This window comes from Natronomonas halophila (assembly GCF_013391085.1).
Classification (GTDB): Archaea; Halobacteriota; Halobacteria; order Halobacteriales; family Haloarculaceae; genus Natronomonas; species Natronomonas halophila.
On the sequence record NZ_CP058334.1, the window covers coordinates 2,804,309 to 3,211,682 of the forward strand.

Consider the following 407,374-nt stretch of genomic DNA (forward strand, 5'->3'; position numbering starts at 1 on the left):
AGCAGCCGGGTCGGCTGCTGGCCGTTGTACTGGAGTTCGGACTCCACGCGACCGTTGATGACCGCGCGGTCGCCCGGCGTCACCTCGTCGACGAGGTCGCCATGCAGGACGGCGTCAATCGTCTCGTCGGTCGCCGTCGCAGCCTTCTCCGGCGGCAGTTGCAGCCGAACGCGCTGGTGGGAGTGTTTCTCAGTCTGGTCGGCGTTCTTTTTGAACTTGAACGGTCCTTGGCGCTCGCAGTTCTGACACTCTCGCGGCTCGTCGAGCGAGTCATCCGAGGACTGCGGGACGATGGTGTAGTTCCCACAGCGGACGCATTCGAACGCCGCCGTCTCGATAATCTGTTTCTTCTGCGTACGCTTGGCAACTTGGCCGCGAATGCCGGCGAGGCTACCGTCAATCGCATCGAGTTGGTAGTCGCCGACATCATAGACGGCGTGGTCGGGGAGGTCGGTGACCCGGACGTCCAGGGCGTTTCGCTGGAGTTCGATGGTGTCGCCGGTCTCGTGGTCGGTCCACGACCAGTCGATGCTCGCGAGACCCGTCACGAGGTCGTAACACACGCGGTCGGGCGCAACGAGGTAGTCTTCGGCGAGGTCGCTGTCCCATCGGAACAGTTTCGAGTAGCTGACCTCGAAGACGTTCCGGGTGTCGGGGTCGTAGGCTTCGAGGAACTTCCCGAGCTCGGACTCGTAGTACGTCCGATAGAACGACGAGAGTCGTTCCGGGTCATCGACGACCCCGCGGTTGGACTCAACAGACACGTGCAGCCACCTCCGTTCCCGCTGTGTCGGGTAGCGGTCCTACTACCGCGAATGGGGTGGTCGAACCCCCCGTATTCCCCGACAAGAGGAACACCGAGGACACACTCTCTGCCGTACTGTACTCTAATCGTCCGCTGTTTACATCCGCTCGTGGCATGATTTGGACCTATTTCACTCGTTCTGCGGGGTTACCCTGCACTAACCCGGTAGTAGCATCGCTACTGGGGCGTTCAACGGCGCTATCCTGGTAGGACGGCAGTTCGGCTGGGTCGATCTCCGTGACGTCGACCTTCACGGCCATTACCTCGTGGCCGTTCGGGTTCGTCTTCGTCGTCATCGCGAAGCCGGCGCCGGGCTGGAACGACGCTGGCGCGTGTTCCTCCTCACCCGACGCCCACTTCATCGCCTTGTAGCAATCCGGCTTCGAGACCTCGCCGTGGCCGGTACGCGCGAAGAACTGCTGGACGTCTTCCCACCACATCTGGCTCTTCTGGTCGTGGGAATCGCCGCGTTCTTCGGCATCCCGAATTAGCGCCAGCCGCAGGTCGTTGGCGCGTTTCTCGGGGTTGCTATCCTTCGCATCGTCGACACCGACAACACTATCGAGTTTCCGTTCTAATTCCGTGACGCGGGACTGGAGCGCGTCGACGGCAGCCTGGAGCTCGACCCGCTCTTGACGGGCGTCATCGCGTTCGGCTGCCGCCGACTGCTTTTGCGGCTGATAGACGTTCTCCTTCCAGGCATCGTGGTCGTTCTGCACGAACTCGATGTACTCTTCGAGTTCGTCCAGCCGCTCGCGAAGTTCCTCGCAGTCTTCGCAGGCCGTCATTCAGCGATCACCTCCTGATCGCGGGCGTGGTGGTCGCAGACGGCCCGCTGACCGTGTTCATCGTGGATAACGACCGTCGTGGCATCACGCTTGCAGCCGAGACAGCCGCAGACGGCGGTGAACCGGCTCACGCCGCGACACCTCCGTTTGGCTCCGTACAATCGGGTCGGAGCCGGCCCTTGGCTACGAACGCCTCAGCGTCGGCACACGCATTGGCTTCGAACCTCACGTCGGGCTGTGCCGACGGTGCAGAAACTGCTGAACTGCCGATATCGCGCGCTACAGGCTTTGAACCTGAAGGATTAAGCCAGGGGTGGGATTTGAACCCACGAACTCCCGATTACAAGTCGGGTGCTTGGACCACCCAAGCTCCCCTGGCGCGAGTCACTCTTGACCGTCGCCTTTTGTGAGGCTATCGCTTTCGGCCGACTTTTCCAGTTCGATTCGGTGCGGCCGATAGCCGTGCCGACGGTAGAACGCTCGGGCGCGGTCGTTGGTCGCCATGGCTTGCAGCGCGATGGCGTCGACACCCATCGCTTCGAGGCGCTCCTCGGCGGCGGCCAGCAGGTCGCTGCCGATGCCGTTGCCGCGGTGGGCCGCCCGGACGAAGACGTTGTGAATCAGGCCGCGGGTGGTGTCCTGCTCGAAACTCTCGGATTCGGGACCGAAGGTGACGAAACCGAGGATACGGTCGCTGTCTCGGGCTACGAGGGCGGTGTCGGCGACGACGTGCTGGAGCATCGACTCGTGAATCCGGTCGTAGTTGGCGTCGGGTTCGAGGTGTGAGCCGTAGGCGCGCTGGTCCTCGGCGAGGGCGACCCACAGGTCGGCCATCGTCTCGGCGTCGTCGCTGTCGGCGGGTTCGATACGAAACGAGGCGTCGTCGCTCACGGGCTACTGGTCGAGGGCTTCGACGCCGACCAGGTTTTCGCCGGTAAGCATCTTGAGAGCGGCACCGCCGCCGGTCGAGACGTGGTCGAAGCCGTCGACGCCGAGGCCGCGAAGCGCGGCGGCGGTGTCGCCGCCACCGACGATACTCATCTCAGCGCGCGTGGCCGCGTTGTAGAGTTCGCGGGTGCCCTCCTCGAAGAGCGGGTCCTCGAAGACGCCAGCGGGGCCGTTGAGGATGGCGGTGCCGGCATCTTCGAGGATGTCGGCGTAGGCCGCGAGCGTCCGGGCGCCGATGTCCATGGCGGGTTCCTCGGCGGGGAGTTCGTCGAGGCCGATTTCGACGCGCTCGCCGTCGCGCTCGATAGCGACGTCCCGCGGCATGTAGATGCGGTGGCTGAAGTCGTCCAGCAGGTCGCCGGCCTGTCGGACGGCTTCGTGGGTGCGTTCGTTGACGACTGCGGCGGAGGCGGCGCCAAGCGAGACGCCGTCGGCGAGCAGGAAGGCGTTGCCGACGATGCCGGCGGTCAGAATGGCGTCGGCGAGGCCGCGTTCGAGCACCGAGCGGGCGACGTCGATTGAGTCGTCGACCTTGGCGCCGCCGAGGACGTAGACGCGCGGTTCGGGGCTTTCGTCGATGTTGCCGAGGACGTCGATTTCCTCCTCCATGACGCGGCCGGCGTAGGCGGGCAGGGTTTCGGGGAAGCCGACGATGGAGGGCTGGCGGCGGTGGGCCGCGGCGAAGGCGTCGTTGACGTAGGCGTCGAGGGCGGGGGAGAGTTTCGCGACGAGGTGGGTTTCGGCGGCCTCGTCGGAGTCGAGGGACATGTACTCCTCCGAGTAGAAGCGGGTGTTCTCCAGCAGGACTGCTTCGCCGTCGTCGAGGTCGTCGATGCGGTCGCGGGCGCCCGACGAGAAGGTGGTATCACAGTAGTCGACGGCGCAATCGAGGAGTTCGTCGAGGCGGTCGGCGTGCGTCGAGAGGTCGGTGAACTCGTCGCCCCCGGGGCGGCCCTGATGGGCCAACAAGGCCACGCGGGCGTTTCGGGAACAGAGTTCTTCGACGGTATCGACGTGGGCGCGGAGCCGAGCATCGTCGGCCAACTCGCCGTCCTCGAGTGGGCTGTTGATGTCGACGCGGACCCCGAGTGCCGCCCCCTCGGCATCGAGGTCGTCGAGCGTCCGTATCATACTGTGGGCTCCCCGCGGGGCCCGCATAGGCGTTTTGTTCCTCGACTGTTCCGGCCGACCGCCGATTACGGTCGTTGCGGCCGTCAATATCCGACAATTAAGGCAATCGAGCGGAGTGGTAACGAAGGTTTATTTATTGCTTGGAATCCGAAGGTACCGCGTGAACTCGACTCATGGATGTAGCTGAGACATACTCGACCAGCAGGCGAGTCCTCGTTGAACGTCCGGCTGTCGCGCTGTTGGGCGTCGTGCTTCTGTACCTGCTCGTCGACTTGATACTGAAAGCGGCGAACGTGTCCGTACAACCCCGCGGCGTTCACCTCATCGGTGGTGAACTCCCGCTTACGAATCTGGCCCGCTTCCTGCTTGATGGCCTCATCGTCGGGTTGGTCGTCGGCCTTGCCGGGGTCGGACTTTCGATGACGTACAGCATTCTCAACTTCGCCAATTTCGCTCATGGGGATTACATCACGACGGGCGCCTTCTCCGGCTGGCTCGTGGCGTACATCGTCGGGTTCGCCACGCTCTCGGTCGACGCGCCGTTCCGTGATATCTTCATGTTCAACGAAACGTCTCTCATCTCGGTCACGAACGCACCGCTTGCGGTCGTGCTCGGCCTCATCGCGTCGGGGCTTGGGACCGTCGCCGTCGTCCTCCTGCTCGACCGGTGGGTCTACCGGCCGATGCGCGACAAGGGCGGTATCCCGCTTTTGATTGCCTCTATCGGTGTCGCGTTGGCGCTGCGGTACGCCATCGTCTTCGTCTTCGGCACCAGTTCGTCCGGGCTGACGTCGACCAGCGCCATCCCGCAGTTCGATATCCCGGTCGGTGAGGGGTCGGTTCCTATCGACCTCCACGAAATCACGCTTATCATCGCCGCCGTCGCGCTCATGTTCGGCATCCACTTCCTGCTGCAGCGGACGAAACTCGGCAAGGCGATGCGCGCGATGGCTGACAACAAGGACCTCGCGCAGGTGACCGGCATCCCGACCGAACGCGTCATCCGCGCGACGTGGATTATCGGCGGCGGCCTCGCCGGTATCGCCGGCTTCCTCATCGTGCTCGAACGGGGCGTCATCAGCTTCAACATGGGCTGGCGGCTACTGCTGCTCATCTTCGCCGGCGTCATCCTGGGCGGTATCGGCAGCGTCTACGGCGCGATGGCCGGTGGCATCATCATCGGTATCGCCTCCCGGCTCTCGCTCGTGTGGATTCCGTCCGACTTCGCTCGCGTCGCTGCCTTCACCGTCATGATTCTCGTCTTGCTCTATCGGCCCGAAGGGCTGTTCGCGGGGGTGAAGACCGCATGAGCGTCGGTCAGCGGCTCTGGAGTGCCGTCCCCGACTCCATCAAGGAGGACGACAAACGACTCATCATCGCGCTTTTGGCCGGTACCTACCTCGTCTACGCCCTCTCACAGGTTTACCTCTCGTTCATGGCGAACGCGGCAATCGTACCGGCAGTCGCCAACTCCCTGCAGAACCTCACTTTCCTCATCGCCGTCTACGCCATCATGGCGCTGGCGTTGAACCTGCACTGGGGCTACACCGGCCTCTTCAACATCGGGATTGCCGGCTTCATGGCCGTCGGCGTCTACTCGATGTCGATTCTGGCCGGGCCGCCGGGTGGTTCCCCGCCCGGCTTCGGCCTGCCCGTCCCGATTGCCATCCTCGGCGCGCTCGTCATCACGGCAATCATCGGCGGCATCGCGGCGCTGCCGGCGCTCCAACTCGAAGCCGACTATCTCGCTATCGTGACGGTCGGCCTCTCGGAGATTATCCGACTCGTGCTCAACGCGGACTACTTCTCGGGGACGGTCACCGACCCCGAATCCGGCAGCTACAACGTCGTCGAGATATTCGGCCTCAAGTTCGGGACTGGGGGCGGACAGGGCATCAACACGCCGCTTTCCTCGCCGACGTCGTACATCTACGGGCCGGGGAGCGACCCGAACGCGCTCGGTCAGTTCGTCTACAGTCTCGGCGGATCACTCGGCGTCAACACCAGCGTCGTCAACGGCGCCACCTACGGCCTGTTCCTGCTGGTGTTCGTCATGACGGCCTACTACGTCCTTCTGGTCCGTATCGGGAACTCCCCGTTCGGGCGCGTCCTGAAAGCGATTCGGGAGGACGAACTCGTCGCCCAGTCGCTCGGCAAGGACACCCGCTGGTTCAAAATCAAGGTCTTCATGGTCGGCTGTGCGCTGATGGGTCTCGGCGGCATCCTCTGGCAGGGTTCGTACGGCTTCGTCAATCCCAACACGTTCCGCCCCATCGTGACCTTCTACATCTTCACGGCGCTCATCGTCGGCGGGTCGGGCTCGAACACCGGCAGCGTCGTCGGCGGCGCCGTCTTCGCGGCGTTCCTCTTCGAGGGGCCGCGGCAGTTGGCACGGGTCATCGAAGCCGGCATCGAGGCGCTTCTGGTCACGCTTTCCGGCCCCGGTGCCTCGATGCCCTCGCCGAGCAACTTCTATGTGGCCTTCACCACGCTGGACCCGCTGGGCTGGCTCGGGTACACCATCGGCAACATCAGTTCCCTGCGGTTCGTCTTCCTCGGTGTCGTACTCGTCTACCTGATGCAGAACCGCTCGGATGGCCTGCTCGGCCACCGGAAGGAAATCGCTGCCAGCGTCAACCTCAGTGAACGCGAGGGCAGCGCTGCGGCAGCCGACGGAGGTGAGACCGATGAGTGACACACCGAACGCCGCGGGCGGCCCCGAGGCGAAAGACCCCGAAGAACTGCCCGACGTCGAGGAAAGCGAAATCGAGAAAGCCGCACAGGAGACCCCCCGCGGGCTTCCCCTGCGCGTGCAGAACCTCGAAAAGCACTTCGGCGGTATCACCGCCGTCGACGGCGTCTCCTTCGAAGTCGAGGAGGGTTCGCTGACGGGCCTTATCGGCCCGAACGGCGCCGGCAAATCGACGACGTTCAACTGCATCACCGGCGTCCACGACGCCGACGGCGGGACGGTCCTGTTCAAAGGCGAGGACATCACGGGACAGAAGCCCTACGAAATCGCCAACCGCGGGCTGGTCCGGACTTTCCAGATCGCCCGCGAACTCGAGGAGATGACCGTCCTCGAAAACCTGATGCTCGCACCGCGCGGACAGATCGGCGAAAAGCTCTACAAATCGGTGACGCCCGGCCTTCGCGGCGACGTCATCGAACAGGAGGCGGACCTCCGGGAGGAGGTCTGGGAGACGCTGGAGTTCTTCGAAATCGACCACCTCGCCGAGGAGTACGCCGGGAACCTCTCTGGCGGCCAGCGGAAATTGCTCGAACTCGCCCGAGCGCTGATGGTCGACCCCGACGTCCTCCTGCTGGACGAGCCGTTTGCGGGCGTGAACCCGTCGCTGGAGGAGAAACTCCTCGACCGGATTCACGCACTCCGCGAGCAGGGCTACACGTTCCTGCTCGTCGAACACGACATGGACCTCATCATGGAGAACTGCGAACACGTCATCGTCATGCATCAGGGCAAGCTCCTCGCGGAGGGGCCGCCCGAAGAGATTCGGAGCAACGAACAGGTCATCGAGGCATATCTGGGTGAGGACGTATGAGCTCGGGAACTGGCGACCAGCGGGACGTCTCGGAAGCGAACGTCAATGCGACGGACTTCACGACGGCCGACGAGAGCCTCCTGCAGGTGGGTGACCTCGATGCCGGATACGGTGACCTGCAAATCCTCGAAGGCGTCGACATGAACGTCGAGGACGGCGAGTACGTCACCATCGTCGGCCCGAACGGCGCCGGCAAATCGACCGTGATGAAGTCCATCTTCGGGTTGACGAACCACATGGGCGGCACCATCGAGTTCGACGGCAAGGACATCACTGGCGAAAAGCCCGAGGACATCATCCACAAGGGGCTGGGCTACGTCCCCCAGTCGGACAACATCTTCTCGACGCTGACGGTGCTGGAGAACCTCGAAATGGGCGCCTACATCCTCGATGAGGTGCCACAGGAGCGCCTCGATGAGGTGTTCGACCGCTTCCCGATTCTGGAGGAACGGAAGGACCAGAAGGCCGGCACGATGTCCGGCGGCCAACAGCAGATGCTCGCGATGGGCCGGGCGCTGATGCTCGACCCCGACCTGCTGATGCTGGACGAACCCTCCGCCGGACTGGCACCCGACCTCGTCGACGATATGTTCGACCGCATCGACCGTATCAACGAGGCCGGGACGGCCGTCCTCATGGTCGAGCAGAACGCCAAGGAAGCCCTGCGACGCTGTGACCGCGGATACGTCCTCGTGCAGGGGCAGAACCGCTTTATGGACTCCGGGGACGCGCTGCTGAACGACGAGCAGGTCCGCCAGGAGTTCCTCGGCGGCTAACCCGGTTGCGGACGGCGGACTGTCGGTTTGCGGCTCTTTTTGAAAGAAAAAACTGGGTTTCGCTTACTGACCGAACGCGACGGAGTCGACTTCGGTGAAGTCGCGGTCCTGAACCTCGTAGATACCGTAGGAGACGGCGACCATGTCACCGTTGTCGTCGAAGTTCGTCGCCGACGAGGCACCCTGGTAGTTGATGTCGTCGCCGGCGTCGGCGGCCTCGATGGCCTCCGCGAGTTCGCCGGGGCCGAACTCCTCGCCTTCGGGGTTGGCGGCCCGCCGCATGTTGTCGCGGACGCCGGTCCCATCGTTTTCGCCGGCGTAGACGTTCGCGAGCAGACAGATGGCGGTTCCGTCGTACGCCTGGGCGTTGAAGACGCCGGGTGCGCGGTCGTACTCGTTCTCGTAGAGTTCGTCGAAGGTCTCGCGGCCGGGACCGCTGGATTTCGGCGCGGTACCGGTCACGTTGGCCATGTCGTTGTCGACGTTGTCCGGGAGTTCGTTGTCGATGAGGCCGTCCGTGACGACGATGTCCTCGCCGCTGTCGAAGTCGCTGTAGTAGTCACGGAACAGCTGGTTCCCCGACTCGGGGTAGCCGATGACGACCAGTAGGCTCGGGCTGTCGTTGAGCGCGGACTCCAGCTGGGAGGTGTAGGAGCTCTGCTGCTGCTCGAAGGAGACCTGCTGTTTGACCTCGCCGTCGTATTCGCTTTCGAACGTGTCGGCGAACGATTGCGAGAGCGCCTGCCCGTAGTCGTTGTTGACGTACATCGTCGCGGCGTCGGAGTTGCCGAGTTCTTCGGCGCCGACCTGCGCGATGACCTGTCCCTGCAGGGCGTCGGACGGGCACGTCCGATAGATATAGTCGTCGTCTTCGAGAGTCGTCACCGCAGGCGCCGTGGAGGACGGCGAACAGCCGACCGTCGAGTTCGGGATGAGCGACTGCTGGGTCACCTGCAGGTTCACACCCGAGGAGGCCGGCCCCGTAACTGCCGGATAGCCCGCGTCAATGAGGGCGTCGGCCCCGGAGATACCGGCTTGCGGGTTCGTCTCCGTGTCCTCCTCGCTGATGTCGATGGTGTAGTCGGTTTCGCCTTCCAGTTCCGCGGCCGGCAGAATGGCGCCGTCACGGATGGGCTGACCGAGGTTCGCGAGGTCGCCCGAAAGCGGGAGCAGGACCCCCTGTTTGAGCGCGCGGCTTCCGTTGCCGTTCCCGCCGCCGAGACAGCCGGCGAACGCGACGGTGGCCCCAGCGGCCCCGGCACCCTTCAATACATCACGTCGTTTGACGTTGCGTGGCATACCGGGTGGCTATATATACCGGTGGCTTATAAATGTGAGCCTCATACACATGGGTTGGGTATTTGAATCCCCGGTTGTTTCTCACCGGCGAGTCGTGGCGGTTGCGGGGGCGTTCAGTCGCTGAACTCGACGGCCGTGTTCTCCTCACGGCAGGTCTCCAGCGCGTGTTTCGCGGCCATGCCGGCCGACTGGGGGTTGTCCGCGGCCCCAACGCCGACCTTCAGGTCGACGCCGACGGCCTCCCGGACGTGTTGGATGGCGTCCGAGAAGCCCTCGTGGTCGATGTCGCTGCAGACCGAGATGATGTTGTCGCCGCCGACGAAAAACGAGGGCGATTCGTGGGCCCGCCACATGTACCGCATTAACTCGGCGTAGCCCTGTTCGATGTTGATGAACGAGTCGAACTCGTTGAGGCGGTCGGTGTATTTGCTGGTCGCGTCGTTGACGTCGAAGTGGGCGACCTGCACGTCCTCGTCGGTACGGGCCGACTCCGGCACTGGGTCCCCGCGGAGAATCTCGGTCCGGCCGCGGTCCTGTGCGCTGCCGGCCTCCTGCAACTGGTCGGTCGCGGTCCCGAGGGCCTGCCCCGGCGAGGGGTCGGCGGCGATGCTCAGGCTGACCGTCACCGGGTACCGGTTGCCCACCGATTCCTGAATCAGCGCGTGGGCGTCGGTATCCAGGCCGTTCGTCACTGCGATCATGTTGTCGAAGCGGGTAAAGAAGACGTAGCCGTCGCGGTTGCCGATGAGCTGCGAGAGGTCGGCGTAAAGTCGGGATTGCAGCGTCTGAAGGTCCGGCTCGCGGCGCGGCTCGGGCGTGACCGTCCACGGCCCGTAGTTATCTATCTGGATGAGCGTTACCTGCGTGTTCGTCACGCGTGGTGATTCGCGACGCGCCGGTATTTGCCTTACCATCCCGAGCGACCACGACGGCCTTTTGAGGATGCCAACCGAGCGTTCCCGCATGCTCATCGGTATCGCCGGCGGGTCGGGGGCCGGCAAGACCACCATCGCCCAGCAGGTCACCGAGGATGTCGCGGACGTCCGGGTGCTCCCCCTCGACAACTACTATCGGGACCGTTCGGCACTCCCGCCCGAAGAACGCGCCCGCATCAACTACGACCACCCCGACGCCTTCGACTGGGACCTCGTGCGTGACCACCTCGACGCCCTCGAATCCGGCGACCCAATCGAGATGCCGCAGTACGATTTCGAGGAGCACCGTCGCACCGACGAGACTGTCCACGTCGCTCCCGGGTCCGTCGTCGTCATCGAGGGTATCCTCGCCCTCTACGACGACGAGGTCCGGGAGCGTCTCGACCTCCGTCTCTACGTCGAGACCGACGCCGACGTGCGCGTCCTCCGGCGTATCCAGCGCGATGTCGAGGAACGTGGCCGCGACCTCTCCGGTGTCATCGACCAGTACCTCTCGACGGTCAAACCGATGCACGAACAGTTCGTCCGCCCGACCAAGCGGGACGCCCACCTCATCATCCCCGAGGGCGCCAACGAGAAAGCCGTCGAGTTGCTCAGGAATCGTATCGCGTAACTCCACTTTTTGCACCTCCTTCGCGCGCCTTCGGCGCGCTCACTCGGGCAAAAACGTGGTGAAAATATGCGCGACTCGCTCCTGCCGCGGGCCTACGGCCCGCGGTAGTCGCTCGTCGCTACGGCGCCTCACTACGTTCGGCGCCGGGAACCGCCTTGGGGGCGCTTGAAAAGCGCCCCCAAGGCGGATGCTGACCAAGATTCTTATATCAGCCTGCTAACGTCCAGTTCTCGTGTCGGTTATCTCGGCAGAGAATTGATGATGTCCGCGAGCGCGCTGAAAGCGCGCGAGCGGTTCGCCGCGCGACCGAAGGGAGCGCGGGACCAAGGCCCGACCATCGGGAGGGCCGCCGTGTCTTTTTCATCGAAGTTTTTGCCGCGAGGCGCGGCGAAGCCGCGCCGAGCGTGCAAAAAGTTCGCGTGCGAAAAGTGGCTATGCGTGCTTCTTCACGTCGATTTCCCACATACCTGCCGACCGCATCGCGCGGCCGGTGGCCTTGTGGAAGTCGACGATGTCCTCGAACTCGTCTTCCTCGACGTGTTCGAAGATGTCGTCGACGCTGACGACTCGTTCGTGGTTGAGACGGACGGGTTCGTCGCCGTGGTCTTCGACGAAGTCCGCCTTCTGCAGGGGGAAGTCCTCTTCTTCGTCGAGTTTCTTTGCGAGAACTGCCTGCCCGTACTTGCGTTTCCCCTCGGAGCCTTCCTCGCCGTCGGGGTCGTGGGGCCAATCCATACCTATGAGTCGGACACCCGTCCCAAAAGCGTTTCCGCTCCCGGTTGACGTTCGCGACGTTTGGACGGTTTTGTCAGAACCTTAAATCCCCGTCCTAACCCGGATGCTGACAGACCGGATTACCCCATGCAATACCTGAAACTCAGCCTCTCGCCGACGGAGCGTGCTGTTCACCCGATAGATCGATTTATCGGGGGTCACGATGCGATATCGCGTGAAGCGCTCTTGCACGTCGACGCCCGTGCGGACGGGACGACGGTCCTGTTATACCGTGTGACGGGCGACGGCGAACGGTTCGCCGAGGCCCTCGACGAGCGTCCGGACATCCACGACTACGAGGCCGTGGACCTGGCGGGCAACGGCTATCACGTCTTCGTGCAGGCCGACCAGACGTCCCGGGGGAACGTCCTGCTCGATGTCGCCCACGAACACGCACTCATCGTCGATACGCCGCTGAAGTTCACCGACGAGGGGCTCCGGGCGACGCTGGTCGGGACCCACGAGAACCTCCGGAACGCCCTCGGGGCGATTCCGGATACCATCGATTTCTCGGTGGACAACGCCGGGACGTACGTCCCGGGCAACGAGGACCTGCTGTCGCCGCTGACCGAGCGCCAACTGGAGGTCTTCGAGACGGCCGTCGAGGAAGGCTACTACGACGTCCCGCGACGCGCGACACACAAGGACATCGCCGACAACCTCGGCTGTGCGCCGTCGACGGTCGACGAACACCTCCGGAAGGCCGAGTCCCGCGTCGTGAGCGGATTGATTCAGTAGGCCGACTTGTCGTTTAGAAGGCGGAAAAACGGAAGACGACGACGTGGCCCTTATCTACAGTTCGACGCCGCTGGGGATGAGGCTCTCGCCGCGGAGGAGGTTCCCGTCGGCGTCGTAGACCAGCAGCGACGACATGTCGTAGGTGGCCAGATGGCTGCCGTCGGTTTCGAGGACGATGCGATACCGGTTGTCGTTGTCCTGGTCGGCGCCGAACTCGCGGGCGGCCTCGATGAACTCGAAGACGGAGTCGGCGTCGGCGTTCAACTCGAGGACGTACTCGCCGGTCATCCGGTCGGCGAGGGCGATGACGCCCTCGGGGTCGTCAGTTTCGAGGGGCTCTTTGAGACGGAAGGCGACGTCGACTTCGTCCTCGGAGAGGACCTCTCCGCCCTTGGTAAGCCGCGATTCGAGCTGGTCGGTCGGCCCCTCGTACGTAATCGTGACGACGGGCCGCTGTGGCTCGTCGGTAGCAACACCGTCGACGGTCAGAGTGAAATAATCACGCCGCATCCCTTTTGTATCGGTGCGTAGGGTGGCCGCGGACATGAACGTAACGCCCCAGGCGACGCCATCTCCCGATGCGATATCTTTTACCCGTTGCCCGGCGCGCGGTGGGGTATGTGGGTCCGCTCGGAGTACGCCGGAGAACTCGCCGTGTTATCAGCGTGGCTGTGCTCGCTCATGCCATGGGTCGTCACATACATCCCCGCCGGCACCCAGATTCGCATCCACTTCCCGTACGTCTTCGTCCAGTTCACCCCGACGCTGGCCAATTTCCGCGCGTTTTCGGTCTTCGTTCACGAGGGTCCGGGCGGCGCGGCAGCGGCGGCGACGGCGACGGCCTACCAACTGTGGGGCGTCGGCGCCGTCGTGTTGACGCTCGCGCTCGCATTGAGTATCGTCTACTACGTCTACGAGGAGCGACTCGAAGCCAAGGCACCGGTCGACCCCGTTCGGGTCATGGGCGTGCTTCTGGTCGGGGCGGGCGTGCCGCTGGCGGTCGGCTGTTATTACCTCTGGGTCGGGCTTGCCGTGTTCACGATTCCGGTGGGCGTCCTGTTCATGTTCTTCCTCGGTGGGTCGCTGCTGGCCGTCGAGCGGACGTGAGAACACGAGCACGTTTCCGTCCCGTAACGGGCGGGTGTTTTATACTGGGTGGCCGACTACAGAGGAACGAAACTGGGGGCTGTCAGGGAACCTAACAGATGGCACGCAATCAAAGCAAGGGGCCACTCGATTCCGTTCGTGAACAGTTGGTTCGGACCGTCGAGATGCTCCGTGGGTCACGCGTCCCCGACGAGCTATACCGTCCCGGCGAACACGAACACGTCGTCGAGGACCGGCCCTTCGAGGGCCGAGAAATCGACCGATACTGGTTGAACGCGCCGTTTTCCTACGCGGTCATCACCTATCAGGAGGACGACGACGAGCACCTCTATCACGCGGTCGAACCGCAACTGGACGGCTTCGAGACGGAACTGGTCGGCACCCTCTACGATGACGTTCGGACGCCGCTGCTCTACAACACGCGGGAAGGCAGTCCCGAGGAGGTCCTCCGGAAGGAACTCCGGACGCGTCTCGAACAGTACGGCATCGAGGTCGACGTCGCTGGCTTCTATCGGCTGTTTTACTACCTCTATCGACGGTTTCAGGGCTTCGGCCGGCTCGACCCCCTGATGCACGACCCCTACATCGAGGACATCTCCTGTGACGGCTACGACATCCCCCTCTATGCCTACCACGACGACTATCTGGACATCAAGACGAACGTCTCCTTCGCACAGGAGGAGCTCGACAGTTACATCGTTCGGATGGCCCAGCAGGCCGGCCGTCACATCTCGGTCGGCAATCCCGTCGTCGAGACGACGCTGCAGGACGGTTCGCGTGCCGAACTCGCTCTCGGCGAAGAGGTAACGCCGCGCGGGTCGGCCTTCACGATTCGGAAATACAGCGAGGAGCCGTTCACGCCAATCGACCTGCTGGATTTCGGCACCTACTCGCTGCAGCAGATGGCCTACCTCTGGATGGCCATCGAGCACAACAAGAACATCATCTTCGCGGGCGGGACGGCGTCCGGGAAGACGACCTCGATGAACGCCATCTCGATGTTCATCCCGCCGCGGTCGAAACTCATCACCATCGAGGACACCCGGGAACTCGCCCTGTACCACGACAACTGGCTGTCCTGTGTGACCCGCGAACGGCTCGACGAGGCTGCTAACGTCACGATGTACGACCTGCTGCGGTCGGCGCTCCGTCACCGGCCGGAGTATATCATCGTCGGCGAGGTCCGGGGCGAGGAGGCGATTACGCTCTTTCAGGCGATGAACACGGGCCACACCACGCTGTCGACGATGCACGCCGATTCGGTCCAGACGGTCATCAACCGCCTCGAAAACGAACCCATCAACGTCCCGCGGCCGATGGTCCAGTCGCTGGACGTGCTCTGTGTGCAGACGCTGGCCCGGTTCGGCGGCGAACGCGTCCGCCGCGCCAAATCGATCGCGGAAATCGAGGGTATCGACCAGCGGACCGGCGAACTCGACTACGCCAGCGCCTACGAGTGGCGGTCGGCCGACGACACCTACCGGGAGGGCAATCGGAACCTCATGGACGAAATCCGCGAGGAGCGGGGCTGGAGTCAGTCCGAACTGCTCCGGGAGATGAAGCGCCGCCGGACGTTCCTCAAATACCTTCAGGAGGAAAGCGTCAACCAGTACGAGCAGTTCACCGCGATGGTCAACAAGTACTACGCCGACCCCGAGACGGTAATGGACAAAATCGAAGGCGTCGAACTGGAACCGACCGAAGCCGAACCGAACCCATAGATGCTGCGTCTACTGCCGCTTTTCGCCGCGGTGTTGATCCTCTGTACGTTCCTCGTCGTGCCCTACAGCGCGCGCCTCGACGCTCTCCTCTCGCGGATAGCGTTCACGCTCTTCGACGGTGGACGGTTCCCGGTCAACAAGCGGCGCGAGCGGACGCTTCGTACCGCCTCCATCGGAACGCCCTATCGGGAGTACGCGACCAAAACGTATCTGTACACGTTCGGTACGGCGCTTTCGGGGGCTATTATCGGCATCTACATCGGGGCGGCGATACTCGCCGTCGCCGAGACGCTCGATATTTCGGCCCCGCCCTCGCTTGGGGTGTTCACCAACCTCCCCGACCTCTCGTGGGTGCCGTCGCTGCCCGGGATTTCCGGCATGGTCACCTTCGATAGCCTCGTTTTCCTGCTGTTTCTCGGGTCAAGCGCCGTCGTTGGATTCATCGGCGGCGTCGGTGCCTACACCGTGCGCTGGAAACTGCCGGAAATCCGCTCGGACACCCGCCGCCGACAGATCGACGCCGGGATGCCGCGGATGGTGGCGTTCATCTACGCGCTGACCCGCGGCGGGATGGCCTTTCCGGACGTGATGCGGGCGCTGTCCCGCAACGAGGGCGTCTTCGGTGAGGGCGCCTCCGAGGTCGGTATCGCCGTCCGAAACATGGACCTGTTCAGCGTCGACCTGGTGACGGCGGTTCAGGGCCTCTCCCAGCAGACCCCCTCCAACCAGTTCGAGCGGTTCTCGGAGAACCTCGGGAGCGTCCTCCAGAGCGGCCGCAACATTTCCACGTTCCTCAAGGAGGAATACGAGCGCTACCGGGAGGAAGCCGAAGAACAGCAGGAGGAAATCCTCGAATTGCTCGCGACGACCGCCGAGGTGTACGTGACCACCGTCGTCGCCGGGATGCTCTTTCTGGTAACCATCCTGCTTATCATCGGGTTGACCACGGGCGATACGCTGTTGATTATCCAAGCCATCGCCTACATCATCCTTCCGGCGGGGAACCTACTGTTTCTGGCCTACCTCGCCGAGATTACACAGCCGCTCCGCGCCTCGCGGGACAGCAGTCGCATCCTCGCGGCGGGTGAGGACACGGTCGGCCACGAACAGACGCTGGAGGCCGACGGCGGCCACGAGCGAGCGGGCTCGCGGGCGAACTGGGACCGGCTTCGCGCTTACGACCGGATTCGTTCGCTCCGAAGCACGCTGGCGGCACCGGTCCAGTCGGCCATCAACCAGCCGACGCTCGTCTTCTACGTGACCGTCCCGCTCGTCGTCGCCATTACCGCCTATCGGCTCCCCTCGGCGTTCGCCGACGGCACGCTGGACCCTCGCGTCCTCGACGACATCCTCGTGCAGTCGGCCCTCGTTCTGATGGCGACGTTCGCGGTCGTCTACGAGACGAGCCAGCGCCGTCTCCGCCGCCTCGAAGAGGCGGTACCGGACCTGCTGGAACGGCTGGCCAGCCTCAACGAGGCCGGTATCGCGGTCGTCTCCTCGTTCGACCGCGTCCGGAGCAGCGACGTCGGCGCTCTCGACGAGGAGGTCGACCGCATCTGGCGGGACATCCAGTGGGGCGCGACCGTCGCGCAAGCGCTGGACCGCTTCGAGGACCGCGTTCGGACGCCCTCGATTACGCGCGTGGTCACGCTCATCACGAACGCGATGCGCGCCTCGAACGAAATCGGGCCGGTGCTCCGTATCGCCGCCGAGCAGGCGCGGGCCGACCAGCGCCTCCGCCGGCAGCGCCGACAGGAGATGTTCACGTATCTCGTCGTCATCTACGTCTCCTTCATCGTCTTCCTCATCGTCATCATCGCACTGGATTACGTCCTCATCCCGAACCTGCCGGATACCGGCGCCATCTCCGGCCCCGGAACCGGTAGTTCCGGCTTCATCGGCGGCTTCGAGAGCGGCGACGTCGACGACTATCGACTGGCCTTCTTCCATACCGCCATCATCCAGTCGGCGCTTTCGGGGCTGGTCGGCGGGATGATGGGTGCGGGTTCCATCAAGGACGGCGTCAAACACTCGACCATCATGCTGACGGTAACCTACGTCATCCTGACGCTTTTGGGCTAATCGTCGCGCTCTTGTGACCGCCGTGGATACGTCGGGTATGGACGACCGGCAGGGCGTGCGGGACACCTACGAACACATCGCCGAACACTTCGCGACGACGCGGGAGTACCCCTGGCCCGAAGTCGAATCCTTCTGTGCCGACCGGACGGCCGAAACCGCGCTGGACCTCGGCTGTGGCAACGGCCGCCACGTCGAACTCTTGACCGACCACGCCGACCGAGTCGTCGGCCTCGATATCAGCCACGAGTTGCTGACGATTGCCGCCGACCGCGTCCCGACGGCGGCACTCATCGAGGGCGATGCCTCACGACTGCCGCTTACCGACGATTCGGTCGGCCTCGCGGTCTACGTCGCGACCCTCCACCATCTGCCGAGTCGGTCGCTTCGTCGGGCGAGTCTGGACGAACTGGCGCGCGTCCTCGACGGTCCGGCGCTGGTCAGTGCCTGGAGTACGGCCCACGACCGCTTCGAGGCCGACGCGGATGCTGACGAGGGATTCGATACGGACGTCGACTGGACGCTTCCCGGTGGCGAGACGGTTCCTCGGTTCTACCACATCTATGCGCCCACGGAGTTCGATGCGGACCTCGATGCCAGCGCGCTGGCCGTCGAACGTTCCTGGATTTCGAGCGGGAACTGCTATGCCGTCGTCGAATCGGATTGACGAGAGGGCGATTAGAGTTTAGAGATAGCATCCGCCGAGCGGGGCGTTCGGAGAACGCCCCCGAGGCGGTTCCCGCTGGCGAGGCGCGGAGCGCCGAGCCAGCGTAGCGCGCGACGACTACCGCGCCCACGAGCGTAGCGAGTGGGCGCGACTGGAGGAGCGGGTTGCGGGCGGAGCCCGCAACCGCATGGACGTGGCGGCGAAGCCGCCACGCAGCGCGCATATTTTCCCCACGTTTTTGCCGGCCGCTCGCGGAGCGAGCGGCCGTGTAAAAAGTGGTAGTGCGCGGTCCGGGATTTTGAACCGGAGCAAGACAGTCCGGGCGTGCGGCCCTGCGGGCCGTTCCGGGCTGTGACTTGCAGGGTTCAAATCCGGGGCGAGATTTCTGCCTCACGGGGTTCCAGCAGCGCTTCGCAGACACTCAGCGCTGCTGGCGTTGGTTCGGCAGAAATATGCGCGGTCCGGGATTTGAACCCGGGTCGATGGCTTGGAAGGCCATAGTCATACCGCTAGACCAACCGCGCAAGCAGGTGATTCTTCGCCATCTCCGTTTAAGTCAATTTTCCTTTGGGTCGGCCACCCGGGTCCAAAACGAATCATGAATCTCGCGAAGATTTATTGGTGGTGAAGTGTGTCAACGGTAATCAACGACCACACGCGCGGGAATTTAGAGCATGCCCTCTTCCCGTGTGAGACGAACAGCACTAAAAAAGACAGGTAAATTCGGGCAATAACATTAAATGCACATTTACGAATCAACAAGTAGATCGCATGAACGACGTATGTGGAGGGTTCTCTCATCACGCTGGAAATCGGTCAGTGATCGAACGGGGGGACTATGAGCAGCGACAGTGATTCGGGGGAGGGGGATGAACTGGAGGAATTCGAGTTCGGAAAGCCGAAAGACGAAGACGAACGGCCGGACGACGAGGAGTTGGCTGACGAGGGGCCCGGCCAAGAACCCGCCGTCAACCGCGATGTCGACGACGAGCGGATGCTCGTCTCCGACCACCCGATAAAGGGCGAAATCCTCCGGGAGGTAAACGAGTACTTCGAGGAGACGGATATCGACGAATCGTTCGCGGAACGGCCGGACCTCGACTTCATCAAGGGTCGATTCTTCGATTTCTCGTATCTCGACAACCACGAGGAAATCGACCGCCTCTGGGTCAACAAGCCGTACGCCTACGTCTCGATTCTCCGACGTGACGGCGAGGACAAACTCCGATATCACGTCCACGAACCGCATCTGACGGAGTTCGAGGAGTACGTCCGCGAGGACCTCGTCAAAATCCTCCGGAACAGCCTGATGTATCAGGACCTCGAGGACGAGGACGACCGCGAGGAAATCTTCGAGCAGAAGGCCAAGGAGATTATCTCCGACCACGCCGCCGCGACCATCGAGGACGGGTCGCTGCTCAAACTCAAATACTACCTCCTCCGGGACTTCGTCCATCTCGGTCCCATCGACCCGGTGATGCGGGACCCGAACATCGAGGACGTCTCCTGTGACGGTATCGACATCCCGGTCTACGTCTACCACTTCGAGCACCGGGACCTGCCGTCGAACATCACTTTCGACAAGCAGGAATTGTCCTCCTTCGCGCTCCGATTGGCTCAGCGTGCAGGCGAGCAGGTGTCGGTTTCCGAACCGCTGATGGACGGGACGCTGCCGGACGGGTCTCGGGTCCAGTTGACCTTCGGCTCGGACGTGGCGACACGGGGGTCGAACTTCACGATTCGGAAGTTCGCGAACATCCCCTTCACGCCCATCGACCTCATCGACAGCGGTACCTTCAGCGTCGAGCAGATGGCCTACTTCTGGCTGGCCATCGAGAACAACCGCTCGCTCATCTTCTCCGGCGGGACGGGGTCCGGGAAGACCACCTCGATGAACGCGGTGTCGATGTTCATCCCCGAGGACGCGAAGGTGGTCTCCATCGAGGACACCCGGGAGATCAAACTCCCGCACGACAACTGGATTCAGAGCCTGACGCGGGAGTCGCTGACCGCCGAGGGCCGCGGGCAGGTGTCGATGTACGAACTCCTGCAGGCGGCGCTCCGACAGCGGCCCGAATACCTGCTGGTCGGTGAGATTCGAACCGAGCAGAACGTCGCGTTCACGTTCTTCCAGGCAATCGGGACCGGCCACACGGCCTACACGACGATTCACGCCGAAAGCGTCGAGGGCGTGCTCAATCGGCTGGAGAACAAGCCGCTGAACGTCCCCGTCCAGATGATTCTGGAACTGGACATCATCTCCATCCAGAAGCAGACGTTCCAGGACGGTGACCGCGTGCGCCGCAACGACGGCGTGACCGAAATCCTCCCCAGCGGCGACGGGGAGGATTCGATTCGCGCCATCGACATCTTCGACCGCGACGCCGAGGCCGACACCATCCAGCGGGTGAACAACTCGCAGGTGCTGCAGGAAATCGCCGACGACCGCGGGTGGAGCGGCCGCGAACTCGCCGAGGAACTCCGGGAACGCCGGGAGTTCCTCCAGTATCTCGTCGACAACGACATCGACGGCTACGACAACGTGACCTCTGCCATCCACATGTTCGGTAACAACAAGTCCAACCTGATGGAGAAAGTCGAGGCGGGTACCCTGACCGTCGAGGACATACGAGAGGAATGAGCCAGGAAAACCTCGAAGACGCGAGTCCGATTCCGGACTACGAGCTAGAGCAGTACTTCCCGGAACGGCACGACCTCTCGGAGTCCGACCGCGAGCGCCTCCGCGAACAGCACGGCCGCATCCGCACGTGGTTCCTGATGAACCCCGAACGGTTCCGGGACCTCCAGCGGTGGCTCAATCAGGCCCGCATGGGGTATACCTACGACATCTATCTCACCCGTATCGTCGGGTACACCCTGATGGCCGCCGCCGTCGGGCTCTTCCTCGGCGCGCTGTTCGCCGTCCAGATGATTACATTCGGTGGCTTCGCCGCCGTCGGCATCGAGTCGATGCCCGTCGCGGTCGTTCTGAGCCTCCTCATCGTCGTCTTCTCGACGGCCCTCTTCGCCGTCGGCGCCTTCGGGACGGGGTATTACTACCCCAGAATGCAGGTCAGCAGCCGCGAGCGGAACATCAACGTCCTCCTGCCGCACGCCATCGTCTACATGTACGCCCTCTCCCACGGCGGCATGAACACCTTCGAGGTGGTCAAAGAACTCGCGGACGCCGAGGAGGTTTACGGCGAGGTTTCCAACGAGTTCGACATGGTCGTCCGCGACGTCGAGTTGTTCGGTAACGACCTCTTTACGGCGCTTCGTGACGCGCGAAACCTGACGCCCAGCGAGAACCTCGAACAGTTCATCGACGACATGATATCGGTGCTGGACTCGGGGAGCGACTTCGCTGCCTTCCTCGAAGACGAAGCCGAGACCTACATGGACGAGGCCCGCGACGAACAGGACAGTTTCCTCGGGACGCTGTCGATTCTCTCCGAGATTTTCGTCGTCGCCTTCGTCGCCGCGCCGCTGTTCCTCATCGTCACGCTGCTGGTCATCAGCCTGCTCGGCGGTGAGGCGCTCCTGCAGACGTATTTCCTCGTCTACGTCGGCCTGCCGTTCGGGATGCTCGCCTTCCTCGTGGCCGTCGACATCCTCTCGAAGCCCTACGCGGAACACACCGACCAACTGGAAGTCGACGAGGGCGAATTCGAACGCGAGTGGGGGACGCAGGTCACCGAACACCCGCTCTACGAGGATTACGAGACCGAAAAGCAACGGAACGCCCGTCGGGAGATGCTGGCGAACCCGATCCAGCACATCCGCGACCGGAGCCCGCTGCTTTCCCTCGTCGTGAGCGTTCCCATCGCGCTGTTCAGCCTGCTCTTCCTGCTCGGAACGGGCGCCGTACCCCGATCGTTCAGCGGAATGCTCGAGATGCCGATTCAGTCGACGATTGGCCTCTTCGTCATCCCGTTCCTCATCACGACGGTTCCGCTGGCTATCTTCTATGAGGGCAAGCGGCGCCGCCAGAAGAAAATCGAAAAGCGATTCCCGGACACGCTGAACATCCTCTCCAGCGCCAACCAGATGGGGATTCGCCTCGTCGACGCGCTGAACCTCGTCGCGCGGTGGTCCGAGGGCGTCCTCGCGGAGGAGCTCCGCAAGGTGCGCAACGACATCCGCTGGAATCACGACATCGAGCGGGCGCTGTTGCAGTTCGCGAACCGCCTGCGCGTCCCGCAGGTCACGCGGACGATGAAACTCATCGCCAAGGGTAACTACTCCTCCGGCGACCTCGCGGAGATCATCTCCATCGCCGCGGAGGACACCCGCAACCGCCACCAGATCGAACGCAAGCGACGCAGCGAGATGAGCGCCTACACGGCCATCGTCATCATCGGCTTCCTCGTCTATCTGGCGGTCGTCGTCATGCTGGATACCAGCTATCTGACGCCGATTAGCCAGTTGACGACGGATGCTGCCGAGGGCGTGAGCCAGAATCAGGCGGCCGGCGGCGCCGCTGGCGTCATCAACGTGGGGCAGGTCCCCGTCCAGATTTACCGGACGGTGTTCTTCCACTCGGCGCTCATCCAGGGTATCGGTAGCGGCCTGCTGGCCGGGAAACTCGCGGAGAACGAAGTCCTCGCGGGACTGAAATACAGCATCGGCCTCGTGGTCATCACCCTCGTGGTCTTCATGCTCATCTAAACCAATGACATTCACAAACGACACCAGAGGCGTATCGGAGGTCGTCGGCGCGATTCTCGTCTTCGGCGTGCTGGTCGCGCTGTTGGCGATTATGCAGACCCAAGCGGTGCCGGCCGCAAACCAGCAGGTCGAATTCGAGCACAGTCAGGACGTCCAAGGTGACTTCGCCGGATTTCATGCAACCGCCTCCGAAGTGGCGAACAGCGGTGACAAGCAGTCGGTTAGCATAAAAACCGGAACGGGCTATCCGACGCGGATGCTGTTTTTCAATCCGCCACGGGTACAGGGGTCACTATCGACCAGCGAGAATCAAACCGTAACGATAGAAAACGCGACAGCGACTGACCCAGAGGTTGACGATTATCTCAACGGAAGCGACGTCAAGGTCGATACCCGTACCCTTCACTACAACGTCACGTACAACGAACTGCAGAACGCGCCACAGATTCGTTACGAATACGGAATCCTCTACAGCAGATTCCGGAGCGGTACGACCGTCCAGAACCCCGGCTCCGTCATCGACGATACGGATATCAATCTCCTCTTTATGGCGGGAGACTATTCGCGGACCGCGGGCGATACGCAGTCGGTCGACGTTCGGCCGGTGAGTGCGCCGGCACGGCCGGTGACGATTGAAGGGGAAGGTAACAACGATATCACGCTGGAACTTCCGACGGACCTGCCGGTTTCGGTCTGGCAGGAATACTACGGGGACCAAAGCCACGTTACTATCCAAAACGGGACCGCAGGAACCGTCAGAATAACGCTCGATGGCGACAGACGGTACACGCTCAGGATGGCCGGTCTCGGACTGGAGTCGGGTGTCGATAAGCCCGATGCGCACTACATCGTTCCTGCTGAAGACGCGGTTACGGACGTCGGTGCTGGCGGGAACACTAGCGTCATCTTCGAAGTACGCGACAAATACAATAATCCGGTAGCAGGTGAAGAAGTCGAAATCGAACTTGACGGGAACACACAGACCGTAAACACGTCGAGCGAGGGACATGCCGTGATGTCGGTTTCGCCGTCCACGACTGGGACCGCCGTCGGTACGATAGTGGGTTGTTCTGGTGGTGACCGATGCAGCGCTGAGTACGATGTGAACGTGCTCGCACCCGGCGGCGTGATTAATCCCAGTGGCGGTGTTCGGTTGCAAGATGCATGGATAAATACGGATATCTGGGATGATATCGGGAATTTCCTTAACCCGGACGACAGTACTGGCTCGGGAGTTACTATGGAATTTAACGCTTCGAATAACCTTGAGTTCGAAGCTGTACGAGTGAATTACTACAGTCCAGGTGGAGGCAGTACTCCTCCGGATGAGTGGGAGATGACCGACGGCTCCAACACGCTAAGTGGTGAAGTGTCTGGAGAGTTTGAAAGTAGCAATAGCCTTGACCCGGCCTCAAATATTCAAGTAGGGTTCGTTAATGGGGGTGATTCGTATGATGTCACTACTGACGATTACTTCGTCATGACGGTGATTCTGTCTAACGGCGAGCAATCCATATATTTCGTTTCTCCGAGAGATAATTCTTAGAGAAACTTCGCCTTTGATGCTTCTGGCGTATTAATGAATCCGCTCTCTCAGAATCAATAACCCATGCCGACGGATATCTAATACAGTCGGTATTCCCATCGATTCTCTGAATACGATTCTAAGTCACGTTTCTGTATCATATGTCGAAGCCAAGTTATAGGTCCCTAGAGGGGAAATACCGGATAACTGAATGACCGAGGACGAGAAACCGACGGTGCTCGTAGTCGAGGACGAGCGAGCACTTATCGAACTATACGTACGGTGGCTGGAGGGTGAGTACGACGTCCGGACTGCCGGGGGCGGCGAGGAGGCCCTCGAAAAGATGGACGAGGACGTCGAGGTCGTCCTTCTGGACCGGCTGATGCCGGGGATGAGCGGCGACGAGGTACTGGAGGAGGTCCAAGAGCGGATTCCCGACTGTAAGGTCGCGATGGTGACTGCGGTCGAACCGGATTTCGACGTCATCCGGATGGGCTTCGACGATTACCTGACCAAGCCGGTCGAACGCGAGGAGTTGCTGCAGACGGTCGAACGCCTGCTCGGGCGCTCGGAGTTCGCCGAACTCGAACAGGAACTGTACGCGCTCGTTTCGAAGCAGGCGGCGCTGCAGTCGACGAAATCCGAGGAGGAACTGCAGGAAAGCGAGGAGTTCGCCGAACTCGAAGAACGCATCGCGAAACTCCGGGCGGATCTGGATGCCGCGTTGCCGGATATGGAAAGCGACGAGTTCGTCGCGATGGTTAGGGATATCGAGGAAGCGGACGAGGAGGGAAGCGAGGGTGATAGGGCCGACGATGGGGGTGACTGACCGTGTATGGCGTCGCCGAACTCGGAGCCGGTCTGTCGTTCGACCCGGGGACGAGCCTCCTGTTGACCGGGCCGACTGCCGAGAGTGAGGCGCGGCTTCTCGATGCGGTTGCGCCGGCCGACGACGAGCGGTGTATCGTCATCACGACGAACAAGGGGGCCGACCGGGTCACCTCCGAACTCCTCGACCGGGGGGTCGAACGGGAGCAAATCGGTATCATCGACTGTACGAGCCACGACGCGACCGTCGAGGACGTCGAGGTACGACATCTGAGTTCGCCCGGCGACCTGACTGGTATCAGTCTGGAATTCGCCAAACTGGTCGACAAGTGGGACGACTCGGTGCCGACGCGAATCGGCTTTGCTTCGATTTCGACGGCGCTCATGTACGCGGAGACGCGGACGATGTTCCGGTTCCTGCACGTCTTCACCGCGCGCATCCGCTCGGGTGAGATGTTCGGCGCCTTCGCTATGGACCCGAGCATGCACGAGGACCAGACGTACAACACGATTCGGGCCGTCTTCGACTGTGAGGCCCAACTCACCGACGGGAACGCGGAGTTGCGCGGGACCGGGTTTCAGGAGTAGCGCGGTTTCATCGCGCGATTACGCCTCCGCGATTACATCTCGATGCGTTCTATCAGTTCGTCGGTGTCGGTCTGTGTTTTCACGGCGACGATGCGGACGTCCTCCTCGATGCGGGAGTCGTGGAGTTTGTGCTTCAGGAGTTCATCGACCTGATAGACGCCGGCGGCGTCGGTCATCTCGATTTCGACCATCACGGGCGTTTCGTCGCCGGGCTGGAGCGACACCTTCCGGATGGCGCGACTGGAGATGGTGTTGATGCCGCGTCCGCCCTTCTCGTAGGGGATGCGCGAACGGCCGCGCTCCATATCGAGTGCGTCGGCGACGCGGACGACGCCGGCCTCGTGGGTCAGGGGCTGTTCTTCGGTGTGATGACAGAGAATCGCGTGGAGGATTTCGCCTTTCATCCGGACGGTGTCGGCGGTATCGTAGACGTCCATCTCGTCGAGGAGTCGGTCGAGAATGTCGGCCGCAAGCGGAATGGAGTAGTAGGGGTGGTCGTCGCGGTGGACGACGTGGCCGATGTCGTGCAGCGTCGCCGCGAAGGCGATGATGACGCTCTCGTCGGCCTCGTCGAGGCCCTGCTGGACGGCGCCGTTGAAGCCGACGCCGCCGGCTTTCAGGAGGTCGTACAGTTGGAGGGCGCGGTTCCGGACGATTTCGATGTGTTTCGCGCCGTGGTCGTTGTACCCCTTCCGGGCGACGGGGTTGACGTTCTGGGCTTCGAGATACGCCGTGATTTCTGGGTCGTCTCTGATGAGGTCGAGGGCATCGTTGAGGCGCTCGTCGGGGAAGGCGTGGTCGGCGTCGGGGTCGTAGACGCGCCCCTCGTCGCCGTCGGTGTCGCTGCTCATGGCGGCGAGAGGTGCGCCGGCGAGAAAAAACGACCGCCCTATGCGTCGGCCGCGGCGGCTTCGACCTCGTCGTAGTCGGGTTCGACGCCGGGGTCGTCGGAGACCCACGCGTAGGTGACGGTGCCGGATTCGTCAACCACGAAGACCGCGCGCTTGGCGACGCCGGTCAGGCCGAGTCCCTCGAAGTCCATCTCGACGTCGTAGGCGTCGATGAGTTCCTTGTTCGAGTCGCTGATAAGCGGGAAGTTCAGTTGGTTCACGTCGGCGAACTCGTCGAGGGCGAAGGGGGTGTCGATGCTGATACCGTAGAGGTCGGCGCCGGCTTCCGTGATATTGTCGAGGCGGTCGCGGAACGTGACCATCTCGCCGGTACAGACGCTCGTGAACGCGCCGGGGAAGAACGCCAGAACGGCGGGGCCGTCGTCGATGAGGTCCGAGAGGGCAACCTCCTCGATATCGCCGTCGGGGTGTGCCATCGGTGCCGTGAAGTCGGGTGCGTCGTCGCCTTCGTTGACCATATCCGACGCAAACGGTGGATACGGCTTCAAGGTATGGCTTTCGGCGTGGGACATGTTCCGGCAGGTATGTGGATACTTACTGTATGTATCGAGTAAACACGGCGCGGCGAAAGGCCTACAAGTGGTGCCGCGAAGTGGGAGATATGGAAACGCTACTGTTCATCGGTGGGCTCGGACCCATGGAACTCGGCCTCGTGGCCCTGGTGCTAATCCTGCTGTTCGGCGCCAGCAAACTCCCCGACCTCGCGCGGTCGATGGGGTCGGCGACCGGCGAGTTCAAGAAAGGGCGACAGGAAGTCGAAGAGGAACTCGAAGAGATGCAGGAAGCTCCCGAAGCCGAGGCCGACGAGGTCGAGGAAGCCGAGCCGGCCGGTGACACCGAACGTTCGAACGCCTGACCGATACGTCTCTTTTCGCGGGACCGAGGAAAAAGCCTATAATCGCGTCTGGACTAGCCCGAAATACGATGGTAGACCTGATCCCACTGCAGTTCGGGCTTCCGGGTGGTCCCGAACTGCTCATCATCCTGTTGATCGCCGTCCTACTGTTCGGCGCGAACAAGATTCCGAAACTCGCTCGCTCGACCGGCGAGGCGATGGGCGAGTTCCAGAAGGGCCGCGAGGAAGTCGAACAGGAACTCCAAGAGATGCGCGATGGCGCGACGGGCGACAGTACCGAGGACGCCGGCACCTCGACCACCGACGACGAGACCGAGGAATTCGAGGTCGCGGACGCCGAATCCGAGACCGAATCGGAACCCGAAGAAGAAACCAACTGACGCCCGGTTTTGCGCATCCGTTTTTCGCTTCGATAGTCGGGCGTGTGGCCTAGTGGACGACGGCGAGAGGTTCCTAACCTCTAGAGCGCGGGTTCGAATCCCGTCACGCCCGTGCAGCGACGCACGAGCGCAGCGAACGAGGAGCGAACCGGAACGTGATTCGGACCCGGGGAATCGCAGCGGCCGAGCGAAGCGAGGCCGACCGTCTCCACTCGGTTCGAATCCCGTCACGCCCGCTTGCTCACTTCGATCGCTCGCTCCCGCTGTGCCCGCTTTGTCTCGGTAATCTCCCACCTTGGCGTACATACTTAATGACGGCCGGAGATTTCCCCTTTAATGGACGGCTTGCAGTCCCTCACGTTCGCCCCGATTTGGGGGTACGTGCTGGCGTTCGGCGTCGCTGCGACCCTCTGTTTCGGCGGTCTGCCGCGTGCGCGCTATATCGAGGATGCCGATTCGCGGCGAGGCCTTGCTTCCTTCCTCCTGTTGAGTGGTGGCTGGGCGCTCGCACACGTCGGATATCTGGTCGCCCCGACACCGGCCACCCAGTATGCGTTGTACGTCGTGGGACTCGTCGTCGGGTTCGCCGCCGTCGGCCCGTGGCTGTACTTCTGTTCGGCCTACACCGGGCGGTCGCTCCACCGCAATTCGACCGTCCGCTGGGCCGCCGTCGGCGTCTTCCTCGCCGTCACGGCCCTCAAGGTCACGAACCCGCTGCACGGCCAGTACTTCACGACGGGGATGGCGACCACGCCGTTTTCGCATCTGGTGATTCATCATGGCCCGCTACACTGGGTCGTGATGGGGCTGGCCTACGCGTTGGCCTTCATCGGCGTTTTCATGCTTTTCGAGTTGTTCGCACAGGTTAGCTACGACACGAAACCCCTCTTCGTCGTCGTCTCGGTGACGGGGCTTCCGGTCGCCCTCGACGTGCTCGGCGCGACTACCCCGTATCTCCTCCCGCTTACGTACTCGCCGCTGGGTGTGGCTGCCTTCGCCGTCGGCGTGTCCTACGTCTATCTGGAGCGATTTCAGGCCATTCACCTCACGGGCGAGACGGGCGACCCGATGATATTGGTCGATGCGGAGGGGAAGGTTCGTGATTGGAACCGCGCTGCTCAGCAGCTCTTTCCCGCCCTTGGGGACACGCGGGGCGACTCCCTCACGGCTGTCCTCCCGTCGGTTGCCGACGTATCGGACGATTCCGATTCGATACTTGAACTCGACAGGTACGGGCGGACGCGGTATTACCGGGTGACGGTGAACCAGTTTTCGGCCAACACCGCCCGGTTGGGCCGGCAGATTACGCTCACGGATATCACCAACCGAGAGCAGTACCGGCGGCAGTTGGAGCGGCAAAACGAGCGATTAGAGCGGTTCGCGAGCCTCGTTTCCCACGACCTGCGGAACCCGCTGTCGGTGGCCAAAGGCCGCGTCGAGTTGTCGCTGGAGGAGGGCACCCAGCCGGAGCATCTGGAGCCGGCGAGGGATGCCCTCGACCGGATGGAGGAACTCATCGATGAGTTGCTCACGCTGGCTCGCACCGGTCGACAAATCGACGAAACCGAGACCGTGCGGGTGGCTCCCCTCGCGACGAGGAGTTGGGAGATGGTGGATGCCCCCGATGCCTCGTTGGTGGTCGAAGACGGGCTTGATACGTCGGTGGAAGCCGACCCCGAGCGGCTCCAGCAGTTGTTCGAGAACCTCTTTCGGAACGCTGTCGAACACGGTGGGCCCGACGTTACGGTCACGGTCGGAGCGCTGGCCGAAGCGCCGGGCTTCTACGTTGCTGACGACGGGGGCGGGATTCCGGCCGAGGTTCGAGGGGAGGTGTTCGAGCCAGGGTTTTCGACGGCCGAACAGGGGACCGGATTCGGACTGCCAATCGTCCGGGAGATCGTCGAAGCCCACGGCTGGAGGATTCACATAACGGAGGCCGCCGGTGGCGGGGCACGGTTCGAGATTCGGACGGACTCGTCACGGTAGCCGTAACGGGACGAACGGGTCCTTCTCGTGGTTCGCGGCCTATTCAATCAGCACTACGCCCCCAAGCGACGCGGGAGTTTCCGGTAATGGCCTTATGTCGCCGTCCCATCGACGAGTCGGGTAAACGAGACCGCATACCGGGACCCACAGTTCTCACACATGAAGTGGACGTCGTCCTCCGCATTCCGGTCAGGCTTCCAACACGTCGCCTCGCCACACGGACATTCGAATTCGATTTTCAACGTACCCCTCCGTCTACCGATTTTCTGCATAGTACATCAGCGTTCTCGCGTGAAAATACGGCCTTTTATCCATTTTGTGAAACGATTGACTTATTCCGATGTATGTATGCTGCCCCGGCTATCGCCGAGTGAAGCCGTATACGTAGTTCGTCCATCGGTCCGACACAGGCAAGTCGATAGCCGTGCTTTCGCAACACGACATGGAGAAAGTCGATTTGAGCGATGCGTTCGACTCGTTCGACGAGCCGTGGTCACCACGTCTGGCGGGCGAACTCAACGGGCAGGCAGTCAAACTCGCCAAGGCCGACGGTGAGTTCGTCTGGCACCAGCACGACGATGCCGACGAGCTATTTCTGGTGGTCTCGGGCCAACTCCGTATCGAGTTACGCGAGGAGTCGGACGTCGTGCTTCGGGAGAGTGAGTTCGTCATCGTACCGCGGGGCGTCGAACACCGGCCGGTCGCCGACGAGGGGGCGGACATACTGCTGTTCGAGCCGAGCGGGACGCAGAACACCGGGAACGTCGACGACGAGTTGACGGCCGAGGTCGAACGAATCGAGTAACCGCGCTATTCGTCCTTGCGGTAGACCGGCGACCGAACGCTAATCCCGGGGAACCGCCAACTGAGTTCGGCGCCCAGCCAGCCGAGGCCGACGATGGCACCGACGCCGACCGCGAAGAACTCCAGTCGGCCCATCCACGCTGGGCCGACATAGAGGACGCCGTTGACGACGCGATGGGGAACGACGGCGTGGACGGCAGCCGAGAGGCCCGCGAGCGGGTCGAAGCCGCTTTCGGTGTCGGCGGGGCTTTCAGCGGTCCGGGATTCGAGGCCGAGTGACCGAGCGCTCTGGCCCCCCGAACTCTCGTCACCGGTTCCGAGGCGTTCGACGTCGTAGGGGTGGGTCATCGGGACCTGCCAGACGATATCGCCGTCGTGGCCGACCTCGATGACGCGCTTGCCGTTGGTGTCGGCGATGAGCGTGTTGCCGTTGGGGAGGCGGTCGGCGTCCCGCGGCCACTGGAGGCGGTCGTCGGCCCACTGCCAGGAGCGTTCCCATTCGCCGTCGACGCGCTGGAACTCCTGCACCCGGCCGTTTTCGGAGTCGGCGACGATGACGGCAGGCCCACCCTGTTCTTCGGGGATGTAATCGGGGTTGTGCTGTTCGTACTGGATGTCGTAATCGTCCTCTTCACCGAGCGTCCAGTCGTCGACGCGGCCCGTTTCGCGGTCGAGGAAGACGACCTGGTCCTGATTGCGGAGGCTGACCATGATGCGGCCGTCATCGAGCACCTCGACGTCGTTGACGTGGGCCCAGTCCTCGGGATAGGGGCCGCCGCCTTCCACGGGGTATTCGGACTGGGCGTCCCAGAGCCATTCGACGACTTCGGTTTCGGTGTTGACGATGAATACCTGGTCGGCGACGATGTCGGCGACGACGAGGCGGTTCTCGTCGATGCGGTCGGCGTCGTGCCACTCCCCGGCGGTCTCCTTGTAGTCGTAGCGACCGTAGAGTTCGGTCACCTCACCGGTCGAGAGGTTGGCGCGCTCGATGGTGTTGTACGCACAGGGCGGGTCACTGCAGGTCGGTCCCTGCGTGTGGATGGTGTCGGTCGCGGTGTACTCGACGGTCATGGCGTCGCCTTCGACAGGGTCGACGTCGAAGTATTTCGTGCGACTGTTGTTGTAGTAGAGGACGCTCCCGTTGGGCGCGTAGGCGATGAGCGTGCCGGCGCGGGCGGATTCGGTGACGACGGTGACGTTGTCCGTCGGCGGCGCTTCGGGCACGTCGGCCGCAGTCTGGGTGGAGAGGCCGGTCGTCGCGGCGTGGGCGAGGGTCACTCCGACCAACAGCAGAACGAGGATGGAAAACAGCCTGATGGCGGTTTTGCTGGTCGCCATCTCGCGAAAGCGGTCCATACGGTCCCCGAGGGAAGGGGGATTAAAAAAGCGTTCGTGGTCGGCGGCTTCCTCGCGACCGCCTCAGGCGGTCGGCGCTTCGGTCCCGGCGTCGACGGCGGTGTAGGTCGACTTCCGGGCGTCCATCAGGTAGACGGATTCCTCGACGACGCCGGCATTATCGAGCTTTTTGAGGGCGTGGCGGACGGTCCGCTGGGGGAGCAGGGATTCCTCGGCGAGTTGGGACTGGGTGAGAGAGCCCTCGTACTCGAGTGTTTTATAAACGAGCTTCGCGCTCGGTGGCAGGGACTCGACTGGCGATTCCGTTTCGGACATATCCAATAGAACGGCGGGGACCCGTTTAATGGTCGTTCGGTGTGGTGGCGGCGACACACATCCGGTGCTGGTTTTATATATCGGGGTGGTGCTCGGCCCCTGCGGAGACGTCGGGGAACAGCGCATCGAGGTCGGGGTCGTCCTCCAGCAGGGCGAACGCGCGGCCTTCGCGTCGCACGATACCGGCGTCTTCGAGGTGTTCGAGGTGGGCGAAAGCCTCACCGGGGCCGTGGAGGATGTGAATGTACGATAGCGACCCGAACAGTTCGGCGCTGATTTCCCACGGGGTAGCGGGCCCGGATTCGAGGACGCCGATGACCCGTTCGGTCCGTTCACGGTGGTGGTGGACGATGTCCGCGGCGCGTCCCGACGGGTCGATGATGGGGCCGCGGTGGCCGGGCCACGCGCGGGTGTAGCCGCGGTCGACGATGCCGGCGAGGGTATCGAGATACTTCGCGAGGGCATCGTCGACGCGGGTGTCGGCGCCGCCGACGTTCGGCGTGTAGTAGGGCAACAGCGCGTCGCCGCTGAACACCTCCTCGCCGTCGCGGCCGTCGAAGGCGTAGCCGGCGAGGCCGGCGGCGTGGCCGGGCATATGGACGGCTTCGAGTTCGGTCGCGCCGATATCGAAGGTTTCGCCGCCCTCGAAGGTGGTCACCTCGGCCGGGTCGCCGTCGATGCCCGACGTCGAATCGAGGAAGGCCAGCAGTTCCTCCTGTTTGTCCTCGGGCATGCCCCACTCGTCGATGCAACTCCGGAGGCGGTCCTCCGAGGCCGCCATCGCGTCCGGGTCCTGTTCGACCAGCGGCGCGTCAGCCTCGTGGACGTAGACCGCACAGCCGCTTTCGGCCTGTATCTCCCCGGCGAGGCCGGTGTGGTCGGCGTGGTGGTGGGTGAGGAAGACTCGGTCGATATCCGCAAAGTCGAGGCCGTAGTCGGCGAGTCCCTCGCGCAACTGCTCGCGCGTTTCGGGGACGCCGACGCCGGTATCGATGAGCGTCGTCTCGGCGCTTTCCTCCAAGCCGAGCACGTAGCAGTTGTTGTTCCCCTCGAAGGCGGTGTTGCCGAGCGAGACGATGCCCAACTCGAACCCGAGCGCGGGGTCGGTCATGGTCGGGCCTCCGTGGGGGCGCCGGTGCTCATCCCCATCCCGCCCGAGACGCCGGGCGAGAGGACGACGGTGTCGCCGTCGGACAACTCGATATCGGCCGGGTCGGTCTGGTTCATCGGTTGGCCGTTCACCGCGACGGTGACGTTCGGACGAACGGCGCCGTTGGCCCGGAAGACTAGCGACTCCAGTCCTTCGTACACATCGGCGACGGCGTGCAGCGCCGTCTCGACGGAGGTTCCCGCTTCGAGGTCGCGAACGACCGCCTTCTCGCCGACGGCGTCGCGAAGGGTGGCGTAGAACTCGAACTCGACACGCATACACCTTCGTGGGTCCCGCCGTGGCAAAAGGTTTCGTTCGCGGGTGGTTTCGGTCAGTTTCGCAGGGGCCATCAGACGCCGGCCCCGGTCGGCGCGTCGCCCGCGAACTGGGGTTCGGGATCGAGGCCCAGTTCGTCGAGGGCTTCCTGCATGTGTTCGTCGTCGACGAACCCGGCGCCGGCCTCGACGCGCTTTTCGTGGGCCAGCGCCAGCACCTCGCCGCGTCGGTCGTCGGGGATGTCGTACTTCTCGACGACCAACTCGACGATAAGGCCGCCGGGGTCCTGCGTGTACAGCGAGTGGAAGGCGCCGCGGTCGAACTCGTTGAAGCCGTAGCCGGCCGCCTGCAGGGCCTGCTTGGTGTCGTCGAACTCCTCGGGCGCGATGGAGAAGGCGAGGTGGTGGACGTTGCCGGGGCCGCGCTGGGGGCGGGTGCGCTGGCCTTCCTTCGTGAAGAAGGTGAGGATGCGGCCGTCGCCGGTGTCGAAAAACAGGTGTGTCAGTTCGGGCTGGTCGAGGTTGGGCTGTTCGAGGACCAGCGGCATCCCCAGCAGGTCCCGGTAGAAGGCGATGGTCCCGGCGGAATCGCCGCCCATGACCGTCATGTGGTCGGTTCCGATGGTGTGAACGGGGCTGTCCGGCGCCTCAGCGGTCACGTCGAACTCCGGTGTGTGTTCCATATCGGCCGTACGGACTGGTCCCACAAGTAGACAAGGCTAAGCAATGTTATTGCGTGGCGAGGTATAACCTAACAATTATAATCCATCCCGCGGATTACCCCTCCGTGACTTACATTAGCACGCCCGAATCGGCCTTCGAGGACGTCCCGAACTACGAGTATCCCCACGACAAGGTACCCGTCACCGACGACGGCGCGGAGATGGCCTACGTCGACGTCGAGCAACGTGGCAGCGGCCACGCAGGCGATGAAACGTTCCTCCTCATGCACGGCGAACCGACGTGGGGCTTCCTCTACCGCAAACTCATCCCGACGCTCTCGGAACACGGTCGCGTCATCGTCCCGGATTTCCTCGGTCTTGGCCGCTCCGACAAGTACACCGACCCCGACGACTACGGGTTCGACCTCCACTACGAGTGCTTCGAGACGCTGCTGTTCGACGAACTGGACCTCGAAGACGTCACCCTCGTCTGTCAGGACTGGGGCGGCCTCATCGGGTTGGCGCTTGCGGGCCACCACCCTGAGCGATTCGCCCGCCTCGTGGCGATGAACACCGGCATCCCCGACGGGACACAGGAGATGTCCGACGCCTGGCACGAGTTCGCGGATTTCGTCGAGAACGTCGACGAGTTGCCCATCGGCATGCTCATCCAGAACGCGACCGGGACCGAACTCCCCGAGGAGGTCGTCGCGGCCTACGAGGCGCCGTTCCCGACCGAGGAATCGAAGGCGTGTGCCCGGTCGCTGCCCTTCGATATTCCCCACTCGCCGGACGACGAGGGCGCCGACACCATGCGCGAGGCCAAGGAACGCCTCAGCGAGTGGCAAAAGCCCGCCTTCGTCCTCTTCTCGGATTCGGACCCCATCACGCGGAACGCCCGGGACCCGCTCCGGGAACTGATTCCGACCGCGAAGGAACAGCCCGATACGTGGATCGAGGGTGCGATGCACTTCCTGCAGGAGGATTCGGGTGAGGAAATCGCCGAGGAAGTCGTCGAGTTCGTTCAGCGGACCTGAGGCGCGACGGTAACGGCCGCCGGACTGCGGGGTTCGCGTTCATATAGGAACGCGAACAGAAACCGCGTTCTGCAAATACTGTTTTAGGGTGACCACGTATCTCGCAACGAGACCGATGTTGCGCCCTCCCCGACTACGCACGCGCCGTCAGGTATCGACCGTGACTGCCTTCCATCGCGTCCAGCGATGGCAGCCACGACGGAGGTTTACATGAACTCACGCAGTCCATCCGGTATGTCCGAGCAGGCGGGATCTCCGCTGGAAGACCTCACAGCGGGTGGCCCGGCTATCGACGCCTTCGAACTACTGGCCAACGAGACCCGACTCGCCATTCTGGTTACGCTCTGGGAGAGCTATCGGCCTTTCGCGGAGGATACCACGCTCCAGTTCTCCGAGTTGCGCGAACGCGTCGGGACGGCCGACAGCGGCCAGTTCAACTACCACCTCGACCGCCTCACCGACCACTTCGTCGACGCGACCGATGACGGATACCGACTCAGCGACGCCGGACTCACCGTCGTCCGGTCGGTTATCGCCGGCACGGGAATCGAGGAGCGGACTCTCGAACCGACGACGGTCGATATGGACTGTAAACTCTGTGGTAGTCCCGCCGAAATCGCCTACGAGGACGGGTGGGTCTACGTGTTCTGCACCGAGTGTGATGGCCTCTGGACGGACCGCAGCGACGACGAACGCGGCCAACTCGCGCGCTTTTCGCTGCACCCGGCGGCGCTGGCCGACCGCACGCCCGAGGAGATTTACGCCGCGGCGTGGCTGACGACCTACCAGAAACTCCACAGCATGATCGAGGGGGTCTGTCCGACGTGTTCCGGGCCCATCGAGCGGTCGGTCGTCGTCTGTGAGGACCACGAGGACGACGGCATCTGTGGGAACTGCGGTCGGAACGGTCGGGGGGCCGCGCGGCTATCCTGTGCGGTCTGCAAGGAGTGGGTCCAGTCGACGCTCGGGAGCATCGCGAAGTACCATCCCGCTGTGGTCGGGTTCTGCTACCGACACGGCCTCGAACTGCAGTACGGCGTCGAGAGCCTAGCACAAATCGAGCGCCGGTTGGACGAGGCCACTTCGAAGGTGGACCTAGTCTCGGAGACCCCGCCGCGTGTCGACGTGACGACCGAGATGGACGGTGACGAAATCCGCGTGCGACTCGCCGAGGACCTGACCGTACTGGAGGTCAGCGAACGAACGGCCTGAAAAGAGGAACCGGACGCTCGGTCCCTCAGAGCCGATTCAGAAGTGGGGAGCGTCGATTTCCATGATTTCGGCGGCCTCCTCGGGCGTCGCGGGTTCGCGGCCGACGTTGCGAGCCATCTCGGCAGCCTTGCCGACGAGTTCGGGATTGGTCGCCATCTCACCGTTCGGCAGGTAGAAGTTGTCTTCGAGGCCGACGCGGACGTTGCCGCCCATCGAGAGGGCGGCGGCGACGAGTTGCCACTGGTCCTCGGAGATGCCGATGACCTGCCAGTTGGCGTCGTCGGGCAGTTGGCGGACCTGATGAGCGAGGTTCTCGACGCTCGGGGGGATGCCGCCCAGAACGCCCATGATAAGGGAGAAATGAATCGGGTGTTCGAGGGTGCCGGATTCGAGGAACGGGCGGATGTTCCCGATATGCCCCGTGTCGAAACACTCCAGTTCCGGCTTGACGCCCGATTCGTTCATCGCTTCGAGGAACTGCTCGATTTCGTTGAACGGGTTCTCGAAGACCATATCGAAGACGAAGTCGTCGCGCGATTCGCTGTACTTCGCGTAGTTCATCGACCCCATGTTCAGGGCGGCGATGTCGGGCTGGACACCCTCGACGTACTGGAGGCGGGTGTCGACGGGTTCGTGGAGCGCGCCCGTCGAGAAGTTGATGAGGATGTCCGTGCGGTCGCGAATCTCGTCGTAAATCTCCTGATACACCTCCTCATCGAAGGTCGGCGAGCCGTTGTCGGTCCGGGCGTGGATGTGCGCGACGGCGGCGCCGTTCTCGCGGGCTTCGGCGGCGTCTTCGGCGATTTCTTCCGGTGTGTAGGGAATGTGCTCACACTGGTCGCGCGTGGTGAGCGCGCCGGTCAGCGCCGCGCTAATAATCGCTTTGTCGGGGTCGTTGCCTTTGACGGATTCTTGTTCGATTGCCATGATTGGAGTTTGGTGTTGGTTGGTTCGTCGTGCGGTTAGCGGGCTATTCGTCGTCGGTGGCGTCGGCGTCGTCCTCGCCGTCCTCGTCGGGGCGGCCCTTCCAGTCGGGTTCCTCGCCGGTGAGGAAGGAGTTGAACCCCTCCTCGGCGTCGTCGCTCATCGCCAGCATCGTGACCATCTCGCGCATGTAATCCAGCGACTCGGAAAAGCCCATCTCGCGCTGGTTGTAGAAGGACTCCTTGCCGATTTCGATCATAAATGACGACGGCGTGGCGAGGTCGTCGACGAGCGAATCGAGTTCGTCGTCGAATTCCTCGGGGGCCACGAGGTCGGTGGTAAAGCCGATATCGTGGGCAGTCCCGGCGTCGAAATGTTCGCCGGTAAAGAGGTATTTGAGAGCCTGTTTTTCGTTGACTGTGCGCATGATCGGCACGAGCGCCTGTGCGGGGAAGATGCCGATGTCGACCTCGGGCGTGCCGAAGGTGGCCTCCTCGCTGGCGACGATGACGTCGCAGGCGGCGGCCAGTCCCATCCCGCCGGCCAGACAGTAGCCTTCGACGGCGGCGACGGTGAGCGCGGCCGTGTCGACGGCCTTCTCGATGAGTTGTTTCATGCCCGCAAATCCCTCGCGGTAGGCCTGCGAGCCCTGACCGACGGCGCTTGCCATCGACTTGATGTCGCCGCCGGCACAGAAGGTGCCCTCGGCGCCGCGGATGACGACGACGCGGGCCGGGCCGTCGTCGGCGAAATCGAGCACTGCCGACAACCCGTCGATGACGTTTCCGTTCAGGGCGTTGCGGTCCTCCGGGCGGTCGATAGTCGCCCGGACGACGAGGTCGTCGTCGGCTACCTCGACGTCGAGGTCGTCGTTGGAAAGGTCCTCGCTCGTGACCATGCTGTCATACGGATGCGGTGGCGGTACTATGATGATTTCGGACGGTTGTAAACGAACAATTAGTTTAACCGTGAAAAGTGGAACAGCGGTTGTCGAACGTGTTCGACGGGGGAATTTATGCCGGGGCATCCAAAGCATGACGCATGGCAACTGACCCCATCGACTACGGGGAACTGGACGAGGGTCGAAACTGCAACTACTGGGCGCTGGACCCGACGTTGCAGTTCGAGGCCCAGCGCGTCTACCCCGACGACGAGTTCGAATGGGCCGAGGACCTGCTGTCAGAGTTCGGCGAGGCGCTCGGCCATCGGATGGCCGATACCGCCGACCGCATCGACAAAGCGGGCCACGAACTGAAGTCCTTCGACAAGTACGGCGAGCGCCTGAACGAGGTCGAATACCACCCGCTCATCCACGAGCAGGAGGAAATCGCCTACGAGGAGTTCGGCATCACGCACGACGCCTTTCATGCGCCACCGGGCCGCGATGAGCCGGTCGGGCTCTCGCACGCGCTGATGATGCAGGCGCTTCTGTCCTACGTCGATATGGGCTTTTGCTGTCCCGTCTCGATGACGAACGGCGCCGCCATCGTCCTCGATAAGTTCGACGACGGCACACTCGATGACTATTTCGAGGGGCTGACCGCCCGCGACCTCGAGGAGCACATCGAGGGCGCGATGTTCCTCACCGAAGAGCAGGGTGGCTCCGACGTCGGCGCGAACGAGGTTCGCGCGGAGCGGACCGACGAGGACAGCGAGACGGCGGAGACGTCTCGGAGAGGAGGCGGCGTCGCCGCCGACCGCGTCTACGAACTCTACGGCGAGAAGTGGTTCTGCTCGAACATCGACGCCGAGGGCGCGCTCGCCCTCGCGCGCACGCCCGACGCTCCCGAGGGTGTCGAGGGCCTGTCGCTGTTTCTCGTGCCCCGAACCAAGCCGAACGGCGAGGTCAACGAATCGCACTTCCGCCGCCTGAAGGACAAACTCGGCACCACCTCCGTACCGACCGGCGAAATCCAGTTCGAGGGCGCCGAGGCCTACCTCGTCGGCGAGGAGCAGGAGGGCTTCAAATACATGGCCGAGATGATGAACTTCGAGCGGCTCACCAACGCGACGGGCTCTGTCGGCGTGATGGGCCGGGCCCTGCTGGAGGCCAAGGTCCGGGCCGCCCAGCGGGAGGCCTTCGGCGACACCATCGACGAGTACCCGCTGATGCGCCGGGACCTGGTAGACATGGCCGTCGACTACGAGGCCGCCGCCGTCTTCTCCTTCGAGGGCGCCCGCCTGCTGGACGAGCGCGAGCGAACCGACGCCGGCCCCGGTGACGACGTCTACCAGCTCATGCGCCTGTTCATCCCCGTCGCCAAGTACAAGACCGCGCGTATGTCCGTCGAGACGACGTCCTACGCGATGGAGATTCTCGGTGGCAACGGCTACGTCCGCGAGCATACGACCGAGCGCCTGCTTCGGGACGCACAGGTCCTGCCCATCTGGGAGGGACCGTCGAACATCCTCGCGCTCGACACCCTCCGGGCGCTGAACCGCGAGGACGCACACGAGGCCCTGCTGCCGTACGTGCAGGCGAAACTGGATGCCGTCGAACATCCCCACCTCGACGAACTGGCCGACGACGTCGAGGAGCGATTCCTCGAACTCCAGAACGCGCTGGCGACGTTGGCGACCGAGGACGGCGACTACGCGCAGTACCACGGCAAGCGCTTCGCCGACCTCATCTTCGACGTCGTGACCGCGGCGCTCCTGCTCGAGGAAGCCCAGACGCAAATCGACGAGGACGGCGATGCTCGGAAGGCCCTCGTCGCCGAACGGTTCGTCAGCACGCGATTCGGTGATGACGAGGCCTACGGCGTCACCTCCGGCGAGCGCTTTGCTATGGAGGACGACGCCTTCGCGGCCATCGTCAAATACGCGAGCGTCGAACCCGAGGCGCTGGTCGACGCGGCGCCGGCCGACGACTGACGTTCGCGTCGAATCACTCACTGGATACCGCTGTCCCGAGCGCTTCTCCTTTCCTACGATCGTTTCCCGCTCATACTACGGTTTGAGAAGCCGACAACCGACAGCCGGGTTTGAATTTACGTTTCGAATCGGGATAGAACATAGTTGTCGAAGAGTTTCGCTCATTATAGGTGAAGAATATTAAGCACAATTGCATTGGATACTGAACCCGTATTATCCGATACCGAGGTCTGAAAAATATATGTCCGAGAAAATCGAGACGGCAGCGCGGAGGGGCGTGACGGCGCAAGCTACCCTCCCCAACTGGTTGGACCGATATGCGACACTTGGCCTCTATGGCTTACTGGTTGGAACGGGGCTCTGTCTGGTTGCCTTCGTCACCAATCCGGTCCCCGACCCCTCGTTTCCGTGGGCAACGCTGCCGGCGTCGTTTCGATTCCCGTTCGAACAACCACGAATCGAACACTGGCCGGTGACCTACACCGTCGGGATCTGGCTCTGGGTCGCTGGCTTCCCGGCGCTGTTTCTGGCGGGCTATCGACGGTACGGACTCAGCACCCCATTCGGACCGACGGCGTGGCTCGCCGGCTTGCCGACGCTCGCAATGTTTGGCCTGACGACCTATTGTCGGTTCTTCTGGCCGAAACTCTACCCGCCGACGTGGAACGCACCGTCCTACACGTTCGTCTGCTGGCTGTACTGTTCGTCCTACGACCCGGTCTGGAGTAACCTCGCATACGCGATTGCCACGCTCGGTGCCATCGTCGTACTCCTGGGGGCTCGATACGGCCGGGGCAGGGAATACGGACTCGCGGTCTTCGGAGTGCTCTCGTTGCCCCTCGGCGTTCCCGTCCTCTACGAGGCGTATCGACGACGTGCGAATCGAGTGACCGATTCCCGACGGGTGTCCTCGTGATGGCTCAGGGGTCGTCCACTACACCGTCGGCGGTCACGCGGGTCCGTTCTTCGCTCACGCGACGGGACGTCCTCGTCGGGGGCTGGATGGGTCTCACCGTCCTCGCCTACTATCACAACTTCCTCTTCGTCCAATCGACGGCGCTCTCCTACGCTTATGCGATTTCTTCCTACGGAGTCGGCGTGTTGTTCGCCCGGTACGATGCGACGGTGAAACACCTCCTCGTCATCGGCACGATTGGCGGCGTTCTGGAACTACTCGCTGACTACTTTCTGGTCGAAATTGCCGGGACGCTGGCGTATCCGTCGGGATATCCGTTCGTCTTGCGGTCTCCTGCCTACATGCCGTTCGCGTGGGCGATCCTCATCGCCTTCATGGGATACGTCGGGCTTCGCCTCGCTGACGAGGTGGGGCGAACGGCTGCGTATCTCGGGCCTGCGGTGTTCGCCTTTGTCGCCGAGAGCGGCTACGAATCGCTCGCCAGTCGAGGCGGTGGCTGGACGTATACTGATGCGCCACTTGGGTGGGTCGGACACGCACCCCTGTTCGTCCTGGTCGCAGAGGCAGCCATGTTCGCGTCGGTGTACTACTGGGTGCGGCGGGATTCGGTCACAGGCGGCATCGGGATCGGGATGACAGTCATCGCGAGTTACGCGGGCGTCTATTATCTGTTCACACTCCTCGCGGTAATCACCTAAGGGCCGAAACCGAATCCCGAGGGCTGTCGCTGTCGGCTACTGAAAACGGTAGAATACCTTGATAATGCCCTAGAGGCGGTGGCTGAATACGGTCTCTTCGAGGGTTTCCTCGCTGAGCGACGAGGGGAGGGAGTCGTCAGTCTTGATCGGGACCATCGGAGCGCCGGTGTTGGTTTCGTCCGTATAGCGGGTCATTTGTTGTCGGGCGCTTTCGCGCTGTATCGCATGAACGACGATGGATGATAATAAAGTTAATGAACGATAATGTTAATATACTCCAACCAATTTAAGGACGTATTCATATTTGGACGTCCGTCTCAGTAAGCGGACAAAATATCAGATACGTCCATCCTGTACGCGATAACTGGCCGTGTAATTGGCTAAATATCCACGGCGGGAACGGGAAAATCGTTGGTCCTATCCCCGGTCGGGGTCTCGCCCTCAATCAGCAGCGGTAAGTTCTCCGGGAGGCAACCTCGACTATGGACGCCGAGGCGACCGTGCGAGCGTACTACGACGCGCTCCGTGACGGCGAGCCGTTACATCCCTTCTTCGCCCGCGACGCATCGACCGTCAAGTTCGGTATCGGCGAGCGACTGACAGGCTACGAGGAAATCGAGGCCGGCCTCCGCGCACAGACGCAGACGACCGAGGGCTGGGCCGTCGACAGCGACCGACTCGTCGTCGAGGAACGCGACGAACACGCGTGGTTCTCCGACGACGTCTTCATGGCCTGGAACAGCCTCGAACACGGCATCCGCTACGAGTTCGAAACCCGCTGGAGCGGAACGCTCGAACGCCGCGCGGACGATGACCGACTGGAGACCGATTGGCGGTTCGTCGGGATGCACGTTTCTACCGAAGGGGGGACGCGATGACCGGGCCGATATCCGGCGAGGACCGCGCCAAGACGATGCGCTGGGTGAAGGTCATCTTCGTCCTGCTGGTCGGAGCCTCGGCGGGCCTCATCACCTCGCAGGGTGACGCGTCGCTGAAAATCGTCGTGGGCGCCGTCGTCGGTGGCCTGCTCGTCGGCATCGCGCTCGTGTGGTATCTCTTCCCCGACCCGGAGGCGCTGGCGCCGGCGACCGACTACGAGTACCGGAAATAAGCTTCGCGGACCGTACGGATTATTAGCGGTGTTCCCCCATGTCTCGGTATGGCACGAGCCGCGGTCGTCGGCGCCGGCATGACGAAGTTCGGCGTCCACGACACACCGCTACAAGAACTGTTCGGGCGCGCCGCCCTCGACGCGTTCGACGACGCCGGAATCACCCCGGACGACGTCGATGCCTTCTACTTCGGCAACGCGATGGGCGGCCAGACCGAGAACGACACCCACCTCGGGCCGAAACTCGCCTCCCACGTCGGGATGGCGGGCATCCCGGTCCAGCGCTACGAGGACGCGTGTGCGACCTCCTCGAACGCCTTCAAGAACGCCGTCGAGGCCGTCGAAGCGGGCGTCCACGACGTCGCTTTGGTCGGCGGTGTCGAGCGGTGTACGCCCGAGACGGGCAAGGACACGCCGGAGATGACCCGCATCTTCGCCTCCGCCTCTCACCGGCAGTACGAACAGCCGACCGGCCTCACGTTCCCGGGCGTCTTCGCGCTGTTCACCCAGCGGCACATGCACGAACACGGGACGACCGAAGAGCAGTTGGCTCACGTCGCGGTCAAGAACCACGGCAACGGCAGTCTCAATCCGAACGCCCACTTCGGCAAGCAGACGACAGTCGAGGAGGCGCTGGATGCGCCGAAAATCGCCGACCCCTTCCGCTTGATGGACTGCTGTCCGTTCTCCGACGGCGCGAGCGCCGTCGTCATCGTCAGCGACGACTACGCCGACTCCTTCGATGCCCCCGTCGACGTCTCGGGCATCGGTCACGCGACGGACGTGGTCCCCATCGGCGACAAGGACCAACCGCACGTCACGCAGGCGGCCCGCGATGCGGCCGCACAGGCCTACGAACAGGCCGACACGACCGCCGACGCGATGGATTTCGCGGAGGTCCACGACTGCTTTACCGGCGCGGAAATCCTCGCCAGCGAGGCCCTCGGCCTCGTCGCGGAGGGTGAAGGTGGCCCCGCGGCCGCAGAGGGTCGCACCGCCCGCGACGGCGACATCCCTATCAACCCCTCCGGCGGCCTGAAGGCCAAGGGCCACCCCATCGGCGCGACCGGCACCGCTCAAATCGTCGAGTTGACCGAACACCTCCGCGGCGACGCGGGCGAGCGCCAACTCGACGGCGTCGAACAGGGCGTCGCGCACAACCTCGGCGGGGACGCCGCTACCACCGTTGTGACCGTCATGGAGGCCCGACAATGAGCGACCGACTCACCCACGCCGAATGGAGCGATGCGGTCGAAGACGGCGACCTGCTCGGCCAGGAGTGTCCCGACTGCGGAAAGGTTCAGGGCACGCCGAAGGCGGCCTGTCCCGACTGCGGGTCGAGAGGCCTCGAAACCGTCGAACTGCCGAGCGAGGGGACCGTCTACACCGAAACGACGATTCACGTCCCGCCGGCACCCATCGAGGAGCGCGGCTATCAGGTCGTCGTCGTCCAGTTGGGCGACGCCCGCGTGATGGGGCGGCTGACCGACGGCGAGGTCGATATCGGCGATTCCGTCTCCGTCTCGGGGTTCGTCGAGGACCACGAAGGCTACGTGGCGCCGACCTTCGCCGCGGAATAGAAGCTACGCGTCCCTTTTTGCCTCCGCGAAAGCGTCTCAGTTGCCGAGGCGGTCGGCCCCGTTGGCGGCGGCATTGGCCGCTGACCCTCCCGAGAGGTCGCTGATACAGCGGCGGCAGAAGCGATAGCTCGGGTCGTTCGGCGTCCCGCAGGTCGGACAGGCGATGCGCTCGTCGTCTCGGCCCGCCGACTCCTCGACTGAGGGCCTGTCATCCTGCTGGGTGTGGGTCTCAAGCAGGTCCATCGCGTCGGTCGAGTCCGTCGCCCTGCGGTAGAGGTAGACGACCACCGCCGCATGGAGGCCGAAGAGCAGCGCCGCCAGCGCGACGAGCCAGACGAACTGTTCCATAACGGTCGATACTACGGACTTCTGTTACTTAGGCGTTCGCGGGAGATACGAGGGTGGGTTCGAACGCGTCGGTGGATGGTCTGATGCTTCAGTCGGGCTGAGGGATTTAAAGCGATTATATACCCGTAGCTTCTCGTACTGGCGTATGAATCGTCGGCAGTACCTCGCGACGATCGGGTGTGCGGCGAGTGCGTTCCTCTCTGGGTGCCTTAACGACCCCGGCACTGAAGGTGGCCTGTTGGAAGCGCTGGAGGTCGACAAACCACCAAACGCGTCGGTTACTGCGGCGACCGATGACCGAATCAGCGGTGTTGCCCCGGTACAAGACGTCATTCAGCGCGTGAGTCAGAACGAAAGTGGTGTCGGAGAAGTCGAGGTTTCCGAAAGGGAGTACGATAGCGTAGCGCAGGCCCTCTCGAACCTTCCGTGGTACGACCGGAGCGAACACGGTTCCAGCTATCCGTCCGGGATATATATCCAACACGACGGGGAGGTTTTCGTGGTCGTCCTTACTCCGTTCTGCACGGATTCGATGTTCGTAGACGCACAGAGCGACCGCGGCGAGTACGGCTGGGGTGGCTGTATAAACAGTAGCTGAGCCCCAAAATCCCGGTCAGGCGACCCGCGAAAGCCACAGCGACGGGTCGTCGAGTTCCTCGTCGGTCGGCAGGTTGTCGGGGTCCTCCCAGACGATGCCGGCCGCGGCGACGCCCCGAGCGTCGGCGACGGCGTCGAAGAACTCCTTGCCGCGTTCGTACTGCTTGCGCTTCATATCGAAGCCCAGCAGCTTCCGGATGAGACCGGAAATCGGGCCGGCGTTCTGCCGGCGGGCGTCGAGTTTCTCTCGCAAATCCTCGTATTCGCGGTCGAAGGCGCGGTCCATGACGAGTTCCGCGTAGCCCTCGACGGCGGTCATCGTCACGGTGAGTTCCCGGAGGGCCTCGCGGTCGATATTACCGGCGGCGAGGTCCGAGACGGCGTCTTCCATCTTGTCTTCGAGGTGCGGGCCGAGCCACGGGGCGGCGCCGAACTCGGCGGCATGCGAGACCTCGTGGAAGGCGATCCAGCGCCGGAAGCGGTCGCGGTCGACGTCGAGGCTCTCAGCTACTTTCTCGATGTTCGGGTGGACGAAGTAGAGTTCGTGGTCGCCGTCGCCGAGCAGGAGGGGGTCGTACTGTCCGAGGACGTTGTTGGCGAGAAAGCCCAGCGTGACGGCCATCGACCCGGTGTTGGCGGTCCGGGTCAGCGACGGCGCCAGCGACGCCTGGGATTCGAGCGGGCCGAGCAGTCGCTCGAAGGTGCCGATGTTGGCGTCGATCCAGTGGTGACGGTTCTGAATCTGGACGCTGTGGGGCAGGTCGAAATCGATGGCGGCGGCCTCGCGAATGCCGTCGCGGGCGTCGGCCACGTCGTCGGCGTAGCCGTCGCGTTCGGCCTCCAAGAGGGTCAGATCGCCGGCGTCGGTCGCCGCGTGGGCCGCGGTGCTGACGGCGGTCCAGTCGACTGGGCCGTCGCCCTCGGTGTCGGCGACGGCGCGGGCGGCGCGAAAGAGGTTCACGCTTTGACTACCCTACCGGGAGCCAAAGGCCTTCCGGGTGGGTACATCGCCGTCCGCGAACGGTTTTATCATCGCCGGCCGTGGTGCCTGCATGGCCTGTCCGTATCTCGACTACCGCGACGAGGGCGAGGACCGCTCGTTCGACACCGAACGCGCCTACTGTACGGCGGTCGATGCGTTCGTCCAGCCGATGCGAGCCGACATCTGCAACGACCGCTACGACCTGCATCACGCCGAGGACTGCGAGTTTTACAAGGAAGCGGCAGGGGAGGGAAGCGACGACGCATGAGTTACGAGGCCTACCAGCGCGGCGAGCCGGTCATCATCACGGCGGCGCTGACCGGCGGCGTCCACGGCAAGGAAGCGAGCCAACACCTTCCGGAGACGCCCGAGGAAGTCGCCGAGGCGGCCGAAGCCTGCGAGGAAGCCGGCGCCAGCGTCGTCCACCTGCACGCCCGGAAGGAAAACGGCGAACGGACCTTCGAACGCGAACGCTTTCAGGAACTGACCGAGGCCGTCCGCGAGCGAACCGACCTCATCGTCCAGCACTCGACGGGCGGCACCGGCGCGCCCGACGACCTTCGGCACGAACCCCTGCGGACGGACCCGGCGCCCGATATGGCGTCGCTGGACATGGGGCCGCTCAACCGGTACCAGCACCTCACGTCGGAGAACACGCGTGCGCTCGTGGAGGCCCTCGGCGAGGAGATGCGCGAACGGGGTATCAAACCAGAGGTGGAGGTGTTCAACGGCGGCCATCTCAACGAGGTCCACGGCCTGCTGGACCGGCGGCCGGACCTGCTGGAGGAGCCGTATCACACGACGCTCATCTTCGGCGGCGGAACGACGGCGATGCCGACCCCGAAAAACTTCTTGAACCTCATCGAGCATCTGCCGGAGGGCGCGACGTTCAACACGCTCGCGTTCGGCCCCCACCAGTTGCCATTCACGGCGATGGGTATCGTCTTCGGCGGCCACGTCCGGGTCGGCCTCGAAGACAACCGCTACTTCCGGCAGGGCGAACTCGCGACCAACGAGCAGTTAGTCGCACGGGCGGCGACGCTCGCGGAGACGCTGGAACGGCCCGTCGCCTCGCCCGACGAGGCGCGGGAGATACTCGGTTTATAAATCAGGCGCGATATCGTCGGTGTCGAACGCGTTTTCGTCCTCGTCGGCATCGAGGAACTTCTTCTTCGCGAGATAGGCGACCGCCGCGAGGAAGAGTAGGCCGACAACCGCAGCAAGGGCGCTGCCTTTCTTCGAACCGCCGGTTTCGGCCGGTGGCTCGTCGCTGGCGACGACGTCCTTTTCGCCGTGGCTGTAGGGGGCGTTGGCGGTCAGCGAGGAGTCATCGAGATGGACTTCGAGGAAGGTGAACTCGACCATACCGATGGTTCGGCGGTCGGATACTTATATACTCGTGTGACGCCGCGTGCGGCCGAACGGTCCGTAGCGGGGGTTGAGCGGTCCATGCCGGGACGTTCTTATATCCGACGCCCGAGGAGACGATATGAACGAGCGTCAACGGACGTTCCTCGACGACCTTCTGTCGACCGCTACCCCCTCGGGATTCGAGACCCCGGGACAGCGCGTCTGGCTGGATTACGTCGAGGAGTTCGCCGACGAAACCCGCGTCGACGACTACGGCAATGCCGTCGCCGTCTACGAGGGCGCCCCCGAGGCCCCCTCTATCGCGCTCGCCGGCCACGGCGACGAAATCGGCCTGATGGTCCGCGATATCACCGACGACGGCTTCCTGAAACTCACCCGAATCGGCGGGTCGGACAAGACGGTCACCCGCGGCCAGTACGTCACGGTTTACACCAGCGACGGACCCATCGAGGGCGTCGTCGGACAGGTCGCCATCCATCTCCGGGAGGCCGACGACAACGAGTACGACGACATCAACGAGCAGTACGTCGATATCGGCGTCGAAGACGAGGCGGAAGCCCGCGAACTCGTCGACGTCGGCGACCCGATTACCTTCGATACCGAGATAACGGACCTCGCGGACCGCCGCGTCGCGGCCCGCGGGATGGACAACCGGGTCGGCATCTGGACGGCTGCCGAGGCGTTCCGCCGCGCCGTCGAGGCCGAGCCGGACGCGACGGTGTATGCCATCTCGACGGTTCAGGAGGAAATCGGCCTCAAGGGTGCCCGGATGGTCGGCTTCGACCTCGCGCCGGATGCAGTCATCGCGACGGACGTGACCCACGCGACGGACCAGCCGGATTCGCCCGGAAACAAGGGCGGCGATATCGACCTCGGGGCCGGCCCCGTGGTCGCCCGCGGCAGCGCGAACCATCCGAAACTGGTGGCTGCGGCCCGGACCGCGGCCGACGATGATGACATCGACGTCCAGTTGCAGGCCTCCGGTTCCTATACCGGAACCGATGCTGACGCCTTCTATACGGCCAAGGGCGGCATCCCGTCGCTAAACGTCGGCCTGCCGAACCGCTATATGCACACGCCCGTGGAGGTAATCGACCTCGATGACCTCGATGAGGCGGCCGACCTGCTGGCGGCGGTCGCCGCCCGCGCCGCCGAGTTCGGGCCGTTTTCGGTCGACGTATAGCCGCGTTCGGCCGCCGTCGCCGCCGTATGCCGGTGCGTTTATACTATCGGCGTGAGCGACTTCCAGTATGACTGACCGTCCGCTCGACGTGCTCGAAGAAACGCTGGGTTCCGAAGTAAGCGTCACGCTGAAAGGCGGCGAGGTGTACGATGGCGAACTCGCCGGCTACGACCAACACATGAATCTCGTCCTCGAGGAGGGCGACAACGTAACCATTATCCGCGGCGATAACGTCGTTTCGATAGAACCATGACCGGAGCCGGGACCCCAAGTCAGGGTAAGAAGAACAAGACGACACACGTGAAATGCCGACGCTGCGGCGAGAAGTCCTACCACAGCCGAAAGAAGGTCTGTGCCTCCTGTGGGTTCGGCAAGTCCGCCAAGCGTCGCGACTACGCGTGGCAGTCGAAGCAGGGCGAATAACGCCTCGATTTTCCTGCGTTCTCCACCTCGCGTAGCCACGGCACCGTTCTGACGCGCCGAACGCCCCGCGTAGCGCCAGCGATGCGGTGGCTGTCGGTTTCGACTTAATTATACAGAATCGTGCATACACACGTCCGTGATTACCACCAAAGCACGCACGATGGAGTATGCTTTTACCCTTGGACGCGTCACCTCTATCCATGCCAGACGGGCGGCGCTCGGAGGGGCCGACGGAGAAATGCGGCGTGGTCGGCGTCTCGCTCGATGACCGCGAGGCGGCACGACCGCTGTACTACGCGCTATACGCGCTCCAGCATCGAGGACAGGAATCGGCGGGTATCGTCACCCACGACGGGTTCCAGCAGCACAGCCACGTCGAGATGGGACTCGTCGGAGACGCCTTCGACGAGGGGGACCTTCAGTCGCTGAACGGCGAGACGGGTATCGGCCACGTCCGCTATCCGACCGCCGGCAGCGTCGACTCCTCGTGTGCCCAGCCCTTTTCAGTCTCGTTCAAATCCGGCTCGCTCGGCCTGAGCCACAACGGGAACCTCGTCAACGCCGACGAGGTCCGCGAGGAACTGGCCGCCAAGGGCCACGCCTTCACCAGCGACGGCGACACCGAGGTCATCGCCCACGACCTCGCGCGGAACCTGCTGGAGGAGGACCTCATCCGCGCAGTCAAGCGCACGATGGGCCGGATTCACGGCTCCTACTCGCTGACCATCATGCACGACGACACCGTGTTGGGCGTCCGCGACCCCGAGGGCAATCGCCCGCTCTGTATCGGTGAGGTCGACGGTGGCTATATGCTCGCCTCCGAATCCGCCGCCATCGATGTCCTCGACGGGGAGTTCGTCCGCGACGTCAAGCCCGGCGAACTCGTCGTTCTCGACACCGACGGCAGCGGCTTCGATTCCTATCAACTGGTCGACCAGGACAACACCGCCCACTGTTTCTTCGAACACGTCTACTTCGCCCGACCGGATTCCCGCATCGACGACAACCTCGTTTACGACGTCCGGCGAGAACTCGGCCGCAAGCTCTGGGAGGAATCCGGCGTCGACAGCGACGTCGTCCTTCCGGTGCCGGACTCCGGCCGCGCCTTTGCTTCCGGCTACGCGGAGGCCGCACAGGACGAGGGCGCCGACGTGGAGTTCGCCGAGGGCCTGATGAAGAACCGCTATGTCGGCCGGACGTTCATCATGCCGACACAGGACGCCCGCGAGCGGGCCGTCCGCCTGAAACTCAACCCGATTCGGGACGTCGTCGAGGGCAAGACCGTCACCGTCATCGACGACTCCATCGTCCGTGGGACCACCTCGACGCAACTGGTCCAACTGCTGAAGGACGTCGGTGCCGAGGAGGTCCACATGCGCATCGGCGCGCCGGCCATCGTCGCGCCCTGCTACATGGGCATCGACATGGCCTCTCGCGAGGAACTCATCGCCGCGGGGCAGGAAACCGAGGACATCCGCGAGGAAATCGACGCCGACTCCCTTTCGTATCTCTCCATCGACGCCGTCGCCGAGGCGCTCGGCGAATCGCGTGCGGACCTCTGTCTCGGCTGTGTGACCGGCGAGTATCCCTACGATATCGAGGGCGAAACCACGGACCGCGACGTCGCGCGACCCGATATCGACGGCGCCGAAGCCGGCATCGCCGACGACTAACGTACTTAAAGCAGGTTGAGCGTCCGGCCGGCCCACGAGGCCTGCCGGTGGGCGAAGCGCTGGATGGCGACCGTCGGCCGAACCGCGTTGTCGATGACCATCTCGGAGGGGTCGGTCGGCGATTCTGCGAACACGTGTGTCGTCTCGACGTCGGCGGCGATATCGCCGAGCAACTGGAACATGGCGAAGTACTGGAGCTGTCGCGCCCGGTTGCCGTCGACGTCGAGGTCGCCCTGCAGCATGGCCGAAAGCGCCGGGCGGCCGTCGACGATGCTTCGCCACGTATCGTAGGTGCCGCGGATGGTGAAGCCGGCGTCTCGCTCCGCGGGGTCGGTGAGAACGGACGCGCCCGTGCAGGCGCCGTCTTCCAGCGAAAGGTGAGCGTACAGCGTTCCGTCCAGTACGTTCTCCTCCAGTTGACGCAGAATCCGCTGCGTCTGTTCGGGAAGGCCCTCACGGGCGGCTTCGCCGACGACTGAGGTGATTTCGGCCAACGAGAGTGTCGCCAGTTCGCTCCGGACGGCTTCGGGGACGCCCTCGAGGATGCGGTCGGGAAGCGACCCGACGGACGTCTCTTCGAGCGGAAGGTCGGTAATGACGAGGCGGATATCACCGTCGAAGCCCTTGCCCCAGCCTGTACCGACGTCTTCGAAGGCCCGACTCTCGTCGAGTCGGCGGGCGTATTCGTCCAGCCACTGTTCGGAAGGATAGAGTGCCATGGGGAATGCTACCAAGAAGCTCGACCGTCGTGCGTATAAACCCCCCGCCTATTTCGTTTGGTGCGAGGCCTCGAGAACGGCGGGCCGTCAGTAAATCTGATACAGCATCGCGTACACGACGATGCCCATCGCGAAGGAGATGAGCCACAGGCCCGCGGCGATTCGTCCGGCCCGCTTGTGGTTCGTCTCGTAAATCGCCGAGACGGGCCGGGTCCCGGCCAGAAGGAGCGCATAGAAGACGAACGGCACACAGACGATAGCCAGCAGGATGTGCACGAGGAGTATCGGCAGGTAGACGTACGTATGAATCACCGCGGGACCGGGGAACTCCGACGGGCCGAGGATGGCGACCCGATAGAGGTACAGCCCGAGAAACAGGGCGAACAGGCCGAAACTCGCCAGCATTAGCGCGCGGTGTTTCGACACCTCGCCGTTGCGGATGGCCCGGACGCCGCCGGTAATCGTCCCAATTGCCACGAGACTGATGACTGCGTTGACGTGCGGAATCGCCGAAAGTAGCCCCTCCGGCGCGGGCAACGGCTCGGTCGGAATCGCCTGTAACGCCGCTCCGAAGACCACCGCCAGCGATACGACGGTCAGCACTGCCGTCAACAGGGGCACGTGCTGTCGCGCCCACCTCCGAGTGTCCATATCCCCGCTACGGATGGCCGCCGAATAGGTGTTCGTGATTTGTCGTGTAGTGTGCTAACGTTTAACACGAATGGGTGCGAAGTCACACGTGGTATGCGCGGGGCACAACCGGAAAACGAACCCATCTACGAGTGTATCGACTGCGGGGACCGGCAGAAGGACCCGGAGGGCCGCCTCTGTACGTGTGGTGGCTACCTCAAGAACATCGGCGTGAGCCGAAGCCTGTAACCTATTTTTCCCGCGCGGCAGTCGGAGCGGTAGCTATCCGTTTAGCGTCCGTGAGAAGTTTGCGTGGGTGCTGTCTTCGAGCACCCGCACTGTGTTGACAGTGCGTGGGACCGGATTTGAACCGGCGGACCTCTACAGGACAGCGCCCTCAACGCTGCGCCGTTGGCCTAGCTTGGCTACCCACGCACAGTGTGTCTGTCTGCACTCAACCGTAACCCGTCGGATGATAAAAGGGCTTTCCTTTGTGCCGCCGAAGGGGAGCGATTCGCATGGGGCGCGGCGACTCGTCGGCGCTCCTGCGGTGGCCGCAAAGCCTGCGGTTCCGCACAGTTCAAGTAGATACCTCCACTCATTACGTGTATGGCAAAATACTCGACCGGCGGTGTCGGGGGCGACTCCAGCGGCGCCTGCGAACTCTGCGGTGCCGAGGACCGTTCGCTGGAAACCGCGACGGTCGCCGGCGCGGAACTGCAGGTTTGTTCGGAGTGTGCCCGCCACGGTGAGGAGGACGGTTCCGATGGCTCCGGCGGCTCGTCGTCCGGCAGCGACGGCCGCGAGGAGACGAACCGCCGAAAGAAGGCCGCACAGAACATGGCTAAACTCGACGATGCACGGAAGGTCGACTCCGACTGGCAGGAGGAGACCGAATACGAGGACGACCCGCTTCCCTATCTCGTCCGCGGCTACGGCGACCGCGTCGAACAGGCCCGGCAGGACGCGGGCCTCCAGACGGACGAACTCGCCGCGGAACTCGGCGTCGACGAGGAGGACATCGTCGCCGTCGAACAGGGTCGGGCCGCCCGCGCCGGCGTCGGTGGGTCGCTCATCGAGGCTCTCGAAGACGAACTCGGCATCGAACTCGCCGAGGAATAACGACGACCGGTCGCGGCTTATCGCGCTTTGTTCTCGGTCGAACCGCTCTCCTGCGGCCGAAGATTACGACAATCTACGAGGAGACGACCCGGATACAGAAGCGGTCATCTCGCGGAAACTGTTAGACTAAGCTGATAACACGCCCCATACTATTAACTCGGCGAGGCACTGACTGGGAGTGATGCCAGGTGACGGCGACTCCGAGGTGGTCGAGTTCGATGCCGAGGCCGCGCTGGCGGCAGCGAACGATGCTATCGGGCCGGAAAAGGTGTTCTCCTGTGTCGTCTACGACGCCGAGTCGTTCCGGACGGCCTACGTCGACGACCGACTCGACGAACTCTATGCCGACACGGAGCGTCGCCGGGAGCATTTCGACGAGATTCACTCCTACGTCCACCTCGATTTCACCGAACAGGAACTCTTCGAGGAACTGTTCCGCGACCCCGAGGGCGTTCGCGCGTTCGTCACGTACATGGGGACGCTCATCGCCGTCCGTGTCGTCACCGAAAAACAGGGCGTCTTCTTTTCGATTGCCCCCGACGCGCCGGTGACGAAACTCGTTAGCGCCGTCGAAACCGAACTCCGGTCGTGAACTACGACACCGTCGTCTTCGACCTCGATGGCACGCTCGTCCGCCTTACCGTCGACTGGGACGTCGTCGCCCGCGAGGTCGCACTCGCTCTCGAAGAACGGGACATCGACCCGCCGGACAGCCTCTGGGGAATGCTCGAAACCGCCGACGAAAACGGCGCCCGCAAGGCTATCGAACGGATTATCGCCGACCACGAACGCGACGGCGCCCGCGATTCCGAGCGCCTGCCTGCGGCCGACACTATCCCCGAGGGTCCGGTCGGCGTCTGCTCGCTCAACGCCGAGGAAGCCTGCTATATCGCCCTCGAAACGCACGATATCGGCGGTGTCAGCGCCGTGGTCGGTCGGGATACCGTCGCGACGGAAAAGCCCGACCCCGCTCCACTGCTGGAGACCATCGAGCGTCTCGGCGGCGACCCAGCCCGGACGCTCTTCGTCGGCGACACCGACCGGGACCGGGAGACGGCCGACCGCGCGGGCACCGACTACGTCGACGTCTCCGATTGGCTCCGGGCGTAGAGGAAGACGGGCACGCCGATACAGATCCAGACGACGGCGCCGACGCGAATCGCGAACTCGACGCGCTCGCCCCACGTCGGGAGCGTGGCGAAAAGCGACAGCAGGGCGACGACGGGCGCGCCGACGACGATAGTGAGGACGAACGTCGTCTGCATCACCCAGCCGTAGTCGACCCCATCGGGGTCGGTCGTTTCGACGCGAGTCGGCATTACCGAACGGTCGTGTTTGACAGGGGTAAGCGGTTACGGTTCCGTCCAGCCTTCCGATGCCCCTCGCTGTGGGTAGTCGCTGCGTCCGCGACCCCGAGGCCGGATGCGTGTTTTCGACAGGCCCATGCCGTCGGAACCGGACCCCGTCAGCATGGGACTTCTCGCCGAGTACGAACTGTGTTTCGAGCACCTCCCGCTCGTCGAGGTCGCGGCGGCCCTCCCCGAAGCGACCCTGACCGTCGAGGTCGGCCAACCCAATCAGGGCGGGCCGCCGCCGTTCGACGTCGATATCGCCGGTGAGACGGAAGACGCTATCGAGGACGCCTTCGACCGTGCCGCCTTCGTCGAGCGATACTCCCACATCGAGGGCGGGGACGGCCGCCATCGATACCGGATAACGCCGTCTGCCACGATGGACGAGCAAATCGGCGGCCACGTCGACCGACCGGAGCGCCTTCACGAACTGGCGGATAACGACTCCATCGTCGATTACGTCGAGGTAACTCCCGAGGGCTGGCGACAGCAACGATGGTTCGCCGACCGTTCGGCCTTCGAGCGCTACTGTGAGTTCTGGCGGCGAAACGCCGACGCCTTCAGACTACGCCGACTGCGAGAAGCCGACGGCTTCGGACCGACGCCCGCCAACGGCCTGACCGACCGACAGCGGGAAGCGCTGGCGGCCGCCCACGAGATGGGCTACTTCGAGGTGCCGCGCCGGAGTTCCCTCGGCGACGTGGCCGATGCCCTCGACATTTCGGCGTCATCGCTTTCCGAACGGCTCCGTCGGGCCCAATCCTCCCTCGTCGAATCCGCCCTCGATGAGGCCGAACGGGACGGACGACCACTTAAAGGCCCGCAGTCCTGAGAGTATCGCTCAGGTGTCTCGCCCGCCAACCATCGACGCGATGCAAACGGTATCCTCCACTGACGGCACCGAGATAGCCTACGAAGTAGACGGCTCCGGCCAACCGCTGGTCCTGCTGCACGGTGGGACCGCCTGTCGGCGCCATTGGGACGCACTCGTCCCCCATCTCGTCGATTCGTTCACCGTCGTCCGTCCCGACCGGCGTGGGCACGGCGACAGCGGCGACGGCGAGGAGTACGGTCTCGACCGCGAAGTCGACGACCTCCGGGCAGTACTGGAGACGGTCGACGGCGAGGCGACCGTCTTCGGCCACTCGTTCGGGGGGTTAGTCGCGCTCGCCGCCGCCGACCTCGCCATCGACCGACTGATACTGTACGAACCGGCGCTCCTCGTCGGCGACCATCGGGACGGCGACCTCGCTTCCCGGATGGAAGAGCGCCTCGAAGCCGGACGACGGCGTGCCGCTATGCGGCTCTTCTACGAGGAATCCAGCGGCCTCGACGATGTCGGACGGATGCCGTGGTGGCCCGACGAGGTCCCGTTCGAACGCGCGGAAACCGTCGTCCGTGAGAACTACGCCGTCGAAGCGGCCGCCCTCGACGCGCTTCCATCACCGTCGGTTCCGACGCTCCTTCTGACCGGCGAGAACGGGCCGACACATCTCCGGGAGGCCGTCTTCGCGCTCGATGACCGTCTGTCGGAGAGCCGAGTGGTGGAACTGGACGGCATCGGCCACGTCGGCACTATGCTGGCACCGGAACGAGTCGCCGACGCCGTGCGTGAGTTCGCCCGGACGGACTGACGTCCGGTCGCCGACCTAAAGCGAGTAACAGCGTTTAACCCCCAGCGCGTCCGATTCTCGGTTATGCGAGCGAAGGACATCCGCGCGAAGGCCGGCGAAGAGCCGATAACGATGCTGACGGCCTACGACGCGCCGACGGCGGAACTCGTCGACGAGGCGGGCATCGACATGATTCTGGTCGGCGACTCGGTCGGCAACGTCAAACTGGGCCACGACTCGACGCTGCCCGTCACCGTCGACCAGATGGCCGACCACACGGCCGCCGTCGCTCGGGCGACCGACGATGCGATGGTCATCGCCGACATGCCGTTTCTCTCCATCGGCGCCGACGAGGCCGACGCCATCGAGAACTGCGGCCGAATGCTCAAGGAGGCCGACGCCGACGCCGTCAAACTCGAATGCGGCCCCCACACCGTCGACCTTACTCGGCGACTCACCCGCCTCGGGATTCCCGTACAGGCCCACCTCGGCCTGACGCCCCAGCGCGAAAACGAGACAGGCCTCTTCCGGCAGGGGACCGACCCCGAGGCCGCCCGCCGCATCCTGGATTTGGCCCGCGAACACGAGGCCGCGGGCGCCTTCTCGCTCGTCCTCGAACACGTCCCCGCGAACCTCGCCAAGGAGGTGACCGACGCCCTCTCGATTCCCACCATCGGCATCGGTGCCGGCCCCGACTGTGACGGGCAGGTCCTCGTTATCGACGAGGTGACCGGCCTCTCGGAGGGAACGGCGCCCTTCTCGAAGGCCTTCGGCGACGTGCGCAGCGAGATGCAAGAGGCGATTTCGTCGTACGCCGAGGCGGTCGAAACCGGCGAGTTCCCGGCCGAGGAACACAGCCACTACGAGGAAGAGGTCGACGATATCTACTAAGGACGTTCGTCTTCGGGCATTGTGAGGTCCGACGCCTCCCGCGGCCCCTTCTGTGCGGTCTATTGAGCGGCGTGGGTGCTTTCCTTCGGCAGCCGCTCGCCCAGTCGGTGTCGGATGGACATCATCAGGACGCCGACGACGGACGCCACGGGGGCGACGATGAGAACCACGAGGGCGACCAGCACGCTCCCTGCCAGGAGTATGGCGAAATCCCAGACGACCGCGAACGCGAGGGACCAGAACACGACCGTCAGGAGCGCCGTTGTCAGTCCGGCTGCCGCTCCGAGGGAGTACGTATACCGATTCCGTCGCTCGATGACGGCCCACCAGACGGCCGTCCCGATGCCGACGACCGGCAGGGCCAACACGACGCCAGCGTAGCTTTCCGGAAGGTTCAGAAGCGCCATCAGAGTGGTGCTTATGGGCGCCACGACCCGCACCAGCACGGCGGCACAGAGGAAGGCGTACCCGCCCGCATACAGGGACCATTTCGTCGAAGCCGAAACCATACTCCTTCCTTCAACGTGTCCGTACAAGGGCCTCTGGTAACCTTCAACGGTGTTTTGACCCTCCCGAAAACCTATCACCCGGTGGGTTGCAGCGCGTGTATGTCCTCCGCCCTCCACTCCCTCCTCGTCGGCGGCGACCGCTCCGACGCGCCGCCCTATCTGGTGACAGCGCTCGCGTTCGTCGGGTTCGTGGGTACCGTCGCGGCGTACGCCCTCGAAGTATTCGTCATCTCGGGCGGCATCGTGTGGATTCCCTTCCATGCGGCCGTCGTCGGGATGTGTGCCGGCTGTCTGGTCGGGTACTTCCGACGCGGGCTCCTGTTCGGTTGGATTGTCACGTACACGGCCCTGCTCGGCTATCGTGCCGACCACGCCTTTTTCGGCCTCTCCGGACGGAGCCTCGGCGAACAGGCGGCATATTTCTTCGGCCCGGAGGGGCTGTTGGTCCTCGCGTTCGAAGCGGTCGTGCTGGGCGCTATCGCGTTCGGTCTCGGCTGGATTGCGCGTGTCGGCATCGACGCGTTCCGGAGCAGTATGGGCGAATCCTCGGTCAGGAAGGGGAATTAGGGCCGTCGCTGTTCCCGCTGGACACCGTGAGGTTACGGCGCGCCGGCAATGACGATTCGCACCCGCGCGTCGCTGTGGTTGTGGAGTTGGCGGTTCGTTTCGGGACCGACCCGAATCGCCTCGCCGGGTGCCAGCGTCACTTCCTCCTTCGGATTGCCCTCAGGACCCAACTGCACGGTCAGTTCGGGGTCGCCCGGCTCGTCGGCGTCGCGGGCCTTCTCGCCGCCGACGACGAGGTAGACCTCCTCCTGCTGGTCTTCGGGATGGGTATGGTGTTTGCCCTTCCCGCCGGGTTCCAGCTCGAGCAGGGTGATGCCGAGGTTCTCGCAGTCCAGCGGGTCACGGAAGAACCACATACCGCCGTACTCCTCGGGAACGACGCTGTCGATGTCGTCGGTGCTCGCGGTCGCGAAGTCCATGTCCTTTCGTTGCACGCGCCGTGACTTAAATACCCGCCGCGACGGTGGCGAAGGCTCGTCCGTGGGCCGCCGGCCGCTATTTATAAACGGCGCGCGCACCCAGATTCGGGTATGGGACAAGCCTATTCGACGCGGACCGGCACGGCACATCCGAAGTTCAGGGAGGTCGGCCTGCCCGCGGCGGCCCTCATCGCACTCAACGTACTGCTGATGGCAGTCGTCGCGATGACGCCGCTGGCGGCCATCAACGACCTGATTTTCGGCATCGCGCCCATCGTCGGCCTGCTCGTCTTCGGTGCGGTCCTGACCGGCGGGAACTACCTCGCCGAGAAGGGCCTCGAATCCGGGGAGATGGGCACGGCCTACGCCGGCATCGCGTTGCTGCAGGCCGCCTACGGCGTCTTCGGCGGCGGCATCGTCGCCACCGTCGGATCACAGAGTTCCCGTGCGGTCCTGCTGGGGGTTACCCTCGCCATCACCGTTGCGATGACAACGGGCGTCGCCGCCTACGTCTACGTCCGCGACAAGAACTTCAGCCACTGGAACAAGTGGTCCCTCGGCGCGTTCGTCATCGGTGCGGTGCTGGTGCTCGTCGGGACGTTCTTCACGCCCGTCCTCATCGGCGGGTTCGTCTTCATCTTCGCCGGCTTTACGCTCCGACTCGGCTACGAAATCTGGCGCGTCCGCGACGATTACCGTGGTGACCAGCCGCTCATCCACTCGCTGGGCATCTACGTGGCCTTCACGGGTGTGTTCGTCCACGTCCTGCAAATCGTCCGGCAGTTCGTGCTCGAACGGTAACTGACGGGCCGGCCGTTTTTATTCGACTTCGTTACGCGCTTCGAGCGCCGCCGTGATGCGTTATTGGTTCCTGAGAAGTCGCCAGAGCAGATACAGTAGCAGGACCGCCCCGACCGCCAGTACCCCGAGAAGGATCTGCTGGATTATGAGGAGGCTGTACGCGAGAATGGCGACGATGACGACTGCGAGGCCAGCGAGGACGTACCGGTGTCGGTCGGAATCGGAGGGCATGGCCCCGACGACAGTCCCGTCTTCAATAACGCTTTCGTAGGGGCCGGTATCGCGCGCCCGGTTGGCCGCTGACGGAACCTTTTACCCCCTCCCGGGCAGACTCGGTAGCAACGAATGCGCCAGTATCACGACCTTGTTTCGAACGTCCTCGCCGGTGGGACGTACAAGCCGAACCGGACCGGCGTCGATACGGTCGCCTCCTTCTCGCATCACTACGAGGTGGACCTCGCCGAGGGCTTTCCCCTGCTGACCACAAAGCGGATGGACGGCTACCGCTGGAACTCCCTGATTCACGAACTCCTCTGGTATCTCTCCGGGGAGGAACACATCCGCAACCTCCGCGAGGAGACGAAAATCTGGGACGCGTGGGCCGACGAGGACGGCATGCTCGATACCGCCTACGGCCGCTTCTGGCGGCGCTTCCCGGTCCCCGACGACACGAGTCGACTGCCGGGCGAGTCCTGGCCCGACGAGAGCCACCGCTGGACGGACACCGAGACGGCGCCGAACGGCGAAGAACGGCAGGTCTTCGACCAGATTCAGTACGTCCTCGACACCCTGGAGGAAAATCCCAACTCCCGGCGGATGGTCGTCAACGCGTGGCATCCGGCCAACGCGACCGTCTCGACGCTGCCGCCCTGCCACTACACCTTCGTCTTCAACGTGCAGGGCGACCGCCTGAACGTCCATCTCACCCAGCGCTCGGGTGACATCGCGTTGGGCGTGCCGTTCAATCTCGCCGCCTACTCGATTCTGGCCCACGCCGTCGCCAACCGCACGGACTTCGAGGTGGGGTCGTTCGGCCACACCATCGTCGACGCCCACATCTACTGCGGGCAGGGCGACCGCGGCGAATGGTACGGCGAGCACCTCGGGGAACTTCAGGAACGCATCGCGAGCGTCGACGACCGTGACGAGTACGCCGACGTCCGCGCGTGGCTCGAAGACGCGGCGCCCGCCGAACCCGACGGCGAGAAGAACTACGACCACGTGCCGAACCTGCTCACCCAGTTGACGCGGGAACCGGGCGAGCGGCCGTCGCTGGAGGTGGCGAACAAGCCGCTGGACGAACTCGAATACGAGGATATCCAGTTGGTCGATTACGACCCCGAACCGGGGCTGGATTTCGCGGTCGCCGAATGAAGCTTTCCTTGGTCGCGGCCGTCGCGGAGAACGGCGTCATCGGCGTCGACGGCGGGATGCCGTGGCACTACCCCGAGGACCTCGCTCATTTCAAGGAGACAACGATGGACCATCCCGTCGTCATGGGCCGGACGACCTACGAGTCCATCGAGGCACGTCTCGACGGGCCGCTCCCCGGACGGACGAACGTCGTCCTCTCGGGACGGGAATCCCTCGATTTGCCGGAGGGGGCGGTCCACGCCCGTGATACCGACGAGGCGCTCGAACTGGCTCGCGAGGCGCTCGACGAGGACCAGAACACGGTCTACGTCGTCGGCGGGGCGACCGTCTACGAGCAGTTCATCGAGGAGGCCGACGAACTCGTGATTACCGAGGTTCCGGAGGCTCCCGACGGGGACACTCACTTCCCCGAAATCGGCGACGAGTGGAACGAAGTGCGCCGCGAGGCCGGCGACGAGGTAGTATTCGTCACCTACGAACGGGCCTGACTCGCCGACTGGCAGTGTGACGACTGGTTTTGAACGTCCGTTCGAAAACGGCGCCACAGTCGGTGGCTTTGCGGCGGTTTCGTCCCCGACTACCGGGGTTTTAGACGCCGGAGACAGAAGGCGGCGTATGGCCACGGAGGGTGGAGACGAGCAGGGTCGCGCCGACCCGACCACGGACCGGCGCGCCGACTACGATTATCAAGGCGGAGGGGTCGACCGACCCGGGCTGGTCGACGACCTCGAAGCGCTCGTCGACGGCGAGGTCCGGTTCGACGAGTTCACTCGCACGCTGTATGCGACCGACGCCTCGGCCTACGAGGTGACGCCAATCGGCGTCGTGTTCCCGACCGATACGGCCGACGTCGTCGCAGTGATGAACTACTGCGAGGAGCGGGCGATTCCCGTCCTCCCGCGCGGCGGCGGCACGTCGCTTGCGGGTCAGACCGTCAACGAGGCCGTCGTGCTGGATTTCACCCACCACATGGACGGTATCGTCGATATCGACGCCGAAGTCGAGGAAGCGACCGCCCAACCGGGCGTCCGCCTCGGCGACCTCAACGCGGAACTCGCCGACGAAGGCCTGAAGTTCGCACCGGACCCCGCGTGGGGCGACAAGAGCGCCCTCGGCGGCGCCATCGGCAACAACTCGACGGGCAGCCACTCGCTGGTCTACGGCAAGACCGACGCCTATATTGAGGAACTCGAAGTCGTCCTCGGAAACGGCACCGTCCACCGATTCGGGGAGGTGACCCCCGAGGAGTGGCGAAGGCGGGCTGAGGCCGACACCTTCCTCGGGCGGGTCTACGCCGAACTGCTGGATATCGCCGAGGAGAAAGCCGACACGATACGCTCGGCGTATCCCGAACTCAAACGGAACGTCTCCGGCTACAACCTCGACCGACTCATCGAGGAGTACCGGGCGGTCCAGGAGGGTGACCGCGAGACGGTCAACCTCGCGCGGGTCTTCGCCGGCAGCGAGGGAACTCTCGGCATCGTCACTGAGGCCACCGTCTCTCTGGAGCCGATTCCCGAAACGAAGGCGATGGCACTCTTAGCGTACGACGACCTCATCACGGCGCTGGAGGACGTCGCCCCGATTCTGGAGTTCGACCCCGCCGCCGTCGAGGTGCTGGACGACGTGCTCTTGGACCTCGCCCGCGACACCTCCGAGTTCGGGAAACTCGTCGAGGAGACACTGCCCGAGGGAACGGGAAGTGTCCTGCTCGTGGAGTTCTACGCCGAGTCGGACGCCGAGGGGCGCGAGAAAGTCGCGGAACTGCTTGCGGACCGCCAGCCCGATACTGCCACCGAGGCCGACGCTGCGGACCTCGATACCGCGACCACCGACGCGCCCGTCCGGTCGTTCTACGCCGCCGAGGCCCACGCCGAGGCGGACCGCGAGCGCTTCTGGAAACTCCGGAAGTCGGGCCTTCCGATTCTGCTCGGCCGAACGACCGACGAGAAACACATCAGTTTCATCGAGGATACGGCCGTCCCGCCGGAACACCTCCCGGAGTACGTCGCGGACTTCAAGGAAGTCCTCGCCGAGAACGACACCTTTGCGAGTTTCTACGCCCACGCGGGACCGGGCTGTCTCCACATCCGGCCGTTGGTGAACACCAAGACCGTCGACGGCATCGAGCAGATGCGGGGAATCGCGGAGGGGGCGACCGACCTCGTGCTGGAGTATGACGGCAGCGTCTCGGGCGAGCACGGCGACGGCCGCGCCCGCACCGAGTGGAACAGGAAACTCTACGGCGAGGAGGTCTTCGAGGTGTTTCGGAGCCTCAAGAACACGCTGGACCCGTGGTGGCTCCTCAATCCCGGGCAGGTCTGCGGCGACGCCGAGATGACCGAGAACCTTCGGTTCGACCCCGACTACGAGTTCGACCCCGGCTTCGACCCCGTCCTGCAGTGGGACAACGACAACGGTTTTCAGGGGATGGCCGAACTCTGTCACGGCTGTGGCGGCTGTCGCGGCCCACAGGAGACCACCGGCGGCGTGATGTGTCCGACTTACCGGGCGGCCGACGAGGAGATACAGAGCACGCGCGGCCGTGCGAACGCCCTCCGGGCGGCGATGAGCGGCGACCTCGACGTCGAGGCGACCGACTCCGAGTTCGTCGCGGAGGTGATGGACCTCTGTGTCGGCTGTAAGGGCTGTGCCAACGACTGCCCCAGCGAGGTCGACATGGCGAAACTGAAAGCCGAAGTCGAGTACGCCCACCACCAGAACCACGGTACGTCGCTCCGCGAACGGCTCTTCGCCGAAATCGACTGGACCGCGAAATGGGGCAGTCGGCTGGCGCCCCTCGCGAACCGCGTCGATGCGATTCCGGGCGCCCGGGCGCTCTTGGAGAAGACCGTCGGCATCGCACGGGAGCGCTCGCTGCCGACCTTCCGGCGGCAGTCCTTCGCCGACTGGTTCGAAGAGCGCGGCCCCGCCGTCCCCGCCGGGCAAGCGGAGCGGCGCGTGCTCCTGTTGCCCGACACCTTCACGAACTACACGAACCCCGAGGTGGCGAAGGCGGCTGTGCGCGTCCTCGAAGCCGCCGACGTCCACGTCGAGGTGCCCGACGTGGGCCCGAGCGGGCGGGCGGCCTTCTCGAAGGGCTTTCTGGAAACCGCGGCCGAACGCGCCGAGGCAGTCGTCACCACGCTGGCGCCTCGGGTCGAGGACGGTTGGGACGTCGTCGTCTGCGAACCCTCCGACGCCGTCATGATTCAGGACGATTACGCCGATTTCATCTCCGGAGCGGCCGTCGAACTCGTCGCCGACTACACCTACAGCGTCTGTGAATACCTCGACACGCACCGCCTCGACGAACGCTTCGACGTCGCTCCCGACGCCGACAACGCGCCCGAACAGGCGCTCGTCTATCACGGTCACTGCCATCAGAAGGCGACCAAACGGGACCACCACGCCGTCGGCGTGTTGCGCCGGGTCGGTTACGAGGTCGATCCGCTGGATTCGACCTGCTGTGGGATGGCCGGGTCGTTCGGCTACGAGGCCGAACACTACTTGATGAGTCAGGCCATCGGCGAACAACTGTTCGAACAGGTCGACGCCGTCGATGCCGACCCCGTCGCCCCCGGCGCCTCCTGCCGTACCCAACTCGGTGACCGTGAGGACGCCGAGACCCCCGACCACCCGATTCAGCGTATCGACGCCGCAATCGAGGCGTGAGGCACTCAGGCCGTACTTTTCCGTAGCCGCTCGGCGAGCAGTTCGGCGCGGTCCTCGTCCAGCGGTTTCCGTGGTAACGCCAGCGAGAGGTCGTCGTCCTCCCAGCGGGGCAGCAGGTGGACGTGCGCGTGGTCGACGGTCCCGATGAGCGGTCCGGTGGTGTGGACGACGCTGAAGCCATCGGCACCGAGGTCCGCTCGAAATGCCTCGGCGACGGCATCGACCGTCGCGAAGACGGCCTCGCTGACGCCGGTCGTGAACACGTCCTCGACGTGTCGCTTCGGGGCGACGAGGACGTGTGCCTCGACGGCCGGGTTGGCATCGAGAAAGGCGACGGTCGTCTCGTCCTCGTAGACGCGGTAGGCGTCGGCATCGCCGGTGGCGATGCGGCAGAACTCACAGTCGGGAGCGTCGGCCATACTTCATCTAACCCCCGGAACGAACTTAGGCGCGGGGGATGTCGGTGGGCTAATATGTCTAACCACGCTACATATCGCCGTGCGAGCGTACAAACTCCTCCTCGCGACGCTGCTTCTCGTCTTTCTGCTGGCCGTCGTCGTCGAAGGCACGGCCTTGGAAGTCCTCCAGAACCTGTGGGAGAACTTCGAAGACGCCCTGTCGATGTCCATCCACAGATGAGAAGATAGATGTTTTATAAGACGTCGGTGTGGTGTTCGTAGCAATGAGTAGGTCATGTGGGTCGCGCGCGTCCGCCGTGTTGCTGGCGTGTGCCTTCGCCGTCGTGCTGGTCTCGGCGGCGGTTCTGGGCGGCGCGGCACCGGTCGCCGCCAGCGACGGCCAGGCGGCCGAGACGCGACTCACACAGAGCGTCGACGCCGACCGCGTCGAGTTCCGCGTGACCGTCTACGAGAACGGCTCCGCCGAGTGGCTCTTCCGCTACGAACAGCAACTCGAATCCGACACCGAACGTAGCGATTTCGAGACCTTCGCCGAGGAGTTCAACACCAACGAGACCGACCTCTATCTGAACTTTCGGGACCGTGCGTCGTCGCTGACGGCCTCGGGGGCCAACGCCACCGGCCGTGACATGCGCGCGGAGGCCTTCGCCAAGGACGCCTACATCGAGGAACGCGGCATCGACGCCAGCCGCGAGTTCGGCATCGTCGAGATGTCCTTCCAGTGGACCGCCCTGGCCGCCGAGGAGAACGGCCGTCTCGTCGTCGGCGACGTCTTCGACGGCGGCCTCTACGTTGGCTCGGACCAGGCCATCGTCTTCTCTCATGGCCCGAACCTCCAGTTCCAGTCGGTCCAACCCGATGACGCTACCTATTCGGCCGGCACGCTGGCCGAAAGCGACTCGGTGACCTGGGAAGGCGAACGCTCCTTCAACGACAACCGGCCGCGGGTCGTCCTCGCGGAGGAGGGCACGGCCCCCGTGACGGCGACGTCGGCGCCGACCGGGACTGACCCCGGATGGCTGTTGCCGAGTGCGGCCCTCGTCATCGTGTTGTTGCTCGGTGTCGTCGCGGCGCTCGCTTACCGTTCCGGGGCGCTGCCACCGTCGGATGGGGATGCTGCCGCCGAATCCGGCCCTCCCGATGGTGATGGGGGTGCCGCCAGTGACACGGAGGCCGCCGAGGCGGCCGGTGCTGGCGCTGCGGGCGCGGAGGCCGACGCCGACTCCGAGGGGCAAGCCGACGAGGCGGCCGCCGGTGCGACCGTCTCCGAGGAGGACCTCATGTCCGACGAGGAGCGGGTCGTCTCGCTGCTGGAGGCCCACGGCGGCCGCATGAAGCAGGTCAACATCGTCGAGGAGACCGGCTGGTCGAAATCGAAGGTGTCGATGCTGCTCTCGGAGATGGAAGACGAGGGCACGATTTCGAAACTCCGGGTCGGCCGGGAGAACATCGTCTCGCTTTCGGGCCACGAACCCGACGCGGCCGGCTCGCCCTTCGAGGACGGGTCGTAGCCGACTCGCGGTATTACTTCCCCGGTGTAATCGGCAGGAAGTTTTTATTCCCGTCCGAACTTGACAGACCATGGAGCGTATAGAGGGAGACGAAACCACCGAGCGGTCCGGTGAAGGGATGGGGGGCCCGTATCACCGCCTCGTCGATGACCTCACCGATGGGGTGTTCCGACTCGACGCCGACGGTTCGTTCGAGGCGGTCAACGAGGCGTTCGCCGAGTTGGCGGGTCGCGAGCGTTCGGCCCTCCGCGGAACGAACTTCGGGGTCGCCTTCTCCGAGACAGCCACCGAGCGCATCGACGGGCTGTTGCGGTCGTTGGTGTCGGCCGACGACGCCGATACCGATACCATCTCCGTCGACGTCCGGACGGCGGACGGCGGGACGGTTCGCTGTGAGTTGCGCGTGTCCGTTATCGCCGAGGATGGGTCCCTCGCGGGCGCGTCGGGAATTTTGCGACGGCAGGCGGATACCGCCGACGAGTCGAACGGTGAGGACCCCGACGCCGTCTTCGACCGGCTTACCGATGCCGTCTTCGCGCTCGACCGGGAGGGGAAGTTTACCTACGTCAACGACCGGGCCGAGCGGGTTCTGGGCGAACCGGAATCGGAACTGCTCGATACCGTCGCCTGGGAGCTGTTTTCGGGGAGTCGACGCGCCCAGTTCGAACAGCACTGCGAGGAGGCGCTTCGGACGCAGGAGCCGACCGCCTTCGAGGAGTTCAACCCGGACCTCGAGACGTGGTTCGACGTGCGGATTCACCCCTCCGAATCCGGCGTCTCGGTCCACTTCCGGGATATCACCGAGCGCAAGGAGCAGGAGGCGGAACTCAACGAGCGCGAACAGCGTCTCGTGATGCTCGCCGAGAGCCTGACCGAAATCGTCTGGATGGCCTCGCCGGACGGCGAGGAAATCGTCTTCATCAACTCCGCCTACGAGGACGTCTGGGGCCGCGAGACAGACGAACTCCACGACGACGCGATGGCCTTCCTCGAAGGGGTCCACCCGGAGGACCGCGACCGGGTTCGCGAGGCCTTCGGAGCCCTCCCCGAGGAGGAGTACGACGAGACGTTCCGTGTCGTCCAGCCGGATGGTACCGTCCGCTGGGTCGAGTCCCACGGGTCGGCCGTCGAGAACGACCAGGGTGAGGTCGTCCGCATCGTCGGCACCGCACAGGACATCACCGAGCGCCGACAGGCCCAGCAGGCACTCCGCGAACGGGAGCGACAACTCTCGACGCTGATGAGCAACGTCCCCGGCATGGTCTATCGCCGCCGGGGCGACGACGGCTGGCCGATGGAGTTCGTCAGCGAGGGCTGTACTGACCTGACGGGCTATGACCCCGAGACGCTCGAAGACGGCAGCGTCGTCTGGGGCGAGGACGTCGTCGTCGCCGAGGACCGCGCGGACCATCGCGAGGAAATCATGGCCCACGTCGAGAGCCGCGAGTCCTTCGCGGTCACCTACCGTATCGAGACGGCAGCGGGCGAAACCAGGTGGGTTCGCGAGCAGGGCCGCGGCGTCTTCGACGACGGCACCCTCGAATCCCTCGAAGGCGTCGTTACCGACGTGACCGAGCGGGTCCAGTACGAACGGACCCTCGAACGGCGCGAACAGCGGCTTCGGGAGACCTACGATATCATCGCGGACAACGACCGGTCCTTCGAGGCCCAACTCGACGGACTACTGGAGGTCGGCCGCGAAGTGACCGACGCCGAATACGCCGCGTTGGGTCGGATTCACGACGACGAGTACGTCTTCGATTCGGTCATCGCACCCGACGGCGACGTGGAACCGGGCGACGTAGTCCCGCTGTCGACGCGGGTCTGTGAACGGACCGCTGACGAGGAATCGTCGCTCCGTCTCGACGACATCAAGGCGGAGGCGCCCGACCTCGTCGACCGCGGCGGCTACGAGGCCAGCGACGTGAACTGCTATCTCGGCGCGCCGGTCTTCGTCGACGGCGAGGTCTACGGCGTGCTCTGCTTTTACGGGCCGGAGGGCGGCGAGGGCCGCTTTACCGAGTGGCAGTCGACCTTCGCGGATATCATGAGTCGGTGGATCGGCACCGAACTGGAGACCAAACGCCACACCGAGCAACTGGCGGCGCTGAACGAACTCAACGGCGTCGTCCGCGGCGTCTCGGATGCGGTTATCGACCAGTCGACCCGCGAGGAAATCGAGGAGATAACCTGCCAGCGACTCGCGGAATCGGATTCCTACCAGTTCGCGTGGCTGGGCGAACCGAACACGAAGACCCAGCGTATCGAACCGCGCGCCGAAGTCGGTGCCGAGGGGTATCTCGACGATATCGAGTTCTCGGTCGACCCCGACGCGCCGGAAAGCGACGGCCCGACAGCAGCGGCGCTTCGGTCCGGCGACATCGAAACCGTCCGGAACGTCCAGAGTGACCCCGACTACGAGCCGTGGCAGGCGGCCGCCGAGGAACGCGGGTTCCGGGCAGCGGCCGCGGTGCCCGTCGTCCACGAGGAGACGACCTACGGCGTGTTGAACGTCTACACCGAACGAAACGACGCCTTCGAGCGCGAGGAGCGGGTCGTCCTCGAACACCTCGGCGAACTCGTCGGCCACGCCATCGCCGCCGTCGAGCGGAAGCGCGCGCTGATGACCGACGAAATCGTCGAACTGGAGTTCGCCGCCTCGAACGTCTTTGCGCGCCGAAACGAGGACCTCCCGGAGGGAACTGTCTCCTTCGACCGGTCGATTCCGACCGGTGACGGCCAGTACCTCGTCTATGCGACCGCAGACGGCGACGTGGTCGACTCGCTTGAAACGGTAGCCGACGCCATCCCGCTCGCCGAGTCGATTACGACCATCGAAACGACCGGCGAGGGGACGTATCAGCTCCATCTCTCCGAGCCGCCGGTCATTTCGACGATTGCCTCCCTCGGCGGCGCCGTCGAGCGGGCGGTCATGGAGGATGGCGACTTCCGGATGACGGTCCACGTCCCGAGCGGAACCGACGTACGGCAGGTTATCGATACGGTACAGGAAGCGCTCCCGCAGGCCGAACCGCTGGCCCGGCGGCAGGTGCCACACGCGGACAGTTCGGCCGGCAGCGGCGTCAACACCGACCTCGATATCGACCTGACCGAACGCCAGCGGGCCGCGGTCGAGGCCGCTTACTTCGCGGGCTTCTTCGAGTGGCCCCGCGACAGTTCCGGCGAGGAGGTCGCCGAGTCGCTGGATATCACGTCACCGACCTTCCACCAGCACGTCCGGGCCGCCGAGAACAAGGTTTTCAGCGCGCTGTTCGATGGGTAATTACGCGGATTCGACGAACGCGACGACGGATTCGGTTTCCTCGAAGCCGTCCGCGCGCGTTGCGACCGGCTCGCCGTCCTTGAACAGCACCAGCGTCGGCACCGACCCGATATCGAATCGGTCGAGCAACGAGAGGTCCTCGCGTGGGTTCAGCATGGCGACGGCGGCGTCGGTCGCGCGGGCGACGTTGCCGAGGATGGGCTCCATCGCCTGGCACTTCGGACAGCCCTTGGTGTAGAACTCCACGAGGGCGAGGTCGTGGTCGGCCACGAAGCGGTCGAGGTCCTCGCCGTCGGTGAGTCGTTCCGGGCGGGTGGTTTCTTGCATACTCAGTCGTAGGCGGTCGGCGCTGAAACCCCTATCGGCGAGGTGTGTCGCCCCCGGACAACCGGGCCGGGGACTTATTTCCACGGCCGGCAAACGGACGAGTATGAGTGATTTGTCGGACGACATCCGGTCGGCGTTCGAGGGAACGAAATACACCGTCGCTGACGTGACCGAAAACCGCGGGCAGATGCGTATCGAACTGCTGGAGCCCGACGCCGAAGCCGACGCCCTCCGAGAGGTACTGGATACGGTCGTCGACGTCGACGACGTGTTCGGTCCGAACGTGACGACCGAATCGGCCGATGGACAGGGCGTCCGAACCGTCATCACGTTTCGGAAGCGATAGGCGGCTTTCGGCGGTCGAACGACTCCGTCCAAGCCGTCGACTGCCCAAACGTACTTGAGGCTTGACCCCAGCGGCGTAACGCTCTTTACACTCGACCGAAGGTCGGGGCAAGGTTATCCCATTATAAGGAACGTATATATGGGGGCACCCTAACCCGGGGTAAGGCCCTCTGGCCTCTCACACTATGCAAGGAAATTCACAACAGCAGGCCTACGACCGGGGAATCACCATCTTCTCTCCGGACGGACGGCTCTATCAGGTCGAATACGCACGGGAAGCGGTCTCCCGTGGGACCGCCAGCGTCGGCGTTCGCACGTCCGAGGGTGTCGTTCTCGCCGCCAACCGGCGGGTTCGCTCACCGCTCATGGAACGGTCCTCGGTCGAAAAGCTCCACAAGATCGACGAGCACGTCGGCATCGCCAGCGCCGGCCACGTGGCCGACGCCCGCCAGCTCATCGACTTCGCGCGGCGGCGCGCCCAGACGGAACGCCTCCGTTACAGCGAACCGATTCCCATCGAGACGCTGACGAAGTCGGTCACCGACCACATTCAGGAGTACACCCAGACGGGCGGCGCGCGCCCGTTCGGTGTCGCCCTGCTGGTCGGCGGCATCTACGACGGCGAACCGCGCCTCTTCGAGACGGACCCCTCCGGGACGCCCTACGAGTGGAAGGCGACCGCGGTCGGCGGCGACCGCGAGGAACTGCAGGAAACGCTCGAAGCCGGCTACAGCGAGGACATCGGCCTCGAAGACGGCATCGAACTCGCTGTCGAGGCGCTCGTCTCCGCGAACGAGGACCTCGAACCCGGCAACGTCGAACTCTCGACGATAGATGCCGACACCGAGAGCTTCGAGACGCTCTCGACCGACGAGGTCGAGACGTACTTCACCGATATCGAGGGTGAAACCGATGAATAACGACGGACTCGGCGAGATGGACTCCCCGTACGAACCGGAACTCGGCGAAGTGCCGTCCACGCCCGGCGAGGACGAGACGGTCAACAAGACCGGAACGACGACGGTCGGCATCGCCACCGAGGACGGCGTCGCCATCGCGACGGACATGCGCGCCTCCCTCGGCGGCCGCTTCGTCTCCAACAAGAACGTCCAGAAGGTCGAGCAGATTCACCCGACGGCGGCGCTGACGCTTGTCGGCTCCGTCGGTGGCGCCCAGTCGTTCATCCGCTCGCTGCGCGCGGAATCCTCGCTGTACGAGACCCGGCGCAACAAGCCGATGAACATCGAGGCACTGGCCACGCTCGCGGGCAACCTCGCCCGCGGCGGCCCGTTCCGCGCCATCCGCCCCATCCTCGGCGGTGTCGACGACGACGGCAGCCACGTCTACTCCATCGACCCCGCCGGCGGCGTCATGGCCGACGACTACACGGTCACCGGCAGCGGGATGCAACTCGCCTACGGTGTTCTCGAAAACGACTACGAACCCGACCTCGACATCGACACGGCGACGACGCTGTCGGCCCGTGCCGTCGAGGCGGCCGTCGAACGTGACACCGGCTCCGGCAACGGCGTCTACCTCGCGACGGTCACCGACGAGGGCGTCGACATCCGCGGTCACAAGGACTTCGACGAGGTCCTATAACCGGCCATTTCCGCGGATTTTTGTCTCGCCTGTGCCCGGTCTCTCGATGTGAAACCACAACAGGGCTACGCCGAAACGCAACCGTTATACGTTCCTCCCGGTTACGAAGAGATGCGCTGAACGCTCCGTTGGTGTAGTCCGGCCAATCATCTTGCCCTCTCACGGCAAGGACCAGGGTTCGAATCCCTGACGGAGCATCCCTTTCCTTCCGCGGTCTGCCGATTCTATCCCGTGCATTAACCTGAGGTAAACGAACGATGCACGGCAACTCAGTAACTCGGAACGGGTCATCCCGACGCCACCCTTCGATTTCACGAATTGCGTCGGCTACTCAGTTCACCGGATTCTTCGAACAGGCTCATGAGTGAACGCAACACTAGCAACACGGTCGACGGCATCACGCTCGTGACCGACCCCGAGGCGGCCTACCTCAACGAACGCCAGCTGGTTGACTATCGCTGCGTATCTTCGATGAGAGCAGAACGATATCGATTCCCCTCTGACCCGAAGATTATTGTCTCGTAAGACGTGACATGTAACGTATGACGAGACAGGAAGATACGGCCGCCCAGACGGAACAGGCGACGGTCGGTCTACCCATACCGACGCCGGATCCGGATTTATTCCGTCACGCGGCGACCGACGACCTCCTCCAACTGTTACTCGATACTCCCTATGAGCAATTCACCATCCGGGAGTTGGCTCGCCTCACCGACAACGCCGCCCAGTCGGTGAAACGGGCCGTCGACGTTCTCGAACCCAATGGTCTAGTTGTGACCGAGACAGAGGGAAACCGCCGTCTTGTCGGCATCAATCGTGCCCGTGTTTCGAAGCCGGACGATCCAGTCCTGCGGATTCCACAGGTCGAGTTTCACCCACCCGTCCGTGCTGCTCTCGACCGGCTCCAAGCCGAACTCGACGGTGTCGAGGGCATTCTAGTCTTCGGCAGCGTCGCCCGGGGGCGGGCCGACAGACAGAGCGATATCGACCTGTGGGTGCTGGCTAGTGACCGCGGCCAGCAGCACCGGGCCAACGAACTCGCGAAGGAACTCGGAGGGGAACGGTTCGACGGTGACCGCTACGAGTTCCAGATTCTCGTCGAGACACCGGACTCGGCCAGCGAGCACGGCGACCGACTCGAAGACGTGTTCACCGACGCAATCACGCTTGTCGATAGCGAGACGCTCCGGAAACTCAAGCGCGAGGTGCTGAGCGGTGCCTAACGAACCGGACGCCCTTGTGGAGGCACTGGCCCATACTGAAGACGCGTTCAGCGGTCAACTGGGACGCCCGGAGTACGAAGCGGGACTCGACCCGAGCGACAACGAGGCCGACGTGATTCAACTTCGGAAGGCGTGCCGGCTACTTGACGCGTGTCGGCTCCTCCGGGAACACGACGGGTATCACACCAGCGTCATCGAGATGTCGTTCGCGGCTATCGAGCGCACGCTCGAATTCTACGCACTCACCGCGTCCAACGACACGATCGACGACTTCCGTGAAGGCCACGACCGCGCCTATGACCGTGGTGCCGAACTCGGCCTCGTGACCGAAGAGACTGCCCGGCGGATGAAACAGCTGTACCGTGACAACCGAGCGGCGTCGTACTACCGCGATACTGTCGCGGCCGCCCAGCAAGCGGATGCGCTATTTGACCTTGCCGTCACGCTTCACGAGTACGTCCAGAACTTCGCCCAGTTCTCACACCAGTGCCGCTGTCAAGAATAACAGCTGTTGCTTGGGAGGTTTCGCAGACCAAGCACGTTCGAAGGATTCACACATAACCACGCAGTCCTTTGGTTTCGTGGTTTGCCACCGGCCCACAGGACTCGATACTGACCCCGATTCAGTCGTATAGTTCGGTGATATGGTCGATGGTCTCGGAACTACGGAATTACCGGAAGCGCTTCTCCGTGGTCTCGGACTCCATCGACATGTCGTCTCACATCGGGCCACTTCAGTGAACGAACATCCTCGAGTGACGCTTGTCGCGGCTCACGATAATACACCAGATCGACTTCCGACTCGAGGACCTCCTCTTGCCGGGGCGTAATCATCCTGCTGAACGATGATTCGTCGGTCCCGTAATCCCCCACGTCGAGAATGTCGAACGTGATTCCGTCCATCCCTTCGACGTACGTGGATAGCTTTCGGAACGTCTCGTCAGAACCGATGTAGGTTATCTTGAGATAATCGTCGGCAGTAAAGCGGACGTGTGTCTCGACTATCAGGCGTGATTCTCGCTTGAGTTCCAAACCTCGACGAACCGCTTCGGTCGGTTCGAACTGACTGACAGCCATCCAGCGGTCCTCGCCAGCGACAAGATATTCGATGACGTACGGGGACGTCTCCATGATTTGGCGGTACCGCTCCTGACTGCGCTTGCCTCGGCAAATAGCAGTACGGTATCATCAGCGAGAAGTTCGACGCGGTGGATGGAATGCAGGAGATTAAACTGCCACGGATGCTCGAAACAGGGGGCCCCTACTTATATTCCATCACTGGTGAGGCAGTGCGCCTACCAGACTCCGCCCCGAACTGATACCCTGTAGACGATGCAACAGCAACGACGTTCAACCGCCGACCGACCCGTGGATGAGGCGGTTACAGCCCTCCCCGATGACGCCATCGTCCGCCGTGATTCCCACGCGAACGCCCCCGCGGTGGTCATTCGCGGATCATCGTTCTCGAACCTGTCGGCGCTTCCAGCGATGGCGGAAGGCGAGTACGTCGCTGATCTGGTCGCGACGTTCGGCAGTCTCGACACAATCATGGGGGAGGTCGACCGGTGACGATGACTACCTCGTTGCCGTGGGGAGCCTCCGACCAGCAGGTGACCTGCATCGCCTGCGGCGAGACGCTCGACCGTGAGGACGCCCGCGAGTACGACAAACACGGTGACCGCTGGAACCGCGAGGACAAGGCCTTCGAGTATCTCTGCAAGCCCTGCTACCGTGATTGCTGCCATCAGGGCCGCGAGGGACTCGAAGAGACGCTCGTGGCCGCGGACGCCGGTCGAACCGACCGCGAGACGTTCCTCAGACGGTTCTGCGAACTAACGGTCGACGACGCGGAACCGAACCGGACGGGGTCGTAGCAGTACATCTCGGCTTTCGGCGGAGTGCCCACCCTGCGCTGCAAACGAGCACTACCCTGGCCACCAAGCATTCGGAACCCGACGACTCAAGGCCTTGCGGGCACCGATGTACAGTATATGTTTCCGTGGGGCCACGCTGCTGTTGGGTATCTCTTCTATGCGCTACTCGTTCGGTCTCGTGGCGAGGGGGTACCGCTCGGTGGGCCGGTCTTGGCGCTGGCCATCGGAACGCAGTTCCCGGACATCATCGATAAGCCGTTCGGCTGGTATCTCGAGTTCGGGCTGATCCCGTCGGGCCGGTCGCTTTTCCACTCCCTGTTTGTCGCGACTGGCATCGTTCTCGGAATCGCGCTGCTAACGCGACGCTACGGCCGAGCGGAACTTGGCATCGCCTTTGCGGTCGGCTATCTCTCCCACCTGGCTTCCGACGGTCTGTATCCGGCCCTCGCTGGGGAGTGGAGCGGACTTGCCTATCTCGTCTGGCCGCTCATCGAACAGCCCCCGGAGACCGGCTACTCGATTCTGGAAATGTTGATTACCGGTGCGCAAACCCCGATAGGGATTTTTGAGTTCGGACTGTTCGCCGTCGCTGCGAGCCTTTGGACATACGACCGAATGCCGGGACTTCTGATGGTCTATAATAATCTGGTCCGCGCACTCGCTTTCAGTCGACGTGGCTCGTAACCTCGGTCGTATCGTCAGTTGTGTGGCTGATACGGCCGTCTTCAAGCCGGACGACACGGTCGAAGCGGTCGGCTAACCGTGGGTCGTGACTGATGACGACGAGTGCGACGCCCGTCGATTCGTGTAAGTCGAACAGTAACTCGAGGACGCGCTCTTCGGTGGCTGGATCGAGTTGCCCGGTCGGTTCGTCGGCGAGGACGACGTCCGGCCGATTCGCGAGCGCCCGAGCGATGGCGACACGCTGTTTCTCGCCGCCGCTCAGTTCGCGGGGGTGGCTATCCGCGAGATTCGAGATATCGAGTCGCTCGAAGAGTTCGTCGAGCCACTCCTCGTCGCGTTCGCCGACGTGCTCTTGGGGCAGGGCGGCGTTTTCGCGAGCGGTGAGGTCATCGATGAGCTTGAAATCCTGAAAGACGATGCCGACGGTGTCGCGGCGTACCTGTGCGCGCTGTCGTTCGGAGAGGGTGGCCGTATCCGTTCCGTTAACATAGAGGGAGCCATCGGTCGGCGGTTCGAGCAAGCCGAGGACGTTGAAGAGTGTGGTCTTCCCGGCGCCGCTTTCCCCACGGATGAGCACGCGTGCGGCCGCGGGAATCGTCAGCGAAATATCCGAGAGGAGGTCCGTTCCATCGACGGACAGAGAGAGCGCGTCCGCACGCAGAATCGACTCGTCAGAGGACATTACGTCTGCAACCGGCCGCCCGCCGGCTAAAGCTATCGGTTAAGCCGATGTCACCGCGAGAGGTGTTCCAGCGGTGAGACGCGCGCCACGAGGAGGCCGGCGACGAGGGCGCCGACGAGTCCCAGCGCAAGCGCGATGCCACCGCCAACTGCCGCCGTCCACGACGGCATCGAGATGAACTCCAGGCCCGTAACCGAGACCACGACACGATTCAGACCACGCACGGCTGGCGCTGCCGTTGCGATGCCGAGGGCGGCACCGAGCGTTGCGATTGTCAGCCCCTGAGCAACCACGACACGGAGTAACAGCCCGGTCGAAACGCCGACTGCCCGGAGTGCAGCCAACGCTTCCCGTTGCTGGTAGACGAACAGGCCGAGCACGTTACTCACGAGCGCGATGCCGCCGAGAATCGCGAGTACGACGATGGTGAACGCGCTGGCGAGTAACGCGGATTGACTCCGAAGGACGGATTCGAACTGCTCTTGGTTCGTACGAACCTCGTATTCCGGATACGCATCTTGAAGGTCCGTCTGGACCGCCGTCTCGTCCGCCCCGTCCTCGACGGTCACGAGAACCGTTGCTGCTGGGTCCGTTCCCGTCGTGCCCGATACTTCCTGTAGTTCGCTGAGATGCAGCATGACCGTCGGCGTGCCCAGATACCGCGCCACGTCGTTCGAGATGCCGACGACGGTGAATTCGTTGTTGTCGGCCGCCGCGAGGGTCCCGCCGACGTGAATCGTGTCGCCCACTTCGACGCCGAGTTGCTCCGCTGCCCGCTTGTCGAGCAATACCTCGTTTGTCATCTGGCCGTTGTAACTGCCGTTGGCGTAGTGGGTATCCGTCGTCTGGAACGTCTGGCCACGCGTCGTCTGAAAGGCGCTGCCGTCACCCGTGATACCGGCGCCGACGATTGTTTCATAGTCGCCGGGTTCGGTGCCGACGTAGACGGACTGGAAACTGAGTGCGCGGGCATCCTTGACGCCGTCGGTGCGTTCGATATCGGCGGCAACGTCGTGTGCGCCGAGGATGTTGGCGTCGATACCGCCAACAGTGCCCGGGGCGAACGTGACCGAGCCAGCGGTGACCCAGAGGTCGCCGCCGATGCGCGTGAATCCGGCGCCGCCGATATCGAGCACGCTGAAGCCGAGGCTCAACAGCAGAATCGTGGCGAGCACGGCGACCGCGACGCCGATAATCCCGAGCGTCGCCCGTACCCAGCGATGCCGGAGTTGGGCGAGAGCAATACCGATCGCGGGGCGGAGCTTTCTCATCGGAGCGTCACCTCGCCCCGCGAGCGCCAGTCGACGATGAGCAGATACGGCAGCGATAGCAGGCCGATGAGCATCGCGACGCCGATTCCGAATGGGACGAACCGTGGGTCAAGCGTCGCGACCGGCGCGCCGAAGCGAGCCATCGCGAGCCGGTTCACGACCAGCGCGCCGATACCCCAGATACCGACACCGAGGCCACCCCCGTAGAGGGAGACGACACCGAGTTCCGTACCGATGATGCCGGCTCGACTCCGGCCGGCGATGCCGAGTGCGGCCATCAGCTGTCGGCCCTTCGAGTCGGCCGCCAGTTCGAAGCCGAAGGCGGTACTCACCAGAAGCACGCCGGTGGTCATCGAGATGATGAGCGCGGCCAACGCCATCGCCGTCGGAAGTCGTGAGTCGGTTCCCTGCTGGGAGAGCATGCCGCCGCGCGTCTCGACGGTCGTTTTCGGATAGAGTCCCGCGAGTGCCTGTTCGGTCTCCGCTGACGGTTGGTCGGCCACGACGACGAGTTGACTGGCGCTGTCCTGCTGTTGGGCGCCCGTGATGGCCTGCAGTTCACTGAGATGGGCGACGAGAATCGGCAGTTGCGTGAGGCCGGCACTTCTGGGCGTTCTGACGGCAGTCGTCGTGAACGAACGCGACGTACCTCTCACGGTGAGTTCAGTCCCGGAGTCGGCGCCGAGTTCGGTCGCCGCGCTTTCGGAGATGACTGCCTCGCCCGTCCAGGTGCCGTTGTACCCACCATCAGCGTAGTAAGGGTCGCCCGGTTGGAGACCCTCCGTCGATAGCGGCGCGATGCCGTCGTACTCGGCTGAGGGAATCACGCCGATCGCGAGCACGTAGACGCGCTCGCCATTCGGGCCCTCCAACTGGACGAAATCGATCAACATCGGCGACGTATGAGCTATATCGTCGCGTTCCGTGAGGCGAGCAGCGGTCGGATGTACCGAGCCCAGTTGGGCGCTCTCGACGTTCATGACCGCGCTGGAGGCGCCTTCAGGAACGACCCAGTAGTCGGCCTCGTCACCGGCCGAGGGGTCGGCAGCCAGACCGAGACTGACACTCGCGACGAGCAACAGAACGGCGACCGGCAGCGCGATACCGAGGACGGAGATGAGGGTCTGTCGCCCACCGCCGTGGCTGAGACGATAGTGGACGCGACGCCAACCGACCCCGAGGAGACCAGTCCACCGCGAGAGCCGGCTACCCATCCTCGACCACCCGACCGTCACGGAGTTCGATACGACGGTCCGCAGCGGCGGCGATGCTTTCATCGTGTGACGCGACGACTACCGCTCGGCCTTCTTCGGGGAGTTCCTGCAGCAGCTCGAGGACGTTCCGCCCGGTCTGCGTATCGAGTTCACCGGTCGGTTCGTCCGCCAAAACGAGCGAAGGCTGGGTTACGAGCGCCCGTGCGATGGCGACGCGCTGCTGTTCGCCGCCGCTGAGTTCGTCCGGACGATGTGTGAGTCGGTCCTCCATCCCGACGCGTTCGAGCAGGTCGGAAGCACGCTCACGCCGGGTTTTGGTGCCGACGCCCTGTTCGACGAGTGGCAATGCGACGTTCGCCCGCGCCGACAGCGCCGGGAGCAGGTGGAAGCGCTGAAAGACGATACCGACTTCGTCGCGCCGCAATCGGACACGCTCCTTGCCGGAACACGCGCTGAGATCAGTGTCCGCGACTGTAACGCGTCCTTCGGTTGGCGTATCGAGTCCGGCCAGCAGGTGCAACAGCGTCGATTTACCGCTGCCGCTGGCGCCCGTAATACAGACGAACTCGCCAGCGTCGATACTGAGAGAAACGTCCTTGAGTGCCTGAACGGTTGGTTTGCTGCGACGAAAGCGGCCGTTGCTGCCGCCATAAACGCGGCTCACTGCGTCGCACGTGGCAACTGGCGTGGCGGGCGTCGACATTCGAGTCGCGAGGAAATGCGGCGGAGGCTGACAAAAACGGTTCGGTGGCTACGCCTGCCGTCGCCGGTAGATGTAGATGACGAAGGCCGCGTTAATCACCAGCAGGAGTACCACAGCCACGTAGACGAACGGACTCCGGCCGTCGTCACCGACGGGGGTCGCAGTTTCGGTCGTCGTTGCTGTCTGTGGCGTGTCAGGCACGGTCACTTCGAGCGTGCCTGCGAAGACCCCGCCAACCGCGATATCGTAGCTACCCGCTTCATCGAAGCTTTCGGTGAACGTGACGGTCGTTGATTCGCCGCTCACAACCGTGACGTCTTGGGTGGCTACCGTCTCGCCGTCGACGGTGAGTTCGATCGTTTCGGTGCCGTTCCCGTCGCCTTGGTTTTCGACGGTTGCCTCAATGTCGACCGACTCACTGGCCTGAATCTGATTCTCACTGAGCGAGGCCTCCGTCACCTGCATATCGGGTTCCTGCTGGGCAATCGCGTACACCGAGAAGCCGTCGGTACTGGCCCGGAAACTCGTCGTTGTCGGACCGGTATCGCTCACTTCCGTCTCGAAGCGCTCCCACTCGCTCGTGGTCTCGTTGTACCGGTAGAGCGCGACGTTGCTCGGGTCGCCGCCTGCGATGCGGTCGTTCTCGACTTCGAAGTTGAACGTCGACCGGCGGAACGTTGCCGGGTTCGTGGTGTAGCTGATGTTGGCATACAGGAGTGGCGATGCCTCAGCACCGATCGGCTCGGCGCTCGCCGGCACAGCTCGGTTCGTGTCCACGGTGACGTTATAGCCGCTTGAGGTACGGGACATCACGTTGAGCGTGGTGAACCGCGCACCTGCGGTGCGGGATTCGTTGGTTTCCGGCACCTCGAAGGTGAGGTTCAGGTCGGAGGCGTTGTCCGGAACCTCGAACTCGGCACGGTTCGTGTTGTTGCGTGCGAGTCGACCGGGAATCGTCATCTCCGTCGGTTCAGTCGGGACCGGCGGGGCGACAATGCCCCCGCCGCCACTGCCTCCCCCACCAGGGTCGCCACCCCCACCGGGGTCGCCACCACCCGGGGGCGTCGTACTCGACTCAGTAACGGTGAGCGTCCCGGCCGACGTGCCGCTGACGCCGATCGAATAGTCACCGGGGGTGTTGAACGTCCGCGTGAACGTGACCGTTTCCGTCGCGCCTGGACCAACGGTGACGTCCTTCTGTGCGACCTGCGTGCCGTCGACGGTCAGGTTGGCCGTGAACGTACCCGTCACGGTGCCGCTGTTCTGGACTGTTGCGGTGATATCGACGGAATTCCCTTCGGTGATTTCGGTACTGCTCAGGGAAGCATCCGTGACGGTAAAGCTGGATGCCCCGATACCGACGATGCCGTCCGTCGTGCTGAACTCGCCGTTATCGGCGGCAGCAACGTGGACGTACCTGTAATCGCCGAGGTTCCAGTTCGGCCCCGTCTGGAGCGTCAACGTCGTCTGGTCGCCAGCCGTCGTACTCGCCGCAGTCGCGTTGATCGCGGTGACGTCGTCGACGATGGTGAACTCACCAGCGAGGAAGCTGGTGTTTGATTCGAACGAATCACCGTTGTACGTCCCGTTGACGACGCCGCTCTGGAAGAGCAGTTCGGAGGCATTGACCGTGACTGTCTGGCTCGCCACACCGGGCGGAGTCACTTCGATAGTGACGTTCCCACTCGCTGACGAGAAGTCATCGTTGAACGTCAGGTTGTAGTCGGTGACCGTCACGAGGCTGTTGATGAACGTATCCTCGTGGTACATCAACACCGTATGGTCGACACCGCTAGCTTGACCGAGGTTGGCGTCCACATCGAACGTGACGGGGTCCCCAGCGGACACGACTGGTGTCTGAGGTTTGGCACTCGAAGCCGTCGTCTGGACGGCGATCCCTTCGACGCCGATGATTGTCTGGTCGTTCTCGTTCAGATCGAACGTGAGGTTCCCGTTCTGCGGCTGGAACCCATCCCCCGTCTGTCTGGCAACGAGGACTGCCACGTACGTGCCGTTCCGTTGCGGCGTGAAGTCGATTGCATTGGCGAGTTGCCCCGTATTGTTCAATTGGGTATGCGTGACCTGTACCACCTCTATGTCTTTGCTGCCGAACGTGACGTTTTCGGTGGTCGTGTTGACCTCGAGCGAAACGTTCCCGCCCCCGTTACCGGCGAGTCGCCCGATGACCAACTGTGCGTCTTCGTTAGCGAACATGTCCATGTTCGCCGCGCCGTCGGTCTTCTGGAACGTGAAGGGGACCGTCTCGCTGGTGTTATAGGTAGCGAGGCTCCCACGGTTGAGCGAGATATCAGTACCACTCTCCCGGATTGAGATATCAGGAAGGCGTACGCTCGTTGCAGCGGTATCCGTACCAGCGCGAAGCGGGAGGGCGGCACGTTCCCATGCACACAGCCCCACGAAGTCGGTGAGAGGACCGCTGATGGTTTCGTTCTGGATGTCGATTTCCACAGTATCGCTTGGAACTATATCGGCCAGTTCATTGCCGACGCGGTCACCAGAGCCATCGCAGGTGCTTTTACCGCCAATTGCGGGCGCAAAGCGAACGTTAGAGACACCGCTCGTACTGCTTTCGGAGACCGTATCACCGCTTCCGTCCGCGATGACAGTCGATTCGGGGTCACGAAGGCCACTTGAGGGTCCGTCCGAAGCCCCCCAGTAGTTCAGCCGTGCGTCGAAGACGGCGCTACCATTCTGGTTATCGACTCCTACCCCATTGTTTCGGATGACGTTTCGCGTCAGTGAGAAGCCGGTATCGCGTGAAAGGTCCCCAGCTGGGTCAACGTAGACGCCCGTATCGCTATCGTTGATGAGGTTCTCCGTGACCGAGACGTTATCGTACGTCGTCCCTCCGCGTGTGGTGATGTTCACGCCGTTCGTATTATTCGAGATGAACGTCTGTCGGATTTCGACGTTACTGAGAGAGCCGTCAGAGAGGTTCAGCCCGATTCCATCTTGATTCTCCCTGAAGAGCGAATCGTTTGCCCGGAAATTCGAGATCGTACCGCCGTTTCTGACGACTAATTCCAGCCCAGGACCGCCGTTGTCACTCACAGCTACTTCCTCGATTGTCACATCGTTCGTGGTATCTTCGGAGTAGACGATGACACCACGGGATGAGTTCGTGACAGTCACATTCGTAATCGATGTCGACGCAGTACTATTGACGAAAATCCCGTCGGTAGTCCCGTTTACAGTCGTATTGGAGATCGTCACGGAATCAGCATTCTCGACCGTAATTCCCGCCAAATTGTACCCGTCGAGGGCGAATCCGTCGACGGTAGCCCCCTGCGACGTGACGCGAACGCCCCTCTCCAAGCCCGCTCCATCAAGCCTGACAGTTCCGATCGCCTCAAGAGTGATAGAATTATTGACAACTATATCTTGGTTGTATGGCCCGCCCTCAACACACACCGTTTCCCCCGCGTTTGCGTTATTGATTGCACTTTGGATATCCCCGCCGGAAACCGTCTTGTCACAGTGACTCGATGCCCCCACGCTGGTCGGAACAGCGGCAAAAAGTAACACTCCCGTGATGAAGACAAAAAGGAGTGTCACCCCCACTTGGTACCGCTTTTTCGTCATAGTTGGATGTCGAAGTGAATAAAGCGTGCTACCAAAACAGTTGTGGTGCCATTATATTGATCCTGACAGATAGATGTCTTAATTCTCTATTCCGTGCAGCTAGTGTGGAAAGTATTTTCAGCCAGGTTGCAGTCATAATAGCCGAATGAAACGTCGTTCTACCGTCCTGGTGGTGGGTGTCGTCCTCCTCTGTCTGTCCGCTGGCGCCGTCGGTCAGACCGGGTACTCGATGTCAGTCGATGATACGACGGACGTTCCTGACCGAAGTATCGAGCTGGAGGGTAGCGAATACCAAATCACGGAGATAGTCCAACGTACGTCTGGTCAATCGATTGCTGTGACCACGACAGCACCTGCTTCGGATTCCGAATACCGCGTCCGGCTTCGAAATTCCGACCTCGATCTGGTAGCGACCAGAGCGATGACGGGCGACGGTTCGGCTACAATACCGACGGATTGCGAGAGTTGTACGCCGGGAACCTACGTACTCGAGTTGGCCGTGGGAGGCGACCGGAAACTGATCAAGCCGGTCGTGATTGCAGGCTACGACGTGCAATTGGAGATCACCGATAGCGCCGACCAGGGAGATACGGTTACCGCGACGGTTACCGTCGAGGAAACCGAACTCGATAGTCAACCTGCGGCCGTCGAAGTCGCACTCGGCAACGAGGGCGGAGAAGAGCGTCGTGTCACGGCAACACGGGACTCCGGGAACACCTATACGGCCGATATATCGTTAGACGGGCTCGATACTGGCACCTATCACGTCTTCGCGGGGGCGATGAGTGATGAGTACGTGGGCGATAGCGACAAGCAAGAAGCCCTCGCTATTTCACAGAGCCAAACCCTCGAGGTAACGCAGTCGAGTGATGGGTCCACAGGTGGAGATAGTAGCGGTTCGACCGGCGGCACAGGCACGGGCGGTTCAAGTGGTTCGGATACCACGCAAACGGCAACGCCGAGCCAAAACGGCACGGCAACGGCCACACCGACCACTTCGACCCCGACGACTGAAACCCGAACTGCAACGCCGACGACCGAAACGGTGACGGCAACGGACTCCCCGACGCCAACCGATTCGGGTGTCATCACGCCGAACAATGGGACGGCCTCGCCGACCGAGAGTGATGGCGCTGCACCGACGATTCCGCTCGTCGTGGCCGTATTGTCCGTAGTCGGAATCGGGTTGCGTCGGTACGGCCGATAAACTCCGAGCCGACAGTTTCGTATTGACGGGGCCGAAAGGGTCGCCGATGGCAACACGACGACGTCTTCAGTTCATCCAAGCACAGATCGCTTGGATGCTGGCTCTCGTCGTCGTGCTCGCTGCTCTCGGCTCCCTCGAATTGGAGTTATTTTTCGTCCTCTCGCTGGTCGGCTTTCTGATGGTCATCGAACTCACGGCACCGATTGCCGTAACGCCAACGTGGCGACGGCGATTGCCGTGGTTTATCGCGATCGGTCTCATCGTGTTCGGCGTCATCGTGGTTCGGCGCATCCTCGAAATCCTCCCGCCGGGGGTGTTCGGATGAAAACCGATGCGCCGCAGGCCGCACTTGCGGCACTGGTCCTCGCGGTAGTCGTCGTGCTCCTTGTTGGCGGTGCAACCTCCGGCGTTGCGTTCGGTTCGTTCAATCCGCAATGGGACGGGACGAGCGACCTCCGAACGACCGCCGAGCAGACTGGTTCCGAACCGACCGTCATGCAGAATACGACGGAATATGTTGCGTACGGTTCGGACGATATCGCGTTCGTCCTCGCGCCGTCGCGTGAATACGACCGAACCCATACGAACCGAATCCGCGGGTTCCTCGAGCGGGGCGGGACGCTCGTTGTCGCCGACCGGGATGGCCCACACGGATCGACGCTACTGAATCGGGTCGGTGCCGATGCCCGACCCAACGGGAACGGGACCGTCCTTCGTGACGAGCGGAATTATCATCGAAGTCCTGCGTTGCCAGTCGCGACGCCCGTGGAAAACGCCTCGATCATCGCTGGCGTCGAGTCGGTGACGCTGAACCACGGGACCGCCGTCGAACCGAATGGTGCGACGCCGGTCGTCACTACGTCTGAGTTCGCCTATCTCGACAGTGATGGAAACGAATCGCTGTCGGAGAACGAGTCTTTAGCCTCGTATCCCGTCGTAACGACCGAATCGGTCGGCGACGGCCGCGTTATCGTCGTCGGCGACCCGAGTATCTTCATCAACGTCATGCAAGACGACCTTGGAAACCGAGCGTTCGTCGAAGCACTCGTCGACGATACCAACCACACCATCGTCGACGTCTCTCACGGCTCGTCACCTCCGCCACTCGTTGCCGCACTACTGGCTATTCGTGATTCGGTACTGCTGCAGATCGGACTGGGCCTTGGTGGCCTCGCAATCGTTGGGCTTATCGGCCGAATCGTCGGACGCAGAGAGCCAGCCGAGAACGCTGCCGAAGCGGACCCGCATGCGCTCTCGGAGGGGCTGAATCGACTGTACGAAGACGTCGACCGCGACCGCCTCGAACGCGTGACGAAAGGGATTATACGTACTCGTGTCGAACCCGACGACGATGAGTGACCCGGGGGCGCTGTATGACGCTATTCGCGGGGAAGTAGAGACGGTACTGATCGGCAACGAGGACATCATCGAGGGCCTGACCGTCGCGTTGCTCTCTGACGGCCACGTTTTGCTGGAAGGCGTGCCCGGCATCGCCAAAACGACCGCCGCGGCGCTCTTTGCGCGCGCCTCTGGCCTCGAACATACCCGAATTCAGATGACCCCCGACGTACTGCCTGCGGACATTACTGGCACACAGGTGTATCGGGAGCCGACCGGGGAGTTCGAAACCCGGAAGGGCCCAATCTTCTCGAACGTCGTGCTCGCCGACGAGATCAACCGGGCGACGCCGAAGACCCAGAGCGCCCTGCTGGAGGCGATGGCCGAACGGACCGTGACGATCGAGGGCGAGAGCTACGAACTGCCGTCCCCGTTCCTGCTGGTCGCCACCCAGAACCCGATCGAGATGGAGGGGACCTTCGCGCTGCCCGAAGCCCAGCGCGACCGGTTCCAACAGAAGTTGACGATGGGCCTGCCGAGCCGTGATAACGAACGCGATCTCTTGGACCGGTTCGACGAGACGCCGTCACTGGGGACGACATCGGTCGAACAGGTCGTCGAACCGGACGACATTCTGGCCGCTCGAGAGGCCGTCGATGACGTATACGTGGATGAGGCGGTCAAAGAATACGTCCTCGAACTGGTCGGCGCGACGCGAGACCACGACAGCGTCGAACACGGGGCTTCGCCGCGTGCCTCGCTGGCCTTCCTGCGAGCCGGGAAGGCACGTGCGGCGATTCACGACCGTGAGTACGTCATCCCGGATGACGTCAAATCCCTCGCCGAATCCATTCTGGTGCATCGGCTCGTTCTGCAGACCGACGCCGAAATCGGCGGAACAGCACCGGAAGACATCGTCGCGGATATTCTCACCTCCGTCAGTGCGCCGTCCGGCGCGGACTACGACGGACCGGTTCCGACTGATACCGACGAGACCGGGGCTTCAGAAGCGGATCAGAAACCGGCCCCCGACGGCGGCACCGGCGACGCGGAGTAATTACGCAGTTCGGTTGCTGACATCATCGCCCCAGCGACAGGTAACGAGCCAGTCACCGCGCTCGCCGCTGTCATCGACCTCGACAGTAACCGGTTCATCGAGTTCGACGGCCAGCGTCGCTGCGAATACGGAGGCGACGGGATGGTCGAATCGGTCAACCGGGCCGTAGGCACTACCGGAGACGGTGAGTGTCGCCCGGCCGGATTCGGCGTCAGTCTCGACACCATCGACCAATTCGAACTGCTCAACGAGGGCATCGCCGACGGTCGCCGCGATATCGCCGGGTGACTCGGGAAGCGTGCCCGCCGCATCCTCGATAGACTCGTAGAGCGGGACGCCGGTCGGCGCCAGGGAAATCCCCGGGTGGTTGCCGGCGACGAACGGCTCCGATAACGCCGCCGAGTCAGGAAGGCCGCCGCTGTCAGTCACCGAGACGTAGAGCCGGGCCGGTGCGGCATCGCCTTCCGTGGGGACGACGACGGGGTCGCCACGGAGGTCGAGGTCATCGACGATCGCGGCTTCGTTGTCCGCGAGCGTGCCGTAGATCTGTTCGCCCACCGAGGCCGCCACGAACCGCTCCGGCGTGAGGAAGTATGTGAGAATGGTCCCGAAGACGCCGGTCCCGCCGAGTGCGATGAGGACGGTCCGAAGCGACGGGAGAACGTAGGCGGCAGCGAGCGCCAAGAGCCCGACGACCAGCAGTCCGACAGCTGTGCGTCGGTACTGTCGGCGCTGGGCGGCTTCGACGGCCGTCCGAAGCCGCTCGTTTTCGGCCTCCAGCGTCTCGATTCGGGCGAGGAGTTCGGAGCGGTCGGCTTCCGTGTCGCTGGTGTCTGTCACGGATCGGTTCTCGGCATTTGGTTCGACGTCGGTGTCGGCGCTCATGCTTCGGCCTCCCCGAGCAGTCCGAGTCGAACGAGTTCGTATCGATGGAACGCGTACGCGAGGAGTGCGAACCCACCGAGGAGGACGACAGCGCCCGCCCACAGCGGTTCGGCACGCCAGATGGCCGCGAGGGCGGCCGCCGATGGGAGGAGCACCACGATCCCGACAGCCGACGTCCGGGCCGGCCACTCGATGACGAGGTCAGCGACGAACAGCGCCAACAACGAGCCCACGGCCAGCGCGTCGACGAGGCCGCTACCCGATGCCAAGATAGCCGACAGGAGACCACCGACAGCGACCGCATACGGCGTCGAAGCGAGCAGCCAGACGAGAGCGACGAGGGCGGTGATGCCGATGCTGGCGACACCGACGGTTGTCCAGAGTGCGGCCGCGACGATAACGAGAGCGCTGGCGCTGACGAGCAGGTTCGAGAGTCGGCGCCGGACCGCTGAGAGACGCGACATCTGCGTTCGGTCGTGTGATACGGCAGGGGCGGTATAGGTATATTGGTCGCTCGACGAGTCGATCTTTCATCTCGATGCCTCCGCCACGCTCACGCAGTCGAGGCGCCTTCGATGGCGGTGGCTTCTAACACGGTATCCAATCGGTCGCCCGGCGCGACCTCCATGGCGCGAACGCCCTCGAGATTGGCCAGCGTTCGTCGGAATCGCTCGAAGCCGCCGTAGCGTTCGGCCGCTCGTGGCAGCTCGGCGAGCGACCCGGGTTCGTAAAGGACGCGTGGGGCAAGAAAGACCGAGATGGGGTTATCGGCTGGTTTCGCGGCACCGACTGCGTTCCGGACGTCGGCTCGGTCGGCATCATCCGTAAACACTGCGAACTGGACGGTGCCAGAGTGATGTTGACGTGCTGACCGAACTGCAGCTGTGACCGGGTCGGCGCTGCTCGCAGCGGGCGGTCGCGCGCCGGTGTACGTCGCGAGCGTCCGCCCGAACGTCGTCTCCCGGTCAAGTTGGCGTGACCGGACCGCAAGCGGCGGTGTGCGACGTCGGCGCCCACTGTCGGATTCGGAGGTGAGGTCCGAAATAGCCTCTCGAACCCGTTCGAGGCCTCGCGTACTCGAGGTCGGTGCCACGAGTCGACGAACTCCGTCGTCGTCGATACCGAAACAGCCGACCGGATCACCGAGGGATTTCGCGGCAGCGAGATAGTTCAGGGCAGCCGCCCGAAGGTAATCCATCGCCGTTTCGCCATCGGTACCGATATCAAGGCCGCTCCGGGCGTCGATGATGAGAATCGTCGCGAGGTCGGTTTCGGCTTCGAACTCGCGGACGTGTGTCGTCGGGAGTCGAGCGGTGGCTTTCCAGTCGATTCGGTTTGCGGATTCGGCGGTGGTATACTCTCGGAGTTCCGCTGGCACGAGACCGCCTTCGCCGCGGCTCCCAGTATGCTCGCCGAACGAAGCAGCGATCGTATCTCCACCTTCACCCACATGGACGCGACGTGGACGACGCGGTTCGACGCGCAGTTGCTTTGGGGGACCGCGTGCCAGTCGCTCGGAGAACAGCCCGATTGGGTCACGAATCTCGAACTCAGGCGAGGATACTCGATGGGTGCCAGCTACCGGCGAGCGAAGGCTCACCTGAATCAAATCGCCGAACTCGTGATCCACCTCAGATTCCGAGATGAGGCCGGCAGACATCTGTGGCCGAACCGTGACGGACAGCGAGGCCGGCGTTCCGTCGACGGTGATCGAGAGCACGGCTGGGTCGTCGACGACTGTCGCTTCCCGGTCGAACGATTGGGTGACGGCCAGTGAGTCATCGAACCGCGACAGCGCATGCACGAAGGCGACCTGTGAGGCGAGCAGCCATGCGAAGACGGCCGCTGCCGGAACGAACAGAAGCGGTCGCGCAAAGAGGACGGCGGCCGCCGTGAGTACGACTCCGACGCCTGCCGTCCCCCAGAAGCGACGCGTCGGCTGCACGGCCGGGTCGTGGATGGCTGCGGGTTTGAACCTTTCCGTCGTCGCTGCACGGAAGAGTTCTTAACTGTCGGCCACTCACAGACGGCTGACTGTGTCGCGCACGCTTCGGGTGGTCGTAATTGTGGGGATCCTTCTGTTCTCCCTAGGGGTGGCCGGCGTTGCAGTGGCCGACGAACCCCAGCACGAACACCCCGATGAGACGGGCGGTGACGGCGATTTGGCGGCCGTCGAGCAATGGCTGGGCGACAACATGGGCGAGATACACGCCGACTGTTCTGAGGGAATCAGCGTCGGGAACTTCGATGCGTGCGAAGACCTCGATGAGGAGTACAAATCGTATCTTGATCGGTACGTGACGGTTGCGGGCGATGTCGACGGTGGGGAATCCGATGAACGCGCCGAGCGCTTCAACAAAACCCGCCGGCAGCAGGCCGAGCTGGCCGAGTTGATGCAGGAGTTCAACCGAACGTACGAATCGTACAAAGTAGCACGGGCTACCGGCGACGAAACGCGTGCTCGGGCGGACGCACGGGAATTGCGGCGCTTGGCGGATCGGATTCGTGAACTCGGTGGCGAGATAGCAGTAAACTTTCGAAGACTCGATAGTGCTACCAGTGCAGACTTGAACACGGCGGCAGACGAAACGGAGGCTTCGACGCGTGAGGTAGTGCTTCTAACCAACAGCATCGAACAGGAGACCTTCGAGACAACGCGAACAAACATCTCCGCCGATCGGGTTGCGACATTCCACACCCCGGCTGTCATAACTGGAACGGTTCGTAACTCGACCGGAACGCCGCTTTCGAACGCCACGGTCACGGTTTCGGGTGACGCCCTGCAGACGACCGTCCAAACGAATGCGACAGGTCAATTCCGAGCATCGTATCGGCCAACGGTGGTCGAAACAGGCACGAAGACCCTCACTGTGAACTACGTGCCCGATGATGCTGATGAGTACCTCGGTTCGAACGCGACGGCCACCGTTGAGGTTCGTCCGGTCGATTCATCGGTGACTCTCGTGAACGCTACGACGGCCGCTCGGTTCAGCGAGGCGGTCAGGGTACGTGGGCGTGTTCACTCGGGCGAACAGTCGGTGCCTGGGGTTCTCGTCGTCGTCTCCGTTGGTGACGAGGTTTTGATGACGACTCGAACCGACCAATCGGGTGCGTTCGAGGCGACGACACGCCTCCCGGCCAACATTTCAACTGGTGAGCGGACTCTCTCGGTTCGGGCGTCGGAGCCCGGACACGCGATTACGCCGTCTCGGACACGAACCTCGCTTGTGGTCTCTCCGACCTCGACGAACCTCTCCGCTAACGCCGTACCGACCGATGGTTCGAACGGCATCAGGATTACGGGAAACCTGACAGCCAGCAATACCGATACAATCGGTGAGCGGCCGCTAACGATTACCGTTGGTGGCGATGTATACAACGCCACGACGAATGTGGACGGCGAATACGCGCTGACCGTGGCCGCATCCGAGGGCCAACACGACATCGTCGTTCGCTACGACGAGGCTGGAACGAACCTTCAGCCAGCGACAGCTGATGCATTAGTAGAACTCGATAACCCTCCCGCAGATGGGGCTACCGACACTCTTGATGCTAATACCGAGACCCTCTCGTCGTTCATCCGGAATTCCCCGGTTCTCGCTGGTATCGCAGGACTACTAGTTCTGGTAGGCGCGGTTATTGGGCTGTTCGTCTGGCGCTCCCGACGTGCTGGCTTCATCGATGAACCGGACGATCCAGACGAGACGATAGTAGATGAGGGCGTCGCGACAGAAGCAGCAGAGGGGGATCAAAGCACGGCGTTACTCGATGCAGCACGGGAACAACTCGACGGATCGCCGAAGGACGCGGTTCAGGCAGCCTATGCAATGGCTCGAGCAAGGCTAGGCGGCTCGTCGACCGAGAGTACTGTCGCACGAACCCATTGGGAGTTTTATCACAGTGTCAGCGACGATCTGGATGACGAACGTGCCGCGGCGCTTCGCTCGGTGACTGAAGCTTTCGAGCAAGCGACCTTCGCCCCCGAGGGGATTGATGCCTCCGAGGCCGCCGCCGCCCTCGACGACGCCGAGCGGTGTCTCGCCGCGGGCGACGGGGGAACAACCGACTGATTTTTCCCGGGCGGTCTCATTCCGATGGATATGACACGCGGTCGGGGGCTCTGGCTGATGTTGCCGAAGCAATTGCGGAATCTTCCCGCCGATCTCACGGCCGTCCTGACCGTCGTTGCACTAACGAATCTCACTGTCTTTCTGCCTGTCCTCAACGAAACGCCGGTTCGCATTATCGTCGGACTGGCCTTCGTACTGTTTATTCCCGGCTACGCCTTCATCGCCGCGCTGTTTCCGGAGACCGGCGAAGCACCGACTCGTGACGATGAAGCCGAACGAACGGTTGCCCACGACACAGACGGGAAGAATGAGGGGCAACTCCGTGACCGTGGTATCGACGGCATCGAGCGTATCGCGCTCTCGTTCGGGCTTTCGGTCGCCATCGTTCCCCTCATCGGACTTGCGCTGAATTTCACACCGTTCGGGGTTCGGTTAGTACCGATCCTGGTAAGCCTTAGCGGCTTTACCGTTATCACGACAGCGATTGCTGCGAAACGCCGCTGGAGTCTCCCGGAAGACGAGCGGTTTCGCGTACCGTATCGTGAGTGGTACGCCGCCGGGAAGTCCGAGATATTCGCCCCGGCCTCGACCGCAGATGCGGCGCTGAACGTCGCGCTCGGTGTCGCGATGCTGGTGGCGATCTCGAGCGTCGTCTACGCGGTTGCGGTACCGCCACAGGGCGAACAGTTCACCGAGTTTTACGTCCTCTCTGAGGACAGCGACGGTGAATTAGTCGCCGACAACTATCCCGAGGAACTGGTCGCCGGTGAGCCAGCGTCGTTGCACGTCGGCATCGAGAACCGTGAGTACGAGACCATCGATTACACGGTGGTGGTCCAACTACAGGAGGTGGCAGGCGAGGGCAACGCATCTACCGTCACAAATCGTGCTGAAATCGACAGGTGGTCGACGACGCTCCCCGGCAACGAGAGTAAGATTAGCCAGCGGGAATTCGTCGTGGATGATGCAACGGCTGCAGAATTCGAAGGCGCGGACCGACGACTGGCGTTCCTGCTGTATAATGGAGCACCTCCCACCCAACCAACCCGAGAGAACTCCTATCGGAACCTCCACCTGTGGGTGAACGTGACGGCTGACGAGAGCGCGTCCTGACGAGGAGATGTTGGTTTCAGAAACGACACGACGTGACCTAGTTCTGGTGAGGGGGCCCGTCCCGGCGTCTAACATGCGTTCGTTGCTTGATTCAGACAGGACAGAAGCTCTCGGTGATCTTCTCGCCAGTCCGGAATCGAATCTCCGCCTGTGAACCGCCTCGGGGCTTGACCCCGAGGCGGTGCACGGGCACAAACCCGGGAGGCAGATCGTGTATCGGTCAGCCGTCGAGAATGATTGGTTCCTCGCGACCGTCCGTAGTCCACTTAAAGACATTAGCCGCTCCAACTGGAATACCAGGGATATGCATGGGCTAGAACATTGGTTCGGCTTCATCCGGGCCTGGATCATCGTTGGGTTGGTCATCTTCGGCCTCTGGACCTTGCTTGAGGTCATCTATCTTTCTGCGAGGAGAGAATCCCGCCGTTTACGGCGGGAGTGAAGCCGACAACGCGGATGTCAATCACGGTTGAAGACAGTTCGGATATTCACTGCCGATCTCCACTATTAAGTCGGTTTGTCTACATCGGCTATATATGGCGATTGAGGTCACTCGCACCGACGTTGGTTCTATTTTCAGCGGGCCACTCGCATCAACCAACTGAGTTTCAATAGAGCCAATTGAGACTCAACGAAGGCGTCAGTCGTAGTAACTCACGCGCTCGACGACTTCCGCGAAGGCAACGTTCTCACGTACATCGGTGATCTCGATGGCGACACGCTCGCCCTGTTCAGTATCGGGAACGATGACGACGAAACCACGCTCGATACGGGCGATACCGTCGCCTTGGTCGCCAATATCGTCAATCTCTACTCGTCGGGTTTCGCCTTCCTCGACGGGTGGTTTCTGGAGGCCACTCTCACGGCCTTGTCGAGTATCTGTGTCTTCACTCTCATCCGCTTCGTTCGATGGTGACGGAAGAATCGCCACGCGATGCGTCTCACCTTGCTGAATGTTGTCAAATCGAACTTCTTGTTCTGGTATTTCGATCAGATATGACTCATCTCGCTTTTCGATAGTGGCAGAGAACAGACAGCGAAGTTGGTCGGAAATTTCCATCAATAGTATCGTAGACGAGATACCGAGACAGAACACTTCATTCTATTGTCTGACGGATCACGGCGCTACAACGTCCTTACTGGCCGGACAGCCGGTTCACACCGGTTCCACGTTGAATTCAGGAACCCACCTGTCGGCCATTACAGGTGTTTCACGTACCACGTTGCATGACTCATCGCCTTAGATATGCACCTGAGATGTAGTTTCTTGTATTGAAATGGGTGAATTCCACCATAAATCTCTATGAGATATGGTGATGCTCGTTCTCGAGACTATCGATATCAAACTCTGTGGCGCACATATATGGCCCAATAAAATATATGCGTGGGTGGGGCATAGCGTGGTGTATGACCGACGAGCCACCATCTCCGGACGGGCCCGACGAGTTCCCCACCGAAGAGGAACTCCCGGACGAACCGGTAACTGTCGATGATATTGACCCGTTCACTGTTGATGACGGTGCCTTCGAGGACATCGATGACTTCGCAGCCGCAGAGTGGAAAGAAGATACGACTGCGGACGAGCGACTTCGAACGGTCATCAACAGAACGACCACCCCGAAATCCGCTGGCGACATCGCCGACACAGCCCTCGTCTCAGAAACAAAAGCTAGAACCTCGCTCAACAAGCTTGCCGAAGAGGGTATCGTGAGAAGCCATCAGACAGACTCCGGAAAGCTATACGAGCGAGACCCTGAGTGGCATCTCCTCAAACAGATCAGACAGCTCGCCGGGAGCGAAACGCTCGTCGATCAAATCCAGCGAATAAAACAGGAACTCGCAGGGTACAAAGCTAAATACGACTCAACCGAGCCAGAGGAACTCCTGGTTTCGGACAAGGAACTCACCCCGGAGGAACTCGACGACGTGTCTCACTGGCGGACAGCAAAACGAGAACTCACCCACCTCAGAGCCGCATACCGTCTCAAAGAGGCAAAAGAACACGCATACACCGGACCGGAATCGAGGGACAAACAGTCGGGTAAGCAGACCACGGCCCCCGATCGCGAGCAGTCCCCGCTCCAGTAATGAGGATGGGCAATGGCTCTCCAATCGATTCGGCGGCGATTGATGAGAGCGTAGAGCAGATGCGCAAGCAACTCGACAACGGAGTTGTCAACGTCCAGTTCCGGTATCAGAAAGGTCAACCGTTCAAACAGCGGGACGGAAAAGACCACAGAGCGGCACGGGTTACTGTTACCCCTGGAATCCACGAGCAGGGTGGGTATTTTGATATGCAGTGGTGGGCGAATGGAGACTACAAATACCACTATCGAGAGGAAGGACTGGAATTCAGGTTCGGGCGCGAAGTAATGAATGAAACCACCAATAAGCCAGTACGGCATTTCCATCCGCCGAGCAATCTCGACAAACACCGACAATCCTGTATCGGGATTGAACAACCACCGAGCCTTGTCACAATTGCTGTACTGAAGACGTGGTGGACAGCGGTCGAGAACGGTGACGAGACCTTGGTGAACGCACAGGACGGCTTGCCGTAGTTAGAAAACGTTAGGTAGTCAGTCGGTGTTCTTGGTCTGTCTTTGTTCTACAGGCGGAGCAGGCCGAGTGCCTCGGGGCTTGACCCCGAGGCGGTTCACTGGAACCCATAGCTTCAGAAACTCTGCCGCTCAATTCGCACGCTCGCCTTCGCGGCTTATTACGAATCTCGAGTTCCGGTATCTCGTCTTCTGAACCGGTTAGAACGAGGGCCTGTTCTCTCGCAAGGTCGTGGCTGCGCGCGCAGCGAACGGTAGTGAGCGAGCACGGAGCGGAGGGTGGGGCGGTGGGCGAGGAGTGGTGGCCGCATAAAAACGAGGGAGCCGACTCCCTCAGTCGGCCTGGACGAGCCCCGTCACGGCGTCGTCGGGCTCGACTGCGAACCGCGCTTGCCCGATATCGTGCACCTCACGCGAGTAATTCCGAATCTGGTACTGCGACGTGGGCACGACCGTCGACGCCGCCTCGACCACCTCGTCTTGCGTCAGGTGTTTCTCGGGTGTGAGCCGATCCGCGGCGTAGACGGCCGCCCCGGCCATCGCCATCCGGTGGGTGCCTGACCCGATGGCCTCACTATCGGCCACGTCCAGCAACCGCTCGCCGACACGCACCAGTTCGATCGCCGCCTCGACGTCGAGGACGGCATCCAGCGCTGCGACGACCCGATCGACCGCCCTGTCTCGCACCGGCGGCGCGTCCACGTTCGTCTCGAGTCTGACCTTCCGGGCGCCGGCACACACCCGATCCAGCGACGCCTTCGCATGACGGGCAACATCGTCCGGTTCGCGCTCGATACCGTGATTTCGCGCCGCTAGAAGCACCGCCCCGGCGGCCAGGCCTTCCCACGGCATCCGCCCACCCGGGAGTCGCTCACGCTTGGCCTGCTTTAGATATCGACCGGCATCGGTCTGGACGTGCTCGGGGAGCGCGAGGTTGGCGCCGAGCATCCCGATATCCTTCATGCCCTCGTTCAGCCGCTGGTCGCGCTTGTCATGCATCGTGAACCGCTTGTGTCGCTGCCGCAGACGCTCCATGCGATCCTTTCGCTCCGAGCTCAGCTGGTTGCCCTTCCCGTCGGTGTTGAGGAAGAAGGTTGTATGGAGGCCCTTGTCGACCCGCAACTGGTTCGTCGGCTCACACGACCACTCGCCGTTCCGACTTTTGTTATCCGGCGCGTGATCCACCAGGGTCGGCGTCCGATCCAACGTCTCGATGCTCACGACGAGTCCGCAGTCCGCACACACCGACTCATGGTCCGGCTTCCGCACGCTGCCACCGCATTCCGGACACGTCGCCTGCCACTCAGCGCCACGGACGTCGACGACAACCGCTTCATCGCTATCGTTCGTCTCCTGTTCGCCCGAATCTTCAAGTTCGATAACTCGCTTAGAACTCATTGGGTCTAATCGACCTGAAGGCGCTCGCTGAGTGCCCGACCCCGCGATGCCACTACATCGCGGGTTTTCCACGGAACCGGACCGACCAGTCACGGCTGCGCGCTCTCGCTCGCGCCTTCGCGAGCGCCCTCCTGGGCGCGAGCGAGAGCGCGCCTACGTGAGGTGCCACAATCAAGCCGCGCGCGGTGAGACCGCCCGGAACGCGCGTCCAGCGGAGTAAGCGTCGCGGGGTGAGCACCGATCGGAGCGCAGCCCCCGGCGCTTACCCGCTGGCGCGAGACCATATCCATTTCAGCCCGGAACGGCGACTGAGCGCCAGCGAGGGAGCCGCACGCCCGGAATGGTCGGTCGCGAGCGCGTGGAGGGCGGCAGCACCGAGCGCGGCGAACCGTCGGTCACACACCCGGGCAACCGTTCATTCCAGCCCCGGCCGGCTGACCCACGAGAGCGATGCTGCAAGCCCGCCGGCGAATTAACCAACACGAGGCGGGATTTTGTTGGTTAACACGCTGGGAAACAATTACCGGCGAGCGTCGGTCAGATGGGCTACCAGTGCCAGAGAGCAAGCAAGAGCGGCGGCTAAAACGGAATATTGTGGGGCCTACAGCCGTTGCTCGATGGCGTCGGCCAGGTCCTCCGCGCCACGTTGTCGATACTGCTTCATCTGTCGTCTGAGCCGACTCCGACGCAGCGTCCCCCAGTCGCCGCGCTTGATGGCGGTCTGCAACACCGTCCAGGGGATCCCGCGGGGCGGCTCGGTCCCCTCGTCGACAGGCGAGTAATCGAGCACCGTCAGATCATGAGTGTCGAGAACGCGCTGTTGGTTCTGCCAGGTGATATCGAGTTCGACGAGCGCTTCGCCGAACCCGTTGGTCGGGTCCGGGAGTGACTCGATCTCGCAGTCGGGGCACCGCAACAGATCCGGGTGCCAGACACCGATGATCGAATAACCCTCGAAGACGGTCATCGAGTCGCCGACTACACAACACTCGTACTGGACGCGCCGGTCGCAGTCGATCGCGCGCGGCGCCTCGTGGGGAATATCACAGACGACGTCGACGGAGCCGCGACCGATCGGCCAGCCGTGCAACTGGTCCGTGAGTACGGAAGCGACGTCCATAACCACTCCTTCTGAATCCATAGTAATCAATATTATTACTTGTTGAATTATAACTTGAATAGCCACTATATTAAACTGTCTGGCAGAGTGATACGTGAACCACGAGGCATGAGACCCGGGAATCCCCGCCCTGTAACGACGCGCATCGAGGCGCCGACACAGACGGGAGCGGAGACGCAGCGCTACATCGAGATCACGCCCGCCGAAACGACGCCGACCCCGCGGACGGTCCAGCGCGGCTTCAGGCGACTGTACGCGCATCTCCAGCCGGAGGATTCAGGTGGCCTACTCGGGTTGTTCGGCGACCAGCCGGCGACGCTCGAATTCCTGCTGGTCAGCGCTGGCGGCGAGGCCGCTCCGATGCGGTATCTCGTCGGGACCACGGAGAACGAGGCCGATCTGTCGGGTCTGGAGACGATCCTGCGGAGCGTCTTTCCGAACAGCTACGACCTGGACCGCGTCGAGTGCCACCCGGAGGCACTGTTGTCGCCGGCGACGACTGGGGAGGCTGACACGACGGACGATATCCACGAAAACGGACCCTATGTCGCTGGCATAAGGTTCACGCCGGACTGTGACCATCCACTGGATTGGCAGACGCGGCTGGCCACCTATGGTGATGGCGATCGACGCGACCGAGATAGCCGCCCGGAGTATCGCCGCGGCGCTCGCAGCCGGACCTCCAGGGAGGCGCGCCAGGCGGACGAAAGCGACGAGGGAACGCCACTCGCCGGACTCGCCGAGACGATGGCGACTGCCGAGTTCCCCATCGTCTATCAGGTGCTGTTGCGGCCGAAAGCCGACTGGTCGGCCGAACTCGAGGATCGACGGTTCCGCATCGAGGAGGGCCGCGATTCCGTCGCCGCGCGCGTCTTTGAGGACCTCATCGGCTCACCCGGGTATGATGAGGACGATACCGGGGAGCGTCGGCTCTCGGCGACGGCCGCCCAGCGCCTCGACGAACTCCGCGCGAAGGACGCCCGCCGCTCCTTCGAGGTGACCGCCCGCGCGGCGGTCGTCGCCCCGCCGTCGTACTGGGAGACGCCGCGGCCGGTCCACGAGACCGCTCGAAGACTCGCGACCACGCTGTCGCCGGCCGGCCACACCACACAGGACGTGACCGGCCGCATCCGCACTGACGAGGGCTTTCACGACGGCTGTGTGCCGCCCGGCCAGCGCGTCCTCGAGGCGCTCGTCGACCGCGAGCGGGCGCCGTCGCCACCCACCAGCGAACTGAAAGCCAAGTTCGGCAGCGACGCCCACGCGCTTGTCGCCGACGTTGCGGAGGCGCCCTCGCTGTGCGTCCTCGGCGGCGCGGGCTTGCCGGCGACCGCCCAGCGCGGGCTCGACCCGACGGCAAGCGAACGCACCGCGATCGTGCCGCCCGCCCCGCGGACGCTGCAGCGGTACCGCGGCGAGGGCATGTATCTCGGCCACGTCAAGGACGCCGACGGCCAGACGCAGACCGACCGGCTCGTGTTGCCGCCGGAGCTCCAGACCACGCACAGCCTGGTGCTGGGGAAATCCGGGTCCGGGAAGTCGGTTTTGGCCCAGACGGCGCTGCGCACGAACCACGCGGCAACGGATGGCCCGACGATCATCGTCGATCGGAAGGGCGACGGCCTCCCAGAGGAGTACCTCCAGACCCATTACCGGGAGTACGACGACCTCGAGGACGTCCTCTACTTCGACTGTAGCCGGCTGTTGCCCGCGCTGTCGATCCTGGATATCCGGCCGGATCTCGAGGTGGGCCGTCCTCGCGTCTCGGCCATCGAGGACCGGGCGGATTTCCTGGAGGAGGTTCTCCGGATGCGGGCGACAGAGGAGACCTACGAGCGCTCGATTCGGTCGCCGGATATCCTGCAGTATCTGCTGAAGGCGGGTTTCGACACGGTTCACGGCGACGACGTGCTCACGTACGCCGAACTGCAGGGGATGGTGACGCGGCTGCAGGACCAGCGCGAGCCGCCGGCGGCGAGCCATCCAGCGGTCGCCGACGGCCTCACGTCCGTCGCCGCGAACGCCTCCCGCTCCTTCGACGACGTGATGGAGGCCGTCAAGGCCCGCCTCGAGAAACTCCAGACCGACAGCCGCCTCTATCGCCTGTTCAACTACGCGCCGGAGGATCGTGACGGCGACATGCCGCTGTTCTCGTTCGACGAACTGCTGGATGAGGACGTCGTCATCGTCTTCGACACGAGCGACATGCGGGCGGACAGCCAGAAGGCGTTCGTACTGGTCGTCCTCGCGCAGTTGTGGGACGCATTGAAGCGCCGCGAACAGGCTCGCGGGAACAGCACGGGTCAACCGGCGGCGGCCGACGGTGGCGCAACGGACCGGCAGTCTGACGACGGTGACTCGGTGTCGGAGTCGCCCTTGGATACGGCCACCGGCAAGGATGCCCAGGCGTCGGCCGATAGCGGTGGTGAGCCGCCGCTGGTGAATCTGTTCATCGAGGAGGCGGCCGAGGTGGCGGCGTCGGATCTCGTAACGCAGTTCCTGCGGCAGGCCCGCGGCTTCAACTGTGCGGTCACGCTCGCGATGCAGTTTCCCGAACAGTTGCGTCATGAGCATCCTGAAGCCTACGAGGAGTTGCTGAACGACGTGTCGACGATCATCGCGGGCAACGTCGGCCACGACCGGCGGCTCGCAGAGCGGTTCGCGACCGACGACATGCCGGCCGACGCGGTCGCAAACCGATTACGCGCCCTCGAGAAGGGCGAATGGCTGGTGACGCTGCCGGCGCCGTTCGGTGACGCCGAGCCCCGGCCGTTCCTCATTGAATCGGCGCCGCTGCCGCCCGGCCATCCCGACGGCCCTGAGCCGCTGTCGCCGGCGCGGGAAACCGCGTTCAAGGGCGCCCTCGACGTCTGCCAGCACCGCACCGCCACGGAGTACGGTCTCCCGATTCAGCGCGACCGACCGGTCACGACCGACCACTCCGAGGCCGGCCACACTCCGGCGGATGCGATACCCGCTACAGACACGGACGCCGAGGCGGAGACGGAGCCGTCGATCCAGCTTCACGAGCTCCGGAGTGCGCTACCACACACGAAGCGCCTGCCCGAGATGCTCACGTACGACGCCGATGCCCACAGCATTAGCTGTGAGGGGTGTGGCACGAGCTATGCGGCCAGCTTTGACAAGCTCCGGGACGCCATCGAGTGCTGCAACAGCCTCGATATCGTCGATCGGGACGACATCCCGATCTGTGACGTGCCGCTGACGCTCAGCCCCGAGGACTGTCTCGACTCGCCGTATTCCGTTCAGCAGTTGCTCTTCCTGCAGGCCGTCGTTACCGCCAAACGCGGCGGCTACGACCCCGACCTGGAGTACGACCTCCGGCGGGATTCGATGGTGCGGCTCCGCGAGTACATCAGCATCGAGCAGGACGCCGTCGACGAACTCGTCGCCGACGGGCTATTGAACCGCGACGGCGACCATCCACACCGCCTGTACACGGTGACCCACGCGGGCCTGGAACTCATCGACGAGCAACGTCGGGAAGGCATCACCCACGGCGACGGTATCGGCGATCTCGGTGAATCCAGCCTTCACCGCGTCATGGTGCTTGACGGCGCGGCGTTGCTCGACCAGGAATTCGTCGACGACACCGAGTCGGCGGCCGTCGAGGTGCGGACCTACTACGAGACGGACGGCTACCGTTATGACGCGGTCGCGCTGGACAGTAGTGGCGAGATCGTCGCGGCCGTCGAGGCCGAGCGGACGAATCACGACCTGCTCGATGCCGCCCCGGAGGACTACGACAAGCTCGCCGCGGTCGATCCCGAGGCGGCGATCTGGATCGTCGAGAACCGCAGCGGCGCCCATGCCGTCCTCGAGGCGTTGAACAACCCGAACGACAACGTGCAGCGCATCGAGAAAACCTATAGCGAGTCGACTGCGCCGCGATTCTTCAAGATTGACTCGCCCGGGCTCACGGATGTCCACACGCTCGGCTACCTTCGGAATTCGGTTCTCGAGTAATCGCCTGCTTCAACGAGCTGGATGTGGCCTTTCTGAACCTTTACAGTTCATTCAGGCTATAGACCTCCTCCGCGTGAATGCGGAGGAATCCCACTACAGCAAATGAGGCTCGGAGTGGTGGGCCGGAACCCACTACCGGTAGTTAACCGGTATTCATGCAGAAAGCCGCGCCGTTCACGGCGCGGAGGATGTCACCTGTTGGTTGCTTCGGCGTACAATCAGTCATCGTCCGCAGTGTACGCTCCACCACGGCGCTTGATTCGAGCAACCACGATGCGCCGTTCGTTCTGACGGAACGTCACGGCGAGACGGAACCCTCCAACACGTACTTTCTTTCGTGGACTGTTCTGGAGTGGTTCGCCGTAATCGGGTGGGTCACGCCACGGGGAATCGACGATTTCGTCGAGTTTGTCGAGAATACGGTCTTGCTCGTGTGGGTCGAGCGCGGCGAGGTCATCCTGGGCCTTCGATGAGAGTTCCCACGTCCAGTCGCCGTCACTCATCGCCGTCCGTGCCGAACCGCTCGCGCGCCTCCTCGGCGCTCATGGTCCGCCCCTGGCGGACATCCTCTTCGGCTTCGAGGAGGGCGACGAGTTCGTCGCGGTCGAACGTCGGGAACTCGATCGCGTCGCGCAGCGTGTACCGGATGAACTCGCTCCGACTGTTGAAGCCGCGTCCCTGCCACGTCTCGTCTATCTCGTCGAGAAACGACTGGGTGACCTTGAAGTTCACCGTGACGATCTCGTCGTCGCCGTTCTCTTTTGTGGTTGCTCCAGACATACGCAAGAGTTACAGCCGTATTACCAAGTTTGTTTCGCTGGTAGAGACGGCTCCTGAAGGGCTCAATGTAGTGAAGACCGCTCCCGAGATCACGATTCCCGCAAGCAACAGGCCACTAGCCTTCCCGGCGACCTAATGCCAATCCATTTAGGCCCTCTCCTTAGCCCCGCTCACCAGCACGTATTGTCTGGATGGGTAGACCACGGGCGGGTAGGCAACGTGGCCCCCATTCGGGATCATTCCATGTCCGAGCAAGATACTGATTCAGGAACGCGTCGGCGCACAATCCTCAAAGTAGGTGGTGGCGCAATCGGGGGAGTCGCAATCAGCGGTGGGGCGCTCCTCTACAGCAGCCAGCCGGCCGCCGCAGCCACACAGGTCAACACGATGGCCACAGTGGAACTCGACTCCAACCAACAGGACGTGACAGCCGTGACGATCGCTCCTGAGATCGGCTTCCAGTGGAGCGACTTCTCCGACGGCGTGAGCCACTTCCAGCTCGACGTCGAGGTCACGACCGAGGCCGGCCTCGACGAGACAGCCATGAACAACCTGCTGCCGGATGGTGAATCAATCGACGCTAGCACCGTCAAAACGAACTGGAGTAATCAGTCGAGTAAAACCAGCGCCGTCGATGTCGTCGGGAGTAGTGAATTCATCACCGACGGCAGCAATAACAGCGATGTCTCCGACGTGACGGCCGGCAGTAATACGAGTTTCAGTGACCATGCGGGGACGGGAACGGTCAATCTCACCGAACAGGGCCTCGCCAGTAATTCGTTTTCACCGGGCCTCTATCCGCAGAACGTCGGCGACGACGTAGCCGCCGGCGCCCGAGTGACGATCAACATCACGCTCGATGTGCGGGACGAGAGCGCTAGCAGTTCGCCGAGTGAGGCGACAATCGACTACGACACGATCGAGTACGGTGTCATCGTGGACAACCCGAGCGCCAGCGGAAGCGGAGGCGATACAACCCTGAATAGTGATGCAAGCGGCGAGTGAAATCAAGCGACCTCTTCTCTACATTTCTAAAATGCTCCGATTGGAACGGTTCTGAACCCATTTCGGCGATCGATAGATAACGTGGAGATGTATCAAATGGTGTCCTCCTCTACTCCGTAACCGACGGTCGTTCTCTCCTCGCAGCTCGATCGCTATCGGATGTCAACGAGGCACGAGGTCCATAATCAGCCGCTTTGTTCGAAAGCTGGGGGTATTTCCGGATGACCCGGAGATGAACGCCTCCGAGCGAACTCCGATGGCTGGGTTCGACCGCCAGACCACACTGAGACCGGTTCGGAAACCGGTCGGAGCCCGGGGAGAGACAGCGTCAGGAGCAGCCCGGAGGGTGGAGCCGCCGATGCATGATTGATCGTCACGATAGCAGGGGGATACGCCCGTCGGCAGACCGACACAGCCACGATGAGGGCGTGCCACTCTCCGGAAACTACCCCGCCCGCGGCCAGTAACAACTCCGTATCATCACCAGAGCTGCCGCGAACACCGACTAACAACCAGTAGCGTCCGGCAGCCGACCCGACAACACCCGTGCTACGCCGCTATAATTGTGATAGCTGTGTGGGTTGTGACGATACGTACACGCCTTACTCACCACCGTCTGGAGGAAATCAAATATTGGGCCTCTACTATCTTGATTCAGCGAGAGAATCCCGCCCTTCCAGTGAGTGACGAGTGTTTCGACGCTCAGTCGGAACCGAGGAGCGATCAGGGCGGGAGTGAATCGCGTAAGCTCTGTGCAACGAACCACTCGGTTTCTCCCTGCTGAATACCTCACGTCACAAGAATTATCTGTCTTGGGTGTCTCATATTTGCTAAGGCCAAATGGAGTATCATCTGCAAACCGGGTCGCATACAGTGTACGCGCTTCAGTATCACTTCGTGACTGTCACGAAGTACCGTGCCGATATTCTCACGGATGAGCGGCTTGAGCGTGTCGCTGAAATCGCCCACGATATTGCAGACGACTTCGAGGCCGACATCAAGAACGTGGACGGAGGAACCGACCACGTTCACATCCTGTTTCGGACCAAACCAACCACAGACCTCACGAAGTTCATCAACTCGCTCAAAGGCGTCACGTCCCGACGGATTCGGTCGGAGTTTCCCGAAGTGACACAGACGCTTGAAGATGCGTTCTGGCAACCGGGATACTTCCTCGCCACGACCGGCCAAGTGAGCATTGACGTGCTGATGGACTACGTGGACGGCCAGTAGCATGACCGCAACAACCACGAAAACTCTGGAGGCGACACTCGCCCCACCGACAGCACACAAAGAGCGGAAACTGTGTGACCTGCTCGAAACCTACCGTGAGGGACTTCACGAGGCGTTCGACGCCGGGTGTGACACGATGAGCGCAACCAGCGACGTGGTGACGCCTTACGACCTACCGTATCAGGCGAAAGCGGCCCTGTGCAGCTACGTCCCGCAACTTCACGACACCTACGACGCACAGGAGTTAGACGACGACCATCCGGTTCGGCTCACCAACCAAGCCGCCGAGTTTGACCACTCGGCGGCGCGTGACTACGAGTTCACATGGTGGGCACCGCAACCCGGTCGCGGGACGAATTTCTGGATACCGCTTCGTATCAATCCCGAACAAGACGGTTTGTGGCACGACCTCGTACACGGTGACGCTTCGGCGGGACAACTCCGACTGCAACGCAACCGCACGTCGTGGACACTCCACGTCACCGTCGAGTTCCCGGTCGAACAACCGGAGTACGAACCGGCAGACGACGATGTAACACCAGTCGGCTTCGACATTGGCGAAGCACACCTGCTCGCGGGCTGTGCTTGCGAGCAGGGGGCTCCGACTGACCCACTACTCATCAACGGTGGTCGCGCCCGTCACCTTCGCAAAGAGATGTTCACGACGCTCAAGCGACTCCAAGAGCGTGACGCCGCACAGTGGCGGATAGACGAGCGATTTGACCACTACCAGAACGCACTCACTGACATCATCGAGAAGGCGTCTCGACGTGCCGTCGAGTACGCCTGTCGATTCGAGAAGCCAGTCCTCGTGCTGGAAGACCTCTCGGACATCCGCAAAGACCTCGATTACGGCGAGTGGATGAACCGACGGCTCCACGCATGGGCGTTCGCTCGGCTTCAACAGCGCATCGAGGACAAAGCACGAGAGGCGGGGCTTCCGGTCAGATACGTCCGACCGGAGTACACGAGCCAGACGTGTCACGAGTGCGGTCACATCGGGCACCGGAACGGTGACGAGTTCCGGTGCCAGAACGACGTGTGTTGGGTATCGGAGTACCACGCAGACATCAACGCGGCGGTCAACATCGCTGACCGCCACGACCCGTGGGGTGAGAGCCTGCCGCTGAAACCGGCGGGCGATGACATCTCACGGGATGGGAGCGCCTGTGACAGCGCCACGACCCACCGAGAGACGAGCGAGGAACCCTCGCAGATGACTCTCTCGACTTTCCACGGGTCGGAACCCTCTGCCAGCAACAGCGAAACGTAGCTGGTATTCCCATGCCGGGAAGCCGCGACGTTCACGGCGCGGAGGATGTCACGCTGAGGGTAGGAGGGAGTGCAGTTCGTTTTCAGCGGGTAGCAGGCAGATGTCCGCAGAGGCTGGTATGTTCGAAATCCGAGAGGCGCGACGTTGTGTAACGACCGATAGAATCGAGACCATCCATCAGTCGCTCTCGACTGCGGATCAGGATTAACAATCGCGCTGAACGGTCGGTATCCTAGTCTGAAACGGTTCGGAGGGGAACGAGGCCCTGTACGATGGGAGGAAAACACCTCTTCTGAGGGCGCTTGTCACCCGCGATTGCAAATCCCGAAACCGCAGGACAGGAACCGATTGTTCTCCTTTACTGGACTCTCTTCGCGCACCCAAACGCTGCGAACAATCTCAGATATCTGTATTCCCGAAACGCCACTATTTCGGCATCTAAACGACCTCTATCGCCGCCTTTCGCATCGATACTCGCCCTCATATTGACGGCCGAAACAACCGATGTACAATCCAAAAACCGCATGCCAGCAACCGATTGTTGAAATATTTCTCTAAATACCCCCAGTATCCAGACCTATTGTTCCTCTCCTAATGAGAAATCAGCCCATAGAGATGTTCTTCCGACCAATGAGTTCGATTGTTACAGCACCGCCTCCGTAACAGCACCACAGCACCCACACATATTCGCGGGGCTGAACGCCGCTTGTTTTGCCATTTAATCTGCGCTAATTCCCGGAACACGCTGTTCAATATTTCTCATCCGCTAACTGAAGATTGTATATCGCTCCATCTCGCTGGACCTGAAACGGGGGTTGGGCCGGGTGGTGGATGAACGATAAAATCCGTGTAGAGTTTGACGGCGTGAAGGCCCTTTGATTAAACTGGTCTCCTCTTGCCGGGAGGACGACGGGAATCCCTCCGAGACGGAATCCGGTCAGAGACCACTATCGCCAGCTGAAGAGTGACCCTTCGGAGTCGCGTTCGTCTTCCAGTTCCGCTTCGAGGGCCTTTCGACGGGAGCGCTCCTTCTCCAGTTCGGCCTCCAGTTTCGCTTTCTCTTCGAGCACCTCACGAAGCCGTTGTTCGAGCTCCTCGATGCGCTCGACTCGCTCCCGTTCGCCGGAACCGAGAGTGGACGGCTCCGTTGCCAGTGGCTCTGCCCGTGTCGACGATATTGTCGAGTCGCCTACGGGTTCGTAGAACTCGCTAGTGCCGGCGATCACCCGCTCGATCGTTTTCTCGCCGTACGTACTCCCGTCCGCGAAGTGCTGTTCGTCCCACTTCTCACGCATCAGCCCTGAGTCCCGAAACAGTCGGTCGATCTGTCGGGCATCGCCGCCGGTCCAGAACGCCAGCAGCGAGCACAGCGCCATATCGGCTTCCGAGTGGCTCTCGTAGCCGCTGGTGTTCCCGCGGTAGAGTGCTTCGAACTTGTCGCCGTTTGCGGCGTTCTTCGCTTTCCGGAGGAGTTCCTCGTCGTCGATCCCCCCATGTGTCTGGCCGTTTCTGGCGGCCTGGTCGGACGCTGACGTTCCTTGGTCGTCGGGTGCGAGGTACTCGTCATATACAGTCACAAGCGCGTCTTCGCGTTTCTTGATCGCTGTAGGCGTCCCGTCGACGTGGTCGGCGGTCACGGTGAAGAAGCGCGCCGTCTCGTAGAGTTCTAGGTCGCCCTTCCGATTGTGGCCCTCCGGAAGCGACCCAGTCACGAGGACGTGATAGCCGGTTCCCGAGGGACTGACCTCAGTGAAGGAATCAAGCGTCTCGATGACGTCCTTGGCCCACTCGTCCGGATGGCCAGTCTCGGGGTCCCGGCAGTCGTCGAGATCGACGCCGACGATGGGGTCTGCCTCTGTGAACACGAAGCCGAGGCCGTCCTCCTGCCCGAACTGTACTTGCTCGCGAGCTGTCCCGAACGCGGCCCATGTTTCGGGGTCGGTCGTGGACGCGAACTCGCCACTACTGGGATCGATCGGGACCTTTGTCGTCTTCCCATCGCGTTCTTCAGCACGCCAGCAGAGCCACTGGTCGTACTCCAGGAGTGTCTCCGGAATCGCGTCTCTCGTCGGTGGAGCTGAGGACACGACTATAGATTGCTAGATGTCCAGTCAAAATAAAATAATTCCCGTCGAGCGACTGGCGCTATACGCGGAACCATAGAACCCCTACCGAAACGGAGACGCGGATCTCGGGCTCTGAACACGATTCCGGGATAACCGTCCAACGCCTCCCGGTGAGAATCGACGGCGCCCGGACACTGGAGGGCTTCATGCCGCCGGTATCAATGAGCGCGTCTGGAGGCTAGATAGCCGTCGTTAGACCAGCGTTTTGAGGCCCTCTTCAAGCTCGATTTCGGGTTCGTAGCCGAGTCGGTCACGGGCCTTGTCGATGTCCGCTCGACTGTGGTCGATATCGCCTTCTCGAGGGTCGGTGTGGACGATCTTCGAGTCGCTGCCGACGGCGTTACGGATCAGTTCCGCGAGTTCGCGAATCGTGATGGAGTCGCCGGTGCCGACGTTGTATGCTTCGCCGACGGCATCGGTTTCCGCGGCCAGCAGGTTCGCTTGGACCACGTCTTCGATGTGAACGAAATCCCGGGTCTGGGTGCCATCGCCGTGGACGGTTATCGGGTCACCGTTGCGTGCCTGCTCGAAGAAGACCTTGATAACGCCGTAGTCGCCGCCGGTCTGGTCCGGCCCATAGACGTTGAAATAGCGGAGGGCGACCGTCTCCAGCCCGTAGAGGTCGTGGTACCGTCGGGTGTAGTGGTCAGTGGCCAGTTTGTCGATGCCGTACGGCGAGGTCGGTTCCAGCGAATGTGCTTCGGAGACGGGGATTTCTTCGGGGTGGCCATAGATCGCAGCGCTGGAGGCGGCCACGACCCGTGCATCGTGTCGTCGGGCGGCTTCGAGGACGTTTAGCGTGCCCGTCGCGTTCGTCGCGTGGCTTGCTTTCGGGTGATCGATTGATTCGGCCACGCTGACCAGCGCCGCCTCGTGGAAGACGACGTCCGTGTCGGCGACGGCGTCGGCAACCGTCTCCTCGTTTCGGATATCCCCCTGGATGACTTCAACCTTGATTGGGGCCTCTCCGGTCGGTGCCGCATCGAGAATCGCCACGTCGTTCGTCTCGTGGAGTGCGTCGACGAGATGGCTGCCGATAAATCCCGCCCCGCCCGTCACCAACACGCGTTCTCCGTCCATGGTGGATGCTTTCAGGAGGGCACCAAGAGGGTTGTGAACCAACGCCGGTAACCAGTCTCCGGGTGGTTGATTCTGCCGTAGTCGAACTTATTATAGGACTGCTGTAATTCTGAACGATCGTATGGGGTGGGTACGGAACGCCGAGGAGAACGCCGGTGGGAGCGGACAGTCCCCGGTTCGAGTCAGACGTGGGGTCAAAGCGTTGGTAACCAGCGGTTCAGCGGTGTTGCTCGTCAAAGAGCGACACAACGACGGGACCCACTTTTGGACCGTGCCAGGCGGCGGCGTTCGGTCCGGCGAATCGCACCTGCAGGCGCTTCGCCGCGAGCTGCGCGAGGAACTCGATTGTGAGGTACGTATCGGCGATACAGCTGGCGCGGTTTGGTACGCACATCGCTCTGAGGCAGCGTTGGTCTCGAGGTATACGGTCATGGACTGTGATATTGTCTCGCGGCCATCGCCGACCCTCAGAGAGGGCGTCTCCGAGTACCGCTGGGCAGATCCTGGGTCGCTTCCACCGCGGACGCTTCCACAACTCCGCCAATTCTTATGTGATTAAAAAGAGCCGCGGTTAGTCGTCTGTCTCGCTGGGGGCTGCCTCAGAGCGAGGCTCTTCGAGGCCGTCGGAGAGACGGCGTTCGGCTTCCTCTTGATCTTCGGGATAGCCGACGTCGATCCGCCAGCCCTCCAGCCCAATCGCGTCGATCGTGCGGCCGGACTGAATGAGGAGGTTAATCGCATCAGAGAGTTCGTACTCGCCACGGTCCGACGGCTGGACGAGATGACAGGCATGGAAGATTGCTGGCGAGAACGTGTAGAAGCCGTCATCACGAGATTGGACGGCGGATCGTCGGGCTTTTCGACGACGTCCGTGATTTCGCCGTAGTCGTTCGTGTCACAAACACCGTAGCGGGAGGCCTCCTCCCTCGGCACCTCCTCGACGAGGAACGCAGCATCGGTCCGGTTCTCTTGCTGACGTTTCACGACGTCGGCGAGGTTGGCCTCGAAGATGTTGTCCCCGAGGATGAGCATGAAGTCGTCGTCAACGTGGTCTTCGACTGTCAGCAGGGCGTGGGCAAGCCCCTGCTGTTCTCGCTGGTGGGTGTAGGTGATCGGGACACCCTCGTATTCGTCGCCGTAGTGGTCGATAATCTTCTCCTTGAGATAGCCAACGACGACGACGAGTTCGTCGGCTCCGAGTTCGAGGAGTTGGTCAAAACAGTGAGTGAGAAGCGGCTTGTCGTTGACTTCGACCATCCCTTTCGGTTTGTCGTCCGTGAGTGGCCGGAGACGAGTCCCCTTCCCCGCAGCGAGTACGACCGCTTTCATTGTAGTACCACTTTCGAGTGAACGAAGTCCGTTAAGCGTTTCGAGACATACGGGTCGAAAGCACTGGGGGCATCGACCAGTATCGTCAAACGATTTAGGGTGAAGTTTAGAAGGAAATGATTGCATAGTAAGAGATATGTCCGAATTCCCGCGGGAGATTGATTTACAGCGGACTCCGGATTTTCTCTTCGAGACCGGCAGTATTCTGTCGTTGGTCTGCAGCGTTCTGTTTATCGTAGCTTTACTATCGACAGCTGCACTTACGTACTTCACCAGCGGGTTCCCGACGATCGGTGTCCTCGCATCGGCAACGTTCGGGCTGTTGGCGTTCCTTGGAGTTGGACTGCTGTACTGGAGTTCGAAACTCGCCGAGGTCTAACTCTCCGGAGGCTCGGCCAAACCTCGCGAACCGTTTTGTATTACCCAGACACCTGCTGCGATAATTTCGACGACCACCGCTGGCCAGCGATCACCACGCAGATAGAGCATGGCCGTCGGTAGATGATACTCGGTGCGTGGTCATAGGACCGGATCGGCGTACCTGAGACGTTTATCAGGAGTAAATCAGGCCGGTGGTGAGAGACTTTGACGGCAAGCAGGAGTGAGGTGACGCTTCGGTGTAGGGGATGCCGAGCAGACTACCCAGAGCGATAAAAAGGACGAACGCCACGCTCATTACAGTCGCTTCTCTTTACTGAATTACTTCGATGGACGCTGGCGTGGAATTGGACGTAGGGGAGTTGGTTTCGCTCCGGCGGCTAGCCGGTCTCGGGGCGATCCTCTCGGGGGGTGCGACCATATTCGCGTTCCAGAACTTCCTCGCGCTCACGATGGTCCCCGCCGGGATTACAGTTGGGCTTCTCCTCTATTCCATCCTTGGCGTGGCGGATCACTCGGTTTCGCAGACGTTAGCCACGACGAAGATTACGGACCGGCGGTTGCCGACGGTGCTTACGATCGTCTTCCTTCTTGCGAGTGCAGTCTCGGTGGTTTCGCTGACGAGAGGCTACTATACGAAACCGCTACTGTACTATCTGATGATCGGCACCGCTGGGGTAGCGCTCTTTTTCCGAATCGTCCTCACGGATGCAGTGCGAACGAACGTGGTGTTGGTCGTCCTCTTCGGTCTCAACACGTTCGGCAGTAACCAGATCGTCTTTCCGCAGATGCGCGGTCCGGATGGGGGGTATCACATCGAACTCGTTCGGTACATCTACGAGACTGGCTTTGTCGTCGAGAGCTCGGCGACATACGCCGGATTTCCGGGCCAGCATCTCGGGCCTGCAATGGCGGCCAACCTGACTGGACTGTCCCCCGAGAGTACGTACCTTCTGTTTGGTACCGCGCTGATGTTGATCGGCTCGTTCCTCACCTACTGTGTTGGCCTCCGACTGGCCAACCAGGAGTACGCCCTGCTCGCGATGCTCATCTACGCAAGTATGAGTTACGTCGTCTACCGCGGTGGTCACCCAACCCAGCAGGCCCACATCCTTCCAATATTCTTCCTCCTGTACGTCGCGGCGATTTATCTCTACTTCAACCCGTCACTCAGAAACCGTCTTGCGTTCATCGTGGCGGGTCTCATGCTCATCGCGACGCATCACCACACGTCCTTGATCGCGGTTATCATGCTTGGGGCGCTTTTGGTCGGCTTCCTTGGCGCGAAGTACGTACAGTCGCTGTCTGATATCGTCCTTGCCGAACGAATCCAGCAGGTCGGATCGGCTGTAACGGAGAAGGCGATCTCACATGGCCTGCTGATTCTCGTGTTGTTCAGCACGATTTTCTACGTCCATCTCACCATTACGTCGGGTTACCTCCCGAGTTTAGCCGGCTACGTGTTGAGTTTCATCCAGTCCCTCCTCGGTGCAGAAACGAGTGGCTCGCTCGCTGGGGCTTCACGGTTCGCCGCGATTCCGCCACGGGTCTTTCTCATCAACACTACTGGCGAAGGGATACTCGTGTTTCTCGTCGTCCTCGGGGGATTGACCCATCTCGTGTATCAAGACCGCATCGGGATCATGATGATCGTCTGGCTCGCCTTTGCTGGCGCGTTGGCGCTTCTCGGCGTGGTTATTGAGTTTCCGTTCATCATCCCTCAACGTATCTACGTCATGGCACAGATGACTGCTATGGGATTCCTGGCAGCTACCGGACTCGTCTACCTCCTCAATCAGGGCCACGCGTCCGCACGTCAATCGGTGGCGGCGGTCGGCCTCGTCGCGGGCGTCGTCTTCCTGCTGATTTTCTTCTCGACGGCCAGTACCGTCGCCGGGATCGAAACGAGTCCATTTAATCAAGAAGTACTCTATCCGATTGAATATCAAGTAGCAGAAGAAGACCAAACTAGGGAATTTTGGAACCAGGTCGGTGAAGCAGAAGCTGAACTTCAGTGGGCACATCAACTTCCAGCGAATGAGCACACAATCGATTACTCGACGGTGGAAGAAGGCGCCATCGGAGTTAGCTACCACCGTATTGACACAGGGGTGACCGTACATGGAGGTAGTGGTATTGGTGCGGCATCTTATGTTTCTCCTTCAAATCCGACAGAAGGATTGGAAAATAACAGAAAATTCTATGATAACGGGCCTGTCGAATTATACTATATTTCATAAGTATTGGGGTAAGTAGTGATGACAGGATACCTGACCGGAATTAAGATCTAATGAAGAATCTTCAGATACTCCGGGTTGCGACCGATGCGTACCCAGACGTACTCGGCGGCGGAGCGCTTCACGCCCACGAGTTATCGTCGCTGCAAGCGGAGATGGGCCACGATGTCACGCTGTTGACCTCAGACCACGGCGACCACGAAAAGCCACGGCGGGAAACGCGTGCCGGATACGAGGTGCGACGGTATCGCCAGCTCGCCCGGCCGTTCGGCAACAGCATCACGCCGGGGATGATCCCCGCGATGCACCGGTTGCTCGAGAGCCACGATATCGTGCATGCTCACTCGCATCTGTATTTCTCGACGAACATGGCAGCGCTTTTGGCTCGGGTCGATTCGACACCGCTGGTCATCACGAATCACGGCCTCCACTCTCAGACGGCCCCGATGGCGGTCCAGAAAGCGTATGCACCGCTTGCGAAGTTCACGTTCAATGCCGCCGATCGGGTCCTCTGTTATACCGAGACTGACCGGGATCGACTGCGGGAACGCGGCATCACCGCGCCGGTTTCGGTGATTCACAACGGCATCGACTGTGACACGTTCGTCCCGGACGCGAGTGTTGCCGAGCAACCCCAAATACTGTTTGTCGGCCGTCTCAAGGCGGCAAAGGGCGTTCGCGAACTGCTGGACGCCTTCGCCCTGCTCGCGGACGATATGTCTGGCGTAACCCTGCGATTCGTCGGCGAAGGGCCGCTCCGCGAGGAGTTAGAACAGACAGTCACCGAGTACGGCCTGACGGACCGCGTCACGTTCGCTGGCCGGGTGCCCAACGAGGAGTTGCCGAAAACCTACGCGGAGAGTGCCGTCTTCGCACTCCCGAGCGAAGTCGAGGGATTCCCCCGGACGGTACTGGAGGCGATGGCGTGTGGCACACCGGTCGTCACCAGCGAACTCCCTCAACTGCAGTCGGTCGTTGAACAGGTTGGGGAGACCGCGCCGTTCGGCGACGTCGAGGCGCTTGCAGCAGCGTTACAGCGGCTGTTGGCGGCGCCCGACCGTCGGGAGCGGCTCGGTCGGCGGGCCCGAGAGTGTGTTCTCGGGGAGTACTCGTGGGGCGAGACGGTCCGGGAGACGACCGCCGTGTATCACGAGTTGGTGGAGTGACGCGGAATGTTGGAGACGCGTCGTGAGCGGCTCGGTGCGCTGCTCGTCGTCGGCTGTCTCATCGGTGTGGTCCTCTTCGGCGCGGGCACGATTCCGTCAGTCGATGTGACGACCGACTACGAAAGCCGTGTCGGCGAACGGGTCCAGGTCGCCGGGACCGTCGTCGACACTGACCCGGTCCGCATCGACCATGAGGGGGTCGTGCTGACCGTCGTTGGGGCCGAATCGAGCACAGATGAACCGATCAAGAGGGGTGACCACCTCGTCGTCTATGGGACAGTGGAACCCGACCGCACCATCGCGGCCCACAATATCGTCGTCCGGTCCTCCTGGGAGTTCCAGTACCTGTATGGAGTGTCGCTGGTCGGCGCGCTCTGGGTACTCGGGCGGTTCCTCCGTGGATGGCGGCTCGACGTCAGTCGGTTGGCGTTTGAACCGCGGCAGGCGGGCGAGGAGGAGACGAACTGATGGTGGATCTGCTGACCCATGTGCTGGTTGCGTACGCGCTGGCGACATCGCTATCGATTCGGTACGCGTGGGTAAGCCCGCCCCTGGTTACTGTCGCGATGATGGGGGCGGTCATCCCCGATCTCTCGCGGCTGTCGTTGCTCGTTGCCGAGGAGACGGTGACGTCCCTGTTCGGCATTCCCTTCGCGTGGTTCGGCTTCCACACGCTCGGAGGCGTCGTGGTCGCGAGCCTCGTTGGCGTAGTCCTCGCCAGCAAGGAGTACCGGCCGCGGGTGGCGCTGTTGCTCCCGCTCGGCGCCGGGACGCATCTGGTTCTCGACGCACTGCTGGTCAAGCCCTCCGGCGTCGCGGCACCGCTGTGGTGGCCGCTCGCGGCGCATGGCACTCCGACACCGGGGTTGTATCTCAGTACCGACCGCTGGCCAGTGCTGGTCGCAGGTGGGTGTGCAGCCTCGGTGTGGGGGGTGCGGTACCGGATTCTCGGCGACGGCGACAAGTGACGGGAGACGTCTCGGGTGTCTGACTGCCGGTCGTGGATCGCTACTCGTCGGCCGCCTGTCGGCCCTCGGCCATCGGCGTCGCCTCGACGACGGCCTCCATTGCGGCGACGGCCTTCCGGTCTTCCTCGGGCGGCGTCGGCAGCGGACGGTCGTGATCAATAGCGTCCGCGAGGTGGTCAAGCTGTGTCGAAAAGCCCGCGTCCGGGATGCGGTAGTCGTCCAGCAAGCGGTTGGTTACCAGGTCAAGTCCCGACAGAACGCTCCCGACACCGGCTTGGGTGATGCCGCTGAGGAGGACACTCAGCACCCGGGTCGCGGAGTGGTCCGGCTCGCGGTCGAAGTGAATCGTGAGATCGCGATAGATGTCGACGAGGACGATGCCATCGGTGCCAACGACAACGAACCACCATTCGCTGATGGGGGCGTCTAAGAGCATCGTGACATTGCCGTCCGCGCTGTCGTCGTTGGTGAACCGGGCGCGAATCGTCCCGTAGGTGGAGTCGGGCGTGGGAGTGGCCGTTGCCTCAGCGAGATCGATGTCTCCGAGGACATCCCGGGTGAGGTACATCAGGTGGGCGGCCTCGTCCCAGAACAGGCGGTAGAGCTTCCACTCTGCGGTGGCGGTGGCAGGCCGGGCGGCATCGTCGAGATACTCCTTGGCGCGTTTCTCCTCGGATTCGGGTTTGACCATGTGCGTCCGGGTAATCGTTCCGAGTTCGCCGGACTCGATCAGGCCGCGAGTCTCTTCGATGGCATCCATGTACAGGAAGTTGTGGACGACTGAGAGGACACGTTCGTTGGTGTCGGCGGCCTCGACCATCGCGGCAGCCTCGGCCTCGGTCATCGCCATCGGCTTCTCACAGAGGACGTGACAGCCAGCCTCCAGTGCATCGACGGCCTGCTGGCGGTGGACCGATGGAGGTGTACACAGCGAGACGGCGTCGACGGCCCCATAGCAGTCTTGGAAGCTGTCGGCGGCCCGGAGGTCGTACTCCGCGGCGGCCGTAGCTGCTCTGGTCTCGTTGCGGTCGTAGACAGTGGTGACTTCGAAGCGGTCGTGGTTCTGGAGCGCGGGGATGTGCCGGCTCGTCGCGATGTTGCCCGCCCCCACGACGCCCACTCGAATCGGCATGTCCGAGGAGTGAGGTGATTCGGGCAAAGGCATTCCGGTCGAAGCGAAATGGGGGAGAGAACTTGTCGTAGATATCAAGGATACTTGCCTCGGCAGGGCGGGGTCAAGAGCAATTGATTAATACGGCAAGACTATTGGTCAATAATAGATGACTGAGCCTGGGGGGCCGAACATTGTTTTGCTTACGTTGGATGCACTTCGCGCCGATCACGTCTCCTCGTGCGGCTACGACCGGGAGACGACGCCGAATCTCGATCGGTTCGCTGCGGAGAATGTACAGTTCTCGAATGCCTACAGCGTAAGCACGCACACACGAGAGGCGATTCCGGGCTTGCTGACCGGCCGGTATCCGAACGCCTGCGTGGACGATGGCTACGAACTCGCGGCGGATACGATCGCTTCGCACCTGCGTGAGACAGACTACACGACAGGAGCGTTCCACGCAAATCCGTACGTGTCTCGGGCTTACGGCTTTGACCGTGATTTCGACGTGTTCGACGACGACCTCTATCTTGGCCAGCACAAACTCGTCGCGCTCGCGCAACGGGCCTATGACAAGATACGGAACCGCCACTACGCCCGTGCGGAGACCATTAACGAACGAGCACTGGAGTTCGTCGACTCGGCCGAGGAGCCGTTCTTTCTATGGGCGCACTACATGGACCCGCATGGCCCCTACAGTCCGCCACAGGAGTACCAGACCGTCTTCCACGACGAGTACGTCCGAATGAAGCGCGCCCAGAAGATGTACAAGCGAGCGGCCGTGTCGGACCCTGAAAGCATCACCGACGACGAGCGGCAAGAGATGGTGAATCTTTACGACGAAGAAATACGGTATGCCGACGCGCAGCTGGGGGCTTTCTTGGACGAACTGGAGGCGCGCGGACTGCTCGAGGAGACGCTGGTAATCGTCACGGCCGACCACGGCGACGCCTTCGGGGAGCGGGGGTATTACGGTCACCCGAGGGAGCTGGACCCGGAGCTGTTGCGCGTGCCGCTTGTGGCCCGCGGGCCGGGCGTGCCCGCCGGCGAAATCGAGGTGCCCACGAGCACCGTCGACGTCGTGCCGACCGTGCTGGAGGCGACCGGGTACAGTGTGGCGTCGTTGCCCGGGACGTCCCTGCGCGAGATTGCGGGCGATACCGAGGCGTACGCCGACCGCACGGTGTTCTCGGGGGTGCGCGGAGACGACCGGTACGACGAGGAGCACCTCCGGCGGTTCCGCGCGGACTCGCTGGATGGGTGGGCGCGCGTGGAGCGGGCGATTGAGTCGGACGAGGTAGTTGACTCGGAGGGCGACGAGGAGTTGCTTGAGTCGCTCAGGAGTCATAGCGATCGACTGCTAGACGGGGTCGCCGTGTCGGGTGACGCCGGGGAAAGGGCATCGAAGGATGTCGAACGGCGACTGGAGGCGCTGGGGTACAAGGAATGAGTTCGGAGCCGACCGTCAGCGTAGTGATCCCGACGTACGATCGGCCGGAGATGCTGCGGCGGGCAGTTGAGAGTGTCGTCGCGCAGACGTACGACAGAATCGAACTCGTTGTGGTCGATGGCCCATCGACACATCCGGCATCGGATGTTGTCGACGATGTCGACGGCGAGTTCGACCGGGTTCAGTGTGTTCGAAACGATGAAAAAGAGGGAGTTACGGCGGCACGAAACACGGGGCTTGCACTCGCTACCGGCACGTATATCGCATTCCTCGACGACGACGACCGATGGCACGAAGAGAAACTAGCGGCACAGATAGCCCGCTTCGAACGCCCGGATGACAATCTGGGAATGGTTTATTCGGGAGTTAGGCAAATGGGGCCGGACGGAACGGTGAATGCGGTTAAGCGACACGACCACGGCGGAGACATTTTCGAGCGGTTGATGGGTGGGAACTTCATCGGAACGATGTCGGCCGTGATGGTTCGGCGAGATGTAATCGATACTGTTGGCGATTTCGACGAGAACCTCCCCGTCTGGGAAGACTGGGATCTCTATCTCCGTGTCGCGAGGGAATATAAGATTGCTTCGGTTGCCGAGCCCCACGTCGATCGGTACTCCGGCGAGCACGAACAGACGAGTGACGACTACGAACTTCGCCGTGAGGCTGCCCCGGAACTCTTGGAGAAGCATCGACCGGAAGCTGCCGAACGTGGACGGTCCACGGAGCGTCGGTTTGTCGCTGGCGTAGAGCTAGAACTTACACGGTCAGCGGTCAGTAATGGTGTCACAGGTAAGGCTCGCAGGCACGCGTTCAATTCACTCCGTTCGTACCCTACGTTCGGTGGGCTACTGTATTTCTGCCTCTCTGCAGGGGGAAAGTATACCTTCATCCCTGCCAAGAAACTGAAACGTATGTTTGTTCGCACAGCCTCGAATACATGAATTCTCTGATTTCCAACAGATACATTCAGACGGCCTACCGGAAACTCCTCCACCAGATTGGAGATCGGCAAGCTGGCACGAACGTATTTTCGAGGGACTGGGACTGCTGTATCGTACTCGACGCCTGTCGGTATGATTTGATGGAAACTGTGGCCTCGGATTACGAATCCCTTCAAAATCTGGATTCTATCTGGTCTGTTGATAGCAAGACACACGCTTGGCTCGAAAAGACGGTAAAGGGCACGTCAGCTGAAACACTTGAACGAACTGCCTACGTTACGGGGAACCCGTTCTCGGATTATGTTCTTGACGACAACCCTTTCGGAACGCTTGACGAGGTCTGGCGGTATGCGTGGGATGACGACCTCGGCACTGTACGGCCGAGGCCGATCACGGACCGCGCGATCCGAATCGGACGGACTTCTGATTTTGATCGGCTTCTGATTCACTATATGCAGCCCCACGTCCCGTTTCTCGACTGGGAAGAACGACAGCCGCTACAAATGGGGAACTTCGGAGCTGAAAAACAGGCAGTGCGAGACACTTGGGGTCGGTTCCGCGACGGTGAGGTTGAGGAAGAAGATGTCTGGCGTGCCTACCGTCGCAATCTAAAAATAGCCCTTGACGATATAGAACTCCTATTAAACAACCTCGACGCAACTGAGACAATTATCACTTCGGACCACGGTAATGGGATGGGTGAATGGGGAATATACGGACACCCCCTACACATGCCCTTCGAACCGTTGCGGAAAGTTCCTTGGATCCAAACTACAGCACGGGATCAGCAGACCCACACTCCCGAGGAGTACGAAGCAACGACCGACGAAACGAGTATTGAGGATCGACTGGCGGCTCTTGGTTACAAATAGATTCTATGGACATCGCCTTCGTCAGCAGGATGGGCGGTATCACGCGAGGAGGTGGAGAGATTTGGGACCTCAAAATGGCGGAAGGCCTCGAAGAGCGTGGTGCAAGCGTCACGTTCTATGCGGCGAAGCCGCTTCGTGCGGGCTTTCCCGAACCGATCGAGAAGTTCGAGGTGGTACCTATTCCGACTCCACATCTAAAAGATGCGGCATATGCAGCACCCAAAGGCATCGGTGGTGCGCTGGCACATCTTGATTCGAGGGTCTTCTGTCGGCGAACCACAAAGGCCCTCCGGGAGCGGAACCACGACCTCGTTCAGATCTGCTCTCAACCGCACTTCGCACAGTTCGTTGACCGTATTGACGCACCGGTGAGCATCGTGATGCACGGCGAGCCGTACTCGCTGTGGTACGACGTGGTGAAGCCGCGGGGGTCGACCTACGAGCTGCTGGAGGCGTTCGATCAGGTGATTACGGTCGGTGGAGCACGCGAGGCGATTGAGGCGCGGGTTTCCGCACCCGTGGCGACTGTCAACCCGGGGGTCGATACGGACGTATTCACACCCGGTGACGGCACGCCGGTAGATGGCAAACAGGTGCTGTTCGTCGGGCGGTTCGTTCCGGCGAAGAATCTCGAACTGCTCGTCGAGGCATTCGACGCGGTGGTGGACGAACATCCGGAAGCCGAACTCGTTCTCGTCGGTGACGGACCAAGACGAAACCGGATCGAAGGTGAAGTCGAGCGCCGCGGGTTGACTGACCGTGTTCGGTTTGCCGGATACGTTCCGAACTCGGAGCTCCCCAAGATCTATCAGCGTGCGTCGGTCTTCGCACTTTCATCGACCTCGGAACACTACCCGATAACGATACTGGAGGCGATGAGTTCTGGGACACCGGTAGTGGCTCCTGAAGTCGGAGCAATTCCGGAAATCGTCGAGGATGAACAGACTGGAATCCTGTACACCGCCGATTCTGCTTCTGGACTCACATCAGGTATTGAAAGAATGCTCGCCGATTCAAAACTACGAACCAGTTATGGCCGACAAGCCAGGAAGCTAACAGTTAAGCAATTTGATTGGGAAAATCAACAGGATAGATTCCGTAGTATACTGCGTGTCATAGAATCCAACTCATAACTGAGATTCAAACGCTAGACCATCCGCCTTGACTGAGAACTCACGTTCCAAAATACTCTTATTCGTGATGACTGATTTGGTTTCCAATGGCTGAAGTCGCACTTGGGACTACTGTGTTCACTCGGACCCAAAAACTGAGTAAATTATTCGAGTCAATCGATGGTGACATTGTTGATTCTGTTTATATTGCAGATCAGGGGGAAATTGACGCACAAAAAAAAGAATTGTACAGTTCAGAACATCCGTTCGAACTTACTGTACTCGATTTGGAGTTCAATATCGGCGTAGGCCAATGCCGAAGAGCTGTGATTGAGGAGTCGGACGAGCCGTACTTGATGATCGTAGACAGCGATGTCGAGCTTCCACCGAATGTTGGCACTCTATTGGATATTTTGCAAAATGATTCGTCTATCGGCGGTGTGAGTGGACTCTTATTTGAACGGGGAGATATAAAAGGAGGAGGCCACGATCTGGCAGATCATGACGATATATTGTTAAGAACACTCAAGGATGACAAAAAGATTGAGAATGTTTCTGTACATCCTTTTATCCAATTGGATCTGGTCCCGAATGTAACGTTATTTAGAAGAGAGTGTCTCAATGAATATGCCTGGGATCCAGATCTTGTCTCTCATGCACACCTAGACTTTTATGTCGGTCACTTCAGGAGAACTGGATGGCGATTTGGAACATGTCCAAGTGTAATATTCGCGCATAATCCGGGGGGAGACGAATATTATCAATCATTCAGACAGAGCCAAGAAAGATTATTAAAAGGAAAAAAGCAATTTCTGGATAAGTGGAAATACAATTACGTCATGTATGACCGGTCAAATAACTGGATTCAAACAAGCCGTAAGGTAGGTGAAACGAGAGTAAACAGAACTCTGAAATATGAAATAATTAGTAGGATTCCGATGTTCATCCGGGCCCAGGTGGAACGATTTAAATACAAATATGATCTTCGAAAAAACGGGCTCGCATAAGATATTCGAATTCCTAAGTGGGACATTACAGCTGGACTAATTAGTACAACAGCTGGAAGAAGTGTCAAAAGGTACTTGTTTGACTGAGTACCAGTGTAGTTAGCATGGTCAAAGGACAGCGGGCGATCCAATCACTTCGCGAAAATTTTGATAATCCACCTTGGTGGAGGAGCGTTGTGAATGCTGAAATAAATATCCCGATCCAACGGCGACTCCGTCCCCCTAAATCGGGAATAAGCATCCCAGAAGCTGATTGGGATAATCTCATCGTCTTGGATGGGTGTCGAGAAGACCTATTCAGGGAAACTGTTGACGTTACTCGATTCACCGAGTATCGATCTGCCACAAGTAGAGGGAGCCAAACGGAGGAGTGGTGCGAGTATAACTTCAACGAAAAATATCCAGATCTAGTGTATATTACAGGAAATCCGATCCCATCACGGTCGCTTCCGGGGCCCGTCCATTCGTTAGAAGATGTGTGGAGAACCCACTTTGATCCTGATTTAGGAACTGTCCCACCAGAAGCGGTGACAAACGCAGCATTACGAGCTTACGACAAATACCCTAATAAACGAATACTCATCCATTACATGCAACCCCACTATCCCTTTATAAATAATCCCGAATTTCAATTCATTTCATGGAGTGAAGGTAGTGAAGTCGGAAAGAAAGCCCGACATGAAGCACACCATATCTGGGATGCTGTTGAGTCAGGAATTGTGGAGTTTCAGGAAGCCTGGCGCGCTTATCAAGGAAATCTAGAAGTCGTTCTCGAGTCTGTTTGGGACCTCTTAGAAGAACTTCCAGGAAAAACAGTAATCACAGCAGATCACGGTAACGCTATCGGTGAGCGGTCGTTTCCAATTCCTGTGAAAACGTACGGCCACCCCCGAGGATTAAGATTGTCTTCACTAGTGAGAGTTCCGTGGGGTGTCCGTGAAGATGAGCGTAGGAAAATAATCCCTGGAGAGGCGACGGACGAAGCTACGGCGACTGAGACGATGAGTAATGTTAAATCGAAACTTGCCGCACTCGGCTATGTTGAAGAGTGACTCAGGTTGTGATAAGAACTCGATTTTTGACTCGCGATGATCGAGATCATCAAGTGCCTAGTTGTATCATGGTCCGCGATTAGCGAGAAGGAGAGAATTGCGCCGGCAGCGGTACCATACTTGTTTGACAAAAATCACCGTACAAAGTCTTGCTCTCCCCCGTAATTGAGCGTTCTGCGCGTTCACAAGTAGACGAATTTATTACTAGTGGATTGTTGCACACTCATATGGACATATCGGGGTCTCGTGATTACTATGAGGGGTTTTTCTCCGAGGATAGCCCGGGGGGAGAGGTGCAGTATTACGCAAATCGCCAGCGGTACAGAATCGTGTTTCAACTCATAGACGACCTGAACCTCGGGGACGATGCCAAGGTACTGGAAATTGGGAGCGGTTCAGGCCGTATCGCAGCATGGCTTGATGATCGGTTTGATTGCGTCTCGGCTGTTGACATTGGGACATTTGAGATGATGGAGAAGACGATCGAGGACACCGATGTTCGTTTCCTAAACGCGGCGCTGCCTCACCTCCCCTTCGAAAATGAGTTTGACCTTGTAGTCTGTTCGGAGGTTCTTGAGCACTTATCAACCAGAAAGATACAGCGGCAAGCGATAGCCGAGCTCGCGGCTGTTACCACAGAGGGTGGATACGTCGTAGTATCGACACCGAATCCGAAAGCTCTCTTGGAACGGATTGTCAATATAGCTTCCTATATTAAAGAGAAAACGGGGGGGAAAGAAACAGTTCAAAATACAGGGAGGCAACTTGTTGAGAACTGGATCCCGCCCAGTACACTACAATCGTTCCTCTCGGAAGAATTTAAAATCCTAAACCGACAGGGGAGCTACTACATGATACCTGATCTTGGAACCGGGCTTGAAAGGTACCTACGACCGATATCAGACTACTTGACTACAAACAACGTGGCCCCTCGTCTTGCGCTATATCAGTATTACGTCCTGTCCAAATAAAGGCAGTCAATCCTAACCTATACATAATGGTCAAAATTCCTATCTTTTGGCCGGTCCAAACTATTGCTCTACGCGAAGGCCCTTACGATTGAGCGGTATAGAGTTCTGCATACATCCCATCGCGAGATACCAGTTCGTCGTGCGTACCGATTTCGGTAATCTCTCCGGAATCGATCGTGTAGATTCGGTCTGCGTTCTGTACCGTCGACAGCCGGTGGGCGATTGCGAGGATCGTGTAGTCATCTTCCAGGCTTTCGATAGCCTCGTGAATCTGTCGTTCGAGGTGTGTATCGAGGTCGCTCGTAGCCTCGTCGAGCACGAGGAACTCTGCGTCCGTCAACAGCGCCCTGGCGAGCGATACCCGCTGTCGCTGGCCACCGGAGAGCTGGACGCCCTCGTCCCCCAGCGCGGTGTCATACCCCTTGGGGAGATCGTCCAAGAATTCATCTACTTTTGAAATCTCAGCAACACGATCGAGTTCTTCTCTAGAAGCATCCCGATTCCCGATAGACATGTTGAATCGGAGTGATTCGTTGAAGATGTGCGGATCCTGTCGGACCATAGCGATCTCTTGCCGCCACTCTCCAAGGTCGATCTCTTCGAGCGACGTCTGATTAACCACGATTCGTCCGGAGTCGGGATCGTAGAGCCGAGCGAGCAGGGACACAATCGTCGACTTGCCTGCTCCAGACTGGCCGACGAACGCGACAAACTCTCCCTGTTCTACCTCGAAAGAGATGTTTTCTAGCACCTTCTCTTCCCCCGTCTCGTAGCTGAACGAGACGTCTTCGAAGGCCACCCTCTCGATCGGGTCCGGTACGGGACGATCGCCGGTATCTATGTCCTCATAGTTTTCAATGTTCTCAATGAACCAGTGTGTCCGCACGAGATGGGGAAGATCCCCCTCAATGTTGTAGAACTGCGAGTTGAGATTGCTCACTCGGGGAGCAAGTCGGAACATCGCGAACAAGAACAGCCCCAACGCCCCAAATGAGAGCGCGAGCACCTCTACGGCGATGTAAATAAGAACGAACAGCATGATAGCGACGGTCAGTTCGTACAGGCTCTGAATCGCTGCCTTGTTTCGAACAAGGTCAATATTCGAGTTAACGTACTGGCGGAGGTAGGTTCGGAACCCGGATCGTATTTCTTCGTCCATTTGGAACAATTTAACGTCCCGAATTCCCTGGGTGCCAGCCTGTACGTTCTCCTGAATGCGTTCGTTCGCTTCCGCGACGCGATCGCCTACGGTATACCCGGGCTCTATCCCATATCTTATAAGTAACGTAATTCCACCGAGTGTGATTGCAGCGAGCAGCGTGAGTATGGGAGCTAGAACTAGCGCGATTGTCAGATACATCAACGCCAACAGCGATTGACGGAAGAAATGGAGTACGCGTTTGATAACTCTCCCAGCAAACCGCGTCTGTGTAATGATCGCGTTCAGAACCTCGTCAGACCCTTCCTTGTCGTAGTACGACACGTCCGCCTCAAGCGCTCTCGTAAACGCTTCGTCTTTGAGATATTCTTCGTATCCCAAGTGGAGTTTCGCGGAGAACCACTTCGCCGCGAAGGTCGATGAATATCGGACCACCATCACAGTCGCGACCCCTATTAACAGAAACTCAAGGGTATACGGAATCCCGAGAGCCTCGTACACCGAAAAGAACGCCCCTGCTACGCCGTCAGCAGTTTGAGCAGCCTCCGGTCCACGTTGTGCGACCTCAAGTATCGGAAGCAAAAAGGTTAGCCCAATAGCTTCCAAAAGAGCGGCCCCAGCACTAAACAGAATAATGAATACTGTGAACGCGGGGCGGTATCTCGCAACCCGCTTGAGCGCATTAATCTTATCCGAAACCGTCACTTCATGCTCGTCCATTACTACCACCTGAACAACTCGTGATGATAATCATATTCATTTTATCGATGTGGTGCCAGCTTCTTGCTCTCAGCTGATACATTCGACCGTCTCCCGTTGAACCGTTCCAGATACCCCTCTGCAATCTCCTCCCACGTCGGCAACTCCACATCTGCCTCCCGCCCCACGACGTCATCAATCGCCGCTGCAACCGCTGCACTCTTCACGTCTACGCATCGCCCGGTCGCATCGTACTCGTCGATTACCGCTCGATGCGCCGGAATATCCGACAGTACAACCGGACATCCAAAGGAGAGAGCCTCTAGCGTCGCGACAGGCATTCCCTCGTAACCAGAAAGACTGGCGAACACGTCAGCGTCAGCAAACCATCGCCATTTCTCCTCATCACTCACGAATCCGAGTGCTTTGACTCGTTCCGACGTGTGCCCGGCAACCTCGTCGGCTAAACGCCCTTTCCCCGCGATTATACAATAGAGATCATCACGCTGGTTGCAGACTTCAGTCATCGTCTCAGCGAACACCGCAGGTCGCTTCTGTTCGGTCAGGCGTCCGATATTGAACAGGACTGTTGCATCAGATGGAATTCCGTACTCGTGGCGAATCGGGCTGAAGTCCCGATCTTCCGGAACGAAGACACCGTTCGGAATACAGACTGCATCTTCGACGCCGAACCGCGCAATCTCATCGTGGAGCTGCGAGGAGACAACGGTATACATCGGATTGGTTCCCTCTAGCGCCGCAAGCCGTTTGTGGAACCGGCCCTCAAACCAACGAGTCGTCGCATAGTACGGCAGTCGCTTACGCGGGTATATTCCTTGCTTGGCGAGTCGATAGCCCTCGTGTTCGGTGGTATGGAACGTCATTATCATTCGGTTCCATAGTTCCGGGTCTTTGGTTGGCAGGGTTGGCGAGATCGGCTGATGCGTCCAAATGAGGTCGTAGGCTTTGGGATTTTGGGCCAGTTCCTTGAACTGCTTGCGCCACCACTCTGCAATGCCGACGACACCGACCGTTACTGGGCCTATACGCGCAGCCGCGCCATCTGGAAGTCGATACTCGACATCGTGGCCCATCTCTTCCCATTCCTGGCCGATGCGTTCAGCGACTTCGCGAATACCGAATCGCTGTGGCGCGAGGACCAGGCACTTCATATCCCTACCCTCCAAAAGACCCGGGTTATATCACGGAGTACGAATTTACGTTCTATTCGATAGCTACTGGAGAGTGCATGGTACGACTCAACTAGGTTGATTAAATTATGCATTGAAATCATTAAGTGTCAGCGTATCACCTGAGGGAACGTTCCGAATCTCGGGCGGATCGAACGAAACTCGCCCAAGCACTTCCATCGCTTGGAAGGCATGGACGATCGGGAGCAACCCGGTCTGTAACTCAGCGAACTGCTCTTGGCGCATAATACCGAAGTTCGCTTGATCGTCGTACTGAACTGGGTTAACGAGGCTGAAATATGCCTTTCGGGCTACCTTGTCAAATGTCGTCCCGGTAGGGTCAAGGCGTGTATTCCGTGCCGCATGCTTGACCTTTTGGCCAAGTTGACTACCCTGCCACAGCGTCTCGTCAACACGGTCTGCATCCACATCTGCCACTTGTGCATGGAGATTCTCGACGTAGTTTCGGAAAATCTGTTTATCGGCCTTTGCATCGACGGGAAGCCGACACCAGAAGTTGACGAACTCCTCGTCCCAAAGTGGCATCCACCAGTCATAGTCCCAAAATTCGAAGATGTGTTTACGAGGGATGAACTTCGCCTGTCGTTCCTGCCAGTCCCAGCGTTCCATTGCCGCGATTGCCTCCTTGGCAGAGGCTACGGTCGGCCGCCCAATGCCAGCAGCGACTTGTTCATGGAGAATCTCATCAATCTCGTCGTCCCACTCCCAGTACTTGTAGTGGGACTGAACGATAGTGTCGTAGACCTCATCTGCTGAGATAGTGTCTCGAGTCGTGAACTCTGTGGGAATATGCTCACCGGTCGAGATGACGCCGTCGCCGGTGATAAACACCGAATCGTCGGGCAGCAACTCCGCTTCACGAGCCGTTCGAACCGAGAGGGCGCCTTCGAGTGTTGGAATACGATCCAAATATCGAGACGCGGCTTGGAAGCGCTCGCGTTCTGCAGAGTTATACCACTGATACCACTCGTCGTGGCTACTCGGAACGTAGACCCACGGAATGCCGAAATCGTCTGCGATGTACTTACAGAGTGTCGTCTCCCCGTCTTCGGCCCCATGAGTCAGCGCGATTAGGTTGTCGTACCCGAGCCGGGCCAGCATAATCAGGTTCAATCGCGAATCATGCCCACTACTCAGACTCACGACGATCGGCCGCCCATCGGCATATTCGATAAGACGTTCGTAAACGTTCACGAGGACCTCGTCTAACTGTTCCATGAGAGTTTCGTCCGAGTCCTGAATCATGTTGGTATCATGGGGGAATACATACCAACGATGCCGATCGGGACTGCTCCCAGCTTCGGGTTTAAAAGCGACGTACTCACCGGAAAGGGCCTGACTCACATGTGGCGAGAGTGTTTTTCGCCCAGTAACGTATCCACTTAGCAGATATTCAATTTCAGCCGTTTGATTGTACGTTGTATCACCGACCTGTGATCGGACCCACGAGGGGTCGTCACTCACGTACTGTCGAGCTCCGTTGGCCGAATAGAAGAGTGGATAACTTGCAAGGCGACCGACTATACTGATAAGCTGGTCATCAGCGACCGTCAGAATGGAGAAGAATCCGTTTAGCTCGTCTAGCTTTCGCTCAACCGTAGCAATATCGGTGATTCGGTCGAACTCCGCCGCAAGTTCGGCTGCAGAGAATGAGTCACCATTCTGAAATGCAGTCCCTATCGCGTACGTCTCACCGCTTGACTGCCACGGGCGCCGAAGGCAGAGCTTTACCCCACAGATTCGGTTCGATTCATCTGCATCGGGGTTCAGTTGTTCACTATTCATTCCATATACCCCATTGCACCAAGCCGCTCTTCGAGTGCCGCCTCCTCGTCATCGCTGAACGCGTAGGCGTCTCCCGTTTCAATCGGGCCGTACTCGCGTCTCTCGATTGCGGGCGCCTCAGCAAACACATCCACCAGCGGCTCGCCATCAAACCGCTCATCAAGCGCTACGCCCGCAAGCGCCAACAGCGTCGGCGTCACGTCCATAATCGAGGGCGTCTGCCCCACCGACCAGTCCGGTTCGATATCCGGCCCAGCAGCAACCAACAGCCCGTGCCGTGTATGGTCGATGCGGCCATCCTCAGCAGGAATGAACGTCTGGCCGCGCGGCTTCGAACTCCCGATAACGTAGTCGTCGTCCTGTTCGAGAACGATATCGGGCGCGAACTCCGTCGCATCGCCCTCGTAAATCGCTTCGCGCGGCCGCACCTGCGTGAACGGGTTGGCCCCATCCGGGCCTTCGAGCGTCTGGAGGGCATCCATGACCTCCGTGCGGACGGCCTCGTAATCAGCCTCCGAAACAGTCCCCGCATCGTAAAACTGCTCTTCGTTGATCGTCACGCCGATGTCGACACCGCTGAATCCCATACCCTGATAGAAGGCTTTACTCGCGGCCTCATCGATGACTTCCTCTTCAAGACTCCCCCCAGCCCCATCGGGGGCACGGGTGGCGACGGCCTCATAGAGGCCCACCGTCGACAGCGCCCGTTCGAGACGCTGTTTCGTCAGGCCGACGCGACCCAACCCAGACAGTAATCGGCTGACAGGGCTAGTCGACGCGGACCCCCCGCTGGCATCGTCAGTCGCATCGGTCAGCCACGATTCGTCGTTCCCACTTTCCGTCCCAGTCGTCGTCTCGGCGTATCCCTGCTCGACGAGCCACGTGTTCAACGCGACCGACCACTCCTTGGGCTGTCCGATGCCGTGATCCGAGACGACGAAGACGTTCGGCTCGACGTCGGTCGCTTCCAAGATCTCGGCCATACATTCGTCGACGCGCTCGTAGATGCGCCGAATATTCATCTCGTCGTCGAATTTGTGAACCGCTCCATCCGTCTTCTGGAACTCCAAGAACAGATGGTCCCAGTCGTGCTCGCCCATCAATTCGAGCGCGATGTCTTTCCGCGCGTCCGTCAACTCGAGCCACTCCGAACACAGCTGGTCTTCGGGTACGTCGGCGGCCTCGGAGTCGGCATACACCTGATAGTCCGGGTCCAACCGCTCCAACAGTTCCTCCGGATACGTCGCCGGATCCTCGGGTGCGAGATACCCCGGAACGAGCGCCCCGTCGAGTTCGCGAGCGGGATGGGTAACAGGGACATTGACGACCAGCGAGGTCTGGTCGGCATCGCTCGTGTAATCCCAGAGCCGGCGGGCACGCACATCACGATCCGAAACTGGATCGATATCGTAGTGTCCCCGATTGCGGCGGTAGAAGCCGAAGATACCGTGTTTGCCTGGATTGACGCCCGTCGTCATCGACGTCCAGGCTGGCGGCGTCGTCGCCGGGACGCAACTCTCCAGCCGACTCTTCCCGCCTGCTTCGATGAGGTCCGCAAGCGTCGGCAGGTGGCCGGCATCGAGCCACGGCTGGATGAACTCGAAACAGGCTCCATCGAGGCCGAAGACGATGGTCGGTCGATTCACCACGCCGGAATCACCCCTTCACCATGCGATATGAAGGTCGTTCGAGAGCCTAACTATAACTCTGTCCATCGGCGCAGCAAAACCCCTTCCGACGGGCGATTGAATCCCCTGCATCATGGCCCATAGTGGGCTTGCAAGGAGTGCAGAACGATCGCCGTAAACCCGGAGAAGACGCCGAGCAGGATCAACAGCGCCGATCCGAGCCCGTGGCCGATCGGGAACGTTTGCGTGGCCATGTAGTTCGCAAACGTCAGGTAGCCGCCGAACAATCCGAGCAACGTGAGAACGGTGCCGGGAACACCCAGGAAGAGAACCGGGTGATCCTGCTCGATGGTCTGGAGAATCGTACTCACGAGCTGGATCCCGTGTCTAATCGGGTTCTGACTGTGGCCGTCCTCGACCTCGTAGTCGACCACGGTCGAGACCTCCTCGATATCGTACCCGTTGCCGTGAATCTGATAGAGGATGTTCAGACTGGCGTCCATATCGTCGCCAATCTGGGCATCGGCCAACTCCTCGATGACGTGTTCGTCGTATGCTCGGAACCCGCTTTGGGTGTCCGACACCCACGACCTCGGGTTGAGTGCGCCCATACTGATATTCGAGAGGGTATTGACGATACTCAGCCCGAAACGGCGATACAGCGGGATGGCTCCGTGTTCCCCCTCGGCGAAGCGGCTCCCGATAACCACGTTCGCGTCGCCGTCCGTAATCTTCGACCGAAGCTTCGGGATATCCTCAAGGTCGTGTTGGTCATCGCCATCGACGATAACGAGACACTCGACGTTCCATGTGTCGGCAGTCTCGAAGGCTGTTTGCAGGGCCGCGCCGTAGCCCTGGTTTCGCTCGTGTGAGACCACCGTGGCCCCTGCCGATTCAGCCAACTCGGCGGTCTGATCCGTGCTGCCATCGTCGATTACAAGAACGTCATCGGCGTGCGCTAACGCTTCCTCGACGACAGAACCGATTGTAGCCGCTTCGTTGTACGCCGGAACGGCGATCAGCGTTCGAAGCCCCACCGACGGTTCGGGGACGGCCGCCGAAACGTACGTCTCAGTATCGAACGCCTCGAGGCTCTCGTCGAAATCGATCCGAGTAGACGGATCGTCCACGAGCAGCAACCCGTTCGCGGAGTTCGTCCTCGCGGCCACTTCGAGCCTCGATTTGGCGGCTTCCTGTCCCGAAGACGCCGCTTCGTCAGTAGCCATCGGAACCATGGTCGTGTTATCGAGGTCTGCTGCCTCCGGAAGCGTCGGCTCGATGCTGTCCTCATAGGCGATGAAAACATCGTGGTCCCGACTGTGGGCTCTGAGACAGACCCGTGCTATCTCGTCGTCATTGTCTCCCGTTGCGATAATCCCGACCGCCGGTTTCTCGTCCGACGTCTCCGCGGCTCGAACCTCTCCGTCTTGAGTGTCGTAGGACTGACTCAAGCTACCACCCCACGGTCAGTAGTCGCTAAGTCAGCTACACACCGGCCGAGTTCCGATCCAACACGGTCGTCGCCTCCTATAACGTCCCTAATGGCGCGTTTCGAACGAACGCGTTGGCCTTCAGCTGCGAAATAATCATTCGATTTGATGCCACGTCCTCGTGGTCTGAGGGTTCCCAGTACGCTTCCGAACGTCCCGTTCCCCCCAGAGGTATCCCGATTAATCTCCATTTTGCCCCCTGTCCAAACTGCGATGACTGTGAACTCGCCCTCCGATCCCAGTCTTTACAGATGCATTACAGGCACCTAAAATAAATCTACCGTAAGTCACAATCGAAAAAACGTACGAGGGGAGCCTCGCGTAATGACTGCCTGACGTTCGGTAGGCGGCTCATACTCGACCCGTTTTGAGGGTATAGCGGAATACAGGCGCAAACCCACCAACCTTAGCCGTAGGGGAAGTCACATAGATGCGGTGAACCGCCTCGGGGTCGAGCCTTGAGAATCAACACGTCTCTCCGGACCGGGCCGTGCGTGGCGCAGCAATGGCGAGCGGATCGCGGCCACTACTCGAATACACGAGGTTTCGGTCAGCGATAAACGAGTCGTATGCTGGCTTTGGGAGCGTCTGGGGCTGTGCGGGCCACAGGTACGCGCCGTGGGTAATCCACGACTCCTGTAGGAGGACCGGACAGTCCGGTGGTGAGCCGCCCGTGAGCCAGGTGCGTGTCGGTGCGTGTGAGCCACCACCCTCGAAGTAGTGTGACGCGATCCGGTCCGGCCCATCTTGCGACGCCCAGTTGCCGGGGATGCGTTCCGAGGCGAATTCGGTCGCCTCGAATTCAGATCCGGTCGTCGTCGCCGGATAGTGGAACGTATCCAGCGAGACGAACGCCAGCGGCGTCGTGACGAGCGTACAACTGACGAGGACGACCAGCGCGCCGATCCGAACGACGCGCCACGACGGCGACGCCAGCGAACGGCCACGGACGATCGTGGCTGCGGCCAACCCCACCAGTACGAACGCCGAGACGTGCATGAACGTCTGGGCGCGCATCCCGGTCGCAAAGAAATCCGGCGTGAGACTCGCGGTCAGCGAAAAGTAAATGATGACCAGTGGCGCTGCAAACATCGCGATGACGGGAACGGCGTGGGTGTATCGTTTCGAAATCGCCGGGGTTGCATAGCCGGCAAACAAAACCGGGACGACGAGAAACGAGATCAGCAGGGCGACTTCCGGTGGCGAGCGAATCGTCCCCGGATAGATCGGCTGAACGACGTTGACGATGACCAGCACGAACAACACGCCAAGCGGCGCGAGAAACACGACCCGTTGCGTTCGATTGGACGTCCGTTGATACCAGCCGGCGCCGAACACCAACGCGAGGATCCACGCGGTAAAGAGGCCCGGATTCGAGGTGACTCGGCCCACATACGAGACGGTGAGGATATCGAGTCGCTGGACGACCTCGAAATACGCGATGAAGTACAGCCAGAACCCGCCCACGATCGCACTCCCGATGAGCGCGACCCGGCGGTTCGGCTTCGCAAACACCATCAGGGCGAACACAGCCACGAGCCCGACGGCGGCGTTGAACGTACTGAAAATGTGGAGAAGCGGGTACGCAAAGAGCAGGACGGCCAGCGGCAGCACCCACCGAGTGTCGTCGGTCGATAGCAGTCGATGCAGGGCGATTACTGAGAGCAGCGCTAACAACATCCCGAGCACCTCCGGATCGGGTTCCATCGACCGCCTGAGAAACAGGCCCTCAACCGCGAGGAGTAGCCCCGTGATTAGTGCGGCAAAGCGCACGCGTTTCGACGGCCACCCGAGTTCGGTTCCAAGCCGGCGTGTGAGCGCGACCCCGACCACCACGATCGCCGCACCGATTACCGAGATCATCGGCTGGATGACGTGGACCGGTGTCTCACCAGTCACCGAGCCCGTGACGGCCGTCAAGAGTGTCAGGATGAAGAAATCGGCTCGTGGCCTCTGGGAGAGGGGATAGGCGCCCGTCTGAAGCGTATCGCGCGCGAGCCCGGCATACGCGAACCCGTCGAGCGTCGACGGGAGCGGACTCCAGTAGAGCGGGACCGTCCGCATCGCAAGCGCGATGGCAAACACCGCGCCCACGACGAACGCGTATGATCGTCTACGCATCGAACCAGCCCTCCTCGGTCTCTCGGCGCCCGTCGTCGGCGAGCAACGTCGCCGGCGATACACGAATAACGGCTACCGCCGCCCCGATGGCGCCGACCAGTGCCACTAGCAACGCTGTCGCCGCCACCCCGAGGACGGTCGGATACGTCAGCCCCGGCCACAGACGAACGCCGAACATCGCTAACAGGCCGACGCGATCGAGGGCCCACAAGCCTGCGAACGCGAGGGCGGTACCAGCGAGGGCGGCAACCGAGCCGAGGCGAAGCGCATCGCTCAGCACTAGTCGAACGATTGTGAGCGGCGAGGCCCCCGCAGCGCGACGGATGCCGAGCGATTCACGTCGGGCGTACACCGCACTGGAAAACGTCGCCGTCGCCGCGCCGACGCCCATCAGGCCAGCGAGGCTGACGAGCGTCGCGCCCAGGATTCGAATATTGCCGAACGCCATATCGATCGCCCGCGCGAACGGCGTGTCGCCCTGTTCGCCACGGGTGGCGAGTGCTGCGGCGATCCGGTCATCGCCGACCACCCGATAGCGCTGTGTGGCCACCTGCGTTCCGTTGAACAGAACCCGAACCGAATACTCGCCCGTGGGATTTCGACTGAGCTGGCGAGTGATGGTCGTTCGTTCGCCCGCTCCGATCGACACCACCTGCTGTGTCGTTTCCTGCGGACCGACCAGTTCCACGTCGTGTTTGATGGTCTCGTTCCAGGGATTGACGAGCCGAACGCGAGCGGTCGGCCGGACCAGTAAATCCGCGGTCTGCGGACTCACCGATAGGTCGACGCGAGCGCGTTGAGCGACATCCTCTCGAACCGAAATCGACGCGTTCGCACTGTTATCGCCGCGCTGGGCGCGCAGTTCGTAGTCGCCTGCCGTCCCGAGATGCACGCGCACCCGCCCGTCTTCTCCGGTCTGCCGTGTTCGATTGCCGGCAGTGACCGAAACGTTCGCGACCGGATTACCGCGGACGTCCACAACCCGAACCAGTGGCTGAGTTCCTGGTGGCGCCGCATTCGGCACTTCCTGGAACCGTATCGTCCCCGGATCGACCACCGTCACCGACCGGTTGACCCCACCCGCGACGAGCTGATAGGTCCCACTCGCGACACCCTCGAACGTGAGTGTCCGGGATGCCCGAGCCCCCGCCGAAAGCGACACGTCCACGGTTCGGGTTTGTCCGCCGAACTGCACACGAATCGAGCGGCTCTCGTCGGTGGTGCCTTCGTTTTGAACGGCCACCGTCACGCCCACAGGGTCGTTCGCGAGGGGTTGCTGTCGGACGTCGACGCTCGTGACGACGATACCACCGCCCTCAGTCGTACCGGCTTCGTTTTCCGCACTCGTTTCGGGCAGTCGCTCGCCCCGAATCAGGTTCACTTGCCCCTCGGAGACGGTCGTCAGGTGCCGCGCGGTTTCTAGGGGCACGATAACGTGATCGCTGTAGGGCGCTGGCGCGTCGAACGTCCCAACGACAGTCACACGCGTCACCCCGACCTCCGTGCTGCCGCCGAGGGGGAGTTCATCGCCCGGTTCGACGCCGAGCGTTCGCGCGGCCCCAACCCCGACGACGGCTTCGTTCGCATCTTCGGGCGGTCGACCCTCTCGAATCGTCGCGTTCGAAACAGCGGCGAAGTCATCGTATTCCGCCCCGCGGGCAGGAATCGCACGGCCATCAACGACACCGAACAGAAGGATCTCCCCACTTGCAGCGATACCCTGTCCGTGAAACGCCTCCGTGTAGCCAGCCGGCAGTTGACTCCCGACCGGATTCGCGGCCCCCGATTGCGTGACGACAGCCTCACCACCGCCGAGCATCGGGACGAGCACGCCAGCAGCCGACACGAACAGCAACGCGAAGACCGCGAAGGCCGCAAGCACGGCGGTCGTCGGCACAACGACGCTGGCGTCCAACACGTCCGGCGAAAGCACGTCGAGTACCGACCCCTCCGATCGACCGATACGTCCGGGCGGAACGGTCGCCGCCGGCCGACTCGCGACCAGCCCAGCAATTACTCCGAGCACCGGCACAGCCACGACGATTGGCGCCAATACCCGCGCCACGTCCATCGTCATCCGTGGGCTCAGCGAGGTCGGCACGCCAGCGAAGACGGCGATATTGACGGCTGTCGCGACCACAATTACGCCAATCGCGTACCCGACAGCAGCTCCGACCAGCGACAACAGCCCGGCCCTGATTGCGAACACGCCGAGAATATCACGAGCGGATCCACCGGTCGACCGGATCACCCGAATCGATTCTCTACGGTCGAGCACCGAAATCCGCGTCACGCTGTAGACGGTGACGCCCACCAGCAGGCCGCTCGCAACGACGAGAATCGTCAGCAGGCTGAGCGCGTCTTCGGTCCCTGCTATGAAGAACGGCAACGCCGACCGAAGCGGGACGGCCTGTCCACCTGCGACGGCTTCGTCTCCGATTACCAGCCCGCCGTCCGAGCCCAGCTCCTCGACCGTCTCCGGCGATGTCACGTACCATTCGGCCGGGAATACCGACGAGGTCCGGGGCGATGCCGTAATCGTCCTTGCGCCCTCCGACCCAACGAGGCGATGGTCCGTGGATTCGCCCACCGACCCGAGCGTCGTTCCGCGTTGGCGACTGATCGTCCGGCCGCTATCGCCGAACGAGCGCTCCGTTCCCGCTGGCACGCCGACCGCGAGGGTCTGCTCACCGTTCGGCGCTTCAACACTGGCAAGCGGCACCACCAGCGCCTCATCGTCGACTGAAACCTCGCTCGGATCTTCGACGAACGTCGCGGTCCCGGTCGCGTCGAACTCCGAGGCGAGCGCGGCCGTCTGTGCGCCCCCGGCGACGATCAACAGCGCCGTCCCGACGAGGAAGGCGACGGTAACGGCGATAACCAGAACGGCCAACCGGTCACGCCGCGACCACCGAAAGAGGATTGCCTGCCGGTAGCTCACCCCAACCACCCGCTTGGAGGACGACAAACCCCCACCAGGGCCTCAGACGACATGCATTGAATTGTCTGAGACGTTTGCAGGTGGCGACTTGAGTGTTACCCACTACAAAAACCGAGCATCCAGATCAGGCACTTGGGCCGGCCTCACCTCGACCGAGTTTGAGGCTTCCGACAACCTTGCAATCCGTTCTGCGGCGCCCTGAATCAGCAAAACCACCAATGGTTGACGAACTCGCTATCCTTGTCATATCAGAACCACGATTAGGTCTCGTCGGCGCTTCCGGTGTCACAGGTTGGGCCCACCGTCATCGACTTCTGTCCATCGATATTCGTTCATGGATGGTATTCTCGGTCTACACAACGTATATCGCATGTGTACATAAGCGATTTAAAATAAGGTGGACTTACAAATAACTCCATGATTCTAAGCGTCTCGATGGTATCGAGAGCGTCCTCGGAGCGCTGGTTGGCGAGTACCTCTCCCTAACGCGCCGAGTTCACGAACGTCTTGCTGCACGCCACGCTGATAGAGCCGCATACTACGCCCTCTCACAGGTGCTCAAATCCTCCGTGGTAACAACAGTCACACGTCGATTTCTGCTCGTGCCGACCGCTACCGCCGCGTTCGCAGGAACGACGCTGCCGCGTTCGATAACGGTCATCACCGGTTCGGAAACCTATTTGGTACTCTCCCGTCGTGGTGTGCGTATGCACGTTAATCGAGCAGTTATCGACCGCCTCGTCGCGAACGGGGTCGATACAGTCTTCGGCATCCCAGGCAAGCAGTCGCTGCCGCTCAACGAGGCGATCGGGTCGCGCGAGGACATCGATTTCGTCGTCGCTCGTCACGAAACGGCGGTGTCCCATCAGGCGTGGGGGTACGCCGAAACGAGCGACGACATGGCGGCCACCGTCGTCATTCCGGGCCCCGGCGACATGAACGCCATGAACGGCCTCAAGAACGCGCGCAACGACTGCACGCCGCTCCTCCATATCGCCATCGAGACCGACCCCGAACTCCGGGGCGGGGACGCCATCCACGAGACGCCGCCCGATACCTACGACAACGTCGTCAAGGAAAACATCCTCGTGGAAACCCCCGAATCCACGGCCGCCGAAATCGACCGTGCGGCCGAGGTGGCACGGACCGAACCGAAGGGTCCGGTCCGGGTCGGCATCCCCAAGAACTTCCTCGAGATGGACGTTTCGCTGGCCGAGCGTGGCGCGTCCCCGGCCGATGACCGACTCGCCCCGAATTCGGAGACCGTCTCTCGGGCCGTGGACGTGCTCGAATCCGCTGGCGCCCCGGTCATCTACGCCGGCGGTGGCGTCCGGGGCGCCGACGCGAGCGAGGAACTCCGGGCCGTCGCCGAACGCCTCGACGCTCCCGTGGTTACCTCGTATAAGGGCAAGGGCGTGATTCCGGCGGACCACGAGCTCTTCGCGGGCTGTCTGAGCGGGAGTGCGAGCCCGGAACTCCTCTCGTGTCTCGCGGAATCCGACGTCGCGCTCGGTGTCGGCACCGACTTCGACGCGGTCGCGACCCGTGGATTCTCGGTGGACTTTCCGGACCAACTGGTCCACGTCACGCTCGATGCGAACGATATCGGCACGGCCTACGACCCCACCGTCGGCGTCGTCGCCGACGCCAAGCTCACGCTGGCGGCGCTGGACGAGGCTCTCGCCGACCGAGGGCTCGATTCGTCGGGTCAGGAAGGCGCCGACCGCGCCCGATACGTCCGGGAACGCACCGCCGAGCGCGTCTCGGAACTCGTCGAGGCCCGCGACCCGCTCACGTCGGTGGGCGCGCTGTCCGTCGTCCGTGAGGCCCTCCCCCGGGAAACGATAGTGGCCGCCGACGCGGGTGGGTTCCGCGTCTGGGGGCTCAACACCTTCGCCGCGTACGGTCCGCGGCGGTACGTCAACCCCGGGTCGTGGGCCACGATGGGTACCGGCGTTCCCTCGGCTATCGGCGCGGCGGCGTCGAATCCGGATACCCCCGTCGTGGCGTTGACGGGCGACGGCGGTCTCATGATGTGTATCCACGAACTGCACACGGCCGTCGCCGAGGAACTCCCGATTATCGTCGTGGTGTTCAACAACGACGACTACGCCATCATCAGCGAGGAGGCCGGACGGAGCTACGACCTCCAGCCGCGGGAGTACGAATGGACCGACCACCCGATCGACTTCGTGGCCGTCGCGAACGGGATGGGAATGGACGCGACGCGAGCGGACTCCCCCGACGAGATACGTGAAGCGCTCTCCAACGCCCTCGCGTCCGACCGGCCGTCGCTCATCGAGGTGCCCGTCGACCCCGACGAACCGCAGGCAAGCGAGTGGATGCGAGAGTAATCGTCAGAGTGGCTCCTGTTCCTCGCGTTGGCTCTGCTTCCGGGTGTCGGTCATACGGTCATCAACTGGCCGCTGAAGTACGTCGAATCGAGCGCCATGAGCGTCGCGTTTCTGGGCGACCCCGTCGGGAGCACCCCTCGAAAACTCGGCAAGCACTGATTTAAGGCGGGTTCTGGAAGCGACCGGTCGAGTTCGGTACTTGCCGTTCCCGTAGCGATATCGCCGTCAGTTTCGGACGAAAGATACAACCAACCGACCCTCGTTGCATACGTATGGACCAATCAGAGGAGTCAGATTCGACCCATGGGGGGCGACGGAGCAAGGTCGCTCGACTCATCGAGGAGTACGACCTGCAGGGGCTGGGCACGGAGTTAGAGCAGCTCTGGACTGCCGAGGAAGACCGGCGGAGCCTTCGGGACCTGGCAGCCTACTTCAACCGAAAACTGCTGGAACAGGCCCTCGAAGCGGCGAACGTCCAGCAACTCGATGGGGAGGTCGAGAACACCTATCGCCTGTTGACCGACGACGACGTCAGCAGCGCCGAGTCTACCCGTATCGAGCGGCGGCTCGAACGCGATGGCGTGGACGTCGAGTCCCTCGTGAGTGATTTCGTCACCTATCAGGCAATCCGAACCTACCTCAAGGACCACCGTGGTGCCGAGTACACGCCCTCGGAGACGGACCCGCTGGAGCGTGAGAAGACGAACTTCCAGAAGCTCCGCGGTCGGATGGTCTCGGTCACGGAGGGGAAACTCGAACAGTTGCAGAAAAACGAGGCGTTCACGCTCGGCGAGTTCCGGACGCTCGCGGACATTCAGGTCGTCTGTGAGGACTGTAACACCCAGTTCGGCGTGCTGGAACTCCTCGAACGAGAGGGCTGTAACTGCGAGGACCGCTAGAACCATAATATAGTTATGCTTGTTATTTCTAAGCTTGGATACATAACGTTAATATAGGATACACGTGTGCAACGAAGCACATGAGTCAAGGACAGGTTGCCTCGAAATGTCGACTAACGGCGCAGAACATCGGCGGCATCGACGAGACGGAGGTCGTCTTCGAACCCGGTGTCACGGTTCTGGCCGGCCGGAACGCCACGAACCGGACCTCGTTGCTGCAGGCGGTTATGGCCGCGCTCGGGAGCGATGACGTCTCCATCAAAGCCGACGCCGACGAAGCCAACACCGAGTTGGCGCTGGGCGACGACACGTACGCCCGAACGCTGAAACGGCGCAACGGGACGGTACAGGGCACGGGGAACCCGTATCTCGAAGATTCGACGGTCGCGGACCTCTTTGCGTTCCTGCTGGAATCGAACGAGGCGCGACGGGCCGTCGTAACCGACGCCGACCTCCGGGAGATCATCATGCAGCCCATCGATACGGAGGACATCCGGGCGGAAATCGACCGCCTCATCGAGGAGCGACGGCAGATATCCGATGAACTCGACGAACTCGACGACCTGAAAGACCGGCTGCCGTCCCTCGAAGAAAAGCGGCAGCGACTCCAGGACCAAATCGAGGACAAGCGCTCCGAACTACAGGAACTGGAGGAGGAAATCGACGCCCGCGACGCCGACGTCGAGCAGACCCGCGAGGAGCAGGCCGAACTGGAGGAGAAACTCGAAACCCTCCGCGAGAAACGGTCGACGCTCGAGGACGTCCGCTACGAACTGGATACCGAAGAGGAGAGCCTCGATTCGCTGCAGCAGGAGAAACGCGAGGTCGAAGAGGAGTACGAGGAACTGCCGGAGACGCCTGCTGGCGACCTCGACGAGATCGAAAGCCGCATCGACCGACTCCGAACGCGAAAGCAGGAGTTGGAGTCGGAACTGAACGAGCTACAGAGCGTCATCGGGTTCAATCAGGAGATGCTCGAAGACGCCGGGGGCGACCTCTTCGATGCCCTGCAGGAGGACGCGGAAAGCGGGGCAGTGACCGAGGAGTTGCTCCCCGAGGAAACCGTCAACTGCTGGACCTGCGGTAGCGAGGTCGAACCGGAACAGATCGAATCGACCATCGACAAACTCCGCGACCTCAGCCAGGAGACGGTCGGCGAAATCAACGACATCGAGGACGAACTCGACGACCTGAAAGCAAAGCGGCGCGACCGGCGGCAGGACCAGCAGCGTCGCGAGCGGCTCGAACGCCGAACGCGGGACCTCGAGGACGAAATCGAGGACACCGAAGCCCGTCTGGAGACCCTCAAGGAACAGAGGAACGAACTCCGGGAGGAAATCGAGGCTGCCGAGGAGGAAGTCGAAACGCTGGAAAACGACGCGTACGACGAGATTCTCGACCTGCACAAGGAAGCCAACCAGCTGGAATACGACCTCGGGACCCTCGAAAACGACCTCGAACGCGTCGAGGACAACATCACGTCAATCGAGGAGCGCCTCGATGAGGAAAGCGAACTCGAGGAACGCCGCGAGGGAATCAACGACGACATCGAGGACCTGCGAACGAAAATCGAGCGCACCGAACAGCAGGCCATCGAGGAGTTCAACGACCACATGGATACCGTGCTGGACCTGCTCGAATACGGGAACCTGGCCCGTATCTGGCTGGAGCGACAGGAAACCGAGGTCCGGGAAGGCCGGAAGAAGGTCACCAAGAGCGTCTTCGATCTGCACATCGTCCGCCAGACCGATTCCGGAACGACCTACGAGGACACCATCGACCACCTCTCGGAGAGCGAGCGGGAGGTAACGGGCCTCATCTTCGCACTCGCGGGCTATCTCGCCCACGAGGTGTACGAGACGGTCCCGTTCATGCTGCTCGACTCGCTGGAAGCCATCGACTCCGAGCGCATCGCGACGCTCGTCGAGTATTTCGGCGAATACAGCGACTATCTGGTCGTCGCGCTGCTGCCCGAGGACGCCAGTAGCGTCGACGCGGACCAGCGCATCGAGAGCATCTAACCCCGACCGGCGTTTCGTTCCCGCTGAAACACGCTCCGTTCGACGGTTCTTGATGACGATCGGATTTTTATACTCACTACTCTAGGCGTATTGGAGGATAATGCGCTTAGGTACATAGGCGATAGTGGTTGTGTATACCTGTAAACGCCATCCGACTCCCGTATAGTCGCATTACGCGCTGAGGGTCCACGTCGTGTCCTCGAACAGCCTCGCTCCGGACACTTCGGGCCACGACCGCGACGCGAGTGGGGCCCACCTCGGGATGGAACGGTCCCCGACGTGTTCGAGATAGATGACGTCCTGTTCCCCCTTACCTACGCGTGGTAAACAGCTGTTTATCAGTTGAAACGGTGTATTTAGTCCTTTTCTAAATGTTCAGTAACCGTCTACTCGAACCGTAGGAGCGGCTTTACAAAGGGTATCTAGGTCATACGCGGGTTCATGGTTTACGTCACTGGGGATGGGGACCTGGCGCACCAGCGATTCCGAGGCCCGACGGCAGGCGAGTCGGCCAGTGGGATTCGGGGGAGAGAATCATGACGAGGGAGGCGAGCGCATCAGGCCCCGACGATGGGGATTCCGCGGGTTCGGACCCCGAGGAAGCCAACGCCTCGAAAGCGGTCGGGGAGTACACGTGGCGGGATTTCATGCGCGAGTACGGTTACGCCGACGATATCGCGGCGGCGTATCGGGACGTCGATGTCGAGGTCGATTCGGATGGGCTGTTCGCGTTTCTCGGCAACGACCGGAAACGGGCGCCCGCGGAGGAGGACTGGGAGCGGACCGACTTCGACCCAGCCACGTTCCTGGGCTTTCCGCCCGGTGACGTTCCCGAACGGCTCGGTGCTGCCGCGGTCGACGCGTCGGCGCTCAGGAGCCGGTTCGAAAAGTGGGTCGACGCGACGCCCGTCGCGAAGGACGCCTACACATGGGAGCACTTCAAGTGGGAGTACTACTACGACGAATCGGGCGACCCACCACGGGACGGAACCGGCGAGGTCGAACCGTTCGACCCCAGCGAGTACCTCGGGTTCGACCCGGAGAACATCGACTCGGTGCTGGCCGCTGGCGCCGAGGCCGCAGAAGAGATGGCCGAAATCGAGGAGGAACGGACCGTCTACGTGAACCCGGAACTCGACGAGGACGACTTCTTCTCGACTTCGGACGGCCGGACGACGCTGGTGAACCGCTACGACCTGGAGAAATCCGTCCCGATGGACAAGAAGGAACACTTCATCGAGGTCGAGCGGTACTGGGTGAACGAGCCGTACGCCTTCGTCATCATCTTCCACTCGGTCAAGGAAAACGAGAAGAAGTACTACGCGGTCGACCCGTACCTGACCGACATCGAATCCGACCTCGTCGAGTACTTCTCGGGGAAACTCCGAACCAGTATCAAATACTCCGACGACGACGTGGTCGTCGAGGGAAGCGACGAGGACCGCGGCGACGTGCTCGAAGGCGAAGTCGAGTGGCTACTGGACCGCAGCGACGTCTGGCAGTCGACATCGGACGATACCGGCCTCGTCGACGAGGCCAAATCCTTCGTCGGAATGACCGACGACCCCGACGACACGGACTCCGGGAGAGGAATCGAAGGCATCCGGGTGCGGCCCGAACCTGCCATCCTCGAAGAGGATCCCGACTGGATTACCGACTACCAGGTCGAGAAACTGCTCTACGTCATCCGGCGGGACTTCATCGGCTACGAGCGCATCGACCCCATCAAGCACGACATCAACGTCGAGGACATCTCCTGTGACGGTTACGAACAGCCGGTGTTCGTCTACCACACCGACTACGAGAACCTGATTACGAACATCCAGCACGGCGAGACGCGCCTCGATAACTTCGTCATCAAACTCGCCCAGCGGTCCGGGAAGGGCATCTCGAAGCGACAACCGCAGGTCGACGCGACGCTTCCCGACGGCTCTCGCGCCCAACTCACTCTCGGGACGGAGGTTTCGGACCACGGGACCAACTACACCATCCGGCAGTTCAAGGACGTCCCGTTCACGCCGGTCGACCTCATCAACTGGAAGACGTTCTCGATGGACGAGATGGCGTTCCTGTGGCTCTGCATCGAGAGTAACAAGTCGCTCATCTTCGCCGGCGGCACCGCCTCGGGCAAGACGACCAGCCTGAACGCCGTCTCGCTGTTCATCCCCTCGAACACGAAAATCGTCTCCATCGAGGACACCCGGGAGGTCGAACTCCCACAGCGCAACTGGGTGGCCTCCGTCACCCGGCCGTCGTTCAGTCAGGACAACACCGGCGACGTCGACGAGTTCGACCTGCTGGAGGCCGCGCTCCGTCAGCGCCCCGACTACATCGTCATGGGCGAGGTCCGCGGCGAGGAGGGCCGGACGCTCTTCCAGGTCATGTCGACGGGCCACACGACCTACACGACGTTCCACGCGGACAACGTCGACGAGGTGCTGAAGCGCTTTACGACCGACCCCATCAACGTCTCGAAGACCCTCTTCACGGCTCTGGACCTCGTTTCGGTCCAGGCCCAGACCAAAGTCGACGGCCGGAAGGTCCGGCGGAATACCATGATAACCGAAATCAACGCTTACGACGCCGAGAACGACGAAATCAGCGTCCAGGACGTCTACCAGTGGCAGCCCGAGAACGACGAGTTCCTCCAGCACGGCGACTCCCGGAAGCTCCAGGAGATCGCCTTCGACCGCGGGTGGTCCCAGAACCGCCTTCGGCGGGAACTGTTCGAGCGGCGGACGGTGCTGTCGTATCTCATCACCAACGGCCTCAACACCTACACCGAGGTCGCAGCGACGGTGCAGGCGTACATCAACGACCCCGAGACCATCCTGACGCTGATGGCCAACGACGAACTGGCGGCGAGTCTGGAGGACCTCCGGGAGATGGAGTCGGTGCTGATAGACGTCGACCCGGAAAAGGAGGCGCTCGTCCCCCGCCCGGACCCGGCCGACGACGTGCTCGCCGAAGCCGAGGCAGTCCTCGAGTCGGCCGACTCACGTGTCTTCGAGGAGTACCGGGGCCGCCGGGCGGGGAGTCTCGTCGAGGCGCTGTCGGAGGGGTCGCTCGACGAGGATATCACCGCACCGCCGGGTATCGACCGGTCGGTCCTTGAAGCCATCGCGAGCGACGGCGTCGGCGGAACGGACGAGTCGGTCTCCGCCGGCGACGGCCCCGAGGCCGACCCGGATGCCGATGCCGGGTCGACGCCCGATATCTCCGCCGACGGCGGCGAACTCGACAACCCGGACGATGGCGCCGTCGACGAGGGGGGTGAGTAAACCATGGAATACGCCTACGCGGCGCTCCTGTTGGCCGAATCCGGGGAGGAACTCAACGAACGGAACCTGCGGGCGGTTCTGGAGGCAGCGAACTGCGCCGTCGCGGAGTCAAGGGTGAAGGCGCTCGTCGCTGCGCTGGAGGGCGTCGATACGGACTCGGTCGGCCCCGAAAACGTCGCGCAGTTGGGCGGCGAGGCGGCGCCCGACGCAAGCGCTGAGGACGGGACCGGCGAGGAGGCCGACGGACGGTCCGCCAGCGAGATGGCCGACGCGGCGCCGACGGGGGCGGCGACCGAACCTGCTGGCGGCGACACGAGGGGGGAGCGTGGGGATGAGTCTGGGTAGCGTCGGCGGCGAGGGACTGGGTCGGCGTTACGCCTACCGACTCGTCGACGCGTTCGACCCCCTCTATCAGCGTCTCTTCGACGAGGACGACGAGTTCGTCGTCGACCTCGAACGGAAACTGGCCGAGGCACGGATGGCGACGCCGGCCGAGCGGTATCTCCGGCGTGCGCTCGCGTTCGGCTTCCTTAGCGGTGTCGCGCTGTGGCTGTTCGGCGTCGGCCTCACGGGCTTCCTCTTCGGAACCGGCGCCGTCGACGTCGGCCCGCTGACCGGGCTGCGAATCCCCAACGAGACGCTGCTGGCCATCATCGAGACGGCCCGGGTCCCGTTTCTGGTCGCGATGACGGGCCTCGTTCTCGGGACGGTGGGTTTTATCGCCGTCTTCGGGGCCTACCTCTCGCTGCCGTATAGCCGGGCGTCGGCGCGGCAACGCGAAATCGACACGCTCCTCCCGGACGCCGTCTCGTTCATGTACGCCCTCTCGCTGGGCGGTCTGAGTCAGGTCGAAATCATCGAGACGATGGCGACCTCCGAGGACACCTACGGGGAGGTCTCGAACGAATTCCGGACCATCCTCCAGGAAACCCGCTACTTCGATACCGACTACCGGTCGGCCATCCAGAAGCGGTCGGCGGAGACCCCGAGCGCGGAACTGAGCCAGTTCCTCACGGACATGCTGTCCATCATCGACAGCGGCGGGAGCATGACCGACTTCCTGGAGGACAAGAAGGACGTCCACTTCCGGGCGGCCAAGGGCAATCAGGAACAGACCCTGGAGACGCTGGAACTGTTCACCGAGATGTATATCACCATCTCGCTGTTCCCGCTGCTACTGATCATCATCCTCGTCATCCTCGATATGATTCGCGGCGGGCAGGACCTCCTGCTGTATGCGACCGTCTACGTCCTCATCCCGGGACTCGGACTGGCGTTTCTGGTCATCATCTCGACGGTCAGGGCCGACGAACCCGGCGACGGCTACCTCGAACTCGAGGAGACCGACCGCCGGTTCGAAGTCGGCAAGGAGTCGACGGGGCTCGATTTGGGACTCGTCGACCAGTTCACTGGGAGTTACCGCGTCTTCGACCGCATCGCGGACAGCGAGGGGACCCACGAGACGCTGGATGTCGTCAAACGTCCCCACGTCTTCCTGCGGGACAACCCCTTCTACACCCTCGCGATTACGGTTCCCGCCTCGCTGATGTTTCTGGTCGTCGCCGTTCTGATGGGCGCCGTCCCCGTCTCGTGGTCCGGCGTCATCGACCGCCCGGTCTGGTCGACGCTCGTCTACGTCTACACCCCGCTGTTTACCGTCTGCGTCCCGCTGGCGGTTTTCTGGGAGTGGAACGTCCGCCGTCGGCGGGCGATTCTCGATGGGCTCTCAGAGAACCTGCGGAAACTGGCCAGCGCCAACGCGACGGGGCTCACCCTCCTCGAATCGATAAAGGTGGTCGCCGATACCACCCCCGGTCGGCTCGGCGAGGAGTTCGAGAACATGTACGCCAAGAGTCACTACGGGATGCACCTCAAGGAGTCGCTGGTCGTCTTCAACAACAAGTACCACATCCCGCGGCTGGCGCGCACGCTGAAACTCATCAGCAAGGCCCAGGAGATATCGAGTCAGATATCGTCGGTGCTGTCGACGGCCGCCAAGGCCGCCGAAACCCAGGAGGACATCGAACGCGACCGACGACAGCGCGCGCTGATGCAGGTCGCCATCATCATCATGACGTTCCTGACGCTGCTGGGTGTGATGGCGCTGATGAAAGCCCGGTTCCTCGACGTCATGGCGGAGGTCACAGAACAGAGCGGCGCCGGCGGCAGCGTCGCGGGCGGCGGCTTCGGCGCCTCCGTTAACATCGACCTGCTGTCGCTGCTGTTCTTCCACGCCGTGACGCTGCAGGCGATTCTGGGCGGTATCGTCTGCGGATACATCAAGGAAGCGAACGTCATCTCCGGCGTCAAGTACGTGGTCGTGCTATCGGCCGCGGCGCTTGCCGTCTGGCTGGTGGTAGCATGAGCGGGGCCCGGTCCGGCGACGGGACTCGGGCCCAGACGCTGCCGGATTTCGCCGTCGGCGTCGCCGTCTTCCTCGTGACGACGTCGGCCATCTTCCTGTTCGTCCCCCAGTTGACGCTCCCGTACGACGAACAGGGAAACTCGCTCGTCGTCCAGCGGGCGGCCGCCGACCTCGGTGACGACATGCTCGCCGGGGAGGCGCCGTCGGAACTCAACGAGACCTGCACGGTAGCCTTCTTCGACCGAACCGACGCCGGGGGCTGTGGGTTCGAGGGCGGCGATTCGGTCACCGAACAGCTCGGCCTCGCGCCGACGTACTCGGTGAACGTCACGGTTCGTGACGCGCCGAGCGACGGGCCGAACTCGACGGTTTGCCGCGCGGACGACGCCGATACCATCGGCGATTGCGGCTCCGGCGACGCGAATCACACGCTGGCGGTCGGACCGTCCCTGCCCCAGCGGGACGCGTCGGTCGCCGTCGCCCGTCGGGGGGCCTTCGTCGGCGAGGAGAGGGTCGTCATCGAAGTCGGGGTGTGGTAGATGGGGGGTCGCGCCCAGACGTTCACGCTGGAGGCGTTCGTCGCGGCGATACTCCTGCTTGCGACTATCGCCTTCGCCCTGCAGGTCGTCAGCATCTCGGCGAACACCGCCAGTCCCGCCGATGCGGAACTGCGGAACCAGCACGCCGGACTGGCTCGCGGCGTCATGGACGAAGCAGCCACCGACGGCAATCTCTCCCGGATGCTCCGCTACTGGGACCAGAACGCCTCGGCGTTCCACGGGGCTGACGAGGGAGCGGCCGACGGCAGCTACTACGTCTCCCGGCTTCCACAGAACGCCGACGCCCCCGAATTCGGTCGGGCACTCGGGGAACCGTTCGACAATCGGCAGGTCCGGTACAACGTCGACCTCTATTACACGAGAGCGAACGGGACCCGAGGCCACCAGCAGTTGGTCGACTCGGGAACGCCGAGCGACGACGCAGTCCGGGTGGTGGGGACGGTGACTCTCTACGACGACACGCCGCTCCTCGATGCGAACGGGTCCCGCGAGAACACGACGCTCCGGGAGGTGGCGGCGGACTCGAATCAGGCCTTCTACGCGCCCGATGCACGGCCTGACGGCCCGCTCTACAACGTCGTCCGAGTGGAGGTGGTGCTATGGAAGCCCTGAGGCGGCGCGACCGGGGCCAACTGCTGATTATCACCGCCATCAGTCTCGCGATATTGCTCGTGTTGATGGCGCTGGCGCTGAACACCGCGGTCTACGGCGTCATCCACGCCGGAGGCGCGGACGACGACCTCCGGGAGGAACGGAGCGCCGTCCGCTACGAGGACGACGTCCGGCGAGGCATCGCTGGCCTGATTCCGGCCGTCGACGAGACGACCGACGGCGACTACGACACACACCGTATGAACCTCTCCCGGGCGGTCGCGAACTGGAGCCACGTTGCAGGCCGACAGGAGGTCACCGATGGCGTCGCGACGAACGCCTCGCTGGCCGAGGCGCGCTTCGAGACGGACGTCGTTCACGACAACGAATCGCGGGCGTTCACCAACCGCAGCGACGCGGCGAACTGGGCCGTCGCCGACAACCTCTCGGCGGTCGACCGCTACGAGATGGGTATCGCCCGCGAGCGACTGGTCAACACGAGCGACTGCAGCGCCGAGGGAACGTGCTTCGAACTCACGGTCGACGGCGGCGCCTGGGTGTTGACGGCCTATCGGACGAACCAGAAGGTCGTTATCCGAATCGACGCCGGCGACACCACGAAATGCGAGACGACGAACCCGCCGGTCGCGGTCAACCTCACCAACGGGAGTTTCGACCACGCGGACTGTTCGGGGGAGACGTTCACCCCCGTCGACGGGGAGTCCGGGGCCCCGTACGCCATCCGGTATGCGAACGCGGACAACGTCACCGGGACCTACGAACTCCGCGGCGAGGGACGAGTCGACGAAAGCGACTATCACGCCGCCGGTTCCGGGGCATCTCCCCGGGTAGTGCCCCGCCTCGTCGGCGCGAACGTGACCGTGACCTACCGCTCGCCGGAGTTGCACTACAGAACGACGATTCGGGTCGACCCCGGTGAGACCGATGGGTGACCGCGGCGTCTCGACGGTCGTCAGTTACGTGCTGACGCTGGCTATCGTGGCCATCCTGACGACGACGCTACTGAGCGCCTTCGCGCCGTTCGTAACCGACCAACAGCAGGATGCCACCCAGTCGACGCTGTCGGTGCTCGGCAACGACATCGCGGGGGACGTCGACTCGGTCGACAGACTCGCAACACGTGGCGGGGACGTCCGAACGGTCGAGTTCCGAACCCGGCTCCCGGACCGGATCGGCGGCAGCCGATACGAGATCGCCGTCGAGAACGAAACGACCGACGGGGGACCGCCCTACGATTACGAGATTTGGCTGCGAACGTCCGAGTTCGAGGCGAGCGCGGTCGTCCGCCTCCGGACGCGAACGCCCGTCGAGACGCGACCCGGAACCGACCCGTTAGACGGTGGCACGGTTCGTATCGGCTACAACGCGACGGCCGACCGGGTGGTGATTCGGAATGTGTGACGCCGACGCCCGCCCCGCCTCCGAACGCGGCCGCGCCCAGAGCGAACTCGTGGGCTTTCTCCTCGTGTTCAGCGTTGTCGTCCTCACAATCGCGCTGGTCGGCCTGACCGGGTTCGTCGGCCTCGACGGCGCGAAGGATTTCCAGCGAACGACCAACGCCGAACAGGCGTTCACCGGCTTTGCGGATTCCGTCGACGACGTGGCTCGGGATGGTGCGCCAAGTCGCTCTACCGAAATCCGAATCGCCGACGGGCGACTCTCGCTTGCGAGGACCGAGACGCGAATCCAGGTCACCGGCGTCGACGGGAGCACGACCAACGTGACCGTCCGTCCCGCCCCGGTCGTCTACGGGTCGGGGACGGGAACGACCATCACCTACCGCAGTAGCGCGCTGATTCGACGGGACGGCGACGCCGCCGTCATGTTCCGCGACCCGGGCTTCGTCCTGACCGACGAGCGGGTGGTCCTTCCCGTCGTGGCCACGAACAAGGCCGGCGGCGGTCCGGTCGGCGGCACCAGCGCCGTCGAAGTGCGGACGGTCCGCGCCGGAACCACCGTCGTCGCTCAGGACCGCCCCGTCGCGAACGTCACGCTGAACATGACGACCCGAAACCCCGCGGTCTGGGTCCGATACTTCGAGGCGGCCGCCGACGATGGTCCGGTGACGAACGTCGAGCGCAACGGCGACAACGTCGTGGTGACCCTCGAACCAGAGCGGGCGACCGTAACGGTCCATCGGGTCGACGTCGGGTTCGAGTAACCGCAAAAAAGGGCGGACGTATCGGCGTCGAGTCTTAGGCAATTTTCCGGCTGACGTCGATGGTGACGTCGGCGGTCAAATCCAGGTCTATCGATTCCGGGAGCGCCTCCCCGCCGCGGAACTTCGGAATCGCGAGATCGTTCTGGAGGGTGCCGCCACGGACCTCCGTCGAAAGCGAGAAGACGATGTCTACCAGATACTCGGTTCGGTCACGCTGGGACGGGGTGTCGCGGCCGTCGAGACAATGGAGCAATGCCACCCCGTCGGTTTCGTCGATTCGGGCCTTCAGGTCGTTCACGAACGACCGGTATCGCTCGGAGTCGGTCGATTCGAGCAGCCGGACCGGGTCGACGATGAGCGTCGATTCCGCCGGCAGTTCCTCGATGGCCGACCGCGCCTCCGACAGCGGGGCCGCGGGGCTAACACGGTGGATGTCGACGCCGTCGGTGTCCGTTCCGGTCTGTTTCAGGGCGTCCTCGACGTCGGCTACCGTCCGCTCGGTCGTCAGGTAGGTCGTCGGCCGAACCGCGGCCATCTCGTAGAGGAACAGTTCCGACTGGCTCGTGGGCGAGGCCGATAGCGCGACGACGCGGCCGGCAGGGATGCCGCCGTCCAGCTTCCGGTCGAGGACCTCGATTCCCGTCTCCAGCGTCTCGGTCATGACAGCAATCGACAACGCCGACGCTCATTGTAATGGAGTTTCTTCTCCCTTTTCGCCGCCGCCGGGCAGGGGTCCCGTAAACCGCCCGAAGAAATGGGTCTATCGGGCGGTAAAGGCGCTCTAAGGAAGTTTAATTGTTTCTATAGAATTACTTACCGATTTCATACAGGTAGTAGACCGACTATTACCGGTCGGATGCGAGCCGCTTAGAGCGGCTATCTGTATTATAAGGCGATTTACTAACAGCCCTCAGGCGACATCCGTTGTTAGCACCTACCGAGCGGGGGATGACGAGGTGGAGGCCGCGACGGAGGGCCGGCCGCCTGGGGGTGTCCAACGAAAGGAGAACGACAAACCATGGAACCACGCAACCTGTTCACGGACGACCGCGCGGTATCGCCAGTCGTCGGCGTCGCGCTGCTGATTGCCATCGCGGTGATTCTGGCAGCCGTCATCGGCGCCGTCGTGCTGGGGCTCGGAACAACTGGGGCTGACACGCCGCAGGCACAACTGAATGCCAACCTCACCGGGAGTCAGGTTACACTAGACCACCAGGGTGGCGACAAACTTCCCGGCAATCAGGTCGTCATAATTAACCGTGATACGGGCAATGAAACGACCTTAGGTACTGACCTGTCTGCAGGCCGCAGCGAGACTGTGTCTCTAAACCATTCCGATGGTGACGAGATAGCAGTCGTCTGGCAGGACCCCGATAGCGGTTCGGAGACGGTCCTGGAGACGTTCACTTACGACCCATAAGTATTGGATAATCAATAGATGACGGGGAACGAACGGGCGGTGTCACCGGTCGTCGCGACGGCGCTACTGATAGGTATCACGGTGCTGCTCGCGACGACGATCGGCATGGCGCTGTTCGACGGGAGCCTCGGGGAGGCAGAGGCCCCGGAGGTGACACTCTCGTTCGAGGTCGACGATACCGACCGGGTTCACCTGCGACACGAGGGCGGCGACCGCCTCGCCGCCGACGAAGTCGTGGTGCTGGACGAACGGGGCAACGAACTCGCCCCCGGGCTCTCGGGGGACCTGACCACGGGCGAACGGTCCGTCATCGTCGACGACGCCACGACGGTCGAGGAGGTGACCGTCGTCTGGCGAGACCCGGATAGCGACACCACGTCGGTGCTGGCGACCTTCGAACCGTGACGACCCAGTCGGGGTACCGCCCGCCAACCCTCTCGTCGACTCGACACCGCGTCCCGAGAGACGAGGCCCCGAAACTGACGCTCAGGACATGCTAGACTCCAAACTCGTAACGTTCGCCCGCGCCGAGCGCGGGGTTTCGGAAGCGGTCGGGATGACGCTTCTCGTGGGTATCGTCGTCCTCGGCATGGCTGTCATCTTGCTGGCCGGCGGCGGCCAGGTGACCGACGAACAGGAGACGGTCGAGACCGGACAGGCCGAACAGGCGCTCGTCCAGTTCGACGACGATGCCGAGCGCGTCGCCAGCGGCGGCACGACGACACGCCGGGTTGACCTCGGCCTGCGGGTGAACGACGGGACGCTCGACGTCGAGGACGACGCCGGCCACGTCACCGTGGAGTATTTCGACCCGTTCGACCCGCTCAACGGCACCGAACTGGTGAATACGTCGATGGGCGCCGTCGTCTACGAGAACGGTGACACGACCGTCGCCTATCAGGGTGGCGGCGTCTGGCGGCGCGATGGTAACGGGTCGGTGATGGTCTCGCCACCGGAAATCACCAATCCGGAGAAGACGCTCAACGTTCCCGTCGTCGAAACGCGGAAGGCCGGCAGCGTCCACAGCAGCGTCCAACTCCGGCGGGTCGACACCACACAGGGCTTCCCGGACGAGACGCGGGACGGAAACCTGACGAACAAGGTCGATGACGGCATCGTCCAGCTCACAATCGAGAGCCGGTACTACCGGGCGTGGGGGCGGTACTTCGAAGACGAGACGAACGCCGAAGTCGTCTACCCGCCGAACCGGGAGGCCGTCATCGTGATGTTCTTCGGCTCCCGGTTCAACCTCGGCGAGGAGGCGGGAATCATCGCGACGTCCGGTCCCGGTGAACTTCGGGTGGAGGGAAGCGGGTCGTACATCGACAGCTACAACTCCTCGAACGGGAACTACAGCGAGACGAGTTCCAACGAGGGGGTCGTCAAGTCCGCCGGTGATATCGACCTCTACGGTGGGGCCGCGATAATGGGGGACGCCGAATCCAACAGGGAGATTCTGCTGGACGGCAGCTCGGAGATTACCGGCGACGCGTGTGCGAACGGGGACATCGATAAGGGTGGGGACGCGACAATCGGCGGCGATACGAACTGTTCTGCCAACGTCCCCATCCTCCCGCCGCTGGATGGGTTGGTGGCGACCCGGGCCGACGAACTGGCCCGTCAGAACGATAACGACAGGACGCCATACATCGAAAACAGGCGGTTCAACGTCTCAGGTGGCGACGAAATCGAACTCCAGCCCGGCAACTACTATCTGGAGAAAATCGAGTTCGAGAACAACGAGACTGTGGTCCTGAACGCGAGCGGCGGGGACTTCAACATCGTCGTCGAGGATTACATCGTCCTCGACCAGGGCCACGTCCGGATAACCGGCGAGAAGGGCGACGGCGGCGTTCGGGTGTACCTCGCAAGCGAGGAGAGTTCCGGGCGAACGGTCTCGGGGACCGGTGGCGAACCGGCCGACCACTTCTACGTCGACGGCGACAGCAAGGTGCGGGTCCGGAACGATTCCGCGCCCCGCTTTCAGGTTCTCGCACCGTCGACGTTCACCGGGGCAATCAGGGCCTCCGGGTCGGACGACCCGCAGGTGACCGCTATCGTCATGGCGCCCACGCCGGCGGCGGGACCGAGCCAGTTCATCGTCCGCGATTCGGAACTCTTCGGGGCCGTCGTAACCGGCAACCTCTCGGCGGAGAACAACGGGGAAGTCCACTTCGACCGCGGTATCTACGGCGAGGAGATTCCCTTCGGCGAGGACTCACTCATCGACTTCCTCTATCTCACCCATCACGAAATCGAAGTCGAGGGCACTTAGCCGGACGAAGGGGATTTCGCGGCGCGGTTTCAGGCGCCACGTTCGGCTTTCCCGACACCGCGGACGGGGAGTCGTTCATCCGGCGATAACTACTCAGCAAGAAACGAGGAAGGAAATCTGCAGAACTTTCTTGCCGCTTACGTTCCCAGTAACAGCCGTGACTGCCACCGCGACCGCCGATGGACTCGAGGACCGCATCGAGCGGTGGTGGCGCCTGTTCGCGGTCGCGCTCTTCCTTCTGGTGCCGCTGGACCTGCTGACGACGTTGCTCGTGGTGACCAGATACGGGACCGTCGTCGAGGCCAACCCCCTGATGCGATGGCTGCTGGATCAGGGGCTTCTCGTCGTGACGGCGACCAACCTCGGCGTGGTCGTTCTCGTCGTCCTCCTGTTTCAGGCCGCTATCCGGCGAATACGGCAGACGCCCCCGGCGTATCATCGGGCTGTTACCCGCGTGGTGGACGTCTGGGTCGGCGTCCTTCTCGTCGCCGGGACGGTGCTCGTCGCCAACAACCTCGCCGTGCTCCTCTGAGCGATGGGCTCCGACCCGAAGCTATAGGACGATGTTCGGCGTCGGTCGGGGTATGAGTCCGACGGTCCAGGAGTTGCGGAACGGGATTCGCAGGCGTATCGGCCGCTTCGAACGCGAGGTGAACGCCCAGTTCACGAAGGAGGAACTGGCGGCCATCGCCGAGGCGGTCGGGTACGATGGGCGTCGTCCCTCGAAGGGGGAAATGCGCGCGGAAATCCGACAGCGGGTGGGTATCGCCGCGGAGGGCGAAGCGGCGAGCGACGACACGTTTCGGAAGGCCGACCTGAAAGCGATAGCCGAGGCTCTCGACGAAGGGTAGTTGCGGGTCTGAAAAAGACGAACCCCGAACCGGTCAGTCGATTTTCTCGGCGACCTCGCTGTCGAGATACTGGATACACCATTCGAGGTCGTCCATCGTGGCGGCCGCCCCGTGTCGGTCGACGGAGATGATAAATCCCGACTTCCTCGGCAGGGCGTCGGCCCAAGAGAGGATGTACGCCTCGTCGAAGACGCGGATGAACGCCTGAAGTTCGCCCGCCCTGAACGCGGTTTCGGTCTCACTCAGTCCCAGCTGTTTTACGATGGTATCATCGACGATTTCGCGGTCCTCGCTGGTGGTGTACTGCTGGCGGATATCGTCCCGCATCCGCGTTCGGTAGTCGGTGGCATCGTACCGGGTGACGACGCGCAAATCCGACTTTAAACGGTCGTACACCGCATTCCAGACGGTATCGACGAGCGTTTCGGCCATGGTGCTGGTTAAATACAGATGTCAATGGAGACGCGGATAGTCTTATCGCTCGGGTCAGGCGTCGGTAGCCGACCGTTTGCTCGAAGTTGACGGGGCCGAATCAGGGGGTCAGAAGCGGCGTCGCTCGGGGCCGTGTCGTGATGGTCGTCCCGCAGTCGGGACAGTCGTAGACGCGGCGGTCGTCCTCGTCGTGGACGTTCCAGTCGCCCTCGATGTCGCTTTCGTGGTCGCAATCGGGACAGAAGAGTACCGCCTTTCGGCGCGATTCGGCTTCGGTTCTGGAGGGACGGTGGACGGGCACGGGTATGGATGCGATAGGGGCTGAACGGGGATAACCCTGTTTAAACGGTCGGGTCGGACCGTTCGTCACTCGGCGGCCTCGTGGGTGTTGATGAGTGTCAGAATATCCTCACAGAGCGCTCCCGGCGTCCCCTGGACCTGCTTGGTTTCGACGTCGTAGCGAACCAGTCCGCAGGCGTCCAACTTCGGGAGATGAATCTGATGGAGCGCGATGCGGACCCGAGAGCGCCGTTCGGCGGTCGGGCGGTCGCCCCCATCGATTCGCTCGATGACGCCGTCGACGAGGGCGTCGAGGCGTATCCGCTCGCCCTCGGCTTCGGTCAGCAACCGTAGGACTACCCGTCGGTGTTCGTCGGCGACGGCCGAGATCACGTCGTCCAGCGTGGCGGACCGGTCGCCTTCGGCCATCGGTGTCGTCATTCGGTGGCCCCGGGGGTCGACCGTCCTACGTTCGACTGACCGTACATATGCACTACATACCGCCCCATCATTGTGTTCGTTCGCCTTGGTGAACCAAGTGACTGGGAACTATTCGTTCGGTTTGGCGGCGAGCGTGTTGGTGACGAGTGAGACGATTGCCCGCCGGAGCCGTTCGGTCACGGCCTGGTCGGAAATATCGAGTTTCTCGGCGAGTTCCTTGGTCGTACAGCCTCGCGGGATATCGTAGTAGCCCATCCGTACCGCGAGGGTCATCGCCTCCCGCTGGGGTTCGGTCAGGCCATACCAGGGGCCGGCATCGGGAGACGTCGGGTTGTAGACCCGGTCCATCGCCAGTGAGATGTTCGCGGATTCACAGCGGTCCGTGAACTCGGAGAGGTCGTCGTGGCTGGGAAACCGGATTTCGAAGTTCCAGTTTTCGGCCGTACCGGTGGCGCTCAAAAGCTGGCCCGCACTACGTTGGAGACAGTCGAAAAAGCGGTCCTGTGAAGCGTCCCAATCGAGCGTGAATAGGGTTCGGTCCTCGAAGACGTCCACCTCCGTAGCGTCGTTGACCGCGGAATGGTCCCTGATAGCTTGGAGGAACGACTCCCGCGTCGAGTTGTGAACCCAAAAGAGCGGGACGGCGGCCTCACCGATAGGAACGAGGCGTTCGAGTTCGATGGTAGACTCACTGCTGACCGAGAGGATTCGACCGAGTTCAAAACCAGTAGATGAAACACGAAATTCTGCGATGACGCTCATTACTTGTCCTTGGTTCCCTGCTTAAACGGGGCCGTACAAAACGGGGGGGCTTGGTATATAATGCAGGATATAAACAACGTAGAACCGACGGCAAGCGCGGGGTCGCTCTGTTGGGTGATTTGGGCGTCCGCCTCGTACGGTTGGGTCGGCTTACCTTGCGTACCACCCCTGGGGGTTATCCCGCTCGACGCCGAACTGTCCGGTATGGCTACGGTCATGGAGTTCACGAGTCCGGCAGACGAGTTCCCGTTAGGAACGGTCTTCGAGAACCTGCCGGAGGTGACCGTCGAACTGGAGCGACTCATCCCCCACGAGTCGCTCATCATCCCCTATTTTTGGGTCCGTGGCGCGGCCCCCGAGCACATCGAAGCTGCCTTCGAACCTCACGCGGGCGTGGTCAACATCGAACTCATCGATAACGTCGAAAACGAGTATCTCATGCGCGCGGAATGGGAAGGCGAGTACTTCGGCGTCCTGAACGCCCTGGCCTCCGCCGAGGTCGCCGTCCTCACCGGCATCGGGACGAAGGACGGCTGGCATTTCGAGGTCCGCGGCGAGAGCAGAAAGAAGATAAGCGAGTTCCGGTCCATCTGCCAGGCCCACGATATTTCCATCGAGATAACCGCCGTCCACGAACTGCTCCCGGTACAGGGCGACACCTACGAGTTGACCGACGCACAGCGGGAGGCGCTGGTGTTGGCCTTCGAACGCGGCTATTTCGACACTCCGCGTGAGACGTCGCTCGAAGAACTCGCCGACGAACTCGGCATCACCCAACAGTCGCTTTCCTCCCGCCTCAAGCGCGGTCATCGACGCCTCATCGCCGGGGCGCTCGTCAGCGAATGAACCGACGGAGCGAACCGCTGGTGTTTCCCGTCACCGGTTGCGGGACTCCCTCCGATTGGGTATTTAAACTCCCTGTATTATAAGCGCTACACACCAACCGTTTCAAACGTCTAACAACATCCAGAAATGGTAACTACACCGGCAGGAGTCGAACTGCAGTCCTTCGAAGACTCCCCAGCCTCTGGGGCGTATCTGGCGCGGTACGACTCGAACGCAACCTCCGCGAGCATGGCCGTTATCGCGACACTGTCGATGGTGATGGATCGCTGCCCGACCGAACTGGCGCCGCTCCAGTCGGCCGTCGATACCGACGCGCTCGACGCGATATTTCGCGAGTCGGATACGTCGGGGTCCGGCGTCTCGGTCACGTTTTCCGTACCGAAGCATACGGTCACTGTCGGCAGTTCCGGCACCGTCACGGTCACCAAGCCGGAGGCGCAGGTGTCGGCCGAAACCAATGGGAGGCCCACGCAATGACTGAAGGGGAATCGCCGATGACAGGGGAAGAGTTGACCGCCGAGTTGAAGGTACTGCTTCGCCGGGCCCACGACAACGGCGTCGGCGTCAACGGCGGCTGGGAGTGTCGGAACGACTCCGAGTATCCCGACTGGGACGTCGTTATCACGGAAGTCCAGAAGCCGGAAGCCTCCGAGTAGACTTCCAAATCTCCACCGAACCCCGCCGTTTCTCGACGCTGGGTGACGATTCGGTATCTCTTTTCAGGGAAGGTATCGGCTCCATAACTATTCGTATCGGACCGGAATCACGAGGGAGATGAATCGCGATTCGAACACCACGCAAAACCGGGACCGGCGGTACGGTACCGCGGGTGTGACGCCCGCCGTCAAGGAGGAATCGACGAGGATTGCGGGCGGCCGAATCGTCACACCGGACGGGGTCTACGAGGACGGCAGCCTCCTCATCAGCGGGTCCAGAATCGAGCGCGTGAATCAGTCTCACGACCGGCGTACACACGCCCACACGACGGTCGATGCGACCGACCGGGTCGTCATGCCCGGCCTCGTCGACCTCCACGGCGACGATATCGAGAGTCACCTCTTTCCCCGGCCCGAGGCCCGCATCGATACCGACCGTGCCGTCGTCGACGCCGACCGCGCCAACGTCACCAGCGGCATCACGACCAAGTTCCACGCCATCGCCTTCGAGGACGACCCCGACGAGAACCGGACGGTCTCGCTGGCCCGCGAACTCGTCGAGACGTTCGAGGCGTCCCCGGAACTGCTCGGGGACAACCGCGTCCACGCGCGGTGTGAAGTGACCGAAAGTGTCGACGCGGTCCGGGAACTCCTGTCGGAAAACACCGCCATCGACCTGGTCTCGCTTATGAACCACGTCCCCGGCGACGGGCAGTTCGCCGACCGAGAGGCCTTCGAGCGCCGCTACGTGGAGGGCCACCGGCTCTCGCCCGACGGCGCCGAGAGACTCGCCGAACGGCGCGCCGATACCGACGAGTCGACCCTCCGGGACCGCATCGCGACCCTCAGCGACCACGCCAGCGACGCCGGACTGCCGGTCGCCTCCCACGACGATACGGCGCCCGAAACCGTCGAACGGATGGCCGCACTGGACGTCTCCATCAGCGAGTTTCCGGTCACGCTGGCCGCCGCCGAACGGGCCTCCGAACTCGGGTTACACACCGTCATGGGTGCGCCGAACCTCGTGCAGGGCGGCAGCCTCTGGGGCAACCTCGCGGTCGAAGACGCCGTGGATGCGGGCGTGGTCGACGTGCTCTGTTCGGATTACCACCCGCCATCGCTGCTGGCCGCGCCCTTCGTCCCGACGGGCGAACCCCTCCACGAACGCGTGGCACGCGTCACAAGTAACCCCGCCGATGCTGTCGGTCTCGACGACCGCGGCCGCATCGAGGCGGGACGCCGCGCGGACGTCCTCGTCGTCGACCCGGAGCCGGTCCCGACGGTCGAACGCGCCTTCGTAAACGGCGAGGCCGTTCTGCAGGCCAGCGAGACGACTCGTGACCGGGCCCGAACCGAGTACAGCCCGGCCTCGTGAGGGTGGCTCCGGGATATAAATAGGCGGCCGCTCCCGTCCGTCTCAGTCGGTGTCCGACATCGACGCCTGCATCCCACTTGACTCCTCGATTGCGGGGCCGTCACTGGCCGTCGGCTCTTGGCCGCCGGTTTCGGCGGCCGGGGATGCTTCCTCGTCGGTCCGAACGACCACGAAATCCTCGCGGTCGAACCGGTCCTTGTGGACCATCTGGCCCGTCTGGAAGGTTATCCACGTCGAATCGACCGTCGCGACGGTAAACCGGTATTCCTTGTTCAGTTTGCTCGTCCACACGACGGTATCGCCGACGCGAACGGCGTCGGATGATAGTCGCGTTCGGTACCCCTCCCCTTTCGGTTCGTCTACTATCGTTGTCTGGTCGGACATGGTCATCGCCGAGATCGACTGCTCGGTCGCTATCACGGTCCGATTCATCCATCGTACGTAGTTATGCTTCGCCTACCCGGCGTTAAGGGAACCCTACCGCCCGATACCGCCGCGCCTCTCGCTCCGCTGCTGGCCTGTGACGGCCCTACAGTTTTCCCTTGTGGCGATGGCCGTCCCAGTCCTGACGGATAACCTATACTTATGACGTTTGTAACTATCCTACCGAACAGTTTAGGCCCAATACGGCATGAGTACCGATAACGAGGACCGGTTAGATACCGCCGATGAGAGCGACCGCCCACCCTCGCTGAAGCGCCGCACGATGCTGGCTTCGACGGCGGGCGCCGTGACGGCCGTCGCGGGGTTCGGCGCGTTCGCGGGCACGGTGGCCGCCTGGGGCCGCTTCGAGGTCGATTTCAAGGGCTGCAGCGAGGTCTGGATGATAGTCGACGATGACGACCTGGACTACGACCCACCGACGGTCGCCCGCGTCATCGTCGAGACGGCCGATGGCGGCACCGACTATCGACCCGTCGAGTTCACCGAGGAGGCTGCCACGACGATTCCCGGCCAGTACGGCGACGCGCCGCTGGTCAAGTACGCGGTCGATGACAGCGAGAAGGTACTCGCCGTCCTCCTGTACAACTACCGGGAAATCGACCGGTTCTCTGACCCCTCGTGTCTGCTGGTCAACGACCACCGATGCGCGCAGGCGCCGAACACGGCCGACCTCTACGAGGCCGACTGCGTGCAGGCGGCCTACGACGGCCGCTGGGGCGGCAGTTACTGGGACGGCAGCGGGAACGGCAACTGTGCCGACAGGATCGTCGGCCGAGAGGGCCCCTCGAAGGGAGGACGAGGGTCGTCGAACAGCGGGGGCGGCGGTGGCCCCTCGAACGGCGGCGGTGGCCCACCGGACGGGCGGGGCGGCTCGAACCGCGGCGGGTCGCGCGGACAGTCCCGGGGCCCGCCCAGATAGCCGCTCAGTCAAACCGTGACTCGCGACCGGTGAGGCCGCTGCCGTGGCTCGGTTCCGTCGAAAGCCGGTAAAAAGGTGTGTGCGCCCAGGTGAGGGCAGGGGTGGTTAGAAGCTACCCTTGAGTCGAATCTCGTCGTCGGTTACCGAGTCGATGCGGTTCTCTTCGAGGGCGTAGTCGTCCTGGTCGGCGTCGCCCCAGCCGAGTTTCGACCGGATGGTATCGGTGAGTCCGGGGTCCGCGTTCACGTAGGCGGTTCCGGATTTGACCTCGGTGACCATGCCGATTTTCTCGCCGCTGGAATCTACTACTGGCTTGCCCTGATCGTCGTCGGTGACGTGCTTTCGTGGCATTGCAAATGCGTCTATTCCCCCGGTGGGTATTGTTATAGAGATAGTATCCGAAACGGGGAATCGGTAGACCCGCGTTACAGCATTGTGGCCGGTCCTACACGGGCGGTATCCCCGGATTTCGGTTACGAACCGTTCGTTTCGGTGCCGTTGGTTGTCGGCATCTCGGTGCCGTTGTCGGCCGGCATTTCGGTACCGTTGTCAGTCGGCATTTCGGTACCGTTGTCAGTCGGCATCTCGGTGCCGTTCTCGGTGGGTGCTTCCGTTTCGTTGCCGCCCGTCCCATCGTCGCCTTCGTCGACGATGAAGGGGCTCGCCAGTTCCAGCACTTCGGACCGGGAGCGTGCCTCGTCGACTACCGCCGGGAAACTGGTCTGGCCGTTGAGCGTCCGGAGGAACGCTGCGTGTCGTGCCTCGACGCTGTGGATGCCGAGAGCGGGCGGTATCAGGTCCTCGCTTTCGATGGACGGTGCCGCGCCGGCGTACGCCGAAACGCCGATGTCCTCCAGCTGGACGGCCGTCCCGAGGAACGCCATCGGGTACTCCACCGCGAGGCCGAAGTCGAACTCCGGTTCCTCGACGGGCGTTCCGCCGAGACTCTCGATGGTCGAGACGAGCGTCTCGACGTGCTGTTCTTCGTGTTGCTGTATCGTCGTTAGTTCGTCGTAGGCCCGCTCGCGGAGCTGACTGTCCTCGCTGAGGGCCTTGCAGTTACAGAGGTCCTCCTCGCTGATGTTTTCGAGTCCCTGCCGGTAGAAACTCGCTTCGAGGTACTCCAGTGTCAGGGCGTAGTTGAGAATGGCGACGTCGTCCTCGAACTCGTTTTCGACCGGCTCGCCGTCCTCGTCGTCCGTCTCGGTCTCTTCCTCGCCGTCGTCCTGTGCGAGGACGGACCCGGATAGGGCGCTGCCGACCGCGATGCCGCCGAGGGCCCCGGCGGACCCGGCAACGAATTGCCGTCGTGTGTTGTTGTACGCCTCGTCTTCCGACCGTTCGCCGCTGTCTTCGTTCTGGTTCACCACACCCGCACCACGGCTGTTACCCGGATTGTTATACGCTATCTTGTATTCGGTTCGGTTAGCTTAGGAAAATTGAAATATGTGATTTATGACCTGTCTGTTAAATTTATAAAATGCCGGGTTCGTGCGGTATGCTGTGAGGTCAGTCGGGTAAGAATACCGTAGCTGGTTGATTAGGGGGCCCAACTCCCCGTCAGTCAGGGCCGTCCGTCCCGTCGAGACGCTCGGCCAGCGATTCGAGGTGGTCGATGCCGACGACCGCGACGACGTCGCCCTCCTCGCGGAGGTCCGAGAGCCGGGCGGCCATCGTCGCTTCCCTGGCGTCGTCTTCGAGCCGGGAGGCCCGAGAGCGGCTCGCGGTCCGAAACGCGTCCATGAACGACCGGGAGCGACGGACCTGCTCGCGTTCGTCGCGCGCCTGGTCGTCGGGCGTGGCCGTCCGGTCGATGTCGTGCGGTATCGGTGAGTCGACTTCGAGACGGACCGAGGTGCGAGCGCCGACGGCGGCGGCGGCCCGGCAGAGAACGGCGTGTTTCGCCGTCTCGACGGCGCTGGAGGCGACGTTTCGGACCGTCTCCAGCGACGGGCGCTCACGGAGCAGGTTTCGCCCCAGCCGTCGGAAGAAGCCGCCGGTCGGTCGGTCGATGCCGACGGCGGTGTCGGTGTCGGCGGCCTGAATTGCCGCGCTCATCTCGCCGCCGAAGACGGGCGGGGTTCGGTCGGCGGACGCGTACTGTTCGAAGAGCGGTATCGAAATCGGCGGCAACTCGAGCGCGAGTACCGTCGGGGCGACCCCCTCGACGACGTGGCGGACGCGGTACGTACTCGCCGGGTGGTCGTGGACGACGCCGACGAGCGTCAGCGTCCCCGGCCCACCGGATACCTGCCGGACGTACTCGCCAGTTACCCGTGGGTCCGAATCGACGTCGACCGCCGGTGGGGGCTCCATAGGAGCGGACTACCGGCTGTTAGTGTATGGTTACTTAAAACCTTGTTCGCCGACCGAACCGGCCGGCAGCGTGGCCACTGACCGGTAATCGCTTCCATCCCCGGCGGATTATGGCGGGGGAACCGACGGCGCCGCTGGCGCGTCCGAAACGGCCGGAAAAATCAGTCCGTGGCGTCGACAGCCCTATCGTATGTCGGTCGCCAGCGCGTAGAGCCCGCCCTGGTTCCGGACGTATCCGCGTTCGACCAGCGATTCCAGCGACGAGGCGATGGCTTCCCCGGACAGCCGCAGGTCACACTCGATTTCCACGGCGTAGGCGGCCGGCACGCGGTCGAGGTACATACAGATGAGCCGTTCGTCCGGCGATTCGAGCTCCAGCACGCGCTCCCGGCTTCGGTACTCGGTTCGATGGCCCGGTTCGGTTCCCATAGGTGCCGTCTCGGCCCGGAACATCGTCAGTATACACTCCCTACGGGGCGCGGCGTCGACACTTGCCGACGCCGCGTTTCGCGACCCCGAACCGGTCCGTGACTGCCCGAGCCGCTCGCCGCGACTACAGGAGCAGCGAGATGACCGCGAGCACGACGAAGATGATGATGAACCACTTCGCGACGGTCATGCTGATTCCTGCGACACCCTGAGCGCCGATGGCCGCCGCGACGATGGCGAGGATGAAGAAGAAGAGCGCCCACTCGAGGAAGTCCCCGGAGAACTGCAGCGGCATCAACTGCAGGGATTTGACGACTGCGTATGACCCGCCGGATACCACCGCGTCAGTCATGACCATATCGATACCTCGATGGCTGCGGCTATTGTTATACCTAGATTACAGTCGTCTGGACCCCACGACGCGGCGCTTCGGCTGACGGGCCGAAACCCGGGGACGTGCTACCTGAATGAAGGTGGCGCCTAATATCACGAAGACCGCTGAACTATCGTCTCGGTTTTTATTTCTACCCGTTTGGGTTCCCACCGAACATATGCAAACAGATGCCACAGTCGTCCGACAGAGAGGGGTCGCCAACAGGGTCGAGACGCCACCGAACGGCCGAACTGCCGGCAGGGGCCGGTAGCATGGCGGAGCGTTCGGCTCCGAACCGACGGGCCGTGGCCGACGACCGGGAGGCCCGGCATCGGGAACTCCGGGAGATCTTCGTGGCCGCCACGGGCGCCGAGGGGTTCACCGAGACCCAGGAACAGCAGACGTCGTCTCGGACCATCTCCGGGGAGGAGTCGGTCGCCGAGACAGTGACCGCCATCGCGAAGGCCGACGGGTTGGGTGACACGTACACGGACCTCGTGTACGAAAGCGACGGCGAGTGACGCAGCTTTGGGTATCAACTGCTTACCGGTCGCCTTCTGACGCCCGTATCTACAAACCCGGTCATAACAAAGGCCGTTTCCGACCTTCGGATGGTATGCGCCTGAGAAACGCTACCCGAAACGTCGCGGCCGCAACGGTACGCCTACATTTCGACACCCAGCGGGGCTCTACACGGTCTCGAACGGGCCGTCGGTTCGGTTCCGTAATGCGGCCCTGTGTGGGCGGCTCGTGGAATTCGTCCTCGGAGTCCGCCGCGCCGGGCGACGTTGCCTGGGGGGTGGCGGTCTAATGTGCGGCATTACCGCTCGAATCGGTGACGACGATTCCCTGGATGACCTGCTCGTCAGCCTCAAGAACCTCGAATACCGGGGGTACGATTCGGCCGGCATCGCCGTCCAGAACGGCGCGGGCATCGAGGTCAGCAAATGCGAGGGCGAGGTCGCCGAACTGAAATCCCAACTCGCCACCAACGACCACGACGGCCCCATCGGCATCGGCCACACGCGCTGGAGTACCCACGGCCCGCCGACCGACGAGAACGCCCACCCGCATACCGGCTGCAAGGGCCGGGTCGTCGCCGTCCACAACGGCATCATCGAAAACTACAACGCGCTGCGCGAGGGCCTGCAGGCCCGCGGCCACGAGTTCACGAGCGACACCGACACGGAGGTTATCCCCCACCTCGTCGAGGAGCGGCTCGAAGCCGGTATGGACCCCGAAGTCGCCTTCCGGGATGCCGTCGGCGAACTCGATGGTAGTTACGCCATCGCGATGATGGTCGACGGTGACCCGGCCGTCTACGCGACCCGAAACGGGTCGCCGCTGGTGGTCGGCGTCGGCGAGGAGGCGAACTACCTGGCCAGCGACGTCCCCGCCTTCCTGGAGTTCACCGACCGGGTCGTCTACCTGGAGGACGACGACGTGGTCGTCATCACGCCCGAGGACCACCACATCACCGACCTGACGGGCAATGCCGTCTCCCGCCCCGTCGAGACCGTCGACTGGGACCCCGAGGACGCCGAGAAGGGCGGCTACGACCACTACATGCTCAAGGAGATCCACGAGCAACCGGTGTCCCTCCGGCAAACGATTCGCGGGCGCATCGAGGGCGAGGACGTCGTCCTTGAGGATTTCCCGCCGGGGACCTTCAACGACGTTTCCCGCGTGCAGTTCATCGCCTGCGGCACCTCCTATCACGCCGGGATGTACGGCGAGTGGCTGCTGTCGAAGTGGGGCGTCGACGCCAACACGTTCATCGCCAGCGAGTACGCCGCCTATCCGGCGCCGGTCGACGAGGAGACGCTGGTCATCGGCGTCACCCAGAGCGGCGAGACGGCCGACACGCTGGAGGCCCTTAAGAGCGCCCGCGAACGCGGGGCCCGGACTCTCGCGGTGACGAACGTCATCGGGTCGACGGCGGCGCGGACCTGCGACGACGCGCTGTTCATCCGGGCCGGCCCCGAGATCGGCGTCGCCGCCACCAAGACGTTCTCCTCGCAGGTCGCCTCGTTGGTCCTCCTCGGGGAGCGACTCGTCCGGGACGTCACCGGCGGCCCGACCGAGGAGTGTCAGCAGCGACTGGAGTCGCTCAAGTCCCTCCCCGAACACGTCGAGCGAGTCATCGAGAACTCCAACGCCGCCGCCATCAGCCACCAGTGGCTCGGCGGTGGCGGCCACTTCTTCATCGGTCGCGGCAACGCCTACCCCGTCGCCCTGGAGGGTGCCCTGAAGTTCAAGGAGATAACCTACGAGCACGCCGAGGGCTTCGCCGCCGGCGAACTGAAACACGGCCCGCTCGCGCTCGTGACTGCCGATACGCCGGTGTTCGCCATCGGCACGGGCCAGCATCCGAAGCGGCTTGAAAGCAACGTGCGGGAGATTCAGACGCGCGGCGCCCCCGTCATCGCCATCGCGCCGCGAACGGAGACGGACCTCACCGACACCGCCGACGAGTTCCTCCCGGTTCCCGCCACCCATCCGGACCTCGTGGCGATTCTGGCGAACGTCCAGCTCCAGCTCATCGCCTACCACGCCGCCGACGAGATGGAACGCTCCATCGACAAGCCGCGCAACCTCGCGAAAAGCGTCACCGTCGAGTAAGCGACGCTGGTCGGTTCCCTCCTTTTTTCCTCGCGTTGCCGTCCTTCGGGAGTAGCGACGCACCCGTAGGACATTGAACGCCTTGGTCGACCAAGCACGGGACTTTCCGCCCGGAGCGCCTATATATTCGAATGGCAGACAACAGAAACAGCCGTGAGAAACAGGCCGACGACGCCGAACGGCGCCAGCGCAAGCGAGCCATCGAAACGGAACTCGAACGGCGCGACGAACCCGAGCCACCGGTCGATACCTCGGAACTCGCCTACTTCGAAACGGAACTCGAAGCGGTGTCGTTCCCGGCGACGGGCGCCGAAGTCGTCGCGGCGGTCGGCGACCGGGAAATCAAATCCGCGGAGGGGGCCTACAAGGCCAAGGTCCTCCTTCCGGATTCCGACGCCGAGTCGTTCGAGAGCCCGGAGGCCGTCCGACAGCGCGTCGAGCGGCCGTCGGTCGGCGGCGCCATGAAGCGAATCGTCGAGGCAACCGACGACCTCTCGAACGTCGAGTTCGGCACGTCCCAGCGGGACGCCTACGAGCGGACCTTCCGGGAACTGGCGGCCATCGACGCCGATGACGACGACGCGGGCATCGGCGCCATCCGTGATTGGGTTCTCGAACAGATCGAGGAAACGGAGAACCTGCCCGGGTCCCGAGCAGTACGCCGCGAGGCAGCGAAGTTCTGCAGAAAGAACGGCTATCAGGTCAGCAACGACGAGTGGCTCGGTATCTGAACTGACCCGCCCTCACGGGCCGACCCACGCGCCTATTTTTCGCGCTGTTGGACGCCGGGCACCGTCTTCAGACCGTCGGCCAGCGTAATCGACGGCTCGAAGCCGAGGCCCTTGCGGGCGGCCGTGACGTCGGCGCAACTGTGCCGGACGTCGCCCTCCCGCGGGTCGGTGTGTTCGATGGGCGAATCCGAGTCCGTCACGTCCCGAATCAACTCCGCCAACTCGCGTATCGTGACGGTCTCGCCGGTGCCGACGTTGAACGCCTCGCCGACGCTGTCGGTGGTCGCCGCAAGCAGGTTCGCCCGGACGATGTCGTCGACGTGGACGAAATCGCGGGTCTGCTTGCCGTCGCCGTTTATCGTGATGGGGTCGCCGGCCAGCGCCTGCTCGACGAAGCGGCTGATGACGCCGCTGTAGGCGCCGCCGCGCTGTCGCGGGCCGTAGGCGTTGAAATACCGGAGCGCGACGGTTGGCAGCCCGTAGAGCGACTCGTAGAGCCGCGCGTACTGGTCGCCCGCGATTTTGGTCACGCCGTACGGCGAGGTAGCCGTCGTCGGATGGTCCTCGTCGACCGGAACGTACTCCGGGTGGCCGTAGATGGCCGCGCTCGATGCGATGACGACGCGGGCGTCCTCTTTGCGGGCGGCTTCGAGGACGCGCAGCGTCGCGCCCGTGTTCGTGTCGTCGGTCTCGATGGGTGCGTCCACGGAGTGTTCGACGCTGACGACCGCCGCCTCGTGGAAGACGGTATCGACGCCAGTCATCACCTCCGCGAGGGTCTCCTCGTCGCGGACGTCGCCGACGACGAGGTCGGCCCCGTCGGGGACGTGGCTTCGGCGGCCCGACGAGAGGTCGTCGAGGACGCGGACGGTGTTGTCGTCGACGAGCGCGTCGGCGATGTGGCTCCCGATGAAGCCGGCGCCGCCGGTGACGAGTACGGTACGGTCGCTGATGTCGTGGTCGATTGAGTGCGTCTGAGTCATGGTAAAAAGCGGCTTCGGGCTATTCGCCCGTTTCGTCGACGTCGATCCAGAGCTGGAGCGTCTGGTCCGGGCTGGCGGCGTCCGCGGGCTCGGTTCCCTTATAAATCTGGAACTGCAGTCGGAGTCCCTCGCCGGTCATCGTCGGCGCGATATCGCGCTCGACGACGGTGCTTTCGCCGTGAGCGAGGTCGACGGCGAAGCGGTCGATTCGCTGTTGGGCGACGACCGTGCCGTCGGCGTCGACCTCCTGGACGACGACCGCGACTTCGTAGGTGACGGGTCGGAATTCGTTGTTCTCGATGTCGAGATGGAGGGGTTGGCCCTCACCGGCGACGAACTCCGTGGGGTAGTCGTCGGCGACGAGGTCGCCCTCTGCGTTCTCGGTGAGGAGGTACGACTCGGTGAAGGCTTCGCCCTGCGTGGGGACGGCGCCGACGAAGGCCACCGACCCGACGAGCGCGAGCACCGCGACGGCCAGCGTCAGGTTCTGGAGGCCCGACCCCATCGAGAGAGTCCCGAGGCTGCGGCCGGCGAAGGGGTTCGCTCGGACCTTCGGCGGCAGTCGGAGTCGGCGCAGTAACGCGACGGCGACGCCGGCGAGGGTCACGCCGCCGATGGCAACGACGGCTGGGAGGAGGCGAATGCCTGCAACCCAGTCTATCACCACGCCGGCGCCGGCGACCACGATGGCACTGAGGACTATCGAGAGGGCGAGGCGGACGGTCCAGTCGGGGTTGCCGTCCCAGGGGGCGGTCGGGGTCTTCCATGTCGACGCGGCCGGTTCCTCCGGGAACAGCGCCGCGACGATGGCATAGCCCGGCAGGAACAGCAGGAACGGTACGCCGAGGAGCCACAGGACCGCCTGCGGGGCATCGACCCCGAGCAGGACGACGGACGTGATGACGGCCAGTTGCGCGACGACGAAGAGGTCGAGCAGCCAGCCGTCACGCTGGAGGAGGTCGCTCATAGGCTCACCCCCGTGTCGACGCCGGGTGTGGTACACATCTTGACCGCGTCGTTCGCGTAGACGTGGTTCCGCGTGGGCGGACACACCCGGTCGGGGTCGACGGTCGAACTCTCGACGGGGCGTTCGGCCTCGGTCGCCGTCGCCTCGTGGAAGACGGCCGGTCCGTAGGTCTGGTAGTCCCGATAGATGACCGGTCTGGGGGAGACCGACCCCGTCTCCTCTAACTCCACGACCCTGGCGGTGTAGCCGCCGAGTGCCTTATAAAGCGTCTGGTAGGGATGGTCGCTGTCGATAATGAGGTCGGATTCCGTCGAGTGAATCGTGCTGATGGTTTCGGCGGCAGCGATTTCCGATTCGGTGTAGGAGTAGCGCGGGTACTCCTCGTCGAAGGCCGGACTGTCGAGGGTCGCCTTCTCGGTGACGACCATCGTCATGGGGTAGCCGACGGCGACGACGACGAGTATCACCAACAACACTCGCCGGGAGGCGTTCTGTGAGAGGTGATAGAGGCCGGCCGCGCCGATGAGCGCGAACACGGCGTACATGAACGCTAGCCAGCGGCCGGGCATGATGGCGCGAATCCCGAACAGCGAGAAGCCGAAGACGATGACGAACATCGCCGCCGCCGACAGCAGGTAGGTGAGCGTGAGTTCGGGCGGCATCTCCATCCGGAGCATCGCGAGGCCGCCCACGACCGCCATCAACAGCAACAGTGCGAACCCGAACCATTCGATGAAGGGGATGGACTGGGCGAACAGGTCCGCGCTTTCGGCGCCGCCCCCGCTTCCGCCGTCGCCGGCGAGGTTGAGGAAGCCGGCGTCGGTGGTGAACACGCGCTGGAGCGTATCGAGCATCTGCAGGAGGAACGGCTGGTCGCCGAACCACGGCGTGTTCAGCCACGAGAGTATCGTGACCGCGAGCGTGACGACGAATACGCCGACGATGCCGACGGTAGACCACGTCGTGGCCCGGCCGTGGCGGGTCCCGAGCAACTGGGTCACGGCGACGGTCACCGCTGCGGCCCCGAGGAACACGAGCAGGATGGCCGTCGACACCTGGTGGGTAAAGACGGTCGCCAGGCTGAACACGAAGAGGAGCCCGACGAGCCAGAGGTCGTCGGTGTAGTACAGTTTGGTGACACAGTAGAGCGCGCCGAGGAAGAAGACGAGACCGAGGCTCGTCGGGATGATGTGGATGCCCCAGCGGATGAACTGGTCGGCGAAGGCGAAAAGCGCCGTCGCGAGAAGCGCCCAGCGGACCGGCACGAAGAGTTTCCCGGTCGTGTAGACGAAAAGCGCCGACAGCGGAAGCAGGAGGCCGGCGGAGAGATACATCCCCGTCCGCACCGACCCGAACGTGAGCGCGCCGATGGCGCCGAGGGTGTGATACAGCGGCGCCATGATGTACTTGCTGTCGGAGATTGCCGACAGCGATTCGGCCTCGACGATGCCGGTGATGTAGACGGGGACGTGCGTCCAGATGTCCACGCCGATGAAACCGGGCGTGAGGAACAGCGCCGTCATCCGAATGACGACGGCAGCGACGAGGATCTGAACCAACACCAGCCCGGGAACAAGGGCCTCGTCGTCGACGACCAGAATCTGAGCGAGAATCGTCGCTCCGATGGCCCCCGTCAGCAGGTAGACGGGCGTCGTCCGCCCGCCCATGGAGTAGGTCAGGAGGACGAGGCCGGCCAGCCCCGCGAAGACGAACGAGGGTAAGTACCCGATGACGGCCCGGGGGAGGACGGCGAACTCGAAGGCCGTCGACTGGCGGTTCTGTGCAGCCAGATAGACCACGCAGGCGACGCCCGCCGCCGTCGGGATGACGACGAAGAGCACCTCCTGGGTCAGCAATCGCAGTCCGAGCAGGAGCACGCTCGCGATGACGCCCACCTTCGCGAGCGTGACATCGAGCCGGTCGCCGACCAGCAACTGCTGGAGTCTGTTCTGGTGACTCATCGGTTCCGGCCCCTTTGTGCGCGGTGCTGTGTCATCGATCCCACACCCCAAGTGGGTCGAAACCCGTGCGGTTCGCCGTGTCGATACTGTCTCCGTTCATTATCTGTCTCACAACCATTCGCCTTGCTTGCCGTAGCGGGATTGCACGGATTGTTATATTCGCCATACCCCGAGCGAAGACCGGGTAGAGAGCGCTTTCTCGGGGGTGAAAACACGACGACGGAACCCGGATATAAGGACTTACCACCGGTACGGATGGATTACTGACACGTCGGCGAAGCCCCGGCCGAAGTCCACACTCCGCAACGACCGCCGCCGCTTACAGCACCGATTCGTACACCGCGCGAATCCGTTCGCCCATCCGGTCGAGGCCGAGCGGTTCGATGGCCGCTCGTCCATCGGAGGGTCCGCCGCGTTCGAGGACGTCGACGAGTCCCTCCACGAGTTGTTGGTCGGTACGACAGACGTGCGAGGGGTCGACTCCCGCGAGGCGTTCGCCGACGTCCCCGACGTCCGTCGCGACGACCGGCAGGTTACACGCCATCGCTTCCTTGACCGAGTTCGGCGACCCCTCGCTTTTCGAGGTCAAAAGCAGCGCGTCGGCGGCGTTCATATATAAAGGCATCCGCGCGTGTGGGACGTCGTGGAGCGTCTGGATGACGATCTCGTCGTCGAGGTGGTCCCGAACCTGCTCGACGACGCGCTCCGCGCGCGGGTAGTCCTTCATCTCCCGTTTGGCCGCATACGGGAAGAGGACGTGTCTGGCGTCGTCCCGCCAGCCGACCGCGGCCCGCGCCTCGGGTCGGGGCATCGGCCGGAACAGTTCCAGGTCGATGCCGTGGGGGATGACGTGGCAATCGACCGCCAGCGCGTCGGCCATCTCCTCGCTCATGACGATGACGGCGTCGGCCCGCCGGGCACACCACTTGCTGAGCGGGGCCATCCCCCCCAGCAGGTCCGACCCCCACAGCGTGAGCACGACCGGGCGGTGCGGCTGGGCCAGCGCCATCGGCGCTGTCAGCCCGTAGTTGGCATGGACGAGGTCGTACGGCTCCAGCGCCTGCCGGAGCACGCGGCCGTAGAACCCGACGTAATCGAGCGGCGAGCGACTGCCCGCCGCCTCGTCGGTGACCCCCCGACTCCCGGCCACGCTCAGCGTCGTCTCCGTGATGCCCTGTCGCTGTAGCGCTTCGACCTGTTGTTCGTAGAACGGTGCGTCATCGTTGGTAACGAGATTCAATACCTGCATGGATGCCCCGACGAGCGGCCGTCTAGCGGGTTCCTCGACGCCGGATAAGTCGACGGGGGCGGCCCGTTCGGTTTGTTATGGTCTCCTTACTGGTACGGGCGACTCCGCGGACGACTGGCGGCATCGCCGAACGGGCTCTTGGCTGTTCTTAACAAAGATTCCTGGTACCCCAGATGCGCCCAGTAATGCCTCCAACTGCCCTGCAGTCTTCGACGGATACCGATGAGTGACGCCGCGCCGAACATCACACTCGTCTCCATCGACAGTCTCCGCGGCGACCACTGTGGCTACCTCGGCGACGACCGGGGACTCACGCCCGAACTGGACGAACTCGCCGCCGAGGGGGTGGCCTTCGAGAACGCCATCGCGACCGGTCCCCAGACGTTTTCCTCGATGCCGTCGGTCTTTACCGGCCGGCCGCGGCCGCCGACTTCCCTCGAAAACTACCCGCAGGAAAGCCACTGGGAGCGGCGGCTGGCGGCCATCGACGGCCACCTGCGCCGCTACGCGTCGCTGGCCGAGCGCCTGCAGGAACTCGGATACGACACGGCGGGTGTGACGCCGAACCCGTGGGCCTCGATGGCCTCCGGCTTCGACCGCGGCTTCGAGCGGTTCGTCGACTTCTCCGACCGCGGGTCGAAGGGATGGCCCCGCGCGCTCGCCGACCGCGTTCCCGGCATCGACGCCGACTCCCGGCCGGTCGAACTACTGTTGAACATGCTCGCTGGCGGGGAGTTTTTCGCCCAGTGGGGGGACCTCTACGACGAGATTCTGCGGACTCGCGAGGGGCTCTCCGAGCCGTACTTCCTGTGGGTGTTCATCCTCGATACCCACTTTCCCTTTATCACCTCCCGGGCCCACCGCGAAGAGCAGTCGCTGCTCGGAACCTACACCAGCGCCTATCGGTCCTCCGAGGCGATGCGGGGCAACTGCGCGGGCATGTCCGAGGAGGTCCGCGAGTCCGTCGGGCGGAGTTACCGCGACACCATCCGCGCGAGCGACGCCTTCCTCGGGCGGCTCCGGTCGGACCTCGCGGCCGACGACCCGGTGTTCATGATCCATTCGGACCACGGGGAGTCCTTCGGCGAACACGGCAACTACGGCCACCACCACAGACAGGTCTACGAGGAGAACGTCCACGTCCCCTACGTCGTCCACAACGCGGACGTGAGCGCGAACGTCAGCGCGCCGACGTCGCTGGCGTCCGTCTACGACACCGCACTCACCGTCGCCCGGGAGGGGACCTTCGACCCATCCGACGTGACCGCCCCGTCCGTCATCGCCTCCAGCGAGTGCGGCACCAACCGGGCCGTTCGAGGCCCGCAGTTCAAATACATCGAGCGGGGCGACGAGCGGCTCCTCTTCGACCTCGACGCCGACCCCGACGAGGTGATGGACCTCTCCGAGCAGCGCCCGGACCTGTGCCGGAAGTTCCGCCGACGGCTGACCCAACTCGATAGCCACACCGCCGAGACGGAGCAACTTCACCGGGCGACGAAAACGCTCGCGTCCCACGGCGGCATCTGACCCACGGGTCTCGGTCGGCTTTCCTTTCGATACGAACGGCGAAAAACAGCGGCAGCAGAGACGGCCGGTGTCGGCTCGGTTCTCCTCTTCGGACGCTCTTCGTCAGACTCGACGCCGTGCCACGAGCAGACCGATGGTGAGCAACGCCAACAGCGTGCCGACGACCCCGAGACTCCCGTCGCCCTCCGACTCGGTTGACATCTCGGCGTCGGCCGCCGCCGTCTCGGTGTCCGGGTCGGTATCCAGCGACTCGGGCGTGGTTGCCTCCGTTTCCGTCGTCGGGGTCGACGTAGTCGACGTCTCGCTCGTGGTCGTCTCCGAGTCGGTTCCACCGTCCGAACCGCCGGCGCTGGCGTCCTCACTGGTCGATTCGCCGCCTTCCTCGACCGTGATCGGCATTTCGACTCGGTCGCCCTCGGCCTCGGCAACGAGCGTCCGCACGCCGACATGGCTCGCACTGCTGTCCCAGGTCAGTTGGGTCCGTACCGTCTGGCCGGGCTGTATGTGGAGGCCATCCCGATCAACAGTCGCGTTGTCGACTGCAAGCCAGGTCTGTGCCGATGCCGCAACCTCGCCCGTGTTCGTCGTGTCGACCGTCACCTCCAGCGTCTCACCGGCGGTAATCGGCGCGTTGGTTTCGACGATGCTGATATTGAAAAACGCGCCCTCCTCTATCGTGGCGGACCCGCGCGGATAGTCGTCGTCGCTCTGGACGCTGAAGGTGGTGTCTCCGGCATCGCCCTCACCCGTCTGCCACCGAAGCGTCACGTTCTGGCTTTCGTTCGGCGAGAGCGTCACCGGTGGGTGTTCCACCGAATCGACGATTTCCAGGTTGTCGTCCTTCAGGTGAATCTGCTGGCTGTCCATCACGTCACCGGTGTTCGTAATCGTGGCGTTGACGACGAGCGGCTCGCCTTCGGTTATCGGCGCGTTCGTCCCCGTAATCTCGACGTCGAAGTTGGCTCCCTCGTCTTCGTGTTCAGCGGCGCTTACCCCGCCAGTAAGTGTAAATAACGTTACTAAAACCACGGTCGCCACCAGCATCCACGTACGGTCTCGAACCATGACTCATACCACAGCGGAATCGTGGTTAAGTATGCACTGGATACCGGACCCGAGCGATTTCGTAGAGTTACGCCGGCGGCGATAAGACGTTCCTACCGGGTGTTTGGGCGGGGCGTACCCCTGTCGCGGCCCTCGTCTCGCCGGTTCGCCCGAATTGCGAGCAGGTAGTTCCGGATTACCCTCCGTTTCCTCCATATAACAAATGATACGCTGGCCCTTCAGTCCGTATGCGACGGGGTTCCAGCGTCTGTCTCCTGACGGTCGTTCTACTGACCTGTGTACTCGGGGGCGCACTCCCGGACCTATCCGCCGCCGACAGCTCGGCGACGGCGGGTACAGGCAACCACTCGAACGTCTCGTCGGTCCTCATTGAACCTGTCTCGCCGCTACCGCCGATTCCCCCGCTTCCTCCGTCATCCCCCACGCCGACGCCAACGGTCACGCCGACGCCCGCCCAGACGCCGACACCTTCGTCTACTCCGTCGGCGACACCCTCAGCGACACCATCGTCGACACCCACAGCGACGCCGTCTCCTTCTCCAACGCCGTCGCCGACTCCGAGCGCGACGCCTGCACCGGCTGCGACGCCGCGGCCGACGGTCGAACCGGCGCCGACGGTCACGCCGACGCCAACCACGACACCGGCCCCGTTCCGGATTTCGACCTCCGAGGAGACGGCCATCGAAATCGTCGACGCATCCATTTCGCCGGACTGGGTTCGGGCGGGCTATACGTCCACGGTCCGGGTGACGCTCCACAACCCATTGGAGCGCGATAACCTGACGGTTCGCATCGTCCACGTCGAGGACCGGATTGCGACGCACAACGTGACCGTCCCCGCGGCCACGACGGTCGACCGCACCTTCGAAGTCACCTTCGAGACTCCCCGCTCCGGCATCCTCGTGGTGAACGACGTCCCGGTCGACGAACTGACCGTAGCCACGGCGGACGACGAGCCCACGACGACGAAGATGGCCACCGAGGTCGACGACCAGCCCGGGTTCGGTCCGTTCGTCGCGCTATTTGCCCTCCTCCTCGGCGTGTTGGCCGCACGTCGGTCGATGCGGGACTGACCGTCGACTCGTTGGCGGTCGGATGCGGTCGGGTCGCCGTCCGGTCCGCCGGGGTTCGTTGGTACTACCGACCCGATAGCAGCGGCGAAAACAGGTTACAGGTAGCCGAGCGACTCCAGGCGCTCCTGGATGGCGTCGGAGTCTTCCGGTTCGCTCTGGCTGTGTTCGGGAACCTCCTCTGGGTGCTCGCCCTCGTCGAGTTCCCGGAGGAGCGCTTCCAGAGCGAAGGTCACGTACTCCTCGACGGACTCGAAGTTCGTCTCCGGAAGCCGCTGTTCGATCTTCGTCCCGACGTGGTCCGGGAGTCGCACGCACCAGGTCTGGTCGGGCCGCTCTTCGGAGGCTGTTCTGTCGTTCGAAGGTGGGTTCTCGGTCATTGTTCGGTGGCGGTTTCGAGAATCGTTTCGACCATTCGTTCGGTCACGTCGGGCTGTTCCTCGATGAGGCGGTCGCGTTTCCGGTGCCATTCGGCCTCGTCGATGCCGGCCTCCACGAGGCGTTTGACCGCCTCGATGGCCCGGTCTTCGTCGCCGAAGGACGACAGCAGGCCGTAGCGGTCCTCCAGTTCGTGGAAGACGTTCTCGTCGTCGTCGCCGACCATCGTGTTCGTCCGGATTGCCGGCGTCCCGAGCAGGGCCGCCTCCGTCGACATCGTCCCGGAGTCGCCGACGTAGAGGTCGGCGTAATAAAGGACGTCGTGGATGGCCTCCGGCGGGGTCGGAAGCGCGTGGTCGGCCAAATCGGGCGGCAGGTCTCCCTCCGCCGAGAGGTAGACCGTCCCGTGCTCGGAGAGCAACGAGACGAGTTCCCGGGCCGACTCCGGCGAGAGGCCGCGATGGCCGACGTCGTGGTAGGCGTCCCACCCGGCCAACCGGATGAGGAAGTACGGCTCCGTCGGGTCGATGCCGTACATCGAGAGCGCGAAGGGCTCCGGTTCGAAGTACTGGGGGTGGAGGTAGGCCAGTTCCTGAAAGTCCAGCGACCGGCGCTTCTTCGCCGAGACGGGCATCTCGAAACTGTCGGGCGCACACACCGTATCGACGAAGGGCAGCGTCATCCGGTAGTTGAGTATGCGCATCAGCCGCGAGTCGATGTGCGTGTCGCTGACGACGACGTTCCGACAGCCGACGACCGTCGAGACGTGTGCGGCCGCGGGACTGAGTCGGCTGACGATGACGTCCGGTTCGAACCGGCGGGCGACCGACAGGAGCCGCTTCTCGCGGAGCAACAACTCCCACATAAGTCCCGGAAACGAATCGCCGCGGGTCGTTATCGGCGCGTGGTCGATGCCGTAGGCGTCGAGCAACTCGACGGTCACCTCCTTGACGCGCGAGGCGACGAACGTCTCGTGGCCGCCGCGCTGCAGTACCGACAACGCGTTCCGGAACAGGTGCACCTGTGCTGGATGACCGATATCGAAGAGGACGCGAACGCCGCTGTCGGATTCGGAGGGCGTCGGCACGTCGTGGTCCGGGGCACTGGTTCCTCGCTCCAGCGTAGCCGACAGTACCATCGCTACGGCCACCTCCCGCCGATGGAGTAGACGGGGACGTCCGCCGACCCCGCATCGACCGCCCGTCGGCCGTCGAGAATCGGCGCGTCGAAGGCCGCCCAATCGAGGTCGGCGAACTCGTCGTGTGGCGTCACCACGACGACGGCGTCGACGTCCTGCTCGTAGACGTCCGGGAGGGCGACCCGTTCGACGTCGAGGTCGTCCCAGTCGTCCAACATCGGGTCCGCGGCGAGCACCGTCGACCCCTCTTCCCGGAGCAGTCGGGCGATGGGCAGCGACGGGGCGTTCCGGAGTTCCTCGATGTTGGCCTTGTAGGTCATCCCCAGCAGGAGGACACGGGAATCGGCCGGGGCGACGCCCTCCGTATCGAGGACGTGCCGGAGCATCGATACGGTGTAGTCGGCCATCCCGTCGTTGATGTCTCGGGCAGTCGGAAGGAGGGGGTCGTCGACGTCGAAGGCGCCGGTGAGGAAGTACGGGTACACCGGGATGCAATGGCCGCCGACGCCGGGGCCGGGGGTGTGAATCTCACAGAACGGCTGTGTGTTGGCGACGTCGATGGCCTCGTTGACGTCGATGTCCATCGGCCGGGAGTACTTCGCCAGTTGGTTCGCCAGCGCGATGTTGACGTCCCGGTAGACGCCCTCGAAGACCTTGACGGCCTCCGCGGTCGTCGCGTCGGTGGTCTCGACGATGCGATTATCGCTGATTTCGTCGTAGATGAGCGCCGCGGCGCGGGTGCTTTCGGCGTCGACGCCGCCGACCACCTTCGGATGGGTCCCGCGAATGTCGGCCAGCGCCTGCCCGCTGACGGTTCGTTCGGGGCAGGCGGCGGCGCCGAACTCCTCGGGGGAGAGGCCGCTCGTCTCGGCCAGCAGGGGGACGACGAGGTCGGTCGTCGTTCGCGGCGGCACCGTCGATTCGACGACGACGAGGTCGCCGGGCGACAGTCCCGCGCCCACGTCCCGGACCGCCGACAGAAGCGCCGCGAGGTCGGGTTTCTGTTCGTCGGTCAACAGCGTCGGCACCATGAGGACGTGGACGGCGGCCTCCTCGGCGGCCGCGGCCGAATCCGTCGTCGCCCGGAAGGCGCCGTCCTCGACCATGTCAGTGACGAGTTCCGAGAGTCCGGGTTCCCGTTTGATATGGCAGTCGCCGTTGTTGATGGTCTGCACGACGTCCTCGTCGATGTCGACGCCGATGGCGTTCCCGGAGACGGCCGCATAGACAGCCGCCAGCGGCAGGCCCATCTTCCCGAGGCCGTAGACGGCGACCGGTACGTCACCGCCGGTGAACGCCGCTCGCTGGGCGGTTTCGTCCTCGGCGGCCCCGTACAGGCCCGTGCGTTCGCCGACCTGCTGGCTCATTGGACCACCCGCTTGGGCTTCAGCGCCATTTCCTCGATATCCGTGGCGATTTCGAGAACGCGAATCGCGTCCTCGGCGGTGACGAGGGGTTCGGTTCCCTCCCGGGCGGCCTCGATGAACGCTTCGAGTTCGGCCTTCAGCGGTTCGCCGTTCTCGACGATGGGGCGTTCGACGACGCTCTCGTGACGGTAGCGGATGTCGCCGTCGGATTCGATGTATTCGGGCAGCGAGCGCCGGTGAATCTCGACGGTCTGACTGATGAAGTCGACGTTCACCCGACAGGAGATGGCGGTAACCGACAGTTTCCGGACCTTCTCCTGAGTGAGGCGGCTCGCGGTCAGGGCGGCGACGCTCTCGTTTTCGAACCGGAACTGGACGGTGGCGTGCCGCTCGTCGCGGGCCGCCGCCGATACCGACTCGATTTCGCTGTCGACGAGTGATAGCAGAATGTCGATATCGTGGACCATCAGGTCCATGATGACGCTGTCCTCGTTGTCCCGGTTCAGGGGCGGGCCGAGGCGGTCGATGTCGATGGCGACGACGTCGAGGTCGGGGACGATATCCGCGAGCACGCGCGTCGCGGGATTGAACCGCTCGATGTGGCCGACCTGTAGCGTAACGCCGGCCGCTTCCGCTCGCTCGGCGAGGTCGCGTCCCTTATCGAGGTCGTCGACGAACGGCTTCTCGACGAGGACGTCGATGCCACGCTCGATACATTCCAGTGTCGTCTCGTAGTGATACGGCGTCGGCACGGCCACCGAGACCACATCGACGGAATCCAGAAGTTCCGAGCGACTCATCGACTGGGTACCGTACTCGGCAGCGACGGTGGCGGCTTGGTCCGCGTCGACGTCCGTAACGCCGACGAGGTTGGCATCGCGCAGCTCGCTGTAGACCCGGGCGTGGTTCTGCCCCATCGACCCGACACCGATGACGCCGGCGTCGAGCCGCTGGGTGGAGGTGTTCGTCTCGGTCATGTGTCGGCCCGATCACTCCGATGGAGGGCGTCGGTGCGTGGGACCGATATCGAACCCGTGTCGGTGGTATCCGGACGGTACCGCGTCCCGTAAGCTGGTGTTACTTCCGGGCGTTCGCACCGACGTCTTCGGGTATGAGTACGGTTTTCGACTACTCGGTAAGACACAGTTCCAATCTCGGCGGAACACCTATTGTTATAGTCTGCTTGCGGCGTGTAGGGGTTTCATACGGCGGTTCGCGCCGGAACGCCGAACGCGGGGGGCCACTCAGAGGTGGGGCTTAGCTCCGACAGGCACCCATTACGTCCCGGACGATTCCGACGATTCGTTGTCTGTCGGCCGCATCGACGTACGGGTGGGTCGGCAGCGTGAGGATTTCGTCCTGAAGTCGCGCGGCGCCGGGGAACTCCTCGGCGTCCAGCGGCGGCCAATCGTAGAGGGCGGCCGTCCCGATGCCCGCCTCGGCGAACCGCCGTTCCAGTTCGGCCCGACGCTCGGTGCCATCGACCAAAATCGGGTAGCGGACGTGCTGATGCTTCGAGAGGCCGTCGACGGGGCGGACGTGCCTGATTCCCGGACAATCGGCCAGTTCGCTCGCGTAGACGCGGGCGGTGTGTTCCCGCTGGCGTCGGTGGTCCTCGAGTCGGTCGAACACGCGGCTTGCGATGGCCCCCTGAAAGTTCGAGAGGGTCGCGAACGGCGGTTCGTATGGGACGCCGAACTTGGCTTCCGGGTGGGTGCTAAAACGGTTATCGTCGCCGCTGAAGCGGTCGAGCCAGTCGCTGGCCTGCGAGTAGACGTAAAACAGTCGCGGGTGACCGAACGCCGCATAGCCCGACAGAACGCCGAGGTTCGGCGAAACGGCGGGACGCCCCTCGTCGGCGAATTCGAGGTCGTCGTTTCGGGAGACGACCATCCCGCCGCCGACCGGAATCGGCTTGCCCTGCTGGAAGTTCAGCACCGAGCAGTCACCGAACGTGCCGAGGCGGTCGCCCTCGTATTCGGCGCCCAGCGCGTAGCCCAGCGCTTCGACGAGGAAGATGTCGTTGTCACGGCAGTACGATTCGATTTCGTCCATCGACGAACCGTAGCCCAACACGTTGACCGCGACGATGGCGAGGGTATCGTCGGTCGGCAGCGCCTGGATGGCGTCCATGTCCAGCGCCATCGTCTCGGGGTCGACGTCGTACCGGGTGAAATCCAGCCCGACGCCCTCGATTGCGTCGGGGAAATCCAGGCTACAGAACGCCGGAATCAACACCTCGGTTCGGTCCTCGGCCGTTTTCGCGTCCAATTCCAGAAGACACGCACCCAGTGCGCGCCGAAACGAGGTGTAGGTCCCGACGGCTGTCGCATCGAGGAACGCCCCGATATCGTTGCGGAACTCGTCGCGGCCGGCCGCCGACAGCTGGCCGGCGACGCCGGCCGCGATGTCGGCCGGACCGAGCGGCGTGACCGCCGCGGGGACGTGCCGAAAGCGACGCGGGCGGTCCCACCCTTCAGAGCCGGTGGCTCTCTCGAGGAGGCGTTCGACCGACGAGGGTTCGTCCTGTTGCATTCGCTGATTGCTTCGGGGCCGTTTTCAAAGGTATGGGCTTCTTACCGGCGGTTCCGGGGCCCGTCACCCCGTTATACGTACCCCAGGTGTTCGAGATGCTGCTGGACGTCGTCGTCGGGACCCGTATCCTCGCTGTCGGTCTCGTGGCTGTACTCGGGCTCGTATTCGCCGGTGTCGGTAGCGCTCAACTCGACCCACGGGACGCGCCGGAGGGTCGGATGCGGAACCCCGATGGGGTGTCTGTGAACGCCCAGTTCCCCGAAGCATTCGCCGTGGTCCGCCGTGAGGACGACCGATTCGGCGTCGATGCTCTGCAGCAGGACCTCGACGTGGTCGAGCGCCCACCGGAGTTCGTCGAGATAGAGCTCCCAGACCGTCTCTTTGGCGACCGTTCCCTCCGCGAGATGCTTCAGGGGCCGGCGCTCGTAGTCGTGGAGGTCCCGGTCCTCCGTTCGGGCCGCCCGCGTGTACGGCGTGTGCGGGTGTTTGTAGTGGATGATGTGTCGGGTCGGGTCCATCGACCGGTGGAGGGAGATCGCCCGGTCGGTCAGGACTTGCGGCGAGAACTGCTCGTCGTCCTCGGGGTTCGACTGCAACGCCGAGTAGAAATTCCCGAACTCGCTTGCGGGGACGATATCCCAGTCGACGAGGTCGAACAGGGGTTCGTTCGACGTGTAGGGGTCGTCGCCCCCTTCGAGGATTTTCGCCGAATAGACGTTCATCGACGTGTACGCGGTTTCGGCGATTTCCTCGCGGTACTCGTTCGTGAACGTGTTCGCGATCCACTCGGGCGTCGCGCTCCCGACGGAGGTAATCGAGTCGATGGCCCGCCCATCGAGGAAATCGTACTCGTCGGCGACCGCTTCGAGCGCATCGACGCGACAGGTGTCCAGAATGACGAGCACGTCCCAGTCCTTGCTGAAGACGTTCGTCCCGAGCGGCATTCTGGAGGTGAGGGCGTACCAGCCGCTCAAGTAGAGTCGATACGGGTAACTCAGTATCTCCTTGAACGACTCGTGATTCCGTTTCATGCAGTCGGCTTCCGGCCATCCTGAGTTAATTATGAACTCCGTACTGCTGTGGGCGGGCGGTAAGAGCCGATTACTCGTTGCGGAGGTGATTATGAGTGCCCTACACCGAGGTAAGCGTCCGTTATCGGGTACGCCCGTGAGTCGCCTTCGGGAGCCATCCGTACGGACATCGTCTAGGTTCCATGGGTTGATGTACCGGTCGTTTATAAGCCGGAGTCGGTGTCGAGGGCTGCGCGCGAGATCTCCGCTCGGTCGGCACCGAAACCGGTATTCCCGCGATACTGGGCGTATAAGAACTCCTTACTGGCCGATATCCACCGCTTACGGCTGAACGAGTCTCGTAAAACGAGCGACTGTGACTGGTTAGCAACCGGTACGCATCCGTAACAATTACTGGTGCGTCCGAGACCAACTGTAGCCAATACCTACTCAATCCCGTAAATAGGGTTATACGAGTAAGTGGGTCATACCCGTCTATGCCAGACAGGCATGATGAACCTACCGCGAAGGAGCAAGACGACCGGGAAACGACGAACAAATCGCTCAGCCGACGACGGCTGATTCAGATCGGCGGGACGGGTCTCGCCATCGGCGCGCTCGGGACGGTCGGGGCGTCGGCCCTGGATACCGACCTCTCCAACAGCATCGTCATCGACGGGACGGTCTCCTCGGAAACAGCGGCCTACGAGTTCCTGACCTCGGGGGATGTCGCGCTACATCCCGACCTCGGTTCGAACACCGATTCCACGAACCTCAACAGCGGCCACGTAACCGGTACCGTCGGGAACGAAACCCACGCTTACCAGTTCAACGGGACGCTTTCGTATCTCGACGTCGACGGGAATGCCGAAATAACGCTTCTCTACGGTGACAGCGGGGCCACGAACACCGACCGCCTCGAAATCGTCGCCGCCAGCGACGGGAGCGTCGACTACCAGATCACGAGTTCCGACACCGTCGAGAAGGTCACCGACAACGGCGACCGCTCGGCCAACGACGGGGAAGACACCGTCACAGAGAACAACGACGGCACGTGGACCGTTACCGGGTCGACCGCCAACGGCTCCGGCGACACCTACGATTTCCACGGCAGTATCGATCATTTCGAACCCGTCACGGGCGACTTCACCCTCTTTTTCAACGGCGAGGAAACGACGGTCACCGAACTGACCGGCCAGAAAGTCGACGACGGTGAAACGACGGTCGACCGCGAGCACTGGTACTCCTTCGAGGCGACCGGCGACCAGTACGCCGACTACTACATCGAGGTCGAGGACGGCGGCAACATGATTCCCTCGACGGTCGACGACGCCGTCATCGAGAACGACTTCCACTGGATCAACGACGACGGGACGAAAGCGGCGGGTCGAATCGACCCCGGCGAAACCCATGCCTACGCGTTCGACACGCTCGTCGCCGACGTCACCATCGACGGCGAGGCCGACGCCACGGTCAATGGCTCGCCGTCCGACCTCAGCAACTACCCGCAGGATACGGCCTCCGGTGACCACTGGAAGGGCTACTTCCCGTGGCATATCGAGGGCGAGACCCGCGATCACTGGTACTCCTTCGAGGCGACCGGCGACCAGTACGTCGACTACTACATCGAGGTCGAGGACGGCGGCGACATCATCCCGTCGCTGGAGAACGACGCGATAGTCGAATACGAGTTCTTCTGGATCGGCGACAACGGCACGAAGGCGGCCGGTCGGGTCGACCCCGGCGAGACCCACGCCTACGCGTTCGACACGCTCGTGGCTGACGTCACGGTCGAGGGCGGTGCGGTTCAACCCCTCGTCAACGGGGCGGAGTCGAACCTGGGCATCTATCCGCAGGATACGGCCTCCGGCGACCACTGGAAGGGCGGCTTCCCGTGGCAGGACGATGACCAGCAGGTCACCAGCGATACGGACGTCGGCATCCGCCACGACCTCTACGACGGCCCGCTCGGTGGGGGCGACGGAATGTCATCGAGCGCCGTCTACAGCGCATCGGACGCGGATATCGTCGTCAACGACGGTAACGTCGATGGGGCGCTCAGCGGTGCATCGTCGGGCGACGTGATTTACGTCGACGGTTCGGCCAGTGGCTTTACCGCCGACGTTTCGAACGTGACGATTGCGGGGAACCGCGGAATCGGCAGCGACGGAGAAATCACGGGTAAAGTCGACGTCGTGGCGGACGACGTGCGCCTCGACGGGCTTAAAATCAGCCCCGGCAGCGGCACGGCACTATCCATCGACGCGCAGAACCTGGTCACCTACAACTGCGCTATCGTCAATGGTAGTAACAAGGTCGTCCGGTTCGAGCGGAAGAACACGGCGGCGCGGTTCACCCAATGTAAGTTCGCCCATTACGACGGGTACGGCGTCTCCCTCAACCACTACGAGCACGACGAAGCCCACAAGGTTGTCTTCGAGTACAACGAGTTCACCGACCTCGGACGCCACGGCCTCATCCTCGGGTCGGCCTGGGCGGCCGTTCGGGACAACCACACGTACGGTAATATGACGGAACTTTCCACGGACCACTGGATTTCGTTCCGCGCGCCCAACGAATACGGCATCAATGGTGGTTCGGCCCCCGTCGAGTGCGGCGCTCCGTGTGGGAACGGCGTCATCGAGCACAACCTGCACGAGATTACGGGGACGGACGGCAAGTCCCGACTCGCCGTCGTCCGCGGCGAACCGACCGACGGCGTCTGGGTTCAGGACAACGAGGCGCCGGGCAACACCGCTCCGACCGGCGGCTGCCACTCCAACGGCACCCACGGCGGCTGGGGCGAGCAGCTCGTGATGCAGAACGCATCGTCGACGAACGACTTCTCCAACGTCTTCATCGAGAACAACCAGCGGTAAGAACGACCCCCGCCTGTCACTGGCGCGTCCGGAATCGGACACGCTACCCGGCGTCTCTCGTTCGAAACGACTTACGCTGCAACGCCGATTTTTAAACGGATGAACCGAGGCCGAATAGCGATGCGATGAATACGTCACAGGCGGTTCATAACAAAGTCTACGTTCCACAGCAACGGGGCATGAGCAGCGTCGCACTCGTCGTCTTGGATACTCTCCGATATGACTACTTCGAGGAGATCTTCGACTGGCTTGATGGTGCCCGATTCACCCGCACGTATTCGACGTCGCACTGGACCGTCCCGGCTCATGCGTCGCTTTTCACCGGCCGGTACGCCAGCGAGGTCGGCGTTCACGGGTCGTCACCGACGCTCGAATGTCCGGAGGGGACCGTAGCAGAGGCGTTTCAGGCGGCCGGCTACCGGACCCGATGTCTCACGGCGAACCCCCAACTCTATCAGTACGACGGGTGGGACCGTGGTTTCGACGAATTCGTCGGAGCGGCCGGGCTCACACCGACTGCTGCCGACGTTTTCGATTGGGCAGCACACATCGAGGAAACCAACCCCGGTCTCGGCCGATATCTCTCCGGCCTCTCGGACTGTCTTTTCGGCGACTGTAATACCGTTCGCTCACTCCGACATGGGTACGAACTCTACCGGACGCCCACGTGGGACGGCGGCGCAAAGGCAGTCAAAAAGCGACTGGAGGCGACGGACTTCGCCGACGACGAGTTCCTCTTCGTCAACCTCATGGAAGCCCACACGCCGTATCACCCGCCGACGGGCGGAGACGACCCCGTCAGCGTCGTTATCGCGGATGCGATCGCCGAGGACGTCACCGACCCCGAAACGGTGCGGGCCGCCTATCGGACTTCGGTCGAGTACCTCTCGGAGGTCTATCGGGAGATTTTCGCGGAACTCGAATCGTCGTTCGACTACGTCATCACCCTCTCCGACCACGGGGAGTTACTCGGCGAACACGGACTGTGGAACCACTCTATCGGCCTGCATCCCGAGTTGATACACGTCCCGCTTGTCATCAGCGGTCCCGACATCACCCCTGGCCTTCGAAACGAGGTGACGAGCCTTCTCGACGTTCATCGAACGACGGCGAGTCTCGCGGGCATCGACGTCGATTCCCGGGGCCGAAACCTGTTCGAACCGCTCGATTCCCGGGAGTTCCTCTTCGAGTCCCACGGGTTGCTCCCGTTTCATCGCGCCCAGTTCGAGCGAAAGGGGTTGTCGGAGGCCGAATTCCGCCATTGGCAGACCCCACTCAATGGATTCGTCGATGGCGATGGGAATTACTGCTACGAGACGGAACCCGGGGATTTCCGGGTTATCGGCGACGGGGACCTGACCGAATCGAAACGCCGACTCGACGACCTCGTCGAGGGAATCGAGAAACGTGACCTGGGGGATGCGAATTTCGAGGTCTCAGATGGGGTGAGAGCACGACTCGAAGAACTAGGCTATGCCTAAATGGGATACGCTGTCGCCTTTCGGTCGTTAGCGTGGATATGTGACCGGTTCGAACGATGTTCGAACGGTTTTTGAAACGGTCCGAGAGTGGCGAAGAACCCGATAATCGTTTCATAACCATACCTGTCCGGCCCGTGCAGTCTATCTGCCTGTAAATGAAAGAGAAATTCGAAGAAGCCATCGGTGACGTCGAGCGACGAGATGTTCTAAGGGGGGCCGGTATTGCTGGCGGTGCGGGCGTTCTTGGTGTCGGGTTATACGGAGCAACCAGGGACGACCCGGGTCCCGAGGACCCGCCGGAAACGCCCGACGGAACCGAGGAACCTACCGAGGAGCCTGATGAACCGCCACCGGAAGAGCGGTTCGATACCGTTGTGAACGCTGTCGAAGCCGGTGCCGATCCGGACGGGAACGAACCGATCAACTTCCTCTTCGAGGAGTACGACGACGACAGCACGCTGTTCGTCTTTCAGTCCGGGACCTACGAGATGGAACCGTTCCAGATAGCCGACCGGACGCAGGTCGGTCTCGTGAAATCGGGGGACGAACGCCCGCGATTCGTCCCTACGGAGGGGGGCTGTCGTGGCGGTCATCCCTACGTCTTCTTCAACGGCGTCGGCGACCTGTTACTCGAGGACATTCGGTTCGATTTCCGCGATACCGACAGCGGTGGGCCCTTACATTTCTATCTCGAGGGCGAGTCGACGATTCGGAACGTCACCTACGAGGGGAGTTGTGAGAACCAGCTCGGAATCGTCAGAATAGATGTCAATGACCCCGACGGCTCCGCGCTCGTCGAGAACTTCCATTCCGTGAACATTCGAGGTGACAAAAAAATCACGGGGATGTACGTAAGCGACAACCACTCGGGTGAACTGACGTTCCGGGACTGCCAAGTGAACGGGTTTTCGGATAATGGCCTCTACGCTTCGGCTCCCGGCGCCCCCAACGGTGGTGATGGCCTGGTTAACGTCATCGGTGGGACCTACCGCAACAACAACATCGCGAACGTCCGGCTCGGTTCGACGGGGGCGAAAGCACAGGACGTGACCGTCGTCGTCGACGGCGAAACGACCGGATGGGGCCAGTTAAACGCCCGTGGCATCCGGTTGCGAAACAAATCCGGGCAACGCATCGACAACTGCGAGATATCCTTCGAGGCGGACGCCGCTGACAGTTTCGGCGCGGTCGTGATTCACGGGTCGAACGGGGGTGGGACCGTCACGGATACGGATATACGGTTGGACCGGGACGATGTCCCCGCAGTCAGGGCGTTCCCGCCCAAAGACGAACCGGACCAAACCCCCGTTTTCGATGGCGTATCGATTACCGGGGATGCCGGTAGCGGGGTGATAGCAGAAATCGCGGGCCGGGACGGGACGGTTTTCCGAAACTGTACTATCGAGCAATCCGGGGCCGATAGACGGGGGTTCCTGTTTCGGGATTCACAGAACTGCCGTATCGTAGATAGTAGTATCGCCGTCGGAAAGCAACCAGCCACGCTGGACGATTCGAGTCTCACCATCGAGAATACCACCATCGCGACGGCGAACGACGAGCAGTTCTTCGAGGAACTCCAACTGGAGGACGAGTCACTTACGCTCTGACGGCCCGCGACTTGCCGTGGTTGGCCCTGCCCTGACTTTTAAATCATCACCGACGGCGTCCGGGTAGGGCGTCCATTACAACTTGATTGAGAGTGCTGGTTCCGATATCTCACCGATACACCGACGACGGCCGACGGGGAACACCCCAATCGTCCCGTCCGGCACCCACCGGCGAATCGCCGAGATACAACCCCGAAACGAGGTTCTCCAGACGTGACGATATCCGAGTTGGCCGACCACGACGGCGACGCCGCTCCACAACTGTCGGTCGTTATCATCGCCTACAACGAGGAAGACCGGATTCGAGAGTGCATCGAGTCCGTCTTCGATGCCTGTCGGGACGTCGATGGGTTCGAGGTCATCCTCGTCGATTCGAATTCGACCGACCGGACAGTTGAGTACGCGACGGAGTATCCGATTACGGTCCTTCGGATACCCTCCGATGACCTGACCACGCCCAGCGCGGGGCGCTACGTCGGCACACACGTTGCCAGCGCCGAGCGGATCCTCTTCGTCGATGGGGATATGGAGTTGACCGAGACGTGGCTCCCTGAGGCGATGGCATATCTGGCGGCCCACGATGACGTCGCTGCGGTCGAAGGCTGTCTCAATAACTCGACGCAGACGGGTATCTCGGAAGCCGACAAGCTCGGCGGTGCCATGCTCTCGGATGCCGAAGCCCTCGACGAGATCGGTGGGTTCGACCCGTACCTCCGCAGCAACGAGGATATCGACGTGGGGTTTCGACTCAGGGCGGCCGGCTATCGACTGGTTCGTCTCCCGGAGGTATCGGTGATACATCCCGAGGACGATACGATATCCGAACCCATCCGCCGCTGGGGGCATGGATACTACATCGGCCAGGGCCAGATACTTCGGAGCCGGCTCGATTCGCCAACGATACTGAGATGGCAACTCCGGCGGCAGCGGTACAAACTGGGGCTTCTGGCCTGGCTTTCTGCGGGTGTCGTTTCGCTGTTCGTCGCGCCGCTGCTGTTGCTGTGGACGCTACTGTCCCTGCTCGGATTCGGTATCGTCGCCTCCAGACGGGGGGTGATGCGGTCGGTTACCATCCTCACCGCGAAAACGCTCGGAATTGCTGGGCTGTTTATCGGCCTGACTCGACCGATACCGCCAGCCGAGGAATACCCGCTTTCGGCAGTCGAGGTGGTCGCAACTGGTCGGACGCTCGCGGGACCAGCGCGGAACGGGGAGGGAACCGGGGATGAGGACGGGTCCCCGGAAGGAGAAACGACTGCCGGGGACGAGAAATACGCCGCTGGAAACCGGGACGATGACGCCGGTAAATCGGTGGATAACTAAGCAAATTCGGAAACTCCCCGAGGCCATGACCGGAGTGATCTCGTAGTGGGGTCCGTCGTCTTCTCCATCGATGCGGAACTCGGCTGGGGTTTTCACGACTACTCCAACCCGCCGACCGACCGCATCGAATCCGCTCGTCCCGGATGGAAGACGCTCCTCGAAATCTTCGAAACGTACAACGTGCCCGCGACGTGGGCCGTCGTCGGCCATCTCCTTCTGGAGGACTGCAATGGCATCCACGCCGACCATCCGGCCGTCGACGGCTGGTTCGCCCGCGAGCGCGGCGCGTGGCGCGACCGGCGGGACCTCCGGTTCGGTCCCGACCTCGTCGAAGCCATCGCCGAAGCCGACGCCGGCCACGAAATCGGCTGCCATTCCTTCTCGCACGTTCTCTTCGACGACCCCCGAACCACCCGCGATATCGCGCGGGCCGAACTGGAAACCGCCATCGAGGTCGCCCGGACGTTCGACATCGAGTACGAATCGTTCGTCTTCCCGCGGAACGCGGTCGGCCACCGGGAGTTGCTCGCCGAAACCGGGTTTTCCTGTTATCGCGGGGCGGCCGACCCACCCGAGAGCCGCCTGCGCCGGCCCTTAGAGAAACTCTTGGCGACTATCGACCCCCAACGCGTCGAACTGGTCGAACCGACCGTGGACAAGCACGGCCTCGTAGACGTGCCGCCGTCGCTTTTCTGTTTCAGGTTCGAAGGAATGCCCCGCGCCGTCGTCGAGACGCTCGCCGAGGACCCCATCGTCCGGCAGGCCAAACACGCCATCGACCGTGCCAGCCGCACCGACGGGGTCTTCCACGCGTGGCTTCACCCGAACAACCTCCAGGCCGAGCGGGATGCCCGGCGGATGGAATCGATTATCGCATACGCGGCCGAAAAACAAGCGACGTCGGACCTGCGGATAGAGACGATGGCCGACGTCGCAGAACGGGCGCAGTAGCGGTAAGCTATCCAGCGACTACCCACCCGAATCGACGGCGAACTCGTAGGGGATGGGCAACTGGTCGAGGATGCCGACGATTTCGTCGACGTCGAGGGCGCCGGTCAAAATAGCGGCACCGCCGTATCCCGCGGCCCCGACCACCGGGACGACGACGAGTGCCAGAACGTCGCTCGTAATCAGGCTATCGACGGCGAAAATGAGCAGGCCGGCGGTGACGGCGGTCGCGCCGATACGGACCGGCCGAATGTCGACGAGCGGGTCGTAGCCGATACGTCTGGCGGCCCACACGAGCAGCCCGAACATCGACCCGTAGGCGATGCTGGTGGCGACTGCGGCGCCGTTCATCCCGAATCGGGGGATGAGCGTCGCGTTCAGGGCGACGTTGAGCAACGCGGCGATGCTGACGGCGGCGATGAGCGTCTTCAGTTCTCCCGAGCCCTGACAGATGGCCTGTAGCGGGCGGGCGACCGCGAAACCGACCGCCCCCGGAAGCAACAGGAGAAGCGGCACCGTCGCCACCGTGAACGGGTCGCCGTAGTACAGCGGCACCACGCGGTCCGCGAGCGTGGCGAGACCGATGGCCATCAGAACCACTAGCAGGGCGGTATAGCGGGTGATTCGCCCGGAGAGTTCGGTTATCTGCTCCCGTTTGTCCTCGCTCCAGAGGTTCGAACTCGAATGGAGGAGGAGGGTCTGCAGGAGGATGGGGACGATCCAGATGTACTCCGCCAGCGACAGCGCCGCCTTGTAGTAGCCGGTCGCCTCGTCGCCGACGAGCGTCCTGACCATGACGACGTCGACGTGGAACAGCGACATCACCAGCAGGACCAGCACGATGTTGAGGCCGTTGAAGGAGAGAAACTCCCGGTACGGCACCCTCCCCGGCAACGTGAACAGCCGTCGAATCGAGATGCGTCGAAGGATGACAGTGCCCGCGATGAGCGCGACGAGGGCGTTGGCGACGATGTGGCCGACGAGCATGCCGAACACGCTGAAGCCGGCGAGAACGAGGCCGATGCCCAGCCCGACCGTGACCGTCTTCTTGAGGACGCCGAGTGGGCCCTTGATGTGTTCGAGGCCGAACCCGAGGACGGTGTGCATCGAGAGGCCGCGGAACTGGCCGACGAAGACGAACCCGGCGAGCACGTAGAAGTAGGTGGTAAAGCCCTCCCCGAAGAGGGCCGCGAAGCCGAGGCTGGTGAACGTCACGAGGACGATGACGCCGAGAACCGCCATACAGAACGCCAACACGAGGTAAAACTGGATGACGCGTTCGACCCACCCATCCTCGTCGCGTTCCTCGGCGACGAACTTCTGTACTCCCTCGGTGATGGCCGCGCTGATGGGAATCATATACAGCGAGTAAATCGAGAGCAACACGGCGTAGTCGCCGTAGTTGCCGGGGCCAAGCAGGCGGACGATAATCGGCGTCGAAATCACGGCGATAAGGGTCGCCAGCACCTTCGGCCCCAGCAGCGAGAGGAACCGACGGAAGAGCCGTGCGGTCCCGTTCATCGGTCCTGTGGCTCGGTGAGGCCCGGACGGGTCGGACGATGTCGCCCCGAGACGTTGGCGGGTGGCAGCAACGCGGGGCGAGGGCTATCCGTCCGGTCCGCCGTGGTGTGGGTGGGTGCTACCTGCTTCATCGTGGGTCGTCGTCCCGAGCGCGCCGCGTGCGCTCGTGATTCGTCGGTCCGAACGGTCCCGTTCGGGGTGTCGTCGCCGTTGGTCGTCCCGTTCTCCGTCGTTTCCGATTGGCCGTCCGACCGGGGCCACCCCCCGAAGCGGGCCGCCGTTCTCACCGTTCCTTCGAGAGGCTCTGGTTTTGGCGCGCGTGGTTAGCCGTGGCCAGGATATCCAGCAGGCAGTTCAGATGCCGGATATCGTGGTCGGGAGCGGATCGTTCGTCGACCGGTTCGATGTCGGTGTATCGGCCGCGGCGGACCCGGACTGTCGTCATCCCGAGGTCGTTGGGGGCGCGGAAGTCGCTCCGCGGGTCGTCGCCGACGTAGACGGCCGCCCGCGGAGACACCGACAGATTCGAGAGGACGTGCTCGAAGACGGTCGAATCCGTCTTCGAGCGACCGAGGTTCGGCGTGACGAGCACCTCGTCGAAGTACTCGCGAATGCCGAGTCGACGGAGTTTCGTGTGGCCCTCCCGGCCGTCGGTGATACAGCCGAGCTGGTAGTCCCCGTCGAGTTCGGACAGCACCGACTCGGTTTCGGGGTAGGGTTCGAGCGGGTCGGTGGCGCCGTGGTAGGCCTCGACCAGTTCGTCGACCAGTTCCGGTGCGAGGCCGTGGCGGTCGACCAGCGTATCGAAGGTGCCCTCGGAGAGGTCGTCCTCGAAGTAGATGTCGTACAGTTCCGCGTGGTACTGTCGACCGGTGAGCGCTTCGAGGTAATCGCCGGCCTCGTCGAGGCCGGCTTTCGCGTACCGAAGGTAATCGTAGAGCGTGTCGTCGAGGTCGAAACAGACGGCGTCGATTGTCATTGTGTCAGGTGCACCTCCTCGGGTTCGGAATCGACGTGGAACGTTCGCCCATCGGGCGACCGGAAGAGTTCCTGCCAGTAGCGGACCATATGCGTGCCCCACGCGATATCGACCGCCGGCAGTGACTCCCCGAGAGCGTGTTTCACGCCGAGATACGGCATGTTCGCCCCGGCGCCGACACACATGACGATGGTCCCGGCGACGCGGGGGTTGATTTCGATTACTTTCGGTTCGCCATCGGCGTCGTACTTGAACTGGATGTTGACGTTGTACTCCAGGCCGAGACTTCGACTGATGTCGGCGGCCTCGGCGATGAGGTCCTCGCGCTGCTCGACGGTTCCCTCGAAAGTGATGCCCGCGCGGGTTCGCGACCGGGAGCGCGGGACGACCGGGCCGACGCTGTCGCCCATCGCGAGGACGTCGACGCTGTATTCCTCGCCGGGCAGGTACTCCATGACGGCCAACTCCGGGAACTCCTCGGCCGACGAGAGGACCGGCAGGACCTCATCCAGCGTCGTGACGGCGCTGTTGGGCTTTTCCTCAAGTAGGCGCGTCAGTCGGTCGGTCCGCTCGTCGAGGACGCGGAATCCGCGCATTCCGCTGGCGACGGGCGGCTTGAAACAGACCGGCCGCTCGGGGTAGCCGAGTTCCTCGACGGCCGCGACGAACTCGGCTTCGGTGTCGACGCGGTGGTAGGCCGGCGCCGACTCGAAGCCCTCCTCGGCGAGGAACCCGTAGAGTTTCCCCTTGTCGTTAGCGACGTCGAGGACATCGGGGTCCGAGACCATGATGGTGGCCTCGAAGGCGTCGCGGTTGGCCGCGAGCGGCTCGATTTCGTCCGTCGTCAGCGGGAGGATGACGTCGGCGTCGACCCGGTCGGCGACTTCGGCCATCCGGGGGATGTACGCCTCGTCGGTGCCTGCGGGAACGATGTAACTCTCGTCGACGAGCGCGAACCCGTAGGCTTCCGAATCCATGTCGACGCCGACGATTCGGACGTCCCGTTCGTCGGTCGCCCGGAGGCTCCTGACGATGCCGGAGGCGCCGGGTGCGCCGGCGCCGGTCATCAGGACCGTCAGTTCGCCGTCCGCCGATTGTGATGTGTTTCGGCTCATCTATTGCTCCGTGGGCATGATGCTTTCTGCGGCGTTGCTCGTTTCGTCGCGGGCGTCGGTTCCGTCCGCAGTCGCGTCCGTGTCGGCACCGGTGGCGGGGGCGTCGGCTTGGGTTTCCCCCGAATCGTCGTCGGGCGCGACCTGCGTCTCCAGGTGGTCGCTGTTCTCGTGGTCGAGGATGGACGCCGACAGGAACGTGAGGAGGCCGGCGGTCGTCGCGAGCGTCCAGGTCCCGCTTTCGCCGTCGCGGGAGAGTACGGATTTCAGCAGGCCGAGACCGCTGAGCGTCGAGATGACCATGCCGAGAACGTACAGCGGCGCGATGGGGCTGTACCCCGTCATGAGGTACTTCCGCTGGAGTCGCCACAGGAAACTCCGGAAGAGCATCCCCGAGACGCGGGGGATGTATTCGGTGTAGTCGATGTGGCTCTTCCAGCCCTCGCTGTAGGCGTATTCGGAGGACCGTGGCACGTCCGCGACCCGGACGTCCGCCGCGTTGAGACGCACGAGCAGGTCGTTGCAGTAGCCGTAATACTCGTACATCCCGTCGATTTCGGTCCGCTCCAGCGCCGACAGCGAGATGGCGGTGTAGCCGTTCTGGGAGTCCATCGTCTCCCAGTAGCCGCTGGCGATTTTGGTGAGATACGAGAGAACGACGTTGCCCAGCAGCCGGAATCGGGGCATCTCCGCCCAGTCTTCGGGGCGGGCAAAGCGGTTGCCCTTGGTGTAGTCGGCGACCCCGTCGGCGATGGGGTCGAGATACCGCGTGAGCACCTCGGGGTTCATCTGGTCGTCGCCGCCGAGGACGGCCGTGGCGTCGATTCCCTCCTCGCGGGCGTGCTCGTAGCCGGTCTTGATGGCGCCGCCGACGCCGCGGTTTTCCTCGTGGCGAATCGGGACGACGAGGTCCTCGAAGTGGCCGTCGTGAACCTCGTTTCGCGCGTCGCTGTGTTCCTGTATCTCCGCCCAGGTCCCGTCGGTCGACCCGTCGTCGATGATGTAGGCGCGGTCGACGAAGTCGGGCAACTCGGCGATGACGTCGCCGACGAACCCCTCCTCGTTGTAGGCGGGGACGACCACGGCGACGGTCATCTCCCTATACATGGCGGAGTCCCTCGGATGCTGTCGGTTGGTTTCGGCGCTGTGCGTCGGCCGTCGTATCGACCATCAGTTGGTACCTCCGTTCATGAACTCTCGGCGGGCGTTTCGGCTGGCGTGACTGCAGGTGTGGCTTACGGCCATCTCGATACGTTTGTCGAAACTCGCGTCTTCTTCGCCCCACAACCCCGGATGGGTGAGTATCTGCATCGTCTCGGGGAGGGCCTCCAGCGGCGGCGGGTCGTCCCGCCAGCGCTGGCTGGAGTCGGCGATGTAGTCGATGTCCGTGAAGAACCCCGGCCCGTAGGTGTTCTGGAAGCCGTCGAAGTCGTAATCGAGGACCCACGACGGCGGCCGGTGGAAGGAGACCGTTTCGGTCGGCGGGACGACGGTCTCCAGGATTGCGCGTTCCTCGGCGACCCGGGTTTCGAGGTCGGCTTCCTCCGGCGGTGATTCGGCGGGCCAGTACTCGTGGGTGCTGAAATGCAGCGCCACCTCGTGGCCCAGCGAATCGATTTTCTGGAGGGATTCACGGTGTTCGCCTTCGAGCGGGTTGTATAGCGGCGACGTGAGCAGCACGCAGTACGTCGACGTGACGCCGAGGTCGGCCTCGATTTGGGCCATCTCCACCGCGGCGTCTATCCGCAGGTCCACGTCGTGGCGGAGGGCGACGTCGCCGTCGCCGAGCTCCCCCGAGAACGTCCGGAAGTCGTAGCCGTCGCCGAGCAATCGCTGGAGGAACTGGCGATACCAGCGATGCGTGAACTCGACCCCCTCGAGCAGTTGTGTGGCTTGTTCGACCATTCCGGGTCGTTCGAGGTGAGGACGTGGGGTAGTAATGAATCGCCTACGCGGGCGCGAGGCCGGATTATGACCTGCCTACCGGCCGACGCTACGGATGCGCGCCCCGACCGCGCTGACCGCCCGGACGACGGGTGTGAGTCCGGGCGTGCCGTCCCAGAGCCAGACCGCGACGGTCCCGAGCGGGAGCAGGAGGTAGAGCACGAGAAGGGTGAGGGTGTCCATCGCCGCGAGCGAGGTGAGGAACTCCCCGAGGTACGCCAGCCCGCGGCCGAGGCCGAGGTCCTGTTCGTAGGGCGTCCGGGGAACGACCGGCCAGAGAACCCGGGCCGGGAGCGGGGCGATGCCGTACCGAAGCGGGTCGAAGACGTCGGCAGCCAGATGTGACCAGTAGCCAACGACGAAGGCGATGCCGACCTGCGTTCGCCCGGCGCGGGCGCTCCAGACGAGTAGGCCGACCCCAAGTGGAGCCGCGAGAAAGACCGAGTGACCGAGCGCGTAGCCGGTCGGAAACAGGCCGAGCCCCCAGGAGAGCGGCTTGTCGAGGAGGTCCGGAAACTGGGTGGCGACCGCCAGAGCCAGCACGGCGAGGTCGGCCGGCGGGTCCCGACCCAGGGCGCGAAGCGACAGCGAGTAGAGTAGATAGCCCAGCGCCGCGTGCTCCCAGGGCCACATTCAGGGGGCCCTCACAGCGGCGTTCGGTTCCGGGGCGTGCCGAGCGCTTCGACGATACGGTCGAGGTCGGCTTCGCTCAGGCCGGGGTGGACCGGCAGCGACAGCACCTCGTCGGCGGCCGTTTCGGCGGCCGGCGTCTCGGCGTCGAATCCCTCGTAGGCGCCGAGTTCGTGAATCGGCGTCGGATAGTAGACCCCCGAGTCCACGCCCTCGTCGGCGAGGTGTTCTTTGAGTTCCTCGCGGTCCTCGGCCCGGACCGTATACTGGTGGTAGGCGTGATTGGTGCCGTCGGGTTCGACGGGGGCGTCGATGCCGACGACGTCGTCCAGCGCCGCGGTCAGCCGTCGGGCGTTCTGCCGTCGGCGTTTCACCCACTCGGGGAGGCGTTCCAGCTGGACTCGGCCGATGGCGGCGGCGATGCTCGTCATCCGGTAGTTGTGGCCCACTCGCGTGTGGGCGTAGGCGTCGTCGCCGGTCCGGCCGTGGTTGATGTAACTGGCGACCCGCTCGGCGACGCGGTTGTCGTCGGTGAGTATCATCCCGCCCTCCCCGGTGGTCATGTTCTTGGTCGGGTAAAAGGAGAACGCGGCGGCGTCCCCGAAGGTGCCGACCGACTGACCCCGGTAGGTGGCGCCGTGGGCCTGCGCGCAGTCCTCGATGAGGTCGACGTCCTCGTCGGCTGCGATGTCCTGGAAGGCGTGCATGTCGGCGGGCAGGCCGTAGAGGTGAACGACCAGTATGGCGTCGGCGTCGTGTTCGCGGACGGCGCGTTCGGCGGCGGAGGGGTCGAGATTGTACGTCAGCGGGTCGATATCGGCGAAGACGGGCGTCGCGCCGGCCAGTCGAATCGCGTTCGCGCTGGCGACGAAGGAAAGCGGCGTGGTGACGACGGTGTCACCCTCGCCGATATCGAGGGCTTCGAGGGCGGCATGGAGCGCGGCGGTGCCGTTGGCGGTGCCGACGGCGTGGTCGGCCCCGCAGTAGTCGGCGAACTCGGTCTCGAAGCGGCGGACTTCGGGGCCGTCGGCGACCATCCCGTCTTCGAGGACGGTGCGGACGGCGTCTATCTCCTCGGTCTCGAAGCGTGGGTCGGAAAGCGAGATCATACTCATGCTATCAGGTTCTCCGGCGGCAGGCGCTCGGGCAGCGGGCGGTGTTCGGCGGGGACGCCGACGGCGAGCGTCTCCGGCGGGACGTCGTCGATGACGACGGCACCGGCGGCGACGAAGGCACCTTCACCGACGGTGACGTCCGGGAGAATCGTCGCGTTCGCGCCGACCGAGACGTCGTCCTCGATGGTCGGGCCTTCGAGGTCCACGTCGACCCGGAGCGGGTAGGGGTCGTTCGTCATGACCGCGTTCGGGCCGAGGAAGACCCGGTCGCCGATTTCGGTCTCGGGTGGGACGTAGACGCCGGTCTGGATGCTCACGTTCGAGCCGACGGTCACCGCGCCGTCGAGGACCGACTTCGTCCCGAGGACGACGTCGTCGCCGATGGTCGTGTCTTCGCGCACGAGCGCGTCGTGGCCGGTGACGAACCCATCGCCGATCGTCACGCCGGCGTAGATTTTCGTTCCGGAACGAACGGTCGCGTCGTCGCCGATGACGGCCGGGCCGACCTCGCTGTCGTACTCGTAGCCGACGGTGGCCCCCTCGTCGATGTGGACGTTCGACCCCAGTTCGGCGCTCGTCATCCGTTCACCGTCGGAACGATGCGTTGCATGGCTGATTCAGTCGAGAGTGATGGTATCGATAGCATTGCTGTTTCCGTGTTTCGAGGGCCAAACCGCGCCCTCGGCGGGGAAGCGTAATCGTGAGGCAGGCTTTGTTATGCATCCCCTTCGGGCAGAGGAGGTGAGAAGGAAACGGGTCGTGGCCGGCGAGCGGTACTCGACGAGGAATCGGACGCGGGCTTATGCCTGAGCGTCGTCCGCGTCCTCCTCGTCGTTCCGTCGCAGCCAACTGATGTTCGCGATAGAGTACGTCGAGAAGGCGAGAATCGCGGTGGCGACCGCGAGGTCGACGACGGGAACCGTCGTCATCGGCTGCAACAGGAGCGCGACCCCGAGAACGAGCGCGCCCGCAAGCGACAGCGCCACCGAGTAGACGTGCCACGGCGGCTCGTCGGCCTCGTCGTCGGTATCGAGATACCGATAGAGCGAGTCGGCGTTCTCACCGAGTTCGATGACGCCGCGCGGTTTGTTGAACGAGATAACGCCGACCCCGTCCATCTTCGGCAGATGGCACTGATAGAGGCCCACGTAGACGCGCTTGCGCTCGCTGGAGGAAATCTGTCGGACGTCCTTGTCGTTCTCCCAGGCAGCGATCTGTTCGGCGACCTCGCTCAGCGAGACGCGCTCCTCGGCCTCGTAGAGGTATTTCAGCACGTATCGGCGTCGCTGGTTTTTCAGTATCCCGAACACCTGATCGAGCGGTAACGACTCCACACGCGAGTCGTCGGTCTCCCCAGCCTCGTCGGCCATCGACTCGGAGTCGGCCTCCCCATCTTGGATCTCCGCGGGCAGTACCTCGTCGCTCGCGGACACCTCGTTCATTGTTTTTGACATCTTCCGCTCCCCCCTTTCTGGATACTTACCAAGGGATTCCGGATATTAATAGGTATATTACGACTGAACCGACGTGTTGCATAGCCAACTGGACTGTTCACCGGCTCGGCGTCGACGCTCCGACTCCGTGATGGACGCCCGCCCCGCGGCATCGGGGCGAACCGCCCTGCTGGCGTTCGGTTCGTGATCCGGTTCCGCTCTCTGAATCCGTGTGGTGTGTTGCGGTTCATGGCTTTGTAGTCCGCGAGACCCCATCCGTTCCCAATATGGAATCCCTATCGTTGATATGTTGAAGGCTCAATCCCCGTTACCGAGCCCCAGATTTCGGTACGACTATCCTGACACCACCTACCCTGTTTGTTATTGACCGCCTATGCGAGGATAGCCGCTTTTTTCGTTAGCGGAATCCCGGCGTCAAAACGGGATGGTTCCTTCTCGTTATTATTCGACATATCACATGTCTGTCTGAGAGAGTATGCTGGTCGTACCCTCGTTATCTAGGCCGTAACAAAGCATACACGACCAGACCACAGTAGTATGAGAGCGTCAACTCCGCTAGCCGAGTTCGAAAGGACAGGCATACACGGCAGGGAAAATGAGCTCTGACGCTGACACGTCCGGTGCGATGTCGCCGGATCTCGTCTTCGAGATACTCAGCAACACGCGCAGGCGGATGGTGTTGTATTACCTTCGTCAGCACGACGGGGTGGCGACCGTCAAGGAGCTCGCCGAACAGATCGCGGCGCTGGAAAACGACGTCGAGGTCGACGAGCTCCGCCGCCAGCAGCGAAAGCGGGTGTACGTCTCCCTTTATCAGACCCACGTGCCGAAACTGGAGGACGCAGGCATCATCGAATACGACGATTCCAGCGGCGAGGTACGACTTACGAACCGTGCAAACGAGTTCGATTCCTATCTGACACCGACGTCGGAACCGACGTATCGCTGGCGATTACACTATCTCGGTCTCGCGGTGGTTGGCGGCTTGCTGTTCGCTCTGTCCACCCTCGGGGTTCCGGGTCTGGCGGCGATTCCGACCGGCCTGCTGGGTATCGGGCTGATGCTCGCCTTCGCGGTTTCGGCTGGCGTTCAGTACTGGCGACAGAAACAGCGTGAGCAGGAGATTCCCGCCGAACTACTGAAACACGACTAACCTCAGCGGCACTCGTCGAGCCGACAGACGCTGCCGGGGTCGGCGACCATGAACTCCTCGCTTTCGAGGTGGTCGGCCTCGCCCGGGAGAATCATGTAACTGCCACCCTTCTTCTCTTCGAGCTTGATGACCGTCAGCGGCTGGAGTTCGTAATCGAGGTCGGTATGCGAGTCCGGGTCCGAGGCAGCCTCCTCCCACGCCTCCCCGATAGAAGAATTCACTGTACCGACTCCTCGAGGTGCGTTCGGTAGAAAGACGCTACCGGCGCAGAATACGTGGTAAGTGTTTGCTTCCCACAACTCGTCTGGTCGGGCCCGTTATCCATACCCCCGTTCTCGCTAATCACCGGAACTGCCTCCGTGTGCATACTGGGTAAGTGCCTCCTACTACAAATAACGGTTCTGGCGGGTTGTTTACCGGGTTGTTACGTCTACGTGTTCGTTCCGTATAGTTCGCTCCGTCGATACCACTGAGGAATACTGAGGGCCGGAGAAAGGGGGTTCGGGTCTGCAGGGACGAGACAGGGAACGACTACTCGCAGTGCGTTGTCAGGTTCTGATAGTTATCTCACCGCTGGCGGTGACGGTGAGCTGGTATTCGTCGACGGGGAACGTAACACAGCCACGGGGCGTGTCGGTCGTCGTAGTGAACAACTCGTCCAGGGCGTCCAGATCGATGGAATCGAAGACGACTGTATCGCCGTTTTCGACATCGTATCCTGGAAGCGACTCGAGAGACATGAGCACTGCCGTGCTCAGTTCCGTCTCGTCGAGGTTTGCGGTAGTTTGGTAGACTACTGTCCCGTCCATCGCTGTACAACTATCTCCCTTCCCGGCATGAGACATTATCGGTGTTTGGGGCCACAACTCATAAAAGCGTGTTGAAAGACTGGCAGCTAGTACGAAAGAAACACTCGCCTCAGGCCTTCTATTGCCGGATATATAGCCCTCAATACATCCTTGGCTCGAACATGTTCGGGGGTCGGTGATGTGCCCGCCACCTCGAACCCTCTGACCCCTTCGGCGCGGTGTGGCTGGCTCCGAACCGGTCGCCACCTTCGGCACGGGGTCCGGTGTCCCGCAGGGTTTCCTACTCCTTTCACGCGTGCGAGGGCACAAACCGGTCCGCGATGGCTGCCGACCGAGTTTCGCGGGATGATTACGGTCGTATTTCCCGAAAGGGGCCGGTAAGGTGAGCCTTTCGTCGCCCAGTATTCGTTTCACGGCGCTCGGCAAGACGGGGGGATGATTCGGTCCGCTGGTGGCGGTTTGAGGTTCTTACTCGAGATCTGGAGGGTTTGAACGGACGAAATGGCTATACAAGCGCGAGTGGGAATTACAGCATCGGCACCCGGACTTGTCGACTACCAACCCGCAGGCATTCGAACGTATCAGGTATCCACATGGGTATGACCACACAGCAAACCGCCTCCGAAGGAGAACGCGTACGGAGAACAGATGAGTGCTGACTGGGACGAGGTTAGCTACGTAATCAGTTCCTCGTATCGGGTCAAAGTGCTACAGCGACTGGCGGAATCGCCCGCGACGCCCTCCCGTATCGCCGAGGAGACCGACTGTCCTATCGCCCACATCTCGCGGGCGCTCCGCGGCCTCCGGGAGCGAGAGCTCGTCGACCTGCTCGTTTCGGAAGACCAACAAAAGGGTCGCGTCTACGGCATCACCGAACACGGCGAACACATCTGGGAGACCATCGAAGCACAGAACCTGGCGTAAGCACCGAACCGGCGGAACTACTCGTCTTCTCCGGGCATCAGTTGCTCCGGCGTGCGCTCGTAGGCCGGCGTCGATGCGAACTCTGCGATCCGGTCCAGGTCGTGCTCTGACAGGAATTCCGTCATAGACTGATAGTGTCGCTACGGGTGGATAGTAATGGACTACCTAGAGTAATCGTGACATACGGTATCACGAACTTCTGGAAATTCCGCGCATACATCTCATAGCCGGCCGTTTCCAAGAAATCTCCGCCGGTATTCCTCGTCTAACGGGGCGTGTATCGTGGTTTCCGCGGTCGTCGCAGCGCGGCCTCGTCGGGCTCTCGGGCTGCTCGGTGTGGGTGTCTTTCGGGGGAATCCGTCAGATGATGTCCTTCAGCGAGCGGAGGAGGTATCCCAGAATAACGCCGCTGAACAGGACGAGCGGACCGGCTGACATGCGCCCCTCGGAGACGAGAAACGCCATCCCGACGAACATTCCCAACACGATGAGAAGGGCGACGAGCAACACGGCGCCCCGGTATGCGGACAGTCCCGCCTCCTGTAGCCGCCGTCTGGTTCCGTCGGAAGACATGTCAGGACCGTCGGCCAACCGGGCCATAGTTATAGAGCATCAAATACCGCAGGCGTCAGGCGGCGGCCGCCGTTTTCTGCCGCGGCTACTGTCCCTCGGAGCCCCGCCTCGACTCGGCCGCCGACGCAGGGTGTCCTCGCGGAACGAAAGCGTCGGATATCGGCCGAATAATCCGTAACAACCGTATTACAATGGGCAACGGACGCATTGGTCCATGCGGAGGTCGGCTTCGGGCACCATCCGACGTGACCTCCGAACCCCCACCCCACCCCCACCCAATGACCCCGGACGAACCGCATGGTATCGTCCCGGGGTACTTTTTGTTACCAGCGGACTCGTACTGCTCACTCCTCGGTGTCGTCGCTGGCCTCCAGTTCGTAGACCATGACCTCGAAGTCCGGGGCTCCGTCGTCGGAACGGAACACCCAGGAGCCTTCCAGGTCGATGCTGCTTTCCAATGCCACAAGGAGGAGTTGGCCGAGGAGAGCCTCGAACTCCTCGGCGCTCGAAACGTCGTCGAAGGGCGACTCAGATGTCATAATGATTGTAGAAGGGACACGAACGGTGAGTCGATTAGCCGATTGTAACATAACGACCTACTCGAAATATGTCGTCGTCCCCGGATAACTCGCTCAGCAAAACACGTCCAACCTCTTCTGTGGTAACGCATACAAACCGAACGGGGATAGTAGTACCGAATGGCATGGTACACCAAGCATTTGAAAACAGGGGGCAAATGTCACTGGGGAGACTTTAACCGGGCCCGCAACGAACTACCGGTAATCGATGAGTGTCATCGTCGAGGCAACGCTCCCATCGACGTCCTTCGAGTTGGGGCGGATTCTACGGGTCGAGGGTGAGACCCACGTCACCCTCGAGACGATGGTCCCGCTCGGAGGCAAGCCTACCCCCTTCGTCCGCATTCAGGACCACGGGCGGGACTCCTTCGAGCAATCCGTCCGTGACCATCCCTCCGTCGGTGACATCACGCAGGTCAGCACCCACAACGGCGAAACGCTGTACGCGCTCGATTGGACCCCCTCTGAGGACTCGTTTTTCGAGAGGATTCGGGAGATGGACGCCGTCCTTCTGGGGGCAAGCGGCGGCGCCAACACCTGGGGAATCGAACTCCGGTTTCCGAGCCACGACGCGCTCTCGGAGTTCCGCGACTACTACGTCGAGGCGGGTATCAGCGTGACCGTCAACCGGATATATAACCCTACCAGCCCCGACGCTGGCCCGTGGTACGGCCTCACGCCGCCCCAGCGGGAGACGCTCATCTACGCGGTCGAAGCGGGCTACTACTCCCTGCCGCGCGGCATCTCAACGAAGGAACTCGCCGAGGAGTTCGACATCTCGGACCAAGCGGTCACCGAGCGCCTTCGACGCGGCATCACCGTACTGGTCGAGAACACGCTTCTAACCGACGAAACCGGAGAGTAGACACGGAGCCCATTCCGCTGGGACGGTCCCGCGACGGAGCGCCATCAATCATACATACGGTGGGCGAGAACACCCCGGACGTATAATGACCTTTGGATTGACAAGTCCCGCATTCGACGATGGCGCCCCGATACCCGAGAGGTACGGCTACGACGAGCGAAACGAGAACCCGCCGCTGGAAATCGAGGACGTCCCCGAGGAGACGGAGGCACTCGCGCTCATCGTCGACGACCCCGACGCCATCGAACCCGCGGGCAAGATCTGGGACCACTGGCTCGTCTGGGATATCAGCCCCGAGACGCGGACGATACCGGAAGACTGGGACCCCGCTCTCGCGGGCGCCACCGAGGGCGAAAACGACTTCGGCGAACGCGGCTACGGCGGCCCGAGCCCGCCCGACGGGGAACACACCTACCGGTTCGAACTCTACGCGCTGGACTCCGAACTCGGCCTGCCGGAATCGGCGGATGCCGACGCATTACGGGAGGAGATGGACGACCACGTCATCGAGAAGACGGTGCTCCACGGCACCTACACGCCGTAAGCGGCCTGCTTATTCGACCAGCGGCACGTCCACGCTGATGTTTTCGAACAGCACGGTCCCGGGCGTCCGGACCGACCCGTGGGCGAAGGACATGTCCGACACCGCGGAGATGGTCAGATAGAGGGTTTCGCCTTCCGGCACGTCGACGGCCACGCCGGGCAACTCGACGTTCCGGCTCTCGCCGACGACGGGGTCGGGTTCGCGGAGCGGCAGCATGTTGTTCTGGACGACCCGCGCCGTCGCGGGCGATTGCCCGACCGAGAGCGCGAAGAAGACCCGCTGGTCGACGCCGATGCTGGTCACGTCGGCACTCAACTCGGGGATGCCGCCGACCGTCAGTGGTCCCTCCGCGAGTTCGAGATGGATGGGCGTGCCCGCGCCGGTCGGGGTGGCTGCGGGGCCACCGTCCGCGCCGTCGGCCGCGTCGGCGACCGTTTCCGGGTCGTACTCGCCGGGGAAGCCCTCGCCGGTGGCGACGGTTCGGTCGTCGACGCCGCTTGCGTGGTCGATATCGAGGTTCCCCGACCCGTCGTTGGCGACGCCGAGGTCGATGCCGCTTGCCAGCGTCGTCCGATTCTCAAGGGAGTCCAGCGAGAGACAGCGACCGCCGTCGGCGGTCGTCAGCGAATAGGCCGACCCGACGAGGTCGCGGGCGTCGCCCGCGTCGTCCCGGACCGCCTCGAAGAACTGCAGGCGGAGTTCCGCGAATCCGGAACTTCGGATGACCTCCGTCCCGGAACTGGGAGCGTCCGTCGAACACGAGTCCTCGAAGTTGAGTTGCCCCGGCGGCAGGACGTTGGGCAGCGCGTGGCCGCCGTTGTAGGCGACGACGGCGCTCCGTTCGCGGGCACGGTCGGAAAGCGCCCGCTCGAAGTTCTGCCAGGCCTGATTGAGGTTGAACAGGTTGTCGCTGGTCCCCTGTCCGAAGAGGACGGGAATATCGAGTTGCAGGCCCTCCTCGACGAAGCCGCTCGGGCCGTGTCCGAAGAACCGCCCGTCGAGGTCCGAGATGCCCGGTATCTCGCCGTTCGGCCATTGGCCGGTCGTTATGCCGTAGGCGAAGCCACGGTGGACGTACTCGGGGACGTTGGGCGCGCCGAGGCCGTAGAGCGCCGCGACCCACGCCGAGCGCACGACGCCCCGCGGCGCGAGGGACTCGCTGAGGTCGAACCACGTTATCTGTGGTGCCAGCGCGTCGAAGCGTGTGTAACCCTTCTCCCGAATCTCGGTGAAGGCGCCGACCAGTTGATAGGCGCCGCCGTAACTGCCGCCGATAGCGAAGACCATCGGGTCGCTGGCCCGGCCTTCGGGTCGCGTGCCGGCGCTGCCCCTGCTTCGGGCGACCCAGTCGAGTTCCTCGACGTAATCGAGCACCGCGATGACGTCCCGCCCCTCCCGGTCGGGGTCCTGAACGTGGGCCTGCCCGCCCGATTCGCCGTGGCCCCGCTGGTCGAAACTCAGGACGCCGAAGCCGCGGTCCATCTCGACGGCGAAGGCGCCATCGCTGTTGGTCCGGGAACCTGACCACCCGTGGGAGTGGAGAATCATCGGCACGGGGTCGTCGGCGCTGGCGCCGGCCGGCTTATAAATGGTCATCGCGATATCGGTGCCGTCGTAGCTCTCGATGGTGACGTTCTCGCGAGTGTGGTCGCCATCACCGGCGACGGTGCCGACGCCGCCGAGGGCGAGGCTGCCGGCGGTCGCCGAGGAAAGTGCGAGCAGTCGTCGGCGACTCAGGTTCGGCCCGTCGGTCATCGCGTCTCACCTGCGAGCGGTGTGAGAATGTTCATCGTGCCCGATGGTTGCAGGCAAGTGGGTTAGCCCTTCAGCCGTCTATCCTCGCGTTTTTAAGAGTCGGTCCGGCCGTCAGGTCTCGCGGTCCCGGAGTAAATCGACGAGTTCGTCGAGCGAATGTGGGTCGATGCGCTGGCGCTCGCCGGTCGCCGTATAGAAGATGGACGCCGACACCGGTCGGCCGTCGGCCCACGCGTCGGCGACGTGGTAGTAGACGCTCAACTGCTTGCGGTACTCGGCTTCGGCGTGGCGGCCCCGGTCGGTCTTGAAGTCGATGACGTCGATGCCGTCGGGGTGGTCGACGAGGAGGTCGACGATACCCGTTATCGCGACCGACCGGCCGTCGACGTCGAGCGGGAGATGGACGTCCTCCTCGGGGCGTAATTCGCCGTCGAGCGAGTCGAGCAAGTCGACGATTGCGCGTTCGTCGTCGTTGGCTGGCCGAACGTCATCGCCGAGGGCGTACCGTTCGGCGAACTCGTGGACGCGACTACCGAAGTCGGTGCCGCGGCCGTCCTCGACGCCCTCGAAGACGGCCTCGGACATGAACGAGTGCGGCGAGTAGCCGACCGGGCCGTCGGGTTCGGGTATCGTGACCGACAGCCGTTCGCCGCCGGTGTCGTCGGGGGCGTGTGGCTGGAGGTCCGGCGTGGCCTCTTCGATTGTGACCGGTAGCTCTTCGAGGAACGTGTTCGGGTCGCTGGCCGTGAAGAGGACGTGCTGTTCGGCCCGTGTGATGGCGACATAGAGCAGGCGGCGTTCCTCGTCGGCGTCGTCCGGCAGGCAGTAGCGGAGCACGTCCCATCGCCAGTTGTCGTAGACGTGTGGGCGGGCGTGGTTGTCGTCGAAGACGTCGCATTGCCGGAGGCCGATTTCCTCGTTGTAGGTGATGACGCCGGAGCCGCCGCCCGAGGGCGGGAAGCGGTAGTCGTTCATGTTCGCGAGGATGACAATGGGGTATTCCAGCCCCTTCGCGGCGTGAATCGTCTGGACGGTCACCGAATCGGTGCCGGCCGGTGCCGACACCTCGTGTGTGCCGCCGGTTTCGATGTTCGTCTCGATAAAGCGGATGAGGTCGCCGCGGGTCATCGTCGTCGCATCGTAGACCGATTGGACCGTCGTGAGGATGGCATCCGCGACGGCCCCATTATGGCCGTAACGCTCGAAGACCCGTCGGGCGATAGTGCTGACCGACTCCAGCGAATCGAGGTCGGCAGCGAACGCCCGCATATGGGTCGGATACGTCTCGGTGTCCAGCAGATGCTGAATCTCATCGAGCGTGTAGCCGGCGTCTTCGAGGACGAAGGCCCACCCTCGTTCGCGGTCCTCCAGCACTCGGAGCCAGCCCAGCAGCCGCTTTGCGGCGTCCGTTCGGAACAGTTCGACGCCGCCCTCGTAGGCGACCGGGAAGTCGTATTCCTCGGCGGTCGCCAACAGTTCGCGGCCGAAATCACGGGTGCGGGTGAGGACGGCGATATCGCCGAACGTCGGCGCGCGCACCTCGCCGTCGTCCTCGATGGCGTAGGCGTTGTTGCCGACGATATCGGCGATTTTCGAGAGGACGAGTTCCTCCTCGTCGTCGTGCTGGTAGGCTTCGATGAGCGTGTTCCGAAAGTCGCGATTCGAGGACAGCGACACGATACGGTCGTCTATGGCCTCCGTATCGACCGATTCGCGACTGCTGGCGGGAACGGAGAGGGCGTGCTCGGAGAAGTCCAGTACGTCCTGTGTCGACCGGTAGTTCTCGGTGAGGTCGATGTTCTCGATATCCTCGAGTGGGATGTCAACCCGCGTTTCGTCGCCGTTGAGTTCCTCGGTAAAGCCATCGAGACGCTCTTCGAACTCGGTGATGTTCCGCACGTCGGCGTACTGGAACGAGTAGATGCTCTGTTTCCAGTCGCCGACCACACAGATGTTCGGCGTATCCGCGAGCAGCAGCGCGATTTTGAACTGGATTTCGCTGGTGTCCTGAAACTCGTCTATCATCGTGTACTCGAAGGCCAACTCCTCACGGACCGAGGCGTCCTCACACAGCAGGACGAACGCGAACAGTTGCAGGAAGCCGAACGTGAGGTAGTTCCGCGCGAGGGCGAACTCCAGATACTCGAAGTAGAGGTCGTGAACGAACGAAAAGAGTTCCTCGCGGTCCTCCTCGTAGGCCCGGTCGCCTGTCGTCTCGGGGACGGCCTTGGTCCCACGCTCGCCCCGGAGGTCGGCTTTGGCCGGCGCCTCGGGCAAGTAGGTACTCGACTTCCCGTAGCCGTTGAGTTTCTTCCGAAGGCGGGACTGCTTGCTCCCGCCGTTGCGCGGTTCGTTGACGTCGTCGAAGGCCTCGCGGAACGCCTCGCGGTCGCCCTCCAGTTTCTCGCGGCCGTCCCGATACCAGCCGTCGGCGGTCGGGAAGACGCCGCGCGCAGCGAGGTTGTTGATGAGGTCCAGCAGGGTGCCGTCGTCGGTGGCGACCCGCAGCAGGTCGTGGTGTTCGGGGTGGCGGTCGCTGAAGGCGCTGCGGAACTCCCGGAAGAGTTCGGCCTCGACGACGTCGTCGTCGACCACGCGCGTCGACCCCGTAATCCGGTCGTCGATGCCGAGATGCGTCGGCGCGTCGGTACCGTAGGCCTCCAGAATTCGGTGACAGAGGCTATGGAAGGTACCGATAGGCGCGTCGGCGAAGGCGCTGGCGCCGTAGTCGCTGTAGGCGACGATGCGGTCCTTCATCTCGCCGGCGGCGTTGTTCGTGAACGTGAGCAGGAGGATGTCGTCGGGGTCGACGCCCGCCGAATCGACGATATTGGCGTACCGTCTGGTGATGGTGAACGTCTTGCCGGTGCCGGCGCCGGCGTCGACGAGGTAGAGGCCGTCGGTGCTGTCGATGAGGCGTTGCTGTGCCGGGTTCGGGGACGGGTCGTCGGAGGGTGTAGTGTCGTCAGTCATCGTTGAGGAGCAAATCGCGGTGGTTCAGATAGCGTTCGTTCGCCTCCTCGCCGAGGCCGTCGACGGGGAACCGTTCGCCCGTCGCGAGGCGGTCGTTCAACTCCGTCAGGCGCTCGTCGAGGAAGGCCTCGAAGGCATCGAGGTCCGATTCGAAGTAGTTGCGCTCACGGAGTCCAGCGAGCGCGCGAATCGCCTGGTCACAGCCTTTCTCGACGTCGGCGTCGATATCGGGCGGGACGGCCGCCTCGACGGCCGCCACCAGCGCATCGGCGTATTCGGAATCCCGTATCTCGTCCCGGTCAGCGTCCGGGAAGCCAAGGTCCCCCATAACCGTCGCATAGGTCTCGTAGCCGAGCGCCTCGAAGGTCCCGCGGCAGTCCGAGTAGCCGTCGCACAACTCGTCGTAGGCGGAGCCGCTGGCGACGAAGTCGGCGAACGGTTCGGGGTAGTAGCGAACGGTCGTCAGCAGGTCGGCGGGGTCGGCATCCCCGGTGATGACGTCGTCCAGGTTCTCGAGGAAGTGGACGAACGTAAAGGAGAGTCGCTCGCCGGGGCGTTGGCGGCGCTGGTAGGTGAGATACAGCAGTGCCTGATAGTCCGGGGTGTCCGTCGGCTCCTCGATGGCGGAGTTCTTGACGACCGCACGGCGGCTCTTCTTCGAGCCGGTTTTGTAGTCGACGAGATGCGTCGGTGACTGGACGTAGTCGATGAGGCCCTTCGTGCCGAGGTCCGCGTCCTCGAACCACTGCTCGGTGACGGGCGATTCGATATCGAGGCCGAGATAGTCGGCCACGAAGTTGGTTCCCCAGCCCGTCGAGGCGTCGATATCGGTCGCCTCGGGCGGATGGAAATCGATGAACTCGGCGATGTTCCGCAGGCCGATTTCGAAGCGAGTTCGGCGCGTCTCATCCTCGACCGGGCGGACGTACGGCGAGAGTTCGTCGACCATCTCCGCGGCGAGTTCGTCGATGGTCGCCTCGTCGATTCGGTTGCCGTGTTCGACGTAACACTCCGCGAAGTCGTGGAAGAGGTTGCCCTCCCGGAAGTAGTCGCGGTCCGGGGAGTCGACTACCTGGTCGAAGAAGTAGTCCCGCGGGGAGTTGACGTAGCTGTTGAGCGACGACTGGCTCAGCGTCTCGTGGCTCGTCGTCCCCACGTCTTCGGCGACCGGCTCGTGGGCGAAGCCGTCGCCCATCGACTGGTCCGGGCGGCGATGGCGAACCGACGGGAGGTCGCTGAACCGCTCGTAGTCGGATTCCAGCAGGTCCTCGAAGTAGAGACACGGCGTTACGGGGTTGCCGCCTGCGGTGTCTTGGACGAGGTAGTGACGCTCGGTGCCGCTCTGTAGCAGGAACTCGAAGCGGTCGCGGTTCCGCTCGTAGGCGTCGTCGGAATCGACCCACGGCCGTTCGGGCGACCCCCGGACCCACCCGTCGTCGAGGCCGAGGAAGAAGACGACGGGCCGGTCGACGAAACCCGCGGCCGTCGCATCGGCCAGAAGCACGCCCTCGTTGTCCCTGTCGATGGGCACTTCGTAGCTGTCGAGATAGAAGGCCACGTCGTCGACGATGTCGGCAGTCAGCGGTTCGTCGTGGACGTCGAGTTCGCGCAACTCCTCGCGGAACCGGGCCAGCGACGTCCCGACGGCGGCCTCGTATTCGGAGAGCGCCTCGCCGAAGGTTTTCGAGTCGGCCGTCGCGACGAACGTCTGAATCCACTCGACGGCCGGGTCCTCCAGCGCGGTCACACGCTTGCGGTCGTGTTCGATGCTCGGGTCCGCCCCGAGACGGTTGAGAACCGGCCGGACGTCGGCGACGCGGATATCCGACCCCGCGAACGCGATTCGAAGCAGGCGGAGCAGCGCCCGCACGTCGGTATCGTCGGTGAATCCGGGGCCGCCGTAAAACGGGATTTCGGCCGATTCCAGCGCGGATTCAAGCAGCGTCGAATACTCGCTGCCGGCGTCGAGGACGACGGCCACGTCGTCGGCCGTCTCGGCATTGATGGCATCCACGAGGGCGTCGACGATAGCCGTTGGCGACTCGAAGACCCGGAACGGCGGGTGCTCGAAGGCCTCATCGGTGAAGGGGTCGATACGGTCGTAGTCGGCCGGCAGTATCGACCGTTCGAGCGGCGTGAACTGCGGTTCGGCAACGACGGCGACGTCGATGCCCGGGTCGATGGCGTACTCTGTCAGCCGTTTTGAGGTAGTATCGAGCGCGCGAACCGATTCGAGGATATCCCGGACTTCGGGCGTATCGAAGCGGTCGTATTCGAGAATCGCGCCCGGGCGGGCCTCGTACTCCCACGACTGGATGACGTCACCGATGGTGCGGGCGGTCCGTTTCCACGAGTAGTCGCTGTCCTCGATGACGTCGAGGAAGGCGGTTCGGTCCTCGGCGGGTTCCCGGCGGCCGGTCGCGAGTCGGCGTGGCGTCACCGCGAACGTGCCGAGATGGGGGCGGTCGAGACGGCGGTTGATGGCGTCGGCCAGCGGCGCGTCGGGCACGAGAACGAGGTCGTGGTCGGCGACCGCGTCGTACAGACGGCCGATGGGTTTCGTCCGGCGGAGAGACACGGCCGGAACTCTGCCGGCGGGAGTAAAACGGTTCGGGGTCCCGTCGCTGCGGCCGCCGTCGGGGGCTACGGTTTGCTACTCTCGACGATTTCGTAGCCCTTCGCGCCGACGTAGCCGACCGCAACGAGCGTACCGAGCAGCGCGGCGAGGCCGAGAAGCCACCGAGGAACCCCGACCCCGGCAACCCAACCGATATGGTCGGACGGCGTCGACGTGGCCACGGTTTCGGTGGCGGCGCTTGCGGTCGGCACGAACGCGACGTAAAAAGCCGTGAAACCGACCAGACTGACGATTAGCGGACCAATACCGAGAAACCGATTCGTGGACATCTGCTGCTGTTCTTGTGCCATTTGCTCCCCACCCCTGGGGCGTATCTGTTTTCGGGGAACGACCACGACAAGGGTTCTGCCGGCATTGAACGGCGTTTTATAGGTTCCCGTAGAACGTCGGTTGATTCCTGTGACCGAGCGGCTATTCGGGACGAATAGCCCCAGAGCACGAACCGGCCTCGGAGCCACAGTATCAGAGCGCGAGGACGAACACGAGCGTGCTGGCCGCGACCAGCCCGATGGCGTATTTGACGCCGCTTGCGAGGCGGCCGTCGATGAGTTTTCCGAGCAGCAGGCCGTTGAGGCCGGCCTGAATCAGCACCGAATGGAAGAACAGCCGACGGTAGATGTCGCCCGATATCGGGGCTAGCTCCAGCCGCGAACCGACGAAGAGGGTTCCGGAGGTTCCCTGCTCGGAGATATCCGCGACGACCGGCAGGAAGTACGCGTCGAAGAAGACCACGATACCGAGGTAGACGGCGATGCCGATGACGACGACGAGGGCGTAGGGATGGACGTAGCGGCGGCGTTCGGCCCGGAGTTCGTTGCGGGTTCGCAGGTTGTCGGCGACGATTTCGAGAACCGGCGCGAGGTGGTTCGTCGTGCGGAGGCTCTCGGTCACCAGCCGCGTCGACCGACGGATTTCGGGGACTGCGATGCGGTCTGCGAACCGTTCGAAGGCCGCAACCGCGTCGTGTTGCCAGTCGATATCGCGCCGGACGCGGTCGAGTTCCGACGCGAGTTCGCCCGTCGTTCGCGTCGTCACCAGTTCCAGCGACTCGCTTATCGGCAGGCCGTTCTCGTTGCCTTCGGCGAGTATCTCCAGAGCCGTCGGGAACCGCTCGCGGACGCGGCGTTCGTGGCGACGTTTCCGCTCGTAGAAGTACGCGAACGGCGTCGCGGCCATGACAAAGGGCACCGCGGCGAGTGCGGTGCTCTCGGCGACGGGTCTTGGAACGGACAGCGGGTCGACGAGATACAGGCCGACGCCGACCATGGCCGCAAGGGGGACCGAGGCGAAAAGCACCGCAGCTGGCCGCTTGCGGAGCGAAGTCCGTGGCCGGTCGCGGAGCCGGTCCCAGAGGGTCTCGCGGTGCTGTGACTCGTAGGTCGCGATGCGGTCGTCTTCGAACGATTCTCCGGAAGTGCGGAGGGCTTCGACGAGCGCCCGTAACTCGCCGTCGCCCTGCTCCTGTCGGCGGGGTTCGCTGATATGCGAGGCCCAGGCGCCGACGGACAGCACCGCCAGCGGGATGCCGACGTAGACGAGCACCTCCAGCGGCAGGAGGACGCCCGGCCACAGCAGGCCGGCGACCATCAGGATGACCAGCAGGAAGATGGGGCCGGCGAAGACGACGGTGACGTACACCTCCGCGAGCGTCTGGAGGTCCTCCAGCAGGCGTTCGTGCTTCGTCTCGGCCAACTCGCGATAGCGGTCCGCTTCGCTTTCGAGGAACTGGTCGACGTCACCGCCCGTCTCCAGCACGCTCACGAGTTCGTCGAGGAAGGTCCGCGTCATCTCGCCGGGCATGGTCTTCTGGGCCGCGGCTATCGCCTCGAAGAGGTCACGGTCGAACCAGCGCACGTCGTCGATGACGTCGTGGAAGGTGCGTGCGGCCGCACCGTAGACGTCCGCCGAATCGCCGAGGCGGTCCATCGATTGGTAGAGGTCCAGCCCGCCGTGGGAGAGCGCATAGAGGAAGACCACCGTCTGCGGCAGGAGGAAGTCCGTCTTACGTGCGCGCCTGCGTGCTCGAAGGACGGGCGCATAGCGGCGGACTCCCCACGTGGCAGCGCCGCCGACGATACCGCCGAGAAGCGCCCCGGCAGGAACGCCGAGCAGCAGCGACCAGCCGAGAAAATAGCCGCCGGCGAGCGCCACGAGCGTGCCGAGCAAGAGTCCGACGGCGGCACCACCAACTGCCAATCTGAGGCTTCGCGCGAGATACTCGTCGACGGGCACGCGGGTCCGCGAGGCCCGAAGCGCGTCGTCGAGGTCCTCGTAGTCGCCCGCGCGGTAGCGGAACCAGCCGACAATCGGTCCGTAGGTTTCCCGCAGCGTCGCCTCGTCGGTTTCGGGATGGCGCTCGATAGCTCCGAACCGGTAGGCCTCGGGATTGCCGTCGTCAAGCGCCGCCTGCGCGTAGGGATGGCCCGGATCGGCCTCTTCGACGGTCACCCCCGTCTCGCTGCCCACCTCAGGCCGCCCCCCGTCGTCGCCCTCGTCAGTCATCCTCGGCCACCGCGATTCGGTCGGTGCCGCTCGGGAGGCCGTCGGTCCGTTCGAGCGCTCGCTCGGGGTCTCGACCGAACAGGAACAGGAGGTCCGTCACCGATTCGTAGCCCGTGATGCCGTGGCCGACCATGTGGCCCAGCACCTCCTGTCGGCGCTTCAGTTCCGTCCGGAGGCGCTCGTCGCTCCAGCCCTGCCGGCCGGCTACCTCCCGTAAGAGCCGCGAGGGGGCGGTCTGGTCGAACGCCCGTGATTCGGCGTCGTAGGCGAACACCTCGTCCAGTTCCGGCCGCGTCCGCTCCGGTTCAGCGGGTTCGTGAACCTCGGTTATCGACCGGGCCTTCCGCGCCCGCTCGCCGTCGATTTCCATCATCTGCTGGAGCGCGATGACGTCGATATCGGAAACGAGTTCGTCGGGAATCGACAGCGGGTCGTTCCGGAGGCGGCGAAGCGTATCCCGCGGCGAGTCGGCATGGAAGGTCGTAAAGCCCGCGTGACCGGTGCCCATCGCCTGAAAGAAGGTGAAGACGACGTCGGGGTCGGTCCGAATCTCGCCGACGATGACGTGGGTCGGCCGCTGGTGGAGCGCCTCCGAGAGCAGTTCGTAGGTGTCGACACCCGGCCGCTCGGCGGCAACGTCGGACTCGCGGGTGACGTTCGAAATCCAGTTGTCGTGCGGCAGACTCACCTCGCGGGTCTCCTCGATGGAGACGATTTTCGCATCGGGCGGGACGAAAAGCGAACAGGCGTTCATCGAGGTGGTCTTGCCCGATGCGGTCGGCCCGACGAACATCACCGAGCAGTTGTGCTCGATTGCGAGCCACAGGTAGGCCATCTGCTCGACGCTGAAGGTGCCGTACTCGACCAGTTCCGGCGGCGTGAACGGCTCCTCGCGGAACTTCCGGATGGTGAGGTTCGAGCCGTGGGTGGCGACGTCCGTCCCCAGAGTCACCTGCACGCGGGAGCCGTCGGGCAACGTCGTCGTCAGCAGTGGTTTCGACGCCGAGAGGTGCCGGCCGGCCCGCTGGGCCATGCGCACGGCAAGGGAATCGAGGCGTTCGTCGCCCCAGGTCCGGTTCGTGCCGATATTGCCGTAGTCGCGATGGTAGATGTAGGCCGGCCGGTCGCTGCCCCCGACGTGGAGGTCCTCGATGCCCGGGTCCTGCATGAACGGGTCGACGACGCCGAACCCGAGGAAGTCCCGCCGCAGGTAGTAGGCGACCTTCTGGCGGACGCCGGGGTCGACGTGTCGCAGTTCGTCGGCGACGAACTCGTCGAGCAGGCCGTCGCTCGACCGGTCGGCCTGCTCGCGGTCGAGGCCGGCATCGAGCAGTCGCGTCCGCACCCGGTCGGCCGCATCCCGCCGGACGTGGGCCTCGAAGTCGTCGAGGGACGGTTCGGTCAGATGGTAGCGGAGTTCCCGATTCGCCGGGTCACGGAACACCGCGACGTGGGCGAACGGTTCGTTGACCCAGTAGCCATCCCGAAACTCCCAGTCGTCCGGCCACGAGAAATCGAAGAACGACGACTCCAGAAACGACCGGTCCGGAGCGCCGAGCGCGGCGTCGGTTTCGAGCGCCGCCGTAACGTCGTCGAGGACGGACGCCTGTTCGTCGCCGTGCGACTCCGTGCCGACAGTGTCGCCCGCCATCAATCGTCCCTGACGAACGGTCGGATGGCTGAAAAGTATATGGGGCACTCGTTGGACGGACGGTTCGAGGGCCGCATCGCCCGATTTACGTTCACTATGCGTGGCTGTGTTTTTATACTATCACGCGTGAGCCCCGACGTAATGCCGCCCCGGTACAGACGCGAGGCGTGGCTGCGCGAACAGTACCACGAGCGGGGACGGACACAGCAGGAGATGGCCGACGCCTGCGACGTCTCACCGCGGACGATACGCGAGTGGATGAACCGACACGGCATCGAGACGCGTGACCTGGAGGGCGAGGACCATCCCCTGTACGGCAAAGAGCGGGCCGAGGACGTCAAAGAGCGGATCTCCGAGACGCTGGCGGGTCGGGAATTCGACGAGGAGACGCGAGCGAAGATGTCCGACGCACATTCCGGCAAAGATCTTTCCGAAGAGCAAAAACGACGAATATCAGCAGCGCTTCGAAACCACGAAAAATCCGAGACGACGCGCCAGCGGATGAGTGAATCCCGGTTGGGTGAAGACAACCCGCGGTGGAAAGGAGGACATAGTCGGAACTACGGCCCGGGTTGGACGGCAGCACGAGAAGCCGTGCGGAACCGCGATGAAGTCTGCCGAAATTGTGGCGCAGACCGCTCGAGTTCTATCCTTGAGGTTCATCATATCATCCCCGTTCGGGAGTTTCAGCAATCGGACGAGATTCCGACAGAAGAGGCACACGACGAGCGAAACCTCGTACTGCTCTGCCGGAACTGTCATGTCGAAGCCCACCACGGCACGCTATCGTTCACCACGGAAATATCGCATCCGGCGGACCGATAGCCTCGGTCGAGAAAGACAGTTTTATAACTCCTCCAACCTGAACATCTGATGTCGCTCGCTTGGTGTAGCCCGGCCAATCATATTGGCCTTTCGAGCCAATGACAGGGGTTCAAATCCCCTAGCGAGCATTCTAAGGCAGTCTCAGTTTCCATAGTCGAGTGTCTCGTCAGTGCTCTGTGGTCTACTCAATTTGAAGCCATCACCTACTTTTTCGGGTGATATAGATTACTGCAAATCGCTTACGCAACCAGCACGGTCTCGCCCGCCCGAACACGCTGGTTCGAGCCGACGCGAACGTCCTCGGTGTCGTATTCGGGCGGCAGGAGGACGTCGACGCGCGAACCGAAGGAGATGTGGCCGAGGCGGTCGCCGCGGTCGAGTTCGTCGCCCGCCTCGACGTAGGGGTGGATGCGACGGGCGACGGCGCCGGCGATAAGCGTCAGTTCGTACTCGCCGCAGTCGATAGTGACGCGTTCGTTGCGGTCCGATTCCTTGGTGAACGCCGGGAGGTGTTTGCCGGGGGTGTGTTCGACCGAGTGGACGGTCGCCGCCGCGGGCGCGCGGTTGACGTGGACGTCGGTGACGTTCATGAAGACGCCGACGCGGACGCGGTCGCCTTCCTCGCGGATGACCGAGACGCGGCCGTCGGCGGGAGCGACGACGCCGGATGGCGGCGGCGAGCGGTCAGGGTCGCGGTGGAACCACAGTGCGCCGAGGCCGGCCAGCAGACAGGCGAGGCCTGCGGGTGGGGCGAGGACGGCGAGCGGCACAGCCAGCGCCAGCGGGTATTTGGCGTATTGCCACGCGCCGGGCGCGAGGGCAGGAAGCGTCGGGAGCACGACTGGAGGATACGGCGCGGGTCCCAAGGCGGTTTCGCTGCTCGGTCGGCTTCGGGTGTTAGCATATGATATGTCGGCTTTATCTCCGCAGAGCGCCTCTCTACTGTTGAATCGCAATGACGCGAACGACCCCCTTCGACGAGATGGACCGCCTGTTCGAGCGTATGCGCCGCTCCATGCTGGGCGGCAACTGGATGGCTGGCGACGCGAACCTCCGGATGGAGACGACCGACGACGGTTATCTCGTCCACGCCGACCTGCCGGGGTTCGAACGCGAGGACCTCGACCTCCGATTCGAGGACGGGGTGTTGACCATCGACGCCGCCCACGAGGCGACCGATGAGGGTCATGCCCGCTCGCGCCGAATGCACGAGTCCGTCCGCGTGCCCTGCGACGTTATCGTCGAGGAAATCGACGCCGACTATCACAACGGCGTTCTCGAAATCCGTATCCCGACGGATGACGCGCCCGAGGACGGACACCGAATCGACGTGAACTAGCCGCCGTCGCTCGGCTATCTGATACTGATGCGGATGTGATGGCCGCCGAAACCCCTGCCGCTCGACGGCGCTACTTCGGCCGCTGTTTTTTTAAATCGTTAACCTGTTTTCGATAGTTTCTGTGCAGCGTACGACGTGAGTCCTTTCTTTTCGAACAATACTGGCCGAGAGCGGCCTATTCGGCCGGTCCGAAGGGCTTGCATTAATATGGGTGGCAGGATACCCATCAGATAGTAAGTCATGAGTAGCAATAACGCGGCCTGGTTGCAGGCAGAGGCGGAATACGAGGACGAGGTGATCGGGGAGAACACCATCCCCAGACTCTTCGAGGAGAGCGCCTCCCGGCACGCCAGTCGGGAAGCCCAGTGGTACAAGGGCGGTATCTACGAGCGCTCGCTGGCGGGCGACGTCGTCCCCGTGGCACCGGCCGACCAGTACGCGGCGCTGACCTACGCGGAGATGCAGGACATCGTCCGGAACCTCGCCGCCGGATTCCGTGACCTCGGCGTCGAGGCCGATACCCGCGTCGGCATCTTCGCCAACACCCGGATGGAGTGGGCGCAATCGGACTTCGGTATCCTCACCGCTGGCGGCGTCGTCACGACCGTCTACACCGAATCCTCGCCCGACCAGGTCCAGTACCTGCTCGATGACCCGAACGCCGAGGGCGTCGTCGTCGAGAACGCGGAACTCCTCGAACGCGTCCTCGAAGTCGAGGACGAACTCGACCTCGGCTTCATCGTCGTCATCGACGAGTTCGACGGCTACGAGGACCGCGAGGATGTCCTCTCGCTGGCCGACCTCTATCACCGCGGCGAGGAGGCCTTCGAACTCGACGAGTACGAATCGTGGCTCGCCGAGCGCGACCTCGATGACCTCGCGTCGCTCATCTACACCTCGGGGACGACGGGCAAGCCGAAAGGCGTCAAACTCACTCACGGCAACTTCCGGTCGAACATCAACGGCATCCGCAAGCGGTTCGGCCCCCGTCCGGACAAGGACCCCGAACTGGACACGCTCGACGAGACGTCACGGTCGCTTTCCTTCCTGCCGCTGGCCCACGTCTTCGAGCGGATTTCGGGCCACTTCCTGATGTTCGGCTCCGGTGCGACGGTCGCCTACGCCGAATCGACCGACACCGTCGCCGACGATATCCAGACCGTCCAGCCGACGACCGCTGCCTCGGTGCCCCGCGTTTACGAGCGCATCTACGATAGCCTCCGCGACGAGGCGCCCGAAGCCATCTTCGAGCGTGCGGTGCCCGTCGCCCGCGAGTGGGCGACCACCGAGAACCCCGGCCTCGGCCTCAAACTCAAATACAAGATATTCGACACGCTCGTCTACTCGAACGTCCGCGAGAAGATGGGCGGCAATATCGAGTTCTTCGTCAGCGGCGGCGGGTCGCTGTCGAAGCGCCTCGCCCAACTCTTCGACGGGATGGGGATTCCCATCCTCGAAGGCTACGGCCTGACCGAGACTTCCCCCGTCGTCTCGGTGAACCCGCCGGAGGACTCCCGTGCCGGCACCCTCGGCCCGCCGCTCGCGAACGTCGACGTTCGCGTCGACGATTCGGTCGTCTCAGAGGACCGCCGGGCGGAAGCCGACGGCGACATCGGCGAACTTCACGTTCAGGGCCCGAACGTCACCGAAGGCTACTGGGAACGTCCCGGCGCGACCGAGGAAGCGTTCACAGAGGACGGCTGGTTCCGCACCGGCGACATCATCGAGTTGACCGACGACGGCTATCTCATCTACCACGACCGACTCAAGCAACTCATCGTGCTGGACACGGGCAAGAACATCGCCCCCCAGCCCATCGAAGACGAGTTCGCCACCTCCGAGCGCATCGAGCAGGCGATGGTCATCGGCGACAACCAGAAGTTCATCGCCGCGCTGTTCGTCCCCAACCTCGAACACCTCGAAAAGTGGGCCGACAAGGAGGGCATCGACCTGCCCGACGGCCCCGAGGCCATCTGCGACCACGAGGACGTCCGCGCCTACATCGAAGAGGAGGTCGAGGCGGTCAACAAGACCCTCGCGAAATCGGAGAAAATCAAGGAGTTCCGGCTGGTGCCCGTCGAGTGGACCGCCGACAACGACCTGCTGACGCCGTCGATGAAAATCAAGCGCCGCAACGTCATCGACGAGTTCGAAGCGCAGGTCCACGACATCTACGGCGAGGACTACAACGCCTGACCGACTGAACGGCCACCTGACCGACACCTTTTATATCTCGCTTGCCACAGTATCCGGTATACGATGGCGCACAGCCACGCCGCATTCACGGTTCGTCCCGCCCGCCGACCAGTCTCGGCTGCGGCGTGCTGCTGTTGCTGCTGACTTCTCCGTTCCGTCGTTGCTACCAGTAACGCCGGTTTCGCTTCGCTCGCGTTCCGACCGCATCCGCCACCGACTCCCATCGATATGATATTCGACCGACTCAGAGAAGACGTCCGCACCGCCCTCGCAAAGGACCCAGCAGCAACCAGCGCCATCACCGTCGCGCTCCTGTATCCCGGCCTGCACGCCGTCTGGGGCTACCGCATCGCCCACCTCCTGTGGGAGCGCGGCTTCGAGTTCACCGCCCGTGCGCTCTCGCAGTTCGTCCGCCTACTGACTGGCGTCGAAATCCATCCCGCCGCCAACATCGGCCGTCGGTTCTTCATCGACCACGGCGCCGCCGTCGTCGTCGGCGAGACGGCCGACATCGGCGACGACGTGCTGATGTACCACGGCGTCACGCTGGGCGGCGATTCGATGCGCCGCGAGAAACGCCACCCGACCCTCGAAGACGGCGTCACCGTCGGCGCGAACTCGACGCTCATCGGCGATATCGTCGTCGGCGAGAACGCCACCGTCGGCGCCGGCAGCGTCGTCGTCGAAGACGTCGCGCCCGAAACGACCGTTGCCGGGTCGCCCGCCGAACCCGTCGAAGGTACCGGCGCCGACCGCGCGACCTCCGAGGACGCCCTCGAGTGCGAGTAAGCTTTTAGCATCGAGCGCCTGCCTTCCGACGTGATTTCGCCGCACGAGACCCTGCGTGAGGACAGCTATCTCGGCCCGCTCGTCGAGCACCACGGCCACCTCGAACTTGACCCCGCCGACGACATGTTCGAGCGTCTGGTCGTCTCCATCCTCCGCCAGCAGGTGTCGATGGCCTCGGCCGCGGCGACCCGCGAACGCCTCTACGATGCCGTCGAGGTAACGCCCGAGGGTATCCTCGCGGCCGACCCCGAGACGCTCCGGGACGTTGGATTGTCCCGACAGAAGACGGGCTACGTTCGCAACGTCGCCGAGGCGTTCCGCGACGACTACAGCAAGGCCTACTTCGAGGAGTTGGACGACGAGGCGGTCGTCGACGAACTGACGGAAATCAAGGGTGTCGGCGACTGGACGGCCCGTATGCAGTTGCTCTTCTCGCTGGGCCGGCCCGACGTCTTCCCGGTCGGCGACCTCGGGATTCGCAAGGGCATGCGGAACCTCTTCGACGAGGACCTGACGCGGGCGGAGATGGTCGAGGAGGCCGAGCGATGGGCTCCCTACCGGAGCTATGCGAGTCTCTATCTGTGGCGCGTCGAGGAGGACATCGCCGATTCGGTCGCGGAAGTCGTCGGCGAGTAGCCACAGCGAGCGACAGGCGGCGAGTACCGGCCCCTGAGTAGCCGGAAACGACTTGAGGTCGCCGGGCGCGCGTTCGATATGGTCGATGCAAGCCTCGTTATCGCACTTTTGGCCCTGCTGACTGGGTTCATTACCGGCGCCGTCTTCTCCTTTGCCGGCGTCCCAATCCCGGCGCCGCCCTCGATTGCGGGCGTACTCGGCATCGTCGGCATCTACATCGGCTACAAGGCCATCGACTATCTCGGGTGGGGGTACAACCTCATCGAGGCACTCGGCCTGTAGCGAACGGAAGACCGATACGGGACGGTGTTCTACCGGGTTGTATGACCGACGAATTCGGCGTGTATCTGGTGACCGACGAGGGCCTTTCAGCGGGTCGCTCGACGGTCGAAATCGTCGAGGCCGCCATCCGTGGCGGCATCGATGTCGTCCAGTTGCGCGAAAAATCCGCCAGCGCGACCGACCGTTACGAACTCGGACGGAAACTCCGCGAACTGACCCGCGAGGCCGACGTTCCGCTCATCGTCAACGACCGCGTCGACCTCGCAGTCGCGCTCGATGCCGACGGCGTCCATCTCGGCGACGACGACCTGCCCGTCTCGGTCGCCCGCGAGCAGTTGGGCGAGGAGGCCATCATCGGCCGGTCGGTCTCGACGCCCGAGGCCGCCCGACGGGCCGAAGCGGCCGGCGCGGATTACCTCGGTGTCGGCGCCGTCTTCGCGACGGAGTCGAAAGGCGACGTGCCGCCCGAGGAGATGGGTATCGGCCTCGACCGGATTCGCGCGGTTCGAGAGGCGACGGACCTGCCGTTCGTCGGCATCGGCGGTGTGACGCCCGAAAACGCCGCGGACGTGGTTCAGGCGGGTGCCGACGGTGTTGCCGTCATCTCGGCGATTACGGGTGCCGACGACCCCGAAGCCGCGACTCAGGAACTCCACGATGCGGTCCGAGGGCGAGGGGTATCGGCTGATGTCTGAGGTCGATATCGACCTCTCGGCGGCGCTGGCGTCTGTCGAACAGGCCGGCCCGCTGGTCAACTCCGTGACGAACAACGTGACGGTCAACGACGTTGCCAACGTCACCCTGCACTGGGGCGGCCTGCCGGTCATGTCCGACGACGAACGGGAAGTCGGCGAGATGGTCTCGACCGCACAGGCCTGTCTGCTCAACATGGGCACGGTCGACGAGGCCGGCGAGCGGGCGATGATGGCAGCCGGCGATGCTGCCAACGAAAGCGACGTTCCCCTCGTCGTCGACCCGGTTGGCGTCGGCGCCACGTCGGTGCGGGACGGCGTCGCCGGACGGCTCGTCTCCGACCTCGACGTGACAGTCCTGAAAGGCAATTACGCCGAAATCACGGCACTCGTCGGAGAGGATGCGGAGGTCCGCGGTGTCGAATCGGTCGGCGAATACTCCGATATCGCCGAAACTGCCGTCGCCTGCGCTCGGGAACACGATACCGTCGTGGTCGCCTCCGGCGAGACGGACGTCGTTGCCACCGACGAAGCCGCCTACGAGGTGTCGGTCGGCCACCCGCTGATGGGACAGGTCGTCGGCACCGGCTGTATGCTCGGGGTCACCCTCGCGACGTTCGGCGGCGGCCTCGGCGTCGACCGGCCGCTCGAAATCGCGCTCGCGGGCACCGCCTGCTTCGGCCTCGCCGGCGAACGCGCAGCGGATGAGGGCGAATACAACGGCCCTGCGAGTTACAAAACGGCGTTCCTCGATACGGTCGCCAACATGGGTGCGGCGAACGCCCCCGTTGCCGACGAGCGTATTGAGCGGGTGCTTTCGGTGGAGTAAGGGCTGACTGTTTTAAAATCGAGAGATTGCATCCGCCGAGTGGGGCGCTTGAAAAGCGCCCCCGAGGCGGTTCACCGCGCGACCGCAGGGAGCGCGGGACCAAGGCCCGACCGCAGGGAGGGCCGCCGTGTCTTTTTCATCGAAGTTTTTGCCGGCGCGCGAAGCGCGCCGTGCAAAAAGTTCGTGGTTAGAAAGCGCCCGTCGTCACGTCGACGTCGGCGTAGAGGCTCTCCTTCAGCGAATCGTGGACGTGGCAGATGTCCTCGCCGAGTTCGAGAACGTCGTCTACCTCGTCGTCGCTGAGGTCGGCCTCGATTTGCATGTGGAAGCGAATCGCGGTGAGGTCGTCATCGTCGTTGATGTCGGCCTCGGCTTCGGTTTCGACCTTGCCGAGGTCGATGTCGAGTTCGTTCGAGGCGCCGGCACGGCAGGCGAACGTAAAGCAGGAGGCGTAGTCGGCGACGAGAACCTGATTGGGGCTGGGGCCTTCCTGCTCGGTTGCGTCGATGCTGAGTTCGAAATCGCCGGCACGGCTCAGCGCGTGATACTTCTCTTCGTTGACGGTGGTGGTGTTTATATCAGCCATAACAATCGAACGGTCGCACGGCACGCATAAAAAGGTGGGTCGCTTGCGGTCGGCTCCTGTCAGCCGTCCAGCGTGAACGTCTCTTCGCCTTTGAGGATGACTGCCTCGGCCTCGGTGCCGGTGGCCTTCAGTTCGCGTTCGAAGTCGGCGGTGTCGATTTCGATGGGCGGGAAGGTGTCGTAGTGCATCGGGGCGGCGTAGTCGACGCCGAGCCAGTCGGCGGCGATGGCGGCCTGTGTCGGCCCCATCGTGAAGTGGTCGCCGGCCGGCAGCGCGGCGAAGTCGGGCTCGAGGAACGGCCCGATGACGTCGCGCATCTCGGTCAGTAGGCTGGTGTCACCGGCGTGGTAGAAGGCGGTGTTGTCGCGGTCGGCTTCCTGCGTGGGCTTCTTTTCGCTGATGACGAAACCGCCCGGGACGCCGGCGGAGGCGCCGTAATCGGTCTCGATGCCGTTGGTGTGGGCCGCCTGTGTCATCGTCACCCACGCGTCGCCGCACTCGACGGTGCCACCGATGTTCATCCCTATCCCCCCGACGGCGTCGTAGTCGCCGAAGTTGTCCTCGACATAGGAGACCAGTTCCGGCACCGCGACGAGGCCAGCACCCTCGTAGCGGTCGACGTCGCCGATGTGGTCGGCGTGGCCGTGCGTGAGGAGGACGTAGTCGGGGTCCAGTTCCTCGGGGTCGGTGTCGGTCTTCGGGTTGTCGAAGAACGGGTCGATGAGTAGGTCGGTATCTTCGAGGCTCACATGCCACGTCGAATGACCGTACCAGGTAAGGTCCATAGCGGGTACAACTACTCAAGAATCACTAATAAGCGTACGTGACGCTATTTGTTCAAATACTGACACACCGTATCGATTCGAGGGAGTTAGGGCAGTCGACGCGCTCGGTCCGGTATGGACGTTCGGCGCGTCGACAGCGAGGCGGAGATGGCGGATGCCCTTACGGTTCGCCGTGAGGTGTTCATCGAAGAGCAGGGCGTCCCGGAGGACCTCGAAATCGACGGCAAGGACGAGGAAGCGATTCATTTCGTCGCCTACAGCGGGGGCGATGCCGTGGGTGCGGCCCGGCTCCGCGAGCACGACGAGGCGGCGGCGAAAGTCGAACGCGTGGCCGTCGTCGAGGACGAGCGGGAGACGGGACTGGGTCGGGCCATCATGGATACCGTCGAGGACGCCGCGCGAGCGGAGGGCTACGAGAGCGTTCTGCTCCACGCACAGGCGCCGGTTATCGGCTTCTACGAGACGTTGGGCTACGAAATCACGAGCGATGAGTTCGAAGAGGCGGGCATCCCCCATCGGGAGATGCGGAAGTCCCTCTAGCGGACCAGCGTGACGGTAGTGCCGGCCTTGCGGGAGACCTCGTCGGCGACGCTGCCGAGGGTCGCATCGGCGTAGCCACCGTGGCCGTGGCTCCCCAGAACAAGACGGTCGACGTCCTCTTCCTGCGCGTAGGAGAGAACGACGTCCGCAGGGTCGCCTTCCTCGATTTCCGTTTCGAGGGGGACGCCCGGGTCGCGCTCGCGTGCCTCCTCACAGACCGCTTCGGCCTGCTCTTGTGCCTGTTCCCACCAGTCGTCGCTGGCGCCCGGATAGTTCGCGGGCGCGTCCGTCGGCAGGTCCTCGGGGGCGACGTAACTCGGGTCCGTCGGGTCGATGACGGTGAGGGCGGTTACTTCGGTCGGGTCGCTATCGAAGGCCGCTTCGAGCGCGCGAAACGACGCCTCCGACCCGTCTATCGGCACGAGTACGTGCATACGCGGCGGTTCACATGGTAGCTACTTGACAGTAGGGGCCTTTTAGGGGCGGGCGGCCGATATCGTCAGTGTGACACGACTCGTCGTCGCGGTCGGTGGGAACGCCTTGGCCGCCGACGGTAGCTTCGACGCACAGCGCCGGACGGTCGCGGAGACGGCCGAATCGCTCGCCGCTGCCGTCGACGCTGAGGACGCCCTGGTCCTCACCCACGGCAACGGCCCGCAGGTCGGCAACAAACTGCTGGAAGTCGCGGCCGCCGACACCCCGGACCGCCCGCTGGACGTCCTCGTCGCGGAGACACAGGCGAGTCTCGGTAGTCTACTCGGCCGGGCGCTGGATGCTCGCCTCGACCGCCCGGTCTCGACGCTCGTGACACGAGCGGTCGTCGACCCCGAGAGTTCGGCCTTCGCGAACCCGACCAAACCCATCGGCCCGTGGTACACCGAGGAAGAAGCCGCCGACAAACCCTTCGAGACGAAAGACGTCGGCGAGGGCGAACGGTCGTATCGACGAGTCGTCCCCTCGCCCGAACCGACCGCCGTGCCCGAAACCGGGGCAGTCGATGCTCTGCTCGAAGCCGGCGAGGCCGTCATCTGCGGCGGTGGTGGCGGGATACCGGTCGCCCCCGAGGACGACGGCTCCGAGAGCATCGAGGCAGTCATCGACAAGGACTACACCGCGAGTATCGTCGCCGACGCCATCGATGCCGACCGCCTCGTCTTTCTGACGGACGTGGACTACGCCTATCTGAACTACGGGACCGACGACCAGCAGGCCCTCGAATCGGTGACGCCGGGTGAGGTCCGGGGGTATCTCGATGCGGACGAGTTCGGCGAGGGGTCGATGGGGCCGAAGATGGCGGCCTGTGCTCGCTTTGCCGAAGAGGGTGGCGAAGCCGTCATCGCGAGCATCGACGACCCCGCGGCCGCCCTGCACGGAAAGACGGGCACGACGGTCCGACTCGATTAGAACAGTTCGTCCTCGTAGGTATCGAGGAAGGTACCGAAATCGCCGTGGTGGAATTCCACGCGGTAGCGCGTGCGGACGATGGGTGGCTCCACGTCGATGACCGACCCGAGGTCGTGGGGTGTGCCGGCGATCACGCAGTCGGCATCGACGTTCGCGATGGTCGCTTCGAGGTCGGCAACCTGCTCGTCGGAGTAGCCGACCGCAGGCAGGAGGTTTTCGAGGTGTGGATAGTTCGCCAGCGTGTCGGCGACGGTGCCGACCGCGTGTGGACGGGGGTCGGCCAACTCCGTGGCGCCGTACTTCCGAGCGGCGATGGTCCCGGCCCCGTAGTCGGCATCGCCGTGGGTGAGCGTGGGGCCGTCCTCGACGACCAGCACACGCGCACCCCCGATGCGGTCGGGGTCGTCGACGGTCACGACCGAATCGGCGTGCCAGTAGTCGGCGTCGGTGTGCTCGCGGACGGTTCCCTCGACCTGCTGGATAGCCTCATCGTCGGCGCTGTTTTCCTTGTTCGAGACGACGACGTCGGCGCGCCGGAGGTTGGTCTCGCCCGGGTGATACCCCGTCGTGTCGTCCGGCCGGAGCGGGTCCACCAAGACGACGTGGATGTCCGGTTCGGCGAAGGCGAGTTCGTTGTTGCCGCCGTCCCAGATGACCACGTCGGCCTCGCCGGCAGCGTCGAAGACGTCGGCGTAGTCGACGCCCGCGTAGACGACGTGGCCGCGCTCGATGTGCTGTTCGAACTCCTCGCGCTCCTCGATGGTGACATCGGCGAGGTCCTCGCGGGTGGCAAAGCGCTGGACGCGGCGCTCCGCGAGGTCGCCGTAGGGCATCGGCTCCCGGACGACGGCGACGTCGTAGCCCCGGTCGTCGAGTTCGTCTGCAAGCCCGCGGGCGACCTGTGATTTCCCGCACCCCGTGCGGACGGCATTGACCGCGAGGACGGGCACGTCGACGGCGAGTTGTACCGAGTCGGGGCCGAGAATCCGGAAGTCGGCGCCCGCCGCTTCCGCGCGGGAGGCCAACTCCATCACGTGCTCGAAGGAGACGTCCGAGTAGGAGAAGACCGCTTGGTCGACGTCGTGTTCGCGAATCAGGTCTTCGAGGTCAGCCTCGGGTTCGATGGGGATGCCGTCGGGGTAGCCCTCGCCGGCCAGCGACGGCGGATAGCGCTCGTTCGTGGCTTCGAGTTCGCCGAGGTTCTGGCCCGGCGCCTGAGTGAAGGCGACCACGTCGACGTCCTCGCGGCCGCGAAAGACGGTGTTGAAATCGTGGTAGTCGCGGCCGGCCGCACCGAGGATGAGTACGCGCATTGCTATCGGTGTCGGCGCGCTCTCGCAAAAAGGTCAGGCGTTGACTTTCTTGGGGCTATGCTCGGAAGCGGACCCTACTCCGCGGCGTCGCGGATGACTTCAAGGTCCGTGTTCGTCCGGGCGTACTCCGAGAGGGGATGTCGCGCCTCGCAGTCCGGACAGTCGAACGATTCGCCGGGGTCCGGAAGCTCCGAGGGTGTCGCCTCCCAGTGCTTCTCACAGTCGGGACAGACCAGTTCGACAAACGCCTCCATACGAGTGGAATTCTCAGCGGTTGACATAAAAAGGACGTGGCAAATTCTATAGGTACTCGCCCAGCGTCTCGATGAACGCCCCCTGGTCCGGCGACGAAGAGAGGAACTCGATTTCATCGAATCCGGCCTCCTTGTGGCGTTCTCTGACTGCCAGCACGTCGTCGATATCGGTGGTGATGAGTCCCCACTCGTCCATCTCCGAGAGCGGCACCTCCCGGCCCTGGCGTTCGATTTCTCGGGGGTCGGCGACGCCCTCTGAGAAGTCGACGGCCATCGTCCCGCGCCAGAACGCGGCGGCTTCCCGGCAGGCGTCCTCGTCGTCGCCGTAGGAGACGAGGAACTGCCGGATGCGGTCGATATCTTCTGGGTCTCGGCCCGCTGTCTCTGCGCCGCGTTCCAGCGCGGGGACGAGTTCGTCCTCGTAGGTGTCGATATCCGCGAGCGTGAGGAAGCCGTCGGCGTACTTTCCGGCGACTTCGGCGGTGTTCGGTCCGTTGCCGGCGACGTACAGGGGAACGCGTTCGTCCGGTAGGGTGTAGAGGCGCGCGTCGTCGAGCGTCCAGTAGTGGCCGTCGTAGTCGTGGTAGCCGCCGTCCCACAGGCGGGTGATGATTTCGCAGGCGTCTTCGAGGCGGGCTTTCCGCTCGGGGTATTCCGGCCACTCGTAGCCGAGCGGCTTTTCGTTCATCGCCTCGCCCGTCGCCAGTGTGACGAAGGGCCTGCCGGGATACATCGCCCCGAGCGTGGCGAAGGCCTGTGCGATGAGGCCGGGGTGGTACCGGCCGATGGGCGGGGTGACGCCCGTCCCGAACCGAATATCGTCGGTGCGTTCGAGTGCGGCCCCGAGCCACGGCCACGCGGCGCCGCAGTGGGCGTCGGTGTGCCACCACGGATGGAAGTGGTCGCTGGTCCAGATGGAGTCGAAGCCGGCATCCTCGGCGGCCGTCGCGTGGTCCAGCAGCGTCGTCGGTGCGTGCTGCTCGTGGGCGGTAAAGAGGCCGGTGCGCATACGGGGCGTTTCTCAGGCAGCCAACAAAAGACTGGGGCGTCGCGGGCCTTCGTCGCCTGCGGCTTTCGTGAACTCTTAAGCGTCGGCCAACCAACGCGGGCGTATGCGACGTGTTCGATTCCGCGACCCCCACGGCGACATCCGCCACGGGGCGTGGGCCGACGAGGAGATTCGAGCCTTCCCGAGCGACGGCCAGCGAGTGACCGCCGACGAGGAGTATTTCGACCCAGCGGAGGTCGATGTCCTCCCGCCGACGGACCCCTCGAAAATCGTCTGTGTCGGCCTCAACTACGCCGACCATGCCGAAGAACAGGGCAAGGAGGTCCCCGACCGACCGCTGTTGTTCCTCAAGCCGCCGAACACCGTCGCCAGCCACGAGCAGACGGTCGAACTTCCGGAAGGCAAGGAACGCCTCGACTACGAGGCCGAACTCGGGGTCGTCATCGGCGAACGCGCCAGCGACGTCTCCGAAAGCGAGGCCAGCGACGTCATCGCGGGCTTTACCTGCGTCAACGACATCTCGAACCGCGACGACCAGGCCGTCGAGACCAACTGGGTCCGCGGGAAGGCCTTCGACGATGCGGCGCCCATCGGCCCCGTCGTCGCCTCGCCCGACGAGGTGCCACTGGACGCCTCGGTCAAATGCCGCGTCAACGGGGAACTCCGGCAGGACTCCTCCCGCGAGCAGTTCATCTTCACCGTCCCGGAACTCATCGCGGAGATTACCAACTACGTCACGCTGCAACCGGGCGATGTGATTTCGACGGGCACCCCGGAGGGCGTCGGCCCGCTCTCTGACGGCGACACCGTCGAAATCGAAGTCGAGGGCGTCGGTACCTTGCGAAACGAGGTTTCGATTCCCTGATGTACTACTGGTTCCGCCCCTCGGTCCATTTCTGCGAGACGGCGGACGCCGAGCGGACGCTCTGCGGAACGGAGATAACCGGTATGTCGCCGACGATTCGGCCGGTTCCCGATGGCGCGGACTCGGAGAAGTTGTTCGCCGACCGCGAAGCCAACGTCTGTGGCAACTGTCTGCGAATCGTTACGGCCGAGGACTGACGCAGTCCCCGACGACTCAGAACGGGAGGCCGTATCGGCTGGCGACGCCGAGGAGGCCGGCCACGAGCAGCAGGCCAGCAGCGAAGACGGCCGCCGCGAGGTAGAAGGACCGAGCCGCGCGTGCGGGTTCGCGAATCTTCTTCTCGTCGACGCCGCGCTGGGCTTTCGCGCTCCCGATTTCGACGGCAGCAGCAAGGGCCAGCCACAGCGCCAGCATCGTCAACACGAGATGGCCGCCGCCGCTGCCGGTCAGGCTTTCGGCGGTATACAGCGTCCCCGCGAGGTGGCCGCCACTGATAAATAGCAACACGGCGCTGCCGCGGGTCACCCACTGGAGTTTTGAGACGATACTACCGAAGGCTTCCGGTGACACCTCGCCGTCCATCGCCAGCGGGAGCACCGACCAGACGGCGAACAGCACCGACCCGGTCCACAACGCTGCGAACGCGCTATGGATGATATACATCGCGGTATCCAGAACCATATCGGCTATCCGGCCGCCCACTTCTTATAAACCAGCCAAGCGGCAGGCCGCTACGTGCCCCGTCGCCCGTCCCCGACCCGTCGGTGGGGTTTTGCCCACCGGCCACCAGGCGTGGAATATGAACCTTCGCGAGGCCTTCGCCCCCGAGGGCATCGTCGCCGTCGTCGGCGCGGGCGGCAAGAAGTCGACGCTATACGCGCTCGCCGCCGAATGCCAGCGCGCGGTCGTCACGACGACGGTCCGCATCCCGCCGTTCGAGGGTCACGTCGACCGCCTCGAAATCACCGACGACCCCGTTGCGGTCCTCGAAGCCAACGACGAGTGGCCGCTCGGACTGGTCCCCGGTCGCGATGGCGACCGGAAGCGGTATCTCGGCTACGAGACGGATACCGTCGACGCGATGGTCGAAGCGACCGACGCACCCCTGCTGACGAAGGCCGACGGCGCACGCACGCGCTGGCTGAAAGCGCCGAAGGAGGACGAACCGCAGATTCCCGACGCCGCGAGCGTGGTCGTCCCTGTCGCCAGCGTCAAATCGGTCGGCGAACCGCTCGCCGAAGAACACGTCCACCGTCCCGAACGGGTCGCCGACCTCACCGGCCGCGAACCCGGTGAGGAGATTCAACCCGAAGACGTCGTCACCGTGCTCACCCATGAGAACGGCGGCCTGAAGGACGTTCCCGAGGACGCGCGCGTGGTCGCTCTCTTGAATATGGTCGACGACGAACCCCTCGAAGCGACAGCACGCGAAATTACCGACGAGGTTCTCGCTCACCCGCGCATCGACCGGGTCGTCCTCGGTCGAATGGACCTCCGAAAGGTCGTCGACGTCGTGGCGTAGCGCGGCTATTCGTCCACCAGTTCGAACGTCGCTTCGACGGTTGCAGTTACCTCGATGGGGTCCGGTTCGAAGCCGTCCGGGCCTTCTGCCAACGCGTCGTCGACGATGCTCTCGAAGCCGTCCGACCCCCCGGTCGTCGTCACGTCTAGCAACTCGCCGACAGCGAGTCCCTCCGGCGCGGCGATGGCCTCCGCGTCCTCGCGGGCCGTCGTCATCGCATCCCTGAGTGCCTCGCGACGGAGTTTCGCTTGGGTGTCCTCGCTCACTTTGAAAAAGACGTCCCGGATGCCCGTCCCCGTGGCGGCGTCCGTGACCGTCGTCACGACATCGCCGGCCGTCTCGGGCCGACAGTCGACGGTCATCTCCACCAACGCGCGGTGGTCCGGGTCGCTTTCGTTCACGCCGAAGGCGTCGTCCTGATTCTCGATTCGAGCGCTCGTCGTTCGGATCTCTTCGGGGTCGATTTCCTCGTTCTGCAGCGCGTCACGGACCGAGGCCTCGGCATCTCGCGCCCGGTTGCGAGCGTGCGTTGCGCTGTCGGCCCGCCCCTCGACCCACACCTCGACCGCGGCGAACGTCGCCGTCGCGGTCGCACGCCCCTCACCGTCGACCGTCACCGTTCGGTCGGTCATGGCCCAATCGAGGTGCGGCCAGCGTATAATTCCTTGTCAGACGGTGACGTGCTTAGAACTCCTCGACGTGCGGGCGCAAATCGAGTTCCAGTGTCCACGCCGAGCGGTCCTGCTCGACGAGATACCAGTAGTTGTCGGCAATGGCATCTGGGTCGAGGTACTCCTCAGAGTCGTCGGGGTCGCTACCCGGCGGCAGGATGCCGCCGTCGATGACGACGTGGGCGACGTGGACGCCTTCCGGGCCCAACTCGCGGGCCATCGATTCGGCGAGGCCGCGGCAGGCGAACTTGGCGGCACTGAATCCCACGGCGCCCTCACGACCCCGGACCGACGTCGTCGCGCCGGTGAAGATTACGGTCCCGCCATCGCCCTCGACCATATCGGGGACGGCCTCCTGTGAGCAGTGCAGTGCCGATTCCGGGCCGACCGCCAGTGCCTGCCGAAAGTCCTCGGGGTCCTGTTCCAGCAGGCCGTCCCACGACGCCGCGCTGGCGTGATTGACGAGGATATCGACCGCGCCAAAGCGCTCGCGCGTCCGCTCGAAGGCCGCCTCGATGTCGTCGCTATCGGTGAGGTCCGTCGGAATGGCTGTCGCATTGCCCGGCGTTTGGTCCCGCAGTCGGTCCGCGAGTGAGTTGAGATACGATTCCGAGCGCGCAAGCAGGGCGACCGAACAGCCCTCCTCGGCGAACCGCTCGGCGATGGACTCTCCCAGTCCCGGTCCGACCCCAGCGATGACTGCCGTTCGTGACATGAGGGAGCCATCGGACGCCAGCGCCAAGAAATGCCACCCAGAACTCTACAACTGCTCGCTTGCCCACGCCAAATCTTCGGGCGTATCCACGCTCTCGAAACTGTTGAGCGAGCCGTGGTCGATCAGGTCGGCCCGCTCGACGATGTCGTAGTCCAGCGAGAACAGGGGTTCGATGATGCGCGTGTCCTCCTCTTCGAGGGCCTCTTCGCAAGCGTCGGCCATTGGCTCGGGGCGATAGACCGCATGGAGCGGTTCGAACCAGTCGCCTGGTCGGGGGACGGCGGCGTCGTGGCCGTCCGCGCGCTCGAAGAGATAGTCGAAGAGGTCGGGGTCCAAAAGTGGCATATCCGCCGCGGCGATGGCGGCGTACTCCGTCTCGGCGGCGCGGAGGCCTTCCGCGATACCGCCGACGGGCCCGCGGTCGGGTTCCTCGTCGATGGCGAAGACGGGGTCGAGGTCCGACAGCGCGTCGGCGATGGCTTCGCGTTGGTCCTCCCGGCAGTTGACTACGAGTTCGTCCGTCGCGTCGAGCAGGCGCTCGGCGGTGTGTCTGATGACCGGTTTGCCGGCCAGGTCGGCGACCACCTTGTCCGTGCCGCCGAACCGGACCGACCGCCCGCCGCCGACGATGACGCCCGCTCTTGGTCCGTCTGTCATTGCGTGACCCTTGGTTCGGGTTCGGTTATAAACCCTCGATGGGTGGCGGACGGACGCGACCGTTCAGTCGTCGGTCCGTGCCGCGGCCGAGTCGGGGATTTCCTTCGCGTCATCCAGCGGCGAGACGCGAACGCTCGCGACCTTGTACTCGGGAATCCCGCTTGTGGGGTCGTAATACTCGCCGGTCAACTCGTTTGCCGCCCCATCCGCGAAGTGCATGGGAATGAAGACGACGCCCTTGCCGGGCCGGTCGGTCACCTGTGCGCGTACCTCGATACTGCCCCGAGGGGAATCCACGCGGACGTACTGCCCGTCGGAAATCCCGAGGTCGGCGGCCGTCTCGGGGTGAACCTCGACGAAACTCTCGGCGACGTGGTCCGTGAGGGCGTCGACCCGCCGGGTCAGCGTCCCGGTGTGGAAGTGATACAGCACGCGCCCGGTCGTCAGCGTGAGGGGGTATTCCTCGTCGGGCAACTCGCCGGGTTCGCCCATGTCGGCGGGGACGAACCGGGCTTTGCCGTCCTCGAAATTGAAGCCGTCCTCGTAGAGGAACTTGGTACCGGGGTCCTCGGCGTTCGTGCAAGGCCATTGCAGGCCCCCTTCGTCTTCGAGCCGGTCGTGGCTGATGCCGCCGTAGATGGGTGCTACACGAGCGATTTCATCCATGACTTCGGCCGGGTCGTCGTAATCCCAGTCGGCGCCCATCCGGTTGGCGAGTTGCTGGACGACGCGCCAGTCGGCGCGGGCCTCGCCCGGCGGGTCGACGACGGGATTGACCTTCTGGACGCGGCGTTCGGTGTTGGTGAAGGTACCCGATTTCTCGGCGAAGGAGGCGGCGGGCAAAATTACGTCAGCGTACTCGGTCGTTTCGGTCGGGAAGATATCGAGGACGGCGAGGAACTCCAGTTCGTCGAGGGCCTCTTCGGCGTGGCTGATGTCGGGTTCGGACATCGCCGGGTTCTCGCCCATGACGAACAGGCCGCGAACGTCGTCGTTGTGGATGGCTTCGAAGACCTCCGTTACTTTGAGGCCGACCTCCTCGGGCGGGCGAACGCCCCAGACGTCCTCGTAGCGGTCGACGGTTTCGGGGTCGGTCACGTCGCCGTAGCCCGGGAGTTTGTTGGGGAGGGTACCCATGTCGCCGCCCCCGCCCTGGACGTTGTTGTGGCCGCGGAACGGCGAGAGGCCGGCGTTCGGCTTGCCGACGTTGCCTGTCAGCAGCGCGAGGTTCGCCATCGCCAGCACGTTGTTCGTCCCGTGGCTGTGCTGGGTGAGGCCCATCGCCCACCCGAAGACGACCGAGTCGGCCTCGGCGATGGTTTCGGCGGCCTGTGTCAGTTCGTCGGGGGCGATACCCGCGAGTCGCTCGACTTCCTCGGGCGTGAACGGGTCGACTTTCTCCCGCAACTCCTCGAAGTTGTGGACGTGCTCTTCGACGAACGCCTCGTCGTAGAGGTCCTCCTCGATGAGATACCGGGCCATCCCGTTCATCCACGCCACGTCGTAACCGGGGTTCGACCGGAGGTACTGGTCGGCGTGTTCGGCGACGCCGACCTTCCGCGGGTCGACGACGACGAGGTCGGCGCCGTCCCGGACGTTGCGCTTGATCTTCGTCGCCAGCACGGGGTGGGATTCGGTCGTGTTGGTCCCCGAGAGCAGGTAGGCGTCGGCGTTGGCCACGTCGTCGATGCTGTTGGACATCGCGCCGTAGCCGACCGACTGGAGCAGTGCGGCGACCGTCGAGGAGTGACAGAGGCGCGCGCAGTTGTCGACGTTCGGCGTCTCCAGCACCGTCCGCGCGAACTTCTGGAGGAGGTAGTCGTCCTCGTTGGTACACTTCGAGGAGGCGAAGGCGGCGACCGAATCGGGGCCGCCCGCTTCGCGAATTTCGCCCAACTCAGAGGCAATCCGCTCCAGGGCTTCGTCCCACGAGGCTTCGCGCAATTCGCCGTCCTCGCGAATCTGGGGCGATTCGAGGCGGTCCTCGCGGTCGACGAATCCGTAGCCGAACTTGCCCTTCACGCAGGTCGAGAAGTCGTTGGCTGGCGCGGCGTCTGGGTCGGTCGCGCGCACGCCGAGGATATCGTCGTCCTTCGAGTGGACGTCGAACCGACAGCCGACAGCGCAGTAGCCGCAGGTGGTTTCGGTCACGTCCATTTGCTTCATCCGGGCATCTCCGACCTGTTTCGCGATGCCGAAGAGGATACCCTCCGAGAAGACGCTCGCAGCGACGTCCTCGGCGGCGTGCTCGCCGGCCTTCACCGCGCGGTCGCCAACCGATTTCGCGCCCGATTTGGCCTTCCGCTTGGCGCGGTCCATGAAGCCAGCGACGCCTGCTTCGGCGGCTTCACCGCGTGCAGGTTCGTCGCTGTCGGGGATGCTCTTGGTTCCGCGGTCGTCGCGTTCCAGCACCTCGCCGACGGAATTGCGCTGGGTGAATCCGGGGAACGGAAGCGTCGTCGCGTCGACCAGTCCTTCCTCGACCAGACTCCCGGTCGGACAGACGGTCGCGCAATGGCCGCAGGTGACGCAGGTCGAATCGGCCATCGTCTCTGCGCCGGTCTGGAAGCCGATGCGGGCGTCCTCGCCCGTTCCATCGACGCGGAGGACGCCTTCGACCTGCACGTCGTTGCAGGCCTCGACGCATCGGTTGCACATGATGCACTTGTTGCGGTCGATGTGGATGGGCGAGGAGGCATCGAGCGGTTCGTACTCGCTTCGGTCGTCGAGGACGCCGTATCGCGGGTGGGTGACGTCCTGTTCGATGGACGTGTCCTGCAGTTCACAGCGGCCGTTCTTCCCGCAGGTCGTACACCGGAGGTTGTGGTTCGAGAGGACGAGGTCGAGATTGACGCTTCGGGCCTCTTCGGCCTCGGGCGCGTCCGTCTCGACGGTCAACCCGTCCTCGACGGGCGTCGAGCAGGAGGCCACGAGGCCCTCGTCGGTTTCGACGACGCAGGTCCGGCAGGTCGACCGCGGGCCGATTTCCTCGGCGGCCTCGGTGTCGCGGTCGTAGTGACACAGCGCGGCCACGTCGCTGCCGGCGGCCTCGACGGCATCGAGTAGGGAGGCGTCCGCCGGGACGACGACGGTTTCGCCGTCGACGGTGAGGGAGACTGGTTCGCCGTCGTCGGAGGCTGTCTTCTCGGGTCGTGGGGGGTCGTTGGCGGTCCCCGTTCGGAAATCCTCCGTCAGCGGTGTTGAGGGACGGGGGTCCTCGATGTTGGGGACGCCGGGCGTCGGTTCAGAACTAGAGGAGTCGTCGGCACTCATTGCATCCCTCCGCAGGCGCCGGCCGGACACCGGCCCTTGGCGTGAGCGCGAAACTCGCTTTCGAACTCCGAGAGCGCCGTCTTGACGGGCCGGGCGGCCGCCTCGCCGAACGCACAGAGGCTGGTCGTCCGCATCGTCCGGGCCAACTCACGGATGTCACCAGCGTCAAAAGTACCGTCGTAGACCCCCCGAAGTGATTCGTGGAGTTGTTTTGACCCTTCGCGGCACGGCACACACCTCCCGCAGTTCTCCTCGCGGGCGAAGGCTGCCCGCTCGCCAACCGTCGCGACGATACAGCGGTCGGTGCTCAGTACCTCGATTGCGCCCTCGGTGCCGAGGCCGGCGCCCGTCATCGCCGGCGCGCTCGCGGGGGTGTCGAGGTTCCGGGTCAGGCCACCGAAGCGCCCGCCGACGGCGTAGCGGGCCGCGTCAGGCGTTTCGACGGCATCGAGCGCACGGGAAAGCGGCGCTCCGGTCGATAGTTCGACGGTTGCGGGTTCCGGTACGTCCCCGCCGATGGTGACGAGGCGCGTTCCGGGGTCCGCGGCTTCGGCGTCAAAGGCGTCGGGGTTCTGCCACAGTTCCGCGAGTTGGAGAAGCGTCCGGGGTGTGTGGACCAGCGTGGGTCGGCCGTAGAGGCCCCATTCTTCCGGTCCCGGCGGACGGCGGCGGGCCTCGATGCGGTCGTTGCCTTCCAGGGCTTCCAGCGCCATCGTCGGTTCGCCGACTCGGAACGAGGAATCGGCGCGGGCGACTTGCCACTCGCCGACGGCTTCGAGTCGGTCCGCAAGCAAATCGTCCTCCGCGGGCGCGAAGGCGACGATGTCCTCTGCCCCGACAATTTCGGCGACGGCGCTTGCAGCGCCCCACACGCGACCGGCCGCCGAAACGCCACAGAGGCGGTCCGCACCAGTTTCAGGGTCGGCGTCGTTCGCGTGGACGACAAGCATCGGGTCGCCGTCGGCGTCTCGGGTTCGGTTCCAGTATTCGGCGAGCGGTTCGTCGCCGGCGACGTCGGCGCGGCCGCGACCACGGAGGTCGACGCGTTCGACGGTCCTTATGGCGTCGTCGGGGTCCTCGCGTACCTCCGGTGCGATGGGGTTCGGAATCGCGTCGGGTGCGTGCCAGCCGAAGCCGTCGAGCACGCGCGGTGTGCCCACGGTGAGCGACCCCGATTCGGGCGTCGGTGGCTCCTCGCCGACCGCCATCGCTTCGGCCTCGCCGGTCAGCAATCGACCGTCCTCGGCGGCCGAGACGATGCGCTCGATAGTCGTCTCGGTGACGGCACCGTAGAGCGCGGTTCGGCCGTCGACGGTCGCGTAGACGTGCGGGCCGCCGGGCGCGCCGGTCGGTCCGGTTTCCAGCACGCGCGTCCGGTCGGCGAACTGGCGTGCGACCGCGAGTACGTCGGCGTCCCGTCCCGCTACGTCGCCGACCGCGACCCTGACGGTCGGCGTGTCGGGGCTGTCGTTCATTTCGTGTACGGTGGGACGATTGCCTCAAAAACGTTGCCGCGGGACGCGAGAGATGGACGCCTACTTAAGATATGGCGCCCAGAGGGTCGTATATGGAACCACGGGACCTCTCGTCGCATATCGCCTACGAGGCGGGTCGAGGGGTCGAGGAGGTGGCCCGCGAACTCGGACTCGATTCCGACGAGTTGGTGAAACTCTCCTCGAACGAGAACCCCTTCGGTCCCTCGCCACAGGCCGCAGCGGCGATTCGCGATTACGCGCCGAAAGTCCACACCTATCCGAAATCCTCGGCGACGGACCTCCGGGAACGACTCGCCGAGCAGTGGGCCGTCACGAAATCCCAGATATGGCTCGCCAACGGCGGGGACGGCGCGCTGGATTACCTCGCCCGCGCGATGCTCGAACCGGACGACGAAGTGCTCGTCCCCGACCCCGGATTCGCCTACTACGGGATGAGCGCCCGCTACCACCACGGCGAAGTCAACGAATACCCCATCCGAAAGGAGGAGGGCTTCGCCCAGACGGCCGATGCCGTCCTCCCGCACTACGACGGCGAGCGCATCGTCTACCTCACCAGCCCCCACAACCCGACCGGCAGCGAGGTGTCGCTGTCGGCCGTCGAGGAAATCGCAGACGAGACGGGCGAGGACACACTCGTCGTCGTCGACGAGGCCTACGGCGAGTTCTCCGATTCGCCCTCCGCTATCGCACTGGTCGAGGAACGCGAAGACGTGGCCGTCCTCCGGACGTTCTCGAAGGCCTACGGCCTCGCCGGCGTCCGCCTCGGCTATGCTATCGTCCCCGGCGAGTGGGCCGACGCCTACGCCCGGGTGAACACGCCCTTTGCAGCCTCGGAAATCGCCTGCCGTGCCGGCCTCGCCGCGCTCGGCGACGATTCCCACGTCGAACAGACCGTCCAGGCCACCAAGTGGGCACGGGAGTACATGTACAACAACCTCGATTGCCACACCTGGGAAAGCGCCGGTAACTTCGTGCTGTGTGAGGTCGGCGACGGCAGCGAGGTTGCCGAGGCGGCCCAGAAGGAAGGCGTCATCGTTCGGGATACGACCTCCTTCGGCCTACCCGAGTGCGTCCGGGTTACCTGCGGCACCCGCGACGAAACCGAACGCGCTGTGGAGGTGCTGAACGACCTCCTATGAGAGTCGTCGTCACCGGCACTCCCGGCACGGGCAAGACCACCGCGACCGAGCACGTCGAGACGGACCTCGACGTTATCCATCTCAACGACCTCATCCGCGAGGAGGGCCTTGACGAGGGCGAAGACCCCGAACGCGGCAGTCTCATCGCCGACATCGACGCCCTTCAGGAGCGTCTCGCCGACCGCGATGACGTCCTCATCGAATCCCACCTCGCCCACCATCTCGATGCGGACCGCGTGGTCGTCCTTCGCTGTCATCCACGCACGTTGCGCGAACGGCTGCTCGACCGCGGCGAGGACGGTGCGAAAGCAGCGGAAAACGCGGAAGCCGAAGCCCTCGACGTCATCCTCTCGGAGGCCGTCAACGCCCACGGTATCGAGAACGTCTACGAAATCGACACGACCGACCGTTCGCCGGAGGCCGTCGCCGAGGACATCGAGGAAGTCATCGACGGCGACCGGGACCCCTCCGCTGGAGAGGCGGACTTCATCGATTACCTATGACGCTCGATAAGTTCCGTCACGTCGCCGACCGCTTCCTCGAACCCTTCGTCACCGCCGCCGACCGGGTCGGTCTCACCCCGGACGGCGTCAGCATCATCGCCTTCGGCTTCGCCGTCCTTGCCGGGATCGCCTACGCTCTGGTCGGCCACGCCGTCGGCCCCATCGAACCGACGCCGCTGCTGTACGCTGCCGGTGCCGCCTTCGTCTTCCTGAACGGCTGGATGGACCTGCTGGACGGTTCGCTCGCCCGCCGGCAGGGCGTCGCCTCGAAAGCCGGCGACCTGCTGGACCACGTACTGGACCGCTACGCCGACATCGTCATCATCGCCGGCCTCGCCGCTGGCACGACCCAGTACCTGCTTGGCCTGCTCGCGATTACGGGCGTGCTGATGACCTCCTATCTCGGCACGCAGGCCCAGGCCGTCGGCCTCGACCGCGTCTACGGCGGCCTCGTCGGGCGCGCGGACCGCCTCGCCATTATCGGCATCGTGACGCTGGTTGCCGCCTTTTATACCAGCGCGCTCTATGGCCTCACGCTCGTCGGATGGCTGCTGGTCTTCTTTGCCGTCGTGGGGCACTTTACTGCACTCCAGCGGTTCTACTACGCGATGGCCGCTTTGGATTGAGACGGGCCGAGAGGGATTTGAACTGGAGCAAGACGGTCGGCCTCGCTTCGCTCGTCTCGCGTGGTTCAAATACCCCTGCCGTTTTCCTCGTCGTGAATGCCCGAGGAGCGCTCCGCTGATGCTCCGCGCTACTCGGTGTAATACTCCTCGGAAAAGCGGGCCGAGAGGGATTTGAACTGAAGAAAGACGTGCTCACTCGCTACGCTCGCTGCGCGCGCCTTTCAGAGTTCAAATCCTCTCTTGGCTATTCCTCGCGCTCACGAGATAGTTCGCGCGAGGAAGTAGCGGGCCGAGAGGGATTTGAACCCTCGACCGACGGCTTAAGAGGCCGTCGCTCTCCCTGACTGAGCTATCGGCCCTGCGACTCATGGTAACCGCGGTTCATTCAAATAGGTTGCGTTCCGGCCGTCCATCGGGACGACGTCGCACGGTTCGGACAGTACGGTCCTATTAAGTACGCTGCGACCCTCGGCACGGCTACCATGAGCAGCGCCATCTCGATGGCCTCGATGTCGACATATGCGATTCTCGGCTGCGGCAGCGTCGGCCATGCCGTCGCCGAGGAACTCGTCGCGGAGGGGAAGGACGTCCTCATCCTCGACCGCGACGAGGGTCGTGTCGAGGCGCTTCGGGACCAGGACCTCGATGCGCGGACCGCAGACATCGCTGAGGAAACGGTCGCCGAGGCCGTCGCGGACCGCGACGTCGTCCTCATCCTCTCGCCGAACGTCGAGGCCAACAAGAAGGCCCTCGAAAACATCCGCGAGCGGGGCGAAGAACAGTTCATCATCGTCCGCGCCTCGGACCCCGTCACCGCCGACGAACTCTCCGATGCGGGCGCCGATGTCGTTATCAACCCCTCGGCGGTCATCGCGGATTCGGCGCTGCGCGCGCTCGAACAGGGCGAACTCGAGTACAAGGCCGCCCAACTGGCGGACGTTCTCGACGACGCAGAGGAACTCGCGATTCTCGCCCACCGGTCGCCGGGACCGGACTCCATCGCCTCGGCCGTCGCGCTGAAGGCCATCGCCGCGGCCTACGATGTCGAGGCCGACATTCTCTATCGCGGCGAAATCGGCCATCAGGAGAACCGGGCGTTCGTCAATTTGCTCGGTATCGAACTGACGCCGTTCTCGGAGGCCGACCTCGCAGGCTACGACACCATCGCGCTGGTCGACTGCGCGAAGGCCTCCGAACCGGTCGTCGACCGCGACGTCGACATCTTCATCGACCACTTCGAATCCGAAGTCGAATACAACGCCGAATTTACCGATATCCGGCCGAACGTCTCCTCTACCTCGACGATTCTGACGAAGTACATTCAGGAGTTCGACCTCAGTCTTCCGGAGGAGGTCGCCACGGCGCTGCTCTACGGGATTCGCGCGGAGACGCTGGACTTCAAGCGGGATACCACACCCGCGGACCTGACGGCAGCGGCGTACCTGTATCCGTTCGCGAACCACGACACGCTCGAACAGGTCGAATCGCCGTCGATGAGCCCCGAGACGCTGGATGTCCTCGCCGAAGCCATCCGGAACCGCGAGGTCAAGGGCAGCCACCTCGTCTCGAACGCAGGGTTCATCCGCGACCGGGACGCCCTCTCGCAGGCGGCCCAGCACCTCCTGAATCTGGAGGGTATCACCACCTCGGCCGTCTTCGCCATCGCCGACGACACCATCTACCTCGCGGCGCGTTCGAAGGACATCCGGATGAACATCGGCAACGTGCTACAGGAGGCCTTCGACGAAATCGGCGAAGTCGTCGGCCACTCGACGGACGCCTCGGCGGAAATTCCGCTGGGCATCTTCACGGGACTGGAGATTACGGGGGACAACCGCGAGACGCTGCTGCAGTTGACCGAGGAAGCGGTGCGGTCGAAACTGTTCCAGGCCCTCGGCGTCGAGGGCGGCAGCAGCGGCGGCGAGAGTTCGAACGGGAGTTAGGCGGGCGCTTCTTCTTCGTCGGGCTGTCGGAGCCGTTCGACGACTTCGTTGACGAGGACTATGTCGCCGACGGCGCGGACCCAGCGATACGGGATGATGACGCCGTTCGATTCGCCGACGCGTGCGTCGAACAGGTCGCGGTTGACCTCGCCCAACGCGAGGCCGGTGACGAGTTCCTGGTCGACGTCGAGTTGGATGTCCTCGACTTCGCCGACGAAGACGCCGTTGTTCGAATATACTTCACGCCCGACAAGCGCGGTAATCTCCTGAGGGACGGACTCCGGTTCCATAGCGGGCGGTGGAGTGGCCAGCCCTTAACTGTTGCCGGTACCTGCCGTCGCGAGACGCCCAAATAGACACCGTCTGGCTACCGACACTCCCCATGCGCGGCTCGTGCACCTGCCCAAAGGAGTTAACGTCGCCTATCCACTATCGGCTTCCATGAGCGACGCAGAGGATATCGAGGACATCCGCGAACAGAAAAAAGAGCAACTGCAGGCGACCGCAGGCTCGCCGGGCGAGCCGATTCACATCGAAAGCACGGACCACCTCGAAGAGGTCCTCGCGGAGAACCACGTCGTCCTCGTGGACTTCTATGCCGACTGGTGTGGCCCCTGTAAGATGCTGGCACCGACCGTCGAGGAGATCGCGGCCGAAACCGACGCCGCGGTCGCGAAGGTCGACATCGACGAACTCCAGAACCTCGCGCGCGAGTATCAGGTGCAGGGCGTCCCGACGCTGTACCTGTTCGTCGACGGCGAAACCGCAGACCGGATGGTCGGCGTTCAGGACAAGGCGACGCTCGTCGAGAAGATCGACGCCAACGCCTGATTACTCGGGCTTTTCTCGCTTTTTGACGGATAGCGACTGTTTGGGCGAGCAGCGTAGCCCTTCGTTGAACACGAGTCCCCAGTAGATTTATTTGGCTGTAAACTGCTGTGGCTAGCGTGGTTTACGAGACAGGTAACGAAACGGTCGACGACGCGGTCCGGCGGGTACTCGACGGCGAAACCTTAGACCGGACCGATGGGCTGGCGCTTATCGCCCAACCGGCGGAGGCGCTGGCTGCGGGCGCCGATATCGTGCGCCGCCACTACTCGGACGGCACGGTCGACGCTTGCAGTATCGTCAACGCCAAAGCGGGCGATTGCGCGGAGGACTGCGGGTTCTGTGCGCAGTCGGCCCATTTCGACACCGGCATCGACACCTACGGCTTCCTCGGCCCGGAGAAGGTACTCGAAGCCGCAAAGCGAGCAGAAGCCGACGGTGCCCAGCGGTTCGGCATCGTCGTCGCTGAAAAGGGCGTCTCGAAGGAACACCGCCCCGACGAGTGGGCCGAAATCGTCGAGGCGATTCGCCTCGTTCGCGACGAAACCGATGTCGAGGTCGACGCCTCGCTCGGCCTGCTCACACAGGCGGAGGCTGAGGAACTCGCTGCTGAGGGACTCAACCACTACAATCACAACATCGAGACCTCCCGTCGGTACTTCCCGGAGGTCGTCGGCACCCACTCCTTCGAGGACCGCCTGAAGACGCTTCGCCGCGCGAAGAACGCGGGCATGGACCTCTGTGCCGGCGTCATCCTCGGGATGGGCGAATCGCCGACCGACCGCGTCGACGCTGCCATCGAACTGCAGGATATCGGCGTCTCGTCGCTGCCGGTCAACATTCTCAATCCCGTCGAGGGAACGCCGATGGGCGACGCCGACCACGCTGACATCTCGAAGACGGAGGTGCTCAAGACCATCGCCGTCTACCGCTTTTTACATCCCGATTCGCGGGTGCGACTGACGGGCGGCCGCGAGGTCAACCTCGCACCGGACGAACAGCACCTGCCCTTCGAGGCCGGTGCGGACGGCCTCCTGACAGGCGATTACCTCACGACGGAGGGCCAGGACCCCGGCGACGACATCGACATCATGCAGCGGGCCGGCCTGGAACCGAACCGCGAGGTGAACGAGTTCGACCCCGACGAGGTGAAAGAGCGGCACCGCGAACCGGCGCCTGATACCGCCGTCGGAACCGCAACGAGCAACGCACAGAGCGAACTGGACGACTGACACGATACATCTATGGACGACATCAACTTCGCCGTTCTCGGCACCGGTGGCATCGGCCGACGAGCACTCGACTACTCCACGCGGAAGGACCATCTCACCCCCGTCGCGGCGTGTGACCGCCACGGCGTCGCCGTCGACCACGACGGTCTCGACGTCGAGGAACTGCTGGCTGCGACGGAAGGCAACATAGCAAGCGAGGGGCGACGCCCCTCGGAAGAAGCGAGCGGCGACCATCGTGAGCCGCGAGCAGATGGTGGTACGCAAGCGGTCAAACAATCCGGCGCGATGAAAGGCGTCGCGGCCTCCGTACAGGCCGAACCCACGGAAACGCCGATTGACGACATCATCGCCGAATCGGACACCATCGACGCCGTCCTCATCGCCCTGCCGAACCTCGAACACGACTTCATCCCGAACGTCGGCGAGCGCTTCGCCGAGGCCGATTACGAGGGCGTTCTCGTGGACGTGCTCAAGCGCTCCCGCGTCATCGACATCCTCGACGAGCGCGAAGAAACCTACGAGGATTCGGGTATCACTTTCGTCTGTGGCGCGGGTGCAACGCCGGGCTTCCTGACGGGCGCCGCGGCGCTCGCCGCCCAGTCCTTCGTCGAAATCGAGGCGGTCGAAATCCACTGGGGCGTCGGCCTCAAATCGGGCTACGAGGACAACCGTGGCACCGTCCGGGAGGATATCGCCCATCTCGATGGCTACGACATCGAGACCGCGCGCAATCTCACCGACGAGGAAATCGAGGAAATCGTCGCCGAACACGACGGCCGAATCGAGTTCACCGACATGGAACACGCCGACGACGTCCTGCTGGAACGCGCCGGTATCTGCGATGCCGAGGACGTCACCGTCGGCGGGGTCCTTGACGTCCGCTCCGACGAGAAGCCCACGACGACCACCGTCCGCGTGACCGGGCGCACGTTCGACGGCGAGCGCGGGACGAACACGTTCCAACTCGACGACGCGACGAGCATGGAGGCCAACGTCAACGGCCCCGCACTCGGTTATCTGAAGGCCGGCGTCCGCCGGAACCGCGCCGGCGAATACGGCGTCTTCGGGCCCGCCGACCTGATGCCCGGATTTTAAATGAGCCTCCAGCACGCCCACGGATTCGACCTCGAAGCACGCCTCCGTGAGCGCGAACGGCAGGGCCTCCGCCGGTCGCTGGACCCAGTCGAGGAGGTTGCTGGCCGCGCTCGCGTCGCCGAGGACCCGAACGGCGACGCGCCGGCCTTCGGCGAGGAGCGTCTGGTCTTCGCCGCGAACAACTACCTCGGACTGGCGGGCGACGAGCGCGTGGCGGCCGCCGCAGCGAAGGCGGCCCGCGAAATTGGCACCGGTGCCGGCGCCTCCCGACTCGTCGTCGGCGATACGCCCGCGCACCGCTCGCTCGAACGCCGACTGGCCGCAGAGAAGGACGCCGAGCGCGCGCTGGCGTTCTCGTCGGGATACGCGGCAAACGTCGGGACGATTACCGCACTCGACCCCGACGTCATCTTCTCCGACGAACTGAACCACGCAAGCATCGTCGACGGCGCGCGGCTCTCGGGCGCTGCTATCGAGGTCTACGACCACTGCGATGCGAGCGCACTCGCCGACGCGATGGCTGACCGGGCGGAGACGGCTGCACCCGGAGAATCGTGGCTCGTCGTCACCGACTCGGTCTTCTCGATGGACGGCGACGTGGCACCGCTGGAAACCATCTGCGACGTTGCTGACGAATACGGCGCGTGGACGATGGTCGACGAGGCTCACGCTACGGGCGTCTACGAGGGCGGCATTGTCGGCAAGCGTGGCCTGACCGACCGCGTGGACGTCCAGTTGGGCACGCTATCGAAAGCCCTCGGCGCGCAGGGCGGGTTCGTCGCCGGAGACGAGACGCTCATCGAGCACCTGCTCAACGCCGCCCGGTCGTTCGTCTTCTCGACGGGACTGGCACCACCCGCGGCGGCCGCGGCCGAACGCGCGCTGGAACTGGCGTCCGAGCGGCGCGATGCGTTAAAAACGAACGTCGAACGCCTCCGCGAGGGCCTCGACGCGCTCGGCTACGAGGTGTGGGGCGATACCCACATCCTGCCTGTCGTTGTCGGTGACCGCGACGACGCGCTCGCGCTGGACGAGCGCCTGCGGGAGGCCGGCATCGTCGCCCCGGCAATCCGTCCGCCGACGGTCCCTGAGGGCACGAGTCGGATTCGACTCGCGCCGCAGGCGACCCACACGACGGCCGATATCGACCGCTGTCTGGCGGCGTTCGAGGCCGCCGACGAGGAGGCCGGTCTGCTGTGAACCTTGCCGTCGTCGGCACGGATACGGGTGTCGGCAAGACCGTCGTGACGGCGGCGCTGGTCGCTCGCCTGCGAGCGGAGGGCACCGACGCCAGCGCCGTCAAGCCCGCCCAGACCGGCTTTCCGGAGGACGACGACGCCGACTACGTCCGGTGGGCCTGCGGGGACGAGGCGGCGGCCACCCGGCTGCGCACTTTCGGCGAACCGCTGGCACCCGCCGTGGCAGCGCGGCGGGCCGACGACCCCATCGCCTACGAGTCGCTCCTCGCGGATACCCGCGATGCGATGGCTGACGCCGAGGTCAGCGTCATCGAGGGCGCTGGCGGGCTTCGCGTCCCGCTGTCGAACGACCCGCGGAAGGAAATCGTCGACCTCGTTTCGGACCTCGACGTGCCGGCGCTCGTCGTCGCACGGTCGGGCTTGGGCACGCTGAACCACACGGCTTTGACCGTCGAGGCGCTTCGGAATCGTGGCGTATCGGTCCTCGGAGTCGTGCTGAACCGCTACGAGGGCGCGTCGGTCGCCGAACGCACCAATCCCGACGAACTCGAACGGATGTGTGACTGTCCGGTGTGGACACTGCCGGAGTCGAAACTGGAGACGCCTGAAGCCGTCCGAAAACTCGCCGATAACCTGCCGCCGGTCCACAGACAGATGGGGGAGTGACCCCCCGTGTGACACTACGGAGCCCGTTCGGCTCCACCCGTTAGTATGGTTGGACGTACCATAATTCTGTGGCTAGGTCCGTGAGCGGTCGGTTCTGGGCGGCGGCACGCTACCATCAGGGGCCGAAGGCTGCGATATCGGCTCCGACCGTCGCCAGCGCGTCGGCGGGGTTCGGGTCGCTGTCGGCCAGATGCGTGTACTGGTGGTCCGGGATGTTCGATAGTGCCGCTCCGACAGCCTCGCTGTACGTCTCGACGCCCGGTTCCGTCGGGTCCTCGCCGCCCCAGACGTCTCGGATAACCGTCATCGAATCGATACGCACTTCCAGCCTGTGTGGCTCGTAGCGAGCCACCAGTTCGGCGAGGCCGAGCTGGAGGGCGACGTACTCGGCGGTGTTGTTCCCCGCCCGGGAGCCGACGGGCCGACAGAGCCGGGCGAGTTCGTCCTCCGCGGCGTCCATGATGACGGCGCCCGCACCTGCGGGGCCGGGATTGCCGCGTGAACTGCCGTCGACGTAGAGGACGAAGGTATCGCTCGTCACCTCGGGGACGGGCGGCCGAGAGAGCCCCGACGCCAGCAGACTTTCGAGCGCGGAACGCAACTCGTCCGGCGTGGTTTCGGGGTCGAATAGGCCGCCATACCCGGGGACTGCGCCGTCGATGGCGTCGGTGGCGGCGGCCACCTCGTAGCCGACGCCCGCGAGTACGTCGTCGACGAGCGTGGCGAGCGGCGAGAGGTGTTCGGCGGGGAGGGGGTCGTCGGTCACGCCACTCCCACCTTCGGCTTCCGTTCGGGGCACTCGCTCCCGGATGGGTCCGTTGGCTGGTCGCGCCACTCCATATACATACTCGGTAGTCAAGCGGGATAATCCCTTCAGGTAGTGCGCTACCGGGATATCCCGTCGGACGGCATACGCACACCGTTCCTCCAGACAATCGAGACGGTTCGCCCCTATCGGTCCAACACCAGGAAGTAGCGCGCGCCGTCGCCTTCGATGACTTCCGTCACCGACCACGCGGTCGGCACAACGGCCTCGCGAGCGGCCTCGGGGGTCAGACACAACAAATCGAGCCACGGCCCAACGAGGTCGCGGTATTCGGTCCGCATCCGTCGGTGCGCGATACCGGCCCGGGTGTCGAACTCCCGGAGTTCTTCCCTGCCCGCGACGTGATTGTCGGCGACTGCGAAGGGGTCCTTGAGGTCCCCGACGACGCGACCCCCGGGTTCGGTCGTGGCCGCGAGCGCATCGAGCGTCTCCTGAAACGCTTCGACGGTGCCGCCGAGGCCGAACTGCGTCCCGGCGAGAAAGACGCAGTCGGCGACGGCTGGAAGCGATTGCAGGTCCGCTCGTGCGATGCGGTCGACGCCCCGCTCGTCGGCGACGCGGAGCGCTCCCTCGCTGACGTCGGTTGCGAGCACGTCGGCCCCACTGCGCTGGAGGGTCAGCGCGTGCGAGCCGGCCCCGCAACCGGCGTCGACGACCAGTCCCTCGGTCTCGCGGACGCGGTCCAGTGCGGCCTCTGTTTCGGCCGGGAACGACTCGCTGAAATACCACTCGGGATGGCCGTCCCTCGTTTCGCCGGTGTGACTCCGATAGCGACCGCTGCCGTCGTAGGCGTCGCGGTGGTAATCCCGGACCATCGCACCGAAGGCGTCGTCCATGCCCGGAGATGTGACCGGCGGATAAATGTGCCTTATTGTGACACGGTACCGACCACCGCTCAGCGCGGAGCGAGCATCGCATCGACGTCGGCGTAATCACGGAGCAACTCGCCCATCCTATCGACGGTGGCCGTCTCGCGGGTCCGTCCCGAACGGAGGACTCGCTTCGCGCGGTCGAGGGTCGTTTTCGTATCTGTCCGCGCGAGGAGCACGGGCACGCCGGCCGATTCGGCACGTTCGAGGACGGCGTCGGGCGGGCGGATGCCCCCAGTCAAGAGCAGACAGCGGACGCCGGAGGCCTCCAGAACGGTCGTCTGGATGTCCGCCCGGTCGCCCCCGGTGACCAGCGCGGCGTCCCGGACCCCGCTGAGCCTTTCGAGCGCCTCGTTCGCGGTCATCGCGCCGACGACGAACCGCTGGACGAGTGCGTCGGTGCCCGACACGTCGGTCAAGGCTTCGGCGCCCAACTCATCGGCGAGGTCCGCAACGGAGACGCCGGCGAGGTCGGCCTGATACGGGATAGTGCCGTAGACGCGGACGCCACGTGCTTCGAGGAACGGGACGACGTCACTGGCGAGGTCGTCGAAGGCCGCGTCGGGGACGGCGTTGAAGAGGACGCCGCCGAGCCGGTCGCCGAAGCGGTCGGCCGCGGCGAGGATATCGTCGATGTCGGCGGGTTCCTCGTAGTGTGCGACGAGGATGACCGTCGCATCGAGTTTCTCGGCGAGGTCGGCGTCAGTCAGGCCGATACTGGCGCCGCTCGCGGGCGAGCCACTGCCTTCGACGACCACGCGGTCATGCTCGTCTTCGAGGCGCTCGAAGGCCGACCCGACGCGCTCGCGGAGCGTTTCGGGGGCCTCGTTCCCGCGGACGACCTCCTGCAGGAAGGCCGGCGAGTAGACGAGCGGTTCCATCTCGCTGGTGGCGGCATCGAGGTCCAGCACCTCACGGGCGAGCAGCGGGTCCGAATCGAGCGTCTCGTCGACGGCTGACCCGAGGCGTGTCCCCTTCGGCTTCATGTAACCGACGCGTTCGCCGCGCTCTTCGGCCGCGGTGGCCAGCGCCAGCGCGACGGCGGTCTTGCCGGCGCTCGGTTCCGTGGAGGTGACGAGACACGACATGAATTAGCGGGTCGCAAGCGGGTTGGACCGACCGGCGAGGCCGATAGCCAGCAGGTACAGCGCGATGGCGACGATGACGATGGAGCCACCGGAGGGCAGCCCCTGATGGACCGAGATGGCGAAGCCGCCGATGATGGCGAGTTGACCGAAGATGATGGAGAGATACAGCGTCTCCCGGAAGCTCCGGGCCAGTTGGGTCGCGGTCGCGACGGGGATGACCAACATCGCGGCGACGAGGATGATACCGAGGACCTGCATCGCGCCGACGACGACCACGGCGGTCATGACGATAAGCAGGGTGTTGTACCACGTCACGTCGAGGCGAGCGACGCGGGCGGCCTGCTCGTCGAAGGTGATGAAGAGCATCTGCTTGTAGGTCGCGGCGATAATGCCAACGACGATGACGCTGAGGATGGCCATCAGGCGGGCGCCCTCGACGGTGACGACAGCGAGGCTCCCGAAGAGGTAGCTCTCGATGTTAATGCCCGTGTAGCCGCGGCCGTAGCTGATGAGCAGCGTCCCGACCGCGAAACTCCCGGTGAGCATGATGGCGATGGGGACGTCGCCGTAGGTGTCGGTGTGTTCGGCGAGCCATTCGACGCCGAGGGCACCGAGGACGGCGACGACCAGCGCCGACAGCAGGACGGGCACGTCCCAGCCGGTGACGCCGCCGACGAGGAAGCCGACGGCGACGCCGGCGAAGGCGGTATGGGCCAGCGTCTCGCCGATGAGCGCCATCTCGCGGTGGACGAGATAGGTGCCGACAAGCGGCGCGACGATACCGACGAAGACGCCCGTCGACATCGACTGCCACATGAACGGATGCCGGAAGACGTTCGTCCCGAGGGCGGCGTCCATCAGGCGGCCGAAGGCTCGATACTGCTCGTAGAGGCCGCTTGCGACCGGGAAATCCTGCAGCCAGTAGAGGACGATGAAGCCGAGCATGACTAGCGCAAGCAACGCGGTCGCGGCGATGCCGGCGTGCTCGATGGCGCGTCTGCTGGGGAGGATTCCCATCGCGGCTGTCCCGTCGGCTTCGGTCTCTTTCCCCGACATCAGTGGTGGTGGTGGAGGACCTGACCGCTGGTTCCGTAGGCCTCTTCGAGTGCGTTGCTTTCGACGAACGATTCGGTGTCGCCGTGGTGGTAGAGTTCGCGGTTGATACAGGCGATGTGGTCCGCACAGTCGGTGACGACGCCGATGTCGTGTTCGATGAGGATGATGGTGATGCCGTCGTCGTTCAGCGAATCCAGCAAGTGATAGAAGGCGTCACGGGATTCGGCGTCGACGCCGACGGTCGGCTCGTCGAGCGCGAGCAGGTCGGCCTCAGAGGCCAGCGCGCGGGCGATGTAAGCCCGCTGGCGCTGGCCGCCCGAGAGCTGGTTGATGCGGCGGTCGGCGAGGTCGGTGATGCCGACCGTATCGAGAGCCTCGGTGACGGCGGCCTCGTCGGCGTCGGTAAGGCGGCCGATTCCGGCGTGGGCAAAGCGGCCCATCGTCACGACTTCGCGGACGGTGACGGGCATAGTCGAGCCCTTCTCGGTCGCCTGCTGAGAGACGTAGCCGATGCGCTCGCCGGCCTCGAACTCGTCAACGGGTTCGCCGAAGAGTTCGATGGTGCCCTCGTCGGGCGAGTTGAGGCCGAGCATCAGATGCAAAAGCGTCGTCTTCCCGGAGCCGTTCGGGCCGACCAGCCCGAGGAAATCGCCCTGCTCGACGGTGAGGGTGACGTCCTCGACGGCCGGCTGGTCGCCGTAGGCGAACGTGACGTTCTCGAGGGAGACGGCAGGAGGCACGGTAGCTGTCTCTCGGTCGGTGCCGCTCGGATTTATGTTTTCCACATCAGTGGTCGTCTCAGTTTCGGACATCGTTATGCGGCGCCCAGCGCCTCCCGGAAGGCGGGCAGGTTCAGTTCGGTCATCTGGTCGAGATACCCCCAGTCGCGGTCGTTCCACTCCGGCGTGGTGCCCGCGGCGGGGCTGACCGCGCGGGTCTTCTCGGCGTTGCTGTTCTCGACGATGGTTTCGGCGAGGTTCGGCGACTCGAAGCGGTCATAGAGGATGACGTCGATTGCGTTGTCGTCGACGAACGCGATGGTGTCGGCGATGTCAGACTGGCTCGGCTGGGCCTTCGGGGAGATGGCGACCGGCGTGTGAAGCTCGAATCCGTAGCGGGCTTCGAGATACTGAAAGGAGTTGTGACCGGCGAGAACGGCGGTCTCGCGGTCGGCCTCCGAAACCATCGTCTCGAAAGACTCATCGAGGGCTTCGAGGTCCGACTGATACGCATCGGCGTTCTCCTGAAAGGCCGTCTCGTGTTCGGGGTCGGCGGCCGCGAGACCATCGGCGATGTTGCCGACCATCTCCCCTGCGAGGACGGGGTCCGTCCAGACGTGGGGGTCGAACGCACCCTCGTCGTGGCTTTCCGTATCGGTTGCCTCGTGGTCGTCCTCGGTGTGGTTCTCCTCGTGGCCGTCTTCTCCGTTCCCGTGTTCGTGGTCGCCCCTGATGAGTCGGTCTTCGAGGCCGGCCAGCGCGTCGATGACGGCGACGTTCTCGTAGTCGGCCTCCAGCGTCGCGGCGACGTCCTGTGCCCAGCCGAATTCCGGGGAATCGAGATAGACGAAGGCGTCAGTTGCAGCGATATCGGCGGTGATGTTGCCCGTCGGCTCCCAGCCGTGGCCCATCTGGCCGACGTCGACGGGGTCCTCGAAACTCGCGATATCGTCGCTGACCGCCTCCGCCCACTCGTGGAGGGTGAAGAAGGCAGCATAGCCCGACTCGACGCCCTCGCCGCCCTGTGTGGACGTGTCCAGACACCCCGCGGCGCTGGCGGCGAGAAGGCCCGCCCCACTCTGCAGCAACGACCGACGTGTCGGTGACATACACGCCCCTAACCCGTCGTCGACTAAAAGGGTTATTATGAGGAGGATGTGATTTAATAATCTTGGTCGTATAGGCGGGGTCAGTTACTAGACGCGCCGGTGGAGTCAGTCGGCAACGTCGGCGACCTTCGCTCCCGAGAGTTCCCGGAGCATCTCGGGCGTGATGGGGAAGACGGCCTCCGGCGTTCCGGCGGCGCCCCACACCTCCTCGAACTCGGTTAGCGTTTCGTCCATAAATATCGGCACGGAGGTATCGTGACAGAAGGGCGGCACGCCGCCGATGGACCAGCCGAGCGTCTCCTTGATGCGGCCGGCGTCGGCCATCGAGACTTCGCTTTCGTCGACGTCGAGCAGGTCGGCCAGTTTCGGCTCGTTGACGCGGTTGGCGCCGCTGGTTACGACTACGACGAGGTCGCCGGCCGCGTCGAACGCCAGCGAACTGGCTATCTGGGCGACGTCACAGCCGATGGCCTCGGCGGCGTCGGCCGCGGTCTTCGTCCCCTCCGGAAACTCGTGGACCTCGACGTCGAAGTCGTACTCCTCGGCGGCACGCTCGCTGAACTCCTCGGCGCGTGGGTGCATGCGAGCGTGGTGGACCCGCCGGGTCAAGAAACTCTCGCCGTATGTCAAAGGCCCGTTTGAACGTCCGGCATCCCTTTTATATCACCCGTGGAAGAGGGAGGTATGAAGCGACGTGCCCTCCTCGCGGCCGCCGCGGCCGCGACGACGACCGGTGTTGCTGGCTGTCTGCGAAACAGCGGTATCGGCGACTCGAATCCCGACGAAAACGAAGACGACGCTCCCGACGAATCGACCCCCGAAGGGACGCACCTCGTCGACCAGTCCTTCGAGGTCGAACGCATCGAATGTGGTGAGGACTACGGCAGCCACGACGTGACGACCGAAGACCAGACGGTCACCGTCGAGGGGGTCATCGACGGTAACAACACCTGCTATACGGCCGAACTCGTCCGCAGCGAGTACGTCACCGACGAAGACACGCTCTACGTCGAAGTCGAGAGCGTCGACGACGCCGACGAAAACGAGGTGTGTAGCACCTGCATCGTCGAAATAGAGTACATGGCGACCTTCGAGTTCGCGAACGGGACTCCCGACACGATTCGCGTCGACCAGCGCGGCCAGATGTCGGGGTCCAGTTCGGCGAGCGGGAGCGCCAGCGCCACCCCGCCGAGCGAAACAGAGACGGCGACGCCCGAATCGACCGACGACTAATCCTGCGGTAGCGCCTTGAGGCCGTACCGCGGGACGCCTTCCTCGACGTAGACGCGTCGTGGCACCGCGCGAACGGTGTCCCCGACGTCGACGCTTTCGGTGGCCTGCATCGGCAGGGATACCTCACCGTCGCCGGCCGCAAAGCGGACGATAGCCGCGCCGAAGGCCCCCTGTTGGGCCTGCTGTTCGGCGAACTCCGGCGGGGCGCCGCCCTGACCGATGGTCGTCGCAGCGTCGACGGTGCCGTTCAGTTCGGGGCGTACCGGTTCGAAATCCACGAGCGACCGGCAGTCGGGACAGGCGCCGGCCGGCGGGAAGGCGACGGCACCGCACTCGGGACAGCGGCCCGCCTCGTGGCGGTGTCGCTGTGCGACGCTTCGCTGCCAGGTCGGTACCGAGACGTGGGCCGCGCCGCCGTCGGGTTTCTCGCCGACGATATCGCCACGCCGTCGGAGGTAGGCGGGATAATCGAGTTCGCGGTCGCCCTCCAGGTCCGTCTCGACGGGCGCGACGCCCTCGACGACGAAGGCCGTCGAACCGGCGCCCGATCCCCACGCGACGGCCAGCGTCCGGTCGTGGCCTTCGGCGAAGGCCGTAGCCAGCGACAGCGGGACGCTCGCGGCCGCGGTATCGCCCAACTCCGAGACCGTCTCGACCGCCGCGATGGCCTCGTTGTCGAGGCTGGTCCGGTAGGGGAGTTTGCCGTTCGGCGCCTGCACCGCGACGGCGTCGGCCTCGGTCTCGGCCGACAGCGCGTCGACGGCCGCCTCGATGGGTTCGCAAAAGGCTGCCCGGCCGTAGGTCCCGGTATCGAGCCCCGACACGTCGCTCTCGCCGTGGCCGCGGAACCGAGTTCCGGGTCGGACCTCGGTTTCGGTCGCGCGGTCGGCAACGGTCGCGGGCGCGTCTTCGCCGACGACGAAGGCGACGGCGCCGGCCCCGGCGGCGTGTTCGCGGCTGTCGTCCGGTTCGCCCTCGGGGCAATCGGACACGACGACCAGCGCGGTGCCGTCCGTCTCGAGGGCCTCGAAGAGGGCATCGACGCCCGCGCGGGTGCTGCCCGTGTGAACCCGGCGACTCGCTGAGTCGGGAACGCCGAGGTACGACCCCAGTCGTGGCGTCTGGTCTTCCTCCGCCAGCGGCGGGTTCGTCGTCGCGAAGGCGAGGTGGTCGATGGCCTCCCCGTCGGCGTCGCCGGCCGACAGTGCCCGTCGGGCCGCCTGTACGCCCATCGTCAGGGCGTCCTCGTCGCCGTCGGGGACGGCCTTCGTCTCGACGCCCGGCGCGTCGAAACTGCCCCAGGCGTCCTCGAAGGCCTCGGCCGGAACGCGGTTTTCGGGGGCGTAGGCGCCGACCGCGAGGATACCGCGGCTCATGCGTCCACCTCCTCGACGTCTTCCTTCTCAAAGACGTGGACGACGGCCGCCCCGCCGGAACCGCCGACGTTGTGGGTCAGGCCGACCTGCGGGTCGTCGAGTTGCCGCTCGCCGGCCCGGCCCTTCAGTTGGTCGAAGGCTTCGACGACCTGTCCGGCACCCGTCGCGCCGATGGGGTGGCCCTTCGATTTCAGGCCGCCGGAGGTGTTGACGGGCAGTTCGCCGTCCGGCCGGGTAGCGCCCGATTCGATGTAGGGGCCGGCCTCGCCGCGTTCGCAGAAGCCCAAATCCTCGTAGGCCATCAGTTCCGCGATGGCGAAACAGTCGTGCACCTCGGCGAAATCGAGGTCTTCGGGGCTGACGCCGGCTTCCTCGTAGGCCTCGTCGCCGGCCTTCTTCGAGGCGGGCACGGAGTTGTAGGTATCGCGCTGGAAGAGGCCGACGCGGTCGGAGGCGGCGCCGACGCCCGCAACGCGGATGGGGTCGTCGGTGTACTCCTCGACGACGTCCTCGCTGACGACGAGGGCAGTGGCGGCGCCGTCGGTCGTCGGACAGCAGTGATAGAGGTTCAGGGGTTCGGCGACGTCCGGTGCGTTGACCGCATCTTCGAGGGTACAACTGAAGCCGAGATGCGCCTTCGGGTTCTTCGCGCCGTTGTCGTGGTTCTTGACCGCGACGTGGGAAAGTTGCTCTTTCGTGGTTCCGTACTCGCGCATGTGCGCGGAGGCCATCTGGGCGTAGACGCCGGCGAAGGTGGTACCGGACATCCGCTCCCACTCGGTTTCCCCGGAGACGCCGAGCCAGTAGCGGACGGCGTCGCCGGAGAGGTCGGTCATCACTTCGACGCCGCCCGCCAGCGCGACGTCGGCCATCCCCGAGCGGACGGCCATGACGGCCTGTCTGAAGGCGTATCCCGAGGCCGCACAGGCGTTTTCGACGCGGGTGACGGGGACACCGTGGAGGCCGACGTGTTCGGTGACTGCGGGCCCGGGCAACCCGAGTTGTCGGCCGCCGACACCGAGGGTGCCGACGTAGGCCTCGTCGATGTCGTCGATGTCCGCACCGTCGTCGACGCTATCCAGTGTGTTCTCGACCGCCGTACCGAACAGCGACCGATAGCTCTCGTCGGGGAAGGAGCCGTACTTCGATTGGCCCGCCCCAATGACGTAGGCATCTCGCATGGTCGGTGGGTCGATACCTCGACGTATAAACGCGACGACAACGGCAGAAGTGTTTCCCGGTGCGTAGCACTCGGTTCGCGTCGTGTATCGGCATCAACAGTTATCAGGCGTTACGGTGAACCGAACGGCGATGGCCCTCCACAATACCCGTCGACGGTTTCTCGGCGGTCTCGCTGCCGGAACGCTCGTCGGCACCGCCGGCTGTCTTCGTCAGACTCAGGAACGACTCACCAGCGTCGATGCGCCGGATGCCGGCCCGCCGACCTACCGCCGGTGGCTGCCCGCACCCGAGGCGCTCCCCGGTGACGATGACGAATACGGCGTCCATTACCTTCGGATGTCCGACGTTCGGGGGGACGAAACGACCGTACAGGCGGGCGTCAGCCTGCGGAACCTCCACGCTCGGACTGGGAGAGACCCCGTCGGTATCGACGCGGGAGCCATCGAGGAGGTCGTCAAGGTCGGCCTCGTCCGGGCGACGGTGCTTATCGGCGCCTTCGACACCGAGTCGGTCGCCGAAGGCGCGGTCGAGGCCGGCTACGAACCGACGACGACCGACGGCGAGTTCACCATCTACGAACGGTCGAACCCTGACCGGGCCATCGCTGTGGCCGAGGAGACCGTCGTGCATTCTCACGACCGCGAGGACCCGAGGGCGGCCCTCGGCGCGGTGCTCGATGCCCGACGGGGTGAGGCCGACCGATACCACGAGGTCGATTCGACCATCGAGAATCTGACGGCCGCTGCCGGCGCTCCGACGTTCGTCTGGCTGCTCACCGGTGGCGGGCCTGAATCCATCGACGGTGTGACCGATACCGTCTCGGCGATGCAGTTCGACGGCGACCGGGCCGTCTACGCCATTTATTACCTCTTCGAGAGCGAGGACGCGGTCTCGACCGACGCCGTCCGCGAACAGGCGACCCAGGGCGCCCTCCCGCGGACCGCACCGCTCGATATCGAAGCCGACGGACGAACGGTCACCGTCGAATACGCCCGTTCACTCGCCGACCTCGCCGACGAGGGGTACGCGTTGCGCCCGCTCATCGCCTGGGACTTCTCCTACGACGCCGAAACCGGGGACCTAACGATCACCCACCGCGCCGGGGACGAAGCCGATGCCGAGGCGCTGACCGTCGAGGCCGGTGCGCCGGATGTGTCCCTCGAGGCGCAGTTCGCCGACGAACACGACGTCGTGGGACCGGGCGATTCGATTACCATCTCCGTCGAACCGGGAACGAACGTCCGAATCAGGTGGCAGCGCGGCGATTACGGGAGTCAGGTCGGCCGCTATCGGGTCGAATCGAGCGAAGAATGAGCACGAGCGGGAGCGGCGTTACTGGTCGGTCGAGGGGCGTAACGGCAGTCCGTCGTTTCAGCGCGACCAGACGGTCTCGTTACGCATGTCGAAGACCGTGTCACCGTCCACCGTCGCGGTCCGTCGCGTCGTCACCAGCCCCTTGCCGCCCTCGGTGACGTCCGTCCCGAGGATTTCCAGTTCGACGTGGAGGGTATCGCCCGGCCGGACGGGCGCGGGCAGTCGAACGTCGTCGATGTGTCTGGCGGCGACGAGGTCGGAGTCGTCGTAGAACGCCTCGACGACTAGTGGTTGGGTCAGCGCGAAGGTATGGATACCGCTGGCGATGAGGCCGCCGAAGGGTGAATCCGCGGCCGCCTCGGGGTCGGTGTGAATGTCGAGGGGGTCGAACTCCCCGCCGAAGGAGACGATGTCCTCCCGCGTCACCGTGGTCGTTCCGCAGTCGATCGTCTCGCCGACGGTCAGGTCCTCGAACGTGCGGTGACTCATGGTCCGGGATGACGACCCCGAGCGCGAAAGCTCTATTGTGGTGGGCGGTACCGAGCCGCAGGAATGACCCGGCGTGTAGGGATCGGAAAACGAGGGTGGTCGAAATCCGTGGCCGTGAGTTACGCGTCCCGTCAGGTATCGGGGCTGTAGTTCGGCGCTTCGTCGGTAATGACGACGTCGTGGGCGTGGCTTTCGGTCTGGCCGGCCGCGGAGACGCGGACGAACTCCGAGCGTTCCTTGAACTCCGGAATCGTCTGGGCACCGACGTAGCCCATCCCGGACTGCATGCCGCCGACGAGCTGGTGGAGTTCGGAGGACAGCGAGCCCTTGTAGGGGGTCGCGGCCTCGACGCCTTCGGGGACGAACTCCTCGTTTTCTTCCTCGTCCTTCAGGTAGCGTTCGCCGCCGCCGTCATTCATCGCGCCGACCGAACCCATGCCGCGGTACTGCTTGTAGCGCTTGCCGTTGCGGGTGATGACGCGGCCGGGCGCTTCCTCGGTCCCGGCGAAGTACGAACCGAGCATGACGGCATCGGCGCCGGCAGCGATGGCCTTGATGGCGTCACCGGAGTAGCGGATGCCACCGTCGGCGATGACGGGCACGTCGTGTTGGGTGGCCACGTCGGCCACCTCGGCGACGGCCGTAATCTGGGGCATGCCGGACCCGGAGACGATGCGGGTCGTACAGATAGAGCCCGGACCGATACCGACCTTGATGCCGTCCGCGAAGTCGACGATTTCCTCGGCAGCCTCGCGGGTACCGACGTTCCCGACGACGACGTCGGCGTCGACTTCTTCCTTGATTGCGCGGGCCGAGTCGATGACGTCGAGGTTGTGCGCGTGGGCGCAGTCGATGAAGACGATATCGACGCCGGCCTCGTCGGCCGCCTGTGCGCGGTCGGCTTCGAAGGGGCCGACGGCGACGCCGACGACGAGCGAGCCGTCCTCGTCGCGGGCGGCGTTGTCGTATTCGCGTCGGGCGAGGATGCCGGCCATGGTGACGAGGCCGGTGAGGTGGTTCTCGTCGTCGACGATGGGCACGCGCTCGATTTTGTGTTCGTACATGAGTTCGAGCGCCTGCCGGGGGGTGACGTCCTCGTGGGCGGTGATGACCTCGTCGGTCATTGCCTCCTCGACGAGGTCGCTTTCGCCGACTTCGAGGTACGGGCGGATGTCGGTGCCCGAGATGATGCCGAGAACGGTCCCCTCGTCGTCGACGACGGGCGCACCGGAGACGCCTTCGTGGTCCATCATCGCGTCGACCTCGCGGACGGTCTGGTCCGGCGAGGCGGTCACGACGTCGCGAATGATGAGTTCGTCGGCGCGTTTGACCTCCTCGACTTCCTCGACCATCTGCTCGACGTTCATGTTCCGGTGGAGGACGCCGAGGCCGCCCTGTCGGGCCATCTCGGTCGCGAGGTCGGCCTCGGTGACGGTGTCCATCGCCGCCGAGAGCACCGGAATGTTCAGCGTCACGTTCGTCGAGACGCGGGTGGTCATGTCGGCGTCGTCCGGCTCGACGCGGCTTTCCTTCGGCCGTAGAAGAACGTCGTCGAACGTCAATGCCTCTGGTACGCGGAGTTTCTCCGAGAACGGCTCGTCGCTCGCCATGTAAACGGTCAGGCGTCCCCGCCCAAAAACGTTGCGAGAGTCCCGTTCGCCCGGTATGTGACCCCACGACGGGGGTCGGCCGTCCAGACCCCTCCATCGGTGACGTAATCTGTACGCCGCCGCCCACCGATGGATGTCCGTTCGCTTATTCGCCGCGGTTCGTCGGTTCGTCAACCCCTGGGTCGGATGGGTGGGTGTTCGTCCGGTGTGTGGGGACGTGTTTCACACAACACTTATGCTTCGGTCAATTGTTTCATCATGTATGGACTCCGCTAGTCCCATCGCGCAGCGCATCGCCGGCCAGACCAGCTTCGCCACCGGCATTACATTTAAATTTGCGATTGGGACAAATAAAGCGGAGAACGCCGCGCGAAATTGGCTCTCCCTTCGTTCGAGAGGGTATCGCGGCGATTACCACCGTTTGTCCCACGGTGAGGGTCAGCCTGCCTGACGCATGAGTGCCTCACGACACCCGATAGCCTTACGCCTTGAGCGGCAGGTCGGTGAGGGCACGCGCCTGCTGGCGACGGTCATGGCGCTGCCCCTTCTGGACGGTATCTTCGCGGCGCTCATCATCGCCGGGGCTGTCTCCGACATCCTCGGGATGGTCGAGGTCGGACTGCTCATCTTCGGCGGGAGCGCGACCCTCGCGGTCGTCCTCGCCGAGATGGAGGGCAGCCGAACCCACCGCGCCAAGAACATCCTGCTCGTGGGTGCGGTCGTCGTCCCCGCCGCGGCCCTGCAGGCCGCCATCGCGCCGACCATCGAGTCGCTGCTGAACCTCGTCATCTTCGAGCGCTTCGCCGCGCTTGTCATCCTCGCTATCGCGGCGAAGACCGCCAGCGCGACCATCGGTGAATACCTGCCGAACCCCAGCGTCATCATCGGCCTCGGACTCGTGGCGAGTTTCCGTCCCGGCGGCTTCGAGCTCGCGTTCGTCTCGGAGCCGATGTACGTCGCCTACGGCACGGGCGCGGCCCTCATCGGCGTCTCCTTCGCCCTCGCGGTCGCGATGTTCGGCCCGTGGCTCCGCGGTAACGTCGACATCGACCGCTTCCGCTTCGGCAGCGCGGTCGCCCTCGGCGTCCTCCCGCTGAGCATCCTCCAGATCGGGCCCATAACGGGCGAGGAACCGCTGGCGCTCGTCGTCCTCGGCATCACCGGCCTGCTGGCGTTCAACCCCGAAGGGGCCATGGACGCCGAGGCCGTCGAGACGGCCACCGAGACGCCCGCGGCGGCCGACGGCGGCAACGCCGAATCCCTCGCCGACTCCGACGTTGAGGGCCCGCTCCCCGAGGAGGCCACCGAGGACGCCCAGCGCTCCGAGGAGAGTTCTCCGGGCATCGAGGACGGCGACCGCGCGCCCTGGCTGTAGGGCCGCATCGCTGCAATTAGGTTTCTCCGCCACCGTCTACCGGTATGGCCGACAATCGCGTCGTCGAGGGCCGTATGGTCACGCCGGGCAAACTCGCCGAACTCATCGAGGGCGAATCCGTCATGGACGCCGAGGACATCGAAGAAGCCGACCGAGAGTGTCCCGACTGCGGTGGCGACGTCCTCAAAGTAGGCTACATGCCCAGCGTGACGGAGTTTATTACAGGGTATAAATGTCAAGACTGCTCGTGGTCCGAGACGGACCGCTGACTTCGGACTTTAGGACATCAGTCAATCGGGGATTCAAATCCCTCCGTCCCTGCCCGCCCTCGGCATAATACTGCGAATCGAAACCCCTTTAGGGAAACCCGAAATAGGAGTACGCGAGGGGACGTGGCCAAGCCAGGCATGGCGGCTGACTCCAGAGGCCACGCGCCCGGTGACGAGACTCCAGACTGATATACCGAGCGGACGGCTGATCACCGCTTCCGCGTTGACGACCCTCTGGAGACCCGAGGCGCTACACCGGAGATATCAGTAGATCGGGGGTTCAAATCCCTCCGTCCCCACTTCTCGCGTTTCACACTCGAACAGATACTATACGGTCTCTCTACGCTCCTTCCGTCCGTTTCCGTTAGGAGCCGAGTATCGAACCGGAGGCGCTGGTCCAGTGGCCACTAGGATGGCCCTAACAATACCTTCCGAGTGTGACCGTGCGTTCGGGAATGCCACCGAGAACAAACCGCGAGTATAGTTTCGCACTCTGTCTGTCCCATGACGTGGATCGGATTTACAAAACGTATCAGTACGTCTGGAACGCCGCTCAGGGATTGGACCTCCGGGAACTCGCAGGGGTCCTCTCGTCGAAGAACCCGTACTGGACCTTCGACCGGATCATGGATATCGAAGCCTCGCTGGGTGTTCGGTCGTCTTTCAACGTCCTCGACGAGATGCGACTCTCGGAGCGTCCGAAATCCGAATGGCTCACCAAGACGGGCTGGAAGCTGTTCGCCGGCCGCTACGATATCGACGACCCGGACGTTGCAGCCACGCTACGCGTTCTCGACGCGTTCGGCTGGGAAATCGGATTGCATGGGTCCTACACCTCTTCGGAGAACCCGGAGCGGTTCGAATACGAGAAGGACCGCATCGAGTCGGTGGTCGACACGGAGATAATCGGCAATCGGCAGCACTACTGGAACCTCTCGCGGCCGGAAACGTGGCGACACCTCAGCAAGGCTGGCATCAAGTACGACACGTCGCTCGGCAGTTCGACCGACATCGACTTCCAGCACGGCTACGACCTCGTCCGTCCGTTCGACGACGAGTTCGTGGTGTTCCCCTGGTCGTTGATGGACGGGGCGGTGATGAACTCCGGTGAGACGACGGAGGAGATTCTGGCGAATTGCCGAGACGTCCTTGCGGCTGCTCGCCACCACCGGAGTGTCCTGGTTCTCGACTGGCATGCGGGAGACGTGTTCTCCGATACTGACTATCCCGGATGGGGCGACGTCTACGAACGGGTAATCGAGGAGGCTCTCGATATGGGTGCATGGGTCGGACCACCGGGGGAGTTCTACGAAGCGGTTTCGCATCCGGATGGGACCGTCGAGGGGGCACTCGAGAGCCTCGCTCAGCGGGAGAAACCAGCCTCCGGCGCTGAAGTCCCTGCGGTTTCGGAGGGTGGCGTCACGGATGACTGACTCGTTTTCCCGAATGGGTGTCCTGACCGACCCCTACCTGACGGAGACGCAGGTTCGTTCGCTCTCCCATGCGGTTTCGGAAGCGGACGTCGAGATACCGCTCGTGGTCGTGAACGCGACTGACGAGCCAGATTACGACCCGGACCTCGAAGCCGAAGCGGTCAACGGGGGGCTCGGGCTCGGGACCGCACGGCTGTTTCTCGACGTACTGCGTCGGGAGCGGGCCTGGGGGCTGGTTATCGCCGAGAAAAAACTGGGGGAACTAGCGGGGTCGGATGCAGCGGCGTCCCGGCAGATACCGGTCGAAGACGTGGAATGTCTCTCCGAAGCGGAGTTCCGTTACGTGGCGCCCCACATGGACGGCAACTGGTCGGAACTCCCGTCGGAGACCGTCGAGGAGGTTCGGGAATCCTGCGATGTCGTCGTCAGATACGGGTTCGGCCTTCTCAAAGGCGAGGTCCTTGATGCACCCGAATACGGGGTATTGAGTTTTCACCCCGCGGATATTCGCCAGTACAGGGGTCTGGGACCGCCGCAGGCATACCTCGACGGGCGTCAGAAGATGGGCGTTACCCTGCAACGGATCACCGAAGACATCGACGGTGGGGAACTCGTTGCCTACGCCGAAACCGACGTGAGCGACTGCGCCACGCTGTGGGAGATTTACGACCGCCTCGACGACTTGCAGGTCGAACTTCTGACGGAGGGAATCCGAAATCTCAGGGACCCTTCGATGGAGATAACGACGCCCGATTCGCTCGGGGAGTACTACTCGACGACGTCACGTCGGACGCCGTCGTTCGCGGGCAGAATCCTTCTCAAGAATATTACCGGTCGTCTCGGCCTCCGCTGAGGAACGATTCGAGGCGATTCGCTGGCATCGGTGGCCGCTGGACACCGTCGTTTCTGGACGGGCGGTCGGTCCCTCCTCGCACCCCGGACGGGAATCTCAGACGTCGGTCATCGGGACGACTTCGCAGTCGTGTTTCGTCTCGTCGATGTGGGTATCCGCGCGGGACTTCGCGCCGACACGGGAGGGGTGGAAACCGATTCGGCCACAATCTGCGCAGTTTATCTCGTACATCTGTGGCCTCCCGTTCTTTTTTATCACTATTAATTATTATATCTATACCGGCCGAACTCGGGCGGTAAGGAGTGTATTCGACTCCGCGGTCAGGGGGATTCGGGCGTGGGGAGCTACCACTCAATCCAGCACGTCGACGCCGGTTTCGACCACGTCGGAGACCGGAATCGAGCCGTCGCGGTCGTAGGAGACGAGCACGCCGTCGTAGCGGGAGGCGGGGAAGATGAAGGCGAGAACGTCCTCGAAGAAGAACTGCTGGGCTTTCAGGTCACCGTGGTCGACGGCCTGGCTGAAACTCGTAGAGGAGACCTGATTCGCGACGAGGTTCAGGTGGGCCTCGTTCAGTTCGTCGGTCGAAAAGGCGTCTTCGAGGTCCTCGCGGACGTACTGCATTTCGTATCGGGTCGCATCGTGGGTCGATATCATCCGCAGTTGGTTCTCCCCGAACGCTTTGAAGGCCTCGATGTAATCCCCCATAGCGAAGAAGGCCCCTACCCGTGCAAAAGTCTAGGGTAAATATTCCACAATATGTTCGCGATAGTAGGTCTCCCCCAGGAAACGAATCGAACGTGAATACTCCTGGGAGCCTCGAACCTTGCGTGCTGGCTGCCGCACGGGCGATGCTTCCGTGAGTGGCCGATACCTCTTTCCGAGTCCGCTATTTAAATAAGGCAATGACCCGGCGTGCGGCGGAGACGGGGCTGGAACGGTTCACCAATCGGACGATAGATGCCACCCACGAGGAGTTCAGCGTCGGCCGGACGCTGGAGGGGACGACGCTGGGGCCGGGCGGTATGCTCGTCGACCGTCTCCGTGACAACACCGACCTGCTGGAGCGGCACGTCATCGAACCGGAACTCGACGTCTATCGCGAGCGGACACTCAGGCAGTTCTCGATTCTGTTGGAATACGTCGAAAGCGGCGAGGACCTGACTGCCTTCGAGGACGAACTGCTCGCCAACGACAACTACATGGACGCGCTCAAACCGGGCGTTTCAACGGCGACCCGCGACGGCGTCGCAGCGGCGACGCTGGACCGATTGCGGCGTCTCGCGGAGGGCATCGCGCCCATCGTGGATAGTTCAAAAGACGAGTTCTGGCCGGCGGCGGAGGCGTCGCTGGACCGGGAGGCCGCGCTGACGCTCATCGACGACGCGGTCCGGTTTACGAGGCCGATACAGGAGTTCGAGGGATCGTTCGTCTTCGAGACGGGACTGGACCCCAACCAGATACTAACGAGTCGCCTGCTGCCGTCGCTGCCGACGGTCACTGTCGACTACACCGACGAGGCGATTCGGTCGATGACCGCGGCCGAAGAGCAAATCGTCCGGGAACTGAAAGACGAGGTCGAGACGCGGTACGGCGCGGCGGGCGACTGAGGCGCCGTTATTCGAGCAGGCGCGGCAACCCTGCTAGCGTCTCGATTTCGTGGGTTGGGGCGACCGAGAGGTCGACGTCCCTGCTGTGCTCGCGGCGGACGAAGACCGAATCCAGCCCGGCGTTTTCGGCGGCCAGCACGTCGCTTTCGCTGTCGCCGACGTAGAGGGCGGCTTCGCCGCCGAGGTCCGCCATCGCCCGGTCGAGATAGTGGGTGTTCGGCTTCTTGCGCCGGAGGCTCTCGACGGTCTTCGGCCGGCCGTAGTAGGTCTCGAAGTGTGACCCGAGGTCGAAGTGGTCCAGTACGAACGCGACGGTGCTGTGGTGGTTGTTACTGACGACGCCACAGGGGTGGGTGAGGTCCGCGAGTACGTCGACGTCGTCGTAGATGTCGCGAGCACCGGCATGGAACTGCTCGAACTGGGATCGCTCGTCGTGGTGTTCGCGGGCGTCCCACAGCGCTTCGGGGTCGACGCCGTACGTTGCGCTGATGTCCCGGAGGGAATCGGGAGTGACGCCGCCGCAGATATCGGCGACGTGGTCGGGGTCGGGCGCGTCGACGCCGACGGCCCGGAAGGCGGTCCGGATGGCTGCCGCCTGCGTCTCGAAGGCCGGCGGTTCGACCAGCACGCCGTCGTTATCGAACAGGAGGGTATCGTAGTCGGGCACCGACACCCCGTTGTGTGCCGTCCGAATTTATGATTTCGGTCGACTGTCAGTGGTTGAGTCTCCCTTCAGTCCTCGTCGAGCGGCCGGATTTCGAGCGTGTCGCCGTCCGGAAGGACTTCCAGCGTGGCCGTCTCGGTTTCCAGAACCAGTCGGTCGGCTTCGAGGCGGCCCTCATCGTCGCCGCGGGCCCGAAGCAGTCGTTCGAGTTGCCCGAGGTCGCCGTCCGTGGCGTGGACCGTGCCCGTGCTGACGGACGTTTCCTCGGTCGACTCGGCGCTGGTGCTGTCGGCATCGGGGGCGGCGTCGGACCCGGACCGGGCCAATCCGAGGACGTTCCCGCAGTCCGCACATTCGAGGACGGGTACGCCATCACCGCTTTTGCGGACGGCCTCGCCGCCACAGCGGCTACAGCGTCTGTCGGCGTCGGGCGTCATCAGTCGGGGCTTGGGTCGGCACCAATAAAAGCGGTCGATTCACACGGCGGGAAGTCGAATCCGGAAGACGGTTCCGGAGGGGTCGGCGTCCTCGACGGCGACGGTCCCGTCGCAGGTTTCGACCAGTTTGCGGACGAGATAGAGGCCGAGGCCGTCGCCCTCGCTTTCGGAACGACGGACCGCCGGTTCGAAGACGTCCTCGTGAATCGGGTCGGGTATCCCGGTTCCGTCGTCGGCGATAGTGATTTCGACCGCGTCGTCGACCCGTTCGGCGGTCACCGAAACGGTCAGCGTCGACGGGTCGTTGTGTTCGGCGGCGTTTTCGAGGACGTTCCAGAACACCTCGTCGATGAGTTCGCTGGCGTCGACCTGCAGGTCGTCCTCGATGTCGGTTTCGACGGTGAGGGCCGGATAGGAGGTCCGAACGACCGAGAGCTGTTCGCGGAGGATGGCCGACAGGTCGACGGGTTCGGTCGTCAACTGCCCCGTCTCGGATTCGATAATCGTGTCGGCGGTCTCCAGCAGGCGCTGGGCGGAGTCGGCCCGCTCCTGAATCCGGTCGAGTTCCTCGGGGTCGGCGTCGAAACGGCCCTCCAGACGGTCGGCGAATCCGGCGATGACGACGAGGTCGTTTTTGATGTCGTGGCGGATAAGTCGCAGGAGGAATCGGAGCGTCTCCCGCTGGTCGCGCGTATCCTCGACGAGGCGGGCGTTCTGGGCGGCCTGTCCGCGGTTCAGGCCGATGAGGACGCCCGCGGCGGCGCCGACCGACCCAACGACGACGAACTGATTGGCGAAGGCAAGCGAGATGCCGCCGGCCTGTATCTCGGGGGCCGCGGCCCAGACGACGAAACTCGCCATGAAGAGGAAGCCGCCGGCACACCACTTGGCGGCGACCAGACACTCCGAGACCGCGAGGTCGCTCCGGTATATCGTCACGCCCGACATCACGACGATGTAGCCGAACAGGACGTTGACGACGATGCCGAGGACGACCTGATTGTACGTTCCGGCGTTCGGCAGCCCCCACGCGAACCAGAAGGTCAGGCCCGCGGCTGCCAGCGTCACTCCGAGGGTGACGAAAAGCGCCCCCCACCGCTTCCGACTGCCAGGCGTTGCCACAGTTCGTTCGTAGGCGTGCCCCGAAGTATAGGTGACGGCTGTAACGGACAGTGATGGCCGCTTATCCCCGCCCGTTTATGCCGTGGTGTAACATCGGGACGTCCCTACCTTTCGAAGTCGAAACCGTCTTTATTGACTGAACAGTCAGTCAACACGTGACTACGAGCGATGCCGAGGGGCTCCGGGCGCGCCTCCGGAGCGGTGACGGGAACGGAACCATCATCGCGACGGTCATCGCCAGTACCTTCTTCGTCGGGTTCGGCGGCGGCGTCATCTTCCCCATCCTGCCGAACCTCGGCAAGGTCCTCGGCATCTCGCCGTTCATGGTCGGCCTCATTCTCAGCGCCAACCGCTTTTCACGGCTTTTCGCCAACGCGCCGGCCGGCCTGATCGTCGACCGGGTCGGTACCCGGACGCCGTTCGTCATCGGCCTTGCGATTCAGGGCGTCGGCACCGGGGGGTACATTGTCGCGATGTACTCCTCGCTGCCGTCAGCGTGGTTCCTCGCCGCGCGAATCGGCTGGGGCGTCGGCAGCGCCCTCGTCTTCGCGACGGCCTACACCATCGCCGCCGACCTCAGCGACGGCGAGTCCCGCGGGACGAACATGGGCCTCATCCGCGGCGGCGTCATCTTCGGCTTCCCGACGGGGCTGGTCGTCGGCGGCCTCGTCTCGGAACTCTACGGCACCGTCGCCGCCTTCGTCGTCGCCACCGCGTTCGCGCTTCTGGCCAGCGTCCTCGCGTACTTCGCGGTTCCCGAAACCCACGTCGAAGGCTCCGCCCGACAGTCGGTCAGCCCCTTCGACGTCGATACCTCGCTGCCCTCCGTCACCATCGGCCTCGTGAACTTCGCGGTCCTCTTCGCGTACATCGGCGTCCTCTTCGCGACGCTGGTCGTCTTTCTGGAGGAAAACGACATCGGCGTCTTCGGCCTCGACGCACAGGGCACCTCCGGGCTGTTCATGGCGGTCACGGTCATCGCCGCCGCGGTGTTCATGTTCCTCAGCGGCTACGTTAGCGACCGCCGCGGCTCGCGGATGCCCGCCCTGCTCTTCTTCCTCCTCATCACCTTCCTCGGCCTCGTCCTCTTCGCGTTCGCCCAGACGGTCCCGCTCCTGACGGTCGCCTGCCTGCTTATCGGTGCCGGACAGGGTGGCACGAGCGGCCCGCTGATGGCCCTGCTCGCGGATTTGACGCCTGAAGACCGGATGGGACGCGCGGTCGGCACCAACAACGTCTTCGGCGACATCGGCGGTGGTCTCGGACCGATGGTCTCGCTGCCGCTCGTCGAATTGGTCGGCTTCTGGCCGGTCTACATCGCCTGTGCGGTCCTGCCGCTGATTGCGGCGGTCATCCTTCTGTTCGGCGTTCGCCGCGAGACGGGGGAGTTCCTGCCGCTCGTCGGCGAGGGCGGAGCGGAGAACACGACGTCCGGTGGCGCCTCGGGCGTCGACGATTAGAGCCGCGGGCTACGACCGCGATTCGCGGAAGAGAACGAGCACACAGCCGACCAGACAGGCGATAGCGACGGCGTAGAGCCCCTGGTCAACGGCTGCCGGCGCGCCGAATTGCGCGGCGACGACGCGGACGACGAGGGCGGCAATCGCCGCGACGAGCAGGGTGGCGAGTTGTCGACGCGCCCGGTCTCCGGGCTGCATTATGTATCGACCGTGGTCGCGGTTCGGGCGTCGAAAAGCGCGTAGTAGACGGTCAGCGCCGTCAGCGCGATGGCGCCGAGTTCGAGGCCGTGGGCACCGAGGTGGATCCATTCGGCGCCACCGAAGCCGACGGTTTCGATGAGCCCGCGCGTCCCCGCCGACAGCAGGGCCACGCCGGCGAGCGCGCCGACGCGGGACCAGCCGTCCCGTGTGAGGGCGATAGCCGCCGCGACCACGACGAGGGCCAGGGTAACGATGAGTATCGATTCGGCGTTTGGATGGCCGGAATGGAGCGGAAACATGAGTATATCCCGACGTGGGACGGTGCCGATACAACGTTTTCCCTTCGCTCTGACCGCAGGGGCGACACCGACCGCCGACCGACCCGGGCGTCGATGACCGGCACCAACGTTTTGTGCGTTTACTGTTCACACGACTCTATGAGCGAGGACCGACGGCGGAGTTTCTGGGCGTGGGGGTACGAGGACCGCCTTCCCGACGACGAGGACCGACGGGAGATGAAGGCCCAACTCGAAACCCTGCTCGGCTTTCCCGAACTACCGGTGATGGAATACCCGACGCTGGCGGACATCGACATCCCCGAGCCACGCATCGACGTGCCCGACGAACTGGCGGACTTCGCGACGGCCGACCGCCGGGCACGCGCCAGCAGAACCTACGGCAAGGCCTATCGCGACCTCGTCCGCGGCTTCCACGGCGACTTCTCGAAGGCGCCGGATATCGTCGCCACACCACGAAACGAGAGCGACGTCGAGGCTGCTATCGCGTGGGCCACGGAGGCGAACGTCGCCGTCGTCCCGTTCGGCGGCGGCACCAGCGTCGTCGGCGGCGTCGAATGCGGCGGCGACAGCTACGCGGGCGTGCTCTGTCTGGATATGCGGGAGATGGACCGGGTACTGGAAGTCGACGAACACTCCCGAAGCGCGCGGATTCAGGCCGGCGCGACGGGTCCCGAGATTCAGGACCAACTCGCCGACCACGGCCTCCAGTTGCGCCACTACCCCCAGTCCTACGAATTTTCGACCTACGGCGGGTGGGTCGCGACCCGCGCCGGCGGCCACTTCGCGACGCGGTATACGCATATCGACGATTTCGTCGAATCGGTGCGGGCGGTCACCCCCGCCGGCAGCCTCGAAACCCGGCGCTTGCCCGCCTCGGGCGCCGGCCCCGACCCGAACCGCTTCCTGCTCGGCAGCGAGGGCGCATTCGGCGTCATCACCGAGGGGTGGACGCAGGTCCAGCCTCGACCGCACCACCGCGCCCGCGCAACGATGTATTTCGACGACTACTGGGACGCCGTCGAAGCGACCCGTGAAATCGTGCAGGCACGGCTCTATCCCGCCAACTGCCGCCTGCTGGACAGCAACGAGGCCATGCTGAACGAACTGGCCTTCGACGGGAGCCACCTGCTCGTGTTGGGCTTCGAATCGACCGACCACCCGGTCGGTGACGACCTCGAACGCGCGATGGAAATCGCCGAAGACCACGGCGGGACCTGCCCGGAAGGCCCGACAATCGAGGACCGCTCGACCGGCGACGAGGAGTCGGACCGCGAGGACTCCTCGGAGGGGTCGTGGCGGGATTCCTTCTTCGAGGCACCCTACCGGTTCAACGGCCTCGTCTCGATGGGCGTCCTCGTCGATACCTTCGAAACCGCGGTGACGTGGGACCAGTTCCCCGACCTCCACGAGGCGCTACAGGAGAACGTCGTCGGCGCGATGGAGGACGAATGCGGCGCCGGCTTCATGTCCTGTCGGTTCACCCACGTCTACGAGGACGGCCCCGCGCCCTATTACACCCTCATCGCGCCCGCGGAAGTCGGCGAAGAACTCGACCAGTGGCGGACCATCAAGCAGGCCGCCTCCGATACGCTGATGGAGCACGGCGCGACCATCACCCACCACCACGCCGTCGGTCGGGTTCATAAGGACCACTACCACGAGGAAGTCCCCGACAACTACCTCGACGCGCTCCAGTCGATGAAGCGAACGTTGGACCCCGAGAGCATCATGAACCCCGGGGCGTTGCTCTGAGACGGTCAAACGCCCGTTTGATGCTGAGATGGGTATTTACTGACGCCGAACGAGTCACAGTGTATGAACCGTCGGATGCTCCTCGCATCGACCGGGGCCGCGCTTGCTGGCGCCCTCGCCGGGTGCTCTCTCGGGCGCAGCGTCGATACGATATCGGTCACGGCGGCGACCGTCGAGCAAGGGGAGACGGCACGTCTCGACGTCGCGGCGCCGAACCTTTCGGGACTACATATCGACGCCTTTCCCGAGGCGTTCCGACTGGACGGGCCGCTGTCCCTCGGCGAGGCGAGGTTCGACCCGGCGCCGGATGTCGTCTGGCAGGCACACCCGCCTCACTGGTCGTTTTCGGGGCAGGATACCGAGGGAACCGTGCCGATTCGAACGGCTCCGGAAACGCCGCCCGAGACCTATCGGTTCGGCTTCGCGTTCGATATCGCTGGAAAGGACGGGACTCGCTACGAGGAGACGACGGTGACGGTCGAAGACGGCTCGGGATGAGACTATCGCGCCGTCGTCACATCCCCTTGCCCTGCAGTTCGCGGGCGATGACGTTCTTCTGAATCTCGGTGGTGCCCTCGTAAATCTGGGTGATCTTGGCGTCCCGATAGAGCCGTTCGGCGTCGAAGTCGTCGACGTAGCCGGAGCCACCGTGAATCTGGACGCATTCGTTGGCGTTCCGGACGGCGATTTGGGAGGCGTACTCCTTGGCCATCGAGGCCAGCATCGTCAACTGTTCGTCCTTGTGGTCGACCGACCACGCCGATTTATAGGTCAGTTGACGGGCGGCTTCGGCCTCGGTGTGCATGTCGGCGAGTTTGTGCTGGATGGCCTGGAAATCGCCGATAGGCTGGCCGAACTGTTCGCGTTCTTGAGCGTAGTCGAGAGCGCGCTCGGCAGCGCCCTTGGCGATGCCAACGCCCTGGGCGGCCACCTGTGTTCGGGTCTCGTCGAAGAACTGCATCTGCTGGAGGAAGCCGGCGCCGCGAGTCCCGACGAGGTTCTCCTCGGGGACCCGCACGTCGTCGAAGATGAGTTCGGCGGTGTCGGATGCGCGGATACCCATCTTTCCAGTTATTTTGTCGGACTCGAAGCCGTCGCGGTCCGACTCGACGACGATTTGCGAAAAGCCGTTGTAGCGGCCCTCAGCGTCGGGGTCGGTCTTGCAGAGGACGACGAAGAAATCGCCGATGGAACCGTTGGTAATCCACATCTTGTTGCCGTTGATAACCCACTCGTCGTCGCCCTTCTCCGCGCGGGTCGAAATCGAGGCCACGTCGCTTCCGGCGTGGGGTTCGGAGATGGCCGACCCACAGATGGCGTCGCCTGTTGCGAGGTCCGGCAGCCAGCGGTCCTTCTGGTCGTCGGTGCCGAAGGCGATGATGGCCTCGCTGCCGAAGGCGGTGCCGAGGATGCTGCCGGCGATTCCGGGGTCGGCCGCATAGAGTTCTTCGACGACCAGCGCGACGTCGAGGGTATCGTAGCCGGCGCCGCCGTAGTCGACGGGAATCTGGGCGCCGGTCAGGCCCATCTCGGCGCCCTTCTCGATGAGGTCGAGGGGGGCTTTCTCCTCGCGGTCGTACTCCTTGGCGACCGGCCGAATCTCGTTTTCGGCGAAGCGGCGGACCTCCTCACGGATGTGTTGCTGTTCGTCGGAGAGTTCGAAATCCATACCCCTCCCTAGAAAGGAATCGGAATAAAATTCGGGGACGGTGAGAGGCTCGTTTGCGGGCCTATTCCCACTCGCCGTCGACGATGTCGGGTTCGGCCTGATGGGCCATACTGACCTGATAATCCGGGAGGTGGAGCGCGAGGTCGGTCGTGGTGATGATGCCGACAGCGGCGCCGTCCTCGACGACGGGGAGTTTCTTGACGCCGTTGTGGCCCATCCGCTCGGCGGCGACCTGCAGGGACTCGCTTCGCTGAATCGTGACCACGGGGTCGGACATAATCTCCGAAATCTGTCGTGAGGGGTCCATCTCCTCGGCGACGGCCTCGACGATATCGGATTCGGTTACGATGCCGGTCACCTGCTCGTCGCCGACGACGAGCGATCCGATGCCCTTCGAGGCGAGTACCTGTGCGGCCTCCGCGATGGTCGCACTCGGGGCGATGGTCTCGACGGGCGAACTCATCAGGCTCTCCACGTTCGCATCTCGTTCGGCCATACCTCGATATGTGGGCGGGGTCGCAAAAGCCTAGGCGTCACCCGAGACGGCGTCCTTGCGCCCGCCACGGCGGGCGCGTTTCGCGAGTTTTCGCCGGGCGCGGCGTTTCAGAAGCACGCCACAGCCGTAGGCGATCCCGCTGAAGAGGACGAACACGAGGGCCGGGCCGAACGCCTTCGTGGCGAAGCCGACCGGTGACAGGTCGGCCCCATCGACCAACGCCGGCAGGTACGGCGCGGCCGGCGCGAGGACCACGAGGGCCGCACCGAACTGGAGGGCTGCCCCCATCGCCTCGGAGGGGAGTCGCTTCCGCGAGAGGTAGGCGGCGAAGCCGACCCAGCCGACGACCGCACCCCAGACCGGCGCGCCGGCCGCAGCCAGCGCCCAGGCGATGCCGCCGGCGAGAGCGACCGCGAGCACCTGCGCGGTGACGTAGACGGTCATCGGTCGGTCGGCGGTCCGGAACATCGATGGGTGGCATACACCCGGGGAGTAGATAAGAGTTCTAGGTGAAAAACGCCGAAAGCAGCGGTCAGGCGTCGGGGCTCCACTCGCCGCGACAGTCCTCCGAGCAGAAATGGGCAGTCCGAACGCCCCCGTCTTCGACCCACGTAATGACGCGGTGTGTCGTCTCGTTTACTATCGGGTCGGCACATACCTCACAACGCGGCGCGTCGTCCTCGGTGACGTCCTCACCGAGTTCCGAAGTCGGGTCTACCATTTACTGATACCCTTAGTTGGAACCCATATGAACGATTATATTCACGCAGGCGGTGCCGGCCGCCGCGGCAGGACTCGTCTACTCCGGCCGCTCGTAGTCGGGGTCGAACATCTGGGCGGACATCGGCGCCGGGTCACCCTCGGTGAGGTTGTACTGTGAGAAGTCCTCGACGCCGCATTCCCGCAGGAGTTCCTCGTCGTAGACGGCGTTGCCCGAATACGAGGTGGGGTCCCGCGAGAGGATTTCGAGGACGGTATCCGAGACGATTTCTGGGGTTCGCCAGTCGTCTTCGGTCCCCATCCCGAAGTACCGCGTCGCGCGGGTGTCGATGGCCGTGACGGGCCAGAAGGAATTACAGCCGACACCGTGGCCGCTGAGTTCCGTATCCAGCGACAGCGTCAGGAACGACATGCCCATCTTCGACCACGCGTAGGGCGCCTCGCCCGGCGCTCGGTCGACGTTCACGGGCGGGGCGTTCGTCAGCAGCCACGCGTTGTCGACCTCCTTGAGGTGGTCGAGGAAGGCCCGCGAGACCAGATACGTGCCGCGGACGTTGACGTCCGTCAACAGGTCGAAGCGGTTGGCCGGCAGGTCCTCGACGTTCGCAATCTGGATAGCGCTGGCGTTGTTGATGACGATGTTGACCTCGCCGAAGTGGTCGATGGCCTCCTGAACTGCGGCCTCGACGTTGTCCTCGTCGCGGACGTTCAACTGGATGGGCAGCGCCTCGACGCCCTTCTCCTCGCATTCGCGGGCGGTCTGCTCGATGGTGCCTTCGAGGTCCTTGTCCTCGCCGTAGTCGTCGTTCTCGCTGGTTTTGCCGGTCGAGACGATGTTACAGCCCTGCTCGGCGAGCGCGAGCGCGATTGCCTTCCCGATGCCACGGGTCGTGCCCGTGATGAACGCAGTCTGTCCCGAGAGGTCGGGCTTGCTGAGCGTCATGTCCCCCTCATTCGAGGCAGGACCCTTAAATCCGCCCGCGTTCCCGCGAAGGTATCATTTGAGGACCACGACGACGGAGGTGTCGCGTTCGTAGAAGGTTGGTAAGGTCAGCGGTCCCGGTCGACGGATTCGCCCGGGTTCGTCGTCGCGTTTTCCGACAGCACTACGCCGGGCGCGAGGCTGGTGTTGATGCCGGTCTTGGCGCGCGGCCCGGCGACGACGCCGTATTTCCGGCGGCCCGTCGAGACGCGCTCGCCCTTGACGGTCTGTTTGACGTCGCCCTCGTCGTGCCGGAGATTGGCCACCTGCGTGCCCGCCCCGAGGTTGACGTCGGTGCCGAGCAGGCTATCGCCGACGTAGGAGAGATGGGGGACGTTCGCCCCCGCCATCAGCACGGAGTTTTTGAGTTCGACGCCGTGGCCGACGTGGCAGTCCTCGCCGATGAGCGTCGCGCCGCGGACGTAGGCGTTCGGTCCGACGTCGGCGCCCGAGCGAATCAGCGCCGGCCCTTCGACGACGACGCCGGGTTCGACGACAGCGCCCTCCTCGATGACCACGTCGCCGCGGAGTTCGGCGTCGCCACGCACGTCGCCGTCGATGCGCCGGTCGAGGTCGCCGAGTTTCCATTCGTTTGCTTCCAGCAGTTCCCACGGCCGGCCGACGTCGAGCCACCGCGAGAGGGTCACGGGCGACACGTCGTATTCCTCGATGACGCGGGCGACGACGTCGGTGATTTCGTATTCGCCGCGCTCGCTCTTTTCGACATCCAGCCAGTCGCGCGCTTCCGCCGGGAAGGCGTAGGCGCCCGCGTTGGCGAGGTTCGACGGTGGCTCTGCGGGTTTCTCGACGATTTTCGTTACCCGAGTGCCGCCCTCGTCCGCTGAGAGGACGCCGTAGTTCCGCGGGTCCTCGACCTCGATGGCACCGATTGCAGGGGCAGACTCGAACAGTTCCGCGACGCCCGCCGGGTCATAGAGGTTGTCGCCGTTGAGGACGGCGAAGGCCTCGTCGAGGTGCTTGCGGGCCGCCCGGACGGCGTGGGCGGTGCCGAGTTGTTCCTCCTGGGCCGCATAGGAGACGGGGACGCCCCGGTATTCGGCGCCGAAGTAGGACTTGACCGCGTCGGCCTCGTAGCCGACGACGAAGACGAGTTCGGAGGCGCCGGCCTCGACGGCCGCGTCGGCCGTGTGGGCACACAGCGGCCGGTCGGCGACGGGGAGCATCGGCTTCGGGACGGTCTCGGTCAGGGGCCGCATACGGGTCCCCTGGCCCGCGGCGAGAACAACGGTTTGCATACTCGCTGAGTCGGGCGGCGCCCTCAAAAGGAGCAGGGTCGGAGCGCCCCACTTGGGTCCGCCGGTTATTCTTCGAGCGTCGCGTCGGCGCCGATGGCCGCCGGTTCGTCCTCGTCGGCCTGCTTGCGCACGTCGACGTGGTAGTCACCGAGGATGTCACGGCCGAGCAGGAGGGGATACTCCATGTGGCTGCGGTCCTCGACGCTGGCGGTGACGGTGTGCTGTCGGCCGCCGATACCGACGACGACGTCGACGACGGGCCGGGATTTGCCCTTCTTGACGCTGCCCGATTTGATTTTCACGATGTCCTTGATTGGGCCGGTTCCGATATCGGCGGCGAGGCGGGCGTCGATGCTCGTCCGCGTCGCGCCGGTGTCGGATTTCGCGAGGACGCTCTTCTGGCCGGTCGTCCCCATGACGACGACTTCCTCGATGTAGCCGATAATGAGTGGTTCGCCGGCCTGAACCTTCTGTTTTTTTGGCATACACGCCGGCCGGGAGTCGTCGAGGTTCGCCGTGAGTTCGCGGACGCGCTCGCGCTCGACGTCCCCGCCCGCTCGCTCGATGGCGAGGGCGGCGATGTGCGGGGCCGGCGAGCGGCCGGTTGCCTTATAAAGGCCGCGGAACCCGGCGGTCGGGTTGACTTCGAGGACGTAGTAGCCGTCCTCACCCTGCACGATGTCGACGCCGGCGTAATCGAGGCCGATGACGTCGGCGGCGCGCTTGGCCATCGTGATGACTTCCTCGGGCAGGTTCTCGGTGGCGTCCTCGACTTCGCCGCCCAGTGCGACGTTGGTCCGCCATTCGCCTTCGGCGGCGTAGCGGTTCATCGCGCCGACGACCTGCTCGCCGACGACGTAGATACGGAGGTCGTGATGCCGTTTCTCGTCGTGTTCGATGAGTTCCTGTAAGAACGCCTGTCGGGAGCCGACCATCGGATTGATCTGGTCGTCGGTGTCGAGTTTCCAGGTACCGCCGCCGTGGGTGCCGATGGCCGTCTTGTAGACGACCTCGTCGGCGAAGCGGTCGCGGTTGGCGTTGAGCGTGTCCGCCGAAAGCGCCATGAACGCGTCCGGGACGGGCACGCCGGCCTCCGCGAGGGCCGTCCCGCTGGCGAACTTGTGGATGGCCGTCATCGTCGTGGTCGGCGTGTTCAGCATGGGCACCATCCGGTCGAGCATCGTCGCGAGACCGAGCGCCTCCGCGGGCTGTTCTTCCTTCGAGAGCAGCAGCCGGTTGACGACGATGTCCACGTCGGGTTCGAGGGTTACTTCCCCGTCCTCGATGCCGATGGAGGTGTTCTCCGCCCGGAGCCACTCGGTATCGTAGCCGAGGGCGTCGGCGGCGTTGAGGATGGCCTTCGATTCCTTGGAACTGTGAAGGCTCAACACGCCGACAGTAATATCGGAAGACATACTCCTATTGCGATGGGTTCGACCAAAACGCTACTGGAGGCTGTGTTCACAGATGCCACCGCCCCGCCGTGACGGCAGTCGTCATGGGGCAGGGCCTTATGTATCCATCTCATGACCCACTGCTATGGGCGAGGCATTCACCTACGACGGCGGGTCGGTCGCTCCCGGAGAGACGGCCAACGTCCGCTATACGGTCAGCGAGACGTATATGGGTGACCCGGTCCGCGTGCCGGTCACCATCGTCAACGGCGAACGCGACGGCCCGACGATGTTCCTCTCGGCGGCGGCACACGGCGACGAGTTGAACGGTATCGAAATCGTCCGTGAGGTCGCCCACGAGTGGGACCACGAGAAACTAGCCGGTACGCTCGTCTGTCTGCCCGTCCTCAACGTGCCCGCCTTCATCGCACAGGAACGGTACCTCCCCATCTACGACCGCGACCTCAACCGCTCGTTTCCCGGCAACGACTCGGGAACGAGCGCGAAACGCATCGCCGACCGCCTGTTCCGCAACTTCATCGACCCCTGCGACATCGGGCTGGATTTCCACACGTCGACGCGCGGCCGGACGAACATGCTCCATGTCCGTGCCGACACCGACGACGAGTCGGTCTCACGGGTCGCACACGCCTTCGCTTCGAACGTCATCATCTCCAGCGCGGGTCCCAGCGGGTCGCTCCGCCGGGAAGCCAGCGAGGCGGGCACGCCGACCATCACCGTCGAACTCGGCGAGGCCCACCGCTTCCAGCGCGCGCTCATCGACAAAGCACTGGAGGGTGTGCTGTCGGTGATGGCGGAGTTCGGCATGCAGGAGACGAATACCGTCAAGTGGCCGGGCTGGCGAACCGTCATCAACGGCTCCGAGGAGAAGACGTGGCTGCGGGCCGACGCCGGCGGCCTCGTCGAGATGCACCACGACCGGGGGTCGCTCGTCGAGGAAGGCGACATCGTCTGTACCATCACGAACCCCTTTAAGACGGATACGACCGTCGTGGAGGCGCCTTTCACCGGCCTGCTCGTCGGCGTCCTCGAAAACCCGCTGGTGTATCCCGGTAACCCCCTGTGTCATCTCGTCGCGCTCGACGAGGTGACGATGCGGGCGATTCGCGGCCAGCAGACCGGCGACCGTTCTTAAATCCCCCTCACACCGCGTCCGCTCGGGAGCGCCTCGGCAGTCGCGGGATTTTATAAGCCGCTCCGAAACGTCCGTGCATCCGTTCGCCCGTCGTCCCCCGGTAAATCCCGCCGCTTCGTGCCTGTGACACGTTCGCAGATAGTTACTACTATACCGGCGGGGTACTGACTCTCCTGTGCATGAGTCAATCGTACGACCGAGGTCTGATAGAGGACTTCGGGCGGTGGCAGGAGTTCTCCGCCGGCATGTGGGCTTGGGTTTTCCACAAGTTCACCGGCTGGGTGCTCATCGGCTACCTGTTTACACACATCGCCGTGTTGAGTACCGCCACGGTGGATGCCGGGATGTACACGACGACGCTGCAGAACCTCGAGAGCTTCCTGATTGTTCGTATCCTCGAGGTCGGACTGCTTGCCGTCGCCGTGTTCCACATCCTCAACGGCGTCCGCCTGCTCTTCGTCGACCTCGGTGTCGGGCTAGAGGCACAGGACAAGGCGTTCTACGCTGCACTAATCATCTCGGCGGCCATTACGGTCGCGAGTATCCCCACGTTCCTCGGAGGTCTCTAAGATGGCGGAACACTACTCCTCGTTCGACCGGAACGGCACAGGCTGGCTGCTCCAGCGGATTACGGCCGCCTTCCTCGTGGCCGTGCTGGCGTATCACTTCCTGATGCTGCACTTCGTCAACCACGCAGCCGAAATCACCTTCGCCGGAACGCAGGCCCGGATGAGTCAGGTCGGCTACTTCCTGACGATGGTGCTGTTCCTCATCGCGGCCACGTTCCACGGCGTCAACGGCGTCTACAACGCCCTCGTCAATCAGGGTCTCGACGGGACCCCGAAAACCGCCGTCAAATGGCTACTCGTCGTCGCGAGCCTCGTCCTCATCGCACAGGGCTTCCGCGTCGCAGCCGCCATGACCAACCTCGTCTGACCATGAGTACGCAAGTCACCGAACAAGAAACCGAGACGGAACCGGAGACCGAAACCGACCATCAGGAGCGCCGAATGGCTGAAAAGCGCGAACGCGCCGACATGCGTGAACGCGCCGAGGAGGAACTTGACGACACCGAGGAGACGGTGAAAATCAAGGTCTTCCGCTATGACCCAGAGGTCGAGGGCAAGAAGGACCCGCGCTTCGACACCTTCCGTGTCCCCTTCACGAAGGGGATGACGGTGCTGGACGCGCTCATCTACGCGCGGGACCACTTCGACTCCAGCCTCACCTTCCGTCACTCCTGCCGACAGGCCATCTGTGGCTCGGACGCCCTCTTTATCAACGGCTCGCAGCGCCTCGGCTGTAAGACCCAGATGTCCGAACTCGAGTGGCCCGTCCGTATCGAACCGCTTCCGCACTCCGATGTCGTCAAGGACCTCGTCGTCGACATGGAGCACTTCTACGACCAGATGGAGGCCGTCGAACCGTACTTCCAGACTAACGACCTCCCCGCGGCCGACGAGGAACAGCGACAGTCCCGCGAGAACCGCGAGAAGGTCAAGATGTCCACGCGCTGTATCTGGTGTAGCGCGTGTATGTCCTCCTGTAACATCGCTGCGGGCGACAACGAGTATCTCGGCCCCGCCGCGATTAACAAGGCCTACCGCTTCGCGATGGACAAGCGGGAAGGCGAGGACATGAAGGAACACCGCCTCAACATCATCGAGCAGGAACACGGCGTCTGGCGATGTCAGACCCAGTTCTCCTGTACCGAGGTCTGTCCGAAGGACATCCCGCTGACCGAGCACATTCAGGAACTCAAGCGGGAAGCCGTCAAGAGCAACCTCAAGTTCTGGTAACCGTACGCTAAAGACTTTCAAATACTAACTACAGACAATGACGATACACGAACACGACGTGATCGTGGTCGGCGCCGGCGGTGCCGGTCTCCGTGCGGCCATCGCGGCCCACGAGGAAGGCGCCGACGTCGCCATGGTCACGAAGTTGCATCCGGTCCGTTCCCACACCGGCGCTGCGGAAGGCGGCATCAACGCCGCCCTCCGCGACGGCGACGACTGGGAACTCCACGCGTACGACACGATGAAGGGGTCCGACTACCTCGGTGACGCCCCCGCCATCGAAACACTCGCCCAGGACGCTCCCGACGAGGTCATCCAACTCGAACACTGGGGGATGCCGTTCTCCCGTGAGGACGATGGCCGCGTCTCCCAGCGACCCTTCGGTGGTCTCTCCTTCCCGCGAACCACCTACGCCGGTGCCGAAACCGGCCACCACCTGCTGCATACGATGTACGAGCAGGTCGTCAAACGGGGCATTCAGGTCTACGACGAATACTACGTCTCCCAGCTCGCGGTCACCGACCACGACGACCCCACCGAACGGGAGTGTCACGGCGTCGTCGCCTACGACATCAAGGGCGGCGAAATCGTCGGCTTCCAGGCCCGCAACGGCGTCGTCCTCGCCACCGGTGGCGACGGGCAGGTCTTCGACCACACGACCAACGCCGTCGCCAACACCGGCGACGGGGCCGCGATGGCCTACCGCGCCGGCGTCCCCGTCGAGGACATGGAGTTCGTCCAGTTCCACCCCACCACGCTCCCGAGTACGGGCGTCCTCATCTCCGAGGGTGTCCGTGGCGAAGGTGGCATCCTCTACAACAGCGAGGGTGAGCGATTCATGTTCGAATACGGCTACGCGAACAACGCCGGCGAACTCGCCTCGCGTGACGTCGTCGCCCGCGCGGAACTGACCGAGGTCAACAACGGCCGCGGCATCAACGACGAGTACGTCTACCTCGACATGCGCCACCTCGGCGAGGAGCGTATTTACGACCGACTGGAGAACATCATCCACCTCGCGGAGGACTTCGAAGGCGTCGACCCCGCCGAGGAACCGATGCCCGTCAAGCCCGGCCAGCACTACCACATGGGCGGCATCGAGACCAACGAGCACGGTCAGACCTGCATCGACGGCCTCTATGCGGCCGGCGAGTGTGCCTGTGCGTCGGTCCACGGCTCGAACCGCCTCGGCGGCAACGCGCTGCCGGAACTCATCGTCTTCGGGGCCCGCGCCGGCCGCCACGCCGCCGGCAAGGACCTCGGCGAGGCCGAAGTCCCGACCGGCCCATCCGCCAAGAGCGAGGACGAGGACAGCCTCGATACGCCCGTCGAACCCGGCGCCGTCGGCACGAGCGACGAGGACGTCGCGGCCGACGGTGCGATGGTCGACGCCGAAAACGTCGTTCAGGCCGCCGTCGACGCCGAACAGCGCCGTATCGACGACCTCCTCGAACGCGAGGGCACGAACCACGCCGAAATCCGCGAGGACCTCCAGAAGGCGATGACCGAGAACGTCAACGTCTTCCGCAACAAGGAGAGCCTCAAGGACGCCCTTGAAACCATCCGGGAATGCCGCGAGCGCTACCAGCACGTCGCGGTATCGGACCCCTCCCGGACGTTCAACACCGACCTCATCCACACCATCGAGACGCGCAACCTCATCGACGTCGCCGAGACCATCACCCTCGGCGCACTCGCCCGCAACGAGTTCCGTGGCGCCCACTGGCGGCAGGAACACCAGGAGCGGAAGGACGACGAGTGGCTCAAGCACACGATGATCGCCTGGAACGACGGCACGCCCGACCTCTACTACAAGCCCGTCATCCTCGAAGGCGAAGAGAAGGAATACGAACCGAAGGTTCGGTCCTACTAACGACGTCTCGCCTTTTTCGCCGTTCGACGCCTCACCGACCAGCCGTTTATATACCAGCACGCAGCCAGACGGCCCATGCGCTGACCAGTTGCCGGCCATCCGCCGAGGCGGGAGCGCGGGGTTCGGATGGTCGGGCCGGTGGCCCGCCTGCTCGCCACGCCATATAAGCCCCCCCAGTCCCTACGCCGGGGTATGAGTGATTGGCAGGATATGCTGGTCGGCGACCGGATGGCCGTCGACAACGAGTTCAGCCGCCGCGTCGAGCAGTCCCAGTTCTCCCGACAGGAGTGGGGCCTCATCATGACGGCCACCTCCTTCGATATCGAGAATCCCGACGACGAGGAGAGCGCTCGGCTCGTCGCCGACACCTCCGAACTGCCGGCGATTATCCCCGAACTGGAGAACGTCGCCAACATGGGGCCGATGGGCATGCCCGCCGATGACAACAGCGGGTCCGGCGGTGGCCTCATCGATTCGTTGCTCGGGACGCTCGGACTCAGTAGCAACGGCAAGAAAAGCGACGACGGCCCCGACGAGGAGAAAATCGAGGCCGCCGAGCGACTGGTGACGGCCTACGCTCAGGAGCTTCAGGCCCACCTCGAAGAAAACGGCCGCTGGCACGAAGTACGGACCGCCGCTGCGGAAGCGACGGAGGAATAGGGGCCGTTACAGCCGGTCGACGATGGCCGCCGTAACGTCTTCCGTCGACGCCGAGCCACCGAGGTCCGGCGTTCGCGGACCGTCCGCGAGGACCGACTCGACGGAACTGCGGACGTTCGCTGCTTCCTCGCCGTAACCGAGATGCTCCAGTAGCATCGCCCCGGACAGAATCGTCGCCGCGGGATTTGCGACTCCCTGTCCGGCGATGTCCGGCGCGGAGCCGTGGACCGGCTCGAACAGCGCGTTGTCCTCGCCGACGTTGGCGCTCGGCAGCAGGCCGAGGCCGCCGACGAGGCCGGCTGCGAGGTCCGAGAGCATGTCGCCCGCGAGGTTCGGACAGATGACGACGCCGTACTCCTCCGGAGTCAGGAGGAGATGCATCGCCAGCGCGTCCATCAGCGCTTCCTCGTAGTCGGCGCCGCGTTCCTCGGCGACCGCCTCGACCGAATCGAGGAACTGGCCGTCGGTCGTCCGCATCACGTTGGCCTTGTGGGCAACCGTGACGTCGTCGTAGCCGTTCTCGTCTGCGTATTCGAAGCCGTAATCGGCGATCTTCCGCGAGGCGCGGTCGGTGATGACGCGGGTGAGTGTCGTCACACCCTCGTCGATTTCCGACTCGATGCCCTTGTAGACGCCTTCGGTGTTCTCCCGGACGAACACGAGGTCCGTCTCGGGCCGCAGCGCGTCGACGCCGGGATAGGCTCGGGCCGGCCGGATGTTCGCGAAGGAATCGACCGCCTGCCGCAGCGGCAGTATGACATCGGCGGCCGTCTCGCCGGCAGCGCCGAACAGCGTCGCATCGGCCTCGGTCGCCAGTCGGCGCGTTTCCTCCGGCAGTGCCTCGCCGGTCTCCTCCTTGACGTGGTCGCCGGCCTCGGCCTCGACGAACTCGAAGTCGGCGACGGCGTCGAGTACCTCGACGGCTGCGGGGACGACTTCCTGGCCGATGCCGTCGCCGGGGACGACCAGTACCGTCTCAGTCATCGGCGTGTCCCTTCCGCGCTTCGGGGTCCTCGATGTACGGCAGCGACGCGGCGGTGTCGGCGATGGCCTCGGTGTTGGATTTCATCAGGGCCGTCGTGTCCCAGATGCCGTCGACCAGCGCCTTCCGCTGGGCGTCGTCGACGTCGACTTCGACGACACGGTCGTCGTAGGAGACCGTCTCCGCTTCGACGTCGATTTCGATTTCGCTGTCGGGGTACTTCTCGACGTAGTCCTGCAGTTCGCGGATGGTCTCGGTGTCGGCAGTGACGGTCGGCACACCCAGCGCGAGACAGTTACCCGCGAAAATCTCGGCGAAGGACTCGCCGATGATGGCATCGATACCCCAGCGGACCAGCGCCTGCGGGGCGTGTTCACGGGAGGAGCCACAGCCGAAGTTGGAGTTGACGACCAGGACGTTGGCGTCCTGATACTGCTCCTCGTTGAACGGGTGGTCCTTCTCGTTGTCCTCGTCGTCGAACCGCTGGTCGAAGAAGGCGAACTCCCCGAGGCCGTCGAAGGTGACGACCTTCATGAAGCGCGCCGGGATGATCTGGTCGGTGTCGATGTCGTTGCCGCGGACCGGAATGCCGGTCCCTTCGACGTGTTCGACGCTGGGGATCTCGGTTTCGTCGGCCATTATGCCTCCACCTCCGCCTTCGGCAGTTCACGCACGTCCGTCACTTCGCCGGTGACCGCCGCGGCGGCGACCATCTCGGGGCTCATCAGGACGGTCCGGCCGTCCTTCGAACCTTGCCGGCCGACGAAGTTTCGGTTCGACGAGGAGGCACACGCCTCGTCGCCGACCAGTTGGTCGTCGTTCATGCCGAGACACATCGAACAGCCGGCCTCGCGCCAGTCGAAGCCGGCTTCCTTGAACACCTCGTCGAGGCCTTCGGCTTCGGCGGCGGCCTTGACGCGCTGGCTACCGGGGACGACCATCGCGCGGACCGAATCATGAACCTCGCGGTCCTTGACGATTTCCGCCGCTGCTCGTAGGTCGGGCAGTCGGGCGTTCGTACAGGAACCGAGGAAAGCCACGTCGATGTTGTAGCCCTCCATCGTCTCGCCGGGTTCGACGCGCATGTGTTCCTGTGCGCGACGGGCGGTGTCCTGTTTGTCCTCGCGGAGGTCCTCCGGTGCGGGAATCTCCTCGGTGATGCCGATACCCTGGCCGGGGGTGGTCCCCCACGTGACGACGGGTTCGATTTCGGAGCCGTCGATGGTGACGACGTCGTCGTATTCGGCGTTCTCGTCGGACTTGATGGACTCCCAGTAGGGCTTCAGTTCCTCGAAGCGCTCGGGGTCGTCCTCGAATTCGTCCGTCCCCTTCAGCCACTCGTAGGTGGTCTCGTCGGGGTTGACGTAGCCCGCGCGAGCGCCGCCCTCGATGGACATGTTACAGATGGACATCCGACCTTCCATCCCGAGGTTCTCGATGGCCTCGCCGGCGTACTCGTAGACGTAGCCGACGCCGCCCTCGGTGCCCAGGCGGCGGATGATGGTCAGGATGATGTCCTTGGCGGTGACGCCCTCACCGAGTTCGCCGGTGACCTCGATTTTGCGGACCTTCTTTTTCTCCATCGCGACCGTCTGGGTCGCCAGCACGTCCCGAATCTGGGAGGTGCCGATACCGAACGCCAGCGCGCCGAAGGCGCCGTGGGTGGAGGTGTGGCTGTCACCGCAGACGATGGTCTTGCCGGGCTGGGTGATGCCCTGCTCCGGCCCGATGACGTGGACGATGCCCTGGTTGCCCGTCGTCGGGTCGTCCAGTTCGATGCCGGCCTCGCGGACGTTCTCCTCGAGTTCCGCCATCATCTCCTCGGCGGCGTCGTTGTCCAGCGGCCGCGACTGGTCGGCGGTCGGGACGATGTGGTCGACCGTCGCGTGGGTCAGGTCCGGACGGGCGACTTCGATGTCGCGTTCCCGGAGCATCCCGAAGGCCTGCGGGCTGGTGACCTCGTGGATGAGGTGAAGCCCGACGAACAGCTGGTCCTGCCCGTTCGGCAGCGTCGTGACCTTGTGTCGGTCCCAGACCTTGTCGTAGAGCGTGCCCTTGCTCATCGGTCTGCTCCACGGTCGTAGGCGCGCTGTGCGCCGTCGTTTTCGCCCGGCGGCGTGTGGCTTACATCGCCCAGCGTCTCCGCCTCGGGGGCGCTGTCAGCCTCACCGCCGTCGGACGAGTCCGACGAGGATCGGCTTACTACGTTCGCCTCACCGCCGTCGGCGGCGATGGTTCGTCCGCGGCTATACGTCTGTGTGTCGCCGAACACCCGCCCCGTGTAGGGGTTGGTGTGGCTCATTTCGCCCAGTGTGTCTTCTGTCATGTCCTCGGAATCGTTCGCACCGTTGTTTCCCATCTATTCCTCACCCCACGCGAACAGCGCGCGCAGGTCCTCGCCCACGTCCTCGATGTCGTGGTTCTTCTCGGCTTCTCGAAGCTGTTTGTAGCTCGGGCGGCCCGCCTGGTTCTCGTTGATCCACTCGCGGGCGAACTCGCCGTTCTGGACCTCTTCGAGAACCTCCTCCATCTGCTCGCGGGCGTGCTCGTCGACCACGCGGTCGCCGCGGGTCAGCCCGCCGTATTCGGCGGTGTCGGAGACGGAGTCCCACATCTCGCTGTTGCCGCCCTCGTACATGAGGTCGACAATCAGTTTCAGTTCGTTCAGGCACTCGAAGTAGGCCATCTCGCGGGAGTAACCGGCCTCGACGAGCGTCTCGTAGCCCTGCTTGACCAGCGAGGTGACGCCGCCACAGAGGACGGCCTGCTCGCCGAAGAGGTCGGTTTCGGTCTCCTCGCGGAACGTCGTCTCGACGACGCCCGCGCGGGTACAGCCGATGGCCTTCGCGTAGGCGAGGCCGACGTCGTGGGCCTCGCCGTTGGCGTCCTGATAGACCGCCAGCAGGCCGGGGGTCCCCTCGTCGTTCTCGTAGTTGCGGCGGACGAGGTGCCCCGGCGACTTCGGCGCGACCATCGTGACGTTGACGTCCTCGCTCGGTTCGATCTGTCCGTAGTGGATGTTGAACCCGTGGGCGAACTGCAGCGTGTCGCCCGGTTCGAGGACGGGTGCAATCTCCTCGTAGACGGCGGGCTGGACGGTGTCGGGGACCAGCACGCTCACGAGGTCGGCCTGCTCGGCGGCGTTGCGGGGCGTCGCCACGTCGAGGCCATCGGATTCGGCGGCGTCTCGCGAAGAGGAATCCTCGCGCAGGCCGACGACCACGTCGACCCCGGAATCGTCGAGGTTCTGTGCGTGGGCGTGGCCCTGACTCCCGTAACCGAGAACGGCTACGGTCTTGTCGTCGAGTGCGGTGCTGTCGGCGTCGTCGTCGTAGTAGATAGTCGCGTCAGTCATGTATGGGTCTCGTCAACGCGTGCGGTTTCCTCTTCGCCACGTGCCAGTGCTGCCTGCCCGGTCCGGGCGATTTCCCGGATACCGAACTGCTCGTAGGCGTCGATGGCGTCGTCGATCTTGCTCTCGTCGCCGGTAATCTGGACCGTCACGGTCCGGGGCCCGGCGTCCAGCGTCTGTCCGTCGTACATCTCCGTGATGGCCTGAACCTTGTCCGGCTCGTCACCGTTGACCTTCAGAATGACCAGTTCGCGGGCCACCGGCTTGTTGTCCAGTTCGCGAACGTGGACGACCGGCAGCACTTTCTCGAGTTGTTTTTTCGCCTGGTCGATGCCCGGTTCGGGTTCCTCGATGACGAGGGTGATACGGGAGTAGCCCTCGTTCTGGGTCGGGCCGACGGTCAGCGATTCGATGTTGAACTGGCGGCGGTGGAACAGCCCGGAGACGCGAGCCAAGACGCCGGGTTCGTTCTCGACGTACGCGGAGATGATGGTCCGGCGGGGCTCGTGTTCCGCCTCGACCTCGGGGTCGACGCGGATACCCTGAGAGTTCCGGCGGCCGACCGGCCGCTTTCGCTCCTCGGGTTCGGGGCCTTCCAGGCCCTGTCGGCGGTCCTCGTCGCGTCGGCTCATAGCTGGTCCTCCGCGAGGGCGAACAGGCCGTTGTCGCCGCCGCTCGGCACCATCGGATAGACGTTCTCGCCGGGGTCGATGTGCGCGTCGACGACGCTCGGGCCGTCGTACGCGAGGGCTTCTTCGACGACTTCGTCGACCTCCTCGTAGGTGTCGATGCGGAAGCCGCGTGCGCCGAAGGCCTCCGCGAGGGTGTCGAAGTCCGGCACCCACGGGTACTCCGAAGCCATGTGTCGCTCGCCGAAGAAGGCGTCCTGCCACTGGCGGACCATGCCGATGGCAGCGTTGTTCAGCACGACGATGGTGATATCCAGGTCTTCACGGACGGCAACCGACAGCCCCTGACACGTCATCAAGAAGGAGCCGTCGCCGTCGAAGCAGACGACCTCCTGGTCGGGCGCCGCGATTTTCGCGCCGATGGCGGAGGGCACGCCGTAGCCCATCGCGCCGAGGCCGTGGGAGGACACCCACGTGCGCGGTTCCTTGTAGGTCCAGTACTGGCAGGCCCACATCTGGTGTTGACCGACGCCGGTCGTGACGATGGCGTCGTCGGCCGTCTCCTCGTCGAAGCGCTCGACGATGTACTGCGGCTTGACCGGTTCGTCCTCGGGCGCCGAGTAGTCCATCGGGTACTCGGCTTTCCACTCCTGGACCTGCTCGCGCCAACTGTCTGCCTCCGGCGCGTGCGGCATCGCCGTCGACAGTTGTTTGACGACGGCCTTCGCGTCGCCGACCAGCGGGTAATCGGCCTCGACGTTCTTCGAAATCTCCGCGGGGTCGATGTCGACGTGGATGACCTCCGCGTCGGGGGCGAAGGTTTCGACGCCGCCGGTCAGGCGGTCGTCGAAGCGCGTCCCGATAGCCAGCATACAGTCGGTCAGCGTGATGGCCATGTTGGCGTAGCCAGTGCCGTGCATGCCGGCCATCTCTAAGGCGAGGTCGTGGTCCTCGGGGAACGCGCCGATGCCGGGCATCGTCGTGATGACCGGAATCTCGTGTTCCGTCGCGAACTCGCGCAGTTCCTCGCTGGCCTCGGCCTTGATGACGCCGCCGCCCGCCAGAATGACGGGCTTGTCGGCCTGTGCCAGCACGTCGGCCGCCTCGGAGACGGATTCGGGCTCGGCCGTCTCCGGCGGGTTGTACGTACTCGGGGTCTGGGGTTCGCCGGGGTCCTCGCTTGCCTCGCCTTTCGTCACGTCCTTCGGCAGGTCGACGAGCGTCGGGCCCTGCCGGCCACGTTTCGCGAGCGCGAAGGCGGTGCCGACGTCGGTGCCGACTGCCTCGGAATCGTCGGCGAAGAAGTTGGCCTTCGTGATGGGGGTGGTGACGCCGACGGTGTCGGTCTCCTGGAAGGCGTCGCTGCCGACGAAATCCGTCGACACCTGGCCCGTCAGTGCGATGACGGGGTCCGAGTCCATGTTGGAGTCGGCCAATCCCGTCACGAGGTTGGTCGCGCCCGGCCCGGAAGTGGCCATACAGACGCCCGGCTCGCCGGAGACGATGCCGTAGGCGTCGGCGGCGTGGGCCGCGCCCTGCTCGTGGCCCATCGTGATGTGTGTCATCTCGGAGTCGTACAGGGCGTCGTAAACCGGCATGATAGCGCCGCCCTGCACCCCGAAGAGGTGCTCAACGCCTGCGTTCTCGAGCGCGCGCACGACTGCGTCCGCGCCCGTCTCGATGTCCTTGGGTCCCGTCTCGGCGTCCGCGTCGGAGTCCGAAGGGACCTGGGCCGGTTCGCCGCTCATGGCGACCCACCCGCCGTGCGATACCGTCGATTGGAGTGCTGTGTGTACATGGTCCTGTCAGTCTGGTTGTCTGGAAACGATGCGAACCGCGGTGGAGAGAAAGGTAGTGTAGGGGCTAGGCCCCTACAATAATCGCGACGCTGGCGAGAAGCGCGGGCGTGCGCCGGCCAGCGGTCGAAGGCCTCATCACTACGATGGTAGTGACGTGGACGGTAATAATGGTTCCGCGTTCCGCGAGCCTTGCCGCTCGCGTTCACCCGCCGCTGGGACGGGGAGCGAACTGCCGCGACGGACATCCCTATACGCGAACCTCCTCGCGTTTGATGCCTACGTCGCGGGCGAACTCCTTGAGCCGCTCGAAGGTGACCTGCTCCTTCTGGGCGCCTTGCTCCTTGACGCGGCGGGTCACCTCGCGGACTTCGGCGTCGGTCGGCTCGAAGCCGGCGTCCTCCAGTCGCTCGCGGACCGAGTGTTTGCCGGTGTGTTTGCCCAACACCAGCTCTCGGGTCGCGCCGACCATCTCCGGCGTCATGACGCCGGGTTCGAAGGTGTCGGCGTTCTCGATGACGCCGGCGGCGTGGATGCCCGACTCGTGGGAGAAGGCGTTGTCTCCCACGATGGGCTTGTTCGCCGGAATCGGGATGTCGCTTTTCTCCTCGACGATGCGGGCCAGTTCCGTGATGCGTTCGGTCTTAATGCCCGTGTCGACGTCGTAGAGCGACTCCAGCGACATGACGACCTCCTCGTAGGCCGCGTTGCCGGCTCGTTCGCCGATACCGTTGACCGAAACCTGCGCCTGTGCGGCGCCGGCCTCGAAGCCCGACAGCGCGTTGGCCGACGCCAACCCGAAGTCGTCGTGGGTGTGAACGTCGACGTACGCGTCCGTGTGCGCACAGACGTTCTCCACCATGTCGTAGAACCGTCGGGGGGTGGCGACACCGCAGGTGTCGGGGATGTTGATCCAGTCCGTCCCGGCGTCGGAGACGGCCTCGATAACGTCAATCAAAAACTGTTCATCCGTTCGCGTGGCGTCCATCGGCGAGTACATGCAGGTAACGCCGGCGTCTTTGACGCGCTCGACGGCCTCGACGGACCGCTCCAGCGCCTCCTGCCGGGTGGCGTGCATCGAATCCTGCAGTTGGACGTCGCTCGTGGACGCGAACACGTGGATCATTTCGACGCCGGAATCGATGGCGGCGTCGATGTCCTTCTCTACGACGCGGGCGAGCCCGCAGACGGTCGTAGATGTCGCGTCGGCGATATCCGATACCGCTTCGAACTCCGCCTCGGAGTTCACGGGGAAGCCGGCCTCGATGACGTGCGTGCCCATGTCATCGAGGATTGCGGCTATCTCTCGTTTGTCCTCGTAGTCGAACGAGGTTCGCGGGGACTGTTCGCCGTCGCGCAGGGTCGTGTCGAAAATCCGGGCCTCACTTATCTCTGAGGTACTATCTAGCGTGCCCTGGAAGAACTCGATCCGCCGACGAAGTCGACGTATCCTCGTGCTGTGTCATAGCATTCGATTGGACGCCCTGCCAGGTATTTAAAACTGTCCTTGAGACAGATGTTGCACGGGGGTTGAAATACGCATCCTCGTCGACGGTACTGGAAACCGCACGACGTGAGCGCCTAGTATGTCTTAATACATCCTCCTACAATTGGGTACAGAACTGCCTCGAAGCCGTGTTTAAATAATCGTGTGACAGTTATTTTCCGAATCTGAGTTTAGAATCTAGTACTTTCCCACCTCGCGCGCGGTCCGGAAGTTGACGAACATCCACTCCGGACTGACGGTATGGCCCCGAGGTTCGAACGCTTCAACGAGGGTCGGAAGCGACCGCCGGAGCGCGTACGTTTAACACGTCCCCGCGATTGGCCGACGGTATGCTCCGAAGTTTCGACGGCGTCGAACCCGACGTCCACGAAGACGCCTACGTCGACCCGGCGGCCGTCGTCATCGGCGACGTGACTATCGAGAAGGACGCCAGCGTCTGGCCGAACGTCACCCTGCGTGGGGACCACGGTCCCATCGTCCTCCGAGAAGGCTCGAACGTCCAGGACAACTCCGTCCTCCACGAGGGCGCCGAGATCGGCCCCTACGCGACGGTCGGCCACACCGCAATCGTCCACAACTCCGAGGTCGGCGAGCGTGCGCTGGTCGGGATGGGCGCGACCGTACTGGACCGCACCGTCGTCGGTGAGGAAGCGATGGTCGGGGCCAACAGCCTCGTGACCGAGGACTCGGAAATCGAGCCGAACACGCTCTATGCCGGTAATCCCGCCGAGAAAATCAAGGAAGTCGAAGACTCACCGTGGGCCTATGCCGGCGACCGATACGTCGAACTCTCCCGGGAACACATCGAAAGCTCCGAACTCATCGAGTAATCCCTCACCCCTCGCGGTCCGCGAAGTACGCCCGCGTGCGCCGTTTTCCCTGCACGATGAACTTCAGTCGGTCCAGTAGCGTCTCGTTGCGCATCGAGAAGGTACTCGCGGGGTCGAAGGCTACTCGTCCCTCAGCGGAACGGACGCGCCCACGGAAGAGCCGTTGGCCGAGCTTATCCAGCCCTGGTGTGTGCCAGTGGGCGAGCAGACAGGCTGGTTGGCCGTCCTCGACCGACAGCGGCACGTCGAGGCGGGCGGTTTCGCCGTCGACATCGACTCCGTGAACGGCGTCGGTGCGTGGCCATCCGGCCTCGTCGACGGCGGTGAGCGTCACGCGGTCGTAGGAAGCGGCCTCCGCCGCATCGACGTCGTATGCGGGCCACGCTGGTAACGCACAGGCGTCCCCGGAGACCGATTCGATAGCAACCGGTTCGATTTCGACGAGGATTCGGAGGGCATACCACCCGAACAGGAACCGGCCGAGACGGGAATCGAGCGTCCCGCTGGTTTTCGTGAAGGCGTCCCTTTTCGGGGAGGGCGGTTCGGCGGCGATGAGTTCCTGAAGGTATTCGGTGTTGGCTTCGAGGTCGTCGTCTCGGACGGTTGCCCGGCCGCGGAGCAGAAATGGGTCGTCGGCGTCGTAGAACAGCAGCGAGAGCCGTGGGTTCTCCTTGACTGCCTCGATTTTGCCGGCGAAGGCGGGCGCGGAGGTGACGACGACCCGGTCGGTCGACTCGTCGTAGAAGGGACTCAACGGGAACGTCTGTGGCCGGCGGCCGGTCGCCGTCGCCACCTCGACGGCCGCCGAATCGTGGACGGCCTGCCGTATCCTGTCTCGGTCCGGCGCACCGAGCAGGTCCTTGTCCGCCCTGGGCATGGCTACCCTACCACCCGGCCCGCGCTTAAACCTTGGTCGCTCGTGCTCGCGAGTCACTTATTTGCCCCCGGCGGCCGCCTCGCCGGTATGGCATACGTCGCGGCTATCGACCAGGGGACGACGGGCACCCGAAGCATGGTCTTCGACCGCGAAGGGCGGGTCCACGGGCAGGCCTACGAGACCCACGAGCAGCGCTATCCGGAACCGGGCTGGGTCGAACACGACCCCGAGGAGATCTACGATAACGCCGTTGCGACCCTGCAGGAAGCTATCGATGTCGCCGGCGTCGACCCCGCCGAAATCGCGGCCCTCGGCGTAACGAACCAGCGGGAAACGACGGTCCTCTGGGATGCCGAAACGGGCGACCCGGTCCACGACGCCATCGTCTGGCAGGACCGCCGAACGACCGAACGCGTCGAACGACTCCGCGAGGAGGGCCGGGCGGCGGCCATCCGCCGAAAGACCGGCCTCCAACCGGACGCCTACTTCTCGGCGACGAAACTGGAGTGGCTGCTGGACAACGCGGACCCTATTGCACCCGACCGCGGCCGCGGTGCCGACGTCCGCGAGCGGGCCGAGGCCGGTGACCTGTGTTTCGGCACCATCGACTCGTGGCTCATCTGGAACCTCACCGGCGAGCACGTCACCGACGTGACCAACGCCTCCCGGACCCTGCTTTTTGACATCCACGAGATGGCGTGGGACGAGGACCTGCTCGCGGAGTTCGACGTTCCCGAGGCCGTCCTTCCCGAAGTCAGACCCTCCAGCGATGCCGAAATATACGGCTACACCGACCACGACACCTTCGGTGCCGAAATCCCCGTGACCGCCGCGCTCGGCGACCAGCAGGCGGCCCTCTTCGGACAGACCTGCTTCGATGCCGGCGACGCCAAGAACACCTACGGCACCGGTTCGTTCCTCCTCCTCAACACCGGCGAGGAGGCCGTCGATTCGGACCACGGCCTCCTGACGACGGTGGCCTTCCAGCGCTCCGGCGAACCCGTCCAGTACGCGCTGGAGGGGTCGATTTTCGTCACTGGTGCAGCCATCGGCTGGCTCGAAGACGTCGACCTCATCGACGATGCCGCGGAAACCGAGCGACTGGCTCGGGAGGTGGATTCGACCGACGGCGTCTACTTCGTGCCCGCCTTCACCGGCCTCGGCGCGCCACACTGGGACCAGCGCGCACGCGGGACGATGGTCGGCCTGACCCGCGGGACCGAACGCGCCCACATCGTCCGAGCGACGCTGGAGGCCATCGCCTACCAGACCCGCGACGTCGTCGAGGCGATGGTCGAGGACAGCGGCCTCGAACTCACCGACCTCCGGGTCGACGGCGGCGCCGTCAAGAACAACTTCCTCTGTGGGTTGCAGGCGGACATCCTCGAAAGCGACATCGTCCGGCCGGTCGTCGACGAGACGACGGCCCTCGGCGCGGCCTACGCCGCCGGCCTCGCGGTCGACTACTGGGAGAGCGTCGACGAACTCCGCGAGAACTGGCGCGTCGACCGGGAGTTCGAACCGACCCCCAGCGAGGATATCGAGGACCGCTACGAGCGCTGGAGTGAGGCCGTCGAACGCGCGAAAGGCTGGGCGCGAGAATAGCCGTCAGTCGTCGGCCGCCACGACGGGCGACGACAGCGCGTCACGCGTTTCGGGCGTCAGCCGCGTCAGTACGGCCTCCCCTGCCCGTTCCCGCTCGACGAGACCACGGTCGGCCAGCGTCGAGAGGTGATAGGACACCGTTGAGGGCGCCCGGCCGGTTACCTCAGCGACCGCTCGAACGGACGCAGGCTCGGTTTCGGCGACGGCTTCGAGAACCGCGTTGGTCGGTTCGGCACTCGTCGCGGCCGCGATGTCGGCGTCCATCTCGGCCGGCGCGACGCGAAGGGCGCCGCCGACTTCGACGGCCTCGACGAGGCCGGCGTCCCGGAGCACGTCGACGTGGTACCTGACGGTCGATTTCGTCACGCCGACTGCATCGGCGAGCGCCGACAGCGTCGCCCCCGGCGACTCCCGAATCGCCTCGTACACCGCCGCTCGGGTGCGTTGGTTGAGGATACCCTCGGTGTCGGCTCGCAAGAGGCCGGATGAGACGACTACGGAGCGATAGCGGTCGATTTCGGGCAACTCGAAGCCCGTGGGAACGGTGAGGCTATTCCCCTCCTCGGGCGCGCTGGTGGTGGCGACGGCCGGCGGCGCGAACAGGCCGACGACGAGGAGGGCAACGAGGATGGCGACGAGCGGCCGGCGGTCCATACCGTCGTTCGGCGGGCGTCGGATGTATGCCTTTTCCTGCGCGTGTCGAAGAGGTTCGGGGGCAGTGAGGGGCGGAGCGTAGCGAGATACTCGACTGGGAGCGGCGAACGGCGTGAGCCGCGACCGAATCGGTCGACTCGCTACTCGTCGAAGAAGCCCTCGACGCCGTCGAGGTCGAGGACGAACTCGGGGCCGAAGGCCGCGGCGGGCGTCTCGAAGCCGACCGGCCCGTCGGCCAGCACGCGCTCGGCGGCCGTCGTCGCCGAATCGACCGTCAGCGCGTAGGTCTCGGGCGTCTTCACCCGCGAGGTTACGGTCGTCTCGCCGTCGGTCGCCTCGCCCCAGACGTAGCAGGCACCTTCCTCGCGCTGGCGCTCGCTGGGGCCATCGACGAACGTCTTCGCGAGCGTCTGGAGCGTCTTCTTGACCGGCGGGAGGCCGAGAACGGGCGCGGTAAACCGACTGAGTTTCATGCTCGACCCGACCAGCGGTGGGACGGCGGTGAATACTTCGATGTTCTCGATGCCGGTGGTGTAGTAGGCTGTCGAGACGTCGCCCCAGGGGATAGTGACGGCGTTGCGCTTCCCGCGGCCGAAATCGATTTGCCGGCGCTCGTGGGCGGTCGGCACGTCGACGATGCGGCCATCGCGGCGAACCTTCCCGCCCTCGTCCATGTGTTCGATGACCGAGGCGAGGGTCCCCTTCGAGATGGTTCCCGACGGGTCGAAGCCGAGTCGGAGTTCGTCGGCCTCGGGCAGGCGGTCGTGGAGGTGGCCCGCCAGACAGTCGGTCGGCACCACGTCGAAACCGACGCCGGGAAGCAGGCAGATGCCGGCTTTCTCGGCCTCGCGGTCGCGTTCGGCGATGGCCTCGAAGACCGACAGTTCGCCCGTGATGTCGAGGTAGTGGGTGCCGGTCTCCAGACACGCCTCCACGAGCGGTTCGTAGGTCTCGACGAACGGGCCCGCGCAGTTTAGCAGGACTTCGACGTCGTCGAGATGCTCGTCGGCCTCATCGACCTCGAAACTACGGCCCGGCACGTCGAGGCGGGCGGCGAGGTGGTCGGTTCGGACCTCGTCACGGCCGGCGACGACGGTATCGACGCCGCGGTCGACGGCTTCCTCGGCGATGAGTTCCCCGGTGTATCCGTAGGCGCCGTAAATCAGCAGGGACATATCGACGTCCTCGCCCGGCGTCATCAAAAACCCATACCTCGGTTGATGGGTGGCGCCCCGGGACGAAAGTATATGTCGACCACGGTGGTTACTTTAGTAAAATGACGCTTCGTGCAGTCCACGTCGCCAGCGGCGAGGTCGGGTTGGGTGGCGGCCGTATCGATGCCGAGCGGGTCGATTCGTCCCGCGAGGTGCTCCGGCGCCTCGACGCGGGCGATGTCGACTGTATCGTCAGCGGCTACGACCTCGATAGTGCCGGTAGACGGGGGGAGACGGGCCTCGACGTGCTTCAGGCCGTCCGCGAGCGAAACGAGTCCGTCCCGTTTCTGCTGTATACCGACCGAACCGACGGCGACGTGGCTATCGAGGCGACGCGGCACGGCGTGACCGAGTACGTTTCGCTGGAACGGTTACGGCGCGACGACATGACCCTCGGCGACCGGGTTCGCGCCCTGGCCGACAAGCGGGAGTCGCCGGCGCTGCCGTACGACCGAAACGCCATCGCGGAACTCACCCACATCGCCGCCAGCGACGACGCGACCTTCGAGGACAAGGTGGACGAACTGCTCGACCTCGGGCGGGATTTCCTCGATCTGGATATCGGCTTCATCTCCCAAATCGAAGACGAGACCCACACGATTACCCACGTCCGGGGAAACGAGGACCTCGCCGAACAGGGCCCGGTCGACCTTTCGACGACCTACTGCCATTACACCGTCCAGTCGGAGAGCCTCTTCGGCGTCCGCGACGCTGAGGCCGAGGGCTGGAGCGGCAACCCCGTCTACGAGCAGTCGGGCCTCAGTTGCTATCTCGGCGGGCGCATAACCATCGGCAACGAACTCTACGGGACGCTCTGTTTCGCCGACGAAGACCCGCGTGCGCTGGCGTTTACGGACGTCGAGCGGACGTTCATCGAACTGCTGGTCGAGTGGCTCGGCCACGAAATCGCCCGCGAAAAGCGGGAGGCGTCGCTCCGCCGATATAAGGCCATCCACGAGACGGTCCGCCAGATGGTCTTCGTCATCGGCGAGGAGGCGACAATCGAGTTGCTCACCGAACCGCTGGCCGAACGGTTCGGCTACGACCGCGAGGAACTGCGCGGGAAGTCCGCCACGGCCTTGCTCGACGCCGACGCGGTGCAGGCGGGCTACGAGGCCCTCGACGAACTCCGGTCCGAACCCGGCGAATCGAGCCGAATCATCAAAACGGAGTTGCTGACGGCGGACGGCGATGCCGTCCCCGTCGATATCGAACTGTCGTTGCTCTCCCAGTCGACGGACTATCGCGGCCTCGTGGGCGTCATCCACGACCGGTCGGACCTCGCGGAGACGAAAGCCGAACTCGCCGCCGAACGCGACCGGTTCCGCTATCTCTTCGAGCACATCCCGGACCCCGTCGTCATCACGGAATCCAGCGACGGCGGCGACGTTATCCGGGCGGTCAATCCGGCCTTCGAGTCGGTGTTCGGCTACTCGGAACCGGCGGCGATAGACCGGCGTGTCACCGACCTCATCGTTCCCGAGGAGGCCCACGAGGAGAGCCTGAACCTCGGCGCCGAAATCCGACACGAGGGATCGGTCGTCACCGAAGTACGGCGCAACACCACCGACGGATATCGACGGTTCCTCCTCCGCGGGTTCGAATACCAGACGGGCGAGGGCGACCGCGCGTTCACCATCTACACCGATATCACCGAACGCGCCGAGCGCGAACAGTACCTGAAGGTCGTCAATCGCATCCTCCGGCACAATCTCCGCAACGACCTCAGCATCATCATCGGGTTCGCGGACGTCCTCGCGGACGACCTCGAAGACGAGGTGCTGGCGGAACGCGCCGAAACCATCGAATCGACGGCGACGTCCCTCTCGGAGTTGGCCGAGAAGGCAAACGAGATGGCCCGTATCGTCGGCCAGCGGTCGACGACCACCAGTCACGGCATCGACCTCGTCGACCTCGTCGAGGACGTTCGGACCGACGCCGCCACGGCCCACGCGAACGCCGACATCGTCTCTACTCTCTCCGGGGAGTGTCACGTCCGGGCCGATTCGACGCTCGCTCGCGTCCTTCGCGAACTGGTCGATAACGCCGTCACCTACGCCGACGCCGAGACCCCACGTGTCGAGTTCGACCTTCGACCGAGTGCGAGTTCCGAGAAGTACGTCACCCTCGCGGTCAGCGACAACGGCCCCGGGATTCCGGCCCCCGACCGCGAGCGCGTCCTCGGCGAGCGGGAGATAACGCAACTCGACCACGCACAGGGCATCGGTCTGTGGCTGGTCAAATGGCTCACCGAATCCTACGGCGGCGACCTCAGTTTCGACGTCGACGAGGACGGCACCACGGTCCTCCTTACGTTACCCAGACACGACGGCGACGAGGATGCCGCTCCGGATTCGGCCTGACCCTTATCAGGGACCGCCGCGCAGGGACGGGCATGCCCGAACGCGACATCGTCGTCCCGAGCGGTATGGACGGCATCGACGATATCGCCGCGATGGCGACCCACGCCGAAGACCACGGTTATGACCGCATCTCGCTGCCCGAGGTGACCGGCCGCGACGGCGTGACGCTGTTGGCGATTCTCGCCGACCGGACCGACGACATCGGCCTCTCGAACGACGTCTTCTCGCCGTGGGGTCGTTCGCCCGCGGTTCTCGGACAGACCGGCGTCACCCTTCAGGAGGCCAGCGACGGCCGCTATCGGATGGGACTGGGCGCCTCCTCGCCCGATTTGACCGAGAAGTGGCACCTCGCGGAGTTCGACCGGCCGCTCCGCAGGCTTCGGGAGACGGTCGAACTAGTCAAGCAGGTCACGAGCGGCGAGCGGGTCGACTACGACGGCGAGTTCTTCGACGGCGGCGGCCTCCAGTTACGCGGCGTCGACTCCGCAGAGGTCCCCGTCGACGTCGCCGCCCTCGGCCCGAAGGCCGTCGAGTTGGCCGGTCGCTTCGCCGATGGGTGGGTGCCGCAACTGTTCACCCCCGAGGCTCTCGAAGACCGCCTTTCGGACTTCCGCCGCGGCGCCGAGTTGGGCGACCGCGACCCCGCTGACCTTCGGGTGGCCGTCACCGTCCGCTCGTGCGTGCTCGACGACCCCGAACGCGCACGCGACGTGGCACGCCGGCAACTCGCCTTCATGATCGGCGCTTACGGGCCTTACTACCGCCAATCCATCGCCGAACAGGGCTTTGCGGATGCCACGGAGACGATTCATGACGCATGGACCGACGGCGACCGCATCGAGGCCATCGATGCCGTCACCGACGGGATGGTCGACCGGTTGGTCGCCGTCGGGACGCGGGAAACCGCCGAGGAGCGTCTCCGATGCTACGAGGACATCGACGGCGTCGACGCGGTTCGTCTCGGCTTCTTCGGGGAGATGACCGACGACGAGCGTCGGCGAACGACCGAGGCGCTGGCGCCGGCCCCGTAACTACCCGTCGGCCAACTCAGCCGCGAGGCTGCGGGCCCGTTCGACGTGTTCGTCGGCTTCCTCGTTGCCTGTCTCTTCGACTTCCTCCAGCAACTCCAGAACGACAGCAGCGCGTTCGGCCTGCACGTCCGGGTCGGCCGTACGGAGGTCACCAGCGACGGCTTCGGCCTCGCCGAGGAGCCTGCTCGCGGTCCGTTCGACGGGGAGTTCAGCGGTCGCCGACAGGTGTTCGTGAAGTCGGTCGGCGTCGCTCATAGTCGGGCCTCCGCGCGGTCGATGTCGGCGTCGGTGTTGACGTTGACGCGCCACCCGTCCAGTCGAACGGTCTCGACGCGGCCGCCGTGGTCGAGCAGCCACCCGATTGCGTCGGGAAGTTCGAACTCGCCGCGCCCGGAGGGGGCGATGGCACGGCACGCCTCGAAAACGCGCGGCGAGAAGGCGAAACAGCCGGTCGTCGCCAGCGTCGTCGGTGGGTCCTCGGGTTTCTCGACGAGGCCGACCACATCGCCGTTCTCGATGCGAACCACGCCGCCGCGTTTCGCACGCTCCCGGGAGACGTCGTCGACGAGGAGTGTCGCATCGGCGTCGCTCCCTCGATGGGTGCGGACTACGTCTCCCAGATTGCCATGCAGAACGTTATCGCCGTTCAGTTGGAGGAAGTCGCCATCGATGGCCGATTCGGCCTGTCTGACCGCGTGTGCGAGGCCGCGCTGGTCGGACTGTTCGACGTAGGTTATCGGTTGGCCGTCGTAGGCGTCGCCGTAGTGGTCACGAATCCGGTCGCCGAGGTAGCCGACCACGACGACGTAGCCGTCGACGTGTGGCGCCAGCGTCTCGAAGACGTGTGTGAGAAGCGGTTCGCCGTCGACGCGGACGAGTGCCTTCGGTCGGTCGTCGGTGAGCGGTCGGAGTCGGGTACCGCGGCCGGCGGCGGGGACCACGCCATGCATGGGTGGGGCTTCATCGCCGCCGAACAAACCGTTGTCCGTCCGAGCGTTAGGCGTCGGTGACGAGGAACGTGCGGCCGCCGCGTCGCTCGAAGTAGATGTCGCCTGCTTCCCGGGCGTACCGGCGGACGCGAGCGGTTTCGAGGTCGCTGACTTCGATAACGCCGTTGTGGGTCGGCTCGCTCGTTCGGGTTCCTGCTGACATACGAACGGCTACGCTACGGATTCATAAAGGAGCGAGCCACCCCCGGAGTGAAAGTGAAAGTAACGGACGGCGAACGGGTCCGCTCGTGGGTCGACTCGCGATTACGGCGCTCGAGTTGAACGGCGAAGCTACCCGAAGCCTATTATGGTCATCCTACTCCGGTATTTTATACGAAGGGGTGTTTTCAGCGCCTGATAACGCTGAACGCTCCTTATGGGGGTAGGGGTAGGATAATCCGGTATGGTTGTCACGACCGTGATGCAGGCATGAACGCGGAGCGAACGCACGGTGCGTCCGTCGAGCAGTTGTACCGGGAGCTAACCGAGGCGGAATCGGCGGCAACGGACGAGGACGCCACCGGGTCGGCAGCGGTCGTCGACGGCGTCACTGGCCAACTCTTCCCCGAGGAATCCTTCCAGTTCGACGAGGAACTGGTGAAACACTCCCTGGAGGAACTCCTCTTGGTACTCGTAGAACTGCGGGAAGCCGACACCCACGGCAAGGGCCTGATGGACGACCTGTCGACGCTGTTCGACGCCCGTCTCAGTCCCGGCACCGTCTACCCGCGGCTTCACGACCTCGAAGAAGAGGAACTCCTGGAGATGCACGAACTCGTCCGGACCAAGGAGTACCGCATCGACGACGCGGACGCCGCCCACGAACAGGTCGAAACGGCGATGCGACAGCATCTGGCTCTCGGTTTCGTCTTCTACTCCGCGCTGCAGGACCTCTGACACCGCGTTTTTCTACTCGCGCGAAGCCGATAGCGACAGCACCGTCGCGGCGGTGGGTTTGAAGGGCCCGTCCTGCGTACCTTCGTCCATCGGGTGTTGTTTGATACCATGAGTCAATCCGATACCGCCCCGATCGAAGCAGGCGAAACTCACTACGTCGAAATCGAGGAGTTGGGCGACGAAGGCGACGGCATCGCCTACATCGAGGGGTTCGTGATTTTCGTCCCGGAGACCGAACCCACCGACTCGGTGGACATCGAAATCGACAGCGTACAGGACTCCTTCGCGTCGGCCGAGGTCGTCGAGCGATACGACTGACAGCCTACTCGGAGCGGGATTCGACGGTTGACGGTCCCGTGTCTCCCCGGTCAAGCGTCCCTGAAAAATACGAATCGTGTGTCGGGTAGCCGCGAACGCGCAGTGTCGCCCGTTAGCTTTCGACGGCGGTTATTCGAGGTCGAAGCGGTCGAGCGTCATGACCTTACTCCAGGCCTCGACGAAGTCCTGGACGAACTTCTCTTCGCCGTCCTCGGCGCCGTAGACGTCCGCGTGGGCGCGAAGCCGGGCGTTCGAACCGAAGATGAGGTCGAAGCGGGTCGCCTCCCACTCGACTTCGCCCGTCTCGCGGTCGTAGCCTTCGAAGACTTCGTTGTCCTCGTCGACCGGCTCCCACTCGTAGTCCATGTCGAGCAGGTTCACGAAGAAGTCGTTGGTGAGCGTGCCCGGCTCGTCGGTGAGGACGCCACGGTCGGTGTCGCCGTAGGTCGCACCCAGCGCGCGCATGCCGCCGACCAGTACCGTCATCTCGGGGACCGACAGGTTCAGCAGGTCGGCCTTGTCGACCAGTCGCTCCTCGGGCGTGTCGTAGAGGTCATCGAAGTCACCCTCGCCGAGGTAGTTCCGGAAGCCGTCGACCTTCGGTTCGAGCACCTGGAAGGATTCGATGTCGGTCTGTTCCTGTGAGGCGTCCGTCCGGCCCGGTTCGAACGGCACGTCCACGTCGTAGCCGGCATCGGCGGCCGCCTGTTCGATGGCCGCGTTGCCGCCCAGAACGATGAGGTCCGCAAGGGAAACGCGGACGTCGTCCGAGCGGGCGCTGTTGAAGTCCTCCTGAACACCTTCGAGGGTCGAAAGCACCGTCTCCAGTTCTTCGGGCTCGTTGACCTCCCAGCTACGCTGGGGTTCCAGACGGATGCGGGCGCCGTTGGCGCCGCCGCGCTTGTCGCTGTCGCGGTAGGTCGACGCCGAGGCCCACGCCGTCTTGGCCAGTTGCGAGACAGTCAGGTCCGTATCGAGGATTTCTTCTTTGAGTTCGGCGGCCTCTTCGTCGCCGATGAGGTCGTAGTCGGCGTCCGGGAGGGGGTCCTGCCAGACGAACGTCTCTTCGGGGACTTCCGGGCCGAGAAGCCGCTCGGGCGGGCCCATGTCGCGGTGGATGAGCTTGTACCACGCCTTCGCGAAGGCCGCCTGGAACTCGCCGGGGTTCTCCTGGAAGCGCTCCAGAATCTCCCGGTAGTCGTCGTCGTGCTTGAGCGCGACGTCCGTCGTCAGCATCATCGGTTCCTCGGTGTCCTCGGGGTCGTGTGGGTCCGGCGCTTCCTCGATGTCGTCGCCGACCGGCCGCCACTGCCACGCACCGCCGGGGCCCTTGACCGAGGTCCAATCGTGGTTGAGCAGGTTGTCGATATAGCCCATGTCCCACTGAATCGGCGCGGAGTTCCACGGCCCTTCGATACCGCTCGTAATCGTGTCGGGGCCTTTGCCCTCGCCGAACTCGTTCTCCCAGCCCAGCCCCTGCTCCTCGATGGGTGCGGACTCGGGGTCGGGACCGACGTTCTCGTCGGGGTCGTCGGCACCGTGGACTTTCCCGAAGGTGTGGCCGCCGGCGATGAGCGCGACAGTCTCCTCGTCGTTCATCGCCATGCGGTCGAACTCCTCGCGGATGTTCTTCGCCGACGCTTCGACGTCCGGTTCGCCGTACGGGCCCTCGGGGTTCACGTAGATGAGGCCCATCACGGTGTTCGCAAGCGGGTCCTTGAGGTTGCCTACCTCTTCGTCCTCGAAGCGCTCGGGCGAGGTCGTTTCGAACTCGGTTTCGGGGCCCCATTCGATGGCCTCGTTGGATTTGTACTCGTCCTCGCGGCCGCCCGCGAAGCCGTACGTCTCGAAGCCCATCGATTCGAGGGCGACGTTCCCGGCGAGAACGATCAGGTCGCCCCACGAGAGCTTGCGGCCGTACTTCTGCTTGACCGGCTCCAGCAGGCGGCGGGCCTTATCGAGGTTCACGTTGTCCGGCCAACTGCTCTCCGGCGGGAGGCGCTGGAGACCGCCGGAGGCACCGGCACGGCCGTCGCTGGTGCGATACGTCCCGGCGCTGTGCCACGCCATCCGGATGAAAAGCGGTCCGTAATGGCCGTAGTCGGCCGGCCACCAGTCCTGGGAGGACGTCATGACCTCCTCGATGTCTTCTTTGACCTCCTCGAAGTCGAGTTTCTGGAACTCCTCGGCGTAATCGAAGTCCTCGCCGTACGGGTCGAGTTCCGCAGCGTTATCGTCGAGAATGTCCAGTCGTAGTAGGTTCGGCCACCACTCCTGATTGGACCAAGGCATACGAAAGTGTTTGACGGAGTCGGTACATTAAGTTTGTCTTGTTGGAAGAGTATGGGGTGGTATTCACAAATAAAGTTCTACCTGACGCTATCGAGTCGCCACTCCCCGAAGGCTTCGAGCATGTCGCTCTCGTCGAAGCGCTCGATACACGGCACCTCGTAGGGATGGAGTTCCTCGACGCGAGCCTCTAGGTCCGCGTATCGCTCCTCGGTGGTCTTCGCCAGCAGGAGGACTTCGTCGTCGTGGACGATATCGCCCTCCCAGCGGAACGTCGACCGGCAGTCGAACCGGTTGACGCAGGCGGCGAGTCGTTCCTCGACGAGCGCCTCGGCGAGTTCCGGCGCCGCCGACGGTGGGGCGGTGATGTAGACGGTCGGCATCGGTCAGGCGTCGGCGTCCGCGTCGACGTCGGCCTTCCCCTCGACGGGATTGTACTGGCCGTTGATGTCCCATTCGTGGATGCAGTGGCGGTTGCCGACCTGTCGTTCGCCGTCTTCCTCGGCGATGACCCAGTTTTCGACCTCGGGGTCCCAGACGTCCATCCGACCGCACTTCTCGCAGGTCCGTTCCTTCGGGGGGACGATTTCCGTGCTCATATCCGTCCCCACGTCCGCCTCCGTAATCAACTGCCCGCCACCAACCCGCGGGTGGACGTCCGTCCAGCGGTCGGCGACCGAACCCGGAGGGGTCTTGACGGCGAGGTACGAAAGGCGACTATGCGACGGCGTGTGCTGTTGGCAACGGTCGGGGCCGCGGCAGTCGGCGGCTGTACCATCGGTGGCAACCCACCCACTCAGGACGGTTTATCCCTCCGGGTGCCGACCTTCGAGGATGGCACCATTCCCGAACGATACACCTGCGACGGCGCGGGGGTCTCCCCGCCGCTGGTCGTCGAGAACCTCCCCGACCGGACCGAATCGGTCGCCATCGCGGGCGAGTGGCTCCAGAGTTTCAATCCGGCCTCGGGGCCGTCGACCATCTGGTTGCTGTGGGGCCTCCCCGCGAACCGACCGCTCGAAGTCCCCGAGAACATCGCTCCCGAACGGACTCCCGACGCTGTTCCGGGAGCGAAACAGGGTCGTAACGACGAGGGTGAACTCGGCTACCGCTCGCCGTGCCACGAATCGCCCGACGACAACGAATACCGCTTTATCGCGTTCGCCCTCTCGGAGTCGCCGGACGTCGAGGCCGGGGTAACTCGGGACACCTTCGACGACGCCATCGAATCGACCATCGTTGCCAGCACCTCGACGCGTGCAACATACGAACGGTTTGATGGCTTAGAATTGTAAAATCGTAACCGATTTTCATATCCTAGCGACGTTTAAGGACCTATTCTCGTTATAGGTTAACATAGGGAAACGGCTTTTACGTGTGAACAAGTAACACGCGTATATGTTCCCCGACCCGTACACTCCGGAGGAGTCGGTCTACGAGTGTTACAATTGCGGCGCCCGCATCACGAGCGACAGTCCCGGTCAGTGTCCGGAGTGTGACAGCACCGTCAAGAACATCGCCGTCCCGCGCGAATAGGCTCAGAAATCCGGGAGGTCCTCGGGGGCCTCGTACTCGGCCTCCCAGTCGATATACTCCGCTTTGAGCGTGCTGCTTACCGATTCGCCGAACTCCGCCATCGACGCGTTGATGCCTGAGACGGTCTCCCAGGAATCGAGTTCGGGATGGAGGTCCCGTTCCCGCCAGTCCTCGGGGATGCCGGGCGCGTGATACCCTACGCGGTCGGCGAAATCGTCCCAGAAGAAGTCGAACTCCTCGAACATCCCGAGGTCGACCGCGATTTCGAACTCCGCTTCGTCGAGGTCCGTCTCGTCGGCCCACGCCTCGAAGGCGTCCTCCCAGGCGCCTTCCGCCAGCAACGCCTCGATTTCCTCACGCCGGTATTCGTCGCCCTGTACCTCCACGTCGTCGTAAGCGTCCGCGTCCAGTTCCGGCAGGTCCGGTACTGGCGGCGTGTCGACGTCCAGTCCCATACTCCCCGTTCGGTCGCCGGCCCCTAAACAGTAGTCGGTGCCGAGCGACGGCCGGTCGGGTCCGCCACTAACCTATCACTCATCGCTCATTTTTAAGGGGCCCCCGGGCGAACCGCCGCGTATGCGCGTAGTAGTCCCCTACGATGGTTCGGAGTTAGCGAAGGATGCGCTGGAGTTCGCGGTCGAACACCACGAGGACGCGGATATCGCGTTGGTCCACGTACTGGACTTCGTCGAGGCCGGCTACGACGCCCCGCCGGAGGCGGCCCTGCCCGGCTACTGGCAGGACTGGCATGAGGAAGCCGAGAAGGCCGCCGAGGAGATGTTCGCGGAAGCCGAGGACCTCGTCGATGTCGACTTCGAAACCGAGACCATCGTCGGCCGGCCGGCCCGCGCCATCGTGGAGTACGTAGACGAGACCGACGCCGACGCCATCGTCATGGGGAGTCACGGCCGAGAAGGGGTTTCCCGGATTCTACTCGGCAGCGTCGCGGAGACGGTGGTCCGCCGGGCCGAAGTCCCCGTTACGGTCGTCCGGTAAGCCCCGTAGTTCGGCCCGCTAGTCCGCGGCTTCGAGCCGTTCGATGATGTCCTCGAGTTGGTCGCGACGGTCCTCGATGGCCTCCTGTCGGAGCGCTTCCTCGGCGGCCGTCGGGCATTCGAGGTCCGGCACCTCAGTGGGTCTGCCGTCGTCGTCGACGGCGACGAAGGTGAAAAACGACGAGGTCGCGAGACGCCGTTCGTCGTTTCGGGGGTCCTCGGCGTGAACGTCGACCTTCACGTCGATGCTCGTCGTCCCCGTGTTGAAGACGTAACTTTCGATGACGGCGACCTCACCGAGGTCGATGGGACTGACGAAATCGACGTGGTCCATCGAGGCGGTGACACACTGGTTCCCTGCAAAGCGCATACTCGAGATGGCCGCACAGATGTCCATCCAGTGGAGGACGGTTCCACCCAGCGCGCGTCCGAGATTGTTCGTCTCGTTGGGGAGCAGCATCTCCGTCATCTCGGTTTTGGATTCGGCGAGCGTCGTCATGGTCGAACAGTGGCCTGTGGGCGGCAAGGGCCCTTTGGTCTCCGGTTTTCCGTTCGTATTGGGGAGATATCAAGCACAATACTGACAAATGAGGAGTACGAATCTCGAGACACGAGGACGGGCCGTTCGTCCGTATCGTTGACGGTCCCGGAACTTTCGAGGGGCCGATTGTAATCGAGAGAACGGGGACGGTCGGGGGGGTTGGTTCCGTCGCGCGGATGTATCAGCCGGCCGTCGAGTCGACTGCGTGGAACGCCAAGGTGGATCTCGAATGAACGAACGCTCTCCGGTTCTCGAATCGCTGCCTGAAAGCGTCATTATTATCGATACTGATGGTCGAATCAGCTACGCGAACGCTTTCGCGGCCGACCTCTTCGAATACGACCGCGAAGACCTCGAAGGCATAGAGGTGACGAAACTCCTCCCCGGCATCGATATCGGGTCGGAACCGACTGGCCCACGGCGAGGGCGGAAAGCCGACGGCGAACCGCTCGAAGTCGCCGTCCGGTTTCGGACCCACGGGGACGAGTACATCGCCGTCGTCAACGACCTCTCCGAGCGGACGTGGTACGAGCGGACGCTGGAACGGCTCCAGACCGTCGCGGCACAGTTGCTCGGCGCCGACACCGTCGAGGAACTCGCCGAGGCGTGCGTGAACGCCGTCGTCGACGTGCTCGATTTACGCATCGCTGCCGTGCATCTCTACGACGAAGCCTCCAACACGCTCGAACCGGCGGCTGTTTCGCCGACGCTGAACAAACTCGTCGATGGGTCGCCGTCGGTCGATGGTCCCGAGAGTATCGCGTGGAAAGCCTTCACCGAGGGCGAACCACGGGGGGCTATCGATTCCGACGAGACACGGTCCTACACCGAGGATACGGCCGTCTACTCCGAACTGGTCTTCCCGCTCGGCGAGTGGGGCGTCCTCATCGTCGGCACGACCGAGGCCCGCCCCTTCACCGAACGGGAACACCGCATGGCGGGGTTGCTCGCGACGACGGTCACCGTCGCCATCGAACGCGTCGACCACGAGGCGTCGCTCCGCAAGCAGAACGAACGGCTCGAACAGTTGGCGGGCACCCTGAGCCATGACCTCCGTGACCCGCTGAACACGGCCCAGATGACGACGAAACTGGCGCGGAACGCCGCGGAAAACGACGAGACTACCGACTACATCGACGACCTCGAAGACGTCCTCGACCGCATGGAGCAACTCATCGAGGACTTGCTAACGCTGGCCCGCGAGGGCCGGGCCGTCGGCGAGCGCCAGCCGGTCGAACTACGGGATGCGGTCAACGCGGCGTGGGATACGGTCGGCAGCGACGCGGCGACGCTCGCCGTCGAATCGAGCGCGACGATTAGCGCCGACCCCGAGCGGTTACGAACGCTCTTCGAGAACCTCCTCGGCAACGCCGTCCGCCACGGCGGCGACGACGTCACCGTCCGCATCGGCATGTTCGATACGGGTACCGGCTTCTACGTCGCCGACGACGGTCCGGGCATCCCCGAGGACGACCGCGAGGATGTCTTCAACCACGGCGTGACCACCCGTGAGAACGGGACGGGGTTCGGGCTGAGTATCGTCCGGACCATCGCCGACGCCCACGGCTGGTCGGTTCGTGCGACCGACAGCGAATCCGACGGTGCCCGCCTCGAAATAACTGGGCTGACGGGGATGGCAAGACCTCACGAACCCTGATAGACGGCCGAACCAGCCGCGTACGGAATAGACGCCGACTCGCGGGAAGGGTTCGGAGAAATTACAGGTCCCGCACGGTCGAACTGAACGTCTCGTGGTCCATCGACCCAACGAGGTCGGTGGTGGTCTCTTCGAGTTCCGCCAGTCGTTCGGTCAGTTCCTCGTATTCCGCGCTCTCTTCGAGTTCCGAGCGCGGTTTCTTCATTTCGAGGGTCGCCCGTTTTTCGGCGAGCTGGAACTGTTCTTGGACCGCTTCGTCGTACTCCGAGAGGGTAAGCAGTTGGTCGACGGCCGCTTGAAGGTCCTCGCGTTCGACGGGTTTCGTGAGGTACGCGTCGAACGGCATATCGATGATATCGAAGTCCGGGTCGACGGCGGTGACCATCGCGACCCGACAGTCGTAGCCCCCTCCACGGATCCGTTCGAGAACCTCGTCGCCGCTCATGCCGGGCATCCGACGGTCCAGCAGAACTGCGTCAACGTCGGGGAGTTTTTCGAGTGCCTCCTCGCCGCCGGTCGCGACGCGCACGTCGTATTCGTCCTCCAGCCAGAGGGCATACCCCTCCGCAACGTTGGGTTCGTCGTCGACGACCAGTACCGTGTTCGTGTTCTCCGACATCCTATCACCATCCCCGACCCCGACTCCCAGCGTCATCGCCGGAGAATCGGTACCGGATACGATTCCGATAACGCGGCGCTGGCTAATCAAACCCTGTGACTGCCGGTGAGATTCGGCTCAATCCCGACACACGTAAGCCGCTCGGCCGATTGAAGCCGACAATGAGCGACGAGGTGGGGTCCGTGCGCGTGGTCGGTACCGCGCACGTCTCCGAGGCGAGCGTGACGGAAGTCGAAGAGGTCATCGACGCCGAGCAGCCCGACGTCGTCGCCGTCGAACTCGACGAAGGGCGCTATCGCCAGATGAAAGGCGAAACCCCCGATAACCTCGATGCCGGTGACCTCCTCCGCGGGAACACGGTGTATCAGTTCCTCGCGTACTGGATGCTCTCCTACGTGCAGGCCCGCCTCGGCGAGCGGTTCGATATCGAGCCGGGTGCGGACATGAAAGCCGCCATCGACAGCGCGGAGGGCCACGGCATCGACGTCGCACTGGTCGACCGAGACATTCAGGTGACGATACAGCGGTTCTGGGCGCGGCTTTCCTTCTTCGAGAAGGTGAAACTCATCGGCAGTCTCGCGGTCGGCCTCGGCGACCCCCGCGAGGTCGGGATGGGTGTCGGCGTCGGGATCGCCCTCATGATTTCCATCGTCGCGGGCGCCGTCGCCGGCCCCTTTGTCGTCCCCAGCGCCCTCGGCCCCGGCGTGCTGGTCGGCATCCTCGATACCCTCATCGTCGGCCTCGGCCTCGGGCTTTTGCTCGGCGGCCTCATCGTCGTCGGTCTCCTGCGGTTGGCGCCGGACGACGAGGACATCGACGAGTTCGACATCGAGAAGATGACCGATACCGACGTCGTCGGCGCGATGATGGAGGAGTTCCGTCGCTTCTCCCCGGGCGGCGCGGAGGCGCTCATCGACGAACGCGACGCCTACATCGCCCACCAACTCGTCGCATTGCGCGATCAGGGCAAACACGTCGTCGCCATCGTCGGTGCGGGCCACCGCGAGGGCATCGAGCAGTATCTGGAGCGGCCGGCAACGCTCCCCGACATGAGCGAATTGACGGGTCGAGCGTCGGGCAGCCGGTTTTCGGTCTACAAACTCTTCGGCTATCTGTTCACGCTCGGCTTTCTCGCCTTCTTCGTCCTGCTCGCTATCGCGACGTACACGGGCGTCGAAGGGGCCTCCAGCGAACTGCTCTTCCGGCTGTTCGCCGCGTGGTTCCTCGTCAACGGCATCCTCGCGTTCGGGCTGGCGAAACTCGCCGGTGCCCACTGGAGTTCGGCGGGCGTCGGCGGGGGCGTCGCCTGGCTGACGAGCGTGAACCCGCTTCTCGCCCCCGGCTGGTTTGCCGGCTACGTCGAACTGCGATACCTCGACGTCAACGTCGGTGACATCAATACCCTCAACGAGATTATGAGCGACGAGGAAGCGCCGATTCGGGAACTGTGGGCCAATCTCAAGTCGGTACCCCTGTTCCGGCTCATCATGATCGTCGCGCTGACCAATATCGGGAGCTTCGTCGGCAGCGTCGTCTTCGCGACCGTGCTGTTGCCGTACCTGTTCGCCGGCTCCGGCATCGAGGGCGCCAGCGGCGTCGCACGGCTGATGATCGAAGCCGCCCGTAACAGCCTCGACCTCCTCGTGGAGGTGCTCCAGTGAGCGGCCTCACGCTCGGCGGGATTCGGTTCTACGCCGACGAACTCCGCGACCTCGCCATCGCATGGGTCGTCCTCGGGGCGGCCTTCAGCGTCTTCTTTTTCCGGTCGACCGGTCGGCCGGTCTTCCCGAACATCGCGGACGTCATCTCCTCGCCCGCGTTCGGTCGTCTGTTCGTCGTGAGCATGCTCACCGTCGGGGTCGGCTTCCTGCTGCACGAACTGGCGCACAAGGTCGTCGCGGTGCGGTTCGGGCAGGTGGCGGCGTTCCGGGCCGATTACCCGATGCTGGCGCTGTGTCTCGGCGCCGCGCTGGCTGGCTTCCTCTTTGCTGCGCCTGGTGCGGTCCACCATCGGGGCCGCATCACCGCTCGCGAGAACGGACTGGTGTCGGTCGCCGGGCCGCTGACGAACGTCGCCCTCGTTGCGGTGTTCGTACCGCTCTATTTCCTCGACGGCTTCCTCGGCGACGTCGGCCAACTCGGTATCATCATCAACGCCGTCCTCGCGGCGTTCAACATGATCCCGTTCGGGCCGCTCGACGGTCGGAAGGTGCTGGGCTGGAGCAAGGTGGTTTTCGCCGTCGTCTTCCTCGGCACCGCCCTGCTCGCGGTCGGCAGTTTCCTCGCGGTCGGGTTCCCCTCGTTCTGAGGGCTGGAACCGACGCGCTTTTGCTCCGGTCGGACACCCGTTCGGGTATGACCGAGGACACCGGCGAGGACGAGGAGGGACTCACCTACGCGGAGACGGGCGTCGATATCGAGGCCAGCGAAGCGGCGACGGCGGCGCTCATCGGTGCTGTCGGCGAGTTCGAGGGCGACTACGCCGGACTCGTCGATATCGGTGACCGCTATCTCGCCTTGGCGACCGACGGTGTCGGGACGAAACTTCTCGTCGCCGAGGCGCTGGACGACTACTCGACTATCGGCATCGACTGCATCGCGATGAACGCCAACGACCTCATCGCGACGGGCGTGACGCCAGTTGCGTTCGTCGACTACCTCGCCATCGAGGAACCGAACGACGCGACGGCCGAGCAGATCGGCGACGGGCTTTCGGCGGGCGCCGAACAAGCCGAAATCGCTCTCGTCGGCGGCGAGACGGCCGTCATGCCCGAGGTCATCAAGGGCCTGGACCTCGCGGGTGCCTGCGTGGGGCTTGCGACCGAGGACGAACTCTTCGACGGTGAAGCCGAGGCTGGCGACGCGTTGGTCGGCCTGCAGTCTTCGGGTATCCACTCCAACGGGCTGACGCTGGCCCGGGAAGCGGCGACGCAAAACCACGAGTATACGGACCCGTTCCCGTACGGCGAGGACCGTTCCATCGGCGAAGTGCTTCTGGAACCGACTCGCATCTACCGGGAGGTTCTCGGACCGCTTCACGACGCAGAGACACACGCTGCGGCCCACGTCACTGGCGGCGGCTGGACCAACCTCCCGCGGATGGGCGAGTTCCGCTACGAAATCGAAGACCCCTTCGAGGCCCAACCGGTCTTCGAGTTCGTTCAGGAGGAAGGCGACGTGAGCGACGAGGAGATGCACCGGACGTTCAACATGGGGACCGGTTTCGTCGCTGCGCTGCCGGACGAGGACGCCGATGCCGTCGTCGACGAACTGGACGATGCGCGGGTCATCGGCCACGTCGAAGATGGCGATAGCGTCGCCGTGCGCGGACTGGAACTGTAGGCGAACAGGCGGGGCCCCAGTTGGCCAGCCCGTCCCCGCGCTCCCGCCTCGGGGGCTGGCCGCTGCTCGTTATCGCATACGGCCGCTGGCCCCGTGTTGGTATTTCAATGCTCGGTCGGGGGAAGGTTTTTGTATAACTCAAGGTTATTGTCGGATATGGGTATGGACCTGCCGACGCCGGCGGACCTCCGGGAGCGGCGGACGAATCTCGGATTGACACAGAGCGACCTCGCCAACCGGGCTGACGTCTCACAGCCGCTTATCGCGCGTATCGAGGGCGGCGACGTCGACCCGCGGCTCTCGACGCTTCGGCGCATCGTCAACGCGCTCGACGAGGCCGAAAGCGCCGTTATGCACGCGGAGGATATCATGCACGAGGGCGTCGTCACGGTCGCTCCGGACGACAGCCTCCGGGAGGCTATCGACGTGATGGTCAAGGAAGGCTACTCCCAGCTGCCGGTCGTTCGGGACGGCCGCCCGCAGGGCATCATCTCGAACTCCGACATCCGGCAACTGGAGGAGGAAAGCGCCGGGGAGTTGCCGGTCGCCGACGCTATGCGAGAAGCGATTACGACGGTCGAACCGACCGCCACGATGGACGAGGTAAACGCCCACCTCAATCATCAGGACGCGGTGATGGTCGTCGAGGACGGACAGCTACTGGGTATCATCACCGAGGCGGACGTCGCCGCCCATATGTCCTAGTTGTCGGGTTCTTCGACTTCTTCTTCCTTCTCGAAGGTCTCGATGACCTTCAGCGGCACGTCCCGGAGGGCGCCGCCGACTTCGCTTTTGGCGATACGGGAGGCGTGTTGGTCGCTGTCCGCGTTGAAGACCTTCATCTCCAGCAGGAGACCGACGAGTGCGGTGTCGGCGGCGATGAAGGCCGAATCGAAGGCCTCACCGCAGGCGGGACACGGCGTCGCGCCGACTTCGACCTCGACGTAGTCCATGTCGGCGTTGTTGAGGCGCTTGCCGGCCTCGCTGACGGCGACACCGATAGCGTCGTCAATCTCTTCGACATCACGGACCAACCATGCGGCTTCCATCGCGACGACGTAGTTGCTCATATACGTTGCAAACGGTCCGTGACGGATAGCCCTATTGTTTCCGGCCCGACCTTCCACGAGCGCACGTGACCCGAATCCTCGCCATAACTTATGAGAATCCCCGCTCGTAGGTACCTACGTTATCCGTTCCTGTAGCCTCGTTCACGCTTTGAGAGGGTACCAACACAAGCGTAGTTGAATCGCAAGAGGGCGGCGGTGCTGTCCCTCATAATCTATCATACGATTCGCCGATACGAGGAGAAGATATTTATATACCCAACGGATTGGGACTGTCGAGATGGCATCCCAGGTGTACCGGGCGTTCGTCTTCGCTCTGTACCAGTTCAGCATCGTCCTCGGTATCGCACTCCTCCCCGTCGCGCTGGCGACGAGCAGAGTCGGCTTCACGCTTCCCATCGGTCGTATCGTCGACCGACTCGGCGCCGCGTACGAAAACGCGACACCGGAAGCGACGGCCTGACCGAAAGGATTTATCAGCGGTCGGTTTCTACCAGCAGGCAATGCGACAACCAGATTCCTCCCTGCCGCGAACCGGTCAGGACCACACGCTCTCGCCGTACGAACCCGAACTCGGCGAGGTCCCCTCCAACGACCTCACCGCGGACGACCTCGAAAGCGTCAACAAAACCGGGACGACGACCATCGGCATCTCCACGTCCGAAGGCGTCGTCATCGCTACCGACATGCGTGCCTCCCTCGGTGGCCGCTTCGTCTCCAACAAGGACGTCCAGAAGGTCGAACAGATCCACCCCAACGCCGCCCTGACTCTCGTTGGCTCCGTCGGCGGTGCCCAGTCCTTCATCCGTTCGCTTCGCGCCGAGGTCAACCTCTACGAGGCCCGCCGTGGCGACGACATCTCCATCGAGGCGCTGGCCACCCTCGCGGGCAACTTCGCCCGCGGCGGTCCCTTCTTCGCTATCAATCCCATCCTCGGTGGCGTCGACGACGACGGCCACCACGTCTACTCCATCGACCCCGCCGGCGGCGTCATGAAGGACGACTACACCGTCACCGGCTCCGGCCTCACCGTCGCCTACGGTACCCTCGAACGCGAGTACGAGGACGACATGACCAACGAAGAAGCCAAGAAAGTCGCCGCCTCCGGTATCAAGGCCGCCGTCGAACGCGACACCGGCTCCGGTAACGGTGTCTTCCTCGCTACGGTCACCGACGAAGGTGTCGACATCAAGGGTCACAAGAACTTCGACGACGTGCTCTAGAACACCCTCTTTTTACTCCCTCGGGTTTCCTCGCTCGCTTCGCGCGCTGCGGGAACCTCTCGGTCGCAAAAACGTGGGGAAAAACGTAGCCGGCGGCTCACTCCGTTCGCCGCCGGGAACCGCTCGCACGCCTTCGGCGTGCTCGCGGATGCTTTCTCTCTATTCTGCCTCCTATCTCGATTCGCACCTTTTAATCAGGCCACTCGCATAGGGGAAGGCGATGGAATTCGCCGAGTTCGCCGTCCGTGCCGCCGAGATGGAGGAAGAGCCTGCGGACCTCGAAACCATCGGCTTGGTCGCCGAGTTGTTCGAGGACGCGGGCGAGGACCTCGCTATCGTGACGCGGTTCGTTCAGGGGCGCGTGTTTCCGGCCCACGACGGCACGAAACTCGATATCGGTCCGAACCTCTGCTATGGGGCGCTGGCGAAGGCTGCCGGGCAGAACGTCTCGGCCGACGATATCGAGGACCGACTGGCAGAGGTCGGCGAAATCGGCGCGGTCGCGGAGGAACTCGATTTGGGAGGCCAGCAGGGCCTCGCCGCCTTCGGTGGTGGCGGCAGCGATGCCCTGACCGTCGCCGAAGTGGACGACACGCTCCGGAGTCTCGCCGCCGCTGCGGGCTCGGGCAGTACGGATACCAAACTCGATACGCTGTTCGGCCTGTTCAACCGCGCCGAACCGCAGGAAGCGCGCTTCCTCGCCCGACTCGTCTTGGGCGAGATGCGCGTCGGCGTCGGCGAGGGGACGGTTCGCGACGCGATAGCGGAGGCCTTCGACGTACCGACCGACGCCGTCGAACGCGCGATTCAGGTATCGAACGACTGCGGCCTCGTCGCCGAAACCGCTCGCGATGAGGGCGAAGATGGACTGGCGGACGTTCACCTCGAAGTCGGCCGGCCGGTTCAGGCCATGCTCGCGCAGGCTGGCACCGCTGTCGACGCCCTCGAAGAATGGGAGGAAGCCGCCGTCGAGACCAAATACGACGGCGCCCGCGTGCAGGTCCACCACGACGGCGAAACGACGCAACTCTTCTCGCGAAACCTCGAGGACGTGACCGACCCGCTGCCCGAAGTCGTGGAGTTCGTCGACGACGAACTCGACGTGCCCGCAATTTTAGACGGCGAAGTCGTCGCCGTCGACGAGGAGGGCGAACCCCTGCCGTTTCAGGAAATCCTCCGGCGCTTCCGTCGGAAACACGACGTGGCGGCGGCCCGCGAGGACGTGGCGGTCGAACTGCACGCCTTCGACTGTCTGCACGCCGACGGCGACGACCTGCTGGACGCACCGCTGGTCGAGCGGCACGACCGACTGTCGGGCCTGCTGTCGGAGGGCGTCTCCGAACTCGTCGTCACGGACGACGCCGACGAAATCGCGGATCTGGAAGCCGATGCGCTGGAGGCGGGCCACGAGGGCATCATGCTCAAAAACCCCGAGTCGACCTATACGCCGGGCAACCGCGGGAAGAACTGGCTGAAGCGCAAACCCGACGTCGAAACGCTCGATTTGGTCGTCACCGGCGCCGAGTGGGGCGAAGGCCGCCGAGCGAACCTGCTCGGGACGTTCCTGCTTTCGGCCCGCGACGGCGACGACTACGAGACTATCGGCAAGGTGGCGACGGGAATCACCGACGAGAAACTCGAAGAGTTAGACGGGTTGCTGGAACCGCACATACGTTCGGAATCAGGCACCGAGGTAGACATCGCTCCCAAAATCGTCTTCGAGGTAGGCTACGAGGAAATCCAGCGGTCGCCGACCTATTCGTCGGGGTACGCGCTTCGCTTTCCCCGATTTGTCGGCGTCAGGGAGGACAAGAACCCGGCCAACGCCGACAGTCTCGACCGCGTCGAGCGACTGGCCGAGGCCCAGCGCTAAAGCCGCGATTCGAGGTCGTCGAGTCGCGCTTCGAGTTGTTCGAGCCGTTCGACGACGTCCGCGAGGTCTGCTTCCTCGGCCGCGTTCTCGTCGACGCGTTCGATACGGCGTGCGAGTTCGTTGTGTATCTCCCCTGCTGCTTCCCGATATTCGTCGAGTTCCTCGACCGCCGACCCGCCTCCGTGCCCCCGACATCCCTCTACCTTGGAGACGTGTCGTGCGAGTTCTTCGTCACTCGCCATACTCTCAGATAGCGTAACCCGATATATAAATCCGGGACACCGTTCGACTATCGAAACCGCCGGGCTTGAGGCGGGCCCCCACGTAGAGAAAGTATGCTCAACCACGACGGCCTCGATATCGCGTGGCTCGGCTACGCGACGCTCCGACTCGACGACGCCGACACGGTCGTCTACATCGACCCCGGCCGATACGGCGTCCTCGATGGCTACGAGGTTTGCTCGCGGACTTCGTCCGCTCGCTCAAACCGGGACCCGCCGGGTCCCGCGGGTGACGTCATCTGCGTCTCCCACGACCACCACTACGACACCGACGCCATCCGGAAGGTCGCCGACGACGACGCCACCGTCGTCCTCTTCGAGGGCATCAACACCCATCTCATCGACCGCGACGTCGAACGACCGGCCGACCTGCCCTACGACATCCGGAAGGTCGACATGGAAGCGGACATCGCCGTCGACGACGCAATCATCCGAACGACCGCCGCCTACAACGAACCCGACGGCCCGCATACCCGACCGACCGGCGAACCGTATCATCCCGAGGGCCGGGGCTGTGGCTTCCATATCACCCTCGACGGCGTCTCGGTCTACTGGCCCGGCGACACCGACGTACTGGATGGCCACGAACACCTCGACGTCGACGTGTTCTGCCCACCCATCGGCGGCACGTTCACGATGGACCGCCACGAGGCTGCCGACCTCGCGGAGGCAATGGACCCGAGCCTCGTCGTGCCGATTCACTACGACACCTTCGAGGCCATCGAAACCGACGCCGAGGCGTTCGTCGAGGACCTCGAATCGCGGGACGTACCGGTCGCCCTCGATGGCTGAATCGGACGGCTCGTTTCAGAGAACGAACCCAACGACGAGCAGGAGAACACAGAAGACGGCGACGGCGAATAGAATCCGAAACGCCAGCGAGACGTAGGGTTCGTCGCGGACGAGGCTCCGGTCGGCGTTTTTCGGGTCCAGCAGGCGTTCCCGAAGCGCGAGCAGCGAGTAGCGTGACCGGTCGCTTCCCTCGTCTGGAAGCAGGTTCGCCGACCCACAGACGCACGTCTCGGGGGGGTCGTCATAGACTCGGTCACAGTCGCCGCAGCGCCACTTCACGGGCGTAATTCGAGTCGGGGCGAGAAAAGCGTATGGCCGACAGTCACGGCTCGGGGGTGTCGGATTCGACGTCGAGGACCTGCGTCTCGCTGACCTCGCCGTCGGCGTCGAGCGTCTCGATTTCCACCGTCGACGGCATCGCTTCCGGTTCCGTGATGTCGACGCTCGCCGTCCAGGCGGTTCGGAGGCACTCGCCCCGACGGAATCGGGGTGCCGTTCGAAGCCCGATTGTCGCTGTCAGTCGGTCCCCATCGGGTTGTAGGTCCGAGAGGAACGGATGGTAGTGTTCGGCCGGAAGCGTCCGCTGGCCGCTGAACGTCAGGTGGACGTTCGTCCGGGCTTCGGCATGCGTCTCGCGGTCCTCGCAGATGAGCGGTCCCGCGTTGAACCGCGCGTCCTGAACCGGCGAGCCGTATTCGATTTTATCGGACGATACTCCGAAACTCTCGAAGTCGACCATCTCGTAGTCGTCGGGAGAAACTTCGCCGTTCGGCGTCCCGTCAGAAAACGTCGAAACGGTCGTCGATTCGTCGAAGCCCGTCCGGTATTCGTCGAATCGGAGACCGACCACCTTCGGAAACCGGTCGCTTTCGAGCGTCGCCTCGCGGCGTACCGTGGCGTACTCCCCACAGTCGTCGGATTTTCGGGCCGCTTCCGGCACGTCGCTCCACGTCAGGTCATCGACCGGTACCTCCGTCAGCAGGGCGCCGTCACGACCGAACAGCGCCAATGCTGGCGCGAGGATACCGTAGCCCTCCCGAGCGAAATTGAAATTCACCGTCAGTTGTGCATCGACGCGCCAGCCGTCCGTCCGCTCGATAGTCGTCGGTTCGACGTGGAAGCCGACGCCGGTCCACGTCTCGCCGCAGGGCGAACAGCCGGCGAGCGCCGGAGCAACGCCGGTTGCAGCGAGCGCAAGCACCTGTCGCCTGCGGAGGTTCATGGACGGGCCACGAAGGCCGACTTAAAAAGGATTCAGCCGATTACAGTACGCCCATATCCGTGAGGCGTTCGGGGAGGTAGGTGTCAGTCACGAAGTCGAGGCCGCGGGAGGCAAGCGCCTGCTGTTCGGCCTTCTTGCCGATATCGAGCTGGAGTTCGATTTGTTCGGTCCAGTAGTCGTCCTGGAACCGCGGGTCGTCGAGTTCGCTTTCCAGCGCGTTGATGTCCGAGTCGCTGAGCGGGTCGGTCGGCAGGTCGTACTCGACGATGTCCGCCGGCTGGATGCCGATGTATTCGGCCTCCGGCGTCGCGAGGTACTCCGAGAGGTGGGCTGACTTGATAGAGCCGTAGGAGACCGAGGCGTAGATGCGGTACGACCACGGGTCGCCGTCACAGAAGACGACCACCGGCAGGTCGAGTTCGTCGTGGAGTCGCTTCGTGATACGGCGGGTCGCCCGTGCGGGCTGGCCCTTGAGGTGGACGATGATGGCGTTGTACTCCTCGTCGAAGCCGTTCTCGACGAGACGGTCGCGCATACCACCGGTCTCCACGCACAGCACGAAATCGGCGTCGTTGTCGAGGAACTCGATGGTGTCAGGGTTGTTCGGAATCTGGTAGCCCCCCTCGCCGACGTCCTTCTGGCAGTGGATTTCCCGCTCGCCGCGGCGGGTCTGCTCACGGAGGAACAGCGGGCCCATAATCGTCGCCCCGGATTCCTCCGGGCGCATGTGGAAGTCCTCGCGGGTGACGTCGGAGACGATTTCGAGGTCCTCGACCAGTTGGTTGGATTCGTCCTGGCCGTTGAACTGCGCGCGCTCCTCGTCCCACGATTCGGAGAGGTAGTAGAGCTCACGCAGGGTCGACGAGCGGCCCTCCTTGAGCTGGTTTTCGAGGAACTCGATGGTGTAAATCGCCTTGAGGAGCTTCTGGGCGCCGCTGACGGTATTTGCGGAGCGGGTTGAGGTACGGTCGCCGTAGACCCAGACGTCCTTGTCCTCGTCGAAGACGATGTTGCTTTTCGTCCGGGTCGGGATTTCCATGGTCGGAACGTCCCCCTCGGCGAACTGGTCGTAGAACTCGCTTGCGAGGTCGATAAGCCGCTCGCGGGCGAGGTCGTCCTGAATCTCGTAGTCGTCGTTTGCGCTCATGTTATGCGTTGATGGTCAGCCGCTCGTTTTCGATGCCCTCCACGGAGACGTCGAAGTCGGCGTCGCCGTCGATGTCGTATTCGAGGGTCGCTTTCTCGCCGCCAGAAACCGTTGGGGACCACTTGAGGAACCACTCGCCGTCCATTTCGACGACGGTGGCGTCCTCGTGGTCGCCGGGGTCGGCGGTGACGATCTCCGTAATCTCGGGGTCGACGTTCGTGTCGCCGTGATTGTGGATGGTCAACTCCACCGTCGAACCGTTGACGGACCGCTCGATGAGCACGTTGTTCATGATGCGTGCCAGCGAGTCGTCGATATCGAGCGGTTCGCGGTCGGTCACCTCCGACAGTTTGTCGGCCATCTCCGGCAGGATGTCGGCGATGACGTTCTGCTTGCGGCGGCGCTTTTCGAGGGACTGCTGCTTGCTGAGATAGGAGTTCATCTCCCGGCCGGCCTCCTGCAGAGCCAGTCGGAGTTGCTTCTCGATTTCGGGGATGTTGGCGACGGCGTCCTTCGATTCGCTGGTGAAGGGGACGCTCGTCGAGGCGACGTGGGCCATGATGACCGCAGGCCCGCTCGGCATCCCGGAGCCGCCGGGCTGGTCGAGGCCGTAGTTCCGCCAGTTGACGTCCTTGATGACGTCGACGGTGGCACAGGCGCCGCGCTGGTAGACCAGCGGAACGCGGTTGGCGAACCGGAGGATTTCGGCCGAGCCCTCGGCGGACAGGTCGCCGCCGTAGGCGATGCCCACCTCGACGACGAAGGGGTCGCCGCCGTGGACCGCCGCATCGCGGGTGACGGAGGTGTAGAAGTCAGCCTCGTATTCCTTTTCGAGGCCGGCCTGCACGAGGTCCTCGGAGATGGGGGCCAGACAGTCGGTCGGCGGCGCGAGGATGTCCGTCTCGCGCATCGCTTCGAGGAACTTCGCGGCGGTGTCCCGGTCGTCGGCGACCGAATTGACGTTCGGCACGTCGTCGGGAACGCGGGCGGCCTCCGACCAGAAGGCGTCGACGATGTTCTCGCGGGCCGTGTCGCCGAAACTGGCGTCGTCCCGGTCTTCAGTCATGTCCGCCGCACGGTCGACGAACTCCCGGAGTCCCGACTGCGTGACGCGGTTGCGCGTGTCTTCCTGCTCGTCGAACTTGTCGGCGAGTCGGCGGGCCATCCCTTCGACGGCAGCGTCGTCCTTGCGGGTCGTGGTCGCCTCGTCGACGAGTTCGTAACAGTCGGCGCGGCGGTCGACGATTATCCCGTCCCACGCGGCGTCGACGGCGTTGTCACGGACCGTGGACCCGAACGTCTCGTCGAACTCGTCTTCGACGTCGTCGGCGAGTTCGTCGGCGAGTTTGGCGACCTCGGTGTGGGCGATGCGGTCGTGGTCCTTGATTCCGTCGGCAAGTCGCTCGGCGAAGGCTTCGGTGGCGTCGGCGCTTTTGTTCGCGACGGCGTCGGTGACGGCGCTTTCGATGTCGGCGTCCTCGTGGGCCTGCGGCGGCCGCCAGGCCATCTCGCGACCGAAGTGTCGGTCTCGGAAATTGTCGACGACTTCGTCGGCCGTCTTGGCGCCCACGCGGGTGAACTCGCCCTGCAGGAACCCGGAGATAGAATACGAGTCCGTCGCGTCGAGCATCTTCAGAAGCGTCCCGAGTTCGACGCCGTGGGGGTGTGGGCGGATTTCCTCGGTTTCGGGCGGCAGTTGGTCGGTCGCCCGCTCGAACTTGAAGGACTCCTTGGGTTCGTGGAACTCGATGCGGGCGTGCGGATTGACGACCGCCGTGTACTTGATGTAGTCGTGGAGTTGCTGGCGGGCGCGCATGTTGCCCTCCATCTCCAGTTCGATGCGGGTCCCGTGGGGTCGTTCCCACGATGCGGACTCGTCGACGTCGATTTCGGGTTCGTTGGTGTCCGTATCGATGGTTAACTCGAAGTACTGGGCGTCGCCGCCGTTCTCGGTCTTCGAGGTGATTTTCGCGGGCTTGCCGGAGGTGAGCTGCGAGTAGAGGACCGCCGCGGAGATACCGATACCCTGCTGGCCGCGGGTCTGCTCGCGGGCGTGGAACCGGGAGCCATAGAGGAGTTTCCCGAAAACTTTCGGGAGTTGCTCTTTCGTGATGCCGGGGCCGTTGTCCTCGATGGTGAGCCGATAGTAGTTGCCCACCTCTTCGATTTCGACGTAGATGTCCGGGAGGATGCTGGCTTCCTCGGTGGCGTCTAAGGCGTTGTCGACGGCTTCCTTGACGGCCGTGACGAGTGCCTTGGCCCCGCTGTCGAAGCCCAGCATCTGCTTGTTCTTCTCGAAGAACTCGGCGATGGAGATGGAGCGCTGACTTTCGGCCAACTGCTCGGCCGTCGCAGGCTCGCTACCGCCGCCTTCCCCGAGTTGCGACTGAAACGAGGTCATTCGTTTTGACGTAAATCCCCACCCACGTAAAACCTCGTCGCTACCGGAGTGAAAGTGAAACCGGCCGACAGCACGCCTCCGATGACGGATGTCGGACAGATCGGTAACTATACGGTATATAAATGAATCCGGCGATGCGTCCGCTCAATCGGTGTACGGTTTCTCGATATCCGGGTCGACGCTGATGAGTGCGTTCATCCGGCGCGTAATCGCGTCGAAAAGCGAGATGAGCGGCGACAGCGCGCGTTCGACGAACCGGACGGGCGAGGCGATGGTCAGCGACCACTGTTGAGCGTTGCCGAGGCCGTAGGCCTTCGGCACGATTTCGCCGAAAATCAGGATGAGGAAACTGGTGATAACCGTCGTCACGGCGACGCCGGGGCCGGCCGAGAGGCGACTGGTGATGAGGACGGTCAGGATGCTCGAAATCGCGATGTTCACGACGTTGTTGCCGACGAGCAGCGTCACCAGCAGGCGGTGGGGGTCATCCCGGAGTTCCTTCAGGACGTCCGCACGGGGGTCGCCCGAGGCCGCCTGCTCGTCTATCCACTGGGTCGGCAGCGAGAAGACGGCCGTCTCGGAACTGGAGAAGAAGGCGCTACAACAGAGGAGTAGAACTGTCGCCACGATTCCGACAACCGTTATTGAGGCGCTTACCATAGGAACCGGTTCACGGCCGTGGTGAAAGAAGCCACTCACTCAGCAAAGCGTCCCTTCTACACCACGACGGCGGCGTCGACGACCACCAATATCGCGAATCCCACGAGGAAGGCCGCAGTGGCCTCGTCGGCGTAGCCGTGGCCGTGACTGGAGGGAACCATCTCCCGGAAGACGACGCCGAGCATAGCCCCGGCCGCGAAGCCGGCAGCAATCGGGAAGACACCCTGTGCGACGGAGACGAGACCGTAGCCGAATATCGAGGCCGCGACCTGCGGGACCGCCCCCGAGAGGGTCGTATAGAGGAACACGCGGACGCCCGAGACGCCCGCCTGACTGACGGGGATGGCGAAGGCGAAGCCGTCGGGGACGTTCTGGAGGCCGATGACGATGGCCAACACGAGCGCGACGTCTTCGAGGCCGGAGGCGAAGGCGATGCCCATCGCCAGTCCCTCGGGCGCGTTGTGGAGCGTGATGGCGCCGCCGACGAGGACGGCCCGGCGGATGCGGTCGTCGAGACTCGCGTCGCTTGAGGTATCCTCGGCGCCACCCTCGCCCCGCCAGCGCGTGTACCGGACGTGGAGATGCGGGATGACGCGGTTGCCGGCCAACAGCGTGAAGCCGCCGATGAAGACGCCGGCCATCACCGCCGATAGGGTTCCCTGTTCCATGCCCGGGATGATGAGGCCGAACACCGACGCGGCGACCATGATGCCGCCGGCCAGTCCGAGGGCTGCATCGTAGACCCGGTGGCTGATGCGCGCGCCGAGCAGCGTGGGCAGCGCGCCGAGGCCGGTCAGCAGTCCCGCGACCGTGGTGACCAGCAGCATCGTGAAAAACGCCGACATTCCCCGGAACGTCGTCGCGCCATCGTATAAATCATGTCGGGGAACCCTTTTGCCGCAGGGCTCCGGGAAGGCGGATATGGTGGCTGATTTCGTTCTCCGAATCGTCGACAGTACGATTCGCGGGCTCGTGAGTGGCGTCGAGGCGGCGCTTCCCCGACTCGTTGCGGGCCTCGTTTTCGCCGCCGTCGCCTATCTCGGGGTGCGGCTCATTCTGGCGGCCCTCGGCGCGTCGCTCCGTCGGTACTACGGGGAGCGACAGGAACTGGTCGCACAGCTTTTCGTCACTGTCGTCGGCATCTTCCTGTGGTTCGCTGCGGGATTGACGTTCCTGAAAATCGTCGGAATGGGCGATATCGCCGCCAGCCTCGGGACGGCCGTCGGCTTCATCGCCTTGGGCGTCTCGTATGCGCTCTCGGAGATGATCGAGGACACCGTCGCTGGCGTCTATCTGCTCCGGGACCCCGACTTCGAGGTCGGTGACGAAATCAAGGTCGGCAGCACGGAAGGGACCGTTGCGGCCATCGAACTGCGCAAGAGTCGGTTCACGCTCGAAAACGGTGATACGTGGATCGCCGCCAACCGAAAGGTCGAGGCGGAATGGACGAAACTGGCCGAGGAGTAATCGTCCAATACGGTCGGTAAGTCGGCGTTTCGATGCGCCGCAGTAACCGGGTTCCACTCGCCGAATAGCCTGCTTCATCTTCGCTCACGCGCGGGCGCGTGTGGGGGTTTTATACCTGCCCGGTGGCTAGGGGTGGATAGATACTTCAGATGTCTCAGGATAGTGAATACAGCGCCGGGCAGATACAGGTGCTGGAAGGACTCGAAGCAGTCCAGAAGCGCCCGGCCATGTACATCGGGTCGACGGACGCCCGTGGTCTCCATCATCTCGTCTACGAGGTCGTCGACAACTCCATCGACGAGGCGCTCGCCGGCTACTGTGACACCATCGAGGTCGTCATCAACGACGACAACTCGGTGACCGTCAGGGACGACGGCCGCGGTATCCCCGTGGAAACCCACGAGGAGTACGACCGCTCCGCCGTCGAGGTCATCATGACGGTCCTCCACGCCGGCGGCAAGTTCGACAGCAAGTCCTACCAGGTCTCCGGCGGCCTCCACGGCGTCGGCGTCTCCGTGGTCAACGCCCTCTCGAAGGAACTCGAGGTCGAAATCAAACGGGACGGCTACGTCTGGCAACACCGCTTCGACCACGGCGAACCCCAGGGCGAACTCGAACAGGTCCGGGAGATGGACGAAGACGAGGAGACGGGCACCGAAATCCGCTTTTGGCCTGACGACGACATCTTCGAGACGGGCGAGTTCACCTACTCGACGCTCCAGTCGCGGCTTCGGGAACTCGCCTTCCTCAACCCCGGCGTCGCCATCACGCTCCGGGACGACCGTCCCGAGGAGATAGAAGAGGACACCTTCGAGTACGAGGGCGGCATCAAGGAGTTCGTCGAATACCTCAACGAGACCCGCGACGTCCTCCACGACGAAGTCGTCTACTTCGAGGACGAGGAAGACGACATCCACGTCGAAGTCGCTATTCAGGCGACTGCGGGCGTGCAGGGCTCGATTCACGCCTTCGCGAACAACATCAACACCCGCGAGGGCGGGACCCACCTGACCGGCTTCAAGACCTCCCTGACGCGGGTCATCAACGACTACGCCACCTCGAACAACATGCTGTCGGACCTCGACGGCACCCTCAAAGGCGAGGACATCCGCGAGGGACTGACCGCCGTCATCTCGGTCAAACACCCCGACCCGCAGTTCGAGGGACAGACCAAGACCAAACTGGGCAACAGCGAGGTCCGGGGCATCGTCGAGGGGGCCGTCCACGAGGAACTGGCGACCTACCTCGAAGAGAACCCGAGCACGGCCGAAGCCATCGTCTCGAAGGCCGTCGAGGCCGCGAAGGCTCGAAAAGCGGCCAAGAAGGCCGAGGAACTGACCCGTCGGAAGTCCGCGCTGGAATCGACCTCGCTGCCCGGCAAACTCGCGGACTGTCAGACCCGCGACCCCGAGGAGGCCGAACTCTTCGTGGTCGAGGGCGACTCCGCCGGTGGCTCCGCCAAACAGGGTCGCAATCCCGACTTTCAGGCCATCCTCCCGCTTCGCGGGAAGATTCTCAACGTCGAGAAACACCGACTGGACCGGATTCTGGAGAACGACCAGATTCGGAACCTCATCACCGCCGTCGGCACCGGCATCGGCGAGGAGTTCGACATCGAGGAGACTCGCTATCAGAAGATTATCATCCTCTGTGACGCCGACGTCGACGGTGCCCACATCCGGACGCTTCTGCTTACCTTCCTCTATCGACACATGACGCCGCTCATCGAACGCGGCTACGTTTACGCCGCCCAACCGCCGCTGTACCGCATCCGGTACAAGGGCGAGACCTACGATGCGATGACCGAAGCAGAGCGGGACCGCATCGTCGAGGAGGTCTGTGACGGCAACCCCTCGCAGGTCCAGCGGTTCAAGGGCCTCGGCGAGATGAACCCGAAACAGCTCTGGGATACGACGATGAACCCGGAAAACCGGATTCTCAAGCAGGTCACCATCGAGGACGCCGCCGCCGCGGACCGGATGTTCAGCGTGCTGATGGGCGATGCGGTCGAACCGCGCAAGCAGTTCATCAAGGAACACGCCGACGAAGCCGAGTGGATTGACATCTAATATGAGTTCTGAAACACCCGACGCGCCGGACGTTCCGGCAGACAAGGTAGAGCCCGTCCGCATCGAGGACGAGATGGAGCAGTCGTACATCGACTACGCGATGAGCGTCATCGTCGGGCGTGCGCTGCCCGACGCCCGTGACGGCCTCAAGCCCGTCCAGCGGCGCATCCTCTATGCGATGGAGGAGATGAGCCTCACGCCCCGGTCCGGCCACCGGAAGTCCTCCTCCATCGTCGGCGAGACGATGGGTAACTACCACCCGCACGGCGACAAGGCCATCTACGACGCGCTGGCGCGGATGGCCCAGGACTTCTCGCTGCGCTACCCGCTCGTCGACGGACAGGGGAACTTCGGGTCTATCGACGGCGACCCGCCCGCCGCGATGCGGTATACCGAGGCCCGGATGGCCCCGCTCGCTCAGGAGTTGCTGGCGGACATCGACAAGGATACGGTCGATTTCACGAGCAACTACGACGACCGACTGACCGAACCCGACGTCCTGCCGTCGAAGGTGCCGAACCTCCTTCTGAACGGCGCCTCCGGTATCGCCGTCGGGATGTCGACCAACATCCCGCCGCACAACCTCGGTGAGGTCGTTGACGCGGCAATCCACCTCATCGACAATCCCGACTGTTCGGTGTCGGACCTCATCGACACGCCCGAATCGGACGGCTACATCAAAGGGCCGGACTTCCCGACCGGCGCGAACATCGTCAACCGCGAGGGCCTGTGGGACGCCTACACCGAGGGCCGCGGGCGCCTCCGCGTTCGCGCCGACCTCGACGTCGAGTACAGCGAGAAGGGCGGCGACCGTATCATCATCAACGAACTCCCATATCAGGAGAACAAGGCCCGCCGCATCGAGCGCATCGCCGAGGACGTCAAGGACGGCAAGATAGAGGGTATCAGCGACATTCGCGACGAGTCCGACCGGAACGGCATCCGCGTCGTCATCGACTGTAAGCGCGGCGCTAACGTCGATGTCGTCAAGAACCAGCTCATCGAGAACCACCTCGAAAACACGTTCTCGGTCATCTCGCTGGCGCTTGTCGACGAGCAGCCCCGGGTGCTGAACCTGAAGGAACTGCTCGAACAGTTCGTCGACCACCGCCGCGAAGTGGTCCGCCGACGCTCGCAGTTCGAACTCGGCGAGGCCGAGGACCGCGCACACATCCTCGAAGGCCGACTGGTCGCGCTCGACAACGTCGACAGCGTCGTCGACCTGATTCAGAACAGCGAGGACCGCGATGCAGCCATCGGTACCCTTCAGGAGGACTTCGACCTCTCGGAGACCCAGGCCGAACACATCGTTCGGATGCAGTTGGGTTCGCTGACCTCGATGGAGGCCGGCGAAATCCAGACCGAATACGAGGAGGTTCAGGCCGAAATCGAACGGCTCGAAACCATCCTCGGCGACGAAGAGGAACTGCTCGACGTCATCAAGGACGAACTCCGCGAGGTCAAGGAGGAGTACGACGACGAGCGCCGGACCCACATCATCGAGGACGCGGGTGCGGTCACCCGCGAGGACCTCATCGCCGAGGAGGAGGTCGTCGTCGTCGTCACCGAGGACGACTACGTCAAGCGGATGCCGCTGGCCGATTTCGACCCCCAGCACCGCGGCGGCAAGGGCATCATCGGCTCCCGACCCAAGGAAGGCGACCAGGTGTCGACGGTCTTCACCGCCTCGACACACGATTACCTGCTCTGCTTCACGAATCAGGGGCAGGTCTACCGCCTGAAGGTCTTCGAGTTGCCCGAAATGGGCCGGACCGCCCGCGGTACCTCGGCAGTCAACATCATCGACCTCGACGACGGCGAGGAGATTACGGCCGTCGTCAACACGGACGACATCGACGAGGGCTACCTCGCGATGGCGACCGAAGGCGGCTACGTCAAGCGAACCGCCGTCTCCGAGTTCGAGAACGTCCACTCGGGCGGCATCCGCGCCGTCAGCCTCGAAGACGAGGACTCGCTGGTCGACGTCGAGGTGACCTCCGGCGACGGGGACCTGTTCGTCGGTACCCGACAGGGTATGACCATTCGCTTCGCCGAGGAGGACGCCCGACCGATGGGCCGGACGGCCCGCGGTGTCAACGGCATCAAACTCGAAGGCGACGACAAGGTCGCCGGCCTCGTCGCCGCCGAAAGCGAGGACGACCGCGACCTGCTGACGGTCACCAAACACGGATACGGCAAGCGGACAGCGCTCGAGGAATACCGCCAGCAGTCCCGCTACGGCAAGGGTCTCATCGACATCAAGACCGACGAGCGCAACGGCCCCGTCTGCTCCATCAACACGGTTTCGGCGGGCGACGGCCTCGTCATCATGAGCGAGTCCGGCCAGATTATGCGCACCCACGTCGACGAGGTGTCGGAAGTCGGCCGGAACACCAAGGGCGTCGTCGTGATGAAAGTCGATGACGACGACCAGGTCGCTGGCGTCGACGTCGTCCCCGCCGAAGCGATGGACGAGGACGGCGACGCCGACGACGCGGACGGCGACGAGGAGTAACTCCCTCACGTCCCGATTCTGGCCATCCGCCAACTCTTTTATACACCACCGAACAGGTACGGGTATGTCCGATTCCGACGACCACCAGTTCGGCGAGTTCGGCGGACGGTACGTCCCCGAACCGATGCAGGAGCCGCTCGAACAGTTGGCGGGCGCCTTCGAGGAAATCGCCCAATCCGAGGCGTTCAAAGAAGAGTTCCGCCACGCCCTCGAACAGTACGCCGGGCGGCCGACGCCGCTGTTCCACGCCGAGAACCTCAGCGAGGCTTACGGCGCCGATATCTACCTCAAACGGGAGGACCTGCTCCACGGCGGCGCGCACAAGATTAACAACTGCGTCGGGCAGGCGCTTTTGGCCGAGAAGGCGGGCAAGGACCGCCTTATCGCCGAAACCGGCGCCGGCCAACACGGCGTCGCGACGGCGATGGTTGGCGCGCTCTTCGACCTCGATACGGAGATTTACATGGGGAAGAAGGACGTCGAGCGGCAGAAGATGAACGTCTTCCGCATGCGCCTGATGGGCGCGGAAGTTAACGAAGTCACGCGCGGCGGCGAGGGCCTTGCCGACGCCGTCGACGCCGCTCTGGAGGACTTCGCCGAGAACATGGAGGATACCCACTACCTCGTCGGCAGCGTGGTCGGCCCCGACCCCTTCCCGCGGATGGTCCGGGAGTTCCAGTCGGTCATCGGCACGGAGGCCCGCGAACAAATCATCGACCAGATTGGAGGCCTTCCAGACGCCTGCGTGGCCTGCGTCGGCGGCGGGTCCAACGCCATCGGTCTGTTCCACGCCTTCCGGGACGACCCCGTCGAGTTCTACGGCGGCGAAGGCGGCGGCAAGGGCTCCGAATCGACCCAGCACGCTGCGCCGCTGGCCGAGGGCGAAGAGGACGTCCTTCACGGCATGAAAACGCGCGTCATCGGCGAGGGCGTCGACGTCCATAGCGTCTCCGCTGGCCTCGATTACCCGAGCGTCGGCCCGGAACACGCCATGTTCCGCGAGGTCGGCCGCTGTGAGTACCGCGGGATTACGGACGACGAGGCGCTGGCAGCGTTCCGCGACCTTTCGGAACTCGAAGGCATCATCCCGGCGCTCGAATCGGCCCACGCTGTCGCGCTGGCCGGGGAACTCGCCGACGAGGGCGACCACGACACCATCGTCGTGAACCTCTCGGGCCGCGGCGACAAGGACATGCAGCAGGTCGCCGAGATGCTCGAATTGGATTAAAAGAGTATCCGTCGCGCTCAGAGAATCCGCTTGCCGAGCCCGCTGGCGATGAGTTCGACCGCGAGGTCGGCGGTCTTGTTGTGCGAGTCGAGAATTGGGTTGACTTCGACGACTTCCATCGAGCAGACGGCGTCGGTGTCGGCGACCAGTTCCATCGCGGCGTGGGCTTCCCGATAGCTGGCGCCGCCGCGGACGGGCGTCCCGACGCCGGGCGCTTCGTTGGGATCCAGAAAGTCCATGTCGAGGCTGACGTGGAGTGCGTCGACGCCGTCGAGGGCGGCCTCGATTGCGTCTTCGACGATGGGTGTCAGGCCGCGACTATCGACGTCGCTCATCGTGTAGGCGTTCACGTCGCTGCTGTTGATGGCGGTTCGTTCCTCGGCGTCGATATCGCGGAGACCGACCATGGCGATGTTCTCCTCGTCGATGTTGGCCGTCGCCCAACTCTTGTCGGCGAAGGAGCCATGGCCGAGCATCGCGGCGATGGGCATCCCGTGGATGTTGCCGCTCGGCGAGGTTTCGGAGGTGTTGAAATCTCCGTGGGCGTCCAGCCAAAGGAGGCCGATATCCTGTTCCTTGCTCGCACCGCCGACGCTCCCGATGGCGATGGAGTGGTCCCCACCCAACACGAGGGGGAAATCGCCGTCGTTGATGGCGTCGGCGACGGCGCTTTCGACGCGACGGCAGACCCACCGGGTTTCACGGAGGTACTTCGCGTTGCCGCCGTCGGGGCGTTCGGCGTTCGGGTTCCGACCTTCCGGTCGCGGGACGGGCAGGTCGCCGGTGTCGTCGTAGGAGTAGCCGACGTCCCTGACGGCGTCCGAGAGGCCAGCATACCGGATGGCCGACGGTCCCATGTCGACGCCACGGCGGTCCGCACCGAGGTCCATCGGCGCACCGATGACTCGCAGGTCCATATCGACTCCTCCGCCGCCAGCGATAAAAACGGTCGCAATCGTTGCCGGAAGAGTGGGTCCGAAACGCCGGGGGAGGCGAGCGTGTGCGAGTCCGGCCGACCGAATATGGCCGTAGACCGGCCGTACGCGTTCTTCGACGGTACACCGGGTAGAACGCACTCTCAACGGCATCTCCCCACCGTCGGGTTTAAGGATGAAACTACCAAATGCTAGTTTATGTCATCAATCGAGTTGACTCCCAGTCAGAAGACGATTCTGCAGGAACTCGTCAATCTCTACCGGGAGTCCGAAAGTGCGGTTAAAGGCGAGGACATCGCCGAGCAGGTAGATCGCAATCCGGGGACCATCCGCAACCAGATGCAGAGCCTCAAGGCGCTGCAGTTGGTCGAGGGCGTACCGGGGCCGAAGGGCGGCTACAAGCCGACGGCCAACGCGTATGACGCACTGAAGATTCAGGAGATGGAGCAGGCCGCAGACGTTCCCTTCCGCCACAACGGCGAACTCATCGAGGGCGCGAACGTTCAGGAAATCGACCTCACGAGCGTCCATCATCCGGAACTCTGTCGTGCTGAAATCAAACTGCAGGGCTCTATCGCGGACTTCGACGAGGGCGACAAAATCAGCGTCGGCCCGACGCCGCTATCGAAGCTCCTCATCGAGGGCGAACTCGAAGGCAAGGACGACACGAACAACAGCCTCATTCTCACTATCGACAACATGGAGGCGCCCGCGGGCAACGCCGACCCGCTCCACTAAGGCGCCGTTTTCCGTCGGTATAGCAATATTCGCCGAGAATCCAGTTCCAACACCTTTGTATCGGTGGATTACCCATCGTACCATATGACGGATGACGTCGTCGTGCTCGGGTCCGGTTACGCCGGCACCGGCGCGGTCAAGAAACTCGAATCGGAACTCGACGAGACGGCGGACCTCACGTGGGTCTCGGACGTCGACCACCACCTCGTTCTCCACGAGTCCCACCGCTGTATCCGGGACCCCGACATCAAGGAGAAGATCACCTTCGACATCGACGAAATCAAGTCGCCCTCCACGCGCTTCGTGCAGGGCCGCGTCGAGGAAGTCGACGAGGACGCCCGCGAAATCACGCTCGCGGACGACTCGACCATCGAATACGACTACCTGCTCGTCGGCTTCGGTTCCCAGACGGCCTTCTTCGGCATCGACGGCCTTGAGGAACACTCGCTGACGCTCAAGAGCCTCGAAGACGCCCTCGAAATCCACGACGCGGTCAGCGAGGCCGCACGCGAGGCCTCCCGAAACGATCCCGCCCAGATTATCGTCGGCGGTGCCGGCCTCTCCGGTATCCAGTCGGCCGGCGAAATCGCGGAGTTCCGCGACAAGCACCGCGCGCCGCTTGAAATCCACCTCGTCGAGGGGCTGGACAACGTCTTCCCGAACAACGACCCGGTCGTGCAGGCCAAACTCCGCAAACTGCTGGAGGACAAGGACGTCGAAATCCACACCGGCGAGTTCATCGGCGAAGTCGACGAGGAGACGGTCTACGTCGGCGAGGAGAAGGAACTCGACTACGACGTGCTCCTGTGGACCGGCGGCATCACCGGTCAGGACGCCGCCGAAACCGTCGACGTCGACAAGGACGAACGCAGCAACCGCATCGAGGCTGCCTCGAACTTCCAGACGACCGACGAGCGCATCTTCGCGCTGGGCGACGCCGCCCTCGTCGACCAGCCCGACCAGGACAACCCCGCACCGCCGACCGCACAGGCCGCCTGGCAGGCCGCCGAAGTCGCCGGCGAGAACATCGCCCGTGACATTCGCGGCCAGCCGCTCAAGGAATGGACCTACGACGACAAAGGGACGCTCATCTCCGTCGGCAGCAAGGCCGTCGCCCACGACGTCAAGGGCCTGCCCGTCGACACCTTCGGCGGCTCCGCCGCGAAGGCGCTCAAGAAGACCGTTGCCGCACGCTGGATCAAAAAGGTCAACGGCTTCGCCGACGCCGCGAAAGCCTTCCCCGATATGTAAGGTGACGGCGCCTCTAGCGCCGTATTAAGAGTGGAATAACCCGAAACCGTTCTCGAACTGCTTTCTATCGGTATTTATTCAGTCGCTTCTTGAGTCGCTTCGCCGACTGGCCGGCGGCGCCGAAGTATTCCGTCTCCGTGTCGGCGCCTTCGCCGGCGAAGATGATGCCACGCGAGGAGTTGACGAGGCCGACTCCGTCTGCGAGTCCGTATTCGACGGCCGCTTCGGCGTCGCCACCCTGTGCGCCGACGCCGGGCACGAGGAATGGGAGGTCAACGAGGTTACGGACGGATTCGAGTTCTTCGGGGGCCGTCGCACCGACGACGAGGCCGACGTTGTCGTTGTCGTTCCACTCCTCGCAGCGCTGGGCGACGTACTCGTAGAGGGGCTTTCCGTTGCCGACGTTGAGGTTCTGGAAGTCCGCGCCCCCCTCGTTGGAGGTCCGACAGAGGACGATGACGCCCTTGTCCTCCATCGAGAGATAGGGTTCGAGGGTGTCCCGGCCCATATAGGGGTTGACAGTCATCGCGTCCGCGCCGAGGCCGTCGTCGGCCAGCAGGTCGGCGTACTGGCGGGCCGTGTTGCCGATATCGCCGCGTTTGGCGTCCAGCAGGACGGGGACGCCCTTCCCGTGGGCGTAGGCAATCGTCTCTTCGAGCGCACGCCAGCCGTCGGCGTCCTCGTAGAAGGCGGCGTTCGGCTTGTAGCAGGCGGCGTGTTCGTGAGTCGCGTCGATAACCCGTCGGTTGAACTGCCAGCGCGGCAGGTCGCCGTCGAGGAACTCCGGCAGGCGGTCGAGGTCGGGGTCCAACCCGACGGAGACGACGCTATCGGTCGAGTCGATGCGGTCGGCGAGGTCGTCGAAGAAACCCATTTACCGGCGTGTAGCGGGCGGTGTTTATAAGCGCACCCGTTTGGCCGGTCACTCAGTTGTCGGCAGTAAGCGTTTCTGCAACCGTGCGAATCACCCGCAGGGTGCCCTTGACTTCGGCGCCGTTCTCGACGAACACGAGCGTCCGTGGTGGTTCGACGGCCCTCGGGCGGACGCGAAGCCCCTCAGATTCGCCCGTTTCGGCGGCGATATCGACGCCTTCCCGGAACTCCACGTGGGCGCGGTCCGGATGGACGTACACCTCGGCGATGCGCGTCGGTTCGCCGTCCTTGGTGTCCGCGGGCCCGTCTCCAGTCTCGTACTCGATGGCGTAGGCGAACGCCCCTGCCTCGGTGGGTTCGACCTCGGTGTCGGCGTCGACGACCGAGAGGCGGCCCAGGGCGCCGCGTTCGTAGCCGTGAATCTCCGAGGAGAGTAACTGCCCGATGCGCTTGCCGTCGGTGAGTTCGTCGTTGACCATTTATAACTCCGAGCGGGCGACATCCGCGATTTCCTGAACGTCGATTCCCTGCCGGTGTGCGTAGAGGACCGCCGCGGCCTCGATGGTGACCGCCATGTCCGACTGGAGGGTGTTGACGGCCGCGACGGCCTCCTGTTTGTCGTGGCCGGCATCGACCAGCGCGCCGAGGACCCGCTCGAAGGTCGACCGTTCCTGCAGGATTGATTCGTCGGGGACGAAATCCTCGGGCACGTCGACATCGCTCGGGTCGAACTGGGCGACCAGTTGGCCCTCGGCCCGGTCGACCATCCCCTCGCTGGCGGCGACGTCGACCAGTCGCTTCGCCTGGTCCGGCGAGAACCAGTCGCGGTCCAGAGAGAGGGCGACGACGAAGGCGCTTTCCCCCATTTCGCGGCTCCCCTCCTGTCGGAAGGGGGCGGCGACGGCCGTCCGGAGGCTCATGATAAATCGCTGTCGTGGCGCGGCCAAATACCCGTCGGTCCGCTAGGTGTTTGTTTATAAAGGAAGCTTGGCGACTGCTTGACCGCTAACGGTCGGAAAGCCCTCGGCCCGGTGGCGGTCGCTGAGGAGGATACCCTCGCTCTGCTCGGGTAGTGCCTCCTCAGCGACTCCCCACCGGCGCCACCGGGCCTCGCCCTTTCAGTCCACCAGGGACCACACGACGCCTGCCCTTCCCCGGGTCGCGAGGGCCGCCACGGGCGGCCACTCGCTCCCGGCCAATTGGTTTTTATAAATGGCGCACGCTGGCCGACCGCCGCGAACACCCCGTGAGCGGCGGTCGGACGAAACCGTGCGAGGGACGACTGACCGAACGAAGTGAGGGAGAGCGAGGGTCGGAGCGAAGCGAGACCCTCGGATGCCGAACGGCGACCGGAGGGAGCCGTGAGGGAGGGAGTCGGTTGGGGAGGTTCGTGGTGCGGTGCTGTCCTGGCGGACTCGAAGGGCGAAGCCGGGTGGCGTTTATTTTAGTCGCCTCAGCGGGCACTATCCGAGCGAAGCGAGGGTATCCCGCTGAGCGACCGCCAGCCGGCTGAGGGCTTCGGAGGTGTTGCAGTCGAGAGAGACACCTAGCCAACATCGACTGAAACCTACGTTTCATCCATCCACTCCAACCCGAGGCATTGAAGTACGCGCCCGGGATAGCTAACGCATATGAACAGTCACGGACGGTCCGAGAAGAAACGGACTGGCGGTCGACGACGCAACGTACGCAAAAAGCGCAAGCACGAACTCGGCAACGAGCCGACCGAGACCCGCGTCGGCGAGGACAAACTGAAAGTCGTCGATTCCCACGGCAACACGACGAAGGTCCGTGCGGTCGCCCGCGCAGTCGCCAGCGTCGCCACCGACGACGGCGTCGTCAGCGCCGACATCGAGGACGTCGTCGAGAACGCCTCGAACCCCAACTACGTCCGACGGAACATCATCACGAAGGGCGCCATCGTCGAAACGACCGAAGGCCGCGCCCGCGTTACCTCCCGCCCCGGTCAAGACGGACAGGTCAACGCGGTTCTCGTCGAGTAACGTCGCTCGTTTTTCTTCGGATTCCCGCCCCCGTAGCACTCGCGTTCGGTATCGTTCGATAGGGGGCTTCATATAGTTGTGATATGCGTTGTCGCATGACGCAGAGGTGGCGTATGAAGGGGCTTAAGTGACCTTCCTCGGTGATTACTGGTAGCAGGGTTCCGTTATAGAATGTCCGAGGAATACGAACTAGTCATCATTGGTGGCGGAATATCGGGTGCGTCGCTTCTCTACACTGTTGCGAACTTTACCGACATAGAGAACGTCGCGCTCATCGAAAAGGAAGACGAGATTGCGGCCATCAACTCTCATCATACGAACAACTCCCAGACGCTTCACTTCGGGGACATCGAGACGAACTACTCCCTCGAAAAGGCCGAGGAGGTAAAGGAGGGCGCCGAACTGCTGGCCGGCTATCTCGAAAACGTCGATTCGGACCGCGAGATGCACAGCAAGCGCAGCAAGATGGTGCTCGCGGTCGGCGACGAAGAGGTCGACAAACTCGACGCCCGATACCACGACGAGGGCTTCGGCGACCTCTTCCCGAAACTCGAACCCATCGGCCGCGAGGAAATCGCCGAGCACGAACCGGCGGTCGTCGAGGGTCGTGACCCCAACAAGGAACTGCTCGCGCTCCAGACGCCCGACGGCTATACGGTCGACTACGGCCAGACCTCCAAGTCCTTCGTCGACGACGTCCGCGACGACTCCGGCGTCGACGTCTTCACCGGCACCGAGGTCAAGGACATCAAGGAGACCGACGACGGCTTCGACATCTGGACCGACGAGGGTTCGTTCTCGGCGGACACCACCGTCGTCGCCGCTGGCTCCCACAGCCTCCAGATAGCCCAGGAGATGGGCTATGCCGAACACCTCTCGCTTCTGCCGGTCGCCGGGAGCTTCTTCCTCGCCGATGACCTCCTGAACGGGAAGGTCTACACCCTCCAGATGAAGAAACTCCCCTTCGCGGCCGTCCACGGCGACGCGGACGTCCACGACGATTCCATCACGCGGTTCGGCCCGACGGCGAAACTCGTGCCGGCCCTCGAACGCGGTCGCATCTCGACGGTCAACGATTTCTTCGACGTCTTCGGCCTTCGGGCCAGCGCGTTCCTGAGTTACGCGAACATCCTCGCGGACCGCGTTCTCCTGCCGTATGTGCTCCAGAACCTCGTCTACGACCTGCCGGAGGTCGGCAAGCGCTCCTTCCTCCCGCACGTCCAGAAGGTCGTGCCGAACGTCGATGCCTCCGATATCGACCGTGCGAAGGGCTACGGCGGTGTCCGACCCCAGATCGTCAACACGCGCAAGAAGTCCCTCGAAATGGGCGAGGCGAAAATCGTCGAGGACGATATCATCTACAACATCACGCCCTCGCCGGGCGCCTCGACCTGTCTGAAGAACGCGATGCGCGACACCCACCAGATCGTCGAGTTCCTCGACGGCGACTACGAGTTCGACGAGGAGTCGTTCCGCAGCGAAACTATCGACAACTTCCCGCGCGCCTGAGACGGCTCCTCACGGGAACTCCCGGAGTGCGGCCAGTATTTCTTCCAGCGGTTTCGTCGTCGTCGCCAGAGAGACGCCGTCGGCACGGGCCAGCGCCGGCGCGTGCTCCCAGAGGTCGTCCGACTCGATGCCGTGCAGGACGACGGCGGATGGCGTCGGCGTGACGACTCGCAGCGCCACCAGCGGCGACTCCCCGCGGGTCACGTCCGTGAAGACGAGCGCGCGGTTCGTCGACTGGCCGTAGAGACGGTAGAACTCCTCGCTGGAGAGGCGTTTGATGGCCTCGACGCTGTTGATGACGGTGTGGCCGGCGATGGTGTCGGCCTGACCGTTCGTGACGGGTTTGGCGTCGATGGTCCGATGAAAACGGGTAATCGGGACGGTCGCGGAGTACTCCCGAAGGTCGTAGACGACGTCGGATTCGAAGCCGGCCGAGATGACGCGGGCGTGCTGGCGGACGCGGTCGCCGCCGCGGCGTTCGTCGACCGACAACAGCGCCTCGACGACGCGGCGAACGACGCGGACGCCGGGGTTCTCGCGGCGACCGCTCTCGTAATCGGAGACGACGGAGGCCGAGACGTCGAGTTCCTCGGCCAGCGTCGTCTGGGCGACGTCGAACTCCTCGCGCCACTTCCGTAGCGTCGCGCCGGGGTCTTCGGAGAGGGTCACCTCGCCGGCGATGCGTTCGGCGAGTTCCTCGCGGGGGTCGCGCATACCCCAAGCCAGCGCGCCGACGGGTATAAGCGTGCCTTCGTGGGCCCGCCGTTCTGGCGACCGACTGTCTTCAGTCGTGCCATATGCCCGCCCGCGAATTTAAGCGGGTTCGGACGAAGGGGCTGGTAATGCCGCCGACCCTCGTGAACGTCGCCGTCGGCGTCCTGTTGGGCGTCGCCCTGCTGGGTGCGGCCTTCGACTGGCGGTCGCTCGGCCTCGCCGCCGTCGCGGCCGCGCTGCCGGATTTCGACGCCGTGTTGAGCCTGTTCGTCCACGGGGCGACGAACGCCGCGCTCCACTCGGCGTTCATCCCGCTTGCGGCCGCCGGCCTCCTCTACTGGGACACCGAGCGCCGTGAGGAATCGTGGCTTCGTTCCCGTCACGGCTGGTACGGCGTCCGCGTCGCGTGGGTCGCCATCGCCGCCTACGCCGTCGCCGGTATCGGGCTTGACCTCTTCAATATCGAGAGCGCAGCGGTGCTATATCCCCTCTCGACGGACTACTACGCCATCGTCGGCAAGTTCGTCCTCTCGACACAGGAGGGCATCGTCCAGAGTTACGTGGAGTTCGGCAATAGCCTGCTGTCGGTTCGAACGGTCGGCACGACCGAGGGTCGCCATATCGCGACGTGGGTTAACCCGACGCCGGGAACCGGAATCCCGGCCGACGCCGAGCGAACGGTCCGTGTCGTCGATTCGGCGTGGCAACTCGTCCTCGTGTTGGGGGCGATTGCCGCGATTCCGGCCAAGTTCGCGGTCGAAGGGGGGCGACACTGATGCCGTCGACCATCGTTCAGGTCGGCCTCGCCTTTCTCGTCGGTGTCGGCCTTCTCGGAAGCTACTACGACCGGCGGGCCGGGGTGTTCCTGCTGGCGGTCGTCCTGCTGCCGGACGCCGACACGCTCGTCGGGTTCGTCATGGACGGCGCCCACCGGACGCTGTTGCACAACGCCGTCCTGCCGGCGGCCGGCATGGGCGTCCTGTACTGGGAGACCCACTACCGCGAGGTATCGTGGATACGTCTGCAGGTCGGCAACTACGGCACTCGCCTGCTGTGGGTCGGCTTTTTCGTTCACCTCTTTGCGCACGTCTTCCTCGACTGGACGCATCTCGAGGGCGTCAACATGCTGTGGCCGCTCCACGACCAGTTCTTCAAACTGGAGGGGGACGCCTACTACTCGACGGCTGAGGGGTTCGTCCAGACGTTCGTCGAAGTCTTCGAGGACCCCGAAACCGGCCAGCAGTCCGTCGACGTCGGCGGCGGCGAGAGCAGCCAGAACACCCACGTCGCGAACCCGGCCCAGCCATCGGCGGACCCCTCGCCGGACGAACCGGTCGACCGACGGTTCCCCATCGCGGTACAGGGCTGGCAACTCTACCTCGTGGCGACCGGGGTCTTTGCGGCCGTAGCGAAGACGTTTCAGTCCTCGCCCGACTCGGAACGAACCGATGAGTGACCTTCCGGCGGCAATCACCCTTCGGCCGTACGACCCACGGGACGACGCCGACCGGCGCGGCCTGTGGGCGCTGAAAACCGCTTTCGAGACCGGTCTCGGGACGGGAACCGGCGGCGACGAGAAAGCCGAGAAGTACGCGGCCAAACTGGACGACACCTATCGGGAGCGGTGGCTCTCGTGGGTCGACCGCTGTATCGCCGACGAGGAACGATGTCTCCTTCTGGCGGAGGGGGAGGCCGATGCCGGAACTGACCGCGAGGACGGCATCGTGGGTTATCTCTTCCTCTTGCCGGAACGACTCGCCTTCATCTGGGATGCGGCCGTCGTCAACGAACTCTACGTGGCGCCCGCGTGGCGGGGCGAGGGCGTCGCCGACGGCCTCATGGACGCCGCCGTCGCCGTGGCCCGCCAGCAGGACCTGCCGCTGGACCGTCTCCTCCTCGACGTCGACCCGGATAACGAGCGTGCCTACGCCTTCTACGAGCGGCACGACTTCGAACCGTGGGGAGAAATCGTTGCTCGGCAGCTATAACGCGCGAAAAGTGTGGGTTCGTTGGATTGAGCTATCAGGAGGTTAGACCGCCGACGGCGCCGCCGATGGCGCCGAAGACGACCGGATAGAGGATGCCGGCGACGACGATTGCCGGCAGGAGGTCCGGTGCCCCGGCGGCGTCACCGACGCTCACCTCGAAGAGGAAGGCGCCGATGACCGACAACACGAGATAGCCGGGCACCACGAGCGCACCCGCGACGGCCCCGTCGCTGAGGTCGTCGATGCCCTGAAATCGGGTGATAGCCAGTCCCGCGATGAAGAGGAAGGCGGGCGGCAGGACGTACAGGGCGACCGTAAAGCCGTTATCGCCGCCGATGAAGGCCGCCGGTGGTTCGAAAAAGCCGACGTTCTCGTAGGTGATGTCGACGAAGTGGGCGTTGTAAAACACCCACCCGACGAGTTCGTAGGTCGCGGATTCGCCCTCGAAGCCCTCGACGATGCGGTTCAACGCCGAGTCTTGGAGGTCCGTCGCTGCGATGAGGTACGTCACGACGTAACCGAGCAGCCAGGCGACCGCACCGGCTACCGCACCTACTCCGAACGGGAGGTCGTTCGTATCGACGCTTGCTGACATGTCATTCGTTCGTTCACAGTCGGATTAAAAGATAGTTCCGGCCGTCCGGTCCTCGGTCAGTTCTCACTCCAGCGTCGCTTCGGTGTCGACGCCGTAGACGCGGGCGGGCGTCTCGACGTGTGCGCGATAGAGCGACTCCTCGTAGCCCTCTTCGGCGAGCCACTTCGTTCGGTTGGGAACGGTCTTGGGGCCGAAGACGGCGCCCGGTCGGTCGGGGTCGTCGATGAAGTCCGTCTCCATGAAGAAGGGCCAGTCGCCGCCGCAGGCGCGTTCGAGTTCGTCCTTGTCGCAGATGACGCTCGGAATCGGCCCCTCGATATGGCCGTTCGCGTAGTGTTTGACGACCCGCTCGCGGGGCAGCCCCTCGGCTTCGGCCCACTCCGCTACCTCCTCGAAGTCCTCGCCGCCTTCCGTGTGCAACTGGACGGCACAGCCGACCTCCGCCGCGCGCTCGAAGGCATAGCGCATCACCTCGTTGGAGGCCTCCCAGACCGCGTCGCTGACGTCGTAGTGCGGGCGGCCGGATTTGATAGCTAGCGCCGGCCCCTCGGCGACGTACTCCGCGGCGACTTCGATACCGGTCTTCATCAGGTCGGCGGCTTCCTGCGCGTCGTAGCCGCGGTCGACGAGTTGGGAGACGAGTCCCGGATGGACGCCGAGGACGGGCCAGGCCCGGCCGGGCAGAATCTCGTCTGCCTCCTCGGTCACCTCGATGGTGATATCGAACGTCTCGTGGAACCCCTCGGCGTCGTCGAACTCGCCGACCAGATGCCAGGAGGGCTTGTTGAGGACGTTCAGGTGCGTGCCGCCGACGTTGGCGAACTCCTCGGCGGCCTCGGCACCGCGGCCGTTGACGGGGTCTAGGTGGAGATGGTTATCGAGAATCGGACCGTCGTACATGGCCGTGGTTTCGACTGGCGTTCGGAAAAACGGTGCGGGAACGGCCGGCGGGTGACGGCCCGTGGGGTGGCCCCTCAGACGTAGTTCACGGCGCCGACGCTTTCCAGCAGGAGCCAGCCGACGAAGACGGCATACATCGCGAGCATCGCGCTCGCCTCCCCGTCGGAGATTTCCATGCCCGTTCGCGCGAAGGCAAAGAGGACGATGGTTGCGACGACCAGAAACGCCATCATCGGAACGGCGGCGGTGAAGGAAACGGTCGTCGCGCCCGCCAGCAGGACGCCCGCGGGAACCGCCACGAGCAGGTCGAAAATGTTGCTCCCGAGGACGTTCCCCAGACTCACTGCGGGTTCATCGAGGCGTGCAGCGGCGACGCTGATGAGGGCGTCCGGCAGGCTCGTCGCCGCGGCGACGACGGTCAGCCCCCAGAGGAACGAGGGCGTCCCGAAGGCATCACCGAGGCCGACCGCGGACCACACCAGCGCCTCGACGCCGGCGATGATAAGCGCGATGCCGCCGATGAGTTGGGCCCACTGAATCGCGAGCGCCCGGGGGGTCAGCGTCACCGGCGTCACGTTCGACTCGCTGACGTCGAGATACTGGATGAAGACGTAGAGGCCGTACAGCGCGAGCAGTGACAGGGCCAGCGGTCTGGTGAGGTTGCCCCGGAGGTCGGCCCCCTCGACGGGGTTGTAGATGACCGCAAACGAGAGGACGAGGAACAGCGAGGCGACCGACAGCATGTAGAACTGGGCCTCCTTGTAGACGACGTCCCGGCCGGTATCGAGCGGTCCGTCGGACAGCAGGACCGACAGTGCGGGAATCACGAGGATGTTGAAGACGGCCGAGCCGACGATGATACCGACGCCGAGTTCGAACTCGCCGTACCGAATCGTCGAGATGACAGCGCTGGCGAGTTCGGGTGCTGACGACCCGATAGCGGCGATGAGCGCGCCCTGAATCAGCCGCGGGAGCGCGTAGTGTTCGGCGAGTTGGCCCGAGGAGCGTTCGAGCCACGTCGAACCGGCCCAGACGAGAGCCGTCGCGACGATACCGACGCCGGCGAGGACGGGCACGCCCGCCATTATTCGAGGGTTACCTCCTCGTGGGCGGCGTTCCGCAGCGCGTCCGAGCGACCGTAGGTGCCGGGGGCGACGGCGATGGTGTTTAGTCCCCGCTTCTTCGCCGTCTCGATGACTGGCTTGAAATCCGTGTCCCGTGAGACGATAAGGAGCGTATCGATGCGGCCCTCAACGGCGGCTTCGACGGCATCGACGGCGAGTTTGACGTCCACGTCACCGCTGGTCGTGACGACTTCGAAGCCGCGCGCCTCGGCGGCCTGAATGAGGCCGCCGCCGGCGTTCTCGTCGACGTAGACGCGGGCGATGGTGCTGGTGCCTTCGGCCTCGGTTAGCGCCCGCAGGTCGTCGAGGTCGACGTCGAACTCCTCGCGGAAGACGTTCGGCCCGTCGACGAAGATACCGACGTTGGCGGGGGCCGACGGCCCGCCTCGAAGTCGGTCGAACAGTCCCATATCGCCGATTCCGACCGGCCGCATCAAATCGCTGTTGGTCCGTCCCGCAGGCGCACGCTCCCGCAGCGGTTCCGTGGGTTCCTATCGGCCGGCCGCGCTGCGTATCGTCTCCCCGGTCCGCCGGAGAATCGCTCCGAAATCCCGCCAGCGATAGGCGAACAGCGCGGTTCCAAGCACGACGTAGACGGCGCTGAACGCCAGCAGGAACTCGTAGCTCGACAGCGGGAGCGCGACGTACTCGCGGATGAGGACGAACTCGATGAGCACCTGCGAGAGGAAAAGTACGAGGAGGACGACAGCCTCCCGGACGGACATCTCGAAGTTGATGAGAATCGCGATGGCGAAGAACGACTGGGCGGCGGTCAGCCAAATTTCGGCGCTCTGCTTGGGGTCGAACGGAAGCGCCCCGTAGCGCCCGAGCGCGACGGAGTAGACGACCACGAGCGTCCCGATGAGCAGCGTCCACTGGTTGAGTTTCGAGGAGATGAGCGCGTTGAACCCCGCCGTCGAGCGGGCCTTGTTCACCAGATAGGCGACGACGATGAGTTCCGGCGATTCGGAGGCAAGCGGCGCAATCCACTGAATCATGAAGAACGACGGGATGCCGACGTTCTTGCCCAACTCTTCGAGGCCGTGGGCGAACGGTTCGACAGCGATGAAGATTACCAGCCCGGAGTACACGAAGAGCAAAAGCACCGTCGCGATTCGGGAGCGTTTCGGGAACTGCTGGAGGCGGGCCGGAACGCCGACGTGTTCGAGGTGTGGGTCTATGTCGCCTTTGAGAATGATGGCGATGTACGTGACGTAGATGCCGACGAGAACGACCATATCGACGATGTCGATACCGCCGTTCAGCGGGATGAAGAACGCCCACAGCGTCGCCGCGAGCAGGAAGACTATTTCGAGGCCGACGTCGTGGTCGAGCGTGACGGCGTCCTGCAGGAACCCGGACCGCTTCTCGACGGCGGGGTCCTTCGTCGTCTGACTCCGCCAGATGGTAAACAGCGCGATGCCGGCCCACCCGAGGCCGATGAGGATGCGGTTGGCGCCGGTCATGTTCGCGACGGCGAGGTTGCCCGCCTCGATACCACGGGTCGTGCCCGCGAACTGGCCGGCGTCCCATGCGTAGAGGGCGTCGACGGCGTACTCGGGAGCGACGGCGAGCACCGCGAGCACCGCGATGGCGAAGGCGCGCGGAACGTCCTTTTCGGCGGTTTCGGCACCCCACGCGAGGAGGAAGGATGCCCCGAGGATGGAGACCCCGCTGACGAAGACGACGGCCAGCGTCGAGGGGTCGAGCAGTACTGCAGGCACCGCATACGGGATGCCGAGGACGCCCGCGATTGCGGGCAGGAGGGTCGTCACAGCCCAGACGGCGACCCAGGGGACCGTCGCGCCGACGACGATGGCGATTGCCTTCCGATACCCGTCACTCATGGCTTTGGGACCACCGAGCGTTCGGCTCCCGAGCCGTCAGAAGGCCCTCCCGTCCGCGCAATTGGCTACGTTCCACGTCGAACCGACTCGTTCGATAATACGCGGCGAACGAACTACAAGGTACTGGTGGCCTGGAAGAAGCGAAAACCGGCGACAGGTCATCGAGTGCGGAACTACTTACTCCCCGCCCAACGAGGAAGTAGGTATGTCCCTTCGAACCCCACCGCTCGGCGAGGTCCACGCCGACGCGGACGCGAAACTCACCGAATTCGGCGGGTGGGAGATGCCCGTCGAGTTCGATTCCATCCGCGAAGAACACGAGGCCGTCCGCACCGCCGCCGGGAAGTTCGACGTCTCCCACATGGGCGAAATCGAGGTGTCGGGGCCCGACGCGACCGAACTGATGAACCGCCTGACGAGCAACGACGTCACCGAGTTGGGGTCGGGCGACGCCCAGTATTCGACCATCACCGACGAGAACGGCGACATCATCGACGATACGGTCGTCTATCGGCTGCCGGCCCGCGACGACGCGGACTACCTCTTCATCCCGAACGCGGGCCACGACGGCCAGCTGTACGACCGCTGGACCGACCACGCCGAGGCGTGGGACCTCGACGCCACCATCGAGAACGCGACGACCGAGTACGGGATGATTGCCGTACAGGGTCCCGATGCCCTCCCGTTGCTGGCCGACCTGTGTGAGAACCCGAGCGACATCGCGCGCTTTACCGCCGAACACCGAGACGTGGCGGGAACCGATTGCCTCGTCGCTCGCACGGGATATACGGGCGAGGACGGCGTCGAGTTGCTCTTCGCCGCCGACGATTCCGAGGCGGTCTGGTCGGCGCTGGATTGCCAGCCCTGCGGCCTCGGCTCGCGTGACACCCTCCGGCTGGAAGCCGGCTTCCTGCTTTCCGGGCAGGATTTCGATATCGAGGAAAACCCCCGGAACCCCTACGAGACCGGCATCTCCTTCGTCGTCGACCTGGAGACGGAGTTCGTCGGCCGGGATGCGCTCGCCGAGGTAGACGAGCAGGGCGTCGACGAGACGTTGGTCGGCTTCCGCCTGCAGGAGCGCGGTATCGCCCGGCATGGCTACGAAATCGCCGTCGACGGCGAGACGGTCGGCGAAGTCACGAGCGGGACGATGAGCCCGACGCTCGGCGACGCCATCGGCCTCGGCTACGTGCCCGTCGAATACGCCAACCCCGGGACCGAACTGGCTGTCCTCGTTCGGGGTCGCGAAAAGCAGGCAGAAGTAGTGTCGCTGCCGTTCTACGAGCGGGAGTGAACACCCCGCCCGACGGAGGCCTATCCCGAGGGGATGTCGACCCCGGTCCCTCGAAGAGGCGAGAAGACGCGAAATCCGACAGAGAGTCGGCGTAGCGGCGTTCCGTTCTTCGGCAGGCTACACGTTATTTATACGGGGCTCGTAAGACTGGCGTGGCCACGCTGAGTCAGGAGAAATTGAAGCATCTGTTCCTCGGGTTACTGGCGGGTCTGGTCTTGCTCATGCTGGTCGTTCTCGCGACGGAGTTGATAGCGAACATCTTCCTCCCGGAGTATCTCGTCGGGGGAGCCCAAGACGCGTTCCCGGCCGATGGCCGTAGCGTGCCCGGTACTGGGTGAACCCTCCGACCAACGGAGGTATCGTTTCGTTCGGTACGTCGCCGGTATGTCCCGTGCGTTTTTGAAGACGGATCGGAGTGACCCCAATACGGAACTCCGAAAGCCCGTCCTCTCCGTCGGTGGCACGTCCCTCCTTGCTACGAGCGGTCTCGGTTTGAGCGTGTTCGTCGTCAGCGTGTTCGTCGTCAGCGTGTTCGTCGTCAGCGTGTTCGTCGTCAGCGTGTTCGTCGGGACCCCCACGAGCGGGGCATAGAAAGCACTACATTCCCGACCCCGAATACCACACGTATGAGCTTTGAGGTTCCCGAGGACTGTCGCTATCTGGAATCCCACGAGTGGGCACGGCGCGAGGACGGAACGGCGCGTATCGGTATCACCGACTTCGCACAGGACGAACTCGGCGACGTCGTCTTCGTCGAATTACCCGAGGTCGGTGACGCCATCGACAAGGACGCGGAGTTCGGCGTCATCGAATCCATCAAGGCCGTTTCGGACCTCTATGCGCCGGTTTCCGGCGAAGTGACGGCGGTCAACGAGGACCTCTTCGACGCGCCGGAGTTGGTCAACGAAGCCCCCTTCGGTGACGGCTGGATGCTGGAAATCGACCTCGCCGACGAGAGCGAGTACGAGGACCTGTTGTCGCCCGACGAGTACGAAGGCCAGCTGGGGTAACCGTTCGTTACGGCGTTTGCTGTCGGTCCCGAACCAGCTCTTCTTGTCAGAAGAATGTACTTTCCGTGCGGAATGGCTACCTCTCGTTTTGCAGCGGCCGCTCGTGGCGTTGATGGAGATGCCGGCTCACAAACACCTAAGATGTGGGAAGCCCTGATATTGGGTAGCCGAATGGTCGACCGAACCCAGCTCGCGGAGAGCAAGTCCATCCACAAACGGACTGGGAAGACCTTTTACTACGCGACACGGTTGCTTCCGGAACGAGTCCGAGAGGCGACGTACGTCCTGTACGCCTTCTTCCGGGTCGCCGACGAGGTCGTCGACAATCCGAAGGGGATGGCTCCCAGCGAACAGCGCGACCGACTGATGGCGATTCGACGGGCGGCTCTCGGCGAGGACCCCACCGACGACCCCGTCCTGTCGGCGTTTTCCGAACTCCGGGAGACCTACGACATCCCGGACGAGGAAGTCGACGTGTTCATCGACGCGATGGTGGCTGACATCGACACCGACCGCTACGAGACCTACGAGGACCTCGAAACCTACATGCGCGGGTCGGCGTCGGCCGTCGGCGTCATGATGACGATAATCATGGATACCGACGACCGGGGGACGGCCGTTCCGCACGCCCGAAAACTCGGCGAGGCCTTCCAGTTGACGAACTTCCTCCGCGACGTTCGGGAGGACATCGTCGACCTCGACCGGATTTACCTCCCGCGGGAGACGCTGCAAACCTACGATGCCGACCCCGAGGACATCGAGAACCTCCGGTTTACCGACGAAATCGGCGACGCGATTCGCCACGAACTCCGTCGTGCCGAGGGACTCTATCGCGAGGGCGTGGCCGGCATCAAGTACCTCCCCCGTGATTGCCAACTCCCTGTCCTGACGGCGGCGGTGCTGTACGCCGAACACCATCGCCTGATTCGTGAGCAGGGATACGATACGGTTTCCGAACAGCCATCGCTCGGCACGCTCCGGAAAATATCGCTGCTGGTCCGAACGCGATGGCACTGGATGCGCCACGGCGACCCCGAAACCGTCTTCGCGAAGGTTAGCGCGGTCCCGATGTCCGACGAGCGGTCGTCCCGTTCCCGCTCCGAGGGCCCGCTGCCGACGCACTGACCGTGGCGTCATCCGACCGCGCCTACGAACTCGGGTTTCGGTCCCTCGACGAGGAGGTATCGGCCCGCGAACTCCCCGTCGAAGGGTCGGTCCCGACGTGGCTCTCCGGCGCCCTGATACGGAACGGCCCCGGCTCCTTCGAGTTCGGCGACGAGCGAGCGACTCACTGGTTCGACGGCCTCGCCATGCTCCGCCGATACGCGTTTTCGGACGGCACCGTCCGGTATACGAACCGCTTTCTCCGAACCGAGGCCTACGAGGACGCCGAGTCGGGAGCCACGGCCGGCGAGTTCGCCAGCGGCGGCGGGCCGCTCCGAGAAGCACTCCGCTGGCTTCGCGCGCTCGGCCCGCCGGAACCGACCGACAACGCGAACGTCCACGTCGCCCGTTTCGGTGGCCACCACGTCGCGCTGACCGAAGCGCCACGCCGTATCGCCTTCGACGCCGAAACGCTCGAAACGCGCGGGGAGTTCCGCTGGAACGACGACATCCCGGAGCACCTCGCGACCGCGCATTTCGCGGTCGACCCCCATCGCGACGAGACGGTCGGCTACGCGACGGCGTTCGGCCGGCAGTCGACGTACCACTTCTACCGTATCCCCGACGGGTCGGCCGAACGCGAACGGTTCGCCTCCGTCGACGCCGAGGGGCCGGGATACGTCCACGACTGTGCCATCACGGAAAACTACGCCATCCTCGTCGAACCGCCGCTCAGAATCGCCCTGCTGCGAGCGCTGGCGCCGTGGCAGGAGGGCCTGCTGGATATGCTGGAGTACGACGAGGACCGACGGGCCAGATTCATCGTCGTCGACCGCGATTCCGGCGACCTCGTTGCGGACCTGCGAACGGCCCCCTTCTTCGTCTTCCACCACATCAACGCTTACGAGGACGGCGACGACGTCGTGGTCGACCTCGTGGCTTTCGAAAACGCCGATATCGTCGAGGCGCTGGGATTCGACGCACTCTCGGGGGACGCCTTCGATGCGGCGCCGGACGGCCGACTGGTCAGATTCCGACTCTCACCGGAGACGGGCGAGGTGTCCCGAAGCCGCCAGTACGACGGTGGTCTGGAGTTGCCGACAGTCCCACGAGCGGTCAGGGGTCGTCCCTACCGCTACGCCTACGCGCAGGCGACGGACAGACGCGGCGCCAACGGCCTCGCGAAAATTGACGTCGAATCAGGCACGGCCACCGAGTGGTGGGAGCGTGGCGTCTACGTCGAGGAACCGCGCATGGTCCAGCATCCCGAGGCCGAGGGCGAAGACGAGGGCGTCGTCTTGGCGCCCGCGCTGGATACCGAGGCCGAACGCTCGATACTCCTGATTTTCGACGCCGAGACGCTGACCGAACTGGCGCGAGCCCCGCTCCCGCACGTCGTCCCGTTCGGGTTCCACGGGCGGTATCTCCCCGAGGCCTAACGCTCCGGGAAGTCGAAGCGGTCGACGCGCCACAGTGCGGCCCCGTAGCCGACGGCCAAGGCCGCGGGCACCCAGTTGCCGTAGAAGACGTTGACGAACCCCCAGAGGATGACGAAGCTCACGAGGTCATCGAGCATGAACGGGCAGGCGTTGACGCGGGCCAGCAGGCCGGCCCGGTCGAAGGCGTAATCGAAGAGGAGGACGGCGACGGTGGCCGACAGCACCCAACCAGCGTAGTTCAGCCACGGAACGCCGTAGTAGAGGCCGCCCGCATCGTAACTCCAGAAGCCGATAGCGACGGCACCCGGGTCCAGAATGAGGTCCATTCCGACGACGGCAGCGATGACGGCCGGCACCCGAAACACGGCGTTGCGGGCCGACTCGCCCAAGAGGAGCAGACAGAGCAGGTAGGCGTTGAGCACGAGCGGCAGGAAGAAGAGCGGCAGCGCCGCCGGTATCGCATCCGCAATCATCGGTCCGAGGTCGACGCCGTACTCGAAGTGGCCATAGGGATAGCCGGTAGAGACGCCGACGAGTTCGATGCCGTAGGTGTAGGCACACAGCGCCAGCAGGCCGAAGCCGGCCTTTCGGGTCAGAAGCGGGGCGACGCCGGCGATGAGCGGCAATCGCATGATCGCGACGCCGAACAGCACCAGATATGGGTTGAACGACAGGGGTTCGGGGAGCAACCCTTCGGCGGAGGCCAAGAGCATGATTGCCCCGATAGTCGGGAAGACGACAGCGATAGTAAATCGGTTGTCGTCGACAAGGGCATCGAGGCGACGCTCAACGCGCTGGCGGGTTGGAACCTCCGCCGGTGTCGCGACCGCGCTATCGCCGTCAGCCATACAGCATCACCCACAGAGCACCCAGCGTGAGGACCATCCCTGCGGCGGTGTTGAGAAACGGGAACCACCAGTAGGCGCGGTCGACGCTGATGTCGCTGGCGACGATACCCGCGATGAAGACGGGATAGACCCCCAGTACCGCGATAAAGAATGGGTGGACGAGGCCGAAGACGACCGCCGCCGCGAGCCAGCAGACCGCACAGTAGGCGTAGGTTCGGGACTCGCCGAGGAAGGTGGCGGTCGTCTCGATGCCAGCCTCGCGGTCCGGTTCGATATCGGGAATCGCCGAGAAGGTGTGCATCCCCATTGCCCACAGCCACCCGCCGGCGACGGCGGCGAGGGGCGGCCCTTGTCCTGTCAGGCCGGCATAGGCGATGACACCCGGGAGGATGTAGAGGCCGTTCGACAGCGAATCGAGAAACGGCGTCGTCTTGAATCGGAGCGGCGGCGCGCTGTATTCGACCGATAGCAGGAGGAAGGCACCCATCGCGGCGACGCCGACCGTCGGCAGGAACGGTACGAAGGCGACGCCCAGCAGTCCCGAAACGACGACGGCCGCAGGCACCAGTCGGTCGCCCTGATAGCGGACCTCGCGGTCCTTCTTTTTTGGATTCTCCTCGTCGATATCTGCGTCGAAGACGTCGTTGACGCCGTAGAGGAAGACGTTCGCCGGCAGGAGGAAGTAGGCGAACAGCGCGACGGCGAGCGGCGAGAACAGGTCACCGACCCCAGCCGCGGCATAGGCGACGCCGACGATGACTGGGCCGGCGAGGTAGAGCCAAAACCGGGGTCGGGAGGCTCGCAGCAGATAGCCCGTCGGCGTTGATTCGCTCGGCAGCAGTCGGTCCAGCGCGTGGTCGGTCATGTCAGGAGGCGTCGTCGATGAGCGCGTCGGCGGCGTGTTCGCCGCTGATGAGACACATCGGCACGCCGATTCCGGGGGTGGTGTAGGAACCGGTGAAATACAGTCCGGGACAGGCCTCAGAGCGGTGCGGTGGCCGGAAGACGGCTGTCTGTCGGAGGGTGTGAGCGAGGCCGAGGGCCGTCCCCGCGCGACTGTTGTAGCGGTCGGCGAACTCCGAGACGCTGAATGTCTCCTCGAAGACGATGCGGTCGCGCAACTCCACGCCGGTGTTCTCGGCGATGTCGTCGAGGACGAGGTCGCGATACCACGTCCGAACCTCCTCGCTGTCGTCGAGGCCGGGGGCGACCGGCACGAGCGCGAAGAGGTTGCTGTGGCCCTCGGGTGCGACGTCTTCGTCGGTCTTGGAGGGGACACAGAGGTAGTAGGCCGGGTTCTCGGGCCATTCGGGGTCGTCGAAAATCTGCTCGAAGTGGTGGTTCCAGTCTTCGGGCAGCACGAGGGTGTGGTGTTCCAGCGGTTCGACGTCCCCCTCGACGCCCATGTACATGAGGAACGCCGACGGGGCGTAGGTCCGGGAGTCCCAGTACTCTTCGTCGTACTGGCGTTCATGCTCGGGAAGGAGTTCCTGCTCGGTGTGGGCGTAGTCGGCGTCGCTGACGACGTAATCGACCTCGAAGGTGCCGGCGGCCGATTCCACCTCGAAGCCCCGCTTTCGATTTATAATCTCGCCGACTTCGGCGTCGGTGACGTAATCGACGCCCATCGACTCGCCCAACTCGACGCAGGCGTCGACGACCGACTGCATCCCGTTTTCGGGGTAGTGGACGCCGAGGTTGAAATCGACGTGGCTCATCATGTTGTAGAGCGCGGGCGTGTTGGAGGGCGCGCCGCCGAGGAAGACAAGCGAGTACTGGGTGATTTGCCGGAGTTTCGGGTGGTCGAAGTAGTCGGCGACGTAGTCGTCCATCGTCCCGAGCAACTGGAGGCCGATGGGTGCCGCCCGCATCACGTCGAGGTCGACCCAATCGCGGAGGTTCGGCCGGTCCTCGTAGACGAAGTTCTCCATGGCCGTCTCGTAGTGGGTCTCGGAGGTGTCGAGATACGATTCCAGCGCCTTGCCAGCGCCGTCCTCGTAGGACTCGAAGAGGTCGTACATCTCCTCGCGGTCCGAGGTAATCGCCGCGGAGTCGCCGTCCTTGAAGAAGATGCGGTAGTGTGGGTCCAGCGCTTCGAGGTCGTAGAAATCACTCGGCCGGTGGTCGAAATGGCCGAAGAATCGCTCGAAGACGTCGGGCATCAGATACCACGACGGGCCCATGTCGAATTTGAAGCCCTCGGCCTCAAGCACGGAGGCGCGGCCGCCCAACTGCTCGTTCTTTTCGAGGACGGTCACGTCGTAGCCCGCGTCGCCGAGATAGCAGGCCGTCGAGAGGCCGCCGAAGCCCGATCCCACGACGATGACCCGGTCGGTAGACATACACGCCTCTAGCGGCGGCGCCATCATTAAAACGGGTGTGGCGGCCATCCACACGGGCGAGGGAAACGGCCTTGGCGACGCCGCGTGTGGACGGGTTATGAACACGGCAGTCGTCACCGGCGCCTCCCGGGGCATCGGCGAGGCAGTCGCGAGACTGTTCGCCGAACAGGGTGTCCACGTCGTCATCTGCGCGCGGGACGAAGCGTCGATTACGGCCGTCGCCGAGGATATCGAAGCAGAGGGCGGCTCGGCGACGGCGATGCGGGCCGACGTCCGTGACGAGTTCGACGTCGAACGCCTGATGGAAACCGCCTCCCGAGCGAGCGAGGAGACGGGCATCGACTGTGTCGTCGCCAACGCGGGTGTCTATCACGGAGCGCCCGGCGAAACGCCGCTGGCCGAGGAATCCTACGCGGCCTTCGACGATACGCTCCGCAGCAACGCCCGCGGCGTCTTCGCGACGATTCGGGAGGCCGTCCCGCATCTGAACGAAGGTGCCCGCGCCCTCGTTCCCTCCGGGGGAATCGCCCGCGAGGCGAAACCGGGATTCGGCGCCTATGCGGTCTCGAAAGCCGCGGCGGAAGCCGTCGCCCGGCAGTTCGCTGCCGACCTCGACGCGGCCGTCGGCGTACTCGATTTGGGTCAGGTCGAAACCGAACTGACGAACCACGCCGAGGGCCGCGCCCCCGAAGACGTCGCGCCGATGGTCTGGTGGGCCGCCGGCGAGGCGGACGCCGAAACCGTCGACGGAGCGGTTGTCGGCCTCGGAGAATGGAAGCAGGCGACGCGCTGATTACTCGCCGAGGGATTCGGCGGCGGTCTGGCCGCCGCGGACGACGAGGACGGGGCCCACGGAGGCTGCGGCCACCCGTTCGGCTTCGTCGCCGCGGAGGAACGTCGACAGCGAGGGGGCTCGCTCGCCGATGACGATGGCGTCGTGGCCCGGGACGGCCTCTATCAGGGCCTCGAACGGCTGGCCCGAAACGACGACGTCCGTCTCGGTGGTGATGCCTGCCTCTCCGAGGCGGGTAGCCGCCTTTTCCAGCAGGGCGTCGGCGCCGTCGGCCTCGCTGGCAAGGAAGAGCGTGACCGTAATGTCGCGGTCCCCGACGAGTTCGGTGACGAAATCGAGGATGCGGTCGACGGCCACGTCGCCGGCCAGCGGCACGAGCAGGCGGTCGACGTCGCCGGTCGCGCCCGTGAGGGCATAGGCCCGAGCGTTCACGTCGTCGGCGACCCGGTCGACCGTCTGCTCTCGGTCGTGAGTGAACACGAGGCGGGATTCGGCGGCGCCGCCAGCCTCGCGGAACTCCTCGGCGAGGTCATCCAGCGCCGAGACGGCCCGCTCTTCGAACTGCTCGCGGGCCTGGTCGGGCGGCGTCTGCTCCGGCAGGACGTGGTAGCCGAGGACGGTCACGTCCATCGTGCCGAGCAGGTTCATGAGGCCGTACGACACCGATTCGCCCTCGAGAATCTCGACCGGAACGAGTACGCGTGTCATCTATAGTGCCCCCTTGAGTTCGATATCGCGCGCATAGTAGAAGTACCACACGGCGCTGCCGGCCATGATGGCGAGGCCGAGAATCTGCGAGATTAGTTGCATGAACCCGATGAGCGCGAAACTGGCGACGGCGCCGATGCCCGCCACGAGCGGGTAGGCCGGGACCCGGAAATCGGGGTCGTACCACTCCGGTTCGTCGCGGCGCAACGCGATGAGCGCGACGCAGATGAGGCTGTACATGATGAGATGGAGGAACGAGGCCACTTCGGCGAGGATTTCGACGCGTCCGGTCGCGGTCAACGCGAGAATCGGGCCGCCGGCCATTCCCAGCGCGACGTGTGGCGTGCCGTATTTCAGATTGATACGGCTGGCCCACTTCGGAAGCAGGGCGTCCTTCGAGACGGCGTAGATGGCCCGTGACGTCGAGAGAATCGACGCGTTCGCGCTCGACATCGTCGCCAGCAGGCCGCCGAAGAGGATGGCGAGGGCGCCCGCCGGACCAAGCAAGTCCCGTCCGACGGCGACCATCGCGGTTTCGCCCTCCGCGGCCAGTCGCTCGGCGCCGAAGGCACTCGTCGCGACGAAGATGGTCATCACGTAGAGGACGCCGACGACGAGGACAGACCCGACCATCGCCAGCGGGAGGTTCCGGCCGGGGTCCTTCATCTCGCCGGCGACGGTGGCGACTTGCGCGAAGCCGAGATACGAGGTAAAGACCAGCGCCGCCGTCGAGAAGACCGGGCCGTAGCCGAACGGGGTGAAGTCTTCCGGGGCGGTCGGTTGGCCGACGATGCCGACGGCGTCGAGGACGCCGAAGCCGAGGAAGACCGCGAGAATCGACAGTAGCAGTGCGACGACGCCGTTCTGGAGTTTGGCGGCGTTTTCGGTCCCGGTCAAGTTCAGAACGGTGAACGCCGCGCCGAAGACGATAGCCAGCGGAATGACCCAATCGGCGCCGACCGAGACGCCGATTTCGGCCAGCGAGTCCACGGCGTAGTAGCCGAACCCGACGAGGTAGAAGGCCGTCGCAAAGACCAGGCCGAACCACAGCGACAGGCCGACGATGGCGCCCGCAAGCGCGCCGAGACCGCGGGAGATGAAGTAGTAGCCGCCGCCGGATTTCGGCATCGCCGTCGCCAGTTCGGAGGCCGGAAGCGCGACGAGGAGTGCAATAATCGCACCGATGCCGAAGGAAAGCGCCGCCGCGGGGCCGGCGTTGCCGGCGGCCAACCCCGGGAAGACGAAAATACCGGCGCCAATCATCGTCCCGATACCGATGGCGAGACCGCCCGACAACCCGAGCGTCCGTTCGAGTTCGGCGTTTTCCGTGACCGTCGCCTCTTCGGTTTCGACGACGGTCTCGGAGACCGGGGCTTCGCCCTCGATATTCGTGCCGCCTGCGTCACGACTCATACCGAAGGACGTGGGGCCGGACGCTGTTTATGAGTACCCCCTAAGATATTGCTGTCCGAGCGGGGCGTCGGTTGCTACGGCGACGTGGTGGAGGGCCGAACAGCCGACGGTTATAGGCCGGTCGGGTGGTCGAGATACGTCGTCTCGATGCCCCACGTCTCCACCAGATCCGCGAGGGCCTGTACACCGAAGGTTTCCGTCGCGTAGTGGCCGGCCAGGAAGACGTTTACGCCCGCCTCTCGGGCTTCGTGGTAGACCTTCTGTTTCCCCTCGCCGGTGACGAAGGCGTCGACGCCTGTCTCGGCGGCCTCCCGAATCCAGTCGGCACCACCGCCGGTGACGATGCCGATGTCCTCGATTTCCTCGGGGCCGAAGTCGAGCACGTCGATTGCCTTACCACCGGTGTCCAGCCCAGATAGCTGGTCCCGCAGGCTCTCGACGGTGTAGGGCGTCTCGGCGCGGACTCGCTGGCCAATCGTGACGCCGCCGGCCTCGCCGAACGGCGCGGCGATTTCGCAGTCGAGGAATTGGGCGAGACCCGCCGCGTTGCCGAGTTCGTCGTGGCCGTCCAGCGGGAGATGGGAGACGTAGAGGTCGAGGTCGTTCTCGACGAGCGTGGCGATGCGGTCGTATTCCAGTTCTGTGACGCGGTCGAGACCGCCCCAGACGATGCCGTGGTGGACGACCAGGACGTCGGCATCGGCGGCCGCCGCAGCCTCGAAGGTCGCTTCGACCCCGTCGACGGCGAAGGCCGCATGGTCGACGGTGTCGCCGGGTTCGACGCCCCCGACCTGCAGGCCGTTGGCGCTGGCGTCGGCGCCCGCGTACTCGTCGTGGTTCAGCACGTCGTTCAGTCGGTCACGGAACTCCGAGAGGTGCATACGCGAGGGGTCGGGCGGCGCCCATTTGTATTGGTCGGCCCTTCCTCACTCGACGTCGGTATTCGCCGACCCGCTCGCAGTCGCCTCGCCCTCTGGGTTTCGGAGCGTCACGTCGAAGGGAACCGTCTCGAAGGCGGTTTGGGTCTCGGCGTTCTGTGTGCCGACCACGTCGACCCGGAGTGTGAGTTCGACAGTGGTTGTGACCACCTCGCCGGGGATGAGGTCCGCACCGAAATCGGCCTCGGTGACTGTGTCGCCGACCGTCGTGATGTCTATGCGTTCGAAGGAGAGCGTGAGTGCGCCATCGACGGCATCGAGGTTGTCGCCTTCGGCGGTCACGCCGTCGGCCTCGGTCGTCCCGTCGAACAGCAGGTCGTAGCCGGATTCGCCGTCGATGGCCGCACCCAGGGTGATGCCGATGCGGTCGAGACCCCCGCCGAAATCCGACCACTCGACGGCGAGTTCCGGCGCGACGGCCACCGCGTCGAGTTCGCCGTCGTTGCGCTCGGTTCGGACGTCGCTGGCCTCCAGCACGTCCTCCGTCTCGACGGCGACGGAGGGTTGGGAGGCGACGTAACTGCCGCCGACGATAGTGCCGCCAGCGCCGGTGATGGCGGCGAGACTTTTGAGGACGGTTCGGCGCGAGGGGGTGGCTTCCGTCATGCTACGACGGGATGGGCTCGTCCCGGTATATAAACCTCAGTCGAGGGTCGCCTCGGCGTGGGCGAAGACGAACGTCTGGAGGAGTTTGCCGGCCAGCGAAGCGGCCTGCCCGTCGTCGCGGTCGTTGACTTCGACGATATCGAAGCCGACCGATTGGGGTGCAACCGCGCGGACGACATCGCGCATCTCGCGCGGTTCGAGGCCGAACGGTTCCGGGGTTCCCGTGCCGGGCGCGAACCCGGGGTCTGCGGCGTCGATGTCGACGCTGAGGTAGGCGTCGCCGTCGAAATCGGGGGTCCAGCCGCCCACGTCTTCGGGCGGGACGACCGTCACGTCGGCCTCGGCGGCGCGGTCCCACTCGTCTTCGCTGCCCGTGCGTGCGCCTAGCAGGATGGCCTCGTCGGCGATATCGAGGGCGTGAGAGGTTACCGTCGCGTGGGCGTACTCGTCGCCCGCGTAGGCCTCGTACAGGTCGAGGTGGGCGTCCAGACAGACGTAGACGTCGGGGTCGGCCGCCCGGAGGCCGGCGACGGTGACGGTGTGTTCGCCGCCGAGCAAGAGCGGCAGCCGGCCGTCGTCGTGGTGGTCGGATAGCTGTCCGGTCAGAAAGTCGAGGTAGTCGGGGATGTCCCCCCAGGGGGAGACGTCGCCCGAGTCACAGGCGAGGTCCGAGAAGTGCCGGCCTGTGCGCTGGTCGTATTCGTCGAACGGGCGGGCGAATCGACGGATTCGGTCGGGCCCGAACCGGGCGCCGGGGCGAAACGTGGTAGAAACGTCGAGCGGTGCGCCGACGACCGCGTAGGCGGCGTCGTCCAAAGCGGCTCGCGCACCGGGAAAGTCGCCCATTACCGTCGTGCCCTATTTAAACAACCTTTCGCTGGCCTTCCCACTCGAGGTACTCGATGTCGTCGTCCGGGCTGGGGTCGAGGTCCTCGGGGATGCGCATGGTGATGGTGTCGTAGGTGTCGAGGTCCATGACCTGCATGTCGTCGCCGGAGATAGAGACGACCTGGCCCTGCTTTCGCTCGACGATGGGAACCCAGACCTTCTGGTCGACGGGTTGGGTGAAGTTGCGCTTCTGGCCGTCGAAGACGCCGGTGCCCTCGACGCGAGCCTTCGCACTCCCGTGCTTACCGGGCTTGGACGTGCTGTAGGCGGTGATCTTACACGGCACGTCGTCGATCAGTACGTAGTTACCTTCCTGAAGGTCTCGGACCTCATTCTGCTCTTTCGGCATACCCACGGCTTCCCGTCGGGACAGTATAAACCGTTTGGAAGCGCCCGAGGGTGTCAGGCCGCCACGTAGCCGCCATCGGCGCGTTCGGCGAGTCCGAAGACGACCGCCCACTCCAATATTCGGTAGACCCGTTCGCGCCAGACGGCCTCCGGGTCGGTGTGCCGCAACTGCTCCCACTGCGGCAGGCGGTCGGTCAGCCGTTCGAAGACCGCATCGAGGTCGAGCGGTTCGTCGGACGTTTCGAGTAACTCGATGACGTCCTCGGCGAGATAGATGCGTTCGAGGAACGCCTCACGAAGGTCCTCGGGGTCAGCGTCGCGCTGGAGCCGGTGGTACTTCCCGTCGTCTTCCTCGACGAGCCGCAGGGCTCGCAGGAACGTCAGCCACTCCTTGGCGCGGTCCTGCGACCCCACGCCGGTCCGCTGTATCACCCTCGCACAGCAGGAGGTTTCCTCGTCGGGCACCAGCGGCACCGCCGCCTGCATCTCGGCGACCGTCTCGACGGATTCGACGGGGGCGGGGAGGACCTTGAACTTCACAGTCCGAAGCTCTCGGCGAGCAGGGCCTCGTCGGTGCGGCCCACCACTTCGACGCCCTCGCCGACGATGTCGATAGTCACCTGCGCGGGCGCGAAGACTTCGACGGGCAGGTCGTAGAAGTCCCACTCGTGGTCCTCGAAGACTTCGACGAACGGGTGGCCGAACTCCTCGCGGGCCGTCGAGGCGATTTCCTCGAAGCGGTCGAAGTCGCTGTCGACGGTCATGTGGACCTGACCGCCATACGCGAGCGCGTCGTTCGTTCGGGCCATCGCCAGTTCGTCGCTTTCCGCGACCGGCGCGACGGGCGAGGAGGCCGTGACAGAGAGCATCTCCAGTGGGTCGTAGCCGAGTTCCGACAGTCGGAAGGCGGCGAGTTCGGCGGCCCGAGCGGCCAGCGCGACGCTGCCGGTCACGCTCGCCGTCGAGAAGGTCGGCAGGAAGACGCTGGAGACGGGCACGCCCGTCATGTCCGCGACGTGTTCGGCGACGGCCTCACCGGGGAGTTCCTCGCTTTCGACCGCCAGCACGGCGAAATCCGAGGCATCGCGGTAGCCGATGCGCTGGAACTCGTCTTCCTCGGCCACGAGCGCACGAGCGGGGCCGCTGCCGAGGCCTTCGAAGCCGTCGACCGACAACTCCCAGCCGGCTTTCTGTGCACAGAGCAGTGCCATTGCGGGGTGGTCGGTCGACGTTTCGACGTGGGTCAGCGGCGCGCCCTCGATTTCGTCGACGCCGGTCTGGACCGTCGCCAGCCCGCCGGTCTGGATTTCGGCCAAAAGAAGGCCGGCCTCGATGCCGCCCGGCGAGTGGACGCCGAAGTCCAGCACCATCGCGCCGTTGTCGAGTTCGTGAACCTCTATCGCGAGTTCGTCGGCGAAGTCGATGGCCTCGTCCGCGAGTTCGAGGGCCATCCGATTGAGACTCTCCATACCGAACGTGGGGCGGTTTCGCTCAAAAGGCTTCGTGACTCGGCGGCAGTCGAGAGTGATTTTGTGGCTACTCGCTCGCGACGGCGTGTGCCGACCCGGAATCGAGGCTCCGACTCCGACTGACGGCCCCTAGCGTCAGCCCGAAGGCCGCAAACGACAGCGCGAGGATGAGCAGTTGGCCGCGACTGCCGAAGGCCTGTCGGGCGATGATGAGTTGGGCGACGACGGCCAGCGCGGCGATGCCACCGGCAATCGAGACGCCGCGTGCGCTGAGTTCGCGGCCCCACAGCGCGACGGCGACAAGCGCCGCGAAGATGGCGAAACCGAGTCCGTAATAAATGAACTGTGCGACCTCGCCGAAGGTGACGAACAGGCGCGGCGTGAGCGCGACCATGACGGGATAGCCGAGCAGCGCGAAGCCGCCCGCCTGCTGGACGCGGTCCAGCGAGACCGCTCCCGTTTCGGCGTAGGCCCAGACCGTCGCGGCCACGAGCAGGCCGAGGATGGTCGCCGCGAAGGCGAAATGCAGCGTCAACACGACGATGGAGTAGCCGAAGACGAGTTCGTGGACGAGGACGGTGAAGGCGCCGAAAATTATCTGGACGGGCGTGATGACGAGCGCAGCCAGCGTCGCGAACCGAACCCGGCGTGGGTGGCTGCCGCGCCAGGCGGCAATCGTCGAGCCGATGATGAGGAAGCCGGTTATCATCGCCACCAGGCGGTGGGACCACTCGATGAAGGACATGAAGTTGGCCGGAAAGAGGCCGAAGACGGCGCCGTCACAGAGCGGCCACCGCGCCTCGCAGGTCAGGCCGGCCCCGGAGGTGGCGGTTATCACACCCACCAGCGCGGTGAGCGCAGTCGTGATGGTCGTGACGAACAGCAGCCGGCGGAGGTCCATGTCGGGTGTTGGGTTTCCCGTGAGTATATACCCCCCGAAACCGGCTGTGTCACCCGGTGGGGCCCTCCCGAAGGGGGTTGCTGACCGGTTGGGGCAAGGCCTGCCGCCCCCGAGATGTTGGGTAGCTTTTTGAGGCCGCTGTACGGGGTACCCGTATGGGACTAGACGAGGACTCACTCGAGTACCACCGGCGTGAGCCACCGGGCAAACTCGAGATATCCACGACGAAGCCGACCAACACGCAGCGAGACCTCTCTTTGGCGTATTCGCCGGGGGTCGCCGCACCGTGTAACGAAATCGCCGACAACCCCGAGGACGCCTTCACCTACACGACGAAAGGCAACATGGTGGGCGTCGTCTCCAACGGCTCGGCCGTGCTCGGCCTCGGCGACATCGGCGCACAGGCCTCCAAGCCCGTCATGGAGGGCAAGGGCGTGCTGTTCAAGCGCTTCGCCGACATCGACGTCTTCGACATCGAACTCGACCAAGACGACCCGAAGGACATCATCCAGTCGGTCAGTGCGATGGAACCGACCTTCGGGGGTATCAACCTCGAAGACATCAAAGCGCCCGAATGCTTCGAAATCGAGGAGACGCTGCGGGAGGAGATGGACATTCCCGTCTTCCACGACGACCAGCACGGGACGGCCATCATCTCCGGCGCGGCGCTTTTGAACGCCGCCGACATCGCGGACAAGGAACTCGACGAACTGGACATCGTCTTCTCGGGAGCCGGTGCCTCCGCGCTCGCGACCGCCCGGTTCTACGTCTCGCTCGGCGCGGACCGCGACAACATCACGATGTGCGATTCGACGGGCATCATCACCGAGGAACGCGCCGAGGCCGGCGACGTAAACGAGTTCAAACGGGAGTTCGCACAGGACTGCCCCGAGGGCGACCTCGCGGACGCGATGGAAGGTGCCGACGTCTTCGTCGGCCTGTCGGTCGGCGGCATCGTCAGCGAGGAGATGGTCCAGTCGATGGCGTCGGACCCCATCGTCTTCGCGATGGCGAACCCCGACCCCGAAATCGGCTACGAGGCGGCCAAAAACGCTCGCGACGACAGCGTCATCATGGCCACCGGTCGCTCGGACTACCCGAATCAGGTTAACAACGTTCTCGGGTTCCCCTTCATCTTCCGGGGTGCGCTAGACGTCCGTGCCACGGAAATCAACGAGGACATGAAGGTCGCCGCCGCCGAGGCGCTCGCGGAACTCGCACGGCAGGACGTGCCGGACGCAGTCGTCAAGGCCTACGGGGACCAGCCGCTGCAGTTCGGGCCCGACTACATCATCCCGAAACCGCTGGACCCCCGCGTGCTCTTCGAGGTCGCGCCGGCCGTCGCGAAGGCCGCCATCGATAGCGGCTGTGCCCGCATCGAACTGGACCTCGATACCTACGCCGAGAAACTCGAAGCCCGTCTGGGCAAGTCCCGCGAGATGATGCGGGTCGTCCTCAACAAGGCCAAAAGCGAACCCAAGCGGCTCGTCCTCGCGGAAGGCGACGACGAGAAGATGGTCCGTGCGGCCTACCAGCTGGTCGACCAGGGCATCGCCGAGCCGATTCTCATCGGCGACCGGGAGGAGGTCTGGGAGCACGCCGAACGCCTCGGCCTCGACTTCGAGCCGGAAATCGTCGACCCCGAGGAGGGCAACCTCGACCCCTACGCCGAGCGGCTCTACGAACTCCGCCAGCGGAAAGGAATTACGCGCCGCGAGGCCGACGAACTCATCGAGGACGGCAACTACCTCGGCAGCGTCATGGTCGAGATGGGCGACGCCGACGCGATGCTGACCGGCCTGATGCACCATTATCCGTCGGCGCTGCGGCCGCCGCTGCAGGTCATCGGCACCGCCGACGACGCCGACCACGCCGCGGGCGTCTACATGCTCACGTTCAAGAACCGCGTCGTCTTCGTCGCCGACGCGACGGTCAACCAGTCGCCCGACGAGGACGTGCTGGCCGAGGTGACCAAACAGACCGCCGAACTCGCCCGTCGGTTCAACATCGACCCGAAGGCCGCGTTGCTGTCCTACTCTGACTTCGGCAGCGTCGACAACGAGGGTACGCGCAAGCCGCGGAAGGCCGCGGAGATGCTTCGGGCCGACGACGCGGTCGACTTCCCGGTCGACGGCGAGATGCAGGCCGACACCGCCGTCGTCGAGGACATGCTCGAAGGCACCTACAGTTTCTCGGACCTGGACGACCCCGCCAACGTCCTCATCTTCCCGAACCTCGAAGCGGGCAACATCGCCTACAAACTCCTCCAGCGCCTCGGCGGTGCGGAGGCCATCGGCCCGATGCTCGTTGGGATGGACAAGCCGGTCCACGTCCTTCAGCGGGGCGACGAGGTCAAGGACATCGTGAATCTGGCCGGTGTCGCGGTCGTTGACGCGCAGTCGAACGGTCAATAAACCGACCCATTTCCGTACGTATAGTCCGCCTTTTGCTCGTCTGACGTCGAAACCTTAAAACGGGCTTCTGCCAAGAAGACGGATATGGTAGAGAAAACCAATCTGGACCGTCGTTCGTACCTGAAAACGGTCGGTGGCGCCGGCGCGGCAGCGGCGTTCGCCGGCTGTCTCGGCGACGGCGGAAACGGAAATGGCGAGGACGGAGCGGAGACTATCACTATCGGTTCGGACATCCCGTACCCGCCGTTCGAGTACCGAACCGAGGAGGGCGAACTCGTCGGCTTCGACGTGGAGATCGCCGAAGCGGTCTTCGCCGGCGAACTCGGCTACGAATACGAGTTTCAGGAGACCAGTTTCGACGGCATCATCCCGTCGCTGAACAACGGTAACTTCCGGGTCATCATGAGCGCGATGACCATCAACGACGAGCGAGCCGAGGAGGTCGACTTCTCGGACCCCTACTTCACGGCCTACCAGACCGTCCTCGTCCTCGACGACGGGAACATCACCTCGAAGGAGGACCTCAAGGGCACGCAGGTCGGCGTCCAGAAGGGGACGACCGGCGAGGCGGCCGCCGAGGGGCTTCAAGAGGAGTTCGACGGCGACCTCACCATCGAGAGCTACGACCAGATTACCGGCGCCTTCGACGCGCTGTTGAACAATCAGGTCGACGCCGTCATCAACGACAACACCGTCAGCGCCGAGTTCGCAAACGAGAACGACGAGGTCGTCTTCCTCGAAGGCGAGGGCGAGGCCGCCGCCCAGGGCGATGACGCGCCGCCGTACCTCACGCTGACCATCGAGGAGTACGGCATCGCCTTCCGACAGGACGACGACGAGTTCCGTCAGGAAGTCAACGACGCGCTGGCAACCATCCGCGAGGACGGCACCTACGACGAAATTTACAACGAGTACTTCGCTGCATAGGCGAATCCGTCTCGGTAGTTTCATCCCTTCGGGACCGATTCGGATAGCATATGGCAGAAGCGCACACCGGCGAGGAGGACGCCGAGAGCGGCGGCGTGCTGATGCGTGATGCACTCGTCAGACGATTCGGTGAAATCGTATCCGGCGGGTTCCTCCTTCTAATCGGCGCCCTCGTGGTATGGATCCTGCAAACACAGGTCAATTACACGCTGCTTACGTCGCCGTTCATCGCCCAACGGTTCGCAGAGGCCTTCGTTCTCGTCCTCCAGATCGTCGTCATCTCGAGTCTCCTCTCGGTGACCCTCGGTGTCATTGTCGGCCTGGGGCGGATCTCCACCTCCGGTATTACTGGACGTATCGCGAAGGGCTACGTCGAGTTCTTCCGCGGGACGCCGCTGCTCTTCCAACTTTTCGTCATCTACTTCGGCATCCCTCGACTGTGGGCGACCGGCCAGTTCCCCTTCGAGAACTGGGCGGTTCCGGCGGCGATTATCGGCCTCACGTTGAACCACGGCGCCTACGTCGGCGAGGCAATTCGCGGCGGCATCGACGCCGTCCCCGACGGACAGATGGAAGCCGCCCGCTCCCTCGGGATGTCGCGAGTGATGGCGCTTCGACACATCGTCCTCCCGCAGGCGTGGCGAAACGCTCTGGCAGCCATCGGCAACGACCAGATTATCCTCGTCAAGGACACCTCGCTTCTGACCGTCATCGCCGTCCCCGAGATCATGAGCGTCTTCCGGAACATCAACAGCAACCAACTGGACCCATGGACGCCGCTGGTGTGGGTCTGTATCCTCTATCTCATGATTACGATGTCGATGAGTCAGGTCGTCAACTCCCTCGAGAAGTACTCCGACTGGGGCTCCGACGGGGGCATTCTCGGGCGGTTGTCGAACCTCTCCCGAACTGTCGGGAGTGGTAACGAATGAGCCACGAACCGCTCGTCGAGTTCGAGGGCGTCGACAAGTACTTCGGCGACACCCATGTGCTGAAAGATATCGACCTTGAAGTCGACGAGCAGGAGGTTGTCGTCGTTATCGGCCCTTCAGGGTCGGGAAAATCGACGCTGCTTCGGTGTACGAACCGCCTCGAGGAAATCCAGAGCGGCGAGATCCGGTTGGACGGTCGGTCGATCACCGACGGTGACGTCAATCAGGTCCGCCAGCAGGTCGGGATGGTCTTCCAGTCGTTCAACCTCTTCCCGCATAAGAACGCCCTCAAAAACGTCTCCATCGGCCCGAACGAGGTCCGCGGTCTCCCCGCGTCGAAGGCCACGCGCCGCGCCGAGGAACTGTTGGACCGCGTCGGTCTCGCCGACCAGATGGATTCCTATCCCCACGAACTCTCCGGCGGCCAACAACAGCGGGTCGCCATCGCCCGTGCGCTGGCGATGGACCCAAAAGTGATGCTGTTCGACGAGGTCACCAGCGCGCTGGACCCCGAACTCGTCGGTGAGGTACTGGACGTCATCGAGGACCTCGCCGAGGAGGGCATGACGATGATGCTCGTCACCCACGAGATGGGCTTCGCCCGCGAAGTCGCCGACCGCATCGTCCTGATGTCGGAAGGCCGTATCGTCGAGGAGGGCGAACCGGAATCCTTCTTCGAGAACCCGCAGACCGAACGCGGCGAGCGGTTCCTCTCCCGATTGCTCTGATCACATAAAGTCCGAGAGGCCGGCCTGCCCGTCGTCGTCTTCGGCTTCCGCGGCGCGTTCTTCGGGTGATTGGTCGTCGCCCGAATCGTCCGTGCTGGCCGTTCCCTCACCGCCCGAAGCGCCGAACTCCGCGAGGGTACCTTCCGTGTCGTCTTCAGTTTCCGATTCGGTCTCCTCGCCATCCTCGCCGTCTGCTTCCGCACCGTCGGTGACACTGGGAGCGAAGGCCCCACCGGAGTGTTCGACGGCTTCTGCTTCGAGTCGCTCCTCGGCGTCCTCGATGATGCCCTGAACCTTGTTGGTTGTCTTGCCAGACCCGGTGATGAAGGAGACGTGTTCGGCATCGAGGTCGTAGCGGGCGACCATCTCGACGGTCAACTCGCGGTTCTTGCAGTGATGGGTCATCACCGCGAGATAGGGCATGATTTCGCGCCGAGCGGTCGCCGTCGAAACGCCCGATTTCGCGGCTATCTGTTCGGCGATGTAATCCCGGGTGGCGTCCCGCGAGGAGCGGTAGGGTGCGCCGCCGTACTGGGTCCAGCCGCCGCGTTTCTGCTGGCGGGCCGAGGCGACGCCGGCGGCGACGTTGTCGGTGGCATAGCGCCAGTAGCTGTAGTTCTGGGTGGCGCGCACGCGGCCGAGCCAGACGTCGGCGTTCGCGAGGTGTTTGTAGGCGTCAGCCAACTCGTCGGCCTCGTAGACCTTCGGCACCTTGTCTTCGATCCACTGCAGGAGGTTATCGGGCGTCTCGTCGACGTCGTAGGCAGTTGTGAGGGCGTCTTCAGCTGATTCCTCCTTGAGGACGGCGTCCAGAAACGAGAAGATGTCGACGGTCTTGTCGCGTTCGCCCTCCGAGCCTTCGGCGCGAATTTCGCCGTTCCGCTCGCGGGACTGCAGGTCCTTGATGGCCCCGCGCAGGTCGCCGCGGTTCTGTTCGGCGATTTTCTTGAGGACTTCCTCGTCGAAGTCGACGTTCTCCTGTCGGCAGATGTCCCGAAGGACGGGGACGATAGACCGCGTCGAGATATCGCGGAACTCGATGTCCTCGCAGGCGCTGCGGAGGCCCGACGACATCTCGTAGTAGTCGTTGGCGATGAGGACGATGGGCTGGGTGGCGTTCTTGACGAGGCGGGTCATCGCGGCGGCGCCGCCGCGGTCCTTGTGCTGGTGGAGGTTGTCGGCCTCGTCGAGGATGATGAGTTGTCGCTGGCTGCCCAGCGTCGTGTTCGAGGCCGCACGGCCCGCGAACCGTTCGATTTCGTCCTTCGTGCGGGCGTCCGAGGCGTTCATCTCCAGAACCGGCCAGTCCATGTCGTTGGCCAGCGCGTGGGCGGCGGAGGTCTTGCCGACCCCCGGTGCGCCGTGGAGAACGACCGCATCGCCGTGGTCGTCCCACGTCTCGGCCCACTCCTTCAGCGCGTCGCGGGCCTTGTTGTTCCCCCGGACCTCCGAGAGGGTCTCCGGGCGGTATTTTTCCGTCCAATCACTCATTGTCGGGGGAAAGAGGGTGGCGGGTAAAGTGGTTGCGGAGGGTCACTCTTCGGCCGCGTCTTTCAGGTCGACTCGTGTGGCGAATCCCTCGTAAGCATCATCGCTGGAGACGATCGTCTCGCCGTCGGATTCGACGAGATGTAGTGCATCGAACGGGGTGAATCCGTGGTCTTCAACGTACGTGGCTGCTGCTACGACGGTATCCACGTCCCCACGCACATCTACGAGTGCAGCGGCATTCGCGACCACCCGCTCAGTGTCTCGGTCCTCCCGATAGGCAACGACAAGGAGTTCGATGAGCGTGAACTGCGACGTCCAGAGGTCGTCGCTATGCGCACGGTACACCTTCTCCGCGGATTCGCCTAACCAGTCGTCATCTTTGATGAGCGCCAAGAGGAAATCCGTCTCCGCATACATTTAGCGGCCAGCCTCGTTCAGCGCCGCCTCTCGTGCTTCCTCCCGGAGTTCATCGGCCGATTTGTCCACGTCATCGAACTCCGCGCGAAGCGCGTCAAGCGGGTCTTCCGCGATTGGAATCAGTTTGACCCCGTCGTGGAGTTCGACGATACGGTACCGGTCGCCGTATCGCTCTCGAACCTCCTTCGGGAGGGTGAGTCGCCCCCGGTCGTCAAGCGTTGCTTCTGACATGGCTACAAAATAGAGTGGGACTAAACAAAAGTTTTCCCCGAATTTAGAAACCCTCCCCAATATAGGATCGATTTCCGCAGTTATTTCACTCTCTACCGCCCGCCAACCGTTCGCCGATATCCCGGAAGTACGGCATCAGGAGGACGTTGGCGAGGCCAGCCAGAATCAGCATATAGCCGAGGACGTAGAAGTTACCACCCTCGACCTGCGGCCATAGCCAGACGCCAAAGGACCCAGTCAGCAGGCCCAGCGAGACGCCCATCCCGCCGCCTTCGATTTTCTCGAAGACGAGGAGGGCGACCGCTAATCCGGCGAGGCCAAAGACGAGAATCTCGTACGGCCGGGAACTGAAGTAGGTGACCAAATACGTGAGCACGCCCGAAACGACGATACCGTAACCGATGCGGCGCAACTGCTTCTGCTGGTGGTCCGACTGGGCGTCCCCCTCGTCATCGCTCATGCCCGGTCCTTCGGAGGGAAGCGATTAGTCCTTGCGTTCGGCCGCGGTGCAATGTGATGCCCGATTCAGGCGTCCCGAAGGTCCTCGACGGCCGTCGACCGGAGGCTTGCGGCCGCCACCTCGTCGGCCCGGCGAACGATTTCTGCTTCCAGCGTTGCCGGTTCGACGTTCGTGCGACTGCTGTGTGAGAGAACGATATGGGCGATGTCGACCGGGAGGTTCGCCCGGGAGACGACCGAGACGCCGTAGTAGGGGTGGCCGAGCAGACGGCCGACGTCGGTACGTTCCATGCCGTCGAACTCGTAGAGTTTCGAGACGTCGTGGACCAGCGCGCCCGCGATGACGGTGTCGATATCGATTTCGAGGTCATCGTTGCGCGCGAGCAGGGATTCCGCGAGGCCCAGCGCACAGGAAGTGACGTCCTGAACGTGGTCGACCAACAGCGCGTCGTCGGCGTCCATGTCGAGGTCGTCCTGTGCGGGCGGCAGCCACGGCACCTCGGGCAACTCCTCGATATCGAGCCCGTTGACACCCGCGGCGCTGGTCCACGCCGAGGCGACGCCGGTTCGAAGCGTGTCGTCCTCGATGGTCTCGATTTCCGGAAAGACGGCTTCGATGTCCATACCCGAGGGTTGGCGCCCGACGGCTAAACGCTGTGGAACTCGCGCGGACGGGCCGACAGGCACGAAACGTTGCGACATCGCCGACTTATATATCGGACCACGCCGTGGCCCTCGGTATGGATATCCCGGTCGCCGTCTGGTATCTCACACTTGCGGCCGGCATCGCCGTCTCGCTCGGAGCTTTGTGGCGGCTCGCTCGTCCCGACGGTCGATGGGGTATGCTGGCCCGCAAACGCCTCGTCATGGGCGTTCCGTGGGGGACGCTCATCGCCGTCCTCGGCGTGGCTGCCTTCTATCTCTTCGCGCAGAACGGCCTCGCCAATCCTCGAAACCCCGTCGTCATCCCGTTTCGGGCGTGGGGGTATCTCTACCCGACCGGGATGCTCACCGCCGGGTTCGCCCACGCCGGTCTGGGCCACGTCACCGGCAACCTCCTCGGGACGCTCGTCTTCGGGTCGCTGGCCGAATACGCCTGGAGTCACTTCCCCCGCAAACGGGGGACGACGACCTTCTCGTCGCTTCGAACCAACCCCTTCGCCCGCATCGCCGCGTGGGTCGTCGCGATCTTCCTCGTCGGCGTCTTCTCGGCGCTGTTCGCTCTCGGGCCGGTCATCGGATTCTCCGGCGTCGTCTTCGCCTTCATCGGCTTCGCCTTGGTGCGGTTCCCGCTGGCAACGGTCGCAGCGACGCTACTGTCGGGAGTCGTCCGCCTCGTGTACAACGCGATTCAATCGCCGACGATTACGCAGACAGCCAGCGAATCCTTCTCCCGACCGTGGTGGGCCAACATCGCGATTCAGGGCCACGCACTCGGCCTCTTCGTCGGCGTCGTTCTCGCCGCCGGCCTCCTCTATCGTCGCGATGTGCGACCAAACCCGAGCCATCTCTGGGTGGCCGCACTCGTCATCGCCGCCGACCGCGGCCTCTGGGCGGTTTACGCCATCGAAGGGTCGGGTCGGTTCACCCTCTATCGGGCGCTCGGAACGGCACTCGTCTTCTTGGTCGCCGCCCTCATCGCCAGCGGCGTGACGGCGACGCCGCGGGCGTTCATCGCCAGTATCGACCTCTCGCGGCGGGAAGCCGCCTACGGCCTCCTGTTGGCAACTGTCTTCGCGCTCGCGCTCATCGCCGTCCCGTTCAACCTCTTCGTCGTCGACGACCCCAGCGCCGGCCTCGACGGCGCCGACCCCGTCGAAGTCGGCGATTACACCGTCTTCTACGCCGAGGACGTCGAGAATCAGTATATCCCGGCGATTCCGTTCCCGGCCGGCAACACCTCCGAGGTCAACGCCAGCGGCGTCATCGTCGTCTCCGAACAGCGCAATATCTGGTGGGAGGAAGTCTCCACGAACCGACTCGTCAGCAGCGGCGAGGCGACGATTCGGCTCGGCGGCCTCACCTGGCACGAGGACGTTCGCGCGACACGAACCGAGTGGACCCTCACCGGCGGTGAATCGACCTATAACGTCCAACTCGGAGTCGCTGACACCGACCGCCCGGTCGTCTTCCGCGACGAGCGAGCGACCGCCGACGCGCGTATCGACGGCCGGAACGTCTCCATCGAACCGGTCGGTGACGGCTTCGACATGGTCGTTACACGCGAGAACGAGACGCTCGGGCGGGTGGCGATCCCGGAAAACGGCACCACTACGACTGTCGGCGGCATGACCGTCGAGCGCGACGAGCGGGACCTCCTTGTCGAGCGCGGCGACACGCGGATTCGCATCGCTCGGCGGTCGCGATAGAACTCCCTCTCAGTCGCTGTTCGCCCACTTCAGCATCCGCTCGTAGAACGGCACTGTCGCAAGCGCCCCTGCATCGCCGACGAGGACGAGCGATTTCTTCGCCCGCGTCAGCGCGACGTTGACGCGGCGGTAATCCTCGAAAATCGGGCTTTCGAGGTCCTCGCTGGCGACGAAGGAGAGGACGATGACCTCCTTGGAGGAGCCCTGAAACCGGTCGACGGTGTCGACGGCAATGTCGGCCGGCACGCGACGAGAGATTTCGGCGACCTGCGCGCGGAAGGGTGCGATGACGCCAATATCTTCGGGGGCGACCCCCACCTCGCGGAACGACTGGACGATTTCGGCGACCCGGTCGGCCTCGATGCGGTTGGTGTTGCCATCGGCGCGTCCGTCGGGGTCGACGAAGGAGACGGGGTTCTGGAGTTCCGGCGGGAGCGCGTCGCTTTCGACGCCCGGCAACTGGTCGAGCCGCTGGGCGGCTACCTCACCGTTTGCGGGGCGCAACTGGCTGTCGTAGAACTCCTCGCTAGAGAACCACTGGACGCGCTGGCTCATCCGATACTGCCGGTCGAGCATGACGCCGGCCTCGGGATACGTCTCGATAAGGCGCTCGAAGAGGGATTCCTGCAGGTCGTTTTCGGCACGCACCACGGGCGGCAGTTGCTCGTGGTCGCCGACCAACACGAACCGGTCGGCGAGGTTCGTCGCGAGGAAGGTACCGGGTTCGGTCAACTGGCCGGCCTCGTCGACGACGGCGACGTCGAAGTGTTGCTCTTTGAGCGCTCGGGAGCCACAGGCCGCGGTGGTCGCGGCGACGACCTGTGCGTCCTGCAGTTCGGCGGCGCGCTCTCGGGGGTCGCCGCTGCGTTCCATCCGGTATTCCTGCATGTCGTCGCGGACCCCCGATTCGGAGCCCCAGCGGACGATGTCCGTGAAACCCTGCTCTTCGAGGGCCTCGATGGCGTTGTCGACCGCCCGGTTGGTGAACGCCGACAGGAGGACGCGCTCGCCGCTCCGAACCAGCGTCCGGACCGTCTGGGCCAGCGTGTACGTTTTGCCCGTCCCCGGCGGGCCGTGGACGAGGGCGAAGTCCTCGGCGTTGACGGCCTTGTTGACAGCCTCGTTCTGGGCGTCGTTGTTGTCGATGTAGGTACGCTCCTCGCCGGAGAACTCGGGGTCGCGCCGGCCGAAGAGGACGTCTTTCCGGTCGGGGTCGCCACGAAGTATCGCGTCGTGGAGGGCGGTCAACTGTCGGTCGACGCCGATTTCGGAGGGGTAGACGTCGAGTCGCCGGAGGTCCAGCGGTTCGTCCGCCACGACGACGACGTCCTCGCCCAACTCCTCGACGGTCGCGAGTTCGGCGGTCCCGTCGATGGGGTCGCCGTCGCTGGCGAGAACGCGGTCGCCCTCACGAATCTTCGAGACAGCATCGGAGGTCCGCTCCGCGCGGAGGCGCCAGCGCCCGCCCGAGACGGCACGCCTGTCGAGCGGTTCGAGGTCGATGAGCGCGCGGTCGTCGTCGGCCCGCTCGGTGGCGGTTTGCTCCCAGAGTTTGCGGTACTCCTTGTGGACCTCGCGGCGTTCCTCCTCGATGGCGCGATAGAAGCGCTCGAAGTAGTCGCGTTCTTCTTGAGGGAGGGGTTCGCCGATTTGGCCGGCCTTCGACTCCTTGTCGAGTCGGCCCGAGACGACCATACAGGTGTCCTGCTCGAAGCAGTACTCGCATTTTGCGTTGGCCTCGTAGCCCGTCGGAACGCTCATATCGTGTTCGGCGGCGGCGATTTCGTTTCGCGTCCGGAGGACGAACTGTAGGAACCCCGACCCGATAGAGAACTCCTTGGCTGGCGAGAGGTCACCGGACTCCTCGTTGCGCTCTAAGGCGGTGTTCTTGGTATAGAGTAGCGTCCCGGTGTCCGGTGCGTCTTCGAGGTTGCCGGCCAGAAGGAGAGCATAGCAGGCGGCCTGCACCTTGTCCTGGAATCGCGGTTCCTTGGTCAGGTTCTTGCCTGTCTTCAGTTCGACGGGCATCCCCCGGCGGACGGCGTCGGCCCGGCCCTTGATGCCGAACTGCTTGGAGATGAGCGTCTGCTCGGAGCGCCACGTGTCGGCGTCGTCGCCGAGGCGCCCCTGCTGGAGCCAGCCCTGAATCGCGGCGGCGTTCTCTCGGATGTCGTCAGCGACCGAGTCAGCCGTCTCACCCAGCAGGCCGATATCGAGAGCGGCCTCTGCGACGCGTTCCTCGATGCTGTCATCGAGGTCTCGCCCTCGGAGCAGGTCGCCGAACACCTCGTGGACGACGGTCCCCTTGATGACCGGGTACTTCAGCGGGATGCCGGTGAGTTTGTTGAGGTAGTACATCCGGGGGCACTGGACCCACGAGCGGATGTCCGTCACGTCGACGAGGAAATCGGGGTCGACCACGACCAGTGAGTCGCCGGTCGTCGAATACTGTATCTCTCCCTTAAACTTGTCTTCCTCGACGTTCGTGACGAGTAACTCCATCCCCTCGGTCAGCAGTTCCGCGGTTTCGGTCCAGTCGCCCCACAGCGTCACCGACACGGGGTCGCGGGCGCCCCGTTCGGGACGGACCGTCACCTCGGCGAGTTCCGAGGTGCCGTAACTCGTCTCGACGGTCCGGGGGTCGCCTGCCTCGACGATGGGGCCGCGAAGGTTCACACACGCACCAACGCGCTCGGCGGAAAAACGCTATCGGTCGGTCGATGCTTTTGCGCTTATGAGAACATCGTCTCAAGAGCCCCCTTAGCGGTTTCCAGGTCGAGAGTGTCGGACCCATAGAAGACGGACAGTGGGAACTCGGTGTCGTTGTCGTACTCTGCCTGCCAGTAGCGAGCTAATTCCGTGAAGGTGTCCGCCCGGACCAACCTGATGTCGATGCCACCGACCTGTGTCTCTAGCTGATTCGCCCGTTGTTCTGCTGATTTCGCGAACTCAGGAGCGATGATAAAGAACCACTCGACGTCATGTTGCTGGTTTTTCGTATCGATGTAGTCCTTTATTTTGGCCCTGGTATCTGCGTCGAGCTTGAACTTTCCCGAACGTCGCTTGTTATCCCAGAGGAGCCATTTCCCGTCTTGTTCGATTTGCCCATCAGCAACATTTCCGCCGCCGGTTTGGCCCAGTAATTCGGTCCCAGAGAGATTGAACACGTCCTCGAAAATCTCGGCCGTTGCGCGTTCGAAGAGTATCTCCAACTTCTTCGATTTGTCCGGTTCATCGACTATCGTCTGGAGCTGTGGAGGTATCTTCTCGATTTTACCGTCTGCGATATCCTCGAAGCACTGCAGATAGAGCTCTGATTCCGGTTCACCCTCTTCGACGCTCTTCTGTGCCCGTTCGAAGTATTCGATAGTCTTCTCAATCATCTCGTTCCGCCGTCGCTTGTGTGCATCGATGCCGTACTCGTCGACGATATCTTTTAAGTCGTCTTTCGTGAGCGTCTCGTCCAACAAATCACTCGGATAAACGCCTGCTTCGACGAGACTTTTCCGGCGCCTATCGTTCCGCCCTCCCGTTTTCGTGTTGATATCGAAGGTTTCGCGGGCCTCGATAAGCCTCGATTGACTGTCGAACTGGTCGAGGCTCTCTAACATCGTCCGGAAGTTCTCGTCGGCTATCTCGTAGCTGACCCACTCTTGGATTATATCGTCGTAGTCCTCCGGGATGCCGACGATATTCTGCCCGTCCTCGATAACCTCGTAGACGAGGGCTTGTTCCTGTAACGACCAGAGGCCTTTTTCAATCGTATCGAGAGCGTGTTCGGGCTTTTCGGAGCGAGAAACCTTCGGGAAGCGGTTGATAGTCGAGAGGCGCTTGAACATATCCCGCCACGTGTAGTGCTCGTGCTTCCATTGCTGCTGCTCGTTGTACAGTTCCGTGTATCTGTATATCAGGTGTAGTTCCGAATCGTCAACATCTGAGCCGTGATTGACGGCTGCCTTCGAGAGGTGAAAGAGCGTATCGTCGTCGGAAAACTCGGAATCCGAACCCTCCGCGATGATCTCTCTTTGCCATTCCTGAACCGTTTCCAGCAACGAGTCCTTCGGCATCGAGTATCCGGACTCCCTGATAAGCGTCCGAAGAATTCCGTACCGAATGACCAACGCTTGGTACGGTGAGTTGTTTATCGACCCCAGACGTGGAGGCGTGAAATCCGTAAGTTCAGTCCGGACCCGGTTCTCATCGGCTAATGCAGGAGCATACGTCTCAAGATATTTTTCTCGGTCGTCGAACCCCTCGTGCTTGAACGATTCTGGGTCGAAATCATTGGTTTTCGTCTTCGTTGAGTCCTTCAAGAAGCGTTTCTCTTCGTATGAATTCCACTCTTGATCAACTAAATCAGAGAGTTGCATGCTAACTAGGTGCAACCTCCGCTTGCGGCTATTATAAAATTACACAATGGTTTAAAAATAGTAACGTATCTTCAGGGATGCTTTCGCTACATGGAATAAAGGTCCGAAGCCGATACCTTCTTTCCTGACTAATGCCCAACCACAGGTATGCGCGTCCGTGACTGGGAGGATATCCTCGAAGACGTGGTCGAGTCGAATGCGGAGCCCAGCGGCTGGCGTGCCGTCGCCGGTGACCGCCGCGGCGGCGTGGGCGAGGACCTCTTCGTCGGCCATCCCTCCGTCGGGGTCTACCAACTGAAGACCTACGCCAAGAACCCCTTCGAGGTACAGGGCGTCGGCGCTCAGGTCGCCCGAAAGGTCGACGACGAACTCGACCCGCTGTTTCCGGGCAAGGACAGCGGCGGCCGCTTCGGCGTCAATCAGGGCTTCGGTGACGAAGACGAGGCCAAAGAGCGGGCGAAGGAACTCGAAACCGTCCTCGAAACCCACGCCGACGCGCCGACGACGGGCGATGCGCTCTTCGAGGACGTAATGGATGCCCTCGATAGCCCCGCCTTCGGGCCGATGGAGTACGATATGTACGACCGACCCGACGAACTCGACGACCTTTCGGAGACTTTCGAGGAGGCCGAGGACCTGCTCTCGAAGGAACTGGACGACCTTATCGAGGAATCCGACGTAGGCCGCGGGTTCCAGTAAGCGGCCCCCGAACCGACACCGCGACTTATCACCCTCGTCCGCCTACGAGGAGCCATGACCGTCGACGCCGTGCTGTTCGACCTCGACAACACGCTGTATCCGTACGCCCCGTGTAACGAGGCGGGCAAGCAGGGCGCCCTCGAGGCCGCCCGCGAACGCGGCTACGACCTCGACAGGGAGGCGTTCGAGGACCTCTACCAGCGGGGTCGACGCGAGACGAAACTGGATACGGCAGGTGCGGCCGCCGCCCACAGTCGAACGCTCTATTTCAAACACGCGCTCCGCGCACACGTGGGCCGACCGGTCCCCGAGGATGCGCTGGCGCTCGGGGAGGCGTTCTGGTCGGCGTACATCGACGCCATCGAACCCTTTTCCGGGCTTGAGGAGACCATTGCCGAACTCGCCGACGCCGGCGTAGCCGTCGGCATTACGACCGACCTGACTACTCGACTTCAGTTGCGGAAACTACAGGTGCTGGGCATCGACGACCGGGTCGACGCCGTGGTCACGTCCGAGGAGGCCGGCCGCGAGAAGCCAGGCTCGGTACTGTTCACGCTGCCGTTGGCGCGTCTGAACTGCCGGCCGACGGACGCGGTGATGGTCGGCGACGACCCCCCGAAGGATATCGCAGGCGGGAACGCAGTGGGGCTGGAGACCGTCCTGTTCAATGGCGAGGTCGCCCCCGAGGCGCCCCCCGAACATCACCCGGACCACGAGGTCGAATCGCTGGGGGAGGTTCTGGAGGTGGCGCTGTGAACCTCGCCGCCGAGCGGCGGGCCATCGTCGAACACGCGCCGCGACTCGCGGCGCTGACGCCCGGACGGACCGGCAACTGCAGCGTCCGCTCGGGCGACGCGTTCGCGGTGACGCCGACCGGCGTTCCCTACGACTCCTTCGACGCCGAGGACGTGCCCCTCGTGGGCGTCGACGGCGAACGACGCGGCGGCGGGATGAAGCCGAGCAGCGAGGTCCCGATGCACGCCGCCATCTACCGACGGGAGGACGTCGGGGCCATCGTCCACACCCACTCACCGTGGACGACGTCGTTGGCTATCGCCGGCGAGGACCTGCCGCCGATTCACTACATGATCGTCGCGGTGGGCAAGCGCGTCCCTATCGCGGAGTACGCCCGCTACGGCACGGCCGAACTGGCCGAAAACGTCGTCGAAGCGATGCGGGCGGCCGAGGCCAGCGCGGCGATACTCCGAAGTCACGGGTTGGTCGTCACCGGCCCCGACCTGCCGACGGCTATCGAGAACACCGTCCACGTCGAGAGCCTCGCCCGGATGTACCTGACTGCACGCGGGGCGGGCTTCGAACCGACCGAACTCACGGACGAAGAGTTGGAGGCGGTCCTCGAAGCGTTCGAGGACTACGGGCAGTAGCGGCGTCGGCGCTGTTCGGGAACGCGTGGACGGAAATAATCGAGAGAAGGAGAGGACCACTCTCCGAGCGCACTATCGGGTCGGACCGGCCGTTGGCAGCGACCGACCCGGGGCCGACACGGCGTCGGCCCGCCGGGTTAGTCCTCCTCGACCTTGGTGTAGCTTCTGTAGCTCATCACCGACCCGTCGACGATGACCGTATCCATGCCGTGTTGCTGTTCGTGCGGCGGGTCGTCGCCGATGGCTTCCGTTTCCGCTTCACCGTAATCGTATGGGGTATGGTCTGTGTCAACCATACTCGTGGGTCAGCGCTCCTTGCATATAAAACCTCGTCAGACAACAGTTCGAAAACCGGTGAAAACGGACTGCAGAGCGCCCGAACGTCAAATATTGCGGACTAGAGAGTAACGAATCGGAAACACATAAATCTGGTCCCCACCCGAGCGCCTCGGTACGACGGGCAACGCGGGGCCCGCGTGAGACCAAGGTTCATTTCCCTGCCAGCGTTTGGGCCCGTATGGTCGTTTCTCCGTCGGTTTCGGAACTGTTATCCAAGTATACGGCTCTTCTCGGGCAACTCGGCGAATTCGTCCTCGTGACGCTCATCGTGTACGTTTTCGGTCGGCTGGTGGTCCAACCGCTCGTCAGTTGGGGGTTCGCGCGATGGAACCTGGAGCCGACGCTGGAGCGAACGATAGAGAAGTTCCTCGGGGCGGGTATCGTCGTCGGCGCGGTCGTCGTCGGGGCGTGGGCGGCGGGGTTCGGCGGCCTCCTCGGCGGGTCGGCACTTATCTTCGCGGCCCTGACGCTTGCGGTCGGCTTTGCAGCACAGGACGTTCTCTCGAACTTCGTTGCAGGCGTATTCATCGTGCAAGACCCGAACTTCAACATCGACGACTGGATAGAGTGGGACGGCAGGGCGGGATTTATCAGTGATATCGGCTTTCGCGTGACCCGCATCCGGACGTTCGACAACGAGACGGTCACCGTGCCGAATACCGAACTGGCGACGACGCCGGTGACGAACCGGATGAGCAACGAGATGCTTCGTATCTCGTATACGGTCGGCATCGGCTATACGGACGACATCGACGCCGCCACGCGAGTCCTGCTGGACGTCGCTGACGAGCACGACGTGATTCTCGACGACCCGGAGCCGACCGTTCGGGTCGCCGACCTCGCGGACACGGCGATTCTCCTGCAATCGCGGTTCTGGATTGCCGACCCCGACCGCGAGGACTTCTCGGAGACGCGCTCCGAGTACATCCAGACCGTCACCGAGCGGTTCCGGGCCGCCGACGTCGACCTCAGCACGACCAGCCAACACGAACTGGCCGGCGAACTCACGGTCCACGAAGCCCCGCCCGAACCGTAGGCGTGTAGCCACCTTCGGACATCGCCCCCGCCAGCGAGCCATGACGACGCCGGTGCCTCACGGCTTGCCGCCACGAACCTAGTGGCTGGCGGCGCCGACAGAAGACATATGATTCGTAGAACCGGTCATCAAGATATGGTTCGTTCATCCCTCCGGGTCGCCCTCTGTGTAGTCCTCGGGGTCTTCGCAGGGAGCCTCCTCGGCCCCCTGTTCGTTCCTGACCCGACGGGCGTGCTCGCGGCCGTCATCACGGTCGGCGTCTCGGCCGTCATTAGTGTGGTTCTCTACCGTTCCGCTTGGCTACGGGGACAAGGCGCGGACGCGTAGTGGTCTTCCACCAGCCGAATCAATCCCTCAGACGAGCACGGTCTCCAACTCCGCCAGCGAGTCGATGACGTAATCGGGCTGTATATCGCGTTCCGCGACGTCGGCGTCGGTCGCCACGCCGGTTCGAACCAGTACCGTCGTCATGCCCGCCCGCTCGCCGAGGGCCATGTCCGTGTTGAGACGGTCGCCGACGACGAGACACCGCTTGGGGTCGACGCCGAGCGAATCGAGTACCGCCTGTTGGGCCTCCGCCGAGGGTTTGCCGAGTATCTTTTCGGGCGTTCGCTCGACGATGCCGCCGACGGCGTTGATGATGGCGCCGGACCCGGGAACCATCCCCTCGGCGGCCGGTACCAGCAGGTCGGGGTCGGTCCCGTAGAAGGCGGCCCCCGCCTCCAGTGCGCGATAGCCCGCCAGCATGTCCCCGTAATCGAACTCGATGTCGTAGGAAGCGACCAGTACGTCGGCCGTCGTCGCGTCCGAAACCGTCGAGAGGCCGGCGGCTTCGAACTGTTCGACCAGTCCCTCGGACCCGATGACGAAAATCCGGTCGTCGGCGTGTTCGTCCGCGAGGAACCGCGTCGTCACCGTGCCCGCGGACAGGACCTCCGATTCGTCGACGTCGACGCCGAGTCCTTCGAGCCGTTCGGCGTAGGCGGCCCGGGATTTCGTCGGGTTGTTCGAGAAAAACAGGAGGTCGACCCCGTCGGCCCGGAGCCGTTCGATGGCCGCCGCGGCGCCGGGCAGCAACTCGTCGCCGCGGTAGACCGTTCCGTCGAGGTCGAGCACTGCGGCCTCGTAGTCCATACGCCGGATAGGGCGGCGACTGATAAGTGGCTATTCGTCGGCGAAGACGAGTTCGTCGATGACGCGCCGCTCCTTTTCGTCGTCATCGTCCTCGTATTTATAAAGGGTGTCCTCCTCCTCGTCGGTGGTTCCGTTGTGCGACCCGTCACACAGCGGCTTGGTATCGGAGAGGCCGCACCGACAGATGAACACCTTGCCGTCGTCACCGAGGTCGTCCTCGTCCAGTACGTCCGGGCCGTTCGCGTCGTGGCGGACTTCGCGTGCCATACCGTCTCAATCGGTGGCGGTCGGAAAAAGCGTACGGCGGTCAGGAGTCGTCGGCTTCGTCGAACCACGTCGGCCGTTCGACGGTCGTCGAGCCGACTTCGCCGACCGACATCCGGGCGGTCACGTCGTTGTCCGCCTCGACGACGAACATGGCCGCGCGAACCGCGCCCTCGCTGTCGACGACGATACTCACGTCGAAGCGGTCGAGGCGGTCCTCATCGACTTCGGTACCGAGGATGGCCTGAGGGTCGGTGACCTCGGCGCTCGTGTATCGGTAGTAGGTTCCGTTGTCGGTCTCGAAGACCTCGGCGTCGTTGTACTCGACGCTTCCCAGAAGCGGACCGATGAACTGGACGCCCGAGAACTCCTCCATGTTGTACTGCCGGTCCGAGGAGTTGTACCGGGTGTCGTCGCCGGTTTCGTCGCGAACGTAGACGCGGTCGTCCTCGTAGTAGAACGCCTGTGCGCCCTGACTCGTGTCACGGACGACGTAGGCGACCTCACCCTCGTTGTCGACGATGGTGTTGTAGGTAAACGAGGTGTTGCCCTGTGCGGTTTCCAGCCGGCTCTGGTAAGTAAAGAGGTAGTTGGGATAGTTGAGCAGGGCGTCCACATGGGCGGCCGTTGCGGTTCCGGCGTCACTGACGCCGCTGGCGTTGTAGCCCGGCGGGTAGGAAGCGTCTTCGGGGCCGTCACCGCCCTCGCCGCCCGGATTGGCACCGGGAACCGACTCGGCGGGCGTCGGCGTCACAGTGGGCGTTGCGGTCCCCGAATCGGGTGTCGGAGTTCCCCCGGGGTCGTCCCAGACGGGGAGTGCTGAACAACCTGCTAGCGGCAGAAAGACGGCGACAACAAGAGTCAGGGCGACTCGGCGGTCCATGGCGACCCGTACCACCGAGGCGATAAAAACGCTATGACCGAATCAGGAATCGCCGGTCTGGTCGGCCCACTCAGGCCGTTCCACCGTCGTGTCCCCGAGGTTCGTGAGTTCGAACTCCATCGTCGCCGAGCGCTCCTCGCCGTCGACCATGTAGGCGAGTTCGTAGGTCGCGCTGTGGATGACCCCGTCGGAGTCGACGACGAAGGTAGCCTGGAAGTCAGAGACGCTATCGGGGTCGTTGACGCCGAGCACGCCGTTGGCGTTGTCGATGTCGGTCGTCTGGTAAACGACGACCGGAACCCCGTTCCGTCGGTCGACGGTCGCGTTGTAATCGGTCGCGTTCAGGAGAAGCGGTTCGACGGCCTCCGAGGCCGTCAACTGTTCGGGCGGGAACGTCTCGTTTTCGACGCTGACGTTGCCCTGCTCGCCCTCGTATTCGGCCAGCGAGTAGCGTTTATCGTTCTCGTAGTAGTTGTTGATAGTCGCGTTGACCCGCGGGGATGCGACTTCGGCGTGCTGGTAGGCCTGCTCGGCCTCGAAGTCCACGCGGTATTCCACGTCGACGTCGGTTTCGCCCTCGCCGGTCGTGACGACGTAGCCGTAGTCGGCGGTGTAGTTGTCCTGTGTCTGCACCGCGGCGGTGTACGTTTCGAGGGCCGTCTCCCCGTCAGTTACACCTTCGGCGCCGAAGCCATCGGCGTGCTCGAACGCCGAGGGGTCCTCGGGGAGTTCCTCCGTCGGTGTCCCGTCTCCGCCCCCGTTGCCGACGAGGCCGGAACACCCCGACAGCAGAACGAAAGCGGCCAGTACGACAGTCAGCGTCGCGCGTGATACCATATCGGTCGTGGTGTCGAACGGGGCTTAAGCGTGGTGGCCCGCAGTCGGTCGAAATCAGTCGTCTGCCGCCAGTTCCGACGGGTCCGCGGCGATGGCTTCGAGCCGTTCGCGGCGACGCTCCTCCCGGCGACGAGCCAGCGCGGCCTGCAGGCGGTCGGCGACCGATTCCCGAATGTCCTGTGCCGTCTCCGCGTCGATGTCCAGCGCCCGCGGTTGCCCGCTCGTCAGGCCGCTACTGCCGGCGGTATCGACCACGAGCGTCGCCAGTCGACGGCGCCGCTGGAACACCGATTGGGAATCGAGGACGGTCTGGACGCGATAGTAGGGGACGACCGTTATCGTGCGCGTCCAGAAACCCTCCCGGAGGACGATGTATTCGTCCTGAAGGTCGTAGCCGAGATTCACCCACTTGAGGTGGGCGGCGACCGGGACGACCGCGAACAGTCCGGCCGTCGCGTACCACGCGAACGTGATGTCCGTCATCCGATTGACGGCGTAGGCGATGGCGACGACGACGGCGACGACGATGGCGTATCGGGCGACGTAGCGCTCGCGGGCGCGCTTGGGCGGGCGTTCGAAATCGAGGTCAGCGAAGGCTTCGACCGACTGGGCGAGCGACAGGACGCGCGTCCGGTCCGCGAGCGGAATCGCCGACTGTGACCCGGCGTCGCCGGGTGCATACCCCGCCGTCTCGACGGCCAGCGAGGCGTATCCAAGCCGACGGGCGATGACGTTCTCCGAAACCGAGAGCGTCTGGACCTTCTCCAGCGGGATACTACCGCTGAACCGCTGGAGCAGGCCGCGTTCGTAGAGGAGTTCGTCGCCTCGGCGGGCAAGCCGGAAGTCGTAGTAGTTCGCCACCGCGAGCAGGCCGCTGATTGCCGCCGTCACGGCGACGATGGCGACGGCCACGAGCGGCGCCGTCGTCGCCAGCGCAATCAGAGGGTCCTGAAACGGGTCACCGAACCGGCGCTGGACCGGCGGGAAGACGACCGGCAGAATCACCGTCACGAAGCCGAGCAACCGCAGGTCGACGCCGACGAGGCCGAGCAAGCCGAGTTCCTTCGGCGTGATGGCGAACAGTTCCTCCTCGGTCGTCGATTCGGGCGATTCCTCACCCTCCGTCTCACCGCGTTTCAGCCGCGCGATTTCGGACTGAAGCCGCTCGGCTTCCTCGGTGCTGACGTATCGGAGCGACGCCTCCGTCGAGGAGCCACCGGCCGTTTCGAGGTCGATACGCGACAGTCCGAGCAGGCGCTGGACGACGTTCCGACTGATGTCGACGTTCTGAATCCGTCGAATCGGGATTTCGCGCTGGCGACGGGAGACGACGCCCGAGGCGATATCCAGCGTGTCCTCGGTGAGTTCGTAGTCGAACCGCTGGTAGTAGACCAGTTGGTAGGCCGTCGCGACGACGAACCACGCGACGACGAGCAGGCCGATTCCGGTGGGGCCGCTGATGCCCGACGTGCCGACGAAGGCGATGACGAGCACCCACGCTAACCGAACGACCGATTCGCCGGCCCGATACGGAATCGAAAGCGGGTTCAGCTTCATTAGACGGCGTCTTCGCCCTCCGCGGCGATGGCGAGCTGTTTCAATCGTGTCTGGAGGTCCTCGGCCCGCTCCGGTGTCAGTCCGGGAATCGAGACGTCAGCGCCCCGGGAGCCGGCGGTGTAGACGACCGTCGTCGCCAGCCCGAAGGCGCGTTCTGTCGGTCCACGGCGCACGTCGACGTGCTGGATGCGGACGTAGGGTGCGACCGTCGAGACACGCGTGACGACGCCGCGTTGCAGGAGCAGCGAATCAGTCCGAAGCTGGTAGGACCAGATTCGATACCGGAGGACGGCGAAGACGACGCTCAACAGGAAGACGACGACGGCGACTGCGGCACCGACCCAGGGGCCGCCGACCGGTGCGAAGAGGAACGCGACGGCGGCGATAAGCCCGAGAACGACCGACGAGATTGCGCCTTGCAGCACCCAGACGGCCTGTATCGACGGTTCGAGCGTCCGTTCGTCACCGATGAGTTCCTCGATATCCGGTACGGACTCTCCCGGTGACGGCCGGTCGTCGCCAGCGGGGGTGACCGCCGGCTGTAGCGCCTCCTCGAAGGGACTCGCGTCCGGCCCGCCGTCGTCACGTTCGTCCATTACCGGCGATTATGCCCCGGCCGTATTTAGTAGGTCATGTCCATCGGTCGGGTTGCTGTGGGCGGCGGCACGCACCTATCGGCGTCGGATGCGGCCGGCGGTCACGTCGATGGGTGCCGCGAAGTGGAGAATCGGGTCGTCGTCGGGATGGTCGAAGCCGTTTGCGCCGAAGAGGGTGTTTTCCTCGATATCAGCCGTCGCTTCGGCCAGCGACCACGGTTCGTGGTTGATGTCGCCGTAGTATATCCGGCCGCTGTCGCTGGTCGTATAAAAGCGGTAGCGCTCGGTGAGGAACTCGGCGCGGGAGCCTTCCTCCGGCGTGGTGAACTCGCCGTCGGGGCCGTAGCGGGCGTCGAACCGAACTGTGGACGCACTCGGAGAGCGGCGTCGGCTCCGAAAGGTCACCTCGCGGTCGGTCCCTTCGCCGGTCGTATCGATGTCCATCTCGGCGCGGTAGTACGGGAGACGGAACAGGGTTTGAGCGAGTTTGACGCCGATACGGTCGTCGGCGTCGAGATTGAAGAAGTAGACGCCGGGCGTCCCGTCGACGGTGACGTAGGTCCGGAGGTTGAGTTCGCCGAACTGCAGGCCGAGCGGCGCCCCGCGCAGGCGGATATCGTCCATGACGAAGGGGACGACGCCGAGGTAGGCGTCGCCGTCGTGGGTGTCGACCGACACGCCGTCCGGGAGTTGCGCGGCGACCGTCGCGGGAGCGACCGGCCAGTGGGCGAACAGCAGGTCGCGCCATCGCATCGAGAGCAATGTCCGCATACCTCACGCAAGGACGGGAAGGGGTTTCGGCCTACCGATTCCGGTGGCTTACGAGCGGTTCTGGTGGCTGCCCAGAATTTTTGCTGTCGGCCGTCGAACGCACGCGTATGGAGTTCCGGGTGGTACAGGGAGACATCGCGGCACAGTCGGCGGACGCGCTGGTCAACGCCGCCGGGACCAGTCTCCAGATGGGATCCGGTGTCGCTGGCGCGCTCAGACGCGCCGCCGGCCGGGGACTCAACGAGGAAGCGGTCTCGAAGGGGCCGGTCGACCTCGGCGAGGTGGCGGTGACCGACGCCTACGACCTCGATGCCGATTACGTGATTCACGCCGCGGCGATGCCCCACTATGGCGACGGGCAGGCGACCGCCGAGAGCATCCGTGACGCGACGCGGAACACCCTGGAGACGGCCGACGAACTGGGCTGTGAATCGCTGGTGATTCCCGCTCTCGGCTGTGGCGTCGCGGGGTTCGACATCGAGGACGGTGCCCGTATCATCGCCGAGACGATTGCGGAATACGACCCCGAAACGCTGTCCGACGTTCGGTGTATCGCCTACAGCGATGACGAATACGCAACGGTCGACAGGGTCACCGGGACCGTCCGCAGCAGCGAGTAGGCTGCCCCGTGACGGCGGTGTATTTAATCACCCGGCGTATCGCGGCATCACCCACAGGTAGGTCCGGCAAGTAGCCACGCCCATGCGACGGAGTCTCTCGTATCTGTTGGCCGTCATCAGCCTTTTCGGCCTGCTCGGGGCTGGAGTCGGACTGGCCGCGAACTTCACTATCAGTTTCTTCATCGAACAGTTCGTCCAACCGGGGACCGACCCGCTGGATAGCACCCAGATCGGCATCATGCTTCTCGTCGCGATTTTCGTCGCCTATACGGCTGGCCCAATCGTCGCCGGCATCGCCGGCGCGTGGGTCGGACGGAACCTCCCCGAGCGGGAAGCGCTCGCGGGTATCATCGCCGGTACCGGCGGGTTCGCCGGGTTCTACGTCTTCATCGGACTGGCGCTGCTGTTTACCTTCTCCGTCCTCGCGGAGTTCAGCGCGCCCGGCGGAGGCGGTGGCGGTGGGGGCGGCCCCCTCGACCCGTCGGGACTGGTGACGTTGATGGTACAGGTGAGCCTCCTGACCGGACTCGTCGGCTTCGGGACGGCGTATCTGACCAGTAGAATCGATTAGTGGGCGATTTCGGAGAGCATCCGTGCCTCGATTTTGCGGAGGTGCTCCCCGACGGTCGTCGTCGAGAGGTCGAGTTCGTCGGCGATGTCCTGATGGGTCGCCCGCCGGGGCACCTCGTAGTAGCCGAGGTCGGCGGCCGTGTTCAGAATCTCGCGCTGGCGGTCGGTCAGAAGCGAGGAGAGTTCCCGGAGTTCGGGGTCGTAATCGGAGAGTTGTTCGAGTTCGACCCGGATGCCCTCTGGGACGTCCTCGATGGCGCGGCGTACGGTCTCTTCTTGACCGATGAGTGCGACGCGGAAGCCGCCTTCGGGGCCGTATTCGATGGGGGTATCGAGGACGAACTCGTGTTGCTGGGTGAGACTGAGCAGGCCGGAGGCGATCCGTGTCGGTTCGGCGTGAATGTAGGCCTGCAGGCCGTCGCGGACCGAGGAGACGTTATAGGAGATGACGGCGGGGTGGTCCTCCAGGATTTCGAGGAGGGCGTCGTTGTCGCCCCGAAGTTGGGTCAGGAGAACGACGGTTCCGTCGTTCAGGCGGTTGATGTGGAGAATCGCCTCCCGTGTCAGCGATGGCTCCTGCTGTATCTCTCCGCTGACGGGGTCGATGTCACCCTCCGTGGGGATGAGGGAGACTTTGACGTACCGCATCGTGACCCACGGTTGGCATCCCCGGTATATATGTCCCCTGCTCGCGCCGTCAAGAAGGGCCCGGAGATAGACGGCAGCAGGCGTAACCGAACCAACCCAGTATGCGACTGTAAACCGATGGCTCCGTCCAACGCTGTTGGCTGTATGTTCGCGGCGCTGCTGGTGGTCGCGGCCGCTGCAGGCGCCGCACCGCTTTTCGCCGAGCCGGCGACGGCGAGCCACGAGCCCGAGGCGTCGAACTTCACCGTCGAGCCGATGAACCGGTCGCCGGGTGCGACGGACGTGAAATACGGGTTGACCGTCGTCGCACAGGCCGGTACCGACCTCCAGACGCTCGAAAAGGTCACCGCGGTCTATGAGGAAGGCAGTTGGGCGCAGTGTGGGTCCTCGGACGGCGAAACACTCGGCATCGACCGGGGAAGCACCTACGACGGCTACGAAACCGACGAGAGCGTCAAGAACAACATCAAACGCTTCAGTGCCGGCGAGGATTCCTTCGAACTGGTGTTCAACGGCGAAAGCGACTTCGGCGCGTCGACGAACTTCAACGACGGCGACGAGTTCGTCTCGGTCGCGAACTGTCTCGACAACCCCGACGAACCGGGCTGGTATCAGATAAAGGGGACCACGACGGGCGTGACCGCCGACGGCGAACGCGTCACGTTCGGCAGCGAGTCCCATTACTTCTGGATCGGGGACTTCGAAAACGAACAGGAGGCCCGCGCGGAACTCGGCCCGCCGCCGTCGGAACCACAGGCGACGGCGACACCGACACCCGAACCGACGGCCGAACCGTCCTCCGGCGATGGTTCGGATACCGAATCCGAGGGCGAACCCGCCGGCACGAACGAAGTAACGTCGACACCAACTGCCACGGCCACTGCGACGCCGACGCCGGCGACCGCCCCCGAAACGCCGACCGCGGAACCGACGGCGACACCGACGCCGCCCCAGTGGGAGGGACAGGTCGTCCAGTCGCCGACGCCGGGTGACGGCCCCGGATTCGGGCCGGCCGTTGCAGTACTGTCCCTGCTGGCTACCGCGCTACTGGTCCGTCGCCGATAGGTGACAACCGGATTCCGGCAAGGACCCGCTATTCGTGGCCGGAGACCGGGACCGGTTCGTACGGCTCTTCGAGATACTTGATATCGCTCGCCGAGAGGCTGATGTCCAGCGCTTCGACGGCGTCTTCGAGGTGTTCGATTTTCGAGGCGCCGATGATGGGCGCGTCGACCCAGTCCTTGTGGAGGACCCACGAAAGCGCGAGTTGGGCCATCGAGACGCCCTTGTCGGCGGCGAGTTGCTGAACGCGTTCGTTGATTTCCTTGCCGCCGTTGTCGGCGTAGGGGTGTGCCTGCGCGTAGTCGTCGGTTTCGGCGCGCTTCGTCGACATGTACTCCTCGTGGGGACGCGTCAGGTAGCCGCGGGCCATCGGACTCCACGGGATGACGCCGAGGTCTTCCTTCTCGCACAGGGGCATGACCTCGCGTTCCTCCTCGCGGTAGGCGAGGTTGAAGTGGTTCTGCATCGTCGCGAACCGTTCGAGGCCGAGTTGGTCGCTGGTGTTGAGGGCCTCGGCCAACTGGTGGGCCCACATCGAGGAGGCGCCGATGTGTCGGACCTTCCCGCGGCGGACGGCGTCGTCGAAGGCCCGAAGCGTTTGGTCGATTGGCGTATCGTAATCCCAGCGGTGGGTCTGATAGAGGTCGATGGTGTCCATGCCGAGGCGGTCCAGCGAGGCATCGAGTTCCTGCTCGATGGTCTTCCGTGAGAGGCCGCCGGAGTTCGGGTCGTCGTCGCGCATCGGGAAGAACACCTTCGTCGCGACGACGCTTTCCTCGCGGTGGCCTTCGAGGGCATCCCCGAGAATGCGTTCGCTTTCGCCCCGCGAGTACATGTTCGCGGTGTCGAAGAAGTTGATGCCGAGGTCACGGGCGCGCTCGACGAGTTCGTGGCCGAACTCCTCGCCGTTGACCCACTCGCGCCAGTCGGGGTCCCCGAAACTCATACAGCCGAGACAGAGGCGTGAGACTTCGATGCCGGTCGACCCGAGGGTGGTATACTCCATAGCGGCCCCTCACGCCCTCGGGGCAAAAACCTAGTCGAGTCGGCGGGGACTGCGGCTACTGGGTGCTGGCTTCGAGGCGGAAGTCACCGACGGAATGGAGGTCCTCACCGAGCCCCTCGCCGACACAGTCCTCGTTCGGGCAGACGTAATGCCAGCCGTCGCGGGTCGCGCGGCGCTCCTCGAACTGCTCGCCGCAGCGCTCGCAGATGAGGGCTTCCGCCGAGCAGGTATCCCGGTGGAGCTCGTATTTGAGTTTGCTGGTGAACGTGCGCTTGCAGTTCCGGCACGTGTGGGTCATACTCGGAACTCTCGTGCCATCGGTAATAGAAGTGCCCCTTCGTTCGTCAGGCGTCGAGACGGCTGAAAAACGCTCTTTAGATGATTTCAGCGGTTCCTTTGGATTGGTTCGTCACCCCGTTTGTCGGGAATCACGTACTTAAACGAATCCGCTGGCACCCGATGCGGAAAACCGGCCAGCGAGCAGGTCGGTGCGTGAATATTTATTCAAGGACGACCTAAGGTAGGTATGTCGAACGTACCTCAGCAGGTCGAGTCGACCTGCCCCGTCGTCGAATCGATGGAGCAAATCGGCTCGAAATGGCGGTTGCTCGTGCTTCACGACCTCCAGGACGGCGAAAAGCGATTCAACGAACTGAAACGGTCGACGGACGCCAACTCCCGGACGCTCTCCCGCGTGCTCGATGACCTGCAGGACGCCGGCTTCGTCGAGCGCCGCCTCGAAGAGGACGCCCCCGTCGCGACCTACTACTCGCTAACCGACAAGGGTCGCTCGCTGTGTCCCGTCTTCGACGAAATCGAGGAGTGGGCCGACGAGTGGCTCGAAACGGTCTAATCCTCGAACACGCGACTGTTGTTCTGTAGGTCCGTGATATCGCCAGCGAGGGCTTCGATCTGCTCCGGGAAGAGCGCCATCTGTATCTCGTTTCCTTCTCCGTCCTCGGCGACGACCTTGACTCGCTTATCCCCGAACTCGCGGGCTTCGACCGACTCGACGTCGAAGAGTTTCGCCGTCACTTCCTTCGTCGTCGGGCCGACGTTCTTGATGCTGCCGTCTTTGAATTCGACCATGAAATCCGAGAGGTTCAGATTGAGCATACGCTACATTCCGGTCGGTAGCGCTTAACGGTAGGTGGTAGCTGGAAAACGATGGGATGACGAAAGGTCGCCTTACGCGTACTTGCTCGGGTAGGCGTCTTCGAGCAGTTCCGGCTGGTCGAGGAGGCGTTCGCGGACGGGGTCGATGACCGTCGCGATACCCGCCGCCGCGGCCGGCTTGAGGTCCGCCGGATGCAGTTCCCCGGAGACGAAATCGGCTTCGAGTTCGTCGTAGTCGTCGTATACGAGGTCGCCGCCGTACTCCTCGGGCCGTTCGATGACGAACTCCTCGCCGCGCTCCTCGAAAACGGGGAAGACTAAGTATTCGAGGTATTCGAGGACGCCGTTGCCCTCCGTCTCCCCGGCCGGGCAGTAGGCGCCGTTGATTTTCTCGGCGACGGCGTCGTCGTCATCCGTGAGGTTAATCTTCGACGTCTCCTCGGAGGCCGACATCTTGCCGCCCGAAAGCCCCGACAGGAGGGGCGCGAAGACGCAGGCTGGCTTGTCGTAGCCGAAGTCCGGCAGTTGCTCGCGGGCGAGCATGTAGATGCCACGCTGGTCGATGCCGCCATAGGCGATATCGGCTTCAAGCGCCGCCACGTCCAGCGCCTGCATCAGCGTGTAGACGAGGCCGCCGAGGTTCGGGTTCTCGGACTGGCGGACGACCTCGCTGCCGGCGCGCTGGGCCCGCGAAAGCGTCGTCTCGGCGAGCATGCGGTAGAGGTCCATCGTGTAGGGGTCTTCGAGTTGGAACTCCGTGCCGCGGACGAACTCGACGCCGTCGGGGTCGGCGCCGGCCGCGGCGATCATCCCCTCGATGGCCGCCTGGTAGTACGCCGAGCGCGCGTCCAGCAGTTCGAAGGGGCTCTTCGCGTCGTCGAGATGAGCGTGCAGGTCGGCGATGAGCACCGTCACGTCGAGGCCGGATTCGATGAAATCCGCGAGTTTGCGCATCGTCGTGAAGTGGCCGATGTGCATCTCGCCGGTGGGCGCATAGCCGATGTAGGCGCTCGGGGAGTCGCGTTCCTCGAACAGCGCCTCAATCTCGGCCTCGGTGACGACCTCTTCGGTGTACCGGGTGACCAGTTCGGTCCGCTCGGCCGTGTCCATAGGCGTGCTTCCGTGAGGCGGCCGATAAAACGTTCGGGTATGGCCGCGAGTGCTACCCAATAACAGGCACCTGCTGTGTTACTGCCGAACTGGGCACAGACCCCGGGACGACCGAAAGCCCGAACCTTTATACGTAGTAGCGGAATTAATTCGCTATAGATTAGATGAATATATTACATGGAATTTGTCTCGCCTCGCTCGGATTAATCGCGGCGACCGGCATGGTGACTGCCGGTGGGGGGCCGATGGCTGATGCGGGCCTGGACCAATCGGTCCCGGTCGATACCACGGTTCAACTCGATGCTACAGGGTCCACACACCCCGAGGGCGACATCGAATCCTACGAGTGGCACATCGAAACGCCGGACGGACGGGACATCGACCCCGACTGTACAGCGTGTGCCCGGACGACGTTCACGCCGAATACAACCGGTCAGTACGAGGTGACAGTGACCGTAACCGGTTCGGAGGGTGAAACCGCAAGCGACACCCTATACGTCGACGTTGAGGGAGCGCCCGCCGGGACGAGCCCAGGCGCTGGCAGTCCGGAAATGGGGCGAGAGATTAGCTACGATAGTGGCGACGGCACGGACCCCGTCGAGATCGAATACACCGTTCAGAATCCGGAGACCGAGTGTATTCACGACGCGGCTGGCGAAACGGCGACGGGATATGCCCGAGCCAGCGCCATCGAGAACTGTGATACTGGTGATGTTGAGTGGGAAGTTCCGGTAGAGGGAGAAAAACAGAAAGCCGAGGTAGTAATCGAAATAAGCGACTACCAAAGCATAGATTCTGGTGGACTGCTCCCGAGCGGAAATAATCAGGAACAAACGATCGGTTCAGAAGGGATGGGCCAGACAGGCCATTCGAATCCAATAGTCGGCAACGCCCGAAAGGCCCAAGAGGAGGAAACTGGCCCAGTTGAGAATCTCCTATATGGCATGGATTCGGCGAAGGCTACGACGTACGAAACAACCGGTAATGGCGCACAGGCCGTCGCTAACTTGGAATCGATGGGAAGTCAGTTCTATCAACTCGGCCAATCGGAAGGCCGAGGATATAGATATCAGGACATTAAGCAGACGGCCGGCCCAACTGGTGAAGAATTAACCAATACTGATCAAGTCTCAGTAACGGTTGAGGCCGGAGACGGTGAAGGGGCCATGGACTTTCTTGGCTTGTCTGACACATACTCTCGTGAGGACTACGAAGAAGCTCGTTCAAGTGTTTCAGACATCACTGACAGCATCGGTTCAGAACTCACCGATACCGTTGGATATGACCATCGCAACTCCGAGAACAGCGGTAGTAATGATGAAGAAGGTACAACACACGAGACTCAAGATTCTACCTTCAACCCCAATGATTCACCATCGGATGACTCGGAAGAGCGCGATGATGGTCACACGACAGGGAGTCCGTCTAACAATCCCCCTGATTCCGGCATAAGTTCATCTCATGGCTCGAAAACAGACAACGACGCAGGATACGTTGCTCCCCAGATCTGATAGATTATGGATAGACGAAGATTCCTTCATGAACTCAGCGGCTGCACATCAGCAACTATAGCAACCGCATTGGCTGGTTGTGGGGAAACTACTAATCAGGAGACCTCCACTCCTGCAGAGATTCCTCCGTTTCACGCGACGAATGCTGGTGTTTTCTCCCGCATTGAGCCGATGGAAATGGCAGTCCATGAAGCGACTAACGAGTTTCGAACATCAGAAGGTCGTGCACCCTTAGAATATAATGATGATTTAGCGGCAATTTCACGGAATCATAGTCGGAATATGGCAAAGAATGGCTTCTTTGATCATAACGATCATGAGGGCCGTAGTCCTGGCGAGCGGGCCGATTACTTTGGATACCCAGACACGGCCATCTCCGAAAATCTCTACTGGCTCAAGATTCCCTCTCATTGGAACTCTTCCGACCGAGTCGCGGAGCGTGCTGTCTCCTCTTGGAAGGATTCCGCATCACATCGGTCTGCCCTACTTACAGAATCAAAAGTGGTCGCTGGTGTTGGTGCCTACGTCACAGAGAAAAGGAAAGTCTACGTAACTGCCATGTATGCTGATAGAGATGGTCGAATCTCAGCATAAATGAATAATGCCACCATAAAGATGGATATAGATCAAACCCCAACGAATCGACGTACCGTTTTGAAATTGTTTGCTGCTGGTGGAACTGCGGGCTTCGCTGGATGCCCCAATTCAACCTCAGGGAATAATAAAGAAGACGCGATTGCTGTTGCTCGTTCTGAATTATCACAAGCGGTAGAAATATTGAATAATATCGGGGTGGTCGCCAATGGTCGGCTAACTGTTGGTCTGGAAAAGTTCGAAGGCTACTCTCCAAAGGAAATCACAGCGCATACTGATGTTGTGAGCGAATCGTTGTCTCACGATGAGGGTGAAGAGGGGAGAGTGTTGTCAATTTCATCAAAAATATTAAACAAAACTGCATACCAATACGAATCTATTGAGAACGTTTTCAGGACGTTTTCCAGCTATAAACAGCGATATATCGAAGATGATTATGCGAACGCGATGCAGACAGGTAATCAATTCACAACGTATCTTTCAGAAGTAACTGAACGTTCTAATATTATAACTGAAAACCTCGCTTCGTTGAATGAGGCGGGCCACGAAACTCCTGTGGACGGATTTTCCATTCAGAGATGGGCACACGAACAGGGCGCGATTCTTGAATCGACTGAGCCGATGACGCCCCTCGGAATTGGTTTCGTACGCCACGCGAACGGGATGCGCACCCTACAGCGTGCTGCCGGAAATAAGCGTGATGGCCAGTATCAAAACGCGATTAAGCAGGCCAGTGAGGCACAAGACTCGTTTAAAATAGCCGAAGAGAAGTTTTCTGAGTCGCTGGATCTCGGCATTGAGTACCGTCGGACGCTTGTTGGAGAATTTGCTTGTTTATCTCGCGGCTTCTTAAATTCGACCGAGCTAGTGATTGAATCTCTTGAAGCGTACGCCGACGGTGAGGAGAGTATGGGTGACGATTTGTGGAAGCAGGCTATATCCCACATAAACAAAGTGAATGACACGTGTCTTGCAGGTTCACAGTCCACTTAGGAGTTTTAACTACCAGCCTATGAGCTATATGCCTATATACAGTATATCTCGACAAGAGGAGATGAATTACCTGTAATCTCTAATAGATTAGGCACCAATATACTCCTCGTTGAACACCCATTCTCCGTCGTCGTCCTGCACCATGTATTCGCCGTAGTAGGGTACCCGTTCATCAACGGTATCGCGAAAGGCTTCCCGAATCTCGGGTTTCGTCATCTCACCCATACTTTTCAGGTCGTCGTTCCGGTTCAGACAACCCTTGAGGTATCCTTCGTGCGTCACGCGTACGCGGTGGCAGTTCGCACAGAAATCAGCGTTGCCGACGGGGTCGACGATTTCGACCATGCCGGTCGCCGTCTCCTCGCTGTCGTCGGGGCTGACCCAGTAGCGGTTCCGGCCGTGCATCTCGCGCTGCTCGATGCGGTCGGCCTGGTCTGCAAGCCAGCCGTGGACGCGTTCGATGTCGACGGCCCATTCGGGGCGGCCCGCAAGTTCGGGCATGTACTCGATGAGTTGGAGTTGGAGGCCGTCGTTTTCGGCGACGTGGTCGACCATTTCCGGGACGTAACCGGCGGTTTTCTCGAAGACGACCATGTTGAGTTTCACGGGGTCGAGTCCGGCATCGAGGGCGGCGTCGATGCCTTCCATGACGTCGTCGTAGGCGGCGCTTTTGGTGACCTCGCGGAAGGCCTTGGGTGAGAGGGCGTCCTGAGAGATGTTGACGCGTTCCAGGCCGGCATCGACGAGGGCGTCGGCGCGGTCGGGGAGGAAGGTGCCGTTGGTGGTCAGGGAGGTTTCCATTGAGTCGGGCGTCCGACGGACGATTTCTTCGAGGTCGTCGCGGAGCATGGGTTCGCCGCCGGTGAATTTCACCGAGTCGACGTCGAACTCCGCGGCGACTTCGAGAAAGCGGACGACGTCGTCGGTCGGCATTTCGTCGTCGGCGGGTTCCATCGGCCCACGGGTGTCGCCGAGGCCCTCGTTGTGGCAGTAGACGCAGTCGAAGTTGCATCTATCCGTAAGCGAGATGCGGACCCCAGTAACCTCACGGCCGAAGCCGTCCTCGAGCATAGGTGAGGGTTCGCGTACAGTTGCTTAAAATCGACGCCACGCTGGGGGGTTCCGTAACCGCTTGTGGTTACCCACACGGAGTGATGGCTTCACAACCCTTATCGGCACTTCACGGCCTATCAGTAGGCATGGACGAAGACGAGATTCTCGACCGGCTGTCGACGGTCGAGGACCCGGAACTCGGCGACGACATCGTCTCGCTCGGGCTGGTCAACGACGTGCGTATCGACGGCGATACGATACACATCGACCTCGCGTTGGGAGCGCCGTACTCGCCGACGGAGACGGAGATTGCGGGGGCCGTCCGTGAGGCGTTGGCCGATACAGGCCTCGAAATCGACCTCTCGGCGAGCATCGACACGGGCCTGAGTTCCGACGAGCAGGTCCTGCCGGGCGTCGAGAACGTCATCGCCGTCGCCTCCGGGAAAGGCGGCGTCGGGAAGTCGACGGTCGCGGTGAACCTCGCGGCGGGCCTCTCACAGATGGGCGCACGCGTTGGACTGTTCGACGCCGACATCTACGGGCCGAACGTTCCGCGGATGGTCGACGCCGACCAGCGGCCGAAGGCCACCCACGACGAGACCATCGTCCCGCCGGAGAAGTTCGGCATGAAACTGATGAGCATGGACTTCCTCGTCGGCGAGGACGACCCGGTCATCTGGCGTGGGCCGATGGTCCACAAGGTTCTGACCCAACTGTGGGAGGACGTCGAATGGGGCTCGCTGGACTACATGATCGTCGACCTGCCGCCGGGAACGGGCGACACGCAGTTGACGCTGCTGCAGTCCGTCCCGGTGTCGGGCGCCGTCATCGTGACGACGCCGCAGGAGGTTGCGCTTGACGACGCGCGTAAGGGGCTTCGTATGTTCGGCAAGCACGACACGCCGGTCCTCGGTATCGTCGAGAACATGTCCGGGTTCATCTGTCCGGATTGTGGCTCCGAACACGACATATTCGGCAAGGGTGGCGGCGAGGAGTTCGCCGAGGACGTCGATATGCCGTTCCTCGGTCGGATTCCACTGGACCCCTCCGTCCGCGAGGGCGGCGACGAAGGCGGCCCCATCGTGCTGAACGACGAGGACGAGACGGGCGAGGCGTTCCGCAACGTGGCGCGGGAAACGTCCCGGATGCAGGGTATCGTCCGTCGCCGGAAAATCGGCGACAACCGCTAACCTATGAGCGACAGCGATTCGTTCGCCGACGACCCCGAACGGGTGGCACTTCTCCGAGAGGTGGCCGAGGACATCCGCGGCCAGAGTTCCGAAAGCGAACAGCTCGCGGCGATGCTGTATCGCGTCTCGGACCTCTATGACGCCGACGAGGAGACGACGCCAGCGGAAATCTATCGGAACGTTCGGAACATCCTGGATATCAAGGAACGCGGCGGGCTGCCCGAACGGGACTGACCAATCAGCGCTCACGTCGATAGTGATTCTAGCGGATCGGGATTGTAGCGGTTACCGATAGGACGTGCTACGGGATGGGGCGGAGAAAACCCACGGAAGGCTGTGGGACGGCACGGCGCACGCGAGCGGGTCACACGAGGCCGGACTATCGTTGTGTTTAAGTACGGCGGTCGGGTAGCGAAGAACGCAATCGATGTAGGGGCCCCGGCCCCGAGTCCGAGAGGGCGAGGATACCCACACGCGAGTCGTGGTAGCCAAGCATGGCCCAAGGCGCAGGGTTGCTAACTCTGTGGCGCAAGCCTCCGGGGTTCAAATCCCCGCCACGACGCTAATCCAATCCCACATATGAGTGCAGAAGAACCCCAAGCGGACGAAGAAGACGAGGACCTTCAGTACTTCGTCCGTATCGGACAGACCGACCTCGACGGGACGCAGAGCGTCGAGCGGGCGTTGACCGACATGAACGGTATCGGTCGACGCGTCGCTCGCATTATCGCAGAAAAAGCCGACGTCGACCGCCGCGACACCATCGGCGCTCTCGACGAAGACAAGATCGACGAGATCGTCGAACTCGTGGAAGGCTACGCCGACGAAGTCCCCGAGTGGCTCACGAACCACCAGAACGACTTCTTCAGCGGCGAGACGACCCACGAAATCGGCAACGAACTCCAGATGACTCGACGGCAGGACATCAACCGCATGAAGATGATCGAGTCCTACCGCGGGATTCGACACAAGCGCGGACAGAAGGTCCGCGGCCAGCGGACGAAGTCCACCGGTCGTACCGAAGGTACCATCGGTGTCAACGTCGAGGCCATCAAGGAAGAACAGGCCGAAGAAGCAGCGGGTGAGGAAGAATAATGGCTCTCGGAAGCAACACGAAGTTCTACGAAACGCCGAACCACCCCTTCCAGGGTGAGCGTATCGCCGAAGAGGCCGACCTCGTCACCCAGTACGGCCTCAGCAACAAGGAAGAACTCTGGCGCGCCCAGTCCGAACTGCGCGACTACCGCCGTGAGGCCCGTCGCCTGCTCGGTGAGGCGCAGGGAGACGCCGAAGAAGCCGCCGAGGCCGGCAGCGATTTCCTCGCCCGCCTCAAGCGCATCGGCGTCCTCGATGAGGGCGACAGCCTCGACGACATCCTGTCGCTGGACGTGACCGACATCCTCGAGCGGCGACTCCAGACGGTCGCCTACCGCAAGGGCGTCGGCAACACGGCCAAGCAGGCACGCCAGTTCATCAACCACGGCCACGTCACCGTCGAGGGCGCACGCGTCACCGCGCCGTCCTACAAGGTCGACGTCGCCATCGAAGACGACATCGAGTTCGACGAGACCAGCCCGCTGGCCGACGAACTCCACCCCGAACGAGCGGAGGGTCAATAAATGGCAGACGACAACACCTGGGGCGTTGCACACGTTTACGCCTCCTTCAACAACACGATCATCACGGTAACGGACCTGACCGGCGCCGAGACGATTACGAAATCCTCCGGCGGGACGGTCGTGAAGCAGAACCGCGACGAGGCCTCGCCGTACGCCGCCATGCAGATGGCGGAAGTCGTCGCGGAGAAAGTACAGGACGCCGGCATCGACGGCGTTCACGTCCGCGTTCGCGGCCCCGGCGGCAACCAGCAGAGCAACCCCGGGCCGGGCGCGCAGGCGACGATTCGTGCGCTGGCCCGCGCCGGCCTCGAAATCGGTCGCATCGAGGACGTGACTCCGGTCCCGCACGACGGTACTCGCAGCCCGAAGAACGCAGGATTCTAACATGAGTGAAGAATTCGAGGTAGAGTTCATCGACCGCGACGAACGGAGCGCGCGCTTCCTCGTCCGGGGCGTTAGCCCCGCCTTCGCCAACGGCATCCGCCGGGCGATGGTTGCGGACGTGCCGACGCTCTCGATAGACACCGTCCGTGTCATCGAGAACTCGTCGGTCATGTTCGACGAGCAGATCGCGCTTCGTCTCGGCCTCATCCCGCTTTCGACGCCGGACGACTACGAGCCGGGTGACACCGTCACGCTGGCTATCGACGTCGAGGGCCCTGATACCGCGTACTCGGGCGACCTCGTCTCCAGCGACGACAAGGTCCAGCCGGCCGAGGAGAACGTCCCCATCATCGAACTCAAGGAAGGCCAGCGGCTCGAACTCGAAGCCGACGCCGAACTCGGCCTCGGGAAGGACCACGCCAAACATCAGGGCGGCGTGGCGGTCGGCTACCGACACCTCCAGCGTGTCAACGTGGTCGGCGAGAAAGGCGAGTTCGAGGACGAAGAGCCGGAAACCATTCGCGGCGTCATCGAAGAGGACGGCGAGTTGATTCCGACCGAGGAGTTCGACAACGACCTCACCCAGCGGTATCCGGGCAAGGAGGTCGAAATCGAGGACGTACCGAACGCCTTCGTCTTCGACGTCGAATCCGACGGCTCGCTGTCGGTCGAAGACCTCGTCCTGCAGGCCGTCGAGAGCATCGAGGTCCGCGCGGACGAACTCGAAGAAGCGGTTCAGCTGTAACAACGACGATGATTCCCCACACCCCAACCACGACGTACTCCCCGGCCACGAGCGGCGGCGCGACCGCGCGCTCGGCGGCCGGAACCACCACAGGACGGTGGACCGAAAGGGGCTTTAGTGGGGGCCAAGAACACACTATTGCGCGCAGGGATAGCCAAGTCAGGCCAACGGCGCAGCGTTCAGGGCGCTGTCCTGTAGAGGTCCGCAGGTTCAAATCCTGCTCCCTGCATCCACTTCTCAGGAGAGATAACCGATGAGTAGCAAAACGAACCCGAGGCTTTCTAGTCTCATCGCTGACCTGAAGTCGACCGCCCGCAACGGCGGCGGCGAGGTCTGGAACGATGTAGCCGAGCGCCTCGAAAAGCCCCGGAGCACGCACGCGGAGGTCAACCTGGGTCGTATCGAACGATACGCTCGGGAGGACGAAACCGTCATCGTGCCCGGCAAGGTGCTCGGGTCCGGTGCCCTTCGCAAGGAGGTCACCGTCGCAGCTGTCGACTTCTCGTCGACGGCCGAAACCAAGATCGATCAGGTAGGCGACGCAATCGAACTCGAACAGGCACTCGAAAACAACCCCGACGGCTCGAACGTGCGGGTGATCCGATGAGTTACGCGAAATTCGATGCGGACGTCGTCGTCGACGCCCGCGACTGTATCATGGGTCGTGTCGCCTCGCAGGTCGCACAGCGTACCCTCGACGGCGAAACCGTCGCCGTGGTCAACGCGGAAGACGCTGTCATCACGGGCCGTGAGGAAGACGTGATGGAGACCTACGAAACGCGCGCCAACGTCGGCTCGGACCGTGGGCCGAACTACCCCAAGCGTCCGGACCGTATCTTCAAGCGCGCTATTCGCGGCATGGTCCCTTACAAGGAGACCAAGGGCCGCGAGGCCTTCGAGAACGTCCGCGTCTACGTGGGCAACCCCTACGACGAAGCGGAAGTCCTCGAGGACACCTCGCTGGACCGTCTGTCGAACATCAAGTTCATCTCGCTGGGCGAAATCAGCGAGAACCTGGGTGCTAACGTAACATGGTAACCAACACGTCCGGCAAAAAGAAGACGGCTGTCGCACGCGCGACGGTGTCCGACGGCTCCGGCCGGGTGCGGATTAACTCCAAGCCCGTCGAGCTGGTCGACCCCGAGCAGGCGCAGCTGAAGATGCTCGAACCGTTCCGTATCGCCGACGAGGACCTCCGCGATGAGGTCGACGTCGACGTGAACGTCTCCGGAGGCGGCTTCTCCGGGCAGGCCGACGCCGTGCGAACGGCCATCGCTCGCGGGCTCGTCGAACACACCAACGACGCCGAGCTCCGCGATGCGTTCATGTCCTTCGACCGCTCGCTGCTGGTCAACGACGTGCGCCAGTCCGAACCGAAAAAATGGGGCGGCCCCGGCGCACGGGCACGCTACCAGAAGTCCTACCGCTAAGGTGATTCAGTCATGATGGTACCGGTCCGGTGTTTCACGTGCGGTAAAGTCGTCGGCGAGCACTGGGAGGAGTTCAAAGCTCGCGCCCGTGAGGGCGATGAGGACCCCGCAGAGGTGCTTGACGAGCTTGGCGTCGACCGCGCATGCTGTCGGCGGATGCTCGTTTCCCACAAAGACCTCGTCGACATCGTATCCCCCTACCAATGAGAGGCACGAACCGCTACGAGAAGGCACGCATCCTCGGGGCGCGAGCCCTGCAGGTGTCCTACGGAGCGCCGGTGCTCATCGAGACGGACCAGACGGAGCCGATCCTCGTCGCTGCCGAAGAGTACGACGCTGACGTCCTGCCGTTTACCGTCCGTCGAGGTGAGGAGTAGATGACGCTCATCACGGAGGTACGGCTCCGTCGCATCCTCGATAGCCGCGGCAATCCGACCGTGGAAGCCGAGGTCCGAACGGAAAGTGGCGGCTTCGGTCGTGGCGCCGCCCCTTCGGGCGCATCCACCGGCGAGTACGAGGCCATCGAGCGACCGGCCGAGGAGGCCATCGCCGCGGCCCGCGAACTCGCCGTCCCGCGTCTCGAAGGGCAGGTCTACGCCGGCGACCAGCGCGGCGTCGACCAGGCCCTCCGTGGTGCCGACGGCACCGAGGACTTCTCGGAAATCGGCGCCAATAGCGCGGTCGCCATCTCGATGGCCGCCGCAAAAGCCGCTGCCGACGTGCTCGGTGCACCGCTGTACCAGCACCTCGGCGGCGCGTTCCGCGGCCGTGACTTCCCGACTCCGCTCGGGAACGTCATCGGTGGCGGCGAACACGCCGCGGACGCCACGCACATTCAGGAGTTCCTCGCAGCGCCGGTTGGCGCTCCCTCCGTGGCCGACGCCGTCTTCGCCAACGCGGAGGTTCACGGCGAGGTCCACGATATCCTTACCGAGCGGGACCTTCCCGCTGGAAAGGGCGACGAAGGCGCATGGGCGCCGTCCATCGACGACGCCGAGGCCTTCGAAATCATGGAAGAGGCCGTCGACACCGTCGAGGACAAGGTCGGCTTCGATATCGCTTTCGGACTCGACGTCGCCGGCGCCGAACTGTACGACGCCGAGGAAGGCATCTACCGCTACGGCGACAAGACGCGTACGCCCGACGAGCAGGTCGATTACATCGCCGACCTCGTCGAGGAGTACGGTCTCGTCTACGTCGAGGACCCGCTCGACGAGAACGACTACGATGGCTTCGCGGAACTGACCGACCGCGTCGGCGACCGGACGCTCATCTGTGGTGACGACCTCTTCGTCACCAACACCGAGCGACTCGCCGACGGCATCGAGGTCGGTGCCGCAAACAGCATCCTCATCAAGCCGAACCAGATCGGGACGCTGACCGACGCCTTCGACGCTATCGAGTTGGCCGTTCGGAACGGCTACGACCCCGTCGTCTCCCATCGCAGCGGTGAGACGGAGGATACGACTATCGCACACCTCGCCGTCGCGACCGACGCCCCGTTCATCAAGACGGGCGCGGTCGGCGGCGAGCGCACCGCCAAGCTGAACGAACTCATTCGAATCGAGGCAAACGCATGAGCGACAACGAAGAAGAAGGGTTCGACGCGTCCGACATCGACGAGGAACTCGAGGAGCTCGAAGAAGAGCTCGACGAGGACCTCGACGAGGCGGCCGAGGAGGCCGCGGAGGCCGACGCCGAACCTACCGACGACGAACAGCCCACCGACGCGGCCGACGAGGCCGCCGAGGAAGAAGAAGCCGAGGAAGCCGACGAAGAGCCGGTCCTCGATGAGGACGTCATGCCCGACGACGAGGCGGACCTCCTCATCCCCGTCGAGGACTACCTGGCTGCCGGTGTCCACATCGGTACCCAGCAGAAGACGAAGTCCATGGAGCGGTTCATCCACCGCGTCCGCACGGACGGACTCTACGTTCTCGACGTCTCGACGACCGACCAGCGAATCCGCACGGCGGCGTCGTTCCTCTCGAACTACGACCCCGAGCAGATTCTGGTCGCCTCCTCGCGACAGTACGGTCGGTTCCCGGCCGAGAAGTTCGCCGACGCCGTGGGCGCCCGCGCCCGCACCGGCCGCTTCATCCCCGGCACGCTGACCAACCCCGACTACGATGGTTACATCGAACCCGACGTCGTGGTCGTCACCGACCCCATCGGTGACAGCCAGGCCGTCAAGGAGGCCATCACGGTCGGCATCCCGGTCATCGCGATGTGTGACTCCAACAACACGACGTCGAACGTCGACCTCGTGGTCCCGACGAACAACAAGGGTCGCAAGGCACTCAGCGTCATCTACTGGCTCCTCGCCAACGAGACGCTCGACCGCCGCGGCGCCGAACCCACCTACGGTCTCGACGACTTCGAGACCGAGCTCTAAGGCGGCTTTAGATTTCGAGTTTTCCGGCCCGCTACTCCGATAGCGACAGCTCTGCGAGTTCCTCGTACAGCAGGTCGTCGGGCGTCGTCTCTACCCACTGCAACTCAGCAACGCCATCACCGGCCCGTAACTCTCCGTCGACGGGCGTCGCCTCGAAACTGACGTAGGGGTTCGGCACCGGGTCGCGGTCGGTCCAGTCGTCCATGTAGAGCAGATGTACCTGTGCGATATCGTCGACACAGGCTTCGATACCGGTCGCCTCTCGTGTCGCTCGCTCGGCGCACTCCCGATAGGATTCGCCGGGGTGGCGACTATCACCGGGGTCGACCCAGCCGTCGGCGCCCTCGTATCGGGCCAGGAGGACGCGGCCATCAGCGTCGCGAACGCGACAGCCGGCGCCGCCGACGACGCCGAAGGTGTCGAACGTCTTCAGAAGGGCGTCGTAGGCGTCCGGTTCGCAGTCGACGCGGCGGCCGACGATGTCTACCTCGCCGTAGTCGGCGGCGAAATCGGCGACGAGGCCATTGACGTGGCGAAGCAGTTCCACGACCACACCTATCCCTTGGCCCCCGACGGCTTGGGCGTTACTCCATC

At 63.7% G+C, this 407,374-nt stretch carries 430 protein-coding genes, 10 tRNA genes and 2 pseudogenes (1 of these 442 only partly in view); 230 read left to right on the forward strand and 212 right to left on the reverse strand.

Annotated elements, in window-relative coordinates:
• From HWV23_RS14885 to HWV23_RS14905, 6 genes are all read right to left on the reverse strand, one after another.
• A protein-coding gene (locus HWV23_RS14885; protein ID WP_178291177.1) for a minichromosome maintenance protein MCM crosses the window boundary here: on the reverse strand, nt 1-764 show its 5' end (the start). The gene continues 1,348 nt to the left of window position 1, outside the view; the window shows 764 of its 2,112 coding nt (coding positions 1-764); the start codon lies at nt 762-764; its stop codon lies off the left edge, out of view.
• 166 nt (nt 765-930) lie between these two features.
• Entirely contained in the window at nt 931-1,593 is a 663-nt protein-coding gene (locus tag HWV23_RS14890) for a hypothetical protein (RefSeq protein WP_178291178.1), read from the reverse strand.
• Nucleotides 1,590-1,724: a hypothetical protein gene (locus tag HWV23_RS17215; protein ID WP_281362665.1), complete on the reverse strand. Its 135-nt coding sequence runs from the start codon at nt 1,722-1,724 to the stop codon at nt 1,590-1,592. Before HWV23_RS17215 ends, HWV23_RS14890 begins: the two co-directional genes overlap by 4 nt.
• A 174-nt stretch (nt 1,725-1,898) precedes the next feature.
• Nucleotides 1,899-1,972, reverse strand: a tRNA-Thr gene (locus HWV23_RS14895).
• Between the two features lie 5 nt (nt 1,973-1,977).
• The gene (locus HWV23_RS14900; RefSeq protein ID WP_281362666.1) at nt 1,978-2,484 is read right to left on the reverse strand and encodes a GNAT family N-acetyltransferase; all 507 of its coding nucleotides are present in this window, start codon (nt 2,482-2,484) and stop codon (nt 1,978-1,980) included.
• Nucleotides 2,485-2,487: 3 nt separating this feature from the next.
• A complete protein-coding gene (locus tag HWV23_RS14905) occupies nt 2,488-3,672 on the reverse strand; it encodes a phosphoglycerate kinase (RefSeq protein WP_178291179.1) in 1,185 nt (394 codons plus the stop codon).
• A gap of 173 nt (nt 3,673-3,845) precedes the next feature.
• Here HWV23_RS14905 and HWV23_RS14910 point away from each other — a divergent pair, with 173 nt between their 5' ends.
• The 4 genes from HWV23_RS14910 to HWV23_RS14925 are packed head-to-tail and all read left to right on the forward strand — an operon-like array spanning nt 3,846 to nt 8,011.
• Nucleotides 3,846-4,982: a branched-chain amino acid ABC transporter permease gene (locus HWV23_RS14910; RefSeq protein ID WP_178291180.1), complete on the forward strand. Its 1,137-nt coding sequence runs from the start codon at nt 3,846-3,848 to the stop codon at nt 4,980-4,982.
• Nucleotides 4,979-6,367 (forward strand): branched-chain amino acid ABC transporter permease, encoded by a 1,389-nt coding sequence (locus HWV23_RS14915; RefSeq protein WP_178291181.1) that lies wholly within the window; start codon nt 4,979-4,981, stop codon nt 6,365-6,367. Before HWV23_RS14910 ends, HWV23_RS14915 begins: the two co-directional genes overlap by 4 nt.
• Nucleotides 6,360-7,235 (forward strand): ABC transporter ATP-binding protein, encoded by an 876-nt coding sequence (locus HWV23_RS14920; RefSeq protein WP_178291182.1) that lies wholly within the window; start codon nt 6,360-6,362, stop codon nt 7,233-7,235. The genes HWV23_RS14915 and HWV23_RS14920 overlap by 8 nt, the downstream gene beginning before the upstream one ends.
• Complete coding sequence (locus tag HWV23_RS14925; RefSeq protein ID WP_178291183.1) at nt 7,232-8,011, forward strand: ABC transporter ATP-binding protein; 780 nt, start codon at nt 7,232-7,234, stop codon at nt 8,009-8,011. Before HWV23_RS14920 ends, HWV23_RS14925 begins: the two co-directional genes overlap by 4 nt.
• A gap of 63 nt (nt 8,012-8,074) precedes the next feature.
• Here HWV23_RS14925 and HWV23_RS14930 read toward each other — a convergent pair whose 3' ends face one another.
• Both HWV23_RS14930 and HWV23_RS14935 read right to left on the reverse strand, forming a co-directional pair.
• On the reverse strand, nt 8,075-9,310 hold the full coding sequence (locus HWV23_RS14930) for an ABC transporter substrate-binding protein (protein ID WP_178291184.1): 1,236 nt from the start codon (nt 9,308-9,310) through the stop codon (nt 8,075-8,077).
• Nucleotides 9,311-9,423: 113 nt separating this feature from the next.
• The gene (locus HWV23_RS14935) at nt 9,424-10,185 is read right to left on the reverse strand and encodes a GTP cyclohydrolase III (RefSeq protein WP_178291185.1); all 762 of its coding nucleotides are present in this window, start codon (nt 10,183-10,185) and stop codon (nt 9,424-9,426) included.
• A gap of 88 nt (nt 10,186-10,273) precedes the next feature.
• Here HWV23_RS14935 and udk point away from each other — a divergent pair, with 88 nt between their 5' ends.
• On the forward strand, nt 10,274-10,858 hold the full coding sequence (gene udk, locus HWV23_RS14940) for a uridine kinase (protein ID WP_178291186.1): 585 nt from the start codon (nt 10,274-10,276) through the stop codon (nt 10,856-10,858).
• Nucleotides 10,859-11,290: 432 nt separating this feature from the next.
• On the opposite strand, the gene HWV23_RS14945 is transcribed toward udk, so the two are convergent.
• Nucleotides 11,291-11,593, reverse strand: a complete 303-nt coding sequence (locus tag HWV23_RS14945) for a DUF5785 family protein (RefSeq protein ID WP_178291187.1) — start codon at nt 11,591-11,593, stop codon at nt 11,291-11,293.
• A 126-nt stretch (nt 11,594-11,719) separates the two neighbouring features.
• Here HWV23_RS14945 and HWV23_RS14950 point away from each other — a divergent pair, with 126 nt between their 5' ends.
• Nucleotides 11,720-12,370 (forward strand): helix-turn-helix domain-containing protein, encoded by a 651-nt coding sequence (locus HWV23_RS14950; RefSeq protein WP_178291188.1) that lies wholly within the window; start codon nt 11,720-11,722, stop codon nt 12,368-12,370.
• A 54-nt stretch (nt 12,371-12,424) separates the two neighbouring features.
• On the opposite strand, the gene HWV23_RS14955 is transcribed toward HWV23_RS14950, so the two are convergent.
• On the reverse strand, nt 12,425-12,880 hold the full coding sequence (locus HWV23_RS14955; protein ID WP_178291687.1) for a DUF5793 family protein: 456 nt from the start codon (nt 12,878-12,880) through the stop codon (nt 12,425-12,427).
• A gap of 108 nt (nt 12,881-12,988) precedes the next feature.
• On the opposite strand from HWV23_RS14955, the gene HWV23_RS14960 reads away from it, so the two are divergent.
• The 4 genes from HWV23_RS14960 (at nt 12,989) to HWV23_RS14975 (ending at nt 17,944) form a co-directional block, all read left to right on the forward strand.
• Nucleotides 12,989-13,477 (forward strand): DUF7549 family protein, encoded by a 489-nt coding sequence (locus HWV23_RS14960; RefSeq protein ID WP_178291189.1) that lies wholly within the window; start codon nt 12,989-12,991, stop codon nt 13,475-13,477.
• 98 nt (nt 13,478-13,575) lie between these two features.
• Nucleotides 13,576-15,198: a type II/IV secretion system ATPase subunit gene (locus HWV23_RS14965; RefSeq protein ID WP_178291190.1), complete on the forward strand. Its 1,623-nt coding sequence runs from the start codon at nt 13,576-13,578 to the stop codon at nt 15,196-15,198.
• Nucleotides 15,199-17,280 (forward strand): type II secretion system F family protein, encoded by a 2,082-nt coding sequence (locus tag HWV23_RS14970; protein WP_178291191.1) that lies wholly within the window; start codon nt 15,199-15,201, stop codon nt 17,278-17,280.
• Nucleotides 17,281-17,317: 37 nt separating this feature from the next.
• Nucleotides 17,318-17,944: a class I SAM-dependent methyltransferase gene (locus HWV23_RS14975; RefSeq protein WP_178291192.1), complete on the forward strand. Its 627-nt coding sequence runs from the start codon at nt 17,318-17,320 to the stop codon at nt 17,942-17,944.
• 453 nt (nt 17,945-18,397) lie between these two features.
• Here the strand turns inward: HWV23_RS14975 and HWV23_RS14980 are convergent.
• A tRNA-Gly gene (locus tag HWV23_RS14980) sits at nt 18,398-18,468 on the reverse strand.
• A 410-nt stretch (nt 18,469-18,878) separates the two neighbouring features.
• Between HWV23_RS14980 and HWV23_RS14985 the strand changes: the two genes are divergently transcribed.
• From HWV23_RS14985 to HWV23_RS15005, 5 genes are all read left to right on the forward strand, one after another.
• On the forward strand, nt 18,879-20,585 hold the full coding sequence (locus HWV23_RS14985) for a type II/IV secretion system ATPase subunit (protein WP_425487438.1): 1,707 nt from the start codon (nt 18,879-18,881) through the stop codon (nt 20,583-20,585).
• Nucleotides 20,582-22,612: a type II secretion system F family protein gene (locus HWV23_RS14990; RefSeq protein WP_178291194.1), complete on the forward strand. Its 2,031-nt coding sequence runs from the start codon at nt 20,582-20,584 to the stop codon at nt 22,610-22,612. Before HWV23_RS14985 ends, HWV23_RS14990 begins: the two co-directional genes overlap by 4 nt.
• Before the next feature lie 4 nt (nt 22,613-22,616).
• Nucleotides 22,617-24,158, forward strand: a complete 1,542-nt coding sequence (locus tag HWV23_RS14995) for an Ig-like domain-containing protein (protein WP_178291195.1) — start codon at nt 22,617-22,619, stop codon at nt 24,156-24,158.
• 190 nt (nt 24,159-24,348) lie between these two features.
• Nucleotides 24,349-24,966: a HalX domain-containing protein gene (locus tag HWV23_RS15000; protein WP_178291196.1), complete on the forward strand. Its 618-nt coding sequence runs from the start codon at nt 24,349-24,351 to the stop codon at nt 24,964-24,966.
• Between the two features lie 2 nt (nt 24,967-24,968).
• Nucleotides 24,969-25,553: a DUF7504 family protein gene (locus HWV23_RS15005; RefSeq protein ID WP_178291197.1), complete on the forward strand. Its 585-nt coding sequence runs from the start codon at nt 24,969-24,971 to the stop codon at nt 25,551-25,553.
• A 32-nt stretch (nt 25,554-25,585) separates the two neighbouring features.
• Here HWV23_RS15005 and HWV23_RS15010 read toward each other — a convergent pair whose 3' ends face one another.
• A complete protein-coding gene (locus HWV23_RS15010; protein ID WP_178291198.1) occupies nt 25,586-26,404 on the reverse strand; it encodes an HD domain-containing protein in 819 nt (272 codons plus the stop codon).
• Between the two features lie 38 nt (nt 26,405-26,442).
• Entirely contained in the window at nt 26,443-26,922 is a 480-nt protein-coding gene (locus tag HWV23_RS15015; protein WP_178291199.1) for a redoxin domain-containing protein, read from the reverse strand.
• Nucleotides 26,923-27,065: 143 nt separating this feature from the next.
• On the opposite strand from HWV23_RS15015, the gene tatA reads away from it, so the two are divergent.
• The 5 genes from tatA to HWV23_RS15040 all read left to right on the forward strand — a co-directional run bounded on the left by tatA (nt 27,066) and on the right by HWV23_RS15040 (nt 30,491).
• Nucleotides 27,066-27,320 carry a twin-arginine translocase TatA/TatE family subunit gene (tatA, locus tag HWV23_RS15020; RefSeq protein WP_178291200.1) on the forward strand — a complete coding sequence of 85 codons (255 nt, stop codon included), beginning with the start codon at nt 27,066-27,068 and terminating at the stop codon, nt 27,318-27,320.
• Nucleotides 27,321-27,388: 68 nt separating this feature from the next.
• Nucleotides 27,389-27,700: a twin-arginine translocase TatA/TatE family subunit gene (locus tag HWV23_RS15025; RefSeq protein ID WP_178291201.1), complete on the forward strand. Its 312-nt coding sequence runs from the start codon at nt 27,389-27,391 to the stop codon at nt 27,698-27,700.
• A gap of 38 nt (nt 27,701-27,738) precedes the next feature.
• Nucleotides 27,739-27,812 (forward strand) — tRNA-Arg (locus tag HWV23_RS15030).
• Nucleotides 27,813-28,036: 224 nt separating this feature from the next.
• On the forward strand, nt 28,037-29,686 hold the full coding sequence (locus tag HWV23_RS15035; protein WP_178291202.1) for an ATP-binding protein: 1,650 nt from the start codon (nt 28,037-28,039) through the stop codon (nt 29,684-29,686).
• Between the two features lie 442 nt (nt 29,687-30,128).
• Complete coding sequence (locus HWV23_RS15040; protein WP_178291688.1) at nt 30,129-30,491, forward strand: cupin domain-containing protein; 363 nt, start codon at nt 30,129-30,131, stop codon at nt 30,489-30,491.
• A 5-nt stretch (nt 30,492-30,496) separates the two neighbouring features.
• Here the strand turns inward: HWV23_RS15040 and HWV23_RS15045 are convergent, their stop codons facing one another.
• The 5 genes from HWV23_RS15045 to HWV23_RS15065 all read right to left on the reverse strand — a co-directional run bounded on the left by HWV23_RS15045 (nt 30,497) and on the right by HWV23_RS15065 (nt 34,272).
• The gene (locus HWV23_RS15045) at nt 30,497-31,849 is read right to left on the reverse strand and encodes an aryl-sulfate sulfotransferase (protein WP_178291203.1); all 1,353 of its coding nucleotides are present in this window, start codon (nt 31,847-31,849) and stop codon (nt 30,497-30,499) included.
• Nucleotides 31,850-31,912: 63 nt separating this feature from the next.
• Complete coding sequence (locus tag HWV23_RS15050) at nt 31,913-32,164, reverse strand: helix-turn-helix domain-containing protein (protein ID WP_178291204.1); 252 nt, start codon at nt 32,162-32,164, stop codon at nt 31,913-31,915.
• Between the two features lie 73 nt (nt 32,165-32,237).
• Nucleotides 32,238-33,275, reverse strand: coding sequence for an MBL fold metallo-hydrolase (locus tag HWV23_RS15055; protein ID WP_246282700.1), 1,038 nt, complete (start codon nt 33,273-33,275; stop codon nt 32,238-32,240).
• Nucleotides 33,272-33,592, reverse strand: coding sequence for a ubiquitin-like small modifier protein 1 (locus HWV23_RS15060; protein ID WP_178291205.1), 321 nt, complete (start codon nt 33,590-33,592; stop codon nt 33,272-33,274). The genes HWV23_RS15055 and HWV23_RS15060 overlap by 4 nt, the downstream gene beginning before the upstream one ends.
• A gap of 71 nt (nt 33,593-33,663) precedes the next feature.
• A complete protein-coding gene (locus tag HWV23_RS15065; protein ID WP_178291206.1) occupies nt 33,664-34,272 on the reverse strand; it encodes a VOC family protein in 609 nt (202 codons plus the stop codon).
• Between the two features lie 104 nt (nt 34,273-34,376).
• On the opposite strand from HWV23_RS15065, the gene HWV23_RS15070 reads away from it, so the two are divergent.
• Nucleotides 34,377-35,288, forward strand: coding sequence for a haloalkane dehalogenase (locus HWV23_RS15070; RefSeq protein ID WP_178291207.1), 912 nt, complete (start codon nt 34,377-34,379; stop codon nt 35,286-35,288).
• A gap of 234 nt (nt 35,289-35,522) precedes the next feature.
• Complete coding sequence (locus tag HWV23_RS15075) at nt 35,523-36,500, forward strand: DUF7351 domain-containing protein (RefSeq protein ID WP_178291208.1); 978 nt, start codon at nt 35,523-35,525, stop codon at nt 36,498-36,500.
• 36 nt (nt 36,501-36,536) lie between these two features.
• On the opposite strand, the gene HWV23_RS15080 is transcribed toward HWV23_RS15075, so the two are convergent.
• The gene (locus tag HWV23_RS15080) at nt 36,537-37,427 is read right to left on the reverse strand and encodes a beta-keto acid cleavage family enzyme (RefSeq protein ID WP_178291209.1); all 891 of its coding nucleotides are present in this window, start codon (nt 37,425-37,427) and stop codon (nt 36,537-36,539) included.
• 43 nt (nt 37,428-37,470) lie between these two features.
• On the reverse strand, nt 37,471-38,322 hold the full coding sequence (locus tag HWV23_RS15085) for an enoyl-CoA hydratase/isomerase family protein (RefSeq protein ID WP_178291210.1): 852 nt from the start codon (nt 38,320-38,322) through the stop codon (nt 37,471-37,473).
• Nucleotides 38,323-38,465: 143 nt separating this feature from the next.
• On the opposite strand from HWV23_RS15085, the gene HWV23_RS15090 reads away from it, so the two are divergent.
• From HWV23_RS15090 to HWV23_RS15100, 3 genes are all read left to right on the forward strand, one after another.
• The gene (locus tag HWV23_RS15090; RefSeq protein ID WP_178291211.1) at nt 38,466-40,298 is read left to right on the forward strand and encodes an acyl-CoA dehydrogenase family protein; all 1,833 of its coding nucleotides are present in this window, start codon (nt 38,466-38,468) and stop codon (nt 40,296-40,298) included.
• 241 nt (nt 40,299-40,539) lie between these two features.
• Complete coding sequence (locus HWV23_RS15095) at nt 40,540-41,214, forward strand: hypothetical protein (RefSeq protein WP_178291212.1); 675 nt, start codon at nt 40,540-40,542, stop codon at nt 41,212-41,214.
• A complete protein-coding gene (locus HWV23_RS15100; RefSeq protein ID WP_178291213.1) occupies nt 41,214-41,912 on the forward strand; it encodes a DUF6989 domain-containing protein in 699 nt (232 codons plus the stop codon). The genes HWV23_RS15095 and HWV23_RS15100 overlap by 1 nt, the downstream gene beginning before the upstream one ends.
• A 69-nt stretch (nt 41,913-41,981) precedes the next feature.
• On the opposite strand, the gene HWV23_RS17220 is transcribed toward HWV23_RS15100, so the two are convergent.
• Nucleotides 41,982-42,107: a hypothetical protein gene (locus tag HWV23_RS17220; protein ID WP_281362667.1), complete on the reverse strand. Its 126-nt coding sequence runs from the start codon at nt 42,105-42,107 to the stop codon at nt 41,982-41,984.
• A 287-nt stretch (nt 42,108-42,394) separates the two neighbouring features.
• On the opposite strand from HWV23_RS17220, the gene HWV23_RS15105 reads away from it, so the two are divergent.
• Genes HWV23_RS15105 through HWV23_RS15120 form a run of 4 tightly spaced genes read left to right on the forward strand, consistent with a single transcriptional unit; the run spans nt 42,395 to nt 44,603 of the window.
• A complete protein-coding gene (locus HWV23_RS15105; protein ID WP_178291214.1) occupies nt 42,395-42,790 on the forward strand; it encodes a nuclear transport factor 2 family protein in 396 nt (131 codons plus the stop codon).
• The gene (locus HWV23_RS15110) at nt 42,787-43,023 is read left to right on the forward strand and encodes a hypothetical protein (protein WP_178291215.1); all 237 of its coding nucleotides are present in this window, start codon (nt 42,787-42,789) and stop codon (nt 43,021-43,023) included. Before HWV23_RS15105 ends, HWV23_RS15110 begins: the two co-directional genes overlap by 4 nt.
• A 48-nt stretch (nt 43,024-43,071) precedes the next feature.
• A complete protein-coding gene (locus HWV23_RS15115; RefSeq protein ID WP_178291216.1) occupies nt 43,072-44,238 on the forward strand; it encodes a thiolase C-terminal domain-containing protein in 1,167 nt (388 codons plus the stop codon).
• Nucleotides 44,235-44,603, forward strand: coding sequence for a Zn-ribbon domain-containing OB-fold protein (locus HWV23_RS15120; RefSeq protein WP_178291217.1), 369 nt, complete (start codon nt 44,235-44,237; stop codon nt 44,601-44,603). Before HWV23_RS15115 ends, HWV23_RS15120 begins: the two co-directional genes overlap by 4 nt.
• A 36-nt stretch (nt 44,604-44,639) precedes the next feature.
• Here the strand turns inward: HWV23_RS15120 and HWV23_RS15125 are convergent, their stop codons facing one another.
• Entirely contained in the window at nt 44,640-44,951 is a 312-nt protein-coding gene (locus HWV23_RS15125; RefSeq protein WP_178291218.1) for a DUF7577 domain-containing protein, read from the reverse strand.
• A gap of 145 nt (nt 44,952-45,096) precedes the next feature.
• Between HWV23_RS15125 and HWV23_RS15130 the strand changes: the two genes are divergently transcribed.
• Complete coding sequence (locus HWV23_RS15130) at nt 45,097-45,549, forward strand: hypothetical protein (protein WP_178291219.1); 453 nt, start codon at nt 45,097-45,099, stop codon at nt 45,547-45,549.
• Nucleotides 45,550-45,564: 15 nt separating this feature from the next.
• Here HWV23_RS15130 and HWV23_RS15135 read toward each other — a convergent pair whose 3' ends face one another.
• Nucleotides 45,565-46,509: a zinc-dependent metalloprotease gene (locus HWV23_RS15135; protein ID WP_178291220.1), complete on the reverse strand. Its 945-nt coding sequence runs from the start codon at nt 46,507-46,509 to the stop codon at nt 45,565-45,567.
• 91 nt (nt 46,510-46,600) lie between these two features.
• Here HWV23_RS15135 and HWV23_RS15140 point away from each other — a divergent pair, with 91 nt between their 5' ends.
• Both HWV23_RS15140 and HWV23_RS15145 read left to right on the forward strand, forming a co-directional pair.
• Nucleotides 46,601-46,798: a hypothetical protein gene (locus HWV23_RS15140; RefSeq protein WP_178291221.1), complete on the forward strand. Its 198-nt coding sequence runs from the start codon at nt 46,601-46,603 to the stop codon at nt 46,796-46,798.
• The gene (locus tag HWV23_RS15145; RefSeq protein WP_178291222.1) at nt 46,795-47,637 is read left to right on the forward strand and encodes a beta-keto acid cleavage family enzyme; all 843 of its coding nucleotides are present in this window, start codon (nt 46,795-46,797) and stop codon (nt 47,635-47,637) included. The genes HWV23_RS15140 and HWV23_RS15145 overlap by 4 nt, the downstream gene beginning before the upstream one ends.
• Here HWV23_RS15145 and HWV23_RS15150 read toward each other — a convergent pair.
• Nucleotides 47,632-47,895 carry a hypothetical protein gene (locus tag HWV23_RS15150; RefSeq protein ID WP_178291223.1) on the reverse strand — a complete coding sequence of 88 codons (264 nt, stop codon included), beginning with the start codon at nt 47,893-47,895 and terminating at the stop codon, nt 47,632-47,634. The genes HWV23_RS15145 and HWV23_RS15150 overlap by 6 nt on opposite strands.
• A 124-nt stretch (nt 47,896-48,019) precedes the next feature.
• Here HWV23_RS15150 and HWV23_RS15155 point away from each other — a divergent pair, with 124 nt between their 5' ends.
• From HWV23_RS15155 to purF, 4 genes are all read left to right on the forward strand, one after another.
• Nucleotides 48,020-49,084: a M20/M25/M40 family metallo-hydrolase gene (locus tag HWV23_RS15155; protein ID WP_178291224.1), complete on the forward strand. Its 1,065-nt coding sequence runs from the start codon at nt 48,020-48,022 to the stop codon at nt 49,082-49,084.
• Nucleotides 49,085-49,151: 67 nt separating this feature from the next.
• Nucleotides 49,152-49,337, forward strand: coding sequence for an LSM domain-containing protein (locus HWV23_RS15160; RefSeq protein WP_178291225.1), 186 nt, complete (start codon nt 49,152-49,154; stop codon nt 49,335-49,337).
• Nucleotides 49,334-49,507: a 50S ribosomal protein L37e gene (locus HWV23_RS15165; RefSeq protein WP_178291226.1), complete on the forward strand. Its 174-nt coding sequence runs from the start codon at nt 49,334-49,336 to the stop codon at nt 49,505-49,507. Before HWV23_RS15160 ends, HWV23_RS15165 begins: the two co-directional genes overlap by 4 nt.
• Before the next feature lie 200 nt (nt 49,508-49,707).
• A complete protein-coding gene (gene purF / locus HWV23_RS15170; protein ID WP_178291227.1) occupies nt 49,708-51,180 on the forward strand; it encodes an amidophosphoribosyltransferase in 1,473 nt (490 codons plus the stop codon).
• A gap of 5 nt (nt 51,181-51,185) precedes the next feature.
• On the opposite strand, the gene HWV23_RS15175 is transcribed toward purF, so the two are convergent.
• Nucleotides 51,186-51,899, reverse strand: coding sequence for an SCP2 sterol-binding domain-containing protein (locus HWV23_RS15175; RefSeq protein WP_178291228.1), 714 nt, complete (start codon nt 51,897-51,899; stop codon nt 51,186-51,188).
• Nucleotides 51,900-51,986: 87 nt separating this feature from the next.
• Nucleotides 51,987-52,550, reverse strand: coding sequence for a DUF420 domain-containing protein (locus HWV23_RS15180; protein WP_178291229.1), 564 nt, complete (start codon nt 52,548-52,550; stop codon nt 51,987-51,989).
• Between the two features lie 93 nt (nt 52,551-52,643).
• Here HWV23_RS15180 and HWV23_RS15185 point away from each other — a divergent pair, with 93 nt between their 5' ends.
• Nucleotides 52,644-52,778 (forward strand): rubrerythrin-like domain-containing protein, encoded by a 135-nt coding sequence (locus tag HWV23_RS15185; protein ID WP_178291230.1) that lies wholly within the window; start codon nt 52,644-52,646, stop codon nt 52,776-52,778.
• 101 nt (nt 52,779-52,879) lie between these two features.
• On the opposite strand, the gene HWV23_RS15190 is transcribed toward HWV23_RS15185, so the two are convergent.
• Nucleotides 52,880-52,964 (reverse strand) — tRNA-Leu (locus tag HWV23_RS15190).
• A 174-nt stretch (nt 52,965-53,138) separates the two neighbouring features.
• Here HWV23_RS15190 and HWV23_RS15195 point away from each other — a divergent pair.
• The 3 genes from HWV23_RS15195 (at nt 53,139) to HWV23_RS15205 (ending at nt 54,761) form a co-directional block, all read left to right on the forward strand.
• Complete coding sequence (locus HWV23_RS15195) at nt 53,139-53,651, forward strand: helix-turn-helix domain-containing protein (RefSeq protein ID WP_178291231.1); 513 nt, start codon at nt 53,139-53,141, stop codon at nt 53,649-53,651.
• 181 nt (nt 53,652-53,832) lie between these two features.
• Nucleotides 53,833-54,243 (forward strand): hypothetical protein, encoded by a 411-nt coding sequence (locus tag HWV23_RS15200; RefSeq protein WP_178291232.1) that lies wholly within the window; start codon nt 53,833-53,835, stop codon nt 54,241-54,243.
• A complete protein-coding gene (locus HWV23_RS15205; protein WP_178291233.1) occupies nt 54,240-54,761 on the forward strand; it encodes an HAD family hydrolase in 522 nt (173 codons plus the stop codon). The genes HWV23_RS15200 and HWV23_RS15205 overlap by 4 nt, the downstream gene beginning before the upstream one ends.
• On the opposite strand, the gene HWV23_RS15210 is transcribed toward HWV23_RS15205, so the two are convergent.
• The gene (locus HWV23_RS15210; RefSeq protein ID WP_178291234.1) at nt 54,728-54,970 is read right to left on the reverse strand and encodes a DUF5822 domain-containing protein; all 243 of its coding nucleotides are present in this window, start codon (nt 54,968-54,970) and stop codon (nt 54,728-54,730) included. The genes HWV23_RS15205 and HWV23_RS15210 overlap by 34 nt on opposite strands.
• Before the next feature lie 151 nt (nt 54,971-55,121).
• On the opposite strand from HWV23_RS15210, the gene HWV23_RS15215 reads away from it, so the two are divergent.
• The 3 genes from HWV23_RS15215 (at nt 55,122) to panB (ending at nt 57,507) form a co-directional block, all read left to right on the forward strand.
• Nucleotides 55,122-55,835 (forward strand): helix-turn-helix domain-containing protein, encoded by a 714-nt coding sequence (locus HWV23_RS15215; RefSeq protein WP_178291235.1) that lies wholly within the window; start codon nt 55,122-55,124, stop codon nt 55,833-55,835.
• A gap of 13 nt (nt 55,836-55,848) precedes the next feature.
• The gene (locus tag HWV23_RS15220) at nt 55,849-56,637 is read left to right on the forward strand and encodes an alpha/beta fold hydrolase (RefSeq protein ID WP_246282701.1); all 789 of its coding nucleotides are present in this window, start codon (nt 55,849-55,851) and stop codon (nt 56,635-56,637) included.
• Nucleotides 56,638-56,700: 63 nt separating this feature from the next.
• Nucleotides 56,701-57,507 (forward strand): 3-methyl-2-oxobutanoate hydroxymethyltransferase, encoded by an 807-nt coding sequence (gene panB / locus HWV23_RS15225; protein ID WP_178291236.1) that lies wholly within the window; start codon nt 56,701-56,703, stop codon nt 57,505-57,507.
• Nucleotides 57,508-57,566: 59 nt separating this feature from the next.
• On the opposite strand, the gene HWV23_RS15230 is transcribed toward panB, so the two are convergent.
• Entirely contained in the window at nt 57,567-58,016 is a 450-nt protein-coding gene (locus HWV23_RS15230; RefSeq protein ID WP_178291237.1) for a hypothetical protein, read from the reverse strand.
• 99 nt (nt 58,017-58,115) lie between these two features.
• On the opposite strand from HWV23_RS15230, the gene HWV23_RS15235 reads away from it, so the two are divergent.
• Nucleotides 58,116-58,583 (forward strand): hypothetical protein, encoded by a 468-nt coding sequence (locus HWV23_RS15235; protein WP_178291238.1) that lies wholly within the window; start codon nt 58,116-58,118, stop codon nt 58,581-58,583.
• A 32-nt stretch (nt 58,584-58,615) separates the two neighbouring features.
• Here the strand turns inward: HWV23_RS15235 and HWV23_RS15240 are convergent, their stop codons facing one another.
• Nucleotides 58,616-59,002 carry a cupin domain-containing protein gene (locus HWV23_RS15240; RefSeq protein ID WP_178291239.1) on the reverse strand — a complete coding sequence of 129 codons (387 nt, stop codon included), beginning with the start codon at nt 59,000-59,002 and terminating at the stop codon, nt 58,616-58,618.
• Between the two features lie 111 nt (nt 59,003-59,113).
• Between HWV23_RS15240 and HWV23_RS15245 the strand changes: the two genes are divergently transcribed.
• Nucleotides 59,114-59,803, forward strand: a complete 690-nt coding sequence (locus HWV23_RS15245) for a Bax inhibitor-1 family protein (RefSeq protein ID WP_178291240.1) — start codon at nt 59,114-59,116, stop codon at nt 59,801-59,803.
• A 60-nt stretch (nt 59,804-59,863) separates the two neighbouring features.
• On the opposite strand, the gene HWV23_RS15250 is transcribed toward HWV23_RS15245, so the two are convergent.
• Nucleotides 59,864-60,034 (reverse strand): DUF8066 domain-containing protein, encoded by a 171-nt coding sequence (locus HWV23_RS15250; protein WP_178291241.1) that lies wholly within the window; start codon nt 60,032-60,034, stop codon nt 59,864-59,866.
• 114 nt (nt 60,035-60,148) lie between these two features.
• On the opposite strand from HWV23_RS15250, the gene thyA reads away from it, so the two are divergent.
• The 3 genes from thyA to HWV23_RS15265 all read left to right on the forward strand — a co-directional run bounded on the left by thyA (nt 60,149) and on the right by HWV23_RS15265 (nt 64,852).
• On the forward strand, nt 60,149-61,177 hold the full coding sequence (thyA, locus tag HWV23_RS15255; RefSeq protein ID WP_178291242.1) for a thymidylate synthase: 1,029 nt from the start codon (nt 60,149-60,151) through the stop codon (nt 61,175-61,177).
• Entirely contained in the window at nt 61,174-61,665 is a 492-nt protein-coding gene (locus tag HWV23_RS15260) for a dihydrofolate reductase (protein ID WP_178291243.1), read from the forward strand. Before thyA ends, HWV23_RS15260 begins: the two co-directional genes overlap by 4 nt.
• Before the next feature lie 127 nt (nt 61,666-61,792).
• Complete coding sequence (locus tag HWV23_RS15265; RefSeq protein ID WP_178291244.1) at nt 61,793-64,852, forward strand: FAD-binding and (Fe-S)-binding domain-containing protein; 3,060 nt, start codon at nt 61,793-61,795, stop codon at nt 64,850-64,852.
• A 5-nt stretch (nt 64,853-64,857) separates the two neighbouring features.
• Here the strand turns inward: HWV23_RS15265 and HWV23_RS15270 are convergent, their stop codons facing one another.
• A complete protein-coding gene (locus HWV23_RS15270) occupies nt 64,858-65,271 on the reverse strand; it encodes an HIT family protein (RefSeq protein WP_178291245.1) in 414 nt (137 codons plus the stop codon).
• A 79-nt stretch (nt 65,272-65,350) separates the two neighbouring features.
• Here HWV23_RS15270 and HWV23_RS15275 point away from each other — a divergent pair, with 79 nt between their 5' ends.
• The 3 genes from HWV23_RS15275 (at nt 65,351) to HWV23_RS15285 (ending at nt 70,065) form a co-directional block, all read left to right on the forward strand.
• Nucleotides 65,351-65,491 carry a hypothetical protein gene (locus HWV23_RS15275; protein ID WP_178291246.1) on the forward strand — a complete coding sequence of 47 codons (141 nt, stop codon included), beginning with the start codon at nt 65,351-65,353 and terminating at the stop codon, nt 65,489-65,491.
• A 43-nt stretch (nt 65,492-65,534) separates the two neighbouring features.
• The gene (locus tag HWV23_RS15280; RefSeq protein WP_178291247.1) at nt 65,535-66,782 is read left to right on the forward strand and encodes a helix-turn-helix transcriptional regulator; all 1,248 of its coding nucleotides are present in this window, start codon (nt 65,535-65,537) and stop codon (nt 66,780-66,782) included.
• A 70-nt stretch (nt 66,783-66,852) separates the two neighbouring features.
• On the forward strand, nt 66,853-70,065 hold the full coding sequence (locus HWV23_RS15285) for a PAS domain S-box protein (RefSeq protein WP_178291248.1): 3,213 nt from the start codon (nt 66,853-66,855) through the stop codon (nt 70,063-70,065).
• On the opposite strand, the gene HWV23_RS15290 is transcribed toward HWV23_RS15285, so the two are convergent.
• Nucleotides 70,066-70,392 carry a thioredoxin family protein gene (locus HWV23_RS15290; protein ID WP_178291249.1) on the reverse strand — a complete coding sequence of 109 codons (327 nt, stop codon included), beginning with the start codon at nt 70,390-70,392 and terminating at the stop codon, nt 70,066-70,068.
• Nucleotides 70,393-70,495: 103 nt separating this feature from the next.
• Here HWV23_RS15290 and HWV23_RS15295 point away from each other — a divergent pair, with 103 nt between their 5' ends.
• The 7 genes from HWV23_RS15295 to HWV23_RS15320 all read left to right on the forward strand — a co-directional run bounded on the left by HWV23_RS15295 (nt 70,496) and on the right by HWV23_RS15320 (nt 74,067).
• Nucleotides 70,496-70,738, forward strand: a complete 243-nt coding sequence (locus HWV23_RS15295) for a hypothetical protein (protein ID WP_178291250.1) — start codon at nt 70,496-70,498, stop codon at nt 70,736-70,738.
• 184 nt (nt 70,739-70,922) lie between these two features.
• On the forward strand, nt 70,923-71,657 hold the full coding sequence (psmA, locus tag HWV23_RS15300) for an archaeal proteasome endopeptidase complex subunit alpha (RefSeq protein ID WP_178291251.1): 735 nt from the start codon (nt 70,923-70,925) through the stop codon (nt 71,655-71,657).
• Nucleotides 71,650-72,339 carry an archaeal proteasome endopeptidase complex subunit beta gene (psmB, locus tag HWV23_RS15305; protein WP_178291252.1) on the forward strand — a complete coding sequence of 230 codons (690 nt, stop codon included), beginning with the start codon at nt 71,650-71,652 and terminating at the stop codon, nt 72,337-72,339. Before psmA ends, psmB (HWV23_RS15305) begins: the two co-directional genes overlap by 8 nt.
• A gap of 122 nt (nt 72,340-72,461) precedes the next feature.
• A tRNA-Glu gene (locus HWV23_RS15310) sits at nt 72,462-72,536 on the forward strand.
• 163 nt (nt 72,537-72,699) lie between these two features.
• Entirely contained in the window at nt 72,700-72,864 is a 165-nt protein-coding gene (locus HWV23_RS17095; RefSeq protein WP_211693267.1) for a hypothetical protein, read from the forward strand.
• Between the two features lie 17 nt (nt 72,865-72,881).
• Nucleotides 72,882-73,562, forward strand: coding sequence for a nucleotidyltransferase domain-containing protein (locus tag HWV23_RS15315; protein ID WP_178291253.1), 681 nt, complete (start codon nt 72,882-72,884; stop codon nt 73,560-73,562).
• Complete coding sequence (locus HWV23_RS15320; RefSeq protein WP_178291254.1) at nt 73,555-74,067, forward strand: DUF8154 family protein; 513 nt, start codon at nt 73,555-73,557, stop codon at nt 74,065-74,067. Before HWV23_RS15315 ends, HWV23_RS15320 begins: the two co-directional genes overlap by 8 nt.
• 158 nt (nt 74,068-74,225) lie before the next feature.
• Here HWV23_RS15320 and HWV23_RS15325 read toward each other — a convergent pair whose 3' ends face one another.
• Complete coding sequence (locus HWV23_RS15325; protein ID WP_178291255.1) at nt 74,226-74,693, reverse strand: helix-turn-helix domain-containing protein; 468 nt, start codon at nt 74,691-74,693, stop codon at nt 74,226-74,228.
• Between the two features lie 312 nt (nt 74,694-75,005).
• Here HWV23_RS15325 and HWV23_RS17305 point away from each other — a divergent pair.
• The 3 genes and pseudogenes from HWV23_RS17305 to HWV23_RS15340 all read left to right on the forward strand — a co-directional run.
• Nucleotides 75,006-75,131 (forward strand): annotated as a pseudogene (locus HWV23_RS17305) (NADH-quinone oxidoreductase subunit D-related protein); the annotation flags it as partial.
• A gap of 2 nt (nt 75,132-75,133) precedes the next feature.
• Nucleotides 75,134-75,436 carry a DUF7562 family protein gene (locus tag HWV23_RS15335; protein ID WP_178291256.1) on the forward strand — a complete coding sequence of 101 codons (303 nt, stop codon included), beginning with the start codon at nt 75,134-75,136 and terminating at the stop codon, nt 75,434-75,436.
• Between the two features lie 117 nt (nt 75,437-75,553).
• Entirely contained in the window at nt 75,554-76,120 is a 567-nt protein-coding gene (locus HWV23_RS15340) for a metal-dependent hydrolase (protein WP_178291691.1), read from the forward strand.
• Here HWV23_RS15340 and HWV23_RS15345 read toward each other — a convergent pair.
• From HWV23_RS15345 to HWV23_RS15365, 5 genes are read right to left on the reverse strand one after another with little or no spacing between them, the layout of a single operon-like run.
• Nucleotides 76,101-76,802, reverse strand: coding sequence for an ABC transporter ATP-binding protein (locus HWV23_RS15345; protein WP_178291257.1), 702 nt, complete (start codon nt 76,800-76,802; stop codon nt 76,101-76,103). The genes HWV23_RS15340 and HWV23_RS15345 overlap by 20 nt on opposite strands.
• A 50-nt stretch (nt 76,803-76,852) precedes the next feature.
• On the reverse strand, nt 76,853-78,073 hold the full coding sequence (locus HWV23_RS15350) for an ABC transporter permease (protein ID WP_178291258.1): 1,221 nt from the start codon (nt 78,071-78,073) through the stop codon (nt 76,853-76,855).
• On the reverse strand, nt 78,070-79,287 hold the full coding sequence (locus tag HWV23_RS15355) for an ABC transporter permease (protein ID WP_178291259.1): 1,218 nt from the start codon (nt 79,285-79,287) through the stop codon (nt 78,070-78,072). The genes HWV23_RS15350 and HWV23_RS15355 overlap by 4 nt, the downstream gene beginning before the upstream one ends.
• Nucleotides 79,280-79,990: an ABC transporter ATP-binding protein gene (locus tag HWV23_RS15360; protein ID WP_178291260.1), complete on the reverse strand. Its 711-nt coding sequence runs from the start codon at nt 79,988-79,990 to the stop codon at nt 79,280-79,282. Before HWV23_RS15360 ends, HWV23_RS15355 begins: the two co-directional genes overlap by 8 nt.
• 48 nt (nt 79,991-80,038) lie before the next feature.
• Nucleotides 80,039-83,593, reverse strand: coding sequence for a CARDB domain-containing protein (locus tag HWV23_RS15365; protein ID WP_178291261.1), 3,555 nt, complete (start codon nt 83,591-83,593; stop codon nt 80,039-80,041).
• A 499-nt stretch (nt 83,594-84,092) separates the two neighbouring features.
• Here HWV23_RS15365 and HWV23_RS15370 point away from each other — a divergent pair, with 499 nt between their 5' ends.
• Genes HWV23_RS15370 through HWV23_RS15385 form a run of 4 tightly spaced genes read left to right on the forward strand, consistent with a single transcriptional unit; the run spans nt 84,093 to nt 87,195 of the window.
• Complete coding sequence (locus HWV23_RS15370) at nt 84,093-84,800, forward strand: hypothetical protein (RefSeq protein WP_178291262.1); 708 nt, start codon at nt 84,093-84,095, stop codon at nt 84,798-84,800.
• A 46-nt stretch (nt 84,801-84,846) separates the two neighbouring features.
• A complete protein-coding gene (locus HWV23_RS15375; protein ID WP_178291263.1) occupies nt 84,847-85,125 on the forward strand; it encodes a DUF8044 family membrane protein in 279 nt (92 codons plus the stop codon).
• A complete protein-coding gene (locus HWV23_RS15380; protein ID WP_178291264.1) occupies nt 85,122-86,159 on the forward strand; it encodes a DUF4350 domain-containing protein in 1,038 nt (345 codons plus the stop codon). The genes HWV23_RS15375 and HWV23_RS15380 overlap by 4 nt, the downstream gene beginning before the upstream one ends.
• A complete protein-coding gene (locus tag HWV23_RS15385; protein ID WP_178291265.1) occupies nt 86,152-87,195 on the forward strand; it encodes an AAA family ATPase in 1,044 nt (347 codons plus the stop codon). The genes HWV23_RS15380 and HWV23_RS15385 overlap by 8 nt, the downstream gene beginning before the upstream one ends.
• Here the strand turns inward: HWV23_RS15385 and HWV23_RS15390 are convergent, their stop codons facing one another.
• The 3 genes from HWV23_RS15390 to HWV23_RS15400 form a co-directional block, all read right to left on the reverse strand.
• On the reverse strand, nt 87,196-88,080 hold the full coding sequence (locus HWV23_RS15390; RefSeq protein WP_178291266.1) for a DUF7982 domain-containing protein: 885 nt from the start codon (nt 88,078-88,080) through the stop codon (nt 87,196-87,198).
• Entirely contained in the window at nt 88,077-88,544 is a 468-nt protein-coding gene (locus HWV23_RS15395; protein ID WP_178291267.1) for a DUF8163 family membrane protein, read from the reverse strand. The genes HWV23_RS15390 and HWV23_RS15395 overlap by 4 nt, the downstream gene beginning before the upstream one ends.
• 89 nt (nt 88,545-88,633) lie before the next feature.
• Nucleotides 88,634-90,025 (reverse strand): DUF58 domain-containing protein, encoded by a 1,392-nt coding sequence (locus HWV23_RS15400; protein ID WP_178291268.1) that lies wholly within the window; start codon nt 90,023-90,025, stop codon nt 88,634-88,636.
• 91 nt (nt 90,026-90,116) lie between these two features.
• Between HWV23_RS15400 and HWV23_RS15405 the strand changes: the two genes are divergently transcribed.
• Together HWV23_RS15405 and HWV23_RS15410 are read left to right on the forward strand one after the other, a co-directional pair.
• Nucleotides 90,117-92,150 (forward strand): carboxypeptidase-like regulatory domain-containing protein, encoded by a 2,034-nt coding sequence (locus tag HWV23_RS15405; protein WP_178291269.1) that lies wholly within the window; start codon nt 90,117-90,119, stop codon nt 92,148-92,150.
• 30 nt (nt 92,151-92,180) lie between these two features.
• Nucleotides 92,181-93,263 (forward strand): DUF1616 domain-containing protein, encoded by a 1,083-nt coding sequence (locus HWV23_RS15410; RefSeq protein WP_178291270.1) that lies wholly within the window; start codon nt 92,181-92,183, stop codon nt 93,261-93,263.
• Between the two features lie 640 nt (nt 93,264-93,903).
• Here HWV23_RS15410 and HWV23_RS15415 read toward each other — a convergent pair.
• Complete coding sequence (locus HWV23_RS15415) at nt 93,904-94,323, reverse strand: TRAM domain-containing protein (protein WP_178291271.1); 420 nt, start codon at nt 94,321-94,323, stop codon at nt 93,904-93,906.
• A gap of 347 nt (nt 94,324-94,670) precedes the next feature.
• Here HWV23_RS15415 and HWV23_RS15420 point away from each other — a divergent pair, with 347 nt between their 5' ends.
• Nucleotides 94,671-95,351, forward strand: a complete 681-nt coding sequence (locus HWV23_RS15420) for a winged helix-turn-helix domain-containing protein (RefSeq protein WP_211693272.1) — start codon at nt 94,671-94,673, stop codon at nt 95,349-95,351.
• Between the two features lie 5 nt (nt 95,352-95,356).
• Complete coding sequence (locus HWV23_RS15425; RefSeq protein ID WP_178291273.1) at nt 95,357-95,824, forward strand: toxin-antitoxin system TumE family protein; 468 nt, start codon at nt 95,357-95,359, stop codon at nt 95,822-95,824.
• A gap of 330 nt (nt 95,825-96,154) precedes the next feature.
• On the opposite strand, the gene HWV23_RS15430 is transcribed toward HWV23_RS15425, so the two are convergent.
• Together HWV23_RS15430 and HWV23_RS15435 are read right to left on the reverse strand one after the other, a co-directional pair.
• The gene (locus tag HWV23_RS15430; protein ID WP_178291274.1) at nt 96,155-97,219 is read right to left on the reverse strand and encodes a transcription initiation factor IIB family protein; all 1,065 of its coding nucleotides are present in this window, start codon (nt 97,217-97,219) and stop codon (nt 96,155-96,157) included.
• Between the two features lie 601 nt (nt 97,220-97,820).
• The gene (locus HWV23_RS15435; protein WP_178291275.1) at nt 97,821-98,360 is read right to left on the reverse strand and encodes a hypothetical protein; all 540 of its coding nucleotides are present in this window, start codon (nt 98,358-98,360) and stop codon (nt 97,821-97,823) included.
• An 87-nt stretch (nt 98,361-98,447) separates the two neighbouring features.
• Here HWV23_RS15435 and HWV23_RS15440 point away from each other — a divergent pair, with 87 nt between their 5' ends.
• Nucleotides 98,448-102,326 carry a helicase HerA domain-containing protein gene (locus HWV23_RS15440; RefSeq protein WP_178291276.1) on the forward strand — a complete coding sequence of 1,293 codons (3,879 nt, stop codon included), beginning with the start codon at nt 98,448-98,450 and terminating at the stop codon, nt 102,324-102,326.
• A 218-nt stretch (nt 102,327-102,544) separates the two neighbouring features.
• On the opposite strand, the gene HWV23_RS15445 is transcribed toward HWV23_RS15440, so the two are convergent.
• On the reverse strand, nt 102,545-102,829 hold the full coding sequence (locus HWV23_RS15445; RefSeq protein ID WP_178291277.1) for a type II toxin-antitoxin system RelE family toxin: 285 nt from the start codon (nt 102,827-102,829) through the stop codon (nt 102,545-102,547).
• The gene (locus HWV23_RS15450) at nt 102,822-103,106 is read right to left on the reverse strand and encodes a ribbon-helix-helix domain-containing protein (protein ID WP_178291278.1); all 285 of its coding nucleotides are present in this window, start codon (nt 103,104-103,106) and stop codon (nt 102,822-102,824) included. The genes HWV23_RS15445 and HWV23_RS15450 overlap by 8 nt, the downstream gene beginning before the upstream one ends.
• 243 nt (nt 103,107-103,349) lie before the next feature.
• Here HWV23_RS15450 and HWV23_RS15455 point away from each other — a divergent pair, with 243 nt between their 5' ends.
• The 3 genes from HWV23_RS15455 (at nt 103,350) to HWV23_RS15465 (ending at nt 106,617) form a co-directional block, all read left to right on the forward strand.
• Complete coding sequence (locus tag HWV23_RS15455; protein ID WP_178291279.1) at nt 103,350-104,111, forward strand: hypothetical protein; 762 nt, start codon at nt 103,350-103,352, stop codon at nt 104,109-104,111.
• An 840-nt stretch (nt 104,112-104,951) separates the two neighbouring features.
• Nucleotides 104,952-105,344, forward strand: coding sequence for an IS200/IS605 family transposase (gene tnpA, locus HWV23_RS15460; RefSeq protein ID WP_178291280.1), 393 nt, complete (start codon nt 104,952-104,954; stop codon nt 105,342-105,344).
• Between the two features lies 1 nt (nt 105,345).
• Nucleotides 105,346-106,617, forward strand: a complete 1,272-nt coding sequence (locus tag HWV23_RS15465; protein ID WP_178291281.1) for an RNA-guided endonuclease TnpB family protein — start codon at nt 105,346-105,348, stop codon at nt 106,615-106,617.
• A 947-nt stretch (nt 106,618-107,564) separates the two neighbouring features.
• On the opposite strand, the gene HWV23_RS15470 is transcribed toward HWV23_RS15465, so the two are convergent.
• On the reverse strand, nt 107,565-108,704 hold the full coding sequence (locus HWV23_RS15470; RefSeq protein WP_178291282.1) for a phage NrS-1 polymerase family protein: 1,140 nt from the start codon (nt 108,702-108,704) through the stop codon (nt 107,565-107,567).
• Nucleotides 108,705-108,935: 231 nt separating this feature from the next.
• A complete protein-coding gene (locus HWV23_RS15475; RefSeq protein ID WP_178291283.1) occupies nt 108,936-109,823 on the reverse strand; it encodes an NAD-dependent epimerase/dehydratase family protein in 888 nt (295 codons plus the stop codon).
• A 121-nt stretch (nt 109,824-109,944) separates the two neighbouring features.
• On the opposite strand from HWV23_RS15475, the gene HWV23_RS17310 reads away from it, so the two are divergent.
• Nucleotides 109,945-110,382 carry an NUDIX domain-containing protein gene (locus tag HWV23_RS17310; RefSeq protein ID WP_178291284.1) on the forward strand — a complete coding sequence of 146 codons (438 nt, stop codon included), beginning with the start codon at nt 109,945-109,947 and terminating at the stop codon, nt 110,380-110,382.
• Between the two features lie 12 nt (nt 110,383-110,394).
• Here HWV23_RS17310 and aglF read toward each other — a convergent pair.
• Nucleotides 110,395-111,152 (reverse strand): annotated as a pseudogene (gene aglF / locus HWV23_RS15485) (UTP--glucose-1-phosphate uridylyltransferase AglF).
• Between the two features lie 136 nt (nt 111,153-111,288).
• On the opposite strand from aglF, the gene HWV23_RS15490 reads away from it, so the two are divergent.
• The 5 genes from HWV23_RS15490 to HWV23_RS15510 all read left to right on the forward strand — a co-directional run bounded on the left by HWV23_RS15490 (nt 111,289) and on the right by HWV23_RS15510 (nt 115,901).
• Nucleotides 111,289-111,531 carry a hypothetical protein gene (locus HWV23_RS15490; RefSeq protein ID WP_178291285.1) on the forward strand — a complete coding sequence of 81 codons (243 nt, stop codon included), beginning with the start codon at nt 111,289-111,291 and terminating at the stop codon, nt 111,529-111,531.
• Between the two features lie 328 nt (nt 111,532-111,859).
• Nucleotides 111,860-113,770, forward strand: a complete 1,911-nt coding sequence (locus HWV23_RS15495) for a hypothetical protein (RefSeq protein ID WP_178291286.1) — start codon at nt 111,860-111,862, stop codon at nt 113,768-113,770.
• Nucleotides 113,771-113,820: 50 nt separating this feature from the next.
• A complete protein-coding gene (locus tag HWV23_RS15500) occupies nt 113,821-114,933 on the forward strand; it encodes a glycosyltransferase family 4 protein (protein WP_178291287.1) in 1,113 nt (370 codons plus the stop codon).
• 6 nt (nt 114,934-114,939) lie between these two features.
• A complete protein-coding gene (locus HWV23_RS15505) occupies nt 114,940-115,401 on the forward strand; it encodes an OB-like fold-containing membrane protein (RefSeq protein WP_178291288.1) in 462 nt (153 codons plus the stop codon).
• The gene (locus HWV23_RS15510; protein ID WP_178291289.1) at nt 115,401-115,901 is read left to right on the forward strand and encodes a metal-dependent hydrolase; all 501 of its coding nucleotides are present in this window, start codon (nt 115,401-115,403) and stop codon (nt 115,899-115,901) included. Before HWV23_RS15505 ends, HWV23_RS15510 begins: the two co-directional genes overlap by 1 nt.
• A gap of 40 nt (nt 115,902-115,941) precedes the next feature.
• Here HWV23_RS15510 and HWV23_RS15515 read toward each other — a convergent pair whose 3' ends face one another.
• Complete coding sequence (locus tag HWV23_RS15515) at nt 115,942-117,033, reverse strand: Gfo/Idh/MocA family protein (protein WP_178291290.1); 1,092 nt, start codon at nt 117,031-117,033, stop codon at nt 115,942-115,944.
• Nucleotides 117,034-117,181: 148 nt separating this feature from the next.
• On the opposite strand from HWV23_RS15515, the gene HWV23_RS15520 reads away from it, so the two are divergent.
• From HWV23_RS15520 to HWV23_RS15550, 7 genes are all read left to right on the forward strand, one after another.
• Nucleotides 117,182-118,465, forward strand: a complete 1,284-nt coding sequence (locus tag HWV23_RS15520; RefSeq protein ID WP_178291291.1) for a sulfatase — start codon at nt 117,182-117,184, stop codon at nt 118,463-118,465.
• Nucleotides 118,462-119,409, forward strand: a complete 948-nt coding sequence (locus HWV23_RS15525) for a glycosyltransferase family 2 protein (RefSeq protein WP_178291292.1) — start codon at nt 118,462-118,464, stop codon at nt 119,407-119,409. The genes HWV23_RS15520 and HWV23_RS15525 overlap by 4 nt, the downstream gene beginning before the upstream one ends.
• Entirely contained in the window at nt 119,406-120,281 is an 876-nt protein-coding gene (locus tag HWV23_RS15530) for an alkaline phosphatase family protein (RefSeq protein WP_178291293.1), read from the forward strand. The genes HWV23_RS15525 and HWV23_RS15530 overlap by 4 nt, the downstream gene beginning before the upstream one ends.
• A gap of 5 nt (nt 120,282-120,286) precedes the next feature.
• The gene (locus HWV23_RS15535; RefSeq protein ID WP_178291294.1) at nt 120,287-121,414 is read left to right on the forward strand and encodes a glycosyltransferase family 4 protein; all 1,128 of its coding nucleotides are present in this window, start codon (nt 120,287-120,289) and stop codon (nt 121,412-121,414) included.
• An 86-nt stretch (nt 121,415-121,500) separates the two neighbouring features.
• Nucleotides 121,501-122,400 (forward strand): glycosyltransferase family 2 protein, encoded by a 900-nt coding sequence (locus HWV23_RS15540; RefSeq protein WP_178291295.1) that lies wholly within the window; start codon nt 121,501-121,503, stop codon nt 122,398-122,400.
• Nucleotides 122,401-122,504: 104 nt separating this feature from the next.
• Nucleotides 122,505-123,452, forward strand: coding sequence for a hypothetical protein (locus HWV23_RS15545; RefSeq protein WP_178291296.1), 948 nt, complete (start codon nt 122,505-122,507; stop codon nt 123,450-123,452).
• 227 nt (nt 123,453-123,679) lie between these two features.
• Nucleotides 123,680-124,423, forward strand: coding sequence for a class I SAM-dependent methyltransferase (locus HWV23_RS15550; RefSeq protein ID WP_178291297.1), 744 nt, complete (start codon nt 123,680-123,682; stop codon nt 124,421-124,423).
• Between the two features lie 82 nt (nt 124,424-124,505).
• Here the strand turns inward: HWV23_RS15550 and HWV23_RS15555 are convergent, their stop codons facing one another.
• From HWV23_RS15555 to HWV23_RS15585, 7 genes are all read right to left on the reverse strand, one after another.
• On the reverse strand, nt 124,506-126,302 hold the full coding sequence (locus HWV23_RS15555; protein ID WP_178291298.1) for an ABC transporter ATP-binding protein: 1,797 nt from the start codon (nt 126,300-126,302) through the stop codon (nt 124,506-124,508).
• Between the two features lie 41 nt (nt 126,303-126,343).
• A complete protein-coding gene (locus HWV23_RS15560; RefSeq protein ID WP_178291299.1) occupies nt 126,344-127,453 on the reverse strand; it encodes a glycosyltransferase family 4 protein in 1,110 nt (369 codons plus the stop codon).
• A gap of 105 nt (nt 127,454-127,558) precedes the next feature.
• Nucleotides 127,559-129,277 (reverse strand): asparagine synthetase B family protein, encoded by a 1,719-nt coding sequence (locus HWV23_RS15565; protein ID WP_178291300.1) that lies wholly within the window; start codon nt 129,275-129,277, stop codon nt 127,559-127,561.
• On the reverse strand, nt 129,274-130,923 hold the full coding sequence (locus tag HWV23_RS15570; protein WP_178291301.1) for an alkaline phosphatase family protein: 1,650 nt from the start codon (nt 130,921-130,923) through the stop codon (nt 129,274-129,276). Before HWV23_RS15570 ends, HWV23_RS15565 begins: the two co-directional genes overlap by 4 nt.
• A 113-nt stretch (nt 130,924-131,036) precedes the next feature.
• Entirely contained in the window at nt 131,037-132,356 is a 1,320-nt protein-coding gene (locus HWV23_RS15575) for a glycosyltransferase family 2 protein (RefSeq protein WP_178291302.1), read from the reverse strand.
• A gap of 504 nt (nt 132,357-132,860) precedes the next feature.
• Entirely contained in the window at nt 132,861-134,516 is a 1,656-nt protein-coding gene (locus HWV23_RS15580; protein WP_178291303.1) for a DUF2339 domain-containing protein, read from the reverse strand.
• A complete protein-coding gene (locus HWV23_RS15585) occupies nt 134,509-137,457 on the reverse strand; it encodes an ABC transporter permease (protein ID WP_178291304.1) in 2,949 nt (982 codons plus the stop codon). The genes HWV23_RS15580 and HWV23_RS15585 overlap by 8 nt, the downstream gene beginning before the upstream one ends.
• 707 nt (nt 137,458-138,164) lie before the next feature.
• Here HWV23_RS15585 and HWV23_RS15590 point away from each other — a divergent pair.
• From HWV23_RS15590 to HWV23_RS15640, 12 genes are all read left to right on the forward strand, one after another.
• Entirely contained in the window at nt 138,165-139,811 is a 1,647-nt protein-coding gene (locus HWV23_RS15590; RefSeq protein WP_178291305.1) for a thiamine pyrophosphate-binding protein, read from the forward strand.
• A 27-nt stretch (nt 139,812-139,838) separates the two neighbouring features.
• The gene (locus tag HWV23_RS17130; RefSeq protein WP_425487431.1) at nt 139,839-139,970 is read left to right on the forward strand and encodes a hypothetical protein; all 132 of its coding nucleotides are present in this window, start codon (nt 139,839-139,841) and stop codon (nt 139,968-139,970) included.
• 113 nt (nt 139,971-140,083) lie between these two features.
• Nucleotides 140,084-140,710, forward strand: coding sequence for a rod-determining factor RdfA (gene rdfA / locus HWV23_RS15600; protein WP_178291306.1), 627 nt, complete (start codon nt 140,084-140,086; stop codon nt 140,708-140,710).
• Nucleotides 140,711-140,790: 80 nt separating this feature from the next.
• A complete protein-coding gene (locus HWV23_RS15605) occupies nt 140,791-142,731 on the forward strand; it encodes an archaea-specific SMC-related protein (RefSeq protein WP_178291307.1) in 1,941 nt (646 codons plus the stop codon).
• Nucleotides 142,732-143,267: 536 nt separating this feature from the next.
• The gene (locus HWV23_RS15610; RefSeq protein WP_246282703.1) at nt 143,268-146,012 is read left to right on the forward strand and encodes a type II/IV secretion system ATPase subunit; all 2,745 of its coding nucleotides are present in this window, start codon (nt 143,268-143,270) and stop codon (nt 146,010-146,012) included.
• A gap of 3 nt (nt 146,013-146,015) precedes the next feature.
• A complete protein-coding gene (locus HWV23_RS17135; RefSeq protein ID WP_246282704.1) occupies nt 146,016-146,357 on the forward strand; it encodes a P1/P2 acidic ribosomal protein in 342 nt (113 codons plus the stop codon).
• Nucleotides 146,344-148,377 (forward strand): type II secretion system F family protein, encoded by a 2,034-nt coding sequence (locus HWV23_RS15615; RefSeq protein ID WP_178291308.1) that lies wholly within the window; start codon nt 146,344-146,346, stop codon nt 148,375-148,377. The genes HWV23_RS17135 and HWV23_RS15615 overlap by 14 nt, the downstream gene beginning before the upstream one ends.
• Nucleotides 148,374-148,916 (forward strand): DUF7287 family protein, encoded by a 543-nt coding sequence (locus HWV23_RS15620; protein ID WP_178291309.1) that lies wholly within the window; start codon nt 148,374-148,376, stop codon nt 148,914-148,916. Before HWV23_RS15615 ends, HWV23_RS15620 begins: the two co-directional genes overlap by 4 nt.
• Entirely contained in the window at nt 148,917-149,549 is a 633-nt protein-coding gene (locus HWV23_RS15625) for a DUF7288 family protein (RefSeq protein WP_178291310.1), read from the forward strand. It begins immediately after the preceding gene.
• Nucleotides 149,537-150,481, forward strand: a complete 945-nt coding sequence (locus HWV23_RS15630) for a hypothetical protein (RefSeq protein ID WP_178291311.1) — start codon at nt 149,537-149,539, stop codon at nt 150,479-150,481. The genes HWV23_RS15625 and HWV23_RS15630 overlap by 13 nt, the downstream gene beginning before the upstream one ends.
• The gene (locus tag HWV23_RS15635; protein WP_178291312.1) at nt 150,474-150,950 is read left to right on the forward strand and encodes a DUF7266 family protein; all 477 of its coding nucleotides are present in this window, start codon (nt 150,474-150,476) and stop codon (nt 150,948-150,950) included. The genes HWV23_RS15630 and HWV23_RS15635 overlap by 8 nt, the downstream gene beginning before the upstream one ends.
• Complete coding sequence (locus tag HWV23_RS15640; RefSeq protein ID WP_178291313.1) at nt 150,943-151,710, forward strand: DUF7289 family protein; 768 nt, start codon at nt 150,943-150,945, stop codon at nt 151,708-151,710. Before HWV23_RS15635 ends, HWV23_RS15640 begins: the two co-directional genes overlap by 8 nt.
• 34 nt (nt 151,711-151,744) lie before the next feature.
• Here the strand turns inward: HWV23_RS15640 and HWV23_RS15645 are convergent, their stop codons facing one another.
• Nucleotides 151,745-152,371 carry an RAD55 family ATPase gene (locus tag HWV23_RS15645; RefSeq protein ID WP_178291314.1) on the reverse strand — a complete coding sequence of 209 codons (627 nt, stop codon included), beginning with the start codon at nt 152,369-152,371 and terminating at the stop codon, nt 151,745-151,747.
• 357 nt (nt 152,372-152,728) lie between these two features.
• Between HWV23_RS15645 and HWV23_RS15650 the strand changes: the two genes are divergently transcribed.
• The 5 genes from HWV23_RS15650 to HWV23_RS15670 all read left to right on the forward strand — a co-directional run bounded on the left by HWV23_RS15650 (nt 152,729) and on the right by HWV23_RS15670 (nt 156,256).
• Entirely contained in the window at nt 152,729-153,130 is a 402-nt protein-coding gene (locus HWV23_RS15650) for a type IV pilin domain-containing protein (RefSeq protein ID WP_178291315.1), read from the forward strand.
• Nucleotides 153,131-153,148: 18 nt separating this feature from the next.
• Nucleotides 153,149-153,535: a type IV pilin domain-containing protein gene (locus tag HWV23_RS15655; protein WP_178291316.1), complete on the forward strand. Its 387-nt coding sequence runs from the start codon at nt 153,149-153,151 to the stop codon at nt 153,533-153,535.
• Nucleotides 153,536-153,623: 88 nt separating this feature from the next.
• Entirely contained in the window at nt 153,624-155,405 is a 1,782-nt protein-coding gene (locus HWV23_RS15660) for a DUF7289 family protein (protein ID WP_178291317.1), read from the forward strand.
• 157 nt (nt 155,406-155,562) lie between these two features.
• Nucleotides 155,563-155,937 carry a DUF5658 family protein gene (locus tag HWV23_RS15665; RefSeq protein ID WP_178291318.1) on the forward strand — a complete coding sequence of 125 codons (375 nt, stop codon included), beginning with the start codon at nt 155,563-155,565 and terminating at the stop codon, nt 155,935-155,937.
• A gap of 52 nt (nt 155,938-155,989) precedes the next feature.
• The gene (locus tag HWV23_RS15670; protein WP_178291319.1) at nt 155,990-156,256 is read left to right on the forward strand and encodes a hypothetical protein; all 267 of its coding nucleotides are present in this window, start codon (nt 155,990-155,992) and stop codon (nt 156,254-156,256) included.
• A 33-nt stretch (nt 156,257-156,289) separates the two neighbouring features.
• Here the strand turns inward: HWV23_RS15670 and HWV23_RS15675 are convergent, their stop codons facing one another.
• The 4 genes from HWV23_RS15675 to HWV23_RS15690 all read right to left on the reverse strand — a co-directional run bounded on the left by HWV23_RS15675 (nt 156,290) and on the right by HWV23_RS15690 (nt 158,170).
• On the reverse strand, nt 156,290-156,688 hold the full coding sequence (locus HWV23_RS15675; RefSeq protein WP_178291320.1) for a DUF7522 family protein: 399 nt from the start codon (nt 156,686-156,688) through the stop codon (nt 156,290-156,292).
• Between the two features lie 100 nt (nt 156,689-156,788).
• Complete coding sequence (locus tag HWV23_RS15680; protein ID WP_178291321.1) at nt 156,789-156,989, reverse strand: DUF8106 domain-containing protein; 201 nt, start codon at nt 156,987-156,989, stop codon at nt 156,789-156,791.
• A gap of 65 nt (nt 156,990-157,054) precedes the next feature.
• Nucleotides 157,055-157,408: a DUF7344 domain-containing protein gene (locus HWV23_RS15685; protein ID WP_178291322.1), complete on the reverse strand. Its 354-nt coding sequence runs from the start codon at nt 157,406-157,408 to the stop codon at nt 157,055-157,057.
• A 108-nt stretch (nt 157,409-157,516) separates the two neighbouring features.
• On the reverse strand, nt 157,517-158,170 hold the full coding sequence (locus tag HWV23_RS15690) for a helix-turn-helix domain-containing protein (protein ID WP_178291323.1): 654 nt from the start codon (nt 158,168-158,170) through the stop codon (nt 157,517-157,519).
• 204 nt (nt 158,171-158,374) lie between these two features.
• On the opposite strand from HWV23_RS15690, the gene HWV23_RS15695 reads away from it, so the two are divergent.
• The 4 genes from HWV23_RS15695 to HWV23_RS15710 all read left to right on the forward strand — a co-directional run bounded on the left by HWV23_RS15695 (nt 158,375) and on the right by HWV23_RS15710 (nt 161,047).
• Entirely contained in the window at nt 158,375-159,016 is a 642-nt protein-coding gene (locus tag HWV23_RS15695; protein ID WP_178291324.1) for a helix-turn-helix domain-containing protein, read from the forward strand.
• A gap of 126 nt (nt 159,017-159,142) precedes the next feature.
• Nucleotides 159,143-159,493 carry a HalOD1 output domain-containing protein gene (locus HWV23_RS15700; RefSeq protein WP_178291325.1) on the forward strand — a complete coding sequence of 117 codons (351 nt, stop codon included), beginning with the start codon at nt 159,143-159,145 and terminating at the stop codon, nt 159,491-159,493.
• Complete coding sequence (locus HWV23_RS15705) at nt 159,490-159,672, forward strand: hypothetical protein (RefSeq protein WP_178291326.1); 183 nt, start codon at nt 159,490-159,492, stop codon at nt 159,670-159,672. Before HWV23_RS15700 ends, HWV23_RS15705 begins: the two co-directional genes overlap by 4 nt.
• 118 nt (nt 159,673-159,790) lie before the next feature.
• On the forward strand, nt 159,791-161,047 hold the full coding sequence (locus HWV23_RS15710; RefSeq protein WP_178291327.1) for an alpha-D-ribose 1-methylphosphonate 5-triphosphate diphosphatase: 1,257 nt from the start codon (nt 159,791-159,793) through the stop codon (nt 161,045-161,047).
• A gap of 42 nt (nt 161,048-161,089) precedes the next feature.
• Here the strand turns inward: HWV23_RS15710 and HWV23_RS15715 are convergent, their stop codons facing one another.
• Nucleotides 161,090-161,431, reverse strand: a complete 342-nt coding sequence (locus HWV23_RS15715; RefSeq protein ID WP_178291328.1) for a beta barrel domain-containing protein — start codon at nt 161,429-161,431, stop codon at nt 161,090-161,092.
• 247 nt (nt 161,432-161,678) lie between these two features.
• On the opposite strand from HWV23_RS15715, the gene HWV23_RS15720 reads away from it, so the two are divergent.
• Entirely contained in the window at nt 161,679-162,410 is a 732-nt protein-coding gene (locus HWV23_RS15720) for a hypothetical protein (protein WP_178291329.1), read from the forward strand.
• A 105-nt stretch (nt 162,411-162,515) separates the two neighbouring features.
• Here the strand turns inward: HWV23_RS15720 and HWV23_RS15725 are convergent, their stop codons facing one another.
• From HWV23_RS15725 to HWV23_RS15745, 5 genes are all read right to left on the reverse strand, one after another.
• Nucleotides 162,516-162,761: a PRC-barrel domain containing protein gene (locus HWV23_RS15725; RefSeq protein WP_178291330.1), complete on the reverse strand. Its 246-nt coding sequence runs from the start codon at nt 162,759-162,761 to the stop codon at nt 162,516-162,518.
• 122 nt (nt 162,762-162,883) lie between these two features.
• Nucleotides 162,884-163,777 carry a ferritin-like domain-containing protein gene (locus HWV23_RS15730; RefSeq protein ID WP_178291331.1) on the reverse strand — a complete coding sequence of 298 codons (894 nt, stop codon included), beginning with the start codon at nt 163,775-163,777 and terminating at the stop codon, nt 162,884-162,886.
• A 193-nt stretch (nt 163,778-163,970) separates the two neighbouring features.
• Complete coding sequence (locus HWV23_RS15735; RefSeq protein ID WP_178291332.1) at nt 163,971-164,726, reverse strand: hypothetical protein; 756 nt, start codon at nt 164,724-164,726, stop codon at nt 163,971-163,973.
• Between the two features lie 183 nt (nt 164,727-164,909).
• The gene (locus tag HWV23_RS15740) at nt 164,910-165,155 is read right to left on the reverse strand and encodes a hypothetical protein (RefSeq protein ID WP_178291333.1); all 246 of its coding nucleotides are present in this window, start codon (nt 165,153-165,155) and stop codon (nt 164,910-164,912) included.
• Between the two features lie 124 nt (nt 165,156-165,279).
• Nucleotides 165,280-165,507, reverse strand: coding sequence for a DUF1328 domain-containing protein (locus HWV23_RS15745; protein WP_178291692.1), 228 nt, complete (start codon nt 165,505-165,507; stop codon nt 165,280-165,282).
• A gap of 326 nt (nt 165,508-165,833) precedes the next feature.
• Here HWV23_RS15745 and HWV23_RS15750 point away from each other — a divergent pair, with 326 nt between their 5' ends.
• The 3 genes from HWV23_RS15750 to HWV23_RS15760 all read left to right on the forward strand — a co-directional run bounded on the left by HWV23_RS15750 (nt 165,834) and on the right by HWV23_RS15760 (nt 168,881).
• Nucleotides 165,834-166,049, forward strand: coding sequence for a hypothetical protein (locus tag HWV23_RS15750; RefSeq protein WP_178291334.1), 216 nt, complete (start codon nt 165,834-165,836; stop codon nt 166,047-166,049).
• A 289-nt stretch (nt 166,050-166,338) separates the two neighbouring features.
• Nucleotides 166,339-168,150 carry a glutamine--fructose-6-phosphate transaminase (isomerizing) gene (gene glmS, locus HWV23_RS15755; protein ID WP_178291335.1) on the forward strand — a complete coding sequence of 604 codons (1,812 nt, stop codon included), beginning with the start codon at nt 166,339-166,341 and terminating at the stop codon, nt 168,148-168,150.
• A 131-nt stretch (nt 168,151-168,281) separates the two neighbouring features.
• Nucleotides 168,282-168,881: a DUF5789 family protein gene (locus HWV23_RS15760; RefSeq protein ID WP_178291336.1), complete on the forward strand. Its 600-nt coding sequence runs from the start codon at nt 168,282-168,284 to the stop codon at nt 168,879-168,881.
• 32 nt (nt 168,882-168,913) lie between these two features.
• Here HWV23_RS15760 and HWV23_RS15765 read toward each other — a convergent pair whose 3' ends face one another.
• From HWV23_RS15765 to HWV23_RS15780, 4 genes are all read right to left on the reverse strand, one after another.
• Nucleotides 168,914-169,864 (reverse strand): NAD-dependent epimerase/dehydratase family protein, encoded by a 951-nt coding sequence (locus HWV23_RS15765; RefSeq protein WP_178291337.1) that lies wholly within the window; start codon nt 169,862-169,864, stop codon nt 168,914-168,916.
• Nucleotides 169,865-169,883: 19 nt separating this feature from the next.
• Nucleotides 169,884-170,831 (reverse strand): DUF1616 domain-containing protein, encoded by a 948-nt coding sequence (locus HWV23_RS15770; RefSeq protein WP_178291338.1) that lies wholly within the window; start codon nt 170,829-170,831, stop codon nt 169,884-169,886.
• Nucleotides 170,828-172,792 carry an ArnT family glycosyltransferase gene (locus HWV23_RS15775; protein ID WP_178291339.1) on the reverse strand — a complete coding sequence of 655 codons (1,965 nt, stop codon included), beginning with the start codon at nt 172,790-172,792 and terminating at the stop codon, nt 170,828-170,830. Before HWV23_RS15775 ends, HWV23_RS15770 begins: the two co-directional genes overlap by 4 nt.
• A gap of 319 nt (nt 172,793-173,111) precedes the next feature.
• Nucleotides 173,112-174,041, reverse strand: a complete 930-nt coding sequence (locus tag HWV23_RS15780) for a glycosyltransferase (RefSeq protein WP_178291340.1) — start codon at nt 174,039-174,041, stop codon at nt 173,112-173,114.
• Between the two features lie 222 nt (nt 174,042-174,263).
• Here HWV23_RS15780 and HWV23_RS15785 point away from each other — a divergent pair, with 222 nt between their 5' ends.
• Nucleotides 174,264-175,568, forward strand: coding sequence for a sulfatase (locus HWV23_RS15785; RefSeq protein ID WP_178291341.1), 1,305 nt, complete (start codon nt 174,264-174,266; stop codon nt 175,566-175,568).
• A gap of 102 nt (nt 175,569-175,670) precedes the next feature.
• Here HWV23_RS15785 and HWV23_RS15790 read toward each other — a convergent pair whose 3' ends face one another.
• Together HWV23_RS15790 and HWV23_RS15795 are read right to left on the reverse strand one after the other, a co-directional pair.
• A complete protein-coding gene (locus tag HWV23_RS15790; protein WP_178291342.1) occupies nt 175,671-176,633 on the reverse strand; it encodes a COG1361 family protein in 963 nt (320 codons plus the stop codon).
• Between the two features lie 175 nt (nt 176,634-176,808).
• On the reverse strand, nt 176,809-177,336 hold the full coding sequence (locus HWV23_RS15795) for a hypothetical protein (protein ID WP_178291343.1): 528 nt from the start codon (nt 177,334-177,336) through the stop codon (nt 176,809-176,811).
• A gap of 61 nt (nt 177,337-177,397) precedes the next feature.
• Here HWV23_RS15795 and HWV23_RS15800 point away from each other — a divergent pair, with 61 nt between their 5' ends.
• On the forward strand, nt 177,398-177,706 hold the full coding sequence (locus HWV23_RS15800) for a PGF-CTERM sorting domain-containing protein (RefSeq protein ID WP_178291344.1): 309 nt from the start codon (nt 177,398-177,400) through the stop codon (nt 177,704-177,706).
• 95 nt (nt 177,707-177,801) lie between these two features.
• Here HWV23_RS15800 and HWV23_RS15805 read toward each other — a convergent pair whose 3' ends face one another.
• The 6 genes from HWV23_RS15805 to HWV23_RS15830 all read right to left on the reverse strand — a co-directional run bounded on the left by HWV23_RS15805 (nt 177,802) and on the right by HWV23_RS15830 (nt 184,152).
• Entirely contained in the window at nt 177,802-178,083 is a 282-nt protein-coding gene (locus HWV23_RS15805; RefSeq protein ID WP_178291345.1) for a CopG family transcriptional regulator, read from the reverse strand.
• Entirely contained in the window at nt 178,080-179,219 is a 1,140-nt protein-coding gene (locus HWV23_RS15810; protein WP_246282705.1) for a hypothetical protein, read from the reverse strand. The genes HWV23_RS15805 and HWV23_RS15810 overlap by 4 nt, the downstream gene beginning before the upstream one ends.
• A 2-nt stretch (nt 179,220-179,221) precedes the next feature.
• Nucleotides 179,222-180,586, reverse strand: coding sequence for a nucleotide sugar dehydrogenase (locus HWV23_RS15815; RefSeq protein ID WP_178291346.1), 1,365 nt, complete (start codon nt 180,584-180,586; stop codon nt 179,222-179,224).
• On the reverse strand, nt 180,583-181,563 hold the full coding sequence (locus HWV23_RS15820) for a Gfo/Idh/MocA family protein (protein WP_178291347.1): 981 nt from the start codon (nt 181,561-181,563) through the stop codon (nt 180,583-180,585). The genes HWV23_RS15815 and HWV23_RS15820 overlap by 4 nt, the downstream gene beginning before the upstream one ends.
• Before the next feature lie 280 nt (nt 181,564-181,843).
• On the reverse strand, nt 181,844-183,121 hold the full coding sequence (locus tag HWV23_RS15825) for a DegT/DnrJ/EryC1/StrS family aminotransferase (protein ID WP_178291348.1): 1,278 nt from the start codon (nt 183,119-183,121) through the stop codon (nt 181,844-181,846).
• A 71-nt stretch (nt 183,122-183,192) separates the two neighbouring features.
• Entirely contained in the window at nt 183,193-184,152 is a 960-nt protein-coding gene (locus tag HWV23_RS15830) for an alkaline phosphatase family protein (RefSeq protein WP_178291349.1), read from the reverse strand.
• 476 nt (nt 184,153-184,628) lie between these two features.
• Here HWV23_RS15830 and HWV23_RS15835 point away from each other — a divergent pair, with 476 nt between their 5' ends.
• The 5 genes from HWV23_RS15835 (at nt 184,629) to HWV23_RS15855 (ending at nt 192,372) form a co-directional block, all read left to right on the forward strand.
• Entirely contained in the window at nt 184,629-187,010 is a 2,382-nt protein-coding gene (locus tag HWV23_RS15835; RefSeq protein ID WP_178291350.1) for a hypothetical protein, read from the forward strand.
• Between the two features lie 179 nt (nt 187,011-187,189).
• Nucleotides 187,190-188,491 (forward strand): sulfatase-like hydrolase/transferase, encoded by a 1,302-nt coding sequence (locus HWV23_RS15840; protein ID WP_178291351.1) that lies wholly within the window; start codon nt 187,190-187,192, stop codon nt 188,489-188,491.
• A 155-nt stretch (nt 188,492-188,646) separates the two neighbouring features.
• Nucleotides 188,647-190,098, forward strand: a complete 1,452-nt coding sequence (locus HWV23_RS15845) for a right-handed parallel beta-helix repeat-containing protein (protein ID WP_178291352.1) — start codon at nt 188,647-188,649, stop codon at nt 190,096-190,098.
• Between the two features lie 213 nt (nt 190,099-190,311).
• Nucleotides 190,312-191,421 (forward strand): glycosyltransferase family 2 protein, encoded by a 1,110-nt coding sequence (locus tag HWV23_RS15850; RefSeq protein WP_178291353.1) that lies wholly within the window; start codon nt 190,312-190,314, stop codon nt 191,419-191,421.
• Nucleotides 191,422-191,466: 45 nt separating this feature from the next.
• Complete coding sequence (locus tag HWV23_RS15855) at nt 191,467-192,372, forward strand: polysaccharide deacetylase family protein (protein WP_178291354.1); 906 nt, start codon at nt 191,467-191,469, stop codon at nt 192,370-192,372.
• Nucleotides 192,373-192,390: 18 nt separating this feature from the next.
• On the opposite strand, the gene HWV23_RS15860 is transcribed toward HWV23_RS15855, so the two are convergent.
• From HWV23_RS15860 to HWV23_RS15900, 9 genes are all read right to left on the reverse strand, one after another.
• On the reverse strand, nt 192,391-193,890 hold the full coding sequence (locus HWV23_RS15860; protein ID WP_178291355.1) for a flippase: 1,500 nt from the start codon (nt 193,888-193,890) through the stop codon (nt 192,391-192,393).
• A gap of 283 nt (nt 193,891-194,173) precedes the next feature.
• Nucleotides 194,174-194,869: an HAD family hydrolase gene (locus HWV23_RS15865; protein WP_178291356.1), complete on the reverse strand. Its 696-nt coding sequence runs from the start codon at nt 194,867-194,869 to the stop codon at nt 194,174-194,176.
• The gene (locus HWV23_RS15870; protein WP_178291357.1) at nt 194,866-195,984 is read right to left on the reverse strand and encodes an ATP-grasp domain-containing protein; all 1,119 of its coding nucleotides are present in this window, start codon (nt 195,982-195,984) and stop codon (nt 194,866-194,868) included. The genes HWV23_RS15865 and HWV23_RS15870 overlap by 4 nt, the downstream gene beginning before the upstream one ends.
• Nucleotides 195,985-197,088: a glycosyltransferase family 2 protein gene (locus tag HWV23_RS15875; protein WP_178291358.1), complete on the reverse strand. Its 1,104-nt coding sequence runs from the start codon at nt 197,086-197,088 to the stop codon at nt 195,985-195,987. It lies immediately after the preceding gene.
• A 63-nt stretch (nt 197,089-197,151) separates the two neighbouring features.
• Nucleotides 197,152-197,886, reverse strand: a complete 735-nt coding sequence (locus HWV23_RS15880) for a polysaccharide deacetylase family protein (protein ID WP_178291359.1) — start codon at nt 197,884-197,886, stop codon at nt 197,152-197,154.
• Between the two features lie 75 nt (nt 197,887-197,961).
• Entirely contained in the window at nt 197,962-198,558 is a 597-nt protein-coding gene (locus HWV23_RS15885; RefSeq protein ID WP_178291360.1) for a metal-dependent hydrolase, read from the reverse strand.
• Between the two features lie 11 nt (nt 198,559-198,569).
• A complete protein-coding gene (locus tag HWV23_RS15890) occupies nt 198,570-199,664 on the reverse strand; it encodes a DegT/DnrJ/EryC1/StrS family aminotransferase (RefSeq protein WP_178291694.1) in 1,095 nt (364 codons plus the stop codon).
• 2 nt (nt 199,665-199,666) lie between these two features.
• Entirely contained in the window at nt 199,667-200,251 is a 585-nt protein-coding gene (locus HWV23_RS15895; RefSeq protein ID WP_178291361.1) for an acyltransferase, read from the reverse strand.
• Nucleotides 200,252-200,470: 219 nt separating this feature from the next.
• The gene (locus HWV23_RS15900; protein ID WP_211693276.1) at nt 200,471-201,112 is read right to left on the reverse strand and encodes a DUF7344 domain-containing protein; all 642 of its coding nucleotides are present in this window, start codon (nt 201,110-201,112) and stop codon (nt 200,471-200,473) included.
• Between the two features lie 607 nt (nt 201,113-201,719).
• On the opposite strand from HWV23_RS15900, the gene HWV23_RS15905 reads away from it, so the two are divergent.
• On the forward strand, nt 201,720-202,277 hold the full coding sequence (locus HWV23_RS15905) for a helix-turn-helix transcriptional regulator (protein WP_178291362.1): 558 nt from the start codon (nt 201,720-201,722) through the stop codon (nt 202,275-202,277).
• A gap of 2 nt (nt 202,278-202,279) precedes the next feature.
• Here the strand turns inward: HWV23_RS15905 and HWV23_RS15910 are convergent, their stop codons facing one another.
• A complete protein-coding gene (locus HWV23_RS15910; RefSeq protein ID WP_178291363.1) occupies nt 202,280-202,498 on the reverse strand; it encodes a hypothetical protein in 219 nt (72 codons plus the stop codon).
• A 327-nt stretch (nt 202,499-202,825) separates the two neighbouring features.
• The gene (locus tag HWV23_RS15915; protein ID WP_178291364.1) at nt 202,826-203,122 is read right to left on the reverse strand and encodes a HalOD1 output domain-containing protein; all 297 of its coding nucleotides are present in this window, start codon (nt 203,120-203,122) and stop codon (nt 202,826-202,828) included.
• 612 nt (nt 203,123-203,734) lie between these two features.
• Here HWV23_RS15915 and HWV23_RS15920 point away from each other — a divergent pair.
• A complete protein-coding gene (locus HWV23_RS15920) occupies nt 203,735-204,010 on the forward strand; it encodes a winged helix-turn-helix domain-containing protein (RefSeq protein ID WP_178291365.1) in 276 nt (91 codons plus the stop codon).
• Between the two features lie 360 nt (nt 204,011-204,370).
• On the opposite strand, the gene HWV23_RS15925 is transcribed toward HWV23_RS15920, so the two are convergent.
• Both HWV23_RS15925 and HWV23_RS15930 read right to left on the reverse strand, forming a co-directional pair.
• Nucleotides 204,371-204,583: a hypothetical protein gene (locus HWV23_RS15925; protein ID WP_178291366.1), complete on the reverse strand. Its 213-nt coding sequence runs from the start codon at nt 204,581-204,583 to the stop codon at nt 204,371-204,373.
• Between the two features lie 344 nt (nt 204,584-204,927).
• Nucleotides 204,928-205,122, reverse strand: a complete 195-nt coding sequence (locus tag HWV23_RS15930) for a hypothetical protein (RefSeq protein WP_178291367.1) — start codon at nt 205,120-205,122, stop codon at nt 204,928-204,930.
• Between the two features lie 247 nt (nt 205,123-205,369).
• Here HWV23_RS15930 and HWV23_RS15935 point away from each other — a divergent pair, with 247 nt between their 5' ends.
• Both HWV23_RS15935 and HWV23_RS15940 read left to right on the forward strand, forming a co-directional pair.
• Nucleotides 205,370-206,026 carry a helix-turn-helix domain-containing protein gene (locus HWV23_RS15935; RefSeq protein ID WP_178291368.1) on the forward strand — a complete coding sequence of 219 codons (657 nt, stop codon included), beginning with the start codon at nt 205,370-205,372 and terminating at the stop codon, nt 206,024-206,026.
• A gap of 85 nt (nt 206,027-206,111) precedes the next feature.
• Entirely contained in the window at nt 206,112-206,570 is a 459-nt protein-coding gene (locus HWV23_RS15940; protein WP_178291369.1) for a YbhB/YbcL family Raf kinase inhibitor-like protein, read from the forward strand.
• A gap of 9 nt (nt 206,571-206,579) precedes the next feature.
• On the opposite strand, the gene HWV23_RS15945 is transcribed toward HWV23_RS15940, so the two are convergent.
• The 6 genes from HWV23_RS15945 to HWV23_RS15970 form a co-directional block, all read right to left on the reverse strand.
• Entirely contained in the window at nt 206,580-208,325 is a 1,746-nt protein-coding gene (locus HWV23_RS15945) for an alpha/beta hydrolase (RefSeq protein ID WP_178291370.1), read from the reverse strand.
• A gap of 111 nt (nt 208,326-208,436) precedes the next feature.
• Nucleotides 208,437-211,298 (reverse strand): UvrD-helicase domain-containing protein, encoded by a 2,862-nt coding sequence (locus HWV23_RS15950; RefSeq protein WP_178291371.1) that lies wholly within the window; start codon nt 211,296-211,298, stop codon nt 208,437-208,439.
• Nucleotides 211,291-213,876, reverse strand: a complete 2,586-nt coding sequence (locus HWV23_RS15955; protein ID WP_178291372.1) for a PD-(D/E)XK nuclease family protein — start codon at nt 213,874-213,876, stop codon at nt 211,291-211,293. Before HWV23_RS15955 ends, HWV23_RS15950 begins: the two co-directional genes overlap by 8 nt.
• Nucleotides 213,877-213,941: 65 nt before the next feature.
• Nucleotides 213,942-214,226, reverse strand: a complete 285-nt coding sequence (locus tag HWV23_RS15960; RefSeq protein ID WP_178291373.1) for a hypothetical protein — start codon at nt 214,224-214,226, stop codon at nt 213,942-213,944.
• A 172-nt stretch (nt 214,227-214,398) separates the two neighbouring features.
• The gene (locus HWV23_RS15965) at nt 214,399-216,438 is read right to left on the reverse strand and encodes a type II secretion system F family protein (protein WP_178291374.1); all 2,040 of its coding nucleotides are present in this window, start codon (nt 216,436-216,438) and stop codon (nt 214,399-214,401) included.
• Nucleotides 216,431-218,089, reverse strand: coding sequence for a type II/IV secretion system ATPase subunit (locus tag HWV23_RS15970; RefSeq protein WP_178291375.1), 1,659 nt, complete (start codon nt 218,087-218,089; stop codon nt 216,431-216,433). The genes HWV23_RS15965 and HWV23_RS15970 overlap by 8 nt, the downstream gene beginning before the upstream one ends.
• A 141-nt stretch (nt 218,090-218,230) precedes the next feature.
• On the opposite strand from HWV23_RS15970, the gene HWV23_RS15975 reads away from it, so the two are divergent.
• Nucleotides 218,231-218,914, forward strand: a complete 684-nt coding sequence (locus HWV23_RS15975; RefSeq protein WP_178291376.1) for an NUMOD3 domain-containing DNA-binding protein — start codon at nt 218,231-218,233, stop codon at nt 218,912-218,914.
• Between the two features lie 53 nt (nt 218,915-218,967).
• A tRNA-Glu gene (locus HWV23_RS15980) sits at nt 218,968-219,042 on the forward strand.
• A gap of 111 nt (nt 219,043-219,153) precedes the next feature.
• Here HWV23_RS15980 and HWV23_RS15985 read toward each other — a convergent pair.
• Nucleotides 219,154-219,753, reverse strand: coding sequence for a protein sorting system archaetidylserine decarboxylase (locus HWV23_RS15985; protein ID WP_178291377.1), 600 nt, complete (start codon nt 219,751-219,753; stop codon nt 219,154-219,156).
• Nucleotides 219,754-219,869: 116 nt separating this feature from the next.
• Between HWV23_RS15985 and HWV23_RS15990 the strand changes: the two genes are divergently transcribed.
• From HWV23_RS15990 to thiM, 7 genes are all read left to right on the forward strand, one after another.
• Nucleotides 219,870-220,253: an Hsp20/alpha crystallin family protein gene (locus HWV23_RS15990; RefSeq protein WP_178291378.1), complete on the forward strand. Its 384-nt coding sequence runs from the start codon at nt 219,870-219,872 to the stop codon at nt 220,251-220,253.
• Nucleotides 220,254-220,493: 240 nt separating this feature from the next.
• The gene (locus HWV23_RS15995; RefSeq protein WP_178291379.1) at nt 220,494-222,449 is read left to right on the forward strand and encodes an AMP-dependent synthetase/ligase; all 1,956 of its coding nucleotides are present in this window, start codon (nt 220,494-220,496) and stop codon (nt 222,447-222,449) included.
• Between the two features lie 231 nt (nt 222,450-222,680).
• A complete protein-coding gene (gene cysE, locus HWV23_RS16000; RefSeq protein ID WP_178291696.1) occupies nt 222,681-223,238 on the forward strand; it encodes a serine O-acetyltransferase in 558 nt (185 codons plus the stop codon).
• A gap of 30 nt (nt 223,239-223,268) precedes the next feature.
• On the forward strand, nt 223,269-223,874 hold the full coding sequence (locus HWV23_RS16005; protein ID WP_178291380.1) for a DNA-3-methyladenine glycosylase family protein: 606 nt from the start codon (nt 223,269-223,271) through the stop codon (nt 223,872-223,874).
• Between the two features lie 78 nt (nt 223,875-223,952).
• On the forward strand, nt 223,953-224,156 hold the full coding sequence (locus HWV23_RS16010; protein ID WP_178291381.1) for a XapX domain-containing protein: 204 nt from the start codon (nt 223,953-223,955) through the stop codon (nt 224,154-224,156).
• Between the two features lie 41 nt (nt 224,157-224,197).
• Nucleotides 224,198-224,851, forward strand: a complete 654-nt coding sequence (thiE, locus tag HWV23_RS16015; protein WP_178291382.1) for a thiamine phosphate synthase — start codon at nt 224,198-224,200, stop codon at nt 224,849-224,851.
• Nucleotides 224,844-225,677 carry a hydroxyethylthiazole kinase gene (gene thiM / locus HWV23_RS16020; protein ID WP_178291383.1) on the forward strand — a complete coding sequence of 278 codons (834 nt, stop codon included), beginning with the start codon at nt 224,844-224,846 and terminating at the stop codon, nt 225,675-225,677. Before thiE ends, thiM begins: the two co-directional genes overlap by 8 nt.
• 187 nt (nt 225,678-225,864) lie before the next feature.
• Here the strand turns inward: thiM and HWV23_RS16025 are convergent, their stop codons facing one another.
• On the reverse strand, nt 225,865-226,263 hold the full coding sequence (locus tag HWV23_RS16025; protein ID WP_178291384.1) for an OsmC family protein: 399 nt from the start codon (nt 226,261-226,263) through the stop codon (nt 225,865-225,867).
• Between the two features lie 59 nt (nt 226,264-226,322).
• On the reverse strand, nt 226,323-227,048 hold the full coding sequence (locus HWV23_RS16030; protein WP_178291385.1) for a metal-dependent hydrolase: 726 nt from the start codon (nt 227,046-227,048) through the stop codon (nt 226,323-226,325).
• Nucleotides 227,049-227,162: 114 nt separating this feature from the next.
• On the opposite strand from HWV23_RS16030, the gene HWV23_RS16035 reads away from it, so the two are divergent.
• Nucleotides 227,163-227,588, forward strand: a complete 426-nt coding sequence (locus HWV23_RS16035; protein ID WP_178291386.1) for a GNAT family N-acetyltransferase — start codon at nt 227,163-227,165, stop codon at nt 227,586-227,588.
• On the opposite strand, the gene HWV23_RS16040 is transcribed toward HWV23_RS16035, so the two are convergent.
• Nucleotides 227,585-228,022, reverse strand: coding sequence for a universal stress protein (locus HWV23_RS16040; protein ID WP_178291387.1), 438 nt, complete (start codon nt 228,020-228,022; stop codon nt 227,585-227,587). The two genes, HWV23_RS16035 and HWV23_RS16040, sit on opposite strands and share 4 nt — an antisense overlap.
• A gap of 70 nt (nt 228,023-228,092) precedes the next feature.
• Between HWV23_RS16040 and HWV23_RS16045 the strand changes: the two genes are divergently transcribed.
• Complete coding sequence (locus tag HWV23_RS16045) at nt 228,093-228,992, forward strand: amino acid kinase family protein (RefSeq protein WP_178291388.1); 900 nt, start codon at nt 228,093-228,095, stop codon at nt 228,990-228,992.
• Here HWV23_RS16045 and HWV23_RS16050 read toward each other — a convergent pair.
• From HWV23_RS16050 to HWV23_RS16060, 3 genes are all read right to left on the reverse strand, one after another.
• Nucleotides 228,989-230,305 carry a GTPase gene (locus tag HWV23_RS16050; RefSeq protein WP_178291389.1) on the reverse strand — a complete coding sequence of 439 codons (1,317 nt, stop codon included), beginning with the start codon at nt 230,303-230,305 and terminating at the stop codon, nt 228,989-228,991. The genes HWV23_RS16045 and HWV23_RS16050 overlap by 4 nt on opposite strands.
• A 74-nt stretch (nt 230,306-230,379) precedes the next feature.
• Nucleotides 230,380-230,559, reverse strand: coding sequence for a DUF7836 family putative zinc-binding protein (locus tag HWV23_RS16055; protein ID WP_178291390.1), 180 nt, complete (start codon nt 230,557-230,559; stop codon nt 230,380-230,382).
• 46 nt (nt 230,560-230,605) lie between these two features.
• Nucleotides 230,606-231,568: a TIGR03557 family F420-dependent LLM class oxidoreductase gene (locus tag HWV23_RS16060; RefSeq protein ID WP_178291391.1), complete on the reverse strand. Its 963-nt coding sequence runs from the start codon at nt 231,566-231,568 to the stop codon at nt 230,606-230,608.
• 103 nt (nt 231,569-231,671) lie between these two features.
• On the opposite strand from HWV23_RS16060, the gene HWV23_RS16065 reads away from it, so the two are divergent.
• Nucleotides 231,672-232,433 (forward strand): fumarylacetoacetate hydrolase family protein, encoded by a 762-nt coding sequence (locus HWV23_RS16065; RefSeq protein WP_178291392.1) that lies wholly within the window; start codon nt 231,672-231,674, stop codon nt 232,431-232,433.
• Nucleotides 232,433-232,630 carry a hypothetical protein gene (locus HWV23_RS16070; RefSeq protein ID WP_178291393.1) on the forward strand — a complete coding sequence of 66 codons (198 nt, stop codon included), beginning with the start codon at nt 232,433-232,435 and terminating at the stop codon, nt 232,628-232,630. Before HWV23_RS16065 ends, HWV23_RS16070 begins: the two co-directional genes overlap by 1 nt.
• Nucleotides 232,631-232,646: 16 nt before the next feature.
• On the opposite strand, the gene HWV23_RS16075 is transcribed toward HWV23_RS16070, so the two are convergent.
• Nucleotides 232,647-233,114, reverse strand: coding sequence for a transporter (locus tag HWV23_RS16075; RefSeq protein WP_178291394.1), 468 nt, complete (start codon nt 233,112-233,114; stop codon nt 232,647-232,649).
• 118 nt (nt 233,115-233,232) lie between these two features.
• Between HWV23_RS16075 and yqeC the strand changes: the two genes are divergently transcribed.
• Nucleotides 233,233-233,955 carry a selenium cofactor biosynthesis protein YqeC gene (gene yqeC, locus HWV23_RS16080; protein ID WP_178291395.1) on the forward strand — a complete coding sequence of 241 codons (723 nt, stop codon included), beginning with the start codon at nt 233,233-233,235 and terminating at the stop codon, nt 233,953-233,955.
• A 5-nt stretch (nt 233,956-233,960) separates the two neighbouring features.
• Here yqeC and HWV23_RS16085 read toward each other — a convergent pair whose 3' ends face one another.
• From HWV23_RS16085 to HWV23_RS16105, 5 genes are all read right to left on the reverse strand, one after another.
• Nucleotides 233,961-234,587: an SIMPL domain-containing protein gene (locus HWV23_RS16085; RefSeq protein WP_178291396.1), complete on the reverse strand. Its 627-nt coding sequence runs from the start codon at nt 234,585-234,587 to the stop codon at nt 233,961-233,963.
• 52 nt (nt 234,588-234,639) lie between these two features.
• Complete coding sequence (locus HWV23_RS16090; protein ID WP_178291397.1) at nt 234,640-235,341, reverse strand: SDR family NAD(P)-dependent oxidoreductase; 702 nt, start codon at nt 235,339-235,341, stop codon at nt 234,640-234,642.
• Between the two features lie 45 nt (nt 235,342-235,386).
• The gene (locus tag HWV23_RS16095; protein ID WP_178291398.1) at nt 235,387-235,998 is read right to left on the reverse strand and encodes a molybdenum cofactor guanylyltransferase; all 612 of its coding nucleotides are present in this window, start codon (nt 235,996-235,998) and stop codon (nt 235,387-235,389) included.
• Between the two features lie 63 nt (nt 235,999-236,061).
• Entirely contained in the window at nt 236,062-239,271 is a 3,210-nt protein-coding gene (fdhF, locus tag HWV23_RS16100; RefSeq protein WP_178291399.1) for a formate dehydrogenase subunit alpha, read from the reverse strand.
• Nucleotides 239,268-240,746, reverse strand: a complete 1,479-nt coding sequence (locus HWV23_RS16105; protein WP_178291400.1) for an NADH-ubiquinone oxidoreductase-F iron-sulfur binding region domain-containing protein — start codon at nt 240,744-240,746, stop codon at nt 239,268-239,270. The genes fdhF and HWV23_RS16105 overlap by 4 nt, the downstream gene beginning before the upstream one ends.
• 92 nt (nt 240,747-240,838) lie before the next feature.
• Here HWV23_RS16105 and hisC point away from each other — a divergent pair, with 92 nt between their 5' ends.
• Genes hisC through HWV23_RS16120 form a run of 3 tightly spaced genes read left to right on the forward strand, consistent with a single transcriptional unit; the run spans nt 240,839 to nt 243,035 of the window.
• Nucleotides 240,839-241,906 (forward strand): histidinol-phosphate transaminase, encoded by a 1,068-nt coding sequence (gene hisC / locus HWV23_RS16110; RefSeq protein ID WP_178291401.1) that lies wholly within the window; start codon nt 240,839-240,841, stop codon nt 241,904-241,906.
• On the forward strand, nt 241,903-242,409 hold the full coding sequence (locus tag HWV23_RS16115; RefSeq protein ID WP_178291402.1) for an adenylate kinase family protein: 507 nt from the start codon (nt 241,903-241,905) through the stop codon (nt 242,407-242,409). The genes hisC and HWV23_RS16115 overlap by 4 nt, the downstream gene beginning before the upstream one ends.
• Nucleotides 242,406-243,035 (forward strand): CDP-alcohol phosphatidyltransferase family protein, encoded by a 630-nt coding sequence (locus HWV23_RS16120; protein ID WP_178291403.1) that lies wholly within the window; start codon nt 242,406-242,408, stop codon nt 243,033-243,035. The genes HWV23_RS16115 and HWV23_RS16120 overlap by 4 nt, the downstream gene beginning before the upstream one ends.
• A gap of 285 nt (nt 243,036-243,320) precedes the next feature.
• Here HWV23_RS16120 and HWV23_RS16125 read toward each other — a convergent pair.
• Nucleotides 243,321-243,394, reverse strand: a tRNA-Lys gene (locus HWV23_RS16125).
• Nucleotides 243,395-243,517: 123 nt separating this feature from the next.
• On the opposite strand from HWV23_RS16125, the gene HWV23_RS16130 reads away from it, so the two are divergent.
• Nucleotides 243,518-244,978, forward strand: coding sequence for a DHH family phosphoesterase (locus HWV23_RS16130; RefSeq protein ID WP_178291404.1), 1,461 nt, complete (start codon nt 243,518-243,520; stop codon nt 244,976-244,978).
• Here the strand turns inward: HWV23_RS16130 and HWV23_RS16135 are convergent.
• The gene (locus HWV23_RS16135) at nt 244,975-245,268 is read right to left on the reverse strand and encodes a PRC-barrel domain-containing protein (protein ID WP_178291405.1); all 294 of its coding nucleotides are present in this window, start codon (nt 245,266-245,268) and stop codon (nt 244,975-244,977) included. The two genes, HWV23_RS16130 and HWV23_RS16135, sit on opposite strands and share 4 nt — an antisense overlap.
• Nucleotides 245,269-245,419: 151 nt before the next feature.
• Here HWV23_RS16135 and trxA point away from each other — a divergent pair, with 151 nt between their 5' ends.
• The 5 genes from trxA (at nt 245,420) to bioD (ending at nt 249,998) form a co-directional block, all read left to right on the forward strand.
• Complete coding sequence (trxA, locus tag HWV23_RS16140) at nt 245,420-245,809, forward strand: thioredoxin (RefSeq protein WP_178291406.1); 390 nt, start codon at nt 245,420-245,422, stop codon at nt 245,807-245,809.
• Nucleotides 245,810-245,925: 116 nt separating this feature from the next.
• Complete coding sequence (gene bioB, locus HWV23_RS16145) at nt 245,926-247,038, forward strand: biotin synthase BioB (RefSeq protein ID WP_178291407.1); 1,113 nt, start codon at nt 245,926-245,928, stop codon at nt 247,036-247,038.
• Nucleotides 247,039-247,050: 12 nt separating this feature from the next.
• On the forward strand, nt 247,051-248,133 hold the full coding sequence (gene bioU, locus HWV23_RS16150; protein ID WP_178291408.1) for a (S)-8-amino-7-oxononanoate synthase BioU: 1,083 nt from the start codon (nt 247,051-247,053) through the stop codon (nt 248,131-248,133).
• On the forward strand, nt 248,134-249,333 hold the full coding sequence (locus HWV23_RS16155; protein ID WP_178291409.1) for an aminotransferase class I/II-fold pyridoxal phosphate-dependent enzyme: 1,200 nt from the start codon (nt 248,134-248,136) through the stop codon (nt 249,331-249,333).
• The gene (gene bioD, locus HWV23_RS16160) at nt 249,330-249,998 is read left to right on the forward strand and encodes a dethiobiotin synthase (RefSeq protein ID WP_178291410.1); all 669 of its coding nucleotides are present in this window, start codon (nt 249,330-249,332) and stop codon (nt 249,996-249,998) included. Before HWV23_RS16155 ends, bioD begins: the two co-directional genes overlap by 4 nt.
• A gap of 115 nt (nt 249,999-250,113) precedes the next feature.
• Here bioD and HWV23_RS16165 read toward each other — a convergent pair whose 3' ends face one another.
• From HWV23_RS16165 to HWV23_RS16195, 7 genes are all read right to left on the reverse strand, one after another.
• Nucleotides 250,114-250,764 (reverse strand): ribonuclease HI family protein, encoded by a 651-nt coding sequence (locus tag HWV23_RS16165; protein WP_178291411.1) that lies wholly within the window; start codon nt 250,762-250,764, stop codon nt 250,114-250,116.
• Between the two features lie 185 nt (nt 250,765-250,949).
• Nucleotides 250,950-251,660 carry a class I SAM-dependent methyltransferase gene (locus HWV23_RS16170; protein WP_178291412.1) on the reverse strand — a complete coding sequence of 237 codons (711 nt, stop codon included), beginning with the start codon at nt 251,658-251,660 and terminating at the stop codon, nt 250,950-250,952.
• A 59-nt stretch (nt 251,661-251,719) separates the two neighbouring features.
• A complete protein-coding gene (locus HWV23_RS16175) occupies nt 251,720-252,781 on the reverse strand; it encodes a phosphotransacetylase family protein (protein WP_178291413.1) in 1,062 nt (353 codons plus the stop codon).
• A 3-nt stretch (nt 252,782-252,784) separates the two neighbouring features.
• Nucleotides 252,785-253,798, reverse strand: a complete 1,014-nt coding sequence (locus tag HWV23_RS16180; RefSeq protein WP_178291697.1) for a metal ABC transporter permease — start codon at nt 253,796-253,798, stop codon at nt 252,785-252,787.
• 38 nt (nt 253,799-253,836) lie between these two features.
• On the reverse strand, nt 253,837-254,577 hold the full coding sequence (locus tag HWV23_RS16185) for a metal ABC transporter ATP-binding protein (RefSeq protein WP_246282707.1): 741 nt from the start codon (nt 254,575-254,577) through the stop codon (nt 253,837-253,839).
• Between the two features lie 74 nt (nt 254,578-254,651).
• Nucleotides 254,652-255,665 carry a metal ABC transporter solute-binding protein, Zn/Mn family gene (locus HWV23_RS16190; RefSeq protein ID WP_178291415.1) on the reverse strand — a complete coding sequence of 338 codons (1,014 nt, stop codon included), beginning with the start codon at nt 255,663-255,665 and terminating at the stop codon, nt 254,652-254,654.
• Between the two features lie 105 nt (nt 255,666-255,770).
• A complete protein-coding gene (locus tag HWV23_RS16195) occupies nt 255,771-256,247 on the reverse strand; it encodes a YbaK/EbsC family protein (protein ID WP_178291416.1) in 477 nt (158 codons plus the stop codon).
• Nucleotides 256,248-256,349: 102 nt separating this feature from the next.
• On the opposite strand from HWV23_RS16195, the gene HWV23_RS16200 reads away from it, so the two are divergent.
• Nucleotides 256,350-256,898 (forward strand): hypothetical protein, encoded by a 549-nt coding sequence (locus HWV23_RS16200; RefSeq protein WP_178291417.1) that lies wholly within the window; start codon nt 256,350-256,352, stop codon nt 256,896-256,898.
• On the opposite strand, the gene HWV23_RS16205 is transcribed toward HWV23_RS16200, so the two are convergent.
• Both HWV23_RS16205 and HWV23_RS16210 read right to left on the reverse strand, forming a co-directional pair.
• Entirely contained in the window at nt 256,895-258,274 is a 1,380-nt protein-coding gene (locus tag HWV23_RS16205) for a zinc ribbon domain-containing protein (protein WP_178291418.1), read from the reverse strand. The genes HWV23_RS16200 and HWV23_RS16205 overlap by 4 nt on opposite strands.
• Nucleotides 258,271-259,455 carry a thiolase domain-containing protein gene (locus HWV23_RS16210; protein WP_178291419.1) on the reverse strand — a complete coding sequence of 395 codons (1,185 nt, stop codon included), beginning with the start codon at nt 259,453-259,455 and terminating at the stop codon, nt 258,271-258,273. Before HWV23_RS16210 ends, HWV23_RS16205 begins: the two co-directional genes overlap by 4 nt.
• 130 nt (nt 259,456-259,585) lie before the next feature.
• On the opposite strand from HWV23_RS16210, the gene HWV23_RS16215 reads away from it, so the two are divergent.
• Nucleotides 259,586-260,770 (forward strand): twin-arginine translocation signal domain-containing protein, encoded by a 1,185-nt coding sequence (locus tag HWV23_RS16215; RefSeq protein ID WP_178291420.1) that lies wholly within the window; start codon nt 259,586-259,588, stop codon nt 260,768-260,770.
• 57 nt (nt 260,771-260,827) lie between these two features.
• Here HWV23_RS16215 and HWV23_RS16220 read toward each other — a convergent pair whose 3' ends face one another.
• Both HWV23_RS16220 and guaB read right to left on the reverse strand, forming a co-directional pair.
• Entirely contained in the window at nt 260,828-261,259 is a 432-nt protein-coding gene (locus tag HWV23_RS16220; protein ID WP_178291421.1) for a MaoC/PaaZ C-terminal domain-containing protein, read from the reverse strand.
• 131 nt (nt 261,260-261,390) lie between these two features.
• The gene (gene guaB, locus HWV23_RS16225) at nt 261,391-262,869 is read right to left on the reverse strand and encodes an IMP dehydrogenase (protein WP_178291422.1); all 1,479 of its coding nucleotides are present in this window, start codon (nt 262,867-262,869) and stop codon (nt 261,391-261,393) included.
• Between the two features lie 262 nt (nt 262,870-263,131).
• Here guaB and HWV23_RS16230 point away from each other — a divergent pair, with 262 nt between their 5' ends.
• From HWV23_RS16230 to HWV23_RS16255, 6 genes are all read left to right on the forward strand, one after another.
• Nucleotides 263,132-263,320: a DUF8099 family protein gene (locus HWV23_RS16230; protein ID WP_178291423.1), complete on the forward strand. Its 189-nt coding sequence runs from the start codon at nt 263,132-263,134 to the stop codon at nt 263,318-263,320.
• A 3-nt stretch (nt 263,321-263,323) separates the two neighbouring features.
• Complete coding sequence (locus HWV23_RS16235; RefSeq protein ID WP_178291424.1) at nt 263,324-264,244, forward strand: DUF5794 domain-containing protein; 921 nt, start codon at nt 263,324-263,326, stop codon at nt 264,242-264,244.
• A gap of 44 nt (nt 264,245-264,288) precedes the next feature.
• Nucleotides 264,289-264,513 (forward strand): DUF5795 family protein, encoded by a 225-nt coding sequence (locus HWV23_RS16240; RefSeq protein ID WP_178291425.1) that lies wholly within the window; start codon nt 264,289-264,291, stop codon nt 264,511-264,513.
• Between the two features lie 117 nt (nt 264,514-264,630).
• Nucleotides 264,631-264,812: transfer RNA gene (locus HWV23_RS16245), tRNA-Trp, on the forward strand.
• A gap of 210 nt (nt 264,813-265,022) precedes the next feature.
• On the forward strand, nt 265,023-265,946 hold the full coding sequence (locus HWV23_RS16250; RefSeq protein ID WP_178291426.1) for a polysaccharide deacetylase family protein: 924 nt from the start codon (nt 265,023-265,025) through the stop codon (nt 265,944-265,946).
• Nucleotides 265,939-266,799 (forward strand): formyltransferase family protein, encoded by an 861-nt coding sequence (locus tag HWV23_RS16255; protein ID WP_178291427.1) that lies wholly within the window; start codon nt 265,939-265,941, stop codon nt 266,797-266,799. Before HWV23_RS16250 ends, HWV23_RS16255 begins: the two co-directional genes overlap by 8 nt.
• Nucleotides 266,800-266,895: 96 nt before the next feature.
• On the opposite strand, the gene HWV23_RS17230 is transcribed toward HWV23_RS16255, so the two are convergent.
• Both HWV23_RS17230 and HWV23_RS16260 read right to left on the reverse strand, forming a co-directional pair.
• On the reverse strand, nt 266,896-267,030 hold the full coding sequence (locus HWV23_RS17230) for a hypothetical protein (RefSeq protein ID WP_281362670.1): 135 nt from the start codon (nt 267,028-267,030) through the stop codon (nt 266,896-266,898).
• Nucleotides 267,031-267,150: 120 nt separating this feature from the next.
• Nucleotides 267,151-267,507: a DUF7522 family protein gene (locus tag HWV23_RS16260; protein ID WP_178291428.1), complete on the reverse strand. Its 357-nt coding sequence runs from the start codon at nt 267,505-267,507 to the stop codon at nt 267,151-267,153.
• Nucleotides 267,508-267,704: 197 nt separating this feature from the next.
• On the opposite strand from HWV23_RS16260, the gene HWV23_RS16265 reads away from it, so the two are divergent.
• Nucleotides 267,705-268,409, forward strand: a complete 705-nt coding sequence (locus HWV23_RS16265; protein ID WP_178291429.1) for a hypothetical protein — start codon at nt 267,705-267,707, stop codon at nt 268,407-268,409.
• Between the two features lie 7 nt (nt 268,410-268,416).
• Here the strand turns inward: HWV23_RS16265 and HWV23_RS16270 are convergent, their stop codons facing one another.
• The 3 genes from HWV23_RS16270 to HWV23_RS16280 all read right to left on the reverse strand — a co-directional run bounded on the left by HWV23_RS16270 (nt 268,417) and on the right by HWV23_RS16280 (nt 270,632).
• Nucleotides 268,417-269,076 carry an HAD family hydrolase gene (locus tag HWV23_RS16270; protein ID WP_178291430.1) on the reverse strand — a complete coding sequence of 220 codons (660 nt, stop codon included), beginning with the start codon at nt 269,074-269,076 and terminating at the stop codon, nt 268,417-268,419.
• 65 nt (nt 269,077-269,141) lie between these two features.
• A complete protein-coding gene (locus HWV23_RS16275; protein ID WP_178291431.1) occupies nt 269,142-269,510 on the reverse strand; it encodes a hypothetical protein in 369 nt (122 codons plus the stop codon).
• A 39-nt stretch (nt 269,511-269,549) separates the two neighbouring features.
• Entirely contained in the window at nt 269,550-270,632 is a 1,083-nt protein-coding gene (locus tag HWV23_RS16280) for a sensor histidine kinase (protein WP_178291432.1), read from the reverse strand.
• Between the two features lie 218 nt (nt 270,633-270,850).
• Between HWV23_RS16280 and HWV23_RS16285 the strand changes: the two genes are divergently transcribed.
• On the forward strand, nt 270,851-272,092 hold the full coding sequence (locus HWV23_RS16285) for an MFS transporter (protein WP_425487439.1): 1,242 nt from the start codon (nt 270,851-270,853) through the stop codon (nt 272,090-272,092).
• A 9-nt stretch (nt 272,093-272,101) separates the two neighbouring features.
• Here HWV23_RS16285 and HWV23_RS16290 read toward each other — a convergent pair whose 3' ends face one another.
• On the reverse strand, nt 272,102-272,290 hold the full coding sequence (locus HWV23_RS16290) for a hypothetical protein (protein WP_178291434.1): 189 nt from the start codon (nt 272,288-272,290) through the stop codon (nt 272,102-272,104).
• Complete coding sequence (locus HWV23_RS16295) at nt 272,290-272,592, reverse strand: hypothetical protein (protein ID WP_178291435.1); 303 nt, start codon at nt 272,590-272,592, stop codon at nt 272,290-272,292. The genes HWV23_RS16290 and HWV23_RS16295 overlap by 1 nt, the downstream gene beginning before the upstream one ends.
• Nucleotides 272,593-272,730: 138 nt before the next feature.
• Here HWV23_RS16295 and HWV23_RS16300 point away from each other — a divergent pair, with 138 nt between their 5' ends.
• Both HWV23_RS16300 and HWV23_RS16305 read left to right on the forward strand, forming a co-directional pair.
• Nucleotides 272,731-274,344, forward strand: coding sequence for an FAD-binding oxidoreductase (locus HWV23_RS16300; RefSeq protein ID WP_178291436.1), 1,614 nt, complete (start codon nt 272,731-272,733; stop codon nt 274,342-274,344).
• Between the two features lie 63 nt (nt 274,345-274,407).
• Nucleotides 274,408-274,842: a hypothetical protein gene (locus HWV23_RS16305; protein ID WP_178291437.1), complete on the forward strand. Its 435-nt coding sequence runs from the start codon at nt 274,408-274,410 to the stop codon at nt 274,840-274,842.
• Between the two features lie 16 nt (nt 274,843-274,858).
• On the opposite strand, the gene HWV23_RS16310 is transcribed toward HWV23_RS16305, so the two are convergent.
• From HWV23_RS16310 to HWV23_RS16340, 7 genes are all read right to left on the reverse strand, one after another.
• On the reverse strand, nt 274,859-276,013 hold the full coding sequence (locus HWV23_RS16310; protein WP_178291438.1) for an acyl-CoA dehydrogenase family protein: 1,155 nt from the start codon (nt 276,011-276,013) through the stop codon (nt 274,859-274,861).
• A 61-nt stretch (nt 276,014-276,074) separates the two neighbouring features.
• Nucleotides 276,075-276,509 carry a CBS domain-containing protein gene (locus HWV23_RS16315; RefSeq protein WP_178291439.1) on the reverse strand — a complete coding sequence of 145 codons (435 nt, stop codon included), beginning with the start codon at nt 276,507-276,509 and terminating at the stop codon, nt 276,075-276,077.
• A gap of 30 nt (nt 276,510-276,539) precedes the next feature.
• The gene (locus HWV23_RS16320; RefSeq protein ID WP_178291440.1) at nt 276,540-276,977 is read right to left on the reverse strand and encodes a hypothetical protein; all 438 of its coding nucleotides are present in this window, start codon (nt 276,975-276,977) and stop codon (nt 276,540-276,542) included.
• A gap of 64 nt (nt 276,978-277,041) precedes the next feature.
• On the reverse strand, nt 277,042-277,230 hold the full coding sequence (locus tag HWV23_RS16325; protein ID WP_178291441.1) for a DUF7576 family protein: 189 nt from the start codon (nt 277,228-277,230) through the stop codon (nt 277,042-277,044).
• Nucleotides 277,231-277,308: 78 nt separating this feature from the next.
• Nucleotides 277,309-278,172, reverse strand: coding sequence for an SDR family oxidoreductase (locus tag HWV23_RS16330; protein ID WP_178291442.1), 864 nt, complete (start codon nt 278,170-278,172; stop codon nt 277,309-277,311).
• A gap of 107 nt (nt 278,173-278,279) precedes the next feature.
• A complete protein-coding gene (glmU, locus tag HWV23_RS16335; protein WP_178291443.1) occupies nt 278,280-279,467 on the reverse strand; it encodes a bifunctional sugar-1-phosphate nucleotidylyltransferase/acetyltransferase in 1,188 nt (395 codons plus the stop codon).
• Nucleotides 279,468-279,532: 65 nt separating this feature from the next.
• The gene (locus tag HWV23_RS16340; RefSeq protein WP_178291444.1) at nt 279,533-280,882 is read right to left on the reverse strand and encodes a RimK family alpha-L-glutamate ligase; all 1,350 of its coding nucleotides are present in this window, start codon (nt 280,880-280,882) and stop codon (nt 279,533-279,535) included.
• A 124-nt stretch (nt 280,883-281,006) separates the two neighbouring features.
• Here HWV23_RS16340 and HWV23_RS16345 point away from each other — a divergent pair, with 124 nt between their 5' ends.
• The 6 genes from HWV23_RS16345 (at nt 281,007) to HWV23_RS16370 (ending at nt 286,349) form a co-directional block, all read left to right on the forward strand.
• The gene (locus HWV23_RS16345; protein WP_178291445.1) at nt 281,007-282,017 is read left to right on the forward strand and encodes a succinylglutamate desuccinylase/aspartoacylase family protein; all 1,011 of its coding nucleotides are present in this window, start codon (nt 281,007-281,009) and stop codon (nt 282,015-282,017) included.
• A 179-nt stretch (nt 282,018-282,196) separates the two neighbouring features.
• Nucleotides 282,197-282,586, forward strand: a complete 390-nt coding sequence (sdhC, locus tag HWV23_RS16350) for a succinate dehydrogenase, cytochrome b556 subunit (RefSeq protein ID WP_178291446.1) — start codon at nt 282,197-282,199, stop codon at nt 282,584-282,586.
• A 1-nt stretch (nt 282,587) separates the two neighbouring features.
• A complete protein-coding gene (locus HWV23_RS16355; RefSeq protein WP_178291447.1) occupies nt 282,588-282,953 on the forward strand; it encodes a succinate dehydrogenase hydrophobic membrane anchor subunit in 366 nt (121 codons plus the stop codon).
• Between the two features lie 2 nt (nt 282,954-282,955).
• Nucleotides 282,956-283,816 (forward strand): succinate dehydrogenase/fumarate reductase iron-sulfur subunit, encoded by an 861-nt coding sequence (locus HWV23_RS16360; RefSeq protein WP_178291448.1) that lies wholly within the window; start codon nt 282,956-282,958, stop codon nt 283,814-283,816.
• A gap of 43 nt (nt 283,817-283,859) precedes the next feature.
• The gene (locus HWV23_RS16365; RefSeq protein ID WP_178291698.1) at nt 283,860-285,689 is read left to right on the forward strand and encodes an FAD-binding protein; all 1,830 of its coding nucleotides are present in this window, start codon (nt 283,860-283,862) and stop codon (nt 285,687-285,689) included.
• 192 nt (nt 285,690-285,881) lie between these two features.
• On the forward strand, nt 285,882-286,349 hold the full coding sequence (locus HWV23_RS16370) for a DUF5799 family protein (protein ID WP_178291449.1): 468 nt from the start codon (nt 285,882-285,884) through the stop codon (nt 286,347-286,349).
• 6 nt (nt 286,350-286,355) lie between these two features.
• Here HWV23_RS16370 and HWV23_RS16375 read toward each other — a convergent pair whose 3' ends face one another.
• The 8 genes from HWV23_RS16375 to HWV23_RS16410 form a co-directional block, all read right to left on the reverse strand.
• Nucleotides 286,356-287,333 (reverse strand): isocitrate/isopropylmalate family dehydrogenase, encoded by a 978-nt coding sequence (locus HWV23_RS16375; RefSeq protein ID WP_178291450.1) that lies wholly within the window; start codon nt 287,331-287,333, stop codon nt 286,356-286,358.
• On the reverse strand, nt 287,326-287,970 hold the full coding sequence (leuD, locus tag HWV23_RS16380; RefSeq protein WP_178291451.1) for a 3-isopropylmalate dehydratase small subunit: 645 nt from the start codon (nt 287,968-287,970) through the stop codon (nt 287,326-287,328). The genes HWV23_RS16375 and leuD overlap by 8 nt, the downstream gene beginning before the upstream one ends.
• Nucleotides 287,970-289,394 (reverse strand): 3-isopropylmalate dehydratase large subunit, encoded by a 1,425-nt coding sequence (gene leuC / locus HWV23_RS16385; RefSeq protein WP_178291452.1) that lies wholly within the window; start codon nt 289,392-289,394, stop codon nt 287,970-287,972. The genes leuD and leuC overlap by 1 nt, the downstream gene beginning before the upstream one ends.
• Nucleotides 289,391-289,657 carry a DUF7989 family protein gene (locus HWV23_RS16390; protein WP_178291453.1) on the reverse strand — a complete coding sequence of 89 codons (267 nt, stop codon included), beginning with the start codon at nt 289,655-289,657 and terminating at the stop codon, nt 289,391-289,393. Before HWV23_RS16390 ends, leuC begins: the two co-directional genes overlap by 4 nt.
• Nucleotides 289,658-289,690: 33 nt before the next feature.
• Nucleotides 289,691-290,686, reverse strand: a complete 996-nt coding sequence (gene ilvC / locus HWV23_RS16395; RefSeq protein WP_178291454.1) for a ketol-acid reductoisomerase — start codon at nt 290,684-290,686, stop codon at nt 289,691-289,693.
• On the reverse strand, nt 290,683-291,315 hold the full coding sequence (gene ilvN, locus HWV23_RS16400; RefSeq protein ID WP_178291455.1) for an acetolactate synthase small subunit: 633 nt from the start codon (nt 291,313-291,315) through the stop codon (nt 290,683-290,685). The genes ilvC and ilvN overlap by 4 nt, the downstream gene beginning before the upstream one ends.
• The gene (gene ilvB / locus HWV23_RS16405) at nt 291,312-293,060 is read right to left on the reverse strand and encodes a biosynthetic-type acetolactate synthase large subunit (RefSeq protein ID WP_178291456.1); all 1,749 of its coding nucleotides are present in this window, start codon (nt 293,058-293,060) and stop codon (nt 291,312-291,314) included. Before ilvB ends, ilvN begins: the two co-directional genes overlap by 4 nt.
• Before the next feature lie 298 nt (nt 293,061-293,358).
• A complete protein-coding gene (locus HWV23_RS16410) occupies nt 293,359-294,558 on the reverse strand; it encodes a LeuA family protein (RefSeq protein ID WP_178291699.1) in 1,200 nt (399 codons plus the stop codon).
• Nucleotides 294,559-294,944: 386 nt separating this feature from the next.
• On the opposite strand from HWV23_RS16410, the gene HWV23_RS16415 reads away from it, so the two are divergent.
• Nucleotides 294,945-295,445: a gamma carbonic anhydrase family protein gene (locus HWV23_RS16415; protein WP_178291457.1), complete on the forward strand. Its 501-nt coding sequence runs from the start codon at nt 294,945-294,947 to the stop codon at nt 295,443-295,445.
• 4 nt (nt 295,446-295,449) lie between these two features.
• Here the strand turns inward: HWV23_RS16415 and HWV23_RS16420 are convergent, their stop codons facing one another.
• Nucleotides 295,450-296,322 (reverse strand): pyridoxamine 5'-phosphate oxidase family protein, encoded by an 873-nt coding sequence (locus HWV23_RS16420; protein WP_178291458.1) that lies wholly within the window; start codon nt 296,320-296,322, stop codon nt 295,450-295,452.
• An 87-nt stretch (nt 296,323-296,409) separates the two neighbouring features.
• Between HWV23_RS16420 and glpK the strand changes: the two genes are divergently transcribed.
• Nucleotides 296,410-297,927 carry a glycerol kinase GlpK gene (gene glpK, locus HWV23_RS16425; protein ID WP_178291459.1) on the forward strand — a complete coding sequence of 506 codons (1,518 nt, stop codon included), beginning with the start codon at nt 296,410-296,412 and terminating at the stop codon, nt 297,925-297,927.
• Between the two features lie 3 nt (nt 297,928-297,930).
• Here the strand turns inward: glpK and HWV23_RS16430 are convergent, their stop codons facing one another.
• Together HWV23_RS16430 and HWV23_RS16435 are read right to left on the reverse strand one after the other, a co-directional pair.
• The gene (locus HWV23_RS16430) at nt 297,931-298,581 is read right to left on the reverse strand and encodes a winged helix-turn-helix transcriptional regulator (protein WP_178291460.1); all 651 of its coding nucleotides are present in this window, start codon (nt 298,579-298,581) and stop codon (nt 297,931-297,933) included.
• A 140-nt stretch (nt 298,582-298,721) separates the two neighbouring features.
• A complete protein-coding gene (locus HWV23_RS16435) occupies nt 298,722-299,780 on the reverse strand; it encodes a saccharopine dehydrogenase family protein (protein WP_246282708.1) in 1,059 nt (352 codons plus the stop codon).
• A gap of 77 nt (nt 299,781-299,857) precedes the next feature.
• Between HWV23_RS16435 and HWV23_RS16440 the strand changes: the two genes are divergently transcribed.
• Nucleotides 299,858-302,158 carry a PAS domain S-box protein gene (locus tag HWV23_RS16440; protein ID WP_178291461.1) on the forward strand — a complete coding sequence of 767 codons (2,301 nt, stop codon included), beginning with the start codon at nt 299,858-299,860 and terminating at the stop codon, nt 302,156-302,158.
• Between the two features lie 32 nt (nt 302,159-302,190).
• Nucleotides 302,191-303,189 (forward strand): TIGR04024 family LLM class F420-dependent oxidoreductase, encoded by a 999-nt coding sequence (locus tag HWV23_RS16445; protein WP_178291462.1) that lies wholly within the window; start codon nt 302,191-302,193, stop codon nt 303,187-303,189.
• Here HWV23_RS16445 and HWV23_RS16450 read toward each other — a convergent pair whose 3' ends face one another.
• Genes HWV23_RS16450 through HWV23_RS16460 form a run of 3 tightly spaced genes read right to left on the reverse strand, consistent with a single transcriptional unit; the run spans nt 303,190 to nt 304,341 of the window.
• Nucleotides 303,190-303,444 (reverse strand): DUF8152 family protein, encoded by a 255-nt coding sequence (locus HWV23_RS16450; RefSeq protein ID WP_178291463.1) that lies wholly within the window; start codon nt 303,442-303,444, stop codon nt 303,190-303,192. It abuts the gene before it with no gap.
• Nucleotides 303,441-304,139, reverse strand: coding sequence for a sugar phosphate nucleotidyltransferase (locus HWV23_RS16455; protein ID WP_178291464.1), 699 nt, complete (start codon nt 304,137-304,139; stop codon nt 303,441-303,443). The genes HWV23_RS16450 and HWV23_RS16455 overlap by 4 nt, the downstream gene beginning before the upstream one ends.
• A gap of 46 nt (nt 304,140-304,185) precedes the next feature.
• On the reverse strand, nt 304,186-304,341 hold the full coding sequence (locus HWV23_RS16460) for a hypothetical protein (protein WP_178291465.1): 156 nt from the start codon (nt 304,339-304,341) through the stop codon (nt 304,186-304,188).
• A gap of 266 nt (nt 304,342-304,607) precedes the next feature.
• Between HWV23_RS16460 and HWV23_RS16465 the strand changes: the two genes are divergently transcribed.
• The gene (locus HWV23_RS16465) at nt 304,608-305,075 is read left to right on the forward strand and encodes a helix-turn-helix transcriptional regulator (RefSeq protein WP_178291466.1); all 468 of its coding nucleotides are present in this window, start codon (nt 304,608-304,610) and stop codon (nt 305,073-305,075) included.
• A gap of 108 nt (nt 305,076-305,183) precedes the next feature.
• Nucleotides 305,184-305,393: a TRAM domain-containing protein gene (locus HWV23_RS16470; RefSeq protein WP_178291467.1), complete on the forward strand. Its 210-nt coding sequence runs from the start codon at nt 305,184-305,186 to the stop codon at nt 305,391-305,393.
• A 129-nt stretch (nt 305,394-305,522) separates the two neighbouring features.
• Here the strand turns inward: HWV23_RS16470 and katG are convergent, their stop codons facing one another.
• The 3 genes from katG to HWV23_RS16485 all read right to left on the reverse strand — a co-directional run bounded on the left by katG (nt 305,523) and on the right by HWV23_RS16485 (nt 308,281).
• Complete coding sequence (gene katG / locus HWV23_RS16475) at nt 305,523-307,685, reverse strand: catalase/peroxidase HPI (RefSeq protein ID WP_178291468.1); 2,163 nt, start codon at nt 307,683-307,685, stop codon at nt 305,523-305,525.
• A 77-nt stretch (nt 307,686-307,762) separates the two neighbouring features.
• A complete protein-coding gene (cutA, locus tag HWV23_RS16480) occupies nt 307,763-308,065 on the reverse strand; it encodes a divalent-cation tolerance protein CutA (protein WP_178291469.1) in 303 nt (100 codons plus the stop codon).
• Between the two features lie 3 nt (nt 308,066-308,068).
• Nucleotides 308,069-308,281: an HEWD family protein gene (locus tag HWV23_RS16485; RefSeq protein WP_178291470.1), complete on the reverse strand. Its 213-nt coding sequence runs from the start codon at nt 308,279-308,281 to the stop codon at nt 308,069-308,071.
• Nucleotides 308,282-308,401: 120 nt separating this feature from the next.
• On the opposite strand from HWV23_RS16485, the gene HWV23_RS16490 reads away from it, so the two are divergent.
• Both HWV23_RS16490 and HWV23_RS16495 read left to right on the forward strand, forming a co-directional pair.
• Nucleotides 308,402-308,977 (forward strand): YbhB/YbcL family Raf kinase inhibitor-like protein, encoded by a 576-nt coding sequence (locus HWV23_RS16490; RefSeq protein WP_178291471.1) that lies wholly within the window; start codon nt 308,402-308,404, stop codon nt 308,975-308,977.
• 103 nt (nt 308,978-309,080) lie between these two features.
• Nucleotides 309,081-309,218, forward strand: coding sequence for a rubrerythrin-like domain-containing protein (locus tag HWV23_RS16495; RefSeq protein WP_178291472.1), 138 nt, complete (start codon nt 309,081-309,083; stop codon nt 309,216-309,218).
• A gap of 2 nt (nt 309,219-309,220) precedes the next feature.
• On the opposite strand, the gene HWV23_RS16500 is transcribed toward HWV23_RS16495, so the two are convergent.
• Nucleotides 309,221-309,673, reverse strand: a complete 453-nt coding sequence (locus HWV23_RS16500) for a DUF7992 family protein (protein ID WP_178291473.1) — start codon at nt 309,671-309,673, stop codon at nt 309,221-309,223.
• 121 nt (nt 309,674-309,794) lie between these two features.
• Between HWV23_RS16500 and HWV23_RS16505 the strand changes: the two genes are divergently transcribed.
• Nucleotides 309,795-310,214, forward strand: coding sequence for a universal stress protein (locus HWV23_RS16505; protein ID WP_178291474.1), 420 nt, complete (start codon nt 309,795-309,797; stop codon nt 310,212-310,214).
• Nucleotides 310,215-310,232: 18 nt separating this feature from the next.
• Here the strand turns inward: HWV23_RS16505 and HWV23_RS16510 are convergent, their stop codons facing one another.
• A complete protein-coding gene (locus HWV23_RS16510; protein WP_178291475.1) occupies nt 310,233-310,712 on the reverse strand; it encodes an acyl-CoA thioesterase in 480 nt (159 codons plus the stop codon).
• A gap of 271 nt (nt 310,713-310,983) precedes the next feature.
• Between HWV23_RS16510 and HWV23_RS16515 the strand changes: the two genes are divergently transcribed.
• Nucleotides 310,984-312,411 carry an ATP-binding protein gene (locus HWV23_RS16515; protein WP_178291476.1) on the forward strand — a complete coding sequence of 476 codons (1,428 nt, stop codon included), beginning with the start codon at nt 310,984-310,986 and terminating at the stop codon, nt 312,409-312,411.
• A gap of 61 nt (nt 312,412-312,472) precedes the next feature.
• On the opposite strand, the gene HWV23_RS16520 is transcribed toward HWV23_RS16515, so the two are convergent.
• Complete coding sequence (locus tag HWV23_RS16520) at nt 312,473-313,030, reverse strand: response regulator (RefSeq protein WP_178291477.1); 558 nt, start codon at nt 313,028-313,030, stop codon at nt 312,473-312,475.
• A gap of 161 nt (nt 313,031-313,191) precedes the next feature.
• On the opposite strand from HWV23_RS16520, the gene HWV23_RS16525 reads away from it, so the two are divergent.
• The 4 genes from HWV23_RS16525 (at nt 313,192) to HWV23_RS16540 (ending at nt 317,077) form a co-directional block, all read left to right on the forward strand.
• Nucleotides 313,192-314,691, forward strand: a complete 1,500-nt coding sequence (locus HWV23_RS16525; protein ID WP_178291478.1) for a TraB/GumN family protein — start codon at nt 313,192-313,194, stop codon at nt 314,689-314,691.
• On the forward strand, nt 314,688-315,338 hold the full coding sequence (locus HWV23_RS16530) for a zinc metalloprotease (protein WP_246282709.1): 651 nt from the start codon (nt 314,688-314,690) through the stop codon (nt 315,336-315,338). Before HWV23_RS16525 ends, HWV23_RS16530 begins: the two co-directional genes overlap by 4 nt.
• A 47-nt stretch (nt 315,339-315,385) precedes the next feature.
• Entirely contained in the window at nt 315,386-316,372 is a 987-nt protein-coding gene (gene purM / locus HWV23_RS16535) for a phosphoribosylformylglycinamidine cyclo-ligase (RefSeq protein WP_178291479.1), read from the forward strand.
• Nucleotides 316,373-316,534: 162 nt separating this feature from the next.
• Nucleotides 316,535-317,077 (forward strand): CBS domain-containing protein, encoded by a 543-nt coding sequence (locus HWV23_RS16540; protein ID WP_178291702.1) that lies wholly within the window; start codon nt 316,535-316,537, stop codon nt 317,075-317,077.
• Here the strand turns inward: HWV23_RS16540 and HWV23_RS16545 are convergent.
• The gene (locus HWV23_RS16545) at nt 317,074-317,442 is read right to left on the reverse strand and encodes a DUF555 domain-containing protein (RefSeq protein ID WP_178291480.1); all 369 of its coding nucleotides are present in this window, start codon (nt 317,440-317,442) and stop codon (nt 317,074-317,076) included. The genes HWV23_RS16540 and HWV23_RS16545 overlap by 4 nt on opposite strands.
• A gap of 277 nt (nt 317,443-317,719) precedes the next feature.
• Here HWV23_RS16545 and HWV23_RS16550 point away from each other — a divergent pair, with 277 nt between their 5' ends.
• The 3 genes from HWV23_RS16550 to ligA all read left to right on the forward strand — a co-directional run bounded on the left by HWV23_RS16550 (nt 317,720) and on the right by ligA (nt 320,535).
• On the forward strand, nt 317,720-317,902 hold the full coding sequence (locus HWV23_RS16550) for a hypothetical protein (RefSeq protein ID WP_178291481.1): 183 nt from the start codon (nt 317,720-317,722) through the stop codon (nt 317,900-317,902).
• A 40-nt stretch (nt 317,903-317,942) separates the two neighbouring features.
• Nucleotides 317,943-318,662: an archaeal proteasome endopeptidase complex subunit beta gene (gene psmB / locus HWV23_RS16555; protein ID WP_178291482.1), complete on the forward strand. Its 720-nt coding sequence runs from the start codon at nt 317,943-317,945 to the stop codon at nt 318,660-318,662.
• A 220-nt stretch (nt 318,663-318,882) separates the two neighbouring features.
• Nucleotides 318,883-320,535 (forward strand): ATP-dependent DNA ligase LigA, encoded by a 1,653-nt coding sequence (ligA, locus tag HWV23_RS16560; RefSeq protein ID WP_178291483.1) that lies wholly within the window; start codon nt 318,883-318,885, stop codon nt 320,533-320,535.
• Here ligA and HWV23_RS16565 read toward each other — a convergent pair.
• Entirely contained in the window at nt 320,532-320,777 is a 246-nt protein-coding gene (locus HWV23_RS16565) for a hypothetical protein (protein WP_178291484.1), read from the reverse strand. The two genes, ligA and HWV23_RS16565, sit on opposite strands and share 4 nt — an antisense overlap.
• A 93-nt stretch (nt 320,778-320,870) precedes the next feature.
• On the opposite strand from HWV23_RS16565, the gene HWV23_RS16570 reads away from it, so the two are divergent.
• A complete protein-coding gene (locus HWV23_RS16570) occupies nt 320,871-321,608 on the forward strand; it encodes an MBL fold metallo-hydrolase (protein WP_178291485.1) in 738 nt (245 codons plus the stop codon).
• 15 nt (nt 321,609-321,623) lie between these two features.
• Here the strand turns inward: HWV23_RS16570 and HWV23_RS16575 are convergent, their stop codons facing one another.
• From HWV23_RS16575 to HWV23_RS16600, 6 genes are all read right to left on the reverse strand, one after another.
• The gene (locus HWV23_RS16575) at nt 321,624-321,887 is read right to left on the reverse strand and encodes a hypothetical protein (RefSeq protein WP_178291486.1); all 264 of its coding nucleotides are present in this window, start codon (nt 321,885-321,887) and stop codon (nt 321,624-321,626) included.
• A 43-nt stretch (nt 321,888-321,930) separates the two neighbouring features.
• Nucleotides 321,931-322,830, reverse strand: coding sequence for a hypothetical protein (locus tag HWV23_RS16580; protein WP_178291487.1), 900 nt, complete (start codon nt 322,828-322,830; stop codon nt 321,931-321,933).
• Nucleotides 322,831-322,870: 40 nt separating this feature from the next.
• Nucleotides 322,871-323,977, reverse strand: a complete 1,107-nt coding sequence (locus HWV23_RS16585) for a DNA topoisomerase IV subunit A (protein ID WP_178291488.1) — start codon at nt 323,975-323,977, stop codon at nt 322,871-322,873.
• Nucleotide 323,978: 1 nt separating this feature from the next.
• Nucleotides 323,979-326,378 carry a DNA topoisomerase VI subunit B gene (locus HWV23_RS16590; protein ID WP_178291489.1) on the reverse strand — a complete coding sequence of 800 codons (2,400 nt, stop codon included), beginning with the start codon at nt 326,376-326,378 and terminating at the stop codon, nt 323,979-323,981.
• A gap of 144 nt (nt 326,379-326,522) precedes the next feature.
• Nucleotides 326,523-327,038 carry a CNNM domain-containing protein gene (locus tag HWV23_RS16595; RefSeq protein ID WP_178291490.1) on the reverse strand — a complete coding sequence of 172 codons (516 nt, stop codon included), beginning with the start codon at nt 327,036-327,038 and terminating at the stop codon, nt 326,523-326,525.
• A 56-nt stretch (nt 327,039-327,094) separates the two neighbouring features.
• Nucleotides 327,095-327,883 (reverse strand): ZIP family metal transporter, encoded by a 789-nt coding sequence (locus tag HWV23_RS16600; protein WP_178291491.1) that lies wholly within the window; start codon nt 327,881-327,883, stop codon nt 327,095-327,097.
• A 76-nt stretch (nt 327,884-327,959) separates the two neighbouring features.
• Between HWV23_RS16600 and HWV23_RS16605 the strand changes: the two genes are divergently transcribed.
• The 4 genes from HWV23_RS16605 to trpB all read left to right on the forward strand — a co-directional run bounded on the left by HWV23_RS16605 (nt 327,960) and on the right by trpB (nt 334,317).
• Nucleotides 327,960-328,505 (forward strand): mechanosensitive ion channel domain-containing protein, encoded by a 546-nt coding sequence (locus tag HWV23_RS16605; protein WP_178291492.1) that lies wholly within the window; start codon nt 327,960-327,962, stop codon nt 328,503-328,505.
• Nucleotides 328,506-328,654: 149 nt separating this feature from the next.
• Entirely contained in the window at nt 328,655-330,574 is a 1,920-nt protein-coding gene (gene gyrB / locus HWV23_RS16610) for a DNA topoisomerase (ATP-hydrolyzing) subunit B (protein ID WP_178291493.1), read from the forward strand.
• A 1-nt stretch (nt 330,575) separates the two neighbouring features.
• Nucleotides 330,576-333,089, forward strand: a complete 2,514-nt coding sequence (gene gyrA, locus HWV23_RS16615; protein WP_178291494.1) for a DNA gyrase subunit A — start codon at nt 330,576-330,578, stop codon at nt 333,087-333,089.
• A gap of 64 nt (nt 333,090-333,153) precedes the next feature.
• Nucleotides 333,154-334,317, forward strand: coding sequence for a tryptophan synthase subunit beta (gene trpB, locus HWV23_RS16620; protein WP_178291495.1), 1,164 nt, complete (start codon nt 333,154-333,156; stop codon nt 334,315-334,317).
• Nucleotides 334,318-334,334: 17 nt separating this feature from the next.
• Here trpB and rocF read toward each other — a convergent pair whose 3' ends face one another.
• Complete coding sequence (gene rocF, locus HWV23_RS16625; RefSeq protein WP_178291496.1) at nt 334,335-335,234, reverse strand: arginase; 900 nt, start codon at nt 335,232-335,234, stop codon at nt 334,335-334,337.
• Between the two features lie 216 nt (nt 335,235-335,450).
• Here rocF and HWV23_RS16630 point away from each other — a divergent pair, with 216 nt between their 5' ends.
• Complete coding sequence (locus HWV23_RS16630; protein WP_178291497.1) at nt 335,451-335,990, forward strand: HTH domain-containing protein; 540 nt, start codon at nt 335,451-335,453, stop codon at nt 335,988-335,990.
• 84 nt (nt 335,991-336,074) lie between these two features.
• The gene (locus HWV23_RS16635) at nt 336,075-337,241 is read left to right on the forward strand and encodes an NAD(P)/FAD-dependent oxidoreductase (protein ID WP_178291498.1); all 1,167 of its coding nucleotides are present in this window, start codon (nt 336,075-336,077) and stop codon (nt 337,239-337,241) included.
• 64 nt (nt 337,242-337,305) lie between these two features.
• Here HWV23_RS16635 and pyrF read toward each other — a convergent pair whose 3' ends face one another.
• The 3 genes from pyrF to HWV23_RS16650 are packed head-to-tail and all read right to left on the reverse strand — an operon-like array spanning nt 337,306 to nt 339,034.
• On the reverse strand, nt 337,306-338,115 hold the full coding sequence (gene pyrF, locus HWV23_RS16640) for an orotidine-5'-phosphate decarboxylase (RefSeq protein ID WP_178291499.1): 810 nt from the start codon (nt 338,113-338,115) through the stop codon (nt 337,306-337,308).
• A 52-nt stretch (nt 338,116-338,167) separates the two neighbouring features.
• Nucleotides 338,168-338,593, reverse strand: coding sequence for a DUF7993 family protein (locus tag HWV23_RS16645; RefSeq protein WP_178291500.1), 426 nt, complete (start codon nt 338,591-338,593; stop codon nt 338,168-338,170).
• Complete coding sequence (locus HWV23_RS16650; RefSeq protein WP_178291501.1) at nt 338,594-339,034, reverse strand: DUF2240 family protein; 441 nt, start codon at nt 339,032-339,034, stop codon at nt 338,594-338,596.
• Between the two features lie 711 nt (nt 339,035-339,745).
• Between HWV23_RS16650 and HWV23_RS16655 the strand changes: the two genes are divergently transcribed.
• Together HWV23_RS16655 and HWV23_RS16660 are read left to right on the forward strand one after the other, a co-directional pair.
• Nucleotides 339,746-340,117 (forward strand): 30S ribosomal protein S8e, encoded by a 372-nt coding sequence (locus HWV23_RS16655; protein WP_178291502.1) that lies wholly within the window; start codon nt 339,746-339,748, stop codon nt 340,115-340,117.
• A gap of 171 nt (nt 340,118-340,288) precedes the next feature.
• Nucleotides 340,289-341,626, forward strand: a complete 1,338-nt coding sequence (locus HWV23_RS16660; protein WP_178291503.1) for an FAD-dependent oxidoreductase — start codon at nt 340,289-340,291, stop codon at nt 341,624-341,626.
• A gap of 9 nt (nt 341,627-341,635) precedes the next feature.
• On the opposite strand, the gene HWV23_RS16665 is transcribed toward HWV23_RS16660, so the two are convergent.
• Nucleotides 341,636-342,340: a helix-turn-helix domain-containing protein gene (locus HWV23_RS16665; protein WP_178291504.1), complete on the reverse strand. Its 705-nt coding sequence runs from the start codon at nt 342,338-342,340 to the stop codon at nt 341,636-341,638.
• Between the two features lie 128 nt (nt 342,341-342,468).
• Here HWV23_RS16665 and HWV23_RS16670 point away from each other — a divergent pair, with 128 nt between their 5' ends.
• From HWV23_RS16670 to HWV23_RS16680, 3 genes are read left to right on the forward strand one after another with little or no spacing between them, the layout of a single operon-like run.
• Complete coding sequence (locus HWV23_RS16670; RefSeq protein WP_178291505.1) at nt 342,469-343,116, forward strand: metal-dependent hydrolase; 648 nt, start codon at nt 342,469-342,471, stop codon at nt 343,114-343,116.
• The gene (locus tag HWV23_RS16675) at nt 343,116-343,796 is read left to right on the forward strand and encodes a metal-dependent hydrolase (protein WP_178291506.1); all 681 of its coding nucleotides are present in this window, start codon (nt 343,116-343,118) and stop codon (nt 343,794-343,796) included. Before HWV23_RS16670 ends, HWV23_RS16675 begins: the two co-directional genes overlap by 1 nt.
• On the forward strand, nt 343,789-344,328 hold the full coding sequence (locus HWV23_RS16680) for a GNAT family N-acetyltransferase (protein ID WP_178291507.1): 540 nt from the start codon (nt 343,789-343,791) through the stop codon (nt 344,326-344,328). Before HWV23_RS16675 ends, HWV23_RS16680 begins: the two co-directional genes overlap by 8 nt.
• 34 nt (nt 344,329-344,362) lie before the next feature.
• On the opposite strand, the gene HWV23_RS16685 is transcribed toward HWV23_RS16680, so the two are convergent.
• The 5 genes from HWV23_RS16685 to HWV23_RS16705 all read right to left on the reverse strand — a co-directional run bounded on the left by HWV23_RS16685 (nt 344,363) and on the right by HWV23_RS16705 (nt 348,794).
• Nucleotides 344,363-344,923, reverse strand: coding sequence for a DUF7978 family protein (locus tag HWV23_RS16685; protein ID WP_178291508.1), 561 nt, complete (start codon nt 344,921-344,923; stop codon nt 344,363-344,365).
• Nucleotides 344,924-344,986: 63 nt separating this feature from the next.
• On the reverse strand, nt 344,987-345,823 hold the full coding sequence (locus tag HWV23_RS16690; RefSeq protein ID WP_178291509.1) for a TatD family hydrolase: 837 nt from the start codon (nt 345,821-345,823) through the stop codon (nt 344,987-344,989).
• 74 nt (nt 345,824-345,897) lie between these two features.
• Nucleotides 345,898-346,908, reverse strand: a complete 1,011-nt coding sequence (locus HWV23_RS16695; RefSeq protein ID WP_178291510.1) for a sodium:calcium antiporter — start codon at nt 346,906-346,908, stop codon at nt 345,898-345,900.
• A complete protein-coding gene (locus HWV23_RS16700) occupies nt 346,908-347,357 on the reverse strand; it encodes an NYN domain-containing protein (RefSeq protein ID WP_178291511.1) in 450 nt (149 codons plus the stop codon). The genes HWV23_RS16695 and HWV23_RS16700 overlap by 1 nt, the downstream gene beginning before the upstream one ends.
• A gap of 81 nt (nt 347,358-347,438) precedes the next feature.
• The gene (locus tag HWV23_RS16705) at nt 347,439-348,794 is read right to left on the reverse strand and encodes a sodium:calcium antiporter (protein WP_178291512.1); all 1,356 of its coding nucleotides are present in this window, start codon (nt 348,792-348,794) and stop codon (nt 347,439-347,441) included.
• A 205-nt stretch (nt 348,795-348,999) separates the two neighbouring features.
• Between HWV23_RS16705 and gcvT the strand changes: the two genes are divergently transcribed.
• The 5 genes from gcvT (at nt 349,000) to HWV23_RS16730 (ending at nt 353,641) form a co-directional block, all read left to right on the forward strand.
• Complete coding sequence (gcvT, locus tag HWV23_RS16710; protein ID WP_178291513.1) at nt 349,000-350,088, forward strand: glycine cleavage system aminomethyltransferase GcvT; 1,089 nt, start codon at nt 349,000-349,002, stop codon at nt 350,086-350,088.
• Between the two features lie 152 nt (nt 350,089-350,240).
• Nucleotides 350,241-350,426 carry a hypothetical protein gene (locus tag HWV23_RS16715; RefSeq protein ID WP_178291514.1) on the forward strand — a complete coding sequence of 62 codons (186 nt, stop codon included), beginning with the start codon at nt 350,241-350,243 and terminating at the stop codon, nt 350,424-350,426.
• A 288-nt stretch (nt 350,427-350,714) separates the two neighbouring features.
• On the forward strand, nt 350,715-351,098 hold the full coding sequence (gcvH, locus tag HWV23_RS16720; protein ID WP_178291515.1) for a glycine cleavage system protein GcvH: 384 nt from the start codon (nt 350,715-350,717) through the stop codon (nt 351,096-351,098).
• A gap of 171 nt (nt 351,099-351,269) precedes the next feature.
• Complete coding sequence (locus HWV23_RS16725; protein WP_178291516.1) at nt 351,270-352,223, forward strand: phytoene/squalene synthase family protein; 954 nt, start codon at nt 351,270-351,272, stop codon at nt 352,221-352,223.
• A 2-nt stretch (nt 352,224-352,225) separates the two neighbouring features.
• Entirely contained in the window at nt 352,226-353,641 is a 1,416-nt protein-coding gene (locus HWV23_RS16730) for a carotenoid oxygenase family protein (protein WP_178291517.1), read from the forward strand.
• Here the strand turns inward: HWV23_RS16730 and cruF are convergent.
• The 3 genes from cruF to HWV23_RS16745 are packed head-to-tail and all read right to left on the reverse strand — an operon-like array spanning nt 353,638 to nt 356,831.
• The gene (cruF, locus tag HWV23_RS16735; protein ID WP_178291518.1) at nt 353,638-354,489 is read right to left on the reverse strand and encodes a bisanhydrobacterioruberin hydratase; all 852 of its coding nucleotides are present in this window, start codon (nt 354,487-354,489) and stop codon (nt 353,638-353,640) included. The two genes, HWV23_RS16730 and cruF, sit on opposite strands and share 4 nt — an antisense overlap.
• Complete coding sequence (locus HWV23_RS16740; protein WP_178291519.1) at nt 354,482-355,354, reverse strand: prenyltransferase; 873 nt, start codon at nt 355,352-355,354, stop codon at nt 354,482-354,484. The genes cruF and HWV23_RS16740 overlap by 8 nt, the downstream gene beginning before the upstream one ends.
• Before the next feature lies 1 nt (nt 355,355).
• Nucleotides 355,356-356,831 (reverse strand): phytoene desaturase family protein, encoded by a 1,476-nt coding sequence (locus tag HWV23_RS16745; protein ID WP_281362672.1) that lies wholly within the window; start codon nt 356,829-356,831, stop codon nt 355,356-355,358.
• A gap of 97 nt (nt 356,832-356,928) precedes the next feature.
• Between HWV23_RS16745 and HWV23_RS16750 the strand changes: the two genes are divergently transcribed.
• The gene (locus HWV23_RS16750; RefSeq protein WP_178291521.1) at nt 356,929-357,624 is read left to right on the forward strand and encodes an SDR family NAD(P)-dependent oxidoreductase; all 696 of its coding nucleotides are present in this window, start codon (nt 356,929-356,931) and stop codon (nt 357,622-357,624) included.
• Here the strand turns inward: HWV23_RS16750 and HWV23_RS16755 are convergent, their stop codons facing one another.
• The 9 genes from HWV23_RS16755 to HWV23_RS16795 form a co-directional block, all read right to left on the reverse strand.
• Nucleotides 357,625-358,332, reverse strand: coding sequence for a universal stress protein (locus tag HWV23_RS16755; protein ID WP_178291522.1), 708 nt, complete (start codon nt 358,330-358,332; stop codon nt 357,625-357,627).
• Complete coding sequence (locus tag HWV23_RS16760) at nt 358,333-359,745, reverse strand: APC family permease (protein WP_178291523.1); 1,413 nt, start codon at nt 359,743-359,745, stop codon at nt 358,333-358,335.
• Between the two features lie 110 nt (nt 359,746-359,855).
• Nucleotides 359,856-360,626, reverse strand: coding sequence for a Nif3-like dinuclear metal center hexameric protein (locus HWV23_RS16765; protein ID WP_178291524.1), 771 nt, complete (start codon nt 360,624-360,626; stop codon nt 359,856-359,858).
• A 45-nt stretch (nt 360,627-360,671) separates the two neighbouring features.
• Nucleotides 360,672-361,289: a twin-arginine translocation signal domain-containing protein gene (locus HWV23_RS16770; RefSeq protein WP_178291525.1), complete on the reverse strand. Its 618-nt coding sequence runs from the start codon at nt 361,287-361,289 to the stop codon at nt 360,672-360,674.
• A gap of 36 nt (nt 361,290-361,325) precedes the next feature.
• A complete protein-coding gene (locus HWV23_RS16775; RefSeq protein ID WP_178291526.1) occupies nt 361,326-362,135 on the reverse strand; it encodes an arginase family protein in 810 nt (269 codons plus the stop codon).
• Between the two features lie 16 nt (nt 362,136-362,151).
• A complete protein-coding gene (locus tag HWV23_RS16780; protein ID WP_178291527.1) occupies nt 362,152-362,526 on the reverse strand; it encodes a translation initiation factor IF-5A in 375 nt (124 codons plus the stop codon).
• Between the two features lie 53 nt (nt 362,527-362,579).
• Nucleotides 362,580-363,065 (reverse strand): double winged helix-containing putative transcriptional regulator, encoded by a 486-nt coding sequence (locus tag HWV23_RS16785; protein ID WP_178291528.1) that lies wholly within the window; start codon nt 363,063-363,065, stop codon nt 362,580-362,582.
• Nucleotides 363,062-363,994, reverse strand: coding sequence for a methenyltetrahydromethanopterin cyclohydrolase (mch, locus tag HWV23_RS16790; protein ID WP_178291529.1), 933 nt, complete (start codon nt 363,992-363,994; stop codon nt 363,062-363,064). Before mch ends, HWV23_RS16785 begins: the two co-directional genes overlap by 4 nt.
• A 67-nt stretch (nt 363,995-364,061) precedes the next feature.
• Nucleotides 364,062-364,895, reverse strand: a complete 834-nt coding sequence (locus HWV23_RS16795; RefSeq protein ID WP_178291530.1) for a COX15/CtaA family protein — start codon at nt 364,893-364,895, stop codon at nt 364,062-364,064.
• 155 nt (nt 364,896-365,050) lie between these two features.
• On the opposite strand from HWV23_RS16795, the gene HWV23_RS16800 reads away from it, so the two are divergent.
• The 4 genes from HWV23_RS16800 to HWV23_RS16815 all read left to right on the forward strand — a co-directional run bounded on the left by HWV23_RS16800 (nt 365,051) and on the right by HWV23_RS16815 (nt 369,896).
• Nucleotides 365,051-367,309 (forward strand): NADP-dependent malic enzyme, encoded by a 2,259-nt coding sequence (locus HWV23_RS16800; protein WP_178291531.1) that lies wholly within the window; start codon nt 365,051-365,053, stop codon nt 367,307-367,309.
• Between the two features lie 102 nt (nt 367,310-367,411).
• Nucleotides 367,412-368,236, forward strand: a complete 825-nt coding sequence (locus HWV23_RS16805; protein ID WP_178291703.1) for a basic amino acid ABC transporter substrate-binding protein — start codon at nt 367,412-367,414, stop codon at nt 368,234-368,236.
• A 101-nt stretch (nt 368,237-368,337) separates the two neighbouring features.
• On the forward strand, nt 368,338-369,168 hold the full coding sequence (locus HWV23_RS16810; RefSeq protein WP_178291704.1) for an amino acid ABC transporter permease: 831 nt from the start codon (nt 368,338-368,340) through the stop codon (nt 369,166-369,168).
• Entirely contained in the window at nt 369,165-369,896 is a 732-nt protein-coding gene (locus tag HWV23_RS16815; protein ID WP_178291532.1) for an amino acid ABC transporter ATP-binding protein, read from the forward strand. Before HWV23_RS16810 ends, HWV23_RS16815 begins: the two co-directional genes overlap by 4 nt.
• Here HWV23_RS16815 and HWV23_RS16820 read toward each other — a convergent pair whose 3' ends face one another.
• The 5 genes from HWV23_RS16820 to HWV23_RS16840 all read right to left on the reverse strand — a co-directional run bounded on the left by HWV23_RS16820 (nt 369,897) and on the right by HWV23_RS16840 (nt 373,118).
• Nucleotides 369,897-371,387, reverse strand: a complete 1,491-nt coding sequence (locus HWV23_RS16820; RefSeq protein ID WP_178291533.1) for a replication factor C large subunit — start codon at nt 371,385-371,387, stop codon at nt 369,897-369,899.
• Nucleotides 371,388-371,429: 42 nt separating this feature from the next.
• Nucleotides 371,430-371,804: a PIN domain-containing protein gene (locus tag HWV23_RS16825; RefSeq protein WP_178291534.1), complete on the reverse strand. Its 375-nt coding sequence runs from the start codon at nt 371,802-371,804 to the stop codon at nt 371,430-371,432.
• Nucleotides 371,805-372,035, reverse strand: coding sequence for an AbrB/MazE/SpoVT family DNA-binding domain-containing protein (locus tag HWV23_RS16830; RefSeq protein ID WP_178291535.1), 231 nt, complete (start codon nt 372,033-372,035; stop codon nt 371,805-371,807).
• 85 nt (nt 372,036-372,120) lie between these two features.
• Entirely contained in the window at nt 372,121-372,495 is a 375-nt protein-coding gene (locus tag HWV23_RS16835; protein ID WP_178291536.1) for a hypothetical protein, read from the reverse strand.
• A gap of 65 nt (nt 372,496-372,560) precedes the next feature.
• Nucleotides 372,561-373,118, reverse strand: a complete 558-nt coding sequence (locus HWV23_RS16840; protein WP_178291537.1) for an HD domain-containing protein — start codon at nt 373,116-373,118, stop codon at nt 372,561-372,563.
• 116 nt (nt 373,119-373,234) lie between these two features.
• On the opposite strand from HWV23_RS16840, the gene HWV23_RS16845 reads away from it, so the two are divergent.
• Nucleotides 373,235-374,863 carry a rhomboid family intramembrane serine protease gene (locus HWV23_RS16845; RefSeq protein WP_178291538.1) on the forward strand — a complete coding sequence of 543 codons (1,629 nt, stop codon included), beginning with the start codon at nt 373,235-373,237 and terminating at the stop codon, nt 374,861-374,863.
• 9 nt (nt 374,864-374,872) lie between these two features.
• Here HWV23_RS16845 and HWV23_RS16850 read toward each other — a convergent pair whose 3' ends face one another.
• A complete protein-coding gene (locus HWV23_RS16850; RefSeq protein ID WP_178291539.1) occupies nt 374,873-377,539 on the reverse strand; it encodes an AAA domain-containing protein in 2,667 nt (888 codons plus the stop codon).
• Nucleotides 377,540-377,595: 56 nt separating this feature from the next.
• Nucleotides 377,596-379,233 carry a PDDEXK family nuclease gene (locus tag HWV23_RS16855; protein ID WP_178291540.1) on the reverse strand — a complete coding sequence of 546 codons (1,638 nt, stop codon included), beginning with the start codon at nt 379,231-379,233 and terminating at the stop codon, nt 377,596-377,598.
• Nucleotides 379,234-379,380: 147 nt separating this feature from the next.
• On the opposite strand from HWV23_RS16855, the gene HWV23_RS16860 reads away from it, so the two are divergent.
• Genes HWV23_RS16860 through HWV23_RS16870 form a run of 3 tightly spaced genes read left to right on the forward strand, consistent with a single transcriptional unit; the run spans nt 379,381 to nt 381,317 of the window.
• On the forward strand, nt 379,381-379,932 hold the full coding sequence (locus HWV23_RS16860) for a hypothetical protein (RefSeq protein WP_178291541.1): 552 nt from the start codon (nt 379,381-379,383) through the stop codon (nt 379,930-379,932).
• A gap of 54 nt (nt 379,933-379,986) precedes the next feature.
• Nucleotides 379,987-380,688 carry a ribulose-1,5-bisphosphate 5-phosphatase gene (locus tag HWV23_RS16865; protein WP_178291542.1) on the forward strand — a complete coding sequence of 234 codons (702 nt, stop codon included), beginning with the start codon at nt 379,987-379,989 and terminating at the stop codon, nt 380,686-380,688.
• The gene (locus HWV23_RS16870; protein ID WP_178291543.1) at nt 380,685-381,317 is read left to right on the forward strand and encodes a ribulose-1-phosphate aldolase; all 633 of its coding nucleotides are present in this window, start codon (nt 380,685-380,687) and stop codon (nt 381,315-381,317) included. Before HWV23_RS16865 ends, HWV23_RS16870 begins: the two co-directional genes overlap by 4 nt.
• A gap of 137 nt (nt 381,318-381,454) precedes the next feature.
• Here the strand turns inward: HWV23_RS16870 and HWV23_RS16875 are convergent, their stop codons facing one another.
• On the reverse strand, nt 381,455-381,613 hold the full coding sequence (locus tag HWV23_RS16875) for a hypothetical protein (RefSeq protein ID WP_178291544.1): 159 nt from the start codon (nt 381,611-381,613) through the stop codon (nt 381,455-381,457).
• Nucleotides 381,614-381,834: 221 nt separating this feature from the next.
• Between HWV23_RS16875 and HWV23_RS16880 the strand changes: the two genes are divergently transcribed.
• Complete coding sequence (locus HWV23_RS16880; protein ID WP_178291545.1) at nt 381,835-382,692, forward strand: mechanosensitive ion channel family protein; 858 nt, start codon at nt 381,835-381,837, stop codon at nt 382,690-382,692.
• A 135-nt stretch (nt 382,693-382,827) separates the two neighbouring features.
• Entirely contained in the window at nt 382,828-383,019 is a 192-nt protein-coding gene (locus HWV23_RS16885; RefSeq protein ID WP_178291546.1) for a hypothetical protein, read from the forward strand.
• 27 nt (nt 383,020-383,046) lie between these two features.
• Here the strand turns inward: HWV23_RS16885 and HWV23_RS16890 are convergent, their stop codons facing one another.
• The 7 genes from HWV23_RS16890 to HWV23_RS16920 form a co-directional block, all read right to left on the reverse strand.
• Complete coding sequence (locus tag HWV23_RS16890) at nt 383,047-383,826, reverse strand: HAD-IIA family hydrolase (protein ID WP_178291547.1); 780 nt, start codon at nt 383,824-383,826, stop codon at nt 383,047-383,049.
• 30 nt (nt 383,827-383,856) lie between these two features.
• Nucleotides 383,857-384,093 carry a CDGSH iron-sulfur domain-containing protein gene (locus HWV23_RS16895; RefSeq protein ID WP_178291548.1) on the reverse strand — a complete coding sequence of 79 codons (237 nt, stop codon included), beginning with the start codon at nt 384,091-384,093 and terminating at the stop codon, nt 383,857-383,859.
• Nucleotides 384,094-384,133: 40 nt separating this feature from the next.
• Nucleotides 384,134-384,973, reverse strand: coding sequence for a DUF7537 family lipoprotein (locus HWV23_RS16900; RefSeq protein WP_178291549.1), 840 nt, complete (start codon nt 384,971-384,973; stop codon nt 384,134-384,136).
• Nucleotides 384,974-385,015: 42 nt separating this feature from the next.
• Nucleotides 385,016-385,810 (reverse strand): DUF7537 family lipoprotein, encoded by a 795-nt coding sequence (locus tag HWV23_RS16905; RefSeq protein ID WP_178291550.1) that lies wholly within the window; start codon nt 385,808-385,810, stop codon nt 385,016-385,018.
• Nucleotides 385,811-385,864: 54 nt separating this feature from the next.
• Nucleotides 385,865-387,367, reverse strand: coding sequence for a PH domain-containing protein (locus HWV23_RS16910; protein WP_178291551.1), 1,503 nt, complete (start codon nt 387,365-387,367; stop codon nt 385,865-385,867).
• Nucleotides 387,367-387,777: a PH domain-containing protein gene (locus HWV23_RS16915; protein WP_425487440.1), complete on the reverse strand. Its 411-nt coding sequence runs from the start codon at nt 387,775-387,777 to the stop codon at nt 387,367-387,369. Before HWV23_RS16915 ends, HWV23_RS16910 begins: the two co-directional genes overlap by 1 nt.
• A gap of 261 nt (nt 387,778-388,038) precedes the next feature.
• Nucleotides 388,039-388,734: a YqjF family protein gene (locus tag HWV23_RS16920; RefSeq protein WP_178291553.1), complete on the reverse strand. Its 696-nt coding sequence runs from the start codon at nt 388,732-388,734 to the stop codon at nt 388,039-388,041.
• A gap of 107 nt (nt 388,735-388,841) precedes the next feature.
• Here HWV23_RS16920 and HWV23_RS16925 point away from each other — a divergent pair, with 107 nt between their 5' ends.
• Together HWV23_RS16925 and HWV23_RS16930 are read left to right on the forward strand one after the other, a co-directional pair.
• A complete protein-coding gene (locus tag HWV23_RS16925; RefSeq protein ID WP_178291554.1) occupies nt 388,842-389,354 on the forward strand; it encodes a macro domain-containing protein in 513 nt (170 codons plus the stop codon).
• A gap of 82 nt (nt 389,355-389,436) precedes the next feature.
• Complete coding sequence (locus HWV23_RS16930) at nt 389,437-389,925, forward strand: hypothetical protein (RefSeq protein WP_178291555.1); 489 nt, start codon at nt 389,437-389,439, stop codon at nt 389,923-389,925.
• On the opposite strand, the gene HWV23_RS16935 is transcribed toward HWV23_RS16930, so the two are convergent.
• Nucleotides 389,922-390,572 carry a helix-turn-helix domain-containing protein gene (locus HWV23_RS16935; protein WP_178291556.1) on the reverse strand — a complete coding sequence of 217 codons (651 nt, stop codon included), beginning with the start codon at nt 390,570-390,572 and terminating at the stop codon, nt 389,922-389,924. The genes HWV23_RS16930 and HWV23_RS16935 overlap by 4 nt on opposite strands.
• Nucleotides 390,573-390,689: 117 nt before the next feature.
• Here HWV23_RS16935 and HWV23_RS16940 point away from each other — a divergent pair, with 117 nt between their 5' ends.
• The gene (locus HWV23_RS16940; RefSeq protein WP_178291557.1) at nt 390,690-391,637 is read left to right on the forward strand and encodes a PGF-CTERM sorting domain-containing protein; all 948 of its coding nucleotides are present in this window, start codon (nt 390,690-390,692) and stop codon (nt 391,635-391,637) included.
• Nucleotides 391,638-391,665: 28 nt separating this feature from the next.
• On the opposite strand, the gene HWV23_RS16945 is transcribed toward HWV23_RS16940, so the two are convergent.
• Together HWV23_RS16945 and HWV23_RS16950 are read right to left on the reverse strand one after the other, a co-directional pair.
• A complete protein-coding gene (locus HWV23_RS16945; protein ID WP_178291558.1) occupies nt 391,666-392,640 on the reverse strand; it encodes an aldo/keto reductase in 975 nt (324 codons plus the stop codon).
• Between the two features lie 55 nt (nt 392,641-392,695).
• Entirely contained in the window at nt 392,696-392,938 is a 243-nt protein-coding gene (locus HWV23_RS16950; RefSeq protein WP_178291559.1) for a transcriptional regulator, read from the reverse strand.
• Nucleotides 392,939-393,166: 228 nt separating this feature from the next.
• On the opposite strand from HWV23_RS16950, the gene HWV23_RS16955 reads away from it, so the two are divergent.
• A complete protein-coding gene (locus tag HWV23_RS16955) occupies nt 393,167-393,493 on the forward strand; it encodes a winged helix-turn-helix transcriptional regulator (protein ID WP_178291560.1) in 327 nt (108 codons plus the stop codon).
• Here HWV23_RS16955 and HWV23_RS16960 read toward each other — a convergent pair.
• Entirely contained in the window at nt 393,490-393,756 is a 267-nt protein-coding gene (locus HWV23_RS16960; protein ID WP_178291561.1) for a hypothetical protein, read from the reverse strand. The genes HWV23_RS16955 and HWV23_RS16960 overlap by 4 nt on opposite strands.
• 72 nt (nt 393,757-393,828) lie before the next feature.
• Nucleotides 393,829-394,866, reverse strand: coding sequence for a tyrosine--tRNA ligase (locus HWV23_RS16965; RefSeq protein WP_178291562.1), 1,038 nt, complete (start codon nt 394,864-394,866; stop codon nt 393,829-393,831).
• A gap of 245 nt (nt 394,867-395,111) precedes the next feature.
• Here HWV23_RS16965 and HWV23_RS16970 point away from each other — a divergent pair, with 245 nt between their 5' ends.
• The 3 genes from HWV23_RS16970 (at nt 395,112) to HWV23_RS16980 (ending at nt 397,964) form a co-directional block, all read left to right on the forward strand.
• On the forward strand, nt 395,112-396,377 hold the full coding sequence (locus tag HWV23_RS16970; RefSeq protein ID WP_178291563.1) for a PKD domain-containing protein: 1,266 nt from the start codon (nt 395,112-395,114) through the stop codon (nt 396,375-396,377).
• Between the two features lie 177 nt (nt 396,378-396,554).
• Nucleotides 396,555-396,971 carry a CAP domain-containing protein gene (locus HWV23_RS17315; RefSeq protein ID WP_425487441.1) on the forward strand — a complete coding sequence of 139 codons (417 nt, stop codon included), beginning with the start codon at nt 396,555-396,557 and terminating at the stop codon, nt 396,969-396,971.
• The gene (locus HWV23_RS16980) at nt 396,972-397,964 is read left to right on the forward strand and encodes a hypothetical protein (RefSeq protein ID WP_178291565.1); all 993 of its coding nucleotides are present in this window, start codon (nt 396,972-396,974) and stop codon (nt 397,962-397,964) included.
• 87 nt (nt 397,965-398,051) lie between these two features.
• On the opposite strand, the gene moaA is transcribed toward HWV23_RS16980, so the two are convergent.
• On the reverse strand, nt 398,052-399,035 hold the full coding sequence (gene moaA, locus HWV23_RS16985; protein WP_178291566.1) for a GTP 3',8-cyclase MoaA: 984 nt from the start codon (nt 399,033-399,035) through the stop codon (nt 398,052-398,054).
• Nucleotides 399,036-399,163: 128 nt separating this feature from the next.
• Between moaA and HWV23_RS16990 the strand changes: the two genes are divergently transcribed.
• The 15 genes from HWV23_RS16990 (at nt 399,164) to rpsB (ending at nt 406,780) form a co-directional block, all read left to right on the forward strand.
• Nucleotides 399,164-400,207 carry an Mrp/NBP35 family ATP-binding protein gene (locus HWV23_RS16990; RefSeq protein WP_178291567.1) on the forward strand — a complete coding sequence of 348 codons (1,044 nt, stop codon included), beginning with the start codon at nt 399,164-399,166 and terminating at the stop codon, nt 400,205-400,207.
• A 3-nt stretch (nt 400,208-400,210) separates the two neighbouring features.
• Entirely contained in the window at nt 400,211-400,441 is a 231-nt protein-coding gene (locus HWV23_RS16995) for a DUF7976 family protein (RefSeq protein WP_178291568.1), read from the forward strand.
• Between the two features lie 244 nt (nt 400,442-400,685).
• A tRNA-Ser gene (locus tag HWV23_RS17000) sits at nt 400,686-400,769 on the forward strand.
• Nucleotides 400,770-400,786: 17 nt separating this feature from the next.
• Complete coding sequence (locus HWV23_RS17005) at nt 400,787-401,302, forward strand: 30S ribosomal protein S13 (RefSeq protein ID WP_178291569.1); 516 nt, start codon at nt 400,787-400,789, stop codon at nt 401,300-401,302.
• Nucleotides 401,302-401,826: a 30S ribosomal protein S4 gene (locus HWV23_RS17010; protein ID WP_178291570.1), complete on the forward strand. Its 525-nt coding sequence runs from the start codon at nt 401,302-401,304 to the stop codon at nt 401,824-401,826. The genes HWV23_RS17005 and HWV23_RS17010 overlap by 1 nt, the downstream gene beginning before the upstream one ends.
• On the forward strand, nt 401,827-402,210 hold the full coding sequence (locus HWV23_RS17015; protein WP_178291571.1) for a 30S ribosomal protein S11: 384 nt from the start codon (nt 401,827-401,829) through the stop codon (nt 402,208-402,210). It begins immediately after the preceding gene.
• A 1-nt stretch (nt 402,211) separates the two neighbouring features.
• Entirely contained in the window at nt 402,212-402,955 is a 744-nt protein-coding gene (locus HWV23_RS17020; protein ID WP_178291572.1) for a DNA-directed RNA polymerase subunit D, read from the forward strand.
• A gap of 144 nt (nt 402,956-403,099) precedes the next feature.
• A tRNA-Leu gene (locus HWV23_RS17025) sits at nt 403,100-403,184 on the forward strand.
• 24 nt (nt 403,185-403,208) lie between these two features.
• Complete coding sequence (locus tag HWV23_RS17030; protein ID WP_178291573.1) at nt 403,209-403,562, forward strand: 50S ribosomal protein L18e; 354 nt, start codon at nt 403,209-403,211, stop codon at nt 403,560-403,562.
• Nucleotides 403,559-403,993, forward strand: coding sequence for a 50S ribosomal protein L13 (locus HWV23_RS17035; protein WP_178291574.1), 435 nt, complete (start codon nt 403,559-403,561; stop codon nt 403,991-403,993). The genes HWV23_RS17030 and HWV23_RS17035 overlap by 4 nt, the downstream gene beginning before the upstream one ends.
• Complete coding sequence (locus tag HWV23_RS17040) at nt 403,987-404,385, forward strand: 30S ribosomal protein S9 (protein ID WP_178291575.1); 399 nt, start codon at nt 403,987-403,989, stop codon at nt 404,383-404,385. Before HWV23_RS17035 ends, HWV23_RS17040 begins: the two co-directional genes overlap by 7 nt.
• 12 nt (nt 404,386-404,397) lie before the next feature.
• Nucleotides 404,398-404,592: a DNA-directed RNA polymerase subunit N gene (locus HWV23_RS17045; protein WP_156708642.1), complete on the forward strand. Its 195-nt coding sequence runs from the start codon at nt 404,398-404,400 to the stop codon at nt 404,590-404,592.
• The gene (locus HWV23_RS17050) at nt 404,589-404,762 is read left to right on the forward strand and encodes a DNA-directed RNA polymerase subunit K (protein ID WP_178291576.1); all 174 of its coding nucleotides are present in this window, start codon (nt 404,589-404,591) and stop codon (nt 404,760-404,762) included. The genes HWV23_RS17045 and HWV23_RS17050 overlap by 4 nt, the downstream gene beginning before the upstream one ends.
• On the forward strand, nt 404,763-405,965 hold the full coding sequence (eno, locus tag HWV23_RS17055) for a phosphopyruvate hydratase (RefSeq protein WP_178291577.1): 1,203 nt from the start codon (nt 404,763-404,765) through the stop codon (nt 405,963-405,965).
• The gene (rpsB, locus tag HWV23_RS17060) at nt 405,962-406,780 is read left to right on the forward strand and encodes a 30S ribosomal protein S2 (protein ID WP_178291578.1); all 819 of its coding nucleotides are present in this window, start codon (nt 405,962-405,964) and stop codon (nt 406,778-406,780) included. The genes eno and rpsB overlap by 4 nt, the downstream gene beginning before the upstream one ends.
• Nucleotides 406,781-406,811: 31 nt before the next feature.
• Here the strand turns inward: rpsB and HWV23_RS17065 are convergent, their stop codons facing one another.
• Nucleotides 406,812-407,333 carry an NUDIX hydrolase gene (locus tag HWV23_RS17065; protein WP_178291579.1) on the reverse strand — a complete coding sequence of 174 codons (522 nt, stop codon included), beginning with the start codon at nt 407,331-407,333 and terminating at the stop codon, nt 406,812-406,814.
• Nucleotides 407,334-407,374: the final 41 nt, after the last annotated feature.

Coding starts and splice junctions, on each gene's coding strand:
- HWV23_RS14890 (WP_178291178.1), bottom strand. CDS start 1,593: ATGACGGCCTGCGAAGACTGCGAGGAACTTCGCGAGCGGCTGGACGAA.
- HWV23_RS14905 (WP_178291179.1), bottom strand. CDS start 3,672: ATGATACGGACGCTCGACGACCTCGATGCCGAGGGGGCGGCACTCGGG.
- HWV23_RS14910 (WP_178291180.1), top strand. CDS start 3,846: ATGGATGTAGCTGAGACATACTCGACCAGCAGGCGAGTCCTCGTTGAA.
- HWV23_RS14915 (WP_178291181.1), top strand. CDS start 4,979: ATGAGCGTCGGTCAGCGGCTCTGGAGTGCCGTCCCCGACTCCATCAAG.
- HWV23_RS14920 (WP_178291182.1), top strand. CDS start 6,360: ATGAGTGACACACCGAACGCCGCGGGCGGCCCCGAGGCGAAAGACCCC.
- HWV23_RS14925 (WP_178291183.1), top strand. CDS start 7,232: ATGAGCTCGGGAACTGGCGACCAGCGGGACGTCTCGGAAGCGAACGTC.
- HWV23_RS14930 (WP_178291184.1), bottom strand. CDS start 9,310: ATGCCACGCAACGTCAAACGACGTGATGTATTGAAGGGTGCCGGGGCC.
- udk (WP_178291186.1), top strand. CDS start 10,274: ATGCTCATCGGTATCGCCGGCGGGTCGGGGGCCGGCAAGACCACCATC.
- HWV23_RS14945 (WP_178291187.1), bottom strand. CDS start 11,593: ATGGATTGGCCCCACGACCCCGACGGCGAGGAAGGCTCCGAGGGGAAA.
- HWV23_RS14950 (WP_178291188.1), top strand. CDS start 11,720: ATGCAATACCTGAAACTCAGCCTCTCGCCGACGGAGCGTGCTGTTCAC.
- HWV23_RS14955 (WP_178291687.1), bottom strand. CDS start 12,880: ATGCGGCGTGATTATTTCACTCTGACCGTCGACGGTGTTGCTACCGAC.
- HWV23_RS14960 (WP_178291189.1), top strand. CDS start 12,989: ATGTGGGTCCGCTCGGAGTACGCCGGAGAACTCGCCGTGTTATCAGCG.
- HWV23_RS14965 (WP_178291190.1), top strand. CDS start 13,576: ATGGCACGCAATCAAAGCAAGGGGCCACTCGATTCCGTTCGTGAACAG.
- HWV23_RS14970 (WP_178291191.1), top strand. CDS start 15,199: ATGCTGCGTCTACTGCCGCTTTTCGCCGCGGTGTTGATCCTCTGTACG.
- HWV23_RS14975 (WP_178291192.1), top strand. CDS start 17,318: ATGGACGACCGGCAGGGCGTGCGGGACACCTACGAACACATCGCCGAA.
- HWV23_RS14990 (WP_178291194.1), top strand. CDS start 20,582: ATGAGCCAGGAAAACCTCGAAGACGCGAGTCCGATTCCGGACTACGAG.
- HWV23_RS14995 (WP_178291195.1), top strand. CDS start 22,617: ATGACATTCACAAACGACACCAGAGGCGTATCGGAGGTCGTCGGCGCG.
- HWV23_RS15000 (WP_178291196.1), top strand. CDS start 24,349: ATGACCGAGGACGAGAAACCGACGGTGCTCGTAGTCGAGGACGAGCGA.
- HWV23_RS15010 (WP_178291198.1), bottom strand. CDS start 26,404: ATGAGCAGCGACACCGACGGCGACGAGGGGCGCGTCTACGACCCCGAC.
- HWV23_RS15015 (WP_178291199.1), bottom strand. CDS start 26,922: ATGGTCAACGAAGGCGACGACGCACCCGACTTCACGGCACCGATGGCA.
- tatA (WP_178291200.1), top strand. CDS start 27,066: ATGGAAACGCTACTGTTCATCGGTGGGCTCGGACCCATGGAACTCGGC.
- HWV23_RS15025 (WP_178291201.1), top strand. CDS start 27,389: ATGGTAGACCTGATCCCACTGCAGTTCGGGCTTCCGGGTGGTCCCGAA.
- HWV23_RS15035 (WP_178291202.1), top strand. CDS start 28,037: ATGGACGGCTTGCAGTCCCTCACGTTCGCCCCGATTTGGGGGTACGTG.
- HWV23_RS15040 (WP_178291688.1), top strand. CDS start 30,129: ATGGAGAAAGTCGATTTGAGCGATGCGTTCGACTCGTTCGACGAGCCG.
- HWV23_RS15045 (WP_178291203.1), bottom strand. CDS start 31,849: ATGGACCGCTTTCGCGAGATGGCGACCAGCAAAACCGCCATCAGGCTG.
- HWV23_RS15050 (WP_178291204.1), bottom strand. CDS start 32,164: ATGTCCGAAACGGAATCGCCAGTCGAGTCCCTGCCACCGAGCGCGAAG.
- HWV23_RS15055 (WP_246282700.1), bottom strand. CDS start 33,275: ATGACCGACCCCGCGCTCGGGTTCGAGTTGGGCATCGTCTCGCTCGGC.
- HWV23_RS15060 (WP_178291205.1), bottom strand. CDS start 33,592: ATGCGTGTCGAGTTCGAGTTCTACGCCACCCTTCGCGACGCCGTCGGC.
- HWV23_RS15065 (WP_178291206.1), bottom strand. CDS start 34,272: ATGGAACACACACCGGAGTTCGACGTGACCGCTGAGGCGCCGGACAGC.
- HWV23_RS15075 (WP_178291208.1), top strand. CDS start 35,523: ATGTCCGAGCAGGCGGGATCTCCGCTGGAAGACCTCACAGCGGGTGGC.
- HWV23_RS15080 (WP_178291209.1), bottom strand. CDS start 37,427: ATGGCAATCGAACAAGAATCCGTCAAAGGCAACGACCCCGACAAAGCG.
- HWV23_RS15085 (WP_178291210.1), bottom strand. CDS start 38,322: ATGGTCACGAGCGAGGACCTTTCCAACGACGACCTCGACGTCGAGGTA.
- HWV23_RS15090 (WP_178291211.1), top strand. CDS start 38,466: ATGGCAACTGACCCCATCGACTACGGGGAACTGGACGAGGGTCGAAAC.
- HWV23_RS15095 (WP_178291212.1), top strand. CDS start 40,540: ATGTCCGAGAAAATCGAGACGGCAGCGCGGAGGGGCGTGACGGCGCAA.
- HWV23_RS15100 (WP_178291213.1), top strand. CDS start 41,214: ATGGCTCAGGGGTCGTCCACTACACCGTCGGCGGTCACGCGGGTCCGT.
- HWV23_RS17220 (WP_281362667.1), bottom strand. CDS start 42,107: ATGACCCGCTATACGGACGAAACCAACACCGGCGCTCCGATGGTCCCG.
- HWV23_RS15105 (WP_178291214.1), top strand. CDS start 42,395: ATGGACGCCGAGGCGACCGTGCGAGCGTACTACGACGCGCTCCGTGAC.
- HWV23_RS15110 (WP_178291215.1), top strand. CDS start 42,787: ATGACCGGGCCGATATCCGGCGAGGACCGCGCCAAGACGATGCGCTGG.
- HWV23_RS15115 (WP_178291216.1), top strand. CDS start 43,072: ATGGCACGAGCCGCGGTCGTCGGCGCCGGCATGACGAAGTTCGGCGTC.
- HWV23_RS15120 (WP_178291217.1), top strand. CDS start 44,235: ATGAGCGACCGACTCACCCACGCCGAATGGAGCGATGCGGTCGAAGAC.
- HWV23_RS15125 (WP_178291218.1), bottom strand. CDS start 44,951: ATGGAACAGTTCGTCTGGCTCGTCGCGCTGGCGGCGCTGCTCTTCGGC.
- HWV23_RS15130 (WP_178291219.1), top strand. CDS start 45,097: ATGAATCGTCGGCAGTACCTCGCGACGATCGGGTGTGCGGCGAGTGCG.
- HWV23_RS15140 (WP_178291221.1), top strand. CDS start 46,601: ATGGCCTGTCCGTATCTCGACTACCGCGACGAGGGCGAGGACCGCTCG.
- HWV23_RS15145 (WP_178291222.1), top strand. CDS start 46,795: ATGAGTTACGAGGCCTACCAGCGCGGCGAGCCGGTCATCATCACGGCG.
- HWV23_RS15150 (WP_178291223.1), bottom strand. CDS start 47,895: ATGGTCGAGTTCACCTTCCTCGAAGTCCATCTCGATGACTCCTCGCTG.
- HWV23_RS15155 (WP_178291224.1), top strand. CDS start 48,020: ATGAACGAGCGTCAACGGACGTTCCTCGACGACCTTCTGTCGACCGCT.
- HWV23_RS15160 (WP_178291225.1), top strand. CDS start 49,152: ATGACTGACCGTCCGCTCGACGTGCTCGAAGAAACGCTGGGTTCCGAA.
- HWV23_RS15165 (WP_178291226.1), top strand. CDS start 49,334: ATGACCGGAGCCGGGACCCCAAGTCAGGGTAAGAAGAACAAGACGACA.
- purF (WP_178291227.1), top strand. CDS start 49,708: ATGCCAGACGGGCGGCGCTCGGAGGGGCCGACGGAGAAATGCGGCGTG.
- HWV23_RS15175 (WP_178291228.1), bottom strand. CDS start 51,899: ATGGCACTCTATCCTTCCGAACAGTGGCTGGACGAATACGCCCGCCGA.
- HWV23_RS15180 (WP_178291229.1), bottom strand. CDS start 52,550: ATGGACACTCGGAGGTGGGCGCGACAGCACGTGCCCCTGTTGACGGCA.
- HWV23_RS15185 (WP_178291230.1), top strand. CDS start 52,644: ATGCGCGGGGCACAACCGGAAAACGAACCCATCTACGAGTGTATCGAC.
- HWV23_RS15195 (WP_178291231.1), top strand. CDS start 53,139: ATGGCAAAATACTCGACCGGCGGTGTCGGGGGCGACTCCAGCGGCGCC.
- HWV23_RS15200 (WP_178291232.1), top strand. CDS start 53,833: ATGCCAGGTGACGGCGACTCCGAGGTGGTCGAGTTCGATGCCGAGGCC.
- HWV23_RS15210 (WP_178291234.1), bottom strand. CDS start 54,970: ATGCCGACTCGCGTCGAAACGACCGACCCCGATGGGGTCGACTACGGC.
- HWV23_RS15215 (WP_178291235.1), top strand. CDS start 55,122: ATGGGACTTCTCGCCGAGTACGAACTGTGTTTCGAGCACCTCCCGCTC.
- panB (WP_178291236.1), top strand. CDS start 56,701: ATGCGAGCGAAGGACATCCGCGCGAAGGCCGGCGAAGAGCCGATAACG.
- HWV23_RS15230 (WP_178291237.1), bottom strand. CDS start 58,016: ATGGTTTCGGCTTCGACGAAATGGTCCCTGTATGCGGGCGGGTACGCC.
- HWV23_RS15235 (WP_178291238.1), top strand. CDS start 58,116: ATGTCCTCCGCCCTCCACTCCCTCCTCGTCGGCGGCGACCGCTCCGAC.
- HWV23_RS15240 (WP_178291239.1), bottom strand. CDS start 59,002: ATGGACTTCGCGACCGCGAGCACCGACGACATCGACAGCGTCGTTCCC.
- HWV23_RS15245 (WP_178291240.1), top strand. CDS start 59,114: ATGGGACAAGCCTATTCGACGCGGACCGGCACGGCACATCCGAAGTTC.
- HWV23_RS15250 (WP_178291241.1), bottom strand. CDS start 60,034: ATGCCCTCCGATTCCGACCGACACCGGTACGTCCTCGCTGGCCTCGCA.
- thyA (WP_178291242.1), top strand. CDS start 60,149: ATGCGCCAGTATCACGACCTTGTTTCGAACGTCCTCGCCGGTGGGACG.
- HWV23_RS15260 (WP_178291243.1), top strand. CDS start 61,174: ATGAAGCTTTCCTTGGTCGCGGCCGTCGCGGAGAACGGCGTCATCGGC.
- HWV23_RS15265 (WP_178291244.1), top strand. CDS start 61,793: ATGGCCACGGAGGGTGGAGACGAGCAGGGTCGCGCCGACCCGACCACG.
- HWV23_RS15270 (WP_178291245.1), bottom strand. CDS start 65,271: ATGGCCGACGCTCCCGACTGTGAGTTCTGCCGCATCGCCACCGGCGAT.
- HWV23_RS15280 (WP_178291247.1), top strand. CDS start 65,535: ATGAGTAGGTCATGTGGGTCGCGCGCGTCCGCCGTGTTGCTGGCGTGT.
- HWV23_RS15285 (WP_178291248.1), top strand. CDS start 66,853: ATGGAGCGTATAGAGGGAGACGAAACCACCGAGCGGTCCGGTGAAGGG.
- HWV23_RS15290 (WP_178291249.1), bottom strand. CDS start 70,392: ATGCAAGAAACCACCCGCCCGGAACGACTCACCGACGGCGAGGACCTC.
- HWV23_RS15295 (WP_178291250.1), top strand. CDS start 70,496: ATGAGTGATTTGTCGGACGACATCCGGTCGGCGTTCGAGGGAACGAAA.
- psmA (WP_178291251.1), top strand. CDS start 70,923: ATGCAAGGAAATTCACAACAGCAGGCCTACGACCGGGGAATCACCATC.
- psmB (WP_178291252.1), top strand. CDS start 71,650: ATGAATAACGACGGACTCGGCGAGATGGACTCCCCGTACGAACCGGAA.
- HWV23_RS17095 (WP_211693267.1), top strand. CDS start 72,700: ATGAGTGAACGCAACACTAGCAACACGGTCGACGGCATCACGCTCGTG.
- HWV23_RS15315 (WP_178291253.1), top strand. CDS start 72,882: ATGACGAGACAGGAAGATACGGCCGCCCAGACGGAACAGGCGACGGTC.
- HWV23_RS15325 (WP_178291255.1), bottom strand. CDS start 74,693: ATGGAGACGTCCCCGTACGTCATCGAATATCTTGTCGCTGGCGAGGAC.
- HWV23_RS15335 (WP_178291256.1), top strand. CDS start 75,134: ATGACTACCTCGTTGCCGTGGGGAGCCTCCGACCAGCAGGTGACCTGC.
- HWV23_RS15340 (WP_178291691.1), top strand. CDS start 75,554: ATGTTTCCGTGGGGCCACGCTGCTGTTGGGTATCTCTTCTATGCGCTA.
- HWV23_RS15345 (WP_178291257.1), bottom strand. CDS start 76,802: ATGTCCTCTGACGAGTCGATTCTGCGTGCGGACGCGCTCTCTCTGTCC.
- HWV23_RS15350 (WP_178291258.1), bottom strand. CDS start 78,073: ATGAGAAAGCTCCGCCCCGCGATCGGTATTGCTCTCGCCCAACTCCGG.
- HWV23_RS15355 (WP_178291259.1), bottom strand. CDS start 79,287: ATGGGTAGCCGGCTCTCGCGGTGGACTGGTCTCCTCGGGGTCGGTTGG.
- HWV23_RS15360 (WP_178291260.1), bottom strand. CDS start 79,990: ATGTCGACGCCCGCCACGCCAGTTGCCACGTGCGACGCAGTGAGCCGC.
- HWV23_RS15365 (WP_178291261.1), bottom strand. CDS start 83,593: ATGACGAAAAAGCGGTACCAAGTGGGGGTGACACTCCTTTTTGTCTTC.
- HWV23_RS15375 (WP_178291263.1), top strand. CDS start 84,847: ATGGCAACACGACGACGTCTTCAGTTCATCCAAGCACAGATCGCTTGG.
- HWV23_RS15380 (WP_178291264.1), top strand. CDS start 85,122: ATGAAAACCGATGCGCCGCAGGCCGCACTTGCGGCACTGGTCCTCGCG.
- HWV23_RS15385 (WP_178291265.1), top strand. CDS start 86,152: ATGAGTGACCCGGGGGCGCTGTATGACGCTATTCGCGGGGAAGTAGAG.
- HWV23_RS15390 (WP_178291266.1), bottom strand. CDS start 88,080: ATGAGCGCCGACACCGACGTCGAACCAAATGCCGAGAACCGATCCGTG.
- HWV23_RS15395 (WP_178291267.1), bottom strand. CDS start 88,544: ATGTCGCGTCTCTCAGCGGTCCGGCGCCGACTCTCGAACCTGCTCGTC.
- HWV23_RS15410 (WP_178291270.1), top strand. CDS start 92,181: ATGACACGCGGTCGGGGGCTCTGGCTGATGTTGCCGAAGCAATTGCGG.
- HWV23_RS15415 (WP_178291271.1), bottom strand. CDS start 94,323: ATGGAAATTTCCGACCAACTTCGCTGTCTGTTCTCTGCCACTATCGAA.
- HWV23_RS15420 (WP_211693272.1), top strand. CDS start 94,671: ATGACCGACGAGCCACCATCTCCGGACGGGCCCGACGAGTTCCCCACC.
- HWV23_RS15425 (WP_178291273.1), top strand. CDS start 95,357: ATGGGCAATGGCTCTCCAATCGATTCGGCGGCGATTGATGAGAGCGTA.
- HWV23_RS15430 (WP_178291274.1), bottom strand. CDS start 97,219: ATGAGTTCTAAGCGAGTTATCGAACTTGAAGATTCGGGCGAACAGGAG.
- HWV23_RS15435 (WP_178291275.1), bottom strand. CDS start 98,360: ATGGATTCAGAAGGAGTGGTTATGGACGTCGCTTCCGTACTCACGGAC.
- HWV23_RS15440 (WP_178291276.1), top strand. CDS start 98,448: ATGAGACCCGGGAATCCCCGCCCTGTAACGACGCGCATCGAGGCGCCG.
- HWV23_RS15445 (WP_178291277.1), bottom strand. CDS start 102,829: ATGAGTGACGGCGACTGGACGTGGGAACTCTCATCGAAGGCCCAGGAT.
- HWV23_RS15450 (WP_178291278.1), bottom strand. CDS start 103,106: ATGTCTGGAGCAACCACAAAAGAGAACGGCGACGACGAGATCGTCACG.
- HWV23_RS15455 (WP_178291279.1), top strand. CDS start 103,350: ATGTCCGAGCAAGATACTGATTCAGGAACGCGTCGGCGCACAATCCTC.
- tnpA (WP_178291280.1), top strand. CDS start 104,952: ATGGAGTATCATCTGCAAACCGGGTCGCATACAGTGTACGCGCTTCAG.
- HWV23_RS15465 (WP_178291281.1), top strand. CDS start 105,346: ATGACCGCAACAACCACGAAAACTCTGGAGGCGACACTCGCCCCACCG.
- HWV23_RS15475 (WP_178291283.1), bottom strand. CDS start 109,823: ATGGACGGAGAACGCGTGTTGGTGACGGGCGGGGCGGGATTTATCGGC.
- HWV23_RS17310 (WP_178291284.1), top strand. CDS start 109,945: ATGGGGTGGGTACGGAACGCCGAGGAGAACGCCGGTGGGAGCGGACAG.
- HWV23_RS15490 (WP_178291285.1), top strand. CDS start 111,289: ATGTCCGAATTCCCGCGGGAGATTGATTTACAGCGGACTCCGGATTTT.
- HWV23_RS15495 (WP_178291286.1), top strand. CDS start 111,860: ATGGACGCTGGCGTGGAATTGGACGTAGGGGAGTTGGTTTCGCTCCGG.
- HWV23_RS15500 (WP_178291287.1), top strand. CDS start 113,821: ATGAAGAATCTTCAGATACTCCGGGTTGCGACCGATGCGTACCCAGAC.
- HWV23_RS15505 (WP_178291288.1), top strand. CDS start 114,940: ATGTTGGAGACGCGTCGTGAGCGGCTCGGTGCGCTGCTCGTCGTCGGC.
- HWV23_RS15510 (WP_178291289.1), top strand. CDS start 115,401: ATGGTGGATCTGCTGACCCATGTGCTGGTTGCGTACGCGCTGGCGACA.
- HWV23_RS15515 (WP_178291290.1), bottom strand. CDS start 117,033: ATGCCGATTCGAGTGGGCGTCGTGGGGGCGGGCAACATCGCGACGAGC.
- HWV23_RS15520 (WP_178291291.1), top strand. CDS start 117,182: ATGACTGAGCCTGGGGGGCCGAACATTGTTTTGCTTACGTTGGATGCA.
- HWV23_RS15525 (WP_178291292.1), top strand. CDS start 118,462: ATGAGTTCGGAGCCGACCGTCAGCGTAGTGATCCCGACGTACGATCGG.
- HWV23_RS15530 (WP_178291293.1), top strand. CDS start 119,406: ATGAATTCTCTGATTTCCAACAGATACATTCAGACGGCCTACCGGAAA.
- HWV23_RS15535 (WP_178291294.1), top strand. CDS start 120,287: ATGGACATCGCCTTCGTCAGCAGGATGGGCGGTATCACGCGAGGAGGT.
- HWV23_RS15540 (WP_178291295.1), top strand. CDS start 121,501: ATGGCTGAAGTCGCACTTGGGACTACTGTGTTCACTCGGACCCAAAAA.
- HWV23_RS15545 (WP_178291296.1), top strand. CDS start 122,505: ATGGTCAAAGGACAGCGGGCGATCCAATCACTTCGCGAAAATTTTGAT.
- HWV23_RS15550 (WP_178291297.1), top strand. CDS start 123,680: ATGGACATATCGGGGTCTCGTGATTACTATGAGGGGTTTTTCTCCGAG.
- HWV23_RS15555 (WP_178291298.1), bottom strand. CDS start 126,302: ATGGACGAGCATGAAGTGACGGTTTCGGATAAGATTAATGCGCTCAAG.
- HWV23_RS15560 (WP_178291299.1), bottom strand. CDS start 127,453: ATGAAGTGCCTGGTCCTCGCGCCACAGCGATTCGGTATTCGCGAAGTC.
- HWV23_RS15565 (WP_178291300.1), bottom strand. CDS start 129,277: ATGAATAGTGAACAACTGAACCCCGATGCAGATGAATCGAACCGAATC.
- HWV23_RS15580 (WP_178291303.1), bottom strand. CDS start 134,516: ATGCGTAGACGATCATACGCGTTCGTCGTGGGCGCGGTGTTTGCCATC.
- HWV23_RS15590 (WP_178291305.1), top strand. CDS start 138,165: ATGCACGTTAATCGAGCAGTTATCGACCGCCTCGTCGCGAACGGGGTC.
- rdfA (WP_178291306.1), top strand. CDS start 140,084: ATGGACCAATCAGAGGAGTCAGATTCGACCCATGGGGGGCGACGGAGC.
- HWV23_RS15605 (WP_178291307.1), top strand. CDS start 140,791: ATGAGTCAAGGACAGGTTGCCTCGAAATGTCGACTAACGGCGCAGAAC.
- HWV23_RS15610 (WP_246282703.1), top strand. CDS start 143,268: ATGACGAGGGAGGCGAGCGCATCAGGCCCCGACGATGGGGATTCCGCG.
- HWV23_RS17135 (WP_246282704.1), top strand. CDS start 146,016: ATGGAATACGCCTACGCGGCGCTCCTGTTGGCCGAATCCGGGGAGGAA.
- HWV23_RS15615 (WP_178291308.1), top strand. CDS start 146,344: ATGAGTCTGGGTAGCGTCGGCGGCGAGGGACTGGGTCGGCGTTACGCC.
- HWV23_RS15620 (WP_178291309.1), top strand. CDS start 148,374: ATGAGCGGGGCCCGGTCCGGCGACGGGACTCGGGCCCAGACGCTGCCG.
- HWV23_RS15625 (WP_178291310.1), top strand. CDS start 148,917: ATGGGGGGTCGCGCCCAGACGTTCACGCTGGAGGCGTTCGTCGCGGCG.
- HWV23_RS15630 (WP_178291311.1), top strand. CDS start 149,537: ATGGAAGCCCTGAGGCGGCGCGACCGGGGCCAACTGCTGATTATCACC.
- HWV23_RS15635 (WP_178291312.1), top strand. CDS start 150,474: ATGGGTGACCGCGGCGTCTCGACGGTCGTCAGTTACGTGCTGACGCTG.
- HWV23_RS15640 (WP_178291313.1), top strand. CDS start 150,943: ATGTGTGACGCCGACGCCCGCCCCGCCTCCGAACGCGGCCGCGCCCAG.
- HWV23_RS15645 (WP_178291314.1), bottom strand. CDS start 152,371: ATGACCGAGACGCTGGAGACGGGAATCGAGGTCCTCGACCGGAAGCTG.
- HWV23_RS15650 (WP_178291315.1), top strand. CDS start 152,729: ATGGAACCACGCAACCTGTTCACGGACGACCGCGCGGTATCGCCAGTC.
- HWV23_RS15655 (WP_178291316.1), top strand. CDS start 153,149: ATGACGGGGAACGAACGGGCGGTGTCACCGGTCGTCGCGACGGCGCTA.
- HWV23_RS15660 (WP_178291317.1), top strand. CDS start 153,624: ATGCTAGACTCCAAACTCGTAACGTTCGCCCGCGCCGAGCGCGGGGTT.
- HWV23_RS15670 (WP_178291319.1), top strand. CDS start 155,990: ATGAGTCCGACGGTCCAGGAGTTGCGGAACGGGATTCGCAGGCGTATC.
- HWV23_RS15675 (WP_178291320.1), bottom strand. CDS start 156,688: ATGGCCGAAACGCTCGTCGATACCGTCTGGAATGCGGTGTACGACCGT.
- HWV23_RS15685 (WP_178291322.1), bottom strand. CDS start 157,408: ATGACGACACCGATGGCCGAAGGCGACCGGTCCGCCACGCTGGACGAC.
- HWV23_RS15690 (WP_178291323.1), bottom strand. CDS start 158,170: ATGAGCGTCATCGCAGAATTTCGTGTTTCATCTACTGGTTTTGAACTC.
- HWV23_RS15695 (WP_178291324.1), top strand. CDS start 158,375: ATGGCTACGGTCATGGAGTTCACGAGTCCGGCAGACGAGTTCCCGTTA.
- HWV23_RS15700 (WP_178291325.1), top strand. CDS start 159,143: ATGGTAACTACACCGGCAGGAGTCGAACTGCAGTCCTTCGAAGACTCC.
- HWV23_RS15705 (WP_178291326.1), top strand. CDS start 159,490: ATGACTGAAGGGGAATCGCCGATGACAGGGGAAGAGTTGACCGCCGAG.
- HWV23_RS15710 (WP_178291327.1), top strand. CDS start 159,791: ATGAATCGCGATTCGAACACCACGCAAAACCGGGACCGGCGGTACGGT.
- HWV23_RS15715 (WP_178291328.1), bottom strand. CDS start 161,431: ATGTCCGACCAGACAACGATAGTAGACGAACCGAAAGGGGAGGGGTAC.
- HWV23_RS15720 (WP_178291329.1), top strand. CDS start 161,679: ATGAGTACCGATAACGAGGACCGGTTAGATACCGCCGATGAGAGCGAC.
- HWV23_RS15725 (WP_178291330.1), bottom strand. CDS start 162,761: ATGCCACGAAAGCACGTCACCGACGACGATCAGGGCAAGCCAGTAGTA.
- HWV23_RS15735 (WP_178291332.1), bottom strand. CDS start 164,726: ATGGAGCCCCCACCGGCGGTCGACGTCGATTCGGACCCACGGGTAACT.
- HWV23_RS15740 (WP_178291333.1), bottom strand. CDS start 165,155: ATGGGAACCGAACCGGGCCATCGAACCGAGTACCGAAGCCGGGAGCGC.
- HWV23_RS15745 (WP_178291692.1), bottom strand. CDS start 165,507: ATGACTGACGCGGTGGTATCCGGCGGGTCATACGCAGTCGTCAAATCC.
- glmS (WP_178291335.1), top strand. CDS start 166,339: ATGTGCGGCATTACCGCTCGAATCGGTGACGACGATTCCCTGGATGAC.
- HWV23_RS15760 (WP_178291336.1), top strand. CDS start 168,282: ATGGCAGACAACAGAAACAGCCGTGAGAAACAGGCCGACGACGCCGAA.
- HWV23_RS15765 (WP_178291337.1), bottom strand. CDS start 169,864: ATGACTCAGACGCACTCAATCGACCACGACATCAGCGACCGTACCGTA.
- HWV23_RS15770 (WP_178291338.1), bottom strand. CDS start 170,831: ATGAGCGACCTCCTCCAGCGTGACGGCTGGCTGCTCGACCTCTTCGTC.
- HWV23_RS15775 (WP_178291339.1), bottom strand. CDS start 172,792: ATGAGTCACCAGAACAGACTCCAGCAGTTGCTGGTCGGCGACCGGCTC.
- HWV23_RS15780 (WP_178291340.1), bottom strand. CDS start 174,041: ATGCAGGTATTGAATCTCGTTACCAACGATGACGCACCGTTCTACGAA.
- HWV23_RS15785 (WP_178291341.1), top strand. CDS start 174,264: ATGAGTGACGCCGCGCCGAACATCACACTCGTCTCCATCGACAGTCTC.
- HWV23_RS15790 (WP_178291342.1), bottom strand. CDS start 176,633: ATGGTTCGAGACCGTACGTGGATGCTGGTGGCGACCGTGGTTTTAGTA.
- HWV23_RS15795 (WP_178291343.1), bottom strand. CDS start 177,336: ATGGATGCGTCGACGATTTCGATGGCCGTCTCCTCGGAGGTCGAAATC.
- HWV23_RS15805 (WP_178291345.1), bottom strand. CDS start 178,083: ATGACCGAGAACCCACCTTCGAACGACAGAACAGCCTCCGAAGAGCGG.
- HWV23_RS15810 (WP_246282705.1), bottom strand. CDS start 179,219: ATGGTACTGTCGGCTACGCTGGAGCGAGGAACCAGTGCCCCGGACCAC.
- HWV23_RS15815 (WP_178291346.1), bottom strand. CDS start 180,586: ATGAGCCAGCAGGTCGGCGAACGCACGGGCCTGTACGGGGCCGCCGAG.
- HWV23_RS15820 (WP_178291347.1), bottom strand. CDS start 181,563: ATGACCGAGACGAACACCTCCACCCAGCGGCTCGACGCCGGCGTCATC.
- HWV23_RS15825 (WP_178291348.1), bottom strand. CDS start 183,121: ATGCAACAGGACGAACCCTCGTCGGTCGAACGCCTCCTCGAGAGAGCC.
- HWV23_RS15830 (WP_178291349.1), bottom strand. CDS start 184,152: ATGAAACGGAATCACGAGTCGTTCAAGGAGATACTGAGTTACCCGTAT.
- HWV23_RS15835 (WP_178291350.1), top strand. CDS start 184,629: ATGCCAGACAGGCATGATGAACCTACCGCGAAGGAGCAAGACGACCGG.
- HWV23_RS15840 (WP_178291351.1), top strand. CDS start 187,190: ATGAGCAGCGTCGCACTCGTCGTCTTGGATACTCTCCGATATGACTAC.
- HWV23_RS15845 (WP_178291352.1), top strand. CDS start 188,647: ATGAAAGAGAAATTCGAAGAAGCCATCGGTGACGTCGAGCGACGAGAT.
- HWV23_RS15860 (WP_178291355.1), bottom strand. CDS start 193,890: ATGAACGGGACCGCACGGCTCTTCCGTCGGTTCCTCTCGCTGCTGGGG.
- HWV23_RS15865 (WP_178291356.1), bottom strand. CDS start 194,869: ATGACAATCGACGCCGTCTGTTTCGACCTCGACGACACGCTCTACGAT.
- HWV23_RS15870 (WP_178291357.1), bottom strand. CDS start 195,984: ATGAGCCGAAACACATCACAATCGGCGGACGGCGAACTGACGGTCCTG.
- HWV23_RS15875 (WP_178291358.1), bottom strand. CDS start 197,088: ATGTATAGGGAGATGACCGTCGCCGTGGTCGTCCCCGCCTACAACGAG.
- HWV23_RS15880 (WP_178291359.1), bottom strand. CDS start 197,886: ATGGTCGAACAAGCCACACAACTGCTCGAGGGGGTCGAGTTCACGCAT.
- HWV23_RS15885 (WP_178291360.1), bottom strand. CDS start 198,558: ATGTGGCCCTGGGAGCACGCGGCGCTGGGCTATCTACTCTACTCGCTG.
- HWV23_RS15890 (WP_178291694.1), bottom strand. CDS start 199,664: ATGATCTCGCTTTCCGACCCACGCTTCGAGACCGAGGAGATAGACGCC.
- HWV23_RS15895 (WP_178291361.1), bottom strand. CDS start 200,251: ATGACGAGCGCCGAACTGGGGTCGAACGTCCACATCGACGAGGGGGCC.
- HWV23_RS15900 (WP_211693276.1), bottom strand. CDS start 201,112: ATGAACGAGGTGTCCGCGAGCGACGAGGTACTGCCCGCGGAGATCCAA.
- HWV23_RS15905 (WP_178291362.1), top strand. CDS start 201,720: ATGAGCTCTGACGCTGACACGTCCGGTGCGATGTCGCCGGATCTCGTC.
- HWV23_RS15915 (WP_178291364.1), bottom strand. CDS start 203,122: ATGTCTCATGCCGGGAAGGGAGATAGTTGTACAGCGATGGACGGGACA.
- HWV23_RS15920 (WP_178291365.1), top strand. CDS start 203,735: ATGAGTGCTGACTGGGACGAGGTTAGCTACGTAATCAGTTCCTCGTAT.
- HWV23_RS15925 (WP_178291366.1), bottom strand. CDS start 204,583: ATGTCTTCCGACGGAACCAGACGGCGGCTACAGGAGGCGGGACTGTCC.
- HWV23_RS15930 (WP_178291367.1), bottom strand. CDS start 205,122: ATGACATCTGAGTCGCCCTTCGACGACGTTTCGAGCGCCGAGGAGTTC.
- HWV23_RS15935 (WP_178291368.1), top strand. CDS start 205,370: ATGAGTGTCATCGTCGAGGCAACGCTCCCATCGACGTCCTTCGAGTTG.
- HWV23_RS15940 (WP_178291369.1), top strand. CDS start 206,112: ATGACCTTTGGATTGACAAGTCCCGCATTCGACGATGGCGCCCCGATA.
- HWV23_RS15945 (WP_178291370.1), bottom strand. CDS start 208,325: ATGACCGACGGGCCGAACCTGAGTCGCCGACGACTGCTCGCACTTTCC.
- HWV23_RS15950 (WP_178291371.1), bottom strand. CDS start 211,298: ATGACTGACGACACTACACCCTCCGACGACCCGTCCCCGAACCCGGCA.
- HWV23_RS15960 (WP_178291373.1), bottom strand. CDS start 214,226: ATGGCACAAGAACAGCAGCAGATGTCCACGAATCGGTTTCTCGGTATT.
- HWV23_RS15965 (WP_178291374.1), bottom strand. CDS start 216,438: ATGACTGACGAGGGCGACGACGGGGGGCGGCCTGAGGTGGGCAGCGAG.
- HWV23_RS15970 (WP_178291375.1), bottom strand. CDS start 218,089: ATGGCGGGCGACACTGTCGGCACGGAGTCGCACGGCGACGAACAGGCG.
- HWV23_RS15975 (WP_178291376.1), top strand. CDS start 218,231: ATGCCGCCCCGGTACAGACGCGAGGCGTGGCTGCGCGAACAGTACCAC.
- HWV23_RS15990 (WP_178291378.1), top strand. CDS start 219,870: ATGACGCGAACGACCCCCTTCGACGAGATGGACCGCCTGTTCGAGCGT.
- HWV23_RS15995 (WP_178291379.1), top strand. CDS start 220,494: ATGAGTAGCAATAACGCGGCCTGGTTGCAGGCAGAGGCGGAATACGAG.
- HWV23_RS16010 (WP_178291381.1), top strand. CDS start 223,953: ATGGTCGATGCAAGCCTCGTTATCGCACTTTTGGCCCTGCTGACTGGG.
- thiE (WP_178291382.1), top strand. CDS start 224,198: ATGACCGACGAATTCGGCGTGTATCTGGTGACCGACGAGGGCCTTTCA.
- thiM (WP_178291383.1), top strand. CDS start 224,844: ATGTCTGAGGTCGATATCGACCTCTCGGCGGCGCTGGCGTCTGTCGAA.
- HWV23_RS16025 (WP_178291384.1), bottom strand. CDS start 226,263: ATGGCTGATATAAACACCACCACCGTCAACGAAGAGAAGTATCACGCG.
- HWV23_RS16030 (WP_178291385.1), bottom strand. CDS start 227,048: ATGGACCTTACCTGGTACGGTCATTCGACGTGGCATGTGAGCCTCGAA.
- HWV23_RS16035 (WP_178291386.1), top strand. CDS start 227,163: ATGGACGTTCGGCGCGTCGACAGCGAGGCGGAGATGGCGGATGCCCTT.
- HWV23_RS16040 (WP_178291387.1), bottom strand. CDS start 228,022: ATGCACGTACTCGTGCCGATAGACGGGTCGGAGGCGTCGTTTCGCGCG.
- HWV23_RS16050 (WP_178291389.1), bottom strand. CDS start 230,305: ATGCGCGTACTCATCCTCGGTGCGGCCGGCCGCGACTACCACGATTTC.
- HWV23_RS16055 (WP_178291390.1), bottom strand. CDS start 230,559: ATGGAGGCGTTTGTCGAACTGGTCTGTCCCGACTGTGAGAAGCACTGG.
- HWV23_RS16060 (WP_178291391.1), bottom strand. CDS start 231,568: ATGCGCACCGGCCTCTTTACCGCCCACGAGCAGCACGCACCGACGACG.
- HWV23_RS16065 (WP_178291392.1), top strand. CDS start 231,672: ATGCGACGTGTTCGATTCCGCGACCCCCACGGCGACATCCGCCACGGG.
- HWV23_RS16070 (WP_178291393.1), top strand. CDS start 232,433: ATGTACTACTGGTTCCGCCCCTCGGTCCATTTCTGCGAGACGGCGGAC.
- HWV23_RS16075 (WP_178291394.1), bottom strand. CDS start 233,114: ATGGTTCTGGATACCGCGATGTATATCATCCATAGCGCGTTCGCAGCG.
- yqeC (WP_178291395.1), top strand. CDS start 233,233: ATGAACCTTCGCGAGGCCTTCGCCCCCGAGGGCATCGTCGCCGTCGTC.
- HWV23_RS16085 (WP_178291396.1), bottom strand. CDS start 234,587: ATGACCGACCGAACGGTGACGGTCGACGGTGAGGGGCGTGCGACCGCG.
- HWV23_RS16090 (WP_178291397.1), bottom strand. CDS start 235,341: ATGTCACGAACGGCAGTCATCGCTGGGGTCGGACCGGGACTGGGAGAG.
- HWV23_RS16095 (WP_178291398.1), bottom strand. CDS start 235,998: ATGACAGACGGACCAAGAGCGGGCGTCATCGTCGGCGGCGGGCGGTCG.
- fdhF (WP_178291399.1), bottom strand. CDS start 239,271: ATGAGTGCCGACGACTCCTCTAGTTCTGAACCGACGCCCGGCGTCCCC.
- HWV23_RS16105 (WP_178291400.1), bottom strand. CDS start 240,746: ATGAACGACAGCCCCGACACGCCGACCGTCAGGGTCGCGGTCGGCGAC.
- hisC (WP_178291401.1), top strand. CDS start 240,839: ATGGAACCACGGGACCTCTCGTCGCATATCGCCTACGAGGCGGGTCGA.
- HWV23_RS16115 (WP_178291402.1), top strand. CDS start 241,903: ATGAGAGTCGTCGTCACCGGCACTCCCGGCACGGGCAAGACCACCGCG.
- HWV23_RS16120 (WP_178291403.1), top strand. CDS start 242,406: ATGACGCTCGATAAGTTCCGTCACGTCGCCGACCGCTTCCTCGAACCC.
- HWV23_RS16130 (WP_178291404.1), top strand. CDS start 243,518: ATGAGCAGCGCCATCTCGATGGCCTCGATGTCGACATATGCGATTCTC.
- HWV23_RS16135 (WP_178291405.1), bottom strand. CDS start 245,268: ATGGAACCGGAGTCCGTCCCTCAGGAGATTACCGCGCTTGTCGGGCGT.
- trxA (WP_178291406.1), top strand. CDS start 245,420: ATGAGCGACGCAGAGGATATCGAGGACATCCGCGAACAGAAAAAAGAG.
- bioU (WP_178291408.1), top strand. CDS start 247,051: ATGGACGACATCAACTTCGCCGTTCTCGGCACCGGTGGCATCGGCCGA.
- HWV23_RS16155 (WP_178291409.1), top strand. CDS start 248,134: ATGAGCCTCCAGCACGCCCACGGATTCGACCTCGAAGCACGCCTCCGT.
- HWV23_RS16170 (WP_178291412.1), bottom strand. CDS start 251,660: ATGGACGACGCCTTCGGTGCGATGGTCCGGGATTACCACCGCGACGCC.
- HWV23_RS16175 (WP_178291413.1), bottom strand. CDS start 252,781: ATGTCGTGTCTCGTCACCTCCACGGAACCGAGCGCCGGCAAGACCGCC.
- HWV23_RS16180 (WP_178291697.1), bottom strand. CDS start 253,798: ATGGGAATCCTCCCCAGCAGACGCGCCATCGAGCACGCCGGCATCGCC.
- HWV23_RS16190 (WP_178291415.1), bottom strand. CDS start 255,665: ATGTCACCGACACGTCGGTCGTTGCTGCAGAGTGGGGCGGGCCTTCTC.
- HWV23_RS16195 (WP_178291416.1), bottom strand. CDS start 256,247: ATGCACCCACGCGCCGAGGAGTTCAGCGAGCGTGCCGCCGAGGAGTAC.
- HWV23_RS16200 (WP_178291417.1), top strand. CDS start 256,350: ATGAAGCGACGTGCCCTCCTCGCGGCCGCCGCGGCCGCGACGACGACC.
- HWV23_RS16205 (WP_178291418.1), bottom strand. CDS start 258,274: ATGAGCCGCGGTATCCTCGCGGTCGGCGCCTACGCCCCCGAAAACCGC.
- HWV23_RS16210 (WP_178291419.1), bottom strand. CDS start 259,455: ATGCGAGATGCCTACGTCATTGGGGCGGGCCAATCGAAGTACGGCTCC.
- HWV23_RS16215 (WP_178291420.1), top strand. CDS start 259,586: ATGGCCCTCCACAATACCCGTCGACGGTTTCTCGGCGGTCTCGCTGCC.
- HWV23_RS16220 (WP_178291421.1), bottom strand. CDS start 261,259: ATGAGTCACCGCACGTTCGAGGACCTGACCGTCGGCGAGACGATCGAC.
- guaB (WP_178291422.1), bottom strand. CDS start 262,869: ATGGCGAGCGACGAGCCGTTCTCGGAGAAACTCCGCGTACCAGAGGCA.
- HWV23_RS16230 (WP_178291423.1), top strand. CDS start 263,132: ATGGACTCCGCTAGTCCCATCGCGCAGCGCATCGCCGGCCAGACCAGC.
- HWV23_RS16235 (WP_178291424.1), top strand. CDS start 263,324: ATGAGTGCCTCACGACACCCGATAGCCTTACGCCTTGAGCGGCAGGTC.
- HWV23_RS16240 (WP_178291425.1), top strand. CDS start 264,289: ATGGCCGACAATCGCGTCGTCGAGGGCCGTATGGTCACGCCGGGCAAA.
- HWV23_RS16255 (WP_178291427.1), top strand. CDS start 265,939: ATGACTGACTCGTTTTCCCGAATGGGTGTCCTGACCGACCCCTACCTG.
- HWV23_RS17230 (WP_281362670.1), bottom strand. CDS start 267,030: ATGTACGAGATAAACTGCGCAGATTGTGGCCGAATCGGTTTCCACCCC.
- HWV23_RS16260 (WP_178291428.1), bottom strand. CDS start 267,507: ATGGGGGATTACATCGAGGCCTTCAAAGCGTTCGGGGAGAACCAACTG.
- HWV23_RS16265 (WP_178291429.1), top strand. CDS start 267,705: ATGACCCGGCGTGCGGCGGAGACGGGGCTGGAACGGTTCACCAATCGG.
- HWV23_RS16275 (WP_178291431.1), bottom strand. CDS start 269,510: ATGACGCCCGACGCCGACAGACGCTGTAGCCGCTGTGGCGGCGAGGCC.
- HWV23_RS16290 (WP_178291434.1), bottom strand. CDS start 272,290: ATGCAGCCCGGAGACCGGGCGCGTCGACAACTCGCCACCCTGCTCGTC.
- HWV23_RS16295 (WP_178291435.1), bottom strand. CDS start 272,592: ATGTTTCCGCTCCATTCCGGCCATCCAAACGCCGAATCGATACTCATC.
- HWV23_RS16300 (WP_178291436.1), top strand. CDS start 272,731: ATGAGCGAGGACCGACGGCGGAGTTTCTGGGCGTGGGGGTACGAGGAC.
- HWV23_RS16305 (WP_178291437.1), top strand. CDS start 274,408: ATGAACCGTCGGATGCTCCTCGCATCGACCGGGGCCGCGCTTGCTGGC.
- HWV23_RS16310 (WP_178291438.1), bottom strand. CDS start 276,013: ATGGATTTCGAACTCTCCGACGAACAGCAACACATCCGTGAGGAGGTC.
- HWV23_RS16315 (WP_178291439.1), bottom strand. CDS start 276,509: ATGGCCGAACGAGATGCGAACGTGGAGAGCCTGATGAGTTCGCCCGTC.
- HWV23_RS16320 (WP_178291440.1), bottom strand. CDS start 276,977: ATGTTCCGGACCGCCGACCGACCGATGACCGTCTACGTCACCGCGCAG.
- HWV23_RS16325 (WP_178291441.1), bottom strand. CDS start 277,230: ATGGTAGACCCGACTTCGGAACTCGGTGAGGACGTCACCGAGGACGAC.
- HWV23_RS16330 (WP_178291442.1), bottom strand. CDS start 278,172: ATGACGCTCAGCAAGCCCGACCTCTCGGGACAGACTGCGTTCATCACG.
- glmU (WP_178291443.1), bottom strand. CDS start 279,467: ATGCAAACCGTTGTTCTCGCCGCGGGCCAGGGGACCCGTATGCGGCCC.
- HWV23_RS16340 (WP_178291444.1), bottom strand. CDS start 280,882: ATGTCTTCCGATATTACTGTCGGCGTGTTGAGCCTTCACAGTTCCAAG.
- HWV23_RS16345 (WP_178291445.1), top strand. CDS start 281,007: ATGGGCGAGGCATTCACCTACGACGGCGGGTCGGTCGCTCCCGGAGAG.
- sdhC (WP_178291446.1), top strand. CDS start 282,197: ATGAGTCAATCGTACGACCGAGGTCTGATAGAGGACTTCGGGCGGTGG.
- HWV23_RS16355 (WP_178291447.1), top strand. CDS start 282,588: ATGGCGGAACACTACTCCTCGTTCGACCGGAACGGCACAGGCTGGCTG.
- HWV23_RS16360 (WP_178291448.1), top strand. CDS start 282,956: ATGAGTACGCAAGTCACCGAACAAGAAACCGAGACGGAACCGGAGACC.
- HWV23_RS16370 (WP_178291449.1), top strand. CDS start 285,882: ATGAGTGATTGGCAGGATATGCTGGTCGGCGACCGGATGGCCGTCGAC.
- HWV23_RS16375 (WP_178291450.1), bottom strand. CDS start 287,333: ATGACTGAGACGGTACTGGTCGTCCCCGGCGACGGCATCGGCCAGGAA.
- leuD (WP_178291451.1), bottom strand. CDS start 287,970: ATGGCCGACGAAACCGAGATCCCCAGCGTCGAACACGTCGAAGGGACC.
- leuC (WP_178291452.1), bottom strand. CDS start 289,394: ATGAGCAAGGGCACGCTCTACGACAAGGTCTGGGACCGACACAAGGTC.
- HWV23_RS16390 (WP_178291453.1), bottom strand. CDS start 289,657: ATGACAGAAGACACACTGGGCGAAATGAGCCACACCAACCCCTACACG.
- ilvC (WP_178291454.1), bottom strand. CDS start 290,686: ATGACTGACGCGACTATCTACTACGACGACGACGCCGACAGCACCGCA.
- ilvN (WP_178291455.1), bottom strand. CDS start 291,315: ATGAGCCGACGCGACGAGGACCGCCGACAGGGCCTGGAAGGCCCCGAA.
- ilvB (WP_178291456.1), bottom strand. CDS start 293,060: ATGAGCGGCGAACCGGCCCAGGTCCCTTCGGACTCCGACGCGGACGCC.
- HWV23_RS16415 (WP_178291457.1), top strand. CDS start 294,945: ATGCTCCGAAGTTTCGACGGCGTCGAACCCGACGTCCACGAAGACGCC.
- HWV23_RS16420 (WP_178291458.1), bottom strand. CDS start 296,322: ATGCCCAGGGCGGACAAGGACCTGCTCGGTGCGCCGGACCGAGACAGG.
- glpK (WP_178291459.1), top strand. CDS start 296,410: ATGGCATACGTCGCGGCTATCGACCAGGGGACGACGGGCACCCGAAGC.
- HWV23_RS16430 (WP_178291460.1), bottom strand. CDS start 298,581: ATGGACCGCCGGCCGCTCGTCGCCATCCTCGTTGCCCTCCTCGTCGTC.
- HWV23_RS16435 (WP_246282708.1), bottom strand. CDS start 299,780: ATGACGCCGGGCGAGGACGTCGATATGTCCCTGCTGATTTACGGCGCC.
- HWV23_RS16440 (WP_178291461.1), top strand. CDS start 299,858: ATGACGCTTCGTGCAGTCCACGTCGCCAGCGGCGAGGTCGGGTTGGGT.
- HWV23_RS16445 (WP_178291462.1), top strand. CDS start 302,191: ATGCCCGAACGCGACATCGTCGTCCCGAGCGGTATGGACGGCATCGAC.
- HWV23_RS16450 (WP_178291463.1), bottom strand. CDS start 303,444: ATGAGCGACGCCGACCGACTTCACGAACACCTGTCGGCGACCGCTGAA.
- HWV23_RS16455 (WP_178291464.1), bottom strand. CDS start 304,139: ATGCATGGCGTGGTCCCCGCCGCCGGCCGCGGTACCCGACTCCGACCG.
- HWV23_RS16460 (WP_178291465.1), bottom strand. CDS start 304,341: ATGTCAGCAGGAACCCGAACGAGCGAGCCGACCCACAACGGCGTTATC.
- HWV23_RS16465 (WP_178291466.1), top strand. CDS start 304,608: ATGAACGCGGAGCGAACGCACGGTGCGTCCGTCGAGCAGTTGTACCGG.
- HWV23_RS16470 (WP_178291467.1), top strand. CDS start 305,184: ATGAGTCAATCCGATACCGCCCCGATCGAAGCAGGCGAAACTCACTAC.
- katG (WP_178291468.1), bottom strand. CDS start 307,685: ATGCCTTGGTCCAATCAGGAGTGGTGGCCGAACCTACTACGACTGGAC.
- cutA (WP_178291469.1), bottom strand. CDS start 308,065: ATGCCGACCGTCTACATCACCGCCCCACCGTCGGCGGCGCCGGAACTC.
- HWV23_RS16485 (WP_178291470.1), bottom strand. CDS start 308,281: ATGAGCACGGAAATCGTCCCCCCGAAGGAACGGACCTGCGAGAAGTGC.
- HWV23_RS16490 (WP_178291471.1), top strand. CDS start 308,402: ATGCGACGGCGTGTGCTGTTGGCAACGGTCGGGGCCGCGGCAGTCGGC.
- HWV23_RS16495 (WP_178291472.1), top strand. CDS start 309,081: ATGTTCCCCGACCCGTACACTCCGGAGGAGTCGGTCTACGAGTGTTAC.
- HWV23_RS16500 (WP_178291473.1), bottom strand. CDS start 309,673: ATGGGACTGGACGTCGACACGCCGCCAGTACCGGACCTGCCGGAACTG.
- HWV23_RS16505 (WP_178291474.1), top strand. CDS start 309,795: ATGCGCGTAGTAGTCCCCTACGATGGTTCGGAGTTAGCGAAGGATGCG.
- HWV23_RS16510 (WP_178291475.1), bottom strand. CDS start 310,712: ATGACGACGCTCGCCGAATCCAAAACCGAGATGACGGAGATGCTGCTC.
- HWV23_RS16515 (WP_178291476.1), top strand. CDS start 310,984: ATGAACGAACGCTCTCCGGTTCTCGAATCGCTGCCTGAAAGCGTCATT.
- HWV23_RS16520 (WP_178291477.1), bottom strand. CDS start 313,030: ATGTCGGAGAACACGAACACGGTACTGGTCGTCGACGACGAACCCAAC.
- HWV23_RS16525 (WP_178291478.1), top strand. CDS start 313,192: ATGAGCGACGAGGTGGGGTCCGTGCGCGTGGTCGGTACCGCGCACGTC.
- purM (WP_178291479.1), top strand. CDS start 315,386: ATGACCGAGGACACCGGCGAGGACGAGGAGGGACTCACCTACGCGGAG.
- HWV23_RS16540 (WP_178291702.1), top strand. CDS start 316,535: ATGGACCTGCCGACGCCGGCGGACCTCCGGGAGCGGCGGACGAATCTC.
- HWV23_RS16545 (WP_178291480.1), bottom strand. CDS start 317,442: ATGAGCAACTACGTCGTCGCGATGGAAGCCGCATGGTTGGTCCGTGAT.
- HWV23_RS16550 (WP_178291481.1), top strand. CDS start 317,720: ATGGCATCCCAGGTGTACCGGGCGTTCGTCTTCGCTCTGTACCAGTTC.
- psmB (WP_178291482.1), top strand. CDS start 317,943: ATGCGACAACCAGATTCCTCCCTGCCGCGAACCGGTCAGGACCACACG.
- ligA (WP_178291483.1), top strand. CDS start 318,883: ATGGAATTCGCCGAGTTCGCCGTCCGTGCCGCCGAGATGGAGGAAGAG.
- HWV23_RS16565 (WP_178291484.1), bottom strand. CDS start 320,777: ATGGCGAGTGACGAAGAACTCGCACGACACGTCTCCAAGGTAGAGGGA.
- HWV23_RS16570 (WP_178291485.1), top strand. CDS start 320,871: ATGCTCAACCACGACGGCCTCGATATCGCGTGGCTCGGCTACGCGACG.
- HWV23_RS16580 (WP_178291487.1), bottom strand. CDS start 322,830: ATGAACCTCCGCAGGCGACAGGTGCTTGCGCTCGCTGCAACCGGCGTT.
- HWV23_RS16585 (WP_178291488.1), bottom strand. CDS start 323,977: ATGAGCGCAAACGACGACTACGAGATTCAGGACGACCTCGCCCGCGAG.
- HWV23_RS16590 (WP_178291489.1), bottom strand. CDS start 326,378: ATGACCTCGTTTCAGTCGCAACTCGGGGAAGGCGGCGGTAGCGAGCCT.
- HWV23_RS16595 (WP_178291490.1), bottom strand. CDS start 327,038: ATGGTAAGCGCCTCAATAACGGTTGTCGGAATCGTGGCGACAGTTCTA.
- HWV23_RS16600 (WP_178291491.1), bottom strand. CDS start 327,883: ATGTCGGCGTTTTTCACGATGCTGCTGGTCACCACGGTCGCGGGACTG.
- HWV23_RS16605 (WP_178291492.1), top strand. CDS start 327,960: ATGGTGGCTGATTTCGTTCTCCGAATCGTCGACAGTACGATTCGCGGG.
- gyrB (WP_178291493.1), top strand. CDS start 328,655: ATGTCTCAGGATAGTGAATACAGCGCCGGGCAGATACAGGTGCTGGAA.
- gyrA (WP_178291494.1), top strand. CDS start 330,576: ATGAGTTCTGAAACACCCGACGCGCCGGACGTTCCGGCAGACAAGGTA.
- trpB (WP_178291495.1), top strand. CDS start 333,154: ATGTCCGATTCCGACGACCACCAGTTCGGCGAGTTCGGCGGACGGTAC.
- rocF (WP_178291496.1), bottom strand. CDS start 335,234: ATGGACCTGCGAGTCATCGGTGCGCCGATGGACCTCGGTGCGGACCGC.
- HWV23_RS16630 (WP_178291497.1), top strand. CDS start 335,451: ATGTCATCAATCGAGTTGACTCCCAGTCAGAAGACGATTCTGCAGGAA.
- HWV23_RS16635 (WP_178291498.1), top strand. CDS start 336,075: ATGACGGATGACGTCGTCGTGCTCGGGTCCGGTTACGCCGGCACCGGC.
- pyrF (WP_178291499.1), bottom strand. CDS start 338,115: ATGGGTTTCTTCGACGACCTCGCCGACCGCATCGACTCGACCGATAGC.
- HWV23_RS16645 (WP_178291500.1), bottom strand. CDS start 338,593: ATGGTCAACGACGAACTCACCGACGGCAAGCGCATCGGGCAGTTACTC.
- HWV23_RS16650 (WP_178291501.1), bottom strand. CDS start 339,034: ATGAGCCTCCGGACGGCCGTCGCCGCCCCCTTCCGACAGGAGGGGAGC.
- HWV23_RS16655 (WP_178291502.1), top strand. CDS start 339,746: ATGAACAGTCACGGACGGTCCGAGAAGAAACGGACTGGCGGTCGACGA.
- HWV23_RS16660 (WP_178291503.1), top strand. CDS start 340,289: ATGTCCGAGGAATACGAACTAGTCATCATTGGTGGCGGAATATCGGGT.
- HWV23_RS16665 (WP_178291504.1), bottom strand. CDS start 342,340: ATGCGCGACCCCCGCGAGGAACTCGCCGAACGCATCGCCGGCGAGGTG.
- HWV23_RS16670 (WP_178291505.1), top strand. CDS start 342,469: ATGCCGCCGACCCTCGTGAACGTCGCCGTCGGCGTCCTGTTGGGCGTC.
- HWV23_RS16675 (WP_178291506.1), top strand. CDS start 343,116: ATGCCGTCGACCATCGTTCAGGTCGGCCTCGCCTTTCTCGTCGGTGTC.
- HWV23_RS16680 (WP_178291507.1), top strand. CDS start 343,789: ATGAGTGACCTTCCGGCGGCAATCACCCTTCGGCCGTACGACCCACGG.
- HWV23_RS16685 (WP_178291508.1), bottom strand. CDS start 344,923: ATGTCAGCAAGCGTCGATACGAACGACCTCCCGTTCGGAGTAGGTGCG.
- HWV23_RS16690 (WP_178291509.1), bottom strand. CDS start 345,823: ATGTACGACGGTCCGATTCTCGATAACCATCTCCACCTAGACCCCGTC.
- HWV23_RS16695 (WP_178291510.1), bottom strand. CDS start 346,908: ATGGCGGGCGTGCCCGTCCTCGCCGGCGTCGGTATCGTCGCGACGGCT.
- HWV23_RS16700 (WP_178291511.1), bottom strand. CDS start 347,357: ATGGGACTGTTCGACCGACTTCGAGGCGGGCCGTCGGCCCCCGCCAAC.
- HWV23_RS16705 (WP_178291512.1), bottom strand. CDS start 348,794: ATGAGTGACGGGTATCGGAAGGCAATCGCCATCGTCGTCGGCGCGACG.
- gcvT (WP_178291513.1), top strand. CDS start 349,000: ATGTCCCTTCGAACCCCACCGCTCGGCGAGGTCCACGCCGACGCGGAC.
- gcvH (WP_178291515.1), top strand. CDS start 350,715: ATGAGCTTTGAGGTTCCCGAGGACTGTCGCTATCTGGAATCCCACGAG.
- HWV23_RS16725 (WP_178291516.1), top strand. CDS start 351,270: ATGGTCGACCGAACCCAGCTCGCGGAGAGCAAGTCCATCCACAAACGG.
- cruF (WP_178291518.1), bottom strand. CDS start 354,489: ATGGCTGACGGCGATAGCGCGGTCGCGACACCGGCGGAGGTTCCAACC.
- HWV23_RS16740 (WP_178291519.1), bottom strand. CDS start 355,354: ATGACCGACCACGCGCTGGACCGACTGCTGCCGAGCGAATCAACGCCG.
- HWV23_RS16745 (WP_281362672.1), bottom strand. CDS start 356,831: ATGTCTACCGACCGGGTCATCGTCGTGGGATCGGGCTTCGGCGGCCTC.
- HWV23_RS16750 (WP_178291521.1), top strand. CDS start 356,929: ATGAACACGGCAGTCGTCACCGGCGCCTCCCGGGGCATCGGCGAGGCA.
- HWV23_RS16755 (WP_178291522.1), bottom strand. CDS start 358,332: ATGACACGCGTACTCGTTCCGGTCGAGATTCTCGAGGGCGAATCGGTG.
- HWV23_RS16760 (WP_178291523.1), bottom strand. CDS start 359,745: ATGAGTCGTGACGCAGGCGGCACGAATATCGAGGGCGAAGCCCCGGTC.
- HWV23_RS16765 (WP_178291524.1), bottom strand. CDS start 360,626: ATGCACCTCTCGGAGTTCCGTGACCGACTGAACGACGTGCTGAACCAC.
- HWV23_RS16770 (WP_178291525.1), bottom strand. CDS start 361,289: ATGACGGAAGCCACCCCCTCGCGCCGAACCGTCCTCAAAAGTCTCGCC.
- HWV23_RS16775 (WP_178291526.1), bottom strand. CDS start 362,135: ATGGGCGACTTTCCCGGTGCGCGAGCCGCTTTGGACGACGCCGCCTAC.
- HWV23_RS16780 (WP_178291527.1), bottom strand. CDS start 362,526: ATGCCGAAAGAGCAGAATGAGGTCCGAGACCTTCAGGAAGGTAACTAC.
- mch (WP_178291529.1), bottom strand. CDS start 363,994: ATGGAGAGTCTCAATCGGATGGCCCTCGAACTCGCGGACGAGGCCATC.
- HWV23_RS16795 (WP_178291530.1), bottom strand. CDS start 364,895: ATGGACCTCCGCCGGCTGCTGTTCGTCACGACCATCACGACTGCGCTC.
- HWV23_RS16800 (WP_178291531.1), top strand. CDS start 365,051: ATGGGACTAGACGAGGACTCACTCGAGTACCACCGGCGTGAGCCACCG.
- HWV23_RS16810 (WP_178291704.1), top strand. CDS start 368,338: ATGCGTGATGCACTCGTCAGACGATTCGGTGAAATCGTATCCGGCGGG.
- HWV23_RS16815 (WP_178291532.1), top strand. CDS start 369,165: ATGAGCCACGAACCGCTCGTCGAGTTCGAGGGCGTCGACAAGTACTTC.
- HWV23_RS16820 (WP_178291533.1), bottom strand. CDS start 371,387: ATGAGTGATTGGACGGAAAAATACCGCCCGGAGACCCTCTCGGAGGTC.
- HWV23_RS16825 (WP_178291534.1), bottom strand. CDS start 371,804: ATGTATGCGGAGACGGATTTCCTCTTGGCGCTCATCAAAGATGACGAC.
- HWV23_RS16830 (WP_178291535.1), bottom strand. CDS start 372,035: ATGTCAGAAGCAACGCTTGACGACCGGGGGCGACTCACCCTCCCGAAG.
- HWV23_RS16835 (WP_178291536.1), bottom strand. CDS start 372,495: ATGAGCGATGACGAGGGGGACGCCCAGTCGGACCACCAGCAGAAGCAG.
- HWV23_RS16840 (WP_178291537.1), bottom strand. CDS start 373,118: ATGGACATCGAAGCCGTCTTTCCGGAAATCGAGACCATCGAGGACGAC.
- HWV23_RS16845 (WP_178291538.1), top strand. CDS start 373,235: ATGGATATCCCGGTCGCCGTCTGGTATCTCACACTTGCGGCCGGCATC.
- HWV23_RS16855 (WP_178291540.1), bottom strand. CDS start 379,233: ATGCAACTCTCTGATTTAGTTGATCAAGAGTGGAATTCATACGAAGAG.
- HWV23_RS16860 (WP_178291541.1), top strand. CDS start 379,381: ATGCGCGTCCGTGACTGGGAGGATATCCTCGAAGACGTGGTCGAGTCG.
- HWV23_RS16865 (WP_178291542.1), top strand. CDS start 379,987: ATGACCGTCGACGCCGTGCTGTTCGACCTCGACAACACGCTGTATCCG.
- HWV23_RS16875 (WP_178291544.1), bottom strand. CDS start 381,613: ATGGTTGACACAGACCATACCCCATACGATTACGGTGAAGCGGAAACG.
- HWV23_RS16880 (WP_178291545.1), top strand. CDS start 381,835: ATGGTCGTTTCTCCGTCGGTTTCGGAACTGTTATCCAAGTATACGGCT.
- HWV23_RS16885 (WP_178291546.1), top strand. CDS start 382,828: ATGGTTCGTTCATCCCTCCGGGTCGCCCTCTGTGTAGTCCTCGGGGTC.
- HWV23_RS16890 (WP_178291547.1), bottom strand. CDS start 383,826: ATGGACTACGAGGCCGCAGTGCTCGACCTCGACGGAACGGTCTACCGC.
- HWV23_RS16895 (WP_178291548.1), bottom strand. CDS start 384,093: ATGGCACGCGAAGTCCGCCACGACGCGAACGGCCCGGACGTACTGGAC.
- HWV23_RS16900 (WP_178291549.1), bottom strand. CDS start 384,973: ATGGACCGCCGAGTCGCCCTGACTCTTGTTGTCGCCGTCTTTCTGCCG.
- HWV23_RS16905 (WP_178291550.1), bottom strand. CDS start 385,810: ATGGTATCACGCGCGACGCTGACTGTCGTACTGGCCGCTTTCGTTCTG.
- HWV23_RS16910 (WP_178291551.1), bottom strand. CDS start 387,367: ATGAAGCTGAACCCGCTTTCGATTCCGTATCGGGCCGGCGAATCGGTC.
- HWV23_RS16920 (WP_178291553.1), bottom strand. CDS start 388,734: ATGCGGACATTGCTCTCGATGCGATGGCGCGACCTGCTGTTCGCCCAC.
- HWV23_RS16925 (WP_178291554.1), top strand. CDS start 388,842: ATGGAGTTCCGGGTGGTACAGGGAGACATCGCGGCACAGTCGGCGGAC.
- HWV23_RS16930 (WP_178291555.1), top strand. CDS start 389,437: ATGCGACGGAGTCTCTCGTATCTGTTGGCCGTCATCAGCCTTTTCGGC.
- HWV23_RS16935 (WP_178291556.1), bottom strand. CDS start 390,572: ATGCGGTACGTCAAAGTCTCCCTCATCCCCACGGAGGGTGACATCGAC.
- HWV23_RS16940 (WP_178291557.1), top strand. CDS start 390,690: ATGGCTCCGTCCAACGCTGTTGGCTGTATGTTCGCGGCGCTGCTGGTG.
- HWV23_RS16945 (WP_178291558.1), bottom strand. CDS start 392,640: ATGGAGTATACCACCCTCGGGTCGACCGGCATCGAAGTCTCACGCCTC.
- HWV23_RS16950 (WP_178291559.1), bottom strand. CDS start 392,938: ATGACCCACACGTGCCGGAACTGCAAGCGCACGTTCACCAGCAAACTC.
- HWV23_RS16955 (WP_178291560.1), top strand. CDS start 393,167: ATGTCGAACGTACCTCAGCAGGTCGAGTCGACCTGCCCCGTCGTCGAA.
- HWV23_RS16960 (WP_178291561.1), bottom strand. CDS start 393,756: ATGCTCAATCTGAACCTCTCGGATTTCATGGTCGAATTCAAAGACGGC.
- HWV23_RS16965 (WP_178291562.1), bottom strand. CDS start 394,866: ATGGACACGGCCGAGCGGACCGAACTGGTCACCCGGTACACCGAAGAG.
- HWV23_RS16970 (WP_178291563.1), top strand. CDS start 395,112: ATGGCTGATGCGGGCCTGGACCAATCGGTCCCGGTCGATACCACGGTT.
- HWV23_RS17315 (WP_425487441.1), top strand. CDS start 396,555: ATGGCAGTCCATGAAGCGACTAACGAGTTTCGAACATCAGAAGGTCGT.
- HWV23_RS16980 (WP_178291565.1), top strand. CDS start 396,972: ATGAATAATGCCACCATAAAGATGGATATAGATCAAACCCCAACGAAT.
- moaA (WP_178291566.1), bottom strand. CDS start 399,035: ATGCTCGAGGACGGCTTCGGCCGTGAGGTTACTGGGGTCCGCATCTCG.
- HWV23_RS16990 (WP_178291567.1), top strand. CDS start 399,164: ATGGACGAAGACGAGATTCTCGACCGGCTGTCGACGGTCGAGGACCCG.
- HWV23_RS16995 (WP_178291568.1), top strand. CDS start 400,211: ATGAGCGACAGCGATTCGTTCGCCGACGACCCCGAACGGGTGGCACTT.
- HWV23_RS17005 (WP_178291569.1), top strand. CDS start 400,787: ATGAGTGCAGAAGAACCCCAAGCGGACGAAGAAGACGAGGACCTTCAG.
- HWV23_RS17010 (WP_178291570.1), top strand. CDS start 401,302: ATGGCTCTCGGAAGCAACACGAAGTTCTACGAAACGCCGAACCACCCC.
- HWV23_RS17015 (WP_178291571.1), top strand. CDS start 401,827: ATGGCAGACGACAACACCTGGGGCGTTGCACACGTTTACGCCTCCTTC.
- HWV23_RS17020 (WP_178291572.1), top strand. CDS start 402,212: ATGAGTGAAGAATTCGAGGTAGAGTTCATCGACCGCGACGAACGGAGC.
- HWV23_RS17030 (WP_178291573.1), top strand. CDS start 403,209: ATGAGTAGCAAAACGAACCCGAGGCTTTCTAGTCTCATCGCTGACCTG.
- HWV23_RS17035 (WP_178291574.1), top strand. CDS start 403,559: ATGAGTTACGCGAAATTCGATGCGGACGTCGTCGTCGACGCCCGCGAC.
- HWV23_RS17040 (WP_178291575.1), top strand. CDS start 403,987: ATGGTAACCAACACGTCCGGCAAAAAGAAGACGGCTGTCGCACGCGCG.
- HWV23_RS17045 (WP_156708642.1), top strand. CDS start 404,398: ATGATGGTACCGGTCCGGTGTTTCACGTGCGGTAAAGTCGTCGGCGAG.
- HWV23_RS17050 (WP_178291576.1), top strand. CDS start 404,589: ATGAGAGGCACGAACCGCTACGAGAAGGCACGCATCCTCGGGGCGCGA.
- eno (WP_178291577.1), top strand. CDS start 404,763: ATGACGCTCATCACGGAGGTACGGCTCCGTCGCATCCTCGATAGCCGC.
- rpsB (WP_178291578.1), top strand. CDS start 405,962: ATGAGCGACAACGAAGAAGAAGGGTTCGACGCGTCCGACATCGACGAG.